415 protein-coding genes, 8 tRNA genes, 1 other RNA gene, 7 pseudogenes and 2 riboswitches (2 of these 433 cut by a window edge) are annotated in these 460213 nt (G+C 75.6%); of the genes and pseudogenes, 170 read left to right on the top strand and 261 right to left on the bottom strand.

Going from position 1 to position 460213, the window contains the following annotated elements:
- A protein-coding gene (gene thrC, locus RTG05_RS03215) for a threonine synthase (RefSeq protein WP_208104766.1) crosses the window boundary here: on the bottom strand, window positions 1–1045 show its 5' portion. The gene continues 257 nt to the left of window position 1, outside the view; the window shows 1045 of its 1302 coding nt (coding positions 1–1045); its start codon is at window positions 1043–1045; its stop codon lies off the left edge, out of view.
- 12 nt (window positions 1046–1057) lie between these two features.
- A riboswitch (SAM riboswitch) is annotated at window positions 1058–1187 on the bottom strand.
- A gap of 60 nt (window positions 1188–1247) precedes the next feature.
- Here thrC and RTG05_RS03210 point away from each other — a divergent pair.
- The gene (locus tag RTG05_RS03210) at window positions 1248–2069 is read left to right on the top strand and encodes an HAD family hydrolase (protein WP_166527435.1); all 822 of its coding nucleotides are present in this window, start codon (window positions 1248–1250) and stop codon (window positions 2067–2069) included.
- Window positions 2070–2112: 43 nt separating this feature from the next.
- Here RTG05_RS03210 and RTG05_RS03205 read toward each other — a convergent pair whose 3' ends face one another.
- The 6 genes from RTG05_RS03205 to RTG05_RS03180 all read right to left on the bottom strand — a co-directional run bounded on the left by RTG05_RS03205 (window position 2113) and on the right by RTG05_RS03180 (window position 9636).
- Complete coding sequence (locus RTG05_RS03205) at window positions 2113–2982, bottom strand: ABC transporter permease (RefSeq protein ID WP_166527434.1); 870 nt, start codon at window positions 2980–2982, stop codon at window positions 2113–2115.
- A complete protein-coding gene (locus tag RTG05_RS03200) occupies window positions 2979–5840 on the bottom strand; it encodes an alpha/beta fold hydrolase (RefSeq protein ID WP_315912278.1) in 2862 nt (953 codons plus the stop codon). Before RTG05_RS03200 ends, RTG05_RS03205 begins: the two co-directional genes overlap by 4 nt.
- A gap of 86 nt (window positions 5841–5926) precedes the next feature.
- Complete coding sequence (locus RTG05_RS03195) at window positions 5927–7120, bottom strand: LytR C-terminal domain-containing protein (protein ID WP_166527433.1); 1194 nt, start codon at window positions 7118–7120, stop codon at window positions 5927–5929.
- A gap of 572 nt (window positions 7121–7692) precedes the next feature.
- Complete coding sequence (locus RTG05_RS03190; protein ID WP_315912277.1) at window positions 7693–8061, bottom strand: DUF3263 domain-containing protein; 369 nt, start codon at window positions 8059–8061, stop codon at window positions 7693–7695.
- Window positions 8062–8248: 187 nt separating this feature from the next.
- Window positions 8249–9169, bottom strand: coding sequence for an EamA family transporter RarD (rarD, locus tag RTG05_RS03185; RefSeq protein ID WP_166527432.1), 921 nt, complete (start codon window positions 9167–9169; stop codon window positions 8249–8251).
- A 35-nt stretch (window positions 9170–9204) separates the two neighbouring features.
- Window positions 9205–9636, bottom strand: a complete 432-nt coding sequence (locus RTG05_RS03180; RefSeq protein WP_166527431.1) for a CBS domain-containing protein — start codon at window positions 9634–9636, stop codon at window positions 9205–9207.
- 90 nt (window positions 9637–9726) lie between these two features.
- Between RTG05_RS03180 and RTG05_RS03175 the strand changes: the two genes are divergently transcribed.
- The gene (locus tag RTG05_RS03175) at window positions 9727–10137 is read left to right on the top strand and encodes a DUF5313 family protein (RefSeq protein WP_315912276.1); all 411 of its coding nucleotides are present in this window, start codon (window positions 9727–9729) and stop codon (window positions 10135–10137) included.
- On the opposite strand, the gene RTG05_RS03170 is transcribed toward RTG05_RS03175, so the two are convergent.
- From RTG05_RS03170 to RTG05_RS03160, 4 genes and pseudogenes are all read right to left on the bottom strand, one after another.
- Window positions 10134–11327: a low temperature requirement protein A gene (locus RTG05_RS03170; protein ID WP_166527429.1), complete on the bottom strand. Its 1194-nt coding sequence runs from the start codon at window positions 11325–11327 to the stop codon at window positions 10134–10136. The two genes, RTG05_RS03175 and RTG05_RS03170, sit on opposite strands and share 4 nt — an antisense overlap.
- Before the next feature lie 424 nt (window positions 11328–11751).
- Window positions 11752–12399: a transposase gene (locus RTG05_RS03165; protein ID WP_315912558.1), complete on the bottom strand. Its 648-nt coding sequence runs from the start codon at window positions 12397–12399 to the stop codon at window positions 11752–11754.
- Window positions 12400–13070: 671 nt separating this feature from the next.
- The gene (locus RTG05_RS22290; RefSeq protein WP_396349620.1) at window positions 13071–14558 is read right to left on the bottom strand and encodes a CHAP domain-containing protein; all 1488 of its coding nucleotides are present in this window, start codon (window positions 14556–14558) and stop codon (window positions 13071–13073) included.
- Between the two features lie 286 nt (window positions 14559–14844).
- Window positions 14845–14979, bottom strand: a pseudogene (locus tag RTG05_RS03160) (IS5/IS1182 family transposase); the annotation flags it as partial.
- A gap of 61 nt (window positions 14980–15040) precedes the next feature.
- Between RTG05_RS03160 and RTG05_RS03155 the strand changes: the two are divergent.
- A pseudogene (locus tag RTG05_RS03155) lies at window positions 15041–15166 on the top strand (helix-turn-helix domain-containing protein); the annotation flags it as partial.
- Window positions 15167–15336: 170 nt separating this feature from the next.
- On the opposite strand, the gene RTG05_RS03150 reads toward RTG05_RS03155, so the two are convergent.
- The 4 genes from RTG05_RS03150 to RTG05_RS03135 all read right to left on the bottom strand — a co-directional run bounded on the left by RTG05_RS03150 (window position 15337) and on the right by RTG05_RS03135 (window position 20177).
- A tRNA-Thr gene (locus tag RTG05_RS03150) sits at window positions 15337–15409 on the bottom strand.
- 67 nt (window positions 15410–15476) lie between these two features.
- Window positions 15477–18002, bottom strand: coding sequence for a polynucleotide kinase-phosphatase (locus RTG05_RS03145; protein ID WP_166527427.1), 2526 nt, complete (start codon window positions 18000–18002; stop codon window positions 15477–15479).
- The gene (locus RTG05_RS03140) at window positions 17999–19498 is read right to left on the bottom strand and encodes a 3' terminal RNA ribose 2'-O-methyltransferase Hen1 (RefSeq protein ID WP_166527426.1); all 1500 of its coding nucleotides are present in this window, start codon (window positions 19496–19498) and stop codon (window positions 17999–18001) included. The genes RTG05_RS03145 and RTG05_RS03140 overlap by 4 nt, the downstream gene beginning before the upstream one ends.
- Window positions 19499–19550: 52 nt before the next feature.
- Window positions 19551–20177, bottom strand: coding sequence for a hypothetical protein (locus RTG05_RS03135; protein WP_166527425.1), 627 nt, complete (start codon window positions 20175–20177; stop codon window positions 19551–19553).
- A gap of 226 nt (window positions 20178–20403) precedes the next feature.
- On the opposite strand from RTG05_RS03135, the gene RTG05_RS03130 reads away from it, so the two are divergent.
- The 4 genes from RTG05_RS03130 to RTG05_RS03115 all read left to right on the top strand — a co-directional run bounded on the left by RTG05_RS03130 (window position 20404) and on the right by RTG05_RS03115 (window position 24898).
- A complete protein-coding gene (locus tag RTG05_RS03130) occupies window positions 20404–21273 on the top strand; it encodes a universal stress protein (protein WP_315912275.1) in 870 nt (289 codons plus the stop codon).
- Window positions 21274–21394: 121 nt separating this feature from the next.
- Window positions 21395–22171: an ABC transporter permease gene (locus RTG05_RS03125; RefSeq protein WP_166527423.1), complete on the top strand. Its 777-nt coding sequence runs from the start codon at window positions 21395–21397 to the stop codon at window positions 22169–22171.
- Window positions 22172–22277: 106 nt separating this feature from the next.
- Window positions 22278–23555 (top strand): S1C family serine protease, encoded by a 1278-nt coding sequence (locus tag RTG05_RS03120; protein WP_166527422.1) that lies wholly within the window; start codon window positions 22278–22280, stop codon window positions 23553–23555.
- Between the two features lie 62 nt (window positions 23556–23617).
- Window positions 23618–24898 (top strand): DUF445 domain-containing protein, encoded by a 1281-nt coding sequence (locus RTG05_RS03115; RefSeq protein ID WP_166527421.1) that lies wholly within the window; start codon window positions 23618–23620, stop codon window positions 24896–24898.
- Between the two features lie 37 nt (window positions 24899–24935).
- Here the strand turns inward: RTG05_RS03115 and RTG05_RS03110 are convergent, their stop codons facing one another.
- The 7 genes from RTG05_RS03110 to RTG05_RS03080 all read right to left on the bottom strand — a co-directional run bounded on the left by RTG05_RS03110 (window position 24936) and on the right by RTG05_RS03080 (window position 30861).
- Window positions 24936–25295, bottom strand: coding sequence for a hypothetical protein (locus RTG05_RS03110; RefSeq protein WP_166527420.1), 360 nt, complete (start codon window positions 25293–25295; stop codon window positions 24936–24938).
- An 82-nt stretch (window positions 25296–25377) separates the two neighbouring features.
- Window positions 25378–26337, bottom strand: a complete 960-nt coding sequence (rlmB, locus tag RTG05_RS03105) for a 23S rRNA (guanosine(2251)-2'-O)-methyltransferase RlmB (RefSeq protein ID WP_315912557.1) — start codon at window positions 26335–26337, stop codon at window positions 25378–25380.
- Window positions 26337–27740 (bottom strand): cysteine--tRNA ligase, encoded by a 1404-nt coding sequence (gene cysS, locus RTG05_RS03100; protein ID WP_166527419.1) that lies wholly within the window; start codon window positions 27738–27740, stop codon window positions 26337–26339. The genes rlmB and cysS overlap by 1 nt, the downstream gene beginning before the upstream one ends.
- A 25-nt stretch (window positions 27741–27765) precedes the next feature.
- Complete coding sequence (ispF, locus tag RTG05_RS03095) at window positions 27766–28266, bottom strand: 2-C-methyl-D-erythritol 2,4-cyclodiphosphate synthase (RefSeq protein ID WP_166527418.1); 501 nt, start codon at window positions 28264–28266, stop codon at window positions 27766–27768.
- On the bottom strand, window positions 28263–29102 hold the full coding sequence (gene ispD / locus RTG05_RS03090) for a 2-C-methyl-D-erythritol 4-phosphate cytidylyltransferase (protein WP_166527417.1): 840 nt from the start codon (window positions 29100–29102) through the stop codon (window positions 28263–28265). The genes ispF and ispD overlap by 4 nt, the downstream gene beginning before the upstream one ends.
- A gap of 41 nt (window positions 29103–29143) precedes the next feature.
- A complete protein-coding gene (locus RTG05_RS03085) occupies window positions 29144–29626 on the bottom strand; it encodes a CarD family transcriptional regulator (RefSeq protein ID WP_166527416.1) in 483 nt (160 codons plus the stop codon).
- A gap of 308 nt (window positions 29627–29934) precedes the next feature.
- On the bottom strand, window positions 29935–30861 hold the full coding sequence (locus RTG05_RS03080; RefSeq protein ID WP_166527415.1) for a DUF4394 domain-containing protein: 927 nt from the start codon (window positions 30859–30861) through the stop codon (window positions 29935–29937).
- Between the two features lie 144 nt (window positions 30862–31005).
- On the opposite strand from RTG05_RS03080, the gene RTG05_RS03075 reads away from it, so the two are divergent.
- Complete coding sequence (locus tag RTG05_RS03075) at window positions 31006–31857, top strand: UbiA family prenyltransferase (protein WP_315912274.1); 852 nt, start codon at window positions 31006–31008, stop codon at window positions 31855–31857.
- A 48-nt stretch (window positions 31858–31905) separates the two neighbouring features.
- Here RTG05_RS03075 and RTG05_RS03070 read toward each other — a convergent pair whose 3' ends face one another.
- From RTG05_RS03070 to RTG05_RS03060, 3 genes are all read right to left on the bottom strand, one after another.
- Window positions 31906–32796: a hypothetical protein gene (locus RTG05_RS03070; RefSeq protein ID WP_166527414.1), complete on the bottom strand. Its 891-nt coding sequence runs from the start codon at window positions 32794–32796 to the stop codon at window positions 31906–31908.
- 10 nt (window positions 32797–32806) lie between these two features.
- Window positions 32807–33400, bottom strand: coding sequence for an RNA polymerase sigma factor (locus RTG05_RS03065; RefSeq protein WP_166527413.1), 594 nt, complete (start codon window positions 33398–33400; stop codon window positions 32807–32809).
- 85 nt (window positions 33401–33485) lie between these two features.
- The gene (locus tag RTG05_RS03060; RefSeq protein ID WP_208104765.1) at window positions 33486–35051 is read right to left on the bottom strand and encodes a cryptochrome/photolyase family protein; all 1566 of its coding nucleotides are present in this window, start codon (window positions 35049–35051) and stop codon (window positions 33486–33488) included.
- Between the two features lie 102 nt (window positions 35052–35153).
- Here RTG05_RS03060 and RTG05_RS03055 point away from each other — a divergent pair, with 102 nt between their 5' ends.
- The 3 genes from RTG05_RS03055 (at window position 35154) to disA (ending at window position 38578) form a co-directional block, all read left to right on the top strand.
- On the top strand, window positions 35154–35915 hold the full coding sequence (locus RTG05_RS03055) for a copper chaperone PCu(A)C domain-containing protein (RefSeq protein ID WP_166527412.1): 762 nt from the start codon (window positions 35154–35156) through the stop codon (window positions 35913–35915).
- Between the two features lie 126 nt (window positions 35916–36041).
- Window positions 36042–37394, top strand: coding sequence for a DNA repair protein RadA (radA, locus tag RTG05_RS03050; RefSeq protein WP_315912273.1), 1353 nt, complete (start codon window positions 36042–36044; stop codon window positions 37392–37394).
- A gap of 98 nt (window positions 37395–37492) precedes the next feature.
- Window positions 37493–38578: a DNA integrity scanning diadenylate cyclase DisA gene (gene disA, locus RTG05_RS03045; protein WP_089306193.1), complete on the top strand. Its 1086-nt coding sequence runs from the start codon at window positions 37493–37495 to the stop codon at window positions 38576–38578.
- Window positions 38579–38641: 63 nt separating this feature from the next.
- On the opposite strand, the gene RTG05_RS03040 is transcribed toward disA, so the two are convergent.
- Window positions 38642–39334 carry a MucR family transcriptional regulator gene (locus tag RTG05_RS03040; protein ID WP_166527410.1) on the bottom strand — a complete coding sequence of 231 codons (693 nt, stop codon included), beginning with the start codon at window positions 39332–39334 and terminating at the stop codon, window positions 38642–38644.
- Between the two features lie 77 nt (window positions 39335–39411).
- Here RTG05_RS03040 and RTG05_RS03035 point away from each other — a divergent pair, with 77 nt between their 5' ends.
- On the top strand, window positions 39412–40311 hold the full coding sequence (locus RTG05_RS03035) for an HhH-GPD family protein (RefSeq protein WP_208104764.1): 900 nt from the start codon (window positions 39412–39414) through the stop codon (window positions 40309–40311).
- 178 nt (window positions 40312–40489) lie between these two features.
- On the opposite strand, the gene RTG05_RS03030 is transcribed toward RTG05_RS03035, so the two are convergent.
- The 10 genes from RTG05_RS03030 to RTG05_RS02985 form a co-directional block, all read right to left on the bottom strand.
- Window positions 40490–43015 carry an ATP-dependent Clp protease ATP-binding subunit gene (locus RTG05_RS03030; RefSeq protein ID WP_166527408.1) on the bottom strand — a complete coding sequence of 842 codons (2526 nt, stop codon included), beginning with the start codon at window positions 43013–43015 and terminating at the stop codon, window positions 40490–40492.
- A gap of 220 nt (window positions 43016–43235) precedes the next feature.
- On the bottom strand, window positions 43236–43598 hold the full coding sequence (locus tag RTG05_RS03025; protein ID WP_315912272.1) for a hypothetical protein: 363 nt from the start codon (window positions 43596–43598) through the stop codon (window positions 43236–43238).
- 197 nt (window positions 43599–43795) lie between these two features.
- Window positions 43796–44149: a histone-like nucleoid-structuring protein Lsr2 gene (locus tag RTG05_RS03020; protein WP_166527407.1), complete on the bottom strand. Its 354-nt coding sequence runs from the start codon at window positions 44147–44149 to the stop codon at window positions 43796–43798.
- Window positions 44150–44297: 148 nt separating this feature from the next.
- Window positions 44298–45803: a lysine--tRNA ligase gene (lysS, locus tag RTG05_RS03015; RefSeq protein ID WP_166527406.1), complete on the bottom strand. Its 1506-nt coding sequence runs from the start codon at window positions 45801–45803 to the stop codon at window positions 44298–44300.
- 25 nt (window positions 45804–45828) lie between these two features.
- Entirely contained in the window at window positions 45829–46614 is a 786-nt protein-coding gene (locus RTG05_RS03010; RefSeq protein WP_166527405.1) for a type III pantothenate kinase, read from the bottom strand.
- A 77-nt stretch (window positions 46615–46691) separates the two neighbouring features.
- Window positions 46692–47597, bottom strand: coding sequence for a carboxylating nicotinate-nucleotide diphosphorylase (nadC, locus tag RTG05_RS03005; protein WP_315912271.1), 906 nt, complete (start codon window positions 47595–47597; stop codon window positions 46692–46694).
- Window positions 47594–49270, bottom strand: coding sequence for an L-aspartate oxidase (locus RTG05_RS03000; protein WP_315912270.1), 1677 nt, complete (start codon window positions 49268–49270; stop codon window positions 47594–47596). Before RTG05_RS03000 ends, nadC begins: the two co-directional genes overlap by 4 nt.
- Window positions 49267–49692, bottom strand: coding sequence for an aspartate 1-decarboxylase (gene panD / locus RTG05_RS02995; protein WP_166527403.1), 426 nt, complete (start codon window positions 49690–49692; stop codon window positions 49267–49269). Before panD ends, RTG05_RS03000 begins: the two co-directional genes overlap by 4 nt.
- Window positions 49689–50522 carry a pantoate--beta-alanine ligase gene (panC, locus tag RTG05_RS02990; RefSeq protein ID WP_315912269.1) on the bottom strand — a complete coding sequence of 278 codons (834 nt, stop codon included), beginning with the start codon at window positions 50520–50522 and terminating at the stop codon, window positions 49689–49691. Before panC ends, panD begins: the two co-directional genes overlap by 4 nt.
- 11 nt (window positions 50523–50533) lie before the next feature.
- A complete protein-coding gene (locus tag RTG05_RS02985) occupies window positions 50534–51478 on the bottom strand; it encodes a Rossmann-like and DUF2520 domain-containing protein (protein ID WP_166527401.1) in 945 nt (314 codons plus the stop codon).
- 268 nt (window positions 51479–51746) lie between these two features.
- On the opposite strand from RTG05_RS02985, the gene RTG05_RS02980 reads away from it, so the two are divergent.
- Complete coding sequence (locus RTG05_RS02980; protein WP_166527400.1) at window positions 51747–52499, top strand: SDR family oxidoreductase; 753 nt, start codon at window positions 51747–51749, stop codon at window positions 52497–52499.
- Window positions 52500–52509: 10 nt separating this feature from the next.
- Here the strand turns inward: RTG05_RS02980 and RTG05_RS02975 are convergent, their stop codons facing one another.
- From RTG05_RS02975 to RTG05_RS02960, 4 genes are all read right to left on the bottom strand, one after another.
- A complete protein-coding gene (locus tag RTG05_RS02975) occupies window positions 52510–53490 on the bottom strand; it encodes a DUF6779 domain-containing protein (protein WP_166527399.1) in 981 nt (326 codons plus the stop codon).
- Window positions 53491–53563: 73 nt separating this feature from the next.
- Window positions 53564–54571, bottom strand: a complete 1008-nt coding sequence (locus tag RTG05_RS02970) for a glycine betaine ABC transporter substrate-binding protein (RefSeq protein ID WP_166527398.1) — start codon at window positions 54569–54571, stop codon at window positions 53564–53566.
- A gap of 161 nt (window positions 54572–54732) precedes the next feature.
- Window positions 54733–55464, bottom strand: coding sequence for an ABC transporter permease (locus RTG05_RS02965; protein WP_166527397.1), 732 nt, complete (start codon window positions 55462–55464; stop codon window positions 54733–54735).
- Window positions 55461–56192 carry an ABC transporter permease gene (locus tag RTG05_RS02960; RefSeq protein WP_208104763.1) on the bottom strand — a complete coding sequence of 244 codons (732 nt, stop codon included), beginning with the start codon at window positions 56190–56192 and terminating at the stop codon, window positions 55461–55463. The genes RTG05_RS02965 and RTG05_RS02960 overlap by 4 nt, the downstream gene beginning before the upstream one ends.
- A 3-nt stretch (window positions 56193–56195) precedes the next feature.
- Here RTG05_RS02960 and RTG05_RS02955 point away from each other — a divergent pair, with 3 nt between their 5' ends.
- Complete coding sequence (locus tag RTG05_RS02955; protein ID WP_315912268.1) at window positions 56196–57365, top strand: ABC transporter ATP-binding protein; 1170 nt, start codon at window positions 56196–56198, stop codon at window positions 57363–57365.
- 62 nt (window positions 57366–57427) lie between these two features.
- Here the strand turns inward: RTG05_RS02955 and RTG05_RS02950 are convergent, their stop codons facing one another.
- The 10 genes from RTG05_RS02950 to dacB all read right to left on the bottom strand — a co-directional run bounded on the left by RTG05_RS02950 (window position 57428) and on the right by dacB (window position 66904).
- Window positions 57428–57934, bottom strand: coding sequence for a DUF3180 domain-containing protein (locus tag RTG05_RS02950; protein ID WP_166527396.1), 507 nt, complete (start codon window positions 57932–57934; stop codon window positions 57428–57430).
- Window positions 57935–58004: 70 nt separating this feature from the next.
- A complete protein-coding gene (gene folK / locus RTG05_RS02945; protein ID WP_166527395.1) occupies window positions 58005–58511 on the bottom strand; it encodes a 2-amino-4-hydroxy-6-hydroxymethyldihydropteridine diphosphokinase in 507 nt (168 codons plus the stop codon).
- Window positions 58508–58870, bottom strand: coding sequence for a dihydroneopterin aldolase (gene folB, locus RTG05_RS02940; RefSeq protein ID WP_166527394.1), 363 nt, complete (start codon window positions 58868–58870; stop codon window positions 58508–58510). The genes folK and folB overlap by 4 nt, the downstream gene beginning before the upstream one ends.
- The gene (gene folP, locus RTG05_RS02935) at window positions 58863–59723 is read right to left on the bottom strand and encodes a dihydropteroate synthase (RefSeq protein WP_208104762.1); all 861 of its coding nucleotides are present in this window, start codon (window positions 59721–59723) and stop codon (window positions 58863–58865) included. Before folP (RTG05_RS02935) ends, folB begins: the two co-directional genes overlap by 8 nt.
- A complete protein-coding gene (gene folE, locus RTG05_RS02930; RefSeq protein WP_166527393.1) occupies window positions 59720–60283 on the bottom strand; it encodes a GTP cyclohydrolase I FolE in 564 nt (187 codons plus the stop codon). Before folE ends, folP (RTG05_RS02935) begins: the two co-directional genes overlap by 4 nt.
- A 65-nt stretch (window positions 60284–60348) precedes the next feature.
- Complete coding sequence (gene ftsH, locus RTG05_RS02925; RefSeq protein ID WP_166527392.1) at window positions 60349–62331, bottom strand: ATP-dependent zinc metalloprotease FtsH; 1983 nt, start codon at window positions 62329–62331, stop codon at window positions 60349–60351.
- Between the two features lie 340 nt (window positions 62332–62671).
- Window positions 62672–63256 carry a hypoxanthine phosphoribosyltransferase gene (gene hpt, locus RTG05_RS02920; RefSeq protein WP_166527391.1) on the bottom strand — a complete coding sequence of 195 codons (585 nt, stop codon included), beginning with the start codon at window positions 63254–63256 and terminating at the stop codon, window positions 62672–62674.
- The gene (tilS, locus tag RTG05_RS02915; protein WP_315912267.1) at window positions 63253–64278 is read right to left on the bottom strand and encodes a tRNA lysidine(34) synthetase TilS; all 1026 of its coding nucleotides are present in this window, start codon (window positions 64276–64278) and stop codon (window positions 63253–63255) included. The genes hpt and tilS overlap by 4 nt, the downstream gene beginning before the upstream one ends.
- Window positions 64279–65364 carry an Rv3626c family coenzyme F420 biosynthesis-associated protein gene (locus tag RTG05_RS02910; RefSeq protein WP_315912266.1) on the bottom strand — a complete coding sequence of 362 codons (1086 nt, stop codon included), beginning with the start codon at window positions 65362–65364 and terminating at the stop codon, window positions 64279–64281.
- Window positions 65365–65485: 121 nt separating this feature from the next.
- A complete protein-coding gene (dacB, locus tag RTG05_RS02905) occupies window positions 65486–66904 on the bottom strand; it encodes a D-alanyl-D-alanine carboxypeptidase/D-alanyl-D-alanine endopeptidase (protein WP_315912265.1) in 1419 nt (472 codons plus the stop codon).
- Window positions 66905–66958: 54 nt separating this feature from the next.
- Between dacB and RTG05_RS02900 the strand changes: the two genes are divergently transcribed.
- On the top strand, window positions 66959–67453 hold the full coding sequence (locus RTG05_RS02900; RefSeq protein ID WP_166527389.1) for an inorganic diphosphatase: 495 nt from the start codon (window positions 66959–66961) through the stop codon (window positions 67451–67453).
- A gap of 134 nt (window positions 67454–67587) precedes the next feature.
- On the opposite strand, the gene RTG05_RS02895 is transcribed toward RTG05_RS02900, so the two are convergent.
- The gene (locus RTG05_RS02895; protein ID WP_166527388.1) at window positions 67588–68331 is read right to left on the bottom strand and encodes an SAM-dependent methyltransferase; all 744 of its coding nucleotides are present in this window, start codon (window positions 68329–68331) and stop codon (window positions 67588–67590) included.
- 518 nt (window positions 68332–68849) lie between these two features.
- On the opposite strand from RTG05_RS02895, the gene RTG05_RS02890 reads away from it, so the two are divergent.
- From RTG05_RS02890 to RTG05_RS02880, 3 genes are all read left to right on the top strand, one after another.
- Entirely contained in the window at window positions 68850–69926 is a 1077-nt protein-coding gene (locus RTG05_RS02890; protein WP_166527387.1) for a metallophosphoesterase N-terminal domain-containing protein, read from the top strand.
- Window positions 69927–69965: 39 nt separating this feature from the next.
- On the top strand, window positions 69966–70607 hold the full coding sequence (locus RTG05_RS02885; protein ID WP_166527386.1) for a calcineurin-like phosphoesterase C-terminal domain-containing protein: 642 nt from the start codon (window positions 69966–69968) through the stop codon (window positions 70605–70607).
- A gap of 104 nt (window positions 70608–70711) precedes the next feature.
- Complete coding sequence (locus tag RTG05_RS02880; RefSeq protein WP_166527385.1) at window positions 70712–71776, top strand: HupE/UreJ family protein; 1065 nt, start codon at window positions 70712–70714, stop codon at window positions 71774–71776.
- A 199-nt stretch (window positions 71777–71975) separates the two neighbouring features.
- Here the strand turns inward: RTG05_RS02880 and RTG05_RS02875 are convergent.
- From RTG05_RS02875 to tmk, 3 genes are all read right to left on the bottom strand, one after another.
- Window positions 71976–72048: transfer RNA gene (locus tag RTG05_RS02875), tRNA-Thr, on the bottom strand.
- 58 nt (window positions 72049–72106) lie between these two features.
- The gene (locus tag RTG05_RS02870) at window positions 72107–73267 is read right to left on the bottom strand and encodes a DNA polymerase III subunit delta' (protein ID WP_166527384.1); all 1161 of its coding nucleotides are present in this window, start codon (window positions 73265–73267) and stop codon (window positions 72107–72109) included.
- Window positions 73264–73920 (bottom strand): dTMP kinase, encoded by a 657-nt coding sequence (gene tmk, locus RTG05_RS02865; RefSeq protein WP_315912264.1) that lies wholly within the window; start codon window positions 73918–73920, stop codon window positions 73264–73266. Before tmk ends, RTG05_RS02870 begins: the two co-directional genes overlap by 4 nt.
- A gap of 96 nt (window positions 73921–74016) precedes the next feature.
- Between tmk and RTG05_RS02860 the strand changes: the two genes are divergently transcribed.
- Window positions 74017–74814, top strand: a complete 798-nt coding sequence (locus RTG05_RS02860) for a trans-aconitate 2-methyltransferase (protein ID WP_166527383.1) — start codon at window positions 74017–74019, stop codon at window positions 74812–74814.
- Here RTG05_RS02860 and RTG05_RS02855 read toward each other — a convergent pair.
- From RTG05_RS02855 to RTG05_RS02835, 5 genes are all read right to left on the bottom strand, one after another.
- Window positions 74793–75554 (bottom strand): class I SAM-dependent methyltransferase, encoded by a 762-nt coding sequence (locus RTG05_RS02855; protein WP_166527382.1) that lies wholly within the window; start codon window positions 75552–75554, stop codon window positions 74793–74795. The two genes, RTG05_RS02860 and RTG05_RS02855, sit on opposite strands and share 22 nt — an antisense overlap.
- A gap of 9 nt (window positions 75555–75563) precedes the next feature.
- Window positions 75564–78431, bottom strand: a complete 2868-nt coding sequence (gene topA / locus RTG05_RS02850) for a type I DNA topoisomerase (RefSeq protein ID WP_166527381.1) — start codon at window positions 78429–78431, stop codon at window positions 75564–75566.
- Between the two features lie 201 nt (window positions 78432–78632).
- Window positions 78633–80111: an alpha/beta hydrolase gene (locus tag RTG05_RS02845; RefSeq protein WP_166527380.1), complete on the bottom strand. Its 1479-nt coding sequence runs from the start codon at window positions 80109–80111 to the stop codon at window positions 78633–78635.
- Window positions 80108–80419, bottom strand: coding sequence for a hypothetical protein (locus RTG05_RS02840; protein WP_166527379.1), 312 nt, complete (start codon window positions 80417–80419; stop codon window positions 80108–80110). Before RTG05_RS02840 ends, RTG05_RS02845 begins: the two co-directional genes overlap by 4 nt.
- A gap of 178 nt (window positions 80420–80597) precedes the next feature.
- On the bottom strand, window positions 80598–82859 hold the full coding sequence (locus RTG05_RS02835; protein WP_166527378.1) for a sodium-translocating pyrophosphatase: 2262 nt from the start codon (window positions 82857–82859) through the stop codon (window positions 80598–80600).
- Window positions 82860–83077: 218 nt separating this feature from the next.
- Here RTG05_RS02835 and RTG05_RS02830 point away from each other — a divergent pair, with 218 nt between their 5' ends.
- On the top strand, window positions 83078–85585 hold the full coding sequence (locus RTG05_RS02830; protein ID WP_315912263.1) for a DEAD/DEAH box helicase: 2508 nt from the start codon (window positions 83078–83080) through the stop codon (window positions 85583–85585).
- Here RTG05_RS02830 and RTG05_RS02825 read toward each other — a convergent pair.
- From RTG05_RS02825 to ssd, 7 genes are all read right to left on the bottom strand, one after another.
- Window positions 85582–85956, bottom strand: a complete 375-nt coding sequence (locus RTG05_RS02825) for an Rv3654c family TadE-like protein (RefSeq protein ID WP_315912262.1) — start codon at window positions 85954–85956, stop codon at window positions 85582–85584. The genes RTG05_RS02830 and RTG05_RS02825 overlap by 4 nt on opposite strands.
- Entirely contained in the window at window positions 85953–86339 is a 387-nt protein-coding gene (locus RTG05_RS02820) for a TadE family type IV pilus minor pilin (protein WP_315912261.1), read from the bottom strand. Before RTG05_RS02820 ends, RTG05_RS02825 begins: the two co-directional genes overlap by 4 nt.
- Complete coding sequence (locus RTG05_RS02815) at window positions 86339–86608, bottom strand: DUF4244 domain-containing protein (RefSeq protein WP_166527377.1); 270 nt, start codon at window positions 86606–86608, stop codon at window positions 86339–86341. The genes RTG05_RS02820 and RTG05_RS02815 overlap by 1 nt, the downstream gene beginning before the upstream one ends.
- A gap of 124 nt (window positions 86609–86732) precedes the next feature.
- Window positions 86733–87455 (bottom strand): type II secretion system F family protein, encoded by a 723-nt coding sequence (locus RTG05_RS02810; protein WP_166527376.1) that lies wholly within the window; start codon window positions 87453–87455, stop codon window positions 86733–86735.
- Window positions 87452–88243: a pilus assembly protein TadB gene (locus tag RTG05_RS02805; protein ID WP_166527375.1), complete on the bottom strand. Its 792-nt coding sequence runs from the start codon at window positions 88241–88243 to the stop codon at window positions 87452–87454. The genes RTG05_RS02810 and RTG05_RS02805 overlap by 4 nt, the downstream gene beginning before the upstream one ends.
- Entirely contained in the window at window positions 88240–89379 is a 1140-nt protein-coding gene (locus tag RTG05_RS02800) for a TadA family conjugal transfer-associated ATPase (protein WP_166527374.1), read from the bottom strand. The genes RTG05_RS02805 and RTG05_RS02800 overlap by 4 nt, the downstream gene beginning before the upstream one ends.
- The gene (gene ssd, locus RTG05_RS02795; RefSeq protein WP_166527373.1) at window positions 89376–90473 is read right to left on the bottom strand and encodes a septum site-determining protein Ssd; all 1098 of its coding nucleotides are present in this window, start codon (window positions 90471–90473) and stop codon (window positions 89376–89378) included. Before ssd ends, RTG05_RS02800 begins: the two co-directional genes overlap by 4 nt.
- A gap of 128 nt (window positions 90474–90601) precedes the next feature.
- Between ssd and RTG05_RS02790 the strand changes: the two genes are divergently transcribed.
- Entirely contained in the window at window positions 90602–91450 is an 849-nt protein-coding gene (locus tag RTG05_RS02790; RefSeq protein ID WP_166527372.1) for an HAD family hydrolase, read from the top strand.
- Between the two features lie 35 nt (window positions 91451–91485).
- On the opposite strand, the gene RTG05_RS02785 is transcribed toward RTG05_RS02790, so the two are convergent.
- Complete coding sequence (locus tag RTG05_RS02785; protein WP_315912260.1) at window positions 91486–93168, bottom strand: hypothetical protein; 1683 nt, start codon at window positions 93166–93168, stop codon at window positions 91486–91488.
- A 295-nt stretch (window positions 93169–93463) separates the two neighbouring features.
- Here RTG05_RS02785 and RTG05_RS02780 point away from each other — a divergent pair, with 295 nt between their 5' ends.
- Window positions 93464–95494, top strand: a complete 2031-nt coding sequence (locus RTG05_RS02780) for a calcineurin-like phosphoesterase C-terminal domain-containing protein (protein WP_208104759.1) — start codon at window positions 93464–93466, stop codon at window positions 95492–95494.
- A 67-nt stretch (window positions 95495–95561) separates the two neighbouring features.
- Here RTG05_RS02780 and RTG05_RS02775 read toward each other — a convergent pair whose 3' ends face one another.
- Window positions 95562–96539 (bottom strand): aldo/keto reductase, encoded by a 978-nt coding sequence (locus tag RTG05_RS02775; RefSeq protein WP_166527369.1) that lies wholly within the window; start codon window positions 96537–96539, stop codon window positions 95562–95564.
- A 20-nt stretch (window positions 96540–96559) separates the two neighbouring features.
- Window positions 96560–97348, bottom strand: coding sequence for a Fic family protein (locus RTG05_RS02770; protein WP_166527368.1), 789 nt, complete (start codon window positions 97346–97348; stop codon window positions 96560–96562).
- 76 nt (window positions 97349–97424) lie between these two features.
- On the opposite strand from RTG05_RS02770, the gene RTG05_RS02765 reads away from it, so the two are divergent.
- From RTG05_RS02765 to RTG05_RS02755, 3 genes are all read left to right on the top strand, one after another.
- Window positions 97425–97976: a histidine phosphatase family protein gene (locus tag RTG05_RS02765; RefSeq protein ID WP_166527367.1), complete on the top strand. Its 552-nt coding sequence runs from the start codon at window positions 97425–97427 to the stop codon at window positions 97974–97976.
- 103 nt (window positions 97977–98079) lie between these two features.
- Window positions 98080–98601, top strand: a complete 522-nt coding sequence (gene cobU, locus RTG05_RS02760) for a bifunctional adenosylcobinamide kinase/adenosylcobinamide-phosphate guanylyltransferase (RefSeq protein ID WP_166527366.1) — start codon at window positions 98080–98082, stop codon at window positions 98599–98601.
- Between the two features lie 82 nt (window positions 98602–98683).
- Window positions 98684–99421: an adenosylcobinamide-GDP ribazoletransferase gene (locus tag RTG05_RS02755; RefSeq protein ID WP_166527365.1), complete on the top strand. Its 738-nt coding sequence runs from the start codon at window positions 98684–98686 to the stop codon at window positions 99419–99421.
- Here RTG05_RS02755 and RTG05_RS02750 read toward each other — a convergent pair.
- Together RTG05_RS02750 and cobN are read right to left on the bottom strand one after the other, a co-directional pair.
- Window positions 99418–99669 (bottom strand): hypothetical protein, encoded by a 252-nt coding sequence (locus RTG05_RS02750; RefSeq protein ID WP_315912259.1) that lies wholly within the window; start codon window positions 99667–99669, stop codon window positions 99418–99420. The two genes, RTG05_RS02755 and RTG05_RS02750, sit on opposite strands and share 4 nt — an antisense overlap.
- A gap of 5 nt (window positions 99670–99674) precedes the next feature.
- Window positions 99675–103310, bottom strand: a complete 3636-nt coding sequence (gene cobN, locus RTG05_RS02745) for a cobaltochelatase subunit CobN (RefSeq protein ID WP_208104758.1) — start codon at window positions 103308–103310, stop codon at window positions 99675–99677.
- Window positions 103311–103499: 189 nt separating this feature from the next.
- Between cobN and RTG05_RS02740 the strand changes: the two genes are divergently transcribed.
- Together RTG05_RS02740 and RTG05_RS02735 are read left to right on the top strand one after the other, a co-directional pair.
- Window positions 103500–104312: a helix-turn-helix transcriptional regulator gene (locus RTG05_RS02740; RefSeq protein ID WP_166527364.1), complete on the top strand. Its 813-nt coding sequence runs from the start codon at window positions 103500–103502 to the stop codon at window positions 104310–104312.
- Between the two features lie 42 nt (window positions 104313–104354).
- Window positions 104355–114416, top strand: a complete 10062-nt coding sequence (locus RTG05_RS02735; RefSeq protein ID WP_315912258.1) for a malectin domain-containing carbohydrate-binding protein — start codon at window positions 104355–104357, stop codon at window positions 114414–114416.
- A gap of 129 nt (window positions 114417–114545) precedes the next feature.
- On the opposite strand, the gene RTG05_RS02730 is transcribed toward RTG05_RS02735, so the two are convergent.
- Window positions 114546–114866 carry a tetratricopeptide repeat protein gene (locus RTG05_RS02730; protein ID WP_166527362.1) on the bottom strand — a complete coding sequence of 107 codons (321 nt, stop codon included), beginning with the start codon at window positions 114864–114866 and terminating at the stop codon, window positions 114546–114548.
- A gap of 143 nt (window positions 114867–115009) precedes the next feature.
- Between RTG05_RS02730 and RTG05_RS02725 the strand changes: the two genes are divergently transcribed.
- From RTG05_RS02725 to mftD, 5 genes are all read left to right on the top strand, one after another.
- Window positions 115010–115714, top strand: a complete 705-nt coding sequence (locus tag RTG05_RS02725; protein ID WP_166527361.1) for a DUF4383 domain-containing protein — start codon at window positions 115010–115012, stop codon at window positions 115712–115714.
- 68 nt (window positions 115715–115782) lie between these two features.
- The gene (gene cobG / locus RTG05_RS02720) at window positions 115783–116973 is read left to right on the top strand and encodes a precorrin-3B synthase (protein ID WP_166527360.1); all 1191 of its coding nucleotides are present in this window, start codon (window positions 115783–115785) and stop codon (window positions 116971–116973) included.
- On the top strand, window positions 116973–117605 hold the full coding sequence (locus tag RTG05_RS02715; protein WP_166527359.1) for a precorrin-8X methylmutase: 633 nt from the start codon (window positions 116973–116975) through the stop codon (window positions 117603–117605). The genes cobG and RTG05_RS02715 overlap by 1 nt, the downstream gene beginning before the upstream one ends.
- Complete coding sequence (locus RTG05_RS02710) at window positions 117602–119146, top strand: precorrin-2 C(20)-methyltransferase (RefSeq protein WP_166527358.1); 1545 nt, start codon at window positions 117602–117604, stop codon at window positions 119144–119146. Before RTG05_RS02715 ends, RTG05_RS02710 begins: the two co-directional genes overlap by 4 nt.
- A gap of 73 nt (window positions 119147–119219) precedes the next feature.
- Window positions 119220–120389: a pre-mycofactocin synthase MftD gene (gene mftD, locus RTG05_RS02705; protein ID WP_166527357.1), complete on the top strand. Its 1170-nt coding sequence runs from the start codon at window positions 119220–119222 to the stop codon at window positions 120387–120389.
- 9 nt (window positions 120390–120398) lie between these two features.
- Here mftD and RTG05_RS02700 read toward each other — a convergent pair whose 3' ends face one another.
- From RTG05_RS02700 to RTG05_RS02660, 9 genes are read right to left on the bottom strand one after another with little or no spacing between them, the layout of a single operon-like run.
- A complete protein-coding gene (locus RTG05_RS02700) occupies window positions 120399–121874 on the bottom strand; it encodes a dihydroorotase (protein WP_166527356.1) in 1476 nt (491 codons plus the stop codon).
- A complete protein-coding gene (locus tag RTG05_RS02695; protein ID WP_208104757.1) occupies window positions 121871–123343 on the bottom strand; it encodes an FAD-dependent oxidoreductase in 1473 nt (490 codons plus the stop codon). Before RTG05_RS02695 ends, RTG05_RS02700 begins: the two co-directional genes overlap by 4 nt.
- A complete protein-coding gene (locus RTG05_RS02690; RefSeq protein WP_166527355.1) occupies window positions 123340–123981 on the bottom strand; it encodes an aspartate/glutamate racemase family protein in 642 nt (213 codons plus the stop codon). The genes RTG05_RS02695 and RTG05_RS02690 overlap by 4 nt, the downstream gene beginning before the upstream one ends.
- Before the next feature lie 35 nt (window positions 123982–124016).
- Entirely contained in the window at window positions 124017–125378 is a 1362-nt protein-coding gene (locus RTG05_RS02685; RefSeq protein ID WP_166527354.1) for an MmgE/PrpD family protein, read from the bottom strand.
- Window positions 125379–125388: 10 nt separating this feature from the next.
- Complete coding sequence (locus RTG05_RS02680; RefSeq protein WP_166527353.1) at window positions 125389–126090, bottom strand: ABC transporter ATP-binding protein; 702 nt, start codon at window positions 126088–126090, stop codon at window positions 125389–125391.
- Window positions 126077–126811 (bottom strand): ABC transporter ATP-binding protein, encoded by a 735-nt coding sequence (locus RTG05_RS02675; protein WP_166527352.1) that lies wholly within the window; start codon window positions 126809–126811, stop codon window positions 126077–126079. The genes RTG05_RS02680 and RTG05_RS02675 overlap by 14 nt, the downstream gene beginning before the upstream one ends.
- Window positions 126808–127845, bottom strand: coding sequence for a branched-chain amino acid ABC transporter permease (locus tag RTG05_RS02670; protein WP_166527351.1), 1038 nt, complete (start codon window positions 127843–127845; stop codon window positions 126808–126810). The genes RTG05_RS02675 and RTG05_RS02670 overlap by 4 nt, the downstream gene beginning before the upstream one ends.
- Entirely contained in the window at window positions 127842–128897 is a 1056-nt protein-coding gene (locus tag RTG05_RS02665; RefSeq protein WP_166527350.1) for a branched-chain amino acid ABC transporter permease, read from the bottom strand. The genes RTG05_RS02670 and RTG05_RS02665 overlap by 4 nt, the downstream gene beginning before the upstream one ends.
- Complete coding sequence (locus tag RTG05_RS02660; protein ID WP_166527349.1) at window positions 128894–130144, bottom strand: ABC transporter substrate-binding protein; 1251 nt, start codon at window positions 130142–130144, stop codon at window positions 128894–128896. The genes RTG05_RS02665 and RTG05_RS02660 overlap by 4 nt, the downstream gene beginning before the upstream one ends.
- A 274-nt stretch (window positions 130145–130418) precedes the next feature.
- Here RTG05_RS02660 and RTG05_RS02655 point away from each other — a divergent pair, with 274 nt between their 5' ends.
- The 11 genes from RTG05_RS02655 to RTG05_RS02605 all read left to right on the top strand — a co-directional run bounded on the left by RTG05_RS02655 (window position 130419) and on the right by RTG05_RS02605 (window position 141068).
- Complete coding sequence (locus tag RTG05_RS02655) at window positions 130419–131216, top strand: IclR family transcriptional regulator (protein ID WP_208104756.1); 798 nt, start codon at window positions 130419–130421, stop codon at window positions 131214–131216.
- Entirely contained in the window at window positions 131213–132397 is a 1185-nt protein-coding gene (locus tag RTG05_RS02650; RefSeq protein ID WP_166527347.1) for a CaiB/BaiF CoA transferase family protein, read from the top strand. The genes RTG05_RS02655 and RTG05_RS02650 overlap by 4 nt, the downstream gene beginning before the upstream one ends.
- Before the next feature lie 219 nt (window positions 132398–132616).
- The gene (locus RTG05_RS02645) at window positions 132617–133495 is read left to right on the top strand and encodes an HpcH/HpaI aldolase/citrate lyase family protein (RefSeq protein ID WP_166527346.1); all 879 of its coding nucleotides are present in this window, start codon (window positions 132617–132619) and stop codon (window positions 133493–133495) included.
- The gene (locus RTG05_RS02640; RefSeq protein ID WP_166527345.1) at window positions 133492–134325 is read left to right on the top strand and encodes a cyclase family protein; all 834 of its coding nucleotides are present in this window, start codon (window positions 133492–133494) and stop codon (window positions 134323–134325) included. Before RTG05_RS02645 ends, RTG05_RS02640 begins: the two co-directional genes overlap by 4 nt.
- Window positions 134322–135728, top strand: a complete 1407-nt coding sequence (locus tag RTG05_RS02635; protein WP_166527344.1) for an MmgE/PrpD family protein — start codon at window positions 134322–134324, stop codon at window positions 135726–135728. Before RTG05_RS02640 ends, RTG05_RS02635 begins: the two co-directional genes overlap by 4 nt.
- Window positions 135725–137125, top strand: a complete 1401-nt coding sequence (locus RTG05_RS02630) for an MmgE/PrpD family protein (RefSeq protein ID WP_315912257.1) — start codon at window positions 135725–135727, stop codon at window positions 137123–137125. The genes RTG05_RS02635 and RTG05_RS02630 overlap by 4 nt, the downstream gene beginning before the upstream one ends.
- Complete coding sequence (locus RTG05_RS02625; protein WP_166527342.1) at window positions 137122–137688, top strand: hypothetical protein; 567 nt, start codon at window positions 137122–137124, stop codon at window positions 137686–137688. Before RTG05_RS02630 ends, RTG05_RS02625 begins: the two co-directional genes overlap by 4 nt.
- Window positions 137685–138038, top strand: coding sequence for a hypothetical protein (locus RTG05_RS02620; RefSeq protein WP_166527341.1), 354 nt, complete (start codon window positions 137685–137687; stop codon window positions 138036–138038). The genes RTG05_RS02625 and RTG05_RS02620 overlap by 4 nt, the downstream gene beginning before the upstream one ends.
- Window positions 138039–138145: 107 nt before the next feature.
- Window positions 138146–138727 (top strand): hypothetical protein, encoded by a 582-nt coding sequence (locus tag RTG05_RS02615; protein ID WP_166527340.1) that lies wholly within the window; start codon window positions 138146–138148, stop codon window positions 138725–138727.
- The gene (locus RTG05_RS02610) at window positions 138724–139683 is read left to right on the top strand and encodes an LLM class flavin-dependent oxidoreductase (RefSeq protein WP_166527339.1); all 960 of its coding nucleotides are present in this window, start codon (window positions 138724–138726) and stop codon (window positions 139681–139683) included. Before RTG05_RS02615 ends, RTG05_RS02610 begins: the two co-directional genes overlap by 4 nt.
- Complete coding sequence (locus RTG05_RS02605) at window positions 139680–141068, top strand: MmgE/PrpD family protein (RefSeq protein WP_166527338.1); 1389 nt, start codon at window positions 139680–139682, stop codon at window positions 141066–141068. Before RTG05_RS02610 ends, RTG05_RS02605 begins: the two co-directional genes overlap by 4 nt.
- On the opposite strand, the gene RTG05_RS02600 is transcribed toward RTG05_RS02605, so the two are convergent.
- Entirely contained in the window at window positions 141059–141670 is a 612-nt protein-coding gene (locus RTG05_RS02600; protein ID WP_166527337.1) for a flavodoxin family protein, read from the bottom strand. The genes RTG05_RS02605 and RTG05_RS02600 overlap by 10 nt on opposite strands.
- Window positions 141671–141802: 132 nt before the next feature.
- On the opposite strand from RTG05_RS02600, the gene RTG05_RS02595 reads away from it, so the two are divergent.
- On the top strand, window positions 141803–142186 hold the full coding sequence (locus tag RTG05_RS02595) for a hypothetical protein (RefSeq protein WP_166527336.1): 384 nt from the start codon (window positions 141803–141805) through the stop codon (window positions 142184–142186).
- Here RTG05_RS02595 and RTG05_RS02590 read toward each other — a convergent pair.
- Entirely contained in the window at window positions 142183–142593 is a 411-nt protein-coding gene (locus RTG05_RS02590; RefSeq protein WP_208104755.1) for a GlcG/HbpS family heme-binding protein, read from the bottom strand. The two genes, RTG05_RS02595 and RTG05_RS02590, sit on opposite strands and share 4 nt — an antisense overlap.
- A 64-nt stretch (window positions 142594–142657) precedes the next feature.
- Window positions 142658–143494: a cobalt-precorrin-6A reductase gene (locus RTG05_RS02585; protein WP_166527335.1), complete on the bottom strand. Its 837-nt coding sequence runs from the start codon at window positions 143492–143494 to the stop codon at window positions 142658–142660.
- A 26-nt stretch (window positions 143495–143520) separates the two neighbouring features.
- Between RTG05_RS02585 and RTG05_RS02580 the strand changes: the two genes are divergently transcribed.
- Window positions 143521–144612, top strand: coding sequence for a cobalt-precorrin-5B (C(1))-methyltransferase (locus tag RTG05_RS02580; protein WP_166527334.1), 1092 nt, complete (start codon window positions 143521–143523; stop codon window positions 144610–144612).
- Here the strand turns inward: RTG05_RS02580 and cobM are convergent.
- The 3 genes from cobM to def are packed head-to-tail and all read right to left on the bottom strand — an operon-like array spanning window position 144609 to window position 147125.
- Complete coding sequence (gene cobM / locus RTG05_RS02575; protein WP_166527333.1) at window positions 144609–145352, bottom strand: precorrin-4 C(11)-methyltransferase; 744 nt, start codon at window positions 145350–145352, stop codon at window positions 144609–144611. The two genes, RTG05_RS02580 and cobM, sit on opposite strands and share 4 nt — an antisense overlap.
- 28 nt (window positions 145353–145380) lie before the next feature.
- The gene (gene cbiE, locus RTG05_RS02570; protein ID WP_166527332.1) at window positions 145381–146589 is read right to left on the bottom strand and encodes a precorrin-6y C5,15-methyltransferase (decarboxylating) subunit CbiE; all 1209 of its coding nucleotides are present in this window, start codon (window positions 146587–146589) and stop codon (window positions 145381–145383) included.
- Complete coding sequence (gene def / locus RTG05_RS02565; RefSeq protein WP_166527331.1) at window positions 146586–147125, bottom strand: peptide deformylase; 540 nt, start codon at window positions 147123–147125, stop codon at window positions 146586–146588. The genes cbiE and def overlap by 4 nt, the downstream gene beginning before the upstream one ends.
- Window positions 147126–147168: 43 nt before the next feature.
- Between def and RTG05_RS02560 the strand changes: the two genes are divergently transcribed.
- From RTG05_RS02560 to RTG05_RS02545, 4 genes are all read left to right on the top strand, one after another.
- Entirely contained in the window at window positions 147169–148134 is a 966-nt protein-coding gene (locus RTG05_RS02560; protein ID WP_315912256.1) for a cobalamin biosynthesis protein, read from the top strand.
- Between the two features lie 232 nt (window positions 148135–148366).
- Window positions 148367–149101 carry an ANTAR domain-containing protein gene (locus RTG05_RS02555; RefSeq protein ID WP_166527329.1) on the top strand — a complete coding sequence of 245 codons (735 nt, stop codon included), beginning with the start codon at window positions 148367–148369 and terminating at the stop codon, window positions 149099–149101.
- Between the two features lie 119 nt (window positions 149102–149220).
- The gene (locus tag RTG05_RS02550; RefSeq protein ID WP_166527328.1) at window positions 149221–149865 is read left to right on the top strand and encodes a lysophospholipid acyltransferase family protein; all 645 of its coding nucleotides are present in this window, start codon (window positions 149221–149223) and stop codon (window positions 149863–149865) included.
- Window positions 149862–151397 (top strand): cobyric acid synthase, encoded by a 1536-nt coding sequence (locus RTG05_RS02545; protein ID WP_166527327.1) that lies wholly within the window; start codon window positions 149862–149864, stop codon window positions 151395–151397. Before RTG05_RS02550 ends, RTG05_RS02545 begins: the two co-directional genes overlap by 4 nt.
- On the opposite strand, the gene RTG05_RS02540 is transcribed toward RTG05_RS02545, so the two are convergent.
- On the bottom strand, window positions 151384–151773 hold the full coding sequence (locus RTG05_RS02540; protein WP_166527326.1) for an acyl-CoA thioesterase: 390 nt from the start codon (window positions 151771–151773) through the stop codon (window positions 151384–151386). The two genes, RTG05_RS02545 and RTG05_RS02540, sit on opposite strands and share 14 nt — an antisense overlap.
- Window positions 151774–151809: 36 nt before the next feature.
- Here RTG05_RS02540 and RTG05_RS02535 point away from each other — a divergent pair, with 36 nt between their 5' ends.
- Window positions 151810–152418, top strand: coding sequence for an MSMEG_1061 family FMN-dependent PPOX-type flavoprotein (locus tag RTG05_RS02535; protein ID WP_166527325.1), 609 nt, complete (start codon window positions 151810–151812; stop codon window positions 152416–152418).
- Between the two features lie 39 nt (window positions 152419–152457).
- A complete protein-coding gene (locus RTG05_RS02530) occupies window positions 152458–152883 on the top strand; it encodes a VOC family protein (RefSeq protein WP_166527324.1) in 426 nt (141 codons plus the stop codon).
- On the opposite strand, the gene RTG05_RS02525 is transcribed toward RTG05_RS02530, so the two are convergent.
- Together RTG05_RS02525 and RTG05_RS02520 are read right to left on the bottom strand one after the other, a co-directional pair.
- On the bottom strand, window positions 152880–154196 hold the full coding sequence (locus tag RTG05_RS02525) for an endonuclease Q family protein (RefSeq protein WP_166527323.1): 1317 nt from the start codon (window positions 154194–154196) through the stop codon (window positions 152880–152882). The genes RTG05_RS02530 and RTG05_RS02525 overlap by 4 nt on opposite strands.
- Window positions 154197–154298: 102 nt before the next feature.
- Window positions 154299–154436 (bottom strand): hypothetical protein, encoded by a 138-nt coding sequence (locus RTG05_RS02520; protein WP_315912255.1) that lies wholly within the window; start codon window positions 154434–154436, stop codon window positions 154299–154301.
- Between the two features lie 214 nt (window positions 154437–154650).
- Between RTG05_RS02520 and RTG05_RS02515 the strand changes: the two genes are divergently transcribed.
- The gene (locus RTG05_RS02515; protein WP_315912254.1) at window positions 154651–155157 is read left to right on the top strand and encodes a type II toxin-antitoxin system PemK/MazF family toxin; all 507 of its coding nucleotides are present in this window, start codon (window positions 154651–154653) and stop codon (window positions 155155–155157) included.
- 16 nt (window positions 155158–155173) lie between these two features.
- Here RTG05_RS02515 and RTG05_RS02510 read toward each other — a convergent pair whose 3' ends face one another.
- From RTG05_RS02510 to RTG05_RS02500, 3 genes are all read right to left on the bottom strand, one after another.
- The gene (locus RTG05_RS02510; protein ID WP_166527321.1) at window positions 155174–155608 is read right to left on the bottom strand and encodes a hypothetical protein; all 435 of its coding nucleotides are present in this window, start codon (window positions 155606–155608) and stop codon (window positions 155174–155176) included.
- A 179-nt stretch (window positions 155609–155787) separates the two neighbouring features.
- Window positions 155788–156063 carry a DUF8847 domain-containing protein gene (locus RTG05_RS02505; protein WP_315912253.1) on the bottom strand — a complete coding sequence of 92 codons (276 nt, stop codon included), beginning with the start codon at window positions 156061–156063 and terminating at the stop codon, window positions 155788–155790.
- A gap of 53 nt (window positions 156064–156116) precedes the next feature.
- Window positions 156117–156410, bottom strand: a complete 294-nt coding sequence (locus RTG05_RS02500; protein WP_166527320.1) for a transcriptional regulator — start codon at window positions 156408–156410, stop codon at window positions 156117–156119.
- Between the two features lie 257 nt (window positions 156411–156667).
- Window positions 156668–156738, top strand: a riboswitch (cobalamin riboswitch).
- Between the two features lie 56 nt (window positions 156739–156794).
- Here RTG05_RS02500 and RTG05_RS02495 point away from each other — a divergent pair.
- The 11 genes from RTG05_RS02495 to cobA all read left to right on the top strand — a co-directional run bounded on the left by RTG05_RS02495 (window position 156795) and on the right by cobA (window position 167118).
- Entirely contained in the window at window positions 156795–158822 is a 2028-nt protein-coding gene (locus RTG05_RS02495; RefSeq protein ID WP_166527319.1) for a putative cobaltochelatase, read from the top strand.
- Window positions 158822–159436 carry a cob(I)yrinic acid a,c-diamide adenosyltransferase gene (gene cobO / locus RTG05_RS02490; protein ID WP_166527318.1) on the top strand — a complete coding sequence of 205 codons (615 nt, stop codon included), beginning with the start codon at window positions 158822–158824 and terminating at the stop codon, window positions 159434–159436. The genes RTG05_RS02495 and cobO overlap by 1 nt, the downstream gene beginning before the upstream one ends.
- Window positions 159433–160815 carry a cobyrinic acid a,c-diamide synthase CobB gene (locus RTG05_RS02485; RefSeq protein WP_208104754.1) on the top strand — a complete coding sequence of 461 codons (1383 nt, stop codon included), beginning with the start codon at window positions 159433–159435 and terminating at the stop codon, window positions 160813–160815. Before cobO ends, RTG05_RS02485 begins: the two co-directional genes overlap by 4 nt.
- On the top strand, window positions 160802–161476 hold the full coding sequence (locus RTG05_RS02480) for an energy-coupling factor ABC transporter permease (RefSeq protein WP_166527316.1): 675 nt from the start codon (window positions 160802–160804) through the stop codon (window positions 161474–161476). Before RTG05_RS02485 ends, RTG05_RS02480 begins: the two co-directional genes overlap by 14 nt.
- Window positions 161473–161790, top strand: a complete 318-nt coding sequence (locus RTG05_RS02475; protein WP_166527315.1) for an energy-coupling factor ABC transporter substrate-binding protein — start codon at window positions 161473–161475, stop codon at window positions 161788–161790. Before RTG05_RS02480 ends, RTG05_RS02475 begins: the two co-directional genes overlap by 4 nt.
- Window positions 161787–162521 (top strand): cobalt ECF transporter T component CbiQ, encoded by a 735-nt coding sequence (gene cbiQ / locus RTG05_RS02470; RefSeq protein ID WP_166527314.1) that lies wholly within the window; start codon window positions 161787–161789, stop codon window positions 162519–162521. The genes RTG05_RS02475 and cbiQ overlap by 4 nt, the downstream gene beginning before the upstream one ends.
- Window positions 162518–163357 (top strand): energy-coupling factor ABC transporter ATP-binding protein, encoded by an 840-nt coding sequence (locus tag RTG05_RS02465; protein ID WP_166527313.1) that lies wholly within the window; start codon window positions 162518–162520, stop codon window positions 163355–163357. The genes cbiQ and RTG05_RS02465 overlap by 4 nt, the downstream gene beginning before the upstream one ends.
- Complete coding sequence (locus tag RTG05_RS02460) at window positions 163354–163698, top strand: cobalamin biosynthesis protein (RefSeq protein ID WP_166527312.1); 345 nt, start codon at window positions 163354–163356, stop codon at window positions 163696–163698. Before RTG05_RS02465 ends, RTG05_RS02460 begins: the two co-directional genes overlap by 4 nt.
- On the top strand, window positions 163698–164753 hold the full coding sequence (gene cobC, locus RTG05_RS02455; RefSeq protein ID WP_166527311.1) for an Rv2231c family histidinol phosphate aminotransferase CobC: 1056 nt from the start codon (window positions 163698–163700) through the stop codon (window positions 164751–164753). The genes RTG05_RS02460 and cobC overlap by 1 nt, the downstream gene beginning before the upstream one ends.
- Before the next feature lie 65 nt (window positions 164754–164818).
- Entirely contained in the window at window positions 164819–165862 is a 1044-nt protein-coding gene (gene cobT, locus RTG05_RS02450; RefSeq protein ID WP_315912251.1) for a nicotinate-nucleotide--dimethylbenzimidazole phosphoribosyltransferase, read from the top strand.
- Complete coding sequence (cobA, locus tag RTG05_RS02445) at window positions 165859–167118, top strand: uroporphyrinogen-III C-methyltransferase (protein WP_166527310.1); 1260 nt, start codon at window positions 165859–165861, stop codon at window positions 167116–167118. Before cobT ends, cobA begins: the two co-directional genes overlap by 4 nt.
- A gap of 22 nt (window positions 167119–167140) precedes the next feature.
- Here the strand turns inward: cobA and RTG05_RS02440 are convergent, their stop codons facing one another.
- Window positions 167141–167977 carry a hypothetical protein gene (locus RTG05_RS02440; RefSeq protein WP_166527309.1) on the bottom strand — a complete coding sequence of 279 codons (837 nt, stop codon included), beginning with the start codon at window positions 167975–167977 and terminating at the stop codon, window positions 167141–167143.
- Between the two features lie 77 nt (window positions 167978–168054).
- On the opposite strand from RTG05_RS02440, the gene RTG05_RS02435 reads away from it, so the two are divergent.
- The 4 genes from RTG05_RS02435 (at window position 168055) to RTG05_RS02420 (ending at window position 170811) form a co-directional block, all read left to right on the top strand.
- Window positions 168055–168963: an ABC transporter ATP-binding protein gene (locus RTG05_RS02435; RefSeq protein ID WP_166527308.1), complete on the top strand. Its 909-nt coding sequence runs from the start codon at window positions 168055–168057 to the stop codon at window positions 168961–168963.
- Window positions 168960–169817, top strand: a complete 858-nt coding sequence (locus RTG05_RS02430) for an ABC transporter permease (protein WP_315912250.1) — start codon at window positions 168960–168962, stop codon at window positions 169815–169817. The genes RTG05_RS02435 and RTG05_RS02430 overlap by 4 nt, the downstream gene beginning before the upstream one ends.
- Complete coding sequence (locus RTG05_RS02425; RefSeq protein WP_166527307.1) at window positions 169814–170089, top strand: helix-turn-helix transcriptional regulator; 276 nt, start codon at window positions 169814–169816, stop codon at window positions 170087–170089. The genes RTG05_RS02430 and RTG05_RS02425 overlap by 4 nt, the downstream gene beginning before the upstream one ends.
- Window positions 170090–170175: 86 nt before the next feature.
- Window positions 170176–170811, top strand: coding sequence for a M48 family metalloprotease (locus RTG05_RS02420; protein WP_166527306.1), 636 nt, complete (start codon window positions 170176–170178; stop codon window positions 170809–170811).
- Here RTG05_RS02420 and RTG05_RS02415 read toward each other — a convergent pair whose 3' ends face one another.
- Complete coding sequence (locus tag RTG05_RS02415; RefSeq protein ID WP_315912249.1) at window positions 170812–171534, bottom strand: (2Fe-2S)-binding protein; 723 nt, start codon at window positions 171532–171534, stop codon at window positions 170812–170814.
- Window positions 171535–171731: 197 nt separating this feature from the next.
- Between RTG05_RS02415 and acs the strand changes: the two genes are divergently transcribed.
- The 3 genes from acs (at window position 171732) to RTG05_RS02400 (ending at window position 175288) form a co-directional block, all read left to right on the top strand.
- A complete protein-coding gene (acs, locus tag RTG05_RS02410) occupies window positions 171732–173684 on the top strand; it encodes an acetate--CoA ligase (protein ID WP_166527304.1) in 1953 nt (650 codons plus the stop codon).
- Between the two features lie 154 nt (window positions 173685–173838).
- The gene (locus tag RTG05_RS02405; RefSeq protein ID WP_166527303.1) at window positions 173839–174342 is read left to right on the top strand and encodes a phage holin family protein; all 504 of its coding nucleotides are present in this window, start codon (window positions 173839–173841) and stop codon (window positions 174340–174342) included.
- A 19-nt stretch (window positions 174343–174361) separates the two neighbouring features.
- Entirely contained in the window at window positions 174362–175288 is a 927-nt protein-coding gene (locus RTG05_RS02400) for an alpha/beta fold hydrolase (RefSeq protein ID WP_166527302.1), read from the top strand.
- A gap of 115 nt (window positions 175289–175403) precedes the next feature.
- Here RTG05_RS02400 and RTG05_RS02395 read toward each other — a convergent pair whose 3' ends face one another.
- The 5 genes from RTG05_RS02395 to nth are packed head-to-tail and all read right to left on the bottom strand — an operon-like array spanning window position 175404 to window position 179175.
- Window positions 175404–176585 carry a MarP family serine protease gene (locus RTG05_RS02395; protein WP_166527301.1) on the bottom strand — a complete coding sequence of 394 codons (1182 nt, stop codon included), beginning with the start codon at window positions 176583–176585 and terminating at the stop codon, window positions 175404–175406.
- A 7-nt stretch (window positions 176586–176592) separates the two neighbouring features.
- Window positions 176593–177009 (bottom strand): plastocyanin/azurin family copper-binding protein, encoded by a 417-nt coding sequence (locus tag RTG05_RS02390; protein WP_315912248.1) that lies wholly within the window; start codon window positions 177007–177009, stop codon window positions 176593–176595.
- 32 nt (window positions 177010–177041) lie between these two features.
- On the bottom strand, window positions 177042–177803 hold the full coding sequence (locus RTG05_RS02385; protein ID WP_166527299.1) for an NUDIX hydrolase: 762 nt from the start codon (window positions 177801–177803) through the stop codon (window positions 177042–177044).
- On the bottom strand, window positions 177800–178381 hold the full coding sequence (locus RTG05_RS02380; protein ID WP_166527298.1) for a TlpA family protein disulfide reductase: 582 nt from the start codon (window positions 178379–178381) through the stop codon (window positions 177800–177802). Before RTG05_RS02380 ends, RTG05_RS02385 begins: the two co-directional genes overlap by 4 nt.
- Window positions 178378–179175, bottom strand: coding sequence for an endonuclease III (gene nth / locus RTG05_RS02375; protein ID WP_166527297.1), 798 nt, complete (start codon window positions 179173–179175; stop codon window positions 178378–178380). The genes RTG05_RS02380 and nth overlap by 4 nt, the downstream gene beginning before the upstream one ends.
- 106 nt (window positions 179176–179281) lie before the next feature.
- Between nth and RTG05_RS02370 the strand changes: the two genes are divergently transcribed.
- Complete coding sequence (locus tag RTG05_RS02370; RefSeq protein ID WP_315912247.1) at window positions 179282–179566, top strand: hypothetical protein; 285 nt, start codon at window positions 179282–179284, stop codon at window positions 179564–179566.
- A 163-nt stretch (window positions 179567–179729) separates the two neighbouring features.
- Window positions 179730–180404: a Crp/Fnr family transcriptional regulator gene (locus RTG05_RS02365; protein ID WP_166527296.1), complete on the top strand. Its 675-nt coding sequence runs from the start codon at window positions 179730–179732 to the stop codon at window positions 180402–180404.
- A 181-nt stretch (window positions 180405–180585) separates the two neighbouring features.
- Here the strand turns inward: RTG05_RS02365 and RTG05_RS02360 are convergent, their stop codons facing one another.
- The 3 genes from RTG05_RS02360 to RTG05_RS02350 all read right to left on the bottom strand — a co-directional run bounded on the left by RTG05_RS02360 (window position 180586) and on the right by RTG05_RS02350 (window position 182177).
- Complete coding sequence (locus RTG05_RS02360; RefSeq protein WP_166527295.1) at window positions 180586–181395, bottom strand: NUDIX hydrolase; 810 nt, start codon at window positions 181393–181395, stop codon at window positions 180586–180588.
- Between the two features lie 127 nt (window positions 181396–181522).
- Window positions 181523–181996 carry a RidA family protein gene (locus RTG05_RS02355; RefSeq protein ID WP_166527294.1) on the bottom strand — a complete coding sequence of 158 codons (474 nt, stop codon included), beginning with the start codon at window positions 181994–181996 and terminating at the stop codon, window positions 181523–181525.
- Between the two features lie 7 nt (window positions 181997–182003).
- On the bottom strand, window positions 182004–182177 hold the full coding sequence (locus RTG05_RS02350; protein WP_089306094.1) for a Sp36 family protein: 174 nt from the start codon (window positions 182175–182177) through the stop codon (window positions 182004–182006).
- A 133-nt stretch (window positions 182178–182310) separates the two neighbouring features.
- Between RTG05_RS02350 and RTG05_RS02345 the strand changes: the two genes are divergently transcribed.
- The 3 genes from RTG05_RS02345 to RTG05_RS02335 are packed head-to-tail and all read left to right on the top strand — an operon-like array spanning window position 182311 to window position 186613.
- Window positions 182311–183306 (top strand): ATPase BagA, encoded by a 996-nt coding sequence (locus tag RTG05_RS02345; RefSeq protein ID WP_166527293.1) that lies wholly within the window; start codon window positions 182311–182313, stop codon window positions 183304–183306.
- Complete coding sequence (locus RTG05_RS02340) at window positions 183303–184535, top strand: ATPase BagB (RefSeq protein ID WP_315912246.1); 1233 nt, start codon at window positions 183303–183305, stop codon at window positions 184533–184535. The genes RTG05_RS02345 and RTG05_RS02340 overlap by 4 nt, the downstream gene beginning before the upstream one ends.
- Window positions 184536–184576: 41 nt before the next feature.
- On the top strand, window positions 184577–186613 hold the full coding sequence (locus RTG05_RS02335) for a transglycosylase domain-containing protein (RefSeq protein ID WP_166527292.1): 2037 nt from the start codon (window positions 184577–184579) through the stop codon (window positions 186611–186613).
- A gap of 2 nt (window positions 186614–186615) precedes the next feature.
- On the opposite strand, the gene RTG05_RS02330 is transcribed toward RTG05_RS02335, so the two are convergent.
- Entirely contained in the window at window positions 186616–187068 is a 453-nt protein-coding gene (locus RTG05_RS02330) for a GatB/YqeY domain-containing protein (protein ID WP_166527291.1), read from the bottom strand.
- Between the two features lie 54 nt (window positions 187069–187122).
- Here RTG05_RS02330 and RTG05_RS02325 point away from each other — a divergent pair, with 54 nt between their 5' ends.
- The 3 genes from RTG05_RS02325 (at window position 187123) to RTG05_RS02315 (ending at window position 190027) form a co-directional block, all read left to right on the top strand.
- Window positions 187123–188049 carry a metallophosphoesterase gene (locus RTG05_RS02325; protein ID WP_208104753.1) on the top strand — a complete coding sequence of 309 codons (927 nt, stop codon included), beginning with the start codon at window positions 187123–187125 and terminating at the stop codon, window positions 188047–188049.
- Between the two features lie 32 nt (window positions 188050–188081).
- Window positions 188082–188155 (top strand) — tRNA-Pro (locus RTG05_RS02320).
- A gap of 63 nt (window positions 188156–188218) precedes the next feature.
- Window positions 188219–190027: a S9 family peptidase gene (locus RTG05_RS02315; RefSeq protein ID WP_166527290.1), complete on the top strand. Its 1809-nt coding sequence runs from the start codon at window positions 188219–188221 to the stop codon at window positions 190025–190027.
- A gap of 43 nt (window positions 190028–190070) precedes the next feature.
- On the opposite strand, the gene RTG05_RS02310 is transcribed toward RTG05_RS02315, so the two are convergent.
- Both RTG05_RS02310 and RTG05_RS02305 read right to left on the bottom strand, forming a co-directional pair.
- Window positions 190071–191138, bottom strand: coding sequence for an aspartate-semialdehyde dehydrogenase (locus RTG05_RS02310; RefSeq protein ID WP_166527289.1), 1068 nt, complete (start codon window positions 191136–191138; stop codon window positions 190071–190073).
- Window positions 191135–192403: an aspartate kinase gene (locus tag RTG05_RS02305; protein WP_166527288.1), complete on the bottom strand. Its 1269-nt coding sequence runs from the start codon at window positions 192401–192403 to the stop codon at window positions 191135–191137. Before RTG05_RS02305 ends, RTG05_RS02310 begins: the two co-directional genes overlap by 4 nt.
- 74 nt (window positions 192404–192477) lie before the next feature.
- Between RTG05_RS02305 and RTG05_RS02300 the strand changes: the two genes are divergently transcribed.
- The 3 genes from RTG05_RS02300 (at window position 192478) to leuA (ending at window position 196897) form a co-directional block, all read left to right on the top strand.
- On the top strand, window positions 192478–194070 hold the full coding sequence (locus RTG05_RS02300) for a phospholipase D family protein (RefSeq protein ID WP_166527287.1): 1593 nt from the start codon (window positions 192478–192480) through the stop codon (window positions 194068–194070).
- Window positions 194071–194327: 257 nt separating this feature from the next.
- Window positions 194328–194873 (top strand): helix-turn-helix domain-containing protein, encoded by a 546-nt coding sequence (locus tag RTG05_RS02295; protein ID WP_166527286.1) that lies wholly within the window; start codon window positions 194328–194330, stop codon window positions 194871–194873.
- A gap of 272 nt (window positions 194874–195145) precedes the next feature.
- Complete coding sequence (gene leuA / locus RTG05_RS02290; protein WP_315912245.1) at window positions 195146–196897, top strand: 2-isopropylmalate synthase; 1752 nt, start codon at window positions 195146–195148, stop codon at window positions 196895–196897.
- Here the strand turns inward: leuA and mnhG are convergent.
- From mnhG to RTG05_RS02250, 8 genes are all read right to left on the bottom strand, one after another.
- Window positions 196878–197282 (bottom strand): monovalent cation/H(+) antiporter subunit G, encoded by a 405-nt coding sequence (gene mnhG, locus RTG05_RS02285; protein ID WP_166527285.1) that lies wholly within the window; start codon window positions 197280–197282, stop codon window positions 196878–196880. The genes leuA and mnhG overlap by 20 nt on opposite strands.
- Entirely contained in the window at window positions 197279–197608 is a 330-nt protein-coding gene (locus RTG05_RS02280; protein WP_166527284.1) for an MrpF/PhaF family protein, read from the bottom strand. The genes mnhG and RTG05_RS02280 overlap by 4 nt, the downstream gene beginning before the upstream one ends.
- Window positions 197605–198168, bottom strand: a complete 564-nt coding sequence (locus RTG05_RS02275; RefSeq protein ID WP_166527283.1) for a Na+/H+ antiporter subunit E — start codon at window positions 198166–198168, stop codon at window positions 197605–197607. The genes RTG05_RS02280 and RTG05_RS02275 overlap by 4 nt, the downstream gene beginning before the upstream one ends.
- Entirely contained in the window at window positions 198165–199847 is a 1683-nt protein-coding gene (locus tag RTG05_RS02270) for a Na+/H+ antiporter subunit D (RefSeq protein ID WP_315912244.1), read from the bottom strand. The genes RTG05_RS02275 and RTG05_RS02270 overlap by 4 nt, the downstream gene beginning before the upstream one ends.
- Entirely contained in the window at window positions 199844–200329 is a 486-nt protein-coding gene (locus RTG05_RS02265) for a Na(+)/H(+) antiporter subunit C (RefSeq protein WP_166527282.1), read from the bottom strand. The genes RTG05_RS02270 and RTG05_RS02265 overlap by 4 nt, the downstream gene beginning before the upstream one ends.
- Window positions 200326–203199 (bottom strand): Na+/H+ antiporter subunit A, encoded by a 2874-nt coding sequence (locus RTG05_RS02260; protein ID WP_166527281.1) that lies wholly within the window; start codon window positions 203197–203199, stop codon window positions 200326–200328. The genes RTG05_RS02265 and RTG05_RS02260 overlap by 4 nt, the downstream gene beginning before the upstream one ends.
- A 118-nt stretch (window positions 203200–203317) precedes the next feature.
- Entirely contained in the window at window positions 203318–203977 is a 660-nt protein-coding gene (locus RTG05_RS02255; RefSeq protein WP_166527280.1) for a response regulator, read from the bottom strand.
- Window positions 203974–205146 carry a sensor histidine kinase gene (locus RTG05_RS02250; RefSeq protein WP_166527279.1) on the bottom strand — a complete coding sequence of 391 codons (1173 nt, stop codon included), beginning with the start codon at window positions 205144–205146 and terminating at the stop codon, window positions 203974–203976. Before RTG05_RS02250 ends, RTG05_RS02255 begins: the two co-directional genes overlap by 4 nt.
- Before the next feature lie 145 nt (window positions 205147–205291).
- Here RTG05_RS02250 and RTG05_RS02245 point away from each other — a divergent pair, with 145 nt between their 5' ends.
- The gene (locus RTG05_RS02245; RefSeq protein WP_166527278.1) at window positions 205292–205993 is read left to right on the top strand and encodes a hypothetical protein; all 702 of its coding nucleotides are present in this window, start codon (window positions 205292–205294) and stop codon (window positions 205991–205993) included.
- A gap of 121 nt (window positions 205994–206114) precedes the next feature.
- Here the strand turns inward: RTG05_RS02245 and RTG05_RS02240 are convergent, their stop codons facing one another.
- Window positions 206115–207923 carry an ABC-F family ATP-binding cassette domain-containing protein gene (locus RTG05_RS02240; RefSeq protein ID WP_166527277.1) on the bottom strand — a complete coding sequence of 603 codons (1809 nt, stop codon included), beginning with the start codon at window positions 207921–207923 and terminating at the stop codon, window positions 206115–206117.
- A 161-nt stretch (window positions 207924–208084) separates the two neighbouring features.
- Here RTG05_RS02240 and RTG05_RS02235 point away from each other — a divergent pair, with 161 nt between their 5' ends.
- From RTG05_RS02235 to RTG05_RS02225, 3 genes are all read left to right on the top strand, one after another.
- On the top strand, window positions 208085–209614 hold the full coding sequence (locus RTG05_RS02235; protein WP_166527276.1) for a Mur ligase family protein: 1530 nt from the start codon (window positions 208085–208087) through the stop codon (window positions 209612–209614).
- A 73-nt stretch (window positions 209615–209687) separates the two neighbouring features.
- Entirely contained in the window at window positions 209688–210713 is a 1026-nt protein-coding gene (locus tag RTG05_RS02230) for a pirin family protein (RefSeq protein ID WP_166527275.1), read from the top strand.
- A 30-nt stretch (window positions 210714–210743) separates the two neighbouring features.
- A complete protein-coding gene (locus tag RTG05_RS02225; RefSeq protein ID WP_166527274.1) occupies window positions 210744–211712 on the top strand; it encodes a pirin family protein in 969 nt (322 codons plus the stop codon).
- A 6-nt stretch (window positions 211713–211718) separates the two neighbouring features.
- Here the strand turns inward: RTG05_RS02225 and RTG05_RS02220 are convergent, their stop codons facing one another.
- On the bottom strand, window positions 211719–212786 hold the full coding sequence (locus tag RTG05_RS02220) for an SDR family oxidoreductase (protein WP_166527273.1): 1068 nt from the start codon (window positions 212784–212786) through the stop codon (window positions 211719–211721).
- Window positions 212787–212938: 152 nt separating this feature from the next.
- Window positions 212939–213868: an AEC family transporter gene (locus RTG05_RS02215; protein WP_166527272.1), complete on the bottom strand. Its 930-nt coding sequence runs from the start codon at window positions 213866–213868 to the stop codon at window positions 212939–212941.
- Window positions 213869–214004: 136 nt separating this feature from the next.
- On the opposite strand from RTG05_RS02215, the gene RTG05_RS02210 reads away from it, so the two are divergent.
- The gene (locus RTG05_RS02210) at window positions 214005–214433 is read left to right on the top strand and encodes a PPOX class F420-dependent oxidoreductase (protein WP_166527271.1); all 429 of its coding nucleotides are present in this window, start codon (window positions 214005–214007) and stop codon (window positions 214431–214433) included.
- A gap of 45 nt (window positions 214434–214478) precedes the next feature.
- Here the strand turns inward: RTG05_RS02210 and RTG05_RS02205 are convergent, their stop codons facing one another.
- Window positions 214479–215255, bottom strand: coding sequence for a VOC family protein (locus tag RTG05_RS02205; protein ID WP_166527270.1), 777 nt, complete (start codon window positions 215253–215255; stop codon window positions 214479–214481).
- Between the two features lie 116 nt (window positions 215256–215371).
- Window positions 215372–217387: a TPM domain-containing protein gene (locus tag RTG05_RS02200; RefSeq protein WP_166527269.1), complete on the bottom strand. Its 2016-nt coding sequence runs from the start codon at window positions 217385–217387 to the stop codon at window positions 215372–215374.
- A gap of 102 nt (window positions 217388–217489) precedes the next feature.
- On the opposite strand from RTG05_RS02200, the gene RTG05_RS02195 reads away from it, so the two are divergent.
- On the top strand, window positions 217490–217846 hold the full coding sequence (locus tag RTG05_RS02195) for a Rieske (2Fe-2S) protein (RefSeq protein WP_166527268.1): 357 nt from the start codon (window positions 217490–217492) through the stop codon (window positions 217844–217846).
- Window positions 217847–218029: 183 nt separating this feature from the next.
- On the opposite strand, the gene RTG05_RS02190 is transcribed toward RTG05_RS02195, so the two are convergent.
- The 10 genes from RTG05_RS02190 to ffs form a co-directional block, all read right to left on the bottom strand.
- Complete coding sequence (locus RTG05_RS02190; RefSeq protein WP_166527267.1) at window positions 218030–219163, bottom strand: ABC transporter ATP-binding protein; 1134 nt, start codon at window positions 219161–219163, stop codon at window positions 218030–218032.
- Entirely contained in the window at window positions 219160–220275 is a 1116-nt protein-coding gene (locus tag RTG05_RS02185; protein WP_166527266.1) for an ABC transporter ATP-binding protein, read from the bottom strand. The genes RTG05_RS02190 and RTG05_RS02185 overlap by 4 nt, the downstream gene beginning before the upstream one ends.
- Window positions 220276–220279: 4 nt before the next feature.
- Window positions 220280–221221 (bottom strand): ABC transporter permease, encoded by a 942-nt coding sequence (locus RTG05_RS02180; RefSeq protein ID WP_166527265.1) that lies wholly within the window; start codon window positions 221219–221221, stop codon window positions 220280–220282.
- Between the two features lie 31 nt (window positions 221222–221252).
- The gene (locus tag RTG05_RS02175; protein ID WP_166527264.1) at window positions 221253–222257 is read right to left on the bottom strand and encodes an ABC transporter permease; all 1005 of its coding nucleotides are present in this window, start codon (window positions 222255–222257) and stop codon (window positions 221253–221255) included.
- Between the two features lie 93 nt (window positions 222258–222350).
- A complete protein-coding gene (locus tag RTG05_RS02170; protein WP_166527263.1) occupies window positions 222351–224060 on the bottom strand; it encodes an ABC transporter substrate-binding protein in 1710 nt (569 codons plus the stop codon).
- Between the two features lie 235 nt (window positions 224061–224295).
- On the bottom strand, window positions 224296–224895 hold the full coding sequence (gene recR / locus RTG05_RS02165; RefSeq protein WP_166527262.1) for a recombination mediator RecR: 600 nt from the start codon (window positions 224893–224895) through the stop codon (window positions 224296–224298).
- 33 nt (window positions 224896–224928) lie between these two features.
- The gene (locus RTG05_RS02160) at window positions 224929–225264 is read right to left on the bottom strand and encodes a YbaB/EbfC family nucleoid-associated protein (protein WP_166527261.1); all 336 of its coding nucleotides are present in this window, start codon (window positions 225262–225264) and stop codon (window positions 224929–224931) included.
- A 167-nt stretch (window positions 225265–225431) separates the two neighbouring features.
- The gene (locus RTG05_RS02155; RefSeq protein ID WP_315912243.1) at window positions 225432–227723 is read right to left on the bottom strand and encodes a DNA polymerase III subunit gamma and tau; all 2292 of its coding nucleotides are present in this window, start codon (window positions 227721–227723) and stop codon (window positions 225432–225434) included.
- Between the two features lie 72 nt (window positions 227724–227795).
- Entirely contained in the window at window positions 227796–228461 is a 666-nt protein-coding gene (locus RTG05_RS02150) for a YceI family protein (protein WP_166527258.1), read from the bottom strand.
- 75 nt (window positions 228462–228536) lie between these two features.
- Window positions 228537–228632: signal recognition particle sRNA small type (gene ffs / locus RTG05_RS02145), an RNA gene on the bottom strand.
- Between the two features lie 204 nt (window positions 228633–228836).
- On the opposite strand from ffs, the gene RTG05_RS02140 reads away from it, so the two are divergent.
- Complete coding sequence (locus RTG05_RS02140; protein WP_166527257.1) at window positions 228837–229766, top strand: DMT family transporter; 930 nt, start codon at window positions 228837–228839, stop codon at window positions 229764–229766.
- Between the two features lie 47 nt (window positions 229767–229813).
- On the opposite strand, the gene RTG05_RS02135 is transcribed toward RTG05_RS02140, so the two are convergent.
- Window positions 229814–229898 (bottom strand) — tRNA-Ser (locus tag RTG05_RS02135).
- A 163-nt stretch (window positions 229899–230061) separates the two neighbouring features.
- Between RTG05_RS02135 and RTG05_RS02130 the strand changes: the two genes are divergently transcribed.
- Entirely contained in the window at window positions 230062–230409 is a 348-nt protein-coding gene (locus RTG05_RS02130) for a hypothetical protein (RefSeq protein ID WP_166527256.1), read from the top strand.
- A gap of 28 nt (window positions 230410–230437) precedes the next feature.
- A complete protein-coding gene (locus RTG05_RS02125) occupies window positions 230438–232168 on the top strand; it encodes a serine/threonine-protein kinase (RefSeq protein WP_208104752.1) in 1731 nt (576 codons plus the stop codon).
- Window positions 232169–232280: 112 nt separating this feature from the next.
- Here RTG05_RS02125 and RTG05_RS02120 read toward each other — a convergent pair.
- The 5 genes from RTG05_RS02120 to RTG05_RS02100 form a co-directional block, all read right to left on the bottom strand.
- Window positions 232281–232368 (bottom strand) — tRNA-Ser (locus RTG05_RS02120).
- A gap of 10 nt (window positions 232369–232378) precedes the next feature.
- Window positions 232379–232843 (bottom strand): nucleoside deaminase, encoded by a 465-nt coding sequence (locus tag RTG05_RS02115; RefSeq protein ID WP_166527255.1) that lies wholly within the window; start codon window positions 232841–232843, stop codon window positions 232379–232381.
- Window positions 232844–232994: 151 nt separating this feature from the next.
- Window positions 232995–233654 carry an HAD-IA family hydrolase gene (locus RTG05_RS02110; RefSeq protein WP_166527254.1) on the bottom strand — a complete coding sequence of 220 codons (660 nt, stop codon included), beginning with the start codon at window positions 233652–233654 and terminating at the stop codon, window positions 232995–232997.
- Entirely contained in the window at window positions 233651–234154 is a 504-nt protein-coding gene (locus RTG05_RS02105; protein ID WP_166527253.1) for a tRNA adenosine deaminase-associated protein, read from the bottom strand. The genes RTG05_RS02110 and RTG05_RS02105 overlap by 4 nt, the downstream gene beginning before the upstream one ends.
- A complete protein-coding gene (locus RTG05_RS02100; protein ID WP_166527252.1) occupies window positions 234151–234813 on the bottom strand; it encodes an O-methyltransferase in 663 nt (220 codons plus the stop codon). The genes RTG05_RS02105 and RTG05_RS02100 overlap by 4 nt, the downstream gene beginning before the upstream one ends.
- A gap of 76 nt (window positions 234814–234889) precedes the next feature.
- On the opposite strand from RTG05_RS02100, the gene RTG05_RS02095 reads away from it, so the two are divergent.
- Genes RTG05_RS02095 through RTG05_RS02085 form a run of 3 tightly spaced genes read left to right on the top strand, consistent with a single transcriptional unit; the run spans window position 234890 to window position 236510 of the window.
- A complete protein-coding gene (locus RTG05_RS02095) occupies window positions 234890–235318 on the top strand; it encodes a PaaI family thioesterase (RefSeq protein WP_166527251.1) in 429 nt (142 codons plus the stop codon).
- On the top strand, window positions 235315–236232 hold the full coding sequence (locus RTG05_RS02090; protein ID WP_166527250.1) for a prephenate dehydrogenase/arogenate dehydrogenase family protein: 918 nt from the start codon (window positions 235315–235317) through the stop codon (window positions 236230–236232). Before RTG05_RS02095 ends, RTG05_RS02090 begins: the two co-directional genes overlap by 4 nt.
- A 44-nt stretch (window positions 236233–236276) precedes the next feature.
- Window positions 236277–236510, top strand: coding sequence for a DUF2630 family protein (locus RTG05_RS02085; protein WP_166527249.1), 234 nt, complete (start codon window positions 236277–236279; stop codon window positions 236508–236510).
- 19 nt (window positions 236511–236529) lie between these two features.
- Here RTG05_RS02085 and RTG05_RS02080 read toward each other — a convergent pair whose 3' ends face one another.
- Window positions 236530–237750 carry a PucR family transcriptional regulator gene (locus RTG05_RS02080; protein WP_166527248.1) on the bottom strand — a complete coding sequence of 407 codons (1221 nt, stop codon included), beginning with the start codon at window positions 237748–237750 and terminating at the stop codon, window positions 236530–236532.
- 174 nt (window positions 237751–237924) lie between these two features.
- On the opposite strand from RTG05_RS02080, the gene RTG05_RS02075 reads away from it, so the two are divergent.
- The 7 genes from RTG05_RS02075 (at window position 237925) to RTG05_RS02045 (ending at window position 245893) form a co-directional block, all read left to right on the top strand.
- Window positions 237925–238806 (top strand): ABC transporter ATP-binding protein, encoded by an 882-nt coding sequence (locus RTG05_RS02075; RefSeq protein ID WP_315912242.1) that lies wholly within the window; start codon window positions 237925–237927, stop codon window positions 238804–238806.
- 1 nt (window position 238807) lies between these two features.
- Window positions 238808–239566: an ABC transporter ATP-binding protein gene (locus RTG05_RS02070; RefSeq protein ID WP_208104751.1), complete on the top strand. Its 759-nt coding sequence runs from the start codon at window positions 238808–238810 to the stop codon at window positions 239564–239566.
- A gap of 39 nt (window positions 239567–239605) precedes the next feature.
- Window positions 239606–240484: a branched-chain amino acid ABC transporter permease gene (locus RTG05_RS02065; RefSeq protein ID WP_166527247.1), complete on the top strand. Its 879-nt coding sequence runs from the start codon at window positions 239606–239608 to the stop codon at window positions 240482–240484.
- A gap of 4 nt (window positions 240485–240488) precedes the next feature.
- Window positions 240489–241631: a branched-chain amino acid ABC transporter permease gene (locus tag RTG05_RS02060; RefSeq protein WP_166527246.1), complete on the top strand. Its 1143-nt coding sequence runs from the start codon at window positions 240489–240491 to the stop codon at window positions 241629–241631.
- A gap of 65 nt (window positions 241632–241696) precedes the next feature.
- Window positions 241697–243037 (top strand): ABC transporter substrate-binding protein, encoded by a 1341-nt coding sequence (locus RTG05_RS02055; RefSeq protein WP_315912241.1) that lies wholly within the window; start codon window positions 241697–241699, stop codon window positions 243035–243037.
- Window positions 243038–243207: 170 nt separating this feature from the next.
- On the top strand, window positions 243208–244173 hold the full coding sequence (locus tag RTG05_RS02050) for a UDP-glucuronic acid decarboxylase family protein (RefSeq protein ID WP_166527245.1): 966 nt from the start codon (window positions 243208–243210) through the stop codon (window positions 244171–244173).
- A 91-nt stretch (window positions 244174–244264) separates the two neighbouring features.
- The gene (locus tag RTG05_RS02045; RefSeq protein WP_166527244.1) at window positions 244265–245893 is read left to right on the top strand and encodes a vWA domain-containing protein; all 1629 of its coding nucleotides are present in this window, start codon (window positions 244265–244267) and stop codon (window positions 245891–245893) included.
- Window positions 245894–246035: 142 nt separating this feature from the next.
- Here the strand turns inward: RTG05_RS02045 and RTG05_RS02040 are convergent, their stop codons facing one another.
- The 9 genes from RTG05_RS02040 to RTG05_RS02000 all read right to left on the bottom strand — a co-directional run bounded on the left by RTG05_RS02040 (window position 246036) and on the right by RTG05_RS02000 (window position 255045).
- Window positions 246036–247019, bottom strand: coding sequence for a glycosyltransferase family 9 protein (locus tag RTG05_RS02040; protein WP_315912240.1), 984 nt, complete (start codon window positions 247017–247019; stop codon window positions 246036–246038).
- Window positions 247016–248398, bottom strand: coding sequence for a D-glycero-beta-D-manno-heptose 1-phosphate adenylyltransferase (gene rfaE2, locus RTG05_RS02035; RefSeq protein ID WP_166527243.1), 1383 nt, complete (start codon window positions 248396–248398; stop codon window positions 247016–247018). Before rfaE2 ends, RTG05_RS02040 begins: the two co-directional genes overlap by 4 nt.
- Window positions 248395–249042 carry a D-sedoheptulose-7-phosphate isomerase gene (locus RTG05_RS02030; RefSeq protein WP_166527242.1) on the bottom strand — a complete coding sequence of 216 codons (648 nt, stop codon included), beginning with the start codon at window positions 249040–249042 and terminating at the stop codon, window positions 248395–248397. The genes rfaE2 and RTG05_RS02030 overlap by 4 nt, the downstream gene beginning before the upstream one ends.
- The gene (locus RTG05_RS02025; RefSeq protein ID WP_315912239.1) at window positions 249039–250241 is read right to left on the bottom strand and encodes a glycosyltransferase; all 1203 of its coding nucleotides are present in this window, start codon (window positions 250239–250241) and stop codon (window positions 249039–249041) included. The genes RTG05_RS02030 and RTG05_RS02025 overlap by 4 nt, the downstream gene beginning before the upstream one ends.
- On the bottom strand, window positions 250238–251218 hold the full coding sequence (locus RTG05_RS02020) for a glycosyltransferase (RefSeq protein ID WP_166527241.1): 981 nt from the start codon (window positions 251216–251218) through the stop codon (window positions 250238–250240). The genes RTG05_RS02025 and RTG05_RS02020 overlap by 4 nt, the downstream gene beginning before the upstream one ends.
- Complete coding sequence (locus tag RTG05_RS02015) at window positions 251215–252216, bottom strand: glycosyltransferase family 9 protein (RefSeq protein WP_315912238.1); 1002 nt, start codon at window positions 252214–252216, stop codon at window positions 251215–251217. Before RTG05_RS02015 ends, RTG05_RS02020 begins: the two co-directional genes overlap by 4 nt.
- Entirely contained in the window at window positions 252213–253712 is a 1500-nt protein-coding gene (locus RTG05_RS02010; RefSeq protein WP_166527239.1) for an HAD-IIIA family hydrolase, read from the bottom strand. The genes RTG05_RS02015 and RTG05_RS02010 overlap by 4 nt, the downstream gene beginning before the upstream one ends.
- Before the next feature lie 132 nt (window positions 253713–253844).
- A complete protein-coding gene (locus tag RTG05_RS02005) occupies window positions 253845–254360 on the bottom strand; it encodes a MarR family winged helix-turn-helix transcriptional regulator (protein WP_315912237.1) in 516 nt (171 codons plus the stop codon).
- A 25-nt stretch (window positions 254361–254385) separates the two neighbouring features.
- Window positions 254386–255045: a hypothetical protein gene (locus RTG05_RS02000; RefSeq protein ID WP_166527237.1), complete on the bottom strand. Its 660-nt coding sequence runs from the start codon at window positions 255043–255045 to the stop codon at window positions 254386–254388.
- Window positions 255046–255223: 178 nt separating this feature from the next.
- On the opposite strand from RTG05_RS02000, the gene RTG05_RS01995 reads away from it, so the two are divergent.
- Window positions 255224–256543 (top strand): alpha-hydroxy-acid oxidizing protein, encoded by a 1320-nt coding sequence (locus RTG05_RS01995; RefSeq protein ID WP_166527236.1) that lies wholly within the window; start codon window positions 255224–255226, stop codon window positions 256541–256543.
- 306 nt (window positions 256544–256849) lie between these two features.
- Here the strand turns inward: RTG05_RS01995 and RTG05_RS01990 are convergent, their stop codons facing one another.
- The 4 genes from RTG05_RS01990 to RTG05_RS01975 form a co-directional block, all read right to left on the bottom strand.
- A complete protein-coding gene (locus RTG05_RS01990; protein ID WP_208104750.1) occupies window positions 256850–260326 on the bottom strand; it encodes an ATP-binding cassette domain-containing protein in 3477 nt (1158 codons plus the stop codon).
- 117 nt (window positions 260327–260443) lie between these two features.
- A tRNA-Arg gene (locus RTG05_RS01985) sits at window positions 260444–260516 on the bottom strand.
- Window positions 260517–260537: 21 nt separating this feature from the next.
- Window positions 260538–260626 (bottom strand) — tRNA-Ser (locus tag RTG05_RS01980).
- Window positions 260627–260722: 96 nt separating this feature from the next.
- The gene (locus tag RTG05_RS01975) at window positions 260723–261928 is read right to left on the bottom strand and encodes an MFS transporter (RefSeq protein WP_166527234.1); all 1206 of its coding nucleotides are present in this window, start codon (window positions 261926–261928) and stop codon (window positions 260723–260725) included.
- Between the two features lie 148 nt (window positions 261929–262076).
- On the opposite strand from RTG05_RS01975, the gene RTG05_RS01970 reads away from it, so the two are divergent.
- The 5 genes from RTG05_RS01970 to RTG05_RS01950 all read left to right on the top strand — a co-directional run bounded on the left by RTG05_RS01970 (window position 262077) and on the right by RTG05_RS01950 (window position 266867).
- Window positions 262077–262610, top strand: coding sequence for a CGNR zinc finger domain-containing protein (locus RTG05_RS01970; RefSeq protein WP_166527233.1), 534 nt, complete (start codon window positions 262077–262079; stop codon window positions 262608–262610).
- A 32-nt stretch (window positions 262611–262642) separates the two neighbouring features.
- Window positions 262643–263230: a phosphatase PAP2 family protein gene (locus tag RTG05_RS01965; protein WP_166527232.1), complete on the top strand. Its 588-nt coding sequence runs from the start codon at window positions 262643–262645 to the stop codon at window positions 263228–263230.
- 91 nt (window positions 263231–263321) lie between these two features.
- On the top strand, window positions 263322–264917 hold the full coding sequence (locus RTG05_RS01960) for a hypothetical protein (RefSeq protein ID WP_315912236.1): 1596 nt from the start codon (window positions 263322–263324) through the stop codon (window positions 264915–264917).
- Window positions 264918–265269: 352 nt separating this feature from the next.
- The gene (locus tag RTG05_RS01955; protein ID WP_208104749.1) at window positions 265270–265818 is read left to right on the top strand and encodes a DoxX family protein; all 549 of its coding nucleotides are present in this window, start codon (window positions 265270–265272) and stop codon (window positions 265816–265818) included.
- A complete protein-coding gene (locus tag RTG05_RS01950) occupies window positions 265815–266867 on the top strand; it encodes a PHP domain-containing protein (RefSeq protein ID WP_166529438.1) in 1053 nt (350 codons plus the stop codon). Before RTG05_RS01955 ends, RTG05_RS01950 begins: the two co-directional genes overlap by 4 nt.
- Window positions 266868–266875: 8 nt before the next feature.
- Here RTG05_RS01950 and RTG05_RS01945 read toward each other — a convergent pair whose 3' ends face one another.
- From RTG05_RS01945 to RTG05_RS01905, 9 genes are all read right to left on the bottom strand, one after another.
- Window positions 266876–268171 (bottom strand): acyltransferase family protein, encoded by a 1296-nt coding sequence (locus RTG05_RS01945; RefSeq protein WP_166527230.1) that lies wholly within the window; start codon window positions 268169–268171, stop codon window positions 266876–266878.
- Window positions 268168–269226, bottom strand: a complete 1059-nt coding sequence (locus RTG05_RS01940; protein WP_166527229.1) for a glycosyl hydrolase family 18 protein — start codon at window positions 269224–269226, stop codon at window positions 268168–268170. The genes RTG05_RS01945 and RTG05_RS01940 overlap by 4 nt, the downstream gene beginning before the upstream one ends.
- Window positions 269223–271547 carry a bifunctional polysaccharide deacetylase/glycosyltransferase family 2 protein gene (locus RTG05_RS01935; RefSeq protein WP_166527228.1) on the bottom strand — a complete coding sequence of 775 codons (2325 nt, stop codon included), beginning with the start codon at window positions 271545–271547 and terminating at the stop codon, window positions 269223–269225. Before RTG05_RS01935 ends, RTG05_RS01940 begins: the two co-directional genes overlap by 4 nt.
- Before the next feature lie 117 nt (window positions 271548–271664).
- Window positions 271665–272999: a hypothetical protein gene (locus RTG05_RS01930; RefSeq protein WP_315912235.1), complete on the bottom strand. Its 1335-nt coding sequence runs from the start codon at window positions 272997–272999 to the stop codon at window positions 271665–271667.
- A 253-nt stretch (window positions 273000–273252) separates the two neighbouring features.
- Window positions 273253–274239, bottom strand: a complete 987-nt coding sequence (gene galE / locus RTG05_RS01925) for a UDP-glucose 4-epimerase GalE (RefSeq protein WP_166527225.1) — start codon at window positions 274237–274239, stop codon at window positions 273253–273255.
- A gap of 25 nt (window positions 274240–274264) precedes the next feature.
- A complete protein-coding gene (locus tag RTG05_RS01920) occupies window positions 274265–275464 on the bottom strand; it encodes an acetylornithine transaminase (protein WP_315912234.1) in 1200 nt (399 codons plus the stop codon).
- Entirely contained in the window at window positions 275461–276564 is a 1104-nt protein-coding gene (gene argB, locus RTG05_RS01915) for an acetylglutamate kinase (RefSeq protein WP_315912233.1), read from the bottom strand. The genes RTG05_RS01920 and argB overlap by 4 nt, the downstream gene beginning before the upstream one ends.
- A 226-nt stretch (window positions 276565–276790) precedes the next feature.
- A complete protein-coding gene (gene argC / locus RTG05_RS01910; protein ID WP_166527224.1) occupies window positions 276791–277846 on the bottom strand; it encodes an N-acetyl-gamma-glutamyl-phosphate reductase in 1056 nt (351 codons plus the stop codon).
- A 279-nt stretch (window positions 277847–278125) separates the two neighbouring features.
- Window positions 278126–279436 (bottom strand): M1 family aminopeptidase, encoded by a 1311-nt coding sequence (locus RTG05_RS01905; protein ID WP_166527223.1) that lies wholly within the window; start codon window positions 279434–279436, stop codon window positions 278126–278128.
- Window positions 279437–279833: 397 nt separating this feature from the next.
- On the opposite strand from RTG05_RS01905, the gene RTG05_RS01900 reads away from it, so the two are divergent.
- The gene (locus RTG05_RS01900) at window positions 279834–281123 is read left to right on the top strand and encodes a hypothetical protein (protein ID WP_166527222.1); all 1290 of its coding nucleotides are present in this window, start codon (window positions 279834–279836) and stop codon (window positions 281121–281123) included.
- Window positions 281124–281154: 31 nt separating this feature from the next.
- Here the strand turns inward: RTG05_RS01900 and RTG05_RS01895 are convergent, their stop codons facing one another.
- From RTG05_RS01895 to RTG05_RS01885, 3 genes are read right to left on the bottom strand one after another with little or no spacing between them, the layout of a single operon-like run.
- Window positions 281155–281850, bottom strand: coding sequence for a BPL-N domain-containing protein (locus RTG05_RS01895; RefSeq protein WP_208104748.1), 696 nt, complete (start codon window positions 281848–281850; stop codon window positions 281155–281157).
- Window positions 281834–283123: a heparan-alpha-glucosaminide N-acetyltransferase domain-containing protein gene (locus RTG05_RS01890; protein WP_166527221.1), complete on the bottom strand. Its 1290-nt coding sequence runs from the start codon at window positions 283121–283123 to the stop codon at window positions 281834–281836. Before RTG05_RS01890 ends, RTG05_RS01895 begins: the two co-directional genes overlap by 17 nt.
- An 8-nt stretch (window positions 283124–283131) precedes the next feature.
- Complete coding sequence (locus RTG05_RS01885) at window positions 283132–287328, bottom strand: Pls/PosA family non-ribosomal peptide synthetase (RefSeq protein WP_166527220.1); 4197 nt, start codon at window positions 287326–287328, stop codon at window positions 283132–283134.
- A gap of 326 nt (window positions 287329–287654) precedes the next feature.
- Here RTG05_RS01885 and RTG05_RS01880 point away from each other — a divergent pair, with 326 nt between their 5' ends.
- From RTG05_RS01880 to RTG05_RS01870, 3 genes are all read left to right on the top strand, one after another.
- Window positions 287655–288329 (top strand): 4'-phosphopantetheinyl transferase family protein, encoded by a 675-nt coding sequence (locus RTG05_RS01880; protein ID WP_166527219.1) that lies wholly within the window; start codon window positions 287655–287657, stop codon window positions 288327–288329.
- Window positions 288330–288477: 148 nt separating this feature from the next.
- Complete coding sequence (locus RTG05_RS01875) at window positions 288478–289074, top strand: TPM domain-containing protein (RefSeq protein ID WP_166527218.1); 597 nt, start codon at window positions 288478–288480, stop codon at window positions 289072–289074.
- Window positions 289075–289328: 254 nt separating this feature from the next.
- Complete coding sequence (locus RTG05_RS01870) at window positions 289329–289505, top strand: hypothetical protein (RefSeq protein WP_166527217.1); 177 nt, start codon at window positions 289329–289331, stop codon at window positions 289503–289505.
- A gap of 21 nt (window positions 289506–289526) precedes the next feature.
- Here RTG05_RS01870 and RTG05_RS01865 read toward each other — a convergent pair whose 3' ends face one another.
- The 14 genes from RTG05_RS01865 to RTG05_RS01800 all read right to left on the bottom strand — a co-directional run bounded on the left by RTG05_RS01865 (window position 289527) and on the right by RTG05_RS01800 (window position 306911).
- Window positions 289527–290363: a hypothetical protein gene (locus RTG05_RS01865; protein WP_166527216.1), complete on the bottom strand. Its 837-nt coding sequence runs from the start codon at window positions 290361–290363 to the stop codon at window positions 289527–289529.
- Window positions 290364–290509: 146 nt separating this feature from the next.
- Window positions 290510–291079, bottom strand: coding sequence for a hypothetical protein (locus RTG05_RS01860; protein WP_166527215.1), 570 nt, complete (start codon window positions 291077–291079; stop codon window positions 290510–290512).
- An 83-nt stretch (window positions 291080–291162) separates the two neighbouring features.
- On the bottom strand, window positions 291163–292203 hold the full coding sequence (locus tag RTG05_RS01855; RefSeq protein WP_166527214.1) for a phosphotransferase: 1041 nt from the start codon (window positions 292201–292203) through the stop codon (window positions 291163–291165).
- On the bottom strand, window positions 292200–293426 hold the full coding sequence (locus RTG05_RS01850) for a phosphotransferase (protein ID WP_166527213.1): 1227 nt from the start codon (window positions 293424–293426) through the stop codon (window positions 292200–292202). The genes RTG05_RS01855 and RTG05_RS01850 overlap by 4 nt, the downstream gene beginning before the upstream one ends.
- The gene (locus RTG05_RS01845) at window positions 293413–295224 is read right to left on the bottom strand and encodes an ABC transporter ATP-binding protein (RefSeq protein ID WP_315912232.1); all 1812 of its coding nucleotides are present in this window, start codon (window positions 295222–295224) and stop codon (window positions 293413–293415) included. Before RTG05_RS01845 ends, RTG05_RS01850 begins: the two co-directional genes overlap by 14 nt.
- Window positions 295221–296414 carry a glycosyltransferase family 4 protein gene (locus RTG05_RS01840; RefSeq protein ID WP_166527211.1) on the bottom strand — a complete coding sequence of 398 codons (1194 nt, stop codon included), beginning with the start codon at window positions 296412–296414 and terminating at the stop codon, window positions 295221–295223. Before RTG05_RS01840 ends, RTG05_RS01845 begins: the two co-directional genes overlap by 4 nt.
- Window positions 296414–297652, bottom strand: coding sequence for a glycosyltransferase family 4 protein (locus tag RTG05_RS01835; RefSeq protein WP_166527210.1), 1239 nt, complete (start codon window positions 297650–297652; stop codon window positions 296414–296416). Before RTG05_RS01835 ends, RTG05_RS01840 begins: the two co-directional genes overlap by 1 nt.
- Window positions 297642–298934, bottom strand: coding sequence for a glycosyltransferase family protein (locus RTG05_RS01830; RefSeq protein ID WP_166527209.1), 1293 nt, complete (start codon window positions 298932–298934; stop codon window positions 297642–297644). The genes RTG05_RS01835 and RTG05_RS01830 overlap by 11 nt, the downstream gene beginning before the upstream one ends.
- Before the next feature lie 239 nt (window positions 298935–299173).
- Entirely contained in the window at window positions 299174–300100 is a 927-nt protein-coding gene (locus RTG05_RS01825; RefSeq protein ID WP_166527208.1) for a sugar-transfer associated ATP-grasp domain-containing protein, read from the bottom strand.
- On the bottom strand, window positions 300097–301311 hold the full coding sequence (locus RTG05_RS01820) for a 7TM domain-containing protein (RefSeq protein WP_166527207.1): 1215 nt from the start codon (window positions 301309–301311) through the stop codon (window positions 300097–300099). Before RTG05_RS01820 ends, RTG05_RS01825 begins: the two co-directional genes overlap by 4 nt.
- 86 nt (window positions 301312–301397) lie before the next feature.
- On the bottom strand, window positions 301398–302813 hold the full coding sequence (locus RTG05_RS01815; RefSeq protein WP_166527206.1) for a S8 family serine peptidase: 1416 nt from the start codon (window positions 302811–302813) through the stop codon (window positions 301398–301400).
- A gap of 58 nt (window positions 302814–302871) precedes the next feature.
- The gene (locus tag RTG05_RS01810; RefSeq protein ID WP_166527205.1) at window positions 302872–305616 is read right to left on the bottom strand and encodes a CHAT domain-containing protein; all 2745 of its coding nucleotides are present in this window, start codon (window positions 305614–305616) and stop codon (window positions 302872–302874) included.
- Between the two features lie 27 nt (window positions 305617–305643).
- Window positions 305644–306240, bottom strand: coding sequence for a hypothetical protein (locus RTG05_RS01805; RefSeq protein WP_166527204.1), 597 nt, complete (start codon window positions 306238–306240; stop codon window positions 305644–305646).
- Window positions 306241–306341: 101 nt separating this feature from the next.
- Window positions 306342–306911, bottom strand: a complete 570-nt coding sequence (locus RTG05_RS01800) for an RNA polymerase sigma factor (RefSeq protein ID WP_166527203.1) — start codon at window positions 306909–306911, stop codon at window positions 306342–306344.
- Here RTG05_RS01800 and RTG05_RS01795 point away from each other — a divergent pair.
- A complete protein-coding gene (locus RTG05_RS01795) occupies window positions 306910–307077 on the top strand; it encodes a hypothetical protein (protein WP_166527202.1) in 168 nt (55 codons plus the stop codon). The two genes, RTG05_RS01800 and RTG05_RS01795, sit on opposite strands and share 2 nt — an antisense overlap.
- Window positions 307078–307196: 119 nt before the next feature.
- On the opposite strand, the gene RTG05_RS01790 is transcribed toward RTG05_RS01795, so the two are convergent.
- Both RTG05_RS01790 and RTG05_RS01785 read right to left on the bottom strand, forming a co-directional pair.
- Window positions 307197–307898, bottom strand: coding sequence for a response regulator transcription factor (locus tag RTG05_RS01790; RefSeq protein ID WP_166527201.1), 702 nt, complete (start codon window positions 307896–307898; stop codon window positions 307197–307199).
- The gene (locus RTG05_RS01785; protein WP_166527200.1) at window positions 307895–309418 is read right to left on the bottom strand and encodes a sensor histidine kinase; all 1524 of its coding nucleotides are present in this window, start codon (window positions 309416–309418) and stop codon (window positions 307895–307897) included. The genes RTG05_RS01790 and RTG05_RS01785 overlap by 4 nt, the downstream gene beginning before the upstream one ends.
- Window positions 309419–309661: 243 nt before the next feature.
- On the opposite strand from RTG05_RS01785, the gene RTG05_RS01780 reads away from it, so the two are divergent.
- Window positions 309662–309805 carry a hypothetical protein gene (locus RTG05_RS01780; protein WP_166527199.1) on the top strand — a complete coding sequence of 48 codons (144 nt, stop codon included), beginning with the start codon at window positions 309662–309664 and terminating at the stop codon, window positions 309803–309805.
- 27 nt (window positions 309806–309832) lie between these two features.
- Here RTG05_RS01780 and RTG05_RS01775 read toward each other — a convergent pair whose 3' ends face one another.
- Window positions 309833–311152, bottom strand: a complete 1320-nt coding sequence (locus RTG05_RS01775; protein ID WP_166527198.1) for a UDP-glucose dehydrogenase family protein — start codon at window positions 311150–311152, stop codon at window positions 309833–309835.
- Window positions 311153–311757: 605 nt separating this feature from the next.
- Here RTG05_RS01775 and RTG05_RS01770 point away from each other — a divergent pair.
- From RTG05_RS01770 to RTG05_RS01760, 3 genes are all read left to right on the top strand, one after another.
- Window positions 311758–312828 (top strand): LCP family protein, encoded by a 1071-nt coding sequence (locus RTG05_RS01770; protein WP_315912231.1) that lies wholly within the window; start codon window positions 311758–311760, stop codon window positions 312826–312828.
- Between the two features lie 238 nt (window positions 312829–313066).
- Window positions 313067–313438 (top strand): Rv0361 family membrane protein, encoded by a 372-nt coding sequence (locus RTG05_RS01765; protein WP_166527197.1) that lies wholly within the window; start codon window positions 313067–313069, stop codon window positions 313436–313438.
- 92 nt (window positions 313439–313530) lie between these two features.
- Window positions 313531–313665 carry a hypothetical protein gene (locus RTG05_RS01760; protein WP_315912230.1) on the top strand — a complete coding sequence of 45 codons (135 nt, stop codon included), beginning with the start codon at window positions 313531–313533 and terminating at the stop codon, window positions 313663–313665.
- Between the two features lie 308 nt (window positions 313666–313973).
- Here RTG05_RS01760 and RTG05_RS01755 read toward each other — a convergent pair whose 3' ends face one another.
- The gene (locus RTG05_RS01755; RefSeq protein WP_166527196.1) at window positions 313974–315476 is read right to left on the bottom strand and encodes a sugar transferase; all 1503 of its coding nucleotides are present in this window, start codon (window positions 315474–315476) and stop codon (window positions 313974–313976) included.
- A 1776-nt stretch (window positions 315477–317252) separates the two neighbouring features.
- Here RTG05_RS01755 and RTG05_RS01750 point away from each other — a divergent pair.
- Window positions 317253–317999 (top strand): YveK family protein, encoded by a 747-nt coding sequence (locus RTG05_RS01750; RefSeq protein WP_166527195.1) that lies wholly within the window; start codon window positions 317253–317255, stop codon window positions 317997–317999.
- A gap of 50 nt (window positions 318000–318049) precedes the next feature.
- Window positions 318050–319345 (top strand): O-antigen ligase family protein, encoded by a 1296-nt coding sequence (locus RTG05_RS01745; RefSeq protein ID WP_166527194.1) that lies wholly within the window; start codon window positions 318050–318052, stop codon window positions 319343–319345.
- A 414-nt stretch (window positions 319346–319759) separates the two neighbouring features.
- On the opposite strand, the pseudogene RTG05_RS01740 reads toward RTG05_RS01745, so the two are convergent.
- Window positions 319760–320717 (bottom strand): annotated as a pseudogene (locus RTG05_RS01740) (integrase core domain-containing protein).
- A 315-nt stretch (window positions 320718–321032) separates the two neighbouring features.
- Complete coding sequence (locus RTG05_RS01735) at window positions 321033–322559, bottom strand: oligosaccharide flippase family protein (RefSeq protein WP_166527193.1); 1527 nt, start codon at window positions 322557–322559, stop codon at window positions 321033–321035.
- Window positions 322560–322638: 79 nt separating this feature from the next.
- Here RTG05_RS01735 and RTG05_RS01730 point away from each other — a divergent pair, with 79 nt between their 5' ends.
- Complete coding sequence (locus RTG05_RS01730; RefSeq protein WP_315912229.1) at window positions 322639–323115, top strand: acyltransferase; 477 nt, start codon at window positions 322639–322641, stop codon at window positions 323113–323115.
- Window positions 323116–323304: 189 nt separating this feature from the next.
- On the opposite strand, the gene RTG05_RS01725 is transcribed toward RTG05_RS01730, so the two are convergent.
- A complete protein-coding gene (locus RTG05_RS01725; protein ID WP_166527192.1) occupies window positions 323305–324240 on the bottom strand; it encodes a glycosyltransferase family 2 protein in 936 nt (311 codons plus the stop codon).
- Window positions 324237–325082, bottom strand: coding sequence for a glycosyltransferase family 2 protein (locus RTG05_RS01720; RefSeq protein WP_315912228.1), 846 nt, complete (start codon window positions 325080–325082; stop codon window positions 324237–324239). Before RTG05_RS01720 ends, RTG05_RS01725 begins: the two co-directional genes overlap by 4 nt.
- 1377 nt (window positions 325083–326459) lie before the next feature.
- Between RTG05_RS01720 and RTG05_RS01715 the strand changes: the two genes are divergently transcribed.
- Both RTG05_RS01715 and RTG05_RS22285 read left to right on the top strand, forming a co-directional pair.
- A complete protein-coding gene (locus tag RTG05_RS01715; RefSeq protein ID WP_166527190.1) occupies window positions 326460–327299 on the top strand; it encodes a right-handed parallel beta-helix repeat-containing protein in 840 nt (279 codons plus the stop codon).
- Between the two features lie 111 nt (window positions 327300–327410).
- A complete protein-coding gene (locus RTG05_RS22285; RefSeq protein WP_396349619.1) occupies window positions 327411–327974 on the top strand; it encodes an acyltransferase in 564 nt (187 codons plus the stop codon).
- A 438-nt stretch (window positions 327975–328412) separates the two neighbouring features.
- On the opposite strand, the gene RTG05_RS22280 is transcribed toward RTG05_RS22285, so the two are convergent.
- From RTG05_RS22280 to RTG05_RS01705, 3 genes are all read right to left on the bottom strand, one after another.
- Complete coding sequence (locus RTG05_RS22280; RefSeq protein WP_396349632.1) at window positions 328413–328673, bottom strand: VanZ family protein; 261 nt, start codon at window positions 328671–328673, stop codon at window positions 328413–328415.
- A 288-nt stretch (window positions 328674–328961) separates the two neighbouring features.
- A complete protein-coding gene (locus RTG05_RS01710) occupies window positions 328962–329879 on the bottom strand; it encodes a glycosyltransferase (protein ID WP_166527187.1) in 918 nt (305 codons plus the stop codon).
- A 562-nt stretch (window positions 329880–330441) separates the two neighbouring features.
- A complete protein-coding gene (locus RTG05_RS01705; protein ID WP_166527186.1) occupies window positions 330442–331176 on the bottom strand; it encodes a PP2C family protein-serine/threonine phosphatase in 735 nt (244 codons plus the stop codon).
- A 468-nt stretch (window positions 331177–331644) separates the two neighbouring features.
- Between RTG05_RS01705 and RTG05_RS01700 the strand changes: the two genes are divergently transcribed.
- Window positions 331645–332001: a diguanylate cyclase domain-containing protein gene (locus RTG05_RS01700; protein WP_315912227.1), complete on the top strand. Its 357-nt coding sequence runs from the start codon at window positions 331645–331647 to the stop codon at window positions 331999–332001.
- Between the two features lie 37 nt (window positions 332002–332038).
- On the opposite strand, the gene RTG05_RS01695 is transcribed toward RTG05_RS01700, so the two are convergent.
- The 5 genes and pseudogenes from RTG05_RS01695 to RTG05_RS01675 form a co-directional block, all read right to left on the bottom strand.
- Entirely contained in the window at window positions 332039–332236 is a 198-nt protein-coding gene (locus tag RTG05_RS01695; protein WP_166527184.1) for a hypothetical protein, read from the bottom strand.
- 258 nt (window positions 332237–332494) lie between these two features.
- A complete protein-coding gene (gene nrfD / locus RTG05_RS01690; protein ID WP_166527183.1) occupies window positions 332495–333556 on the bottom strand; it encodes an NrfD/PsrC family molybdoenzyme membrane anchor subunit in 1062 nt (353 codons plus the stop codon).
- A 1-nt stretch (window position 333557) separates the two neighbouring features.
- A complete protein-coding gene (locus RTG05_RS01685; RefSeq protein WP_166527182.1) occupies window positions 333558–334628 on the bottom strand; it encodes a 4Fe-4S dicluster domain-containing protein in 1071 nt (356 codons plus the stop codon).
- A 25-nt stretch (window positions 334629–334653) separates the two neighbouring features.
- Window positions 334654–337929, bottom strand: a pseudogene (fdh, locus tag RTG05_RS01680) (formate dehydrogenase).
- Window positions 337930–338036: 107 nt separating this feature from the next.
- Entirely contained in the window at window positions 338037–338585 is a 549-nt protein-coding gene (locus RTG05_RS01675) for a hypothetical protein (protein WP_166527179.1), read from the bottom strand.
- Between the two features lie 160 nt (window positions 338586–338745).
- Between RTG05_RS01675 and RTG05_RS01670 the strand changes: the two genes are divergently transcribed.
- The 6 genes from RTG05_RS01670 (at window position 338746) to RTG05_RS01645 (ending at window position 345762) form a co-directional block, all read left to right on the top strand.
- Complete coding sequence (locus tag RTG05_RS01670; protein ID WP_166527178.1) at window positions 338746–339534, top strand: MBL fold metallo-hydrolase; 789 nt, start codon at window positions 338746–338748, stop codon at window positions 339532–339534.
- Window positions 339531–340136, top strand: coding sequence for a DedA family protein (locus tag RTG05_RS01665; RefSeq protein WP_208104747.1), 606 nt, complete (start codon window positions 339531–339533; stop codon window positions 340134–340136). Before RTG05_RS01670 ends, RTG05_RS01665 begins: the two co-directional genes overlap by 4 nt.
- Window positions 340133–342283: a phage holin family protein gene (locus RTG05_RS01660; RefSeq protein WP_166527177.1), complete on the top strand. Its 2151-nt coding sequence runs from the start codon at window positions 340133–340135 to the stop codon at window positions 342281–342283. Before RTG05_RS01665 ends, RTG05_RS01660 begins: the two co-directional genes overlap by 4 nt.
- Before the next feature lie 85 nt (window positions 342284–342368).
- Window positions 342369–343346 carry a glucosyl-3-phosphoglycerate synthase gene (locus RTG05_RS01655; RefSeq protein WP_166527176.1) on the top strand — a complete coding sequence of 326 codons (978 nt, stop codon included), beginning with the start codon at window positions 342369–342371 and terminating at the stop codon, window positions 343344–343346.
- Between the two features lie 269 nt (window positions 343347–343615).
- Complete coding sequence (locus RTG05_RS01650; protein ID WP_166527175.1) at window positions 343616–344578, top strand: glucosyl-3-phosphoglycerate synthase; 963 nt, start codon at window positions 343616–343618, stop codon at window positions 344576–344578.
- Complete coding sequence (locus RTG05_RS01645) at window positions 344575–345762, top strand: glycosyltransferase (RefSeq protein WP_166527174.1); 1188 nt, start codon at window positions 344575–344577, stop codon at window positions 345760–345762. Before RTG05_RS01650 ends, RTG05_RS01645 begins: the two co-directional genes overlap by 4 nt.
- A 43-nt stretch (window positions 345763–345805) precedes the next feature.
- Here the strand turns inward: RTG05_RS01645 and RTG05_RS01640 are convergent, their stop codons facing one another.
- Window positions 345806–346777, bottom strand: a complete 972-nt coding sequence (locus tag RTG05_RS01640) for a Gfo/Idh/MocA family protein (RefSeq protein WP_166527173.1) — start codon at window positions 346775–346777, stop codon at window positions 345806–345808.
- Window positions 346778–346962: 185 nt separating this feature from the next.
- Here RTG05_RS01640 and RTG05_RS01635 point away from each other — a divergent pair, with 185 nt between their 5' ends.
- Window positions 346963–347652, top strand: coding sequence for a TetR/AcrR family transcriptional regulator (locus RTG05_RS01635; protein WP_166527172.1), 690 nt, complete (start codon window positions 346963–346965; stop codon window positions 347650–347652).
- A gap of 1 nt (window position 347653) precedes the next feature.
- Here RTG05_RS01635 and RTG05_RS01630 read toward each other — a convergent pair whose 3' ends face one another.
- The 4 genes from RTG05_RS01630 to RTG05_RS01615 form a co-directional block, all read right to left on the bottom strand.
- Entirely contained in the window at window positions 347654–348247 is a 594-nt protein-coding gene (locus RTG05_RS01630) for a TetR-like C-terminal domain-containing protein (protein ID WP_166527171.1), read from the bottom strand.
- A 145-nt stretch (window positions 348248–348392) separates the two neighbouring features.
- Window positions 348393–348725: a hypothetical protein gene (locus RTG05_RS01625; RefSeq protein ID WP_166527170.1), complete on the bottom strand. Its 333-nt coding sequence runs from the start codon at window positions 348723–348725 to the stop codon at window positions 348393–348395.
- Window positions 348726–348746: 21 nt separating this feature from the next.
- Window positions 348747–349634 (bottom strand): 1,4-dihydroxy-2-naphthoyl-CoA synthase, encoded by an 888-nt coding sequence (locus tag RTG05_RS01620; protein ID WP_166527169.1) that lies wholly within the window; start codon window positions 349632–349634, stop codon window positions 348747–348749.
- Window positions 349635–349664: 30 nt separating this feature from the next.
- Window positions 349665–350639, bottom strand: a complete 975-nt coding sequence (locus RTG05_RS01615) for a hypothetical protein (RefSeq protein ID WP_166527168.1) — start codon at window positions 350637–350639, stop codon at window positions 349665–349667.
- Window positions 350640–350772: 133 nt separating this feature from the next.
- Between RTG05_RS01615 and RTG05_RS01610 the strand changes: the two genes are divergently transcribed.
- Window positions 350773–351561, top strand: a complete 789-nt coding sequence (locus RTG05_RS01610) for an endonuclease/exonuclease/phosphatase family protein (RefSeq protein WP_166527167.1) — start codon at window positions 350773–350775, stop codon at window positions 351559–351561.
- A 14-nt stretch (window positions 351562–351575) separates the two neighbouring features.
- Here RTG05_RS01610 and RTG05_RS01605 read toward each other — a convergent pair whose 3' ends face one another.
- Entirely contained in the window at window positions 351576–352043 is a 468-nt protein-coding gene (locus tag RTG05_RS01605; protein ID WP_315912226.1) for an NUDIX domain-containing protein, read from the bottom strand.
- A gap of 98 nt (window positions 352044–352141) precedes the next feature.
- Between RTG05_RS01605 and RTG05_RS01600 the strand changes: the two genes are divergently transcribed.
- The 3 genes and pseudogenes from RTG05_RS01600 to RTG05_RS01590 form a co-directional block, all read left to right on the top strand.
- Window positions 352142–352498 (top strand): VOC family protein, encoded by a 357-nt coding sequence (locus RTG05_RS01600; protein WP_166527166.1) that lies wholly within the window; start codon window positions 352142–352144, stop codon window positions 352496–352498.
- A gap of 26 nt (window positions 352499–352524) precedes the next feature.
- Window positions 352525–353094 (top strand): LOG family protein, encoded by a 570-nt coding sequence (locus RTG05_RS01595; protein WP_166527165.1) that lies wholly within the window; start codon window positions 352525–352527, stop codon window positions 353092–353094.
- Between the two features lie 113 nt (window positions 353095–353207).
- Window positions 353208–354335, top strand: a pseudogene (locus RTG05_RS01590) (NAD(P)/FAD-dependent oxidoreductase); the annotation flags it as partial.
- Between the two features lie 1496 nt (window positions 354336–355831).
- On the opposite strand, the gene RTG05_RS01585 reads toward RTG05_RS01590, so the two are convergent.
- The 10 genes from RTG05_RS01585 to RTG05_RS01540 all read right to left on the bottom strand — a co-directional run bounded on the left by RTG05_RS01585 (window position 355832) and on the right by RTG05_RS01540 (window position 365260).
- A tRNA-Ser gene (locus RTG05_RS01585) sits at window positions 355832–355918 on the bottom strand.
- Between the two features lie 30 nt (window positions 355919–355948).
- Entirely contained in the window at window positions 355949–356185 is a 237-nt protein-coding gene (locus tag RTG05_RS01580; RefSeq protein WP_315912225.1) for a hypothetical protein, read from the bottom strand.
- 28 nt (window positions 356186–356213) lie between these two features.
- The gene (locus RTG05_RS01575) at window positions 356214–356843 is read right to left on the bottom strand and encodes a hypothetical protein (protein WP_166527162.1); all 630 of its coding nucleotides are present in this window, start codon (window positions 356841–356843) and stop codon (window positions 356214–356216) included.
- 281 nt (window positions 356844–357124) lie between these two features.
- On the bottom strand, window positions 357125–357832 hold the full coding sequence (locus tag RTG05_RS01570) for a class I SAM-dependent methyltransferase (protein ID WP_315912224.1): 708 nt from the start codon (window positions 357830–357832) through the stop codon (window positions 357125–357127).
- A 48-nt stretch (window positions 357833–357880) separates the two neighbouring features.
- On the bottom strand, window positions 357881–358912 hold the full coding sequence (locus RTG05_RS01565; protein WP_166527160.1) for an ABC transporter ATP-binding protein: 1032 nt from the start codon (window positions 358910–358912) through the stop codon (window positions 357881–357883).
- A complete protein-coding gene (locus RTG05_RS01560; RefSeq protein ID WP_166527159.1) occupies window positions 358909–359916 on the bottom strand; it encodes an ABC transporter ATP-binding protein in 1008 nt (335 codons plus the stop codon). The genes RTG05_RS01565 and RTG05_RS01560 overlap by 4 nt, the downstream gene beginning before the upstream one ends.
- 26 nt (window positions 359917–359942) lie before the next feature.
- Window positions 359943–360884, bottom strand: a complete 942-nt coding sequence (locus tag RTG05_RS01555) for an ABC transporter permease (protein ID WP_208104746.1) — start codon at window positions 360882–360884, stop codon at window positions 359943–359945.
- 22 nt (window positions 360885–360906) lie between these two features.
- Entirely contained in the window at window positions 360907–361848 is a 942-nt protein-coding gene (locus tag RTG05_RS01550) for an ABC transporter permease (protein ID WP_166529430.1), read from the bottom strand.
- On the bottom strand, window positions 361845–363380 hold the full coding sequence (locus RTG05_RS01545) for an ABC transporter substrate-binding protein (RefSeq protein WP_166527158.1): 1536 nt from the start codon (window positions 363378–363380) through the stop codon (window positions 361845–361847). The genes RTG05_RS01550 and RTG05_RS01545 overlap by 4 nt, the downstream gene beginning before the upstream one ends.
- Before the next feature lie 131 nt (window positions 363381–363511).
- Window positions 363512–365260, bottom strand: a complete 1749-nt coding sequence (locus tag RTG05_RS01540; protein WP_166527157.1) for a glycoside hydrolase family 2 protein — start codon at window positions 365258–365260, stop codon at window positions 363512–363514.
- A gap of 115 nt (window positions 365261–365375) precedes the next feature.
- Between RTG05_RS01540 and RTG05_RS01535 the strand changes: the two genes are divergently transcribed.
- Complete coding sequence (locus RTG05_RS01535; protein ID WP_315912223.1) at window positions 365376–366008, top strand: TetR family transcriptional regulator; 633 nt, start codon at window positions 365376–365378, stop codon at window positions 366006–366008.
- A complete protein-coding gene (locus RTG05_RS01530) occupies window positions 366005–367993 on the top strand; it encodes an acyl-CoA dehydrogenase family protein (protein ID WP_166527156.1) in 1989 nt (662 codons plus the stop codon). The genes RTG05_RS01535 and RTG05_RS01530 overlap by 4 nt, the downstream gene beginning before the upstream one ends.
- Before the next feature lie 97 nt (window positions 367994–368090).
- On the opposite strand, the gene RTG05_RS01525 is transcribed toward RTG05_RS01530, so the two are convergent.
- Window positions 368091–369626: an amidase gene (locus RTG05_RS01525; protein ID WP_166527155.1), complete on the bottom strand. Its 1536-nt coding sequence runs from the start codon at window positions 369624–369626 to the stop codon at window positions 368091–368093.
- 131 nt (window positions 369627–369757) lie between these two features.
- Here RTG05_RS01525 and RTG05_RS01520 point away from each other — a divergent pair, with 131 nt between their 5' ends.
- Window positions 369758–370492, top strand: a complete 735-nt coding sequence (locus RTG05_RS01520) for a trimeric intracellular cation channel family protein (RefSeq protein WP_315912222.1) — start codon at window positions 369758–369760, stop codon at window positions 370490–370492.
- An 83-nt stretch (window positions 370493–370575) separates the two neighbouring features.
- Here the strand turns inward: RTG05_RS01520 and RTG05_RS01515 are convergent, their stop codons facing one another.
- Window positions 370576–373281: a SpoIIE family protein phosphatase gene (locus tag RTG05_RS01515; RefSeq protein ID WP_166527154.1), complete on the bottom strand. Its 2706-nt coding sequence runs from the start codon at window positions 373279–373281 to the stop codon at window positions 370576–370578.
- Window positions 373282–373470: 189 nt separating this feature from the next.
- On the opposite strand from RTG05_RS01515, the gene RTG05_RS01510 reads away from it, so the two are divergent.
- Together RTG05_RS01510 and RTG05_RS01505 are read left to right on the top strand one after the other, a co-directional pair.
- The gene (locus tag RTG05_RS01510) at window positions 373471–374559 is read left to right on the top strand and encodes an EAL domain-containing protein (RefSeq protein WP_315912221.1); all 1089 of its coding nucleotides are present in this window, start codon (window positions 373471–373473) and stop codon (window positions 374557–374559) included.
- 57 nt (window positions 374560–374616) lie between these two features.
- The gene (locus RTG05_RS01505; RefSeq protein ID WP_166527152.1) at window positions 374617–374790 is read left to right on the top strand and encodes a DUF1059 domain-containing protein; all 174 of its coding nucleotides are present in this window, start codon (window positions 374617–374619) and stop codon (window positions 374788–374790) included.
- On the opposite strand, the gene RTG05_RS01500 is transcribed toward RTG05_RS01505, so the two are convergent.
- Window positions 374787–375710 carry an aldo/keto reductase gene (locus RTG05_RS01500; protein WP_166527151.1) on the bottom strand — a complete coding sequence of 308 codons (924 nt, stop codon included), beginning with the start codon at window positions 375708–375710 and terminating at the stop codon, window positions 374787–374789. The genes RTG05_RS01505 and RTG05_RS01500 overlap by 4 nt on opposite strands.
- A 242-nt stretch (window positions 375711–375952) precedes the next feature.
- On the opposite strand from RTG05_RS01500, the gene RTG05_RS01495 reads away from it, so the two are divergent.
- Both RTG05_RS01495 and RTG05_RS01490 read left to right on the top strand, forming a co-directional pair.
- Window positions 375953–376237 (top strand): HU family DNA-binding protein, encoded by a 285-nt coding sequence (locus tag RTG05_RS01495; protein WP_166527150.1) that lies wholly within the window; start codon window positions 375953–375955, stop codon window positions 376235–376237.
- Between the two features lie 166 nt (window positions 376238–376403).
- Complete coding sequence (locus RTG05_RS01490) at window positions 376404–377657, top strand: serine hydrolase domain-containing protein (protein ID WP_166527149.1); 1254 nt, start codon at window positions 376404–376406, stop codon at window positions 377655–377657.
- A gap of 61 nt (window positions 377658–377718) precedes the next feature.
- On the opposite strand, the gene RTG05_RS01485 is transcribed toward RTG05_RS01490, so the two are convergent.
- Entirely contained in the window at window positions 377719–378180 is a 462-nt protein-coding gene (locus RTG05_RS01485) for a MaoC family dehydratase (protein WP_166527148.1), read from the bottom strand.
- Between the two features lie 73 nt (window positions 378181–378253).
- Here RTG05_RS01485 and folP (RTG05_RS01480) point away from each other — a divergent pair, with 73 nt between their 5' ends.
- The 4 genes from folP (RTG05_RS01480) (at window position 378254) to RTG05_RS01465 (ending at window position 382224) form a co-directional block, all read left to right on the top strand.
- Entirely contained in the window at window positions 378254–379114 is an 861-nt protein-coding gene (gene folP, locus RTG05_RS01480) for a dihydropteroate synthase (RefSeq protein ID WP_166527147.1), read from the top strand.
- Window positions 379115–379138: 24 nt separating this feature from the next.
- Window positions 379139–380077 carry an acetamidase/formamidase family protein gene (locus RTG05_RS01475; RefSeq protein ID WP_166527146.1) on the top strand — a complete coding sequence of 313 codons (939 nt, stop codon included), beginning with the start codon at window positions 379139–379141 and terminating at the stop codon, window positions 380075–380077.
- Window positions 380078–380121: 44 nt separating this feature from the next.
- Entirely contained in the window at window positions 380122–380547 is a 426-nt protein-coding gene (locus RTG05_RS01470; protein ID WP_166527145.1) for a PaaI family thioesterase, read from the top strand.
- A gap of 75 nt (window positions 380548–380622) precedes the next feature.
- Entirely contained in the window at window positions 380623–382224 is a 1602-nt protein-coding gene (locus RTG05_RS01465; protein ID WP_166527144.1) for a 4-coumarate--CoA ligase family protein, read from the top strand.
- A gap of 137 nt (window positions 382225–382361) precedes the next feature.
- On the opposite strand, the gene RTG05_RS01460 is transcribed toward RTG05_RS01465, so the two are convergent.
- Window positions 382362–384788, bottom strand: a complete 2427-nt coding sequence (locus tag RTG05_RS01460; RefSeq protein WP_166527143.1) for an EAL domain-containing protein — start codon at window positions 384786–384788, stop codon at window positions 382362–382364.
- 243 nt (window positions 384789–385031) lie between these two features.
- Here RTG05_RS01460 and RTG05_RS01455 point away from each other — a divergent pair, with 243 nt between their 5' ends.
- On the top strand, window positions 385032–386024 hold the full coding sequence (locus tag RTG05_RS01455) for an NAD(P)H-quinone oxidoreductase (protein ID WP_315912220.1): 993 nt from the start codon (window positions 385032–385034) through the stop codon (window positions 386022–386024).
- A 1-nt stretch (window position 386025) separates the two neighbouring features.
- On the opposite strand, the gene RTG05_RS01450 is transcribed toward RTG05_RS01455, so the two are convergent.
- On the bottom strand, window positions 386026–387249 hold the full coding sequence (locus tag RTG05_RS01450; protein ID WP_166527142.1) for a cysteine desulfurase-like protein: 1224 nt from the start codon (window positions 387247–387249) through the stop codon (window positions 386026–386028).
- 77 nt (window positions 387250–387326) lie between these two features.
- Here RTG05_RS01450 and RTG05_RS01445 point away from each other — a divergent pair, with 77 nt between their 5' ends.
- Both RTG05_RS01445 and RTG05_RS01440 read left to right on the top strand, forming a co-directional pair.
- Window positions 387327–387869 (top strand): bacterial proteasome activator family protein, encoded by a 543-nt coding sequence (locus RTG05_RS01445; protein WP_166527141.1) that lies wholly within the window; start codon window positions 387327–387329, stop codon window positions 387867–387869.
- Window positions 387870–388057: 188 nt separating this feature from the next.
- A complete protein-coding gene (locus tag RTG05_RS01440) occupies window positions 388058–388336 on the top strand; it encodes a DUF4190 domain-containing protein (protein ID WP_166527140.1) in 279 nt (92 codons plus the stop codon).
- 116 nt (window positions 388337–388452) lie between these two features.
- Here the strand turns inward: RTG05_RS01440 and RTG05_RS01435 are convergent, their stop codons facing one another.
- From RTG05_RS01435 to RTG05_RS01415, 5 genes are read right to left on the bottom strand one after another with little or no spacing between them, the layout of a single operon-like run.
- A complete protein-coding gene (locus RTG05_RS01435) occupies window positions 388453–388800 on the bottom strand; it encodes a glycerol dehydratase reactivase beta/small subunit family protein (protein ID WP_315912219.1) in 348 nt (115 codons plus the stop codon).
- Entirely contained in the window at window positions 388797–390683 is a 1887-nt protein-coding gene (locus tag RTG05_RS01430; protein ID WP_166527138.1) for a diol dehydratase reactivase subunit alpha, read from the bottom strand. Before RTG05_RS01430 ends, RTG05_RS01435 begins: the two co-directional genes overlap by 4 nt.
- Before the next feature lies 1 nt (window position 390684).
- Window positions 390685–391263: a propanediol/glycerol family dehydratase medium subunit gene (locus RTG05_RS01425; protein WP_166527137.1), complete on the bottom strand. Its 579-nt coding sequence runs from the start codon at window positions 391261–391263 to the stop codon at window positions 390685–390687.
- Window positions 391264–391267: 4 nt separating this feature from the next.
- Complete coding sequence (locus RTG05_RS01420) at window positions 391268–392962, bottom strand: propanediol/glycerol family dehydratase large subunit (protein ID WP_166527136.1); 1695 nt, start codon at window positions 392960–392962, stop codon at window positions 391268–391270.
- A complete protein-coding gene (locus RTG05_RS01415; protein ID WP_315912218.1) occupies window positions 392959–393516 on the bottom strand; it encodes a diol dehydratase small subunit in 558 nt (185 codons plus the stop codon). Before RTG05_RS01415 ends, RTG05_RS01420 begins: the two co-directional genes overlap by 4 nt.
- Window positions 393517–393696: 180 nt before the next feature.
- Between RTG05_RS01415 and RTG05_RS01410 the strand changes: the two genes are divergently transcribed.
- Window positions 393697–395196 (top strand): helix-turn-helix domain-containing protein, encoded by a 1500-nt coding sequence (locus RTG05_RS01410; protein ID WP_166527135.1) that lies wholly within the window; start codon window positions 393697–393699, stop codon window positions 395194–395196.
- Between the two features lie 23 nt (window positions 395197–395219).
- Here the strand turns inward: RTG05_RS01410 and RTG05_RS01405 are convergent, their stop codons facing one another.
- The 3 genes from RTG05_RS01405 to serS are packed head-to-tail and all read right to left on the bottom strand — an operon-like array spanning window position 395220 to window position 398241.
- Complete coding sequence (locus RTG05_RS01405) at window positions 395220–396023, bottom strand: Cof-type HAD-IIB family hydrolase (protein WP_166527134.1); 804 nt, start codon at window positions 396021–396023, stop codon at window positions 395220–395222.
- Window positions 396024–396034: 11 nt separating this feature from the next.
- Window positions 396035–396946, bottom strand: a complete 912-nt coding sequence (locus RTG05_RS01400; RefSeq protein ID WP_166527133.1) for an HAD family hydrolase — start codon at window positions 396944–396946, stop codon at window positions 396035–396037.
- Window positions 396943–398241, bottom strand: coding sequence for a serine--tRNA ligase (gene serS, locus RTG05_RS01395; protein ID WP_166527132.1), 1299 nt, complete (start codon window positions 398239–398241; stop codon window positions 396943–396945). Before serS ends, RTG05_RS01400 begins: the two co-directional genes overlap by 4 nt.
- 92 nt (window positions 398242–398333) lie before the next feature.
- Between serS and RTG05_RS01390 the strand changes: the two genes are divergently transcribed.
- From RTG05_RS01390 to RTG05_RS01375, 4 genes are read left to right on the top strand one after another with little or no spacing between them, the layout of a single operon-like run.
- Window positions 398334–399089, top strand: coding sequence for a TspO-related membrane protein (locus RTG05_RS01390; protein ID WP_166527131.1), 756 nt, complete (start codon window positions 398334–398336; stop codon window positions 399087–399089).
- Between the two features lie 45 nt (window positions 399090–399134).
- The gene (locus RTG05_RS01385; RefSeq protein ID WP_166527130.1) at window positions 399135–400568 is read left to right on the top strand and encodes a GuaB1 family IMP dehydrogenase-related protein; all 1434 of its coding nucleotides are present in this window, start codon (window positions 399135–399137) and stop codon (window positions 400566–400568) included.
- Window positions 400565–400912 (top strand): metallopeptidase family protein, encoded by a 348-nt coding sequence (locus tag RTG05_RS01380; RefSeq protein ID WP_166527129.1) that lies wholly within the window; start codon window positions 400565–400567, stop codon window positions 400910–400912. Before RTG05_RS01385 ends, RTG05_RS01380 begins: the two co-directional genes overlap by 4 nt.
- Window positions 400913–400965: 53 nt before the next feature.
- Window positions 400966–401295, top strand: a complete 330-nt coding sequence (locus tag RTG05_RS01375) for a GroES family chaperonin (RefSeq protein WP_315912217.1) — start codon at window positions 400966–400968, stop codon at window positions 401293–401295.
- 2 nt (window positions 401296–401297) lie between these two features.
- Here RTG05_RS01375 and RTG05_RS01370 read toward each other — a convergent pair whose 3' ends face one another.
- Entirely contained in the window at window positions 401298–401756 is a 459-nt protein-coding gene (locus RTG05_RS01370; protein ID WP_166527128.1) for a MarR family transcriptional regulator, read from the bottom strand.
- 85 nt (window positions 401757–401841) lie between these two features.
- Here RTG05_RS01370 and RTG05_RS01365 point away from each other — a divergent pair, with 85 nt between their 5' ends.
- Window positions 401842–403959 (top strand): MMPL family transporter, encoded by a 2118-nt coding sequence (locus tag RTG05_RS01365; RefSeq protein ID WP_166527127.1) that lies wholly within the window; start codon window positions 401842–401844, stop codon window positions 403957–403959.
- Here the strand turns inward: RTG05_RS01365 and pheA are convergent, their stop codons facing one another.
- Complete coding sequence (gene pheA / locus RTG05_RS01360; RefSeq protein ID WP_166527126.1) at window positions 403960–404889, bottom strand: prephenate dehydratase; 930 nt, start codon at window positions 404887–404889, stop codon at window positions 403960–403962.
- A 60-nt stretch (window positions 404890–404949) separates the two neighbouring features.
- Between pheA and RTG05_RS01355 the strand changes: the two genes are divergently transcribed.
- Window positions 404950–406605 (top strand): GGDEF domain-containing protein, encoded by a 1656-nt coding sequence (locus tag RTG05_RS01355; RefSeq protein ID WP_166527125.1) that lies wholly within the window; start codon window positions 404950–404952, stop codon window positions 406603–406605.
- A 104-nt stretch (window positions 406606–406709) separates the two neighbouring features.
- Entirely contained in the window at window positions 406710–409367 is a 2658-nt protein-coding gene (locus RTG05_RS01350) for a diguanylate cyclase domain-containing protein (RefSeq protein ID WP_315912216.1), read from the top strand.
- Here the strand turns inward: RTG05_RS01350 and RTG05_RS01345 are convergent.
- The 3 genes from RTG05_RS01345 to RTG05_RS01335 all read right to left on the bottom strand — a co-directional run bounded on the left by RTG05_RS01345 (window position 409360) and on the right by RTG05_RS01335 (window position 411250).
- Window positions 409360–409653, bottom strand: a complete 294-nt coding sequence (locus RTG05_RS01345) for a DUF1905 domain-containing protein (RefSeq protein WP_166527124.1) — start codon at window positions 409651–409653, stop codon at window positions 409360–409362. The two genes, RTG05_RS01350 and RTG05_RS01345, sit on opposite strands and share 8 nt — an antisense overlap.
- A gap of 65 nt (window positions 409654–409718) precedes the next feature.
- A complete protein-coding gene (locus tag RTG05_RS01340; RefSeq protein WP_208104745.1) occupies window positions 409719–410552 on the bottom strand; it encodes a MerR family transcriptional regulator in 834 nt (277 codons plus the stop codon).
- Window positions 410553–410623: 71 nt separating this feature from the next.
- Window positions 410624–411250, bottom strand: coding sequence for a LysE family translocator (locus RTG05_RS01335; RefSeq protein ID WP_166527123.1), 627 nt, complete (start codon window positions 411248–411250; stop codon window positions 410624–410626).
- 121 nt (window positions 411251–411371) lie between these two features.
- On the opposite strand from RTG05_RS01335, the gene RTG05_RS01330 reads away from it, so the two are divergent.
- Both RTG05_RS01330 and RTG05_RS01325 read left to right on the top strand, forming a co-directional pair.
- Window positions 411372–411779, top strand: a complete 408-nt coding sequence (locus RTG05_RS01330) for an MmcQ/YjbR family DNA-binding protein (protein ID WP_166527122.1) — start codon at window positions 411372–411374, stop codon at window positions 411777–411779.
- Window positions 411780–411808: 29 nt separating this feature from the next.
- Window positions 411809–412114, top strand: a complete 306-nt coding sequence (locus tag RTG05_RS01325; protein WP_166527121.1) for a DUF1905 domain-containing protein — start codon at window positions 411809–411811, stop codon at window positions 412112–412114.
- A 39-nt stretch (window positions 412115–412153) separates the two neighbouring features.
- On the opposite strand, the gene RTG05_RS01320 is transcribed toward RTG05_RS01325, so the two are convergent.
- Window positions 412154–413236, bottom strand: coding sequence for a CE1 family esterase (locus tag RTG05_RS01320; RefSeq protein ID WP_166527120.1), 1083 nt, complete (start codon window positions 413234–413236; stop codon window positions 412154–412156).
- A gap of 115 nt (window positions 413237–413351) precedes the next feature.
- Window positions 413352–414782: a MocR-like transcription factor YczR gene (locus RTG05_RS01315; RefSeq protein ID WP_166527119.1), complete on the bottom strand. Its 1431-nt coding sequence runs from the start codon at window positions 414780–414782 to the stop codon at window positions 413352–413354.
- Window positions 414783–414840: 58 nt separating this feature from the next.
- Here RTG05_RS01315 and RTG05_RS01310 point away from each other — a divergent pair, with 58 nt between their 5' ends.
- Window positions 414841–415440 carry a membrane protein YczE gene (locus RTG05_RS01310; protein ID WP_315912215.1) on the top strand — a complete coding sequence of 200 codons (600 nt, stop codon included), beginning with the start codon at window positions 414841–414843 and terminating at the stop codon, window positions 415438–415440.
- Here RTG05_RS01310 and RTG05_RS01305 read toward each other — a convergent pair.
- Window positions 415433–416506: an MFS transporter gene (locus RTG05_RS01305; protein WP_166527117.1), complete on the bottom strand. Its 1074-nt coding sequence runs from the start codon at window positions 416504–416506 to the stop codon at window positions 415433–415435. The genes RTG05_RS01310 and RTG05_RS01305 overlap by 8 nt on opposite strands.
- A 194-nt stretch (window positions 416507–416700) precedes the next feature.
- Between RTG05_RS01305 and RTG05_RS01300 the strand changes: the two genes are divergently transcribed.
- The 4 genes from RTG05_RS01300 to RTG05_RS01285 all read left to right on the top strand — a co-directional run bounded on the left by RTG05_RS01300 (window position 416701) and on the right by RTG05_RS01285 (window position 420831).
- Window positions 416701–417303, top strand: a complete 603-nt coding sequence (locus tag RTG05_RS01300; RefSeq protein ID WP_315912214.1) for a TMEM165/GDT1 family protein — start codon at window positions 416701–416703, stop codon at window positions 417301–417303.
- A 118-nt stretch (window positions 417304–417421) separates the two neighbouring features.
- Window positions 417422–418927 (top strand): diguanylate cyclase domain-containing protein, encoded by a 1506-nt coding sequence (locus RTG05_RS01295; RefSeq protein WP_166527116.1) that lies wholly within the window; start codon window positions 417422–417424, stop codon window positions 418925–418927.
- 18 nt (window positions 418928–418945) lie between these two features.
- A complete protein-coding gene (locus RTG05_RS01290; RefSeq protein ID WP_166527115.1) occupies window positions 418946–419944 on the top strand; it encodes an ABC transporter ATP-binding protein in 999 nt (332 codons plus the stop codon).
- Window positions 419941–420831: an ABC transporter permease gene (locus tag RTG05_RS01285; protein ID WP_315912213.1), complete on the top strand. Its 891-nt coding sequence runs from the start codon at window positions 419941–419943 to the stop codon at window positions 420829–420831. The genes RTG05_RS01290 and RTG05_RS01285 overlap by 4 nt, the downstream gene beginning before the upstream one ends.
- Before the next feature lie 28 nt (window positions 420832–420859).
- Here the strand turns inward: RTG05_RS01285 and RTG05_RS01280 are convergent, their stop codons facing one another.
- Window positions 420860–421576, bottom strand: coding sequence for a phosphotransferase enzyme family protein (locus tag RTG05_RS01280; RefSeq protein ID WP_315912556.1), 717 nt, complete (start codon window positions 421574–421576; stop codon window positions 420860–420862).
- A 147-nt stretch (window positions 421577–421723) separates the two neighbouring features.
- On the bottom strand, window positions 421724–422455 hold the full coding sequence (locus tag RTG05_RS01275) for a hypothetical protein (protein WP_315912212.1): 732 nt from the start codon (window positions 422453–422455) through the stop codon (window positions 421724–421726).
- On the opposite strand from RTG05_RS01275, the pseudogene RTG05_RS22275 reads away from it, so the two are divergent.
- A pseudogene (locus tag RTG05_RS22275) lies at window positions 422449–423149 on the top strand (recombinase family protein); the annotation flags it as partial. The gene RTG05_RS01275 and the pseudogene RTG05_RS22275 overlap by 7 nt on opposite strands.
- A gap of 26 nt (window positions 423150–423175) precedes the next feature.
- Window positions 423176–423715 carry a recombinase zinc ribbon domain-containing protein gene (locus RTG05_RS01265; RefSeq protein WP_315912210.1) on the top strand — a complete coding sequence of 180 codons (540 nt, stop codon included), beginning with the start codon at window positions 423176–423178 and terminating at the stop codon, window positions 423713–423715.
- Between the two features lie 295 nt (window positions 423716–424010).
- Here RTG05_RS01265 and RTG05_RS01260 read toward each other — a convergent pair whose 3' ends face one another.
- The 15 genes from RTG05_RS01260 to RTG05_RS01190 form a co-directional block, all read right to left on the bottom strand.
- Complete coding sequence (locus RTG05_RS01260) at window positions 424011–424778, bottom strand: rolling circle replication-associated protein (protein WP_208104743.1); 768 nt, start codon at window positions 424776–424778, stop codon at window positions 424011–424013.
- 534 nt (window positions 424779–425312) lie between these two features.
- On the bottom strand, window positions 425313–426323 hold the full coding sequence (locus RTG05_RS01255) for a hypothetical protein (protein WP_166527113.1): 1011 nt from the start codon (window positions 426321–426323) through the stop codon (window positions 425313–425315).
- A 146-nt stretch (window positions 426324–426469) separates the two neighbouring features.
- Entirely contained in the window at window positions 426470–427636 is a 1167-nt protein-coding gene (locus RTG05_RS01250) for an HNH endonuclease signature motif containing protein (RefSeq protein ID WP_166527112.1), read from the bottom strand.
- A gap of 172 nt (window positions 427637–427808) precedes the next feature.
- Entirely contained in the window at window positions 427809–428258 is a 450-nt protein-coding gene (locus tag RTG05_RS01245) for a hypothetical protein (protein ID WP_166527111.1), read from the bottom strand.
- Window positions 428255–428728 (bottom strand): hypothetical protein, encoded by a 474-nt coding sequence (locus RTG05_RS01240; RefSeq protein WP_166527110.1) that lies wholly within the window; start codon window positions 428726–428728, stop codon window positions 428255–428257. The genes RTG05_RS01245 and RTG05_RS01240 overlap by 4 nt, the downstream gene beginning before the upstream one ends.
- 66 nt (window positions 428729–428794) lie before the next feature.
- Window positions 428795–429526, bottom strand: coding sequence for an SGNH/GDSL hydrolase family protein (locus RTG05_RS01235; protein WP_166527109.1), 732 nt, complete (start codon window positions 429524–429526; stop codon window positions 428795–428797).
- Window positions 429523–430644 (bottom strand): glycosyltransferase, encoded by a 1122-nt coding sequence (locus RTG05_RS01230; protein ID WP_166527108.1) that lies wholly within the window; start codon window positions 430642–430644, stop codon window positions 429523–429525. The genes RTG05_RS01235 and RTG05_RS01230 overlap by 4 nt, the downstream gene beginning before the upstream one ends.
- Window positions 430644–431771, bottom strand: coding sequence for a glycosyltransferase family 4 protein (locus RTG05_RS01225; protein WP_208104742.1), 1128 nt, complete (start codon window positions 431769–431771; stop codon window positions 430644–430646). The genes RTG05_RS01230 and RTG05_RS01225 overlap by 1 nt, the downstream gene beginning before the upstream one ends.
- Before the next feature lie 97 nt (window positions 431772–431868).
- A complete protein-coding gene (locus tag RTG05_RS01220) occupies window positions 431869–432774 on the bottom strand; it encodes a haloalkane dehalogenase (RefSeq protein ID WP_166527107.1) in 906 nt (301 codons plus the stop codon).
- Between the two features lie 11 nt (window positions 432775–432785).
- Window positions 432786–433394, bottom strand: coding sequence for a DinB family protein (locus RTG05_RS01215; RefSeq protein WP_166527106.1), 609 nt, complete (start codon window positions 433392–433394; stop codon window positions 432786–432788).
- 22 nt (window positions 433395–433416) lie between these two features.
- Complete coding sequence (locus RTG05_RS01210; RefSeq protein WP_166527105.1) at window positions 433417–434394, bottom strand: glycine betaine ABC transporter substrate-binding protein; 978 nt, start codon at window positions 434392–434394, stop codon at window positions 433417–433419.
- Window position 434395: 1 nt separating this feature from the next.
- Window positions 434396–435202 (bottom strand): ABC transporter permease, encoded by an 807-nt coding sequence (locus RTG05_RS01205; protein WP_208104741.1) that lies wholly within the window; start codon window positions 435200–435202, stop codon window positions 434396–434398.
- Window positions 435199–436248: an ABC transporter ATP-binding protein gene (locus RTG05_RS01200; protein WP_208104740.1), complete on the bottom strand. Its 1050-nt coding sequence runs from the start codon at window positions 436246–436248 to the stop codon at window positions 435199–435201. Before RTG05_RS01200 ends, RTG05_RS01205 begins: the two co-directional genes overlap by 4 nt.
- Window positions 436242–436388, bottom strand: a complete 147-nt coding sequence (locus RTG05_RS01195; RefSeq protein WP_208104739.1) for a hypothetical protein — start codon at window positions 436386–436388, stop codon at window positions 436242–436244. Before RTG05_RS01195 ends, RTG05_RS01200 begins: the two co-directional genes overlap by 7 nt.
- On the bottom strand, window positions 436381–437022 hold the full coding sequence (locus RTG05_RS01190; RefSeq protein WP_166527104.1) for an ABC transporter permease: 642 nt from the start codon (window positions 437020–437022) through the stop codon (window positions 436381–436383). The genes RTG05_RS01195 and RTG05_RS01190 overlap by 8 nt, the downstream gene beginning before the upstream one ends.
- Window positions 437023–437362: 340 nt before the next feature.
- On the opposite strand from RTG05_RS01190, the pseudogene RTG05_RS01185 reads away from it, so the two are divergent.
- Window positions 437363–437890: pseudogene (locus RTG05_RS01185) on the top strand (MerR family transcriptional regulator); the annotation flags it as partial.
- A 97-nt stretch (window positions 437891–437987) separates the two neighbouring features.
- A complete protein-coding gene (locus RTG05_RS01180) occupies window positions 437988–438119 on the top strand; it encodes a TipAS antibiotic-recognition domain-containing protein (protein ID WP_315912208.1) in 132 nt (43 codons plus the stop codon).
- Window positions 438120–438158: 39 nt separating this feature from the next.
- On the opposite strand, the gene RTG05_RS01175 is transcribed toward RTG05_RS01180, so the two are convergent.
- Window positions 438159–438611, bottom strand: a complete 453-nt coding sequence (locus RTG05_RS01175; RefSeq protein WP_166527103.1) for a MarR family winged helix-turn-helix transcriptional regulator — start codon at window positions 438609–438611, stop codon at window positions 438159–438161.
- Window positions 438612–438642: 31 nt separating this feature from the next.
- Here RTG05_RS01175 and RTG05_RS01170 point away from each other — a divergent pair, with 31 nt between their 5' ends.
- Window positions 438643–439518 carry an NmrA family NAD(P)-binding protein gene (locus tag RTG05_RS01170; protein WP_166527102.1) on the top strand — a complete coding sequence of 292 codons (876 nt, stop codon included), beginning with the start codon at window positions 438643–438645 and terminating at the stop codon, window positions 439516–439518.
- Window positions 439515–440150, top strand: coding sequence for an NAD(P)-dependent oxidoreductase (locus RTG05_RS01165; RefSeq protein ID WP_166527101.1), 636 nt, complete (start codon window positions 439515–439517; stop codon window positions 440148–440150). The genes RTG05_RS01170 and RTG05_RS01165 overlap by 4 nt, the downstream gene beginning before the upstream one ends.
- Window positions 440151–440166: 16 nt before the next feature.
- Here the strand turns inward: RTG05_RS01165 and RTG05_RS01160 are convergent, their stop codons facing one another.
- The 3 genes from RTG05_RS01160 to RTG05_RS01150 form a co-directional block, all read right to left on the bottom strand.
- A complete protein-coding gene (locus RTG05_RS01160) occupies window positions 440167–440934 on the bottom strand; it encodes an SDR family NAD(P)-dependent oxidoreductase (RefSeq protein WP_166527100.1) in 768 nt (255 codons plus the stop codon).
- A gap of 12 nt (window positions 440935–440946) precedes the next feature.
- A complete protein-coding gene (locus RTG05_RS01155; protein WP_208104738.1) occupies window positions 440947–442257 on the bottom strand; it encodes a (Fe-S)-binding protein in 1311 nt (436 codons plus the stop codon).
- Between the two features lie 73 nt (window positions 442258–442330).
- The gene (locus tag RTG05_RS01150; RefSeq protein WP_166527098.1) at window positions 442331–443713 is read right to left on the bottom strand and encodes an FAD-binding oxidoreductase; all 1383 of its coding nucleotides are present in this window, start codon (window positions 443711–443713) and stop codon (window positions 442331–442333) included.
- 111 nt (window positions 443714–443824) lie between these two features.
- Here RTG05_RS01150 and RTG05_RS01145 point away from each other — a divergent pair, with 111 nt between their 5' ends.
- Window positions 443825–444880, top strand: a complete 1056-nt coding sequence (locus RTG05_RS01145) for an FUSC family protein (protein ID WP_166527097.1) — start codon at window positions 443825–443827, stop codon at window positions 444878–444880.
- A gap of 23 nt (window positions 444881–444903) precedes the next feature.
- Here the strand turns inward: RTG05_RS01145 and RTG05_RS01140 are convergent, their stop codons facing one another.
- Together RTG05_RS01140 and RTG05_RS01135 are read right to left on the bottom strand one after the other, a co-directional pair.
- Entirely contained in the window at window positions 444904–445698 is a 795-nt protein-coding gene (locus tag RTG05_RS01140; RefSeq protein ID WP_315912205.1) for a methyltransferase domain-containing protein, read from the bottom strand.
- Between the two features lie 68 nt (window positions 445699–445766).
- Complete coding sequence (locus tag RTG05_RS01135; RefSeq protein WP_166527095.1) at window positions 445767–446534, bottom strand: SDR family oxidoreductase; 768 nt, start codon at window positions 446532–446534, stop codon at window positions 445767–445769.
- Window positions 446535–446584: 50 nt separating this feature from the next.
- Between RTG05_RS01135 and RTG05_RS01130 the strand changes: the two genes are divergently transcribed.
- On the top strand, window positions 446585–447835 hold the full coding sequence (locus tag RTG05_RS01130; RefSeq protein WP_166527094.1) for an arginine deiminase: 1251 nt from the start codon (window positions 446585–446587) through the stop codon (window positions 447833–447835).
- Window positions 447836–447841: 6 nt separating this feature from the next.
- Here RTG05_RS01130 and araA read toward each other — a convergent pair whose 3' ends face one another.
- The 8 genes from araA to RTG05_RS01090 all read right to left on the bottom strand — a co-directional run bounded on the left by araA (window position 447842) and on the right by RTG05_RS01090 (window position 458164).
- Window positions 447842–449350, bottom strand: a complete 1509-nt coding sequence (gene araA / locus RTG05_RS01125; protein ID WP_166527093.1) for an L-arabinose isomerase — start codon at window positions 449348–449350, stop codon at window positions 447842–447844.
- A gap of 11 nt (window positions 449351–449361) precedes the next feature.
- Window positions 449362–450042: an L-ribulose-5-phosphate 4-epimerase gene (locus RTG05_RS01120; RefSeq protein ID WP_166527092.1), complete on the bottom strand. Its 681-nt coding sequence runs from the start codon at window positions 450040–450042 to the stop codon at window positions 449362–449364.
- Window positions 450039–451655 carry a xylulokinase gene (locus RTG05_RS01115; RefSeq protein ID WP_166527091.1) on the bottom strand — a complete coding sequence of 539 codons (1617 nt, stop codon included), beginning with the start codon at window positions 451653–451655 and terminating at the stop codon, window positions 450039–450041. The genes RTG05_RS01120 and RTG05_RS01115 overlap by 4 nt, the downstream gene beginning before the upstream one ends.
- Before the next feature lie 64 nt (window positions 451656–451719).
- Window positions 451720–452733, bottom strand: coding sequence for a LacI family DNA-binding transcriptional regulator (locus RTG05_RS01110; protein ID WP_166527090.1), 1014 nt, complete (start codon window positions 452731–452733; stop codon window positions 451720–451722).
- A gap of 130 nt (window positions 452734–452863) precedes the next feature.
- The gene (gene mmsB, locus RTG05_RS01105) at window positions 452864–454129 is read right to left on the bottom strand and encodes a multiple monosaccharide ABC transporter permease (protein WP_208104736.1); all 1266 of its coding nucleotides are present in this window, start codon (window positions 454127–454129) and stop codon (window positions 452864–452866) included.
- On the bottom strand, window positions 454126–455682 hold the full coding sequence (gene mmsA / locus RTG05_RS01100) for a multiple monosaccharide ABC transporter ATP-binding protein (protein WP_315912202.1): 1557 nt from the start codon (window positions 455680–455682) through the stop codon (window positions 454126–454128). Before mmsA ends, mmsB begins: the two co-directional genes overlap by 4 nt.
- Window positions 455683–455873: 191 nt before the next feature.
- On the bottom strand, window positions 455874–457034 hold the full coding sequence (gene chvE / locus RTG05_RS01095; RefSeq protein WP_208104735.1) for a multiple monosaccharide ABC transporter substrate-binding protein: 1161 nt from the start codon (window positions 457032–457034) through the stop codon (window positions 455874–455876).
- 179 nt (window positions 457035–457213) lie between these two features.
- Window positions 457214–458164 carry a DUF5926 family protein gene (locus tag RTG05_RS01090; RefSeq protein WP_315912201.1) on the bottom strand — a complete coding sequence of 317 codons (951 nt, stop codon included), beginning with the start codon at window positions 458162–458164 and terminating at the stop codon, window positions 457214–457216.
- 318 nt (window positions 458165–458482) lie between these two features.
- On the opposite strand from RTG05_RS01090, the gene RTG05_RS01085 reads away from it, so the two are divergent.
- Complete coding sequence (locus RTG05_RS01085) at window positions 458483–459685, top strand: cytochrome P450 (RefSeq protein WP_208104734.1); 1203 nt, start codon at window positions 458483–458485, stop codon at window positions 459683–459685.
- A 16-nt stretch (window positions 459686–459701) separates the two neighbouring features.
- Here RTG05_RS01085 and RTG05_RS01080 read toward each other — a convergent pair whose 3' ends face one another.
- A protein-coding gene (locus RTG05_RS01080) for an ArnT family glycosyltransferase (RefSeq protein ID WP_166527089.1) crosses the window boundary here: on the bottom strand, window positions 459702–460213 show its 3' end. Its footprint extends 1012 nt past the window's final position; 512 of the gene's 1524 nt are visible here — the last part of the coding sequence; its start codon lies beyond the right edge, outside the window — the gene reads right to left on this strand; the stop codon is at window positions 459702–459704.

Below are 460213 nucleotides of genomic sequence, written 5' to 3'. Positions count from 1 at the left end.
CGACCCGGCCCACGGCGCCGCCGGTGCGCCGGATGGCGTCCAGGGCGTACGGGCCGTCGGCGGGGTTGCCGATGTTCAGCGACTTGGCGATCCCGGTCGGCTTCACCGGCTTGACGACGTCCCAGCCGTTGTCGAAGGCGGTGGCGATCGGGTCGCAACCGGCCGACTGGGCGCCGAAGACCCGCCACTCGGTGGCCTCGACGATGCCGGCGGCGACCAGCTCGCGGAACGCCTTGTCCACCTTGGTGAGCAGCGAGCCCGACGCCATCGGGACGACGACCTGGGCCGGGATCCGCCAGCCGAGCTGCTCGGCGATCTCGTAGCCCATCGTCTTGGAGCCCTCGGCGTAGTAGGGCCGCACGTTCTGGTTGACGAAGGCGGTGTCCTCGAACTCGTCGGTCTCGGCGAGCTCGCTGGTCAGCCGGTTGACGTCGTCGTAGCTGCCGTCGACGGCGACCAGCGTCTGCCCGTAGACCGCCGACTGCACGACCTTGCCCGGCTCGAGGTCGCTGGGGATGAAGACGTACGAGGGCAGGCCGGCGCGCGCGGCGTGCGCGGCCACCGAGTTGGCCAGGTTGCCGGTCGAGGCGGCGGCGATCTTCCGGTAGCCCAGCCGGCGGGCGGCGGTGGCGGCCATGCTGACCACGCGGTCCTTGAAGGAGTGCGTGGGGTTGGCCGAGTCGTCCTTGACCCACAGGCCACCGGTCATGCCGAGCTCGGCGGCCAGCCGGTCGGCGCGCACCAGCGGGGTCAGGCCGGGGTCCAGGGTGACGCGGTCGGCGGGGTCCTGACCGACGGGGAGCAGCGCGACGTAGCGCCAGATGTTCTGCGGACCGGCCTCGATCTGCGCGCGGCTCACCGCACGCATCAGCTCGGGGTCGTAGTCGACCTCCAGCGGGCCGAAGCACTCCGCGCAGGCGTGCTCGGCGATGAGCCCGAAGGTGGCGCCGCAGTTGCGACAGACGAGGCCGCGGGCGGGGTTCGGCGGCACGGGCCCGCCGGCGGCGGAGTCGGCCTGGACAGAACCGGGAGCGGTCAGGGTCATGCGACGACTACCTCCTCATCTTCCCCGCGTCGGGCCGTCGAGCCGCGCGGGACGGAATTGGCACCTCCCGCCGAGTGCGTGCGCTCGGTGGCGGTTGCCGGGGCTTCAGCGGGCCGTGTCCCTCTGCCCCTCTGGATGAGTGGAACGCGACGGACTCTACCCAGGTGGCCGACCCCGGCGCGGTCGGGGCCAGGATGGGCCGGTGAGCACGCGCGTCGTCTACACCGACCTGGACGGCACGATGGTCGGGCCGCGCGGCTCGTTCTGGCACACCGAGGGCCGCGAGCTGACCGCCGACCCGGCGGCCACCCTGCTGGAGCTGCACCGCGCCGGCGTCGCCCTGGTGCTGGTGAGCGGGCGCACCTTCGAGCAGGTGGTGGAGGCGGCCCGGATCTTCGCCGCCGACGGCGCCATCGCCGAGCTGGGGGCCACCATCAGCTGGGACGCCGCCCGGCAGACCCACCGGCTGACCGGTGCCCTGCCCCCCGAGCACGCCGGACGCGCGCCGATGGCGGTGATGGCCGAGCTCGGGGTGGTCGACGCCCTGGTCGCCGAGCACCCCGGCCGGGTCGAGTGGCACGCGCCCTGGCACGCCACCCACGAGACCGACGCCCTGCTGCGCGGCCGCCTCGACCCGCTCGCGGTGGACGCCTGGCTGGCCGAGCGCGGGCTGGGCTGGCTCACCCTCAAGGACAACGGCGCGCTGCCGCGCACGGCCCGCACGACGCTGGCCCCCGCCGAGGCGCCGCCGCGGGTGTACCACCTGATGCCGCGCGGGATCACCAAGGGCGCGGCCATCGCCTGGGACCTGCAGCGGCGCGGGCTGACCCCGGCCGACGCGGTGGCGATCGGCGACAGCGTCAGCGACCTGGAGATGGCGCCGGCGGTCGACCGGCTGTGGATCACCGCCAACGGGGCCGGGGTGGAAGGGATGGCCGACCTGCTGGCCGCCGTCCCCAACGTGACGGTGACCGACGCCGCGATGGGCGAGGGCTGGGCCCAGGCCGTCCGCGCCAGCCTGTAGTCGGAGTCGCCCGGTGGCGGGAACCGTCACCGGGCGACTCCGACTACGACGTCACGTCGCGGCGGGCGAAGTGGCGGAAGCCAAGCGCGGTGAAGACGGCGGCGTAGACCAGCGACTGGACGACGCCGCGGAACAGGTCGCCGGAGTCGACGGGGGTCTGCAGCAGGTCGGTCCAGGCGAACTCCTCCGCGGTCGGGAAGTAGTCGCGGATCGCGCCCAGCTGCTCCACCTGGTCGAGGATGGCGAAGACGAACATGGTGAACACCGCCCCGCCGACCGCGGCCAGCGGTGCGTCGGTGATCGTGGACAGCCAGAACGCCAGAGCCCCGACGACGAGCAGGTGCACGGCGAGGTAGCCGACCATGCCGGCCAGCCGCAGCAGCGCGTCGGCCTGACCGAGGGTCACCCCCACCGGGGTCTGCACCGGGCCGAAGCCGAAGGCGATCCCGCCGGCGACCAGCGCGGTCGTGACGATGGCGAGCAGTGCACCGACCGACAGCACGAACGCGGCCAGCCACTTCTGCCGGAGCAGCCGCATCCGCGGCACCGGGGTGGCCAGGGTGTAGCGCAGCGACCCCCACTGGGCCTCGCTGGCCACCGTGTCGCCGAAGAACAGCGCGTAGACGACGACCAGGAAGAAGCTCGTCGTCGCGAACAGCACGAACAGCGTGAAGTTCAGGCCGCTGGAGGTGGCGACGTCGACCAGGTTGATCCGCGCGTTCTCCTCCGCCTCCTCCGCGCCGCCCAGCTGCAGGGCGCCGATGAGGATCAGCGGCAGCGCCACCATGAGCGCGAGCACGCCGAGGGTGCGCCGCCGCTTGAACTGCCGGCGCAGCTCGACCGACAGCCGCAGGGTGCGCCCGGGCCGGTAGCCCGCGACGGCCCCGGTCGGCTGCACGTGTCCGGTCGTCACGCTTCCTCCCCCACCAGTGCCAGGAACGCGTCCTCCAGGCGGCGGCGCGGTGTGAAGGCCTGCACCGAGACGTCGGCGGCCACCAGCGCGTGCAGCGCCCGCGCGCGGCTGGTGCCGTCCAGGTCGGCGACCAGCCCCTCGTCGGTGCGCTCCACCGCCACCCCGGGCAGCCCCTCCAGGACGGCGACCGCGCGGTCGGTGTCGGCGTCGTCGGCGAGGTCGACGAGCACCGACCCGCCGGTGCCGACGATCTCCTCGACCGTGCCCTGGGCGATCTTCTGCCCCTTGGCCATGACGACGACGTGGCTGCAGGTCTGCTCGATCTCGCTGAGCAGGTGGCTGGACACGATCACCGTGCGGCCGGTCGCGGCGTAGGAGCGCAGCACCTCGCGCATCGCGTGGATCTGCGGCGGGTCCAGCCCGTTGGTCGGCTCGTCGAGGACCAGCAGGTCGGGCAGGCCGAGCATGGCCTGGGCAATGGCCACCCGCTGGCGCATGCCCTGGCTGTAGCGGCGCACCGGCCGGTCCAGCGCCGCGCCGAGACCGGCGACGGCGATGGCCTCCTCCATGTGCGCGTCCGCGGCGGGGCGGCCGGTCGCGGCCCAGTACAGCCGCAGGTTGTCGCGGCCGGACAGGTGCGGCTGCAGGCCGGTGCCCTCGACGAAGGAGCCGAGCCGGGACAGCACCGGCGCACCGGGGCGGATCTCGTGGCCGAACACGGTGATCTGCCCGTCGGTCGGCGCGATCAGGCCCATGAGCATGCGCAGCGACGTCGTCTTGCCCGCGCCGTTGGGGCCGAGCAGGCCGAGGACCTGCCCGCGCCGCACCTCGAAGGACAGGTCCCGGACGGCGACGAAGCCGTCCTTGTAGGCCTTGGTCACGCCGGTGAAGCGCAGCGGCACGTCCTCGCCGTCGGGCTCCACCCGGGACACCCGCGCCCGGGCCCGGCGGCCCCACAGGACGGCGGCCAGCCAGCCGAGCAGGCCCAGGGCGAGGACGACGCCCAGCAGCACCCACCAGCGGGAGGTCCCGCCGGCGGACTCGCTGCGCCCGTCGACCGTCGGGACGGCGAGCGCCGCGGCGTCCCCGCCCGTGGCCAGGGCGACGGAGTAGACCCCGGCCTCGGCCGGCAGCGCATAGGCCTGGTCGGTGGAGGAGACCACCACCCGCATGGTGTGCCCGGCCTCGAACCGGTGCACGATCCCGGGCAGGGTCACCCCGACCGTGGTGGGTGAGGTCGGGTCGGCCGACAGCCCGCTCAGCGCCAGGGGGGCGACCTGGCCGGCGGGCAGGGTCGTCGACCCGTCGGGGGCGACGTCGTAGAGCTTGGCGAACAGGGTGGCCGTGCCGCCGGGCGAGGCGACGGCGAGGTCGATCGTCGAGGCGCCGACCACCTCGACGGCCTCGCCGAGCGGCTGGCTGTCGAACGCGGCGAACTGGCCGGGGATCTCGACGGCGCTGCCGGCCAGCGCGGAGGCCAGCGAGCCGAGGCCGGGGACGACGGTGATCGCGGCCGGCGTGCCCCCGGCCGGGGTGACCACCGGTTGCAGCGGCCCCTCGACGGTCACCGGGCTGCGCTGCGCGGCCCCGGTGCCGGCCAGGCCGGGGTAGGCCGGGGTGGTCACGGTGCGGCTGCCGCCCTGCACGGTGCCGACCCCCGCGGTGACGCCGGTCGGGGCGGGGAACTCGAAGCCGGTGCCCGGGTCCTCGCCCTGGCCCCGCAGGTGCCAGTCGAACCAGCCGGCGACCTGGTCGCGCAGGTCCGCGGTGGTGCCCTCGGAGGCCTGCGCGTCGTGCCCGCCGGCGTACCAGACGACCTTGACCGGGGTGCCGTCGGCGGCGATGCCGCGGGCGTTGGCGTCGGCCTGGCCGAGGCCGAACAGCGAGTCCTGGGTGCCCTGCACCAGCAGCGTGGGCGCGTCGATCCGGTCCAGGACCGTCGCCGGGCTGCTCCGGTCGAGCACGGCGGCGACCTCGGGGGTCAGCGTGCCGGTGGAGGCGGCGGACTGGTAGGCCGCGCAGACCTCGGCGGTGAAGCGGCCGCAGGTGAGCAGCTGCTCCACCGCCTGCGGGTCCACCGTCGCCGGGTCCACCGAGCCCAGCGCGGCGGGCAGGTCGGCGGCCGACGGCACGCCGCCGCCCCCGCCGCCCAGGGCACCGAGCAGACCGCCGGAGGGCGCCGAGCCGACGCCGAAGAACAGGCCGGACCACAGCCGCTTGTAGACCCCGCCCTCGTCGGCCTGCGGGGTGGCGGCCACGGTGTCCGCGGCCGGCTCCCCCACCTGGGAGGGGAACAGCGCGGCGGTCAGCGAGTGCCAGGTGATCTGCGGGGCGATGGCGTCGACCCGGTCGTCGTAGCCGGCCGCGAGCAGGGACAGCGCCCCGCCGTAGGAGGCCCCCGCGACGCCGACCCGCGGGTCGCCGTCGGCGTCGAGCACGACGTCGTCGCGCGCGGCGAGCCGGTCCAGCAGCACGGAGACGTCGGCCACCTCGGCACTCGGGTCGTTGAGCCCGATCCGCCCGGTGCTCTCCCCGAAGCCGCGCGCGGACCAGGTGAGCACGACGTAGCCGCGGCCGGCCAGGTCGCGGGCGTCGTCGGCGACCGACCGCTTGCTGCCGCCGAAGCCGTGGGCGAGCAGGACCGCCGGCGCCGGCTCGCCGGAGGCCGGCAGGTACAGGGTGGTGTCCAGCTCCGCGGCGCGGTCACCCTCGCCGACGCCGATCCGCGCGTCCTCGGTGGTGACGTCCTCGGCGGCGGCGGCGGGGGCCGCGGGGAGGGAGCCGGTGAGGACGAGGACGAGGAGCAGGAGCGAGGCGGCGGACGTCGCACGGGCGCCGGGGCGCGGGCGGGGACGCACGGGCCCGCGGACGGGACGCACGGAGCCGCCAACGGACGGCGACGCCCGTGTGTTCCGGAGGTGTCCGGGCGGGGTGTCGAGCCGGCTCAGGGCAGCCACTCGCCGGTGGTGACGACCACGAGCCCGGGATCCGGGGCGTCCGGGACGTCGAAGAACCGCACGGCGGGCCCGGTGATCTGCGGGTACTGCTGGGTGAGCTGCACCGCGGCGTCGTACTGCGTCTGGTCACCGGAGGTGTAGTAGACGGTGGTGGTGGCGACGTCGGCGCCCTGGTACTCGCTGATGACACCGGGCTCCCACCCCCCGGCGGCCAGCTCGGCGGAGACGTCGCCGGCCAGGCCGGAGACCCCGGTGGCGTTGAGCACGGTCACCGGGACGCGCACCGGCGCGACGGCCGCGGCGTCGGGGGCCGGCAGGGGGTCGACGTCCAGCGGCGGCAGCACCGAGGTCGGGACGGCGGGCGCGGGCGACGTCGGGGCCGGCGCGTCCGGGGTGCTGCCGGCGGCCCCCTGCACCTCGGGCGAGGCGAAGGAGTAGACGCCGAGCACCACGAGGGCGACGACGGCCACGGCGAGCAGGCCCACCGCGGCGCGGCGCACGCCCGGTCCGCGACCGGCCTCCTCGCGGACCGCGCGCAGCCGCTCGACCTCGGCCGCCTGGCGCTCGGCGCGGAACGAGGCGCGGCCGCCGACGACCCCGGTGGAGCTGCCGGTGTCCGGTCCGCGGCCGTCCTCCTCGTCGGGGTCGTCCGGCCCGTACGCGTCCTCCTCGGCGTACCGGTCCTCGCCGGTGTACGGGGCGTCGTCGGCGTACCGGTCGTCGTCCGTGTCCTCGCCCGTGTCCTCGTCCGTGTCGTCGTCCGTGTCGTCGTACCAGGCGGGTGTGCGGTCGGGGATCGCCTCGGTGGCCGGCGCGGCCGCGCGGGAGGCACCGGCCGGCGCGCGGTCGGGGATGGCCGTGGTGGCCGGCGCGGGGTCGGCGCGGGTCCGCCAGGGGCTGGTCCAGTCGCCGTAGCCGGGGGCCGCGCCGTGGACCGGGACCACGGCCGGCTCCGGTCCGGCGGCACGGGCCGGTTCCTCGGCCGGCACCGGTGCGGCGGGCACCGGACGGACCCGGTCCGCGGCGCGGCGGCGAGGCGTCGGGGTCGGCGCCTGTGCCGGCGGCCCGTCGCCGGGGTCGGGAGCGGGCACGGCCTGGAAGGGGGCGACGGTGGTGCGCGGGCCGGCCACGGGGGCCGGCGCCGGGGTGGCCGCGGCGGACGGCGGGACCGGGAGCCGCACGCGGGTCCGCGGCGGCTCCGCGGCGCGGGCGCCCGCCGGGGACGGGGAGGGGCGGGCCGGGACGGCGACGGGGGCCGGCGAGGGTCGGGCCGGGACCGGCGCCGGTACGGGGCGCGGTGGGGCGGGCGCCACCGCGCGCACCGCCTGGGGCGCGGGAGCGCGCACGGGCGGGGCGGGTGCCGCCGTGCGGGCGGCGGCAGCCGCCGGGGGGGCGGCGACGCGGGTGGCCCCCGCGCCGGGCCGGCCGGTCCCGCCGGCCCGGGCGCCGACGACAGCCTGGGGGGCGGCCGGCGCGGCGGGGCGCGCGGGCGCGCCGGCACGGGGTGCGGCGGCGGGCGGGGACGGCCGGCCCGGCGGGGGACGCCGGCGACCCGGGTCCTCGCCGGCCTCGAGCAGACCGTCGCGCCGGCGGTCCGCGCGGCTGGGGCCGGGGGTGGTGGGGTGGTCGCTCAGGCCGGGCGGGACCGGGCTGGGCGGCCCGTCGGTGCGACGACGACCGTGCGGGACAGGGGTGATCGCGGCGTCCGGTCCGTCACCGCCTGATGCCATGTGCCTGCCCACGGTGAGCAAATCTAGATGCCGCGGCCCCCGTTGCCCAGGATCTGCGAGGTTCGCCGCTGCCCGCGCGCGGCGCGCAGCCGCCGCAGCCGGCGCACCAGCAGGGGGTCGACCTCCAGCGCCGCCGGCCGGTCGACCAGGGCGTTGAGCGCCTGGTAATAGCGGATCGGCGCCAGGCCGAAGCGGTCGCGGATGGCCGTCTCCTTGGCGCCGGGCCGGCGCCACCACTGCCGCTCGAAGGCGAGCACCTCGTGCTCGCGGCGGGTCAGGCCACCGGGACGGATGGCCGGCTCGGGGACGGGCGCGGGCGGCGGCTCGGCGGCGGGGGGACGGGGCACCTCGCCCCCCGGCGGGGAGACCGCGGGAGCTGGTTCGGCGGACACGGGACTTCCTTCCTCGGGGACGGCACCGACGCTAGACCCGCCCACCGACATCCCCGGGCCACCCGGCCGCCGTGCGGCCCCCTCGTGGGCATGATGACCCCGTCCCCCTCACCGCTCGCACGCTCGCAGCGAGCCTCTGGACGGGGCCTGGCGCGAGCCTGCGAGTGGCGGGGGGCGAGGGGGTCCTTCAACGGGCCGGTGCGGGCGCGGTCTCCGCCGCCCGCCGACGGGCGCCGTCCCGGGCGGTCCGCAGGCCGTCGACGGTGAACACGGCCAGGGCGACCCACACGATGACGAACCCGGCCAGCCGGGCCGGCGGCATGGGCTCCTGGTTGACGAAGACCCCGATCGCCAGCTGCATGAGCGGGGTGAGGTACTGCAGCAGCCCCACCGTGGACAGCGGGACGCGCCGGGTGGCGCCGGCGAACAGCAGCAGGGGCACAGCGGTCGCCACACCGGCGCTCGCCAGCAGCAGCAGGTGGCCGGTCCCGGCGGTGCCCGCCGTCCCCTCGCCGCCGGCGTGCAGCACGGCCAGCACCACCACCGCGGGGACGACGACCAGCGCGGTCTCCACGAACAGACCCGGAGCCGCCTCGACCCGGACCAGCTTCTTCATCAGCCCGTACAGGCCGAAGGTCGCCGCCAGCGACAGGGCGATCCACGGCGGCCGGCCGTAGTCGACGGTCAGCACGGCCACCGCGACGGCGGCGATCCCGACGGCCACCCACTGCAGCCGGCGCAGCCGCTCGGCGAAGACCACCACCCCGAGCAGCACGCTCACCAGGGGGTTGATGAAGTAGCCGAGCGAGGTCTCCACCACGTGCCCGGAGTTGACCCCGTACACGAAGACCAGCCAGTTGGCCGCGATGAGCACGGCGGCGCCGAGCAGGACCAGCGCGGAGCGGCGGTCGGCGACCGTGGCGCGCACCTGCGGCCAGGCACGCAGGACGGTGAGCAGGACGGCGATGAACAACAGCGACCACACGACCCGGTGGGCCACGATCTCCAGCCCGCCGGCCGGCTCCAGCAGCGGGAAGTACAGGGGGAACAGGCCCCACAGGCCGTAGGCGCCCAGGCCGCACAGGATCCCGGTGCGCCGCTCGTCCACGCCGGCAACCTACGCCGGCACGACGCCGGCCCCCGTCACCCCGCCTGGATGTAGCCGACCAGCTGCGCGCGCTCCTCCTCCAGCTCGTCGAGCCGGGCCTTGACCACGTCGCCGATGGACACGATGCCGACCAGCACGCCGTCCTCGACCACCGGCACGTGCCGCACCCGGTGCTCGGTCATCGTCCGGGCCAGCTCCTCGACACCGGCGGCCGGCACGCAGGTGTGCACCTGCGCGGTCATGACCGTCGACACCGGCGCGTCCAGCAGGTCGGCGCCGCGGTCGTGCAGCGCCCGGACGACATCGCGCTCGGAGACGATGCCCTCGACGCCGCGGCCGTCGGCGGAGACGACCAGGGCGCCGACGCGGCGCTCGCTGAGCAGCGCCAGGGCGGTGCGGACGCTGGCCGTGGCCTCGACCGTGGCGACGTCCGTTCCCTTGCGCCGCAGCAGCTGACGGATGTGCATTGCCGGACCTCCTCGCCGTCGGGTGCGCGGCAGAGTGTGCTCCGGCTCACAGCCCGCCGGCAATGCCCCGAACGGCCTACCGTCGGAGTCGTGCGAACCCACGGTGCCGCGCACCGGCCGACGCCGCTGCAGTGGACCCGCTACGCACTCGGCGGCCGGCTGCCGCGCGACCTGTCGCCCTGGGTGCTGGCCGACACCACCGGGCCGGGGTGGGCGCGCCGGCACCTGACCCGTGCGGTGGTCCAGCTGCTGCCGGTGCTGGTGCTCTGCGTGACCGTCGTCCCCGTGCCGCTGGTCTACCGGCTGTCCGCCGCGGCCGGCGGGCTGTTCATGGGGCTGGTCTTCTCGCTGGCGTTCATGGTGGAGACGACCGAGCACCGGGTGGCCAAGGCGGGCTACCCGCCGGGCACCGCGGCCCGGGTGCGGGCCGAGCGGACCGAGCGGGCGCAGGTGGAGCGCCGCTCGGCCTACCGGCGGGACGGCGCGGGCAGCTTCGACTAGGTCTCGGTGGTCGCGATCCGGCCGCGGCGCTGCTCGCGGATGCCGGCGAGCACCACGAGCAGCAACGCGACGCCGACGGCGCTCACGCTGACCACCGGCAGGACCTCGTCGAGGACACCGATGGCCACGACCACCGGGATCGCGACGGTGGGCCAGGGCCACGCCGCCCGCCACGAGCCGGCCGTGCCGGCGACGAGGGCCGCGGTGCCGGTCAGGAACAGCGCCGTCCCGGCACACAGTGCCCACCGTCCCCCGGTCGAGAGCTCACCGACCGGGTGGACGACGTACTGCTCGATGCCGACCCCGACGGCGGCCAGCCCCAGCGTGAGCGGGAGGTGGCCGTACACGTAGCGGTCCGCGGTGCCGCTCTCCTGCCCGCCGCCGTCCTCGACCAGGTGCTGCTTGCCGGCCGCGCCGCCGAGGTCGAAGTAGCTCCACCACAGCGCGGCGGTGACGACGAACCCGACGGCCGCCACGACGACCGACGCCGTCTGCCACTGCGTCTCGTACATGCCCTTGACCACCGAGGCGACGGACTCGCCGAGCACCAGGATGACGAAGAGGCCGAACCGCTCGGGCAGGTGCTCCAGGTGCAGGGGGACGTCGCGGCCGTACCGCGTGGCGACCAGCGGGCCGGCCGCCTCCAGCAGGATGCCCGCGGCCCACAGCCAGTACCGCGCCGGCGTGGGAACGGCCAGCGACACCACCCACAGCGCGGCGCCGACACCGGTGGCCGTCAGGTAGACCGCGATGGTGCCGCGGGCCTCGGTGACGTGCCGCCACGCGCGGGCGTAGAGCAGGAGCAGCAGGGCCCGGGTGGCCAGGTAGCCGAGGGCGAAGACGCCGGACTGCGGGCCGACCGCCTCGGTGGCGCTGGCGGCCATCACCGCCACCCCGAACATCATCGCCAGCTTCGCGACGCGGTAGAGCACGTCGTTGGTGTCGAACCGGTTGGCGTAGAGGGTGATCGTCACCCACGACCACCAGGTGACCGTGAACAGCCCGGCGAACACCGCCGCGCCGTGCCAGGTCAGGTCCTCGGCCAGCGCGGAGGCCAGCTGGGCCACGACGAGCACGTAGACCAGGTCGAGGAACAGCTCCAGGCGCGAGGCGGTGCGGTCCTCGTCGGTGCGCAGCCGGGGCGGGCTGACCAGCGGAGCCGGATGGTCGGTGTCGGTGTCCGTGGCCACGGGGTTCCTCGTCGTCGGACGTGCACGGGGGTACGGGCGGCGACCGGGGCTCGCCTCGTCCGCCGCGGCGGACTACCCCGTCCCCGCGCCGCTACGCCCGGCGACGGGGCCAGGAGGGGAGCCGAAGGGGGGACTCGAACCCCCAACCGCCCGATTGTCGGGTTGCATGTAGCTGTGGGGTGGCCGCAGGTGTCCCTCACCAGCCGCTTAGCTGTACATCCGTGCCACTAACGGACCGCAGCGCCCTGCTGCAGCCTCTTGATCGCCATGGTCTTCGGTGAGTGGGATCAGGGCTGGGGTGCAGCTGTGGGACGTCTTTCGCTGGCGCTGGCTCCTCCTGCGGGTCCAACGGACGGAGCCAATCAGCGGCCGGGCCGGTGACCGGCACCGCATCGGGCTTCGCCTAGAGGATTGATTTCAAGGGTCAGTGGTCGTAGGCGATCAGTGATCGTGGGGTCGGCGCGCCGATGTGGTCGTTGTGCCAGATGGCGGCGGTGAGGGCCAGGACACGTCGCAGGACGCGAACCCAGACGCCGAGCGGGGTGTGTCCGCCGTCGTGTTCGAGGTCGAGCTGTCCCTTGAAGGTGTCGTTGATCGACTCGATCACTTGCCGCAGCGGCTTGAACAGGGCCGCTCGGGGCCGCGGTGTCTCGCCGGCGCGGGCAGGGCGCAACAACGTGATGCCGTGGCCGTGCAGCGTGGCTTCGAACTGGCGGCCGTAGTAGTGCCGGTCGGCGATCACCGCCTGTCCCGTTCGGCCGCAGGTCAGCGTCGGGTCGGCTTCCAGCGGACCGAGCAGCACCTCACGCTCGTCGGCCTTGGCGCCGGAGACGGCGAAGCCGACGGGCAGTCCGTGCAGGGTGCGGAACAGGTGTAGTCGCAGTCCCCAGAAGTAGCGGGAGTGGCTGGCGCAGTAGCCGTACTCGGCCCAGCCGGCCAGCTCCGAGCTGTGTGCTGCCTCTCGGGAGCGGGCGCATTCCACCGGGGTGGAGTCGACCACCCACACGTCGTCAAACCACAGATGCGTGTCGCGGGCCAGCACGGCGATCAGCCAGCGGAGCGTGTCGGCCAGCCGGCGCAGCCGCTTGTTGTAGCCCGGCTGTTGGGGCAGATACGGGAATAGGTGCCGCAGCTAGGCGTGGGCGAACCGCAGCCAGCTGGCCTCGCTGGTGCGGCCCAGTAGGGCCTGCATCACCGCGAGGGTGACCAGCTCGGCGTCAGTGATCCGCGGTGCGATCCCCCAACCGCCGGGCGGGCCGGGGCGCGGTCGGGCGAAGCCTTCAGCAGATCATCGGTGCGTACATAGAGTGCCGTGGCGAGGGTGTCCAGATCGGCGTCCACGAGGACCTCCGAGGTTCGACGTTGGATCAGCAACGCCGAGCCTGGGCACCCTCGCCCATCAGGCGATCAAGGCACGCCGAAGCACCGCCCGAGACGTTCCCGCGGGAACGCGGTGAAGGACGGCGGCTTGACGACCCTCCGCGGGAACGTCACCACCCCTTGGAATCGATCATCTAGTCGGTTTCGCGCACCGGGATGGGCATCGAGATCCACCTCCGAAGAACTTGCCGGTGTCCCGCCGTCGTGATCATCACGGCAGTGACCGTCGCTCTGTGGAGACACGCCCGAACACCGCTCCCGTTGCTGACCACCGGGCTGACTTCGACGATTTTGCCGAGTCCCTAGGCGCGGCTTCCGGCTGCTCAATTGGTACGGGAGGCCGAAATGCCGCGGAAGGCTTGTCTAGGCAATAGCCGGGCTAGTGCCCCCCGCCATGCCAAGCCGCAAGTCGGTAGTTCCGACACCGCCTGCCGTCCAAAGGCTTCCGGTGTTCGCTTGGAAGGCCAACGAGTAGCTGGAGCCTCCGGCTATGCTCGGGCTGGTACGGGCCATCATGCCCAATTGCAAGTCGGCAGTCCCAGCCGCACCAGTCGTCCACAAATTCCCCGTGTTCGATTGAAAGGCAATGCCGAAACCGCCGGCGCCCGCGGCGATACTAGGGCTGGTTCCGCGCATCATGCCCAGGCCACGGTCAGCGGTCCCGCCGGCGCCGGTCGTCCACAGGTTGCCCGTGTTGGCTTGAAAGGCGATGCCGTAGCCAGCGGAGTTTGCGGCGATAGCAGGGCTCGTGCCAGCCATCATGCCTAATCCGCGGTCGGCCGTCCCGGCGGCGCCAGCCGTCCACAAGTTGCCGGTGTTAGCTTGGAAGGCGATGCCATACCCGCCGTTATGGGAGGCGATCGCCGGGCTTGTGCCCCGCATCATGCCAAGGTGGAAGTCGCCTGTTCCCTGGGTCCCCGCAACCCAGAGGTTGCCAGTGTTAGCTTGGAAGGCGATTTGGTAACCGCCGGGCACGGCAGCTATTGCCGGGCTCGTCCCGGCCATCATGCCGAGGCCAAAGTCTCGAGTCCCGAGCGGGCCCGTAGTCCACAAATTACCAGTATTCGCTTGAAAAGCGACCTGGTACCCGCCGGACACGGCCGCGATGGCCGGGCTGGTGCCGGGCATCATGCCCAGGCCTCGATCAGCAGTGCCAGCGCCCCCCGCCGTCCACAGGTGGCTAGTGTTGGCCTCAAACGCAATGCCGGCGGTCGGAGTGGTAACACTTCCACCGGGGGCGCCAGCGCCTACGTCGTGGATGTGCAGAAAGCCGGTGGGCGCGTTGACTGATATCCACCCTGCGTCGGTGTATCCGCCCGCGCCGCTAGGGACATAATTGTCCGCACGCACATACACTTGGGCTCCGTCAGCGCTCACTTGCTCGACGTAGGCGACGTGATTCCCGCTTTTCCACCAAGCCACCGAGCCAACGGCTGGTCGACGGTCAGAGGAAAATACGTTGCCCCACTCGGAGGCATTCCCCCACGCGCGCTTAGGGTCGACCATTCCCGCTTGCTGAAGGCGCCAGGCAACGTAGAGGGTGCAGTTGTGCGGCCCGGAAGGCGTTCCGATGCCGCCAGCGCCCTGCTCGCCGTAGTACCGCCAGGCCCAACTGTTGCCGGTGCTTGCAGCCGTCGCTGCGTATCCGCCAGTTACGCAAGCATAGCCGCGGTCGTGACAATAGCTACCGATAAATCCCGTCGTCCCCTGTGCGATAGGTGCGAGGATCACGCCAATTAGGACGACCGCGAGCGCGGCCAATGATACGACCAACTGACGAAGCAGCCCCACACGCCGGAGCAGAGTACCGGCGCGTGCCGACGAGGAACGGCATGGAACAGCGTTGCGCATGCTTTCGACCTCTCAAGGGACGGCAAGCGCCAGGCCTCTTGAGCCGTCAAATCGACGCTCTCGCCCCCCGCGCTGGCCTGCTTCATAGCGGGTAGTGCGGCGTTCCTGCAACGAGGGCCGGCACGACTCCATCGCTCGCCGTGACTCGGGGTGCGTGGCGGCAGGTGGGCGTGGCAGGTCGGTCACTGTGAGTCAGGTCTCAGCCATGGCGGCAGTGACTGTTACCGTGCGTCATCCACGGTGACGGTCACTGAGCCTCCCTGTAGTGGATCCGTCTGCCTGTTGATCACGTGGTGCGGTCGTGCATGTGGTGGAGCAGGACGAGGGCGGCGGTGATGATGCCGATGCGCCAGGGGCACAGGCTGACCCGGCGCAGCGCCCTAAAGCTGGTCTTCAGCAAGGAGTTGCCGCGCTGTACGGGCCACGCCCCTCAGGATGAGCTGCTGACCATCGGTCAAGCCGGGGGGTAACTCGGGACCGGCGAGCGATGCATCCGCCGGCTCGTCGCCCAGCGCCGCATCCCCTACATCAAGCTCGGCAAGTACGTGCGCCTGCAGCAGTCCTCTCTCGACGCCTTCATCGAGGCGGTCCGCGTCCCCAGCGAGTGAGCTGGCGCTCCACGAGGTGTCCCGTGAGGGTCTGCCCGTCGAGGAGAGGCGGGCGAGCGTCTGCAACCGACGGCGCATTTCGAGCCTCAGCCAAAATGGGGGTTAAGTAGGGCTCAGTCACACAACCCGCGCCCTCTGGGCACCACGACTCCGCACTGAGCTGGAGCTTGAGCCGACGGGGGGACTCGAACCCCCAACCGCCCGATTACAAGTCGGGTGCGCTACCAGTTGCGCCACGCCGGCGGACCACGGGGACGAGTCTAGGGACCCCGCCTGGGTGCCGGTCCGGCGGCGGCGTCCGCGGGCGCCGTCACAGCCGCGGGTCGACCGGCTCGGACTCCAGGGCCAGAACGGCGAACACGCACTCGTGCACCCGCCACAGCGGCTCGCCCCGGGCCAGCCGCTCCAGCCCCTCCACGCCGAGCGCGTACTCCCGCAGGGCCAGCCCCCGCTTGCGGCCCAGCGAGCGCTCGCGCAGCCGGTCGAGGTGCTGCGGCTCGGTGTGGTCCGGGCCGTAGACCAGCCGCAGGTACTCCCGGCCGCGGACCTTGAGCCCCGGCTGCACGTACCCGCGCCGCCCGCGGCTGAGGTTGGCCGCGGGCTTGACCACCACCCCCTCTCCCCCAGCGGCGGTCAGCTCCTCCCACCACCGGGTCGCCGCGGCCTCGCCGTCCGGGTCGGTCAGGTCGACGGCCTGCGCCCGGGTGCCGCGGACCAGCTCCGGGTCGGCCTGCGCCAGCCGGTCGGCGACGGACAGGTGCCAGGCGTGCGGCCGGTCGGCGTACGTCGTCCCCGCCGTGGCGAGCAGCTGGAAGGGCGCCAGGGAGATGCCGGTCAGCCCGTCGGTGGGCCAGCAGTACCTGCGGTAGGCCCGCGTGAAGGCCTCGGCGTCGGCCACCCGCCGGCGCTGGCGGTCCAGCAGGTCGGTGACCTCCAGACCCCGGCCCGCGGCCCGTTCCAGCGCCGCGACGGCCGGGGGCAGGGCCGTGCGCGCGGCCGCGCCGACCGCGGCGTACTGGTTGCGGATCAGGTCTGCGGCCTTGGCCGACCACGGCAGCAGCTCGGCGTCCAGGAGCAGCCAGTCGGTGCCCAGCTCGCCGAACAGCCCGGCGCGCTCGGTGGCCGCGGCGAGGCGGGCCAGCAGCGCGGCGGTGGGGTCGGCGGCGAGGAGGGACCGGCCGGTGCGGGTGTGCAGCACGCCGCCGCCGTTCCGGCGCACCAGCGCGACCGCCCGCGAGCCCATGTGCTTCTCCTGGCAGACGACGTCGGTCACGCCCTCGCCGCGGTAGTACGCGAACGCCTCCGCCGGGTGCTCGAGCAGCCCCGGCCGGGTGGAGCTGGCCGAGGGGCTCATCGTCGGCGGCAGGTACAGCAGCTGCTCGGGTGCGACCGCGAACCGGCTCACCACCTCGATCGCCGCGGCGGCGTTCTCCTCCCGCACCGTCACCCGCCCGGCCAGGCGGGTCTCCACGACCCGCTTGCCGAGCACGTCGGTGACGTCCAGGACGCCGTCCGGGCGGGTCGCGGGTGCAACGGCCGGAGCGGCCGGCGGGAACGGCCGGACCGGCTCGTGGTGGACCCGCTCGGCCGGGACGGCGACCAGCTCGCGCTCGGGCCAGCGCAGCGCGGTGAGCCGCCCGCCGAACACGCAGCCGGTGTCCAGACACAGGGTGCCGTTGACCCACTCCGGCTCCGGCACGGGCGTGTGCCCGTAGAGGACCGTCGCCCGGCCGCGGTACTCCTGCGCCCACGGGTAGCGCACCGGCAGGCCGAACTCGTCGGTCTCGCCGGTGGTGTCGCCGTAGAGCGCGAAGCTGCGCACCCGCCCGCTGGACCGGCCCTGCAGCACCTCCGGGAGCCCGGCGTGCGCGACCACCAGCGCCCCGCCGTCGAGCACGTAGTGGCTGACCAGGCCGTCGCAGAACGCCTCGACCCGGCGCCGGAAGTCGTCGTCCTCGGCCTCCAGCTGGGCCAGCGTGCGGTCCAGGCCGTGGGTGACCTGCACGTCCCTCCCCCGCAGGGCGCGCACCAGCTTGGCCTCGTGGTTGCCCGGCACGCACAGCGCGTGCCCGGCGGCGACCATGCCCATCACCAGCCGCAGCACGCCGGGTGAGTCCGGGCCGCGGTCGACCAGGTCGCCGACGAAGACCGCCCGGCGCCCGGCCGGGTGCGCGGCGTCCACGGGGCGGCCCCGCTCGTCGCGGCGCAGCGTGTAGCCGAGCTCCCCGAGCAGTGTCTCGAGCTCGGCGCGGCAGCCGTGCACGTCGCCGACCACGTCGAACGGGCCGGTGTCCTCGCGCCGGTCGTTGTACTGCTTCTCGTAGGTGACGACGGCGCGCTCGACGTCCTCCGGGGACAGCACGTGCACCTTGCGGAAGCCCTCCCGGCCCAGCCCGCGCAGCCCGCGGCGCAGGTCGGCCTGCTGGCGGTGGACGACGCCGGGCGGGAGGTCGCGGTCGGGCCGGGCGGCGTTGCGGGCCAGGCACTCGCGCTCGGGCACGTCGAGCACGACCGCGACGGGCAGCACGTCGTGCTCGCGGGCCAGCCGCACGAGGGAGGCCCGGTCCTCGCGCTTGACGTTGGTCGCGTCCACCACCGTCAGCCGACCGGCGCGCAGCCGGACGCCGGCGATGTGGTGCAGCAGCGCGAAGGCGGCCGGCGTCGCCGACTGGTCGTCCTCGTCGTCGGCCACCAGGCCGCGGCAGGCGTCGCTGGAGAGCACCTGGGTGGACCGGAAGTGCCGGCGCGCGAAGGTGCTCTTGCCCGAGCCGCTCGCCCCGACCAGCACGACCAGGGACAGGTCGGGGACGACGACCTCGCGCGGTGCGCCGCTCACGCCGCGGCCCCGGCGGCCCCGTGGGTGAACACGGCCAGCTGCGTCGGGGGCCCGACCTCCGGGTCCTCCTCGCCCACCCCGGCGAGGCGGACGCCGTACCCGTGCCGCTGCCCCACCGCGGCCGCCCAGCCGGCGAACTCCGCCCGGGTCCACTCGAAGCGGTGGTCGCGGTGCCGGAACGCGCCGGCCGGCAGGCCCGGGAAGCGGACGTTGTACTCGACGTTGGGCGTGGTGACCACCACGGTGCCCGGTGCGGCGGCGGCGAAGACCGCGTGCTCCAGGGCGGGCAGCCGGTCGGGGTCGAGGTGCTCGACGACCTCCACCAGCACCGCCGCGTCGAAGCCGCGCAGCCTCGCGTCGGTGTAGGTCAGGCCGCTCTGCAGCAGCCGGACCCGCGCTCGCTGCCGCTCCGGCAGCCGGTCCAGGCCCAGGCGCCGGGCGGCGACCTCCAGCGCCCGGGCGCTGACGTCGACGCCGACGACCTCGGTGAACGCCGGGTCGGCCAGCAGCGCCCGGAGCAGCGCCCCGTCACCGCAGCCGAGGTCCACCACCCGGCCCGCCCCGGCCGCGCGCAGCTCGGCCAGCACCGCCGCGTGCCGCTGCCGCGCGAGGGGCAGCGGGTGGTCGTCGGTGTCGCCGTGCGCATCGCCGTGCGCATCGCCGTGCGCATCGCCGTGCGCATCGCCGTCCGGGGACGGCGGCCCCCCGGCGGCGGCGACCGGCGGCGCGGTGGCGTCGTCCACCGCCTCGACCTCGGCGTCGTCGACCTCGGCCAGCCGCTCGATGGCGCGGCGGGCCAGCACCGTGCGGTGGCGCAGCCACCGGCGGGTGATCAGCTCCCGCTCCGGGTGGGCGGCCAGCCAGCCGCTGCCGGCGCGCAGCAGCTTGTCCACCTCGTCCTCCCCGACCCAGTGGTGGCGGGCGTCGTCGAGCACGGGCAGCGCGACGTAGAGGTGGTTGAGCGCGTCGGCCAGCCGCAGCTGCCCGGTCAGCCGCAGGTCCACGTACCGGGAGTCGCCCCACTCGGGGAACGCCTCGTCCAGCGGCATCATGCCTGCCTCGACCCACCAGCCGAGCGGGGCGAAGAAGCGGCGCGCCACCTCCGCGCCGCCGCGGCAGGACAGCGCGGGTACGTGCACCTCCAGCGGCAGCGCGCGGTCGACCAGCTCGGGCCGCTCCCGGCTGACCCCGCGGCGGGCGCTGGCGAAGGCCCGCCCCAGCGCGACGGCCAGCAGGCTGGACGCGGCGTACGGGCGGTCGTTGACGTACTGCGCCAGGGGTCCCTCCGCGCCACCGGCGCGCGCGGTCCGCACCAGGCCGACCGGGTCCACCTCGAGCAGCAGCGCGACGGTGCAGCGGTCCTCGCCGGCCTCCGGGTAGAACACGTGCGCGGTGCCGGTGGAGACCTCGACCCGCTGCGCCCGCGCCGGGTTCTTGTGCAGCAGGAAGCCGAGGTCGGTGGCGGGCACGTGCGTGGTGGACAGGGTGACGAGCACGCCGCAGTGTGCCCGCCCGGCCGCGCCCGGTCGACCGGTTTGGCGGGCCCGGCTACGGGGCCGGGTCGCCGTGCCGCAGCTCGCCGCCGGGGTCGCTGCTGGCCAGCGGCAGGGCGGCGATCCACCGCGCGAAGCCCTCCGGGTCGCGCCGCTCGAGCTCGTCGAGGGTCGCCTCGCGGCGGGCGACGATCGCCGCGCGGGTGGCCGCGTCCAGCCGGCCGGTCAGCGCCGCCGTCGTGCGCGTCCACTCCCGGCCCAACTCGGCGGTGGCCAGCGCGGACACCGGCCGCGGGGACGACGGCCGGCCGGCCGCGGCGGGCGCGGACGTCGCCGGCGCCCGGCGCGCGCGGACCAGCCAGGTGACGGTGCCGGCCAGCACGGCGGTGCCGGCCAGCAGGAGGGTGAGCACTGCCCCACCGAGGACGACGGCACCGGAGAGGGCCAGCAGCGCCACGACCGCCGCCGTCCCGGCCTTCCAGGCCACGTCGAGGACCTCCGCCGGCCCGGGCAGGGAGTCGCGGGAGACGCCGGCGACCAGCGAGGCGGCCACCACCCCGGCCATCCCCACCGCGACCAGGCCGGGCGGGCGCAGCGCCAGGCCGCCGGCGACGACGAACACGCCGACGGTGACGGCACCGAGGCCGAGCAGGAGGCGGTGGAGCAGACCGCGGGTGGACACGAGGGCACCCTCCAGGGGCGGGGGCGGACACGAGGGACCGGGCGCCACCGGCGAGCGGGGGCCGGTTCCACCCCTACCCAACCCGCCACGCCGTTGCACCCTCCGTGGCCGGACGGCTTCACAGCGGCGGCCCGGGCGAGGACCCTCGACGGCGACCACGGGGGACGACCGTCATCCGGAGGTGCCCGTGTCCACGACGACCCCCACCCCAGTCGGGACGACCCCCGTGCCGCGCCCGCCCGGCGACGGCCCGCCCGCGGCGCCGGTCGTGGTCGGCGCCGACGGCAGCGAGTGCGGGCTGCGCGCCGTCCGGTGGGCGGCCGAGGACGCCGCCCGCCGCGGTGCCCCGCTGCGGGTCGTGCACGCCACGCCCCACCTCGGGCACCGCGGCGTCGCCGGCTCCCCCGCCGCCGGGCTGCCGCGCGCCCGCGGCGCCACGGCCCAGGCGTACACGGCCGCCGTCCACACCGCCCCGTCGGTCCCGGTCTCCACCGAGGTGGTGCCCGGTGACCCGGTGGCCGCGCTGCTGCGCGCCGCCGAGGAGGCGCAGCTCGTGGTGCTGGGGATCACCACGACCGGCGCGGCCGACGAGCTGGTGCTCGCCTCGGTCGCCCAGCGGGTCGCGGCCCGCTCCCCCCGCCCGGTGGTCGTCGTCCCCCGGTCGCGGCCCGGCGGCACCGGCTCCCGCCCGGACGTGGCGGTGCTCGGCCTCGGCGAGCGGGAGGACGACGAGCCGGTGGCCGTGTTCGCCGCCGACGCCGCGCTGCGCAGCCGCACCCCCCTGCTCGTGCTGCACGCCCGGCCCGACGACGGAGGCGCCTGGGCCGCGGACTCCCCGCGGTGGGCCGAGCGCTGGCCCGGCCTGCAGGTGACGCACGCGCCGGTGCCCTCCCCGACCGGTGGCCGGGTGCTGGCCGCCGCGTGCCCGACGCCGCTGCTGGTGATGACCGCCGGGCACGGCGGTCTGCTGCACCGGCCGCTGGACGGTCTGCACCGCTGGCTGCTGCGGCACTGCACCTCACCGATGGCCTTCGTGCCCCCGGTGCACCGGCGGACCGGGACCGAGCCACGGGAGGAGATCGTCGCCCTCGGGTGAAGGACCGCCCTCCTCCCCACGGGCCCCTGGAGGGCGGCCGTTCCAGCACGTCACGACGGGCCGGGTCCCGGCAGAGGGGCCGTTCGGAGGACGGCACCGGGGCGGGGGATGATCGCCGCCCGTGGGTACCTCCGCCGTCGACCTCGGGCCCCGGCTGGCCGTGGCACTGGCCGCGCTGACCGTGCTCGCCGCCGCGGCCGGCCGGCTGTCCGGCCTCGGCCAGGACCGCCCGGTCGCGGTGGCCGCCGTGCGGGCCACCGTCCAACTGGCCGCGGTCTCGGCCGTCCTGCTCGTCGTGGTGCGCTCGCTGGTCCTCTCGGCGCTGTTCGTGCTGCTCATGGTCGGTGTGGCCGCCGTGACCGCGGCCGGGCGGGCCACCGGGCTGGCGCTGCGCAGCGCCGGCGCGGCCCGTCGCGTGGGCACCGCCGCGGTGCCCGTGCTGGTCGGGGCCGTCCCGGTGGTGGGCCTGGTGCTGGCCGGCGGCACGGTGCCGCTGCGCGGGGAGGCGGTGGTCCCGGTCGCCGGGATCCTCGTCGGCGGGGCGATGACCGCGACCTCGCTGGCCGGCCGCCGCCTGCGGGAGGAGCTGGCCGTCCGGCGCGGCGAGGTGGAGGCCGCCCTCGCGCTCGGGCTGGTGCGCCGCGACGCCGTCCACGAGGTGCTGCGGCCGGCCGCGGCCACCGCGCTGGTGCCGCCGCTGGACCAGACCCGCACCGTCGGCCTGGTCACGCTCCCCGGCGCCTTCGTCGGGGTGCTGCTGGGCGGCGGGACGCCGGTGCAGGCCGGCGCGACCCAGCTGCTGGTGCTGCTCGGCCTGCTGGCGGCGCAGGTGACGGCCGTGTGGACGACGGTGGAGCTGGCGGCGCGCGGCCGGCTGCTCCCCGACGTCCCCCGCTGATGCGTCCAGGGACCTCACAGGGGACCGTCAGGGTCAGGCAAGTCGCACGGACGACAGTGGGGACCCGAGGGCGGTGCAGGGCCGCCCACGAGGAGGACGAGGACACGTGGACCCCTACGGCACCCCCACCCCGGCACCGGGCACCTGGGCGCAGCCGGGTTGGCCGCACCAGCCGGCCGCCGGGCCCGCGACGGGTGCGGCCGCGCCCGGGCACCCCGCCCCCGGCCAGCCGCCCTACGACCAGCCGCCGTACGACCAGCCGCGGCAGCCGGCCCGCCGGGCCGACCGGCTGCGGATCGGCGTGGCCGGCCTGCTCGCCGGCGCCCTGATCGGCGGCGGCGCCGGCGCCGGCGTCGTCCTGCTCACCGACCGCGGGGACGGGGCCGGCAGCGTCGCCGGCCCGGCCGCGGCCCAGAACGTCACGATCACCGACCCCGAGACGGCCACCGCCGTCACCGCGGCCGCGGCCAAGGCCGCGCCGAGCGCGGTCACCGTCTACGTCGCCAGCGGCGCCGGATCGGGCAGCGGGTCCGGCGTGGTCCTCAGCGAGGACGGCTACGTGCTGACCAACGACCACGTGGTGAGCCTGCCCGGTGGCGGCGAGCCGATCGTGTCGGTGCGCACCTCCGACGGCACCCTCTACGACGCGACCGTCGTCGGCACCCAGCCGGTCTACGACCTGGCGGTGCTGCGGCTGGAGGGCGCCTCCGGTCTCACCCCCGCCACGTTCGGCGACTCCGACGCGGTGCAGGTCGGCGACCTGGCCGTGGCCATCGGTGCCCCGCTCGGTCTGGCCGACACCGTCACCGACGGCATCATCAGCGCGCGCGGGCGGGCGGTGGCCACCGGGTCGGCCGAGGGCGACGCCACCGTCATCGACGCGCTGCAGACCGACGCCGCCATCAACCCGGGCAACTCCGGCGGCGCGCTGGTCGACGCCGCCGGCGAGGTGATCGGCATCAACACCGCGATCGCCACGGTGGCCTCGGGTGCGCCCGGCCAGGAGGCGCAGAGCGGCAGCATCGGCGTCGGGTTCGCCATCCCGGGCAACACCGCGGAGCGGATCGCCCAGGAGATCGTGGCCGACGGCTCGGCCGACATCACCTACCTCGGCGTCAGCGCCCTGACCGCCCCGGACGACACGAACCCCCGGATCGGCACCGGCGCGCAGCTGGAGCAGGTGCAGCCCGGCACCCCGGCGTCGGACGCGGGGCTGCAGGCCGGCGACGTGGTCACCGCGGTCGGCGACCGGCTGGTGACGACCTCGACGGAGCTGACCGCCGCCGTCCGCAGCGCCTCCCCCGGCGACCAGGTCACCCTCACCGTGCGGCGCGGGCAGGGCAGCGAGCAGGTCGAGGTCACCCTCGGCGCCACGGAGGGCTGAGCGGCCCCCGTCCGGGCCCGCGGCGAGCCTCGCGACCAGGCCGCTCTCATAAGGTGGGCGGGGTGTCGTCCAGCCCGCCGCCCGCTCCGCTGGCCGCCTCCCTGGACGACCCGGAGCGGGCCCGCGACCTGGCCCGGATGAAGCGGCTGGCCACCGGGCTGTTCCTGCTCGCCGCCGCCGTCTTCCTCGGCTGCGTGCTGCTCGGCGAGGAGACCGGCGCCTGGGTCGGATACGTGCGGGCCACCGCGGAGGCCTCCATGGTCGGGGCGCTGGCCGACTGGTTCGCCGTCACCGCGATCTTCCGGCACCCCCTGCGGATACCGATCCCGCACACCGCGATCATCCCGCGCAAGAAGGACCAGATCGGCGCCAGCCTGGGCACCTTCGTGCAGCAGAACTTCCTGACCCGCAGCGTGGTCGAGGAGAAGCTGGCCACCATCGACGTCCCCGGCCGGCTGGGTGTCTTCCTCGCCGCGCCGGGCCGGGCCGAGCGCCTGGCCGGGGACGCCGGGGCGCTGCTGCACTCGGTCGCCGGGCTGCTCAAGGACGACGACCTGCGCCCCGCCGTCGCCGACCTCGTGGACCGCAGGCTGCACGCCACCCCGGCCGCCCCGGTGGTGGCACGCACGCTGGAGCTGGTCGTCGACGGCGACCGGCACCAGGAGGTGCTGTCCGCCGCGCTGCGCGGGCTGGCCCGCTTCCTCGAGGACAACCGGGTGGTCTTCCGCGCCCAGCTGGGCGACGCCTCCCCCGCGTGGGTACCCGACTGGGTCGACGACCGGGTGTTCGACCGCGTCTTCTCCGGGGTGCAGGTCTTCCTCGCGGAGGTCGGCGACGACCCCCGCCACGAGCTGCGCCGGGTGTACGACGCCCGGCTGCGCCGCTACGTGCACGCGCTGCGCACCGACCCGGCCACCGCGGCCCGCGTCGAGGACCTCAAGGCCGAGCTGCTCGACCACCCCGCCGTCCGGACCTGGTCGGGGTCGCTGTGGACGACGCTCAAGGACGCCGCGCTGGCCGCCGCCGCCGACCCCGGGTCGGCGCTGCGGGCCCGGCTGGCCGGGATGGTCCGCGAGGGCGCCGAGCTGCTGCAGACCGACCCGCGGGTGCGGGAGCTGGTGCAGCGGCAGGCGCACGGGGCCGCCGGCTACCTGGTGGAGCGGTTCTCCGGCGACCTCGCCGACCTGGTGGGCAGCACCGTGGCCCGCTGGGACACCGAGGAGACCAGCCGCCGCATCGAGTTGCAGGTCGGCCGGGACCTGCAGTTCATCCGGATCAACGGCACCGTGGTCGGCGGCCTGGCCGGCCTGGTGATCTACACCGTCGCCCAGCTGCTGGGCTGAGCGGCCTCCGGCAGGGTCCTGCCGCCGGCGCGCCCCGTCAGCGGCCGGCGCGCCGGTCGAGGACGGCGGCCGCCAGCGCGAGTGCGCCCCAGGTCGCCGCCGAGGCGGCCACGGCAGCCGCCCGCGCCGGGCCCGGCACCGCCAGCGGGAAGACCGCCGCGTCGGTGACGTCGCACAGGACCCGCGCGGCGGCGGCCAGCTCCCGCGGCCGCCCGCGGGGCGCCACGGCCACCGCCGCACCGAGCACGGCGTCCCGGGCGCCGAGGGCGCGCACCAGTGTGCGCGTGGCGGCGGTGTCGGGCAGCCCGCTGGGCCGGACGAGCAGCCCGGGGGCGACGACGAGGGCCAGGGCGTAGGCAGCGGTGGCGGCACCGTGCAGCGAGGTCAGCGAGCGCACCGGACCATCCGAGCAGCGCCGTCCCGGCCCCGCCACCGGCCGCCGGGCCGTCGCCGCCCGCCCCCGACCGTCGCCGGGCGGGTCAGCGGCGTGCGGCCGCCGCGGCGTGGAGGGCGATGCCGGCGGCGACGCTGACGTTGAGCGACTCGGTGTCCCGGGCGATGGGGATCCGGACGACGAGGTCGCAGCGCTCGCGCACCAGCCGGGACAGCCCCGTCCCCTCGGCGCCCACCACCAGGGCGACCGGGTCGGCGAAGCCGTCGAAGTCGTGCACGTCGACGTCGCCGTCGCCGGCCAACCCGACGGTCACCAGCCCGGCGTCGGCGTAGGAGCCCAGCGCACGGGCCAGGTTGACCGCGCGGGCCACCGGCAGCCGCGCGGCGGCGCCGGCGCTGGTGCGCCAGGCCGACGCGGTCATGCCGACCGACCGGCGCTGGGGCACCACGACGCCGTGCGCGTCGAAGGCGGCGGCCGAGCGGACGACGGCGCCGAGGTTGCGCGGGTCGGTGACGCCGTCCATGGCGACCACCAGGGGCGGGCGGCCGGAGTCGCGGGCGAGGTCGAGGAGGTCGTCGGGGTGCGCGTACTGGTAGGGCGGGACCTGCAGGCCGATGCCCTGGTGCAGTGCGCCGTTGGACATCCGGTCGAACTCGGCCCGGCCCACCTCGAGCAGCGGCAGACCCCGGTCGTTGGCCAGGTGCAGCGCCTCGGTGATCCGCTCGTCGGTCTGGGCCCGCGAGTCCCCGGTGACCACGTACAGCGCGGTCGCCGGGATCCGTGCCCGCAGCGCCTCCACCACCGGGTTGCGGCCCAGCAGCAGCTCGGGGGCCTCCTCGGCGCGCTGGCGGCTGCGGTCGCGCTCGGTCCGCCGCCGGACGTCGGCGGCGGCGCGGCGCTGGGCGGGGTGCCCCGGGCGCATCTCGGCCGGCGGGGTGGCACCCCGCCCGGCCAGCGAGCGCCGGTTCTTGCCGCCGGTGCCCGCGGTCGCGGTCTTCTTGCCCGCGCCGCCGGAGCGGCCCCGGCGCTGGCTGTTGCCGGCCATCAGCGGCTCAGCTCCCATCGCGGTCCGGAGGGGGTGTCCTCGACCTGGACACCGAGGGCGGCCAGGGAGTCGCGGACGGCGTCGGCGGCGGCGTAGTCCCGGCGCGCGCGGGCGGCCTGCCGCTGCTCCAGCGCCAGCGCCACGAGCCCGTCGGCCACCGCCGACAGCCGGTCGTCGCTGCGCCCGCCGGCCCAGTGCGGGTCCAGCGGGTCCAGGCCCAGGACGCCGAGCATCGCGCGCACCGAGCCCAGCGCGCCGGCGACCGCCTTCTCGTCGCCCTCGGCCAGCGCGGTGTTGCCCTGCCGGACCGTCTCGTGGACGGCGGCGACCGCGGCCGGGGTGGCCAGGTCGTCGTCCAGGGCGGCGCTGAAGTCCGCGCAGAGCACCGGGCTCCCCGCGTCCGCCCCCACCCGCTCGGCAGCGCGGGTCACGAACGACTCGATGCGCCGGTAGGCGGCCCCGGCCTCGGCCAGCGCGGCGTCGGTGAATTCGATCGTCGAGCGGTAGTGCGGGGCGACCAGGTAGTAGCGCAGCTCGACCGGCCGGGCCCGCTGCACGACCTCGTCGACCAGGGCGGTGTTGCCCAGCGACTTGCTCATCTTCTCCCCGCCGAGGGTCACCCAGCCGTTGTGCAGCCAGTACTGGGCGAACCCGTCACCGGCGGCGCGCGACTGCGCCTGCTCGTTCTCGTGGTGCGGGAAGCGCAGGTCCAGCCCGCCCCCGTGGACGTCGAACTCCGCCCCGAGGTAGCGCCTGGCCATGGCCGAGCACTCCAGGTGCCAGCCCGGCCGGCCGCGGCCCCAGGGGGTGGGCCAGGACGCGGTGTCCGGCTCGCCGGGCTTGTGCGCCTTCCACAGCGCGAAGTCGCGGGGGTCGCGCTTGCGCTCGTCGGTGTCGGTGTCGGCGGCGGGCTCCAGGTCCTCCACCGGCTGGCGGGTGAGCGTGCCGTAGTCGGGGAAGGAGCGGACGTCGAAGTAGACGTCGCCGTCGACGGCGTAGGCGTGGCCGCGCTCGACCAGCCGCCCGATCAGCTCGACCATGTCCGGGACGTGCCCGGTGGCGCGCGGCTCGTAGGTCGGCGGCAGCACGCCCAGGGCGTCGTAGGCGCGGGTGCAGGCCAGCTCGTTGGTGTACGCCCAGGCCCACCACGGCACGCCCCGCTCGGCGGCCCGGGCGAGGATCTTGTCGTCGATGTCGGTGACGTTGCGGACGTAGGTGACCTCGAGGCCGGACGCGGCCAGCCAGCGGCGCAGCACGTCGAAGGACAGCGCGGCGCGGACGTGCCCGACGTGCGGCTTCCCCTGCACGGTGAGCCCACAGACGTAGACGGAGGCCTGCCCGGCACGCAGGGGCGTGAAGTCGCGGACCGCACGGGCGGCCGTGTCGTACAGGCGGAGGCTCACTGCGCGGAGTCTACGGAGCGCAGCATCAGCCCGGCGCAGAGTCCACGGCCGCCGTCCGGACCACCAGCGCCGTCGCCACCGCCGCCCGGCCCTCACCGCGGCCGGTGAGCCCCAGGCCGTCGGTGGTGGTGGCGGTGACGCTCACCGGGGCGCCCAGCGCCTCGCCGAGCACCCGCTCGGCCTCCGCGCGGCGGGCGCCCACCCGGGGGGTGGTGCCGACCAGCTGGACGGCGGCGTTGCCGACCCGCCACCCGGCCGTCTCCAGGACCTCGCGGACGTGACCGAGGACGGCGGCCCCGCGCGCGCCGGCCCACCGGGGGTCGTCGGTGCCGAGCAGGCCGCCGATGTCGCCCAGCCCGGCGGCGGACAGGACGGCGTCGGTGAGGGCGTGCGCCACGACGTCGCCGTCGGAGTGCCCGGCACAGCCGTCGGCACCGGGCCACTCCAGGCCGGCCAGCCAGCAGGGGCGGCCGGCCTCGACCGGGTGCACGTCGACGCCGATCCCGACCCGGGGCAGCTCGCTCACCGGGTCGCCGGTGCCCACGGTTCGACTCCGGGCTCGGTCGGCTCCCCGGCTCGTGACACGGGTCGCTCACGCGGCCGCTCCGCCTCTCGCTCGCTGGCGCTCGCTGCGATGCCCACGGCCTGTCCGCTCCCGGCATCTCCGTGCGGTGCTCGCTCGCCCGTCGCACCCACGGTCAGCTCGGCCAGCGCGAGGTCGTGCGCCACCGTCACCTTGGCCGAGCGCTCGTCGCCGGGCACCGTCGTCACCGCGACCCCGGCGGCGCGCACGACCGCCGCGTCGTCGGTCAGCTCCACGCCGGGGGACAGCCGGCCGTAGGCGTCGGTGAGGACGGCGCGCGCGAAGCCCTGCGGGGTCTGCACGCGGCGCAGCGTCTCCCGCGGCAGGGTGCCGGTGACCACGCCGTCGCCGGCCACGCTCACCGTGGTGTCGACCACCGGCAGCACCGGGACGACGGCCGGGGCACCGCCGGCCAGCGCGGCGAGCACGCGGGCCACCACCTCCGGCGGGGTCAGCGGGCGGGCCGCGTCGTGCACCAGGACCGCCTCGGCGTGCTCCCTGACCGCGGCGAGGGCGGCGCGGACCGACGCCGTCCGGCTGCTGCCGCCGGCGACCAGCCGGACCCGGTCCGGCAGGACGGCGGCGAAGGCGGCGAGCTCGTCGGGCGGCACGGCCACGACGACCTCGGCCACCCCGCCGTCCAGCAGGGCCTGCACCGACCAGTGGACCAGCGGCCGGCCGCCGAGCGGGACCAGCGCCTTCGGTGTCGCCCGCCCACCCACGACGGCCCCCAGACGCGAACCACTCCCGGCCGCTGCGACGATGCCGGCAGCGTGCACGGGAGTGGTCCGGGGGTGCGGGAGAGGCTCGGTGGCCGAGCTCAGCTGGCGAGGACCTCGTCGAGGAGGACCTCGGCCTTGTCCTCGTTGGTGCCCTCGGCGAGCGCGAGCTCGCTCACCAGGATCTGGCGCGCCTTGGACAGCATGCGCTTCTCACCGGCGGACAGCCCGCGGTCCTTGTCGCGGCGCCAGAGGTCGCGCACGACCTCGGCGACCTTGTTCACGTCGCCGGAGGCGAGCTTCTCGAGGTTGGCCTTGTAGCGGCGCGACCAGTTGGTCGGCTCCTCGGTGTGCGGGGCACGCAGCACCTCGAAGACCCGGTTGAGTCCGTCCTGACCGACGACGTCCCGGACACCGACGATCTCTGCGTTGTCGGCCGGCACGCGCACGGTCAGGTCGCCCTGGGCGACCTTCAGCACGAGGTAGGCCCTCTCCCCACCCTTGACCGTCCGCGTCTCGATCGCCTCGATGAGAGCGGCTCCGTGGTGCGGGTAGACAACGGTCTCGCCGACAGTGAAGCCCATGTGTGTGTGACCCCTTTCGCTGTCCACAGGCTACCACGGCAGCCCGGCGGACGGGACCCCGCAGATCCGTAAACCCGCAGGTCAGCGGCCCGACGGAGTGTCCACGAGGGGTTGACAGGAGCCCGGTCGGTGTGCGTCCGGGCCCACGCGGCGCCGCTGCCGGGGGGCGGGGTCAGGGCCCCGGTCAGCGGCATCCACGCAGGTCAGCCGCCCGGTGGGGACGCGCCGGGCGACGGGCCGGGGACGGTGGGGTGGTGGCGCACCGGGGCCCGCGCCGGAGTGTCCCGGCGCGGGCCCGGTGCCTCGGCTCAGAGCTGGTTGAGCCCGATGGCGAGGTCGGTGACCGGCACCTGGAAGGCACCGCGCTCGGCCGCCTGGCCGGTCGCCAGGTTGATCGAGTACAGCCGGCTCTGGCCGCCCACGGTGAGGGTCGCGAAGCCCTGCACGGCGACCGAGCGGCCGTCGCGCACGGTGCTGTAGATGTCGAAGCCGGCGTCCGGTCCGGCGTCGACGCCCAGCTTGCCGACTGCGGCCAGCGTGCCGGCGTTGGCCGGCGACTGGATGTCGAGCTGGTCCAGGGCCGTGTCGATGTCGTGCAGCACCGTGCTGGTGTCGGCGTTCAGGTCGTTGTTGGTGTAGGCCGCCGCGCTGACCCCGGTGGCCGGCGTGGGCATGCCGCCGGCCGTGGTCGCCGGGTAGGCCAGGTCGCCGTCGACGACGGTCGCGCCGTTGGGTGCGTCCGGGTTGGTCGCACCGGCGAAGGGCTGCCGCAGGTTCTGGCCGGTGTTGCTGACGACCCGCAGGGCGTTGGCCGCGGGGTTGAAGTCCACGCCGAAGAACTGCCCCTCCAGGGCCACGCTGAGCTGGCCGACCTTGGTCGCGCCGGCCTTGGCGGCGTCGAGGACGTAGATGCCGCCCTTGTCGCCGACCCCGTAGAGCTTGCCGTTCTGCACCCGGTAGTCGATGCCGACCAGGCGGGTGTCGCCCTGCAGGCTGACCTTGCCGAGCTGCTGGGCGTCGCGGGCCCCGGAGGTGCGGAAGGCGACGAGCGTCCGTCCGTCCTGGGCCAGGCCGACCGCGCGGAGGCCGTCGCCGCTCCCGCCGCGGCCGTCGGAGTGGCTGCTGTCGCCGCCGCGGTACCCGCCGGTCGCGCCGGCGGTCGCCGGGGCGGCCACCGCGCCGGTCAGCAGCGCGGCTGCCACGACGAGCGTCGTCCTGCGAAGGGTGGTGCGCATGGTTCCTCCAGGTGCTGGGCGGCCGCGGTGCCCGGCCGGGCTGCGGCGGTAGGGCATACGTCGGGCACGCCGGCCGCGTTCACCGGATCGGGTGAACAGATGCCGCGGCGACCCGGCCGCCCTCGGTCCCCCTAGGTTCGTCGCGTGGTGCACGCCCCGGGCCGACGGACGGCGCCCCCGTTGCGCGCGCTGGTGGTGGCCACGCACGCCGGGCCGACCGTCGCGGTCACCACCACGGCCACCCTGCTGGCGCTGACCGCGGGCCTGCCGCCGGGCCGGGTGGTGCTGCTCGCGCTGGCCGTCATCGCCGGTCAGGTGTCCATCGGCTGGAGCAACGACTGGCTGGACGCCGACCGCGACCGCGCGGTGGCCCGCGGCGACAAGCCGGTCGCGCAGGGCGCGGTCACCCCCGCCCTGCTGCGCACGCTGGCCACCGCGTCCGCCGCCGCGGCCGTCGTCCTGTCCCTGCTGCTCGGGGCCGTCCCGGGCCTGCTGCTGCTCGTCCTCGTCGCCAGCGGCTGGGCCTACAACGCGGGGCTCAAGCGCACGGCGGTCTCGGTGCTGCCCTACGCGACCGGCTTCGGCGCGCTGCCGGCCGGGGTGGTCGCCGCGGCGCCGGGGACGCCGGCCGCGCCGTGGTGGCTGGTCGCGGCCGGGGCCGCGCTCGGCGCCGCGGCGCACCTGGCCAACGCCGCCCCGGACCTGGAGGACGACCTGGCCACCGGCGTCCGCGGGCTGCCGCACCGGCTCGGCGCCGGCGGCTCGGCCGTCGGCTGCGCGGCGCTGCTCGGCGCGGCGTCCCTGCTCCTGGTCGCCGGTCCCGCCGGGAGGCCGTCGGCCACCGGCTGGGCGGTGCTCGCGCTGGCCGTGCCGGCCGTCGCCGTCGCTGCCGTGGCGGGGACCGTGCGCTTCCGCCGGGCGGCATTCCCCGCCGTGATGCTGCTGACCGTCCTCGACGTGGCGTTGCTCCTGGCCGGTGGGGCGGCGGTCACCTGAGCGGGGACCGGGCGGCCCCTGCCGGGGTCCGGCAGGGGCCGCCGCGGATCACCTCCCGTTCCGGCCGTTGCCGTTGCCGTTGCCCGGCTGCCCGGCCGGCTCGACCGCCGCCGGCTCCTCGGCCGCCGGCTGCTCGGCGACCGGCTCCTCGGCGACCGGCTGCTCGGCGACCGGCTCGTCGGCGACCGGCGCAGGCACGGCGACGCGCCCGGCCTTCCGGGCCTCATTGCGCTCGTGGGCCTCGCGGCTGACGGTGCCGCCGTCGACCCAGCCCTGCCGGGCGCCCTCGCTGACCCAGCTGCCGTGGGACTGGCCCTCGGCCGGCCCCTCCGCCCACTGCTCCTCGGTGACCTGCGGGGCCCCGCCCGCCTCGGGGGCCGTCCCCGTCCCCGCCGGCAGCGGCTCGGCAGCCGGCTCCTGGACGGGCTCGGCGCCGTCCTGCTCGGCGTCGTCCTGCTCGGGCTCGGGCTCGGTCCCGTCCCCGGCCGGGGTCGGCTCGTCGGTCGCGGGCTCGTCCGTGGTGGTGGCGTCCCCGGTCGTGGTCTGCACGACGGGGGCCGGCTCCTCCGGGGTGGTCAGGGCGACGGTGGTCGCCGTACCGGTCAGCGCCACGACGACCGCGCCGGTGCCGGCGGCCGCCTTGGCGACGGCGCCGGCGGCGGCGAACTTGGCGACGAGGGTGGAGATCAGCATGCGGGGCCTCTTCCGTGAGCTCCGGGCGGGTCGCCCGGCCGTCCGTGCGGACGGTTCCTGGGTGGGGACGAGCAGACCGGTCACCAGCAGCTCGGCCAGCGCCGCGTTCGGCCGCCCGGGCGCCGTCGCGCTCGCCCGGACCGCGTCGGTGAACGCGGCCAGGCCGGCGGCGCCGGGCACGGGGCGGCCGGCGAGGCAGGCCGCGAGGGCCCGCTCGTCGGCGGTGGCGTCGGCTGGTGTGGTCATCTCGTCCCCGTCATCGCCGGAGGGCCGCAGAAGGGTGCGCGCCGGCCGTCACCCCTGCGGGTGAGGCGGCGTCGAGGGCGGTCCGCAGGCTGGCCAGCCCCCGCCGCTGCAGCGCCTTGACCGAGCCGACCGACCGGCCCATCACCTGCGCGACCTGCTCCACGGTCAGGTCGGCGAGCACCCGCAGCAGCAGCACCGCCCGCTGGTCGGCCGGCAGCGTCGCGCACAGCCGGTGCACGTCGTCGGTGCCGACCCGCACCAGGACGTCGTCCTCCACGTCGCCCCCGCAGCGTGCGTCGAACGACGCGTCGTCGTCGGCGACCTGCGGACGGCGACCGCGGCGGCGCCAGTCGTCGACCAGCCGTCGGTGGGCGATGGTGAACACCCACGCACGCAGCGCCTCCTCGTCGCCCCGGAAACGGGCCAGGCCGGTCAGCACGCTGATGAAGGTCTCGCTGGCCAGGTCGTCGGGCTCGGCCGCGCCGTGCAGCCGCAGGTAACCGGTGACGGCCGGCGACAGCTCCCGGTAGAGCACCTCGAACGCCCAGGCGGCCCCGGCCTGCGCCCCGGCCAGGACGTCGTCGAAGGCCACCCCCGTCCGCACCTGCACCTCCCGCCGCCGATCCCGTCGTCCCTGGGATCGGCAGGTGCGGGGGCGGACCGGACCACGGTCACCCGGTCGGGCGGGGTCAGATCGGGCCGGTGCCGCGCAGACGCTCCTGCTCGACGACCTCCTCCAGGCCCTTGAGCCGGTCCAGGCCCTGCAGCGCCCGGCGCATCCGCAGGTTGGGCGCCAGCCGCTCTCGGTTGCGCTCCAGGAAGGCCCAGTAGCCGGCGGTGAACGGGCAGGCGTCCTCCCCCAGCCGCTTGCGCGGGTCGTAGCGGCAGCCGCGGCAGTAGTCGCTCATCCGGTCGATGTAGGCCCCGCCGGAGGCGTAGGGCCTGGTGGCCACCCGCCCGCCGTCGGCGTGCTGGCTCATGCCGACGACGTTGGCGACCATCACCCAGTCGTAGCCGTCGACGAAGCTGCGGTGGAACCAGTCGGTCATCGCCAGCGGGTCGATGCCGCGCTGCAGCGCGTAGTTGCCCAGCACCATCAACCGGGGGATGTGGTGCACCCAGCCGTCGCGGCGCAGGTCGCCGAGGACGTCGGACATGCAGGCCGCGTCGACCGCGCCGTCGTCGAGGTCGGCCAGCCAGTCGGGCACGGCCTCGTGCGCTGCCAGGGCGTTGCCGTGCCGGAAGTCGCGGCCGAGGTGCCAGTAGGTGTGCCAGATGTAGTCCCGCCAGCCCATCACCTGGCGGATGAACCCCTCGACGCTGTTCAGCGGCAGCGGGTCGCCCTCGGCCACCGAGTCCCGGTAGCGCTGCTCGGCTGCCTGCACCACCTCGACCGGGTCGAGCAGGCCGAGGTTCAGCGCCGGGGACAGCAGCGAGTGCGCCATCCACCGCTCACCGGCCAGCATCGCGTCCTCGTGCGGGCCGAACGCGCCCAGCCGCGTGTCCAGGAAGTCGCGCAGCCGGTGCAGCGCCTCGGCCCGGGTCGCGGGGAACAGCCGCGGGCCGTCGTCCCCCACGAAGGCCACCTCGCCGTCGGCCGCCCAGCGGTCCAGGTCGGCGCGCACCTGGGCGTCGATGTCGTCCTCCTCCGGCCACCACGGCTCGGGGACGCCGATCCGCCCGTCCCGGGGCGGGGGCTCGCGGTTGTCGTGGTCGAGGTTCCAGCGCCCGCCGACCGGCTCGGCGCCGTCCATCAGCACGTCGTGCCGGCGGCGGTTGTGCCGGTAGAAGTCCTCCATGAGCAGCCGGCCCCGGCCCCTGCCCCCGGCCCAGGCCGCGAACTCCTCCTGCGTGGCGACGAACCCCCGGGCGGCGAGGACGGTGAGGCCGGGACGGCGCAGCACGTGGTCGCGGCTGCTCCAGGTGGTGGGTGCGCACACGCTCACCGGCTCGCGCACCCGGTCCAGCGCCTCGGCGTAGCCCTGCACGCGGTGCAGCTGCGCCTGCTCGCCCAGCTCGGCGGCGCGGTGCCGCAGCGCCGACAGCACCAGGTGGGCCTTCTGGCGGTGGAAGCGGCGGCGGGCGAACACCGCCTTGGACTCGACGAGCAGCACCGGCTGGTCCGGGGCGTCGAGGAAGTGCGGCCCCAGCTGGTCGGCGAAGCACCAGCGCCGGGTGTCCGGCGCGCGGGCCGGGAAGGCGGCCAGCGCGGGGTCCTCCCCCGGCCGCCGCGGCGTGCGCGGCTCCTGCGGCACGGCCTCACCTCCAGGCGCCCATCCTGGAGCGCGAGTTAGGCTCGGCGCGAGCCGGGCCATCGACCTGCGGTGGCCGGCACGCTCCCCTGGAGGTCGACGGCCGTGAACCGCGCACTGCGCGCCGCCACGATGGGCGCCCTGCTGCTCAGCCCGATCGCGCTCACCGCCTGCAGCGCCGGTCAGGTCGCCCAGACGGCCACCCAGAACCGGGACAAGGTCGGCCCGCAGGCCGCGGTCGGCGACGTCGAGCTGCGCGCGATCACCCTCGCCTACCCCCCGGACGGCCTGTACGAGGAGGGCGAGGACGCCGAGCTGGAGATGGCGGTCGTCAACACCGACAACGAGCCCGACCGGCTCGTGTCCATCGAGGGCGAGGCGTTCGAGGGCGTCCTGGTGTCCGGACAGGCCACGCCGGTCCCCGCCGTCCCGGGCTCGCCGTCGGCCGAGCCGGTGGCCGCCTCCCCCAGCGCGCCGGAACCGGCGCCCACGGACCCCGCGGCGACGCCGTCCCCCGGTGCGCTCCCGTCGTCGAGCGCCCCGGCCACGCCGACGGCGAGCTCCACCGTCGACATCCCCCTCCCTGCGCAGTCCACGGTCTTCCTCGGGGGCGACAGCGGGGCGACGGTCCAGCTGGTCGGCCTGACCGAGGAGCTGACCGCCGGCCAGAGCATCGAGGCCACCCTGACCTTCGAGCGCGCCGGTGAGATCACCGTGCAGGCGCTGGTCGGCACGCCCACCCGGGTGGTCCCGCGCGAGGAGCCCTTCGACTTCCACCACGAGGAGGGCGAGGAGAGCGGCACCGACGGCGCCGAGGACGTCGCCCGCGAGCGCGAGGCCGAGGCCGGCGGCGGGGACGGCGACTGAAGGAGGACCCCCGTCCCCCCTGCCCTTCGCGAGCTCAGGGCGGGCCCCTGGACGGGGGCCGTTCCAGCACGTCGCCTCAGGAACGTCACCCCCCGCGGTTAGCGTCGGGGAGTGCCACCTGCCGGAGTGAGGTCCACCCGTCCCGCCCACCGCTGCACCGAGTGCGGCCACGCCTCGGCCAAGTGGGTCGGCCGGTGCCCCGAGTGCCAGGCCTGGGGCACGCTGCAGGAGGTCGGCGCCCCCGCCTCACCACTGCGCGCCGTGGCCGCCGGCCCGGTGACCGCACCGGCGGTGCCGATCGCCCAGGTGGAACTGGCCGCCGCCCGTGCGGTGCCCACCGGCATCGACGAGTTCGACCGCGTCCTCGGCGGCGGGCTGGTCCCCGGCGCGGTCCTGCTGGTCGCCGGCGAGCCCGGGGTCGGCAAGTCCACGCTGCTGCTCGAGGTCGCCCACCGGGTGGCCGCCACGAACGGCCCGGCCCTCGTCGTCTCCGGGGAGGAGTCCGCGGCCCAGGTGCGGCTGCGCGCCGAGCGGATCGGCGCGCTGCACGACCGGCTCTACCTCGCCGCGGAGACCGAGCTGTCCGCCGTCCTCGCCCACGTCGAGGACGTCGCACCCTCCCTGCTCGTGCTCGACAGCGTGCAGACGGTGCGCTCCCCCGCGGTGGAGGGCACCGACGGCGGGGCCACCCAGGTGCGGGCGGTGGCCAGCGCGCTCACCGCCGTCGCCAAGAGCCGCGGGATGACCACCATCCTGGTCGGCCACGTCACCAAGGACGGCGCCATCGCCGGGCCGCGCACCCTGGAGCACCTCGTCGACGTGGTGGTCTCCTTCGACGGGGAGCGGCACTCCACGCTGCGGCTGGTGCGGGCGATGAAGAACCGCTTCGGCCCGGCCGACGAGATCGGCTGCTTCGAGATCGGCGACACCGGCGTCGTCGGCGTCCCCGACCCGTCGTCGCTGTTCGTGTCCCGGCGCAGCGCACCGGTCCCCGGCAGCTGCGTCACCGTCACGCTGGAGGGCAGCCGGCCGCTGCTGGCCGAGGTGCAGGCCCTCGTCGCCGGCACCGGCGGCGGCGGCTCGCCCCGCCGGGCGGTCAGCGGCCTGGACTCCCAACGCGTCGCGATGGTCAACGCCGTGGTGGAGCGGCGCGGGCGGGTCAAGCTGGCCGACGCCGACGTGTTCGCCGCCTCCGTGGGCGGGGTGCGCATCGCCGAGCCCGCGGCCGACCTGGCCCTGGCCCTGGCCATCGCCTCGGCGGCCAAGGACGTCCCCCTCCCTCGCGGCCTGGTCGCGGTGGGCGAGGTGGGCCTGTCCGGGGAGATCCGCCGCGTCGGCGGCACCGGCCGGCGGCTGGCCGAGGCGGCCCGGCAGGGCTACAAGGTCGCGTTCGTCCCCGAGGACGCCGGCAGCGCGCCCCGGGGCATGCGGCTGGTCGAGGTGCCCGACCTCGGAGCCGCCTTCACCCGGCTGTTCTGAGGCGCTACCGTTTCGTTTCCGGGGGTTCACCGGCGACCGCCGGGACGCCCCGCGCCACGTAGACTCAGCCGCCACCACCTCGAACGTCAGGAGCGCTCGTGCCCCCCGCTGTGGACTCCGAGGTCGCGCTCCGCGAACTGCTCGGCCGCATCGCACCGGGCACGGCGCTGCGGGACGGTCTGGAGCGCATCCTGGCCGGGCGCACCGGCGCGTTGATCGTGCTGGGGTACGACCGGGTGGTCGAGTCCATCTGCACCGGTGGCTTCGCCCTCGACGTCGCGCTGTCGGCCACCCGGCTGCGGGAGCTGGCCAAGATGGACGGCGCGGTGATCGTCTCCTACGACGGCACCCGCATCGTGCGGGCCGGCGTGCACCTGATGCCCGACCCCACCGTGCCCACCGAGGAGTCCGGCACCCGGCACCGCACCGCCGAGCGGGTCGCCATCCAGAGCGGCTTCCCGGTGATCTCGGTCAGCCAGTCGATGCTCATCATCAGCGTCTACGTCGCCGGACGGCGCTACACGCTGGAGCACCCGACCACCATCCTGGCCCGCGCCAACCAGGCCCTGGCCGCCCTCGAGCGGTACAAGCTGCGCCTGGACGAGGTGGCCAGCACGCTGTCGGCGCTGGAGATCGAGGACCTCGTCACCGTCCGCGACGCCATGAGCGTGAGCCAGCGGCTGGAGATGGTCCGCCGGATCGCCGACGAGATTGAGGGCTTCGTCGTCGAGCTGGGCACCGACGGGCGGCTGCTCGCGCTGCAGCTGGACGAGATGCTCGCCGGCGTCGAGGAGGACCGCGCGCTGCTCGTGCGCGACTACCTGCCCTCGGGGCTGCGCCGGCCGCGGGGCATCGAGGAGGTCCTCGCCGACCTGCGCGCGCTGTCGGCCACCGAGCTGCTCGACCTGTCCGCGGTGGCCCGCTGCTACGGGCTGCCGACGTCCGCCGACGCGCTGGACTCCCCGGTCAGCCCGCGGGGCTACCGCCTGCTGGCCCGCGTCCCGCGGCTGCCCGCGAGCATCATCGACCGCCTGGTCGACCACTTCGGCGGCCTGCAGAAGCTGCTCGCCGCCACCATCGAGGACCTGCTGGCCGTCGAGGGCGTCGGGGAGGCCCGGGCCCGCGGCATCCGCGAGGGCCTCTCCCGGCTGGCCGAGACCTCGATCCTCGACCGCTACAGCTAGAGGAGGACCCTCCTGCCCCCCACCGCTCGCAAGCTCGCGGCGGGACCCTGCAGGAGGGCCGGCTCAGGAGACGGTGAAGGGCACGTCGGGGCTGACCTCGGTGTCCAGCCGGCCGCGCAGCACGTACTCCCCCGGCGCCGGCGTCGTCCGCGGGGCGGTGCAGGACGGCTCGCTGGTCAGCCCGCCCCACACCAGGGAGGCGGTCACCGACTCCCCCGGCGCCAGGGTGCGGGTCTGGGTGCCGTCCCCGGGGAAGCAGTCGTTGCTGCCCCACACCCGGTTGCCGGCTTCGTCCAGCAGCAGCACCTCCTGCAGGCGCTCGTCGAGGACCCGCACGCACGGCACCGGCGAGACGTTGGTGACCACCAGCTCGAACGTCGGCTTGCTGCCGGCCGGTGCGCTGCCCGGGCTGCGCACCACGAGCTCGACCGCGTCGTCCCCGCAGGGGCCCCCGGGGGCCTGGGTCGCCGCGGGCGGCTCGGCGGACGGCTCCGGCTCGGCGGGTGGCTCGGGCGCCGGGGTGGGCGTCCGGACGCCGGTCACCGGGGGCAGCACCCGCTCCAGAGCGGGCGGCTCGGTGGCCGCGGCCGCGGAGGTCGCCGCGGCCGTGGCCGTCGACGTCCGCCCGGGAGCACCGCCGAGGGCGGCCACGAGCAGCCACCCCCCGCCGCCCAGGACCGCCACGACCAGCAGCAGGACCAGCAGCCGCCGCCGCCAGTAGACCGCCGTGGGCAGGGGGCCGACCGGGTGCAGCACCCCGAGAACGGTAGTGCGCGCCCGGAGGCGTGCCCACGGCGGCACGCCGTCCCCTGGGGGCGGCACACTGGGACCCCGTGGACAGCCCGGCCCGCGCCTTCCCGCCGTCGCCCGACGCCGTCGGCGACACCCTCGTCGACTGGTTCGCCTCCGCCGCCCGCGACCTGCCGTGGCGCCGCCCGGACACCGACCCGTGGGCGGTGCTGGTCAGCGAGGTGATGCTGCAGCAGACGCCGGTGGCCCGCGTCGAGCCGGTGTGGCGGGAGTGGGTGGCGCGCTGGCCCACCCCGGCAGCGCTGGCCGCCGCGTCCCCGGCCGAGGTGATCCGCGCCTGGGGCAAGCTCGGCTACCCGCGGCGGGCGCTGCGGCTGCGGGAGACCGCGGTCGCCCTGACCGAGCGGCACGGCGGCGTCGTGCCGTCCGACGTGGCCGCCCTCGAGGCGCTGCCCGGTGTCGGGACCTACACCGCCCGTGCCGTCGCCTGCTTCGGCCACGGGCAGCCGCAGCCGGTGGTCGACACGAACGTGCGTCGGGTGGTGGCCCGGCTGGTGCACGGCCGGGCCGACGCCGCGCCCGCGCGGGCGGCCGACCTCACCGACGTCGCGGCGCTGGCCCCCGCAGACCCGGAGCGGGCGGTGCGGTTCTCCGTGGCGGTCATGGAGCTCGGCGCGCTGGTGTGCGTGGCCCGCACGCCGCGCTGCGCGGTGTGCCCGGTGCGGACGGCCTGCGCGTGGCGGCTGGCCGGGTCCCCGGCGGCCGAGGGACCGCCGCGCAGGGTGCAGCGGTTCGCCGGCACGGACCGGCAGGTCCGCGGGCGGCTGCTGGACGTCCTGCGGGCCGCTGAGGGGCCGGTGGCCGCACCGGCGCTGGAGCCGGCCTGGGCGGAGGCCGTGCAGCGCTCGCGCTGCCTGGACTCCCTCCTCGCCGACGGGCTGGTCGAGCAGACCGCCGACGGTCGGTTCCGGCTGCCCGCCTGACCCACCCGCCGCGCCAGTCAGGCCGCGATCATCGGCGGGTGGCTGCCCGACACGCCGGGATGCGGCGACCACCCGCCGATGATCACGGCGGGCCCAGCGGGGGCGGGTCGGGGCCCCCCAGGCGAAGGAGGGGCCGCCTCCCTCGCGGGAGACGGCCCCTCCGGGTCGTGCGCTCAGCTCACTCGGCCTGGGCCGGGGGCTCCTCGTCGCCACCGGACAGCGCGACCGGCGGGGTGTCGGGGAGGTCGATCGGCTTGGCCTCGCCGCGGAAGGTGAACTTCGCGTCGGTGCCCTCGCCCTCGACGTCCACCACGATGATCTGACCGGCGGTCAGCTCGCCGTAGAGGATCTTCTCGCTGAGGGCGTCCTCGATCTCGCGCTGGATGGTCCGGCGCAGCGGCCGGGCACCGAGCACCGGGTCGAACCCGCGGTGGGCGAGCAGCTTCTTCGCCGCCGGGGTGATCTCCAGGGCCATGTCCTTGTTGGCCAGCTGGGTCTCCACCCGGGCCGCCATGAGGTCGACGATCTCGATGATCTCGTCCTCGGTCAGCTGGTGGAACACCACGATGTCGTCGATGCGGTTGAGGAACTCCGGCCGGAAGTGCTGCTTGAGCTCCTCGTTGACCTTGAGCTTCATCCGCTCGTAGTTCGACTGGGTGTCGTTGCCGACCTGGAAGCCCAGACCCACGGCCTTGGAGATGTCCCGGGTACCGAGGTTGGTCGTGAGGATCAGGATCGTGTTCTTGAAGTCCACGATCCGGCCCTGACCGTCGGTGAGCCGACCGTCCTCCAGCACCTGCAGGAGCGTGTTGAACACGTCCGCGTGCGCCTTCTCGATCTCGTCGAAGAGGACCACCGAGAACGGCTTGCGCCGCACCTTCTCGGTCAGCTGGCCACCCTCGTCGTAACCGACGTAGCCGGGAGGGGCACCGACCAGCCGCGACACGGTGAACCGGTCGTGGAACTCGCCCATGTCGATCTGGATGAGCGCGTCGTCCTCACCGAAGAGGAACTGGGCCAGCGCCTTGGCCAGCTCCGTCTTACCCACACCGGAGGGGCCGGCGAAGATGAACGAGCCACCGGGACGGCGCGGGTCCTTGAGGCCCGCCCGCGTCCGCCGGATCGCCTGGGAGACGCTCTTGATGGCCTCTTCCTGGCCGATGATCCGCTTGTGGAGCTCGTCCTCCATGCGGAGCAGACGCGTGGTCTCCTCCTCGGTCAGCTTGAAGACGGGGATGCCGGTCCAGTTGGCCAGCACCTCGGCGATCTGCTCGTCGTCGACCTCGGCGACGACGTCCATGTCGCCGGCCTTCCACTGCTTCTCGCGCTCGGCCTTCTCGCCCAGGAGGGTCTTCTCCTTGTCGCGCAGCGACGCGGCCTTCTCGAAGTCCTGCGCGTCGATGGCGGACTCCTTCTCGCGGCGGATGGCCGCGATCCGGTCGTCGAACTCGCGCAGGTCCGGCGGGGCGGTCATCCGCTTGATCCGCATCCGGGCACCGGCCTCGTCGATCAGGTCGATCGCCTTGTCCGGGAGGAAGCGGTCGGAGATGTACCGGTCGGCCAGCGTCGCGGCGGCGACGAGGGCGCCGTCGGTGATGCTGATCCGGTGGTGCGCCTCGTACCGGTCGCGCAGGCCCTTGAGGATCTCGATGGTGTGCTGCAGCGTCGGCTCGCCGACCTGGATGGGCTGGAAGCGGCGCTCCAGCGCCGCGTCCTTCTCCAGGTGCTTGCGGTACTCGTCCAGCGTGGTGGCGCCGATGGTCTGCAGCTCACCGCGGGCCAGCATCGGCTTGAGGATGCTGGCGGCGTCGATCGCGCCCTCCGCGGCACCGGCCCCGACGAGGGTGTGGATCTCGTCGATGAACAGGATGATGTCGCCGCGGGTGCGGATCTCCTTGAGGACCTTCTTCAGCCGCTCCTCGAAGTCACCGCGGTAGCGGCTGCCCGCGACGAGGGCCCCCAGGTCCAGGGTGTAGAGCTGCTTGTCCTTGAGCGTCTCGGGCACCTCGCCCTTGACGATCGCCTGGGCCAGGCCCTCGACGACGGCGGTCTTGCCGACGCCGGGCTCGCCGATGAGGACGGGGTTGTTCTTGGTCCGCCGCGACAGGACCTGCATGACCCGCTCGATCTCCTTGGCCCGCCCGATGACCGGGTCGAGCTTGGAGTCGCGCGCGGCCTGGGTCAGGTTGCGGCCGAACTGGTCGAGCACCAGCGAGGTGGACGGCGTGCCCTCGGCCGGGCCGCCGGCGGCGGCGGGCTCCTTGCCCTGGTAGCCGGACAGCAGCTGGATGACCTGCTGGCGGACGCGGTTGAGGTCCGCGCCCAGCTTCACCAGCACCTGGGCGGCGACGCCCTCGCCCTCGCGGATCAGGCCGAGCAGGATGTGCTCGGTGCCGATGTAGTTGTGGCCGAGCTGCAGCGCCTCGCGCAGCGACAGCTCCAGCACCTTCTTGGCGCGCGGCGTGAAGGGGATGTGGCCGGAGGGGGCCTGCTGGCCCTGGCCGATGATCTCCTCCACCTGCTGGCGGACGCCCTCCAGCGAGATGCCGAGGGACTCGAGCGCCTTGGCGGCGACACCCTCACCCTCGTGGATCAGGCCCAGGAGGATGTGCTCGGTGCCGATGTAGTTGTGGTTGAGCATCCGGGCCTCTTCCTGGGCCAGGACGACCACGCGGCGGGCTCGGTCGGTGAACCGTTCGAACATCTGCTGCTTCTCCTCTGACCGGCTGGTCCGGCGCTGCCCTCCCCTGGTGGGGAGGAGCACCCGACGTCCGTCGGCGCGCGGGGCACCGGTCTTTCCACTGTAGTCGCGGTCTCCGTCCCCCCGTCGGCACGCGGCCGGTGCGGAGGAGGGGAGCTGTTCGGTCCAACCGATGGTCGCCGACCGGTGTTCCGCGCCGGTTACGCCCAGAGCAGACGCGGCGTCAGCGGGTCAGGGCCAGGCACACCCAGCACAGCGGCCCGTCGTCGTCGGCGTCCTCCGGCCAGGCCCAGACGGCCGGGTCGAGCAGGGTCACCGGGGCCAGGCACAGCGCCCGCCCGGCGACGAGCCCCTCGTCCCCGACCGCGTGCAGCCGGCTGGGCGCCGTCCCGCCCCACGGCGAGCGGGGCGCCGCGGCGTCCACGCCGGCGGTCCAGTGGTCCCGCCCGGAGGCGGCCACCCGGCGCCGTCCGGCCGCTCGCCACGGCCCCTGCACCGCGGCCGGCGTGCGGGGCCGTGGTGCGGCGACGCCCGCGGCGGGCGCCGGGTCGTGACGGGTGGTCGTCTCGGCCGCGTCCTGGCTCATGCCCAGACCGTCGCCGGACCGTCCGGGGACTCCCCAGGGTCGAAGGTCCCTGCCCGGCCGCCGGTGACCTCTTGTGACGGGACGACGACGGCCCGGCACCTCACCGAGGTGCCGGGCCGTGGCGACGTGCTGGAACGGCCCCGCTGCAGGGTCCCGCCGCGAGCCTGCGAGTGGCGGGGGGCGAGGGGGTCCTTCGTCTAGTGGGCGGCCTCGTAGGCCTCGACGACGCTGCTCGGGATGCGTCCGCGGTCGCTGACCGCGTGGCCGTTCTTGCGCGCCCAGTCACGGATGGCGCCGGCCTGCTCACGGTCCATGCGCCCGCCGCCGCCGGTGGCCCGGGAGCGACCGCCACCGGAGGCCCGGCCGCCGCCGCGACCGACCTTGCGGGCGGCCTGCACGTAACGGGAGAACGTGTCCCGCAGTTCCTGCGCGTTCTTCTCCGAGAGGTCGATCTCGTAGCTGGTGCCGTCGAGCGAGAAACTCACCGTCTCGTCCGCGGGCACGTTCTCGTCGAGGTCGTCACTGAGGATGACCTGCACCTTGCGTGCCATTCGTCTGATCCGCTCCCACACTGCTCGCGCGATCCGGGCCCGAATCGGACCGAACCGGGTTGAACTCACTGTCGAGAACGACCATAGACCATTCGCGGAAAGGATGGACGCATCACGCACAATTGAGTGAGAAAGGGCACCGCGGCGTTCAGCTGGACAGCGGCCGCACCAGTGGGAACAAGATGGTCTCGCGGATGCCCGACCCGGTGAGCGTCATCATCAGCCGGTCCATGCCCATCCCCACGCCACCGGTGGGCGGCATGCCGTACTCCAGTGCCTCGAGGAAGTCCTCGTCGAAGGCCATCGCCTCCGGGTCGCCCTGGGCGGCCAGGCGGGACTGCGCGACCAGGCGCTCGCGCTGCGCCACCGGGTCGACCAGCTCGGAGTAGGCCGTGGCCCGCTCCACCCCGGCGATGTAGAGGTCCCACTTCTCGGCCAGCCCGGGCTGCGACCGGTGCGCCCGGGTCAGCGGGGAGGTGTCCAGGGGGTAGTCGACGACGAAGGTCGGCTCCTGCAGCGTGTCCTGCACCAGCGCCTCGAACAGCTCCTCGACCACCTTGCCCGGCAGCCAGGCCGGGTCCACGCCCACGTCGTGCCGCTCGGCGAGCGCCCGCAGGTCGGCCACCGGCGTCTGCGGGGTGACCTCCTCGCCGACGGCGTCGGAGACCGCGGCGTACAGCGGCACCTGCCGCCACTCCCCCGACAGGTCGATCTCGGTGCCGTCGTTGTGCCGCGCCACGTGGTCGCCGAACACCGCGGCGCAGCACTCCTGTGTCAGCTCCCGGGTGAGGGTGGCCATCACCTGGTAGTCGGCGTGGGCCTGGTAGGCCTCCAGCATCGCGAACTCCGGTGAGTGCGTGCTGTCGGCTCCCTCGTTGCGGAAGTTCCGGTTGATCTCGAAGACCCGTTCCAGGCCGCCGACGATGCAGCGCTTCAGGAACAGCTCCGGCGCGATGCGCAGGTACAGGTCGAGGTCGAACGCGTTCATGTGCGTGCGGAACGGCCGCGCCGCGGCACCGCCGTGCACCGTCTGCAACATCGGTGTCTCGACCTCGAGGAAACCGCGCGCGGCCATCGAGGACCGCAGCGTGGACACGACGGTCGCGCGCTGGCGCACGGTGCGCCGGGCCTCGTCGCGCACGATGAGGTCGACGTAGCGGCGCCGCACCCGCAGTTCCTCGCTCATCGGCTTGTGCGCCACGGGCAGGGGCCGCAGCGCCTTGGCGGCCATCTGCCAGGAGTCGGCGAAGACCGACAGCTCCCCGCGGCGGGACGTCCCGACCTCGCCCTCGACGAAGACGTGGTCGCCGAGGTCGACGTCGGACTTCCACGCGCCGAGGGCGTCGGCGCCGACGCGGTCGAGGGAGAGCATGACCTGCAGCTCGGCGTCGCCCTCCCGCAGCGTCGCGAAGCACAGCTTGCCGGTGTTGCGCACGAAGATGACCCGGCCGGTGACGCCGGCCCGCTCACCGGTCGTGGTGTCCGGCTCCAGGTCGGGGTGCCGTTCTCGCACCGCGGCCAGCGTGGTCGTGCGCGGCACGGCGACCGGGTAGGGGTCGATGCCGGCCTCGCGCATCCGGTCCAGCTTCGCCCGGCGCACCCGCAGCTGTTCGGGGAGTTCGTCGTCGGGCGGACCCGGGGGTTGCTCACTCACGGGCAGCGAGCCTACGGGGAGGCGGTCAGCGTCCCTGGTGCCGTTCGAAGGCCAGCCGCAGCCCGTGCACGGTGAGGTCGGGCTCCCGCGCGCCGATCGACCGGCAGCTGTCGGCGACGAGCGGGGCCAGGCCCCCGGTGGCCACGACCACCGGGGTGGTGCCGAACTGCCCGGCCAGCTCGGCGGCGATCCGGGCGACCAGCCCGTCGACCAGCCCGGCGAAGCCGAGCACCAGGCCGGACTGCAGGGCCGCGACGGTGTTCTTCCCGATGGCCTGCGGCGGCACGGTGAGCTCCACCGAGCGCAGCTGCGCCGCCCGGGTGGCCAGCGCCTCCAGGCTCACCTCCACCCCGGGTGCCAGCGCCCCGCCGAGGAACTGCCCGTCGGGGCCGACCGCGTCCACGTTGGTCGACGTGCCGAAGTCGACCACCACGACCGGTCGCCCGCGGCCGTCGGGGGCGCGGCCGAACAGCTCGTGCGCGGCCAGGGCGGTGACCACCCGGTCGGCGCCGACCTCGCGCGGGTTGTCCACGTGCAGCGGGACGCCGGTCCGGACGCCGGGGCCGATGAGGACGACCGGCACCTCCAGGGAGTCCAGCAGCGCGCGCAGCGCCGGCAGCAGCGCGGGCACCGTGGAGCAGGCCGCCACCCCGGTGACCTCGGTGCCGCGCAGCAGCCCGCGCCAGACCATCCGCAGCTCGTCGGAGGTGGCGCGGGCCGCCGTCGTCACCCGCCAGCTGCCCACCCGCCGCGCGCCGTCGAAGGTGGCCAGCACGGTCTGGCTGTTGCCGACGTCGACGGTGAGCAGCACGGCTACACCACCTCCTCGCTGGCGCTCGTCGACGGCTTCGCCGCGCCCCTGCGCCCATGGTGAGCTCGCAAGCTCGCTCACTCCGCCCGCAGGTCGAGGGCGAGGTCGAGGATCGGCGCGGAGTGCGTGAGCCCCCCGACCGACAGGTAGTCCACGCCGGTCTCGGCCACCGCGCGGGCCACCTCGAGGGTCAGCCCACCGGTCGCCTCCAGCTCCGCGCGGCCGGCGACCAGGGCCACCACCTCGCGCAGGACGTCGGGCGGCATGTTGTCGCAGAGCAGGAAGTCCGCGCCGGCCTCGACGGCCTCGACCGCCTGCTCGGGCAGGTCCACCTCGACCTGCACCGTCACCCGCGGCGCCCGCTCGCGCACCGCGGCGACGGCCGCGGCCACCGAGCCGGCGGCGGCCACGTGGTTGTCCTTGACCATGGCGACGTCGTAGAGGCCCATGCGCTTGTTGGACCCGCCGCCGCACCGGACGGCGTACTTCTCCAGCGGACGCAGGCCCGGGGTGGTCTTGCGGGTGTCCAGGACGACCGCGCCGGTACCGGCGACCGCGTCGACCCACCGGCGGGTGAGCGTGGCGATGCCGCTGGCCCGGCTGGCGACGTTCAGCGCGCTGCGCTCGGCGGCCAGCAGCGCCCGCACCGGCCCGCGCACGGTGAGCAGCACGTCGCCGCGGGTGACCCGGTCGCCGTCGGCGGCCCCGGCGGTCAGGGCGGCTCCGGGGGCCAACCGGGTGATCACCCGGGCGGCCACCGGGAGGCCCGCGAGCACGCCGTCCGCGCGGGCGACGAGGTCGGCGGTGCCCAGCTGCCCGGGCGGCACGGTGGCCGCGCTGGTGACGTCGTGGGCGACGGCGAGGTCGGGGGCGCCGGGCAGCGGGGCTCCGCCGGTCAGGTCCTCGGCCAGGGTCCGCTCGACCAGCTCGGTCACCCACGCCTCGTCCAGCCCGGTGCCCTCCAGCGAGCGCGGGTCGCTCACCACGGCGGCACCACCGGCGTCCCGACCGGGCGGCGGGTCACCCGCACGGCGCCGTCGGCGTCCAGCCGCAGGTCCAGGTGCACCCGCCAGTCCTCCGCGGGTCCGGGGTGGTCCTCGCGCCAGTGGCAGCCGCGGGTCTCCTCGCGGGCCGCGGCCGCGGTGGTCAGGGCGCTCGCGACGGTGAGCAGGTCGGTGGCCTCCCAGCCGGCGACGCCGGGTGCGGTGTGTCCGTCCAGCCCGGCCGCCAGCGCGGCCAGCCGCCCGGTCGCCTCGGCCAGCCCGCTGCCGGTGCGCAGCGCACCCACCCGGGCGGACATGGTCTCGGTGACCTCCCGGCGGCCGGCGGGATCGAGCAGCCCGGCCGGCGCGGCCCCCGGGGCCACCGCGGGCGCGGACGGCGGGAGGTGGGCGGCGAGCTCCGCGCCGATGCGGGCGGCGAACACCAGCCCCTCCAGCAGCGAGTTCGACGCCAGCCGGTTGGCCCCGTGCACGCCGGTGCACGCCACCTCGCCGCAGGCGTAGAGCCCGCGCACCGTCGTCCGCCCCACCAGGTCGGTGGCCAGCCCACCGGAGGCGTAGTGCGCGGCCGGGGTGACCGGCACCAGGTCGGCGACCGGGTCGACGCCGGCCGCCCGGCAGCTGGCCACGATGGTCGGGAAGCGCGCCGCCAGGCCGGGCACCGCGCGCGCGTCGAGCCAGACGTGGTCGACGCCGTCGCGCAGCTGCACGCGGGTGATGGCCTTGGCGACGACGTCGCGGGGGGCGAGCTCGGCCAGCGGGTGCGCCCCGGCCATGAACCGCTGCCCCGCCCCGTCGCGCAGCACCGCGCCCTCGCCGCGCAGCGCCTCGCTGACCAGCGGCTGCTGGCCGCGCGCGCCCGGACCCAGGTACAGCGCGGTGGGGTGGAACTGGACGAACTCCAGGTCGGTGGCCACCGCGCCGGCGCGCAGGCCCAGCGCCACGCCGTCGCCGGTGGAGACCGGCGGGTTGGTGGTGGCGGCGTAGACCTGCCCCATGCCCCCGGTGGCGAGCACGACCGCGCGGGCGCGCACCGCCCCCACGCCGTCCGCGCTGCCCTCGCCCAGCACGTGCAGGGTGACCCCGGCGGCGCGGCCGGCGGCGTCGGTGAGCAGGTCGAGGACCATCGCGTGCTCGACGAGGGTGACGCCGGGGTCGGCGCGGACGGCGTCGGTGAGGGCGCGCTGCACCTCCGAGCCGGTGGCGTCGCCGCCGGCGTGCACGATCCGCCGCGCGGAGTGCCCGCCCTCGCGGGTGAGCAGCAGCGTCCCGGCGCGGTCGCGGTCGAAGGCGGCGCCCCAGTCGATGAGCTGACGCAGCCGCCCGGGGCCCTCGTGCACGAGCACCGAGACGGCGTCGGGCTCGCACAGCCCGACGCCGGCCACCTCGGTGTCCCGCGCGTGCGCCCCGGGGGTGTCGGCCGGGTCGAGGACGGCGGCGATGCCGCCCTGCGCCCAGCGGGTCGACCCGTCGTCCACCCGGACCTTGGTGACGACGGCGACCGACAGCCCGGCCGCCCGGGCGTGCAGGGCCACGCACAGCCCGGCGATGCCGGAGCCGACGACGCAGACGTCGGCGGACAGCTCCCAGCCGGGTGCCGGCGCGGCCAGCCGCCGCGGGAGCCCGGTGACCGTCCCGGCCGTGACCGCCGTCACCGGACCGGCACGCCGAGCGGGCTCCGGGCCTGCCCGGCCGCGCCGGGGACCGGGGCGGAGGGGTCCCCGCCGAGCTCGACGACCCGGTTGGCGGCGTCGACGTGCACGACCCGCGGGAGGTGGGCCTTCGCCTCGGTCTCGTCCATGACGCCGTAGCTGATCAGGATGACCAGGTCGCCGGGGTGCACGAGGTGGGCGGCGGCGCCGTTGATGCCGATGACGCCACTGCCGCGCTCCCCGGGGATGACGTAGGTCTCCAGCCGGGCGCCGTTGGTCACGTCGACGATCGCCACCTGCTCGCCGGGGATGAGGTCCGCGGCGTCCAGGAGGTCCTCGTCGACGGTCACCGAGCCGACGTAGTGCAGGTCGGCCTGGGTGACCGTCGCCCGGTGGATCTTGGACTTGAGCATCGTGCGCATCATCGCGGGTCTCCCAGCTGGATCTCGGTGTTGTCGATGAGTCGGGTGCTGCCGGCGCGGGCGGCCAGCAGCAGGCGGGCCGGGCCGGCGGCCGGCGGCGGGCCGAGGCCGGGCCCGGTGAGCTCGAGGTAGTCGAGGGTCAGCCCGGGGGCGGTGGCCAGCTCCGCGCGTGCCGCGGCGAGCACGGCGTCGGCACCCCGCGGGCCGGCGTCCGCGCCGGCGCGCAGCGCGCGGGACAGGGTGGCCGCGGTGGCCCGCTGCTCCGGGGAGAGGTAGCGGTTGCGGGAGGACAGCGCCATGCCGTCGTCCTCCCGGACCGTCGGCACGCCGACGACCGCCACGCCGAGGGCCAGCTCGCGGGCCATGGCCCGGATGAGCGTGAGCTGCTGGTAGTCCTTCTCGCCGAACAGCGCGACGTCCGGGCGGACCAGGCCGAACAGCGTCGCGACGACGGTCAGCACGCCGGCGAAGTGCCCGGGGCGGACGGCGCCCTCCAGCACGTCGCCCAGCGGGCCGGGGTGCACGGTCACGCCGGCCGCGCCCGGCGGGTAGACCTCCTCGACCGCCGGGTGGAAGACCACCTCGACGCCCTCGGTGGCCAGCGCGGCCAGGTCGGCGTCCCAGGTGCGCGGGTAGCGGTCGAAGTCCTCGCCGGGGCCGAACTGCGTCGGGTTGACGAACACCGACACGACGACGCTGCCGGCCCGCTCCCGCGCGGCGCGGACCAGCGCGCGGTGCCCCGCGTGCAGGGCGCCCATCGTGGGCACCAGCGCGACCGGGCCGGGCAGCTCCGCGACCAGCTCGCGCAGCCCGGCGGCGGTCTCGGCGACCACCGGCCGGCTGCTCACCGGGAGCCGGCCGGGTCACCGGCCGCCGCGAGCAGGTCGACCAGGGGCGCGCCCTCGTGCCGCTTGAGCCGGCCGCTGGCCAGCGCCCGCTCGGTGGTCCGCCGGGCCAGCGCCACGTAGGCGGCGACGGCGTCCGGCGCCCGGTCGGCGAGGGTGTCCAGGTGGTGGCGCACGGTGCCCACGTCGCCGCGGCTGACCGGGCCGGTGAGCGCCCGGTCGCCGCGGCGCAGCCCGTTGTCCAGGGCCGCGGTGAGCAGCGGGGCGAGCACCCGGCCGGGGTCGGCGACGCCCGCGGTGCGCAGCAGGTCCGCGGCCTCGGCGACCAGCGTGACCAGGTGGTTGGCGCCGGTCACCAGCGCGGCGTGGTAGAGCCCGCGGTCGGCCTCGGCGACGGAGAACGGCTCGCCGCCCATCTCCAGGACCAGGGTCTCGGCCACCGGCCGGTGCTCCGGTGCGCTGGTGACGCCGAAGGGCGCGCCGGCGAGCCGGTCGGCGTCCTCGGGCGCGCCGGTGAAGCTCATCGCCGGGTGCAGGGCCAGGGGCAGGACGCCGGCCCGTGCGGCCGGGTCCAGGACGGCCAGGCCGTGCGCCCCGGAGGTGTGGAAGGCCAGCTGACCGGCCCGCCACACGCCGGTCTCCGCCAGGCCGGAGACCAGGCCGGGCAGGCTGTCGTCAGGGACGGCGAGGACGACCAGGTCCGCGGCGGCGACGACCTGGTCGGTGGGCAGCAGCGGGACGCCGGGCAGCAGCCGGGCGGCGCGCAGGGAGGAGGCGGCGGACAGGCCGGCGGCGGCGACCACGTCGTGGCCGGCGGCGGCGAGGGCGGCGCCGAGGACGGCGCCGACGCGCCCGGCACCGACGATGCCGACGCGGAGGCGGGCGGGGGCGGCCGCAGCGGGGGGCAACCCGGCCGCGCGGGGCGTCCTGCGGGCAGCAGGCATCGGTACACCTCTCGTTCCAGTCCCTCACGGGTACCGGACTCGCGGTCGCGGGCTCCGCCGTTGGAGCCCGTCGGGTGGTGCGGTGCTGCGGTGGTGCGGTGGTGCCGGCGCGCGCCCCGCTGCGACCGGAGGTGTCACGCGGGTGGCGCGCCGAAGGCGAGTGTGTGTCCGGTTCGGGACGCGTGCAACGCCTCCCCCTGTGGGCTGGCTCACCCTGCCCGGACCTACGGTGGCCGGCGGCAGCGACACGGACGGCGGGAGGACACCGGTGGGCGGTTTCGAGGGACGGACGGCGCTGGTCACCGGCGCGAGCCGGGGCATCGGCCTGGCCATCGCGCACGGCCTGGTGGCGCGCGGCGCCCGCGTCGTCGTCACCGGCCGCAGGCCCGACGCGCTAGCCGAGGCGGTGACCGCGCTCGGCGGACCGGGGGTGGCCGTGGGGGTCGCCGGCAACGCGGGGGACGCCGCGCACCGCGCGGAGGCGGTGCGCACCGCCGTGGACTCCTTCGGCAGCCTGGACGTGCTCGTCGGCAACGTCGGCATCAACCCGGTGCACGGTCCGCTGGTCGACCTGGACCTCGGTGCCTTCCGCAAGATCCTCGACACCAACGTCGTCGGCACGCTGGGCCTGGTGCAGGAGGCCTGGCGCGCCTGGATGGCCGAGCACGGCGGATCGGTGCTGCTCGTCGCCTCGGTGGCCGCACTCAAGGCCTCGCCGATGATCGGCGGCTACGGGGTGAGCAAGGCTGCCCTGGTCAACCTGGTCACCCAGTTGGCCGTGGAGCTGGCGCCGCGGGTGCGGGTCAACGCGGTCGCCCCGGCCGTGGTGCGGACCCGCTTCGCCGGGGCGCTGTACGAGGGCCGGGAGGCCGAGGCCGCGGCGCAGTACCCGGTGGGCCGGCTCGGCGAGCCCGAGGACGTCGGCGAGGCCGCGGCCTACCTGCTCGGCGACGGCGCGGGCTGGGTCACCGGCCAGACGCTGGTGCTCGACGGGGGTGCGCTCTCCCGCGGCCCCGCCTGAGGGCCCGTGCTCAGTCCCGGCCGAGCACCCGGGCGAGGACGTCGTCGCTCTCGCCGTCCTCCCGGTAGCGCCGCCGCCGGCGGGCACCGGACGACGGGGTCGGGCCGCGGTCACCGGGCGCCGCCGCCGGCACGGCCGCGGCCGGTGCGGGGACCGGCGGTCGCAGCCGCGGGGCGAGCGGGCGCTGCGCGGCCGGCACGGGGACGGCGGGGAGGGGCGGACGGCGAGGGGGCCGGGCCTCGACCGGGGGCAGCACCGGCTGCGGACGCCGGGGCGGTGGCGGAGCCGGCGGACGTGCCCCGACGGCCACCTCGGCGGCCGGTCCCGGGTGGGGGGACGGCGTGCCCGGCGCCACCGGCTCGACCGCCGGCCCGGCGGACAGCCGGCCGACGTCGGCGCGCAGCTCGGCGAGGTCCTCCCGCAGGCCGGCGAACTCCGCGAGGTCCCGCCGCGAGCCGGCGAGCTCGGCGAGGTCCTGCCGCAGGCCGGCGAGCTCGGCGAGGTGTCCGCGCAGGCCGGCGACCTCGGCCACCTCGCCGCGCAGCTCGACCAGCCGGGCGACCTCCCGCCGCAGCTCCGCGACGTGGGCCAGCTCGCCCCCCAGCGCGGACAGCTGGGCGCGCAGCGCCGCGACCTCGGCCCGCAGCGGCTCCTCCGCGGGCCGCCGCACGTCGTCCGCCTGCCGGGCCGCGACCTCGTGCCGGAGCTGCTCGGTCACCGCGGCCTCCCGCTCGGCGGCCGCCCGCTGGAGCTCCGCGAGCCGCGTGAGCTCGGTGGCGCCCGGCCCGTCGGGCGCGGCCCGGCGGGCGGCGAGCAGTGCCGCGACCACGAACGCCCAGGCCGCGGCGAGGACGGCCAGCCGGAGCAGCTGCGGGTCGTCGGTGAGCAGGACGCCCGCCGTGGCACCGGCGGTCAGGACGCACCCGGCGGCCAGGCCCACGACCCGCAGCGCCGGGGACACCGGTCCGCCGTCGTCCCCGTCGCCACGCACGGTGCCCATGCTGGCGCCCCGCAGGCCCCTGACCGGGGAGGAGCGCCGACGGTGACCGGGGAGAGACCTGCTCCTACTGCGCGAGGGCCCCGTCGGAGCTGAAGACCAGGCCGATCGACACCTCGCCCTGCTGCAGCGCGGCCTTGGTCAGCGGGCCGCCGCTGTCCAGCTCGCGGAACTCGGCGAACTGCAGGCCGTAGGTCTCCTCCAGGCCGGGCTGGCAGAACGGTCGGGTCGGGCACTCGGTCGGACCGCCGAGGACGAGCGAGCCGTCCCCGCAGGCGTCGGCGAGCTCGGACAGGGTGGACACACCGAGCCCGTCGGCGAAGGCGCGGGTGACGGCGAAGGCGTTCTGGTCGGCGGCCTCGGACGGCTGGCCGAACACCAGCCCGACCTGCTCGGCCAGCGGCCGCAGCGCGGTCAGCGTCTCCTGCACGTCGCCACTGGCGACCGGCTCGGCATCGGGACCGTTGGCCTGCCGGTTGAGCGTCTCGGTCACGGTGGCCAGGTACTCGGGGAAGACCTGGATGTCCGCGCCGGAGATGAGCGCCGGCAGGTACAGCTCCCGGTTGCCCACCTCCCGGACCGAGGCGTCGAAGCCGGCCGCGTCCAGGACGTTGGCGTACACGTTGGCCAGGATGGTCGACTCGGTGAAGTTGGCCCCGCCGACGACGACCGGGCCACTGCCCTGCTGCAGCGTGGCGGTGTCGACGTTCTCCTCGACCCAGGCCGCGGCGACGTCCTCGGCACCCTGCCGCTGGAGGTCGACGGCGCCGTTGAGCTCGATCAGCTCCTGGGTGGTCATGGCCGCCGACACCGCGTCGAGCGCGGGCAGCAGCGCCGGGTTGGCCTGCGCGGTGGCCGCGTTGACCGCCGGGACGATGTTGTCGGCGTTCTGCAGCTGCTGGTCGTCCTCCAGCACGACGAGCTGGTCACCGGCGACCGGGGCGCAGGCGTCACCGGCGGCGGCGCCACCGCTGGCGGCGGACCCGCCGCTGCCGGAGGACCCGGACTCACCGCAGGCGGTGAGGAGCAGCCCGGTGAGGGCCAGGGGGAGGAGTGTGCGTGCACGGCTGCGCATGTGGCCCGCCTTCTGTGTCCCGCGCGGCCGGAGGCCGCGGCGCGTGTCTGGCGGGAGATCCCGCGTGGCCATGGAACCGCGCACCGCCCCGCCCGACCACGGACACGGCCCAGGTGTTGCCCGGTTGTTACGAAGCGGACCCCTCTGCAGAGGGGTCCGGACTACAGGGAGACGCCGGACGCGGCGGGCTCCGGCCGGTCCGCCCGGGCGGCGGGCCGACGGCCCAGCGGCCACCGGCGCGGGCCCGGGGTCAGCACGGCGGAGACGACGACCAGCAGCAGCTCGGTGAGCAGCGCGAGGGCGGCCACGAGGACGGCGCCGGCGAGGATCTGGCCGTAGTCCTGCTGGCCGAAGCCGAGGTTGATGATCCGCCCGAGCCCTCCCCCGCCGACCAGCGCGGCCAGGGTGGCGGTCGCGACGACCTGCACCGCCGCCGTCCGCAGGCCGGTCATGACCAGCGGCAGGGCCAGCGGGAGCTCCACCCGGGTGAGCAGCTGGCCGCGGCTCATCCCCATCGCCCGGGCCGCCTCGCGCACGTCCCGGTCCACCTCGCGGAACCCGACGAAGGTGTTGGTCAGCACCGGGGGGACGGCGAAGACGGCCAGCGCCAGCACGGTGCCGGTCTCGCTGAACCCCAGCGGGGTCACCGCCAGCACGGTGAGCAGGGCGAGGGTGGGCACCGCCCGGCTCACGTTGGACAGCACGACGACGGCCCCGGCCCCGCGGCCGCTGCGGCCCAGCAGCACCCCGGCCGGGAGGGCCAGGACGGCGGCGAGCAGCACGGCCAGGGCCGAGATGCGCAGGTGCTGCACCAGCAGGTCGAGGACACCGCCGGTCCGGGTCCAGACCAGCGGGTCGTTGAGGTAGGCGAAGGCGTCACCGAACGCGCTCATGCGACGGCCCGCGTCCAGGGGGTCAGCACCCGCTCCACCCCGGCCAGCAGCACGTCGGCGACCAGCGCGAGCAGCACGCAGCCGACCGCGCCGGTGACGATCTCGGCGCGGTAGAAGTTGGCGTTGAAGCCGCCGACGATCAGCTGCCCCAGCCCGCCGTTGCCGGTGATCACTCCGACGGTCACCAGGGCGACCGTCGAGACGGTGGCGATGCGCAGGCCGGCCATGAACGCCGGCAGCGCCAGCGGGAGGTCGACCTGCCAGAACAGCCGCGCGGAGCCGTAGCCCATGCCGCGGGCCGCCTCGCGCACGTCGTCGGGCACGCCCTGCAGCCCGGCCAGGAAGTTCCGCACCAGGACCACCAGCGTGTACAGCGTCAGCCCGACCAGCACCGTGGTCGCCGACAGCGGCCCGGTGAACGGGGCGAGGAAGGCGAACATCGCCAGCGACGGGATCGTGTAGACGACCGAGCTGAGGCCCAGCACCGGGCCGGCCAGCGGCCGCACCCGCCGGGCGAGCAGCGCCAGTGGCAGCGCGATCAGGGCCCCGAGCAGCACCGCCGCGACCGTCAGCGTGACGTGCTGGCGCAGGTGCACCACGATGGTGTCCCAGTTGCCGGTCACGTACGACGCGTCGAACCACGGGTTCGGCGCCCCGTCCGCCGCGAGCACCCCTCCACCGGGGTCGCTCCGAGCGCCCAGCAGGGGGCGCACACCCAGGGAGGCCACCCCGTGGACGCTACTGCTGCCGCCGCGTCGCTGCGCGTACCCGACCCCGGCGGGAGTGCCCCGGAGATCCGGCTGGAGGGCGTCAGCAAGGTCTACCCCGACGGCACCGTGGGCGTGGCCGAGCTGGACCTGGCCTTCGCCGCCGGGGAGCTGTCGGTGCTGGTCGGCCCGTCCGGCTGCGGCAAGACGACGACCATGAAGATGGTCAACCGGGTCATCGAGCCGACCACCGGACGCATCCTGCTCGACGGCGAGGACGTCACCCGGGTCGACGCCGACCGGCTGCGGCGGCGGATCGGCTACGTCATCCAGAGCGTGGGCCTGTTCCCGCACCAGACGGTGCGGACCAACGTGGCCACCGTGCCCCGGCTGCTGGGCTGGGACCGCCGGCGCACCCGCGACCGGGTCGAGGAGCTGCTCACCCTGGTGGGCCTGGACCCCGCCGTCCACGGGGACCGCTACCCCGCCCAGCTCTCCGGCGGGCAGCGGCAGCGCGCCGGCGTGGCCCGGGCGCTGGCCGCGGACCCCGGCGTGCTGCTGATGGACGAGCCGTTCTCCGCCGTCGACCCGGTGGTGCGCGAGCGGCTGCAGGCGGAATTCCTCCGGCTGCAGGAGACGGTGCGCAAGACGATCGTCTTCGTCACCCACGACATCGAGGAGGCGGTGCGGCTCGGCGACCGCATCGCGGTGATGAGCGACGGCGGGCACGTCGAGCAGTTCGCCCCGCCCGCCGAGCTGCTCGGCCGGCCGGCCAACGCGACCGTGGCCGACTTCGTCGGCGCCGACCGCGGGCTCAAGCGGCTGGCCGTCACCCCGGTCGACCCGGCCGGCCTGGAGCACCCGCCGGTGGTCGGCCTGGACGACGGGCTGGCCGAGGCCGGCGCGGTGCTCGACCGCGCCGGCGCCCGCGGGGCCGTGGTGCTCGACCGCGCCGGCCGCCCGGCCGGGTGGCTGCCCGCCGGCCGGGCCAGCGGGGCGGGGACGGTCGCGGCGGCGGCGGTCCGGGACGACGCCGCCGTGCCGCTGCAGGCCTCGCTGCGGGCGGCGCTGGCCGCGATCCTGCAGTCCGACGCCGGGTGGGTGCCGGTGCTCGACAGCGGCCACTACCTCGGCGTGCTCACCCCGGCCGCCGTGCACGCCGCGCTGCGCCGGTCGGTCGCCGGGGCCGGGTGACCGCCGTGGTCATCGGCGGGTGGCTGCTCCCGTCGGCGCGCCGGACCACCACCCGGCGGTGGTCAACCCCGGACGGCCCCGGGCGGGGTCTCGTCGTCCGAGGACGGCGGGACGCGGCACACCGACTCCAGCCACAGCGCGGCCGCGACCAGCGCCGCGGAGCAGGCCACGCCGACCACCGCGGTGACGGTGTCGGAGCCGGCGGCCTGCAGGCGGGACACCGCCGGCCCGACGTAGAGCAGCAGCCCGACCCAGACGCCGAGCAGGGCCGCGCCGACGTAGGCGCTGGCCTGGGCCAGGACCGCGAGCCGCGCGACGAGCATCGGCTCGACCGGCCGGACCGGTGCCGGGCCGCGCTGGGCCATCGGGCGGCGGTCCCGCTGGGCGGCCAGCCGCGCCTGCAGCGTGCGGGCACCCAGGGCCTCGGCGACGGCGAGGACGCCGAGCGGCACGCCCAGCCACCAGTGCAGCTCGGGCAGGGAGCCGTAGGCGGCCCCCACCACCAGCCACGTCGCGACCGCCAGCCCCCCGGCGAGCACTCCCAGGTCGCGCCGCTGCACCGGCTTCACGAGACCTCCTCGCCGGCGCTCGTCGGCCACGTCCCGCGGCCTGCTGCACCCGTCGTCGGGCTCGGCCCGCTCACCCCAGGTGCTCCCAGCGGACGACGGCCGCGACGTCCTCCGCGGGCAGCGCGGCGAGCAGGTCCCGGACCCGGCCGCGCCCCGGCAGCACCGCGGTCGGGTCGAGAGCCGCCCACGGCACGAGGACGAAGGCCCGCTCGTGCGCGCGGGGGTGCGGGAGGGTGAGGGCGGGGTCGTCGGAGAGCACCGGCCGGCCGTCGTCCCCGGTGACGGTGACGACGTCGACGTCGAGGGTCCGTGGCCCCCACCGCACGTCGCGGGTGCGCCCGGCCGCCTGCTCGAGCTCGTGCGCGCGGGTGAGCCAGCCGGCGGCGTCACGGTCGCCGCGGACGACGACCACCGCGTTGAGGTAGGGCGGCTGCTCGACCGGCCCCCACGGCGGCGTCTCGTACAGCGTCGAGCGGGCCACCAGCACGCCGTCGTCGGCCAGCGCGGTGACCGCGGCCCGCAGCGCGGCGGCGCGGTCCCCCAGGTTGGCGCCCAGCGACAGGACCGCGCGGCTCACCGGCGGGTTCTCCGGATGGTGACCGTGACGTCGTCGAAGGGGACGCCGAGGTCGGCCTGCGGCTTGTGCACGGTGATCTCCACGGCGTCGACCAGCGGGTCGGCGAGGCAGACGTCGGCCAGCCGCTGCGCGAGGGTCTCCAGCAAGTCGACCGGCTCACCGGTCAGGACGCCGTGCAGCGCCCGGGCCAGCTCGGCGTAGTCGACGGTGCGCGCGAGGTCGTCCCCGGCGGCGGCCGGGGCGGTGTCCAGCTCGAGCACGGCGTCGGCGCGGAAGGTCTGACCCAGCCGCCGCTCGGCCTCGTACACGCCGTGGAAGGCGTGCCCGACCAGCCCGCGCAGGGCGATGCGGTCAGGCACCGCGGGCGCCCTCGCGCCGGGCCGCCCGGACGGCGGCGACGGTGCGGACGGCGTCGGCCGAGGCCGCGGCGTCGTGCACCCGGACCCCCCAGGCGCCGGCCTCCGCGGCCAGCACGGTGGTGGCCAGGCTCGCCGCGTCGCGCTGCTCGGCCGGGCGCAGGGCGCCGTCGGCACCGGCCAGCAGGCGGCCGAGGAAGGACTTGCGGGAGGCGCCGACGAGCACCGGCAGGCCCAGGCCGACCAGCCGGTCCAGGCCGGCGAGCAGCCTCCAGTTGTGCTCGGCCCGCTTGGCGAAGCCCAGCCCGGGGTCCAGGACCAGCTGCTCCGGCGCGACGCCGGCGGCGACGACGTCCTCCGCCCGGGCGGTGAGCTCGGCGCACACCTCGGTCACCACGTCGCCGTACTGCGCGGCGGCGTACATCTCCCGGCTGTGCCCGCGCCAGTGCATGAGCACCCAGGGCACGCCGGCCGCGGCCACCAGCTCGGCCATGCCCTCGTCGGCCAGGCCACCGCTCACGTCGTTGACCAGCACGGCGCCGGCCCCCAGCGCCGCCTCGGCGACCTCGGCGCGGGTGGTGTCGACGCTGGTGCGCACGCCGGCGGCGGCCAGTTCGCGGACCACCGGCAGCACCCGGCGGCACTCCTCGGCGGCGTCCACCCGGTCGGCGCCTGGACGGGTGGACTCACCGCCGACGTCGACGTAGTCGGCACCGGCGGCGTGCATCGCCAGGCCGTGCGCGACGGCCGAGCCGGTGTCGGCGAAGCAGCCGCCGTCGGAGAACGAGTCGGGCGTGACGTTGAGGACGCCCATGACCACGCAGTGGCCGGGCCGCGGCAGCGGGGTGGGGCTCACCGGCCCAGGATGAGGCTCATGGCCTCGTTGCGGGACGCGATGCTGTCCTTGAACACCCCGCGCACCGCCGAGGTGACCGTGCTGGTGCCGGGCTTGCGGATGCCGCGCATCGCCATGCACAGGTGCTCGGCCTCGATGACGACCAGCACGCCGCTGGGCTTGAGGACGTCGGTCAGCGCGTTGGCGATCTGGCTGGTCATCCGCTCCTGCACCTGCGGACGCCGGGCGTACACCTCGACCAGCCGGGCGAGCTTGGACAGCCCGGTGACCTTGCCGTCCGGGCCCGGGACGTAGCCGATGTGGGCGACCCCGTGGAAGGGCACCAGGTGGTGCTCGCACGTGGAGTACAGGGGGATGTCCTTGACCAGGACCAGCTCGTCGTGGTCCTCGTCGAAGGTGGTCGCCAGGACCTCGGCCGGGTCCTGCCAGAGCCCGGCGAAGGTCTCCGCGTAGGCCCGCGCCACCCGGTCGGGGGTGGCCTGCAGGCCCGGCCGGTCCGGGTCCTCGCCGACGGCGAGCAGCAGCTCGCGGACGGCGGCCACGGCGCGGGCGTGGTCCACCCCGGTCCCCGGCCGGCCGGGGGGTGCCGCCGGGCCGGCGTCCTCCTGCCCCCCGAGGCGACCGGTCACCGCTGGACGGGGGCTCCGACGTCCCCGACGGGGTCGCTCTCCTGGGGGAGGCGGCCGTTGCCGTTGCGGGCGGCGTGCTCCGCGGGGGTCAGCACCGGCGGCTGGTCCGACGGGGTGCGCTTGCCGAAGCCGTTGTAGGGCGCCAGCGAGGGCCGCTTGGTCACCGGCGCGCAGATGCGCGCCATGTCCTCCTTGGACAGCGTCTCCTTGGCCATCAGCTCGAGCACGAGCTGGTCCAGGACGCCCCGGTGCTCGACCAGGATCTCCCACGCCTCGTCGTGCGCGGCCTCGATCAGGGCGCGGATCTCGGCGTCGATGTCGGCGGCCACGGCCTCGGAGTAGTCCGGCCGGGAGCCCATGTCGCGGCCGAGGAAGGGCTCGGCGTCGGTGCTGCCGTACTTGACCGCCCCGAGCTTGGCGCTCATGCCGTACTGGGTGACCATCGCCCGGGCCATCGCGGTGGCCTTCTCGATGTCGTTGCCGGCGCCGGTGGTCGGCTCGTGGAAGACGAGCTCCTCGGCCGCCCGGCCACCGAGGGCGTAGGCGAGCGTGTCGATCATCTCCGACCGGGTCTGGGTGTACTTGTCCTCGGTCGGCAGCACCAGCGTGTGCCCGAGGGAGCGGCCGCGCGGCAGGATCGTCACCTTGTGCACCGGGTCCAGGTTGGGCAGCGCGTGCGCCACCAGGGCGTGCCCGCCCTCGTGGTAGGCGGTGACCTTCTTCTCCTTCTCGCTCATCGCCCGCGTCTTGCGCTCGGGGCCGGCGATGACCCGGTCGATGGCCTCCTCGAGGACCTCGTCGGTGACGACCGTGCCGTTGTTGCGCGCGGTGAGCAGCGCGCCCTCGTTGAGCACGTTGGCCAGGTCGGCACCGGTGAAGCCCGGCGTCCGGCGGGCCACGGTCTCCAGGTCGACGTCCGGTGCCAGCGGCTTGCCCTTGGCGTGCACCTCGAGGATCCGCTTGCGGCCCTCCAGGTCGGGACGGTCGACGGCGATCTGCCGGTCGAAGCGGCCGGGGCGCAGCAGTGCGGGGTCCAGGATGTCCGGCCGGTTGGTGGCGGCGATCATGATGACGCCGCCCTTGACGTCGAAGCCGTCCATCTCGACGAGCATCTGGTTGAGCGTCTGCTCGCGCTCGTCGTGCCCGCCGCCCATGCCCGCGCCGCGGTGCCGGCCCACGGCGTCGATCTCGTCGACGAAGATGATCGCCGGCGCGTTCTCCTTGGCCTGGGTGAACAGGTCCCGGACGCGGCTGGCGCCGACACCGACGAACATCTCGACGAAGTCCGAGCCGGAGATGGAGAAGAACGGCACCCCGGCCTCGCCGGCGACGGCGCGGGCCAGCAGGGTCTTGCCGGTGCCGGGCGGGCCGAACAGCAGCACGCCCTTGGGGATCTTCGCGCCCACGGCCTGGAACTTCACCGGGTTGGCGAGGAAGTCCTTGATCTCGTGCAGCTCCTCGATCGCCTCGTCGGCGCCGGCGACGTCGGCGAACGTCGTCTTGGGCGTGTCCTTGGTGACCTGCTTGGCCTTGGACTTGCCGAAGGCCATGACCCCGCGGCCGCCGCCCTGCATGGAGTTGAACAGCCAGAACAGCAGGAGCAGGAGGATCACGAACGGCAGGAAGCTGATCAGCAGGCTGACCAGGACGCTGTCCTGCGAGACGTTCGTGTCGAACTCGGCGTCACCGCCCAGGCCCCGGGCCAGGTCGAAGACCTCGTCCTCGGCACCGATCGGGTAGGAGGCGGTGATCTCCTCGTTCCCGTCGACCGGGTCGGTGAGGATCAGGTCGACGGTCTGCTCACGGTCGTTGATCGTGAGGCTCTCGACGTTGCCGCTCTCGATCTGCTGGAGCGCGGTCGCCGTGCTGACCTCCTGGAGGTTCCCGTTCCCACGGAACAGGGAGGAGAAGGCCAGCGCCAGGATGACGACGAGGACGACCCAGAACCACACGGAGCGGAAGAGCTTCTTACGTTCCATACACCGATGCCGGGCGGCCGGGGGTCCAGCCGGTCCCGTCCACCCTCCTGATCGTCCGGGAGACGCTCCCTGCGGCGCGGGTGGGCACCCAGGCGCTCGGTGCAGCGTCGTTGGATCGACGGTACACCGGGGAGTCTGCGCGACAGCTGTGCAGCGACCGGGTGCCGGCTGACAACCCCCTGGCGGGTGGGGCCGTGCGGGTACACCGCGGTCCTACCGGACCGCACCGCGACCAGGTGCCGTCCCCCTGCTGCGTGGAGCCCCGCCCGTCCCTCCTCGCGGGACCCTCCGGGCCCCACTCGTCAGGACGCCTCGCAGGGCGGCTCACCTCAGGAGGTGATCAGGTGTACACCTCGGGCTTGAGGGTGGCGATGTAGGGCAGGTCGCGGTAGCGCTCGGCGTAGTCCAGGCCGTAGCCGACGACGAACTCGTTCGGGATGTCGAACCCGACGTAGCGCACCGGCACGTCGACCTGGACCGCGTCGGGCTTGCGCAGCAGCGCGCACACCTCCAGGGACGCCGGACGCCGGCCGCCGAGGTTCTTCAGCAGCCAGGACAGCGTCAGCCCGGAGTCGATGATGTCCTCGATGACCAGGACGTGGCGGTCGCTGATGTCCCGGTCGAGGTCCTTGAGGATGCGCACGACGCCGGAGGAGCTGGTGGCCGAGCCGTAGGAGGAGACGGCCATGAACTCCATCTGGGTGGGCAGCCGAAGGGCGCGGGCGAAGTCGCTCATGAACAGCACCGCACCCTTGAGGACGCCGACCAGCAGCACCTCGCGCCCGGCGTAGTCGCGGGCCACCTGGCCGGCCAGCTCGGTGATCTTCTCGGTGATCTGCGCCTCGGTGAGCAGGACGTGGTCGATGTCGGGGCCGTAGCCGTGGTCGTTGCCGAGCTCTGCGGGAGCGCTGGCGGACTCGCTCACGGGCGGGACTCCTCGCGGGTCTGGGGTGCGTCCTGGGGCAGGGCGCCCCGCGCTGCGGGGGGCGACAGCACCAGCCTGCCAGACGTGCGGGTGGTCCCCGCACCGCCGGGGAGGTCCACCCGGCCCTGCCCGCGCCACCGTGTGACCAGCGCCTCGACCGCCAGGAGGTGCACCGCCTGCAGGTCCGGGACGCCGCCGTCGCGCAGCCACCGGCGCAGCACCCGGCGGCGCAGCGCCGCGGGCAGCTCCGCCAGCTCGCGGGCGGGCAGGTCCCCGGCGCCGGCCAGCCGGGCCAGCTCGGCGGCGGCGAGCGCGTCGAGCGCGTCGAGGTCCTCCCGGAGCAGCTCGGCGGTCCGGGCCAGCGCGGGGGCGACCCCCCCGCCGAGGACCTCCTCCACCAGCGGCAGCACCTCACCGCGCAGGCGGGCGCGGGTGTGCGCCGGGTCGACGTTCCACGGGTCGTCCCACACCGGGAGCCCCTGGTCCAGGCAGGCCTGGCGGGTGGTGGCCCGCCGGACGGCGAGCAGCGGGCGCCACCAGGTCACGCCGTCCGCCGTCCGCTCGGGCACCATGCCGGCGACCGAGCGCGGACCCGAGCCGCGACCCAGGCCCAGCAGCACGGTCTCGGCCTGGTCGTCGAGGGTGTGCCCGAGCGCGACGCGCGCGCCGAGCTCACCGGCCGCGGCGGCCAGCGCGCGGTGGCGGGCGGTGCGGGCGGCCCCCTCGGGCCCGCCGTCGGCACCGACCGTCACCCGGCGGACGAGGACCGGGTCCAGGCCCAGCCCGCGCAGCAGCTGCGCGGTCCGCTCCGCGCGGTCCGCGGAGCCCGGCTGCAGGCCGTGATCGACGGTGACGCCCCCGACGGGGACGCCGGCGGACCGCGCCTCGAAGGCCAGCGCCGCCGCCAGGGCGACCGAGTCCGCTCCCCCGCTGACCGCCGCGAGGACCGGCCGCTCCCCCGCCCGCAGCCCGGGCCGGACGGCGGTCCGCAGCAGGGCGACGGCCCGCGGGGGGCCGACCACCTAGGCGGGGACGGCGGGCCGGCCGTGCACGCGCTCGACCCAGCGGGCCGGGTCGGTGAGCTCCTCGACGTGCGGCAGGTTCTCCGGCCCCTCCCACACGCGGTTGAACCCGGCCATGCCGACCTGCTCGACGACGCCGCCGACGAACACCCGGCCCTCGGCGTACTGCCGCATCTTCTGCTCCAGGCCGAGCAGCCGCCGCAGCACGCGGTCGACCGGGCTGCGGCCCTTGCGCCGCTGGGCGAACCGCTTGCGCAGCGTGCGCACCGACGGGACGACGTCCGGGCCGACGCCGTCCATCACGAACTCGGCGTGCCCCTCGACCAGGCTCATGACGGCGGTGACCCGGTCGAGGACGGCGCGCTGCGCGGGGTCCTGCACCAGCGCCATCAGGCCGGCGTCGTCGCCGCCATCGGCGCCGCGGGCGGCGTCGGTGATGCTGCGCAGGACGTCGCGCAGCCGGTCGCGGAGCACGTCGGGGTCCAGGTCGGTGACCTCGACGAACTCGGCCATCTGGGCCTCGAGGTGGTCCTTGAGCCAGGGGAAGGCGGTGAACTGCAGCTGGTGGGTGACCTCGTGCAGGCACACCCAGAGCCGGAAGTCGCTCGGGTCGACGCCCAGCTTGCGCTCGGCGTCGACGATGTTCGGCGCGACCAGCAGCAGCCGCCCGCCGGTGCCGAAGACCTCGTACTGGCCGAGCACGCGGGAGGAGAGGAAGGCCAGCACGCCGCCGGCCTGCGCGCCGGTGACCCGGGAGCCGACGGCGGTGGCCAGCGGGCCGGGGCGCTTGTCCTGCTTGGCGGCGAGGGTGTCGACCAGAGGGTCGAGCAGCGCGGACATGCCGCGGGTGTTGGCGTCGACCCAGCCGGGCCGGTCGACGACGGCGACCTCCGGCACGGGCCCGCCGGGGACCGGGCGCAGCCCGGTGAGGCCCTCGACGTGCGCGACGGCGGCGGCGGCGGCCTCGTGCAGCTCCCGGACGACGGCCGCGGCCTCCTCGCGGGTGGTCTGCGGGCCGGGCCCGGCCAGGCGTCGGGCGGTGCGTCCGGCGAGGTCCCAGTCGACCATCCGTGCAGGGCTGCTCACCAGCTCACGGTAGGCCCTCCTGCAGGGGCCCGCCGCTGGCCCCGTCCAGAGGCTCGGCGCGAGCTCGCGAGTGGTGAGGAGGACGGGGTCCTTCCACGGTGGGGGGCAGGAGGTTCCTTCTTCAGCGGCAGCCGCAGGCGGCCAGCGCCGCGGCGACGTCGTCCAGGGCGGCCTCCGCAGCCGTGCGGTCGGCGGGCGCAGAGTCGGCCACCACGGCGAAGGCGAGCAAGCGGCCGTCGGCGGTGACCACGGTGCCGGCCAGGCCGTGCACGCCGAGCAGCGTGCCGGTCTTGGCCCGGACGGCGCCCGGCGCGGTGGCCGGGTCCTCGTCCCCGCGGTCGAACAGGGTGCCGTCGTAGCCGGCGACGGGCAGTCCGGAGAGCAGCGCGGAGGCCCCGGGCAGCGTGCCGTCGGCGGCGCCGGCGAGCAGTCCGGTGAGCACCGCGACCGGCACCCGGTCACCGGCGGACAGCCCGCTGGCGTCGGACAGGGTCACACCGGTGACGTCGAGACCCGCGCCGGCCAGGACACCGGTGACCGCCGCGCCGGCGCCGTCGAAGGTGGCCGGCAGGTCGCGGGCCAGCGCCACGTGGCGGGCCAGCGACTCCGTCAGCAGGTTGTCCGACTGGGACAGCGCCTGCTCGACCAGGCGGGAGACCGGCGCCGAGCGCACCGTGCCCAGGGTCTGCGCACCCGGCGGCGCCTCGCCCAGCGCCACGGTGGCGTCCGGGACGCCGAGGGCGACGGCCAGCGCGGTGCCGGCGTCGGTGCCGGGCCGGCCGCTGCGGGGCGCCTCGCCGGGACGCACCCGCGCACCGTCGACGGCGGCGGCGGTGACCGGGGCGGCGTAGGTGGACGGCGCGTCGCCGGGCCCCCAGCCGGTGGCGGTGAGCGGGCCCTCGAACAGCGAGCCGTCGACGACGACGCGGCTGACCTCCGTGCCGGCGGGGAGGGCGGCGCGCACCTGGGCGGCGAGATCGGCGACGGTCGGGGCGCCGGGGTAGGTCAGCGAGGGCGCGGTGCGCGACAGGGTGGGGTCGCCGCCGCCGACGAGCACCACCTCGCCGGGTGCGGCCCCGGTGACGACGGTGGTCGCCAGGGTGGTGTCGGGGCCGAGGGCGGTCAGCGCGGCGAACGCGGTGAGCAGCTTGGTGGTGGACGCCGGCGTGGAGGGGGTCTGCGAGCCCTGGTCGAACAGGACCTCCCCGGAGACGACGTCGACGACCCGGGCCTCGACGCCGGCGCCGAGGGCCCGGTCGGCCAGCAGCGGCCCGAGCTCACCGGCGAGGACGGCGGCGTCGGGTGCGGGTGCCTGCGCCGACAGGGCCGCGAGCACCGGCCCGGCCGGCGCCACGTCGGGCAGCCGGGCCTCGGCCGCGGCGACCTCGCTGGCCGACTCCGCGCCGTCCGGGGCGAGCACGTACCAGGCGCCGGCGGCCACCACGAGCAGCAGCGCCAGGACGGCGAGCAGGAGGCGTCGGCGGAGCCGGGAGTACCTGGGCGTGACGGTCGCCGACCCGCTGGACGCGATGGTGCCCACCCCCTGGAACGACCTCCGGCGGTCCTCCGGGGTCCGATCCGCCACACTACGTCCGTGCAGTTCGACGTGACGATCGAGATCCCGAAGGGCCAGCGGAACAAGTACGAGCTGGACCACGCCACCGGACGCATCCGCTTGGACCGGATGCTCTTCACCTCCACCCGCTACCCGGCCGACTACGGGTACATCGAGAACACCCTCGGCATGGACAGCGACCCGCTGGACGCCCTCGTCCTCCTCGAGGAGCCGACCTTCCCCGGGTGCCTGATCACCTGCCGTGCGATCGGGATGTTCCGGATGACCGACGAGGCCGGGGGGGACGACAAGGTCCTCTGCGTCCCGGCGACGGACCCCCGCATGGCCCACCTGGTCGACATCACCGACGTGTCGGAGTTCGACCGGCTGGAGATCCAGCACTTCTTCGAGACCTACAAGGACCTGGAGCCGGGCAAGTCGGTCGAGGGGGCGGAGTGGGTCGGCCGCGAGGAGGCCGAGGCCGAGATCCACGCCTCGCTGGCGCGGGCCGAGGAGGCCGGACCCCACCACTGAGGAAGGACCACCCTCTCCCCCACGCCTCGCCAGCTCGGCGCGGGACCCTGGAGGGTGGCCGTTCCAGCACGTCACCGGGCGCGACCGGACCCGGACGGCGGCGCACCCGCACGGGTGTGCCGCCGTCGGCGTGCTCAGCGCACGTCGTGCAGGACGGCGGTGAGGAAGCCCAGCTGTCCGCGGTACCCGGCCAGCCACTGGGAGCGGTGCGTGCGGGCCAGCTCCAGGGCGGCGGCGCGGTCGTCGGCCGGGGCCTCGGTCAGCGCCCACTCGGTGAACGCACCGGTCCAGCACCACTCGTACTCGTCCCACTCGGCGGCGGTGCTCAGGTGGCCGTAGCCGGGTTCGAAGCCGGCCTCGTCCACCTCGGCCAGCAGCCCGGCCAGGTCCGGCAGCTCCCCCGGGACGGCGCCGAGGGCGGCCAGCGCCGCCGGGCCGGGGCCGTGCTCCCAGAAGGCGTCGCCGAGGAGCACCCGCCCGCCGGGACGCAGGTGGCGGCGGACGGCGGTCAGCGTGCCGGCGAACCCACCGAACGCGTGGGTGGCGCCCACGCAGAGCACGACGTCGACGGGCTCCCCGGTGTGGGCGGCCGCGTCGCCGTGGACGAACGCCACCCGGTCGGTGAGCCCACGCCGGCGGGCCTCGGCACGGGCGGCGTCCAGCGCGGGCGCCGACGTGTCGACCCCGACGCCGGTGCAGCCGGTGGCCGCCTCCAGCAGCCGGAGCAGCCACGCTCCGGAGCCGCAGCCGAGGTCGAGCGCCTCGCGCGCGCCGGGCGGCACCAGCCGGGTGAGCAGCCGGCGCAGCGAGTCGTCGGAGACGGGGGCGGCGACGGGGTGCCAGCGGTGCGCCACGGCGCTGATCAGTGACCGGTCCACGCGCGCACCCTGGCGCGCCGGGCGGGCTCCGGTCACCCTCTTTTCCACCGTCCGGAGACGACGACGGACCCGTCCGCGTGGACGGACCGAGGGGAGCACGAGCCGCCTGTCGGGATCGAACCGGCGAACTCCTCATCAGGAACCGCAGGGGGCTGGCCAGACACCGTCACCCACCACCGCGCGGCGTCGTTGCTCCAGCTCAGCTGCGATCGGGAGCGCCGGCCCGGGGTGGCCGTCGGTGTCGCAGACGAGTGCGCAGCACGTCCACCTGCGCCGCCGACCACATCCGCGAGCGCGACCCCCGGCTGGCCCGCGTCTGACCACCTGCAGATGGTCGAACGCGGCGCCGAGAGGACGGTGTCGCTCTCGGCACCTCTCGGGTCGGCGCCCCGCTCCCGCGTGGCACGCTGCGGCCGGGCCCCTGTTCCGCGACCGTTCACGCTCGCTTCGCGACGCGCAGGACGTGCCTGCCTAGCGTCGGGCCGTCCCCGCGGTCGGCTCGTCGAAGGAGAACGTCCATGCCCAGAAAGCACTCACCGGCCGGTATGGGAGCGGGCGTCTGCCTGGTGATCCTCAGCCCGCTGGTCCTCCCCTCGTCGGCGAACGCCGGAGACGCACCGCAGTACACCGACACCGCCACGGGCATCGTCTACGAGGACCTGGACCAGGACGACGAGCACGACGAGGGCGAGCCCGGCGTGTCGGGCGTGTCGGTCTCCAACGGCCGCGAGGTGGTCCGGACCGACGACGACGGGCGCTACAGCCTGGGCGTGACCGACGAGACCATCCTGTTCGTCACCAAGCCCGCCGGCTACATGGTGCCGGTCAACGACGTCCAGCTGCCTCAGTTCTACTACCTCCACTACCCCAACGGGACGCCGGTCGAGCTCGAGTACGGCGGCATCGAGCCGACCGGGCCGCTGCCGGACTCGGTGGACTTCGCCCTGCACGAGCAGGAGGAGTCCGACGAGTTCGAGGCACTGGTCTTCGCGGACCCCCAGACGCGCAACCTCGGCGAGCTGGAGGACTTCCGCACCGACGTCGTGCAGGAGCTGAAGGGATCGGACGCGGAGTTCGGCATGACGGTGGGCGACCTCGTCAACGACCCGCTGGACCTCTTCCCGAGGCACAACGAGATCGTCGCGGAGATCGGCGTGCCGTGGTGGAACATGCCCGGCAACCACGACATGAACTACGACGCCGCGGACGACCGGTACGCCACGGAGACCTACAAGCGGGTGTACGGGCCGACCACCTACTCCGCCGACTACGGCCAGGTCCACTTCGTCAACATGGACAACGTCGACTACTTCGGCCAGACCCCCGACGGCGAGAACGGCCGGTACCGGGGCTACCTGAACCCCGAGCAGCTCGAGTGGCTGCGCAACGACCTGGCGCACGTGCCCGCGGACAAGCTGATCATGATCTCCACGCACATCCCGCTGCGCACCGACGCCATCGGCGGCGACAACGTCAACACGGTGAACCTGGAGGAGCTCTTCGAGGTGCTCGAGGGGCGCGAGCACCTGTACAGCGTCTCCGGGCACGACACCAGCAACAGCTGGCAGAAGTACATCGGGGCCGAGGGCGGCTGAACCGGCGACGAGCCGTTCCTCAACCAGACCCTCGCCGAGGTGCGGGGAAGCGGCTGGACGACGGGCCCGCTGGACGAGCGGGGAGTGCAGGCGGCCGACATGTCCGACGGCAACCCGAACGGCTACTACACCGTCGCCTTCGACGGCAACGAGGCCCGGCCCCGGTTCAAGGCGGCGAGCCTGCCGGCCGACTTCCAGATGCGCCTGACCTTCGAGGGCGGGCGGCCCGGTCAGCTCTTCCTCCCCTCGGGTCCCAGCGGATCGGAGGGCATCACCCCCGCGCCGCGGTTCCACCCGCGGGACTGGGCCGGGGACGACGTCCCGACCGCCACGGTCAACGTCTTCGACGGCGGTGAGCGACACACGGTGGAGGCCCGCGTCGACGACGGCGAGTTCGCCGCGATGAACTACGACCCGCCGTTCAAGGGCGAGACCGACGGAGACCCCAACGCCAACCTGGACCCGTACATCGCGGCACTCTTCGAGCAGCTCCAGGGGACGCCGGAAGCCCCGGCCGAGCCCCAGCCCTCGTCCCACCTGTGGACCGTGGAGCTGCCGGGTGGTCTGCGGCCGGGGTGGCACACCTTGACGGTGCGCAGCACCGACCCCTACGGCCAGGTGTCGGAGACGTCCCAGGAGTTCAAGGTCGTCGCCGGTCGCCCCGACTCCCCGAGAGGCTGACCCGCCGGATCGGCCGCCGTCCCCTGTACCCGATGCCCTCCTGCGGCCCCGGGGCAGGGGGCGGCGGCCTGGCGCGACGACGAGCGCTCGTCACCGCTCTCGCGGTGCTGACGCTCTGCCTGGTAGCGCAACCGGCCTGGGCGCACGGCGTCTCGCTCGGCCAGTCCAAGATCAGCCAGGACGGCCACACGGTCCGGTACCAGCTGGCGGTCGAGCACGCCGAGCTGGTCAAGCGGCTCAGCGGGCCTCCGCCCGACCCGGCCCGTCCTGAGCCGACCCCCGACCAGCGAACGGCGGAGCTGGTCGAGCTGCGGAGTGCACTGGCCGCCTACCTGGACGGCGTGCTGCGGGTGTCCCTCGGCGGCGAGCCGTGCGCGGCGACTCTGGACGAGATCGCGGTGGAGCCATTCCGAGGTGAGGTCTACGCGATCCTGTCGAGCAGCTACCGGTGCCCCGTGGGCACCGGCCCCCTCACGGTGGAGTACGGCTTGTTCTTCGACGCCATCGCCGCCGCGGAGAGGCTCTCGCACACCAACGTCGCCGACTACGACGCAGGAGGGGAGACCGGGCGGTTCCTGTTCGAGCCCGGCGCGCGAACGCTGACCGTCGGCGAGGACGACGTCCTCGCCGCGGGCCGGTTCGTCGTACTGGGGTTCAGCCACATCCTGGCCGGGCTGGACCACGTGCTCTTCGTCCTCGCCCTGCTGCTGGGCGCACGGAGCGTGCGGAAGATCCTGATGGTCGTCACGGCGTTCACCGCAGCGCACAGTCTCACCCTGGTGCTGGCGTCGCTGGGGTGGCTCGCGGTGCCGGCAGGCATCGTCGAGCCGGCGATCGCGCTGAGCATCGCCGGTGTGGCGGTGCAGAACATCGTGCAGCGGGAGCCCCGCCACCGGGTGGTCGTGGTGTTCGGCTTCGGGCTGCTGCACGGCCTCGGCTTCGCCGGGAGCCTCAGCTTCGGCGACGAGGCCGGCTGGCAGCTGCTCACGTCGGTGCTCGCCTTCAACGTCGGGATCGAAGCCGGTCAGGCAGCGATCATCCTGGCCTGCGCTCCGCTCCTGGCGCTGATCTGGAGACGGAGCTGGGCCTGGCCGGTCCAGTCGGCGGCGAGCGGGCTCATCGCACTGTGCGGCCTGGTCTGGTTCATCAGCCGGGTACTCCTCTCCTGAGCCGCGCGGTTCTCCTGAGTGGCGATCCGGCGAGGGGACGAGCCGGCCGGTCACCTGTGTCCCACCGGGACTCCGCTGCTGGGACCACGCATGACGTGGCGCACAACGCCGCACTCCCAGCAACCCGTGGGGGATGACCAGTCCCGGCGCTGGCGGGCGCGGGTGCCCGGACGGCGGCGTCCTCGCTGCCTGGACTTCGAGCCGCCTGTCGGAATCGAACCGACGACCTTCTCATTACGAGTGAGATGCTCTACCGACTGAGCTAAGGCGGCGGACGTGCCCGGTCAGCGTACGGGACGCCCGCACGTACCGGTCGCAGGCCCTGGCGTCTCACGCCGGCAGGCGCAGCGCCACGGTGAGCGCCTCGACGGCGACCTGGGGCTTCACGTTCTGCTCGAGCGCCCGGCGGCAGGCGAGGACGGCGTCGATGCGCCGCAGGGCCCCCTCCGGGCCGATCAGTCGGCCCAGCTCCGCGGCGTCGGCGCGCCGGTCGGGGTGGTTGAGCGGCAGCGGCTCCGACGGTGCGGCGTGCAGGACCAGCGCGTCCCGGTACAGCCCGGCGAGGTCGACCAGCGCCCGGTCCAGGGAGTCCCGGCCGATGCGGGTCGCCCGGGACTTCTGCCGCTTCTCCAGCTCCTTGAGCTGCCCCGCCCCCCGGCTGGCGGCGGCGACGCCCGGTCCGCGGGCGCCGACCCCCAGGCTGGCCTTGAGGGCCTCGGTCTCCACGCCGTTGAGCGCCCCGGTCGCCGCGTCGGTCTCCTCCTGCGCGGTGCCCACCAGGTCGTCGGCGGCGTCCAGGCAGGCGGCGAGGGACACCAGGGACAGCGGCACGTCGAGGACGGCCTTGCGGGCCATCCGCGCGTCCTCGTCGCGGGCCAGCCGCCGCGCGCGCCCGACGTGGCCTCCCGAGGCGCCGGCGGACCAGGCCGCCAGGCCGGGGTCCACGCCGTCCCGCCGGACCAGCACCTCGGCGACGGCGTCGACCGCGGGGGTGGGCAGGCCCACCACCCGGCACCGGGACCGGATGGTCACCGGGACGTCGTCGGGGTGCAGGCTCGGCGCGCACAGCGCGACGACGGTCCGCGGCGGCGGCTCCTCGATCATCTTGAGCACCGCGTTGGCCGCCGACTCGCTCATCCGGTCGGCGTCCTCGACGACGATCACCTGCCAGCGGCCCTGGCTGGGCGCCCGGCCGGCGACGCGCACCAGCTCCCGGGCCTCCACGACGCCGATCGACAGCCCGTCCGGGACGATGACGGTGACGTCGGCGTGGGTGCCGGCGAGCACGGTGCGGCAGGCGTGGCAGGTGCCGTCGCCGCCGTCCGGGCACTGCAGCGCCGCGGCGAACGCGCGGGCGGCGACCGATCGTCCGGAGCCGGGTGGGCCGGTGAACAGCCAGGCGTGGGTCATCGCCGCCGGGTCGGCGACCGCGGCCTGCAGCTCGGCGACCACCGCCGGCTGGCCGACCACCTGGTCCCACACCCCGCTCACGTCGGCACCCCCAGCAGCGCGCCCACCCGGGTCCGGACGTCGGCGGCCAGGTCCTCGACGGGACGGGTGGCGTCCAGGACCAGGTAGCGGCCGGGCTCGGCGGCGGCCAGCGCCCGGAAGGTGTCGCGGACCCGCCGGTGGAACCCCAGCGACTCCGACTCCAGCCGGTCGGCGGCCGCGCGGCCCCGGGCGCGGGCCAGGCCGGTCTCCGGGGCGAGGTCGAGCAGCACGGTGAGGTCGGGGCGCAGGTCCCGGGTGGCCCAGCGGGAGAGGGCCGCGACCTCGTCGAGGCCGAGGGTGCGCCCGGCGCCCTGGTAGGCCAGCGAGCTGTCGACGTAGCGGTCGGTGACGACGACCTCGCCGGCCGCCAGGGCCGGGTGCAGGACGGCGTGCGCGTGCTGGGCGCGGTCGGCGGCGTAGAGCAGCGCCTCCGCGCGCGGGGCGAGACCGGTGTGCGCGCGGTCGAGCACGATCGCGCGGACCGCGGCGCCGGCCGGGGTGCCGCCGGGCTCGAAGGTGCTCCGCGCCGGACGGCCGGAGGCGGCCAGCCACTCGCAGAGCAGCCGGACCTGGGTGGACTTGCCGGCGCCCTCGCCGCCCTCGAAGGCGACGAACAGCCCGCGCGGCGGGTGGGGTGGGCCGTCGGCGGACACGGGGATCGCTGGGCTCCCGGGCTGGTGGGTGGCGTGCGCGGCCACGGTACCGGCCGCCGCCGACGGTCCCGGGCACGCGGACCTAGGGTCGGGCCCGTGACCTCCACCGCCGCCTGGGACCCGGCCGGCTACCTGCGGTTCGGCGACGAGCGGGCGCGGCCGTTCACCGACCTGCTGGCCCGCGTGGGCGCGCGCGACCCGCGCAGCGTCGTGGACCTCGGCTGCGGCGAGGGCGCCCTGACCGCGTCGCTGGCGCAGCGCTGGCCCGGGGCGCAGGTGACCGGGATCGACAACTCGGCGGAGATGCTGGCCGCGGCGGCCGCCCACGCCGTCCCCGGGCGGGTGCGGTTCGCGGCCGGCGACGTGCAGGGGTGGGCGCCGGACGGGCCGGTCGACGTGCTGGTCACCAACGCCGTCCTGCACTGGGTGCCCGGGCACGACGCGCTGCTGCGCCGGTGGGCCGGGCAGCTGGCGCCCGGGGGGTGGCTGGCGCTGCAGGTCCCCGGCAACTGGCGGGCGCCGACGCACGCGCTGCTCGCCGGGCTGTGCCGCTCGCCGCGCTGGGCCGGGGCGGTGGGCGACGCGGCGCCGGCCGAGGACGCCGTGCTGGACCCGGCGGGTTACCTCGAGGTGCTCGCCGGGGCGGGGCTGGCCGTCGACGCGTGGGAGACGACGTACCTGCACGTGCTGCGCGGGGCGGACCCGGTGCTCGGCTGGGTCCGCAGCACCGTGCTGCGCCCGGTGCTGGCCCGGCTCGGGGAGGACGACGCCGCCGAGCTGACCGCCGAGTACGCCGCGGCACTGCGGGCGGCCTACCCGCCCCGGGCGGACGGGACCACGCTGCTGCCCTTCCGGCGGGTGTTCGCCGTCGGTCAGCGCGGGGTGAGCCGGTAGGCGTCCGTGCGGTACGGGAGGTCGACGACGTCCTTGCCGCAGGTGTCCGGGTGGGTGTCCAGGAGCGCCCGCACCGCGCCCAGGAACGCCCCCCGGCCGGCGTCGTCCATCGTCGCGGCGTAGCTGCGGGTGGCGATGCCGGCGACCACCTGCTCCGGGGTCACCCGCTGCACCGTGCCGGAGCGGTGGTGCCCGACCCGGGCGTCCAGTGCCCGGGCGAAGGCGTCGACCACCGCGCGGTCGGCGGTGTGGGCCCGCGCGACACCGGCCAGCACCGCCTCGAGCGCGGCCACCCAGGGCACCTGGTCGTCGCGGGTGTTCCAGACCAGCCCGACCACGCCGCCGGGGCGCAGCACCCGCCGCACCTCGGCAGCCGCCGGCTCCGGGTCGAACCAGTGCGCGGCCTGGCCGGCGACGACGGCGTCCACGCTGCCGTCGGGCAGCGGGACCGCCTCCGCCTCCCCGACGTGCGTCACCACCTGGGGGTACCGGGCGCGCAACTCGGCGAGCATCGGGCCGGCCGGGTCGACGGCGACCACCTCGTGCCCGGCAGCCAGCAGGACACCGGTGAGCAGGCCGGTGCCCGCGCCCAGGTCGAGGACGCGCCGCCGCCCGCCCAGGAGGAAGGCCACCGCGTCGGCCGGGTAGGTCGGCCGGTGTGCCGCGTACCCGGTGGCGACGGTGCCGAAGGACGCCCGCTGCTCCTGCCAGGCGTCCCGGCCGGTCCGGCTCCTCGTCACGGGGGGGGCTCAGCCCGCGGGGACCGCGTCGCTGCCCGCGGCGGACGTCTTCGCGGTGGTCGCCTTCTTCGCGGTGGCCTTCTTCGCCGTCGCCTTCTTCGCGGGGGTCTTCTTGGCGGTGGTCTTCTTCGCCGTCGCCTTCTTCCGCGTGCCCGGGTTGGCGCGCCGGTCGGCCAGCAGCTCGGCGGCCCGCTCGAGGGTGATGCTCTCCACGTCGTCGCCCTTGCGCAGGCTGGCGTTGGTCTCGCCGTCGGTCACGTAGGGGCCGAAGCGGCCCTCGCGGACGGTGACCGTGCCCTGGGTGACCGGGTCGGCGCCCAGCTCCTTGAGCGGGGCCTTGGCGGCCGCCCGGCCGCGCTGCTTCGGCTGGGCGAAGACCGCCAGCGCCTCGTCGAGGGTGATGCTGAACAGCCGGTCCTCGGACTCCAGCGACCGGGAGTCGCTGCCCTTCTTCAGGTAGGGCCCGTACCGGCCGTTGAGAGCCTGGATCTCCTCGCCGTCGGGCGCGGTGCCGACCGTGCGCGGCAGGGTCAGCAGCTGCAGCGCCTGCTCCAGGGTCACCGTCTCCGGGGACATCGAGGAGAACAGGCTCGCCGTCCGCGGGCCCTCCTTGCTGCCCTCGGGCACGACCGTGGTGACGTAGGGGCCGTAGCGACCGGCCTTGACCACGACCGGCAGGCCCGACGCCGGGTCGGTGCCGAGCTCGCGGTCACCGGAGGGCGCGGCGAGCAGCTCCGCGACCCGCTCCTGGGTCAGCTCGTCGGGCGCGAGGTCCTCCGGGAGGCTGACCCGCGGGCCGTCCTCCCCCCCGACCTGCAGGTAGGGGCCGTAGCGCCCGACGCGGACGACGACCGGCGCCCCGTCCGGCCCGGTGGCCCGCAGCGGGATGGAGTTCACCCCGCGGGCGTCGATCTCCTCCAGCTGCTGGCCGATGACCTGCTTGAGCCCGCCGGACGCGGCGATGCCGCCGGCGTGCCGGCCCTCGCCGCCGAAGTAGAACTCGGTCAGCCAGTCGACCCGGCCCAGTTCGCCGCTGGCGATCTCGTCGAGCTCGCTCTCCAGCGAGGCCGTGAAGTCGTAGTCGACCAGCGCGGCGAAGTGCTGCTCGAGCAGGTTCACCACGGCGAAGGCGGTGAAGGAGGGCACCAGCGCGGAGCCCTTCTTCCAGACGTACCCGCGGTCCTGGATGGTCTGCATGATCGACGCGTAGGTCGACGGCCGCCCGATGTTGAGGTCCTGCAGACGGGCCACCAGGCTGGGCTCGGTGTAGCGGGCCGGCGGGCTCGTGGTGTGCCCCTTGGGCTCCAGCTCGCGGGTGTCCAGCTGCTGCCCGCGCTCGACGCGGGGCAGCCGGCGCTCGGCGTCGTCGCTGCCGTGCTCGTCATCGCCGCCGGAGGAGCCCTCGTCGCGGGACTCGACGTAGGCGCGCAGGAAGCCGGGGAAGGTGATGGTGCGCCCCGAGGCGGTGAACTCCACGGCCTCGTCGGTGGCGCTGCGACCGGCCAGCCGGATGCTCACGGTCTGCCCGACGGCGTCGGCCATCTGCGAGGCGACGGTGCGCTGCCAGATCAGCTCGTAGAGGCGGAACTCGTCGCGGGCGAGCTGGCCGGAGAGCTGCCCGGGGGTGCGGAAGACGTCGCCGGCGGGACGGATCGCCTCGTGCGCCTCCTGCGCGCCCTTGACCTTCTTGCTGTAGCGACGGGCCTCGGCGGGCACGTAGGCGTCGCCGTAGAGCTCGCGGGCCTGGGTGCGGGCGGCGTTGACCGCCTCCTCGGAGAGGTTGGTCGAGTCCGTGCGCATGTAGGTGATGTGGCCGTTCTCGTACAGCCGCTGGGCCACCCGCATGACCTGCGACGAGGACCAGCCGAGCTTGCGGCCGGCCTCCATCTGCAGCGTCGAGGTGATGAACGGCGCGTACGGACGCCGCCGGTAGGGCTTCTCGTCGACCCGGCTGACCGTCACCTGCCGGCCCTCGAGCCGCGCAGCCAGCCCACGGGCGCCGGCCTCGTCGAGGTGGACGACGTCACCGGTGACCCGGCCGGTCGACGGGTCGAAGTCGCGGCCGGTGGCGACCCGGCTGTCGTCGACGCTGACCAGCCGGGCGCGCAGCGTCGTCGGCTCGCCCTCGTCGCTGCCGGTGGCGCGCCCGACGGCGAACGTGCCCTCCAGCGACCAGTAGTCGGCGGCGTGGAACGCCATGCGCTCCCGCTCCCGCTCCACGACGATGCGGGTGGCGACCGACTGCACCCGGCCGGCCGACAGCTTGGGCAGCACCTTCTTCCACAGCACGGGGCTGACCTCGTAGCCGTAGAGCCGGTCGAGGATGCGGCGGGTCTCCTGCGCGTCGACCAGTGCGGTGTCCAGCTCGCGGGGGTTGGCCACCGCGCGGGCGATGGCCTCGGGGGTGATCTCGTGGAAGACCATCCGGCGCACCGGCACCCGGGGCTTGAGCGTGTCCACCAGGTGCCAGGCGATGGCCTCGCCCTCGCGGTCCTCGTCGGTGGCCAGGTAGACCTCGCTGGCGTCCTTGACCAGCTGCCTGAGCCGGCTGACCTGCTGCTTGCGGTCCGGGCTGACCACGTACAGGGGCTCGAAGGAGTTGTCGACGTCGACGCCCAGGCGCGCCCACGACTCGCCCTTGTGCTCGGCCGGCACGTCGGCGGCGTTGCGCGGCAGGTCGCGGATGTGTCCGACGCTGGCCTCGACGACGTAGCCGTTGCCCAGGTAGCCGGCGATCTTCCCCGCCTTGGTCGGGGACTCCACGATGACCAGCGGCCGCCCCCCGCCCGTCGCGGCGGGCCGGCGGCGGGCAGGCGTGCTCGTGCCGCCGGCGGCCGCCGCGGCGGTGCCGGTGGTCGTGGTCTTCGTGGGTGCCACGGTGCTCCTGTCGGTGCTGCTCGGTGCGGGCGCCGGCGGTACGGCGCCGGGCGGCGCGGTCGCTGCGCGCCGCCCTCGGCGGGGTCACGGTAGGCCACCGACCCCGGCAGGAGCCCGGTGGCGACCCACCGTGGGCGCGCCGTCACCCGCTCCAATGGTCGACGACGGCCCCGTGTTCCCGGACGCGTTCGTGGGTTCCGGTCATCGCACCCCGGCCACCACCTCACCGACGGCGGTCAGCGTGGGACGGTCGGGATCCAGGTACTCGGAGTGCCCGGTGTCCCAGTCGACCGGTAGTTCCACTGCGCCGAAGCCGTCGACGTAGGTGGGGATCCCGTGCCAGTCGGAGAGCACGACCGGATCGGTCAACGAGGAGGCCTCGTAGACCTGATCAGCTTCCAGCTCGGCCGCGGCCGCCGGCATGCCGGGACTGCCGATCACGACGACGTTGTCGACCGGCAGGTCACCAGGCTGCTGAGCTGCCCAGTGGGTGGCGACGGTTCCGTAGCTGTGCGCGACCACGGTGGTGCGTGCTGGGGCGCCGCTCCGCGAGGCTGCGATCCCGTTCACGGTGCGGTCCAATGCCCGCCCACCCTTCTCGGCGGCGTCCGTGCGAAGTGCACCGACGTCGGCGTTGGGTGGCCGGTAGGACAGCCAGGCGAGGGCCGCGACGCTCTGGTGCGGATCCACGGAGAGCGCAGCGTCACCGATGGCGGTGACGTCCTCGACGAGGTCGTCGAGGTCACCGACCGCATCGGTGCCCACACCCGGCACCAGGAGGGCGATGGAGTCGGCGGTGTCCAGGTCGCCGACGGCGAGGGCCACCAGACCCTCGCGCACGTCCAACTCGAGCAGCTGCACCGTCTCACCTGCCGTCTCGCGGTCGTGGATCTCGTGCGCGATCGCCGTGGCGGTGTCCGCATCGGCGCCCGTCCCCCCGGCGACGGCCTGGGCGAGCAGCACGCGGTTGGCCCGGTCCCGCGCCCACGCCGGGACGCCGGCGAGTGCACCCACCGCCGCAGGGTCCCGGGCGATCGCGGCGAGCTGCTGCGCCGGCGACATCACCGACCACCACGCCGCCGTGTCCTCCGGCACCGCTCCGGTCGGCATCCTGGGCGGCTCGACCAGGTGCCGCCCCGGCAGTCCGCTCGTCCAGCCGCGCCAGCTCGTCGGCGCCAGATCGGCCACCGCGTCGAGCCGGGGGACGGTCTCGTGGGCGACAGCGGCCGCCGCCGAGGCATCGGCGGCGTGCTGCCGGGCGCGGTCCTGGAGGGCCTCGAGCTGCGCGCTCAGGGCGGCCAGGTCGAGGCCATCGGCGCCCGTGGCACCGAGCGTCACCGCCGCCTTGCCGTGCCTCAGGCGCTCCGCGACCTCGGCGGCCCGGCAGGCGACCTCCTGCGCCTCGGCGGCTGCGGAGACCGCGCGGCGGAGCCAGCCGAGCGAGTCCTCCAGCGCCCCGGCGGCCGAGTGCGCGACCGCGGACATCCGGGACAGCGAACCGGCCGCCGCGAGCCCTGTCGGACCGCTCCACACCGCGCCCGACCAGACCGTCCGGGTGACCTCGTCGAACCGGTGGTGGGCAGCGGGCAGCCGGTCCAGCACGGCGTCGAGCACTGTCACGGCGGCACGCAGCTGCCCGACGTCCCAGGTCGTCATCGCCGCGACGTCGCGGTCGATCACCGGGGACCGGCCGCCTCGGCGGCCGGCGAGCTCCCGATGTGCTGCGCGAGGGCGGCGTCCGCGGCCCGGTACTCGGCGGCCACCGTGTACAGCGCGGAGGAGAAGGTGGCGTTGCCCTGCGCCAGGCAGCCGATCACCTGCGACCACGCTCGGCCGGCCGTCGCCGTGGCGGCGGCGAGATCGCCCACGGCGGCCGACCGGAGGAGCCCGACGGCCCGGTCGCACTCGTCGGCCTCGGTGGACAGACCGGCCGCCAGCCCGAGGAGCTCCGCGGCCAACCCGTCGACGGCATCGGGTTCGACGGACATGACGGACACGAGGACCTCCCGGCGACTGACCGGGCCCACGGCGGGTCCGGTGCGCCGGGACGCTAGGGCGGCCGCACGTCACCCCGGGGCCGGCCGTCCACAGGTCCGGTCGTCGTCCACAGACCGGTGCCGGACCTCCCGCGCGACCGGCGCGAGCCCCAGGGTCGGGCGCGTGTGGTCAGGGGACGCTGGTGGTCAGCGACGAGGAGCTGTCGGCCGATGCGCCACCGACGACGACCGAGCGGCGCTTGGAGACCACGACGGCGGCCACGATCACCAGCACCGCGCCGAGCGCGATGGCGATGCGCAGGCCCGTCTGGGCGTCCTCGCCGACCGACAGCGCGACGACGGCGGGGGCGATGATCAGCGCGACCAGGTTCATCACCTTGATCAGCGGGTTGATCGCCGGCCCGGCGGTGTCCTTGAACGGGTCGCCGACGGTGTCGCCGATGACGGTCGCGGCGTGCGCCTCGCTGCCCTTGCCGCCGTAGGCGCCGTCCTCGACCATCTTCTTCGCGTTGTCCCAGGCACCACCGGAGTTGGCCAGGAAGACCGCCATCAGCGTCCCGGCCGCGATGGCGCCGACGAGGTAGGCCGCCAACGGGCCGATGCCCAGACCGAAGCCCACCGCGACCGGGGCGAGGACGGCCAGCAGGCCGGGGGTCGCCAGCTCGCGCAGCGAGTCCTTGGTGCAGATGTCGACCACGGCGCTGTAGTCGGGCCGCTCGGTGCGGTCCATGATCCCCGGCCGGGTGCGGAACTGCTCCCGCACCTCGAAGACCACCCGGCCGGCCGCCCGGGACACGGCGCTGATGGCCAGACCGGAGAAGAAGAAGACCACTGCGGCGCCGAGCACCGCGCCGACGACGTTGTTCGGGTTGACCAGGCTGAAGGAGTCCCCCAGGGTCTCGCCGGCCTCCTCGAGCGCCACCCCGACCTGGGCGTTGTAGGACCCGAAGAGCGCGGTGGCGGCCAGCACCGCGGTGGCGATCGCGATGCCCTTGGTGATGGCCTTGGTGGTGTTGCCGACGGCGTCGAGGTCGGTGAGCACCCGGGCGCCCTCCTCGTCGATGTCGCCGGACATCTCGGCGATGCCCTGCGCGTTGTCGCTCACCGGGCCGAAGGTGTCCATCGCGACGATGACGCCGGCCGTGGTGAGCAGGCCGCACCCGGCGAGCGCGACGGCGTAGAGGGCGGCGCCACCGCCGACCAGGAAGGCGCCGTAGACGGCGCCGCCGATCAGCAGCGCCGCGTACACGGCGGACTCCAGCCCGAGGGAGATGCCGGAGAGGATGACGGTGGCCGGGCCGGTCAGCGAGCTGCGGCCGATGTCCTTCACCGGCTTGCGGCTGGTCTCGGTGAAGTAGCCGGTGAGCTGCTGGATGGTCGCGGCCAGGACGACGCCGACGAGGACGGACACGAAGCCGAGCACCTGCGGGCTGACCGACAGGTCGGCCACGTCGGAGACGCCGGGCAGGTAGAGGAAGGACGCCGCGGCGACGAGGACCAGGGAGACCACGGCGGAGGCGAAGAAACCGCGGTTGATCGGGACCATCCCGGTGGCGTCGTTCGTCCCCGGCCTGCTCGCGAGCACCCCGACGACCGAGGCGATCACGCCGATGGCCGCGACCAGCAGGGGGAACACCATGCCCACGTTGCCGAAGAAGACCTGACCGAGGATGAGCGCGGCGACCAGGGTCACCGCGTAGGACTCGAAGAGGTCCGCGGCCATGCCGGCGCAGTCCCCGACGTTGTCGCCCACGTTGTCGGCGATGGTGGCGGCGTTGCGCGGGTCGTCCTCGGGGATGCCGGCCTCCACCTTGCCGACCAGGTCCGCGCCGACGTCGGCGGCCTTGGTGAAGATGCCGCCGCCGACGCGCATGAACATCGCCAGCAGGGCGCCGCCGAAGCCGAACCCCTCGAGGACGATCGGGGCGGTGTCCCGGAACAGCAGCAGCGCCAGAGCCGACCCGAACAGGCCCAGCCCGATGGTGATCATCCCGACCACGCCCCCGGTGCGGTAGGCGATGCGGAAGGCGGGCTGGTAGCCACCGCTGCGGGCCGCCTCGGCGACCCGGACGTTGCCGCGGGTCGCCAGCGTCATGCCGATGAAGCCGACCGCCGCCGAGAACACGGCCCCGACCAGGAAGAACAGCGCGCGGCCGAGGCGGGTCCCCAATCCGCCGTCGGCCACCGGGAGGAGCAGCAGGAGCAGGAAGACGACGACGGCGAAGACGCCGAGGGTGCGGAACTGTCTGCGCAGGAACGCCGCGGCACCCTCCTGCACCGCCACGGCGATCTCGCGCATGGTCGCCGTCCCCTGCTCCGCCGCCAGGACGGCGCGGACGAGGTAGGCGGCGAAGGCGAGGGCGGCGAGGGAGATGGCGAGCACGACCGTCACCAGGACGACGTCCCCGCCGGAGAGCGCACTGTCCGGCATGTGTTTCCTCCAGCAGTCAGCGGCCGCCGAGGCCCACCCGCTCCGGTCGGCGGAGGTGTGCGTCCAGCGCGCACGGGACCGTGTGGCTGGTGCCGCCGGAGTGTAAGCGGAATCACACCCTGTGCCGCTAGCCCCGCGGCTCGTCGAGTTGCCGTCGTCCCCCCAGCGGCGTGGCCCACGGGCAGCGGCAGGTCGCCCGGAGGTGTGACAGTGAGGAGGTGACCTCGCTCCACGTGGTCCGGTCGGCTCCCCCTCCCGGCCGGGACCCTCTTCCCCAGGGTGGGTCGCCCTCCCCCGCCGGTGCCCCGCTGCCCGGGGCGGACCTGCTGGCCGCCGTCCTGTCCGGCACTCCGGAGGAGGAGCAGCCGGTCACCCACGTGCACCGGCTGCCGGTGCGGGACGGCCGGACCCTGCCCTGGCCGGCCTGGGTGGGCCCGGAGCTGCGCGCCCGGCTGGAGGCCCAGGGCGTCCGCGTGCCCTGGCGGCACCAGGTGCAGGCCGCACAGCTGGCCCGGGACGGCGCACACGTCGTCGTCGCCACCGGGACGGCGTCGGGCAAGTCGCTGGCCTACCAGGTGCCGGCGCTCACCCGGCTGGCCGAGGACCCCCGTGCCTGCGTGCTCTACCTCGCGCCGACCAAGGCGCTGGCGCGCGACCAGCTGGGGTCGGTGGCCGCGCTGGCCGACCCGTCGGTGCGGCCGGCCGCCTACGACGGCGACACGCCCATGGAGGAGCGGGAGTGGGTCCGGCGGCACTCGCGCTGGATCGTCACCAACCCCGACATGCTGCACCGTGGGGTGCTGCCGGCCCACCAGCGGTGGTCCAGCACGCTGCGCCGGCTGGCCTACGTGGTGGTCGACGAGTGCCACGCCTACCGCGGGGTCTTCGGCTCCCACGTCGGCCACGTGCTGCGCCGGCTGCGGCGGATCTGCCGCCGCTACGGCGCGGAGCCGGTGTTCCTGCTCGCGTCGGCCACGGTGGCCGAGCCGGCTGCGGCGGCGACCCGCCTGGTCGGCGCGCCGGTCGTGGCGGTGACCGAGGACGGCTCGCCGCGGCCCGGGGCGACGTTCGCGCTGTGGGAGCCCCCGCTGACCGAGCGCACCGGGGAGCACGGCGCCCCCCTGCGCCGCTCGGCGGCGGCCGACGCCGCCACGCTGCTGGCCGACCTGGTCGAGCGCGGGGCCCGCACGCTGGCGTTCGTGCGCTCGCGACGCAGCGCGGAGTCGGTGGCCGAGCAGGCCCGCTCCGTCCTGCGGGACCGCGGCCGCGGCGACCTGGCCCGCCGGGTGGACTCCTACCGCGGCGGCTACCTGCCCGAGGAGCGCCGCGAGCTGGAACGGGCGCTGTCGTCGGGCGACCTGTTCGGCGTGGCCACGACCAACGCCCTGGAGCTCGGCATCGACATCGCCGGCCTGGACGCCGTCGTGCTGGCCGGCTACCCCGGCACGCTGGCCTCGCTGTGGCAGCAGGCCGGCCGCGCGGGCCGAGCGCAGCGGGAGTCACTGGTCGTCTTCGTCGCCCGCGACGACCCGCTGGACCACTACCTGGCCCACCACCCGCGCGCGGTCTTCGGCCGCCCGGTGGAGGCCACGGTCACCGACCCGACCAATCCCTACGTGCTCGGCCCGCAGCTGTGCTGCGCCGCCGCGGAGCTCCCCCTGGTCCCGGAGGACCTGGCCGACTTCGGCGGCCCGGCGGCGCAGGCCCGGGTGGCGGAGCTGGTGGCCGAGGGGGTGCTGCGCCGCCGTCCCACCGGCTGGTACTGGGCCGGGCGGGGGCGCCCGGACGTCGACATCCGCGGCAGCGGGCTGGCGCCGGTTACGATCATCGAGGGCGACACCGGGCGGCTGCTCGGCACGGTGGACGGCGACGCCGCGCACGCCACGGTGCACACCGGCGCGGTCTACGTGCACCGCGGTGAGTCCTACGTGGTGGACGAGCTGTGCGTCGACGACGCCGTCGCGGTGGTGCACGCGGAGAGCCCGGAGTGGACGACGGTGGCCCGGGACGTCACCGACCTCGCGATCGCCGCCACCGACCGCTCGCGCTCCCTCGGCACGGTCACCGCGCACACCGGGGTGGTCGACGTGACCAACCAGGTGGTCGCCTACCAGCGCCGCCGGCTGGGCAGCGGTGAGGTGCTCGCCGAGTTCCCGCTGGACCTGCCGGCCCGCCAGCTGCGCACCCGCGCGGTGTGGCTGACCCTCGACGAGCGGGCCGTCGGGCGGGCCGAGGTGGGCGACGCGGAGCTGCCCGGGTCGCTGCACGCCGCCGAGCACGCCGCCATCGGCATCCTCCCGCTGCTGGCCACCTGCGACCGGTGGGACCTCGGCGGGGTGTCCACCGCCCTGCACCCCGACACCGGCGCGGCCACCATCGTGGTCTACGACGGGCACCCGGGGGGCGCCGGGTTCGCCGAGCGCGGCTTCGCGGTGCTGCGGAGCTGGCTGCAGGCGACCCGGGCGACGGTGGCCAGCTGCGAGTGCGACAGCGGCTGCCCGTCCTGCGTGCAGTCGCCCAAGTGCGGCAACGGCAATGAGCCGCTGGACAAGGCCGGCGCGGTGCGGGTGCTCGACGTCGTCCTCGACGAGCTGGCCGCCGCCGAGGAGGCGGGCCCGCCCGCGGCGGACGACGGTCCGGTCACCGGCGGGCCGGGCGACGGTCCGGCGCCCGCTCCGGACGGCACCGGCTCCTGCGGCGGCGACGCCGACGACCTGGTCTTCTAGGCCGCCGAGAGGACCGGGCCGGCCCGGGCGCGGGCGCCGGCGGCGGGCACGCCCAGCGGGCCGAGCCGGACGGGCACCTCGACGGCGACCTCGACGACCGCGCCGCCACCGAGGGTGCAGGCGGTCAGCCGGGCGCCGTTGGCGGCGGCCACCTCACCGGCCGTGGTGCACGCCCCGGGGTCGCCGCGGACGGCGCGCTCGGCCGCGGCGAGGGCCGCCAGGTCGGCCGCGGCGGCCGCCCGGTGCCGCCCGACCACCGCCGTCCCGACGAGCACCGCCGCCACCCCGATCGCGGCGAGGACGCCGGACAGCGCCACCACCCACACCGTGGCCGACCCCCGCTCCCCGGCGAGGCGGCCCGGCCGGGTCACCCGGCCCCCTCGGCGGCCCCGGGCTCCCGCCAGGTGACCGCGGAGGCCGCCACCGGGACCCGCAGCGGCACCGGGCCGAGCGGCGCCACGTCGGCGACGACCGTGACGGTGACCGTGGTCGCGTCCCCGGCCACGGTGGTCCGGGCGCCGGCCGGGGCGGCCCGGCCGGTCAGGGCGGTCACCAGCGCGGTGTCCTCGCCCCGGGCGGCGGCCCGGGCCCCCTCGCGAGCGGCGTCGACACAGCGCAGTTGCGCGCCGACGACGGTGACGGCGGCCACCGCGCCGGCCAGGACGAGCAGCAGCACCGGCAGCACGACCGCCGTCTCGGCGGTCACCATGCCGGCCTCACCGGACCCCCGGCCGGCGCGGCGCCGCCGGGCCATCAGGACAGGGTGGCCAGCGCGTCGGCGACGAGGGCGCTGAGCCCCTCGACCACCGAGCCCCCGGTGACCACCCGGTAGAGGACGGCGGCGAACGCGCAAGCCGCCACGGTGCCGACGGCGTACTCGGCGGTGCTCATCCCCGCCTCGCCGGCGGCCCGGAGCCGGGCCCAGCGGGCCCGCAGCCGCCCCGGGACCCCCTCGTCGGCCGGTGTGGCCTGGTCGTCGGGCAGCTGCCCGCCGTCGGGGCGGGTGGTGCAGGGTCTGGTCACGGGACCTCCTCGGTGTCGGGCCCGCGTCCCGGGCCGGTGCCCCGACCCTCGTGCGGCAGCGGGGCCGGGCACAGCCGCCGGCGCGATCTGTGGACGCCGCCCCGGGCTGTGGACGCCGGGCGGCTCAGCCGAAGACGTCGGCGGCGATCCCCAGGACCAGCGGCACGACGCCCAGGCACAGGAAGGCCGGCAGGAAGCAGGCGCCCAGCGGTGCGAGCACCCAGACGCCGGCCCGGCGGACGGCGGCGTCGGCGCGGCTGCGCTGGCCGGCGCGCGCGTCGGCGGCCAGCGACCGCAGCGCGGGGACGACGGCCGACCCCGACTCACCACCGCGCACCAGGGCCCGGCCGAGCACGGCCAGCCCGGCCGGGGCGTCCGCCCACGCCCGCCGGGGTGCGGCACCCAGCCGGTACAGCCCGGCGACCGTGGCCAGCTCCGGGCCGATCCGGCCGGGCAGCGCGGCGGCGACCGCGGCGAGCGCGCCGCCCACCGGCAGGCCGGCCTCCAGGCAGACCGCGAGCAGGTCGCAGGCGACCGGCAGGTCCTCCTCCGGCGGCGGGCCGGCACCGGCGTCCACCCGGCTGCCACGGCGCAGCAGCCGCTCCCCGCCGACCACCGCCAGCCCGGCCACGACCACGCCGGTCCCCCCGCCGACCAGCAGTCCGGCGGCCAGGCCGGCCGCTCCGGCGAGCACCCACCGCCGGCGTGCACCGCCGACCCCGGCCGTCGTCGCGGGGCGGGGGCCGTCCCGGTCGGCCAGCCAGCGGGCCCGGACGGCGGCCGGCGACCGCGCCGGCCAGCAGAGCAGCGCGGCCGCCAGCAGCAGCGCCACCGCAGGGGCGGTCACCGCACGGCCCGGCGGACCAGCCGTGCCGACCACGCCAGCCCGGCGACCTCCAACCCGACGCCCGCGACGAGCAGCACCTGACCGGTCGCCGTGGTGGTCAGCACCCGCCACGGGTCGGCACCGACGCCTCCCCCCATGAGCAGCCCCAGGACGGGCAGCGCGGCGAGCAGCGCGGCGCTGGCCTGCGCCCCGGCGGTCGCCGAGTGCAGTTCCAGCCGCTGGCGGGACCGGGCACGCAGGTCGTCCTCCACGGCGCCGACGACCGCGGCCAGCGAACAGCCGGTGCGGGTGCTCAGCCGCGCGGCCGCGGCCACCCTGGCCAGGGCCCGCCCGAGCTCGCCGGCCTCCCGCGCCGGGCCGGCGTCGTCCTCCGGCGCCCGCACCGCCCGCGCCAGCGCCCGGCCGCTGTCGCCGTCCGCGCAGGCGGCGACGGCGGCGCGGGTGGCCTCGTCCAGCGAGCGGCCGCTGCGCAGCTCCGCGCCGAGGGCGGACAGCGCCTCGACCAGGGCGGCCAGGCCCGCCTCCTGCCGCGCGCCGGCCCGGCGGCGCAGCACGGCGCGGGCGGCCAGGGCCGCACAGCCCCCGGCGAGGACGGCGACCAACGGCGTGCTGACCAGCCCACCGAGCGCGGTGGCCGCCGCGGCCGCCAGCACCGGCAGCGGGACGGCGGCCCGCAGGCGGGCACCGGCGTCCGCCCACGGGGTCACCGCGCGGCGCTCCCGCCACAGCGCCGCCGGCCCCGGCCACGCGAGCAGGGCGGCGGCGAGCAGCAGCAGCCCCCCGCTCACCGGTGCCCCGTCGACACCAGCCCAGCCAGCCGCGCGGCCGCCGGGCAGGGACCGCCGTCGGCGCGCCAGCCGGCCTCCACGACGACGACGTCGCCGCCCCGGCGCACCACACCCACCTCCTCGACCCGCCGTCCCGACGGCGTCCGGCGCAGGTGGACCACCACCGCCAGGGCCGCGGCCGCCTGGCTGTGCACCGCGAGCCGGTCCAGGCCCGCGGCCACGCCGAGCGCCTCCAGCCGCGCCGGGACCTCCGCCGGCCGGTTGGCGTGCAGCGTGCCGCAGCCCCCGTCGTGGCCCGTGTTCAACGCGGCGAGCAGGTCGGTCACCTCCGGGCCGCGCACCTCGCCGACCGCGAGCCGGTCCGGGCGCATCCGCAGCGCCTGGCGGACCAGGTCGCGCAACCGCACCTCACCGACGCCCTCCACGTTGGCCGGCCGGGTGAGCAGCCGGACGACGTGCGGGTGCGCCGGGACCAGCTCCGGGGCGTCCTCGCAGAGGACCAGCCGCTCGCCGGGGGGCACCAGCCCGAGCAGGGCGGACAGCAGCGTGGTCTTGCCCGAGCCGGTGCCGCCGGTGACCAGGAAGGCCAGCCGGGCGGCGACCAGGGCCCGCAGCAGCTCGTCGGACCCACCCGGCAGGGCGCCACGCGCGGCCAGGTCGGCGAAGGAGAGCGAGGCCCGCCGCAGCACCCGCAGGGACAGGCAGGTCCCGCCGCCGGACACCGGTGGCAGCACGGCGTGCAGCCGGGTGCCGTCGGGCAGGCCGGCGTCCACCCACGGCGCGGCGTCGTCCAGCCGCCGGCCGGCCGCGGCGGCGAGGCGCACGGCCAGGCGGCGCACCGCGTCCTCGTCCGGGAAGCGCACCGGCGTGCGCTCCAACCCCGTCCCACGGTCGACCCACACCTGGTCGGGCCCGTTGACCAGCACGTCGCTGACTCCCGGCTCGCGCAGCAGGGCCTCCAGCGGCCCGGCGCCGGCCAGCTCGTCGACGGCGTCGCGGACCGCCCGCAGGACGTCGTCGTCACTGAGCAGGCCCCCGGACTCCTCCCGCACCAGGGCGGCGACGACGGCCCGCGTCGGGACGCCGGGCTCCAGCACCAGCCGGGCACGGACCCGGTCGACCAGCGCCCCGGTCACGCCGCCACCCCCTCGGCCCGGTCGAGCTCGGCGAGCAGCCGCCGGGCCACCGCGCCCAGCGGCGAGCGGACGCCGACCTGGGGCGGGCGGCCCTGCTCGCCGCGCGCCACGGCGGTGCGGTCGTGGCCGAGCTCGGCGAGCACCGGCCGGCCGACCACATCGGCGACGTCCTCGGCCGACAGCCCGCCGGGCACCCGGCGCACCACCAGCCGCGCCGGGGACCACGGCGCCGGGCCGCCGTCGGGGCGGGGTTCGAGGAGCAGGCGGGCGGCCGACGCCGCGCGCAGCCGGGCCGGGACGACCAGCACCGGGAGGTCGGCCTCGGCGAGCACCGCGCCGGCCACCTGCGGCGTCGCCGTCCGGGGCAGGTCGACCACCACCGGCCAGCCGCCCGCGCGGACCGCCTCCACCACCGCGGTCAGCGCCTCCACCGGGACCTCCGCGGCGGTGGCCCGCGAGGCGGCGAGCACCGACACCCCGTCGACCTGCGGCAGCGCGGCCACCAGCGCGTCGCCGGCGACCCGGCCGCGCAGCCCGGCGAGATCGGGCCAGCGCAGCCCCTCGTCCCGCTCGGCACCGAGCAGCAGGTCCAGCCCGCCGCCCCAGCCGTCGGTGTCGACCAGCAGGACGCCGTCCCCACCCCGTGCGGCGGCCAGCGCCAACGCCGCCGCCAGGGTGCTCACCCCCGCGCCGCCACAGCTGCCGCCCACCACGGCCAGCCGGCCCCGGTCGACCGGACGGCGCAGCGCCGACGCCACCCGGGAGACCAGCCAGCCCTCGTCGGCGGGCAGCACCGCCACCCGCTCGGCCCCGCGCTCCACCGCAGCCGCCCACACCGGCGCGGGTGGCTCCCCCGGCGCGACGACCACCACGCCGGGGCGGCGGGGCAGGGCCTGGACCGCCGCGGTGGCCAGGAGGTCGGCGCCGAGCAGGACCAGCGGCGCCTCGCGGTGGGCGCGGCGCAGCGCCGGGCCGCCGGTGGCGACCTCGGGTTCGGCACCGGCCGCGGCGAGCAGCCGGAGGAGGTCGTCGAGCAGGTCCTCGTCGGCACTGGCCACGAGCGGGCGGGCGGACGGCGGGTGGTGTGCGGACACGCCCGCCAGCCCAGCGCGGGAGGCCCGCGTGCCGCGAGGGGCGGCCGGGATCTGTGGACGACCCAAACGGGTGTGGACGGCGCCGTGACACCCGTCACCGTCACCTGGCAGACCTACAGTCGTGAACCGTGACCCGCGCAGCGGCGTTCTTCGACCTGGACAAGACGGTCATCGCGAAGTCCAGCGCCCTGGCCTTCGGCCGCCCGTTCTTCCACGGCGGGCTGATCAACCGGCGTGCGGTGCTCACCGGCGCCTACGCGCAGTTCGTGTTCTCCCTGGCCGGTGCCGACGCCCAGCAGATGGAACGCCTCCGGGCACAGCTCACCCGGATGTGCACCGGCTGGGACGTCGCCACGGTGCACGACATCGTGCGCGAGACGCTGCACGACATCGTGGAACCGATGGTGTACGCCGAGGCGGCCGACCTCATCGAGGAACACCGGGCGGCCGGCCGGGAGATCGTCATCGTGTCCAGCAGCGGCGCGGAGATGGTCGAGCCGATCGGCGAGATGCTCGGCGTCGACCGCGTCGTGGCCACCCGCATGGTGACCGTCGACGGCCGCTACACCGGGGAGATCGCCTTCTACGCCTACGGGGAGAACAAGGCCGCCGCGGTGCGCGAGGTGGCCGCGGAGAACGGCTACGACCTGGCCGACTGCCACGCCTACAGCGACTCGGTCACCGACCTGCCGATGCTCGAGGCGGTGGGGCACCCCACCGCCGTCAACCCCGACCGGGCGCTGCGCCGGGTCGCGGCCGAGCTCGGCTGGCCGGTGCTGCACTTCACCTGGCCGGTGGCGCTGGGCTCGCGCTTCCCGACCCCGTCCGCGCCGGTGGTCACCGGCGCGGCCGTCAGCGTGGGCGCCGCCGTCGCGGGCCTGGCCTGGTACGCCCGCCGGCGCGCCCTGCGGGTGGTCACCGCGGTCCCGCCGGCACCGGTCGCCGCACCCGGGCGTCGGCGTCGCCGCGGCGCCTGAGGGCACCACGCCGCACGGGGTGGGCGGCCCGTCCCTCACAGTCGCAGGAGGGCCTGGGCGGTGAGACCGGCACCGATCACCACGACCAGCCCGGCGGTGAGCAGCGGCAGCGCGCGGGCGGCGGCCAGCGCGCCACCAGTGCGCCGGCCGGCGCGGCTGCGCACCGTGGACCAGCGCTCGACCCAGTCGCGGGCCCGCACCAGCGCCAGCCCGGTGCCGACCAGGGCCAGCGCCATCCCGACCCCGTAGGCCACGACGAGCAGCACGCCGAACCACGCCCGGCCCAGCGCGATGCCGCCCAGGAGGACGACCAGCGCCGACGGGCTGGGCACCAGACCCCCGGCGAAGCCCATGGCCAGCAGCCCGCCGTTCCCCCCGCGCGGGGCGGGGACGGCGGCCGGCCCGCCCGGTGCGGCCTGCGCCGTCCGCGTGGCGCCGCGGACGGCGGCGGCGACCCCGCCGCGGTGGGCGTGCGCGCCCGGGCCCCCGTGCGGGTGGCCGTGCCCGTGCGGGTGGCCGTGCCCGTGCGGGTGGCCGTGCCCGTGCGGGTGGCCGTGCCCGTGCGGGTGGCCGTGCCCGTGCGGGTGGCCGTGCCCGTGCGGGTGGCCGTGCCCGTGCGGGTGCGGGTGGTCGTGGCCGTGTCGCCGCTGCCAGGCCGCGCGCAGCAACCCCAGGCCGATCCCGACCAGCAGCAGGCCGCTGGCCAGGCTCAGCCACGGGTACACCGCCTGGGGAGCCGTCAGCACGGCGACCGAGAGCAGCACGCCGAGCACCAGCACGCCGGCGGTGTGCGTCAGCGTGACCGAGACCCCGATCACCGCCGCCTGGCGCCACGAGCCCTCCCGGCCCACCAGGTAGGCCCCCATCAGCGTCTTGCCGTGACCGGGCGCGAAGGCGTGCAGCGACCCGAGCAGGACGGCGAGGGCGACGGCGACCACGCCGGAGCCGATGCCCAGCCGGGTGGCGGAGAGCAGGTCGGTGAAGGCCGCCGTCAGGGGGTCCAGTCCCTGGGGCGGGCCGGCCGCGGGGTCGTCGACACCGGTTCCCGCCCCGGTGACCACGCCGCTGCCGGCCACGACCCGCAGCGTGGCCCCGCGCTGGTCCAGCGGCTGGTCGAGCTCCTCCTCCGGGTAGGCGCGCAGCACGTCGGTGGGGCTGCGCTCCGGGACGTCGCTGGCCGCCAGCCGCACCCCGTCGCCGACGGCGGTGACCTCACGCCAGCCGATGGGCTGCACCGCCATCCGGTCGGTCACCACCAGCTCCCGGCCCACCGTGTCCAGGTCCCCGGTGCTGCGCAGGCCGCACTCCAGCCGGGCGGTGGCCAGGCCGCCGTTGCCGGGGAGGAACTCCAGCGAGGAGCCGACGGAGGCCATCGGCACCGCGGCCCCGTCCAGCCGGGCCTCCACGGCACCGCGCAGCGCGGGGCACAGCCGGTCCTGGTAGGCCCGCCGGTCGGCCTCGGGCACGTCCTCGCCCGGGGTCCCCGACGCCGCGTCGGGGAAGGCCCGCAGGGTCGGCACCTCCGCGACGTCCACGACGACGTCCAACGCCACCGCCGCCGGCTCTACCCGGATGCCGACGTGGGTGTTCACCGTGAAGTCGCCCAGCGGGTGCGCCGAGGCGGGCGGCACGGCGAGGACCGGTCCGAGCAGGAGGGCCAGGGCGAGCACCCCGCCCAGCCGGTGGGTGACCCGCGCAGGGGACGACCGTCGCCACATCGGCCCATCCCAGCCTGAGGGGGCCGTCGGGCGGTCGACCGCGCCGCCAACAACCGGTTACCGGCAGCCGTCCATCCCGCACCGGCGACACCGGCCCCCGGGCGTGCGCGTGCCTACGCCGGATGCTCGCCCGCCGTACACCCGCCGGTCCCCGTCGGCGCGGAAGCCTGACCGCGCCCGGGACCGGCTCCGGCACCGGGCTGTCCCCTCTCCCTGGAGGTCCATGGTGTTGCCACGACAAGAACGACGGCCCGGACGGCGCAGGCGTGCGCTGCAGGCCGGCAGCCTCACGGTGGTGGGTGCGACGCTGCTGGTCGGGTCGATGAACGGCGCCACGGCGGAGGAGGGTCCGGACGCGGAGGCGACCGGCTCCTACGTCGGGCAGGTCGAGGTCGTGCGCGACGCGGCGGGCGGGGCCGGCAGCGACGCGGACACCATCGAGGGCACCGTCTTCGAGGACGCCGACCGCGACAGCCGGCAGGACCGGCGGGAGGACGGCGTCGCAGGCGTCTCGGTCTCCAACGGGCGTGAGGTCGTCGTGACCGACGAGGACGGCGCCTACGCGCTGCCGGTGTACGACGGGATGACCGTGTTCGTCACCAAGCCGGCCGGCTGGGAGGTCCCCCTCGACGAGCAGAACTTCCCGCAGTTCTCCTACCACCACCTGCCGGAGGGCTCACCGCCGCTGCGCTTCGACGGGCTGCCGCCCACCGGGCCCCTGCCCCAGGCGATCAACTTCCCGATGGTCCAGACCGGCGGCTCGACCGGTGAGGAGCCGGTCGACTGCGCCGTCATCGGCGACACCCAGACCTACAGCAACCAGGAGCTCGGCTTCCTGCGCGACGGCGTCGTCAACGACCTGGAGCGGCGCGACGACCTGGCCGAGTGCGGCGCCTTCATCGTGGGCGACGTCGCCGGGGACGACCTCGGCCTCTACCCCCGGATCAAGGAGGTCATGAGCCTGGCCGACGTGCCGGTGCGCGCGGTGCCCGGCAACCACGACATCGACTTCGACGCCACCGACGACGCGCACTCCTTCGACACCTACAAGCGGGAGATCGGCCCGGCGTACTACTCCTACGACGTCGGCAACGCGCACTTCGTCGGCCTGGACAACGTCCGCTACCCGTGCACGAGCGAGGACAACACCGACGGCGACCACGAGTTCTGCACCGACCCGGCCAACCACCCCACCTACACCGGGGTGATCGGCGAGGAGCAGCTGACCTGGCTGGCCAACGACCTCGAGCACGTGTCGAAGGACAAGCTCGTCGTCATCGGCACGCACATCCCCCTGGTCTCCTTCCTCGACCAGGACTTCGTCAAGCACCAGACCGACGACGTGCAGCGGCTCTACGAGCTGCTCGAGGGCCGCGAGGCGGTGTCGGTCTCCGGGCACACCCAGGTCGTGGAGAACCTCACCCCCGGGGACAGCTACGCCGGGTGGCAGGAGTACCTCGGCGTGGACACCGTGCCGTTCCGCCACCTCACCGTCGGGGCCGCGTCCGGGTCCTGGTACACCGGCAACCTGAGCACGGCCGGGAGCGACAGCGGCATCATCCCCGAGACGCTGCAGCGCGAGGGCGGCCCTGCGGGCTACGTGAACCTCGAGCTCGGCACCGAGACCGCCGGGGACAGCTACCGGGTGACCTACCGGGCGACCGGGCGCTCGGAGGAGGAGCAGATGACCCTGTCGGTCAACTCGCCGTTCTTCCGCGAGTGGTACGACACGCTGGCCACCTGGTCCGAGGCGCAGGAGGAGCTGGAGGAGCCCGACCCGCGCGCCGTGCCGCCGGTCAACCTCAACGACCTCGGCGATCCCAACCTGCTGACCAGGCAGGACCTGGCGGGCGGCAGCCACCTGACCGCCAACGTCTGGAACGGGGAGACGGCCACCGAGGTGACCGTGCAGGTCGACGACCGCGCGCCGGTCGCCGCCACCCGCACCCAGCAGGCCGACGGCGAGGGCATCCTCGAGGGAGCGGAGTTCGGCGACCCCTACGCCCTGATGTGGCAGATGCAGGTTACGCGCAACTCCCTGGAGAGCACCTCGGGCAACGAGCGCGCCCAGGGCTGGGAGGCCTTCCGCGGCGACGACTTCGGCCCCGGCCCGACCCAGCCGCTGGACTCCGGGCTGTGGGCCGACCAGTCCAGCCACCTGTGGCAGCTCCCACTGCCGGCGGGCCTGGGGACCGGCGGGCACACCGCGACGGTCAGGGTGGTCGACCCGGCCGGCCGGGAGTTCGTGGAGACGCTGAACTTCGAGGTGGTCGACGAGCGTCCCCAGCCGTTCTTCCGCACCGAGCTGTTCCCCGCGGAGGACTGACCCAGACGGCGTCCCCGGCCGGGCACCCGCCCGGCCGGGGGCGTCGCCGTCCACACCCCGGCGGGTCTCAGCCGCGCCCCGCGCCGACCCGTTCCTGCACCCGCTCCACCAGCGTGCGCACCGCGGACACCGGCCGGAAGGTCCGGGCGGCCGCGGTGAGCGCCGCCTGCTCGTCCGGGCGCAGGTCGACGTCCGCGGCGGCGGCGTTGGCCTCGACCTGCGCCACGCTGGAGGCCCCGGGGATGGCCACCACCCGGGGCAGGGACACCAGCCAGGCCAGCGCGATCTGGGCTGGGGTGACGGCGTGGGCCTCGGCGACCTCGCGCAGGACGTCGAGCAGTGGCTGGGCCCGGCGCAGGTTCTCCGTGCCGAACAGCGGGTTGAGCGCGCGGACGCCGCCGGGCCGGTGGTCGACGCCGTAGCGCCCGCCGAGCAGCCCCTGGGCCAGCGGGCTGTAGGCCATCACCATCCGGCCCTCCCGCTCGGCGAAGGGCACGAGGTCGTCGAGGGCCGACGGCGCCGCCAGGGAGAACTGCACCTGGTTGCTCACCACGGGCCGGCCGAGGGCCTCGTCGGCCGCCTGCCACCGGGCCAGGGAGTAGTTGGAGACGCCCACGGCACCGATGCGGCCCGCGTCGAGCGACTGCCGCAGGCCGGGCATGGTCACCGAGTCGGGCACCAGCGGGTTGGGCCAGTGCACCTGGTAGAGCGGCACGCGGTCCAGGCCGAGGCGGCGGGCGCTGCCGGCCAGCCGGCTGGAGACCACCACCGGGAACGGAGCGACCGGGAAGACCTTGCTGGCCACGACGACGTCGGCGCGCTCGTCGCCCAGCGCCGCGCCGAGGATCCGCTCGCTGCGACCGTTGCCGTAGACCTCGGCGGTGTCGAACAGGGTGATCCCCAGCTCCCGCGCCTGCCGGACGATCGCCGCCGCCTCGCGCGCGGCGTAGGCGTCGCCGTAACCCCACTCGCGCGACCCGAACTGCCAGGTGCCCAGGCCGATCCGGCTGACCGGGCCGAGCCCGTCGACGTCGAGGAACCGCACGCCCCCAGTGTGCCCGCGGCTCAGCCCCGGAGCAGCGCCTCGGCGACGGCCAGGCCCTCCAGCGCCCCGTGCTCGGTGGCGAGGGCGCAGTGCACCAGCCAGCCGGCCACGCCGTCGGGCTGCCCGGAGCGGTAGCCGGCCAGCGCGCGGGCGTACTCCTCCCGGCCGAGCTCGGCGAAGCCGACCTCGGGCACCGACACGGCCTTGGGGTCCAGCCCGCGGGTGATGCCGGTGAGCCTCGCCGCCGCGCGGGCGACGACGCCGTCCGCGGTGCCGAAGGGCGCCACGGCGGCCAGCTCGCCGTGCACCAGCGCGGCCAGGACGACGGCGGGCACGGTGGTGTCCCCGGTGACGAGCGGGAACAGCGCACCCAGGCGGGGGCCGGCGTGGGCCCCGGGCCGGCCGAGGGCGGCGCGGTCGGTCAGGTCGGCCGCGGCCAGCACGTGCAGCCGGGCCAGGACCTGCCCCGGCGCCCGCGACCAGGTGTCCTGCATGGAGCCGAGCGCGGCCGACGTCCGCAGGGCGCCCTGCACGACGGGGTCCTCGACCCGACCGGCCCGCAGCTCCGCCAGCGGGACGTCGACCCCCTCGAGAGCGGCCGACGCCCGCGCGCCGCGCAACGCGGACTCGGTGCTGACCTCCGCCGAGCGGTTGCGCATCAGCCGGTGCCGCAGCAGCCGGTCGATGCCGGCGCGGGCGCCCTCCGCCGCGTCCCGCACGCCGGGCAGGTCCAGCAGCGGGGCCAGCGGGTCGTCCGCGACCGGGCGGGACACCGGCCGGCCGGCGCCGGGACGTGCGGGGATCGTCACGCTCCCGACGGTACGAGGCGGCCTCCCGGCGACCGGCGACACGCCGTCCGGTGCGCTGGTTAGGCTGCCTGGCACCATGCCCCGGCCCCTGACCCTGCTGCTCGTGCGCCACGGGCAGAGCGAGTGGAACGCCGCGGGCCTCATGCAGGGCCAGACGGCGCACGTGCCGCTGACCGACCTCGGCCACGCGCAGGCCGCCGACGTCGCACGGGAGCTGGCCGCCCTGCGGCCCGGCGCGCTGGTCTCCAGCGACCTGCGCCGCGCGGTGCAGACCGCCGAGCACTGCGCGCGGGCCACCGGCCTGCCGGTCACCACGACACCGGCCCTGCGCGAGCAGGGCTACGGCGTGCTGGAGGGCCGGCCGTCCCGGGAGCTGTGGGACGTCGTCGACTGGACCGACCCGCACTGGGCCGCCCAGGGTGGTGAGAGCCTGGCCGAGCTGCACTCCCGGGTGGCCGCCTACCTGGAGCAGCTGTCCGCCGAGCCCCCGGCCGACGTGGTCGCCCTGGTCACCCACGGCGACACGATCCGCGCCGCGCAGGCGGTCGCGGCCGGGCTCGGGCCGGACGCCATGCCGGTGGTGACCCCGCACAACGGCACGGTGACGGCGCTCGAGCTGGTCCTGTGAGTGCCGCGAAGGTGACGGGCGAGCGAGCATCGCCGCGTGCTGGGGGCACCTCCCGCTTGCGGGGGACGGCGACCGAGGAGCGGAACGAGTCCGGAGACGAGCCATGAGCAGGGTGCTGGTGCTCGGCGGGTCGCGGTCGGGCAAGTCCGCGCACGCGGAGGCACTGGTGGCCGGCGCCGGCGAGGTCACCTACCTGGCCACCTCTGCCCCGATCCCGGAGGACGCCGAGTGGGCGCAGCGGGTGGCCGCCCACCGGGCCCGCCGTCCCGCGGGCTGGGCGACGGTGGAGACGACCGCGCCCGGCGACCTGCTGCGCCCCGGCACCCTGCTGGTCGACAGCGTCACCACCTGGGTGGCCGCGCTGATGGACCAGGCCGGCGTCTGGACCGACGAGCCCGGGGCCCGCGACCGGCTGGCCCGCCGGTGCGACGACCTCGTCGAGGCGTGGACGACGACGCCCGCGCACGTGGTGGCGGTGTCGGACGAGGTGGGGCTGGGCGTGGTCCCGGAGACCCGCTCCGGGCGGCTGTTCCGCGACACCCTCGGGTCGGTCAACCAGCGGCTGGCGTCCGGCGCCGACGAGGTGTGGTTCGTGGTGGCCGGGCTGCCCCTGCGGCTCCGGTGAGCCGACGCGTGGGTGAGCATCGCAGCGAGCGCCAGCGAGCGAGGAGCGGAGCGAGTGCGGAGGCTCACCAGAGGGCCTGGCGATGAGGTGGACCGGCCCGCTGGAGTCCGCCGCGCTGCTCACCGTCCTGCGCGTCCCGGCGGGGGCGGCGGCGTCCACCCGCGGCGTGCTGCCGTGGGCGCCGCTGGTCGGACTGGTGCTCGGGGCGCTCGCGGCCGGCGTCGCCGCGGCTGGGGCGCAGCTCGTCTCGCCGCTGACCGGGGCGGTCCTGGCGGTCGCGCTCCTGGCCGGCCTGACCCGCGGCCTGCACCTGGACGGCCTGGCCGACACCGCCGACGGGCTCGGCCCGCTGCGCGGGCGCGACCGGGCGCTGCAGGTGATGCGGCAGGGCGACGTCGGCCCGTTCGGCGTGGTCACGCTGCTGCTGACCGTGCTCCTGCAGGTCGCCGCCGCCGCGGCACTGCTGGAGACCGACCGGGGCTGGACGGCGGTGTGGGCGGCGCCGCTGGTGGCTCGGGTGGCCATGGCGCGGACCGGGCTGTCCGGCGTCCCGGTGGCCGAGGGGTCGGCACTGGGCCGGTCGGTGGCCGGCACGGTGTCCACCCGCTGGCTGGCCGGCTGGGTGTTCGTCTCCGCCGCGCTGCTCACCGTCGCCCACCCCGCCCTGGTGGCCGGTGCCGCGGCGGGTCTGGGCGCGGCCGAGTTGCTCATGCGCCGGGCCCGCACCCGCCTGGGCGGGGTCACCGGCGACGTCATGGGTGCCCTGGGCGAGACGGCGGCGACGGTCACCCTGCTGGTGGCCGCCGCCGTCATCCGCTAGCGACGGCGCAGCAGCCCGCCGATCAGCCCTCCGAGGCCGGAGGCGGCGGGGGTCGCCGGCCGTCCGCGGCCCATCCGGCCGGAGGTGGCGCGGCCGTAGCCGCGGCCGGTGGACATGCCGCCGCGGGGTGCCATCCCGCGGCCCCGCCCGCCGCGGGCCGCCGTGCGCGCAGTGTTCTCTGCCGTGCCCATCAGTCGTCCGAGGATGCTCATGACGGTGACGTACCCCACCGCGGCGGGGAGATGCACGGAGATCAGGACCGCGAGGACGCCGGTGTCTCCCCGCCCTCGAGGTCGCCCTCGGTGTCCAGGTAGGCCTGCTGCAGCTCGGCCAGCAGCGCCGGGTCCGGCTCGGCCCACATCCTCCGGTCGACGGCCTCCAGCAGCCGCTCGGCGATGCCGTGCAGCGCCCACGGGTTGGCCTGCTCCAGGAACGCCCGGTTCTCCGGGTCCAGCACGTAGGTCTGGGCCAGCTTCTCGTACATCCAGTCGGCGACGACGCCGGTCGTGGCGTCGTACCCGAACAGGTAGTCCACCGTCGCGGCCATCTCGAACGCGCCCTTGTAGCCGTGCCGGCGCATCGCGGCCAGCCACTTGGGGTTGACCACCCGCGCCCGGAACACCCGCGAGGTCTCCTCGACCAGCGAGCGGGTGCGCACGTGCTCGGGGCGGGTGGAGTCGCCGATGTAGGCCCGCGGCGACGAGCCGGTCAGCGCGCGGACCGTGGCGACCATGCCGCCGTGGTACTGGAAGTAGTCGTCGGAGTCGGCGATGTCGTGCTCGCGGGTGTCGATGTTCTTCGCCGCCACCGCGATCCGCCGGTAGGAGGTCTCCATGTCCGCCCGGGCCGCGACGCCGTCCAGGTCGCGGCCGTAGGCGTAGCCGCCCCACACCGCGTAGACCTCGGCCAGGTCGGCGTCGGTGCGCCAGTCCCGGCTGTCGATCAGTGACAGCAGCCCGGCCCCGTAGGCACCGGGCTTGGAGCCGAACACCCGGGTGGTGGCGCGCCTGCGGTCCCCGTGCCCGGCGACGTCGGCGTCCACGTGGGCGCGGACGAAGTTCTGCTCCGGCTCCTCGTCCAGTCCCGCGGCCAGGGTGACGGCGTCGTCCAGCATGGTCACCACGTGCGGGAAGGCGTCCCGGAAGAACCCCGAGATGCGCACCGTGACGTCGATCCTCGGCCGGCCGAGCTCCGCCAGCGGGATCGGCTCCAGTGTCGTCACCCGGCGGGACGCCTCGTCCCAGACCGGCCGGACACCGAGCAGCGCGAGCACCTGGGCGACGTCGTCGCCGGAGGTGCGCATCGCGGAGGTGCCCCACACCGACAGACCCACCGACGCCGGGAACGAACCGGTCTCGGCGACGTACCGCTCGACCAGCGACTCGGCCAGCCCCTGCCCGGTCTCCCAGGCCAGCCGGGAGGGCACCGCGCGCGGGTCGACGGAGTAGAAGTTGCGCCCGGTCGGCAGCACGTTGACCAGCCCGCGCAGCGGCGAGCCCGACGGCCCGGCCGGCACGTACCCGCCGTCGAGGGCGTGCAGGGCCATGTCGATCTCGTCGGTGGTCCGGGCCAGCCGCGGCACGACCTCCGCGACGGCGAAGTGCAGCACCCGGGCGACGTCCGCGTGCGGCCCGCCCAGCACCTCGGCGACGGTGGGCTCGACGGCGTCGGCGGTCCAGCCGGCCGCCTCCATCGCGGTGACCAGGGCCAGCGCCCGGGCCTCGACCTCGTCGGTCTCGTGCAACCCGGCCGAACCGTCCTCCACCAGGCCGAGCGCTTCGCGCAGACCCGGCATCGCGACCGAGCCGCCCCAGATCTGCCGGGCCCGCAGGATCGCCAGCACCAGCCCGACCCGGGCGTCGCCCTCCGGCGGCGAGCCGAACACGTGCAGTCCGTCGCGGATCTGGCTGTCCTTGATCGCGCACAGCCAGCCGTCGACGTGCAGGATCATCTCGTCGAACTCGGCGTCGTGCGGCCGGTCGTCCAGGCCCAGGTCGTGGTCGAGCTTGGCAGCCTGGATCAGCGTCCAGATCTGCTGCCGGACGGCGGGTAGCTTGGGCGGGTCCATCGCGGCGATGTTGGCGTGCTCGTCGAGGAGCTGCTCCAGCCGGGCGATGTCGCCGTAGGTGTCCGCGCGGGCCATCGGCGGCACCATGTGGTCGACCAGCACCGCGTGGGCCCGGCGCTTGGCCTGCGACCCCTCGCCCGGGTCGTTCACCAGGAACGGGTAGACCATCGGCAGGTCGCCCAGCGCGGCGTCCGGGGCGCAGGACGCCGAGAGCCCGACGGTCTTGCCGGGCATCCACTCCAGGTTCCCGTGCTTGCCCACGTGCACGACCGCGTGCGCGCCGAAGCCTCCGTCGCCAGGTGCGCTGCGCAGCCAGTGGTAGGCGGCCAGGTAGTGGTGCGACGGCGGCAGGTCCGGGTCGTGGTAGATCGCGATCGGGTTCTCCCCGAAGCCGCGCGGCGGCTGGACCATCACCACGACGTTGCCGGCGCGCAGCGCGGCGAACACGATGCAGTCGTCGGTCGGGTCCACGAACAGCTGGCCGGGCGGCGGGCCCCAGTGCTCCACCATCCGGTCGGTCAGCTCGGCGGGGAGGGTGTCGAAGAACCGGCGGTACTCCGCGGCGGGGATCCGCACCGGGTTGCCGGACAGCTGCTCGGCGGTCAGCCAGTCCGGGTCCTGGCCGCCGGCCTCGATCAACGCGTGCACCAGCCGGTCGCCGTCCAGGTCCGCGACGCCGGGCAGCGAGCCCTCGCCGTCGAACGGGCCGGTGTCGTAGCCCTGCCCGGCCATCGCGGCCAGCAGCCGGACCACCGAGGCGGGGGTGTCCAGGCCGACCGCGTTGCCGATCCGCGAGTGCTTCGTCGGGTACGCCGACAGCATCACCACGATCTTGCGGTCGGCAGGGGCGGTGTGCCGCAGCCGGGCGTGCGCGACGGCGGTGCCGGCCACCCGGGCGGCCCGCTCCGGGTCGGGCACGTAGGAGGTCAGGCCCTCGTCGTCGACCTCCTTGAAGGAGAACGGCACGCTGATGATCCGGCCGTCGAACTCGGGGATCGCGACCTGGTTGCCCACGTCGAGCGGGGAGAGCCCGTCGTCGTTGGCCGCCCAGGTCTCCCGGGGGGTGCCGAGCACCAGCCCCTGGATCACCGGGACGTCCAGGCGGGCCAGCTCGCCGACGTCCCAGGCGCCGTCGTCCCCACCGGCGGAGGCGGTGGCCGGCTTCGAGCCGCCGGCCGCCAGCACGGTGACGACCATGGCGTCGACCGTGCGCAGCACGTCGAGCATCTCCGGGGCCACCGAGCGCAGCGACGCGGTGTAGACCGGCACCGGCACCCCGCCGGCGGCCTCGATCGCCTCGCACAGCACGTGCACGAACGCCGTGTTCCCGGCCAGGTGGTGCGCCCGGTAGTACAAGACGGCGACCCGCGGTCCCGTCGCGCTGGTCGGGCGGTCCAGCAGGCCCCAGTCCGGTGCGACGGCCGGGGCCTCGAAGCCCTCGCCGTCCAGCAGCACCGTGTCGGCCAGGAAGCGGTGCAGCTGGGCGGTGTTGTCCGGGCCGCCCTGCGCCAGGTAGGCGTGCGCCTCGGTGGCCACGCCCATCGGGACGGTGGACAGCTCCATCAGCTCGGCGTCGGGCAGCTGCTCACCACCCAGCACCACCACCGGGACGCCCAGGCCCAGCAGGGGCGCGACCATGTCCTCGTACTTCCGGCGGGACCCCAGGATGCGGACCACGACCAGGTCGGTCCCGGCGGCGAACTCGGCCAGGTCGCCGGCGCGATAGGGGTTGCCCAACCGCCAGCCGGCGCCGCTGGCGCGGGCGGAGAGCAGGTCGGTGTCGCTGGTGGACAGCAAGGTGAACACGCGCTGGTGGCTCATCGGACGCCGACGCTACCCGCCGCCGGGCTCCCGGCCCACGGTCCGCGCGCGCCGGGAGGACGTGCCGCGGTGTCACGCCAAGTGGTGAAAAGCCGCCCGGTCGCGGCTGCGCACCGTGCCGGTGACGGACACTCCGGCGGGGCGTCACCGATCGGCGTCCCCCACGCGGGGGTCGGCACGGGAGTCGGGATGTGCGTCGCGCAGCTGGGCCGGGCGGGGGGTGTCGCCGCCGGGGACGGTGGCGACCCGTCGCCGGGCACCTTCGCCGTCCTGGCCGACTCCGCGGCCTGCGTGCACCGGGTACGGGACCTGCTCACCGGCCACGGCCTGGTGCCGAGCGGACCCCGCGGCGGGTCACGGGTCGAGGCACGGGTCGTGGCCGTCGTCGCCGACGAGACCGCCCAGGCGCTGGCGCTGCTGGCCCGGTCGGTGCGCGAGCAGCCCGAGTCCCGCCACCTCGTGCTCACCCACGGACCGGTCGACGACGGTTTCCTGCTGCCCGTGGTGCGCGCCGGCGCCGACGGCTGCCTGCCGCTGGACCTGCCGGCCGAGGCCATGCGCGCCAGCCTGTCCGGCCTGCTGCGCGGGGAGGCGGTGCTCCCGCGGGCGGCGGTGGGGGCGCTGCTCGACGAGCTGCGGCTGCGTCCCCGGCGCGGCGTCCGGCGCGACGACGGGCGGACGGTGCAGCTGACCGAGCGAGAGTGGCAGGTCCTCGAGCTGCTCTCCCTGGGTTGCCGGACCCGTGAGGTCGCCGCCCGGATGCACGTGAGCGAGGCGACCGTGCGCGGCTACCTGCGCACCGCGGTGGTGCGGCTGCGCGCCGAGGACCGGGCCGACGCGCTGCGGGTCTTCGCGGGCGCCGGCGCTCCCGGACCGGCGGCACCCCACGGCGTCCGCCCGGTGTCCCGACCGGCCCCGGCCGACCCGTCCGCGCGTGGGGAGATCCCCACGCCGCGCGTCCCGACGGGTGGTTTCGCCGGCGTCCGCAGCCCCGGACGGTGAGCCCGCGGCACACGCGTGCCGTCGGTCTCCCGGAGGTACTGCGTGTCCCGTACGACCCCGCACCTGCCCTCTGCCGCGGTGCTGCGCCGCCGCGCCGCGGCCCGCACCCGCCGGGCCCTCGCCGCGGCCCTCGGCGCGGCGCTGGTCACCGGGCTGGTGGTCGTCACCCCCGCGCTGGCCGCGACCTCGGTCGAGCCGGCGCTGCGCCACGCCTTCACCTTCGACGGCGCCGACACCGCGGCCGTCGCCGGCCTGCAGCCGCTCGCCGACGCCGCCGGGACCCCGCTCGGGTTCACCGTCGTCCAGCCGCACGGCCCGCGGCCGGCCGGTGAGGCGCCCCCGGCGGCCGGCCCCGACCAGCCGGCGCTGCGCTCGGTCGCCGACGGCCGGCTCACCCTGACCACCACGCCGGGCATCCAGTTCCGCAGCGTGGCCACCGGCGGCACCGGCGGCTACAACCTGCTCGACAACGCCCTCGGCGTCCCCGTCGCGGGCGACGACGAGACCGTGGTGCTCGAGACCACCCTGGTCGACCCGCTGGTCGACGCCGCCAACGGCAGCAAGCAGGCCGGGCTGTGGCTGGGCCGCGGCCAGGACGACCTGGTCAAGCTGGTGCTCGTCGACGGTGCGGGCGCCAACGTCCGCAACGCCGCGGTGCAGCTGCAGGTCGAGGTCGACGGCTCGGTGACCACCACCGCCGGGGTGGACCAGATCGAGCTGCCGCTGGGCGCGTTGCCCACCGGCGCCCGGGTCGGCCTGCGGCTGACCGTCGACGCCGCCGCGGGCCGGGTCGCCGGCCAGTACCGGGTGGGCGACGGCGCCTGGACCGCGGTCACCGCCGGCGCTGCGACGTCGCTGCCGGTGGAAACCGGCGCCGTCCTGGACGACCCGGCCACCACCGCCGCGGTCGAGGCCGCCGCCGGCGTCTTCGCCACCCGCCGCGGCGACGCCACCGCCGGCAAGGTCGTGGCCTACTCCTTCGAGGACTTCTCGCTGCGCGCCGGTGACACCACCCCGCCGGCGGCCCCAACCGGCCTGCAGGCCGTCGCCGGCACCGCGTCGGTGGAGCTGACCTGGAACGGCCCGGCCGACGCCGCCGGCTACCGGGTGCTGCGCGCCGAGGGCGACGGCGACGCCACCCAGATCGCCACGACCACCACCGGGAGCCACACCGACAGCGCCGTCACCGCCGCCAGCACCTACCGCTACAGCGTCGTCGCGCTGGACGCGGCCGGGAACGCCAGTGACGCCGGCGCGGCCGTGACCGTCACCGTCGCCGCCACCCCGGTGGACCCCGAGGAGCCGGCCGCGGCGTGCGCCCCGTGGAGCACGCTGCCGTGCGCCGACCTGCCGGTCGAGCTGCCCGCCGCACTGACCTTCGACGGCACGGAGGGCGGCCTGGGCAGCGGCGCGGGGGGCACCGGCGCCGGCACCGGCTTCACGATGGTCCAGCCCTCCGACGCCGACCCCGCCTACGACCCCGCCGCGCTGCAGGTCGCCGACGGCGAGCTGCGCATCACCGCCGGCCCCGGCATCGCCTTCAGCGGCAGCACCACGGGCGCGGTCAACAAGCAGGTGAACACCCTGGGCGTCGGCCTCACCCCGACCGCCCCGTTCACCCTGCAGACCACCGTGGTCGACCCGTACACCGACGGCAGCCCCAACTCCGAGCAGGCCGGGCTGTGGCTCGGCCTGGGCCAGGACGACTACGCGAAGCTCGTCGTGGTCAACAACGGCGCCGGCCGCATCAAGGTGCAGCTGCTGCGCGAGATCGGGAAGACGTACGCCAGCGCGACCGACGAGGTGAACTCGACCGACGTCGCCATCCCGGCCACCGGCCCGGTCCGGCTGCAGCTTGCCGTCGACCCGGCCACCGGCGTGCTCACCGGCTCCTACGCGGCCGGCGACGGCCCGCTGACCGCCCTGCCCGCGACCCTGACGGTGCCCACCTGGCTGCTCGACGACACCCAGCGGCCCGCCGCCCTCACCAGGTACACCCCCGTCGAGGGCGCCGGCACCTGGGCCGGCGTGTTCGCCAGCAAGCGCAACGCGCCCGAGGGCACCCCGGTGGTCGCCCGCTTCGCCGACTTCGGCATCGCCGCCTCCGCGACCGGCGGCGGCCCCACCGACCCGACCGACCCGCCGGCCGGGCCGTGCGCCCCGTGGAGCCCCCTGCCGTGCGCCGACCTGCCGGTCGAGCTGCCCGCCGCACTGACCTTCGACGGCACCGAGGGCGGCCTGGGCACCGGCGCCGGCGGTGCCGGCCCCGGCACCGGGTTCACCATGGTCCAGCCCTCCGACGCCGACCCCGCCTACGACCCCGCCGCGCTGCAGGTCGCCGACGGCGAGCTGCGCATCACCGCCGGCCCCGGCATCGCCTTCAGCGGCAGCACCACGGGCGCGGTCAACAAGCAGGTGAACACCCTGGGCGTCGGCCTCACCCCGACCGCCCCGTTCACCCTGCAGACCACCGTGGTCGACCCGTACACCGACGGCAGCCCCAACTCCGAGCAGGCCGGGCTGTGGCTCGGCCTGGGCCAGGACGACTACGCGAAGCTCGTCGTGGTCAACAACGGCGCCGGCCGCATCAAGGTGCAGCTGCTGCGCGAGATCGGGAAGACGTACGCCAGCGCGACCGACGAGGTCAACTCGACCGACCTCGCCATCCCGGCCACCGGCCCGGTCCGGCTGCAGCTGGCCGTCGACCCGGCCACCGGCGTGCTCACCGGCTCCTACGCGGCCGGCGACGGCCCGCTGACCGCCCTGCCCGCGACCCTGACGGTGCCCACCTGGCTGCTCGACGACACCCAGCGGCCCGCCGCCCTCACCAGGTACACCCCCGTCGAGGGCGCCGGCACCTGGGCCGGCGTGTTCGCCAGCAAGCGCTTCGAGACCGCCGCTCCCGTGGTCGCCCGGTTCGCCGACTTCGGCATCGCCGCCGCCGGGACCGGTGGCGGCCCGACGGACCCGACCGACCCGCCGGCCGGGCCGGTCGACGTCCGCGTGGTCTTCTCCGACGCGGCCAAGGTGCCCCCGGCGGGCCACCTCCGCGACTTCGGCGAGGCGTACTCGGCCCGCACCGGCGCGTTCCAGGGCAGCGGGCTCACCTTCGGGTGGGTCACCCCGGGCACCGGCACCCCGCAGTCGATGGTCGGCAACGGCCGCGACCGCACCACCGGGCCGAACGCCGTCACCCCCGCGGACCCGCGGCTGGGCTCGCTGCTGCACATGCAGCTGCCCTCGACCGTGACCGGCGGCGTCAAGGCCCCCGGCGCGTGGGAGGTCGCCGTCCCCGAGGGCGTCTACGAGGTCACCGTCTCCGTCGGCGACCCCGGCACCGCGGTCGACAGCGAGCACTGGCTCAACGTCGAGGACCAGAACGCCGTCGCGCTGTTCGTGCCGACGGCGGGCACCCGGCACGCCACCGCCACCCGCACGGTCGCCGTCGACGACGGCCGGCTGACCCTCACGCCCACCGGCGGCACCAACACGAAGATCAACCACGTGACCGTGCGGACCGCGCCGGACTTCGACGCGGACACCACCCCGCGGGTGCTCAACGCCACCCCGGTCAACGGGGCCACCGGCGTGCCCACCCTGGGCGGCGCGGTGGCGAGCATCGCCGGCCCGGCCGGCGGCATCAGCGGGGACTCGCTGACCGCGGAGACGGTGCGCCTGGAGCGGCTTCCCGACGGCGCCGACGTCCCGGTCACCCGGTTCACCTCGGCCGGCGGCGACGTCGTGTCGGTGGCGCCGACCAGCAGCACCGGGCTGCAGCCGAACACCTCCTACCGGTTCACCGTCGACGGCGTCACCGACGACGCCGGCACCCGCGCCCAGCCGTGGAGCTCGGTGTTCACCACCGGCGCCGCCAGCACCACCCCGGGCGGGGGCGGCACCGGCTCGCTGGCCGACGTCGCGTTCACCAAGCAGGCCCTGCCGGGCACCGAGGGCGGCGCCTGGATCTCGGTGGCCTTCGGCCCCGACGGCAAGCTGTACGCCTCCTCGGTGTTCGGCGACATCGCCCGCTGGACGGTCGGTGCCGACGGCACGCTGGGCGCGCGGGAGGACATCACCTCGATCCGCGACTTCCACGCCGGCGACGGCATGGGCAACGGGCGCAGCGGCGACATGCGCACCGTCATCGGCCTGGCTTTCGGACCGCGGCCGGGTGCGGCCCCGGGCGAGGAGCAGGTGCTCTGGGTCTCGGACAACATCACCTTCCTCGGCGAGCGCAACGTGCCCGAGTGGGACGTGCCGGCCCGGGAGACCTCCGGCATCGGCTACCTGACGGTGCCCGCGGACCCGGCTCAGTCGGTGTTCCGCCGCGTCGTGGAGAACCTGCCGCGGTCCAAGGGCGACCACATGACCAACTCCCCGGTCTGGCACGACGGCAAGCTGTACTTCCCGGTCGGCGCCAACACCTCCACCGGCGCCCCGGACTCCAACTGGGGCCGGCGCTCGGAGAAGCTCCTGTCGGCCGCGGTGCTCGAGCTCGACGTGACGAAGCTCGGTGCCGACCAGGTGCTCGACGCCAAGACCGTCGAGGGCGGCGGCTCCTACGACCCGTACGCCCCGGGCGCGCCGCTGCGCGTGTACGCCACCGGCAACCGCAACACCTTCGACCTGGTGTCGCACACCAACGGCGCGCTGTACGCGCCCACCAACGGGTCGGCCGCCAACGGCAACGTGCCGGGCAGCACCTGGCGGGACACCCGCTCCTCGACCAACAGCCGGGAGCGCGACGCCTACTACCCGCAGGTCGAGCACTGCGTCGTCGGCGGGCCCTACACCGGCCCCGAGGTGCCGCTGAAGGTGCAGCTGCCCGACGAGACCGACCACCTGTTCACGCTCAAGGAGGGTGCGTACTACGGGCACCCGAACCCGACGCGGTGCGAGTTCGTCTTCAACGGCGCCAACCCGACCGCCGGCGCGGACCCCTTCGAGTACACCGGCTACCCGGTGGGCACCCGGCCCGACCCGCGCTACGACCTGGCGGGCACCTTCGACGCCGGCATGCACGCCAGCGCCAACGGTGCCGTCGAGTACCGCTCGACCGCCTTCGGCGGCGCGCTGCGCGGCAAGCTCGTCTACACCCGGTTCAGCCAGACCGGTGACCTGGTCGTCGTCTCGCCGGACCCGGCGACCACGAACATCACCGGTCCGCGGGCCATCGGCCTGCCCGGCCTGACCGGCTACACCGGGCCGCTGGACATCACCGAGGACACCCGCGGCGACACCGGTGCGGGCACCGGCAACGGCAACCTGTACGTGGCCTCGATGTCGCAGAACGACCCGTCCAACTCGCGGATCACGCTGCTGCGCCCGCAGGGCGGCGCAGCGCCGAACATCGCCTCGGCGACCCTCGAGGCGGCCGACGACGTGGTCGGCGGCGCGGCGGCTCCCCTGCCGGTCACCATCCGCAACACCGGCAACGCGCCCCTGACCATCCCGGCCGGGGGCCTGTCGCTGGCCGGCGCGGGCGCCGCGCGGTTCTCCGCCGCCGGCGTCGACCTGCCTGCGGTCCTCGCCCCGGGGGCGTCGGTGCGGCTGCCGCTGACCTTCGCCGCCTCCGCGGTCGGCGTGGTCCAGGCGACCCTGCAGGTGTCCTCGGACGACCCGGACACCCCGGTGCTGTCGGTGCCGCTGCGCGGCCTGGGCACCGCCGGGCTGGGCGGGGCCAACGAGCCGTCGCTGCAGCGGGTCCTCGACGTCCTCGGCTACCCGGTCGACGTCGGCGACCCCGACCCGGCCACCAACCCGCTGGGCACCGCGGCGCGCTACGGCGCCGAGGTCGACCTGCAGCGGATGGTCGCCGCCGTCGACGCCCCCGTCACGGTCACCCCGCTGGCGGTGTTCGGGCCCACCTCGGTGAGCCCCGCCGTGCGGGTGGGCTGGCACGTGGACGGCTCGGCCGGGACCTCGGCGAGCGACCCCGACCGCCGCGAGCTGTTCACCGTCCGCGGCGACCAGGCCCAGGACGTGCGGATCACGCCGACCGGGACGACGTCGTTCGACCCCGGCACCGACGTGTTCGGCCTGTACAGCTCCTGGCCGTTCTTCTACGGCCAGCACGGCCAGGACTACGCGGTCAGCACCCAGGACCGGCTCAACACCTGGGACGCCGCCAACGCCCACCACGTGCGGGCCTACCCGGTGCCCGGCCAGCCGGACACCTACGTGGTCGGCATGGAGGAGCACACCTCGGGCGCGGACTACCAGGACGTCGTCCTGCTGGTCACCAACGTGCGGCCCGCGCCGGCGCCGGCCAACGCGGCGGTGCTGTCGGTCAGCAACCTGGACGGCGTCACCAACGCCGCCACCGGCGTGCCCGCCGCCCAGCGGACGCCGATCCCCTCGGCCGACCGGGTCGTGCTGTCCCGGCTGGGCGGGCTGGACGGCGAGTTCGCCACCACCCAGCGGGTGCACGACCGGGCCCAGGTGCGCATCGCCAACACCGGCACCGAGCCGATGCAGGTGACCGGGGTGTCGACCACGGCCGGCTTCACCGCCGCCCTGCCGGCCGGGACGCCGCTGCCGCTGACGCTGGCCCCCGGCGCCTCGGTCGAGGCGACGGTCACCTTCAACCACGACCGCACCGACAACCGGCGCAACGAGCTGGTGGAGGGCACCCTCACCGTGACCAGCACCGCCGGCACCGGCAGCACCGCCACGGTGGCGCTGGCCGGCATGTACCAGCGGCAGTCGGAGAACGGCGACGAGCCGGACTTCCAGCAGGTGCTGGACACCTTCGGCTGGACGACGTCGGCGCCCGCGGACGAGCTCAACGAGGGCGTGGGCGGCTACGAGGCCGTCGGCGACGAGGTGCTCTCGCCGTACTGGCGGCGGGCCGACGCCGGCGCGCCGGTGCGGTTCACGCAGATCGCCGCGCTGCACGGCTGCTGCAGCACCGGCGGCGGGGACACCCTGTCCACCCACGTGAAGGGCTCGAACAGCACGACCGCGCGGGTGCAGCACGGCGGGCTGTGGGGCCAGTCCCTGCTGCCGGCCGGCACCGGCAACACGACGCTGGCCCAGGGCACGTACTCCCCCGCCCTCGACCAGTCGTTCGGCATCAAGATCGGTCCGGAGTGGTCCGACCCGGCGAAGAACAACGGTGCGCTGGACAAGACGAACGGGTGCACCGCGGCGGTCTGCGGCCACCACGTCCGGTTCTTCCCGGTGCGGGACGCCACCGGCGCCGTCGTCCCGAACACCTACGTCTTCGGGATGGACTTCTCCGGGATCAACTACGACTTCCAGGACAACATGTACCTGGTCGAGAACGTGCGCCCGGAGGCCGGCAGCGCCCCGCAGGGGCTCACCGCGGTCGCCGGCGACCGGCAGGTGTCGCTCAGCTGGGCACCCAACGGTGAGGACGGCGTCACCGCCTACCAGGTGTTCCGCTCCACCTCGCTGCCGGTGCCCACGACCGGGACGCCGCTGGCGACGGTGACCGGGCTGTCCGCGCCGTCCTTCGTGGACCGCTCGGTGGCCAACGGCACCGCGTACTCCTACGCGGTCCGGGCGGTCTACGGCGCGTCGGTCGGCGGCGGCACCTCGCCGGCGTCCGACCCGGCGACGGCCACCCCGCTGCCGCCGGAGTCATTCGCCGTCAAGGTGGACTTCGGCAGCCCGGCCACGCCACTGGTCGACGGCTACCTGGCCGACTTCGGGCAGGCCTACGGCCCCCGCTCCTCGCGGGGCCAGGGCAGCGGCCAGGTCTACGGCTGGGTGCGCCCGGGCACGGCCACCCCGCTGGACCTCTCCGTCGGCGGCTCCACGCCGGGCAACGGGCGCGACCGGGGGCTGGTGGACGACGTCCGCCTGGACTCCCTCGTGCACGTGCAGGCCAACCTGGCCACGCCGGTGCCGTTCAACGGGACGCCGGAGGAGGGTGCGTGGGAGATCGCCGTCCCCGCCGGGACCTACGCGGTGACCGTGGCCGCGGGTGACCCGCTGCTGGTGCAGAGCCCCGACCGGCACACGATCGCCGTGGAGGGGGTCCGGCTGATCGACGGCTTCACCCCGACCGGCGCCTCCGGCGCGTCCACCCGGTGGACGACGGCCAGCGGCCAGGTGACCGTCAGCGACGGCCGGCTGACCGTGACCGCCGGCGACGGCAGCAACACCAAGATTCAGTACATCGACGTCACGGCCACGGCCGCGCCGGTCGACACCACGCCGCCGCCGGCGGTGACCGACCTGGCCGCTACGGTGACCGAGGCGGCGGTGACGCTGAACTGGGCGGACTCGCCGGCGACCGACCTGCTCGGCTACACCGTCGAGCGCGCGCCCTCGGCCGAGGGCCCGTGGACGGTGCTCGCCGGGAGCGCCGGCGACCCGCTGCTGGTCTCGGCCCTGGTCGACGCAGGAGCACCGGTCGGCAGCGCGGTCTCCTACCGGGTGGTCGCCGTCGACACGTCGGACAACGCCTCCGCGCCGTCGGTGGTGGGCGCCACCCGGCCCGCACCGGCGCCGCCGGCCGCGGTCACCGGGCTCGTCGCCACCGGCACCACCGGCGGCATCGCGCTGGACTGGGCGGACAGCCCCGCCGACGGGCTGGCCGGCTACCGGGTGGAACGCGCACCCGCGGCCACCGGACCGTGGACGGTGCTCACCCCAGCACCGCTGACCGCGTCGGCCTACACCGACACCACCGTGGCCGCCGGCGCGACCGCCTCCTACCGGGTCACCGCGCTGGGCACCAACGGCACCGTCTCGGCGCCGACCACCGCCAGCGCCACGCGGCCGGCACCGGTCCCGCCGGCCGCGGTCACCGGGCTGGTCGCCACCGGCTCGACCACCGGCATCGCGCTGGACTGGGCGGACGGCCCCGCCCAGGGGCTGGCCGGCTACCGGGTGGAACGCGCACCCGCGGCCACCGGCCCGTGGACGGCGCTGACCACCGCGGCGCTGACCGCGTCGGCCTACACCGACACGACCGTGGCCGCCGGCGCCACCGCCCACTACCGGGTCACCGCGCTGGGCACCAACGGCACCGTCTCGGCGCCGGCCACCGCCAGCGCCACCCGGCCGGCTCTCCCGCCGACGCCTGGTGGGTCGACGGTGCGGATCAACGCCGGCGGTCCGACCCAGAAGGTCGGGTCCACCACGTGGACCGGGTGCGCCTCGGTGTCGGCCTGCAACGGCTGGGTCTCCGGCGGGTTCGCCTACTCGGAGAAGGACACCAACACCGGCATCCCGGCCGGGATGAACAACACGGTGTTCCAGTCCGAGTGGACCGGCGGCTTCACCGACCGGCGGGTGCCGGTCGGTGGGCGGGCGTTCCGCTTCGACGTGCCGGTCACCAACGGCCAGTACACCGTGCGGCTGCACTTCGCCGAACTGAACAAGTTCCGTGCCGGCACCCGGGTCTTCTCCGTCGACGTCGAGGGCCAGCGCAAGCTGACCGACTTCGACATCTGGAAGGCCGCCGGCGGCAACAACAAGGCGATCAGCCGGTCGTTCACCACGACGGTCACCGACGGCAAGGTCACCGTCGACTTCCTGCGCGGGGTGGAGAACGCCAAGGTCTCGGCCATCGAGATCCTGCCCGCCGGCCAGGTCCAGCCCCCGCCGGAGCCCACGCCGGGCGGGTCGACGGTGCGGATCAACGCCGGCGGTCCGACCCAGAAGGTCGGGTCCACCACGTGGACCGGGTGCGCCTCGGTCTCGGCGTGCAACGGCTGGGTCTCCGGCGGGTTCGCCTACTCGGAGAAGGACACCAACACCGGCATCCCGGCCGGGATGAACAACACGGTGTTCCAGTCCGAGTGGACCGGCGGCTTCACCGACCGGCGGGTGCCGGTCGGTGGGCGGGCGTTCCGCTTCGACGTGCCGGTCACCAACGGCCAGTACACCGTGCGGCTGCACTTCGCCGAGCTGAACAAGTTCCGTGCCGGCACCCGGGTCTTCTCCGTCGACGTCGAGGGCCAGCGCAAGCTGACCGACTTCGACATCTGGAAGGCCGCCGGCGGCAACAACAAGGCGATCAGCCGGTCGTTCACCACGACGGTCACCGACGGCAAGGTCACCGTCGACTTCCTGCGCGGGGTGGAGAACGCCAAGGTCTCGGCCATCGAGATCCTGCCCGCCGGCTGACCACATCCCGCGCCGCCGCCGGACCCCGGTCGGCGGCGCGGGGACCCGCCGCAGAGGACAGGCCGACGCCGCCGGAGCACCCCGTGCTCCGGCGGCGTCGGCCTGTGCCGTCAGCCCTGCGGGGGCCCCTCAGGCGGCGCCGAGGGCGTCGGCGACCCGGTGGTGGGCCACCGCCTCGCCGGCCCGGCTCTGCCGCTCCAGGGTGCGGGCCAGCGCCCGGCGGGCCCAGCCGTCGGCGGGGGCCATCGCCACCAGCCGGGTCAGCGCCTCCTCGGCGCGCGCCAGCTGCGCGGAGCCGAAGTAGGCGCGGGCCAGCAGCTCCAGCGCCGCCCCGTTGGCCGGCTCGGCGGCCACGACCGGCTCCAGCAGGCGCGCCGCCTCGATCGGCTGACCGACGGCGAGGTACAGGTCCGCGCTCAGGAAGTCCGAGTGGAGGTCGCGCTGCGTCATGCTGGGGACAACCGGGGCAGCTGTCCCCGGCTTCCCGGTCCGGCTCGCGGGAGACACCGTTCCAGAGGCATCGTTGTAGTGCATCCAGCGACAGCCGCCCCGTCGAAGAGCGGGTGTCACCGACCACCTCCGAGGGAGCACCCATGAAGCTGCGTCCCCAGTCCCGACAGCGGACGGCGACCGACCCGGGCCAGCCGCCGTCGCTCGGCGCCCGCGTCCCCGTGGTCCAGCGCATCGGCGCCATCGTCGTCGGCCTGGTGATCCTGGTCTTCGGCCTGCTCGGCTTCGCCAACCAGCTGGCCTTCTTCTCCACCGAGGGCGAGGACGTCCTCGGCCTGTCCTCCAACGGTCTGCTGTCGACCATCTCCGTGGTCACCGCCGTGGTGCTCTTCGTCGCCGCGGCCCGCGGCCCGCGGATCGCCTCGAACGTGATGATCGTGGTGGGGGCGCTGTTCCTGCTGTCGGCGCTGCTCAACCTGGCCGTGCTGCGCACCAGCTTCAACATCCTCGCCTTCGAGTTCCCCAACGTCGTCTTCTCCGTCGTCGCCGGCCTGCTGCTGCTCGTCCTCGGCGCCTACGGCCGGTTCAGCGCCAACCTGCCGCCGGACAGCCCCTACGCCCGGCCCGGCACCGGCGAGGAGGAGATCGACCTGACCAGCGACCTCCCGTCCACCCCGGAGGAGGTCGCCGCGGAGAAGGCCATGCGCGACGCGGAGGTGGCCGTCGTCCAGCACGTCGCCACCAACGACCAGCGCCGCCGGGTGGCCGCGATGGCCCAGGTGCACAGCCGCGCCGAGCGCCGCCGGGTGTGGATGTCCTTCGACGAGGCCGGGCGCGAGTTGCGCTGAGCCACCCGCGGGCGTCGGTCCGGCCACCGACGCCGGCGGGACGGCGCGTCAGTACCCTCGCCTGCGCCATGACCGCCACCCCCGCCGCCGCCCGCGCCGGCGCCGACGCCTGCCCGGGTGCGCTGCAGACGCACCCGGCCGCGGACGGCGCCCTGGCGCGGGTGCGGGTGCCCGGCGGCCTGCTCACCGCTGCCAAGCTGCGCGCCCTGGCCGCCGCGGCCCGGGCCCTCGGCGACGGGGCGCTGGAGCTGACCAGCCGGGGCAACGTGCAGCTGCGCGGGCTGGCCCCCGAGGCGGAGGCCGACCTCGGCGACCGGCTCGCCGCCACGGGCCTGCTGCCCAGTGCCACCCACGAGCGGGTGCGCAACGTGCTGGCCAGCGCGCTCACCGGGCGGACCGGCGGGCACCTCGACGCCCGCCCGTGGGTGCGAGGGCTGGACGCCGCGCTGTGCGGCGACCCGGCCCTGGCCGCGCTGCCCGGCCGGTACCTGGCCACGCTGGACGACGGCCGCGGCGACGTCACCGGTCTCGGCGGGGACGTCGGGCTGCTCGCCCTGTCCCCCGAGACGGTCGCGCTCACCCTGGCCGGCGCCGACAGCGGGCTGCGGGCCACCCCTGACCGGGCCGTGGCGCTCGCGCTGGCCGCCACCCGCGCCTTCCTGGACGAGCGCGGGGCGCAGGGCGGCACCGCCTGGCGGCTGGCCGAGCTCAACGAGGGCCCGACCCGTGTCGCCGCCCGGCTGGACCTGACCGCTGCGGGCGGCCTCCGGCGCGCGGAGGTCCCCGCGGACGGCCTCCCGCGCGCGGGGGTCCCCGGGCCGGTCGGGTCGGCGGTGCAGGACGACGGGCGGGTGGCCCTCGTCGGCGTCGTCCCGCTGGGGCGGCTGTCCGCGGACCAGGCCGACCTGCTGGCCCGCGTCACCGCGGAGGTCCAGCTGACGCCGTGGCGCAGCGTCGTCGTCCCCGACCTGGCCGAGGACGCCGTCGACGACGTCGCGGTCGCGCTGCACCGCACCGGCGTGGTGTTCGACGCGGAGAGCCCGTGGACGCGGGTGACCGCCTGCGCGGGGCGGCCCGGGTGCGCCAAGTCGCTGGCCGACGTCCGCGCCGACGCGGCCCGCGCCGTGGCGACCGGCGCGCTGCCGGCCGGCGGAGCCCGTCAGCACTGGGCCGGGTGCGCGCGCCGCTGCGGCCGGCCGCGGGGAGAGGTCGTCGACGTGGTCGCGACCGGGACCGGCTACCTCATCGGAGAGGCCTGATGCACGCGTACGAGTACGAGTACGAGAGGGACGGCGCGGAGATCTACCGACGCTCCTTCGCCACCATCCGCGCCGAGAGCGACCTGGCCGGACTGCCCGAGGACGTCGCCCGTGTGGCGGTCCGGATGGTGCACGCCTGCGGCCAGGTCGACCTGGTGCAGGACATCGCCTACTCCCCCGGCGTGGTCGCGCGGGCCCGGGCGGCCCTGGACGCCGGCGCCCCGGTGCTCTGCGACGCGACGATGGTCGCCTCCGGGGTCACCCGCCGGCGGCTGCCGCAGGACAACGACGTGGTCTGCACGCTGAACGACCCGCGCACCCCGGCGCTGGCCGCCGAGCTGGGCACCACCCGCACCGCCGCGGCGCTCGAGCTGTGGCGCGACCGGCTGGACGGCGCCGTGGTGGCCATCGGCAACGCGCCGACCGCCCTGTTCCACCTGCTGGAGATGGTCGCCGCCGGAGCACCCCGCCCCGCCGCGGTGCTCGGCATCCCGGTCGGCTTCATCGGCGCGGTGGAGTCCAAGGACGCACTGGCCGCCAGCGACCTGGAGCACCTGGTGGTCCGCGGCCGGCGCGGCGGCAGCGCGATCGTGGCGGCCGCGGTCAACGCGATCGCGAGCGACGTCGAATGAGCCCGACCGACCGCGGAAATCGCGATGTTGGCGGGGCCGGCGGACGCACCGGTCGCCTCTACGGAGTCGGGCTGGGCCCCGGCGACCCGGAGCTGGTCACCGTCAAGGCCGCCCGGCTGATCGCCGCGGCCGACGTCGTCGCCTTCCACGCCGCCCAGCACGGCCGGTCGGTGGCCCGGTCGGTGGCCGCGCCCTACCTGCGCGCCGGCCAGGTCGAGGAGCTGCTGGTCTACCCGGTCACCACCGAGACCACCGACCACCCCGGCGGCTACCAGGGTGCGATCGACGAGTTCTACGAGGCGGCCGCGGCCCGGCTGGCCGCGCACCTGGACGTCGGCCGCGACGTCGTCGTGCTCGCCGAGGGCGACCCGTTCTTCTACGGCTCCTACATGCACATGCACAAGCGGCTGGCGCACCGCTACCCGACCGAGGTGGTGCCCGGGGTGACCAGCGTGAGCGGCGCCGCGGCGGCGGTCGGCCGGCCGCTGGTGGAGCGCGACGAGGTGCTCACCGTGCTGCCCGGCACCCTGCCGCCCGAGGAGCTGGCCGAGTGGCTGGCCACCACCGACTCGGCCGCCGTGATGAAGCTGGGGCGCACCTTCGGCAACGTGCGGGCCGCCTTCGACGCCGCCGGGGTGCTCGACCGCGCCCTCTACGTCGAGCGGGCCAGCACCGACCGCCAGCGCACGGCACCGCTGGCCGACGTCGACCCGGACACCGTCCCCTACTTCTCCCTCGCCCTGCTGCCCAGCCGGCTCACCGAGCCCGCGCCGGTGCCCGCGGAGGCGTGCGCCGCACCGCACCCGGGCGAGGTGGTGGTGGTCGGCCTGGGCCCCGGCGCCCGCTGCTGGACCACGCCCGAGGCCGCCGAGGCGCTGGCCGCGGCCGACGACCTGGTCGGCTACGGCCCCTACCTGGACCGGGTGCCGGCCAACCCGCGGCAGACCCGCCACGCCAGCGACAACCGGGTGGAGGCCGAGCGCGCCGCCCACGCCCTGGAGCTGGCCCGGTCCGGACGCCGGGTCGCCGTGGTCTCCAGCGGTGACCCCGGCGTCTTCGCCATGGCCGCCGCGGTGCTGGAGGTCGCCGAGCGGCCCGAGCACGCCGGCGTCCCGGTGCGGGTGCTGCCCGGGCTCACCGCGGCGCAGGCGGTCGCGGCCCGGGTCGGTGCGCCGCTGGGTCACGACTTCGCGGTGGTCAGCCTCTCCGACGTCCGCAAGCCGTGGGACGTCGTCGTCGAACGGCTGCGGCACACGTCGGCCGCCGACCTGGTGCTCGCGCTCTACAACCCGCGGTCGCGGGCCCGGCCGCACCAGCTGGCGCACGCGCAGGCGGTGCTGCTGGAGGGCCGCAAGCCCGACACGGTGGTCGTCGTCGGGCGCGACGTCGGCGGCCCGGAGGAGAGCATCCGGGTGACCACCCTCGGCGAGCTGGACCCGGAGACCGTCGACATGCGCTGCTGCGTGCTGGTCGGGTCCTCCCAGACGCGGGTGAGCCGCGCCGGCGCCGTCTACAGCCCCCGCACCCACCCGGGCAGCTGACACTCAGTGCCACGGCTGGCACGATGACCGTCGAGTGGCGTACGTCACGCCGACCCGACCGCGGGAGGACCCCATGGCGAGCACCCGGGACTGGTTCGAGACCGTCGAGGAGGCCCGGCACCGGGCGCAGAAGCGGCTGCCGCGGTCGGTGTACCTGGCGCTGGTCGCCGGCACCGAGAAGGGGCTGACGGCCGGTGACAACGTGGCCGCCTTCGACGAGATCGCCTGGCGCCCGCACGTCGCCGACCTGCCGGCCAAGCGAGAGACGGCCACCACGGTGATGGGCCAGGACGTCTCCATGCCGGTGCTGGTCTCCCCCACCGGCGTGCAGGCCGTGCACCCCGAGGGCGAGGTGGCGGTGGCCCGCGCGGCCGCGGCCGAGGACGTCGCGATGGGCCTGTCCTCCTTCGCCAGCAAGCCGGTGGAGGAGGTCGGCGCGGCCTGCCCCAAGCTGCTCTTCCAGATGTACTGGGTGGGGTCCCGGGAGACGATCCTCGCCCGGGCCGAGCGCGCCCGCGCCGCCGGCGCCAAGGGCCTGATCATGACCCTGGACTGGTCGTTCGCCTCCCGCCGCGACTGGGGCAGCCCGCCGATCCCGGAGAAGATCGACCTGCGCAACGCCGTCAAGTTCGCCCCCGAGGTGCTGCGCAGGCCGCGCTGGCTGGCCACCTACCTGCGCTCGGGCGGCATCCCGGAGCTCAGCGTGCCGAACCTGGCGCTGGACGGCGAGGAGCCGCCGAACTTCTTCAGCGCCTACGGCCAGTGGATGGGCACCCCGCTGCCCACCTGGGAGGACGTCGCCTGGCTGCGGGAGCAGTGGGGCGGGCCGTTCATGCTCAAGGGGATCACCCGCCCGGACGACGCCCGCCGCGCCGTCGACGCCGGCGTCACCGCGATCTCGGTGTCCACCCACGGCGGCAACAACCTGGACAGCACGCCGGGGGCGATCCGCTCGCTGCCCGGGGTGGTCGACGCGGTGGGCGGCCAGGTCGAGGTGCTCATGGACGGCGGGGTGCGCCGCGGCGGCGACGTGGTCAAGGCGATGGCCCTCGGCGCCCGGGCGGTGATGGTCGGCCGGGCCTACCTGTGGGGCATGGGCGCGAACGGCGAGCGGGGCGTGCAGAACGTGCTGTCGATCCTGCGCCAGGGGATCGACGAGGCGCTGCTCGGGCTGGGCAAGGACTCCGTGCACGACCTGGACCGCTCCGACGTCGTCCTGCCGCCGCACTTCACCCGGACCTGAGGCGCCCGGTCAGCGGGTGCCGGGGCGGTGCAGGTAGCGGCCGACGGGCTCGCCGGTGAGCACACCCCGTCGCAGCACCTGGTGGCCCCGCACCCAGGTGTCGGTCACCCGGGCGCCGAGCTCGAACCCCTCGAACGGCGTGTACTCCTGGGTGGACTCCGAGGCGTCGGCGTGCACCGTCCAGGTGGCCGAGGGGTCGACGAGGCAGAAGTCGGCGTCGTACCCCACCCCGATCGTCCCCTTCGCGGGCAGCCCGTAGCGCCGGGCGGGGTTCCACGAGGTGAGCTCCGCGATCCGCCGGTAGGACAGGCCGCGGCGCCGGCCCTCGCTGACCAGGCCGGGCAGCAGGTACTCCGCGCCGCCGAAACCGGACTTGGCCGCGAAGACGTCGTCCCGGGGGTCCCCGAACTTCTGCTCGTCCTTGCAGCAGGCGTGGTCGCTGACCACCCAGTCGAGGTCGCCGGCGAGCAGGTGCTCCCAGAGCGCCTCGACGTCCTCCCGGGGCCGCAGCGGCGGGTTGACCTTGCCGCCCAGTCCGGACGCGGTGTCGATGTCGGCGAGCAGGTGGCCGATGGTGACCTCGCGCCGGAAGTCGACGTGCGGGAAGACGGCGGCCATCCGCATGGCCGCGGTGAGGGCCTTGCGGGAGGACAGGTGCAGCAGGTTGATGTTCGGCAGCCCGGTCTCGTCGGCCAGGAAGGAGGCGATCGTGACCGCCAGGCCCTCCGAGTGCGGCGGCCGCGAGGCGCTGTAGGCGGCCAGGCCCGAGAGCGACCCCTGCTCCTGCACCAGCTTCGTGTAGGCGGTCATGATCTCGGCGGTCTCGCAGTGCAGCGACAGCGAGATGTGCGGCGCGAGCTCGGTCAGCTTCTCGCGCGCCTCCTGCACGCCGCGCATGACGAACTCGAAGTGGGCGAGGTCGTAGCGCTCGTCGGGCGGGATCATGAGGAAGGAGCTCTGGTCCGACGACGCCCCGTGCAGCCCGTGCCCGCCGTAGAACATGAAGATCTTGAACGACGTCACCCCGAACTCCTCGATGATCGAGGGGATCTCGGCGATGTGCTCCCTCGACATGGGCGCCAGGTGGAAGGCGTAGTCGATGTAGGAGCGTCCCTCCGAGGCAGCCAGCACCCGGGGGAAGAACTCCCGGTAGGGCCCGCCGGCGTTCAGGTAGTACTGCCCGGTGCGCATGTAGGTCAGGCCGGTCGTGACGCCGCCCTGCGCGCTGGCCCGGCTCTCGGTCGCGGTGTCCTCCTCCAGCGGGTTGTAGATGCCCCAGTGCTGGTGGGCGTCGACGACGCCCGGGAAGGCCAGCAGGCCCCGGCCGTCCACCACGACCTCGGCGTCCTCCGCGGGGATGGCCCGCTCCACCCGGACGAACCGGCCGTCGGTGATGCCCAGGTCCAGCTGCTCGCCGTCCTCGGCGCCCGGGACGTCGGGGCGGACGACGGTGACGTTCGTGACCAGGGTCTGCAGGCGGCTCATGCGGGTCCTTCCTCGGTGGCGAGGTCCGTGGCGGCGGCTGTGGTGGTGGCGGATGTGGTGCTGGCGGCTGTGGTGCTGGCGGCGGGCCCGCCGGCGGCGGGTGTGCGGGCGCCCGCGACGTGCTGGGCGGCCAGGTAGGCCAGCCCCAGAGCGGGCAGCAGGCCGTTGCCGGCCAGGTAGCCGGCCGCGCCGTGACCGGAGATCCCGGCCGCGGCCCCGCCGGAGGCGTACAGGCCCTCGATGACCGTGCCGTCGTCCCGGGTGACCCGCGCGTGCTCGTCCACCACCAGGCCCCCCTGGGTGTGGAACAGCGCCGGCACCACCCGGACCGCCGCGTACGGCGGCACGAGCTCGGCCTCGAAGGACGTCCGCCCGAACCGGTCCGCCCCCTCGCCGCGGGCCAGCGCCGCGGCGGTGGCGAGCTCCTCGGCCAGCGCCTCCGCGGGGAGGCCGGTGACCGCGGCGAGGGCGGGGACGTCGTCGGCCCACACCAGCGCGCCGCCCTCGACGGTCTGGCGGAAGTCGGTGAACGACTGGCAGGCGTCGTGGATGCGCCGGTCCAGGACGATCCAGGCGCTGGCCCCCGGCTGGGCGGCGATCACCGCGGCGTACTCGGAGTAGCCGCTGGTCTCGTTGCCGAACCGGCGCCCGTCCTGCCCGACCAGCACCGCGCCGTGCATGACGGTGGCCCAGCCGACCAGGGTGGCCGAGCGGGCCGCCAGCGCGCCGTGCCCCTGGTAGGCGTCCAGGTAGGCGGTGGCCGCGCCCAGCCGCTCACCGATGCGCAGCGCGTCGCCGCGGGAGGCCTCGCTGCCGTGGTAGACCGCCCCGGCGATCTCGGGCAGGTGGCGGGCCACCAGGTCGCGGTCGGCACCGTAGCCGTTGGTGGCCAGGAGCACCGCCCGGGTCGGGATCTCCTCGCTGGTGCCGTCGGGCTGCTCGATCACCGCGGCGGCCACCCGACCGTCGTCGTCCACGCGGACGTCGACCAGGCGCGCGGGCACGAGCAGGTCGATCCGCCCGTCCTGCTTGACCCGCCCGAGCAGGTGGTCCAGCAGCAGGGTGCCGTGCCGGCCCTCGATGGTGTGACAGCGGTCGACGCTGTGCCCCGGGTAGTGGAAGTCGGTCACCACCGCCAGGGGCAGCCCCACGTCGTCGGCGAGCCACTCGACCAGGGGCGCGCTCACCTCGGCGAGCACGCGGGCCAGCCGCTGGTCGGCCTGCCCGCCGGTCTTGCGCAGCACGTCCTCGACGAACAGCTCCGGGGAGTCCTCGATGCCCGCCTCGCGCTGGAACCGCGACCCGGCGCCGGGCACCATCGCCGTGGACATCGAGGTGTTGTTGCCACGGCGGAAGTGCTCGCTGACCTCGACGACCAGCACGTCCAGGCCCAGTTGCGCCGCCCGCAGCGCCCCGGCGAGCCCGCCACCGGCACCGGCGACGACCAGGTCCACGCCGTCGTCACTCACCGCACCTCACCCGCCGCGACCAGTCGCAGGGTCAGGGCCGTCGGGTCGACCACCCGCACCGGCCAGCCGGCCGCCTCCGCCGGCAGGTCGACGGCACTGCAGCCGTTGACCAGGTCACCCGCCCCCGCCCGGCCCATCCGGCCGACCACCGCCTGCAGGGACGCCGCCCACCGGTCGGCCTGGTGGATCGCGTCGACGTCGAGGTCCAGGGTCTCCACCCCGGTGAACCCGGCGGCGAGGCCGTAGCCGTGCACCTGGCGCAGCAGCTCGGCCGCGATCGCCTCGTTCCGCGTCACGGCACCGACCCGCCTGCCGGCCAGCGCGCTCCAGGTGAGGCTGGTGCGCAGCAGGCCGAACACCGGGCGGTCCAGCCGCTCGGCGAGCGCCGCCACGCCCGGGTCGAGCACGCAGTCGGGCATCAGCGCGTCGGCCTCGTCGGGCGCCTGCTCGAGGGCGGCGGCGACCAGCCCCTCGCTGTCCCGCACCTGCTGCTCGGTGTCCAGTGCCCGCGGTGCGTCCGGGCCGACGTCCCGGAGCCGGACGTGGACACCGGCCGGCGACAGGGCGTCGTACCGCGCCTGGCGGCGGGCGAGCTCCTCGGGGGGGACGTGGATGGGGGTGACGGCGAAGACGTGCACGGGACTCCTCGGGGACGGTGCCGGCGCGGGCGCGCTCATCGCGCGAGCCGGCGGAGCAGGGGGCCGACGTCGGGGGCGGCGGGCAGCTCGGTGGCGACCTCCCGGACCACGGCGACGGTGTCGTCGTCGGCCAGCCAGCCGGTCAGCAGCGCGACCACCTCCGCCTCGCCGAGGGGGTGGTGGTCGGCGTCACCGACGGGGTTGGGGACCTCCAGCACGTGCTCGCGTCCTGCGCTGCGCAGGGTGACCCGCGCGGCCCGCTCGTCGGGCAGCCGGGCGTCGAGGTCGGCCGCGGCCACCACCCGCACCCGGGCCGCGAGGGCACGCACCCGGGCGTCGTCCCGGGCCGCCGCCACGGACGCCGTCGGACCGACGTGCCCGTGCACGAGCGCGGCGGCGACCACGAACGGGGTGCTGAACAGGGCACCCAGGCGGGAGTCCCAGGTGGTGCGGTCCAGGCCGGCCCCCAGGGAGTGCGTCTCGACGAGCACCTCGTCCACGTCAGCGGACAGGGCGGGGCGCAGCGCGAGCACGGCGTCGGCCACGGGGTGGGTGAACGAGCACGAGGCGTGGCGCTTGAAGTAGCCGTGCCGGACGTCCCAGCGCTCGCCGAGACCGTCGGCGAGCCGGTCGGGGTCGAAGGTGCCGAGCAGCCCGCCGAGGGAGGACGCGGCCGTCCCGGTGTTCCGGGCCAGACCGGCGGCGGCCATGCGCGCGGCGGCCAGCCCGGAGGCGTTGGACGCCGACACCCAGGCGTCGCGCACCGGGTTGCCGTCCAGCGCCGAGGAGAAGTGCCCGGCGACCGGCAGGCCGGCACCGGTGTCGACCGCGGCGGCCACCGCGTCGGCGGGGAGCCCGAGCAGCCGGGCGCACCCGGCCGCGGCGCCCGCGGTGCCCCAGCTGCCGTGCGGGTGGGCCCCGGGGGCCAGGCTCGTCGCCCGGCCGAACCGGGCGGCCACCTCGTAGGCGGCGACCAGGGCCGCGGCGGTGTCCGCTCCGCTGGACCCGAGGTCGGCGGCGAGCGCGAGGACGGCGTGGAGGGCGTGCGCCCCGGGGTGGCCCTTGGCGTACTTGTGCCCCTCGTCGAGCTCCAGGCGCACCAGCGCGGAGGCGTTCAGCCAGGCGGCCGCCTCCACCGTCGTCGACCGGCCACCGCCGACCAGCGGTGCCGGGCCGTCCGCCGGCCGCCAGGCCTCGACCAGCGCGCGCTGCTCGGGCTGGCGTGCGCCGAGGACGGTGACGCCGAGGGAGTCCAGCAGGACCAGGGTGGCGCGCTCCTGGGCGTCGGCGGGGACGTCGTCCCAGCGCAGGGTGGCCGCCCAGGCGCCCAGCGCGGCGGTCGCCGCGCGCGTCCGGTCCTGCCGCCCGGGGGTCGCCCTCGTCGCCGCGCCGGTCATCCCCGCGGCCTCACAGGCCGAGGTACGCCGCGCGCACCCGGTCGTCCTCGGCCAGCTCCGACCCGGGGCCGGACAGCACGCAGCTCCCGCTCTCCAGCACGTACGCGCGGTCGGCCAGCTGCAGCGCCTGGGTGGCGTTCTGCTCGACCAGCAGCACCGCCACCCCGCGGTCGCGGATGGCGCGCACCGCGTCGAGCACCGCCCAGGTGAGCTTCGGCGACAGGCCGGTCGAGGGCTCGTCGAGCATGAGCAGCGACGGCCCGGCCATGAGCGCCCGGCCGATGGCCAGCATCTGCTGCTGCCCGCCGCTGAGCGTCTCGGCCGCCTGGCGACGACGCTCGGCGAGGATCGGGAAGAGCTCGAACACCTCCGTCAGGCCGGACGCCACCTCCTCGCCCCGGCGGGTCCACGCGCCCATGCGCAGGTTCTCCTCCACGGTGAGCGGCCCGAACAGCGCCCGCTCCTCGGGGACCTGCACCAGCCCGCGCCGGACGAGCTCGGCGGTCCGGGCGCCGTCGGCGCGCTGGTCGCGGAAGGTGATGGTGCCCGCGCTGGGCCGCACCACCCCGCTGATGGCCCGCAGCGTCGTCGTCTTGCCGGCGCCGTTGCCGCCGACGAGCGCCACGATCTCGCCCGCGTCGACCCGCAGGTCGATGGAGTGCAGGATCTGCAGGCCGTGGTACCCGGCGCACAGGCCGTCAAGGACCAGCATCGGTCGGCTCCTCCCCGAGGTAGGCCTCGATCACCCGGGGGTCGCGGGTGACCTCCTGCGGGGAGCCGGCCGTCAGCACCCGTCCCTGGTCCAGCACGAGGACGGAGTCCGACAGCCGCATGACCGCGGCCATGATGTGCTCGACGAAGACGAGGGTGACGCCGTCGTCCCGGCGCAACGCCTCCAGCAGCTCCATGACCGGCGTGCGCTCGGCGGGCACCAGGCCGGCCAGCACCTCGTCGAGGAGGAGCACCCGCGGCCGGGAGGCCAGCGCCCGCGCCAGCTCCAGGCGCTTGAGGCCGGCGGTCGGCAGGCCGTCGCTGCGGGCGTCGCGCCAGCGGGACAGCCCGACCCGCTCGACGACGTCCGCGGCGCGGTCGGTGGCCGCCCGCCGCGACTGGCCGGAGGCCATGGACGCCACGGCGACGTTCTCCAGCACGCTCATGCTGGCGAAGGGCTTCATCAGCTGGAAGGTCCGCGCCATGCCGGCCCGCGACACCCGGTGCGGCGGGGCCCCGGTGATGTCCGCGCCGCCGAGACGCACCGTGCCGGTGTCCGGCGCCAGGGCACCGGCGACGCAGTTGAACAGCGTCGTCTTGCCCGCGCCGTTGGGCCCGATGATGCCGAGGATCGAGCCCTCCTCGACGGCGAAGGAGACCCCGTCCACGGCGCGCAGGCCGCGGAAGGACTTGCTCACGTCGTCGACCTGCAGCAGCGTCATCGCCTCTGGAACCTCTCCCGCAGCGACCCGTAGACCCCCTGCGGCAGCACCAGGACGATGAGGATGAGCAGCACCGCGTAGACCATGACGTCCAGCCCGGCCCGGCCCTGCAGGAACTCCAGGCCCGCCGGCGGGTTGCGCAGCAGCGTCGCGGTGACGTCGTTGAGCGGGCCGAGGATCGCCGCCCCGACGACCGGGCCCCAGATGGTGGCCACGCCCCCGATCACGGCCGGCAGGATGGCCTGGATGCTGACGCTGGAACCGAAGGCGACGTCCGGGTCGACGAAGAAGTAGTACTGGACGTAGAAGGTGCCGGCGACCGAGGTGATCGCCGCCGACAGCGCGATGGTGACCAGCTTGGTGCGCATCACCGGGATGCCCAGGGCGGCGGCGGCGTCCTCGTCGTCCCGGACGGCGACGGTGAAGCGGCCGGTGCGGGACCGCAGGAACACGATCGTGGTCACGAGCGCCAGCACGGTGAGCGCCAGGGCGATCCAGAAGTAGCTCGCCGCACCGGGCTCGAACTGCATGTAGGCCAGCGAGCTCTCGCTGCGCAGCGGCACGTTGTACCCCACGGCCCGGTTCACCAGGTCGCTGTTGGTGGCGTAGAGCCGCAGCATCTCGGCGAAGGCGAACGTCGAGAGGGCGAAGTACGCGCCCTTCAGCCGGTAGCGCAGCGCGAGGAAGCCGATGAGGACGGCGAAGGCGGCGGCCACCGCCATCCCGGCGAGCATGCCGATCCACGGGGAGATCCCCTGCTCGACGAGCAACCAGACGCTCACGTAGGCGCCCAGGCCGAAGTACGCGGCGTGGCCGAAGCTGAACATCCCGCCGAAGCCGCTCATGATGTTCCAGCCCAGCGCCAGGATCGCGAAGACGAGCACCCGCACGGCGACCGACTGCTGCGCCGGCGGGAGGACGAGGGGCAGGAAGGCCAGGACGACGGCGAGCACCCCCACCGCGACCAGGTGCCGGCCCCAGGCCGGCTCGGGGACGGCCTGCGGCTCCTGCGCGGTGTCGACGGCGGCGCTCACGCGCTCCTCCCGAACAGCCCCTGCGGGCGCAGGAACAGCACCAGCACGAAGACGATGAAGACCGACAGCAGCGGGCTCTGCCCCGGCAGGTAGAGCGCACCGAGCTGCTCGGTCAGCCCGATGAGCAGCCCGCCGACCAGTGCGCCGACCACGTTGCCCATCCCCCCGAGGACGACGACGACGAACGCGATGATGTTGAACAGCTCGCCGGTCGTCGGTTCGATGGTCACCAGGGGTGCGACCAGCACGCCGGCCGCCCCGGCGCACGCGGTGCCGAGCGCGAACGTGACCGTGTAGATCCGCCGGGTGTCGATGCCGACCATCTGGGCGCCCGTGTCGTTGGCCGCCACCGCCCGGATCGCCGTGCCCAGCCGGGTGCGCTGCAGCAGCAGGTACAGCAGCGCGGCCAGCACGAGGGCGACGGCGAAGGCCAGCAGCCGGGACACCGTGACGACGGCCCCGAGGACCTGGACGCCGCTGTCACCGGGCAGCCGCACCGACCGGGGGTTGGGCCCGAAGAACAGCAGCAGCCCGTTGTCGATGAGCAGCGCGATGCCCAGCGTGATCAGCAGCTGGTTCTCCAGCGGCCGGCCGATGGCCCCGGCCAGGACGAAGCGCTGGACCGCGGCACCCAGCAGGAACATCAGCGGCACGCTGACCAGCAGCGCCAGGTAGGGGTGGACGTCGAAGCGGCCGACCATCTCCACGGTGGTGTAGAGGGCGATGGCCAGGAACGCGCCGTGGGCGAAGTTGACGATGTCCAGCACGCCGAAGATCAGCGTCAGGCCCATGGCGACCAGGCCGTACACCCCGCCGATCATGAGGCCGGTGAGCACCGCCTGGGTGACGACCACCTCGTTGCCGGCGCGCCAGTAGGCGAGGCCGAGCGCGAGTACCGCGACCGCGAGGACGATCGCGACCCGGCGCCAGGCGGCGGCCCGGGAGCGACGTGGCGGGCCGGCGGCGACCGGTGTGTCGTCGGCCGGCTCCCCGGCGGAACCGGCGCCCCTGCTCGTGGCCGGGGCGCCGGACGCCGTCGTCCCGCCCGTCACAGGCCCGGCGTGGCCGGGTAGACGGGCTCGGTCTCGGCGTACTCCTCCGGGTAGACCTGCCGCACGGCGCCCTCGAGCACCTGCATGAGGATCGGGGCCGCGTTCGCGTTCTCGCCGTTCTCGTCGAAGCTGATCGGCCCCTCCTGGGCGATGAGGGACTCGAGCTCGGTCTCGGCGATGGCGTCGCGCACCGCCTGCGGGCTCGCGTCGCCGGCCCGCTCCAGCGCGTCGGCGATGACCCGGACCGCGTCGTAGGACAGCACCGCCGCCGTGCGGATCTCGTCGCCGTAGGTCTGCTGGTAGAGCTCGGCGAGCGCCTGGGTCTCGGGGTTGGTCGTGTCCAGCCGGTAGTTAGCGTCGAAGAAGCCCTCGCCTGCCTCGCCCACCTCCCCGGGGAACTGCGGGGTGTCGAACGCGCCGTTGGCGACGCCCCACACCGCGTCCAGCCCCGGCTGGACGGTGTCGACCGCGTTGGCCACGAGCACGCCGTCCCGGTAGTAGCCGGCGACCATGAGGACGTCGGCGCCGGCCTCCCGGATGGTGGTGATCTGCGTGGTGAAGTCCGAGACGCTGGCCGGGTCGTAGCTGATGACCGGCCCGACCTCCATGCCGGCGCTCTGGGCCTCCTCGGTGAAGCTGGCGGTGATCGCCGTGCCGAACGGCCCCTGCTCGTGCAGGACCGCCACCCGCTGCGCCGGCTGTCCGGCGTTCTCGGAGACCTCGGCGAGGTACTGGGCGCCGCGCTGGCCGAGCACCGCGGCGCTGGGCTGCAGGCGGAAGGTGAACCGGTAGCCCTGCTGGAGGATCTGGTCGGCGCTGGACACGTCGATGACGAACGGCACCGAGTTGCGCTCGGCCACCGCGGCGACGTTCTGGCTGACCGCGCTCTGGTAGGTGCCGACCAGCGCGACGGCGCCCTCCTGGATGAGTCGCTGGGCCTCGCTCTGCCCGACCTCCGGGGCGCCCTGGGTGTCGGCGCTGGCGAGCTCGAGCTGGGCACCGCCGAGGGACTCGATGCCCCCGGCCTCGTTGATGGCGTCGACGGCCAACTGGGCACCGTTGTCCATCTGCTGGCCGTCGGCCGCGGCCGCTCCACTGAGCGGGTGCAGGGAACCGATCGTGATCGTCTCGCCCGCGCCGCCGCCGCCACCACCCTGGCCGGTGCCCTCCGTGCCGGGCGGGGCCGATCCGCCGCACGCCGTGAGCGCCAGTGGCAGCGCCACCGCCATGATCCAGGGCTTCCTCATGATCGTTCTCCCGACTCGACGGCGCGGGCGTTCCTCCACACGGAACGGCTGTGGCGATCAACTGTGTCATCGGTGCCGCTCCGGTGCAACAGACATCACAATCTCCGATGTTGCGATCCGGTTTCGGCTGACTGACGGCCCGCGACGTGGTGCAATGGACCCGGTGCTGTACGTTCCGTCGAGCGGAACGCTCCTGGTGATCACCATCGCCGGACGGTGCCGTGACCCCGGGTGCGGCTCGCACCCGGGGCCGACGACTCGCGGGAGGAGGGACGTGGCCGACACCGCGGGCACCGAGGGCGCCGGTCGCGTGGCCGACGTCCTGCTGGCCTTCCTGGACGGGCCCGACTCGCTGGGCGTCTCGGCGCTGGCCCGGGACCTCGGGCTGTCCAAGGCCGTCGTGCACCGGATCCTGCAGACCCTGGTGCAGCGCGGCCTGCTCGAACCGGACCCCGGTCCGCGGGGGTACCGCCTCGGGCCGTCGGCGGCCGCGCTCGGCGCCCGCGCCCTGCGCGGGCTGGACCTGCGCCTCACCGCCCTGCCGGTCCTGCGCGAGCTGCAGGAGCGCACGGGCGAGACCACGACCATCTCCGCGTGCGTGCCGGGCGGCCGGGTGTACCTCGACCAGGTCGAGAGCACCGAGGAGATCAAGATGACCGTGGAGCTCGGCCGCCGCTTCCCGCTGCACGCCGGCAGCTCGAGCACCTGCATCCTCGCCTTCCTGCCGGCCGACGAGGTCGAGGCCGTGCTGACCGGTCCGCTGGACCGGATGACCGAGCGCACCGTCGTGGACACCGCCGAGCTGCGCCGGCGGATCCGCGAGGTGCGGGCCTGCGGGTACGCCTGGTCCGACGGCGAGCGGCAGGAGGGCGCCGGATCGGTGGCCGCGCCCGTCTTCGGCGTCGACGGGACGGTCGTGGGCTCCATCTCGGTGTGTGGCCCCGCTGCCCGCGTCGACGCCACGTCCTGCGACCGGTTCGTCCCCCTCCTCACCTCCGCCGCCGACCGCATCTCCCGGGACCTGGGCTGGCGTGGCGGACTGCCCCCCATGGAAGGACGGGCCATCGCATGAGCGCAGCCCTCGCCGGTCTCCGCGTCCTGGACGTCTCCACCCTGTTCGCCGGCCCGCTCGCCGCCACGATGCTCGGCGACTTCGGTGCCGACGTGGTCAAGGTCGAGCACCCGAGGGGGGACCCGGTCCGCCACCACGGCGCGAGCAAGGACGGCGTCGGGCTGTGGGGCAAGGTCGTCGGCCGCAACAAGCGCGGCATCACCCTCTACCTCGGCTCCCCCGCGGGCCAGGACGTCTTCCGGCGGCTGGTGGCGACGGCCGACGTCGTCATCGAGAACTTCCGCCCCGGCACGCTGGAGCGCTGGGGCCTGGGCTACGACGAGCTGTCCCGGATCAACCCGGGACTCGTGCTGGTCCGGGTGACCGGCTTCGGCCAGTTCGGCCCGTACGCCGGGCGGCCGGGGTTCGGCACGCTGGCCGAGGCCATGAGCGGCTTCGCCGCGATCACCGGGGAACCCGACGGCCCGCCCACGCTGCCGCCCTTCGGCCTGGCCGACGGCATCTCGGCACTCGCTGCGGCGTTCGCGACGATGACCGCCCTGCGTGCCCGCGACGCCAGCGGCCGGGGACAGGTCGTCGACCTGGCCATCATCGAGCCGATCCTGACCCTGCTGGGCCCCCAGCCGACGGTGTACGACGCCCTGGGTGAGGTCCAGCCCCGGACGGGCAACCGCTCGGCCAACAACGCCCCCCGCAACACCTACCGGACGAGGGACGGTCGCTGGGTCGCCGTCTCCACCAGCGCCCAGAGCATCGCCGAGCGGGTGGTGCGCCTGGTCGGCCGCCCGGACTTCGTCGACGAGCCGTGGTTCGCCTCCGGCGCCGAGCGCGCCGAGCACGCCGACGAGCTCGACGAGGCCGTCGGCCGGTGGATCGCCGACCGGGACCGGGACGAGGTGGTGCGCGCGTTCGAGGACGCCCAGGCCGCGGTGGCCCCCGTCTACGACGTCCGCGACGTGCTGGCCGACCCGCAGTTCGCCGCCCTGGGCAGCCTGGTCCGCGTCCCGGACCCCGAACTGGGCTCGGTGCTCATGCAGAACGTGCTCTTCCGGCTGTCCGACACCCCCGGGACGATCCGGACCGCGGGCCCGGTCCTCGGCCAGCACACCGAGGAGGTCCTCGGCGAGCTGGGGCTGGACGCCGACGCGGTCGCCGAGCTGCGCCGCCAGGGGGCCGTGTGAGCGAGCTCGCGCACGAGCACGGCAGCGCCGCGAACGCGACCGACGAGCGCCAGCGGGGAGGACACGTGAGCGAGCTCGCGAGCTCACGCACGAGCACGGCAGCGCCGCGAACGCGACCGACGAGCGCCAGCGAGGAGGACACGTGAGCGAGCTCGCGAGCTCACGCACGAGCACGGCAGCGCCGCGAACGCGACCGACGAGCGCCAGCGAGGAGGACGCGTGAGCACGGTCCCGCGGTCCTGGCTCTACGTCCCCGGCCACCGGGGCGAGCGCGTCGCGAAGGCGCTGGCCGCCGGCGCCGACGCCGTGGTCATCGACCTCGAGGACGCCGTCCCCGCGGCGCAGAAGGACGCCGCCCGGGCCCACGCGGTCGCCGTGCTCGACGACCGGCCGGCCGACGACCCGCGGCAGGTCTGGGTGCGGGTCAACCCGCCGGGCACCGACGCCGGGAGCCGGGACGTGGCCGCACTCGCCGGGCGCCGGGTGGACGGCCTGCGGGTCCCGCGGGCCGACGACCCCGAGGAGGTCCGTGAGCTCGCCGAGCGCACCGGGGCGCGGCTGCAGCTGCTGCTGGAGACCGCGCGTGGGCTGTGGCGGGCCCACGAGCTGGCCGGGGCCCACGAGCTCGTCGCCGGCATCGGCCTCGGCGAGGCCGACCTCGCCGCCGACCTGCTCGTCGACCGCGACGAGGGGCTGACCTGGGCCCGCGGCCTCGTGGTGGCCGCCGCACGGGCGGCCGGGCTGCCCTCACCGGTGCAGAGCGTCTGGACCGACGTCGGCGACCCCGACGGCCTGCGGGCCACCAGCCGGCAGGGCCGGGCCACCGGGTTCTTCGGCCGCTCGATCGTCCACCCCCGCCAGATCGACCCGGTCCACGAGGTCTACACCCCCTCGCCCGAGGAGGTCGCCGCCGCGGAGGGCGTCCTCGCCACCGCGGCCGCGGCGGCCGCCCGCGGGGAGACCGCCGCGCTCGACGCCCAGGGCCGGTTCGTCGACCCCGCCGTCGTCGCCCGCGCCCGCACCGTCCTGGACCGGGCCCGCCCGCCCGCCCGGCCCTCCCCCACCGGACCCGACCCCCGTGCAGGAGACGCCCCATGACGACCTCGGAGACCTCCACGACCGACGCCCTGCTCGCGGCGGTGGGCAACGGGGTGCGGATCGTCGAACTGGGCCATCCCTTCTTCACCGGCATGCCGTGCTCGCCGAACCACCCGGGCTTCCGGATGAGCCTGATCCGGCGGCACGGGGACCTCGTCCGCCCGGACGGCGGCTCGGCCGCGAACGAGATCATCGTGACCGGGGGCCACGTCGGCACCCACGTGGACGCGCTCTCCCACGTCAGCCACGACGGGGTGCTGCACGGCGGGGTCGACGCCGCCGCGTCCCAGACCGGCGGCCGGTTCCAGCAGCTCGGTGCCGAGCACACCCCCGCGCTGCTGACCCGCGGGGTCCTGCTCGACGTCGCCGCCACCCGGGGCGTGGAGGTGCTGCCCGCCGGCTACGGCGTGACGGCGCGCGACCTCGCGGACGCCGCGGACGCCGCGGGCGTGCAGGTCCGGCGCGGGGACGTCGCCCTCATCCGCACCGGGTGGGCCCGGCACTTCGCCGACCCCACCACCTACCTCGGCCAGTCCGACGGCGTGCCCGGGGCCGCACCGGACGCCGGGCAGTGGCTCGCCGACGCGGGCGTGGTCGCCGCCGGGGCCGACACCACCGCCTTCGAGCAGATCCGGCCGGGCGCCGGGCACAGCGTGCTGCCGGTGCACGGGATCCTGCTCGTCGAGGCCGGCATCCACATCCTCGAGCACCTCGACCTGGAGGCGGCCTCCGCGCAGGGCCTCACCGAGTTCGTCTTCGTCATGGCGCCGCTGCGCATCGTCGGCGGCACCGGCTCGCCCATCCGCCCGTTCGCCGCGGTCCCGGCATGACCGCCCCGACGGTCGTCGCGCGCCTGGCCGGGCTGGCCGCCGACACCCGGGCCGCGGGCTTGCCGCCCGGTCTGCGCGAGGACGTCGCCCGCCGGGTGCTGGACTTCGTCGGCAACAGCCTCGCCGCCCACGAGGAGGTCTCCGCCGCGGCCGTGACGGCCGTCGTCCGGGGGTGGGGCGGCCCGGCCGACGCGACGGCCATCGGCACCGGCACGCGCGTGCCGGCACCGGCGGCCGCCCTGGTCAACGGCACGCTGGCGCACTCCCTCGACTTCGACGACACCCACCTGCCCTCGGTGCTGCACCCCTCCGCGTCGGTCGTGGCCGCCGCGCTGGCGGTCGCGGAGGCGACCGGCGCGAGCGGCCCGGCGCTGCTGGACGCCGCCGGGGTCGGCATCGAGGTGGCGGTGCGCCTGGGGATGGGCGGCTACGACCGGGAGCGGGGCAACTCGGAGTTCTTCGAGCGGGGGCTGCACGCCACCTCCATCTGCGGCGCGGTCGGTGCGGCGGTCGCCGCGGCCACGGTGGGTGGGCTCGACGCGGACGGGATCGGGCACGCGGCGGGCATCGCGGCGTCCATGGGCTCGGGCCTCATCGAGGCCAACCGCACCGGCGGGACGGTCAAGCGGGTGCACTGCGGCTGGGCCGCGCACGCCGGCGTGGTGGCCGCCGACCTCGCGAGGCACGGACTGACCGGGCCCCCGACGGTGGTCGAGGGCCGGTTCGGCTTCCTGCACGCCCACTGCGGCGAGCGTGCCGACGTCGACGCCGTGGTCGACCGGCTCGGCGGGCACTGGGAGCTGCCCGGCGTCTTCTTCAAGCCCTATCCGTGCAACCACTTCACCCACGCCGGGATCGACGCGGCCCTGGAGATCCGCCGCCGCGGGGTGCGGCCCGAGGACGTCGTGGAGGTCGAGCTGGGCGCGCCGTCGGCGGTGCTGCGGACGATCGGCGAGCCCGCGGCCGAGAAAGCCCGGCCGCGGTCGGGCTACCACGCGGCCTTCAGCGGGCCGTACACCGTGGCCGCGGCCCTCACCGGCGGGGGCGGGCTCGGGGTGTTCCACGAGGACTTCACCGACACCGCGGCCGCCGACCCGGTCCGGCTGGCCCTGGCCGCCCGGGTGCGGTGCGTGCCCGACGCCCGCTGCGACGAGGTCTTCCCCCACCAGTTCCCGGCGGTCCTGCGGGTGCTGACCACCGACGGGACCCGGCACGAGGTGCGCGTCGAGGCCAACCGCGGCGGACCGGCCAACCCGCTGTCCTCCGCCGAGCTGGCCGAGAAGTTCCGGCTCAACGCCGTCCGCGTCCTGGACGACGACACGGCCGCCACCGTCGCCGCGGCGGCGCTGGACCTGCCGCAGGCGGACGACGTCCGCGCGCTGATGGCCGGCGTGCGGGGGTGACACCGCTCCGGTCCCGGCCCGGCGCGCCGGTCGAGGGGCTGGCCGCGGCGGTGAGCACGACGTCGTGGGCGGCCTGCCCGGGCGCCGTCCGGGACCGGGTGGTCGACCTCGTCGCCGACTGCGTGGCGGTGACCGCGCTGGGCTCGCGCCGGCCGGAGCTGTCCCGCGTGGTGGCCGGGTACGCCGCACACACCCCGGACGGGCCGGCGACCGTGGTCGGCCGGTCGCGCGGGTGGCCCGCGGCGACGGCCGCCTTCCTCAACGGCTGCGCGGTCGCGGCCGACCAGCTGCAGGACGGCCACCGGCCCGCCCGCGGCCACCCCGCCGCGCACGTCGTCCCGGCGGTGCTCGCCCTCGGCGAGGAGGTCGACGCCACCGGCGGCGAGGTGCTGTCCGCCGTCCTGGCCGGCTACGAGGCGGGCGTGCGGCTGGGCCGCGCGATGGGCGGCACGCCCCCCGGGGTCCACGACATCGGCACCTGGGGTCAGGTCGCCGCCTCCGCCGCGGCGGCGCGCCTGCTGGCCCCGGGGGACGCCGCGGCCGCCCGGCGGGCGCTCGAGCTGTCCGCCGCCGCGGTGCTGCTCACCGACGCCGGCACGGTGTTCGGCGGAGCCCCCGGCGGGCACGCCTTCCTCGGGGCGTCCGTGCAGCTCGGGACCACGCTGGGGGCCGCGGCCGTCGCCGGGCTCGCGGCCCGGCCCGGCGCGCTGGACCGGCACCTCGCCGCCGTCGCCGCGCAGGACTGGGACCCCGTCCACCTCGGGGTCGCCCCCGACGGGGGGTGGGACCGGCACGAGGTCCTCGCCGGCTACGTGAAGGCCCACCCGACGTGCGCGCACCTGCACGGGGTCAACGACGCGGTGGCCGACCTGCTCGACGACGGCGTGCGGGGGGCGGACGTCGCCTCGGTGGAGGTCCGGACGTGGGCCGGAGCCGCCGGTCTCGACTCCCCGGCCGAGGACGAGCTGTCGGCGCGGTTCAGCATCCCGACGTCCGTGGCCGTCGCGCTGGTGCACGGCCGGCTGGACGAGACCACGATGACCTCCGCCGTCGTCACCTCACCGGCCGTGCGCGACCTCGCCGCCCGCGTCCGGGTCGTCCACGACGCCACCCTGGACGCCGGCTACCCGGCCGGGCGGCCCGCGTCCGTCCGCCTCACCCTCGCCGACGGCGGCACGCGCACCGCCGCGGCCGCCCGGCCCCGCGGCGACGCCGACCGCGCCTTCTCCCGCGCCGAGCTGGCCGCCAAGGCCGAGCGGCTGCTGGTCGCCCGGTTCGGCACGGCCGGGCGGAGCGTCCTCGCGGCGGTGCACGCCCTCGCCGACGGCGGCGACGCCCGTACCGTCGGCGCGGCCCTCCGCCGGGCCGCCGTCCGCGGGGAGCCCGGCCCGTGGTGAGCGACCCGCAGCTGGACGCGGCCCGGGCCGCCGCCCTCCGGTTCGTCGCCGAGGAGGCGGGGTTCGCCCAGGTCACCACGATCGACCGGTACGGGTTCCCCGTCGCACGGACGATGACGGCGTTCCTCAACGAGGACTGGTCGGTCGACCTGGTGCAGCGGCGCACCCACGCCCGCCTGGCCCAGCTGCGCCGCGACCCCCGGACCCTGGTCGCCTGGATCGGTGGTCCGGCGCCGGGGGCCGCCAACGAGCACCCCCACGTGTTCGACATCGGCCGGCTGCCGCCCCGGGGGGTCTTCGTGCGCGGCACCGCGGTGTTCACCAGCGCGGCGGAGACGGTCGCCTGCTACTCCCGGCACGTCTCGGCACAGCGCGCGCAGGGCTTCACCCGCGCGCCGCTCCGCGACGCCGACCAGGTCGTGGCCGACCTCGTGGGTGTGCACCTCGAGCCCCGCCGGGTCCGGCTGGAGGGCTTCGGTGAGGGCGCCCGGTCCTTCGACTGGACCCTGCCCGCCCACGACCTCCGGTTCCCACCCGAGCACCGACCCCAGGGAGAGACATGACCGTCAAGACCATCCTCGGCTACGACATCGCGCCCGGCGTCAGCCTGGAGGAGTACGAGGCGTGGCTGTTCGACGTGCACGCGCCGGACCTGCTGGCCAACCCCCACCTGGACCGGATCGTCTTCAACAAGGTGCTGCGCCCGGTCCGGCAGGCCTCCGGCGGGTCCGCGGACGTGCCGCCCGGCGCCACGTTCTACCGGATCGCGGAGATGCACTACGCCGACGAGCAGGCCTACGCCGACTACCTCGCCTGGTTCGCCGAGCACCCGATCCCGGCCGAGCGCGGACCGGCCGGCAGGACGGACTTCAAGTTCTACCTCGTCACGGAGAGCACGGAGGTCACCCGCTGACCGGGGAGCTCGCCGCGGCACTCCGACGGCTGGCCGACCACGCGTCCACCGCCGTCCCCGAGGGGCTGCTCGCCTGGGCGGAGCGGAGCGCGAGCCCCTCGGGCCGGGTGCCGCTGCTGGGCACGCGGCTGGCTGCCGAGCCGTGGCCGGCGCTGCTGTGGAACGGCGCCCGGCTGCACCGGGCGGGCGCCGCCGAGGCCGACGGGCTCGCGCTGGTCGCGCTGGCGGCGAGTCCACCGGAGGGCAGCGGGGACGACGTCGAGCGCGCGCTGCGGACCGGGCTCGCGGTCTCCGCGGCGCTCACGGACGTGGTGGGCACCGGCGCGGTCACCGGCCGGCCGACCACGGGCGTGGTCGCGGCCGCGGCCTGTGCCGCCGTCGCGGGCGGGACCGACCCTCCCGACCTGGACCCGGTGCTCGACGTCGCGGCCGCGCTCATGGTCGTACGACCACCCGGCGACGGCTCCGGGACGGCGGTGGACGCCGTGGCCGCGGGACACTGCCTCGCGGCCGGCTGGCTGGCTCCGCAGGTGCTGCGCGCCGGCCTCGTCGGCACCCCGGGGACCCTCCAGGACACGGTGTCGACGGTGACCGGCCGGCCGGCCGGCCACCTGCGCACGGCGCCCGTCACCGACGGCCCCGGAGCACCGGTCGGCCCGGCCGGCGCGCTCCTGGCGGGGCTGAGGTGACCGCCGTCCTGCTGAACGCGGCCCGCCCCTGGGCAGCCGCCGACGCGGTCCACGCCGCCGTGCGCGGCTGCGCCGCCGGCCTGGACGGGGTCGGGCTCGTGGACAGCCCGCGGCTGTTCCCCGACCCGTTCCTCGAGACCGAGCGCGTGCTGTCCGCCACGGACGCGGTCCTGGCCGGCCCGTGCGTGGCCAGCCTGGGCCTCCGCCACCCGGTCACCGTCGCCGGCGCGGTCCGCACGCTGGAACGACACCACCCCGGGCGGGTCCTCACGGTCGTGGGCCGCGGGGAGAGCTCGGTGCGCAACGAGGGCCTGCCCGCACCGCCGATGGCCGCCTACACCGCGGCGCTCGCGGCGCTGCGCGAGCGGCTGACCACCGCGGACGGACCGGTGGCCGCGGGACGGGTGCTGGGCGCCGCGTCCGGCCCGAGGACCGTCGCGGCGACCGCCACCGCGCTGGGCGGGGTGCTCGTGGACGTCGGGGTCGACGCCGGCGTGGTGGCCCGCGCCGTGCGGCTGGCGAGGGAGCACGACCCCGGGGTCGCCGTCTGGCTGTTCCTGCGCGCGACGCTGACCTCGTCCGCGGCGGAGTCCGCGGCCGCTGCCGAGCCGGTCCTCGGCTCCTGCGCCATGCGGCTGGCGGCCGCTCCGGACTGGTACGGCATCCCGGCTGCCGACGTCGCCGCCGTCCGCGCCGCCGCCCGGTCGCACGACTACGCACGGCACGGCACGGCCGACGCCCGTGGCGGTGCGACCACGGCCGCCGACTCCCTCGTCCGGGAGCGGTTCGTCCTGACCGGGGACCCGGGCGCGATCACCGCCCGGCTGCGGCCGCTGGCCGGCCTGGGCGTCGCCGGGGTGGTGCTCGCGGGCGGGGTCGCGGGGGTGGAGGACCGGCTCGCCGAGCTGGTCCCCGCGCTGCGGGCGGGGCTGCGCACCCCGGAGGACGACCGGTGAGCGCCCTGGACCGCGCGAACGTGGCGGCGATCGGCGACTTCGCCTCGGCCACCCGGCTCGCCGACGTCCCGGCCGGGGTGGTCGCCTTCGCCCGGCTCCTGCTGCTGGACACCCTCGGCGCGCTGCTCGGCGGGCTGCGCCACCCACCGGTCCGGGAGCTGGCCCGCGGCCTGGCGGCGTCCGGGCCGTCCGGGGCGCTGCTCGTCCTCGGCACGGCCGCGACCTGGCTGGACGCAGACTCCGGCGGCTCCTTCCACCCCCAGGGCCACCGGCTCCCGCCGGTGCCGACGGCCCACCCCGCGCCGCACTGCCTGCCGGTGCTGCTGCTGGCCGCCGCGTCGGGAGAGGTGACCGACCGGCGGCTGCTGGAGGTCTTCCTGGTCGCCACCGAGGTGGGGCTGCGCAGCGGGACGGCGTCCTCCCTGCGGCCGGGGCTGCACCCCCACGGCGTGCACGGGCCGTCGGCGGCGGCGCTGGCCGCCACGCTGCTGCGCGGCGGCTCCCCGGAGGAGCTCGGGCGGGCGTTCCTGCTCGGCTCGGCGCTGCCGGTGGCCGCGACGCTCGCCGTGCCGGTGCACGGCGGCACGGTGCGCAACGTGTGGACCGGGCTGGGCGCCTGCCACGGGGCCCTGGCCGCCGACCTCGCCCGGGACCCGGCGGTGGACGAGGGCGACGCGATCGGCGTGCACACCGCGCTGTTCGACTCCGCCGTCTGCACCGACCTCTCCGTCGAGGAGCTCGTCGGGGGCCTGGGGCGGCGGTGGCGGCTGCTGGACAGCTACCTCAAGCCGTACGCCTGCGCCCGCTGGATCCACCCGACCCTCGACGCGGTGCAGCTGGCGACGGCGGGCAGCGGGACGGCGGCCGAGGACGTGCTGGCGGTCGAGGTCGACACCTTCGCCTTCGCCGCCGGGCTGACCGGCCTCGACATCCGCTCCGACATGCAGGCGCGGTTCTCGCTCCCCTACTGCGTGGCCACCCTGCTCGTGGACGGCACCCTGGACGCCGGCTCCTTCCTGCCCGGGCAGCTGGCGCGCCGGTCGGTGGCCGAGCTGGCGGCCCGGGTCCGCGTCCGCGCGGACGACGCCTCCTCCGCGGCCCTGCCCGTGGAGCGCCCGGCCCGCGTGGCGGTCCGGTTGCGCGACGGCCGCACGCTCCGGGCCGAGGTGCGCAACGCCCGCGGCAACCCCGCCTCGCCCCTCTCCGGTGCCGAGGTCGAGGCCAAGGCCCGGAGCAACGTGGCCGACCTCGTCGACCCGACGCTCCTGGACGCCGTCGTCCGCGACGTGCTGCACCCCCGCGGCGGGGACACCTGGAGCACCGGCCTGCTGGCCCGGACGGTGCTGGGCGAGCTCGTGCCCGCCTCCGGAGGCGCTCAGCTGTAGGGACTCGCCTTGAGCAGGCGGGCCAGGTGCGCGGCGTTGGCCGCCAGCGTGGTGGTGGTGGAGGCGACCGCCTCGGGGGTCTGCTCGAGGTCCTGGTAGTCGCGACCGCCCATCGCCTCGTCGTTCCAGTAGGTGCCGCCCTGGGACGGGATGGTGAAGCCGATGTCGTCCAGGCCCTGCATCAGGTCGGCGGTGATCTTGTGCGCGCCGTCCTCGTTGCCGACGACGGCGGTGACGGCGACCTTGCCGGCGACCAGCGGCCGGCCGGAGTCGTCGGTCTCGGACAGCTCGCCGTCCAGCCGCTCGAGCACCCGCTGCGCGACGCTGCTCATGTGGCCGACCCAGGTGGGGGTGGAGACCACCAGGATGTCGGCGGCCATCATCTGCTCGCGGATCGCCGGCCAGGCGTCCCCCTCCCCCATGTCGACCTGCACGCCGGGCTTGACGTCGTGGTCGACGACGCGGACGACGTCGCCGGTCACGCCGTGCTCGGCGAGGGCGTCGAGCACCTGGCGGGCCATCAGCTCGCTGCTGGACGGTGCGGGCGAGGGCGTGAGGGTGCACACGAGGGCGAGGGCGCGGAGGGGCACGGTCTCGGTCATGCAGTCCGCCGTTCCCGACCCGGTCGCCCGTCACACCACGAGGACCCCGACGGGTGGCGCCCCTGGTGCCGGCCGCGGTGAGCTGCTTCGCTCGGCACACCCCGCCCGCCGCCGTCCGCACGGAGGACCTGCATGACCCGGACCCCCGACACCGCCGTGGCCCCCTCGACCGTCCGGGCGGTGCAGGCCGCTGCCGTGCTGACGCTGCTCGTGCTCGGCTGGCAGTTCGTCACCGCCGGCCGGATCTCGGTCGGGGAGGACGCACTCGGCGGCCACGCCGCCGGGGCGATCGCCCTGCACGTGACCTCCGCACTGCTGCTGCTGGCCACCGCGCTGCACGGGCGCCGCACACGGGTGTGGTGGCCGGCGGCGCTGGCCGGGGTGGTCCTCGTGCTCGGCTTCGTGCAGGCGGCGCTGGGCAGCTCCGGCTCCATCGAGGCGCACGTGCCGCTGGCGCTGCTGCTCGTCGTGGGCACCGCCTGGCTGGCGGCCTGGGCGTTCCGCTCCCCGGCCTAGCCGAAGGCGGCCCGCCCGGCCTCGGCCACCTGGTGGTCCTCGTCGACGGTCCCGGCGCTGACGCCGACCCCGCCGGCGACCCGGCCGTCCGCGCCGCGCAGCAGCACCCCGCCGCCGAAGACGACCAGCCGTCCGCCGCTGGTCGCCTCGATGCCGTAGAGGGGCTGCCCGGGCTGCACCAGCGGGGCGAGGTCGCGGGTGTCCATCTGGAAGTACACGGCCGTGAGGGCCTTCTTCTGCGAGATGTCCTCGCCGATGAGCTTGGTGTCGTCCATGGCGGCGAACGCGACGAGGTTGCCCCCGCTGTCCACGACCGCGATGTTCATCGGCTGGCCGACGGTCTGGGCCTCCCGCTTGCACGCCGTGACGATCGTCTCGGCTTGCTCCAGCGTGATGCTGCGGTTCACGGCGACTCCTCGGGTCGGGCGGACGGCGGTGGCGCTCCGCCCGCGGAGTATCGGGTGAGTCCGGTCACATCCGCTCCGGGGCGGGCGGGTGCGCGGCCACGTCGTCGCCCTGGGTGCGCGTCCCTGACGCTGCGCGACGGGGCCCCTCCGGCAACGCCGCGGTGCCCTCCCGGGCCAGCCAGGCCAGCGCCTCCTCGACGGTCGTGACCACCGGCACGCCCGGCGGCAGCGGCGGCCGGCGGACCAGCACCACGGGGACGCCGAGCTCCCGCGCGGCGGTCAGCTTGGCGGCGGTCATGGGCCCACCGCTGTCCTTGGTGACGACGACGTCCACCCCGTGCGCCACCATCAGCGCCCGCTCGCCGGCCACGGTGAACGGCCCCCGGTCGAGCACCACGGTGGCCCGCGGCGGCAGCGGCGGCGCGGGCGGGTCCACCGAGCGGACCAGGCAGGGCGCGGTCAGCCGAGCGAAGGCCGCCAGCCCCTGCCGGCCGGTGGTCACGAACGGGCAGCGGTACCCGGCCACCGCGGCCGCCGCCTGCTCCAGGGTGTCCACCCACCGCCAGTCGTCACCGGGCCCGGCCGTCCAGCCGGGGCGGTGCAGCCGCAGCAGCGGGGTGCCGGTGGCCGCGGCCGCCGCCGCGGCGTGCGCGGTCATGGTGGCGGCGAAGGGGTGGGTGGCGTCGACCACAACAGCGACGGGGCGGGGACCTCCGGCCAGCGCGGCGGTCAGGCCGGCCACGCCGCCGAACCCGCCGACGCGGACCTCCCCGGGTGGGAGCAGGGGGTCGGCGACCCGGCCGGCCAGCGAGCTCAGCACGTCGGCGCCGGCGGCGACCAGCCGCCCGGCGAGCTGCCGGGCCTCCGCCGTCCCGCCCAGCACGAGCACCCGGCCGCTCACGCCCGGAGCCGGTGCATGCTGGTCCGGTGACCGGGGCGGGACGTGAGGGCGGCACGGGGCTGCGCTCCGGCTGGACCACCGGCGCGTGCGCGACCGCGGCGACCACCGCCGCCTACACCGCCCTGCTGACCGGCGGGTTCCCCGACCCGGTGCGGATCGACCTGCCGCACGACCGGCACCCGGCCTTCGCCCTGGCCTGCGAGTCGCTCGCCGACGGGTCGGCCACCGCCGGGGTCGTCAAGGACGCCGGCGACGACCCCGACGTCACCCACGGCGCGCTGGTGTCCGCGCGGGTCAGCCACGGCGAGCCGGGGTCGGGTGTGGCCTTCCGCGCCGGCGAGGGCGTGGGCACGGTGACCAAGCCCGGGCTGCCGCTGGCGGTGGGCGAGCCGGCGATCAACCCGGTGCCGCGGCTGCTGATGCGCGAGCACGTCGCCGCGGTCGCCGCGCGGCACGGCGGCACCGGCGACGTCGTCGTCGAGGTCTCCGTCGAGGGCGGCGCGGAGCTGGCGCTGAAGACGTGGAACCCGCGGCTGGGCATCCTCGGCGGGCTGTCCATCCTCGGCACGACCGGCGTCGTCGTCCCGTACTCGTGCGCGTCGTGGATCGACTCGATCCGCCGCGGCATCGACGTCGCCCGCGCGGCCGGGCACCAGCACGTCGCGGGGTGCACCGGGTCCACCAGCGAGCGGACGGTCACCGAGCTGTACGGGCTGCCCGAGGACGCGCTGCTGGACATGGGCGACTTCGCCGGCGCGGTGCTCAAGTACCTGCGCCGCCACCCGGTGCCGCGGCTGACCGTCGCCGGCGGCATCGGCAAGCTGGCCAAGCTCGCCGACGGCCACCTCGACCTGCACTCGGCCCGCTCCCAGGTCTCCCCCGACGCGCTGGCCGCGCTGGTGCGCGGGGCCGGCGGATCGCCCCGGCTGGTCGCCGGGGTGCTCGGGGCCAACACCGCCCTCGACGCCCTGCAGCAGTGCCAGGCCGCCGGGCTCCCCCTGGGCGACCTGGTCGCCGCCGGCGCGCGGCGCACCGCGCTCGGCGTGCTGGACGGCGCCCCGGTCGAGGTCGACGTGGTGGTGGTCGACCGGGGCGGCACCGTGGTGGGTCGCGCCTAGGAGCGGCATCGGTCGGCGGAGTACAGGTGGCTGTCGGGGAACTCCGCCGCGGAGAGCACCGGACCGACGACGACCACCGCCGTCCGCCGCACCCCGGCGGCCTCGACCTGCGCGGCGATGTCGCCCAGCGTGCCGCGCAGCACCAGCTCGTCGTCCCGGCTGGCGCGGGCGACCACCGCGACCGGGCCGTCGTCCCCGTAGTGCGCGGCCAGCTCGGGGGCCAGCTCGGCGATCCGCTGGACGGCGAGGTGCAGCACCAGCGTGGCGCCGGTGGCGGCGTAGGCGGCCAGCTGCTCGCCCGGCGGCATCGGCGTCGAACGGGCGCTGGTCCGGGTGAGGACGACGGTCTGCCCCACGCCGGGCACGGTGAGCTCCCGCTTGAGCGCCGCGGCCGCCGCCGCGAACGCCGGGACGCCGGGGACCACCTCGTAGGGCACCCCGGCGGCGTCCAGCCGGCGCACCTGCTCGGCCATCGCGCTCCAGATCGACGGGTCCCCGGAGTGCAGCCGGGCCACGTCCAGCCCGGCCTCGTGCGCGGCGACCAGCTCCGCGGTGATCGCGTCGAGGTCGAGGTCGGCGGTGTCGACCAGCCGGGCGCCCGCCGGAGCCGTGTCCAGCAGCTCGCGGGGCACGAGGGCGCCGGCGTACAGGCACACCGGTGCGGCGGCGATGACCCGCGCCGCGCGCAGCGTGACGAGGTCGGCCGCCCCGGGTCCGGCCCCGACGAAGTACACGGTCACGGGACCGCCTTTATCCCGATATTGGCGGTCACCGGGTGACGCTCCAGATCGTCACGGGCATGGCGGGCCTCCAGCCGCTGAAGCCGCCGACCGGCACCGCGTGCGCGACCGAGAGCCGGGTCAGCTCGCCGCCGACCCGGGCCCGCCAGGCGGCCAGCACCGCCTCGCCCTCCACCGTCACCGCGTTGGCCACCAGCCGCCCGCCGGGGCGCAGCGCGGCCCAGCAGACCTCGAGCAGCCCGTCGCTGGTCAACCCGCCGCCGACGAACACCGCGTCCGGGGCGGGCAGCCCCTCCAGCGCCGCCGGCGCGCGCCCCTCGACCACCTGCAGCCCGGGGACGCCGAGCCGCGCGGCGTTCTGCCCCACCCGGCGGGCCCGGACGGCGTCGGACTCCACCGCCACGGCCCGGCAGGACGGGTGCACCCGCATCCACTCCACGCCGATCGAGCCCGCGCCGGCACCGACGTCCCACAGCAGCTGCCCGGGCAGCGGCGCGAGCCGGGCGAGGGTGACCGCGCGGACGTCGCGCTTGGTCAGCTGCCCGTCGGAGGCGTAGGCGTCGTCGGGCAGACCGGGCACGGTCGGCAGCGGCACGGTGCCGGGGTCGGCGGCCACCTCGACGGCGGTGATGACGAGCGGGTCGGTGTCGGCGTGCGGCCAGCCGGCCGCGGTGCCGGTGACCTGCCGCTCGGCCGGGCCGCCGAGCTGGGCCAGCGCGGTCAGCCGGCTGGCGCCCAGGCCGCGGTCGGCCAGCAGCCGGGCCACCTCCGCGGGGGTGCCGCCGTCCGAGCCGAGCACGAGCAGCCGGCGGCCCGGGGTGGCGTGCGGCGCGACGAGCTCCACCGGGCGGCCGACCACGGTGACCACCGGGGTCTCCTCCACCGCCCAGCCCAGCCGGGCGCAGGCCAGCGTCACCGACGACGGGTGCGGCAGCACCTCGACCGCGCCGGCGCCGTGCAGCCGCACCAGCGAGGTGCCGACGCCGGACAGCATCGGGTCCCCGCTGGCCAGCACGACCACCCGGCGGCCCGGGTGCGCGTCGGGCAGGCCGGCCAGGGCGGGGGCCATCGGCGAGGGCCAGGGCACCCGCTCGGCCGCGACGTCGGCGGGCACGAGCGCCAGCTGCCGGGCGCTGCCGCGCAGCACGTCGGCGTCCTCGACGGCACGCCGGGCCCGCGGCGACAGGCCGTCCCAGCCGTCGGCCCCGATGCCGACCACCACCACCGGCGTGCTCACGGGCCGGCCGCCTCGGCCAGCAGGCGCTCGCGCAGCTCCTCGGTGAGCCGGTCGACGTAGACGGTGCCGTCGAGGTGGTCGACCTCGTGCTGCAGGCAGCGGGCGGCCATCCCGGTCGCCTCGATGGACACCGGCTCGCCGTCGACGTCCACGCCGTCCACCCGGGCACGGAAGGCCCGCGGCAGCTCGGCGAACGGGCCGGGCACCGACAGGCAGCCCTCCTCGGTGACCTCCTCGGCCGGCTCCCCGCCGGCCGGGTCGAGGACCGTGAGCTCGGGGTTGACGACGTAGCCGACGACGTCCTCGCCGTCGGCGTCGGGGCAGTCCATGACGAACACGCGCGCGTCGACGCCGATCTGGTTGGCGGCCAGGCCCACGCCGTCGGCGGCCTCCATGGAGGCGAACATGTCGAGCACCAGCCGGCGCAGGTCGCGGTCGAAGACGGTCACCGGCGCGCACGGCCGGTGCAGGACGGGGTTGCTGCCGTAGGTGACGATCGGCCGGGCGACGCCGCTGTAACGGCCGGGCAGGCGCATGGCCGCCCATCCTAGGGACGGCCGCGGTTGACACCATCGCCTCGTGCACCCACCCACCCGCGTGCTGCCCCCGCGCGACCTCCCGACCGCGGCCGGGCTGGCCCTGGGCGCCGCCGCCGACCTGCTGCTGGCCGACCCGCCGCGGTGGCACCCGGTGGCCGGGTTCGGCCGGGCCGCCGCGGCCCTGGAGCGCGCGGTCTGGCGGGACTCGCGCGCCGCCGGGGCCGGGTACGCCGCGCTGCTCACCGGCGGGGCCGCCGGCCTGGGCGTCGTCCTGGACCGGGCCACCCGCGGCCGACCGGTGCCCCGCACCCTGGTCACCGCCGCCGCGACCTGGGCGGTGCTGGGCGGCACGTCCCTGGCCCGCGCGGGGACGGCGATGGCGCGCACCCTGGAGGCCGGCGACCTGCCCGCCGCCCGCGCCCTGCTGCCCACCCTCGCCGGCCGGGACCCCTCCCGGCTGGACGCCCCCGAGCTGGCCCGGGCCACCGTGGAGTCGGTCGCGGAGAACACCTCCGACGCCGCCGTCGCCCCGCTGCTCTGGGGTGCCCTGGCCGGGCTGCCGGGGCTGCTCGGCTACCGCGCGGTCAACACGCTGGACGCCATGGTGGGCCACCGGTCGCCACGCCACCTGCGCTTCGGCTGGGCGGCCGCGCGCACCGACGACGTCGCCAACTGGCTGCCCGCCCGGCTCACCGCCGCGCTCACCGTGGCCACCGCCCCGGCGGCCGGCGGCTCGGCGCGCGGCGCCTGGACCGCCTGGCAGCGCGACGGCGCCGCGCACCCCTCACCCAACGCCGGCCGCTGCGAGGCCGCACTGGCCGGCGCCCTGGACCTGCGGCTGGGCGGGCGCAACGTCTACGGCAGCCGGGTGGAGGACCGCCCGTCCCTCGGCAACGGCCGGTCGCCGGTCGCCGCCGACGTCCCGCGCGCCGTCCGGCTCTCCGGCGCGGTGTGGACCGCGGCTGCCGTCCTCGCCGCGGCGGCGCGGACGCTGCCCCACCGCTGACCCACCGGTACGGGCCGACCGCGCTGCGCGACGGCACTGGAGTGACTCCACCGACACGCGGTTGCGACACCGGACGGGCACGGATGACGCGTGCACGACCCCGGGGAACGTCGTACGGTCCAGGTGACGGAGCGGTCGGCGGCCTGCGGGTCGCCGTCGTCCCGGGGAGGTCGAACCCACGGCCACCGGCGCCCCCGGCCGGACGCTCCGGCCGAACACCCGTGGAGTCGACGTGACCCCGACCCCCTCACCCACCCTGCACCGCAGCAGCGCGTCGCACGCCCGACCGGTGCCGCCACCGGTGCGCAGCACCGCCGCCCGGCGGCTGGCCGGCCGGTTCCGCTACGACCGGCGCACCGGCACCTGGTCCTGGTCCCCCGAGATGGCCGCGCTGCTCACCCTGGCCCGCAGCGGGGCGCAGCCGTGCACCGAGCTGCTGGTCCGCTCGCTGCACCCGGAGGACCGGCCGCGGACCCTCGACGCCATCTCCGACGCCTGCACCGCCGGCGTCCCCTTCGCCCTGCGGGTGCGGCTGGGCGGCCGCAGCGGCGACGACCGCCGCGCCGTCCTCGTCGGCGAGCCCCTCCTGGACGTCACCGGGGCCGTCGACGCCCTGGAGGGCGTGCTGGTGGAGGTGCCGCCGGAGCCGGCCCCGTCCGCGGACGCGCCCGGCGCCGACGGGGACGGGGACGGCCGGCTGCACGCCCTGGAGACCGAGGTCGCGCAGCTGCGCACCGCGATGAGCAGCCGGGCGGCGATCGAGCAGGCCAAGGGCATCCTCATGCTGCTCACCGGCTGCGGCGACCAGGTCGCCTTCGACCTGCTGGCGCACCTGTCCAGCAACTCCCACCGCAAGGTGCGGGACGTCGCCGTGGCCCTCGTGGGGTCGGCGGCCGGCCACACGCCACTGCCCGAGGACATCCAGGCGCTCATGCGCGACGTCTGCCCGCCCCGCCCCCAGCCGTAGGCCCGCGGGAGCGGGCGTGTCCCCCCGCCCCGGGAGCCGCCGGCCCCCGGGGCGCGGGAGAGGATGCCGCTGTCGCCGGTGGTCGCCGGTGGTCCCCGAGTCGAGGAGGGGCACGCGGCGTGCTCTACCTGGTCGCGCGGTTCGTGCTGCGCCCGTTGTTCCACCTGGCACTGCGGATGCGCGTGTCGGGGCGGGAGAACGTGCCGGCCACCGGCGCGTTCATCCTGGCCAGCAACCACCTGTCCTTCATCGACAGCATGGTGATCCCGCTGTCGGCCCCCCGCCGCGTGTACTACCTGGCCAAGGCCGAGTACTTCACCACGCCGGGGGTGGGCGGCTGGCTGACCCGGACGCTGTTCACCGCGCTCGGCGCGATGCCGGTGCAGCGGCAGACCTCGCGCGCCGCGCAGGAGGCGCTGGACACCGCGCTGGCCGTGCTGCGCCGCGGCGAGGGGTTCGGCATCTACCCGGAGGGCACCCGCTCCCGCGACGGGCGGCTGGCCCGCGGCAAGACCGGCGTCGCCTGGCTGGCGCTGACCGCCGACTGCCCCGTCGTCCCGGTGGCCGTCGCCGGCACCGACCGGGTGCAGCCGGTCGACTCCCGCTGGCCGCGCCCGCACCGGGTGACGGTCACCTTCGGCGAGCCGCTGACCTTCCCCGAGCAGCACGGCATGGCCGGCAACGGCCGGGCCCGGCGGGTGGTCACCGACCGGATCATGGAGGCGATCGCGGAGCTGTCCGGGCAGGAGAGGGCCGGCTGGTGAGCGGCGCCATCCCCCGGCGCCCGGCCTCCGGCGGCGCGCTGCTCGTCGCCGGGACGACGTCGGACGCCGGCAAGTCGGTGGTGACCGCCGGCATCTGCCGCTGGCTGGTGCGGCAGGGGGTCTCGGTGGCCCCGTTCAAGGCGCAGAACATGAGCAACAACTCCGTGGTGACCGCGGACGGCGCGGAGATCGGCCGGGCGCAGGTGATGCAGGCTGCCGCCGCCCGCGTGGAGCCCGAGGCGGCGATGAACCCGGTGCTGCTCAAGCCCGGCGGCGAGGACTCCAGCCAGGTCGTCGTCCTCGGCCGGCCGGTCGCGGACGTGACGGCGCTGTCCTACCGGCCGATGAAGGCCGCGCTGCTGGAGCAGGTGCTCAGCTGCCTGGCCGACCTGCGCGCCCGCTTCGACGTGGTGGTCTGCGAGGGCGCCGGCTCCCCCACCGAGATCAACCTGCGCGGCGACGACATCGCCAACATGGGCCTGGCCACCGCCGCGGGGCTGCCGGTGGTCGTCGTCGGCGACATCGACCGCGGTGGGGTGTTCCCGGCCCTGTACGGCACGGTGGCGCTCATGCCACCGGCCGACCAGCGGCTGGTCGCGGGTTTCCTGGTCAACAAGTTCCGCGGCGACGTCCGGTTGCTGCGCCCGGGGCTGGACACCCTCGCCGAGCTCACCGGGCGGCCGACCCTCGGCGTGCTGCCCTGGCTGCCCGGCGCGGCCCTGGACGTCGAGGACTCCCTCGGCATCCCCACCGGGGTCTCCTCGGCCGGGCCGCCGCGCGGTGAGGACGTGCTGCGGGTCGCCGTCGCCCGGCTGCCCCGGCTGTCCAACTCCACCGACCTCGACGCGCTGGCCACCGAGCCCGGCGTCCTGGTCCGCTTCGTCACCCGGCCCGAGGAGCTCGCCGACGCCGACCTGGTCGTGCTGCCCGGCACCCGCGCGACGGTGGGCGACCTGGGCTGGCTGCGGGAGACCGGGCTGGCCGGCGCCGTCGCCCGGCACGCCGGCGCCGGGCGGGCGGTGCTCGGCGTGTGCGGCGGGCACCAGATGCTGGCCCGCACGATCACCGACCACGTCGAGTCGCAGGCCGGCACCGTCCCCGGGCTCGGGCTGCTGCCCGCCGACGTCCGCTTCGCGCCGGACAAGACGCTGGGCCGGCCGGCCGGGACGGCGCTGGGCGAGCCGGTGCGCGGCTACGAGATCCACCACGGCGTGGTGACCTACGGGGACGGGGCGGAGCCCTTCCTGGACGGCGGCCGGGTCGGGGCGGTGTTCGGCACGACGTGGCACGGGGCGCTGGAGAACGACGGGTTCCGGCGGGCGTTCCTCGCCGAGGTCGCGCGGGTGGCCGGGCGGCGGTTCGTGGCCGCGCCTGACACCTCCTTCGCCGCCGTCCGCGAGGAGCGCCTGGACGCCCTGGGCGACCTGGTGGCCGAGCACGCCGACACCGGCGCGCTGTGGCGGCTGGTGGAGGACGGCGTCCCGGACGGCCTGCCCCTGCTGCCGCCCGGTGCCGCGCTCAGCCCGCGGTGACGCGGGCCCGCACGTCGTCGGGCCAGGGCGCCGGGCCCCCGTCGGTCAGCCAGACGTAGGTGGTGCGGACGACGCAGCAGACCCGCTCCCCCACCCGGACGGTGCAGCCCACCGTCAGGCTGGTGCGGCCCACGCCCTGTGCGTCGGCGTCCACGGTGACCGTGTCGCCCCAGCGGGCCGGGGAGCTCCACTCCAGCGCGCTGGCCTTGACCACCGGCTCACCGCCGCGGGTGACGAGGGATTCCCAGGGCAGGCCGACCGACGCCCACCAGGCCGTCGCGGCCTCGTCGGCCCAGGTCAGGTAGTGGGCGTTGAAGACCACGCCCTGCTGGTCGCACTCGACGTACCGGACCGGCGAGCTCCACTGTGCGGGCACGGGGGGCCACGGTAGCGGCGGGCTACCGTGCCGGTCATGGACACTGCCGCGGACCCTGCCGCCGTGTTGGCCTCCTACCGCGAGCCCTCGCAGCTGGTCCGCGACAAGGTCGTGGACACCCTCGACCGGCACTGCCGGGCGTTCATCGCGCTCGCGCCGTTCGCCACGCTGTCCACCGCCGGCCCGGACGGCTGGCCCGACGTCTCCCCGCGGGGCGGGGACCCGGGTTTCGTCCGGGTCCTCGACGAGCGCACCCTGGCGCTGCCCGACCGGCAGGGCAACAACCGGGTCGACGGCCTGCGCAACACCGTCGGCAACCCCCGTGCGGCGCTGCTGTTCCTCGTCCCCGGCATCGAGGAGACGCTCAAGGTCTTCGGGACGACGGCGCTGGTCGGCCCCGACGCCCTCGGCCTGGACCTCACCGAGTTCGGCCGCCCGCCGCGCTCGGTCCTGGTGCTGACCGTGCAGCGGGCCTACTTCCAGTGCGGCAAGGCGGTCATGCGCTCGGGCCTGTGGGACGCCGACCGGCAGGTGCCGCGCTCGGCGTTCCCCTCCCTCGGTGAGGTGCTGCGCGACCACTGCCGGCTCACCACGCCCCTGCCCGGGCAGGCCGAGATGCGCGCGGAGCTGGCCACCGAGCTCTGAGCCCCGGACCGTCGGTGGGCTGCCCTACCGTGCGCCGGCATGGCACACGACGTCCAGGTCGCCGTCGACTGCGCGGGTCCGCACGAGCTCGCCGACTTCTGGGCCGACGCCCTCGGCTGGGAGGTGGAGCCGCAGGACGAGGCGTTCATCCGCCGGATGGTCGAGGCCGGCCACGCCGACGAGTCCCACACCACCCGCCACCGGGGCGCCCTGGTCTGGCGGTCGGCCACGGCCATCCGCTCCCCGGACCCCGGTCGGCCGCGCATCCTGTTCCAGGCGGTGCCGGAGGGGAAGGCGGGCAAGAACCGGCTGCACCTGGACGTGCGCGTCGCGGCCGAGCTGCGCGACCGGGAGGTCGCCCGGCTCGTCGGCCTGGGCGCCCGGGAGCTGTGGCGGGCCGCCCAGGGTCCCCACGAGTGGGTCACCCTGGCCGACCCGGAGGGCAACGAGTTCTGCGTCGGCTAGAAGAGGGCCGCCTCCTCCTCGCTCGCCGGCCCACAGCGGGCCCGTGGGGCGTCGTCCGCGGGGAAGATGCGCACGGCCCCGTACCGGCCGTCGTATCCCGGGTCCACGGTCACCTCGCCGGCGCGCACCCGGGCGACCCCCTCGGCCACCCGCGCCCCGGAGCGGGCGGCGAGGTCGTCGAGGGGGACCCCGGTGAGCACCGACAGCTCGTCACCGAAGGCCTGCAGCAGCCGGGCGCGGGCCGCGGCCACCCGCTTGGCGGCCGGCCGCACGCCCAGCGCCGCGGCCAGCACCTCGTCCAGCGGGACGAGCGACCGGGCCGCGGGCGCCCCCTCCGGTCGCGCGCCCACCGGCCGGTCGGCGAGCTCCTCGACCCGGGACAGGACCCCGACGGTGACCGGCTCCCCGCAGACGGGGCACCGCCCGCCGGCTGCCGCCCGTTCCGCCGGGGTCATCCGGACGTCGTGCGCGCGGTGGCCGTCGAGGTGGTACTTGCCCTCGGCCGGGTGGAACTCGATCGTCCCGGCCAGCCGGGTCACCGCGGCCGGGCGCTCACCGGCCCGGGCGGGGGCGCCCGTGCGCAGCGCCTCCCGGATGCCGGGGTAGGACAGCTCGCCCTCCAGGCAGGTGAGCTCGCGGCCCAGCGTGCGCGGCCCGTGGGCGTCGGAGCCGGAGAGCAGCGCCACGGCGTCCAGGGAGCTCACCCGCCAGCACATGGCCGGGTCCGCGGACAGGCCGGTCTCCGCGGCGAGCACGTGCGGGGTCAGGTCCTCGAAGCACCCGGCGAGGGAGTCGAAGCCCGACCTGGACCCCAGCGCCCCGAACCACGGCGTCCACACGTGGGCGGGCACGACCAGCGCGGTCGGGTCCGCCTGCAGGGCCAGCTCGGTGACGGCCCGGGCACCCATCCGCAGGGTGGGCCGTCCGTCGGTCTCGAGGTCGGCCCCGCGCTGCGCCAGGACGCCGTTGAGGACCGACACGGCCTGCAGGCTCGGCAGCAGCACCAGGACGTGGACCCGCCGTGCCCGGCCGCCCTGGCGGGAGACGCAGGAGACCTCGACGCTCGGGAGGAACCGGGTGGCGGCGTCCCCGGCGGCGTCGCGCCGGACGTACAGGCCCTCCTCCGGAGCGGGGACGAGCTGGCTGCGGAGCTCCTCGAACCACACCGGGTGGGTGCAGTCGCCGGTGCCCAGGACCCGCACGCCCTTCTCCCGGGCGGTCGCGTCGAGCACCGGCAGCGTCAGGTCGCGCGACGTGGCGTACGCGAAGCGGGAGTGCACGTGCAGGTCTGCGGAGTACGTCGCGGCGGTCACCCCACCCACCTACCCGCGCGGCCGCCTCGGTCGCGTGGAACGGCCGCCTCCAGGGCCCCTCCGCCTGCGCATGCGAGGCGTGGGGGGAAGGGTGGTCCTCTCTCAGCCGACGCGCAGGTCCCGCGCGAGCCTCCGGTAGGCGACGGTGCGTTCGGCGAGGGCCCGCCGGCGCCCCCGCCGGCTGCGCGGGCCGGCGCCCAGGTAGCGCGCGTCCTCCACGAGCTGGAAGGCGGCGAGCACGCTCGCCTTGACCTCCCGCCCCCGCGGCGAAGCAGGGGGAAGCGGCTCGGCCGAGGTCATGAGGACCCCCCTCTCTCCCGGGGAGACCACGTCCGCCCCGTGGGGACATGGTGCCCCCGTGTCGGCAGGGCGAACCGCAGGCGTGACGAATTGGTGCCCGTGTGTCACGAGTGACAAACGGCGGCGCGGGACGGGCCGGTCTGGCCTGCGGCCCGTGGCCGGATCACCGCTGTCCCGGGTGCTCGGGCGTCTGCTGCGCACGGTCTGGCGACCGCCGGCCGACCGCCCGGCGGCGACCGCACCCGGCGGCGTCCAGGACCTCCCGCACGGGCTGGCCGGCGTCGAGCTGGTGCACCGCCCGGAGGACGACGGCGAGCCCGACCCCGGCGAGGTCGTGTGGGCCTGGGTGCCCTACGACGAGGGCGACGGCCGCGGCAAGGACCGCCCGGTGCTCGTCGTCGGCCGCCGCGGCACCGACCTGGTCGGCCTGCTGCTGTCCAGCCGGGACCACGACCGGGACGCCGATGACGAGGCCCGGTACGGCCGCCGCTGGATGGACGTCGGCCGCGGCGGCTGGGACCCGCGCGGGCGGCCCAGCGAGGTGCGCCTGGACCGGCTGCTGCTCGTCCCGCCCGGCGCGGTCCGCCGGGAGGGCGCGGTGCTCGGGCGGGCCGTGTTCGACGACGTGGTGGCGGCGCTGCGCACCCTCCACCGCGGCTGAGAGACCGGCTGCGGGTTCAGGCCAGGAGCGTCCGGTGGTGCAGCCGGCGTTTGGCGAGCGCGATCGGCACCTGCCCGACGAGGGCGGGCACGGCCCACCAGACCGGGTCGCCGGTGCTCGCGACGAGCAGGCCGGTCACCAGGGCGACGTAGGACCCGCCCAGCAGGTGGGGCTGCAGGGTGCGCCAGCGCGGCCAGTCCCGCCGGCGGGCCAGCGCGCCGCCCACGGCGAGCAGCGCGGTCAGCACGGCCACCGGCACGAGCCAGCCCAGACCGGGTTCCGCGACGGCCAGCAGACCACCGGTCACGGCGACCGCTGCGACGGCGACCTGGTAGCCGGCCGCGAGGCTCCGACCCGCCGCCCCGCGCACCCGGGCGGCGAGCCACAGCGGGCCGAGGAGGAGCCCCGCCGTCCCGGCCGTGACGTGCAGTGCCGTCAGCGTCGCACCCATCGCAAGCCCCGCTCCGTCGTCCTGCTCCGTCGTCCTGTTCCAGGACCGTGGCAGCCCTCGGAGGGCAGGGGCAGTGCCATCCGTCAGCGGACGGCGGTGACGGGTGGGACCGTGGCAGCGCCAAGCCCTGCAGGGCCCCGCCGGCATCCTGCGAGCGATGGGGGGCAGGGGGCCGTCGGTCAGTCGGCGACGGACCTGTCGCGGACCACCTGCTGCGGCCGGAGGTGGTAGACGCCGACCCCGGGCCCCAGCGGGGTCAGGTCGTAGCGGTGCACGACCTTGGGGCCGCCGTGCAGGTGCACGTGGGTGACGGTGGGCAGGGGCTCGCCGTGGCGCGCCTCGCGGATCTCCACCCGCCCGTCCAGCGGACCACCGACGAACAGCAGCACCGCGTCCTGCGTGCCGGCGTCCACGCCGGTCGGGTCCTCGGCCAGCTCCCTCACCTCCCTCGGCACCCGGTCGAGGGTAGGCGCGACCGGTCCGCACGGCACCGCAGCCACCGCGTCGGTCACCCGCCGGTGATGCGGCGCAGCTCGGCGACGTGCGCGTCGAACGCCGCCCGGCCCTGCTTGGTCAGGGCCAGGCTGGTGCGCAGCCGGGCGGCGCGGGTGGCCTTGTGCACCCGCACGTAACCGGCCTCCTCCAGCTGCTTGACGTGCTTGGACAGCACCGAGTCGCTGACGCCGACCGTGTCGCGGACGGTGGCGAAGTCCATCGTGTCGACGGCGGCGAGCAGCCCGCAGACCTGTAGCCGCGGCGGCGGGTGGATGACCGCGTCGAAGCGCGGCGCGACCGCCGTCACGGGGCCTCGCGCAGCTCGGCGACGTAGATCCGCGTCCACCACCGGTTCACCAGGTAGAGGACGACGGCCACCACGGCGCCGCCCACGACCATGGCCCCCAGCAGGTCCAGCCGGTACTCGGCGACCGCCGCGGCGGCCGGTCACTCTCCATGTCGGAAAGCACGCCGCTTGACTTTCCAGACCGTCAAGTGACTGGGCCGGGGTGTCACCCGCGGGGGCCGGCGTGGTCTGATGGCGCCACCACAGCGACGGCAGTGGAGGAAGCCCGGTGCGACTCCGGCGCGGTCCCGCCACTGTGACCCGGCACCCGCCGGGGAGTCAGGAACTCCCGCCGTCGCCTCCTGCCACCTCCGGGCGTGGACACCCGGGGAGAGGAACCCCTGGGTGACCTACCCGTTCGGCGCGGTCGTCGGCATGGACGACATGCGCCTGGCCCTGCTGCTCAACGCCGTCTCCCCGGCCGTCGGCGGCGTGCTGGTGCGCGGCGAGAAGGGGACGGCGAAGTCGACGGCGGTGCGCGCGCTGGCCGCCGTCCTCCCGCCGGTGGACGTCGTCCCCGGCTGCCGGTTCGCCTGCGACCCCGCCACCCCCGACCCCGGCTGCCCCGACGGCCCGCACGACACCGGCGTCCCGGGGCAGACGCGGCCGGCCCGGCTGGTGGAGCTCCCGGTCGGCGCCTCGGAGGACCGCGTCGTCGGCTCGCTGGACCTGGAGCGGGCGCTCACCGAGGGCGTCAAGGCCTTCGAACCCGGGCTGCTGGCCGCCGCGCACCGCGGTGTCCTCTACGTGGACGAGGTCAACCTGCTGCACGACCACCTGGTCGACCTGCTGCTGGACGCCGCCGCGCTGGGCACCGCCTACGTCGAGCGCGAGGGCGTCTCGGTGCGGCACGCGGCCCGGTTCCTGCTGGTCGGCACGATGAACCCGGAGGAGGGCGAGCTCCGCCCGCAGCTGCTCGACCGGTTCGGGCTCACCGTGGAGGTCGCCGCGCCCCGCGACCCGGCCGAGCGCGCCGAGGTGGTGCGCCGCCGGTTCGCGTACGACGCCGACCCGGCCGGGTTCACCGCGACCTGGGCGTCCGACGAGTCGGCGCTGGCCCAGCGGATCGCCGAGGCCCGCACCCGGCTGCCGCACGTCGTCCTGTCCGACGCCGCGCTGGGCCAGGTGACCTCGGTCTGCGCCGCCTTCGACGTCGACGGGCTGCGTGCCGACCTGGTCACCGCCCGTGCCGCGATCGCGCACGCCGCCTGGTGCGGCCGCGAGGAGGTCACCGAGGACGACGTCCGGGTGGCCGCCCGGCTGGCGCTGCCGCACCGCCGCCGGCGCAACCCCTTCGACGCGCCCGGCCTGGACGACGACACCCTCGAGCAGGCGCTGGACGACGCCCGCCCCGAGGACGACCCGCCCGAGGGCGGCGGCCCGGACCACGACGGCGGCGGCTCCCCTCCCCCGCCGCCCGACGGCGGACCGGCCCCGGACGACGGCCCTCCGCGCGCGGAAGGCCGTGCCGAGGCGCCCGACGACCGCCAATACCGCGACAAAGGCGGTGCGGAGCCGGGAGACGGTGGGAGCGCGCCCGAGCGGGGCGCGGTCGCGCCGGCCGACCCGTTCCGCACCCGCCGCCTGGAGGTCCCGGGCATCGGCGCGGGCGTCGCCGGGCGGCGCTCGCGGGCCCGCGGCGACCGCGGCCGCGTCGTCGGCGCGACCCGGCCCACCGGCACGGTCACCCGGCTGCACCTGACCGGCACGGTGCTCGCCGCCGCGCCGCACCAGGTCGCCCGCGGCCGCACCGGCCCGGGCCTGCGGATCGCCCGGGAGGACCTGCGCCAGGCCACGCTGGAGGGCCGCGAGGGCAACCTGGTGCTGTTCGTCGTCGACGCCAGCGGCTCGATGGGCTCCCGGTCGCGGATGGCCGCGGTGAAGGGCGCCGTCCTGTCGCTGCTGCTGGACGCCTACCAGCGCCGGGACAAGGTCGGCCTGGTCACCTTCCGCGGCGTGGGCGCGGAGCTGGCGCTGCCGCCGACCTGGTCGGTCGAGGCGGCCGCGGCCCGGCTGCGCGAGCTGCCCACCGGCGGGCGCACCCCGCTGGCCGCCGGGCTGCTGCGCGCGCACGACGCGCTGCGGGTGGAGCGGGTCCGCGACCCGCAGCGCCGTCCGCTGCTCGTCGTCGTCACCGACGGCCGGGCCACCGGCGCGCGCGGCGGGGACCACCTCGGCGACGCCCGTCGCGCGGCGTCCCTGCTGGCGCACGGCGACGTGGCGAGCGTGGTGGTCGACTGCGAGTCCGGGCCGGTGCGCCTCGGCCTGGCCGGGGTCCTCGGGACGGCGCTCGGCGCGCGGACGCTGCGGCTGGAGGAGCTGGCCGCCGAGTCGCTGGCCGCCACCGTCCGCTCCGTGCGCGAGGCCGCCTGATGCCCCAGGGCCAGGTGACCGCCGTCCCGGTCGACGGACTGACCACCCGCCAGCGGCGCAACCGGCCGCTGCTGGCCGTGCACACCGGCGAGATGAAGGGCAAGTCCACCGCCGCGTTCGGCATGGCGATGCGCGCGTGGAACCAGGGCTGGTCGATCGCGGTCTACCAGTTCGTCAAGAGCGCCAAGTGGCGCGTCGGCGAGGAGAACGCGCTGACCGCGCTGGGCCGGGTGCACGCCCAGACCGGCGAGGGCGGGCCGGTGGTGTGGCACAAGATGGGCTCGGGCTGGAGCTGGTCGCGCCGGCAGGGCAGCGAGGTCGACCACGCCGCCGACGCCGCCGAGGGCTGGGCGCAGATCAAGCGCGACCTGGCCGCGGAGGCGCACCGGTTCTACGTGCTCGACGAGTTCACCTACCCGCTGACGTGGGGCTGGGTGGACGTCGACGACGTGGTGCAGACGCTGACGAACCGGCCCGGCACCCAGCACGTCGTCGTCACCGGCCGGGACGCCCCGCCGGCGCTGGTCGCGGCGGCCGACCTGGTGGTCGAGATGACCAAGGTCAAGCACCCGATGGACGCCGGCCAGAAGGGCCAGCGGGGGATCGAGTGGTGACCGCCGTCCCGCGGGTGGTCATCGCCGCGCCGACCAGCAACGCGGGCAAGACGTCGGTCGCCACCGGGCTGGTCGCCGCGCTGGCCGCCCGCGGGATGGCCGTGTCCCCGCACAAGGTCGGCCCGGACTACATCGACCCGGGCTACACCGGCCTGGCCGCCGGACGCCCCGGGCGCAACCTGGACCCGGTGCTGGTCGGCGAGGAGCGAGTCGTCCCGCTGTTCCTGCACGGGGCCCGCGGCGCCGACGTCGCCGTCGTCGAGGGCGTGATGGGTCTGTTCGACGGGGCGTCCCGGGCCGGCCTGGAGCCCGGTTTCGCCTCGACCGCGCACGTGGCCCGGCTGCTGCGCGCCCCGGTGGTGCTCGTCGTCGACGCGAGCTCCCAGGCGCAGAGCGTGGCGGCGCTGGTGCACGGCTTCGCCACGTACGACCCGACCGTCCGGCTGGGCGGGGTGGTGCTCAACCGGGTCGGCAGCGACCGGCACGAGCAGATCCTCCGCGACGCACTCGGCGGCTCGGGCGTGCCGGTGCTGGGGGCGGTGCGGCGGCTGGCCGAGCTCGGCACGCCGTCGCGGCACCTCGGGCTGGTCCCCGCCGCCGAGCGGTCCGCCGAGGCGCTGGCCACCGTCGGCCGGCTCGGCGAGGTGGTGGCCGCCTCGGTGGACCTGGACGCCGTGCTGCGGCTGGCCCGCACCGCCCCGGCCCTGGACGCCGTCCCCTGGGACCCCGCCGCCGAGGTGCGCCGCACGCCCACCCGGCCGCGGATCGCGGTCGCCGGCGGCGCCGCCTTCACCTTCGGCTACGCGGAGAACACCGAGCTCCTGACGGCCGCCGGCGCCGAGGTGGTCGTCGTCGACCCGCTGCGCGAGGAGACGCTGCCGGAGGGCACCGCGGGGCTGGTGGTCGGCGGCGGCTTCCCCGAGGTGCACGCCGCGGACCTGTCGGCCAACGAGACGCTGCGCGCCGACATCGCCGCGCTGGCCGCCCGGGGTGCCCCGGTCGCCGCCGAGTGCGCCGGCCTGCTCTACCTGGCCCGCACCCTGGACGGCGTCCCGATGTGCGGGGTGCTGCCCACGGACGCGGTCATGTCGCCGCGGCTGACGCTGGGCTACCGGGAGGCGGTCGCGCTCAGCGACTCCGTGCTCGCACCGGCCGGCACCCGGGTGCGCGGCCACGAGTTCCACCGCACGGTGGCAACCCCCCGCGCGGGCGCGGCACCGGCCTGGCGGTGGCCGGACGGCGACCCGGAGGGCTTCGTCGCCGCAAACGTGCACGCCTCCTACCTGCACCTCAACTGGGCTGGCGCCCCGGCCCTGGCCGAGCGGTTCGTGGCGGCCTGCGCGGCCGTCCGGCAGGAGGTGGCGCGTGCACATCGCTGAGGGCTTCCTGCCGGTGACCCACGCGGTCGGCTGGACGCTGGCCGCCGCCCCGTTCGTCGTCCACGGCGCGCGGCAGGTCGTCACCGAGGTGCGCGAGCGCCCGGAGAACACCCTGCTGCTGGGAGCGGCCGGCGCGTTCACCTTCGTGCTCAGCGCGATCAAGCTGCCCTCGTTCACCGGGAGCTCCAGCCACCCGACCGGTACCGGCGCCGGCGCGGTGCTGTTCCGCCCGCCGGTCATGGCGCTGCTCGGCACGATCGTGCTGCTCTTCCAGGCACTCCTGCTCGCCCACGGCGGGCTGACCACGCTGGGCGCCAACGCGTTCGCCTTCGCCGTCGTCGGCCCGTGGGCCGGCTACGGCGCCTACCGGCTCACCCGGGCCCTGGGCGGCGGCCTGCTGCCAGGGGTGTTCGCCGCGATGGCCGTCGCCGACCTGGCCACCTACGTCACCACCGCCGGACAGCTGGCGCTGGCCCTGCCCGATGCCGAGACCGGGGTGCCCGGCGCGCTGGTCAAGTTCCTGTCGGTGTTCGCGCTCACCCAGGTGCCGCTGGCGGTCGGCGAGGGCCTGCTCGGCGTGCTGCTGTTCCGGGCGCTGACCACCAACGCCCGTCCGGAGCTGGAGCGGCTCGGCCTGCTGCGCCCGGAGCCGGCCCGGTGACCCGCTCCCGGCTGGTCACCGCGCTGCTGGTGCTCGGCGTGGTGGCACTCGTCGCGCTCCCCCTCGTGCTGGACGGCGGGACGGCGGAGTTCGCCGGCACCGACGCCGCGGCGACCGCACTGGCCGAGGAGCAGGGCGCGCAGCCGTGGTTCGCGTCGGTGTTCGCCCCGTCGTCGGCCGAGGTGGAGTCCGGGCTGTTCGCGCTGCAGGCCGCGCTCGGCGGCGGGGTGCTCGGCTACGTGCTCGGCCGGCTGCGCGGGCGCCGGCTGGCCGAGCGGGCGGCGGACCGCGCCCGGGGGGACGGCGGCCGGTGACCGGGCTCGCCGTGGACGACGCGGCCTGGGCCAGCGCCTGGCGCCGCCGCTCGCCGGCCGACAAGCTGCTGCTCTGCGGCGGGCTGGTGCTGTGCGCGCTGGTCCTCCCCGCGTGGCCGGGCAGCGTGCTCGTCGGGCTGACCGCGGTCGTCCTCGCCCTCGGCCCGGCCCGGGTGCCGGCCCGCACGTTCGGGCGGGCGGTGCGCTGGCCGCTGGCCTTCATCACCGTCGGCGCGCTCACCTCGGTCGTCACCGTGGGCACCGGCGGCCTCGGCTGGGCGCCGGACGCCGCCGCCCGCGCCGGCTCGCTGACCGCCCACGCGCTGGCCGGCAGCGCCGCCGTCCTGCTGCTGGCCTGCACCACGCCGGTGTCGGACCTGCTGCCCGCGCTGCGCGCCCTGCGGGTGCCGGCCGCCGTCGTCGAGGTGGCCGGCGTGACCTACCGGGTGCTGTTCGTCCTGCTGGCCAGCCTGCACGCCGTCCGGGAGGCGCAGACCGCCCGGATGGGGCACTCGACCTGGCGCCGCTCCTACCGCTCGTCGGGCGTGCTGGCCGCCGCGGTGCTCACCCGCTCCTGGGACCGCGCCCGCCGGATGCAGGAGGGGCTGGCCGGCCGCGGCATGGAGACCGGGCTGCAGGTGCTGCCGGAGGTGCTGCCGTCGTCCCGGGCGTTCCTCGCCGCCTCCGCCGCCGGGCTGGTGGCGATCGTGGCCGTCGGGGTGGCGGCGTGAGCCACCGCGCGCTCACCGCGGAGGGCCTGGTCGTCGGCTACGAGCGCGGCCGCCGGGTGCTCGACGGCGCCTCGCTGACCGTCCCGCCCGGGCGCCGGCTCGCGCTGCTGGGCGCCAACGGCTCGGGCAAGACCACGCTGCTGCGCTGCCTGTCCGGGGCGCTGGAACCGGTCGACGGCACGGTCGCCGTCGACGGGGCGCGGCTCCGGCACACCCGCGCCGGCCTGCGCGCGCACCGGCAGGAGGTGCAGCTGGTCCTGCAGGACCCCGACGACCAGCTGTTCAGCGCCTCGGTCGCGCAGGACGTGTCCTTCGGCCCACTGAACCTGGGGCTGCCCGAGGACGCCGTCCGGGAGCGGGTCGCCGAGGCCCTCGCGCTGCTCGGCGTGGCGCACCTGGCCGGGCGGCCCACCCACCAGCTGTCCTACGGCGAGCGCAAGCGGGTGGCGATCGCCGGCGCGGTGGCGATGCGCCCGTGCGTGCTGCTGCTCGACGAGCCGACGGCGGGGCTGGACCCCTCCGCGGTCGCGGAGGCCCTCGCGGCGCTGGAGCGGCTGCGGGCGTCCGGGTCGACCGTGGTGATGAGCACCCACGACGTCGACCTGGCGCTGCGCTGGGCCGACGACGTCGCCGTCGTCGTCGACCGCGCGGTGGTGCAGGGCGCCCCCGCCGAGGTGCTGTCCGACGACGGCCTGCTCGCCCGCGCCCGCCTGGGCCGCCCCTGGGCGCTGACCGTCGGCGCCCGGCTGCGGGCGCTGGGTCTGCTGCCCGACGGCGCACTGCCCCGCGACGCCGGTGCGCTGCTCGCCGCGCTGCCCGAGGGAGTCTCCCCGTGACCGTCGTGGGGGTCGGCGCCCGGCCGGGGGTGGCCGTCGCGGAGGTGCTGGCCGCCGTGGACGCCGTCCTCCCGGCACCGGCCGGCGAGGTCTCGCTGGCCACCCTGGACGTGCGCGCCGCCGAGCCCGGCCTGGTCGGCGCCGCCGCCGCGCGCGGCTGGCCACTCACCGGGCACCCGGCCGCCGCGCTGGCCGCCGTCCCGGTGCCCTCGCCGTCGGCGCGGGTGGCCGCCGCGGTCGGGACGCCGTCGGTCGCGGAGGCCGCCGCGCTGCTCGGCGGCGGCATGCTGCTGGTCGGCCGGACGGTGGTCGGCCGGGTCACCGTGGCGGTGGCCGGCTGATGGACCTCTCCCACCACGGGGACGCCGAGCTCGCGCCGGGCCTGGTCGACCTCGCCGTCAACGTGCGCGCCGGGACCCCGCCGGCGTGGCTGCGCGCCGTCCTGCACGCCGCCCTGGACGACGCCGCGGCCTACCCCGACGCCGGTCCGGCGCGGGCCGCGGTCGCCGCCGCGCACGGCCGCCCGGCCGGGGAGGTGCTGCTCACCGCCGGTGCGGCAGAGGCGTTCACCCTGGTGGCGCGGGCGCTGGCGCCCCGCCGCGCGGTCGTGGTGCACCCGTCGTTCACCGAGCCGGAGGCCGCCCTGCGCGCCGCCGGGCACCCGGTGGCGCGGCTGCTGCTCGAACCCCCGGGGTACCTGCTGCGGGACGTGCCGGAGGACGCCGACCTGGTGGTGCTCGGCAACCCGACCAACCCGACGTCGGTACTGCACCCGGCCGACGCCGTGGCCGCGCTGGCCCGGCCGGGACGGGTGCTGCTGGTCGACGAGGCGTTCGCCGACACGGTGCCGGGCGAGCCGGCGTCCCTGGCGGGCCGGCGCGACCTGCCGGGGCTGCTCGTGGTGCGCAGCCTGACCAAGACCTGGGGCCTGGCGGGGGTGCGGGTCGGCTACGCCCTCGGCCCGCCGGACCTGGTCGCGGCCCTCGCCGCACAGCAGCCGCAGTGGCCGGTGTCCACGCCGGCGCTGGCCGCGCTGGCCGCGTGCAGCACCGCGGCCGCCCGCGCCGAGGGCGAGGCGGCGGCCCGCGAGCTGGCCGTCCACCGGGCCGCGCTGGTGGCCGCGCTGCCGCCGGGTGTGCAGGTGGTGGGAACACCGCGGTCGTCGTTCGTGCTGCTCCGGGTGCCCGACGGCGCGCGGCTGCGGGCGGCGCTGCGGGAGCGTGGCTGGGCGGTGCGCCGCGGGGACACCTTCCCCGGCCTGTCGCCCGACCACCTGCGCGTCGCCGTCCGGGACCCCGGCACCTCGGCAGCCTTCGCCGCCGACCTCGCTGCCATCCTGGAGCCCGGGACACCGGCGTCCCGGGACCTGCCCCGCATCCCCGAGGAGATCCGCTGAGCCGCCCTCCCGCCCCGTCCGACGCCCTCTTCGCCGGCACCCTGCTGGGCGCGACGATCGGCGCGGTGACCCCTCGGGACGCCGGTGCGGAGCGCGCCGCCCGCGACCGGCTGGACCGGTTGACCAAGCCGCCGGGCTCGCTCGGCGTCCTGGAGGACGTCGCGGCCCGGCTCGCCGGCACCGCGGGCAGCTGCCCGCCGCCGCTGCCGACGCCGGCCGCGGTGGCCGTCTTCGCCGGGGACCACGGGGTGCACGCCCAGGACGTCACCCCCTGGCCGCAGGAGGTCACCGCGCAGATGGTGGCCAACCTGGTCCGCGGCGGTGCGGTGGTCAACGCCTTCGCCGCGCAGCTGGGCGCCGACGTCGTCGTCGTGGACGTCGGGGTGGCCACCCCCTACGCCGTCGAGCCGGGCCCGGCGCTGCTGGCCCGCACGGTGCGGCCGGGCACCGCCGACCTCGCCGTCGGCCCGGCGATGACCCTGGAGGAGGCCCGGCGGGCGGTCGAGGTCGGCATCGAGGTGGCCAGCGCGCTGGCCGCCGACCACGGCTGCCTGGTCACCGGCGACATGGGCATCGCCAACACGACCCCGTCGGCCGCGCTGGTCTGCGCGTTCACCGGGGCGGAGCCCGCGGCGGCCACCGGCCGCGGCACCGGCGTGGACGACCCGACGCTGGCCCGCAAGGTCGCCGTCGTCGCCCGCGCGGCCGCCCGGGTGCCCGAGCGGCCCGCGACGCCGCAGGCGGCCCTGGCGGCGGTGGCCGAGGTGGGCGGGCTGGAGCACGCCGCGCTGGCCGGCTTCGTGCTGGGCGCGGCCGCGGCCCGGGTGCCGGTGCTGCTGGACGGCGTGATCGCCGGGTCGGCGGCGCTGGTGGCCGCCGCGCTGTGCCCCGCGGCGCTGGAGCACGCGCTGGCCGGGCACACCTCCGCCGAGCCGGGGCACGCCCTGGCGCTGCGGGCGCTGGGCCTGCGCCCGCTGCTGGGCCTGGACCTGCGCCTGGGCGAGGGCACCGGCGCGCTGCTGGCGCTGCCCCTGGTGGCGAGTGCCGCCCGGGCGCTGCGCGAGGTGGCGACGTTCGACTCCGCCGGTGTGACCGGGAAGGCCGGATGAAGCCGACACCCGTCGACCCCGGGAGCGGGGTCGTCTACCCGGTCGGGCTGCGGCTGCTGGACCGGCACGTCGTCGTCGTGGGCGGCGGCCAGGTCGCGCACCGCCGCGTGGCCGGGCTGCTGGAGGCGCGCGCCCGCGTCACCGTGGTCAGCCCGGTCGTCACCCCGGCGCTGGAGGCCCTGGTCGGCCCGGGCGAGGTCGCCTGGGTACGGCGCCCCTACCGGCCCGGGGACCTGGACGGCGCCTGGTACGCCGTGGCCGCCACCGACGACCCCGAGGTCAACGCGACCGTGGCCGAGGAGGCCGAGCGGTCGCGGGTGTTCTGCGCCCGCGCCGACGACCGGTCGGCCTCCAGCGTGTGGACCCCCGCCGTCGGCCGCCAGGGCGACCTGGTGGTGGGCGTGCACGGCGGCGGGGACCCGCAGCGCGCGGTCGGCGTCCGGGACGCCGTGCTGGCCGGGCTGTCCGACGGCAGCATCCGCGACGACGCCGGGCGGGAGGTCGCCGGCGGCCGGCCCGGCTCGGTGGTCCTGGTCGGCGGCGGGCCGGGGGACCCCGGGCTGATCACCGTGCGCGGGCAGCAGGCGGTCGCCCAGGCCGACGTCGTGCTGGCCGACCACCTGGCGCCGCAGTCGCTGCTGGCCTCGCTGCCGGCCGAGGTGGAGGTCATCGACGCCTCGAAGCTGCCGCGCGGGCGGTACATGGCGCAGGAGCAGATCAACGCGCTGCTGGTCGAGCACGCCCGGGCCGGGAAGCGGGTGGTGCGGCTCAAGGGCGGGGACCCGTTCGTGTTCGGCCGCGGCATGGAGGAGCTCGAGGCGTGCGTGGCCGCCGGCGTCCCGGTGGAGGTGGTGCCCGGGGTGACCAGCGCCATCGGCGTCCCGGGGCTGGCCGGCATCCCGGTCACCCACCGGGGGCTGACCCACGAGTTCGTCGTCGTCTCCGGGCACGTGCCGCCCGGGCACCCGCAGTCGCTGGTCGACTGGGCGGCGCTGGCCCGGCTCCGCGGGACCGTCGTCGTGCTCATGGGCGTGGACACCGCACCGGCCATCGCCGCGGCGCTGGTCGAGCACGGCCGGGCGCCGGAGACGCCGGTCGCCGTCGTCGCCGACGGCTCGACGCCCACGCAGCACACCGTGCGCACCACGCTGGCCGACCTGGCCAAGACCCTGGCCGACGAGGGCATCCGGCCGCCGGCGGTGTGGGTCGTCGGCGAGGTGGTCCGGCTGACCGCGCCGGTCGTCCCGCCGCACTGACGTCCCCGCGGTCCAGAACGCCTCAGCCGGCGGTGGACACGGCACGGTCGCGCAGCAGGCGGACGGCGGCGCGCGGGTCGTCCACCCAGAACGCCACCCGCGCCACCGGCGCCGCCTGCCCGGGTACGGGCACCGGCGGGTCGAGGCGCACCTCCACGTTGGTGTCGCCCATGACCGAGACGACCAGCCGGTCGCCGTCGCGCAGGACGGTCCGCGCGTGCTCGGACCCCACGCTGCGCCGCACGCCCACCAGGCCGGTCAGCGGGACGGCGATCGCGTGCAGGTGCCCGGAGCGCAGCACCAGCTCGTCACCGCGGAGCAGGTGCGGGTGCTGGAACAGCGAGGCGCCCGTGCCGAGCACCCAGAGCAGCGCGTAGACCGACACGGCCAGCAGCACCCACCGGGCGGTCTCCCAGGGCAGCAGCACGTGCACGACGGCGGTCTCCAGCACGCCCAGGGCGCCCACCGCACCGAGGACGACGCCGAAGCGGCCGGCGTAGGGCAACGCCACGTCCGCGGGGCCGACCGCCCTGCGGCGGCGGGCGGCCCACCACAGCGCCCGCAGGACCCCGGCCTCGGCGCGCGCCAGCCGGAGGACCACCGGTGGCCAGACCGCCGCCAGACCCGAGACGACGGCTGCCCGCCGGGTGGCCCCGGACCGCCGGGCACGGCGGTACGCCACGCGGGACGCGGCGGCCTCGACGACCAGGACGACGGCGAGCACCGCTTCCAGCACCAGCGCCAGCACGATGCCGGCGCGCAGCGAGAGCACCCCGGACACGACCAGCGCGAGATCGAGGAGCGGGACCAGCAGCGCCAGCCAGCGAGCTCCCGACAGCAGCACCGTCCGCGTCCCCATCCGGCCCCCTCGTGAGCAGTTGTGCTGCAGATGTAGTACACCTACTATCACCGCACCGACAAGAGGGTGGGGTGGCGATGAGCGGACCCGTCGTCCGGGTGCGTGACCTGCGGATGAGCTACGGCACGCACGAGGTGCTCGCCGGCGTCGACCTCGACGTCCACCCCGGCGAGGTGGTGTGCCTGCTCGGGCCCAACGGCGCGGGCAAGACCACCACCCTCGAGGTGCTGGAGGGCTCCCGGCTGCCCTCCGCCGGGGACGTCGAGGTGCTGGGCACCGACCCGGCCCGGGCCGACGACGCGTGGCGGGCGCGGGTCGGCGTGGTCCTGCAGTCCTGGCGCGACCACCCCCGCTGGACGCCGCGCCGCCTGCTGACCCACCTCGGCGAGTTCTACCGGCCGTACTCGACGCCGCAGCGCCCCCGCCCGTCCGACGTCGACCGGCTGCTGGACACCGTGGGGCTGACCGACGACGCCGACCGCAGGATCGCCACCCTGTCCGGGGGGCGGCGGCGGCGGCTGGACGTCGCGGTCGGCATCGTCGGCCGGCCCGAGCTGCTCTTCCTCGACGAGCCCACCGCCGGCTTCGACCCCGAGGCCCGCCGGGGCTTCCACGACCTGGTGCACCGGCTGTCGGACCTGGAGGGCACGACCATCCTGCTGACCACGCACGACCTGGCCGAGGCCGAGCGGCTGGCCGACCGGATCCTCGTCCTCGCCGGCGGCCGGATCGTGGCCGACGGCAGCGCCGAGGCGCTCAACCGGCAGGTGGCGACCACCAGCGAGGTGCGCTGGACCCGGTACGGGGAGCGGTTCGTGCACGCCACCGACGACCCGACCTCCTTCGTGCGACGGCTGTTCGAGCAGTACGGCGACGAGGTGGCCGACCTCGAGGTCCGGCGCGCCAGCCTGGAGGACACCTACTTCGCGATGGTCGCCCGGCACCAGGCCGGCGTCCGGCCGCAGCTGGTGGAGGTGACCCGGTGAGCGCCGGTGCGGCGTACGCCGTCCGGCTCGGTCTGCGCCGCGGCTGGACGGAGTTCCGGCAGGGCCTGGCCAGCCCGCAGGACCAGGCCGGGTACCTGGTCATGGCCGTGGGCACGCTGGCCTACCTGTGGATCAACCGGGACGACCAGGTCGCGGGGACCTCGCTGTCCTACCCCGCCGTGGCCCTCCCGGGCATCCTCGCCGCTCTGGTGGCGTTCACCGCCGTCTTCAACTGCGCCTTCGCCCTGGCCATGGAGCGGGAGGACGGCACGCTGCTGCGGCACCGGCTGGTCCCGCACGGCCTGCGGGGCTACGTCACCGGTCAGGTGACCCACCACTCCCTCAACCTGCTGCCGACGCTGCTGGTGGTGCTGGTGCCCAGCGCCCTGCTGTTCGAGGGCGTGGTGCCGGCCGGCGCCGGCGGCTGGCTCACCGTCGCCTGGGTGCTGGCGCTCGGCCTGCTGGCCACCCTGCCTGCGGGACTGGTCCTGGGGTCGCTCGTGCCCGACGTGCAGAAGGTGGGGACGTGGGGGCTGCTGCCGGTCCTCGTGACGACGGCGATCTCCGGCGTCTTCTTCCCGGTCCAGCTCCTGTGGGGCTGGCTGCAGGGTGTGGCCCAGGTCTTCCCGACGTACTGGATCGGCCTCGGGCTGCGCTCGGGCTCCCTGCCCGGGTCCGCCGCGGCGCTGGAGCTCGGCGGCTCGTGGCGGACCCCCCAGGTGGTGCTCGTGCTGACCGCGTGGGCGGTGGCCGGGCTGCTGGTCGCCCCGGTCGTGCTGCGGCGGATGGCGCGCCGCCAGTCCGGCTCGCAGGTCGCCGCGGCCCGCGACACGGCCGGACAGTGGGTGCGGTGAGCGGCGAGCGACCCGGCGCGGACGCCGTCTACAACCGGATCGCGCTGCTGCGCGCCGAGGGCGGCGTGACGCGGCGCGAGCTGGCCGACGCGCTGGGCGTGCACTACCAGACGGTCGGCTACCTGGAGCGCGGCGAGTACAACCCCAGCCTGCACCTGGCACTGCGCATCGCGGAGTTCTTCGGTCTGCCGGTGGAGGTGGTCTTCTCCACCCGCCCCTTCCCGCGGATCAGCGACGCCCACGCCCCGGAGCCACCCGCCGCCGCCGGCTGACCCGGCACCCCTCCGCCGTCACCCGATCGGGTCGGCCCCCCGTTCCCCGCCGGTGGCCGGACCCCGGCTGCCGCACACTCCCGGCGATGGCCACCGACGAGCGGGAGGACGAGGCCCGCCTGCTCCGCGCGCGGCTGCGCGTGCTCGCCGCGCGGTCCGGTCTGCCCCTGCCGGCCCTCGACGTCGTCGAGGACCCGAGGGGCCGGCTGCTGCCCGCGACCGTGCAGGGCGGCGCCGACGGAGAAGACCACGTGGTCGTGTCCTCGACCCTGCTGCGGGAGACCCCCGACGCGCAGACCTGGCACCTGGCCACCGCCCTCGGTCACTGGGCCTCGCCGGTCCCGCGTCGCCGCCGGCGGCAGGGGTGGGTGGTCGGCGGCCTGCTGGCCACGCTGTGGGTCGGCTCCGGGCTGGCGGAGCTGGCCGGCGTCGTGGACCTGCCCGGTGCCGCGACGCTCGCCGTCACCACCACCGTCGGCCTGCTGTCCCCGGTCGCCGCCGCAGCCCTGTCCCGCCGGACCCGGGCCGCCTGCGACGCGGCGGGCCGGGAGGTGCTCAGGCGGGCGGGCCACGACCCCGGCACGCTCACCCGGCAGGTGTTCGGGGGCCGGCCCGACCCGTCGAGGTGGGCCCGGCTGCACGCGCGGGAGCCCACCCCGAGTGCGCGGGTGGCCGCCGCGCAGCGGGAGGGCGGTCCGGGCGTCGCCCCGCCGCTGTACTGATCAGGCCATCCGCGCCGCGGTGTCCTCGAGCAGCACCTGCCGCTCGGCGGCCGGCCGGCGGGGGCAGGAGGTGCACAGCGGCTCGGGCGGCAGCCGGTACAGCAGGCAGCACGACACCCGCCGGGTGAACCGGACGCCGGTGACGTCGACGTAGCGGGGCGCCGGCAGGGGCGGCCCGAGCGCGGCGGCCAGCGGCGCGGCCAGGGCGGTGAGCCGGTCCTCCTCGCCGAGCGCCCGGCCCAGCGCGAGCAGCCGGTTGGCCAGCGAGTCGGCCGCGACCGCCCACAGCGGCCGCGGGCGCACGCCTCCCACCGCGGCCACGGTGTCGACGACGGCGGCCAGCGTCTCCCGCAGCTCGGCGGCGGTGTCCCCGCCCGGGGCGGACGACGTCGCGGCGATCGGCGTCCCCCCGCCGAGCAGGGCCACGGACGTGTCCGCCAGCCGGGCCGACAGCGGCAGCCCGGTGGCCAGCCCGGCCAGCGCGGGGGTGAGCAGCACCGAGGACGCGGAGTACCACCACACCGTGGCCAGCACCCGCCGGTCTCCGGGGGCCCGGTGGTCGACGGCGTAGCGCGCCCCGAGCGCGGCCAGCCGGGCGGCAGTCCAGTCCCGGTCGGCGAGCAGCACGGCGGGGACGGCGTCCGTCGACGGGGGCACGACCAGGCCGAGCGCCGCCGCCCCGGGCACCCGTGCGGCCACCGCCGCCTGCAGCCCTGACGTCACCGGGACAGTCTGACCGGCCGGCGCGCCGGACCCGGTGCCGCACCCGTCCGCCCCCTCGTCGCACCCGGGCAGACGCGGAGCCCGCGGGGCCATACGGTGTGGCGGGGAGCACGCTGCGTCGCGTGGGCCGGGTGCCGGTCGCGACCCCGGACAGGACGACGGCGTCGACGACGACGCCGCGGAACAGGAGGAGTCGCATGAGCGAGTCGACCGAAGTGGCGGGCCGCCGGTTCCCGGTGCTGGACCAGGTGGCGGCACAGGCCAACGTGGGTCCCGACGCCCACGAGCGGGCCGCGCAGGACCGGCTGGGCTTCTGGGCCGAGGCGGCCGACCGGCTGAGCTGGGCGCAGCGGTGGGACGAGGTGCTGGACTGGACCAACCCGCCGTTCGCCAAGTGGTTCGTGGGCGGGAAGCTCAACGTCGCCTACAACTGCGTGGACCGCCACGTCGAGGCCGGGCACGGCGAGCAGGTCGCCTACCACTGGGAGGGCGAGCCCGGCGACACCCGCACGATCACCTACGCCCAGCTCAAGGACGAGGTCTCCCGCGCCGCCAACGCCCTCGTCGAGCTCGGCGTGCAGGCCGGTGACCGGGTCGCCATCTACCTGCCGATGATCCCCGAGGCGGTCATCTCGATGCTCGCCTGCGCGCGCATCGGCGCCGTCCACATGGTGGTGTTCGGCGGGTTCTCCGCCGACGCGCTGGCCAGCCGGCTCGACGACTCCGGCGCCGTCCTGGTGATCACCTCCGACGGCGGGTACCGCCGCGGCGCGCCGTCGGCGCTCAAGCCGGCCGTGGACGACGCGGTGTCCCGCAGCCCCGGCGTCCGCACCGTGGTCGTCGTCAAGCGCACCGAGCAGGACGTCGAGTGGACCGAGGGCCGCGACCTGTGGTGGCACGACGTCGTGGCCCGGCAGTCGGCCGAGCACACGCCCGAGGCCTTCGACGCCGAGCACCCGCTCTACATCATGTACACGTCGGGGACGACGGCGAAGCCCAAGGGCATCCTGCACACCTCCGGCGGCTACCTGACCCAGGTCGCCTACACGCACTGGGCGACCTTCGACCTCAAGCCCGACAGCGACGTCTACTGGACCGCCGCCGACGTCGGCTGGGTCACCGGCCACAGCTACATCGTCTACGGGCCGCTGGCCAACCGGGCCACCAGCGTCATGTACGAGGGAACGCCGGAGACCCCGCACCGCGGCCGCTGGTTCGAGCTGATCCAGAAGTACGGCGTGACGATCCTCTACACCGCACCCACGGTGATCCGGACGTTCATGAAGTGGGGCGAGGACGTCCCGGCCGGCTTCGACCTGTCCACGCTGCGGCTGCTCGGCTCGGTCGGTGAGCCGATCAACCCCGAGGCGTGGCTGTGGTACCACGAGCACATCGGCGGCGGCCGCTGCCCGATCATGGACACCTGGTGGCAGACCGAGACCGGTGCGCACATGATCACCCCGCTGCCCGGCGTGACCAGCCTCAAGCCCGGCTCCGCGCAGACCCCCTTCCCGGGCATCTCGGCCAAGGTGGTCGACGACGAGGGCAAGGAGCTCGGCGACGACGCCACCGGGCTGCTGGTGCTCACCGAGCCGTGGCCGTCGATGCTGCGCACCATCTGGGGCGACGACGACCGCTACGTCGACACCTACTGGTCGCGGTTCGGCACGCAGGTCTACTTCGCCGGGGACGGCGCCAAGAAGGACGCCGACGGCGACATCTGGCTGCTCGGCCGGGTGGACGACGTCATGAACGTGTCCGGGCACCGGATCTCCACCACCGAGGTGGAGTCCTCGCTGGTGGCCCACCCGACGGTGGCCGAGGCCGCGGTCGTGGGCGCCAGCGACCCGACCACCGGGCAGGGCATCGTGGCCTTCGTCATCCTGCGCGGCAGCGCCCAGGACTCCGGCGACGACCTGGTGCAGACCCTGCGCAGCCACGTGGCCAAGGACATCGGCCCGATCGCCAAGCCCCGCCAGATCATGGTGGTGCAGGAGCTGCCCAAGACCCGGTCGGGCAAGATCATGCGCCGGCTGCTGCGCGACGTCGCGGAGAACCGGGAGCTCGGTGACGTCACCACGCTGACCGACGACTCGGTGATGAACCTGATCAAGGACAAGCTCCCGGCCAACGCGTCCTCCGAGGACTGAACCGGAGTCGCTGGGTGACGGTCCCCGTCACCCAGCGACTCCGCTGCCCGGGAGGCCGGGGCGCGCGGCCGGTGATCATGGGGCACGATCTCCTGGTGGGTCCGTCGTCCGGACGGCCCGACAGCCGTCCGTCCGACCCCAGGAGGTGCCCCTCGTGGCCCACACCGCACCGTCGAGCCCGTCCGGGGCCCGCAGCACCCGCGCGGACGAGCCCTCGGTCGGCACCCTCGTGCAGAGCGCCATGGCCGACGTCTCGACGCTGATCCGCAGCGAGATCGAGCTGGCCAAGGCCGAGATCGGCTCGTCGGCGAAGAAGGCCGGCATCGGCGCCGGGGCCCTCGCCGCCGCCGGTGTCCTGCTGGCCTTCTCCGGCGTCTTCCTCTTCATCGCGATCGCGGAGTTCCTCACCTGGCTGGGCCTGGAGCGCTGGATCTCCTACGTCATCGTGTGGTTCCTCCTGGTGCTGCTCGCGGCGGTCGCCGCCCTGGTCGGCCGCAGCTCGCTGAAGAAGATCGAGAAGCCCGAGCGCACCATCGAGACGCTGCGCGACCTGCCCGAGGTCGTGCACCGCGAGGCCCCCGGCCAGCGCCGCCGCGAGGTGCCCACCGTCAGCAACGGCCGGGTGCAGCTGCCCGGCCGCGAGGACTACACCGTCTGACCGGGCCCGCCCGGCCCCGGTGACCCCCGCCGACGAGGAGCCGCCGGACGCCACCAGCGTCCTGCTGCCCGGCCCCTGGACGCACCGCGACCTGTCGGCCAACGGCGTCCGGCTGCACGTCGCCGAGGCCGGCGAGGGGCCGCTGGTGCTGCTGCTGCACGGGTTCCCCGAGTTCTGGTGGGCCTGGCGGGCGCAGCTGCCGGCACTGGCCGCGGCCGGCTTCCGCGCCGTGGCCCCGGACCTGCGCGGCTACGGCGGCAGCGACAAGCCGCCGCGCGGCTACGACCTGCCGACGGCCGCCGCGGACGTCGCCGCGCTGGTCCGCGCCCTCGGTGAGCAGGACGCCGTCGTGGTCGGGCACGACTGGGGTGGGCTGGTGGCCTGGACGATGGCCGCGCTGCACCCGCGCAGCGTCCGCCGGCTGTCCGTGCTGTCGATGGCCCACCCCCGGCAGCTGCGCGCCGCGCTGCGCGACCGGGCCCAGCGCCGGGCACTGCGGCACGTGCTGGGCTTCCAGCTCCCGCGGCTGCCCGAGCGGCGGCTGACCCGCACCGACGACGACCCGGTCGCCGAGCTGCTGCGCCGCTGGGCCGGCCCGGGGTGGACGTCGACCGCGGACTTCGCGCTGGCCGTCGCCCGCTACCGGTCGGCCGCCCGCATCCCGCAGGCCGCCTACGGCTCGATGGAGTACTTCCGCTGGGCCGGCCGCTCCCAGATCCGCCCCGACGGGTGGCGCTACGCCCGCCGGATGGCCGCCCCGGTGACCGCCCCGACGCTGCAGCTGCACGGCGCGCTGGACACCTGCGTGCTGCCGGCGTCCGCCCGCGGCTCGGGCCGGTACGTGGCCGGCGCCTACGCGTGGCGGGAGCTGCCCGACGTCGGCCACTTCCCCCACGAGGAGGTCCCCGACGAGGTCAACGCCGCCCTCCTCGACTGGCTTCGCTGAGGGACTGGAACGGCCCCCGCGCAGGGGCCCGCCGCGAGCCTGGCGACGTGCTGGAACGGCCTCCTTGCAGGGGCCCGCCGCGAGCCTGCGAGCGGTGGGGGGCAAGGAGGTCCTCTTACTCGCAGGCGCCGGTCGCCACCGGGGCCGACGAGGCGGTGCCGATCGCGGCGGCGTCCTGCACCTCCTCGTAGGTGAGCGCATAACCGGTCAGCGGGTCGTCGATCGCCGAGGCGAACACGACGCCGAGCACCTGGCCCTCCGGGTCGAACAGCGGCCCGCCGGAGTTGCCGGCGCGCACCTCACCGCGCAGCGCGTACACGTCGCGCACCACGGTCTGCTCGTTGCGGAAGTCCGGGCCGCTGATGTCGGTCCGCTGGCGCACCCGCGCCGGCCCGACGAACAGACCGCCGCCGCCGGGGTAGCCCATGATGATCGCGTCGTCCCCGGACCCGGCCGGCTCGTCGGCGAAGGTCAGCGGCACCTGCGGCAACCCCGGCACGGCCAGCACCGCGACGTCGGCCGCCTCGTCGACGTACACCGGGACGGCGTCGTAGTCCTCGCCCTCCGCGGTGACCACCGGGTCGGCGACGCCGGCGAGCACGTGCGCGTTGGTCATCACCCGCTCCGTGGCGTAGACGAACCCGGAGCCGTCGATCTGCCGGGAGCACGACGGCGCCACCCCGCTGATCTGCACCACCGACCCGGCCACCGACCGCACCACCGGGCTGCCCATGAGCGCCGGGTCCGGCGCGGGGACGTCGGGCACCTGGGTGGGGGTCAGCGGGTCCAGCACGTCGGGCAGCCCGTTGCGGTCGATCGCCTCCCGCAGCGAGTCGTAGACCACCCGGACACCGTCGGGGACGGCGCGGTCCACCGCCTGCACCAGCGCCGACTGCTTGACCTGCGTGGAGACCCCCGGGAAGGGCGCGTTCGCCAGCGGCGTGGCGACCATCCAGGCGACCAGCAGGACGGCCACCGCCGACAGCAGCGCCCCGGCGACGGAGTCCACGACCTCGGCCGGCTGCCAGGTCACCCGGCGGCGCACCGCCCGCCCGACCGCGCCGGCGACCACCTGGCCCAGCAGCGCGACGGCCAGGACGACGACCAGCGCGACGAACACCCGGGAGGTCGCCGTCCCGTCGAACCGGTCGGCGACCGGCCCGGACAGCTGGGCGCCCAGGACCGCGCCGCCGAAGAAGCCGAAGAAGGACGTGGCCGAGACGATCACACCCTGGCGGAACCCGGACAGGGCGAACGCCAGCGCCAGCCCGATGAGGACGAGGTCGACGACCGACATGCCGGACCTAGCCGCTGACCGTCATCGTGCCGTACTGCTGCAGCTGTGTGTGGAAGCTGCACTCGAAGCCGTACTCGCCCGGCGTGGTGACGGTGAACTCGATGGTGCGGCTCTCCCCCACCGTCAGCAGCGGGATCTCCGGGTCGATCGGCTCGGGCCCGGCGTCGGGGGTGAAGCGGAAGTTGTGCGTCAGCTGCTCGGCGGCGTTGACCACCGTCAGCCGCACCGGGCCGGGCGCCACGGTGAACGCGTCCGGGGTGAACACGTAGTCGTCCTGCGTCTGCAGGGTGACCTCCTGGACGCCGTCCGGCGCGGTGGTCACCGTGCCCAGGGCCGGCCCCGACGAGGACGGCGCCGCGTCCGGCCCGGCCGTCCCGCCGCCACCGCCGCAGCCGGCCAGCAGGGCCACCGCGAGAGCGAGCACCGCGGCCTTCCGGCAGGGACCCCTTCTGGCGTTCATCGCGGGGGAACCGTACGCGCAGACGGGCCGTCGGGTGCGGGGTCGGCGACCGTCGGCGCGGCGGCGTCCTCCTCGTCCACCGGGTCGAGGGTGCCGGGCAGCTGGGGACGGCGGACGCCGAGCGCCGGCAGGGGCCGCACGTCGGAGGTGTCCCAGGGCCGGGTCAGCCCCGCGGCCTCGAGGACGGCGTCCAGCAGCCCCCCGGTGAAGCCCCAGACCACCATGCCGGCGACGCCGAACGCCGGGCCGACGTAGCCCGACGGGTGGCGGGCGCGGAAGCGGTTGGCCGGGTCGACGAGGTCGGCCAGCGGGACCCGCGCCACCCGGGCCACCTCGCGCGGGTCGCCCACGGTGACGTCGCGCGGGTCGTCCCACCACGCCACGACCGGGACGACCAGGTTGTCCGAGGGGCCGAGGAACAGCTCGGGCAGGGTCGCCAGCACCCGGACCCCGTCGGGGTCGATGCCGGCCTCCTCCTCCGCCTCGCGCAGCGCGGTGCCGACCGGGTAGTCGTCCCCGGGGTCGGCGCCGCCGCCGGGGAACGCCGGCTGCCCGGCGTGGGTGCGCAGGTGGGCGGACTTCTCGATGAGCAGGACGTCGGCGCCGCGCGGTCCCTCGCCGAAGAGGATGAGGACCGCCGAGCGGCGGGCGGTCGCCGTCGGCCGGGGCATCCGGTGCCGCAGCGGGAGGTCGTCGCCGGCCGCGAGCAGCCGGTGCAGGTAGGTGGGCAGGTCCGCGGGCAGGTCGGCCGTGGTCACGGTGTCACCCCGAGGTGCTCGGCGACCAGCGCCTCCAGCTCCCCCACCGAGGTGACCGGCCGCATCTGCAGGTGGGCGACCGAGCCGTCGGCACGGAGGAGGTAGGTGTACGGCAGGGCGGGCAGCTGCTGGGCGTCGACGAGCAGGCCCTCGGCGTCCACCCCGGTGGGCATCGTGATGCCGGCGTCCGCGGCGAAGGAGGCGCCGTTGCCGGCCGTGTCCTTGGTGACCAGCCCGACCACCTTGAGCCGGTCACCGGCGCGGTCGGCGAGCTCCTGCACCAGGGGCAGCTCCTCCCGGCAGGGCCCGCACCAGGTGGCCCACAGGTTCACCACCGTGGGCACGCCCTGCGCCTGGCCGAGGTGCAGCCGGCCGCCGCCCAGGCAGTCCACGGTCACGTCGGCGAGCACCGCGTCGCCGGTGGCCGCCTCCCCGGGCTGCTCGGGGCAGGCGGCCGTGGTGTTCCCGACGGGTGGGGTGGACGGCGCGGCGTCCGGCTGGTCCGCGGCCGCGGTGCACCCGGCCAGCGCGAGCCCGAGCGCCAGCGCGCCGGCCGCCGTCCTGCTGCGCGCGCTCATTCGGTGTCGGAGGCGGCCGGGGTCTTGACCAGCGTGGCCGCGACCTCCGGGTCGGTCGGCCCGATCCCGTACGACGGGCACCACTGCGCGAGGCCGCAGGCGCCGCAGGCCGCCTTCCTGGCGTGGCAGACCCGCCGGCCGTGGAAGATCACCCGGTGGCTGAACATCGTCCAGTCGCGCTTGGGCACCAGCTCGGCGACCTGGGTCTCGACCTTCACCGGGTCCTCCTCCGCCGTCCAGCCGAACCGGCGCACCAGCCGGCCGAAGTGGGTGTCGACGGTGAGCCCGGGGACGCCGAAGGCGTTGCCGAGGACGACGTTGGCGGTCTTGCGGCCCACGCCGGGCAGGGTGATCAGGTCGGCCATCCGGCCGGGCACCTCGCCGTCGAAGCGCTCGACGAGTGCCTGCGCCAGACCCAGCACCGAGGCGGCCTTGGCCCGGAAGAAGCCGGTGGGCTTGAGGATGGTCTCCAGCTCGGCGCGGTCGGCCCCGGCGAGCGCCTGGGCGTCGGGGAAGCGGGCGAACAGCGCGGGGGTGACCTTGTTGACGGTCTTGTCGGTGGTCTGCGCGGAGAGCACGGTGGCCACCAGCAGCTCGAAGGCGTTGGTGAAGTCCAGCTCGCAGTGCGCGTCGGGGTGGATCAGTGCCAGCTCGCGGGCCATCCGCCGGGCCCGCCGGGTGCGCGCCAGTGGCGTCTCCGCCGGGTCGAACGGGGAGCCACCCCGGGCGGCTGCTCGACGGGCGCGCGGCGGGACGGGCCGGGCGTAGGCGGGCCGGGCGGCAGGCGTCGACACGCGGTCGAGGGTAGGCGGACCGGACGACCGTCCCGGGCGCGTGCTGTTCCCCGCGACCCCGCCGGGGTGTCCGTGCGGCGCGCCGGGGTAGACAGGTGTGCGGCGCGTGCCGATCGGCCGCGTCCCCGGCGACGGAGAGGAGCAGCGGGTGGTCGCCCTCAGCGTCATCCTGTTCCCGCCCCTGGTCATCGCCTTCCTGCTGGTGATGGAGCGCGTCGAGGAGCCGCTGCGCCGGCCTGCCGGCCCCCGCGAGGTGGCCGAGTTCCTCTCCACGGCCACCCCGGGTGAGGTGGACACGCTCGCCAACTCCGGCATCCGCCGCGCCCTCTCGCGCTGGCGCCGCCGGCGGGCGTCCCGGGTGCGCCGCGGGGCCGAGCCGCCCGTCGTGTGAGCGAGGACCCTCCTGCCCCCTCGGGGTCAGGGCGGTCCCACTGATCGGGTGATGATCGGCACAGCCCCCTAGACTCTCGTGGACGGCGTCGCGAGGGAGCGGCTGCTGACCTGGGCCGGCCGCGTGCCGGTCCTCCTGTGCGGTGTGTGCGAGAGGACGCGTAGTGGACGAGGTGCTGGCCCAGTCGGGGCTCTTCCAGGGACTGCCGGCGGAATCGGTGGACCCGGTCGCGAGCCGCCTGGAGACCGTGACGCTCCCCCGCGGCCGCGTCGTCTTCAACGAGGGCGAGCCGGGCGACAGCCTCTACATCGTCATCTCCGGCAAGATCAAGCTGTCCCGCCGGGCACCGGACGGCCGGGAGAACGTGCTGGCCGTAATGGGCCCGTCGGACCAGTTCGGCGAGCTGTCGGTGTTCGACCCCGGCCCGCGGACGGCGACGGCCACCGCCGTCACCGACGTCAAGCTGGCCCGCATGCCGCAGTCGGTGCTGCGCCCGTGGATCGAGGCGCACCCCGAGGTCGGCGAGCGGCTGCTGCACGTGCTGGCCCGCCGGCTGCGCCGCACCAACGACTCGGTCGCGGACCTCATCTTCACCGACGTCCCCGGGCGGGTGGCCAAGGCGCTGCTGCAGATGGCCGACCGGTTCGGCAGCCGCGAGGGCGAGGGCCTGCGCGTCAAGCACGACCTCACCCAGGAGGAGCTGGCCCAGCTGGTCGGCGCCTCGCGGGAGACGGTGAACAAGGCGCTGGCCGACTTCGTGCACCGCGGCTGGATCCAGCTGCAGGGCAAGTCGGTGGTCGTCCTCGACGAGGAGCGCCTGCGCCGCCGCGCGCGATGACACGGCGGTCCTACCGGACCGCACCGCGGCCAGGAGCCGTACCCCCGTCGCGTCGAGCCGCTGCACCGCGCCTGCGCGGACCCCTCCGGGGCCCACTCGGCGCGATCGGCAGTGGTCGCCCACCGATCGAACGTCAGAGGCCCGGAACCAGTCTGGTTCCGGGCCTCTCACGTCCACCCCCTCAGGACGGGAGCGGCACGACCAAGCGGATGCGGGTGCCGTCGGGCAGCACGGCCCAGCGGCCGTCGGGCTCGTCGGTGAACGACGGGGTGATCGGGTGCAGCGGCTCCGGCGGTGACCCGGCGAGCGCCGTCGCCACGTCGGCGAAGGGCTCCAGCTGCCCGAGGGTGTGGATCGTCGGCGGCAGCATGGGTCGGGTACCGGCCGACATCTCGGCCAGCGCGGCGGACGGCGTCAGCCAGCTCACCTCGTCGGCCTCGCCGGTGACGTGCCGCGCCTCCTGGCCGACCGGCAGCGCGGCGGCGAAGAACTTGGTGTCGTAGCGCCGCGGCTCGGCCGGCGGGGTGATCCAGTGCGCGAAGGGCCGCAGCAGGTCCGACCGCAGCGCCAGGCCGCGGCCGGCGAGCAGCTCGGCGAGGGACAGCTCGCGGACCAGCAGGGCCTGCCGCTGGGCCTCCCACTCCTCGCCGGAGACGTCCGGCACGACGTCCCCGCCGTCGGGCGCCCCGGCGAGCAGCACCCCGGCCTCCTCGAACGTCTCGCGGACCGCGGCGCAGACCAGCTCGCGGGCCAGCCGCTCGTCGCACCCGAAGGCGTGCGCCCACTCCGCCGGCGGCGGGCCGGCCCAGGCCGTCTCGACGTCGCCGTCACGCGGGTCCACGCTGCCACCGGGGTAGGCGGTCATGCCGCCGGCGAACGGCATGCCACGGGTGCGCCGCAGCAGGTAGACCTCCAGGCCGGGGACGCCGTCGCGGAGCAGCACCACGGTCGCCGCCTGCTTCGGCTCCGCGGGGGCGGTGGGGCGCGTCATCCGAGGTGAGCCGCGGTCGCGGTGGACCGGTCGCGGAGGCCGGAGGCCTCCCGTCCGGGACACGGGGGCGCGCTCAACGCAGCCGGGGGACGGCACCTGGCCGCGGTGTCGCCCGGTAGGGCGACCATCAACGCAGCTCGACCGTCAGCTCGACCTCGACGGGGGCGCCCAGCGGGAGCTCGGCCACACCGACGGCGCTGCGGGCGTGCCGGCCGGCCTCGCCGAAGATCCGCCCGAGCAGCTCGCTGGCGCCGTTGACCACCCGCGGCTGGCCGGTGAAGCCCTCGGCGCTGGCCACGTAGCCGACGACGCGGACGACGCGGGCCACCTGGTCCAGGCCTACCAGGTCGTCGACCGCGGCCAGCGCGTTGAGGGCGCACAGCTTGGCGTCGTGCGCGGCGTCCTCGGGGTCGACCGAGCCGCCGACCTTGCCGGTGCGGCGCAGCCCGCCGTCGACGAAGGGCAGCTGGCCGGAGGTGTGCACCAGCTGGCCGCTGCGCACCGCCGGGACGTAGGCGGCGACCGGGGTGGCGACCGGAGGCAGCCGGATGCCCAGCTCGGCCAGCCGGGCGTGCCAGGACGGGGGCTGGGGGCCGCTCACAGCGCGCTCAGCCGGCGGGGCGCTTGAGGTAGGCCACGGGCTGGTCGGCGCCTCCGGGCCCCGGCAGCACGGTGACCAGCTCCCAGCCGTCGACGCCCCAGGAGTCCAGGATCGCCTTGGTGTTGTGGATCAGCAGCGGGATGGTGGCGTACTCCCACCGCACGCGGGCCGGTTCGCTCATGGGCGCGACGCTAGCGCAGGTGGAGGGCCTCCCTGCCCCCCCACCGCGAGCGAGCCCGCGGTGGGGGGCAGGGAGGGCCGCCGCTCACCACCGCGGGGAGGCCCGGCTGGCGGGCGACTCCTACGCTCGTCCCGTGGACCCCGCCCCGTCACCCGTGCGATGCCACGTCGTCACCGGGAAGGGCGGGACCGGCAAGACCACCGTCGCCGCGGCCCTCGCCCTGGCCCTGGCCGCCGACGGCAGGCAGGTGCTGCTGGTGGAGACCGAGGGCCGCCAGGGCATCGCGCAGCTGTTCGACACCCCGCCCCTGCCCTACGAGGAGCGGCGGGTCGCCGTCACCCGCGGCGGCGGCGAGGTCAAGGCGCTGGCGATCGACGTCGAGGAGGCCCTCCTCGAGTACCTGGAGATGTTCTACAACCTGCGCCGCGCCGGCCGGGCCCTGCGCCGGGTGGGGGCGGTCGACTTCGCCACGACGATCGCCCCGGGTCTGCGCGACGTGCTGCTGACCGGCAAGGTCAAGGAGGCGGTCACCCGGCGCCGCCCCGACGGCCGCCCGGTGCACGACGCGGTGGTCGTCGACGCCCCGCCCACCGGCCGGATCACCCGGTTCCTCAACGTCACCGGGGAGATGGCCGGGCTGACCCGCTCGGGTCCGATCAAGACGCAGAGCGACGGGGTCATGGCCGTGCTCAAGTCGCCGCAGACGGCGGTGCACCTCGTGACGCTGCTGGAGGACATGCCGGTGCAGGAGACCGCCGACGCCATCGCCGACCTGACCGCGGTCGGGCTGCCGCTGGGGTCGGTCGTGGTGAACATGGCCACCGAGCCAGCCCTCCCCGAGCCGGAGCTGGTCCGCGCCGCCACCGACGGGCTCACCGGCGAGGACCTGGCGCCGGCCCTGACCGCCGCCGGCCTGCAGGACGTGCCCGGGCTGGCCGACGCGCTGGCCGCCGAGGCCACCGAGCACGCCCGCCGCTGGGCCGCCCAGGACGCGCTGCGCGACGAGGTGGAGGCGATGGGGCGCCCGACGCTGGAGCTGCCCCTGCTGCCCGGCCCGATCGACCTCGGTGCCCTGTTCGAGCTCGCCGGCCGGCTGGAGGCGCACCTGCGCGCGGAGGTCGCGGCGTGACGCAGACGACCGCGCGCACCCGCCGGCAGCCGCGCCCGCCGGCACCGCCCGCGCCCGAGGCGCTGCCCCTGGAGCTGGCCGAGCTGGTCACCGACCCCGGGACCCGCATCGTGGTCTGCTGCGGCGCCGGCGGCGTGGGCAAGACGACGACGTCGGCGGCCCTGGCGATGGCCGCGGCCCAGGCCGGCCGCACCGTCGTCGTCCTCACCATCGACCCGGCCCGCCGGCTGGCGCAGTCCCTGGGGCTGGTGGAGCTGGACAACGAGCCCCGGCGGGTGGCCGTCCCCGGGGCGCCCGGTGAGCTGCACGCGATGATGCTGGACATGAAGCGCACGTTCGACGACATCGTCGTGGCGCACTCCACGCCCGAACGTGCCCAGCAGATCCTGGACAACCCCTTCTACCAGACGCTCTCGTCCTCCTTCGCGGGCACGCAGGAGTACATGGCGATGGAGAAGCTGGGTCAGCTGCGGGCCGGTGACCGGTGGGACCTGATCATCGTCGACACCCCGCCGTCGCGGTCGGCGCTGGACTTCCTCGACGCCCCGAACCGGATGAGCCGCTTCCTGGACGGCACGATGATCCGGCTGCTCACCGCGCCCAGCCGGACCGGGTTCCGGATCGCCAGCGCCGGCTTCCTGTTCTTCAGCCGGATCATCTCCAAGATCCTCGGCGGCCAGCTGCTGCGGGACATCTCCGCCTTCGTCTCCGCGCTGGACACCATGTTCGGCGGCTTCCGCGAGCGGGCCACCGCCACCTACGAGCTGCTGCGCCGGCCGGGCACGTGGTTCGTCGTGGTCGCCACCCCAGAGCCCGACGCGCTGCGGGAGGCCTCCTACTTCGTCGACCGGCTGTCCACCGAGCAGATGCCGCTGGCCGGGCTGGTGCTCAACCGCACCCACCCGCCCACGACGACGGCGCTGTCGGCGACCCGGGCCGACGGCGCGGCCGAGGAGGTGCTGGAGGCCGGCGGAGCGGGTGCCGAGCTGGCCGCCGGGGCGCTGCGGGTGCACGCCGAGCGGATGACGCTGGCCACCCGGGAGCAGCAGCTGACCGACCGGTTCACCAGCGCCCACCCGGAGGTCGCCGTCCGCACCGTGCCGGCGGCCGCGGGCGACGTGCACGACCTCGACGGGCTGCGCGCCATGGCCGAGGCCCTCACGGGCCCGGACGGCGACACGCCCACCGGCGTGCCCCGCCGGCGCATCCTCCCCGCGCGCCGCCGCTGACCAGGCCGCCGGGTGCCCGCGGCCACGTACATTGGCCCGCGATGTCTCCCGTCGCCACCCCCCGCGCCCGGGTCCTCGCCAAGCTCGCGGGGACGATCGTCCTCGCCGGAGCCCTGGTCGCCGGACTGATGCTGCCCTTCGTCGGCGGCACGGGCGTGGTCGCCCGCAACTCCGCGTCGCTGCTCGACGCCCTGCCGGTCGAGCTCACCGACGAGACGCCGGCCGGCAACACCCGCGTGCTCGCCGCCGACGGGTCGCTGCTCACCATGTTCTACCGGGACGACCGGACGCCGGTGCCGTCGGACCGGATCGCGCCGGTGATGAAGGACGCGCTGGTGGCCATCGAGGACTCGCGCTTCACCGAGCACAACGGCCTGGACGTGCAGGGCACCGCCCGGGCGCTGGCGACCAACCTGGCGGCCGGCTCGGTGCAGGAGGGCGGCTCGACGCTCACCCAGCAGCTGGTCAAGCAGACCCTCGCGCAGACCGCGGACACCGCCGAGGAGCGGCTGGCCGCCACCGAGGAGAGCGTGGGGCGCAAGCTTCGCGAAGCGCGGCTGGCCCTCGCCCTGGAGGAGCAGTACTCCAAGGACGAGATCCTCACCCGTTACCTCAACCTCGTGTACTTCGGCCAGGGCGCCTACGGCGTGCAGGCCGCCGCGCAGCGCTACTTCAGCGTGGACGCCGCCGCCCTGACCCTGCCGCAGGCGGCCATGCTCGCCGGCCTGGTGCAGAGCCCGTCGGTCGACGACCCGGTCACCAACCCGCAGAACGGGCAGGACCGGCGCAACCAGGTGCTGCAGCGGATGCTGGACCTCGGCATGATCACGCAGGCCGAGTTCGCCGAGACCTCCGCGCAGCCGGTGCAGGTGGTGCCCGGCCCGAGCGCACCCAACGGCTGCATCGACGCGGCGATCAGCGGCTTCTTCTGCGCCTACGTGCAGCAGTACCTCACCCAGACGCTGGGCCTGAGCCAGGAGCTGCTGGACAACGGCGGCCTGACCGTCCAGACGACGCTGCGGCCGGACCTGCAGGCCTCCGCCGACCAGGCGGTGCTCGGCACGCTGGCCAGCGAGGACCCGCTGGTCGGGGTCTTCACCGCGGTCGAGCCGGGCACCGGCCACGTGCTGGCCATGGCGAGCAACCGCCGTTTCGGGTGCGAGGGCCCCGGGTGCGAGTCGGTCAACTTCAACGTCGTCCCCAGCAAGGGCGCCGGCTCCATCTACAAGGTGTTCACCGCCGCGGCCGCGCTGGAGGCCGGGTTCGGCCCGGGCCACACGATCACCACGCCGCAGCCCTACCTGTCCCGGGTGTTCCGCGACTGGGACCCGGAGCAGGGCCGGCCGAAGCCGTACTCGGTGAACAACGTCGGCAACGGCTACCCCAGCACGCTGAACCTCGAGCAGGCCCTCTACTGGTCCTCCAACACCTACTTCCTGGCCCTGGAGGACCAACTGGGCTCCGTCGAGGGCCCGGTGCGGATGGCGCAGCGGCTCGGGATGCACTTCGACGCGCCCAACCAGTTCCCGGCGGACACGATCATCTCGGAGAACCGCGGGTCGTTCACCTTCGGTCCCGACGCCACCAGCCCGCTGGACCTGGCGACCTCCGTCGGCACGCTGGCCGCGAGCGGCACCCGCTGCGACCCCAGCCCGGTCACCGCGGTCCTGGACCGCTCCGGGCAGCCGCTCACCGGCGAGGACGGCCGGCCGCTGGGCAGCGAGGACCGCTGCACGGAGGCCGCCGTGCCCCCCGCGGTGGCCGACACCATGAACCAGATGCTGCGCAAGGACGTCGAGCCGGGCTTCAGCGGCCAGACCGGCGCACGGGCCTACGTCCCCGGACACCAGATCGCCGGCAAGACCGGCACCAACCAGGACCGGGACTCGGTGGGCTTCGTCGGCTACACCCCGCAGTACGCGGCCAGCGTGATGGTGTTCAGCCCGCTGCAGAACCAGGACGTCGGCGGCTACGGCGGCGCGCTGGGTGCCGGCATCTGGGGGGACGCGATGACCCCGATCCTCACCGCGCAGCAGCCGGTGCCCTTCGCCCCGGCGCCGCCGCCGCCGGCCGGCTGAGCTCAGCCGAGCTGGCGGCGGACCTCCGCGGCCACCCGGCCGCCCTCCGCGCGGCCCGCGACCTCACCGCTCACCGCACCCATGACCCGGCCCATGTCCCGCATGCCGCTGGCCCCGGTGCGGGTGATGACGTCGGCGACCAGGGCGGCCAGGTCGGCGTCCTCCAGCTGGGCCGGCAGGTAGGCGGCGACCACGTCGCCCTCGGCGCGCTCCCGGGCGGCCTGCTCGGTGCGACCGGCCGAGGCGAAGGCCTCCGCGGCCTCGCGGCGCTTCTTGGCCTCCCGGCGGAGCACCGCCTGCACCTCGTCGTCGGCGAGCTCGCGGGCCTCCTTGCCGGCCACCTCCTCGGCGCTGACCGCCGCCAGCACCATCCGCAGCGTGGCGGTGCGCAGCTCGTCGCGGGACTTCATCGCGGTGGTCAGGTCGACGCGCAGGGTCTCCTTCAGGGTGGACACGGGCCCCAGCCTCGCACGGCGTGATCCGGGGGCGCGCCCGTACGCTCGGCTGCCGTGCGCGCGACCACCGCCCCCCCGGCCGCCGTCCTCGCGTCTGCGACCGCGGGGATCGCCATCGCCGGAGCTGCCTACGCCTCCCTCTACGAGCGCACCCGCTGGACGCTGCGCCGCTTCGAGGTCCCGGTCCTCGCGCCGGGCTCGGCGCCGCTGCGGGTGCTGCACCTGTCCGACCTGCACATGACCGCCGGGCAGCGGTCCAAGCAGGAGTGGGTGGCCTCGCTGGCCGCCCTGGAGCCCGACCTGGTCGTCGACACCGGCGACAACCTGGCCGGCCACGACGCCGTCCCCGGGACGCTGCGCGCCCTGGAGCCGCTGCTGGACCGCCCCGGGGTCTTCGTGCTGGCCAGCAACGACTACCACGCGCCGCGACCGAAGAACCCGCTCAAGTACTTCCGGCCCGACCACGTGCGGGTGCACGGCGACGAGCTGCCCTGGCGGGAGCTGCGCGACGGGCTCACCGCCCGCGGCTGGCTGGACCTCACCAACGCCCGCGGCGAGCTCGTCGTCGCCGGACGGCGGATCGTGTTCGCCGGCGTCGACGACTCGCACCTGGGCCGCGACCGCTACGACGACGTCGCCGGGCGGGCCGACCCGGCCGCGGACCTGCGGATCGGGCTGGCCCACTCCCCCGAGCCCCGGGTGCTCGACCGGTTCGCCGCCGACGGTCACGACCTGCTGCTGTGCGGGCACACCCACGGGGGGCAGCTGCGGGTGCCCTTCTACGGGGCGCTGGTCACCAACTGCGGCATCGACCGGGCCCGGGCCCGCTGGCTGCACCGCTGGGCCGAGCCCTCGGTGGACCACCCGCACGGCACCTGGCTGCACGTCTCCGCCGGCCTGGGCACCAGCCCGTACGCCCCGGCCCGGTTCGCCTGCCCGCCGGAGGCGACGCTGCTCACCCTCACCGCCCGTCGGGGCTGAGCCGGGCGTCGGCTAGACTCGTCGGCGTACCTCGGGGTGTGGCGCAGCTTGGTAGCGCGCGTCGTTCGGGACGACGAGGTCGCAGGTTCAAATCCTGTCACCCCGACGCTGTCCAGGGGCCGCCGCGAGGCGGCCCCTGGTGCGTTCCGGTGCCGGGGACAATGGACGGGTGACCGCCCAGCCCACCGTCCCCGCCCTGCCTCCCGAGGTCACCGCCCGCTGGCAGGCCCGCTTCCGCGCCCCCCGGGTGAGCCTGCCCGACTGGGCGCTGCAGGCCCCGCACCGCAGCCTGTACTCCTCCGACGTCAGCGGCGTCGTCGAGCAGTACGCCTGGGACCGCGGCACCGACGTCCACCGGCAGGCCACCGACCGGCCCAACGGCACGCTGATCGGCACGCTCAGCCCGGACGGCGAGACGATCTGGTGGTTCGCCGACACCGACGGCGACGAGTTCGGCGTCTGGATGACCCAGCCCTTCGCCGGCGGGGAGGACCGGGTCGCCGTCCCCGAGGTGGGTCCGGCCTACCCGGCGGGGCTGGAGGTCGGGTCGTCGGTGGTGGTGGTCGGCCGGTCCACCGACGACGGCTCCGAGCTGTGGCTGGCCCCGGCCGGCGGCACGCCGCGGGTGGTGTACCGACACGCGGACCCGGCCTCGGTCGACGCGCTCACCCACGACGAGGACCTGCTGGTCGTCTCGCACTCCGAGCACGGCGACCCGCGCTACCCGGCGCTGCGGGTGCTGCGGACCGCCACCACGACCGAGGACGCCCCCGACGTCGTCGCGGAGAAGTGGGACGGCGAGGGCCGCGGGCTGCACGCACTGGAGTTCGCCCCGCTCCCCGGCGACCGGCGGCTGCTGGTCGGTCACGAGCGCCGCGGCCGCGAGGAGCTGCTGGTCTGGGACGTCGGCACCGACACCGAGACCGAGGTCGTCCTGGACCTGCCCGGTGACGTGACCGCCGGCTGGTACCCCGACGGCTCGGCGCTGCTGGTCGGCCACGACCACGCCGCGCGCAGCGAGCTGTACCGCTACGACCTGACCACCGGCGCGCTGGAGCAGCTGGACACCCCGCGCGGCGTCGTCCGCGGGGCCACCGCCCGCCCGGACGGCACCGTGGAGCTGGCCTGGTCCAACGCCGAGCGGCCCCCGGTGGTCCGCCGCGCCGACGGGCCGGTGGTGCTCGCCGCGCCCGGTGCGGAGCCGCCGGCGGCCTACCCGGTCGAGGACCGCTGGGTGCCCGGCCCGGGCGGCGACGTGCACGCCCTGGTGGTGCGCCCGGCCGGGGAGCCGCCGTACGCCACGGCCTTCCTGGTGCACGGCGGGCCGGAGGCCGCCGACGACGACTCCTACCGCGCCCGCCGGGCGGCCTACGTGGACGCCGGGTACGCGGTCGTGCACGTGAACTACCGCGGGTCGACCGGCTACGGGTCCGCGTGGCGGGACGCGCTCACCGGCCGGCCCGGGCTCACCGAGCTCGAGGACGTCGCGGCGGTGTACGACGCGCTGGTGGAGGAGGGCTTCCTCGACCCGGCGCGGGCGCTCATCTCGGGCGGGTCGTGGGGCGGCTTCCTCACCCTGCTGGGCCTGGGCACCCAGCCCGGGCGCTGGGCCGCCGGCATCGCCGAGGTGCCGGTGGCGGACTACCTGGCCGCCTACGAGGACGAGATGGAGGGCTTGCGCGCCTACGACCGGGCGCTGTTCGGCGGCTCACCCGACGAGGTGCGCGACGTCTACCTGCGCTCCTCGCCGATCACCTACGTCGAGCAGGTGCGCGCGCCGGTACTGGTGGTGGCCGGCGCCAACGACCCGCGCTGCCCGATCCGGCAGATCGACAACTACCTGGCCCGGCTGACCGAGCTGGACCGGCCGCACGAGGTGTACCGCTTCGACGCCGGCCACGGCTCGCTGGTCATCGAGGAGACCATCCGCCAGGTGGAGGTCGCCCTCGCCTTCGCGCTCCGCCACGTGACGCCCTGACCGGAGTGTGGGAGTGCAGGTTTCCTGCACTCCCACACTCCGGTCAGCGGGACGCGGCGATGAGCTCGGCGATCTGCACGGTGTTGAGCGCCGCGCCCTTGCGCAGGTTGTCGTTGCTGACGAACAGCGCCAGCCCGCGCCCGCCGTCGACACCCGGGTCGGTCCGGATGCGGCCGACGTAGCTGGGGTCGCGCCCGGCGGCCTGCAGCGGCGTCGGGACGTCGGACAGCTCCACCCCCGGCGCGGACGAGAGCAGCTCGGTCGCCCGCTCGACGGTGAGCTCGCGCGCGAACTCCACGTTCAGCGACAGCGAGTGCCCGGTGAAGACCGGCACCCGCACGCAGGTGCCCGACACCCGCAGGTCGGGGATGCCCAGGATCTTGCGGCTCTCGTTGCGGAGCTTCTGCTCCTCGTCGGTCTCGGCCGACCCGTCGTCGACCAGCGAGCCGGCCATCGGCAGCACGTTGAACGCGATCGGGCGGACGTACTTCACCGACTCCGGGAAGGCGACGGCCGCGCCGTCGTGGGTCAGCTCGGCGGCCTTGTCGACGACCGCCCTGACCTGGCCGTCGAGCTCCTCGACACCGGCCAGCCCGCTGCCGGAGACCGCCTGGTAGGTGCTGGCCACGATGCGCACCAGCTGCGCCTCGTCGTGCAGCGGCTTGAGCACCGGCATCGCGGCCATCGTGGTGCAGTTCGGGTTGGCGACGATGCCCGTGCGCACCTCGGCCAGGGCGTGCGGGTTGACCTCGGCGACGACCAGCGGGACGTCGGGGTCGCGGCGGAACGCCGAGCTGTTGTCGATCACGGTGACACCGGCCGCGGCGAACCGCGGCGCCTGCACCCGCGAGGTCGCTGCGCCCGCGGAGAACAGGGCGACGTCCAGGCCGGCCGGGTCGGCGGTGGCGGCGTCCTCCACCACGATCTCGCCGTCGCCCCAGGGCAGGGTGCTGCCGGCGGACCGGGCGGAGGCGAAGAAGCGCAGCTCGCTCATCGGGAAGCGGCGCTCGGCGAGGACCTGCCGCATGACCGCGCCCACCTGACCGGTGGCGCCCACGATGCCGACCCGCAGCCCGTCGCTGGAGCCCTGCCCGCTCGACAGCGTGCTCATCGTCCCGTCCCTCCGTAGACGACCGCCTCGGCCTCCTCGGTGCCGAGGTCGAAGGCGTCGTGCACCGCGCGGACGGCGACGTCCACGTCGGTGTCCCGGCACACCACGGAGATGCGGATCTCCGAGGTGCTGATCAGCTCCAGGTTGACCCCCGCGTCGGCCAGCGCGCCGAAGAAGCGCGCCGACACGCCGGGGTGCGAGCGCATGCCCGCACCGACCAGCGACACCTTGCCGATGTGCTGGTCGAAGGTGACGTCGGTGTAGCCGACGGTGTGCTTGACCTGCTCCAGCGCCGCGAGGGCGGCCGGGCCGTCGCTCTTGGGCAGCGTGAAGGAGATGTCGGCGAGCTTGCTGGCCGCCGCCGACACGTTCTGCACGATCATGTCGATGTTGACCTCGGCCTCGGCCAGCACGCGGAAGAGCTGGGCGGCCTCACCTGGCCGGTCGGGCACCCCGAAGACGGTGATCTTGCCCTCGGAGCGGTCGTGCGCGACGCCGGTGATGATGGCCTGTTCCACCGTGAGGTCCTCCATCGAGCCGGTCACCGTGGTGCCGGGGAGCTGGGAGTAGGAGCTGCGGACGTGCACCGGGATGCCGTAGCGGCGGGCGTACTCGACGCAGCGCAGCACGAGCACCTTGGCCCCGGAGGCGGCGAGCTCGAGCATCTCCTCGTAGGTCACCGTCTCCAGCCGCCGGGCGTTGGGCACGATCCGCGGGTCGGCGGTGAACACCCCGTCGACGTCGGTGTAGATCTCGCACACGTCGGCCCGCAGCGCCGCGGCGACGGCGACGGCGGTCGTGTCCGACCCGCCGCGGCCCAGCGTGGTGACGTCCTTGGTGTCCTGGCTGACGCCCTGGAAGCCGGCGACGATGACGATCGCGCCGTCGTCGAGGGCCTCCCGCAGCCGCCCGGGCGTGACGTCGATGATCCGCGCCCGGCCGTGGCTGGAGGTGGTGATCACCCCGGCCTGCGATCCGGTGAAGGACCGGGCCTCGTACCCGTGGGTGTTGATGGCGATGGCCAGCAGGGCCATGGAGATGCGCTCGCCCGCGGTGAGCAGCATGTCTAGCTCGCGGCCGGGCGGCTCGTCGGTGATCTGCGCGGCCTGGTCCAGCAGCTCGTCGGTGGTGTCACCCATCGCCGAGACCACGACCACGACGTCGTCGCCGGCCTCCTTCGCCGCCACGATCCGCTCGGCGACGCGTTTCACGTGCGCGGCGGAGGCGACGGACGAGCCGCCGTACTTCTGGACGACGAGGGCCACGGGGCACGAGGTTACCGACGTCCCCCGGGGCGGCCGTGGTTGCGTCCCCGGGGGCAGGACGTTGTGATCACCCGGTGGACGACGCGGAGCGCTGGCTGCTGACGGCCGAGGAGCGCGGCAACCCGGCGTCCGACCTGCCCGCGTACACCGAGGGCAACCACGCCGAACCGCTCGTGCACGGCGTGACCTACTTCGACCGGCTGGTGGAGTGCGTGCAGGTCCTCGACGAGGGCGACCACCTGTTCTTCACCGACTGGCGCGGCGACCCCGACGAGGAGCTGCGCCCGGGCGGGCCGACGGTCGCCCAGCTGTTCACCGAGGCGGTGCGCCGCGGGGTCACCGTGCGCGGTCTGGTGTGGCGGTCGCACACCGACTGGATGTCGTTCAGCAAGGAGGCCAACCGCGCCCTCGACGCCGAGGTCGAGGACGGCGGCGGGATGGTCATCCTCGACCAGCGGGTGCGCCGCGGCGGCAGCCACCACCAGAAGCTGGTCGTGCTCCGCCACGACCAGGACGCCACCCGGGACGTCGCCTTCGTCGGCGGCATCGACCTGTGCCACAGCCGCCGCGACGACGCCGACCACGGGGGCGACCCGCAGGCGGTGCCGATGGCCGCGGAGTACGGGCCGACCCCGCCCTGGCACGACGTGCAGCTGGAGATCCGCGGACCGGCCGTCGGCGTCCTGGACACCGTCTTCCGCGAGCGGTGGGACGACCCCACCAGTCCCGACTCGCACAACCCGCTGGCCTGGGTGCGCGACCGCATCCGCGGGGCCGACCTCGTCGCCGAGCCCCTGCCGCCGCAGCTGCCCGCTCCCCCGCCGGCCGGGCCGCACCTGGTGCAGTCGCTGCGGACCTACCCCGCCCTCCGGCCCGGGTACGACTTTGCCCCGCGCGGGGAGCGCTCGGTGGCCCGCGGCTACTCCAAGGCGATCACCCGGGCGCGCCGGCTGGTCTACCTGGAGGACCAGTACATGTGGTCCGGCGAGGTGGCCCGGCTCTTCGCCGAGGCGCTGCGGGACAACCCGGACCTGCACCTGGTCGTCGTGGTGCCCCGGGTGCCCGACCAGGAGGGCACCTTCGCGGTGACGCCGCAGTACGTCGGGCGGTGGCAGGCCATCGAGATGTGCCGCCGGGCCGGGACCGACCGCGTGCACGTCTTCGACGTGGAGAACCACCGGGGGACGCCGGTATACGTGCACGCCAAGGTGTGCGTGGTGGACGACGTGTGGGCCAGCGTCGGCAGCGACAACTTCAACCGGCGCTCCTGGACGCACGACAGCGAGTTGTCCTCCGCGGTGCTGGACAGCACGCGGGACCCGCGCGAGCCCCGGGACCCGACCGGCGCCGGGGACGGGGCCCGGGTCTTCGCCCGCGACCTGCGGCTGCGACTGGCCCGCGAGCACCTGGACCGGGCCGCCGACGGCAGCGAGGACGACGACCTGCTCGACCCGGGGGCGTTCGTGGCCGCGCTGGACGCGAGCGCAGCGGCCCTGGACGCCTGGCACGACGGTGGCCGCCGCGGCCCCCGGCCACCCGGGCGGCTGCGCCCGCACACCCCCGAGCGGCTGTCCCGCCGGGACCGGGTCTGGGCCACGCCGGTCTACCGGCTGCTGGTCGACCCCGACGGCCGCTCGCTGGGCATGCGGCTGCGCGGCGACTTCTGACCCGCCCGGGCCCGACCGGCACCACCGCTGACGCCCCGGGAGCCGCGGGCCGCCCCGGGAGCCGCGGACCCACCCACCCGGTGTCCCCTCCCGGGAGCTCGTGCTCTGCCCAGCACCGTGGGCAGAGCACGAAGGGCGGCCGGCCATCTACCACCTCCGGCAGCTCGTGCTCTGCCCAGCACTGTGGGCAGAGCACGAGCTTCCCCAGGTGGACACGCCGACCCCCGCGCGCCGCCACCGGCCCGGATGCTCGGGCGGTGACCGACGACCAGCTCAGCGGCCTGGTGCGCCGCATCCGCCGGGTCGCCGACCTCTCCCAGCGGGAGCTCGCGGCCCGGGTCGGCGTGTCGAAGTCCGCCGTCGCGGCAGTCGAGAGCGGCCGCTCGGGGATGGACGCGCGGGTCCTGGCACGGGCCGCGGAGCTGGCCGGGCTGCGGCTGGCGCTGCTGGACGCCGAGGGCCGGGAGGCGGCCGGCATGGACGCCGACGCGGTCCGCGACGAGGGCGGCCGGTTCTACCCCGCCCACCTCGACACCCGCCACGGCGACGACCGGTGGTGGTACGCGCTCGGGCAGCACGGCCGCGACCCCCAGGACCCCTGGTACACCTTCGACCGCCGCCGCGACCTGCGCGACGCCGTCCGGCGGGTGCAGGGCACACCGGAGGACCACCAGCGGCCGCAGCCCGGCGACTCCCCCCGGGAACGGGCCGAGGCCCGGCTGGACGCGCGCTGGCTGGCCGTCGCCCGGGAGCGGCGGCGGCGGTTCCTGGCCGGGGAGTCCCGGGACGTCGAGGACGGCTAGACCTGCGCCTGTCCCGGGGCGTGCGACGAGGTCGACGACGGCTCGGGTCCGCCACGGCACGCCGCCGGCTGCCCGTGTGGCTGCGACCTCGGCTGACGCGCTGCTACGGTGACCGTGTGCGCGGCAGCCTCCTGCTTACCCGCCGCGGCGAGGCCCTCTCCTAGGTCGGCCCCCTCGCCGCGGGATCCCGCCGTGACCGAGAGCGTCCCCGGCGCCTGCTGACCGCCCCCACCGGAGCTGCGTCCAGCCCGCGCCCAGAGGAGCCCGAACCCGTGAGCAGGAACCCCGAGCACCCGCACGCCCGCCACCCGCAGCAGCCCTCGCGGATGCCCGTGCACCGCTACGCGCCCGTCACCCCCGTCGACCTGCCCGACCGCACCTGGCCGGACGTCGTCACCACGGCCGCGCCGCGCTGGTGCGCCGTGGACCTGCGCGACGGCAACCAGGCGCTGATCGACCCGATGACGCCCGACCGCAAGCGGCGGATGTTCGAGCTGCTGGTCCGCATGGGCTACAAGGAGATCGAGGTCGGCTTCCCGGCGGCCAGCCAGACCGACTTCGACTTCGTCCGCCAGCTCGTCGAGGACGACCTGGTCCCCGACGACGTCACCATCCAGGTGCTCACCCAGGCCCGCGACGAGCTGATCGAGCGCACCTTCGAGTCCCTGCGCGGCGCTCGGCAGGCGATCGTGCACCTCTACAACTCCACCTCCACGCTGCAGCGGCGGGTGGTGTTCGGCTCCGACCGGGCCGGCATCGTCGACATCGCCGTCCACGGCGCACAGGTGGTGCACAAGCTCACCGAGCAGATGGGCGACACCGAGATCCGCTACGAGTACAGCCCGGAGTCCTTCACCGGCACCGAGCTGGACTTCGCCGTCGAGGTCTGCAACGCGGTCACCGACGTCTGGGAGCCCACGCCGGACCGGCCGACGATCATCAACCTGCCCGCCACCGTCGAGATGGCGGAGCCGACGGTGTACGCCGACCAGATCGAGTGGATGCACCGCAACCTGGGCCGCCGGGACTCCCTGGTGCTGTCCCTGCACCCGCACAACGACCGCGGCACCGCCGTCGCCGCCGCCGAGCTGGGTCACCGCGCCGGCGCCGACCGCATCGAGGGCTGCCTGTTCGGCAACGGCGAGCGCACCGGCAACGTCGACCTGGTCACCCTGGGCCTGAACCTGTTCAGCCAGGGCATCGACCCGCAGATCGACTTCTCCGACATCGACGAGATCCGCCGCACCGTCGAGTACTGCAACCAGCTGGGCGTGCACGAGCGGCACCCCTACGGCGGCGACCTGGTCTACACCGCGTTCTCCGGCTCCCACCAGGACGCGATCAACAAGGGCTTCACGGCGCTGGCGGCCGACGCGCGGGCCGCGGGTGAGCCGGTCGCCGAGGTGCCCTGGGCGGTGCCCTACCTGCCCATCGACCCCAAGGACGTCGGCCGCAGCTACGAGGCGGTCATCCGGGTCAACAGCCAGTCGGGCAAGGGCGGCGTCGCCTACGTCATGAAGACCGAGAACCACCTCGACCTGCCGCGCCGGCTGCAGATCGAGTTCTCCGCCGTCGTGCAGCGGCACACCGACGACGAGGGCGGCGAGGTCACCGCCGCGCAGATGTGGGCGGCGTTCAGCAACGAGTACCTGCCCGACCCCGACGCCCCGTGGGGCCGGTTCTCCCTGGCCGGCCACCGGCACCGCACCGGGGACAAGGCCCACGGCGACTCCCTCGACGAGATGGTGGTCGAACTGGTCGACGGCGGCGTCCCGATGACCGTGCAGGGCCGCGGCAACGGCCCGATCGCCGCGTTCGTCGACGCACTGCGCTCGGTGGACGTGGACGTGCGCGTGCTCGACTACGCCGAGCACGCCATGTCCGCCGGTGGGGACGCCCGCGCCGCGGCCTACGTCGAGTGCGCCGTCGGCGACCGCGTGCTGTGGGGCGTGGGCATCGACCCGAACATCGTCACCGCGTCGCTGCGCGCCGTCGTCTCGGCGGTCAACCGCGCCCAGCGCTAGCCGCACCGGGTGGGGCGTCGCCGGGCTCGTCCCCGCGGTGGTGCTCGTCCTGGTGGCCCGTGCCGCCGAACTCGTCGACCAGCAGCAGGTCGCGGCGGACGTGCCGGCGGCGGTAGGCCACCCGGCTGACCAGGTGCGCGCTGACCGGCGCGGTCAGCAGCTGGAAGGCCGCCACGAGCAGCAGCATCCACGCGTTGGCCCAGCCCTCCAGCCGGATGGCGGCCCCGACCATGATCAGCAGCACGCCGAGCACCTGGGGCTTGGTGCCGGCGTGCATCCGCGTCAGCACGTCGGGGAAGCGCACCAGGCCCAGCCCGGCGGTCAGGCAGAAGAACGCACCGGCCAGCAGGCAGGCGAGGGCGACGACGTCGGCGAACCCGTTCACGACCGGCCCTGCCCCTCCTCGGCCGCCACCGGCCGGCCGACGTCCCGGCCGTCGCCGGTGCCCGAGCGCAGCATCATCCCGCCGACGTAGCGGGCGACCGACACCGACCCGACGAAGGCCAGCAGCGAGACCACGACCAGCACCGGCACCAGCGTCGGGTCCCGCACCAGCGCGGCGTGCACCGCCAGGCCGGCCGCGATGATGACCAGCAGGGTGTCGGTGGCGACCACCCGGTCCAGCAGCGAGGGCCCGCGCGCCAGCCGGACCAGCGCCAGCAGCGCTCCCCCGCCGATCAGCGCGTACAGCGCGACCTCCACCACGATCACGGCGCCTGCACCCGATCCTCCCGCCGCTCGATGGCTGCCAGGTCGTCGGCCGAGCCGAACGCCCGGACCAGCCGCTCCTCGACGACCAGCACGTGCGCCTTCTTCCGCCGGACGTCGTCCAGGTCGCGCGCGGGCAGCACGTGCAGGGTCATCACCCGCTGCTCCCGGTCCAGGTCGAGCACCAGCGACCCGGGTACCAGCGAGATCGCCTCGGCGACCATGGTCAGCAGCAGGTCGGAGTCCACGCGCAGCTGGACCCGCAGGATGGCCGTGCTGGACACCCCGCCGGGCCGCAGCGCCTGCCAGGCCACCTGCGCGCCGGAGACGACCAGCTCGACCAGGAAGTGACCGAGGAAGACCAGCAGCGGCAGCGGGCGCACGCGGGCACCGCCGACCACCGGCGGCAGTGGCAGCACCGTCAGCACGACGAGCGCCACCAGCACGCCGGAGAGCAGGTTCGCCCAGGACGGCGTGCCCCACAGCAGCATCCACACCACGACCAGCCAGACGACCAGCGGGAGCTGGTGGCGCAGCCGGGTGGCGGCCGGTTCGACGGTCACGGGATCGGCTCCGTCCCGAACACCGAGGTGACGTAGGGCGAGCGGTCCAGGAGGTCGCCCGAGGCCCGGTCGGCCAGCCCGTACAGCGGCCCGGCCAGCCCGGTGAGGGCCACGGTGAGGGAGACCAGGGCCACGGTGGCACCCACCATCGTCCGGGGCAGCGGGCGCAGCGCCCGGGTCGCCGCCGCGGCCGGCGGCAGGTCCGGCCGGCTGGCCGTGGCCACCGCCGTGTGCCGGCGCCACGCGTCCTGCAGGGGGGTGCGCGGCCCGTCGGAGGGTGTCGCGCCGTCGCCGGACGGCCGCCGTCGGGACGTCGCGTCGGCGACCGCGGCCGCGGCGGTGTCCTCGGCCGGGGGCTGGCTGGGGGACCGCCAGAAGGCGCGGATCCAGACGCGGGCGACCGCCAGCAGCGTGAGCAGGCTGGTCAGCACCCCGCCGGCCACCAGGGTGAACGCCCCCGGGCTGCCGTCGGCGACGCCGGCCTGCAGCAGTCCCAGCTTGCCGATGAAGCCCGACATCGGGGGGATGCCGGCGAGGTTCAGCGCGGGCACCAGGAACAGCACCGCCAGCAGCGGGGAGCGCCGGGCCAGGCCGCCGAGGCGGTCCACCGACGTCGTCCCGCCCTGGCGCTCCACCAGCCCGGCGACGAGGAACAGCGTGGTCTGGATGGCGATGTGGTGGGTGACGTAGAAGACCGCGCCGGCCAGCCCGGCCGCCGTCCCCAGGGCGATGCCGAACACCATGTAGCCGATGTGGCTGACCAGGGTGAACGACAGCATCCGGCGCAGGTCGCTCTGCGCCACCGCCCCGAGGATGCCGATGAGCATGGTCGCCAGCGCCGCCCACAGCAGCAGGTCGTCCAGCGCGCCGTCCGGGAACAGCAGCGTCTGCGTCCGGATGATCGCGTACACGCCGACCTTGGTGAGCAGGCCGGCGAACACGGCGGTGACCGGCGCGGGGGCGGTCGGGTAGCTGTCGGGCAGCCAGGCCGACAGCGGGAAGACCGCGGCCTTGATGCCGAAGGCGATGAGCAGCATCGACTGCAGCAGCACCTGCAGGCCGTCGGGCAGCTCGCCCAGCCGCACCGCCAGCTGGGCCATGTTCACCGTGCCCGTGGCGGCGTAGACCAGGCCGATCGCGGCGAGGAACACCAGGGAGCTGGTCAGGCTCACGACGATGTAGGTGACGCCGCCGCGGATGCGCGCCGCGGTGCCGCCGAGGGTGAGCAGCACGTAGGAGGCCATCAGCAGGATCTCGAAGCCGACGTAGAGGTTGAACAGGTCGCCGGCGAGGAAGGCGTTGCCCACGCCCGCGATCAGCACCAGGAACGTCGGGTGGAAGATAGACACCGGGGTGCCCTCGTCCCCGTCGGCGGAGCCCTGCCCGACGGCGAAGACCAGGACGCCGAGCGCCACGGTCGAGGCGACCACCAGCATCAGCGCCGACAGCCGGTCGACGACCAGCACGATGCCCAGCGGCACCGGCCAGCCGCCGACCGACACCGAGGCGGCACCCTCGGCGTCGGCGACGAACAGCAGGGCCACCGAGACGGCGAGCACCGCGACGAGCACGGTCGTGCTCAGGGCGCGCTGTACCCCCGGGTGCCCGGAGACCAGCAGCGCCCCGGCCGCCCCCAGCAGCGGGAGCAGCACCGGCAGCGGCGCGAGGACGTCGATCACCGGGCACCCGCGGGCAGGTCGACGTCGTCGGCCGGCACCCCGCCGTCGGCGGCCAGGGTGTCGACGTGCATGGCCGCGCGGTCCTCCGGGGACAGGTCGTCGGGGTCGACCTCGTCGGCGTCGGTGGCCCGGCCGGCGGCGACCCGGCGGTCCTCCTCGTCCAGCCCCACGGCCTCGTTGCGGGCCAGCCGCCAGGAGCGGTGGATGATCGCCAGCAGGAACGCCGAGACGCCGAAGGTGATCACGATCGCGGTGAGGACCAGGGCCTGCGGCAGCGGGTCGTTGATCTGCTCGGGGTCGGAGTAGCCGAGGATCGGCGCCAGGCCCGCCGGCCCGCCGCTGGAGAGCAGCAGCAGGTTGGTGGCGTTGCCCAGCAGCACGAAGCCGAGCAGGACCCGGGTCAGGCTGCGGTCCAGCAGCAGGTAGACCCCCGCTGCGTAGAGCCCGCCGATCATCAGCGGCAGCACGATCGTCGGGGTCATCGCAGCACCGTCTCCCCGGGGGTCAGCTCGATCGGGTCCTCCTGGTCCTCCTGGCGGTCCAGCTCCGCACCCAGGCTGCGCAGCACGTCCAGCACCAGCCCCACGACGATCAGGTAGACGCCGACGTCGAAGAACAGCGAGGTCACCAGCTTGACGTCGCCGAGCACCGGCAGGGTGGTCTGCACGATCGCCGTCTGCAGCACCGCGGCCCCCGCCAGCAGGCCGGCGACGCCGGTGCCGCCGGCGAACAGCAGCCCGCCGCCCAGCAGCAGGCCCGGCGCGACCGGGGCGGCCTCACCCAGCTCGTAGCGCCCGCCGGCCAGGTACCGCAGCACCAGCGCGAGACCGGCGACCAGCCCACCGGCGAACCCGCCGCCGGGCTCGTTGTGGCCGGAGAAGAGCAGGTAGAGGGAGAACACCATGATGGTGTGGAACAGCAGCCGGGTGACCACCTCGAGCACGACCGAGCGCCGGCCGGGCTCCAGCGTGACCGTGGCGGCCAGCCAGCGGTTGCGGGGCGCGCGCCGGCCGGGCTGCGGCTCGTCCAGGGCGGAGCGCGGGACGCGGTCCACGCCGCCGGTGCGCCGCCGGAGGAAGACCAGGCTGGCCACGCCGGTCGCGGCGACGACCAGCAGGGCGATCTCCCCGAGGGTGTCCCAGGCGCGGATGTCGACCAGGGTCACGTTGACGATGTTCTTGCCGCCGCCGACCTCGTACGCCGGCCCGGGCCAGGCCTCCGACACCGGCGTCGCGGTGCGCGCCGAGAGCGCCACGGCCCCGGCGGCGGCCATGAACACCCCGGTGGCGACCGCGATCGCCCCGCGGACGGCACGCTCGCGCGGCCGGTGCCGCTCGGAGATGTCCTTGGGCAGCTTGCGCAGCACCAGGACGAACACGACCAGGGTGAGGGTCTCCACCAGGAACTGGGTGAGCGCGAGGTCGGGGGCGCCCTGCAGCGCGAACACCACGGCGCTGCCGTAGCCGGTCACCCCGACGACCAGCACCGCGGACAGCCGCTGGCGGATGCGCAGCGCCAGCACCGCGGCGGTGACCACGACCAGGCCGACGATCGCCTGCACCGGGGTGTCCCAGGCCCGCCACTGGTCCGGCCAGGGCGCGCGGGTGATGAGCAGCGTCCCGGACAGCGCCAGCAGGGTGACCAGGATGGTGCCCAGGTAGGCCGGCAGGGAGCCGCGCTGGGTGGTGCCGGTGACCAGCACGGAGAGCCGGTCGACACCCTGCAGGACGTTCCAGTAGCCCTCGTCGGCGGAGGCCCCGACGGCCACCCGCCGCTGCAGGACCTGCACCCGCCCGCGGACGGCGAACAGCGCGGCCCCGCCGAGGAGCGTCAGCGCGGACAGCAGCAGCGCCGGCTGCCAACCGTGCCACAGCGCCAGGTGCTCCGCCTCCGGGGCCAGCAGCGGCAGCGTCTCGGCGTAGGCGGCGACCACCGGGTCCAGCAGCGGGCTGGCCGGCCCGAGGAGCAACCCGGTCAGCGCGAGGACGACCGGGGCGGTGAGCAACAGCGGCCCCGGCGGGTGCTCGGGCTCGGTGTCCTCGACGCCGGGCTTGCGGGCGAAGGCGCCCCAGACGAAGCGGGCCGTGTAGGCGGCGGTGAGCACCGAGCCCGCGACCAGGCCGGTGAGGACGACGACGGCCGCGGTCCGGTCGGGCAGCCCGCCGTCCAGCAGGGCGGTGAACGCCGCCTCCTTGCCCACGAAGCCCAGCAGCGGCGGCAGTCCGGCCATGGACGCCGCGGCGGCGGTGCCGGTGGCCGCGAGGACCGGCAGCCGGCGGCCGAGGCCGGACAGCCGGCGCAGGTCGCGGGTGCCCGTGGCGTGGTCGATGACGCCGACGGTGAGGAACAGCGTGGACTTGAACAGCGCGTGGGCCACCGTCATGGCCAGCGCGGCCGACGCCAGCTCGTAGCTGCCCGCGCCGGCGAGCGTCACCAGGAAGCCCAGCTGGCTGACCGTGCCGAAGGCCAGCAGCAGCTTGAGGTCCCGCTGGCGCAGCGCGCGGTACCCGCCGACGAGCATGGTGGCCACGCCCAGCCCGAGCACGGCGGGCCGCCAGCCGGGGACGTCGGCCAGCCCCGGTGCCAGGCGGGCGACCAGGTAGACGCCGGCCTTCACCATCGCCGCGGCGTGCAGGTAGGCGCTGACCGGGGTCGGGGCCTCCATGGCCGCGGGCAGCCAGAAGTGGAACGGGACCAGCGCGGACTTGGTCACCGCCCCGACCAGCACCAGCGCGGCACCCCACACCATGGCGGTGCCGCTGCCCGGGTCGGCGACGACCTCCGACAGCAGGAACGAGCCGCTGGCCTGGCCGACGAGGATGAGCCCGACCAGCATGGCCAGCCCGCCGGCGGTGGTGAGGACGAGCGCCTGCGCGGCCGCCCGCCGCGCGGCCAGCCGCCGCCCCGACCCGCCGATGAGCAGGAAGGAGAAGACGGTGGTGAGCTCCCAGAACACGTAGAGCAGCAGCAGGTCGTCGGCGAGGACGAGCCCGAGCATGGAGCCGGCGAAGGCGGTCAGGCAGCCGGCGAACCGGCCGGTGTCCTCGTCGCCGCAGTCGAGGTAGCGGGCGCAGTAGACGAACACCAGCGCGCCCACCCCGGTGACCAGGGCGGCGAAGGTGAGCGACAGCGCGTCCAGGCGCAGCGCGACGTCCAGCTGCAGCGCCGGCACCCACGGCACCGTCTCTCGCGGCTCCTGGCCGCCGAGCACCGCGCCCACCCGGGACAGCACCCAGGCGAAGGCGGCGGCGGGGACCAGCGCGAGGACCAGCAGGGCCTGCCGCCCCCACCACCGCACGAGCACGGGCGCCAGCAGCGCGGCGAGCACGTGGAGGGACAGCAGAGCGAGCACGTGTCTCCGGGAGTCGCAGGGCGCGGGGACACCGGACGTCGGTCGGGCGACGGCCGGCGCGGTGATCAGTCTACCCGGCAGGCCCGGTGGGCCCGGCCTCGTCGCTGGGGCCCGCCCCTCACCGGCCGGGCCGGACCAGCCCGGACTCGTAGGCGAAGGCCACCGCCTGCACGCGGTCGCGCAGGCCCAGCTTGAGCAGCACCCGGCTGACGTGGGTCTTCACCGTCGCCTCGCCGAGGAACAGCCGGGCGGCGATCTCGGCGTTGGACAGCCCGGCGGCCACCAGCGCGAGCACGTCGGTCTCCCGCTCGGTCAGCCGGGCCAGCGCCCCGACCCGCTCCGGGTCCGGCGCCGGCGCCGCGGCGACGGTCTCGATGACCCGCAGGGTGACCGCCGGGTCGAGCAGGCCGTGCCCGGCGGCGACGGTGCGGACGGCGGCGACCAGGTCCTCCGGCGGGGCCACCTTGAGCAGGAAGCCGCTGACCCCGGCCCGCAGGGCAGCGGCCAGGTACTCGTCCTCGTCGAAGGTGGTCAGCACGACGACCCGGGTCGGCAGGTCCGCGGCGGCGATCCGCCGGGCCGCCTCGAGCCCGTCCACGCCCGGCATGCGGACGTCGAGCAGCACGACGTCCGGCCGCTGCTCGGTCACCACCCGGACGCCGGCGGCCCCGTCGGCGGCCTCGCCGACCACCTCGATGTCGGGCTCGGCGGCCAGCACCATGCGCAACCCGGTGCGCACCATCGCCTGGTCGTCGACGAGCACCACCCGGATGGTCACGCCACCGCCCCCGCCGGGGTGCTCGGGACGGCCACCGGGAAGGTGGCGCGGACCCGGTAGCCGCCCCCGCGCACCGGCCCGACCTCCAGCCGCCCACCGGCGACGGCGACCCGCTCGCGCATGTGCAGCTGCCCGTGCCCGCCGGCGCCGGTCGGCGGCGGCGCCGGGACGCGGGGGCGGCCGTCGTCGGTCACCGTGACCGTCACCGCCCCCGGCTCGTACCGGACCTCCACCCGCGTCGCGGCGGCACCGGCGTGCCGGACCACGTTGGACAGCGCCTCCTGCACCACCCGGACGGCGGAGACGTCGACCAGCTGCGGCAGCTCGACCGGCTCCCCCGTGACGGTCAGCTCCACCGGCATGCCCGCCGTCCGCAGCTCGTCGAGGACGGCGTCGAGCCGGGACAGCGACGGCCGGGGAGCCGGCGCCCCGTCGCGCTGCTCCCTCAGGATTCCGACGACCCGGCGCATCTCGTCGACGGAGTCCCGGCCCAGCCGCTCCAGGCCGAGCAGCACCTCCTGCGCCTCGGGGTGGTCGGGCAGCAGCCGGCGCAGGCCGCCCATCTGCAGCACCATCACGCTCACCGCGTGCGCCACGGAGTCGTGCACCTCGCGGGCGATCCGGGCCCGCTCGGCGGTCGTGGCCGCGGCGGCGACCGCCTCCTGCTGCTCGGCGAGCCGGGCGGCGAGCAGCTGCATCCGCGCGGCGCGCTGCCGCGACTGCGCCACCAGCGCCCCGACGGCGGCGGAGGCACCGACCACGAGCAGGTAGAACACCGCCTCCCACGGGTTGGGCGCGAAGGCGGCGCCCAGCACGGCGGCCAGCGCTCCGGAGACACCGGCCGAGACGACGCCGCGGCGCGGGGGCAGCACGGCGAGGGCGTGGCCGACCAGCAGGCCCATGCCGACCAGCTGGGCGCCGCCAGGGCCGGGGGCGCCCCCCGCGAGGTTGACCAGGACGGTGAGGATGCCCAGGACGGGTGCGGTGGCCGACAGCCAGCGGCACAGTGCGACGAGTGCGGCCACCAGCAGTCCGGGGACCAGCAGCGGCCAGTCGCGGCCGGTGAAGTCGTCGACGGACCACTCGAAGACCGAGAGAGCCCCCATGAGGGCGCCCACGGCCGGCCAGAACAGGCGGCGCGCGCTCGGGGAGGCGGTCCAGCGGGGCACGACGCGCACGCTAGGCGCCGCGCGGGGCGCCGGGCATCCCCCGCGCGGCCGAACGGCCGCCCGTGTCGTTCCGCCGCAGGACGGAGCCAGGTCGGTGCGGCACGACGGACGCCCAGGTCGAGGGCGGGTTCCTAGCGTTCCGGCCATGACGACCGAACTCCAGACCCCGTCCACCACGACTCCGGCGCCGGGCCGCCGCTCCGCCGGCTCGCTGCTGCTCCCGATCGCCGGGGGCGCCCTGGTCCTCGGCTCGGTGCTCTTCGTCGCCGGCATGGTGACCTCACCGCCGCAGGACTCGATGGCCGACGCCGACTACATCGCCTCCCTCGCCCGCGACGAGGCGCGGACCACCCTGTCGGCGTTGCTGCTGCACTACGGCACGATGCTGACCGGCCTGGCCTGGCTGGCGGCGCCCGCGCTGGTGCGCGGCCGTCGCGGCGCGGGCCTGGCCGTCGCGGGGGCGCTGATGGCCGCGCTGGGCATGGTCACCGTCGCCGGGAACGTGCTCTTCGACTTCTGGACCGGCGCCGTCGGGCGGCTGCTCGAGGCGAGCACCGCGGAGGCGGTGTTCGCCGACGTCCACGGTTCCGCGGCGATGGCCGTGGTCGGCACCGTGACGCTGCTCGGCCTGGTCGGTCCGCTGGTCGGTTACGCCGGCCTGGCCCGGGCGGGCGTGATCAGCTGGTGGCTGCTGGCCCCCGCGGTCGTCTCGCTCGTGCTGGCGACTGTGCTGACCTTCTCCCCGCTGCTGTACGGCGGGCTCATGCTGCTGGGCGCCGTCCCGGCGGTCGTGGTCGGCCTGCGGCTGCTCCAGCGCAACCGCGCGGAGGCCGCCGTCGCCGCGTGACCCCCGGCGACCCTCCCCCGCGCGACGCTCGTGCTCTGCCCACCACGGTGGGCAGAGCACGAGCGTCCGCGGGGAGAGGTGGCCTCCAGGGAGGGCCGGCCGCGACCCGGGCGGGGCCCGCTCAGCCCTCGGCGACCTCGGCGGCTTCGAGCCAGTCGCTCTCCACCTGCTCCTTCTCGGCCAGCACCGTGCGCAGCCGCGCGTCCAGCTCGCCGACCCGGACGTGGTCGGTCGCCGCCGCGGCCAGCTCGCCGTGCAGCCGCTCCTCGTCGGCGGTGAGCTTCTCCAGCCGCCGCTCCAGCCGCGCGGCCTCCTTGCGGGCTGCCCGCACGTCCCCGGACGAACGCGCGGGGGCCGAGGGGGCGGCAGCAGGTGCCGCCGTGGACGTCACCGAGGGCAGCGCCGCCTCCCCCGCGGCGCGGCGGGTCAGGTACTCCTCGACCCCGCCGGGCAGGGCCGCCAGCGAGCCGTCGCCCATGAGCGCGACCACGGAGTCGCACACCCGGTCGACGAAGTACCGGTCGTGGCTGACCACCAGCACGGTGCCGGGGAAGCCGTCGAGCAGGTCCTCCAGCGCGGTCAGCGTGTCGATGTCCAGGTCGTTCGTCGGCTCGTCGAGCAGCAGCACGTTCGGCTCGCTCATCAGCAGCCGCAGCAGCTGCAGCCGCCGCCGCTCGCCGCCGGAGAGGTCGCCCACCGGCGTCCACTGCCGCGACGCCGGGAAGCCGAACCGCTCGGCCAGGGACGACGCGGAGATCTCCTGGTTCCCGATGCGGGCGATCCGGGCGACCTCCTGCACCGCCTCCAGCACCCGCAGCCGGCCCGGCAGCTCGGTGACGTGCTGGGAGAGGTAGGCCGGCGCCACGGTCTGCCCGCGCACCACCCGGCCGCGGTCGGGCTCGCTCTCGCCGACCAGCAGCCGCAGGAGCGAGGTCTTGCCCGCCCCGTTGACGCCGACGACGCCGATCCGGTCACCCGGGCCGGCGTGCCAGCTCAGGTCCCGGAACAGGGTGCGGGGGCCGTCGTCCGTGGGCACCGCGTAGGTGACGTCCTCCACGTCGTAGACGGTCCTGCCGAGGCGGCGGGCGGCGAAGCCGGCCAGCGCCATCTGGTCCCGCGCGGGGGGTTCGTCGGCGATGAGCGCCTGGGCGGCCTCGATCCGGAACCTCGGCTTGCTGGTGCGCGCGGGCGGGCCGCGGCGCAGCCAGGCCAGTTCCTTGCGGACCAGGTTGAGGCGGCGCTCCTCGCCGGCCGCCGCGATCCGGGCGCGCTCGGCGCGGGCCAGCGTGTAGGCGGCGTAGCCCCCCTCGTAGGCGTGCACCCGGCCGTCGGCGACCTCCCACGTCTGCGTGCACACCTCGTCGAGGAACCACCGGTCGTGGGTCACGACCACCAGCGCGCCGACCCGCTCCCGCACGTAGCCGGCCAGCCAGGCCACGCCCTCGACGTCGAGGTGGTTGGTCGGCTCGTCGAGCACCAGCAGGTCCAGCGGCCGGACGAGCTGCGCGGCCAGCGCGACCCGGCGCCGCTCGCCGCCGGACATCGGCGCGACCGGGCTGTCCAGGCCCAGCCGGTCCAGTTCCAGGCCGGTGAGCACGCTGCGCACGGCCGGGTCGGCGGCCCACTCGTGCTCGGCGGCGAACAGGCTGGCGGGCAGGACGACGTCCCGCACCGTCGCACCGGGCGGCAGGGTGCCGGACTGGTCGAGGACGCCGACGGCCAGGTCGCCGCGCCGGGTGACCCGGCCGGAGTCGGGCTCCTCACCGCCGGTCAGGACGCCGAGCAGCGTGGACTTCCCGCTGCCGTTGCGCCCCACCACGCCGATGCGCTCGCCTGCGGCGATGCCGAGGGAGACGTCGTCGAGCAGGACGGTGGTGCCGTGTGCCTTGTGCACCCGCTCGAGGTTGACCAGGTTGACGGGTGCGCTCATCAGCTCCGAGTATCCGCCCGGCGCGTCCGGCCGCGGCAGGCGCCCGCGACCGGTGCCGGGGTGTGTCCCGCGCGCTCCGCGCGGTCAGGGGCGCGCCGGACGGGTGGAGTGCCTACAGCCCCGACCTGCGGCTTCGGGCAGCGCCGCATACCGTCGGGCCGGTGCGTCTCCCCTCCGTCCCGTGGTCGGAGGTCGAGCGTCGCGCCCGCACCGTGCCCGGCGGCCCGGTCACCCGCGTCGGGGGCACCGACGACCTGACGGTGCGCGGCCTGGTGACGGACTCCCGGCTCGTCGTCCCCGGCGCGCTGTTCGCCTGCGTCCGCGGCTCGGCCAGCGACGGTCACCGCCACGCTCCCGCGGCCGCGGCCGCCGGTGCGGTCGCACTGCTCGTCGACCGGCCGGTGGACAGCGACCTGCCGCAGCTGCGCGTGCCCTCGGTGCGTGCCCAGCTCGGCCCGCTCGGCGCGCTGCTGGCCGGTGACCCGGCCGCGGCGCTGCGGTTGGTCGGGGTCACCGGCAGCAACGGCAAGACCACCACCAGCGCCCTGCTCCGCGGCGTCCTGGACGCCGGGGGCGACTGCACGGGCGTGGTGGGCACGCTGGGCGCCGAGGTCGGCAGGCACGCGCGGACGACCGCCCTGACCACGCCCGAGGCCCCCGAGCTGCACCAGCTGCTGGGCTGGATGCTCGAGGCCGGCGCGCACAGCGCGGTCGTGGAGGCCTCCTCCATCGCGCTGGACATGGGGCGCATGGACGGTCTGGGGTTCCAGGTGTCGGTCTTCACCGGCTTCGAGGAGGACCACCTCGACCACCACGGCACCCTGGAGCAGTACTGGGCCAGCAAGGCCCGGCTGTTCGAGGCCGGGCGGACCGCCGCCGCCGTGGTCGTCACCGAGGAGCCCTGGGGACGGCGGCTGGCCGACCAGGCGCAGGTGCCGGTGACCCGGGTCGGCTCGGGGACCGACACCGACGTGCGGGTGCTGGGGTGGCGGACCGGGAGCGGCGGCACCGAACTGCTCATCGGCGACGACCTCGGCGGGCACCGGGTGCGCAGCCCGCTGGTGGGGCGGGTGCACGTCACCAACCTGGCCGCCGCCTGGGCCACCGGCCGGGTGCTCGGCGTCCCGCCGGACCGGATCGCCGCCGGGCTGGCCGCGGTCGCCCCGCCCCGCGGGCGCAACACCGTCCTCGGCGGGTCGGGCCGGCCGCGGGTCGTCGTCGACTACGCGCACACGCCCCGCGCGCTGGCCGCCGCCCTCGTCACGGCCCGCGACCTCACCCACCCCAGCGGCCGGGTGCACCTGGTGCTCGGCGCCCGCGGCCGGCGCGACCGCTACAAGCGCCAGGGGCTGGGCGAGGCCGCGCGGGCCGCGGACTGCGTGTGGCTGACCAACGAGGGCAGCCACGGCGAGGACCCGGCCGCGATCCGCGCCGAGCTGCGCGTGGGCCTGCTGGGCTCCGCGGCCGGCGTGCGCACGGTGCCCGACCGGCGGACGGCGATCACCGCCGCGGTGCGGGCCGCCGGGCCGGCCGACGTCGTCCTGGTGGTGGGCCGGGGCCACGAGACGCGGATGCTGGACACCACCGACCCGCGCGACGCCGTCCACCTGGACGACGCCGAGGTCGCCGTGGAGGCGCTGGACGAGGCGCACCCGCAGCCCGGGGACCGGCTGCGCGAGCGCGCCTCCTGACGCGGGGGGAATGACGGGGGCCGGCGCGCCGTTACGACCTCCGTCAGTTGAGAGTTCAACCGAGGAGGCCGGCATGCCCGCCGTCACCGTCGAGGACACCACCACGCTCCCGCGCGTCCCGCTGCCGGTCCCGGGGACGGTCCGCCGCCGGGTGCGCTCGGTGACCACCGCGCCGTCGGGCTTCGAGGGCGAGGGCTTCCCGGTCCGCCGCGCGTTCGCCGGCGCGGACCTGCGCGAGCTCGACCCCTTCATCCACATGGACCAGATGGGCGAGGTGGAGTACGCCCCGGGTGAGCCGCGGGGCACCTCCTGGCACCCGCACCGGGGCTTCGAGACCGTCACCTACCTCATCGACGGCACCTTCGAGCACGCCGACTCCCACGGCGGCGGGGGCTCGATCACCGACGGCGACACCCAGTGGATGACCGCCGGCGGTGGCGTGTTGCACATCGAGCGTCCCCCGGAGCACCTGGTCGTGAGCGGCGGTCTGTTCCACGGCCTGCAGCTGTGGGTGAACCTGCCCATGGCGCGCAAGTGGGCGGAGCCGCGCTACCAGGACCTGCGGGCCCGCGAGTCGGTGCTGTTGGCCAGCCCGGACGCCGGCGCCCTGCTGCGGGTGATCGCCGGTGACGTCGCCGGGCACACCGGCCCGGGCTCCACCTACACGCCGATGGCCATGGTGCACGCCACGGTCGCCCCCGGCGCGACCCTGGACCTGCCGTGGCAGCCGGACTTCAACGCGCTGGTCTACGTGCTGTCCGGCGCCGGCTCGGTGGGCCCCGAGGGGCACCCGGTGCGCACCGGCCAGCTCGCCGTCCTCGGCGCGGGCGACACGATCACGGTCAGCGGGGCGCGGCGCCAGGAGTCCCGCACGCCGGCGCTGGACGTCGTCGTCCTCGGCGGCCGTCCCATCCGCGAGCCGATCGCCGTGTACGGGCCGTTCGTGATGAACACCCGGCAGGAGGTCGTCGAGGCCTTCGAGGACTTCCGGGCCGGCCGGCTCGGCAGCATCCCGGCCCAGCACTCCAGCGCCCCCACCCGCCCCGCCGTCCCGCACGCCGCCGTCCGCGGCGAGACCGGCCAGTCCGGCGCACAGTAGGTCCAGGCTCCCCGCGCACAGGAGGACCCGATGAGCAACCTGGAGCGCCGCCCGCCGGCCCGCGAGCTCGGCGGGCTGGAGGGCACCGCCGCCGGCCCGGTGCTGGAGCTGCTGCCGGGCAAGGAGGTGCTGCTCGGCGAGAGCACGCGCGTGCGGCGGCTGCTGCCCACCCTGGGCCGGCGGCTGGTCGGCGCGTGGGCGTTCGTCGACCACTACGGCCCCGACGACGTCACCGCGTCGGCCGGCATGCAGGTGCCGCCGCACCCGCACACCGGTCTGCAGACGGTGTCCTGGCTGCTGGAGGGCGAGATCCACCACCGTGACTCCCTCGGCAGCGACGCCCGCGTCCGGCCCGGCGAGCTCGCGCTGATGACGGCCGGCCACGGCATCGCGCACTCCGAGCAGTCCCCGGCGAGCCACCCCCGGTACCTGCACGGCGCCCAGCTGTGGGTGGCGCTGCCCGACGCCGCCCGCGACACCGCGCCGGCGTTCGCCCACCACACCGGCCTGCCCGGCTTCACCTCCGACGGGCTCACCGCCACCGTGCTCTTGGGCTCCCTCGGCGGGGCCACCTCCCCCGGCACGGCGCACACCCCGCTGGTCGGCGCCGACCTGGCCCTGTCCGCCGGTGCCGACGTCGAGCTGCCGCTGGAGCCGGACTTCGAGTACGCCGTGCTGGCCTCGTCCGGGTCGGCGCAGGTGGAGGACGCGCCGCTGGAGGTCGGCGCGATGCTGTACCTCGGCACTGGCCGCCGCACGGTGCGGATCCGCGCCGGGCAGGACGCGCGGCTGCTGCTGCTCGGCGGCGAGCCGTTCGAGGAGCGGATCGTCATGTGGTGGAACTTCGTCGGCCGCTCGGGTGAGGAGATCGCCGAGTACGCCGAGCGGTGGAACGCCGAGGACGAGCGCTTCGGCACCGTCGTCGGCTACGACGGCGACCGGCTGGCCGCCCCGCCGCTGCCGCCGGTGCCGCTCAGGGCCCGCGGCCGGGTGCGCTGACCGCCCTCAGGGCACCGGCGGGACGACCCGGTCGGCGGCGAGCCGGTCGAACAGCTCCAGGAAGCGGTCCTCGGTGTCCAGGCAGTCGGCGAACCCGGCCTGCCGGAGCTTGACGGTGGAGCTGACGTTGTCGAAGCCCGACCGGAAGATGAACTCGCCGAAGTCCCAGCTCACCAGGTCCTCGTAGGGCGTCGGCACCAAGTCGTGCCGGGCGGCCAGCCGCTCCCACACGTCCCGGCGGTCAGCCATCGCCTCGGCAAGGGGTATCGGCTGCGGCTCGGCGTGGTCCATGCCGAGGTGGCGGGCGAGGACCGGGAACAGGTGCCGCCACCGCAGCTGGTCGCCGTTGGTGACGTTGTAGACCTCCCCGTCGGCGTGGGGCGCACCGCCGGCCCACACCGTGGCGCGGGCGAGCAGCTCGGCGTCGGTGACCTGGTAGAGCGCGTCGTAGGCGGCCAGGGTGCCAGGGAACCGCAGCGGCTGGCCCAGCTCCCGGCTGATCGCTGCGTAGACCGCGATCACCATCAGCAGGTTCATCGGGTTGCCGACGGCGTAGCCGACCACGCCCTCCGGCCGCAGCACGGTGCACCGGAAGCCGCGCTCGGCGGCGAGCGACCGCAGCAGGTCCTCCTGGTCGTAGTAGAAGTTGGGCTGGACGATCCGTGGGTCGCGCTCCTTGGCGGGGGTGTTGAAGAACCCCATGTGCGCGCCGTAGGCCTTGCCGCCCTGGTAGAGGGTCACGTGCTCCAGCGGGGCGCCGGCGGCGGCCAGGGCGTCGAGGGTGTTGCGCAGCAGCGCGACGTTGACCTCCGACAGCTCCCGGGTGGTCGGGCGCTCGGCGTAGGCGCCGGCCACCAGGTGGGTGACGTCGCCGAGGCCGGCCATCCCCTCCGTGGCGGACGCGGCGTCCGCCAGGTCCACCGCCAGGTGCTCCCAGGTCGCCTGCCCCGGGGTGCGGCGGCTGACCCCGCGGACCCGCCACCCCGGTCGCCGGGCGTACTCGGCCGCCGCGTGCGACCCGATGACGCCCCCGGCCCCGGTCACCACGACACTGCCCGCCTGCTGCTCACCCATGTCCGTCCGGTCCCCCGGCGGCCGGCGTCCCACACCCGCGGGCTCGGGGGGAGCACCTCGGGCGCACCCCGACGGCGTTCCCGCGGGAACGCCTCGACGGCGGCCGGCGTGGGTGTCGCGGCAGCGGCGGCCGCGGACCGTGGTGGCCGCGGTCAGCCGGTCAGGGTGAGCCACAGTGGCAGGGTCAGCACCGCGGCGACGGTGGTGAGGGACAGCTGGGCGGCCACGAACGGCCCGTCTCCGCCCATGCGGGCCGTGAGCACGTAGGCGGCGGTCGCCGGCGGCACGGCGGCGAAGGCCATGAGCACCGCCCGCTGCTCGCCGACGACGCCCAGGGCGGTCGCCAGGCCGAGCGCGGCGGCGGGCACCGCGACCAGCTTGACCAGTGCCAGGTACGCCGACACCAGTCGCCGGCCGCGCTGGAACCAGCCCCCGCGCAGCGCCGCCCCCACGGTGAGCAGCCCGAGCGGTACCGCGGCCGCGGCCAGCCGGGAGGCGGTGGCGTCCACCGGTCCCGGCAGCGTGACCCCGGCCAGGTTGCCGGCGAGCCCGGCGGCGGTGGCGAGGATGAGTGGGTTGCGGACGACCGCGCCCAGCAGCCGGACGGCTGCGCTCGTTCGCCGGTCGCCGTCCGCCGGTGAGGGGGCGCCGTGGGCGAGGGCGCTGACGGCGAGCACGTTGACCACCGGGACGCTGACGCCGAGCAGTACCCCCATCAGCGCCAGGGCCGCCGGGCCCTGGTCGTCGACGAGGGCGAGGGCCAGGTAGGAGTTGAACCGGAACGCCGTCTGCCAGCCGGAGGCGGCGGTCGACCGGTCGGTGCCGGGCAGCAGCCACACGGCCGCGGCCAGGAGCGCGCCGGCACCGGTGGCCCCCAGGGCGGCCAGCAGGACGGTGCCGGCGCCGGCCGCGCCGAGGTCGGCGGCCAGGGTGGTGCGCACCAGCAGGACCGGGAACAGCACCAGGTAGACCAGGCGCTCCAGGTCCACCCAGAACTGCGGCGAGCGCCAGGCCCAGCGCCGCAGCAGGGCGCCCAGGACGAGGAGGGCGAACTCCGGCAGGACGAGTCCGACGTCGATCACCGGCCGCGGCCCGGGCTGCCCTGTCCCACCACGCCTCGAGCGGGTTCCCCGGTCACGACTGCACACCCAAGCAGGTCGCCGCCCGCGCCCCGGTGAGGCCGGGCACACCGGACCGGCGGACGGCGTTGTCGCCGGCATGACCGTCGACCCACGCATGCTCGAGTTCGTCGCCCGCAACCGGTGGGGCGTGCTCGCGACCGTCAAGCGCGACGGCCGCCCGCAGCTGTCCAACGTCGGCTACGCCTGGGACCCGGAGGCGCAGCTCGTGCGGGTGTCGGTCACCGCCGACCGGGCGAAGACCCGCAACGTGCAGCGCGACCCACGGGTCACGCTGCACGTCTCCTCGCAGGACTTCTGGAGCTGGGTCGCGGTCGAGGGCAGCGCCGACCTGACGCCCGTGGCCGCCGACCCGCACGACGCCACGGTCGAGGAGCTGGTCACCTACTACCGCGGCATCTCCGGTGAGCACGACGACTGGGACGCCTACCGCGCGGCCATGGTCGCCGACCGGCGGCTGGTCCTCCGGCTGCGCCCCGAGCACGCGTACGGCCAGCTCCGCGCCTGACGGCGGACCCCCTCGCCCCCGGCCCCGTCGCAGGGGCCGGGCACCTCAGCTGCCGGGCACCGGCATGCCCTCGGGCACCTGCATGACCGAGAAGGCGGCGCCCCAGGGGTCGTCGACCACGGCGAGGCGACCGAACTCGGTGTCCATCGGCGCCATGGTCACCTTCCCGCCGGCGGCCTCCACGGCGGCGACGACGTCGTCGGTGGAGGTGACCGCGAAGCACACCGTCCAGCCCTTCGGCGCTCCCGGCTGGGAGCCGCCCAGCCCGCCGAGCGGGTGGCCACCGAGCGCGAAGGTCTGGTACCCCTCGACGCCGTCGACGTCGTCGTAGGTGAAGCCGAACACCGCCGAGTAGAACTCCCGGGCCGCGGCCGGGTCGTCGACGGCCACCTCGTTCCACACCAGGGAGCCGGGCTCGTTGACCACCCGGCAGCCGGTGTGCAGCCCGGACTGCCACAGCCCGAAGGCGTTGCCCTGCGGGTCGGTGGCGACGACCATCGTGCCCAGCGGCCCGACCTCCATCGGCTCCACGACCACGGTGCCGCCGGCCTCGCGGATGCGCTCGCAGGTGGCCGCGGCGTCGTCGGTCGCGAAGTACGTCGTCCAGCCCGGGGAGTCACCCGGGCTCGTCAGCGGGCCGAGGCCCGCGGCCGGCTCGCCGTTGCGCGTGGCGTTGAGGTACCCGCCGTACTCCGCCTCCCCGCCGGTGTACTCCCAGCCGAGCAGGCGGCCGTAGAGCTCCCGGGCGGCGTCGACGTCAGCAGCGCCGTAGTGGATCCAGCACGGGGTGCCGGCCGGCCACGGGGTGTTCCGAGTGGGCATGACTCCTCCTCGTCGGGTGGGGAGGCCACCCTGGCACCGGGCAGGGACAGTTCCCAGGGCCCGGCGCCCGTTCGCGTGGTGTTCACCGGACCGCGTGTGCACGGGTGCCCGGTCGGTCAGAAGCGCCCGCCACCGGAGCGGCCGCGACCGCGGCTGCGCGAGCCGCCGAAGCTGCCCGGCCGTCGCCCGCCGCTGCCACCGCCGAACCCACCGCCGTAACCGCCGGCCCGGCCGCCCCCGCCGGAGAGGATCCCGCCGAGCACCAGGCTGCCGAGGTCCACCCCGCCGCGCGGGCCGCCGTACCCGCCGCCTCCGTAGCCGCCCGCGAAACCGCCGGGGATGCCGGGGCCGTAGCCACCGCCGCCCCACCCGGCGACGTCGGACTGCGCCTGCTGCAGCGCCCGCTGGGCCAGCGCGTCGGCCGTCTGTGCCTCGCGCAGCGCGCCGACCGGGTCGGTGCGGCCCTGGGCGACCGCGAGGTCCAGGTGCCGCTGCGCCTCGGCCAGCCGGGTGCGGGCCTCCGGACCGACGGCACCGCGGCGGGTGCCGATGAAGTCGCCGGCGGCGGCGATGCCCGACCGGGCGGTGAGCAGCGCCTGGTCCAGCGACGCCGCGGCCCGCCGGGCCCGCTGCTCGGCGTCCCGTGCGACGGTCAGGGCCTGCTCCAGGGCGATGTCGGCCTCCTCCAGCTGCCGCAGCGCGGCCAGCGGGTCGGGCCGGCCGCCGTCCGCGGGGTGCAGCGCGGCGTCGGCCGCGGTCAGCGCCGCCTCGGCGCGGGCCACCTGCGGGCGCAGCCCGCGGCCCGTGCCGCCGGCCACCAGGGCGCGGGCCTCGGCGAGGTCCGCCTCGGTCTCCGCCCGTACCGACGCCACCCGGGCCTCCGCGGCCTGCAGGTCGTTGCCCAGCCGCGCGACGGCGTCCAGCAGCGTGCCGGTCTGCGCGAGGGCGTCCTCGGCGACCCGGATGTCACCGACGGCGGCGCCCGCCTGCCCGGCCGCGAGCTCCTCGCGTGCCTCGGCGACCGCCTGCTCGGCGGCGTCCAGCCGGGCCCGCGCCTGGGCCGGGTTGTCGGCGACCGGAGCCAGCGCCGCCGCGGAGTAGCGACGCTGCAGCGCGGCGAACCGCTCCTCGTCGGCGGGCAGCCGGCCGCGCAGCGCGGTGATCCGCGAGGTCAGCGCGTCGAGGGCCTGCGGGGCGGTGCGCTCCAGGTCGCGCAGCCGGTCGAACGCCTCGGCCTGCTCGTCCAGGCGGGCGTCGGCCGCGGTGGTCAGCTGCAGCATCTCGGTCAGCATCCGCCGCTGCGTGGGCTCGTCCTCCGGGTGCTCGTCGTCCAGCAGCTGGCGCAGCGTGAAGGCCCGGGAGAGGTCCTGCTCGGAGGCAGCCAGGGCCTCGGTGAAGCCGGCGACCGCGTCGGCGCCGTACTGCAGCCGGGCGTAGTCCAGGTCCAGCCGGGAGGTCTTCACCGCCTCGTCCAGCTCCAGCAGCGCGGTGCTGGCCCGCGCGTTGAGCTCCTCGGTCGGGACGCCGGCGTGCGGGTCCGGCCGCTCGATCCGCCGGGTCGGCGGCGGAGCCTCCGCCCGGCGGCGGCGGGCGCGCGTGACGAGGTAGGCGCCGCCGGCGACCGCCGCGATACCGAGGGCGACGGCGGCCGTGCCCAGCCCCCCACTGCCGTCTCCGCCGTCGCGCAGGACCTCCGCAAAGGCGACCGCCGCCCCGTCGAAGTCGCCGGCGCGGAGCTCGGGCTCGACGTCGGAGGCGACCAACCGGTCGAGCTCCTGGTCCGACAGAACGAAGTCCGTGGGCGGGTTGAACGCGTAGCGCCCGTCGTCGACCGCGACGGCGAACAGCACGTCGTTGCCGCCGAGCCCGGACAGCTCTGCGGTCCGGTTGGCCCAGGCCCGCGGAGCCACACCGTCGAAGGTGTCGACGTAGACCACGAACAGCTGCACCTGGTCCTCGGTCTGCAACTGGACGAGGACGTCCCCGACCTGCGCCTCCTGCGCCGGGCCGAGCACGTCGGCGCGGTCGGTCACCTGCTCCGGGACGTCGAACGGCTCCTCGGCCAGCGCGGGGCCACCGCCGAGGAGGACCGCGGCGGCCAGCGGGACGAGGACGGCGGTCAGCCGGCGCACGGGGGACCTCCGGGGATCGGGTGCGCCGGACCCTACCCGCGCCCGGCCGTCTGACCCGCCGCCGTCCGGGGTAGGGGCACGTCCCCGACTCCTGGAGGCACCGTGCCCGACCCCGACCGCATCCCCGCCGCCGACCTGCCGCCGGGAGCGGTCCGCCGCGTCGGGAAGTGGGCCGTCGGCAACCGGGACGGCGAGTACTTCGCCGTCTCCCGCCGCTGCCGGCACCAGCTCGCCGACATGTCGAAGGGGTCCATCGACAGGAACGGGTGCCTGGTCTGCCCGTGGCACGGAGCCCGCTACGACGTGCGCACCGGCGAGATGGTCGAGGGCCCGCGCGGCATCCTCGGCTACCACGGACCGACGCCCGGCTACACGCAGTTCGTGCGGGCCTACGCCCGCCGGTTGCGGCTGCGGGTCCGTCGCGCCGTCCGCCGCGGGGACGACGTCGTCCTGGAGTGAGGGCCCTGCGCACCGAGCGCTCTGTGCCCGACGACCGACTCCCGCGCGGTTCCTGCTGCTCCTACGCCGGTGCACCCGCGCGAGAGCAGCAGGAACACCGCGAGAGTGACGGGTGACCCCGTCCTGCGCCGGCCCGCCCGGGGCTCGCCGCGAGCCTGCGAGTGGCGAGGGCAGCGGGGTGCTTCAGCGGCGCTCGACCGGCTCGTCGACGCCCTGCACCAGCGCGTCGGTCTCGTAGCCGTCCGCGCCGGTGCCACGCACCGACACCCCCTGGGTGGCGGCGACCTCCTCCGGTGACCGCGGTGCCAGCAGGCCGTCCCGGATGGGCTCGGCCCAGTGGCAGCTCACCAGGTGGCCGGGCGCCAGCTCGCGCAGCACCGGCACCTCGTCGTCGCAGCGGGTCTCCTGCCGCCACGGGCAGCGGGTGTGGAAGCGGCAGCCGCTGGGTGGGTCCGCCGGTGAGGGCAGGTCGCCGGCCAGCAGGATCCGCTCCCGCCGCTCCTCGACGACCGGGTCGGGCACCGGGACGGCGCTCATCAGCGCCCGGGTGTAGGGGTGCAGCGGGGTGTCGTAGAGCTCACCGGAGGGGGCCTGCTCGACCAGCGAGCCCAGGTACATGACGCCGACGACGTCGCTGATGTGCCGCACCACCGCCAGGTCGTGGGCGATGACGAGGTAGGTCAGGCCGAGCCGCTGCTGCAGCTCCTCGAGCAGGTTGACCACCTGGGCCTGCACGCTGACGTCCAGCGCGGACACCGGCTCGTCGGCGATGAGCAGGTCCGGCTCCAGCGACACCGCGCGGGCGATGCCGATGCGCTGCCGCTGCCCGCCGGAGAACTCGTGCGGGTAGCGGCGCAGTGCCGCCGACGGCAGCCCGACGGCGTCCAGCAGCTCGCGGATGCGCGCGGCGATGCCGGCCTTGCCCCCGCCCAGGCCGTGTGCGCGCAGCGGCTCGGACAGCAGCGACTCGACGTCCTGCCGCGGGTCCAGGCTGCCCAGCGGGTCCTGGAAGACCATCTGCATCCGCCGGCGCATGGTGCGCAGCGCCTCGCCCTGCAGCGAGGCGACGTCGGTGCCGTCGAACAGCACCTGCCCGGCGGTGGGCTCGACCAGCCGCAGGACGGCGCGGCCGAGGGTGGACTTGCCGCACCCGGACTCCCCCACCAGGCCGTAGGTGGTGCCCCGGTCGATGGCCAGGTCGACGCCGTCGACGGCGCGGACGTGACCCACCGTGCGGTCGACGAACACCCCGCGCTTGATGGGGAAGTGCACCTGCAGGCCGCGGACCTGCAGCAGTGGCTCCGGCCCGGCGGTCACCGCCCGGCTCCGGAGGCGGTGCTGCCAGACGCGGTGCTGCCGGACGCGGTGCTGCCGGACGACGGGGCCCCGGCCGGGACCGGTGGGTGCTCCAGCGGGTGCCGGCAGCGCAGCTCGCGTCCGGGCCCGTCGTACTCCAGCGGCACGGTGCTGCCGGAGACCTCGGTGAGGCAGTCGTCCTGGGCGTGGTCGCAGCGCGGGGCGAACGCGCAGCCCTCGGCCCACGGGATGGCGTCGCGCGCCGACCCGCGGATCGGGGTCAGCGGGGTGCCGCGGCCGGCGTCCAGCCGCGGCACCGAGGCGAGCAGCCCGCCGGTGTAGGGCTGGCGCGGGCGGGCGAACAGCTCGTGCCGGTCGGCGGTCTCGATGACCTTCCCGGCGTACATGACGTGCACCCGGTCGCAGAGGCCGGCGACGACGCCGAGGTCGTGGGTGATCATCACCAGCGCCGTCCCGGTGTCGACGACCAGCTCGCGCAGCAGCTCCAGGATCTGCGCCTGGATGGTCACGTCGAGGGCCGTCGTCGGCTCGTCGGCGATGAGCAGCCGGGGCGAGCAGGCCAGCGCCATCGCGATCAGCGCCCGCTGCCGCATCCCGCCGGAGAGCTGGTGCGGGTACTCCTTGAGCCGGCGGGTGGGGTCGGGGATGCCGACCCGGTCCAGCAGGGCGGCCGCCTCGGCGACGGACTCCCTGCGGCCCATGTCGCGGTGCTCGACGAGCACCTCGGTGACCTGGGTGCCGATGGGCACGGTCGGGTTCAGCGAGGACAGCGGGTCCTGGAAGACCATCGCCATGTCCGCGCCGCGCAGCTCGCGCAGCGTGCGGTCCGGCGCGCCGAGCAGCTCGGCGCCGTTCAGCCGCACCGACCCGCCGACCTGCACCCCGCGGCGGGGCAGCAGGCCCATGACCGCCAGCGAGGTCACGGACTTGCCGCAGCCGGACTCGCCGACCAGCCCGACGGTCTCCCCGGCCGCGACCGAGAAGCTCACGCCGTCGACGGCCCGGGTCGGCCGCTCGCCGCGACGGGCGAAGGTGACGGTGAGCTCCTCGACCTCCAGCACCGGGACGGCGGACCGGTCCGGAGCCGCGGGCGACAGCGCCTCGACGCTCATGGGGTCACCTCCGGAACTTCGGGTCGAGCGCCTCGCGCAGCCGCTCCCCGAGCAGCGTGAAGCCCAGCGCGACGACGATGATGCACAGCGCGGGCCAGATGGCGAGGGCCGGGCGGATGGACAGGAAGTCCTGCGCGTTGGCCAGCATCGCGCCCCACTCCGGACGGGCGATGTCGGGGTCGCCCAGGCCCAGGAAGGACAGCGCGGCCGCCTCGATGATCGCCGTCGCCAGCGACAGCGTCGCCTGCACGATCACCGGCGACAGCGAGTTGGGCAGCACGTGACCGAACACGATGCGTCCCCGCTTCACCCCCAGCGCCCGTGCCGCCAGGGCGTAGTCGCTGCCGCGCTGGGCCAGCATCGACCCGCGCAGCAGCCGGGCGAAGACGGGCACCTGGACGACGGCGATGGCGATCATCAGCGCGTACTGGTTCTGCCCGAGCAGCACCGAGACGGTGATCGCCATGAGCAGCCCGGGGATGGACAGCAGGATGTCGACGAACCGCATGACCACGGTGTCCACCCAGCCGCCGAGCCCACCGGCCAGCACGCCCAGCGCCATCCCGACCACGACCCCCAGGACCGTGGACACGAACCCGATGAGCAGCGACTGCCGGGAGCCGTAGACTAGCCGGGACAGCAGGTCGCGGCCGAGGTTGTCCACGCCCAGCGGGAAGCCCTCGCGCGGGCCGGGGATGGAGCCGGGCCGGATCTCGCTGAGCAGGTACTGCGCGACCGGGTCGCGCGGGGCCAGCAGCGGCGCGAAGGCGGCCACCAGCAGGAACACCACCACGATGACCGCGCCGGCGATGGCCACCGGGTCGCGGCGCAGCCGGCGGACGGCGCTGCGGGTGAGCGAGACCCCGCCCTCGCCCTCGGGCACCTGGCCGGCCCGGGCGGCCAGCTCGTCGATCCGGCGGCGCCGGACGTCGCCCACCGCGGTCACCGCTCCACCTGCCGGTTCGATTCCGCGAGCTTCATCGGACTCTCACCCTCGGGTCCAGGACCCCGTAGGAGATGTCCACCAGCAGGTTGACCAGCACGTACACCACCGCCAGCAGCAGGATGAAGCCCTGCAGGACGGCGAAGTCCCGGTAGGTGATCGCGTCGCGCAGGGCCAGGCCCACCCCGCCGAAGGCGAACACCGTCTCGGTCAGCACGGCGCCGGACAGCAGCAGGCCGGTCTGCAGGCCGATCGTCGTGGACACCGGCAGCAGCGCGTTGCGGACGACGTGCCGACGGCGCACCGTGGCCGCGGCCAGCCCCTTGGCGTTCGCCGTCCGCACGTAGTCCTCGTTGACCACGTCCAGGACCGAGGCCCGGGTGATCCGCACGATGATCGCCAGCGGGATGGTGCCCAGCGCGAGCGCCGGCAGCACCAGGTGCGTCAGCGCGTCCCAGGCGGCGTCCCACTCGCGGGTCAGCAGGCCGTCGAGCACGTAGAAGTTGGTGATCCGGGTGGCGTCGATGCGCACGTCCTGCCTTCCCGAGCCGGGCAGCCAGCCGAGCTCGACGGCGAACAGCAGCCGCAGCAGGTAGGCGAGGAAGAACACCGGGATGGCCACGCCGAGCAGCGAGCCGACGACCGAGGCGGAGTCCAGGGGGCTGCCGTAGCGGCGGGCCGCGACGTAGCCCAGCGGGATGCCCACGCCGATGGCGAAGACCATCGCGGTGAGGGTCAGCTCCATGGTGCCCGGGAACCGTTCGAGGAAGACGTCGGTGACCGGCCGCCCGTACTGGGTGGAGTTGCCGAAGTCCAGGGTGACCGCGCGCTGCAGGAAACGGAGGTACTGGATCCAGATCGGCTGGTCCAGGCCGAACAGCCGGTTGTACTGCTCGATGTCCTCGGGGGTGGCCCGCTCCCCCAACGCAGCCTGCGCCGGCCCGCCGGGCAGCGCGCGCAGCCAGGCGAAGAGCAGCACCGACAACCCCAGCAGGATGGGGACCAGCTGCAGCAGCCGGCGGACGGTGAAGCGGAGCACGGCGTGCTGGTCAGCCTTCCCTGGGTGCGGCGTCGGTCACGACACCGTCCCCGCCGGCGACCCGGAGGCCGACGGCGGGGACGGGCGCGGAGGTCACTCGGTGATGGAGACCGTGGCGAACTCCTCGGCGGTCAGCGGGCTGGGCTCCAGACCCGACACGTTGTCCGCCACCACCAGCGCCGGCGGCGAGTGGGAGATCGGCACACCCGGCAGGTAGTCCATGATCAGCCGGTTCGCCTCCTGGTAGAGCGCGGCGCGGGCGTCCGGGTCCGGCTCGGCGTCACCCCGGGCCAGCGCCTGGAAGATCTCCGGGGCGTTGAACGCGCCGAACTCCGCCTTCGCCAGGCCGTCGGCCTTGGCGGCGAAGAAGGTACCGATGAAGTTGTAGGCGTCGTTGTAGTCACCGGTCCACCCGAGCAGGTGGACGTCCGCGCCACCGGCCTGCACCACGTTGAGGTAGTCGGGGTTCCAGGGCAGCGCGGTGGCCTCGATGGTGAAGCCGGCGTCGGTCAGGTTCTGGCTGAGCACCTGGAACATCGCCGCCGGGTCGGGCAGGTAGGGCCGCGTGACGTCGGTCGGGTAGAAGAACCGCAGCGTGGTGCCCTCCGCGCCGGCCTCCTGCAGCAGCTGACGCGCCCGCTCGGGGTCGTAGGGGTAGGTGGTGACGTCCTCGGCCCAGCCGTCGACGGTCGGGGGCATGAACTGCGTCGCCGCCTCCGCGCCCTCCGGCAGCAAGGAGTTGACGATCGTGTCGCGGTCGATGGCGTGCGCGATGGCCTGACGCACCCGCGGGTCCTGCAGGGCGGGGTTGGCGCCCGAGCCGGGCACGCCACCGCCGTTGATGCCCAGGTACAGGACGTTGAACGGGTCACGCACCAGGACCTGGAAGCCCTCGTCCTGCAGCGTCTGGTAGTCCCCCGGCGCGGCGAAGTCGTAGCCGTCGATCGCCCCGGCCTGCAGCTCCTGGCGGCGGGTGTTCCCGTCCGGGATGGTGCGGAAGACGATCTCGTCGAGCAGCGCCGGCTCGCCCCAGTACTCGTCGTTGCGGACGATGGTGACCTCGCCGTTGCCGCGGTCCCAGCCCTGGAACCGGAAGGGCCCGGTGCCGGTCGGGTGCTCCAGGGCGTACTCGGTGTAGGTCAGCGCGTCCTCGCTGCCGGAGAGGTCGTCGGCGTCGTACTCCTGCAGGGCCGTCGGGCTCTGGATGGAGAAGGCCGGCAGCGCCAGGGCCGCGGGGAACTTCGAGGTGACCTGGGTGAGCCGGATGACCGCCGTGCTCGCGTCGGTGGCCTCGCAGCTCTCGTAGATGTTCGGGGTGTCCGGTGTGCTGGCGAAGCCGCCGAAGACGTCCTGGTAGTACGGCGTGGCACTGGGGCTCTGCGCCAGGCCCTCGAAGTTGTACCAGCGGTCGAAGTTGAAGCAGACCGCCTCGGCGTTGAACTCCGTGCCGTCGTGGAAGGTCACGCCCTCGCGGAGCGCGAAGGTGTACTCCAGCCCGTCCTCGCTGACCTCGTAGCTCTCGGCCAGCTCGGGCTCGGGGTCGGTGCCGCCGAGCTCGTTGCCGAGCAGCCCCTCGTGGATCTGGCGCGCCACGCGGAAGGTCTCGCCGTCGCTGGCGAACGCCGGGTCGAACATCTTCGGGTCGCCGGCGGCGCCGAAGACCAGGGTGCCGCCGGACTGCGCCTCACCGCCCTCGCCGCCGCCGGCGCCGGTGTCCCGGTCGCTGGAGGCGCACGCGGAGAGCGTGACGGCGGTGAGCGCGGCCGCCGAGGCGGCGAGCACGCGGGAGGGACGACGCTGCATCGCGGACGACCTGCCTTCTCGGCCGCTGTGGGCCGGGTGAGTTCTGCGACTTCGCGGCCGGAGGGCGCATGCCGTCTCGGACGTGGGTCGGACCCTAGGCGGGGCGCGCGCGCGATCGTGAGCCGCGGCCCGGCATCGACACCATCCTGTGATGAAGACGCGCAGGCCCGTGGGTGGCCCCGCTGCAGGGTCCCGCCGCGAGCGCGCGAGGGGCGGGGGGCAGCGGGGTCCTGCTTCAGGCGTCGATGCGGCGGCGGCCCTCGAAGGCCCGGCCCAGCGTGACCTCGTCGGCGTACTCCAGGTCGCCGCCCACCGGCAGGCCGCTGGCCAGCCGGGAGACCGCCAGCCCCAGCGGGGCGACCAGCCGGGCCAGGTAGGCGGCGGTCGCCTCGCCCTCGAGGTTCGGGTCGGTGGCGATGATCAGCTCGGTGACCGCGCCGTCCATCAGCCGGGTCATCAGCTCCCTGACCCGCAGGTCGTCGGGGCCGACGCCCTCGATCGGGCTGATCGCGCCACCGAGCACGTGGTAGCGGCCGCGGAACTCCCGGGTGCGCTCGATGGCCACGACGTCCTTGGGCTCCTCGACCACGCAGATGACGTCGTCGACCCGCCGCGGGTCACGGCAGATGCGGCACTGCTCGCCCTCGGCGACGTTGTGGCAGGTGCTGCAGAACCGGACCTCGGCCTGCACCCGCTGCAGCGCGGCGACCAGCCGGCTCACGTCGGCGGACTCCGCGGCCAGCAGGTGGAAGGCGATGCGCTGGGCGCTCTTCGGCCCGACGCCGGGTAACCGGCCGAGCTCGTCGATGAGGTCCTGGACGGCCCCCTCGTACACGGTGTCCCTCTCGTCGGGCGGGTCGGCGCCGGCTCAGAGGCCGGGCAGCCCCATGCCGCCGCCGAGGCCGCCGGCGAGCGGCCCCATGCGGTCGGCGGTGAGCTCGTTGACGGCGCGGGAGGCGTCGCGGAAGGCCGCGACCACGAGGTCCTGCAGGGTCTCCAGGTCGTCGGGGTCGACGGCGGCCGGCGCGATGGTCACCGCGGTCACCTCGCCCTGCCCGGTCATGGTCACCCTGACCAGGTCACCGCCGGCGGTGCCGGTGACCTCCTCCTGCGCCAGCTGCTCCTGCGCGGCAGCCAGCTGCTGCTGCATCTGCTGCGCCTGCTTCAGCAACTCCGACATGTCGGGCTGGCCTCCGGGGAACATGCGCCGAGCCTAGGCCGCTCGGCCGACATCCGCGGGGACGCCGATCGTGCTGACCTCCACCGACGGGACGAGCCGGACGGCGTCGCGCCGGCACGGACGTCGGCACGGACGTCGGCGTCCGCGACGGCCACGCGGAGCCGGACGAGCCCGCGGCGCGCGGTCGACGCTCAGCCGTCCACGGGCCGGGCGCCGAGGTGGGTGCGCAGCAGCGACAGCGCCGCCTGCTCGGGGTCGACGGCCGGCTCGGGCTCCCGGTCGCCACCAGGCCCCTCCGCGGCCCGCTCGGCCATGAGCTCGCGCGCCTCCGCGGCCTCGGCCGCCCGCGCGGCCTCCCGGGCCGCCTCGGGTGCGACCGGCGCCCCACCGCCGCGGGCGGCCGCACCCTCCACGACCACCTGCACCTTCCAGCGCACGCCGAGCAGCTCCTGCAGCGACTGGCGGACGACGTCCCGGTTGAGGTCCTCACCGAGCATCTTGGCCAGGGCCGGTGACGTCGCCGTCAGCGTGAGCACGCCGCCGGCCAGGTCGTGCACCTGGGCGCTGCGCAGCAGGGCCTCGGTCGTGCGCTTGTGACCGCGGGCGACCTTGAGCAGCTCCGGCCAGACCCGGCGGACGTCGCTGGTGGTGAGCTCCCCGTCGGCGGCCTGCTCCGGCGGGTTGGCCGTCACGACCGGCGTCGGCTCGGCACCGCGCGGCGCCGGCGAGGACTCGGCCGCGGCCCGGGGGGAGGACGTGGCAGCGGGACGGGGCTGGTCGAGCCGGGCGGCCGCCGCGTCGACGGCGTCCGGCTGGGCGGGGTGCGGCCAGTCCTCGTCGTCGGTCGGCTCGGGCGGCAGCGGGACGTCCGGCTCGCCGGCGGCGACGCGGACACGGCGCGGCTCCCCGGACCCGGCCGGGCCGGCCGGCGCGGCGGGGGACACCGCGGGGCGGGGCCCGGCGCCGGACCCGGGCGGGGTCGTCTCCGGCCACCCGTCGTCGGCGGGCGGACGCGCCGCGGCCGGGCCGGCGGCGGGCTGGGACGCCGCGGGCGGCGTCGGCCGCCGCGAGGCCGGCTGCGACGGTGCCGACGGGCCGGCCTGCGACCGCCGCACGAACTCCCGCGCCAGGCGGGCCGGCTGCTCGGGCACCGAGGGGGGCACGGCCGCGGGCACCGGCCGGTCCTGCGGCGGCGGGGCGGCGGTGTCCGGGGCGGCTGCACTCGGGGCGGCGGTGCCCGGGGCGGCGGTGCCCGGGGCGGCGGGGACGCGAGCGGCCGGGGCGGCCGGCTCGGACGGGGCCCGGCCGGCGTGCTCACCCGCGATCGACATCCGGCGCTCGAGACGCTCCAGCCGCTGCAGGGTGGCCGCCGCGGATCCGTCGGTGGCGGGCAGCAGCATCCGGGCGCAGACCAGCTCGAGCAGCAGCCGGGGCGCGGTCGTCCCGCGCATCTCGGTCAGGCCGGCGTGCACGGTGTCGGCCATCCGCGACAGCGTGGCCGAGCCCAGCGCCCGGGCCTGGGAGCTCATCAGGTCCAGCCGGTCGGGCGGGCAGTCCAGCAGGCCGTTGCCCCCGGCCTCGGGCACGGCGTCGAGCACGATCAGGTCGCGCAGCCGGTCGAGCAGGTCGGTGGCGAACCGGCGCGGGTCGTGCCCGGCCTCCACCACCCGGTCGACGGCGCGGAAGACCCCGGCCGGGTCGGCCGCGGCGAGGGCGTCGATCGTCTCGTCCAGCAGCGCGTCGTCGGTGACGCCGAGCAGGCCGACGGCGCTGCGGTAGGTGACCCCCTCGTCGCCGGCGCCGGCCAGCAGCTGGTCGAGGATGGACAGCGAGTCGCGGACCGAGCCCCCGCCGGCGCGCACGACCAGCGGGAAGACGGTCGGCTCGACGGTGACGCCCTCGGCCTGGCAGGTCCGCTCCAGCAGACCGCGCAGCGTGGTCGGCGGGACCAGCCGGAACGGGTAGTGGTGCGTCCGCGAGCGGATCGTGGACAGCACCTTGTCCGGCTCGGTGGTCGCGAAGACGAAGACGAGGAACTCCGGCGGCTCCTCGACCAGCTTGAGCAGGGCGTTGAAGCCCTGCGTGGTGACCATGTGCGCCTCGTCGACGATGTAGACCTTGAAACGGCTGTTCACAGGGGCGAAGAAGGCGCGCTCGCGCAGGTCGCGGGCGTCGTCCACGCCGCCGTGGCTGGCCGCGTCGATCTCGATGACGTCCAGCGAGCCGGGGCCGTCGGGCGCCAGCGCCACGCAGGACCCGCAGACGCCGCAGGGGGTCGAGGTCGGCCCCTGCTCGCAGTTCAGCGACCGGGCGAGGATGCGCGCCGAGGAGGTCTTGCCGCACCCGCGCGGGCCGCTGAACAGGTAGGCGTGGTTGATCCGCCCGCCGTCGACGGCGTTGACCAGCGGGGCGGTGACGTGCTCCTGCCCGACCACCTCGGCGAAGGTCGCCGGGCGGTACTTGCGGTAGAGCGCCAGTGCCACGGCTGCTGAGGTTAACCGCCGGTGCCGACGCTCCGGGCACCTCGTGCGCCCGCGTGGACGGGGCCTCGGGCGTCAGCGCACGAGGCGCAGCAGGAACTCCACCGAGCCCTCGTCCTCGACGCGGACGAACCCCAGGTCCGGCGCCTCGATGCCGTGGTCGGCGAAGGTCACCGGGACCGACCCGGAGACGTCGACGCCGTCCGCGGTCCGGACGACGGACAGGTCCGCCGCCACCGGCCGGGTCGTGCCGGCCAGCGTCAGCTCCCCGGAGACCGGCACGGTGACCGGGGTGCCGCCGAGCTCGGGCAGGTCGACCGGCCCGGTGACGGCGAAGGTCGCGGTCGGGTGGGTGGCGACGTCCATGACCTGCTCGCGGAAGTAGTCGTCCCGCCGGTCGCTGTCGGTGGTGGTGCTCGCGACGTCCACGGTGACCTCGGCCGCGGTGAGGTCACCACCGTCGACCACCAGGGTGCCGTCGACCTCGTCGGTCGTGCCGGCCACGGTGACGTCGGCCCCGTTGAGGACCTCCTCGACCCGGTACCCGGCGGTCGACCCCGTGCCGACGGTCCAGGTGCCGTCGGTGTCCGGCGCGAGGGCGACGTCGGAGGGCTGGGCCTGCACGGTGGCGGCCGGCGCGGCGTCCTCCTGCAGGGCGGCGTAGGCCAGCGGCCCCCCGACGGCGCCGAGCGCCGCCACCCCGGCGACGGCTCCGGCGATCCCCCACCCGTGACGTGACACGTGCACTCCCCCCGCTCGACGACGGGTCCAGCGAACACCGCGGAGCTGGCAGGGAGCTGTGCGCTGCCCGGGGAAGCGAGGGACCCCCCGCGCACCCGCCAGAGCCCGCTTATCCTTGCTGCCTTCCGGCCCTGGGGAGGTTCACGGGGTGACGCCGCACGAGGGGTCTGCGCCCACTGTAGAGGAGAGGTCGCCGCGGTCGGCCGCTGCCCTGGCTACGCTCGCGGCCATGACGCCCCGGTGCGCCCGAGTGCTCCCCCCGCCCCGCTCCTGACCCGGAGCCCCGCGGATCGACCTCCCCCGGCGTGCGACGCCGGGACGCTGCGCCGTGCTCCGGACCGCCCCGTCCCGATCCGGAACCGTCCCAGGAGCGTCGTGTCCCCCTCTCCCGCCGCCGCGCGCGGCTTCCCGCTGGTCGTCCTGGCCGCCCTGTGCTGGGGCACCTCCGGCGTCAGCGCGCGCATCGTCACCGACCGCACCGACCTCGGCCCGCTGGACGTCGCCTGGCACCGCATGGCCGTCGGGGCCGCCGTCCTGCTCGCCGCCCACCTGCTCACCCGGCGCCGCCGGACGGTGCCCGCCGTCCCCCTGGACCGGCCGCTCGCCGTCCGGCTGGGCCTGGTCGCTGCCGGCCTGGCCGCCTACCAGCTCGCCTTCTTCGCCGCCGTCGACCTGGCCGGGGTCAGCGTCTCGACGCTGGTGGCGCTGGGCCTGGCGCCGCTGCTGATCGCCCTCGGGGCGGCAGCACTGGGCCACGGCCGCCCGGACCGGGCCACCCTGCTCGCCCTCGCCGTGGCCCTGGTCGGGCTGGTCCTGCTCGTCGGGCTGACCGCCGGGGCGTCGGCGGGGACGGCGGTGCTGCTCGGCGCGCTGCTGGCCTGCGGCTCGGCCCTCGGCTACGCGCTGGTCACGCTGGCCGGCGGGGGCCTGCCGGCCGGGGTCCCGGTCACACTGGCCGGGTTCACCGGCGGCGCGCTGCTGCTGACGCCGGTGGTCCTGACCGCCGGCCTGCGCCTGACCGCCGAGCCGGTCGCCCTGGCGACACTGCTCTACCTGGGGGCGGTGCCCAGCGCCGCGGCCTACGCGCTGTTCTTCCGCGGGCTGCAGACGTTGCCCGGGGCGGTGGCCGGCATCGTCACGCTGCTGGAACCGGTGACCGCGACGGTGCTGGCGACCGCCTTCCTCGGCGAGCGGCTGCCGCTCGGGGCGCTGGCTGGCGGGCTGCTCGTACTGGCCGCCGTGGCCGGGCTCTACCTGCGCCGGCCGGCCGGTGCCCCGCGGGAGGCCGTGGCGGGCCCGGGCTGACTCGGGGACGACGGAGGCCGGGCCCCGAGGGGCCCGGCCTCAGCGGGCGGAGGATGGGAGATTCGAACTCCCGAGGGGTTGCCCCCAACCCGCTTTCCAAGCGAGCGCCATAGGCCACTAGGCGAATCCTCCAACGGGGCCCGACGATACCGGGCCGGTCGGGCCGGCCGGCCGCGGCACCCCGCGCGGTGTCCCCCGGACGGCGGCGCCGGGTGGTCAGGCCCGCGCCGTCTAGGGCACCCTGGCCCCGTGCGTCGAGAACACGGCGCGCGCCGAGGACAGGAGAGCAGCCCCCGTGAGCGAGACCGACCGGCTCCGGCCCGACGTCGTGGAGGCCATCGTCGCGGTGCTCAAGGGCGCCGACGAAGCCGACCTGCCGGCCTCGGCCACCAAGGAGGAGAAGGACGCCGCGAAGGACAGGTACCTGTCGGAGTTCGTCGCCGAGCGCAGCAAGCGCGACCGGCAGAACCGCGCGTGGGAGCTGCTGCTGACCCGCAGCTACGACGAGCCGCCGACCTGGCAGCGGCTGTTCGACGACCTGTCCTCCGACGCCACCCGTGAGCTCGGCGAGCTCTACGACGTGCTCCCCGCGGGCGCGCAGGAGGAGTACGCCCGCCGCCACGGCGTCCCGACCGGCGTCTGAGCGGCACCACGGGCAGGGGGTGCGCGGCGTGACCGGGCCCGGCCGCGTGGTCGCCGGGCGCTACCGGCTGCTCGAGCGCATCGGCGGCGGCGGCATGGGCGCCGTCTGGCTGGCGGCCGACGAGCTGCTGGGGCGCCAGGTGGCCGTCAAGCAGGTGCTGCCCCCGCCCGGCGCCGACGCGACGGTCACCGACCAGCAGCGCCAGCGGGCGCTGCGCGAGGGCCGGATCGCCGCCCGGCTCTCCCACCCGCACGCCATCAGCGTCTACGACGTCGCCGTGGAGGACGGCACGCCCTGGCTGGTGATGGAGTACCTGCCCTCCCGCAGCCTCGCCGAGGTGCTCAAGGAGGACGGCCTGCTGACCGTGGACCAGGTCGCCCAGATCGGCGCCCAGGTGGCCGACGCGCTGGCCGCCACCCACGCCGCCGGCATCGTGCACCGCGACGTCAAGCCGGCCAACGTGCTCATCGGCCGGGGGCCGCGGGTCGACGGGCTGGTCAAGATCACCGACTTCGGCATCTCGCACGCCCGGGACGACGTGACGCTCACCCAGACCGGGCAGATCACCGGCACCCCCGCGTTCCTCGCCCCCGAGGTCGCGCAGGGCAGCGAGGTGACGCAGGAGAGCGACGTCTTCTCCCTCGGCGCGACGCTCTACACCTGCCTGGAGGGCCGGCCGCCGTTCGGCATGGACGACAACGCGCTGCGGCTGCTGCACCGGGTCGCCGCCGGCGAGCTGGACCCGCCGCGCCGGGCCGGGTCGATGACCGGCACGCTCACCCGGATGCTCGCCGTCGACCCGGCGCAGCGGCCGACGACGGTCGAGGTGCGCGACGAGCTGGCCCGGCTGGCGGCCGGCCGGGACGGCGACCCGACCACCGTGCTGCTGGCCCGCACGGCGCTGCGCTCCTCGACCAACCGGGAGCGGACGGCGGAGCTGCGGACCGGGGTGCTGCCGGCCGCGGGTGCGGGCGGGGTCGCCGCGGGCGGGGTCGCCGCCGCCGGCGCCGCGGCCGCCGCTGCCCCGGGTGCGACGTCCCCCGCGACCACGTCCACCGGGACGGCGGCCGGCACCGCGTCCACGAGGACCTCGGCCGGCACCGCAGCCGAGCGGGACCACGGCCCGGCCGCCGCGGCCGGCGCGCCACCCGCCCCGCCCCCCGCCCGCCGACGCCGGCGGGGGCTGCTGGTCGCGCTGGCACTGCTCGCCGTGCTGGTCGCCGGCGGGGCCGTCTGGCTGGCCACCGAGCGGGACGGCGGGACCACCGCCGAGGCGCCCGCCTCCTCCCCTCCTGCGCAGACACCGACCCCGACCCCCTCGGAGGACGGCGCCGCACCGGAGACCACCGCGCCGGAGAGCACCGCGCCGGAGACCACGACATCCGAGCCGGCGCCGTCCACCAGTGAGGCCGCGCCGAGCGAGCCGCCGGCCGACGACCCGGCCGCGGTCGTGCAGCAGACGCTGGGCCGCTACTACGACCTGCTCCCCGACGACCCCGACGGGGCCTACGCGATGACCGGGCCCTACCTGCGGTCGCGGGCCAGCGCGGGCTACTACCGCGACTTCTGGGAGCCCTGGGCGGAGGTGGAACTGCGCGAGGTGCGCGGCGCGGAGCTGTCCGGGGACGGCGTCATCACCGCCACCACCGAGGTTGCCTTCACCGGCGACGACGGGAGCAGCCTGGTCGAGGTGCACGAGCTGCGCCTGGTGCGGGGCGACGGCGGCGAGTGGCTGGTCGACCTGGACCTGGTCACCTGATCCCGGTCACCTGATCCCGGTCACCTGGTCCCGGTCGTTGGGTCCCCGGACGACGACGGCGGCGCCCGGCGGGGCGGAGGCCCCTGCGCGGACGCCGCCGTGACGGTCCCGATGGCGGTGGCGGTGGGATTTGAACCCACGGAGGCTTGCACCTCACACGCTTTCGAGGCGTGCTCCTTCGGCCGCTCGGACACGCCACCGTCGACCAGACTACAGGCCCCGCTGACGGCGGAAGAACGCGCGCAGCAGCGTGGCGGACTCCTCGGCCCGGACGCCGCCGGTGACCTGCGGGCGGTGGTTGAGCCGGCGGTCGCGGACGACGTCCCACAGCGACCCGGCCGCGCCCGCCTTCGGGTCGTCGGCGCCGTAGACGACGGAGCCGACCCGGGCCAGCACGGCCGCTCCGGCGCACATGGTGCAGGGCTCGAGGGTGACGACGAGCGTCGTCCCGGTCAGCCGCCAGCCGTCGCCGTGCACCGGGGCGGCCGCGCGCAGGGCCAGCACCTCGGCGTGCGCGGTCGGGTCGCCGCGCCGCTCCCGCTCGTTGGCCGCCTCGGCGAGCACGGCGCCGTCCGGTCCGAGGACGACCGCGCCGATCGGCGTGTCTCCCCAGCCGACCGCGGTGGCGGCCAGCTCCAACGCGCGGCCCATCGCGGCGTCGACGTCCGGGGTCACCAGGTGACCCCGGCGGTGCTCGTGCTATGCCCACCACCGTGGGCGGAGCACGAGGGGACCGCCACCGACCTGGTCCCGGGGAGCTCGTGCTCTGCCCACCACCGTGGGCAGAGCACGAGCTCCCACCGGGAGAGGTGGGCCGGAGACCGGGTCACGGGACTGCGCCGCCGGTGAGGTCGCTCCCGACCAGCGCGGAGAGCTCGGCCAGCGCGGCGGTGGGGTCGGTCACCTTGATCGTGTGCATCCCCATGGCACGGGCGGGCTTGAGGTTGATGCCCAGGTCGTCGAGGTAGGCGCAGTCGGCGGCCTCGATCGGCCGGCCCACCGCGTCGGAGAGCCGGGTCAGCGCGCGGCGGTAGATCTCCGGCTCGGGCTTGCGCACGCCCTCCACCGAGGACTCGACCACCACGTCGAAGAGGTCCAGCAGCTCGCCGAGCCGGCCGGTGCGCTCCATGGGCGCCACGTTGTTCGACAGCAGCGCCAGGGGCAGCCCGGCCGCGCGCAGCCGCCGCACCGCCTCGACCATCGCCGGGCGCACCTCGCCGGCCAGCGCGGCCAGCACCCGCCGGGCGTCCAGCCGGTGCCCGGCGGCCAGCGCCTCGGCCTCGAAGGCGTCGGTGAACCCGGCGGCGTCCAGCTCGTTGCGCTCGTAGCGCGCCCAGGCGTTGGTGTCCGGGTCGGTGCTGTTCAGCCGCACGATGAGCCCCGCGGGCAGCCCGGCCTCGGCCTCGTAGGCGGTGAAGGCGGTCATCGGGCTCTCGGTGATGACGCCGCCGAGGTCGAAGACGACGGCGGTCGCCACGGCGCTCACGGCCGCACCGCCGCGGCCAGCTCGTCGGCGAAGCCCAGCCGGGCGGCGATCGCGGCGACCATCTCGTCGGCCCACAGGTCGTCGGCGGTGACGATCGGCCGCAGCTGCTCGGCGGGCAGCCCGTCGTCGGCGAGGACGTCCAGGTCGCCGCCGGGCCAGCCGGTCTCGTCGTCGTCGTCGTCGAAGGCGCTCCCCCCGTCGACCCCGATGCCGTAGCGCTCCACGACCTCGGCGGCCAGCAGCCACTCCTGCATGGTGGCGTCGGAGATCAGCGCGCGCACCAGCCCGCCGGGCCCGTGCCGCAGGACGACGAAGTACAGCCGCGAGTCGACGACCACCACGAACGGGCCGGGCCACTCCCCCGCCCCGGGGTCGCCGAGGGCCCGCTCCAGCGCCGGCAGCTCGACGTCGGCGTCCGCCGCGAGCCGCTGCACCCGCCACGCGCCGTCGACCCGCGCCACCCGCACCGTCCAGCTGCCCGGCGTGTCCGGGGTGCTCACCGGCGCCGCAGCAGGGTCAGGCCGTCGGACAGCGGCAGCAGCACCGTCTCCCAGCGCGGGTCGGCGGCCAGCGCGGCGTTGAGCTCGGCGAGCGCGCGGTCGTCGTCGCCCTGCGGGTCGAGCACCCGGCCGCCGCGCAGGGTGTTGTCCAGCAGCACGACGCCGTTGCCGGTCATCCGCGGGTGCAGCTGCTCGACGTAGTCGGCGTAGCCGGTCTTGTCCGCGTCGACGAAGGCCAGGTCGAACGTCTCCGCCGCGGGCAGCGCGCGCAGCGAGTCGTGCGCGTCACCGAGGCGCACCTCGATGCGGTCGGCCAGCCCCGCGCGCGCCCAGTACCGCCGGGCCACCGCCGTCCACTCCGCGCTGCTGTCCAGGCACAGCAGCGAGCCGTCCGCCGGCAGCCCGCGGGCCACGCACAGTGCCGAGTAGCCGGTGAACGTGCCGATCTCGACCGCGTGGCGGACGCCGAGGGCGCGGGTCAGCAGCTGCATGAACGTGCCCTGCTCCGGCGCGATCTGGTAGGTCGGCGAGGCCTCGCCGCGGTCGGCGAGGGCAGCGGTCTCGGCCAGCAGGTCGGCGACGACGTCGTCCGGCGGCTCGGAGCTGGCGCGGACGTAGTCGCCGAGCTCCGGGGTGAGGAGGAACGACCGGGGGGTCATGGCGCGCGGGGTGGGAGGAGCGCGGGGGTCCCGGCGCCCGGGGGCCGGAGGAGGGCGTGGGTCATAGGGTCCGATCATGGCGGACCCGCAGGACGACGTCCCGGCCGAGCTGTTCGCGCGGCTGGCCGCCGACCCGCTGGCCGGCCTGCTGGGGATCGTGCTGGAGCAGGTCCGGCCCGGGTACGCGCGAGCGGCGATGACGGTCGGCCCGCAGCTGCTGAACGCGGCCGGGGCGGCGCACGGCGGGGCGACGATGGCCCTGCTCGACGTCGTGCACGCGGCGGTCAGCAACAGCCACGGCACCCTGGCGGTGGCCCAGGACGTGCACACCGAGTTCCTCAGCCCCGGCCGGCCCGGTGACGTCCTCACCGCCGAGGGCACCGAGCTGCACCGCAGCCGGCGCACCGCGGTCTACCGGATCGAGGCGCGCGCCCAGGACGGCCGGCTGGTGGCCACCGCGCTGGCGCGGGTGTTCCGCACCGACCGCGAGTGGGAGGGGGTGTGAGCCGCCTCCCCGTGCCGACGCTGCCCGCTCCCCCGGTCGGCGTCGTCGGGCTGGGCCAGCTCGGCGGGTCGCTGGCCGCCGCGCTGGTGGCGGCCGGGCGGGAGGTGACCGGCTGGGACGTCGACCCGGCCGCGCGGGAGGCCGCCGCGGCCCGCGGCGTGCGGATCGGCCGGGACCTCGGCGGTGTCGTCATGCTCGCCGTCCCGCTGCCGGCGATGGCCCAGGCGCTGGCCGGCCTCGACGTCGACCCGGCCGCCACCGTGACCGACCTGGGCTCGGTGAAGACCCCGGTGCTGGCCGAGCTGGGGCCGGCGCTGGGCAGCCGCTACGTCGGCGGGCACCCGATGTGCGGCACCGAGCGCTCCGGGCACGCCGCCACCGACCCCGGCCTGTTCACCGGCGCACGGTGGGCGGTCTGCCTGGAGCCGGGGACCGAGCTGCCGCGCTGGCTGCGGGTCGCCGAGGTCGCGCTGGACGCGGGTGCGGAGGTGGTGCCGGTGACCGCCGCCGAGCACGACGACGCGGTCGCCGCGGTCAGCCACGTCCCGCACCTGCTGGCCGCGGCCCTGGCCGCCGCCGCCGCCGACGCCGGCCCGCTGGCCTTGGCCCTGGCGGCGGGCAGCTTCCGGGACGGCACCCGGGTCACCGGCAGCGACCCCGCGTTCGTCCTGGCGATGGTGCAGGGCAACGCCGGCCCGACGACGGCCGCGCTGGCCCGGGTGCTGGACCAGCTGACCCGCCCGTGGCCGGAGCTGGTCGCCGCTGGGCACGCGGTGCGCGCGACCGCCCCCGCCGGACGGCGCCCGGTGCGGGTGCCGCTGGAACGCGCCGCCCTGCTGGCGCTCGGCCGGGCCGGCGGCACGGTCACCCGCCGGCTGGCCGCGTTCGTCGAGGGCCACGTCCCCGGCGGTTGACCCGGGGGCGGTTGACGGCCGCGGCGTCCGGGCAGGGAGACGGCATGGACGACAGCGAGATCCGCGGCCGCATCGAGGAGCTGGTGGCCGAGGAGCACCGCCTGCGCGACGGCGGCCAGCACACCGACGAGGACCGGGCCCGGCTCCGGGAGATCGAGGAGGAGCGCGACCAGCTCTGGGACCTGGTGCGCCAGCGGGACGCCAAGCGGCAGTACGGCGAGGACCCCGACGAGGCCCGGCCCCGCTCGGAGCAGCAGGTCGAGGGCTACCTGCAGTGAGCTGAGCCGGCAGGTCCGCTCAGACGGGGTGGCGGGCCGGGCGTCGCGCGGCCTGACCCAGCAGGGCGAGCTGCCACATCAGCCGGGCGCGCGGGTCGGTCACCTCGTGCCCGGTCAGGGCCTCGATCCGCCGCAGCCGGTGCATGACCGTGTTGCGGTGGCAGTACAGCCCGTCGGCCGCGCGGGTGGGGGACCCGTCGGCGGCCAGGAACGCCGCCAGCGTGTCCAGGAGCACCTCCCGCTCGTCGGGGGGCAGCTCGAGCACCTGGCCCAGTGACCGGTCGACCAGCCGGGAGCTGATCTCCGGGGAGTTGGTCAGCAGCGCCTCGGGCAGCCGGTCGTCGATGGTCACGACCCGGCAGTCCCCCGAGGGCAGGGTGCGCGCCGCGGTCTCGGCCAGCCGGTAGGCCCCGGCCGCGGCCGACGCTCCCTCGACGACGTCGGACACCCCGACCGGGCCGGTCGCCAGCGCGGCGAGCCAGTCGAGCACCTCCGCCCTCGGCCGGGCGCCGGTCAGGATCACGCCCACCTGCGCCCCCGAGCGGGAGCCCCACACCGAGCGCACCCCGCGGCGGGCCAGCGCGGGGCCCGGCTGGGGCAGCGTGGGCTCCCCATTCCGGTCCGGCGGCGCGACCGCCGCGAGCAGCGGGCCGGCCAGCGGAACGCCGAGCAGCTCGGAGGCGTCCCGGACGAACGCCGGGTCACCGCCGCGGCCGTCGAGCAGCCCGTCGAGCACGCGCTGCCGGGCCGCCCCGTCGGCCGCCGCCAGCCGGCGCTGCTCGTCGCGGTAGCCGTCGGCCACCGCGGCGCACTCGGCGTCGTTGGTGCGCCAGACCGACCCGGCGACCTCCAGCAGCCAGGTGTCGTGACCGGCGGCGCGGTCCCGGGCGACCGACAGCAGCGTCTCCCACAGGACCTGGCCACCGAGCCGGTAGGCGCGCAGCACCACCTCGAGCGGGACGCCGCACCGGGCCCGGCGGGCGCCGACGTCGCGCGCCCGGGCCCGCAGCATCCCGGGACGGGCCGAGGAGGCCCCGGTCAGGCTGTGCACGCCGCGTGCCAGGCCGGCCCGCGCCGAGCGGCCCAGCTCGGCGGCGTCGGCGGCGGTCAGCTCCCGGTAGGCGGGCTCGGTGCGCAGCAGCACCTCGAGCACCCGGTCGGCCATGGCGTCGACCCGGCCGAGCAGGTGCGGGGCGAACTCGCCCAGGCGGGCGGCGACCTCCGGCGAGAAACGCTGCACTGGGCCTCCTCCCGCACGTCGCACCGCGCTCAGCACACCACGGGGCACCGATCGCTGTGCGCAGCGCCCATTGTGACCGTCCCCACCGGGCCGCAGGCTCCGGGGAGACGCATCCGCACCCCGATCGTCGCCCCCGCCGGGCGGCCTCCCCGACCCCCGAGGAGACGTGGCCCCGTGGCGCAGCCGCCGACGACCGCCGGCCGCAGCACCCCGCACCACGACCGGCCGCCCACCGCACGGCTGGAGATGACCGGGATCAGCGTCGCGTTCGGTGGCGTCTCCGCGCTCAGCGACGTCTCCCTCACCGTCGAGCCCGGGCAGGTGCACGGGCTCATCGGCCCGAACGGGGCGGGCAAGACGACGCTGTTCAACGTCGCCTGCGGGCTGGTCCGGCCCGACGCGGGCCGGATCGTGTGGAACGGCGCCGAGCTGCGCCGGCTGCGGCCCAGCCGGCTCGCCCGCCTGGGCATCGCGCGCACCCTGCAGGGCGTCGGGCTGTTCCGCGGGCTGACCGTGCTGGAGAACGTCATGGTCGGCGCGCACCGGCACGCGCGGGCGGGGTTCCTGTCGGCGCTGTTCGCCGTCCCGACGTCGGACCGCGACGAGGCCCGGCTGCGCGCGCGGGCCGAGGCGGCACTCGACGAGCTGGACGCCGGCGCCTACGCCGGCCGCCCCCCCGACGCGCTGCCCTACCCGGTGCAGAAGCGCGTGGCCCTGGCCCGCGCCCTGGTCTCCGACCCCGACCTGCTGCTGCTCGACGAGCCGGCCAGCGGCCTGTCGGAGGAGGAGATGCGCGAGCTCGGCGACCTCATCCGCGCGCTGTCGGCGCGGATGAGCGTGCTGCTGGTCGAGCACCACATGGACCTGGTCATGCGGGTCTGCGACCAGATCACCGTCCTGGACTCCGGCCGGCAGATCGCCGCGGGCACCCCGGCGCAGGTGCAGGCCGACCCGGCCGTCACCGAGGCCTACCTGGGCGACGAGGTCGACGTCGCCGCCGACGCCGCGGCCCTGTCGACCAGCGGCACGGCCGCGGCCGACGGGCGGGAGGGCTGAGGTGGCCGGCGCGACGAGGGCGGCCGGGGCCGCCGGCGGGACGACGGCGACCGTCCCGGTGCTGGAGGTGTCCGGCCTCTCGGCCTCCTACGGCCCGGTCCGGGCGCTGGACGGGGTCTCGCTGCGCGCGGAGGCCGGCCGGGTGACCGCCGTCCTCGGGGCCAACGGGGCGGGCAAGACGACGCTGCTGCGCACGATCAGCGGCCTGGTGCGCAGCACCGCCGGGACGGTGCTGCTCGACGGCACCGACATCACCCGCGCACCGGTGGAGGCGATGGTCGGCAGGGGCATGGCGCACGTGCCCGAGGGCCGCGGCGTCATCGCCGAGCTGACCGTGGACGAGAACCTGCGCGTCGGCGCGCTGTTCCGGGGCAGGGTCGGCCGGGAGGAGTTCGACCGGGTGTACGACCTGTTCCCCCGGATCGCCGAGCGCCGCGACAACCCGGCGCACACGCTGTCCGGCGGCGAGCGGCAGATGCTGGTCATCGGTCGCGCGCTGCTGGCCCGGCCGAGGGTCCTGCTGCTCGACGAGCCCTCCCTCGGGCTCGCCCCGCGGATCGTCGCGCAGATCTTCGGCCTGGTGCGCCGGCTGGTCGACGAGGAGGGGCTGTCGGTCCTGCTGGTCGAGCAGAACGCCCGCAGCGCCCTGTCGGTCGCCGACGTCGGCGTCGTGCTCAACCTCGGCCGGGTGGTGGTGACCGACCAGGCCTCCCGGCTGATGGCCGACGAGGACCTGCGGCACGCCTACCTCGGCTTCTAGCGCCCGAGCCCGCCCGACCAGCCAGGAAGGCGCCCCTCCGTGCAGCAGTTCGTCAACGTCACCCTCACCGGGCTGATCTCGGGGTCGGTCTACGCCGCCTTCGCCCTCGCCCTGGTGCTGATCTGGCGGTCCACCCGGATCGTCAACTTCGCCCAGGGCTCGATGGCCGCGGCGACCAGCTTCATCGCCCTCGCCCTCATCCAGGCCGGGCAGTCCTACTGGCTGGCCCTGGTCGTGGCGCTGGCCGCGGGCTTCGTGCTCGGCGCGGTGGTGGAGCGGGTGGTCATCCGGCCGGTGGAGGGCGGGCCCGAGCTCAACGCGGTCATCGTCACCCTCGGGCTGTTCATCGCCATCCAGGCCCTGATCGCCATCGTCTTCGGGTCCTCCTTCGACTCCTTCCCCGCGCCGTTCGGGCTGCGCGGGTTCGAGGTCGGGGGGACGACGATCGCGCTGACCCCCAACAGCGTCTACGTGCTGGTCGCGGTGCTCGTGACGATGGTCGCCCTGGTCGCCCTGTTCCGGTTCACCCGCGTCGGGCTGGCCATGCGCGCGTCGGCCTTCGGCCAGGAGGTCGCCCGGCTGCTCGGCGTCCGGGTGGGCCGGATGCTCACCCTCGGCTGGGGGCTGGCCGCCGTCGTCGGCTCGCTGTCCGGGCTGCTCATCGCCGGCGGCGGGCTGGTGTGGCCGGCCTACATGGACGCCCTGATCGTGTTCGGCTTCGTCGCCGCCGTCCTCGGCGGGCTGGACTCCCCCGTCGGCGCCGTCGTCGGCGGGCTCACCATCGGCCTGGCGCTGGCCTACGTCAGCGCCTACGCCGACCCGGCCCTGGTCAACCTGGCCGCGCTGGCGATCCTCATGGTGGTGCTCCTGGTCCGACCCGGCGGCCTGTTCGCCAGCAGCACGGCACGGAGGGCGTGACCCGATGACCCGACCCCAGGACACCGCCGCCACCCGCGGTGACGAACTGAGCTCCGACTCCCCCACCGAGGCCACGGTCGGGGCTGACGCACCGTCGTCCGGCGCCGGCCCGGGCCGCTCCCTGCTGCCGCGGAACACCCTGCTGCGCCACCTGCTGGTGCTGCTGCTGTGCACGGTCGGCACCGTGGTGCTGCTGGAGGCCACCGACCCGTTCCGCAACTCCCAGCTCGCCCAGCTGTCCTACTACGCCATCGCCGCCGGCGGCCTGACCGTGCTGACCGGGCTCAACGGCCAGATCTCCCTCGGCCACGGCGCGCTCATGGCCGTCGGCGCCTACACGACCGCGCTGCTGCTCGGAGGAGACGGCGAGCCGCTGCCCCTCCCGGTCGTCCTGCTGGCCTCGGTGGTGACCGCCACGCTCGTCGGCGCGCTGGTCGGGGTCGCCGCGGCCCGGCTGCACGGCCCCTACCTGGCCGGCGCGACCCTGGCGCTGGCCGTGGGCCTGCCCGGTCTCGCCCTGTACTTCCGGGAGACCCTCGGCGGCGAGCAGGGCCTGCCGGTCCAGGCCCCGCGGGCACCGGAGTGGTTCGAGGCCTTCATCGGTGCGGTGTCGGGCAACTCGGCCACCACCACCAAGTGGCTGGCCTACGTGGGCGCCATGTGCCTGCTGCTCACCTTCTTCCTGCTGGCCAATCTGGTGCGCAGCCGGATCGGCCGCACCTGGCGGGCGGTGCGCGACCAGGAGGTGGCCGCGGAGCTGGCCGGCATCGACCTGGGCCTGTGGCGGGTGCTCGCCTTCGTGGTGAGCGCCGCGTGTGCCGGGCTCGGCGGTGCGGTGCTGGCCCTCGTCGTCCGGCTGGCCGCACCCAGCGGCTTCACCCTCGTGCTCTCCCTGGCCCTGCTCACCGCCATCGTCATCGGCGGGCTGGGCAGCCTGCTCGGCGTGCTGCTCGGCTCGGCCCTGCTGGTCTTCCTGCCGCCGTTCATCACCAACCTCGGCGTCGACCTCGGCCTGGACAACACCGAGGCCGCCCAGCTGGCACCGCTGGTCTACGGCGTCGTCCTGGTCCTGGCGATGGTCTTCGCCCCCGCCGGCTTCGTCGGCACGGTCCGCCAGCGCTGGCTCGCCGCGCGCGCCCGGCGCTGACCCACCGGCCCCGCCCCACCGACCCCCGGCGGTCCCGCCGTCCGGGAACGCGAGAAGGAGCACCGTTGACCAGATCCTCCCGACGCCTGACCCGGCTCATCGCCACGGCCACGGCCGTCTCCGCGCTCGCCGCCTGCGGCGGCAGCGACGGTGGCGGCGCAGGCGGAGGCGGAGGCGAGAACGAGGCCTCCGACACCGGCATCACCGCGGACGCCATCAAGATCGGCGCGCACTACCCGCTCACCGGTGTGGCCGCCCCGGGCTACAGCGAGATCCCCACCGGAGTGGACTGCTACTTCGACTTCGTCAACGCCGCCGGCGGCGTCAACGGCCGGCAGATCGACTACGTCTACCGCGACGACGCCTACAATCCCACCAACACCAGCGCCGTGGTCAACGAGCTCGTCCTCCAGGACGAGGTGTTCATGCTGATGGGCGGCCTGGGCACCCCGACGCACAGCGCCGTCCTGGACTTCCTCAACGGCGAGGGCGTGCCCGACCTGTTCGTCGCCTCGGGCTCGCTTCTCTGGGACAACCCGGAGGAGAACCCCTACACGTTCGGCTGGCAACCGGACTACGAGATCGAGGGCAAGGTCATCGGCCAGTACATCGCCGAGAACTTCCCCGAGGCGCGAGTGGGCCTCTTCCTGCAGGACGACGACTTCGGCGAGGACGGCGAGGCCGGCGTCCGGCAGTTCATCGACGACCAGATCGTGGCCGCGGAGCGGTACGTGCCGGGCAACACCGACGTCGGCCCGCAGCTGGCCGCGCTGCAGGCGGCCGGCGCGGACTTCGTCGTCGGCTTCAACGTGCCCAGCTACACGGCGCTGTCCCAGCTGACCGCGCTGCGCCTGGGCTACGACCCGCAGTGGTTCTACTCCAACGTCGGCTCGGACCCGGCGCTGGTCGGCTCGCTGCTGGCCAACTTCTCCCAGGGCCAGGTCAGCGACGCCAGCCTGCTCGACGGCGCGCTGACCACGGAGTACCTCGCCGGCGTCGACACCCCCGACGACCCGTGGGTGCAGCTGTGGCAGCGGGTGTGGGACGAGTGCGAGTCGGCTGAGGGGGAGCTGACGAACTACCGGGTCTACGGCATGGCCCAGGCCTACACGACGATCCAGGCACTGCAGGCCGCCGGCCAGAACCCGACCCGGGACGGGCTGGTGGAGGCCGTCGAGCAGGCCGGTGCCGAGTTCGAGGGCCCGGCGCTGGCGCCCTACCGCTACTCCGCCGAGCGGCACGCCGGTGTCGGGGGCGTGAAGATCGCGCGGATCACCGGCACCTCGGCCGAGGACCTCACCCCGGTGCTGGTCACCGACAACGGCGACGCGGCGATCGAGGAGTCCGACGCCGAGCCGACGACCCCGCCGGAGAGCGGCATCCCCGACGTCCAGCCGGTCGGGTGACCTGAGCCTCCGCCGGGTCCTGCCGTCCACCCGCGGCCGGACCCGGCGGGGGCCCCGACCTCACGACCGGCCGGTGGACACTTCACCGGTTGAGTGTGTGCCGCGGTGATCACCGGGTAGGAGGCGCGGCGGCGCGCACGGCCGCGTGCCCGGTACGGATGGGAGCAGGCATGGTGCGCGCGGCACGGACGATCCGGCGGGCGGTGGTGACCGGGGGGGCCGGGTTCCTCGGCTCGCACCTCTGCGAGCAGCTGCTCGCCCGGGACGTCGAGGTCGTCTGCCTGGACAACTTCCTCACCGGGTCCCCGCAGAACGTCGTCCACCTCCTGGAGCACCCCGGTTTCCGGCTGGTGCGCTGCGACGTCACCGACTACGTGCACGTGCCCGGCGAGGTCGACCTGGTGCTGCACTTCGCCTCGCCGGCCAGCCCGCTGGACTACCTGAAGATGCCCATCGAGACGCTCAAGGTCGGCAGCCTGGGCACCCTGCACACCCTCGGGCTGGCCCACGAGAAGGGCGCCCGGTACGTGCTCGCCTCCACCTCGGAGGTCTACGGCGACCCGCTGGTGCACCCGCAGGACGAGGAGTACTGGGGCAACGTCAACCCGGTCGGCCCGCGCGGGGTCTACGACGAGGCCAAGCGGTTCAGCGAGGCCATGACCACGGCCTACCGGACGTCGAAGGGCACCGACACCGGCATCGTCCGGATCTTCAACACCTACGGCCCGCGGATGCGCCCGGACGACGGCCGCGCCATCCCCGCCTTCGTGGGGCAGGCGCTGTCCGGCCGCCCGCTGACCGTCGCCGGCGACGGCTCGCAGACCCGGTCCATCTGCTACGTCGACGACACCGTGCGCGGCATCCTCGCGATGGCCTTCTCCGGGGAGGCCGGGCCGGTCAACATCGGCAACCCCGACGAGCTGTCCATGCTGCGGCTGGCCGAGTGGATCGTCGAGCTCACCGGTTCCTCCTCGCCGATCTCCTTCATCGACCTGCCGGTGGACGACCCGAGGGTCCGCCGCCCGGACACCACCCGGGCCGAGCGGCTGCTCGGCTGGCGGCCGACGGTGCCGTCGGAGGAGGGTCTGCGGCGCACGGTGGCGTGGTTCGCCGAGCACCTGCGGGCCGCTGCCTGATCCACGGAGGGTCAGCACCCGCACCTACCCTGGAGCGGGCGGTCGCCGGGGTCGCCGGAGCGCCTGACCACTCCGACGGGGGAACTGCTCGATGGGCCGCCACGCCGCCACCGCTGCCGGCCGCCGGCCGGTGCAGCTGACGCCGCAGCTCCTCATCGCCCTCGCGGTGGCCACGGTCGTCCTGCTCGCCGCCGGACTCACCGTGTGGGCCGTCGACGCCGCGGGCGGCGGGTGCGAGCGGACCACGGTCGTGCGGGTCACCGTCGCCCCCGAGCTCGCCCCCGTCGCCGAGCGGGTGCTCACCGACGCCGAGGGCCTGCGTCCCGCGGACTGCGCCGCCGCCGAGGTCACCGCCCAGGAGCCGGTGCAGACGGTGGGCGACCTCGGCGCGCTGGACGCCGCGTCCCTGCCGCACGTGTGGGTGCCGGACTCCTCGCTGTGGACCGCGCGCGCCGAGGGGGCGGACCTGCAGACCGTGGGTCAGGTCGCCTCCTCCCCCGTGGTGCTGGCCACCAGCGCGGCGGCGGTCGACGAGCTCGGCTGGCGCGACGGGGCACCGGGGTGGGCCGAGGCCATGGGCGGCCCGCAGGCGATCGCCGTCCCCGACCTCGCCGCCAGCGCTGAGGCGATCGCCGCGCTGGGCGCGGTGCGGACCGCCCTGGGCGGGGACGAGGACGCGGACAACGCCGTGGTGCAGACGGTGCTCGCCGCCGAGCGCGGGCCGTCGGTCTCCCCCGCCGAGGCGCTGGCCGCCGGCAGCGCGGGCGACGCGGACGCGCCGCTGGTGCCGGTCAGCGAGCAGCAGGTGTGGGCGGCCGGCGCCGGCGGTGAGGACGCGCAGCTGGTCGCCGTCCACCCGGCGGAGGGGTCGCCGGTGCTGGACCACCCGCTGGTGCGGGTCGGCTCCGCGCCGGCCCCGGACGCCGCGGCGGTCGACGCCGTGGTCCGGGCGCTGACCTCCGACGCGGCGCGGTCCGCCGTCGTCGAGGCCGGCTTCCGCGACCCCGGCGGCGCCGCGCCGGCCGGCGTCGCCGAGCAGAGCCCCGGGACGCTGCAGCTGGACCCCGCCGAGGTGCAGGCGCTGCTCGCCCAGCTGGCCGAGCTGGCCGCGCCGTCCCGGATCCTCACCGTCTTCGACGTCTCGCTGTCCATGGAGGCACCGGCCGGCGACGGCACCCGCGCCACCCTCGCCCGCGACGCCGCGCGCAGCACGCTCACCCTGGTGCCGGACGGGTTCGCGCTGGGGCTGTGGTTCTTCGCCGCCGAGCTCGACGGCGAGCGGGACTGGACCGAGGTGGTGCCCACCCGCGAGCTCGCCGCGGAGGCCGAGGGCAGCGTGCAGCGCGACCTGCTCGACGAGCAGCTCGCCGCGATCCCCGACCGGCTGGACCCCGGCGGCACCGGCCTCTACGACACCACGCTGGACGCCGTGCGGGCGGCCCGCGCGGACTTCGACCCGACCGCGGTCAACAGCGTGCTCCTGGTCACCGACGGCGCCAACGAGGACAGCCGGGGCATCGGGCTCGAGGAGCTGCTGTCCACGCTGCGCGACGAGGCGGACCCCGACCGGCCGGTCAAGGTCATCGGGGTCGCCCTCGGCCCGGACGCCGACCTCTCCGTGCTGGAGCAGGTCGCCGAGGTGACCGGCGGCGAGGCCTACTCCGCGGTCGACCCGACCGACCTGCAGACCGTGCTGTTCGACGCCCTCCGCCAGCGCTGAGCCAGCGGTGAGCCGTTGCCCACATCACGATCGTTCCGGTCCCCGCGATCGGTCCACCTCGGCCGGGTGGCGTCCCGGCCGGCCTGTTCCGCCCTGGGAGAGTCGTGCTCTGCCCACGGTGGTGGGCAGAGCACGAGCGTGCTCAGAGCAACCCGTCCAGCACGGCGGTCACCTCCGCGACGGTGACCCGGGCCAGCGCGGGGTCCAGCGCGGTGCCCCAGGGGTCGCCGGTGCCGTCCCCGTGCCAGAGGACGACGTGCAGTGGTCCGTGCCGCGAGGCCCTCGGCGGGGGCCCCCACAGCGCCGGTGACACCGGTCCGAACAGCACCACCGACGGGCGGCGGTAGGCGGTCGCCAGGTGGGCCAGGCCGGTGTCGCCGCTGACCACGACGCGGGCGCCGGCGACGACGGCGGCCAGCTCGAGGGTCGTCGTCCGCCCGGCCAGGACGGCGTCCTCCCCCAGCCCGGCGCCGTCTGCCACCGAGCGGGCGAGCGGCACCTCGGCCGGGCTCCCGGTGACGCGCACGTCCAGACCGCGGTCGGCGAGGTGCCGGGCGACGGCGGCGAACCGGTCGGCCGGCCAGCGCCGGGAGGAGAACGCCGCCCCCGGGTGCACCAGGGCCACGCCCGCCGGCGCCGGCGGGCCCACGTCGGGCACGGCGAGGTCGAGTGCGTCCGGGTCGGCGTCGACCCCCAGCCCCTCGGCCACCAGCCGGCACCAGCGCTGCACCTCGTGCTCGTCGGGGTGCCACTCCGGTCCCGGCCAGCCGGGGCTGGCGAAGGTGAGCAGCCGCTCGGGGTGCAGGTCGGCGACGACGACGTGCGAGGCCGGGCCCCTGCCGTGCAGGTCGACGGCGAGCTCCGGGGGCGGGCCGGGCCAGTCCAGCGGCTCGAGCTCCCGGGCGGGCAGCACCTCGTCGACGGCGTCGACCAGCCCGGCCAGCGGCGCCAGGGCCGCGGTGGTGGCCAGCACCAGCCGGTGGCCGGGCACCGCGGCCCGCACCGCCCGGATCGCCGGGACGCCGGTCAGCAGGTCGCCCAGCCCCAACGGCCGCAGCACCACCGCGACGGGGCGCCCCTCCCGGGCGCCAATATCGCGACAAGGGCGGTCCGGGGGCGGCTTCACACGCGGGAGCGCTGGACCAGGGCGGTCGTGGAGTGCCCGTCCAGGTAGGGCAGCACGACGGCCTGGCCGCCCCAGCGCCGCAGCACCGCGGCCTCGGGCAGGTCCGCGCCGGCGTAGTCGCCGCCCTTGGCCCACACGTCCGGGCGCAGCCGGCCGAGCACCTCCGCCGGGGTGTCCTCGTCGAAGACGACGACGGCGTCGACGAACTCCAGCGCCTCCAGCACCCGGGCCCGGTCGGCCGCCGTCACCAGTGGCCGCGAGGGCCCCTTCAGCCGGCGCACCGACTCGTCGGAGTTGATGCACACCACCAGGCAGTCGCCCAGCCCGCGGGCGGCCCGCAGCGTGGCGACGTGACCGGGGTGCAGCAGGTCGAAACAGCCGCCGGTGGCCACGACGGTGCCGCCGCCGGCACGGACCCGGGCGATCACCTGGTCCGCCCCCGGCTCGGCGACGACGTCCGGGCCGGCCGGGGCCTGCGCGTCCCACGCCGACGCCCCGCCGCGGGCGACGAAGTCCCCGGCGAACGCCACCGCGGCGGCCACCGCCTCGCCGGTCACCGCGCCGTCGGCCAGCGCGAGGGCAGCGGCGGCGGCGAAGGAGTCACCGGCCCCGCAGGGGTCCCCGCCGGTCACCGGCGCCGCGGGCACGACCATCGGCGCGCCCTCGCCGTAGGACAGCAGCGCGCCCCGGGCGCCGAGGGTCACCGCGACCGCGCCGACACCCCAGTGCCGGATGAGCGCCTCGGCACGGGCACCGACCGCCGCCAGGCCGTCGCCGGCGGCCGTCACCCCGGCGGCCGCGGCCACCCGGGTCGCCTCGGCACCATTGGGGGTCACCAGCCGGGCGGTGGGCACCGGGTCCGCGCCGCGGGGGTGCGGGTCCCAGACCACCGGCCCGCCGGCCGCGGCCAGCGCAGTGCGGACGGCGGGGTCGGCCGTCGTCCCCCGGCCGTAGTCGGCCACCAGCACGGCCGCCGCCGACCGGATCACCTCGGCCGCGGCGGCGGGCAGCGCGCCGAGGCCGGCCACCGGGGCGCCGCTGTCGATGCGGACCACCGAGTGGTCGCCCACGCGGACCCGGCGCTTGACCGCCGTCCCCCCGGTCGCCGGGACCTCCACCAGCCGCACCCGGCCGGCCAGCAGCGCGCGCAGCCGGCCCGCGTCCGCGTCGTCGGTCATCGGGGTGACCAGCACGACCTCGCGCCGGGTGGCCCGGGCGGCGACGACGGCGGCCAGGGCGGCGCCGCCGGGCCGCTCGCGGGTCTCGACGTCCTCGACCACCGGCACGGGGGCGTCGGGGGTCAGCCGGGACGCCGTCCCGACCAGGTCGACGTCGAGCAGCGCGTCACCGACGACGACCAGCGGACCGGTGCCGCTCACGGGGCGACCCCGAGCCGGCTCTGCGGTACCCGGGCGGGCTCGGCGAGCACGGCGGCGTCGAAGGCCGCGCAGAGCAGGTGCAGCGCGACCAGGTGGCACTCCTGCACCGTCGCCGTCCACGGGGAGTCGATGCACACCGCGTCGTCGCACGCCGCGGCCAGCGGGTTGGGCGCCGGGCCGGTCATCGCCAGCACGGTGATGCCGCAGTCGCGGGCCCGCCGGGCGGCGGCGACGGCGTTGGGGCTGCGCCCGGAGGTGGACAGCAGCACCAGCACGTCCCCGGCCCGCCCGTGCGCCTCGACCTGGCGGGCGAACAGCTCGTCGGCCGGGTAGTCGTTGGCGATCGCGGTCAGCGAGGAGGTCTCCGCGGTCAGGCAGATCGCGGAGAACGGCGGCCGGTCGGCCCGGTAGCGGCCGACCAGCTCCGCGGTCAGGTGCTGCGCCTGCGCCGCGCTGCCGCCGTTGCCGGCAGCCAGGAGCCGGCCCCGCTCCGGGGCGCACAGCACGTCGGCGACCTGCCGGCCCCACCGGTCCAGGACGTCGAGCTGGCCGTCCAGCGAGCGCAGCGCGGCGGTCAGCGAGGCGACGTGGTCGGCGCCGGTCAGGTGGGTGCAGGTCTCGGGCGACACGGACTCGAGACTCATCGGGCGACCTCCACGGGGGTGCGGCGGGCCAGGACCTGCCGGTAGACGGACTCGGTGTCGGCGACCACGCGGGCCCACCGGTAGCGGGCGCGGGCGCGCCGGACGCCGGCCGCGCCGTACACGGCGCGGCGGGCGTCGTCGGCGAGCAGCGCCGAGAGCACCGCGCCCAGCCGGACGGGGTCCCGCGGCGGCACCAGCTCGCCGGTGACGCCGTCGGCGACGGAGTCCTGCAGCCCGCCGACCGCGGTGGCGACCACGGGGCGGCCGCAGGCCATCGCCTCCAGCGGGGTGATGCCGAACGGCTCGTACCAGGGCACGGCGAGCACCACGTCGGCCGAGCGGATCCAGGCCGGGACGTCGGCCCGGGCCACGGCGCCGGTGAACACGAGCCGGTCGGCGACACCGAGGGAGGCGGCGACCGCGCGCAGCCGGCGCACCTCCGGGTCGTCGTCCAGCCGGCCGGCCGGCGGGCCGCCGACGACGACCAGCTCCGCACCGGGGACGGCGGCCAGCGCGCGGACGGCGTCCTCCTGGCCCTTGCGCTCGACCAGCCGGCCGAGGACCAGCAGCCGCGCCCGCTCCCCGCGGGGGGCCACCGGGCCGCGCGGGGTGAACACCGCGGTGTCCACGCCGCAGGGCACGATCGAGGCGCGGTCGCTGTCCAGGCCCAGCCGGCGCAGCTCGAAGACCTCGTCGGAGCAGGTGGCCACCACGTGTGCGACGGTGCGGCACAGCGACCGCTCCAGCTCGACGCGGTTCGGCGGGGAGGTGTCGGCGACGCCCTGGTGGCGGCGCTTGACCGAGCCCAGCGCGTGGAAGGTCTGCAGGACCGGCACCGGCCCCGCGGCGGCGACCGCGGCCAGCCCGCTCATCCAGAAGTGCGCGTGCACCAAGTCCGGGGGCCGCCGCGCCCACTCCCGGCGCAGCACGGAGGCGAACTCCGGCATGTGCCGCAGGAGCGCGTCCTTCTGCAGCACCCGCTCGGGGCCCGCGGCGACGTGTGCGACGTCGTAGCCGTCGGCGGTGGTCACCCGGTCGGGGGCGTCCGGGTCCTCCCGGCGGGTGTGCACGGTCACCGTGTGCCCGCGGCGGGCCAGGCCCGCGGCCAGGGCGGCGACGTGCACGTTCTGCCCGCCGGCGTCCACCCCGCCGATGGCGGCGAGCGGGCTGGCGTGCTCGCTGACCAGGTCCACGATCACCGGACCACCTCCTCCAGCAGCGCGTCCCAGTCGGCGAGGAACCGCAGCAGCCCGTACCGCTCCAGCGCGGCAGCGCGGGCCGCCTCGCCTGCTGATCGGGCGGCGTCCTCGTCGTGCAGCCAGGTGCGGACGGCGTCCCACAGGACGGCCGGCCGGGTGGAGACGACACCAGCCTCGGCCGGCACCGCCTCGACCACCTCGGTGGTGGCCAGCGCGGCCACCGGCATGCCCAGCTGCATCGCCTCGATCAGCGAGAGCCCCAGCGAGGTCCACCGGACCGGGTGCACGTAGACCCGGCGGCGGGCCAGCTCGGCGTGCATGGCCGCCTGCGGCGGGTCGTCGTGCAGCACGACCCGGTGGGGGTCCAGGCCGTGGCGCTCGTGCAGCCCGGCCAGCCCCATGCCGAAGACGTCGACCGGCGCGACCGCGGCCAGGCCGGGCAGCAGGTCGGCGCCCACGGTGCGGCCCCGGCGGACCGGGTCGTTGGTGACGACGGCGGCGCGGGCCAGCTCACCGGTCCAGCGCTCGCCGGGGTCAACGACGCCGTGCTCGACCACCGTCGTGGGGGCGCGGCCGTTGTCGTAGAACAGCTCGTTGAAGTGCGTGACGTGGACGATCGGGATGCGGTCCTGGTCGGCCAGCGGGTGGCGGGTGTGCGGCACCGGCCCGTCGTCGGGCTCCAGCCCCGGCGCGTTGTGCTCCAGGAAGACCGCGGGCAGGTCGCGGCCGGGCTCGCGGCCCAGCCACTGCCGCACCAACTGCAGGTCGCGGGTCCGCTGCAGGACGACCACGTCGACGTGCTCGTCGCGCAGCTGCTCCGGCGTCACCTCGCGGGCGGACGCCGGCCAGTCCCAGGTGCGCGCCCGGCCGAGCCCGTCGGGGCCCCGGCCGGGGACGACGGGCAGCAGGTACTCGTGCCGGCCCTGGACGAACGCCGTCGTCCACGAGCCGTGCACGTGCCAGAGCAGGACCCTCACGCGGCGACCACCTTCTCGACTGCGGCCACGACGTCGGCCGCGGTCACCGACGTCAGGCACGGGTGGCCGGCCACCGGGCACGCGCGGGCCCGGGTCAGCCGGCAGGGGGCGTCCTGGTCGCCGAGCAGCACCGTGGGCACGCCGTACGGGGCCCACCGCGCGGCCGGGACGACCGGGGAGAACAGCGAGACGACCGGCGTCCCGACGGCGGCGGCCAGGTGCGCCGGGCCGGTGTTGCCGACGACGACCGCGGCGGCACCGTCGAGCACGGCGGCCAGCCCGGCGAGGTCCAGGGCACCGCCGAGGTCGACGCCCCGGGTGCCGGCGACGGCCGCGCTGAGCGCCCGCTCCCCCGGCCCGCCGGTGACCAGCACCCGGTGGCCGGCGTCGGCCAGCGCCTCGACCGCCTCCGCGCAGCGGTGCGCCGGCCAGGCCCGGGCCGGGACGCTGGCCCCCGGGTGCAGGACGACGTAGCCCGGCTCCTGCGGCACCGGCGGCAGGGGCCGGCGGACGGCGAGCCGGCCGTCGTCGCCGGCCGGCAGGTCGAAGCCGGCGGCGCGGGCCAGGGACAGCGCCCGCTCGGGCTCCGGGACGTCGTCGTCGACCCGGTGGCGGACGTCGAGCAGCGCGCCGGGGTAGTCGACGCTGGTCGCCGAGATGCGCGGCACCCCGGCGGCGCGCAGCAGCAGCGCGAGCGGCAGCGGCGACTGGTGGAACGACGTGCTGATGACCGCCGCGTCGGGCGCCAACGCCCGCACCCGCCCGGTCAGCGCGGCCAGGTCGTCGGCGTCGACCGTCGGGGGGTCGCCGAGGATCCACGGGCAGGCCCACGTCCACACCTCGTCGACCCCGGGCAGCAGGCGGGCCGCCTCGGCCCCGGCCGGGCCGGCCAGGAAGACGACCCGGTCGGCGCCGTGCGCGACCGCGCGCACCAGGGGGCCCTGGACCAGCACGTCGCCGACGGAGTCCAGCCGGGCGACCAGGACGGTGCCGGTCACCACTCCCCCGCCAGGACGAGGTCCACGGCCTCGGCGAGCGAGCGCACCGCGAGCGGGGCGGCGGCGATCTCCGCCGTCCTGGTGACCGGGGTCGGGACGAGGACACCGACCGCCCCGGCCGCGGCGGCCGCCTCGACGTCCGCGCCGATGTCGCCGACGACCACGGTGCGCGCCGGGTCGACGTCCAGCTCGGCGCAGGCGGCCTTGACCATGCCGGGGGCGGGCTTGCGGCACGAGCAGCCGTCGTCCGGGCCGTGCGGGCAGACCTGGATCGTCTCGAACGGGCCGAGCAGCTCCTCGAGCCGGGCCATGCAGGCGTCCACCTGCGCGCGGGTGATGAGCCCCCGGGCCACGCCGGACTGGTTGCTCACCACGCCGAGCCGCACGCCGCGGGCGCGCAGCGCGTCGACGGCCTCCCGCGCGCCGGGCACCGGCCGCACGAACTCCGGGTCGCCGTTGTACGGGTAGTCGCGGACCAGGGTGCCGTCGCGGTCGAACAGCACCAGGTCGGGCAGCCCCCGCCAGGGGCGCACGCCGACGTGCCGGACGACGCCGCGCAGCCAGTGCCCGGTGGCCAGCGGCGGGATGAGCGCGCTGGTGGCCAGCATGGTGGTCACCTCGGCGCGGTCCCGCGGGCCGGGGGCGATCCGGGCCCAGGCGAACTCGGCGGTGCCGGCGGCCCAGGCGAGCGCGGCCAGCGCGGCGGCGCGCGGCCGGCGGGCCACGGCGAGCCCGACCGCGGCCAGCGCGGCCGCGGTCACCGCCAGGTGCTGGGGGCGGCGGCCCAGCGGGGCGTCGGCGCGCTCCCGCCAGTCGCGGCCGTGCAGCCGGCGCATGAGGACGTCGTCGGCGTTGCCCGCCTGCACGCGCAGGCTCACCCAGCGGTCGACCGGGCGGACCGGGTGGGTGATCCACCGCTGCCCGCGGACCAGCCGGGCGCCGGTGTCCATGACCCGCAGCGCCAGGTCGGAGTCCTCGCGGAAGGCGCGGGGGAAGCGCTCGTCGAAGCCGCCGACCGCGGCCAGCGCGCTGCGCCGGTAGGCGAGGTCGGCGGTGATCCAGGAGCTGGTGGCCAGCCCGGCGGTGCCGCGCTCCCAGTCGGTGGGGCGGCGGTCGGCCGGCAGGGGCACCCGCACCCGGCCCTGGCTGCCGGCCACGTCCGGAGCGAGGGCCGTGAGGTCAGCGGCCAGCCGCTGGTACCAGTCGGGGTCGGGGACCACGTCGTCGTCGAGGAAGGCCACCCAGGCGGTGCGCACGCTCCGCCAGCCGAGGTTGCGGGCGCGGGCCGGACCGCCGCCGCCGGTGCGCAGCACCCGCACCGGCGGCAGCCCGGGGCGCTCCGGGCTCAGCGGCCCACCGGCGGGCCGGTCGTCGACCAGCACCAGCTCGGCCGGGCGCGGACCCGGGGCCCGGGCGAGGGCGTCGAGCAGCACGTCGAGCGACGGCCGGCCGACCGTCGGCACGACCACCGAGCACTGCGCGAGCCCTCCCTGCATGATCGCGTCCTGCCCGCCCCGGGTGTAGCGGAAACACTACGGGCTTGAAGTGACCGCCACCCGTCTGCAGGTGGCCCCCCTGCAGGGCCCCGCCGCGAGCGTGCGAGTGGTGGGGGGCAGGGGGGTCCTTCGTCAGCGGCGGGTGCGGGCGGCGGCGGACACCCGGGCGAGGGCGTCGGTGACCACGGCGGCGTCGTCCCCCAGCAGGGTGAGCAGGTGGGCCACCAGGCCGTCGTGGGTCAGCCGGGCGTCCTCGACCTTGGCCCGGCCGGCGGGGGTGAGCCGGGCGTGCAGCAGCCGCCGGTCGCCGGAGGACCGCTCACGGACGACGTAGCCCCCGGCCACCAGGCGGGTCACCGTGCTGGTCACCCCGGCCCGCGAGATGCCGAGCGCCTCGGCCACCTCGCCCATGGAGGCCCGCTCGCCGGGCGCCTCGGCGATCCGCCGCAGTGCCTCGTACCCGGTGAGGGAGAGGTCGTGCCGCCGGTGCAGCGCGGAGTCGACGCGGCGGGTGATCCGGTCGTGCACCTGCACGATGCGCAGCCACGTCTCGGCCGGGGTCGGCGCCACGCCGGGGACGTCGGCCACGTCCCCGGGGACCGGCCCGGCGGTCACGTCGAGCGCCGGGACGTCGTCGGGGCGGGCCACCGGTCCATCGTCGCCGACGGCGCGCTCAGGCGCTCCCGAGGGGCGGCGACGACCGCGGGCGGCCACCCGGCCGGCGGCTCCCGGAGACGACCGCGGCCCCGGCACCCGCGGCGAGCAGCACCCCGCCGGCGGCGAGCAGCGGCCAGCGGCTCTCGCCGTCCTCCCCGGCAGAGACCTGCTGGGTGGCGACGGTGACGACCGGCGACCCCGCGGGATCCCCGCCCGACGGCCCCTCCAGCGCGGGCACCACCGCGGCACCGGAGATGGCGGCGCACTCCCCGGCCGCCGGGCGGGTGAAGTCGAAGCCGGTCAGGTCGTCGACGTGGCCGGGGCCCGAACCGTCCAGCGGGACGTACTCCAGGTACGGGTCGACGGTCTCCCCCCAGTCGACCGGCCCCGTGCGCAGCACGACCACGGCACCCGGGGCGAGCTCGGCGGCGTCCTCCCCTGCGGGACGGCGCACGGTCGCCAGCGTGACCGCGTAGCCGGCGGTGCCGGCGGTCACCTCGACGACCACCCCGCCCGGCCGGCAGCTGGGGCCGTGGGTGACGCGGGCGTCGGGGAGCGCCGCGTGGTCGACGGCGGCCGCGGGGCCGGCCAGGGCGACACCGGCGCAGAACAGCGCGGCGGACAGGACACCGAGCACCGCCACGGGTGCCGGCCTGGTGGCCACCTGCACGTGCACGTCCCCCTGCTGCCGCGCCGAGGTGCCGACGGCGCCCCGGTGCCGACCATGATGCAGGTGACCGGGCCCGAGGTGGTCCGATCCCACGCCGGTGGCGCGTGTCGCCCCGGCGTGTCGGCGGAGAGTCGGGGCCGCCCCGCGCGACGGGCTGTGATCCCGCGCTCACTACGGTGCCCCCGTGGACTCAGCAGCGGGCACCGGTCGCCGCCGGCAGGACGAGGTCTACCGCGCGGGGGTGTACGGGCGCCGGCCGCTCGTGCCCACCGCCGCGCGGGCGCTGCAGCGCCGCGCCCGCGCGCGGCTGGGGGCCCGGGCGTACGCCTACGTCGCGGGTGGGGCCGGCGAGGAGGCCACCCAGCGGGCCAACCGCGCCGCCTTCGACCGCTGGGTCCTCGTCCCCCGGGTGCTGCGCGACGTCAGCGCCCGGGACACCTCGGTGGAGCTCCTCGGCCGGCGGCTGCCCGCCCCGCTGCTGCTCGGCCCGGTCGGGGCGCTGGAGCTGGTGCACCCGGCCGCCGACCTCGCGGTCGCCCGCGCCGCGGCGTCCCTCGGGGTGCCGATGGTCTTCTCCAACCAGGCCTCGGTGCCCATGGAGGAGTGCGCCGCGGCGATGGACCAGGCCCCCCACCCCGCCCCGCGGTGGTCCCAGCTGTACTGGTCGACGTCCGACGAGCTGGTGGAGAGCCTGGTCGGGCGGGCGGAGGCCAGCGGCTGCGACGCGCTGGTGGTCACCCTGGACACCACGATGCTCGGCTGGCGCCCCCGCGACCTGGACCTGGGCCACCTGCCCTTCGCGCTGGGGAAGGGCATCGCGCAGTACACCTCCGACCCGGTGTTCCGGCGGCTGGTCCGGGAGCGCGCCGCCGCCCCCGCACCCACCGAGCCGGGCGCCGCGGCGCGGCGGGACCGCCAGCCCCGGCCGACGCTGTCCGCCGTCCGGGCGCTGGTCGGCATGGCGCGGGCCTGGCCGGGCCCGCTGCTGGACAACCTGCGCTCCCCGCTGCCCCGGGCCGCCGTCGAGACCTTCCTGTCCATCTACTCCCGGCCCTCGATCACCTGGGCCGACCTGGCGTGGCTTCGGGCCCGCACCCGGCTGCCGATCGTGCTCAAGGGGGTGCTGCACCCCGACGACGCGCGGCGGGCGGTGGACGAGGGCGTGGACGGCGTGGTGGTCAGCACCCACGGCGGCCGGCAGGTGGACCGCTCGATCGCCGCGCTGGACGCCCTGCCCGAGGTGGTGGCCGCGGTCGGCGACCGCGCACCGGTGCTGCTGGACAGCGGGGTGCGCAGCGGCGCCGACGTGCTCACCGCGGTGGCCCTCGGCGCCCGGGCGGTGCTGCTCGGCCGGCCGTACGCGTGGGGGCTGGCCCTGGCCGGCGAGGAGGGCGTGCGCCAGGTGGTGTCCGACGTGCTGGGCGAGTTCGACCTGACGCTGGGGCTCACCGGGCACACCGCCGTCGGCCAGCTCACCCCGGACGTGCTGCGGCGGGTCGGCTGAGCCGACACGCCGGGGCCGGTCTTGACCGGCGGGAGTGACCGGGGTCACAGTGGTCACGGGCGGGGGCAGCCGGCAACGAGTGGCCACCCAACGCTGGGTGGATCGACCAACGCGGCCAGACCGCCAGGACCGGCCCCCCGCCCCCACACCACCCCGCGCGGACGGCGGCGCCGTCCATGCCGGGTCGGGACGGCGGCCAGCACCCCTGCTCGTGGACACTCGTGCTCTGCCCACCACCGTGGGCAGAGCACGAGCACCCGCGCCACCACGACCGGCCCCCGGCGTCTCGCCGGCGAGCGCGCGGCCTCACCCGGCGAGGTGGCCCCACTCGTTGACCAGGTCCGACCACCGCCCGGTGGCCGCGACCCGCCCCTCGTCGAGGACGACGACCCGGTCCGCGCGCGCCAGCGCCGACCGCTTCGAGCTCGCCCCGACCACGGTGACCCCGCGCCGGCGCAGCGCCTCCCACAGCTCGGTCTCGGTGCGGGCGTCCAGCGCGGAGGAGACGTCGTCGGCCACCAGCAGCTCGGCGTCCGTGGCCAGCGCCCGGGCCAGCGCCAGGCGCTGCACCTGCCCGCCGGACAGCCGCACCCCGCGGTGCCCGACGAGCGCGCCGTGCCCGCCGGCGTCGGCGACGTCGGGGCCCAGCCGGGCGTCGTCGACCGCGGAGTCGACGGTCCGGGCGTGGTCGAGGGTGATGTTGTCGGTGAACGAGCCGGACAGCACCCGCGGCAGCTGGCCGACGTAGCCGACCTGCCCGGGGCGCAGGAACAGCTGCGGGTCGTCGACCTCGTGCCCGTTCCACCGGATGGCGCCCTCGTGGTCGACCAGCCCGGCCAGGCTGGACAGCAGGCTGGACTTGCCCGAGCCGACCCGCCCGGTGAGCAGCACCAGCTCCCCCGCCTCGACGGTCAGGTGCACGCCCGCGACGCCGACGGTGCCGTCGTCGTGCACGGCGCTGACGTCCTCCAGCCGCAGCCGGCGCAGCGGCACGCGGTCGGCCGGGACCGGCGCCGGCGCCCGGCCGGTGACCAGGTCGACCCCGGACGGCGGGGTGACCAGGTCCGCGGTCCCGGCGAGCAGCGCGGCGGCCTCCAGCCACCGAGCGGCGACCGGCGCCTCGGTGACCGCCTTGGCGGCGACCGTGCCGAACCACGCCGAGCCGGTGACGGCGGTGCTGACCAGCAGCGCCGTGGCCAGGTCCCACCTGCCCGAGAGGTACACCGCCCAGGTCAGCACGACGCCGCCGTGGACCAGCAGCCACGGCACCCCCTCGAGCAGCGAGCGCACCCGGTGCTCGCGGACGGAGGCCGCGACCCGCCGCCGGTCGACCCGCCGCAGGTGGTCCTCGACGGCGGCCGTCGCCGCGGCCAGCTTCACGGTGCGGGCGGCGTCGAGCACCGACACCAGCGACCGGCCGAAGCGGGCCCGCTCGTCGCCGGCCACCTCCGCCGACGAGCCGGCGAGCGGGGCACCGGCGGCGGAGACCAGCGCGGACAGCACCAGCACGCCGGCGACGAGGGCGCCCGCCAGCAGGCTCTGCCCGGCCACCGCGGTGCCCGCGACGACCACGCCGGCGACCGCGATGTCCACCCAGCGGTCGGCATACCAGACCACCCGGTCGGTGTCGAGGGCGCGGGCGGTCACCTCGCCGGGCGGCGTGCGGGCCAGCCGGCGCTGCGACGTCTGCCCGAGCAGCACCGCCAGCCGCAGCTGCAGGGTCACCGCCGTCCACCACAGCGGGTACACCCGGAAGGCGACCGCCAGGGCGACCGGCGTGGCCAGCACCGCGACGGCGAGCGCCGCGGCGGTCCCCCACGGTGCGGCGCCGGCGTCCAGCGCCGCGACCAGCCGGCCCCACAGCCAGCCGGTGACCGCGCCGTACGCGCCGAGGAGGGACCCGACCAGGAAGCCGACCCCGCCGACCACCCCCCACCGCGGGTGCGCGCGGAGCATCCGCCACACCGTGCGGGTGAGGCTGGGCCGCGGCGCGGGTGCCGCCGGCCGCGGCGGCCGGCGTGCGGCGCGGCCCAGCGGCCGGGTCGCCGTCGGGGGTTCCGCCGCGTCGCCGGCCGCGGCGAGCAGCTCCCGGAACGGCCCGGGCTCGGCGGCCAGGCGGGCGCGGGGGCCGTGCTGGACGACCCGGCCGGCGTCGAGCACGGCGACCGCGTCGCAGTGCCGTGTGGTCGACAGCCGGTGGGCGATCACCACGCCGGTGCGCCCGGCGAGCAGCCGGTCGGCGGCGCGGGTGACCAGCCCCTCGGTCTGCGGGTCCATCCGGGCCGTGGCCTCGTCGAGGACGACGACGGCGACGTCGCGGACGAGCAGGCGGGCGAAGGCCACCAGCTGCTCCTCGCCGGCCGACAGGGTGGTCCCGCCGGTGCCCAGCCGGGTGTCCAGGCCGTCGGGCAGCGCGGCGACCCAGGCCTGCAGGCCGAGCGCGTCGACCGCCTGCCGCACGCGGTCGCGGGGCACGTCCGCGAAGAGGGTGACGTTGTCGGCCAGCGACGCGGCGAGCAGCTCGGTGCGCTGGGTGACCACGCCCACGGCCCGGCGCAGGTCCTCCACCGCGGTCACGGTGACGTCCTGGCCGCCGACGAACACGCTGCCCGCCGGGGGTTCCACCGCCCGGGACAGCAGGGCGGCCAGCGTGGACTTGCCCGCCCCGGTCCGGCCGACCAGGGCGCAGGTGGTCCCGGCGGGGACGCAGAGGTCCACCGAGCGCAGGGTGAAGCCCCCCGGGTAGCCGGCGGTGAGCGCGCGCACCTCGACGTCCACCGGCCCGGACGGGACCGACGCGCCGCCCCCCGGCTCCTGCGCGGCGTGCAGCAGCGCGCGGATGCGGGTCAGCGCACCCACCCCGGCCTGCACCTCGGGCATCTGGTGGCTGACCTGGCTGAGCTGCCCGACGAAGGCGGTGACCAGCAACCAGAGGGTGACCAGCCCGGCCACGTCCAGCCCGCCTCCGGCGACCAGCGCCACGCCGGCCAGCGCCAGGCCGCCGAGCACGGCGTGCAGCACCAGGCCGGTGCGCAGCAGCACCTGCGCGGACACGACGCTGGTGGACCGGACGCGGTCGAGCACGTCCCGCGCCCGGAGCGCGTACCGGCGGACGACGTGCGGCTGGCCCAGGCTGGACCGGACGTCGTCCCGCCCGGTGACGGCCTCCTCCAGCTGCGCCGAGTGGTCGGACCAGGCGACCTCCTCCCGCACCTTCCGCTCGGCGATCACCGGGGTGAGCCGCCGGGACACGACGACGACCAGCGCGGCGACGACGGGGAAGACCAGCCACGCCGGCCACCAGGTCAGCCCGGCCACTCCCCAGGCGAGCACCGACCGCAGCACCGACCGGGTCATCTCCCAGCCGGTGCGCCGCAGCAGCACGCCGACCTGGCGCGGGTCGTCGTCGACCCGGTCCACGACCTCGCCGACGGCCTGCTCCTGCAGCGCCGACAGCGGCTGGCGCAGCGCGGCGGCCAGCAGGTCCGCGCGCAGTCGCCCCTCGGCGCGCCCGACCACGCCGGAGAACACCGTGCGGCCGGCGGTGTCGAGCACCGTCGCCCCGAGCAGCAGCGCGGCGAGGGCGGCGACGAGGCCGGCCGTGGGGCCCTGGGCGAGCCGGCCCGCGACGACGGCGGCCAGCGTCTCCGCTGCCGCCCCGACGACGGCCACGGTCGCGGCGGCCGTCGTGGCCGGGCCGGCCAGCCGGCGCCAGGTGAGCGACACCGGGGGGACGGCGACGGGCCGCGGCCCGGCCGCCTCGCGCAGCACGGTGCTCGTCACGCCTCCATGCTCACCCGGACGCCGGACGGGCCGCCTCCGCATTTCCCCGGCCGTGGACACACCACGGCCCCGCCCTCGACGAGGAGGGCGGGGCCGCTGTGCTGTCTCAACCAGACGTGCACCCGAAGGGATTCGAACCCCTAACCTTCTGATCCGTAGTCAGATGCTCTATCCGTTGAGCTACGGGTGCCTGCTGTTCAGTTGTCCTGCGCGGAGGCTCCGGGATTTGAACCCGGGATGGGGATTAACCCAAACCGCATTAGCAGTGCGGCGCCATAGACCGGACTAGGCGAAGCCTCCCGAGGCCCGAGTCCCCCCGGAACCACCGAGAGAGAAGACTACCAGCGCGGGGGGCGGCGGTCCGCCGGGGGGCGGCCGACCCCCCGGCGGAGCGGCTCAGGCCGCGACCGGCTCCGGAGCCCGCCCGCGGGTCGGGCGCCGGCCGGGCACGAGGGTCACCAGCACCGCGACCGCGGCGCCGGCGACGGCGAGCAGCAGGCTGCCGGTGACGCCGGCCGGGCCCTCGATCAGCGCCCCGCCGAGCGCCGCCCCGACCGCGGACGCGCCGGTGGCCATCGTCGACAGCCAGGTGAACGCCTCCGTGGTCGCGTGCGCCGGGGCGATCGAGCCGACCAGCGAGTTCTGCACGGTCAGCGTCGGTGCGATGGCCGTGCCGCCCAGGAAGAGCAGCGCGCCGAGCACCCACGGGCTGGACGCCGCGGTGAGCGGCGCCAGGCCGATGGTCACGCCCAGCAGCAGCCAGCGGTACTGCCGGGGCAGCGAGACGCTGACCACCCGGGCGCCGAACCACAACCCGCCGGCCACCGAGCCGAGCGCCCACAGGGCCAGCAGCAGGCCGGACGCCCCCGGCGCGCCGGCGGCCTCGGCGAACGCGGGAACGGCCACCTCCAGCGCGCCGAACCCCAGCATCAGCGCGGCACCGCTGAGCAGCACCCGCGGCAGGCCCGGGGTGAGCACCGTGGCGAACGGCGAGGTCCGCGGCCCGTCCGGCACCGGGACCCACCGGCGCATCGCGGCCGACGTCGCGACACCGAGGGCGCCGGCCACCGCCAGCACCCCGGACACGCCGAGCGCCCAGGCCGGGCCGGCGAGCACCGTGAGCGCGGCGACCAGGGTCGGGCCGGCGACGAAGACCAGCTCGGTGGCGGTGGCGTCCAGGGCGAACGCGGTGCCGCGCACCTCCGGGTCGACCCGGGACCACAGCGCGCGGACCACACCGGACACCAGCGGCGTCGCGGCGCCCGCCGCGGCCGACGCCGCGAGGACCACCGCCGTCGGCGCGCCCCCGAGGACGGCGGCCACGAGCAGGGCCAGCAGCAGCGGGTACCCGGCGGCCTGGGCGAGCAGCACCGGACGCGGGGTGCGGCGGTCGGCCAGCCGGCCGAGGACCGGCGCCATCCCGGCCATGGCCAACCCGTAGGTGGCAGCGGCGAGGCCGGCGACGGCGTAGGAGCCGGTCCGCTGCTGCACCATGAGCAGCAGCGCCAGCGGGACCATGGCCGACGGGAGGCGGCCGGCGAAACCGGCGACCAGCAGCACCGGGGCGGACGGCAGGCGCCAGACGGACAGGTAGGAACGCACGACGAACTCACTCAGAACGAGGGGTGGACGGGAAGAGTAGGCGGTCAAACGCCGTTGACTGCCTACACGGTACGGAGGAGTGCGTAGGCGGTCAAGCCGCCGTAGCCCCCTACGGCGTGTCGGTGCACACCAGCGGCAGGAGACGGGCATGGACTACGACACCTACGGGTCCACGGCGGTCGAGCTGGCCATCGACCTGGCCAACGCCGACCGGGCCGCCGGGCCGGACTGGGCCGCGGCGTTCCTGCGCACCCACGCCGAGTGGCTCGAGCCGGGCACCGCTCCGGAGCTGTCCCCGGACGAGGTCGGGCGGGCCGCCGAGACCGCGGACCTGGTGCGGGCGGTCGCCGTCGCCCGCACCCAGCCGGAGGTGCTCGAGCGGCTCAACGCCCTGCTCGCCCTGGCCCACCCGCAGCCCTACGCCACCGACCACGACGGCGAGCTGCACCTGCACCACGCCCGCCGCGAGGCCCCGGCGCTGGAGCAGCTGACGACCACGGTGGCGATGGGTCTCGCCCAGGTCGTCGCCCAGCACGGGTGGCAGCGCCTGGGCGTCTGCTCGGCCGAGGGGTGCGACGACGTCTACGTCGACACCTCGCGCAACGCCAGCCGCCGCTACTGCTCCAACACCTGCGCCAGCCGCTCCACGGTCGCCGCCTACCGGGCCCGCCGGCGTTCCTGAGCCCAGGTCACCGAGACGCTAGCGTCCGGGTCATGCGGGGGGCCCGGCACTGGGACGCGCGCCTGCACTCCGCCGTCGGCGGGCTGCCGGCCACCGCGGCCGACCCGTGGCTGCGCCGGCTGAGCACCGCCGCCGACCACGGCCGGCTCTGGGTGGTCACCGGCGCGCTGCTGGGACTGCGCGGTGGGTCGCTGCGCCGGGGCGCCGTCCGGGGGCTGGGCTCGATGGCGGTCTCCAGCGGGCTGGTCAACGCCGCGCTCAAGCCGGTGTTCGGCCGCCGCCGCCCCGACCTGGCCGCCCACCCGGTGCACCGCCTCCTGCACCGGGCGCCGGACACGCACTCCTTCCCCAGCGGGCACGCCTCCTCGGCCGGTGCCTTCGTGACCGGCGTGGCGCTGGAGTGCCCGGCGGCCGGCCTGGCACTGGCGCCCCTCGCGGTGGCCGTCGGCTACTCCCGCGTGCACGTGGGCGTGCACTACCCCGGGGACGTCGTCGCTGGCCTCGCGGTCGGCGCGGCGGTGGCCCTCGCCGGGTGGCACCGGTGGCCGGCGCGGACGGCGCCGACCCCGGGTCACCGACCACCCCGTGGAGGGACGGGCACCCGGGCGTCGGCACCCTGACGACCCGTCCGCTCACGGGTGGTCAGCACGGGCGGTGCGCCGGGCGGGTCCTGGGCCGCAGGGGTTGCCCGTTCGGTGCGCCGGCCCAATCGTGCTGTTACGGACCGGCCGGTTCGCCTGCGGACGGGCCACCACACGTCCCGAGTGGGAGGGGCTGGGCCTGGTGGGTGGGCTGTGCGCGTGGGCGCACCGTCCGGCCCTGCCCGCCGCCGGCCCGCGCGGCGGGTACCGCCGGCCGGTCGGGCTGGTGCTGCTCACGGCCCTGGCGTGGCTGCTGCTGGTGCTGCTCGCCGACCGGGCCTCCGCCGCGGACGGCCCGTCCGACGCGCGGCGGTCCGCGGACGCGGGGTCCGCGGCGGGACCGGCTGCACCGGACGCCGGGGACCCCGCCGGCGGGGTGGGCACCGGTGGCGCCCCGGCGGACCCCGTCCCGCCTGCGGACGGCGGGCCGGCGCCCGAGGTGCCCCCGGACACCGGTGGGCCCGTCGGCGACGACGCCCCGCACCGCGGTGACCCGCCACCGGCCGGCGACGGGACGCCCTCGGCCGACGCCGAGGACGGCGGCACGCCCCCGGCCGACGCCGACGACGTCCGGGACCCGGCCGCACCGTCCCCGGCCGACCCTCCCCGCCCGGACTCCACGGCCCCCGCCGTGCCACCCCCGCCCGTCGTCCCGTCGGCTGGCACCCCGTCCCCACGGGAGGACGACGCCGCTCGGGAGGACGACGCCGCTCGGGAGGACGACGCCGCACCGGATGACGACGCCGCACCCCCGGCGTGGACCGGGCGACCGGCGCCCGCGGTGCCCGGGGACACCAGCGGTCCGGTCGCGGACGGCGTCCTCCCCCTGGACGAGCCGGACCCGAGGGCAGACGACGTCCCCCCTGCCGAGGACGCCCCACCCGTCGGCGGCCCGCCGTCCGGCGGCGCACCGGCGGCCGGGAGCGGCGGGACGCCGGGCACCGGTACCGGAGCGGACACCGACCCCACCGCGGTCCCCACGCCGGACCCCACCGTCGACCCCGCCACGGACCCTGCACCGGAGGTCGCCGGCCCGGCACCCGTCGTGTCCGACCCCGCCGGCTCCGCGCCCGTCCCGGCGCCCGCCCTCACGCCGGAGGCCGGTGACGTCGCGACCGCGGGCGCCCAGCCGCCCCTGCCCGTCCCGGCTGACCCGGCCGACCCGGCCGCGAGCGACCCCGCGACGGCGGTCCCCGCGGCCGCAGCCACCCCCGAGGCCGGACCGCTGCTGCCGCAGGACCCGGCCGTGGCACCCCTGACGGCCGCCGGCGCACCGGTCCCGCCCTGCGGCGAGCCCACGGCCGGCGCGCCGGTCCTGCGGGCCACGGAGAGCAGCCCCGACCGCGGCGCACGGACCGCGCCGACCGCGGGCGGGTCGCCGTCCGAGGTCACCGCACCGACCGGCGGGCCCGACCCGCTGCCGCCGCTCGCCCCGGCCGAGCCCCCCGTGCCGGCCACCCCACCCGCGCCCGGCTGGTCCCCGGCCGGTGCGGGCGGCACGACGGCGGGCGGCGCGCACGGCGCCGACCCCGGCGGCCCCCTGCTGGTCGCGGTCGTCGACCCCACCGCCACGACGGCGCTGACCCCCGCCCGGTCACGGGCCGCGGTCGAGCGCGCCGCCCGCGCCGTCCCCGGCGCCGACCGGCCCGGAGCCCGGCCCGACTGAGTCCGGCCGCGTCCCGCTCCCCGCGCTGGGTCGGGACGCACCCGAGGCCCGGCACCGCCGGGCCTGCGCCGTCGACGGGGTCCCACGCCCGCCCGCCACCACGCGGGCCGGCCCGCCCCGTCGCCGTCCCGGCGTCGCGCCGTCCTCCGTCGCACTCGACGCCGGGTCCTGCACCCCACGCCACCGGGCAGTCACGGGGCCGCCCGGTGGCGTGGGGGCAGACCTCGCGGCCGACGGCGCGGGGGTTGACCCAGCGGAGTCACGGGGACCTCACTACGGTCCCGGTCAGGGGTCCCCCGGCTTCCACCGGGGCACCCAGCGCACCGAGTCCACCCACGGAGAGAGGTCCCCCATGTTGGTCCGCCGGATCGCCCGGCCGCTGCTCGCCTCGTCGTTCGTCTACGGCGGCATCGACACCCTGCGCAACCCGCAGAGCCGGGTGCCGGGTGCCAAGCCCGTCGTCGACCAGATCACGGCCAAGGCCGACGAGCAGCTGCCGGTGCAGCTGCCGCGCGACGTCGAGCAGTACGTGAAGGTCAACGCCGGCGCCCAGGTCGCGGCCGGCTCGCTGCTGGCCCTGGGCCGGCTGCCCCGGCTCTCGGCGCTGGTCCTCTCGGCGAGCCTGGTGCCGACGACGCTGGCCGGGCACCGGTTCTGGGAGCACGAGGACCCCCAGGAGCGGTTCGGGCAGACCGCCCACTTCGCCAAGAACCTGAGCATGCTCGGCGGGCTGCTCATCGCCGCCGTCGACACCGAGGGCCGGCCGTCGGTGGGCTACCGCGCCCGCCGCGCCGCCTCGCGCGCCGGGCAGGCGACCGAGAAGAGCCTGGACCGCGCACAGAAGCGGGCCGCCAAGGCCCAGCGCAAGTCGGAGAAGAGGCTGCGGAAGGCGTCGCGCTGAGCGACCCGCTCCCGCCGGCGGGCGCGCTCCGGAGGATCGCCTTCCTCCTGGAGCGCGCCCGCGAGCCCACGCACCGCGTCGCGGCCTTCCGCACCGCCGCCGCCGTCGTCGACTCGCTGGGACCCGATGAGCTCGACCGGCGGATCCGCACCCGGACGCTCACCGACCTGCGCGGCATCGGCCCCAAGACGGGCGCGGCGATCGTGCAGGCGCACGCCGGCGAGGTGCCGGAGTACCTCGCCCGCCTGGAGGAGACCCACGGCGAGCTGGTGCCGCTGGCCGACGACGTCGCCGCCTTCCGCGCCCTGCTGCGCGGGGACCTGCACGTGCACTCCGACTGGTCCGACGGCGGCAGCCCGATCCGGGAGATGGCCGAGGCGGCGATCGGGCTGGGCCACGAGTACATCGCGCTGACCGACCACTCGCCGCGACTGACCGTCGCCAACGGGCTGTCCGCCGAGCGGCTCGAGCGGCAGCTGGACGTGGTCGCCGCGCTGAACGAGGAGCTCGCGCCCTTCCGGGTCCTCACCGGCATCGAGTGCGACATCAACGCCGACGGCAGCCTGGACCAGACCGAGGAGCTGCTCGGCCGGCTCGACGTCGTCGTGGCCAGCGTGCACTCGGACCTGCGTGCGGAGTCCGCCGCGATGACCGCGCGGATGCTCACCGCGGTCGCCAACCCGCACACCGACGTCCTCGGGCACTGCACCGGCCGGCTGCTCGTCCCCCGCGAGCAGCGCGAGGGACGCCGGCAGCGGCCCCGCCCGGAGAGCACCTTCGACGCCGAGGCGGTGTTCACCGCGTGCGTCGAGCACGGCACCGCCGTGGAGGTCAACTCCCGCCCGGAGCGGCTGGACCCGCCGCTGCGGCTGCTCGCCCTGGCCGTCGAGCTGGGCTGCGAGTTCTCGATCGACACCGACGCGCACGCCCCCGGGCAGCTGGACTGGCAGGGCAACGGGTGCGAGCGGGCCGTCGAGGTCGGCGTCCCGGCGGAGCGCGTGGTCAACACGCGCCCGGCCGAGGAGCTGCTGGCCTGGACGGCGGGGTAGCCGGCCGGTCAGCCGGGCTGCCGCCGCCCGGGCACCACCGCCTCCTCCCGCTCGCGGCCGGCCACCACGTTGCCGCGCAGCAGGTAGGGGCCGGGCCGTGGCCGCGGGGCCACGGGTGCGGGGCCGCCCGGGCCGGCGACGGCGGGCGGCACCGGGACGGTGGCCTGCTCCGGGACGGTGGCCTGCTCCGGGACGACGGCGGGCGCAACGGCGCCGGCCGCGGCGACGGCCCTCCCCGGGCGGCGCCGGCGCAGCAGGAGCCCCGGCCGGCGACCGGCCCCGAGGTCCTCCAGCCAGCCCAGCGCCACGACCGCGCCGAGCAGCAGCACCCAGGTCGCGGCGTGCTCCAGCAGGACCCCGCGGGGCGTGGCGGTGTGGAACGGCGCCAGCGGGGTGAGCGCCAGCGCCGGCGGGGTCAGCACGACCAGGGGGTCGACCCACAGGAAGGCGGTCAACGTGCGGCCGTGGACCAGCGAGAGCACCGGGCGCACACCCCGCACGCGGTCCAGCCCGCGCAGCCACGGGTCCAGCCGCAGCAGCACCAGGACGCCGCCCAGGGAGAACAGCATCGCCGCGGCCGGGTTGGCCTCCAGGCCGTAGGTGCCGTGCAGCTCCTGCTGCGCCAGCGCCAGGCCGATCCCGGCCGCGGTCAGCACGGCCCCGCCGCCCAGCGCGACGCCCGCGGGCACCGTCCGCAGCCGGCCGTCGTGGTGCGCGGCACCCAGCAGCCAGCACCCCGCGTAGGCGCACAGACCCAGCAGGATGTCGGCCGTCGTGCCGAGCGGGTTGGCGATGCCCACGGTGACCAGCCCCATGCAGACCAGCGGCACCGCCATCAGCCGCAGCGGCCACCGCCGGGCGAGCCACACCAGCGGCGGGGTGAGCAGCGCCAGCCACAGGAAGACCCGCACGAACCACAGCGGACCGACCAGCCCGAGCCCGTCGGTGGACACCGGCGGGTCGGCGAGCGGGAACAGCCACAGCCACCCGGTGCGCCAGTCCAGCGGTGCGGAGCCCGCCACGGGGTCGGACTCCCAGCCGCCGAGCGCCATGACGGTGACCACCGCGGCGCCGAACGCCCAGAACGGCAGGAGCAGCGCCGGGGCGGCCCGCCGCAGGTAGGCCCGCGCCGAGCCGGCCGCGTCCAGCCGGGCCGCCGCGGCCGCCCCGCCCGCGGCGAACAGCACGCCGGCTGCGGGGAAGACCATGGCCGACCACGGCCGGGGGTGCGCGCTGGCGGTGAGGACGGCGGCCAGTGCCAGCAGCACCAGCGACTTGACGTAGGTGCTCTCCCGGCGGTTCACGACGGTGTCCCCCCTCGGGTGGCGCTGCTGACGGACGTCCAGACCTGCGGGTCCTCCCCGCCGAGCTGCCAGATCGCGATCCCGCGCAGCCCGGCCGCCACGGCCAGCTGCTGCTTGCGCGCCAGCGAGCGGGCGTCCTCGAACCAGACGGTGTGCTCCCGGCCGCCCTCGGCGTAGCCGAAGGTCCACGCGGCGGCCGCGTCGTCCCACCGCGGCCTCGCCCCCACCCGGTCGGCCAGCGCGAGGGCGTCGACGGCCTGCACGGTGCTGCCGCGGTCGCCCACCCAGTCGTAGCCGTAGGTGGCCAGGCCGAGCATCAGCTTGTGGCGGGGCACGTGCTGCACCGCGTAGGCGACGACGTCCTCCACCCAGCTGGCCGGGGCGACCGGGCCGGCGGGGCTGCCGCTCCAGGCGTGGTCGTAGGTCATCAGCCGCACCTGGTCGGCGATCTGCCCGATCAGCCGGTAGCTGTAGGCCAGCGCGTACGGCGTCTCCTCCGCGTCGCGGGCGGGGACGGCCACGGTGAGCTGCAGGCCGTGGGCGTGCAGGTCGTCCCGCAGCGCGCGCAGGAACTGCGTGAACACCGGCCCGGCCAGCGGCGGCAGGCTCTCGTAGTCGACGTCCACGCCGTCCCAGCCGGAGGTCAGCGCCAGGTCGACCAGGGCCCGCCGGTGGGCCTCGGCGGCGGCCGGGTCGGCGAGCAGCCGGGCGACCGCGTCGCCCTGCCACGCCCCGTCGGCGTAGTTCTGCACCGCCGGGATCACCTGGACGCCGTCCGCGGCGGCCAGCCGCTCCCGCACCTCCGGCGGCGGCGGGGTCACCGCCAGCGAGCCGTCCGGCCGCACCGTCGCCCACGTCGGGCTCACCTCGGTGAGACCGCCCTCGTCGAGCGCGGCCGCCAGGGACGCCGGGGCGCGCTCGTCCCAGACCGGCAGCCAGGCCGCGGCCACCAGCCGGTCCGGCGGGTCGGGGGTCCACGGCCGCAGGACGGCGGTCAGCGCCGCCGCGACCAGCACCGCGACGGCCAGGACGCCGAGCACCACCCGCCGCGTCACGGCCGCACCGCCCCGGGGCGGGCCACCGGCGCCACGAGGGGCTCGTCCACGTTGGCCGTGCGGGCCAGCTTGTCCCAGCCCAGCCGCACCCCGCGCAGCGCCGTCCCCAGGGAGGCGTACAGCAGGTAGGCCCGCAGCGGCTCGTAGACCAGCCGGTACACCGGCACCATCAACAGGTGCGCCGGCCGCTCGCGCAGCAGGTGGACGGCGACCACGGCCAGCACGCCGTAGACGAGGGAGAACGCGCCGAGGTAGCCGAGCACCGGCAGCGGGCCCTGCTCGGCGAGCATCTGCAGGAGCACCACCGCGACGAACGGCGTGAACACCATGGGCATGAGCACGGTGAGCACCGTCATCGGCATGGTGAGCAGGCCCAGCCACCCGTAGCGGGGTCGCAGCAGCATGTCCCGGTGCCGCCAGACGGCCTGCAGGGTGCCGTAGACCCACCGCACCCGCTGGCGCAGCAGCGCGTCGACGGTCTCCGGGGCCTCGGTGAGGGCGATCGCGTCGTCGGCCTGCTCCACCCGCCAGCCGTGCCGGTGCAGCATCAGGGTGAGGTCGCAGTCCTCGGCCAGGGTGGCGTCGCTGTACCCGCCGGCCTCCCGGACGGCGTCGGTGCGCCAGGCGGCGCAGGCGCCGGGGACGACCATGACCGCGTTCAGCAGCGCCGCCGCGGCCCGGTCGACGCCGATCTGGGTGACGTACTCCAGCGCCTGCCACCGGGTGACCAGGTTGCGGGCGTGGTTGCCGACCTTGACCACCCCGGCCACCGCCCCGACGTCCGGGCGGTGGAACCGCGCCATCAGCGCGCCCACCGCCGTCGGGGCCAGCAGCGTGTCCGCGTCGATGGTCACGACGAAGGGCTGGGCGATGCCCGCCATGCCCCGGTTGAGCGCCGCCCACTTGCCGCCGTTGGGCTGCCGCACCAGCCGGACCCGCGGGTCCCCGGCGGCCACCTCGAGGACCCGGTCGGCCGTGGCGTCGCTGCTGCCGTCGTCCACCACGACGACCTGCTCGATCGGGTACCGGGAGGCGAGGACCGTCTGCAGGGTCCGGGCGATGACCAGCTCCTCGTTGTAGGCGGCGATCAGCACGGCCACCGGTGGCCGCGCCGTCGTCGTCCGGCGGCCGGCCGTGCGGGCGCGCAGCAGGGCCAGCACGGTGTTGAGCAGGCCGAAGCCGAGCATCGTGGCGACGGCGACCACGAACAGCACGCGCAGCAGCGAGTCCGGCCAGACGAACACCGCGGTGGCCAGCCACGCGGCCGCGTGGTCCCAGGCCGTCGGCCGGACCTCCCCGGTGCGGGCCCGCAGGTCCGCGGACACCTGCGGCATGGAGGTGAAGGTGTAGCCGGCCGCCCGGGCCTCGCCGACCAGCCGCTCCACGTAGGCGAGGGTCATCGAGCGGTCGCTGCCGCCAGCGTCGTGCAGCAGGACGGTGATGTCGTCCTGTCGGCCCAGCGGCGGCAGCGGGATCTCGCCGGTGCGCTCACCGGAGGCGTAGGCCCAGTCGTGCGGGTCGAAGTCGTGCGAGACGACGGTGTACCCCAGCTGCTGGGCGCGCAGGATGCCCGGGGCGTCGTCCCGCATCGACTCCTCGTCGTCCCCCTCGTACGGGAGACGGAAGTAGGACGCGTAGCGGCCGGTCCCGGCGCGCATGATCCGGTCGGTCAGCGTGATCTCGGCCCGCTCGCGGAACGCCGTGGAGGTGTTGACGTCGATGTGCGTCAGCGAGTGGTTCCCGAGCGCGTGCCCCTCCCGCACGATCCGCCGCATGATCTCCGGGTGGCGGACCATCTGGTCGCCGGTCACGAAGAACGTCGCCGGGACGCCGTGCTCGCTGAGCAGGTCGAGCAGGCGCGGTGTGTACACCGGGTGCGGCCCGTCGTCGAAGGTCAGCGAGACCGTGCGCTGGGCGGTCTCGTCGTAGCCGTGCCGCTGCAGGGCGTACTCCGAGCGGGCGGTCTCCGCGGCGTCCGGCGCGGACAGCGCGGTCACGACCTGGCCGTCGAACGGGTCCTGGCCGTAGGTGACCCCGCCGACCCGGAGCAGCCGGACGACGCGGACCAGCGGCCCCTCCCCGACGACGGGCGGCGCCCCGACCTCGAGCACCGTCGGGCCGTCCGGGACGGGCTCACCGGCCAGGGCGGGGACGGACAGGACGTTCGTCAGCACCACCGCCGCCGCCGCGACGAGGGTGACCAGCGAGGTCAGCAGGACGGCGCGCAGGCGGCGCCAGCGTCTGCCGGAGGGGTTGGCGAAGACGGGCGCCGCGCCGGGTCCGGAGACGGGCGGGCGCCGGGCGGGCGTGGGTCGGCCCATGGGTGGGTTCTTCCTCGGGTGCGGCGAGCAGGGGGACGGGGCGGGCACGGGTGTCCCGTGCGGGGCCGGCCGAGGGCGCGCGGACGGGGCGCGGTGGGTCGGCCGGACGGACGCGCGTCAGCCGGGACGGCAGCCCGGGTCGTCGGCCGCGCCGGCGAGGGCGTCCGCGGAGGTGGTCTCCGGCCGCCCGGCGTACCCGGAGGCCGGCGGCACCGCGGTCGAGGGGAGGACCGCGGCGACCGGGCCGGCGGAGCCGTGCCCGGCCGAGCCGGTGGAGGAGCAGCCCGGCCCGCCGGTCAGCGCACCGCCGGGGGCCACCGGGGCGGTGGGGCCCGGTGGCAGCGGCGGGACGGGCGGCGCGGGCTCCGACGGCGCGACGGGCGCCTCGATGCCGGCGACCGCGGACGGCCCCGGCCCGGTGTCGGTCGCGGTCGCGGACCGGGCAGCGGCGCCCCGGGGTGCGGGCGCGGCCCGGTCCCCCGTACCGGCGGGCTCCCCGTCGGTCGCGCCCGGGGGGCCGAGCTCGGTGGGTGCCGGCCCGGCGGGGACCGGTGCACCGGCGGGGTCGACCGGTGCCGGCAGGTCCCCGGCCGGTGCGGTGGGGTCGGTGACGGTGGGGGCGGTGACGGTGGGCTTCACGTCCGTGGGCCCGGTGACGGTGGGGTCGACGTCCGTGGGCCCGGTGACGGTGGGCACGGCCGGGTCCCCCACGCCCGGGTCCCCCACGGCCGGGGCCTCCACGTCCTGCGCCGGCGCGGCCGGGTCCGACGGGAGCGGGTCGGCGGTGGCCGGGTCCTCCGGCGCGGCGTCGCCGCCGGTCGTGTCCCCGGTCTGCGCCGGGTCGTCCGGCTCCTCAGGAGCGACGGGACCGGGAGTCGTCGTGGGAGCGGGAGTCGTCGTGGGACCGGGAGCCGTGGCGGGCTCCTCCGCCGGGTCGACGTCCCCGTCGCCGACCGGCCCGCCGGTCGACCCGGAGGTCGTCGTGGGTGCGGTGGTCGGCGGGTGGACGGTCGGCGGGTCGGCGGCCGGCGGGTCCGCGGGGACCGGTCCGGCCGGCGCCGGCGTCCCGGCCGGACCGGGGGCGACCGCGGTGCCGGGCCCGCCGGCGTCCGGTGCCGTCGACCCGCTCGGGACGTCGGCGGGCGCCGGCTCGGCGGTCGGCTCGGCCTCCGCCACCGGGGGCGCAGCGGCGGTCCCGGTGGCGCCGGCTGTGTCGGTGACCGGCGACCCGGCACCCCGGTCCCCGGCCCGGCCGCCGTCGTGCGCCGACGCCCGGTCCGCGGCGGCGACCGCCACCAGGAGCCACGCGGCGAGCAGCAGCAGCCCGGCGAGCAGCACCCGCCGGAGCGACGTCCGCCGGGACGACGCCCCGAGGGCGTGCAGCGCGGCGTGGCCGGCCGGCCGCGGCGACGCGGCGGAGCCGCTCCCCCGCGCACCCTCGCCACCCACCACGTCTGCCCTCCCCCGGAGCACGCCGCAGGGTCGAGACCGTGCGCCGCACCGGCTGCAGGCCCGCCCTGATCCGGGGTGCAACCTGCCGCCACGGTCGACACAAGATCAACCGTCCGGCGCGCGGGCGGCCGCGACACCGGGCGTGTCTCACGCAGAGTCAGCGACCTCGGTACTCTCCGCAACCACAACCGGGCCGCTGGGTGGTCGTCCGGTTGCTCTCCGGCAGCACGGGACGCCCGGGGGGAGGACCCGGTCAGCCGGTGGGGCGACGGTCGCGGCTCGTCCACCCCGCCCAGGCCGAGGCCACCATCTCCACCAAGTCGTACCGGCTGCGCCACCCGAGGGCGGCGCGGATGGTGTCGGCCGAGGCCACCACGCGCGCCGGGTCACCGGGCCGGGCCGGGCCGACCACCGGCCGGGACCACGCGTCGTCGGCGGTGCCGGTGACCGACCGGATGGTCTCGACCACCTCGCGGACCGAGGTGCCCTCCCCGCGGCCGACGTTGGCCGTCACCGCCGTCACCCGCCCGTCGGCGAGGGCCCGCGCGGCGGCGACGTGGGCCGAGGCGACGTCGGCCACGTGCACGAAGTCCCGCACGCACGTGCCGTCGGGGGTGGGGTGGTCCCCGCCGAAGAGGACCGGTGGCAGCCCCTGCTCGATCCGCTGGAAGACCATGGGCACGAGGTTGGAGACCCCGCGGTCGGTGAGTGCGGGGGCCGCCGTCCCGGCCACGTTGAAGTAGCGCAGGGTCGCGTGGCGCAGACCCGTCGCGGCCGCGACCTCGGCGACCATCCGCTCCCCGGCGAGCTTCGTCGTCCCGTACGGGTTGACCGGTCGGCAGTCGGTGTCCTCCCGGACGAGGTCGACGTCCGGCGTGCCGTAGACCGCGGCGCTGGAGGAGAAGACGAGGTCGGCGACCCCCGCGGCCACCGCCTCCTCGAGCAGGACCCGCAGCCCCTCGACGTTGTGCCGGTAGTAGAACAGCGGACGGCGGATCGACTCCTCGACCTGCTTCTTCGCGGCCACGTGCACGATTCCGCTGACCCGGTGCTCCTGCAGCGTGCGGCCCACCAGCGGCCCGTCCAGGACGCTGCCCACGACCAGGGGCACGCCCGGCACCCGCCCGGCGTCACCGGTCGAGAGGTCGTCGAGCACGACGACCTGTTCCCCTGCCTCCCGCATCGCGGCGACGACGTGGGCGCCGATGTAACCGGCGCCGCCGGTGACGAGCCAGGTCACCGGGCGGAGGGTAGTCGTCGCCGGGTCAGTGGGCGGAGCCCGCGGTGTCCAGGGCGGCCGGGAGGGCGGCCAGGAAGGCGTCGACCTGGGCGTCGGTGACCACCAGGGACGGCGCCAGCCGCAGCACGCCCGGGGCGACGGCGTTGGTCAGGAAGCCGGCCTCCCGCAGCGCGGCCTCCAGCGCCGGCGCCACGTCGGCGGTGAGCACCACCCCCAGCAGCGCCCCCCGCCCGCGCACCCCGGCCACCCCCGGGTGACCCAGCGCCTCGATGCCGGCGGTGAACCGGTGCTCGAGCTCCTTGGCCCGCTCCAGCAGACCCTCCTCGGCGATGGTGTCCAGCACCGCCAGTGCTGCGGCCGCCGCGATCGGGTTGCCCCCGAACGTCGACCCGTGCGCGCCGGCCGTCATCAGCTCGGCCGCCTCACCGAAGGCCAGCACCGCACCCAGCGGCAACCCGCCACCGACCGACTTGGCCAGCGTCACCACGTCCGGGGCCAACCCGTCGGCCTGGTGGGCGAACCACGACCCGGTCCGACCGATCCCGGTCTGCACCTCGTCCAGCGCGAACAACGCCCCCGCGTCCCGCGCGGCGGCCTGCGCGGCGGCCAGGTAGCCCGGCGGCGCCGGCAGCACCCCGCCCTCCCCCAGCACCGGCTCCAGCAACACCATCGCCGTGTCCTCCGACACCACCGCGGCCAGCGCGCCGGCGTCCCCGTAGGGCACGTGGGTGACCCCGCCGGGCAGCGGCGCGAACGCCGCGGCCTTGCCCGGCTGCCCGGTCAACGCCAGCGCCCCCATCGTCCGCCCGTGGAAGGACCCCTCCGCGGTCACCACCTGCGTGCGCCCGGTCAGCCGGGACAGCTTGAACGCGGCCTCGTTGGCCTCCGCCCCGGAGTTGCAGAAGAACACCCGCCCCGACCGGCCGGCCAGCTCCACCAACCGCTCCGCCAGCGCCACCCCCGGCTCGTGCACCGCCAGGTTCGACACGTGCCCCAACGTCTGCGCCTGCCGGGTGATCGCCGCCACCACCCGCGGGTGCGCGTGCCCGAGGATCGTCGTCGCGATCCCACCCAGCAGGTCGGTGTAGGCCCGCCCGTCCACGTCCCAGACGGTGGCGCCCTCCCCGCGGGCCAGCGCCACCGGCGGCGTCCGGTAGTTGCCCATCATCACCGCCGACCAGCGGGCGGCCAGCGCCTCGGTGCGCTCCCCGCCGGGCGCGGTCACGGCGTGGGCTCCTCGTTCCTGGCCGGCGCCGGTGCGGCCGCGTCGACCGCGGGCAGCACCATCGTGCCGGTGCCCTCGGTGGTGAAGGTCTCCAGCAGGAGCGCGTGCGGCAGCCGCCCGTCGATGACGGTGGCGCGGGAGACGCCGCCCTCCACCGCCCGCAGGCACGCGGCCATCTTGGGGATCATCCCGGAGTGCAGCGTCGGGAGGATCTCGGCGAGCTCGCGGGTGTCGATCTTCTGGACGAGGGACCCGCGGTCCGGCCAGTCGGCGTAGAGGCCGTCGACGTCGGTGAGGACGACGAGCTTGACCGCGCCCAGGGCGACCGCCAGGGCGGCCGCGGCGGTGTCGGCGTTGAGGTTGTGCACCTCCCCGTTCGGGTCGGGCGCGACCGTGGACACCACGGGGATCCGGCCGGCCTCGATCAGGGCCTCGACCGTCGTGGGGTCCACGTCGGCGACGTCGCCGACCAGGCCGACGTCGACCTCCTCGCCGTCCACCACGGCGGTGGTGCGCTGGGCGGTGAACAGGCCGCCGTCCTCCCCGGACAGGCCCACGGCGAAGTGGCCGTGCTGGTTGATCAGGTTGACCACCTCGGGGCCGACCTGGCCGGTGAGCACCATGCGGACCACCTCGATGCTCTCCTCGGTGGTCACCCGCAGGCCCCCGCGGAACTCGCTCTCGATCCCGAGGCGGCGCAGCATGCTGGTCACCTGCGGGCCGCCGCCGTGGACGACGACGGGCAGGATGCCGCAGGTCCGCAGGAACACCATGTCCTCGGCGAACGCCCGCCGGCACTCCTCGTCGACCATCGCGTGGCCGCCGTACTTCACCACGATGACCCGGCCGTGGAACTCCTTGAGCCAGGGCAGCGCCCCGGTGAGCACCTCGGCCCGGAAGCGGTCGCCCTCGGGGTCGTGCCTGCGCATGACCCGGCTGCTGCCGACCCGCCGCCGAGCCGGGCGCGGCGGCGCCTGGTCGCGGAGGTCGAGCGTGACCTCCTCGACGCGGTCGGCGGGTGCCCGGTCGCCGGACCGGACGTCCGCGGGCGCGGGGTCCTGGGCGGCTGCGGTCGGTGCGGGGATGGAGTCGATGCTCATGAGGAGGGGACCAGGTTCTCGTGCACGGAGGTCAGGGACAGGTCGTCGGTCCGGACGGTGGCGGACCGGTCACCGGCGCCGCGGGCGACACCGATCGCGGCCGGAGGACCGCTGCGGGCTCGGCGGCGGCCACGCCGGTCACCCGGGGAGTCCCCGGGCGCGGTGGTGACCGCCACCTCCTGGTGTTCGTCTGCTCCCGGCCGTCCGGATGGGTCGACCGGACGGCTCACGGGGCGACCCCGACCAGGGGCAGGCCGGTGGTCTCGGGCAGGCCCAGGGCCAGGTTGGCGCACTGCACCGCCGCCCCGCCGGTGCCCTTGGTCAGGTTGTCCACCGCCGCGACGACCACGAGCCGGCCGGCGTCGGGGTCCACCGCCACCTGCAGCACGACGGTGTTGGCCCCCAGCACCTGCCCCGTCGTGGGCCACTGACCCTCCGGCAGCAGGTGCACGAACGGCTCGTCGCCGTAGGCCTTCCCGTAGACGGCGCGCGCGGCCTCGCCGTCGACACCGGGCCGCAGCGGCGCCGAGCAGGTCGCCAGGATCCCCCGGCTCATCGGCACCAGCACCGGGGTGAAACTCACCCCGACCGGCCCGCCGGCGGCCTGGGACAGGGTCTGCACCATCTCCGGGGTGTGCCGGTGCACCCCGCCCACCCCGTAGGCGCTCACCGACCCCATCACCTCACTGCCCAACAGGTGCGGCTTCACCGCCTTGCCCGCCCCTGACGTGCCGGTGGCCGCGACCACCACCACCTCCGGCTGCACCAACCCGGCCGCCAACGCCGGCGCCATCGCCAGGGTCACCGACGTCGGATAACACCCCGGCACCGCGATCCGCCGCGCCCCGACCAGCCGCTCCCGCTGACCAGGCAGCTCCGGCAACCCGTACGGCCAGGTCCCAGGGTGCGGCGTGCCGGCGGGCCCGCCGCCGTACCACCGCGCCCACGCCGCCGGGTCGTTCAACCGGTGATCCGCGCCGCAGTCGACCACCAGCGTGTCCTCCGGGAGCTGCGCGGCGATCCCCGCGGACTCCCCGTGCGGCAACGCCAGCACCACCACGTCGTAGCCGGCCAGGTCCCCCGCCCCGCTGGGACGCACCTCCATGTCCGCGAACGGCAACAGGTGCGGGGCCACCTCCCCCAGCCGCCGCCCGGCACTGCTGTTGGCGTGCACCCCGGCCAGCCGCAGGGCCGGGTGCCCGGCCAGCAACCGGCACACCTCACCCCCGGCGTACCCGGTGGCGCCGGTGACCCCGACCGTCCACGTCCGCCCCGTACTCACGCTGAGTGACAGTACCCGGGGTGGCGTCCCGCGTGTCGTCGTCCGGAGACGTGACCCCCGGGCGGACCCGGGCCCTCACCTCCCGGCGGACGAGGCCGGAAAACCGGGCCTGAGCACGGCCGGGACACCCGCGGGACACGGCGGGTTCACCCAGTCGAGGCACCCCGTGCACGTGCCACCACCATCGGGCGACACGCCGTGCCGACTACTCCGGGTGATCTGGTACCTGCCCGGTGTCGTGAGGTGGGGTTGCGCGGCGGCGGCCCGGGGGCGCCGCGGTCAGGACAGCGCACCGACCTCACGGAGGACCTCCAGGACCTCCGGCAGGTCGGCGAAGGACTCCTCGACGTCCTCGGGGACGACGACGGAGTGCGCGTTGGTCGCCACGTACTCGGCCAGGGCGGCGTCGAAGGCCTCCGCGCCGACCCGCTCGCGGGCCTCGACCAGCGCGGCGCCGCCGAGGGTGTAGACGGTGTCGTAGTAGACGTCGCTGGGCCGCCGGAACCCCTCGGCGAAGTAGCTCATCGACCCACCCACCGGTGGGGCGTCCCCGTCCGCCAGCTCCGCGTAGGACGGCCCGTCGCCGTCGGCCACCGACTGGGCGAACGTCGCGAACGACTCGTCCAGCCACGGGTGCTCGCCCTGGTCGTTGCCCACCCAGCCGTAGAACCACATGTGCGCCAGTTCGTGCGTCACCAGACCGCGGCGCTGCCCGGGGTCGACGTCACCGAACTGCAACGCCCCCGGGAACTCGATGCCGCTGCTCTGGCTGGAGAGCACCACGACCCACAGGTCCTGGTAGGGCAGCGGACCGAGCAGGTCGACCAGGCCACCGGTGGACTCCTCGATCTGGTCCAGCCAGTCCTGCGGGCCGGCCTGCTCGACCTCCCGGTCCAGGCCCACGTGCACCCGCGTCCCCCCGACGGTCCGCTCGGCCACGTCGAGGTCGCCGACGGCGACGGCGACGTCCCGCACCGCCGGGGCGGTGAACGAGTGGGTGGTGGTCCCGTCCGGCCCCTCCTCGGTGCCGTCGGCGGCGCCGGTGCCGAGGACGTCGTAGCCCGAGGGCGCCACGACCTCCAGCGACCGCAGCGCGAAGTCCTCGCTGACGGCCGTCTCGCCGATTACCGGGACCGCCGGACCACGTTCCCACCCGCGCCCGCGCTCCCACGCCAGCAGCGGGAACGCCGTGGCGAACCAGGCCACCTCCGCGCCGGCGGAGCTCCCCACCCGCTCGTTGACCTGCTCGCCGAGCACCAGGTCGAAGGCCAGCTCGGCGGTGACGGTCTCCCCCGCCGCGAGGCACTCCGGCAGCGGCACCTCGACGAGGGTGCCCGGCGCACCCTCCGGCGCACCGGCGGGCACGTCCGTGGAGGCGACGTCACGGCCGTCCACGCGGACGCCGGTCACGGCGAGCGCGCTGCCCGCGAGCGCGGTGGCCGGCTTGTTCACCCAGGACCGGAAGACCAGCTCGCAGGTGTCCAGGTCCGGGGTGAACTCGACGACCTCGCGGCCGGACGCCGAGGCGAGATCGGGGGCCATCTCGAAGCGGAGGTCCACCACCGGCCGGTCGGGCCACGGCTCGGCCACCTCGGCAGCGCTACTTTCCGGCGCCGACCGGTCGCGGGGCTCGTCCGGGACACCCGACGTGCACGCGCCGGTCACCAGGACCGAGGACGCCAGGCCAGCCGCGAACCACCGTCGACCTCCGCGCATCCCCGTCCTCGTGGGTCCCTCGACCGGACACCTGCCGGCCGCACCACCCGTGTTGACGCGCCGGGGGACCAGGACGTTCCCCCACGGGGGGTGGCGACCGTGACCCTCCCCCATCGGCAGCCGGGTCGGTGTCCCCGGGACGGGTGGGGCCGATGGGACAGCTGTGACTGACCGTTATCTGGCGGATGCGCAGCGCATGTGTAAACCTCGATCCGTCACTGAGCAATCACAGTCCGTCGCCACAGTTCGGCGGACGTCCGGAGGACCACTCGTGCGCAGCTCCCTCTCCACCGTCGGCCGGCGAGCCGGTGTGCTCACCGCCGCCGTCCTCGTCACCCTGTGCACCGCCGCGTGCGACCCCGCCGCGGTCCGGCTCGACGCCGCGGGTGCGACCGACGCGGGCGAGGTGAGCAGTCAGGCCGTGACCGAGCAGCCGGCCCCGGACGGGCCGGCCGGCGCCACCGTCCCGGTCCCCGTGCCGTCCGGGACGCCGGCCGGGACCCAGCCGCACACCCAGCCGCAGGTGCAGCCGCAGGTGCCGGAGGACCTGCCGGAGCAGCCGGGCGTGCCGGAGAGCCCCGCCGGCGGGTCCACCGGGGCCGCGGCCGCCGGCCGGTCCGCGTCCGCGCCGGTACCGGTCCCCGTCCAGGCCGCACCCACGGTGCCCGAGCGTCCGGCGGTGGAGGACCGGGGACACCGCAAGCGCGACCGCTCGGCCCCGGCGGCAGGCTCGGCTGCGGCGGCCGGGCCCGGCGCCCGGTCGTCCGGCTCTCCGGCGTCCGGCTCCGAGGCGTCCGGCTCCGTGGCGTCCGGCTCCGGGGCGGGCACGGCCGCGACCCAGGACGGCACCTCCTCCTCGGGCGCGGGGGGGACCTACACCAACCAGGGGCGCCGGACCCACAGCGCCGCCGGGCACACGGGGGCCTACCTCCGCTACGCCGCGGGCGTCGACCCGGCCCGACCGGTCGGGCTGGTCGTCTACGTCGACGGCACCGGCGAGTTCGGCATCGACAACCCCGACTCCGCCTACGCGCTGGGCGGCTCGTCGGGGCTGGTCGCCACCAGCCGGGCGCGGAACATGGTCACGCTGGCCGTGGCGAGCCCCAACCGGAGCTGCAAGTGCTGGCACGAGGGTGACACCGCCGGCTACGCCGACTTCCTGGCCGCCCTGGTCGAGGAGCACCTCGCCGCGTACCCCGTCAGCGAGGTGTGGCTGGCCGGCTTCTCCTCCGGCGCGCAGGAGATCACCCGGTTCCTGGTGCCGCGCCACCCGGAGCTGATGCGCCTGGGCGGCGGCTGGGTGGTGTTCGGCGGCGGCGGCCCGCCGGCCGGCAGCGCCTCGGCCGTGACCGCCGCCAGCATGGCCGGGGTCCGCGGCCACTGGTTCACCGGCACCGCCGACACCGCCGTCCCGCTGACCGCCACCTACGGCGCGCAGGCCGGGGAGCGGTGGTACGCCGCCCGCGGCGTGGCCACCTCGCGCGACTTCCCGCAGGGTGTCGGGCACGCGCTGGACGGCCGGCTGGGCAGCACCGTCGGGCGGCTGATCGACGCCTCCTGACACCGGCCCACCGGGCGAGGGCCGGTGTCCGTCACGGACGGGCGGCCTGCAGCACCCGGTCGACGAGGTCCTGGGTGAGGTCGGCGGCGGCGTCGACACGGACGTCGGCCGGCACCGGCAGCCCGCTGTCGGTGTACCAGTCCGGGGTGGCCTCCGGGTGCGGGCCGACAACGCCGACCGCGCCGCGGCCGAACGGCGCGACCACCGCGGCCGGGAGCCCGTTGTCGTACGTGGCCAGCACCTCCGCCGGCCCGCGGGCCGGGTCCAGGTCGAACCACGGGCCGTCCTGGAAGAAGACCTGGCGGCGGCGCCCGGCCCAGGTCACCGTGACCAGGCTGTCTCCGTCGTGGTCGGGGCGGGCGCCGGGTGAGGAGATGAACCGGTCGGTGTCCCCGGGGAGCAGCCCGAACCCGGGCGTCTCCCCCGCCAGGTAGCCGCCCAGACAGAAGCCGAGGTAGCCCCCGCCGGACCGGACGAACTCCCGGACGGCGTCGGCCGACCGCTTCACCTTCCGGTGCGCCCGCCGCAGCTCGCCGCCGCCGGGCTGGGCGTAGAGCCGGGCGGTGGCGAGCACGGAGGGCTCCACCGGCAGCTCCTCGCGCGGGCCGACGAACCGGACCTCCAGGCCCCGGCGGCCGCGGCGCAGTGCGTCGGCCACCGCCTCCGGGCACCCCGGTGTGGACGCCGGCCCGCGGTAGACCAGCGCCAGGTCAGCGCCGGCGCGCACCGGCCCCCTCCGTCAGCGACTGCACCCGGCGGCGCACGACCCCCGTCGTCCGGGCGACGACCTCCTCCAGGGGGCCTCGCGCGTGGTACCGGCTCCAGAGCAGCGCGAAGGAGACGACCAGCGCGATGTGCACGAGCAGACCCGTGACCCCACCGGGGAGCACCGCCAGCCCCAGCACGTGCAGGGAGTAGAGGGTCAGCGTCATGCTCCCGGCGGCGGCCAGCGGGCGCAGCAGCGCGGTGGTCGTCCGGCCGAGGAGGATGCAGACGCCGAGGACGACCAAGCCCAGCCCGATGGTGGACGCGAGGTCCAGCGGCGTGGTGGAGTGCGGCGCCAGGGTCGCCAGCCACCACGCGGTGTCCGTCGGCGTCGTCCCGCTCCAGCCGACCGCCAGGGCCTCGCCCAGCTGGGCCGAGGTCATCCCCGACGCGGTCGAGGCCGCCGCCAGGTCCGCGCGGCCCCCGAGGACGTCGAGCAGCAGCCACGACGTCAGCTGCGCGGCCGCGACCAGCCCGGCCCCGGTCAGGGTGAGCAGCGCCACCGTGCGCCGTGAGGTCAGCAGCGCGCGCCCGACCGCCAGCCCGGCGCAGAGGTAGGCCATCCAGGGCAGGGCCGGGTACACGCCGGTCAGCGCCAGCTCGCGCAGCGTCTGACCGGGGTCGCCGAGCAGGGCGCCGAACGTCAGGTTGGGCACGGTGTCCCGCACCGGTGTGCCCGACCGCGACCAGTGGCTGAGCAGCGGCACCGCCACGGCGATCGTCGCGGCGAGGGCGACCAGCGCGCGGCTGGACAGGCCGATCAGCGGGATCGCGAGGACGAACAGCAGCGCGTAGTAGGGCAGGATCACCGCGGCGTAGTCGGCGGGGACCACCGAGCCGAGCAGCAGACCGACCGCGCCGATGAGCAGCGCCCGGACCAGCAGCGCGGCCGCGTACCCCGGCCAGGTCCGCGTGGTCGGCCGCACGCGGCGGCCGGTGGCGAACGCGACGCCGACGCCGGCCAGCAGGGCGAACAGGGCCGCCGACTTCCCCGCCGACAGCGTCCAGGCCAGGGAGACGTCGCCGTCGGCGTCGACGGAGTCGATGGTGTGCACGGCCATCATGCCGAACAGCGCGATCCCGCGGGCCGCGTCGATGCCGATCAGGCGGGCGTTCGACCGCTGCGCCGGCGCCGTGCTCGACGGGGTGCCCGCGACGTCACCCGGCTGAGCCGGGTCGCAGGCGTGGGCGAGGTCCGCGGCCCCGGCCGGGGTGCCCCCCGGCGCGGTCGGCACGCCGGCGGTCATCGCCGGCCCGCCGCGGTCGCACCGGCCGGGACCGCGCGCCGGCCGCGGGCCGGCGCGGCCGTCGGCGCCCGGCCGACCTTCTGCGCCGGGATGCCGCACCAGGTGGTCTCCCGGGGCAGCACCTCGCCCTTCATCGCCAGCGACAGGGCGGCCAGCGTGGCGTCCTCCTCCACGACCGACCCGTAGATGACGACCGCCTTGTCGCCGACGGTGGCGCGGTCGCGCAGGGTGACCTGGTCCATCTTCATCACACGGTCCTCGAACAGGTGGGTCTGCAGCGAGGCGTTCGCCCCCACGGAGACGTCGTCGCCGATGTCGACCAGGTCGAACTCGGTGACGTAGGTGGTGTCGATCAGCGTCCGCCGGCCGACCCGGGCCCCGAACAGCCGCAGCGCCGGGCCCAGCAGCGGCGTGCCGGTGAGGAAGGTGAGCAGGGCCGGCACCGCGGCGGCCTCGTAGACGCCGGTGACGAACTCGGTGCGGCGGACGAAGCCGCTCCACAGCGGGCGCACCTGGGGCCGGTAGCGGCCGACGACGGCCCACTTGAGGGCGGCCACCAGGAACACCACCAGCACGCTGGAGGCCAGCGCCACCAGCGGGGAGAGCAGCACGGTGGCCGCCGTGTTCCAGGACAGCGCGATGGAGGACAGCGCGTACAGGGTCGCGAAGGTCGCCACCGCGAGCAGCGAGCTCGGCAGCACGATGCGCAGGGCCTCGATGGCGTACCGGTTGCGGACCTGCCGCCGCGACGGCGTGTACAGCTCGGCCTCGGTGAACTCCTCGAACACCTCGCGGCGGGGCAGGAAGAACGACGGCGAGCCCAGCCAGGAGGTGCCCGGCTCGGTGCCGCCCGTGGGCGGGACGCTGCGGACGCCGACCAGCGACCCGTCGCCCACGTGCGTGCCCGACGGGACGAAGGCGGCGTTGCCGACGAAGGCCCGGGAGCCGATCTCGGTGCGCCGGAAGGCGACGTGGCCGTTGGCGTAGGTCGCGCTGCCGACGCTGGCCATGTCCGCGACGAAGGCGCCGTCGCCCAGGGTGAGCAGGTCCGGGTCGATGTTGGCGATGGTGGAGACCTCGGCGTCCTTGCCGATCTTGGTGCCCATCGCCCGCAGCCACATCGGCGTGTACAGCGTGGCGTACATGGTGTTGTTGAACAGCAGGCTCATCTCGAGCAGCTTGTCGCCCAGCCACTTCTCCAGGCCCAGCTGCGAGCGCAGGTGGTGCACGCCCTCCGGGGTCGCCGGCAGCACGAGGCGGCGGGCACCCAGGACGAGGGCGCAGGAGGCGAGCACGAAGACCGGGCCGGACAGCGCGGTGGCCACCAGGGCGGCCGCCGTCCCGTAGCCGAGCAGCACCCACCACACCAGCGCCACCACCGGCAGCAGGACGAGGAAGGGCAGCAGCTCGAGCAGGGCGACGCCGCCGGCGAAGCCGGCCAGCAGGGTGCTCGACCAGCGGCGCGGGGCGCTGGAGCAGCCGGCCATGAGCTCGACGACCGGGTCGACCGCCTCGGGGGCCGACCGCGCCGGGGAGCCGGCCCACGACTCGCCCGCCGGGACGACCTGGCCGGAGGTGAGCAGCGAGGTGTCGCCGAGGATGGCGCGCTCGCCGACCTCGGAGCCGCACTCCAGCACGCTCTCGGAGCCGACGACCGCACCGGCGCCGATGGTGACCGGCGCGATGGTCAGCACGCCCTCGGCGACCCGGTGGGCGTGCAGCTGGGTGCCGTAGCCGACCGTCGCGCCGCGGCCCACCCGTAGCAGCGAGGGCAGCGAGACGTCCGCCGACCCGACGTGGGCCTCGTCGTCGACCTGCGCGCCGGCCAGGCGGAGGTACGTGACCGCCCAGGGCGAGCCGCTGAGCACGGTGAGCGGCGAGATGGACACCAGCTTCTGGATGGTCCAGACCCGCAGGTGCATGCCGCCCCAGAGCGGGTGGTCACCGGTGCGCAGGCCCCTGGCCAGCAGCCGGGCGCCGGCGACCGGGGCGACCCAGCGGCCGAGCAGGTAGACCGCCGGGAGCGCCACGGCCAGCTGCAGCAGCAGGCCCGTCGAGGGCTGGCCGTCGTTGAGCCCGTACAGGACACCGACGGGCAGCAGGAACAGCAGGATGATCGCGTACAGGACCGACACCTGCGCCGTCCCGAACCCGACGACCCGCCGGTCGGACGGCGGCTGCGGACGGGGCTCGCGCGGCTCGAGGACCAAGGTCTCCTCGGCCCTGGTGCTCACGCCGTCCTCGAGGAAGGTCGCCAGCTCGCGGACCGTGGGGTGCTTGTAGAAGTCCAGGATGGACAGGCCCGAGCCGAGCTCGCTCTCCCGCATCGCGGAGACGACGGTGGCCGCGACCAGGGAGTGACCGCCGAGGGCCGCGAAGAAGTCGGCCTCCACGGACACCGCGCCGGCGGGCAGTCGCAGCGTCTCCTCCCAGAGGCCGGCGATCCAGGCCTCCGCCGGGGTCGCCGGCGGCTCGAAGTCCCGGGTGCCGCGGATCAGCCGGGGCCGGGTGGGCGCCGGCAGGCGGCCGCGGTCGGCCTTGCCGCTGGGCAGCATCGGGATGGAGGTGACCACGTCGAGGTAGGACGGGACCATGTACGGCGGCAGCTGGGCCACCAGCTGCTCGTGCAGCTCGGCGACCAGCGCGTCGGTGGCACCGGCGGCGAGGGTCTCCGGGCGCAGCTCGCCGGTGGCGCAGTCGCCCCGGACGATGACGTAGCCGGCGAGGTCGCCGCCGGTGTCCGGCGAGGACAGCAGCGTGACGACGGCCCCGGTCACCTGCGGGTGCTCGAGCAGCACGCTCTCGATCTCCTGCAGGTCCACGCGGTGACCGCGGACCTTGACCTCGCTGTCGGCGCGGCCCAGGTACTCCAGCTCCCCGTCGGGCAGGAAGCGGCCGAGGTCGCCGGTGCGGTAGATGCGCTCGCCGGGGATGCCGCGCGGGTCGGCGATGAAGCGGTCGGCGGTGAGGTCGGGGCGGTTGACGTAGCCGCGGGCGACGCCCGGTCCGCCGACACAGATCTCCCCGGTGCCCCCGGGCGGGACCGGGCGGCGGTCCTCGTCGAGCAGGGTGACCCGGTAGGTGGGCAGCGGCCGGCCGATGGTGACCGGCTTGCCGGGCCGCAGCTCGGCCATCGTGCAGGTGACGGTGGTCTCGGTCGGGCCGTAGGTGTTGAGGATCCGGCGCCCCGGTGCCGCCCAGCGGTCGACCAGCTCGCGCGGGCAGGCCTCACCGCCGACGTTGACCGTGCGGACCAGCGGGAGGACGCGGTCGAGGGTGGCCAGCACCGTCGGGACGCAGTAGACCATCGTGATCCGCTCGTCCTCGAGGAAGTCAGCCAGACCCGACCCGACCCGGCGGCCGTCCGTGGGACCGGCGACGAGCGTCGCCCCGACGGCCCAGGTCGGCCAGATCTCCTCGATGGAGAAGTCGAAGGCGATCGTCATGCCCTGGTACACGCGGTCGGTGGACTCGACCCCGTACAGCGACGGCACGATCCCGACGAAGTTGCAGATGCTCGACTGGTTGACCTCGACGCCCTTGGGGCGGCCGCTGGAGCCCGAGGTGTAGATGACGTAGCAGACCGGGTCGCCGTCGAACTGGATCCCCGGGCGGGCGCTGGACTGCACGGCGAGCTCGCCGCCGAGCTCGTCGAGGTACAGGCTCTCGCACGGCAGGGCCGCGCAGGACGCGGCGAAGGAGGTGGTGGTGACCAGCAGGCGCAGCGCGGAGTCCTCGGCGATGTAGAGCAGCCGGTCGGCGGGCGCCTCGGGGTCGATCGGGACGAACGTGGCCTCGGTCTTGGTCACGGCCAGCAGGGCGACGTAGGTGTCCACCGAGCGGTGCAGCAGGATGCCCACGCGGACACCGGCGCGCGCACCGCGGCTCATGAGCAGGTTGGCCAGGCGGTTGGCCCGCTGGTCGAGGTCGGCGTAGGAGACCCGCTCGCCGGCGCACTCCAGCGCGGTCGCCGACGGGCGCTCGTCGCAGGTGCGCTCGAAGAAGCGGCTCAGCCGGGTGACCGGCGAGCGCTGGCCGGACAGCTCGGCGACGAAGTTGTCGTGCAGGCGGTAGGAGGTGGCGGTGTCGTCCCGCAGCTCGTACCCGGGCGTGGTGGTCCGCGACCGGGGCTCCCGCTCGGCATCTCCCGCGAATGTCGAGAAGAAATCCCAGTCGTCGCTATGTGTCGTCATATATTCACTCTCTGCCGCACCTCCCGAACACCAACTCGCCCACATTAGGGGGGCGGTTCCCGGGCGTGCAAAGTGCTGCCCGGGCACCGGTGCGCGCCCGTCCGGGGAGCCGGAGCGGGCCACGACACCGGATTCCTCACCCTCGATGACGACACGGAGGCGGAAAGTGAGAAAGGCGGCGAGCGACCCGAGAATGGTCGACGGAACGCTGCCGGGTGTTGACCGAGTGCAGGCGGCGGCCGTCACTTCTGGTGATGGGTTCAACCCGCACAGTGGCGCCCAGGAGGTGGTCGGTGCAACGCAGATCACCTGAGGACGCCCCCCTGGTGCTGCTCGCCCGGCCCGCGGACGTGCTGCGCGCCGGTGGCCGGCACCTCCTGACCTCCGCGGAGCGCCGGCGTGCCGAGGCGCTGCGCTCCCCGGCCGACCGGGACGCCCACGTCGCCGCGCACCTGCTGGTCCGCCACTGCGCCGCGGTGCGCGCCGGCCTGCCGGTGGCGGCGCTGGAGCTGGTGCAGCGGTGCGCGGAGTGCGGGTCGCCCGAGCACGGCCGGCCCTCGATCGCCGGCCTGCCCGACCTGCACGTCAGCCTCGCGCACACCCGGGGCGCCGTGGTGGCCGGCGCGGACAGCCGTCCGGTCGGCGTGGACGTCGAGGAGGCGCGCCCCGGGCCCCCGGACCCCGCCCTCCTGGCCGCCGCGCTCACCGCTGCCGAGGCCGCGGAGGTCCGGGCGGCGGCCGACCCGTCGGCGGCCCTCCTCCGCTCCTGGGTGCGCAAGGAGTGCCTGGTGAAGGTCGGCGCGCTCACCCTGGACGGCCTGTCCCAGGTGGCGCTGGACCCTGCCGCGGACCGGGCGGCGGAGGACGGCCGCCGGCGCGGCCGGTTCGGCCCCCTGCACCTGGTCGACTGGTCCGACCCCGCCCTGGGCGCCGCCGTGGCCGCCGCCGGGCACGCGCCGCCGGTGGTCGCCGCCCCGCACACCTGGGCCCGCACGCCCTGACGGGACCCCGGTGAACCGGGCGGGCCGCCCCGGCCGAACACCGGTGTGGGGTCGCCCGATGGGGTCGAGCACCCCCTCCGCCGGCCCGTCCGTGCGTACAGTCCCCGGACCCGGGGCGAGCCCGTCCCCGTTCCGTCGGAGGTGTGTCGTGCGCAGGTCCGTCATCGTCCTCGGCGCCCTGGCCCTCGTGCTGTCGAGTGCCGGGACGGCGTCCGCCGAGCCCCCCGTGGAGGTGGGCGAGCAGCTGGACGACCGGGCCGGTGCCCTGGGCGTGGGCACGTCGGCGGCCGCCGAGCGCGCCGTGGCGGACCTGGCCGCGGAGGACGGCCTGGTGCTGTCCGCGGTCTTCGTGTCCTCCTTCGACAACGCCGACCCCGGCGCGTGGGCCCGGGACTCCGCCCGGCTGTCCGGGATGGACGGCGACGACCTGCTGCTGGCCGTGGCCGTGGGCGACGCCACGTTCGAGTACGGCTACTGGGTCGACGAGGACTTCCCCCTGTCGGAGGTCGACCTGGAACGGGTCGTGACCGCCGAGGTCGAGCCCCGGCTGGCGGCCGGTGACCGGTCCGGCGCGGTGGTCGCCCTGGCCGAGCGGCTCGGGGAGCTGGTGGCCGCGCAGGACGAGGCGGCCGCCGAGGCGGGGCCGTGGTCGGCGCGCACCACTATCCTGGTCGTCGTCGGGGTCGCCCTGGTGCTCCTCGTCGCCCACCTGCTCTCCCGCCGGAGGTCCTCGGCCCGGTCCTGACGGCCGGGACGGCGGCCACCGGCGCACACCGGCGTCCGTGGCCCCGGGGCACAGGAGCCCCACAGCCCGGTCACCGGGAGGTCGCAGGCGTCCGGTCCACGCTCCCCGACACGACCTCCCCGACGGTGATCCCCCGTGAGTCGACGCCCGTCACGGCAGCCGGACTGCCCTCACCCGTGAGTCTCGCCGCCCCGCACGACCCGGCCGACTGCGCCGGGCGGGGGTGTTCCCGCCACCACCCGAGCGACCACCACATGCGGACCTGGCCGCGCGTCTGGCGCGCGTACTACGGCTACTCCGACCGGCTGTGCCCGCACGGCGTCGGGCACCCCGACCCGGACGACGTCGTCCACCTCCAGGCGCTCGGCGGCGCGTGCACCACCCACGCGTGCGACGGGTGCTGCGCCGCGCCCCTGCGCGGCGGCGGCTGAGGGCCGGCGACCCGAGGGGGCTCAGACGGTCCGGCGGACGGCGGCGACCTCCGCGGCCTGCCGGTCCTCCTCGCGGCGGAGCACCCAGGAGGCGGGCAGCACCAGACGCGGGGCGACACCGACCAGGACGGCCATGAGGACCGCGACGCCGGCCAGCGCCTCCCCCGACTCCTCGAGGTAGGTCGCCGTGGCCACCCACGGCGCGGACACCGCGGCCGAGACCGCCGACAGGCCCACCGAGGCCACGGCGTAGCCGGCCAGGCAGGAGAGCACCCGCCGGCGGTCGCGGCGCTCGTCCCGCGTGACGTAGCCGAGCACGGCGAGCACGGCGGCGGCCAGCGCGACGCTCACGGCGAGCGCACCCCCGCGGCCCAGCCCGGCGGACAGCGCCGCCCCGGCCTCGACGTGCAGGGTCCCGCCGGCCTTGACGACGGCGACACCCGCACAGACCAGCCCGACGGCGAGCCACCAGCCGCGGCGGCCGGGGGTGCGCGCCGCGCCGGCGACCGCGGCCACGGCGGCCACGGCGAACAGCGCGGCGACGAAGGTCCGGGGTGCCGACCAGGGGGCGTCCATGGACAGCGTCCGGGACAGCGGGCCGCTGGTGCCGGTGAGCCGGACGACGTAGCCGGTGGTCTCGAGCAGGACGGCGGTCGCCGCCAGGGCGATGCCGACCGGCGGGAGCGGGACGCGGCGACGCGGCGCGCGCAGCCGCACGGCCGGGACCGCGGGGACGGCGTCGGTCAGCGGACCGACCGCGCGCAGGTCGGCGATCCGGATGCCGCGGCCGACGACGACGGCCACGGTGAAGGCGAGCAGCACCCAGAGGACCAGTCCCCCGACGACCCAGATCCACACGTGCCCGTCATCGGCAGGTCCACCGCCGGACCTGACCCGGGAGCCGCCCTCCTCCCCCGGACGGGTCAGCTGGCGCCGGCACACCGGGGAGAACGGCGGGGACCGCGGGCCCCGGCCCGTCGCCGGACCGGGACCCGCGGGGGCCGTCAGACCGCGAAGCCCTCGAACTGCTTCTCGTCGTCGCCGCCGACGGTGTTGCCGCCGCCGACGGGCGCCGGGTCGTTGTCCTGGCCGGTGAGGTTCACCCGGATGGTGTTCGCGCTGACCTCGACCCCGCCGGTGTTCTCCGAGGCGTCCAGGCTGTTGCCGATCGTGTTGCCGGTGATCGACACCGCGCCGTCGCTCTTGGTCACCTGCACGTCCGCGCCGACCGTGGAGTCGGTCAGCGTGAAGGAGCCACCCTCCTGGAACTGCACGAGGCTGCGGACCGCCGAGCCGGCGATGTCGACCGACGATGCGCGCTGGGCCTGCACGCTGGCGCGCACGTCGATGCCCTGGGCGTCCAGGTCGGCGTCCTCCAGCACCCGCACGTCACCCAGGACCCGGGTGCCCGCCAGGGTGCAGCTGGCGTCCTCGGGCACCAGGACGCTCTTGACCTCGATGGCGCCGATCGTGCCGGTGCACCGCACGTCGTCGGCGGCCAGGGCCGGGCTCGCCGCCAGGCCGGTGAGCACGAACGCGCCGGTGCTGGCGAGCGCGAACAGGGACTTCCGCATGCTGACCTCCACTGTCGTCCGGATCCCCGGGTGGTCCCGGGTCACCAGAGACGTGCAGGCCGAGCGGGCGGGTGATACCGGACTCAGCTGACCGGCCGGCCCGGTCGGAAGGCGTAGACCGCGGCCAGCCGCAGCCGGGTGGCCGCCTCGTGCACGGCCAGCCGGTCGAGCACCCGGCGGTCGGGGCGGTAGCCGTCCAGGACGGCGGCGCGCAGCGGCCCCGCGTCGGCCAGCAGGCCCTGGCGGCGGCGCAGCTCCAGGTGGGCCAGCAGGTTGGCCAGGTCCAGCGCCGGCTCCCCGAGTGCGAGCAGGTCGAAGTCCAGCAGGCCCAGCGACCCGTCGGCGGCCACGAGCGCCTGCCGGTCGTGCAGGTCCCGGTGCACGGCCACGAGCGGCCCGGCCGGTCCGCCGGTCAGCTCCGCGAGGACGCCGGCCAGCTCGTCCCCACCGCCGGCCCCGGTCCAGGTGCGGGCCAGCCCGGTCCAGCGCCGCAGCACCGCGGCCTCGGCGGCGCCGTCGTGCACCGGGAGGCCGGCGGGGGGCGGTGCGGCGTGCACCGCGGCCAGCGCGGCCCCCAGCTCCCGGCAGGCGCCCACCGCGGCGCCGGTGCCGAGCAGGTCGTGCAGCGGCCGGCCGGGCAGCGCGGCCGTGCGCAGCAGGCCGCCCGGCGGATCGGCGGACAGCAGCGGCGCGGTCCGGACGGGGAGCCGCGCGGCCGCCCGGGCGGCCGCGAGCACCGCGGGCAGCCGGTCCGGCCGCACGACCTTGACGTAGCTGCCGTCCCCGCAGCGGAGGACGGCCCGCCGCTCGGGCCGGTGCGCGACCAGCGTGGCGCCCGGTGCGGTGAGCAGCTGCCGCAGGCCCGGCAGCCGCCGGTCGGCGCCACCGGGCTGCAGCAGCAGCCGGCCGTGCCGACGGCTGCCCGGCGTGCCCGCCCCGACCGCGCGGGCCCGGCCGCGGTCGGCCCACCACTGCCCGGCCACCGCGCCGGCGTCGGTGCCGACCTCGACCAGCAGGTGGTCGGTGCCGCGCGGCCAGGCCACGAGCAGCCGGCCGCCGGCCGCGGCGACGTCGTCCTCGACGGCGGCCAGGGCGGCGGCCGACCGGGTGTCCGCGCCGGTCACCGGAGCTCCCGCTCCGCCGCGTCCAGCACCGCGACGACCCGGGCGGCCCAGTCCGGCTCGGCCAGCCGGAAGGGCTCGGCGGCCCGGCGCAGCAGCGCGGCCGCCGTGGCCGCGGCCAGCCGGCGGGGGTCGGGCAGCGGACGCAGGGTGCGGTAGCCGTCGAGGAAGGACCAGGCGTCCGCGGGGCCCAGCCGGCGCTCGGCGGTCGCGGCGGCGAGGAACCCGGCGAGGTCGACGGCGGGGTCGTCGCAGCCCACCTCGTCCAGGTCCACCAGGGCCACACCGTGCGGCCCCAGCACCACCTGGTCGGCGGAGAAGTCGCCGTGGCACACCCGCCCGGGCACCTCCGGGCGCAACCGGTCGGTGGCGGCCCGGGCCAGCGCGGCGGCGCGCTCGGCCTCGTGCGGCAGCAGGTGGGCGACCAGCCCGGCGGCGGCCCGGACGGCCGAGCCGGTCTCGTGCGGTCCGCGCCGCGGCAGGCCCGGCGCCGCGTGCTGGTGCAGCGTGGCCAGCGCCCCGCCGGTGCGGCGCAGCGCCGCCGGGTGGTCCGCCGGCGGCAGGTCGGCCAGCGTCCGGCCGGGCAGCCACTCGGTGACCACCAGGCCGAGCACCGGGTCCTCGGCCACCAGCGCGGGCGTGCGCACCCGGGCGGTGCCGAACGCCCGCAGCCGGGCCGCCGCGGCCGCGGCGACCGCGGGGGCGTGCGCGCGCAGCAGCAGCGGGTCGGCGTCCGGCCGGCCGAGCAGGGCCACCCAGCGGCGGGCCGGCTTGTAGCGCAGCACCCGCACGGTGGCCGCGCCGAGGTCCTCGCCCGGGAGCAGCCCGGCGAGTGCGGCCCCCGGCCGGTCGCCGGACAGCGCGGCGACGGCGGGCAGCACGCGGTCGGCGGCGGGGGTGGTGAGCAACAACCGGGCGTCGTCGTCGGCGGCCAGGACCGACCCCGGCGGCGCCTCCTGCCGGGTGCGGGCGAGCTTGCCGGCGCCGTCGGCGGCGCGGGTGGCGAGCACGGCGGGCACCGTCGTCCCCCCGCGCTCCGGGTCCCCGACCTCCAGGTCCAGCCGCAGCAGGCAGCTGGTGCCCGGCTTGTAGCGCAGGTAGCGCCGGCGGGCGCGGCCCAGGCCGTGGCCGGCCAGCCACTCGCCCAGCAGGGCGTCGTCGAGCAGCACCGGCAGGGCGGGCAGCGCGGGGTCGCGCGCGGCGAGGTCGCGGTCAGCGGTGCGCACCGGCGGCCACCCCCTCCCGCGGGGAGGGGAGCACCTCGTCGGGGTGTCCGGCGCGCTGCACCCGCCCGTCGGCCAGCCAGACCACCTGGTCGGCGTCGCGGGCGGCGGCCAGGTCGTGGGTGACGACGAACGTGGTGCGGCCCGCGGTGAGCCGGGCCAGGGCGGCGGCCACCTCGCCCTCGGTCTCCGGGTCCAGGCCGGTCATCGCCTCGTCGAGCACGACGATCGGCGCCCGCCGGATGGCCGCCCGGGCGATGGCGATGCGCTGCCGCTGGCCGCCGGACAGGGTCGAGCCCCGCTCCCCGACGACGGTGTCGTAGCCGTCGGGCAGCCGGGTGACGAACTCGTGCGCGCCGGCTGTGCGGGCGGCGGCCTCGACCTCGTCGTCGGTGACCGGACCGTCGACGCCGAGGGCGATGTTGTCCCGGATCGAGGTGGCGAACAGCGTGCTCTCCTGCAGCACCACCGCGACCTGGGCGCGCACCGAGGCCACGGTCAGCTCGCCCACCGGGTGCCCGTCGAGGCGCACCGTCCCGGAGTCCGGGTCGCGCAGCCGGCACAGCAGCGAGACCAGGGTGGACTTGCCCGACCCGGACGGGCCGACCACGGCGACCCGCCGGCCGGCCGGCACCCGCAGCGACAGGCCGCGCAGCACCGGGTGCCCCGGCACGTAGGACAGGTGCACGTCGTCGAACTCCACCTCGCCGCGCAGCCGGGGGGCCGGCCGCGCGCCGGGGGCGTCGCGCAGCTCCGGTTCCACCTCCAGGACGTCGACGATCCGCTCCCCGGAGGCGGCCGCGCGGGAGATCCGCCCGGCGTACTTGGCGATGTCGCGCAGCGGCCGGAACGCGCTCCTGAGGTAGGTCAGGAACACGGTCAGCTCGCCGGGCGTGAGGTCGCCGGCCACCACCTGGCGGGCGCCCACGTAGAGGACGACCCCGGTGGCCAGGCCGATGAGGACGTCGGTGCTGCGCTCCAGACCGGCCGCCAGCCGCCGCGCGCGGACGCCCTCGCGCAGGCTGGTCTCGTTGCTGCCGCCGAAGCGCCGCTGCACGCGCTCCTCCAGCGAGTAGCTCTGCACCACGGCCATCGCGCCGAGGGACTCCGTGGCCAGCGAGGCCAGCGCACCCTCCGAGGCGCGCTGGCGGCGCGAGACGCCGTGGATGCGGCGGGTCAGCCGGACGCCCAGGAGGGCGGACAGCGGGAAGACCAGCAGCACGACGAGGGCCAGCTCGGCGTTGAGGACGGCGACCACCACCAGCATGCCGAGCAGGGTGACCAGGTTGCCGAACAGCGGCAGGGCGGCGGTGACCGTGGCCTCCTGCAGCCGGCCGACGTCGCCGGTCACCCGGGTGACCAGGTCACCGGTGCGGCTGCCGTCGTGGAAGGTCATGGGCAGCCGGGTCAGGTGCGCGTACAGCTCGGCGCGCACCCGGGTGAGCACCCGGTTGCCGGCGAGGGAGAAGCAGACGGTCATCGCGTAGGCGGCCAGCGCGCGCAGCGCCACGGCGGCGACGAGGGCGGCCGAGGCGAGCAGCAGCACGGTGCCGACGTCCCCGGTCCACGCCCGGTCGACGTCTCCGCCCGCGGCCGCCACCAGCGAGTCGAGCACCCAGGCCAGCGGCCACGGCTCCAGCAGCCGCATCGCCACCTCGAGGAAGAGGGCGAGCAGGCCGAGCAGCAGCAGCCGGCGCTGGCTGCGCAGGTGGGGGGCGAAGCGGCGCAGCGTGCGGCGCAGCCCGCGGACGGCGTCCCGCGCCCCGGGGCGGCGGGAGCGCTCCGGCAGCGGCGCGCTCACCGCGGTCCCCCGGCCGGTTGCAGCCGGCGGTCCGGCGCGGCGCCCAGCGCGTGTGCCAGTGACCGCCGCACGACGCCGCGCCAGGTGTGCCGCTGCTCGGCGGCCCGGCGCCCGGCGCGGCCCAGCCGCTCCCGTCGCGCGACGTCGGCGCGCAGCGCGGCCAGCGCCCCGGCCAGTGCCGGCACGTCCCCGGGCGGGACCAGCACGCCCAGCGGCTCGCCGCCGGGCCGGTCCGGGGCCAGCAGCGCGGGCAGCTGACCGACCCGGCTGGCCACCACCGGCAGCCCGGCGGCCAGGTACTCGAAGACCTTGAGCGGGGAGAAGTAGCAGGGTTCCGCGGGCGGGTAGGGCGCGGCGGCGACGTCCATCCGGTGCAGCTGGGCGGGCACCTCCGCCGGCGGCAGCGCCCCGGTCGCCTCCACCGCCGACGACACGCCGAGCGCGGCGGCGCGGTCCAGCAGCGGCCCGGCCATCGGCCCGTCGCCGACCAGCAGCAGTCGCCAGCCGGGGTCGGTGGCCGCCAGGGCCGCGACCGCGTCGACGAGGGTCTCCACGCCGTGCCAGGGCTTGAGCGACCCGACGAAGCCGACGGTGAAGGAGGTGCCGGCCGCCGGGGTCACCGGGCGGCCGGCCGGCCGCACGCGGTCGACGTCCACGCCGTTGGGCTCGACGTGCACCCGGTCGGGCCGGGCGGACACCGCGCGCGCCCAGTCGGCGACCGCGTCGCTCACGCAGACCACCGCGCTCGCCGCGGACAGCGCCGCCGCGGCGACCGCGTCGGCGGCGGCGGGGTCGGTGAGCGAGCGGTGCAGCCGCTGCTCCTCGGGCAGCGGCGCGTTGACCTCCAGCAGGGCGGGCACCCCCGCGGCCCGCGCCCAGGCCGTGCCGGTGCGCCCCCACAGCGAGTACCGCTCGTAGACCAGCTCCGGGCGCACCCGGTCGAGCACCGCGGCCACCGCGGCGTCGCTGGCCCGGGCGGACCGCTCCCGCTCACCGCCCCGGCCGGTGACCGCCGGCAGCCGGTGCAGGTGCACGCCGGGCAGCGGGACGCCGTCCCGCCGCGGGCTGACCACGTGCACCTCGTGGCCGTCGGCGACCAGCTCGCGCAGCACCGCCTGCAGGTGCACCGAGGCGCCCTTGCTCCCGAACACCGGGATGCCCGGGTCGGTGCAGACCACCGCGACGCGCATCAGCCCGCCACCTCCAGCACCGCCGGGCGGGGCCGGGTCGCCGGGGCGAAGCCCTCGGCCACCCGGGCGGCCTGCACCGCGGCGTCGAAGTCGGTCTCCACGCGGGCCCGCGCGGCGGTGGCCAGCCGGGTGCGCAGCGCGGCGTCGTCCAGCAGCCGGGCCAGCGCGCCGGCCAGGGCCGCGGGGTCGCGCTCGGGCACCAGCAGCCCGGTGCGGCCGTGCTCGACCACCTCGGGGATGCCGGTGACCGGGGTGGCCACGACCGGCGTGCCCAGCGCCATCGCCTCCAGGACGACGGTGGGCAGCCCGTCCCGGTTGCCGTCGGCGCCGACGACGCAGGGGGCGGCCAGCACCGCGGCGCCCCCCACCACCCGCCGCACCTCGTCCTGCGTCAGCGCCCCTGGCATCGTGACCGCGCCCTCCAGCCCCAGCCGGCGCACCAGCGCGGCCAGCTCCCCGGCCAGCTGCCCGGTGCCGACCAGGACGACGGAGAGGTCCCGGCCGGTGTCCTGGAGCCGGGCGACGGCGTGCAGCAGGTCGGCGAAGCCCTTCTTCTCCACCAGCCGGCCGACCGCGGCGACCACCGGCGGCCGGTCGGTGGGCGGGGTCCAGGGGAAGGCGGGGAGGTCCAGGCCGTTGTAGACCCGCCGCACGCGGGCCGCGGCCGGGCCGAACCGGCGGCGCAGGTGCGCGACGTTGAAGTCGCTCACGGTGACGACGTCGGCGGCGTCGGCCAGCTTGGCGCGCAGCTCGGCGTCCACCACCTCCTCGTGGAAGACGTCCTTGGCGTGCGCGGTGAACGAGTAGGTCACCCCGGCCAGTCGCGCGGCCAGCCGGGCCACCGTCGTGGCGACCGAGGCGAAGTGCGCGTGCAGGTGGGTGATCCCGGAGGCGCGCACGGCCAGGGCCAGCTCGACGGCCTGCGCGGCGTCGCGGTGGTCGACGTCCAGCAGCTCGCCGGCGTGCGCGGCCAGGCCCGGCAGCCGGTCGCGGGCCGCGCGCAGCGCGTCCCAGAACTCCTCGGTGCGCGACCAGGAGCTGGTCAGGTAGGTGACCGGGGTGCGCAGCCGGGCCAGCGCCTCGTGGAAGCGGCCCTCGCAGGGGGCGCGCAGGGAGAACACGTGCACGTGCAGGCCGCGGACCTGGTGGGCGAGCAGCTCGGTGAGCACGAAGGTCTCCGAGAACCGGGGGTGGACCTTGAGTACGTAACCCACCCGCGGCGCCGTCTCAGGCGACACGGCGGGCTCCCCCGAGGGCGGCCGCGGGGGCGGCGAGCAGCGCGTCGGCCAGCCGCGGGACCCGCCGCAGGCCGTCGAGGTCGACCGGCTCGGCCGGGGGTGCCGGGGTGCTGACCGCGGTGGCCATCCAGTCGGTCAGGGACGCCGGGCTGAGCCGGTCGGGGTGCAGGCAGTCCAGCAGCCCGCGCCCGGCCAGCCGCTCGGCGCGGACCAGCTGCTCCTCCCGGGGGCGCACCCGCGGGACCAGCAGCGTGCGGGCGCGGGCGGCGAGCAGCTCGCAGACGCTGTTGTAGCCGGCCATGGACACCACCGCAGCCGCCCCCGCGACGAAGGCGTCGGCGTCCGGGACGAAGTCCACGATCCGCAGCCGGTCGTTGCCGGCGGCGGCCGCGGCGACCGCGCGGCGGGCCGCCGGTGCCATGAACGGCCCGGTCAGCAGCACACCGCGGTGTCCCTCGGGCAGCCGGGCGGCGGCGAACGCCTCGGCGAGGGCCTGCCCGTCCTGGCCGCCGCCGACGGTGCACAGCACGTACGGGCCGGCCGGCGGGCGGGACCGGCGCCCGGGGCGGGTGCGGGGCCGGACGCCGTCGGTGCGGGCGTGGCCGAGGTACCCGGTGTACCGGACGAGCGCGGCGACCTCCGGGGGCAGGCCGTACTCGGCGACCGGGTCGTAGACGGCCGGGTCGCCGTAGACCCAGACCTCGTCGTAGTGCTCGGCGAGGACCTCGGTGGTGCCGGCGTCCCGCCACTCCCGGACGGCGACCTCGGGCCGGTCGAGCACCTCGCGCAGGCCCAGCACGACCCGGGTGCCGCCCAGGGCGCGCAGCGTCCGCAGCGCCGGGAGCAGCTCGCCGTGCACGCCGCCGGGCACCTTGTCGACGACCAGCAGGTCCGGGGCGAAGGAGCCCAGGGCCGCCTCCAGGATGCGGGCCCGCAGGTCGAGCACCACCTCCAGCGGGGTGCCGAGCACCCGCGGCGCGTAGCTGCCGGTGGGCGTCTTGCCGACGGTGGGCAGGGTGAGCACGTCGGTGCGCGGAGGCAGCGGCAGGACGGCGGCCTCGGGGTTGCCGGTGAGCAGCAGCACGTCGGTGTCCGGCCGGGCGGCGACCAGCGCCGCGGCCAGCACGATGTTGCGCCGGGTGTGCCCCAGGCCCTGGGTGTCGTGGGAGTAGAAGGCCACCCGCCGCGCGGGGCCGGCGTCCGGACCGGCCGGCGGGGGCACCAGCGTCAGCGGGGTGGTGGGCCGCTCCCGCCCCGGGGCGGCCGGCAGGACGGCGGTCACCGGGTACCGCCGCGGGTCGCGGAGGGGACGGGCGCGAGGCGTGCGGGTCGCTGCACGGGGGGCCTCCTGGGGACGGTGGGCCGGGGGTGGCCGGGACGTGAACGGCGGGTGGACACCCGCTGACCTACACGTGGTGCCGGCGTGCCGTCCTGATACCGCCGGTCCGGGACGTCTCCCGGAGAGACGACGCACCGCCCGTGGCCACGGGGGCCACGGGCGGTGCGCCGGGGGAGCTGGGGTCAGGCGGCCGGCAGCAGGCCGGCCAGACCCCGGCCGTTGACGTTCTGGATCTGCAGGCCCGGGCGGGCGTTCACCTCCAGGACCAGTGGGCCGGCGTCCCGGTCGACGACCACGTCCGCGCCGACGTAGTGCAGCCCGGTCGCCGGGCCGCACCGGGTGGCGGCGTCCAGGACGCCGTCCCAGCAGGGGACGACGGCGCCCACGAGGTCGACGCCGGTGTCCGGGTGCCGGTCCAGCGGACGCCGCCCCACCCACGCCCCGGTGATGACGCCGGTGCCGAGCTCGACGGCGGCACCGATCGCCCCCTGGTGCAGGTTGGCGCGTCCGCCGCTGGCCGAGGTGGGCAGCCGCACCATCGCCATCACCGGCTCGTCGGACAGGCACAGCACCCGGACGTCGGGCAGGCCGCGGTGGGAGAGCGCCGCCATGTCGGGGTGCGCCCGGATGAGCGGCTCGACCAGGACGGCGTCCCGCGGCCGGCCGGAGAACTCCCCGTCCAGCACGAACCGGGCGTGGTCGAGGACCGCGGCCCGGCTGATCCGCCGGCCGGACGCCGACAGCCAGCCCTCACCGGCCGGCAGGTCGGGGTCGGGGGCCGTGGCGAGGACGATGCCCGAGCCGCCGAGGCCCTGGTTGGGCTTGAGGGCCCAGGAGCCGCCCAGCGCCGCCCAGTCCACCGCGGCCAGGTCGCGCCGGGACTCCACGAACGCCAGCGTCGGGGCGGTCGGCGCGCCGGCGGCGGCCAGTGCGGTCTTGGTGGCGTGCTTGTCGTCGACCAGCTTGATGGCCCGGGTGGGGTTGTCGCGGGCGATGCGCTCGTTGCGGGCGTTGATGCCGAGCACGCCGTCCAGGCGGCGCACCCGGGAGAGGTCCGGGCGGCGCGGCCAGTACCTGGTCAGGGGGTGCGTCACGCGGGTGGTGGTCATCGGAGGGCCTCCGTGCGGCGGGTCAGCGGGGAGAAGCGGATCAGTTCCACCAGGCGCAGCCCGCGGTAGGTGCCGGCCAGGCCGGCGGCGACCACGCAGGCGGCGCTGAAGGCCAGGGGGGCGCTCTCGGTCAGCAGCCGGGTGACCGGCGCGAGAATGAGCAGGGTGACCAGGACGGCCACCACCAGGGTGTTCAGGCAGTCGACCAGCGCGGGGCGGGGGCCGTCGAGGTCCCAGGTCTCCCAGAGCCGCTCGATGATCGCCGCGGTCACCACGACGGGCAGCGCCGCACCCCAGGAGTCGGCGACCCCGGTGAGCCCGAGTGCGGTCTGCACGCCCACCAGCAGCATCGCCACCAGGCCGATCAGGACCGACAGCCGCGCCACCCGGGGCAGCCGGAAGCGGCGCAGCAGCGGCTGTGCGGCGAAGCCGAGGGTCAGCATGAGGCCGGTGAGCAGCAGGCCGGTCGTCAGCCCGGCCTGGGTGTAGCCGAAGGCCAGCAGCACCGGCGAGAAGGTGCCGAGGGTGGACAGCCCGACCACCACCCGCAGCAGCACGATGACCAGGGCGGCCATCGGCAGCACCGCCAGCAGGGACTGCGGGCCGAGGGCCGGCCCCTCCGACAGCAGCGCGCGCAGCGCGGTCGGCGCGGTGTCGTCGCCCGGGGTGGTCAGCATCCGCTGGCCGACGGCGACCTGCAGCCCGCGCAGGTCGGCGCGGCCGATGAGCACCGGGGTGGTGCGCTCGGAGCGGTCGGTGACGGTGAAGCGGGCCGCCGCGGCGTCGCCGGCCAGCTGCAGCCCGCCGACCACGACCGGGCGCTCCTCCTCACCGAGGGAGGACGCGACGGTGACGGTCTCGGCGTCGTCGAGGTCGTAGCCGAGGTCCTCGGCGATGTCGTCGTCGATCGAGGAGCTGCTGGCGCCGGTGTCGATGCGGGCCATCGCCTCGACCGACTCGCCGTTCGGGCCGGTGATGCGCACCAGCTCCTGGGTGCCGATCACCGCCTCCGGGCTGCGGGCCACGTCGGTGCGCGGGGAGAGGGCGACCGCCCCGATCAGCAGGGCCAGCGCGGCCACCGCCAGCAGCACCCGGCCCACCGCCGGGATGCGGGGGGCGGGGTGGGCACCGCCGGGCCGTGCGGTGGCCCCGGGCCGGGACGGCGGCAGGTCGTCCCCGAGGGCGGGCTCGGTGTGGGGAGGGGTGCTCATGCCCCACACGTGCGCCCGGGTCAGGCCGCTGATACAGCCGCGCCCCCCGGACCGCGGCGGGTCCGGGGGGCGCCGGTGCCGTGGGGTCAGTCCGAGCCGGTGGCGCTGCCCGCCGCCGCGGTGCTGGCCGCGAGGTCCACCCGGCCGGCACCCAGCAGCGGGTCACCGGCGACCGCGGTGGAGGTGATCAGGCCGGGGACCGCCCCGGCCGGGTCCTCGCCGAGCAGCGGCACCAGCAGCGCCGCCTGACCGGCCACGAACGGAGTCGCCATCGACGTGCCCGCCCAGGTCGCGAAGCCGCCGCCGGGGAACGTGCTGACGACGTCCTCGCCGGGGGCGGCGACGTCGACCCACCCGCGGTTGCTGAACTCCGACAGGGCGTCCTGCGGGCCCACGGAGGCGACGGACACCACCCCGCCGGTGGCGGCCGGGTACTGCAGGGCCTGGGTGCCGCTGTTGCCCGCGGAGGCCACGACGACGGCGTCCTCGTCGGCCTCCTCGAGCACCTCGGCCAGCAGCTGGGACTCCGCCGCGGTGCCCAGGCTCATGTTGAGCACGTCGGCGCCGGCGTCCAGCGCGGCGCGCACGCCCTCGGCCAGGCCGAAGGCCGTGCCGATGCCGTCGCTGTCGAGCACCCGCACCGGCAGCACCTGCGCGTCGGGGGCGACGGCCAGGACGATGCCGGCGACGTGGGTGCCGTGCCCGGTGGCCTCGTCCACCCGCCCGTCGCCGTCGTCGTCGACGCCGTTGCCCACGTCGTCGGGGGTGGTGTCGCCGTCGACCAGGTCGGGGCCCGACGCGGCGACGTCCCCGGCCAGCGACGGGTGACCGGCCGCGACGCCGGTGTCCAGCACCGCCACGGTGACGCCGGCACCGGTGCTGGCCGCCTGTGCCGCGGCGGCGCCGACCTGGGTGAGGGCCTGCTGGCCGGTCCAGGCGGCCGGGTCCGAGCCGGCGGGCACCGGGCTCCCGTCGCCGCCGCGCCACCGGTAGGTGGGGTTGGCCTCGGGGGCGCCCAGGTTGAAGTTGGGCTCGGCGAAGCGGGTGCGCGGGTCCGCGGCCAGCTCGGCGGCCAGGGCGGTCACGTCGGTGCCCGGCGGGGCCTGCAGCAGGTGGGTGTCCGGCGAGCCGGCCAGCTGGTCGACGACGGTGAGGCCGTACTCGGCGGCCAGGGCGGCCACGTCGGTCCCGGGTTGGACGGCGACCACGATCTGGTCGACGCCGTCGACCGGGTCCTCCGACGGGTCGGCGGTGATGCCGTCGTCGGGGGTGCCCCCACCGGCACCCCCGTCCCCGGCGTCCTCGTCCTCCTCCTCGGACTCCTCGGACTCCTCCTCGTCGGCCTCCTCCTCGGCCTCGGGTTCCTCGGCCACGGTCGCGGTCTCGGCCTCCTCGGTCTCCGCCGCGGCGGGCGTCACCCCGCCGAGCGCGAGGACCAGGGAGCCGGTGAGGACGGCCAGCGTCCGCACCGCGTGCCGGCGGGGAAGGGATGAGCGGGTCATGCGGGTCACCTCCAGGGGTGTGGGGAGCAGTCACGGGCCGGGGGGTCCGGCCCGGGGGTCATGGCGAGCCGACGAGCACGAACGGTGCCCAGTAGTAGGGGTGGTCGCCGCGCAGTGCCGCCTCGCACTGCGCGCGGTGCAGCGCCTCAGCCGGGGGTGCGCCGTGGCTGTGCAGTTCGTAGACGCGGGCCATGAGCTCGGCGGCCGCCGCGTCGTTGACCAGCCAGAGGCTCACGATCACCGCCGCGGCGCCGGCGCCGAGCGCGGCGCGGGCCAGGCCGACCACCTCGTCACCGGCGCCCTCGGCGCGGGTGCGGCCGGTCTCGCAGGCCGACAGGGTCACCAGCGACCCGGTGAGGTCGACCTCGAGCAGCTGCGCCGCGGTGAGCCAGCCGTCGGCCAGCCGGAGCGCGGAGAACACCGGGTTCTCCGGACGGAACAGCCCGTGGCAGGCGACGTGCACCACCGCGCTGCCGGGTGCCTCGCCGCAGAGGGTGCCGACGCCGGCCTGCTCGCCCACCCGCAGCCGGGCGCCGGGCAGCGCCCGGGCGACCCGCTCGGCCTCGGCGGTCACCTGGGTGGCCGCGGCGTCGGGCACGGCCAGCACCAGGGCCGGCCCGTGCGCGCGCGGCAGGTCCAGGGTGGCGAGCAGCACGGTGAGGCTGGGGGCCACGGTGACGGCGTGGCGCTCCAGCAGCCAGCCGTCGCCGTCGTGCAGGGCGTGGAAGGGCACCTCGTGCAGGGGGCCGTGCGCCACGACGACGAGCCGGGCGACGTCGGGCAGCTCGCCGAGCGGGGCGACCAGCTCCTCGTACAGGTCGGCGAGCACCCGGCGCGCGCCGGCGGCCAGCCGCGCGGTGTGCCGGCTGCCGAACGCGCCGCCGATGCGGGTGCGCTGCCACTGGGCGTCGAGCTGGCGCAGCAGCGGGCGGACCCGGTCGAGGTCGGTGACGTCCTCGGTCGCCGTGACGCCGTCGCGGGTGACCACGAAGGCCGCGACCCGGCCCGCGTCGAGCACGTGGTAGCAGACCACCGCCAGGTCCGCGGGCAGCCGGGCGGCCAGCTGCCGGGGGTCGGCGGTCGCGCCGACCGGGTCGGCCTCGGTGACCGGTGCGCGCAGCCGCTCGGCGCGCAGCGCCGCCTCGGTCTGCGTGGCCCGCGTGCGCAGCGCGGCACGGCGCCGGGCGCGGGCGTCCGGCGCCAGCTCGGGGTCCTCGTGCAGCAGCTCGGTGTAGGTGGCCATCAGCTCCTCGTGCAGCGCCGAGACCCGGTCGAGGTGGTCACCGGCGTCGCCGCGGCGGTGCGCACGGGCCAGCAGGTCGACCAGCGCGCGGGACTTGGAGCGCTCGGCGGCCGCCAGCGCCGCCACCGGGTCACCCGCCGCCATCTCCAGGGCGACCAGGTCGGCGTAGGGCGCGGCGGCGTCGCGCAGGAACGACACCCGCATCGCCTCCGTCGGCAGCGTGGCGCGCAGGTCCTCGACGACCCGGGTCGCCGCGCGCAGCGCGGCCCGCGCCCCGAGCACGTCGCCCCGCAACCGCAGCAGCCGGCCCAGCCCGGCGTCGACCTGGTACTGCAGCGGTGGCAGGGCCAGCGGCTCGGCCAGCCGCGCGGCGGCCAGCAGGTGGCGCCGCGCCCGCACGAGGTCGTGCGGGGCGGTCATGGCCAGGTCGGCACCGCGCAGGTGGGCACCGACCAGCTGGCTGGTCCACTCCTGCCCGCTGAGCAACCGGACCGCCTCGTCGACCAGTGCGGTGGCCCGCTCCCGGTCGCCGCGGCGGGCGTGCACGCCGGCGGTCTCCACCAGCACCTCGGCCAGCAGCGGCACGTTGCCCCGGCCGCGGTGCAGCGCGGCCGCCTCGGCGAGGGCCTCCTCCGCGTCGGAGAGCCGGCCGTCGCGGGCCAGTGCGACACCGACGCCGGTGAGCACCCGCGCGAGGTAGGGGGTCTGCCCCGAGCGGCGCAGGGACGCCTCGGCCTCCCGGTAGGCGACCAGCGCCTCGCTGTCCAGGCCCAGGCCCAGCCAGGTCTCCGCCGAGCTGAGCAGCAGCTGGTCGAGGTCGGCGCGCACGTCCAGCCGCTCCAGCAGCCGGCGGGCGCCGTCGAAGGCCTCGAGCGCCTCCCGCCAGCGGCCGACCCGGGCGCTGGCGCGGGCGGTGTCGACCAGGCAGCGGGCCTCGAGGAGGACCTGACCGGTCTCCCGGAAGTCCTGCGCCGCCTCCCGCAGGACGTCGATGGCCTCGTGCACCCGGCCGAGGTCGAGCAGCTGCTCCCCGCTGTTCTGCCGGACGGCGGCCAGCTCCTCGGGCATGCCGGCCCGCCGGAAGGCCGTCTCGGCCGCCCGGCTCTGCTCGAGGGCCTGCAGGTGCCGGCCGGCGAAGGTGTGGCAGATGGAGATGTTGTCGTGCACGCTGCCGCGCAGGCCCCAGGCCTGCTCGGGCGTCCCGGCCACCTCGGGGTGCAGGTCCAGGACCTCCAGCACGGCCACGCCGCGGGCGATCGCGTCGTCGTGCCGGCCCTGCTCGTTGAGCACGTGCATCATGCCCAGCTCGGTGCGCAACGCGTCGAGGTCCGCGCCGGCGAGCCGGTAGGTGTCCCGCGCGCGCGCCACCAGGTGCAGCGCGGTCTGCAGGTCGCCCTCGATGGCGTGCACCTGGGCGGTGAGGTAGTCGGCCCGGGCCAGCAGCGCCGCCGAGGAGGTGCGACCGGACGCGTCGAGGGCGAGCGCCCGCGCCGCCGCGGGGTCCTGGTGCACCAGGGCCTCGGCCTCCTCGAGCAAGCCCGTCACCTCCTCGTCATCCACGCACCGTCACCTCCCCGTCCGGCGCGGTCACGTCACGAGGGAGACGTCGACCTCGATCGCCGTCCCGGCCACCTCGGCGACCAGCAGCGCGGCACCGGCGGGCACGGGGGGCAGCGCGAACCGGCCGGTGTCGTCGGCGTCGGCGGCGGCCAGCTCGGCGCCGTCGCGGAGCAGGCGCACGGTGCCGCGGGCGGGTGCCTCCGGGTCGGCCGGCAGCAGCTGGCCCTCGACGCGCACGTCCCGGTCCTCCGGGTAGAGGTCCAGCGCGACGTCGACGGTCGCGGACTCGACCACCACGTGCCGGCCGACCCCGGTGTCGGCGGCGCGGACCCCGAGGGCGAGCTGGGCGGTGGCGCTGTCGAAGGAGATCACCGCGCGCACGCGCTCCAGGAAGCCGGGTGCCGGCGGGTGCAGCGCGGCGAAGCGGTGCAGCAGCGCGTCGTGCACCTGCTGCGGGGGGCTCTCCAGGGTCATCCGCGCCGAGGCCGCCCGGAAGCTGCGGTACCAGGCGGCCGCCGCCTGCAGCTCCGGGTCGGCCGCCACCGCGGCCGCGACGCGCGCGGCCCGCTGGTCGTCCAGCCCGCCGTCGACCCAGTCCACGACGTCGCGGAACCCCATCGCCACCTGGCACCTCCCCGCTCGCTCGCCACCCGTCGACAGGTACGTGCGGCCTGCGCGCCCTCCTGATACGTCTGGTCACCGGCGGTCCACCCGGAGTTCCCCGGTCAGTCCCCCAGGGCGGCACGCAGCCGCTGCAGGCAGCGGGCGCGGGTGGGCCCGATGCTGCCGATGGGCCGGCCCAGCCGGCGGGCCACGTCGGCGTAGGCTGGGGACTCCGTGCTCAGGTACAGCGCGGTGATCAGCTCCCGGCACCGCTCGTCCAGGGAGAGCAGGCCGTCGTAGAGCCACTCGTCGCGGGTCCAGGTCTCCGCGGGGTCGGGCTCGGCCACCTCCGGGAGCTCCTCCACCGCGGTCTCCCGGCGCCGCCGCTCCAGCAGCCGCCAGCTCTGCCGGCGGGCGACGGTGGCCAGCCAGCCGACCAGCCGCTCGTCGTCGCGCAGCGCGTCGAGGCCCTGCAGCAGCTCGGTGAAGGTCAGCTGCACGACGTCGGCGGCGTCCTCCCGGGAGAGCCCGTGGCGCAGCGGGATGGAGAACACCAGCCGCTCGTAGTCGGCGAGCAGGTCCGCCCACGCCCGGGAGTCGCCGCGCCGGCACCCCTCCAGCAGGCGCCGGTCCCGCTCGGCGCGGGCCTGCTGCGCCCGCGTGCGCTCCTCGGTGGGGTGGACGACGGCCATGGGACTCCTCGTGACCGGCGACGGCGTCGCCTCCGGTCCAGTGGTGGGGCGGCGTGCCGTGCAGGCGGCGGGACGGTCGGCGAGGACGGCGGTGGTCCCGCCCCTGCGCTCACTGGTCGTCGTCATCGTCGTCGTCCCGGTCCTGTCGTGGTCCTGGTCGGCGTGATCGGCACCGGTGGCCGGACGGGCAGGTGACACCTCTTGCGCCGTCCTCGTACCCGACTGTGCCCTCCGGTGATGAGCGGCGCATGAGGGACGGATGAGAGGACTCTCACGAAGCGCGGGTCAGCGGCCGGCGGCGGCGCCGTCCTCCGGTGCGCCGGCGCGCAGCCGGTAGCCCAGGCCCCGCACCGTCTCGATGCGGTCGGCGCCGATCTTGCGGCGCAGGTAGCGGACGTAGACCTCCACCACGTTGGAGTCCGGGTCCAGGTCCAGGCCCCACACCGACGACAGCAGCTGCCCCTTGGACAGCACCTGGTCGGGGTGGCGCCAGAAGGTCTGGGCCAGGGCGAACTCGCGGGCGCTGAGGGCGATCTCCCGGCCGTCCAGGGTGACCCGGCGGGTGCCCAGGTCCAGGACGGCGTCGCCCACCTGCAGCACGCTCGGCTCGAGCGGCTGGTCGGGGCGGTCCGGGCGCAGCCGCAGGTGCACCCGGGCGAGCAGCTCCTCGAAGGCGAAGGGCTTGCCGAGGTAGTCGTCGGCGCCGCCGCGCAGGCCCGCGACCCGGTCGGTGACGCTGTCGCGGGCGGTCAGCACGATCACCGGGAGGCCGACCTGGGCCTCGCGCAGCCGCCGCAGCACGGTCAGGCCGTCGACGTCGGGCAGCCCGATGTCGAGGACCATCAGGTCGTACCGGCCGGTGCGGGCCTGGGCGTGGGCCTCGGTGCCGGTGTGCACCACCCGGGTGGCGAAGCCGGAGCTGCGCAGCCCGTGGTCGACGAAGGACGCGATGCGCACCTCGTCCTCGGCGATCAGGATGCAGCTCACCCCGGCCCACCCGGCGGCGACCCGACCGCGGCCGGGCGCGGCAGCAGGATGGCGCCGTCGACCTCGGTGAGGTCCTCGGGGTCCTCGGCCCCGCACCGCCGCAGCAGGGACAGCGGCAGGTGCAGCACGAACAGCGCCCCGCCGCTGGGGGCGGAGCCCACCGTCACCTCCCCGCCGTGGGCGCGGGCGATGGAGCGCACGATGGCCAGGCCCAGGCCGGCGCCCTCGCGGCGGACGCCCCGGTCGGCCCGCACGAAGCGCTCGAAGATCCGCGCGCGGTCCTCCGGCGGGACCCCGGGCCCGGTGTCGGCGACCCACAGCCGGACGGCGTCGGCGTCGACCCGCGAGCCGACGCCGATCCGGTCGCCGTCGGTGGTGTGCTCCACCGCGTTGGAGATCAGCTGCACCAGCGCCTGGGTGAGCCGCTGGCCGTCGGCCTCCACGACGGCGTCGGCCACCGAGTCCACGGCCCACCGCCGCACGCCCAGCGGCCGGGCCTTCTCCAGCACGTCGATGGTGAGGTCGGCGAGGTCCACCGGGGCGGGGATGAGGAAGTCGGGCGTCTCGGTCTTGGCGAGGACGAGCAGGTCGTCGACGATCCGCTGCATCCGCCGCACCTCGTCGAGCAGCAGCGCGCGGGTGTGCGCCTGGCGGGCCGGGTCGTCGTCGGGGACCTCCAGGTGGCCGCGGAGCACCGTCAGCGGGGTGCGCAGCTCGTGACCGGCGTCGTCCAGGAAGCGGCGCTGGGCGGCGAAGGAGTGCTCCAGCCGGTCCAGCATCCGGTTGAAGGTGGCGGCGAGGGCGGCGACGTCGTCGCGGCCGGACACCCGGATGCGCTGGCGCAGGTCGCCGGCGGTGATGGTCTCCGCCGTCCGCCGGACCAGCCGGATGGGCGCCAGCACCCGCCCGGCCACCAGCCAGCTGGCCAGGGCGGCGAGGACCAGCGCGACGCCGGAGACGAGGGCGAAGACCTGCACCGCCCGGTCGAAGGGGGCGTTGATGGCGTCCCGGAAGGCCACGAGGACGAGCTGCGCGGGGCGCGGGTCGCCGTCCACGCGCACCGGGACGACGGCGTAGTGGACCTCGCCGGCGGCACTCCCGGTCGACCCGACGACCGTGCCGTCGGTGACCTCGCGGACGCGGGCGGCGAAGGCGGGGTCCTCGTCCAGCCGGACCGGTGCGCCCAGGTTGCGCTCGTCGAAGCGGCCGTCGACGACGCTGAAGTAGGCCTCGTAGCCGTTGGGCAGCGTGTCGTCGAGGTAGCGGTCGAGCAACCGGTCGACCTGGGTGTAGTCCCCGGCGACGTCGGAGGAGGTGAAGGCGGCGAACTTGGCGACCTCGTGCTCGACCTCCTGCTGGGCGACCCGGTCGGCTCGGACACCGAGGGCCTCCCAGGCGACGAGCACCGAGCCGAGCAGGGCCAGCCCGAGCAGGCCGAGCATCCAGCCCACGATGCGCCCGCGCGCGGAGAAGGGCGGCCGGCCGGGCCGGCCGCCGTCCTGGAGCACCGTCGCGGCCATGGACGTCCCCCTGGTCGTGCGTCCTCGTCGTCTCCCGCCGGTCCGGCGGGGACCCTCCTCCCCCTCTCGACGACTGTGCCACCCGGACGCCGGGCGCGGGGGACGGACAGGGCGCGTCCGGTCCCGGTCCCCTCGTGGGGCAGCCGGGACCGGTGCGACGCCGGGGACGGTCGGGGTGTCGTCCGGCGTCCACGGGTCAGGGTCGGCGCGACGGCTGCCGATGTCGCACGCATGGTGGCGTGGATGGTCGGTGGGCTGGTCCTGTGGCTGGTCGTGGCCTTCGGGCTCGCCGTCCTCCTGGGACGGGGCGTCCACCTCGCCGACGCCCGCGCCGGGCACGTCCTGCCCGCCGAGCGCACCCCCGACCTCGCCGCCGCCCGGCGCTGACCGGCCCGTCCGGCGGGTCGGCCGGGGTCAGCCGGCGCGGCGGCCGAGGGCCCGGTAGGTCCAGCCGGCGGCGGTCCAGGCCTCGCGGTCCAGGGCGTTGCGGCCGTCGAGCACCCGCTTCTGGGACACGACGCGGCCGAAGGCGACCGGGTCCAGGTCGCGGTACTGGCGCCACTCGGTGAGCACCAGCACGGCGTCGGCCCGGTCGGCGGCCTGCTCGGGGGTGTCGGCGTAGTCCAGCTGCGGCCACTGCCGCCGCGAGTTGTCGACCGCGGCGGGGTCGGTCACGCAGACCACGGCGCCCTGCAGCTGCAGCTGGGCGGCCACGTTGAGCGCCGGGGAGTCCCGGATGTCGTCGGAGTCGGGCTTGAACGCCGCCCCCAGCACCGCGATGCGCTTGCCGAGCAGGGAGCCGTCGCACACCTCGCGGGCCAGCTCCACCATGCGGATCCGGCGGCGCATGTTGATGTTGTCCACCTCGCGCAGGAACGTCAGCGCCTGGTCGGCCCCCAGCTCCCCGGCGCGGGCCATGAACGCGCGGATGTCCTTGGGCAGGCACCCGCCGCCGAAGCCCAGCCCGGCGTTGAGGAACTTGCGGCCGATCCGGTCGTCGAAGCCGATCGCGTCGGCCAGCTGCTTGACGTCGGCGCCGGTGGCCTCGCACAGCTCGGCCATGGCGTTGATGAAGGAGATCTTGGTGGCCAGGAAGCTGTTGGCCGCGGTCTTCACCATCTCCGCGGTGGCGTAGTCGGTGACCACCTGCGGGGTGCCGCGGGCGACGATGTCGGCGTACACCTCGTCCAGCACCCGCTGCGCGGTCTCCCCGTCGGGGCCGGCGGGCAGGCCGTAGACCAGCCGGTCGGGGTGCAGGGTGTCGGCGACGGCGAAGCCCTCGCGCAGGAACTCCGGGTTCCACACCAGCAGCGCGCCGGGCACCTTGTCGGCGACCAGCTCGGCCAGGCGGGCCGCCGTCCCGACCGGCACGGTGGACTTGCCGACCACCAGCTCCCCCGGGGACAGCACGCCGAGCAGGGACTCCACCGCGGCCTGCACGTAGCGCAGGTCGGCGGCGTACTCGCCGCGCTTCTGCGGGGTGCCCACGCACACGAAGTGCACCTGGGCGCCGGCCGCGTCCGCGACGTCGGTGGAGAACCGCAGCCGCCCGGTGGCCAGGGTGCGGGCCAGCAGTTCCTCGAAACCGGGCTCGTAGAACGGCGCACGGGCGCGGGCGAGCGTGGCGACCTTGGGCTCGTCGACGTCGATGCCGACGACCTCGTGGCCCAGCTCGGCCATCGACGCCGCGTGCACCGCGCCGAGGTAGCCACAGCCGATGACCGAGATGCGCATGGTGGTGTCCTCCCTCAGCAGGTGCTGGGAGAGTGCAGCACGGAGCGCCGTCTGATGCCCAGCAGGGTCACGTCACGGAGCGGGGCGGACCTGCCCGCAGCGGCAGGCGTAGAGGCTCGACCCGCTGAACGGGTCGTCGCGGGCCCACCGGAACCGGTGCAGGTGCAGGCGGGCCGGGACCCGTCCGTCACCCGAACGGGGCCGAACTGACTCCGGGAGAGTGAACACGGCTCCGCAGTCTGCCCGACAGACTCACCGGGCGACAGGAGCCGGCACCCGCCGCCCGTCTGCGACGGGCCCCCGGTCCCCGGGCTCCAATCGCGTCGCTACCGCGTTGGACTCCGTACAGGAGGTGCCCGCTGGCGAGGAGGCGTGCATGGACTGGGTGTGGACCGCCGTGGCGGTCTGGTGCGTGCTCGCCGTCCCGGCCGCCGTCCTGCTGGGGCGCGCGATCCGGCGTGCCGACCGTGAGGAGCTCCGTTCCCCGGCCGACATCCCCTTCCCGCGCCCGCCCACCGAGCCGCTCACCCCGCCGGGTGAGCGGCGCCTGACGCCGCTGGCGCGGGTCCGTAGCGTCGCGTGCCGGGCGAGGGGACGGGGGCCGCGTGAGCGAGGCGATCAGGACGGCGGAGGGCCCGGGCGCGGGCTCGGATGAGCCGGGACCGTCGCGCCGGCGGGCGCTGCGGCGGGTGCTGGTCGGCCTCGGCGTGCTGGGGCTGGTGCTGGCGCTGGTCGTCGGTGGCGCGCTGTGGTTCCTCACCGACCGCTACGCCGGCAACGTCGACCGGGTCGCGGGCGTGTTCACCGAGCTGGACGACGAGGCCCGGCCCGCGCCGGCGACCCCGGCACAGCAGGCCGCCGAACAACCGGTGACCTTCCTGCTGGTCGGCTCGGACACCCGCGGCACCGCGGAGCAGGGCATCGCCGCCGGTGGCCGCTCCGACGCCATCATGATCGCCCGACTGTCGGGCGACCGGCAGCACGCGCAGCTGATCTCCCTGCCGCGGGACTCCTGGGTCGACGTCCCCGGGTACGGCCGGAACAAGATCAACGCGGCGTATGCCTACGGCGGGCCGCCGCTGCTCATCCGGACCGTGGAGCAGCTCACCGGCGTCCGGATCGACCACTACGTCGCGATCGACTTCGCCGGGCTGATCCAGGTCACCGACGACCTGGGCGGGGTGGACGTCGTCGTCGCCGAGACCACCTCGTGGGGCCCCTACACCTTCCCCGCCGGCGTCAACCACCTCGACGGCGATCGGGCGCGCTGGTACCTCGGGCAGCGCTACGGCCTGCCCGGCGGGGACTTCGACCGGGTGCGCCGCCAGCAGCAGTACCTGCAGTCCGTGTTCACCCAGCTGTTCAGCTCCGACACCTTCACCGACCCGGGCCGCCTGGACGCCGCACTGCTCGCCGTGACCAGCGCCGTGGCCGTGGACGAGCAGCTGGGCAACGCCGAGATGCTGTCGCTGGCCTACTCCCTGCGCGGGCTGCGACCCGAGGCCGTGGACTTCTTCACCGCCCCGACGCTGGGCACCGGCACCGAGGGCGCGGCCAGCGTCGTGTACCTGGACGGCGTCTCCGCCGACCGGATGTGGGCCTACCTGGGCAGTGACTCGCTGTCCCAGCACGCCGAGGAGTTCGGCCGCCAGGCGCTGCCCGCCGTCCCCCGCTGACCCGCCGGGTCGCCTCTGGCCGCCGGTCGCCCGCCTGGGTGAACCCGGCGGACCGGCCGGCTGGCCCGCCGGGTCGGTGGGCAGGGCTGCCGGGTCGCCGCGTCCCGAGGGAGGCCCCGCCATGACCGGTCCCGCACCGTCCCCGCCCGGCCCGGGCCCCTCCTGGGTCGCTGCACCACCACCACCGCCACCGCCGCGCCCGCGCCGCTCCCGCTGGCTGACTGTCGGTCTGCCGATCGTGGGGAGTCTGCTGGTGCTCGGCGGGTGCGGCGCGCTGGCCGTCCGCTTCCTCGACACGGTCGGCAGCGAGGTCGGGCCGGTCCGGGACGCCGCGGAGTCCTACGCGCAGGCGCTCGTCGACGGCCGGTGGGACGACGCGCACGCCGGCCTCTGCGCCGACGTGCGGGGGGAAGTGACCGCCGACGAGCTGGCCGCGCACCACACCGACCCGGACGTGACGGGGTACGACGTCCGCGGCTTCGACGTCCGGTCGTCCGGCGGCAGGACGACCGCAGAGGTCACGGTGACGCTGGAGTACGCCGACGGGTGGCGGGACAACCTCGTCCTGCCGCTGGCCGACGAGCAGGGCACCTGGCGCGTCTGCCCCTGACCTGCTGCCGCCTACGACGCTCTGGCCACAGCCGCCCCGTGTCGTCCTCGGACGTCCACGGTCGGGCCGGGACCGGCCACCACGATCACCGTGTGGAGTTCCTGCTCGGTGCCGTGTGGCTCGCCGTCGACATCTGGGCCGTCGAGCACGGCGCCTTTCTCGTGAGCGCGGCCGCGTGCACGGTTCAACTGCGCGCCGGGCACCTGTGTGATGGCACCGGCCTCTAACGCCGGTCGGGCGGAAACCACCCGCGGCCCGTGTGACTCAGTGCCTGTGAGACTGCGCTCGCTGGAACGATCAGCATCGTGCCCAAGCGGTGTTGGCAGGCTCCGTCATCACCGTGGCCCGCAGGGGGCGGAGCCTTCGTCACCCGGGACTTCCGAGACCTCGCGATCCTGTCTGTAGCGCTTCCTGGAGCATCGCCACTCGCGCTGGCGACACGGGCCAGCTCGTCCCCGCTTGCGCCATCCCGCGGCGCCGTCCACCTGGCGGGGCGCGGGAACGTCTGGATCAGCTCGGTGAAGGTGGGGCCGAGTCAGTACGCGCCCGAGCCCCGACGTACGGCACCCAAGGTCTTCCACAAGATCATGAAGTCGAAAGCCAGCGACCAGTTCTCCACGTAGCGGACGTCGATGCGCACCGAGTCGTCCCAGGAGAGGTCGGAGCGCCCGCTGACCTGCCACAGACCGGTCAGCCCCGGCTTGACCAGGAAGCGGCGGCGCATGTCGTGCCCGTACTGGTCGACCTCGCGCTGCAGCGGCGGGCGCGGGCCGACGAGCGACATCTCACCCCGGACCACGTTGATCAGCTGCGGGAACTCGTCCAGGGAGTAGCGGCGCAGCACCCTGCCGACGCGGGTGACGCGTGGGTCGTCCTTCTTCTTGAAGAGGACGCCGTTGCCGTCGCTCCCGCCGATCAGGCCGTCGACCAAGCGGTCCGCGCCCACGACCATGCTGCGGAACTTGAGCATCCGGAAGGTCCGGCCGTCACGGCCGATCCGTTCCTGACGGAAGAACACCGGCCCGCGGCTGGTGACCTTGATCAGGATCGCGATGCCCACGAGCGCCGGCGCCAGGACGAGGAGGCCCGACAGGGCGCCGGTGAGGTCGAACGCGTGCTTGGCGAGCCGGCGGGACCCGGTCAACTCGGGTCGCTCCACGTGCAGCAGCGGGAGCCCCGACACCGGCCGGATGCTGACCCGGGGCCCGACGACCTCGGTGACGGCGGGGGCCAGGAGGAGTTCGGCCTCCGTGCCCTCCAGCCCCCAGCCGAGCCGCCGCAGAGCGGCTCCGTCCAACTCGGGGCAGGGCAGGACGGCGACGGTGTCCACCTCGTACTGCCGCACGACGGCGGCCACGTCGTCCAGGGCACCGAGGACCGGCAGGCCTTGGAAGGCGTCGGCGGCGGAGTCGTTGCCGGCGGGGAGGCAGCAGCCGATGACCCGGAGCCCGTGGAAGGCCTCCCGGTCGATCTGCTCGTCGAGCGCGGCCACGGCGCCACGGTGGCCGACGAGGAGCGTGGTCTGCAGGTGCCGCCCGGCACTGCGCAGCCGGTGCAGGTACTGGCGCTGCAGGTACCGCTGCCCGAGCGTGAGCACGGTGGCCAGCGGTAGGGCGATCACCACGAACCCTCGGGCGACCTCGAGCTTGAAGGCCCAGGAGACGGTGCCGACCGTCGCGAGCATCATCATGGCTGCGGCGAAGACCCGGCGGAACTCCTCCGGACCGACCCACAGGAAGCGCGGCTCGTAGCTGCGGGCGACGTACATGGCCCCCACCCATGCCACGGGGAGGGCTGCCATCACCCACAGCGAGGTGTTGGTCGCCACGACGTCGGCCGGGGTGAAGCGGAGGACGTAAGCGACCACGGCAGCCAGGGCGGCGACGGCCGCATCCCCGAGGACAGCTCGCCGGACGTAGGCGGCACGCCACGCACGCCGCGCAGCCGTCCCCTCACCGCGGAGCCGGCCAGCAAATCGTGACCATCCGCCGTCAGGGGCAGCAGAGCGACGGAGCTGCTGCTTAGAAGCCAGGGACATGACGGTACTGCACCCCCGCGCGGCCAAGTCCGACGTTGCCGAGCCTGCCAGAGCGAAGGAGCTGACCGCAGGCGTCGATTCGCCGAGGACCATACGGGTCGTTATCGATCTGCAACAGAGCCTTACAGGACACCCTTGCCGAGAGCCGTGCCACACGAGGCAGTGCAAGCCGCGCTGGGCCCACGGTCGCGGCTGGCTCGACGGAACGAGTCAGCGGGCCCGCGGCCTGCTCCGCTCCGGCGGAGCGAGCAGGGACCGTGTGGCATCTGGCAGGCAGCAGGAGTCGGTGACGGGCTCGTGTTCTTAGTCCCCGATGAGCGCGTCGAGACCACCCGGGGCAGAAGGCGTCGCAGTGGAGCCCGCGACGTCGGCGCCCCCTCACGCTCCCTACTCGGCCGATCCAGGCACAGGTGCCCTGGATGGTGCGCCAGTCGAGAGCTGGTGAGTCGGCAGCGGCGGTGTGCTCCGCATGGGCACCGCGGAGCCGGAGGACCACGGCGGGAACTACCGGCCCAAGTGAACGCGACGTCGTCGACCGCCATGCATCGGTGTCGCCGCTGGCTCTGGCGAAGGTGGTGCCGCTAGCCGGCGCGCGTGCGTTTCCGCGGACTTCCTGCTCAGGCTGTCGAATACGACGTGCCGAGGGGCTCACCCGGTAAGGCCGCCGGGCCGGACCGGCTGACACGGTGCCTATGGCACCGACCAGCCCTCGGCGGGAGTCCGAGATGATCGACTACACCTCTGCGCGAAGCGTCGGTGGCGCACGCAGGTCAGAAACTCAGTGACGTATCTCGTTCTCCCTGTGGTGTCCACCGCACAGCCGTATGCGTCGCGGCGGCCTCCGGCGACCCCTCAGGCGGAGATGGACACGGCCTCAGAGACCACCCGCCGGTTGACCAGCGTTGTGCCAGAGGTGCCGACGGAGAACCGGTGCGCGAGTGGCTGCTCGCCCGAGCGGTCCTCACGCCAGGCGGCGACCTCGGCGTCCATCCCTGCGCCGATCGAGCTGCCCTCGCTCCTGGTGATGCCTGCCTCCGGTCAGGGGTGGCGACCTGGTCCTCGACCTCGGGGGTCACGACGCCCGGGAAGTTGGGCTTGTATGACGACCGCATGCAGCGCCACGTGGATCGCCGCCGGCATGACAGCAACACGAATCAGGACGACCCGGCGCGCACCTCGGGGATCATCACCATCAAGTCGCGACAGTGGTCATGGCGTGCGCGGAGGACTCGCAGGACGTCGTCGCGGATCCCGTGACACTGAGGCTGCCCGTGGCGGTGCGCTCACGGGGGTGCCGCGCCGGTCCGCGCAGTCACTTCGGCGATTGTCACTGCCTACGACATCGTGTGCGACGACCAGCGCGACAGGTCGGTGGGGTCGGAACTGCATGGCGACGTGCGCACCTCGGGCAGGTCGCATTGGTCGAGGGTGGCGCGTGGATTCCTCCCGCGAGCCCCTTGGGGGCTTTCGCAACGCCTCACGCGGCGCCTTCGGTGTTCGATCGACCTCACGGCCGCCAAGGTCGAGGACCCGCATCGACCGCAGAGGGGAGCCTTCCGCTGAGCCAACGATCCAAGGAGGTATCCGAGCGGTCGATGACTGCCCGTGACTGACGGCTTGCCCTTCGGGGCTTGAGTAGAGAGCGGTGGGGCAAGCTGTCCCTGACGCCTATCATGCCCCACGGTCGCGCTCGGCAGCCGACCAGCGCGAGGTCGACACGAGTTCAGCGCCACGTCGACCCGTTCAGATCATCGATCGACAGAAGGAAACGGGCCCATGGACCTGCTCGACATCGCGCGCATACTAATGAGACGTTGGTACATCGCACTGCCGCTCTGTATCGCGACAGTCGCCGTCGCCTTGGCTGTCCGTGCTGGTGTCTCTCCTGGCTACACCGTCACCTCGAATGTTCTCGTGCTTCCTCCCAGCGCTACCCGCGTCCAAACCGACAACGGTTTCGAGGTCGTCCCTTCCAATCCGCTGCTCGGCTTCAGTGGGTCGACTCTCACAGCGGCCCAAGCGCTGGCGCTCCTCGGCTCAGCACCCGATTTCCAGGAGAGAGCCACCGAAGGATCGGATGTGGCAGCGTACTCCGTGGTGGCTTCTGAGCGCCAGCCGATCATCACGATCTCAGTCGAGTCTCAGGACCGCCAGGACGCTCTGGACACAGGACAGCGCGTCATCGATGAACTCGACAGCGAATTGGCGCAACAGCAGCCCACCGCTCAGCAGGAACAGCGCCTCGCCCTGTACACACTCACGAGCCCAGCGGTCACCGCAGCAGACAGCGCCCCGCTACGCGCGCTGGTGATCTCGCTGGCGGTCGGGCTGCTCTTGACGCTGGCGGTCTCCGTCCTCGTCGACGGGATCTTGACCAGGTACCGGCGACCAAATCGCCGCGGCACGACGCCGATCAGCCGACCCTCCTCGTCGCCCGGCAGTGGAGACACGACCAACCACACGGTTCACGAGGCCGGGACCACAGTCCGGAACCCCGGACTGACTGAGCCGACGCGGCAGTGACTCGCGGACGCCATGCCGCCAGCCTTCGGGTCACCGGCACAGCGGTCACGATGCTCATGCTCTATGTCGGACTGCTCTTCATACTCCCAGCAAGACTCGTACTACCGGGTATGGGAGGTGCGGGTAGGCCTACTGTCGCATTGGGTCTGGGTCTCCTCCTCTGGTGGCTCCTGACCCGTCTCCATCCTCACTTGGCGACACCGGGGTGGCAGCCCGTCCGACTGGTGCTCTGCCTGCTCACCATCACGATCCTGATCTCCTACGCCGCAGGTCTGGACCGCGGACTGCTGCCACTCGAGGCTCGTAGCGCCGATCGGTACCTCTTGATCTTCGGAGCATGGCTGGGCGTCGCACTGACTGCAGCAGATGGTCTGAGGAGCCGTGTCCACGTAGACCGACTGCTCACCGCACTGATCTGCGCAGGCACCTTCACCGCTCTACTAGGGGCTCTACAGTTCTACAACATAGACCTGACCCCATACCTTCGCTTTCCGGGTCTCGTCTACAACCAGGATCTGGTCGGCGTCGGAGTCAGGGGCGGACCCGACTTCAATCGCGTGTACGGGACACAGCAGCACTACATCGAGTTCGGCGTAGTCCTGGCCATGCTGTTGCCCATCGCGATCTATCGCGCCTTCACGGCGATTACCCGCACAAACGCAACACTGCGCTGGACTCAGGTAGCGATCATAGCCGCCTCTGTCCCCTTTTCCATCTCGCGGGCCGGCGTACTCGGCGTCGCTGTGGGGTCGTTGGTCCTCAGCGCGGCATGGGACTGGCGCCGACGATTGAAGGCCGCACTCATCGCGGGACTTGCACTCGTCGCTTTCCGAGCCGCTGTGCCAGGTGTTCTCGGTACGCTGAAATCCGCCTTCCTCAACGTCGAGGCGGATCCGAGCATCCAAGGTCGTAGAGCCGACTATGCCGCTACGTGGTCATACATAGTTGACCGGCCATGGTTCGGGCGTGGCGTAGGCACCTACGTTCCCGAGATTTATCGACTCCTGGACAACCAGTACCTGGGAGCGCTGCTCGAAACAGGGATCGCCGGAACGCTTGCCATGTCAGTTGCATTCCTCAGCGCCTACTGGCTCGGACGGACCCTGAGAAGAAGGGGTGGCGATCGAGACGACACCCACCTGGGCCAGGCGCTTGCAGCGACTGCATCCGTCGCGATAGTCACGTCCTTCACATTCGACTCGCTTGCCTTCCCCACCTTCGCGGGGGTCTTCTTCCTCTGCCTAGGCGTCGCCGGAGCCATGTGGCGCCTGGTGAGGGATCGAACGCCCTCCGATCCTCACCGGCAGCTCGACCAAGCGTTGAGCGCGTCCGCACCACTGAGATGAGGCATCGCCGGCTCAGGACACTGGGCGCAGCCAACAGGGTGGGAGGCACGCAGCAGCAGGTGCTGGTGGTCGACAACTGGACGATGCTGTGGCTACGGCGACCATTGCCATAGCGGACGACGGCTGCAGACCATGTCATTGGCAACCGCAAGCAGGTGGACGGGTCGACGCTGATCACTGCGCCGGCGGCTGCATGACCGAGCCCGACTGAATGCGCCCGCCCGGTCGATCCCCGCCCGCTGTTCACCGCGTCCCACCGGACGGAGCTACAGGCGAACGCCATGCCCACGGAGCTGCGGACAGCTGCCGCCGACTGTGCCGAACACCCGATCAGCGTCGGCCAAGTGGGCGTCCATCGCTCGCAAGTCATCGGCGCCGTCCGTGTCGCAGAAGCAGCCTCGTTGCACCCCGTCATCAGGTTGGCGCCAGGCGGCTGACCGGTGGGAGTCCGCCGAGTGCGCTGTGGCGGCGGGCAGTGTTGTAGCCCAACTCAGGAGCAAGGGCGGCGGCGCGCTGGCGTTGCTGGTGAAGACTTGCCGGTAGGCCACTCGGTGGCAAGGGTGCGGTTGACCCGTTCGACCTCGCCCTTCTACCGGTGGCAGTGCGGGCGGATGGACTTCCGCCGGGCGCCGAGCGGGGCGCACACACCCTTGATCGAGTGCTTGGAGGCGTTGGCGTGGTCGGTCATCACCGGCTCGATACGGTCGATGCCGTGGGCGGTGAAGTAGTCTGCCGCCCGCGCCAGGACCGCCGCGCAGGTCGTGCCCTTCTCATCGGGCAACACCTCGGAGTCGACCAGCCGGGAGTGGTCATGTACCACCGAGTGCACGGGGGTCGTGACCTGTGGGCACCGACTTGCGCCGAGATCGACGGTGGCCGCTCGGCCGTGCGTGCGCCAGCCGCCGCAGTCGACGATGCGGCGAACTCCTCCACGTTCATGTGGGTCAGCTCGCCGGGCTGATAGCGGTCGTAGCGGACCGCGGTCTGCCGGGAGACGCGGTTCACCTCCCCGGTGTTCGGATCCAGCGTGCACAGCCGGGACTGTCCGCTGCGCGTCAGCACCCGGGAGACCGCGCGGGCCGGCACATCCAGCTGCGCGCCGAGCCAGTCCGGACCGTGGGGCTCCTGCCCAGACCGCTCGACGATGCGGTCCTCGACTTCGACCCCGTCCGGCTCGGGTTGCAGTGCGGCGGCGATGAGCGGTCGGCCAGACCGGCCTCGCCCTACGTGGCACAGCGAACGAGTCAGGTGCGCACGCACTTGCGGACGAAGCCCGTGGCTGCGGCGATGTGCGTCTGGAGCAAGTCGGGGGGTGCCGGTCGACGATCAGCTCGCGGCCATGGACGGTGGTGCGAGCATCACCGTGGGACACGAGAACCTCAGGGCGGATGTGGGCCCTTCGACAAGCCACACCCCACTTGCAGGTTCCCCTGCATTGGAAGCAGCCCCGCCGTCAGCAACGTGCCGGCTTGGTACACCTCGACGTCCATGGTGCGCCCGTCCGGACCACACCCATCCCACCAGGACCACCGGCCGTCGCCACCTCCGGGTCATGCTCGAAAGTGAGCTCAGACCAAGACCTCGACCAGGAACCGCGAGCACCTGGCGGCTCGTGCGACCTCCCACAACAAGAGAGGCTCACTGTTTCCGCATGGTTCAGGGTTTCACGTGAGGCATCCGGCTTCCGCTACTCGACGCGCGAGGAGGACTTCGGTACCGCTTTGACGGCCTCCCTCATACGAGACAGGAGGAAGGTGCGCCAGAAGATGGCATAGCCACCTACGGTTGCTGCACCCCCAGACGCTCCGGCGGCGAGGAGCTCGAGGAGTGGCGTGACCGAATGTTGCGCCGCCCAAGTATGCGCCGTCAATCCCGCGATGATGGCGGCCGATGCGATGAGCCCACCTGGCACAATCGCACCGAGATATGCAAGTGTGCGCACACCGAGCGTCCTACGCAGGACCCAGACGGACAGTGGTGCCGTTAAGGCAGCGACTACGACGAGTCGAGCGGACGCGATCATGGCGAGCTGGATCTCCAGCGCTCGGTCAGCAGCAACGATTCCGACGACGCCGACCAGAGCGACTGTCCCCGCCAAGGAGGCACCGTTGACCCAAGCCAACGACCCAGGTCGACCTTCCGCTTGGACGGCTGGGGCTATCGTCGCGAGACCGGTTTCAACGACGGCTGCAAGACTGAGGAGCAGAAGTGGGTAAGCAGCCGGCTCCCATTCTTCACCAAGGATGCTCGGGAATGAGAAGGCAACACCTGCTAGAACACCGAAGAGCGGCATACCTGCCAATGCGATGACTCGCTGGATCTCGAGGATCCTTGCCTCAGCGGACCCGTGAGCCTCGGTGCGCCGTCGAGCGAAGTCGGGCAGTAATGACATCTGTCCGCTTCGGATCGCGACCTCGGTCACGGTCGCGACGATCCTGCCGGACATCCGGTACATACCGACGACACGGGGCGAGAAGAAGACTCCGGCCAGGACGCTGTCCACCTGACCCGACAAGAACTGAGCAGTACCCGCCAGGCCTGCCCGCCCCGAGTAATGCAGGAGCTGTCTCGATACAGACATCCGCGACCAAGGCCACGGTGATCTAAGTCGTGGCTTCCAGGAACTGCGCACGAGGAGTAGCGCCGTAGACACCACAGCAGTCGAGACCTGCTGCAGCACCAGTGACCAGATTTCCAGACCCATGAAGGCTGCCACGACACCGACCACGCCGCCCACCAACGCAGAGACATTGGTCTTGAACGCGAGGAACTTGAAGTCGGAGACTCTTCGTGCCATTGCGTCGGGCACGAGGTCCAGCGCGAAGAGGGGTAGCAACGCCGTCAATGCTCGGATGGCATCAGGAAGGTCCGGATCGTCGAAGACCTCACCCAAGCCGTCGCTGACCAGCCAGCTGGCCGCCGCCAGCGTCACGGCAATCAACAACGAAAGCCTGAACGCGACCTGGAGCGTCTCGTCATCAACGACTCGCCGCGATATGAGGGCCGGCGTGAGGCCTTGTTGGAACGCCACCTGGAGCGCCAGGACGTAGATCGTGGCTATGGCGATCGTTCCGAACGTTGAAGGTCCGAGTATGGCTGCCAGAACTAGAAGCACCGCAGCGTTAGTGATGACGCGGCCAGCCGTAAGGACGACGGACCAGGCCGCCGCCTCGCGCAGACTGGCGCTTCCGCGAGGCAAACCCGAGTCAGCCATGCCATACTCGTGCAGGCGCGAGTCGGGTCGCTTTGGTCCACTTCGCGTTTAAGATGCCGCGCGAGTAAGGGGTGATGGAGTGAACCGATCGCTGCACCGTTTTGAGGCGATCCGTAAGGCACTCATGCTGGCGCGGTGGCTTCTCCACACGAGATTTTGGGGAATGCACGTCGATCGAACGGCCATCGTCTCCCTCAAGGCCCACTTGGACAAGACGCATCCCACCGGCGTTCATGTTGGCCCGCACAGCTATGTCGCCTTTGGAGCCGTCGTTCTGGCGCATGACAGGACCCGAGGGTTATATCTCGACACGGTGATCGGCAGAAACTGCTTCATCGGGGCACGCAGCATGATTCTCCCTGGAGTGCGCGTAGGAGATAATTGCATAGTAGGCGCAGGTTCGGTAGTGACGAAAGACGTGCCGCCGCGCACGGTTGTCGCAGGCAACCCGGCCAGTGTCCTTCACGAAGGGATCGACGTGATCGAATATGGTCGCTTTCGGCATGCAGACATGGCCACGATAGCGTTGAAGGCCTCTGGAAAGATTATTCCCTGAATGCAGCTGTCACTCGACCACGGCCGCTCGTTGCCCACCGAACCCATCCCTCCTACATGGCCATCTGCGATGACCATGCGTATCTCTCGACAGTTGCGGAGGCTATTCTGGTCTCACGAGCCGTCATCTCGGAAGCGCTGCATGAATGGGCACTTGCGTGAGGCTGACTGCCGCCCAGGTGACCTCACATCACGTGGACGGCCATCCCGCGCGCCACTCATCACGCCGCTTCCAGGCTTGGAGCCAAGCACTGCCAGGCAAGCGGCCTGGCCGATCAGGGAAGAGCCCCATCCTCTGCGCCGCCGCTCGCAATCCAACTCCTGCTACGAGCAGCTCGACGCCTATCGTGGCCTTTGACGTCGGCCACAGCTTTCTCATGAACGTCACCTTCCCGCGGTTGAGGAGCACCAGCTTCTGATCGGGAGAGGATGAGCCGCCTACTTCGTGCTCGACGAGCGCTCCTGCCACGAACATCGGCCTGAAACCGGCGCGCCAAGCCCGCGTACACAGATCAATGTCCTCGGCATACATGAAGTAGCGCGTGTCGAACCCCCCGAGGTGCGCCCAAGCATCCCGCCTCACCATGAGTGCCCCCCCGCTCAGTGCGGGCACCGTGCGTGAGGACCTTCTATCCCATCCTGGAAGACTCTCGGGATCCGTCCAGCGGCGACCGGGGAACATCGTGGACAGCCCCGTCGCGAAACAGGCGAGCGAGCGGATCGTCATCGTCCCCTGAGCGCTGCCCCCGACGGCGTCCCCTCTTGAAGTGACCGTCCGTGCGCCATACAGACCAGCGGCAGGATGCCGCTCAGCTGCCTCGAGAAGTTGCTGAGCAGCTTGCGGGTCCACCGTTGTGTCCGGGTTGAGGAACCACAGGTACCTGCCGCGGCTGATTCGGGCGAGCGAATTGCATGCCGCCGCGAACCCGATGTTGATTGGACTCTCCTGCGTCTGGATCTGTGTATGCGATCTGAGATACGTCGCCGTATCGTCCGTGGACGCATTGTCGTGTACCAGGATCTCGGCATCCAGACCGCGGAGGGCGAGCGACAGAGAGGCGAGACAGCTCGGGAGATGCGGCGCACTGTTGTAAGCCACAATGAGAACTGACAGGTCGGGGGTCATTCCGGCCTCCGCTCCGCTCGCTCCCAGTGCACGGTGGGTAGATCGCGCATCCTGCGAGCGCGCGCCCGTATCAACAATGTCACCAGCAGGTACAGTGGTGCAAAGACCAAGGACGTGGGTTCCTTAGCCAGGCTCAGCACTTGCGCTGAGAGCGGGGGACGGTGCTTCTTAAGTGGCGTCACCCGTGTGGTCGTGTTGCCTAATCTCACGCGCGTGCGGACTCTCACGAGTTCGGCCATATCCTTCGGAGGCCACACCTTGACCGCCGGCTCGGTGAGGAGTCGCTCGCTTCTGTCGAAGTGATCATGCACGAAACGGTCATCACCGATGCAATCAGGGAAATGATCGAAACGGCGGCGACCGGCCTCGTTCACGGCGTAGACGCCAGTTCCTATGGTTTCGCCACGTGCACGTTGAAGCGCCTCCCAGGTCTTGAGGTACAAACGTACGGGTAGAGTGACGCCGCGGAGTTGCAGGGCTCGCCGGGGCGTCGCGATGAGCGCGTGGGGACCAGTGAGGACTGCGATCACACTGCGAACCGCTTCTATCGTGAGCTCGACATCGGCGTCCATGTAAAGCCGAGGAAAGGTCTGCAGGACCTCGTCTCCAGCATTGAGAGCGGCGGGTTTCGAACCTTCGACCAATTCCAGCATCTGGACCCTCGGGGCGTAACCGCGGACTATCTCGACCGTTGCGTCCCGGCATCCATTGGCCACGACAACGACCTCGAGCTCGCCCGTGTGCGCGCCAGCCAGAAGCGAGTCGAGGCAACGCCCGATGACTGCGGCCTCCTCGTGCGCTGGGATCACGATGGAAGCACGTGGTCGACCTGGGGTTGACACGGGCACATCAGACCACGTCAGCGAGTCAGCAGGGCAAGGACGGACACGATGAGTGATCCGTCGTGGTGCTGGCTGGCTGCGGGGGCTCGAGCTCCGGACGACGCGTCACGACTGTTGATCTCTCGCGCGTACCGATGCAGGATCGGACACCGGCGTATCCAGAGACGGCGGTCCACCGCCGCGTCCTCCGACACGGATGCAGGAATGAAGCCAGGGCGACGCCGCGGTGGATGGGGAGGGTTCTCCTGGCGGTGTTGGAGGTTCGAGGCACTGATCGCGGGAGCGTCACCTTCGCGAGTTGTGGCGTAGGAGCTGGAGAGGTCGAGCGATGGATCCGCCGACGCAGAAGATCGCCGGTGCCGACGGTGAGCCGCATTGTTCGAGCCGCTCGACGCGCCAGGACCGTGGTTGACGACGACGCCGGTCGGGCATCGCTCGACATGCCTGACCAGTTCGCCAGGCCAGGGTTCATCGCGACGATCGGTGCCGTGCCGACACTGGTTGCTCGACCTGCGGCTAGACATCGTGCACGGACTCCCTTGGTGGGTCATGGTCGCTTTCGCCACAGTCTGCGCCCCGGAGACACCGACCTCCGGCCTGAGGGGATCTCACCGTCCTCAGTCGGGAGTCCGAGTGGCTGCACCTAGGACCGCGGGCCCTCCCCCGCAGCCCAACCACACCGCTGCTGCACTAGCCGCTGACGCGCCCTTCACCGCACTGGCACCGTAGGGCTCCGACTGCCATCGCCCGATCGTCCGGTCGACGGGCTGGCGCCGGCCGACCTTCCGTTCTCTTCCCTGTCACGGCAGCAACGCTCGGGGCCTGGACCAAGAGGCCGCTCCGAGCGGCCTCAGCCGATAGGTGTCATCAATGCGATCTACCGGCTCTCACGGAACCAGCCCCCGACGACCATCGGGTGGTCTCGACCGTGAAGGACCCACGCCATCTCGGCCGGACCACACTGCCCGACAACAGGACTGAAGGTACTGCCAGCGATCCGCCATGGCGCGGTGCGTCGGTGCCTGCGCGACCGACTGACAGGCTGCCATCCGGTAGCGCCTGGCCGACGACCGTGCGGACGAATCACCGTGGCATGATCCGAACGTGTGGATCGCGAACGCCAGGCGTCGACGGAGGATTCTGCTCTCAATCGTGTCGCTACTGGTCGTCGGCCTTTCGGGCTTGGTTGCTGTCCGAGCGCTGCACTCACCGCCAGACGGCAGCGCGGCCGACCTGCCCGATGCCCAGCCGACTACCGCTCTACCGGACACGTCCTCAGCGCCGAGCGCCTCGAGGTCGTCGCCCCATGGCGATATAACCCCACGACAGTCGACAGCCAGCACGTTGGCACGTAGTGCGCCGCCCCCAATCGTCGACATGCCAGAACCAAGTATCGATGTTGATGACTTCCCGACAGAAGAGTCGACAGGAGTACCAACTGCAACGCAACTCCGGCGGCACGCGGGAGACATTGTCGTTGACGAGGATGGCACACTCATCGAAGCCCTGGACATCGATGGATGCGTCATCATTCGTGCTCACGACGTCACGATCAGGGCAAGTCGCATCAGTTGCGCGGGATCGGAGGCCAGTCCGTTTCCCATACGTATGATGGATGGCTATTCGAATCTCAAGATCGTGGACTCCGAGATCGATGGACTAGGCAAGGCGCCCGTGGCATTGTATGGCAACAACTGGACCGCGGACAGAATCGACGTGCACAATTCGGCGGACGGAGTTCGTCTTGGCGACAACACGACACTTCGCGAGTCGTACGTGCACGATCTAGCCCCTCAGCCTGGCCTGCACAGTGACGCTGTCCAGGTGTTGCATGGCCGCAACGTAACGGTACAAGGTAATACTCTGATGGCATACAACCCCACCTTGGATGACCCACTCAACGGAGCGATACAGACCGGGCAGCTCATGGGACCTCTTGATGACGTCCTCATCGAGGGCAACTACATGGACGGCGGGAGCTACACGGTCCGTGGAGGAGCCGTACCGAGGGATCGTCACCACATCGGCGTGTACGTCTTTCGCGACAACGTCATAGGACCCAACTGCGGTTATGGACCCGTGGATGGCGTCGGAGCACCTGTTCGCTGGGACTCGAGCAATGTGTGGCTGGACACTGCGCAGGTCATCCCGGCCGACGGCCGGTCCGTTGATAGTCGTTGCACCAAGGAGCACCGCAGCCGGGCCCTTGCCGAATAGCTGCAAGCCAGCGCCAACTCACGTCCACCGATCACTTGAAAGTAGACCTGAGATGGCGTGACATTCAGCCGACGATGAGTGCACGCTCACGACGGACGGGCCAGGGGAAACATGAGCCATGACGGGAGTTGCGTTCGGCGCATCGGCTCCGCCACCCGGTTGCACGCGCGCCGCTACATCCGATCACTGTGGCGGGACATCTGGATCAACCGCATAGCTGCTTCCTCACTGATCCCAAATCACTTGAGATTCATACTCCTCCAGCTCATGGGTATACAGGCATCCCCGTGCGTCGTGGCCCCTCGCGTCTGGCTAGGTGGCAGGTCGATCAGCATCGGACGAGGAGCATATGTAAATATGGGTTGCGTCTTTGACAGCAGCGCCCCCATCACCATCGGAGATCGCGTCCACGTCGGCATGCAGGTCATGTTCGTGACCAGCTCCCATGAGATCGCAGGTCCTCTGCAGCGAGCAGGCTCACTGACGTCAGCACCGATAGTGGTTGAAGCAGGTGCATGGATCGGTACTCGCGCTACGCTCATGCCAGGTGTACGCGTGGGCGAGGGGGCCATCGTCGGCGCAGGTGCTCTGGTCGACCGAGATGTTCCACCCAGGTGCCTGGTGGCCGGTGTGCCGGCGCGCGTCCTCAAGCGTCTTGCTGATGGGCGACTCTAGAAGAGCGGCGACAACTGCATCCCACGCCGGCCGAGCTGTAGCCAGCCTTGGCCTAGCTGAACAGTGCAGATCCTGCTCCTGTCCGCATCGCCTGGGAGGGCCACAGCCTCCCCTTCGCAGCACAGCCTGACTGGCGGACAGCTTCCGTCGAAGTTCCGACGGAACGTCGATGCCGTCGATCGCATGGGCTGGCCCCAGGGCGTACTCAGGCGGCTTGGCGGCCCCTCGTATCCGTCCCCTGTCTCACCAGTCCATCAGGCTCTCGGCGAAGAGGTGCGGAGCTCCGCTTCCTACAAGTCGGCCTGAGAGTCCGCCACCACCACGGAGCGTCTTTCAAGTGTGGCACATGGCGCTCATCTGTACATCACCAACAGCGGATCAGGCTGTTCAACGGGCAGTCGCGCTCCCGTCGCGACGGGTGACCCCGTTGCCGCCGGGTCAGCGCGACTGGCGTGACGGGGTATTGACGCACATTCCGAAGATGAACGCTCCGAGGGCTACGCCGGCCGAGTTTAGAGCTACGTCCACAATCGACGGGTGACGGCCTGGTAATAATAGTTGCGCACCTTCGATGACCAACGACACGGCGCAACAAGATATCACGATCCTCAACTGGCGACTGCCTGGAAAAGAAGCGCAGACCAAGAAACCGAAGGGTATGAACAGCACGAGGTTGGCGGGCCGTTTGACGGCTGACATCGCAAGCGTGTCAACACCGAGAGCTTCCTGCAGATTTGCGTGTACCCACCGGAGCAGAGCCCGAGGCAGAGGGCCTAGCGTCAGTGCCGCCATCGTGATTACGTATGAGACCAGTGCTAACCGCGCCGCTTTGTGGTGATCGCTCTTCGACCCTCGGGTGATCATTTCTCAGCGCCACCCATCAGAGATGACATCTTGCTATCGACGAGGTGAGGCACGATCGCTGACGACCGACAGCACCGATTGGACAACACGGATCGAGTACGAGTTGCCTTGTCTGCCGTCATGTCACATCGTTTGTATCCGCCGTCGAACAGCGGACTCGACATCCGCCCAAGTGAGGTCCTCGACCTCTCGATGAAGTGCTAGATCACGCCCATCGAGCTCTCGGGCTATCTGCAGCTGATGGTCATCGACGTGTTCACCGCGATGTGATCGACGAGGCACGAGAACTGGCCGGTGTCCGGCATTCAGGGCTGCTAGTGCGCTACCAATCCCAGCATGCGCGATGATTGCGTCAGACTCGGCCACGGCAGCGTGGAGTTCATGGTGGGGCAAGGTCTTGACACCAAGCACAGGCAGGCCCTTGACATCCGTGTTGCCTACTTGCCACAAGACTTCGAGATCCGGAGGTATTATTGCGACGAGCCGTTCAACCAGGCTGCGGAAGTGATAACCCTCAATGGTCCCAAGGGTGACGACCAGCTTCTTGATCTTCGGTTGATCCTGGGGCCTCGGCACGGCGACGAAGTCGTCGAATACCGACACCGTGTACTCCCAGGGAGGACGCGCCCACGATCTGTACTGTGATGAGAGTTTGACGCCGGGGACTTTCTCGAGCATCCGTCCCGTGGTCGACGGTCCATCACTTCGAGCTGCACTCTCGATGTAGTGGGCTGCCAGGCCCATCAGCCTGGCTATGGGCAAGAAGGAGAGTGCTATTGCCGAGCCGGTGCTTATCACGGTGTCAATGTGGTGCCGACGCATGACGCCGACGGCTCTCGGCGTGTTGCGGACGACTTGACGGAAATCGCGTGGAGCTGTGTAGTCCACGTACTCCACCATCTCGCCAGCAAGCATCGATTCACTCTGTGGCGTCCGAAAGGTTGCCCACACGACGTCTTTCTCGGCGTCGACTAAGCGCGGCCTCAACTGATGGAGTTGCGCGAGATGTCCGCCAGTTGCGGCTACCAGCAGGGTGACCATGGAGCTCCTAGCGCGATGACGGCTCTCTTCGCGGCATCCTAGATGCCTGCAAGCCAGGAGGCTCGGCGACGTCGACGGACTTCAGCGGAGGCGTTCCGGCAGCATTCGACACACGTCTGGCCCTCCCTTCGCTGCGTCAGGATTCGTTCGCATCGCGTCATCATGACCGCTGTTGGGAAGAGCGGACCGACCCGGTGATGCCAGCCAGGCATCCGTACACCGCTGGGTCGACGATACTTATCGTCCAACGCCGACTCCGTGAGCCTGGCAATGCTGGCGTGGCCGGCCAAGCTTCGAGTAGCAGGCAGTCGACCTTCATTCGCCCAATCAAGCATGCCGTGATCCGGCAACGGCGCTGGATTCGGGTCGCCCGGGGCATGATGGACTCTGCGCCCCGAGGCCGGACAGTGGAACGTCCTGCCGGACATGAATGGTGCGTTGACCCGAATTCCCATCGAACCACGGTCCGAGTGGTGCATCGCCAGTCGGACAAGCGCTCAATAGGAGCGGGAATACGCCGCTCGCGGGCTGCGCGACACCTCCGGCTGCCGTTACAAGCGGATCAAGAATGCAGTTCCCCAGGAATACAGTGGACCCCGACCACCGTGACATTGTCTCGCGCGTCGAGCCTTGATGCTTCCGCCGTCAAGCGGATGGTCACGTCCGCCATGGTCGTGTCCGTACCAAGCAGTGCAGCGATCTGCTCGTCCGCCAGCTCCCCGGTGAGGCCGTCGGTACATGCGAGGAAATCTTCCCCTGGCACGACGGGCAGCAGGACGATGTCGGCCTCGGGTCGGGGTCCGACGCCCAGCGCGCGGGTGATGATGTGCCGCTGCGGGTGGGTGGATGCACTTTCGTCAGAGATGTATCCGGCGTCGACGAGTTCCTGCACAACCGAGTGGTCCTTGGTCAGCTGCTCGAGCTGGCCCTCGTGCCACCGATAGACGCGTGAGTCACCCACGTGGAAGACGGCCCACTGCGGTCCGTCCCCCTCGTCGACCAACGCCACACCGGCGACCGTCGTCCCGGCGCCGGCCCTGTCCGGACCGCGGAAGTCGCGGATCTTTGCGTCCGCCCTCCGCAGTGCCAGCCGGATGTCGTCCACGGTCGTCATCTCGCGACCGGCCAGGGCGCCCAGCGCCTCGACGACCGCCTCCGCGGCGGCCGCGCCACCGACGTGGCCCCCCATGCCGTCGGCGACCGCGAAGACGGGCGGAGTGGCCAGGAATCTGTCCTGGTTGTCCTCCCGCTGACCCAACGCGGTCGCCGCTCCCCACGTCAACTCGACTGGCGGCATCCACGCTCCACATCACGCATCGACGACAGGACACCCCGCGGGGAAGACAGGGTGGGCGAAGCCTACGAGGTCAGGCCCACGTCGGCAGGTCGTCCACGGTCTGACCCGCCGTCCGCACGCCCACGGCGGCCCTCGCCCCCAGCGCCGGTCGAACAGCACCCACGGTGGCGCGGTGCTCTGCCGGCTGATCGCATGCCTCGTGCCGACCGGCGGGGAGGGCCGCACCTGCACCGGAGCACGTCACCGACACAAGCCACACCACCCCTCCGGGTGGAAATGACTCCAGCCGGACGCCCTCCGCGCCGATGAAAGAGCATGCCCCCCGCCCACAATCCCCTGTCGGTGTCGCTGCCCGTCTCGTTCCTCCTCCCGCCAGAGGACGACGTCACCAGCCTGCTGCCAGGTCCGAACTCCGTCTCCGCCCACGTCGCCGAGCGCCTGGCCGCAACCCCTGAGGTGCCGGCAGCCATGATCGTGATCGGTGTGCTGCGGTCCGACGACGCCCGCGCATCCGCTCCCGAGGCGCTCGCCGCAGCCACATCGATCGTCGCCCGCTCGCTGCGCGGAGACGACTGGCTCGGCCGCTCAGGCCGCAACGAGTTCGCCGTCCTGCTGCGCGGTGACGTCCGGGACGCCGAGATCGCCGCCACCCGCCTCACTGCCGCCATCGCCGACCTCGACATCCCCGGTCTGGGCGCCTGCGCCGGGGTCACCGCGCTCGAGCCGGGCAGCAGCGCCGCCCAGACGCTGCGTGAGGTGACCGAGGCCCTGCAGGTCGCGCGCTCCGAGGGCGCCGGCCGGGTCGTTCGCTCCGCCACCCGCTGAGCCTGCGGGACGTCCGCAACGGCGCGGATGCCCCGCCTCAGCGCCTCCTGCGCCGCCGTCGGACCAGCAGCACCCAGCAGAGCCACGTCGTCGCGATCAACAGCGTGAACCCGGTCAGCCACCCGACGATCTCGGGGTTGCCCCCGAGCCCGGTCGCCTCCCACACCGTGTAGCCGACCGCGTAGCCGAGGACGACGACCAGCAGCGCCGGCACCAGCAGGACGAGGACACCCACGGCCCCTCCCTCAGCGCTCGATGACGCACACGTACGCGCCTGCGGCCAAACTCCCTCAGTGAACTCAGGTCGGCCCTCGGCTGCAGGTCGTGTCGCGACCGGACGCCAGCCGCCTGGTACGACGCCACGAGCACTCCTGTGGCCCCAGCCGTCACGGGTGGGGAGTGACACAGTGCTCGCGCATGCCGCAACGCGGACCACGCCGCACACGACGGATCGAGGCGGACCGCTCCGGGCGGTAGGTCTGGGTGGACGTCCTCAGCGGGTGATCGTCGAGGCGTGCCCGTTCTGCGCGACCTTGTCGCCGGCCGCGCGCGCGGCCAGCCGCTCGCGCTGGGGGATGACCGTGTACTTCGGGTCCCGGGCGCTGGCCATGCCGGCCTCGAACACGCCGAAGCGGGTGAGTAACGACCCCGCACCCAGCAGGCTGCCCGCGACGACCGCGCCGGCACGCCGCCGTCCGGCCACCACGGTGAGCGCCGCACCGGCCGCGGTGCAGGCCCGGGCCGCCCGCATGAACCGCCCGGCCTTGCCCAGGTGGTAGGGCTCGCTGACGATGCCCATGCCGTTCTCCACCCGGTGCAGGGTGGCCAGCTCGATCACCGCACCGGTGACCGCCATCTTCCGGCAGGGCCCGGCCTGCGCGACCGGGGTCAGCGCCATGGTGATCCCGCCACCGGCGGCCATCCCGGAGGCACCGAACACGAACGGCAGCTCCTTGTACGCCTCGTGCCACGCCGGGACGGCGGTGTCGGCGAACAGCACCCCCGTGTAGGTGGCCAGCGGAGCGCCGAACAGCGCCGCGACCACCCCACCGAACCGCTTCAGCCGCGGGAACCAGCCCAGCAGCTCCACCGCCGCCGTCGCGCTGGCCGCGGCGCTGAACGGCGCCAGGATGTAGGAGCCCACCGACAGCGGGGACGTCGGCTTGAACACCCGCAGCATGTGCAGGAACCGCTCGGGCCGGCCCAGGTCGTGCACCAGGGCGACCACCGACGCCAGCGCCGCACCACCGGAGAGGTAGCGGGCGTTGCGGGTCAGCGCGGGCCGGTCGGTCACGTCGGCCAGCGCGCCCAGCACGGACGCCGACCCGGCGGCGCCACCGAGGAACAGGTACAGCGGCACGTCCGGCGTCTTCCACACCGGCGGCTTGATGATCGGCCGGCCGTAGTAGGAGGTGAACTCGGCCTCCTCGACCATCGCCACCTCGCCGCCGGGGCGTCCCCCGCCCCGCCGGCGGCGGCGCTTCTCCCGCTTCGCCGCCGGTGGCCCGTCCGCCCGCCGCCAGCCGGCCCCCGGCGTCGCGATGCCCTCCGTCACGTCAGCTCCTCCGCGAGCCGAGGATGGCGGAGACCGCCACCCCGACGATCATCACCGCGGCCGCCCCGGCGGACTTCCACATGGCCGGCAGGTCGCGCGTGGTCACCACCGGGTCCGGCGGCAGCCCGTAGACCTCCGGCTCGTCGAGCAGCAGGAAGAACGCCCCGGCACCGCCGACGCCGTCGTCCTCGTCCCGGCCGTAGAGCCGGGCGGTCTCCACCCCCTGCGACTTCAGCGTGGCCAGGCGCGCGTCGGCGCGGGCCTGCAGCTCGTCGAGGTTGCCGAACTGGATCGACTGGGTCGGGCAGGCGGTCGCGCACGCCGGCTGCAGCCCGTCGGTCAGCCGGTCGTAGCACAGCGTGCACTTGAAGACCCGGCCGTCGCCCTTGCGCTGCTCGATGACCCCGTACGGGCAGGACGGCACGCAGTAGCCGCAGCCGTTGCAGATGTCCTGCTGGACGACGACGGTGCCGAACTCGGTGCGGAACAGCGCCCCGGTCGGGCAGACGTCCAGGCACCCGGCGTGCGTGCAGTGCTTGCACACGTCCGAGCTCATCAGCCAGCGGATCTCCCGGTCACCGGAGTGCCCGGTCTGCGGGTCGAACTGGGACAGCGACTCGGCGTTGAGCACGCTGGTCATCGCGCTCGTCACGCTGTCGCCCACCGCCGTGTCGTCCGGGGCGTCTCCTGCGTCCTGGCGGGAGGTGGCGTCCGGCGCCGGCGGGAAGGACGGCATCGGCAGGTCCACGCTGCGGCTCTGCTCGATGAAGGCCACGTGCCGCCAGCTGTTGGCACCCAGCTGGCCGGTGTTGTCGTAGGACATGCCGGACAGCCCGATGACGTCGCGCGTGCCGTGCGCGTCGTCCATCGGCAGCAGGTTCCACTCCTTGCACGCCACCTCGCAGGCCTTGCAGCCGATGCACACCGAGGTGTCGGTGAAGAAGCCGACCCGTGCCGGGTGGTCGGCGTCGTAGCCGGCCTCCTCCTGCACGTCCGGCAGCGGCCCGAAGAGCCGGTTCTTGGAGCGCCCGTCCCCGGACAGCCCGGGACTGGCCGAGCTGACCGTGGTCACTCGCGTTCCTCTCTCGTGCGTGCGCTCATCCCTCGACCGTCCCGCGGGCACCCACCGGCACCAGCCCCGACTCGAGGCCGGCGCGCTGCCGGTACTCCTCGAGGAAGGTCACCAGTCCGGGCCCCCGCGGCCGGCGGCCGGGGCGGATGTCGCAGGTCGCGGCCTTGCTCTCCTGGATGTGGGTGTTCGGGTCCATGACCACCGGCAGCAGGTCGTTGGCCGAGTCGCCGGTGGAGATGCCCCGCTCACCCCAGTGGTACGGGACGCCGATCTGGTGCACCACGCCGCTGGCGGTGCGGATGGGCCGCATCCGCTCGGTGACCAGCACCCGCGCCTCGATCGCCGACCGCGCGGTGACCAGCGTCGCCCACCCGGCGTTGACCAGCCCGCGCTCCTCGGCCAGCTGCGGGCTGACCTCGACGAAGAACTCCGGCTGCAGCTCCGACAGGTAGGGCAGCGTGCGGCTCATCCCACCGGCGGTGTGGTGCTCGGTCAGCCGGTAGGTGGTGAACACGTACGGGAAGACGTCGGACGTCGGCCCGTGCTCCCGGTTCCACGGCCCCTTGACGTGCTCCGTGGTCGGGTTGGACTGCACGCCGTCGTACAGCGCGTTCTTCACCGGGGACTCGGCCGGCTCGTAGTGCGTCGGCAGCGGACCGTCGGTGACGCCCTTGGGCGCGAACAGCCACGCCTTGCCGTCGCCCTGCATGACGAACGGGTCCCGGCCGGACAACGCGTCCTGCGCCTTGGCGCCCGGCGGCGGCTCGTAGCTCGGCGGCTTGGTGGCCTCGAAGTCGGGGTTGTCCCCGGTGGAGACCCACCGGCCGGCGTCGGCGTCCCACCACACGTACTTCTTGCGCTCGCTCCACGGCTTGCCGTCCGGGTCGGCCGAGGCGCGGTTGTAGAGGATCCGCCGGTTGTACGGCCACGCCCAGCCCCACTCCGCAGCGACCGGACCCTGCTCGCGACCGGGCTTGCGCCGGGCGGCCTGGTTGACCTCGTCGGCGTAGACGCCGGAGTAGATCCAGCAGCCCGAGGACGTCGAGCCGTCGTCCTTGAGCTCCAGGTAGCCGGAGACCGCGCGACCGTCCGGGCCGACGCCGTTGATCTCCCGCAGCACCGCCGCGGCACTCGGGTCCTGCGTCTCGCCCTCGAGCGGGTAGTCCCAGGTGAGGTCGAGCAGCGGGCGGTCCCGCGGGTCGGTGGAGTCCTTGAGCCGGTCGCGCAGGATGCGGCCCAGGTGGTAGTAGAACCACAGGTCGCTGCGGGCGTCGGCCGGCGGCTCGACCGCCTTGTGCCGCCACTGCAGCAGCCGCTGGGTCTGGGTGAAGGTGCCGTCCTTCTCCGCGTGGCTGGCGGCCGGCATGAAGAAGACCTCGGTGGCGATCTGGTCGGTGACCATCTCACCGGTCTCGATCTCCGGGCCCTCCTTCCAGAAGGTCGCCGACTCGATCATCTGCAGGTCGCGGACGACGAGCCACTCCAGGTTGGCCAGGCCGAAGCGCTGCATCCGCCCGTTGGCGTGCCCCACGGTGGGGTTCTCCCCCACCAGGAAGTAGCCGCCGACCTTGCCCTGGATCATGTCCGCGACCGTGCGGTACGAGCTGTGGTCGCCGTTGATCTTGGGCATGTAGTCGAAGGCGAAGTCGTTCTCCGGCGTCGCGGCGTCGCCCCACCAGGCCTTGAGCAGGCTGACCATGTAGGCCCGCTTGTTGCCCCAGAACCCCACGGTGCCGGCCGCGTCGGCGCAGTAGTCGTCCAGCGACCCGTGCTGCGCGGCGTGCGGCATGGCCAGGTAGCCCGGGAGCAGGTTGAACAGCGTCGGGATGTCGGTGCTGCCCTGGATGGAGGCGTGCCCGCGCAGCGCGAGGATCCCGCCGCCGGGGCGGCCCATGTTGCCCAGCAGCGCCTGCAGGATCGCCGCGGTGCGGATGTACTGCGCGCCGACGGTGTGCTGCGTCCAGCCGACCGAGTACACCCACGCCGTCGTCCGGTCGCGGCCGCTGTTGGCGGTGACCCACTCGGCGACCTTGAGGAACACCTCCGGCTCGATGCCGCAGACCTCGGAGACCTTCTCCGGGGTGTACCGGGCGAAGTGCCGCTTGAGGATCTGGAAGACGCTGCGCGGGTGCTGCAGCGTCTCGTCGCGCTTGGGCTTGCCGTGCAGCGGTGGCCCGCCGGAGCCGGAGGTCTGCGCCTGGTCGGCCTGCTTGACCGAGTGGGCCTGGGAGAGCTCCTCCTGCCGGTCGGCCCCGGCCGGGTCGTCCTCCGCGACGCCGTCCCGGGGGCCCTCCGCCAGCTCGTACTGCCAGCTGGCCTGGTCGTAGGTGTTCGACTCCGGGTCGAAGCCGGAGAACAGGCCGTCGAGGTCCTCGGCGTCGCGGAAGCGCTCCTGCACCAGCGCGGCCGCGTTGGTGTAGGCGACGACGTAGTCGCGGAAGTACAGCTCGTTGCCCAGGACGAAGTTGATCAACCCGCCGAGGAAGGCGATGTCGCTGCCCGCGCGCAGCGGCACGTGCAGGTCGGCGATCGCGCTGGTCCGGGTGAACCGCGGGTCGATGTGCACGACCTTCGCGCCGCGGGCCTTGGCCTCGGTCACCCACTGGAAGGCGACCGGGTGACACTCGGCCATGTTGGAACCCTCGATGACGATGCAGTCGGAGTTCACCAGGTCTTGCTGGGAGTTCGTGGCACCGCCACGACCGAACGTGGCGCCCAGACCGGGCACCGTGGCGGAGTGCTATATGCGCGCCTGGTTCTCGATCTGGATCGCGCCCATGGCGCTGTAGAGCTTCTTCATGAGGTAGTTCTCCTCGTTGTCGAGGGCTGCCCCTCCGAGGCTCGCTATCCCCATGGTGCGGTTGACCCGCTTGCCGCCGTCCTCGTCCTGCCAGTACTTCCGGCGGGCGTCCAGGACGCGGTCGGCGATCATCTCCATCGCCGTGTCCAGGTCCAGGTCCTCCCACTCCGTCCCGTACGGACGGCGGTACTTGACCGTGGTGACCCGGGTCGGGCTGGTGACCAGCTGCTTGCTGGCGCTGCCCTTGGGGCACAGCCGGCCGCGGCTGACCGGCGAGTCCGGGTCGCCCTCGATCTGGATGATCTGCTCGTCCTTGACGTAGATCCGCTGGCCGCAGCCCACCGAGCAGAACGGGCAGACGCTCTGCACCACCCGGTCGGCGGTGGCCGTGCGGCTCACCACGTTCTCCGTCCCCCTGCTGCGCGCGGCGTGGCCACGACCCAGGGGGTCGGGGCCGGTCAGCTGCCGGAACACCGGCCAGGCTTCGAGCCAGGTCTTCACGGCGCCAACTGTGCCACTCCCCCGCCGCGTCGGCTCCCCGGGACCCGCCGCCACCTGGGGCAACCGGCCGTTCCCGTGTCCGATCCGTGACCCGCGGGGCCCTGATCTCACCCCTGCGGCGGGTCGTCGAGGTGCTCGAGGAGCTCGTCGACCAGTTCCGCCCGGTGTCGCAGCGCGACGGGTGCGAGCACCGCCACGGCGGTCAGGCACGCACCGGCCGCCCAGAGCTCCACCCCGCCCTGGGCCGCGGCCAGCCAGAACATCCCGAGTGCGCACACCGGCGCGGTGGCCAGCACCCACCGGCGGGCCAGCACGGCACCCCGGCGCTGCTCGACGAGCGCCCGGCGCAGGACGGCCGGGTCGCCGTCCCTCGGCACGCGCCGTCGCTGCAGGGCCAGCTGCGCGGAGCGCCGGGCCGCCTCTCCGCCACTGCGGCGGGCACTCGCCGCTGGGAAGTACGTGGCGACGGACCCGACCACGAACTGCTGGACCGCCAACCCGACCCAGTCGGGATCACGGGGCCACCCGGTGAGCAGGTGGAGCAGCAGCAGCGCGGGCAGGGTGACCAGGCTCGTCGCCGCTCCCCCGGCGACCACGACACCGAGGAGCGGCAGGTCCCGGAGGCGCCGCCACCGGGACGCCCGCCCCTCCTGCACGGCAGGAGCATGGCGGGCGCAGGGGCCCGCGGTCGGTCCCCGGGCCGTCGACCACCGGACCGGGTGACGCACGCCGGTGGCGCGGGACGTCCTCGGGGGGCGGAGACCCGGGGGGAGGACATCGCCCCGTCGTGTCACCGGGCGGGCCGATACTGGCAGCGTGGGCGGTCCGCACCTGCACTTCCTCGGCCACTCGACCGTGCGCGTCGCGCTCGCCGGGCACACCGTGCTGACCGACCCGCTGCTCACCGGCCGGGTCGGGCCGCTGCGCCGCGTGGTGCCCGTGCCCGCACCGGAGGACTCCGCCGGCGTGGACCTGGTGCTGATCAGCCACCTGCACGGCGACCACCTGCACCTGCCCTCGCTGCGGCGGGTCGGGCGCGGCGTGCGGGTCGTCGTCCCCCGGGGTGCCGGGGCGTGGCTGCGGGCCCGCGGCTTCCGGCACGTCACCGAGCTGGCGCCCGGCGAGACCGTGCGCCACGGCGGGCTGCGGGTCACCGGGGTCCCGGCCGCGCACTCCGGGCACCGCTGGGGGCCCCGGCTCACCTCCGGCCCGGACTGCCGCGCGGTCGGCCACCTGGTCGAGGGCGACGGCTGCCGCGTGTACGCCGCCGGCGACACCGCCCTCACCGACGCGATGGGCCGGCTGGGGGACGTCGACGTCGCGCTGCTGCCGGTGTGGGGGTGGGGCCTCACGCTCGGCCCGGGGCACCTCGACCCGGCCGGTGCGGCCGAGGCGGTGGCCCGGGTGCGTCCGCGGGTCGCCGTCCCGGTGCACTGGGGCACCCTCGCGCTGCCGGGCACCGCCCGGACGCCGCGGATGCGCCGGCTGCTCACCGAGCCGCCGCGCGCCTTCGCCGCCGCCGTCGCCGCCCGCGGCCTGGACACCGCGGTGGTGGTCGCCGAGCCGGGACGGCCGGTCCCCCTGCAGGTGGGGACGACGACGTGAGCGTGCTCGCCGACGGGACCTCGATCGGCTACCCGCTGCTGTTCGCCGGGGTGCTGCTCGGCTCGGTGGTGCCGGTCGTCCCCACCGGCGCGGTGGTCGGCGCGGGTGCGGCGTTCGCGGTCACCGCGCACGAGCTGGACCTGGTCCTGGTCGTGCTGGTGGCGACGCTGGGCGCCTGGGCCGGCGACCTGCTCACCTTCGCGGTCTGCCGCTCCGGCGGGCCCGCGGCGGTGCGCTGGGTGGCCCGCGGGCAGCACGCCGACCGCATCGAGGAGGTGCGCGAGCAGTTCCGGCGGCACGGCTGGCAGATCGTCGTCGCCGGCCGGCTGCTGCCGGCGGGCCGCATCCCGGTGCTGCTGGCCGCCGGCGCGCTGGCCTACCCGTGGCGGCGGCTGCTGCCGGCGTCGCTGCTGGCCGCCGCCCTCTGGGCGGTCGCCTACGCCTCCCTGGGCGTGCTCAGCGGCGGCGTCTTCGACCAACCGCTGGTCGCCGTCCTGCTGGCCACGGTGCTGGTGCTGGTCGTCGGGGCGGTCCTCAACCTCGTCTCCGCGCACCGCCGGAACGCCGCCGCGCCGGAGCGCGACACCCCGGTCCGGCCGTGACCGCGGCGGTCGGGCGGGTCCTGCAGCGGGGCCGGACGCCGGCCCGCGTCCTGCTCACCTGGGCGGCCAGCACTGCCGCCCTCGTCGTCCTCGACCGCTGGCTCGGTGGGTTCGCGATGCCGTCGGGCTGGCAGCCGCCGCTGACCGCCCTGCTGCTGGGACTGCTCACCGGGGTGGTGTGGCCGCTGGTCCTGCGGGTCGCGCTGCCGCTGGCCGTCGTCACCCTGGGCCTGGGCAGCTTCCTGCTGCTGGGCGCCGCGGTGCTCGGCCTGTCCTTCCTGGTGCCCGGCGTGGTCGTCGCCGACCTGCGCACCGCCGTCGTCGTCGCCGTCACCATGGCCGGCGTCTCCGGGGTGGTCAGCAGCGTGCTGGCCATCGACGAGGACGAGCTGTTCTTCCGCCGCGCCCGCCGCCGGGCGAGGGGGACGGCGGGGGCCGGGCCGCGCCCGACCGGCGTGCTGTTCCTGCAGGTCGACGGGCTGTCCCACGACACCGCCCGGCGGGCCGTCCGCGACGGCACGATGCCGCACCTGGCCAACTGGCTGCGCTCCGGCAGCCACGTGCTGACCTCCTGGCACACCGACTGGAGCTCGCAGACCGGCGCCTCGGTCTGCGGCATCCTGCACGGCTCGAACGCCGACGTCCCCGGGTTCCGCTGGTACGACAAGGAGCGCGACCGCGTCGTCCGGGTCTCCTCGCCGGCCGACGCCGCCGCCATCGAGCGGGCGCACTCCGACGGCCGCGGGCTGCTGGCCGGCGGCGGGGCCGGCCACGGCAACCTGTTCACCGGGGACGCCGAGCACGTCAGCCTGACGATGAGCGCGCTGGCGCACCTGGTACCCGGAGGCGGCCGGCGCGCCCGCCGCCGGCGCGCGCGGGCCGGTGCGGGCTACTACGCCTACTTCGCCGACCCGGTGAACGCGCTGCGCACCGTCGCGGTCTCCGTCGTCGACGTGTACCGGGAACTGGTCGCGGCGGCCCGGGAGCGCCGCGACGACGTCCGCCCGCGGGTGTCGCGCGGCGGGCTCTACCCGCTGGTCCGCCCGGCGACGACGGTGGTCTCCCGTGACGTCGTCGTCTTCGCGCTGCTGGAGGACGTGCTGGCCGGGCGGCCGGTCGCCTACGCGGACTTCCTCGGCTACGACGAGGCGGCCCACCACGGCGGGCTGGAGCGGGCCGACAGCCTCGCCGTGCTGCGCAGCATCGACCAGCAGGTCGGCCGGCTGCACCGCGCCGCCCGACTAGCCCCGCGGGAGTACCACCTGGTGTGCTTGTCCGACCACGGGCAGACCCAGGGCGAGCCCTTCGCCAGCCGGTTCGGGGAGACCGTCGAGCAGCTGGTCGGCCGCCTCTGCGGCGCCGGCGGGGGCGACCTGCCCGACCGCGCCCTGACCGGCCCGCGGGACAGCCGCCGGCTCACCGAGGGCTGGCAGGTCGGGGCCGCGCTGGCCGAGGGCGGCGGGCCGGTCGCCCGCCGGCTGCGCGAGCGGGTGGAGCGGGCGGAGCAGGTGCCGCACGCCCACGAGCTGCCCGCCGGCCGCGCGGGCCGGGTGCCGCGGGCCGCCCCCGGCGTGGTCGTCACCGTCTCCGGCCACACCGCGATGGTCTCCTTCCCGGACGTCCCCGGGCGGGTGTCGCTGGAGGAGGTCGAGCGGCACTGGCCGGCGCTGCTGCCCGGCCTGGTCGACCACGACGGCGTCGGCTTCGTCCTCGTGCACTCCGCGGAGCACGGCCCGGTGGTGCTCGGCCGCGACGGGGTGCACCGGCTGGCCACCGGCGAGGTCCTCGGCGAGGACCCGCTGGGCCCCTACGGGCCGCACGCCGCGCGGCTGGTGGCCCGCGGGTCGACGTTCGGCAACTGCGCCGACGTGGTGGTCAACAGCCGCTACGACCCGGACACCGACGAGGCCTCGGCCTTCGAGCCGCACGTCGGCTCGCACGGCGGGCTGGGCGGGCCACAGCAGCACGGCTTCCTGCTGCACCCCCGGGCGTTCCGCCCGCCGGGAGAGGTGGTCGGCGCGGAGGCACTGCACCGGGTGCTGCGCGGCTGGCTCAGCGACCTGGGCCACCCGGAGCCGACCGGTGATGGGGCCCGCGTGGGCGAGCTCAGCGCGACGGCCCGTCGTGTCTCTCGCGTGGGGGTGTGACCTCCGGCCGCACGGGCGGTGACGGGCAGGTGAACTCCCGCGTCCCCCGTGGCGCGCCGGTGATCGGCTCGCCGAGAGTGTGCCGATGCGACCCGACGCCCGCGCCTGGTTCGAGCTGCGCACCACCGTGGCCCGCACGGTGGGCGCCCTCGACCTCGACGCCCTGCTCGCCGCCAAGCGCCGCGGGCAGCACCGGGTCAGCGTCGTGCTGCCCGCCCGGGACGAGGAGGCCACGGTCGGCGGCCTGGTCGCCGACCTGCACGAGTCCTGGGTGACCGGCACCCCGCTGGTCGACGAGCTGCTCGTCGTGGACTCCGACTCCACCGACGGGACCGCCGCGGCCGCCCGTGCGGCAGGAGCCGACGTCGTCGCCGCCGCCGACGTGCTGCCCGGCCACGGCAGCCGCCCGGGCAAGGGCGAGGCGCTGTGGAAGTCGCTGGCCGCCACCACCGGTGACCTCGTCGTCTTCCTGGACGCCGACCTGCTCGGCGACGTCCGGCACTTCGTGCCCGGCCTGCTCGCGCCGCTGCTCACCGACCCGCAGGTCGACTACGTCAAGGGCTGCTACACCCGGCCGCTGGAGGTGGACGGCGCCTGGGTCCCGGCCGGCGGCGGGCGGGTGACCGAGCTGACCGCCCGTCCGCTGCTCAACGCGCTGTGGCCCGAGCTGGCCGGGTTCGTGCAGCCGCTGGGCGGCGAGTACGCCGGACGGCGGTCCGCGCTGGAGCAGGTGCCGTTCGTGTCCGGCTACGGCGTGGAGGTCGGGCTGCTGGTCGACCTGCTGCGGCTGTCCGGGCTGGCCGGCCTGGCGCAGGTCGACCTGGGCGTGCGCCGGCACACCTCGCAGGGCCAGGAGGCACTCGGCCGGATGGCGGGCCAGGTGGTGTCCACGGTGCTCGCCCGGGCCGGCACCGGGTCCGAGGCCGGCGGGCTGCTGACCCAGTTCCGGCACGACGGCGGCGGCTTCGTGCCGGTCAGCGCGCCGGTGGCGGTCGACGAGCGGCCGCCGATGGTGACCGTGCCGGAGTACCGGGCGCTGCTGGCCGAGGAGGTCGTCGGGTGACGCCCGCGGGAGCACCGCAGTGAGCGCCAGCGAGCGAGGAGCGGACCGGGGGCGGAACCCGACCCGTGTGCACCGTCGGGTGACGCCCGCGGGACCGGCAGCACCCGTCCTCCCGCTCGCTCGTGCTCTGCCCACCCGGGTGGGCAGAGCACGAGCGGGCCGGACCCCTCCGGCGCCGCCCGCGCCACGACGGCCCGTCGTCGTGCATCCTGACGCGCGACGGGGACCACGTGCCGACGCCCGCGCCGGCACCCGGCCTGGGGGGTCACGTGCGCCCTGACGTCCGACGCTGGCTCGACCGCCGCACTTTCACCGCCGACACGTGGCAGGCCGCCGACCTGGTCGCCGCCAAGCGCGCCCGCGGCTCCACCGTCAGCGTGGTGCTGCCGGCCCTCGACGAGGAGCGCACCGTGGGCGCCATCGTGGCCGCGATCCGCGCGGCCCTGGTGGAGCGCTGCCCGCTGGTCGACGAGGTGGTCGTCGTCGACAGCGGCTCCAGCGACCGGACGGCGGAGGTGGCGGCGGCCGCGGGCGCCTGCGTCGTCTCCGTCGACACGGTGCTCCCCCGGCACGGCGCCCGGCCCGGCAAGGGCGAGGCGCTGTGGAAGTCGCTGCACGCCACCCACGGTGACCTGCTGGTGTTCGTCGACGCCGACCTCATCGCCTTCGACCCGGGGTTCGTCGTCGGGCTGCTCGGCCCGCTGCTCACCGACCCCGGCATCGGCTACGTCAAGGCCCTCTACGACCGGCCGCTGACCACCACCGACGGCATCGTCCCCTCCGGTGGGGGCCGGGTCACCGAGCTGCTCGCCCGCCCGCTGCTCAACGCGTTCTGGCCGGAGCTGGCGGGGTTCGTGCAGCCGCTGTCCGGTGAGTACGCCGGCCGCCGGGAGCTGCTCGAGCAGGTGCCGTTCGTCTCCGGCTACGGCGTGGAGCTCGGCCTGCTGGTCGACCTGGTGGCCCTCGCCGGCCTGGACGCCCTGGCGCAGGTCGACCTGGGCACCCGCCAGCACAGCCACCAGGCCGACGCCGCGCTGGGCCGCATGGCCGGGCAGATCCTGCAGACCGCGCTGGCCCGCCGGCCCGGCGGGGAGCGGCCGCACAGCGAACTGCTGCAGTTCCTGCGCACCGCCGACGGCCTGGAGGGCGTCAGCTGGGACGTCGGGGTGGTGGAGCGCCCGCCGATGCGGTCGGTCCGGGACGCCGAGCGCCGGCCGGGGAGGCGGGCGTGAAGGTGCTCATGGACGCCGGCCCGTGGCTGCCGGTGCCCCCGCCGGGCTACGGCGGCCTGGAGAACGTCGTCGCCACGCTGACCACCGAGCTGCGGGCCCGCGGGCACACCGTCGTCCTGGCCTCGGTCGGGAACGCCACGCTGCCGGTCGACGGCCTGGTCAGCGCCTTCCCCACCGGCCGCTTCGAGCAGTTGGGCGGCCCGTACCCGCAGGTGGTGGGCACCGCGCACGCGCACGAGCAGGTGGTGCTGTCGACCATCGCCGAGCACGCCCTGGCCGGTGAGCCGTTCGACCTGGTGCACAGCCACGTCGAGGTCGTCGGCCCCGCGCTGCTCGCCGGCCTCGGGGACGCCGCTCCGCCCACGCTGGCCACGCTGCACTGGGACACCCGCCGCAACGCCGACTTCTGGGCCACCTTCGACGGCCGGGGCCGGGTCTGGTTCGCCGGCGTCTCGGCCACCCAGGTGGCGCAGGCGCCGGCCCGGCTGCGCGCCCAGGTGGCCGGCGTCGTCCCGCTGGCGGTGCCGGTCGACGACGTCCCACCGGTGCCGCGGACGGACCGGTCCGGCTCGGTGCTGGTGCTGGCCCGGCTGTGCGAGCCCAAGGGCATCGACACGGCGCTGCGCGCCTGCCGGGCCGCCGGGGTGCCGCTGGTTCTGGCCGGCCCGGTCGGCGGGCTGCCCGACCGGCCGGCGCTGGAGCGCGCGCTGGCCACCCCGGGGCACCCGGCCCGCTCGCACCCCGACGTCGCCTGGTTCACCGAGCACGTCGACCCGCACCTGGACGGCGTGCACGCGCGCTGGGTCGGCAGCGTCGGCGGCGCGGCCAAGGACGAGCTGCTGCGCACGTCCCGCGCGGTGCTGTTCCCGATCCGCTGGGAGGAGCCCGGCGGCACCGCGGTGTGCGAGGCGCTGGCCGCCGGGACGCCGGTGGTCGCCATGGCCCGCGGCTGCCTGCCCTCGCTGGTCGACGACGGGCGCACGGGTTTCCTGGCCGCCGACGAGGCGGGCTTCACCGCGGCGCTGGGGCGGCTGGACGAGATCGACCCGGAGACCTGCGCGGCCGAGGCGCGCCGCCGCTTCGCCCCCGCCGTCATGGCCGACGGGTACGAGCGGCTCTACGCCGAGACGGTGGCCCGTGCACGGGGCCGCAGCGCCCTCCCGCGGCGGCTCCCCGTCGGGTGAGCGGAGTGCCGGAGTGCAGGAATCCTGCACTCCGGCACTCCGCTCACGGGCGGACGGCGTCCCCCGACCGGGCCGACTCGGCGATCGCGACGGCCACCCGGTGGGTGCGCAGCGCCTCGGCGTAGTCGACCAGCCCCTCGGCCGGCGCGCCTCCGGCCAGCACGTCGAGGAAGGCCCGGTCGACCGCGGTCCGCGCGTCCACCCGCGGCTCGCTGCGGGTGGCGCCCTCGGCGGTGGTCACGGTGAGGGAGGTCTCGGTCAGCTCGACCGCCGCGCCGTCGCACACCACGTCCAGGCCGGCGCGCAGCTTGCCCGGCAGCGAGCAGGCCGCGGTGACCGTGCCCACGGCGCCGGAGTCGAAGGCGAGCAGTGCCGCGGTCGCGTCGTCCACGTCGCGGCCCTCGGCGCCGGACGGTGCGGCGGTGGCGCGCACCTCGACCACCTCGCCGGCCAGCAGGCGGGCCAGGTCGAGCACGTGGGTGAGCTGTTCGACCACCTGCCCACCGGAGCGCTCCCGCCGCGACCACCACGCCGGCGGCGGCACCCTGTCCAGCCAGGTGGCGTCGACCAGCCGGGGCCGGTGCGCGGCGCACACCGCGCGGGCGGCGGCCACGGTGTCCAGGTGCCGCCAGTGGTAGCCGGTGGCGGTGGGCAGGCCGGCGGCCGCCACCGCCCGCGCCACCTGCTCGGCGACCGCGACGCCGGTGGCCAGCGGCTTCTCGACGAGGAAGGGCACCCCGGCGCGGACGGCGGCCAGCTCCAGCTCGCCGTGGGCGAAGGGGGGCACGCACAACCAGATGCCGTCGAGGTCGTGGGCCAGCAGCTCGTCGGCGTCCCGGGCGACCGGCACGCCCAGCTCGGCGGCGAGTGCGTCGGCGGCCCCCGGGACGGCGTCGGCGAGACCCACCAGCTCGACGTCGGGGAAGCCGGCGAGGGTCCGCGCGTGGCGGGCCCCGACACCCCCGGCCCCGACCAGCCCGACGCGGATGCGGTCCCTCGGGGAGTCGTGGCCCATGCCGACGTCCTGCCCCGGCCGCCGACGGTGCAACCGCAGGTCACCGCCGGGCCGGTGCTGCCGCGGACCGCCCACGCGGGTGGTCCGCGCCGTCCCACCGTGGCCGGATGGCGGGTCGGGGCGCACAATGGCCAGACGGGACGTGAGCACACGTCCGCCCTACGGAGTGGAGCCAACCCAGTATCGTGAGTGAGGCAATCGACCGGCGCGCTCGGAAGAAGGCGCAGACCCGGACGTCCATCCGCGAGACCGCGCAGGCACTGTTCGCCGAGCGCGGCTTCGAGGCGGTGACGATTGCCGACATCGCCACGGCCGCCGACGTCGCGGTCCAGACGGTGTTCAACCACTTCCCGACGAAGGAGGACCTCTTCTTCGACGGGCACACCCCGTGGGTCGAGGGCGCCGCGGAGGCGGTCCGCCACCGGGACGCGGGCGTGGCACCCCTGGAGGCGCTGCACGCCCACCTGGTCGACCGGGTCGCCGCGCACGTGCGCCAGCTGGGCACGCGGGAGGGCCGCTCCTTCGACTCGACGCTGGAGGCCTCCCCGGCACTGCGCTCCCGGGAGCGCGAGCTGCACCACGAGGCGGTCAACCGGGTGACCGACGCCCTGGTGGAGGCGTGGGAGGCCGAGGGCGGCGCACCGCTGGTCCCGACCGACGCGCGCACCGCCGCATCGGTCACCGCCGCGGTCTGGCTGGCCGCCGTCCGGACGCTCATCGTGCAGAACCGCCGGGTGCTCTCCGGTCAGGCCGGTGCGCCGGCGGACACCGAGGAGGGCGAGGCCGTGGCGCGCATGGTCGCCGACCAGGTCTTCACCGGCCTGGGCTCGGCGCTGGCCACACCGGCCGCCGGCGGGCTCCAGCGCATCGGCTGACTCAGACCGGGGTGCGCTCCCCGTCCGGGGCGACCACCGGCAGCAGCACCTCGTCGAGCACCCGCTGCACGTCCTCGCGGCTCATCGGCCCGCGGTCGGCGGTGTAGCGCTGCCACCAGAAGGCCTCGACGACCGAGCCGAGCAGGGCCAGCCGGGCCGGCGGCACCTCCTGTCCCCGCGCGGCCGCCCGGGCGCCGATCGTCTCGACGGCCTCGGCGAGCGGGTGGACCAGGGCGGTGTCCAGCGCGGCGCGGAGGTCCTCCTCGTGCCGGGCCGCACCGACCAGGCTGGCCGCGGCCCGCTCCTCCCGGTCCAGCGGCCGGCACCACCGCTCGACCAGCGCGGCGAGGTCGTCCCGCAGGGAGCCGTGGTCGGCCGGGACCTCCACCAGGGTGAACCGCGCGGCCGCCGAGCGGGCCATGGCCGCCATCGTCGGCCAGCGCCGGTAGATGCCCGCCTTGCCGGCCCGGGCACGCGTGGCCACGCGGTCGCTGTTGAGCTTGCCCCAGCCCTCCTGGGCCAGGATGTCGACGGCGACGGTGAGCAGCTGCTCGGACAGCTCGGGACTCAGCGGCCGGCCGGGTGTCCCGCTCATGCGGAGACCAGGGAGGAGGTGTGCATCACGCGCACATCGTGACCTGTCGGTGGAGTCACCACAACGAGGACGTCGCCGGACGGTGCGCCCGCCGCGGCCGACGAGCGCCGCCACCGCGCCGCGACCGCCGGCCCGGACCCGCTGGTCAGGCGCCCGCAGCGCTCTCCACCGGGACCCGCACGGTCGCCCCGTCGTCGGTCAGCCGGCCCTCCCCACCCGCCTGCTCGACCATGCCGTCGAAGCGCTGCGACCAGTCCTCGCCGGTCGCCTGCGGCTCGGCGGCCGACCGCAGCGCGGCGACGTCCAGCAGGCCGGTGTCGGCGTCCTGCAGCCGGCCCAGGCCCGCCTCGCGCAGCGCCCGGTCGGCCTCCTCGTCGGTGACCGCCCCCAGCGCCAGCTGCAGCCGGGCCAGGTCATCGACGTCGACCACCTGCACCCCGGGCCGCTCGTCGGCACCACCCACCACCTCGACGATCACGTGCAGACCTCCGGGTCCTCGTCAGACGTGCCAGGGGAACCGGCTGAAGTCCGGGTCCCGCTTCTCCAGGAAGGCGTCGCGGCCCTCGACGGCCTCCTCGGCCGTGTAGGCCAGCCGGGTCGTCTCCCCCGCGAACAGCTGCTGACCGACCAGCCCGTCGTCTATCAGGTTGAACGAGTACTTGAGCATCCGCTGCGCGGTGGGGCTCTTGGCCACGATGCGCCGTCCCCAGTCCAGCGCGACGCGCTCGAGGTCGGCGTGGGGGACGACGCGGTTGACCATGCCCATCCGGTGCGCGTCCTCGGCGGAGTACTCCTCGCCGAGGAAGAAGACCTCCCGCGCGTACTTCTGGCCGACCTGCCGGGCGAGGTACGCCGAGCCGAAGCCGCCGTCGAAGCTGCCCACGTCGGCGTCGGTCTGCTTGAAGCGGGCGTGCTCGGCGCTGGCCAGGGTCAGGTCGGACACCACGTGCAGGCTGTGCCCGCCGCCGGCCGCCCAGCCGGGGACGACGCAGACGACGACCTTGGGCATGAAGCGGATCAGCCGCTGGGCCTCCAGCACGTGCAGCCGCCCGGAGCTGCCCTGCGCGTGCTCGTAGCCGTACCGCCCGCGGACGCGCTGGTCGCCGCCGGAGCAGAACGCCCAGCCGCCGTCCCGCGGGCTGGGGCCGTTGCCGGTGAGCAGCACGCACCCGACGTCGGTGGACAGCCGGGCGTGGTCGAGGACGGCGATCAGCTCGTCGACGGTCTGCGGGCGGAAGGCGTTGCGCACCTCGGGCCGGTCGAAGGCGATGCGGACGACGCCGGCGTCGACGGCGCGGTGGTAGGTGAGGTCGGTGAGGTCGAAGCCCTCGACCGGCCGCCACGCTGCGCTGTCGAAGATCTCCGAGACGTCCTCGCGCGCGGTCATGGGCCCGAACCTATCCCCGCCCCGGGCCGCTCACGGGACGAGGCCGCCGGTCAGGTCGCCGGCAGCCTCCGTCGTCCCGCCCACGACGTCGTCGACGTCCTCGGTGAGGCCGTTCACGGTGCTGCAGAGGCAGGGGGCCGGCGGGGGCGGCGGGGGCGGTGGGGGCGGCACCGCCGGTGCCGCCGGGGCGGGAGCGGCCGGCAACGGAGGTGGCGGCGGGGGTGGCGGCGCGGGCGGCTCGGGGACGTCCGGCGCGGGCGCGGGCGCCTCGGGGACGACCGGCGCGGCCACCTTCGGGACGACCGGCGCGGATGGGGGTGCCTTCGGGGCCACCGGCGGGGGTGCCGGCTGCACCACGGGGGCCGGCGCGGGTGGCACCACCGGAGCGGGAGCCGGTGCGGGCCGCACGACCGGAGCCGGTGCGGGCGCCGGAGCCGGTCGCACGACCGGGGCGGGCTGCCCGGCCGACGTCGAGGGCGGCGGCGGCGGCACGACGCTCCCAGCTGTCACGCCTGCGGCCGGTGCACTCGCGGGCCCGGCACCCCCGACCACGGCAGCACCGGCCGGCTGCCCACCGACACCCGCACCGGTCGACCCCGCGGCCTCGTCACCGGCGGGCGGCTCGACGGGCTGCGGGACGCCGCCGGGCGCCGCCCACTCCGCCGGGTCCGCGGTCGCGGCCGGCTCCGGGTCGGCGGCGTCAGCCACCGGGCCCCCGGCCGCGGCGGGCACCGGCTCCGACGGCGTCCGCCGGGTCGGGGCCCCGATGCCCTGCCCGGGGTCGTCACCGGCCCGACCGGGCGCCGCGCCCGGCACTCCCGCCGGACCGCCGTCGCCCGCGGGCCCCGGTGACAGGGAGAGCATCGCCAGCGACGCGGCGCACAGCAGCCCGGCGAGCAGCAGCAGCGCCCGGTGCACCCGGACGCGCACCGGTGCCGGTGCAGCGGCCGCACCCCGCCGCGGGCGGTCGCCGTCGGCCGTGGGGTGGCGCGGGCGGGAGGACACGGCCGGCTCCTTCGGACGACGGGGCGGGTCCACGGTAGGGGGTCCGGCGCTCCCGGGCAGGTCGGGTGCCGGACGCCGGCCGCGGGGGCGCCGACCGGCGCGTAGCGTCGCCGGGGTGCCCGGAGGACCCGCCGTGCGAGTCGGCACCCTGAACATCGCCTCGGGTCGCAGCCCGGCCGGCCCCGTCCTCGACGCGCACGGCCTCGGGCGGGCGGTCGCCGACCTGGACGTCGACGTGCTCGCCGTCCAGGAGGTCGACGCCGGGCAGCCCCGCTCGCACCGGGTCGACCAGGCCGCCGCCCTGGCCACCGGGCTCGGTGCGGAGGACTGGCGGACCGCGGCGACGGTGGACGGCACGCCGTCCCCGTTCCGCACCTGGACGCCGGCCGACCCGGCGCTGCGCGGGCCGGGCTCGAGCACCGAGGGCCCGGCCTACGGCATCGCGCTGGTCAGCCGGCTGCCGGTGCTCGAGTGGTCGGTGCTGGGGCTGGGGGCCGGCCGGGCGCGGCTGCCGCTGCAGGGTCCGGACCCGCGCACCGGCCGGCTGCGCTGGTGGTGGATCCCCGACGAGCCGCGGGTCGCCGTCGCCGCGCGGTTCGCGCACCTCACCGTGGTGGCCACCCACCTGTCCTTCGCCCCGCACACCTCGGTGCGCCAGCTGCTCCGGCTGCGCCGCTGGATGGGCGCCATGGCGGGGCCCGTGGTGCTGGCCGGCGACCTCAACCTGCCCGGCGGGGTGCCCGCTCGGCTGCTCGGCGCCACCGCGCTGGTGCGCGCGCCGAGCTTCCCGGCGTCCGGCCCGCGGGTGCAGCTGGACCACCTGCTGGCCGTCGGCGGCGGCCTGCACGGCCAGGACGCGGCCACGGCGTCCCTGGCCGTCGGCGACCACCGCGCCCTCACCGTGACCGTCACCCCGGCCTGACCGACCGCCGCGCGTCAGCCGACCAGGAGGTCGTGCAGGCGGTACAGCGAGGCCTCGAACCCCGGGTGCAGCGGCACGGACACCAGGTCGCCGAGGGCGATCCAGGCGACGCCGGTGCTCTCGCCGTCCAGCCGCAGGTCGGCGGCCTCGATCCGGCGCACCGGGCGGGCCAGCACCGTCGTGTAGCGCCAGCCGCCGTGGTCGTCGACGGAGACGGGGCCGAGCTCGAGGTCCTGCGGGAGCAGCCCGAGCTCCTCGTGCACCTCGCGCAGCGCGCCGTGCTCCGCGGACTCCCCGGCGTGCAGCGCGCCCCCCGGCGTCCCCCAGGTGCCGCCGTGGTGGGACCACACCGCCCGGTGCTGCAGCAGCAGCTCCGGGCCGTCGTCGCCGGCGCGGTGCACGAGCAACCCGGCGGCGCCGGCCCGCCCCCAGTGCCGGTGGCCGAGGGCGCAGGTGGTCCAGCCGTCGGTGGAGGCGAGCACGGCTCCCAGTGAACCGCGCCCGCGCCCCCGGCGCCCGTCCCGGTTGCCGCCGGCCCGACCGGGTAGAGCGGCCCCACCGACGACGACGAGGAGGCGGCATGGCCAGCGGAGTGGCGAACGTGTGGGTCCCGGTGGACGACATGGACCGGGCCCTGGCGTTCTACCGGGACACCCTGGGTCTGCAGGAGAAGATGTCGACCCCCGAGTGGAGCGAGCTCGACGCCGGCGGCCTGAACATCGGGCTCAATGCGCGGGAGGGGACGGCCCGGCACGCCGACGGCGGCGCGGTCATCTCCTTCCAGCCCGACGGCGACCTGGACGCCGAGGTGCAGGCGCTGCGCGACAAGGGCGTGGAGTTCACCGGCGACATCTCCGAGTACGAGTGGGGCCGGCTGGCGCCCTTCAAGGACTCCGAGGGCAACGACCTGCAGCTGTACGCCCCGCCGCGCTCCTGACCGGGGCACCGGACGGGCCGGGCGTCGTGCGCGTCGCCGTCTTCACCGGGTCCCAGAGCGGGCCGCCGTCGCACCGGGCGGCGGCGGCCCGGCTCGCCGGGGACCTCGCCCGCGCCGGCGTGGGTCTGGTCTACGGCGGTGGGCGCGCCGGGCTGATGGGCGTGGTGGCCGACGCCGCCCTGGCCGCCGGCGGGGACGTCGTCGGCGTCATCCCCCAGCACCTGGTGGACGACGAGCTGGCCCACCCCGGGCTGCCGCGGCTCGAGGTGGTGGCGACGATGCACGAGCGCAAGGCGCGGATGACCGAGCTGGCCGACGCGTTCGTCGCCCTGCCCGGCGCCGCGGGCACCCTCGACGAGCTGTTCGAGGCCTGGACCTGGGGGATGCTCGGCCTGCACGCCAAGCCGGTCGTCCTGGTCGACGTCGACGGGTTCTGGCAGCCGCTGCTGGCCCAGCTGCACCGCATGGTGGACGACGGCTACCTCGACGCGGCCCGGTTGGACGCGCTGGGCGTGGTCACCGGGGCGGCGGAGCTGGTCGCGTTCGTGGAGCGCTACGAGCACCCGGCGCGCAAGTGGAGCGGCGTCCGCCCCTGACCCCGACGGCAGCCAATATCGCGATAAGGGCGGTCTAGGGGACTTTCGCGCGCGGAAGGCCGGTCGGAAGGCCGCTCGGGCGCGGGAGGCCGGGCCGGGCGGCAGCGCCTAGCGTCGGGCGGGTGCAGCGCTGGGACGTCGTCGTGGTCGGGGGCGGGCCCGCCGGGTCCACGGCCGCGCTGGCCGCCCGGCGCGCCGGGGCGAGCGTGCTGGTGCTCGACCGGGCGGAGTTCCCCCGCGACAAGGTGTGCGGCGACGGGATCGCCCCGGAGGCGCTCGACGTCGTCGCCGGGCTCGGGGTGGACGCCGGCGCGCTGGTCGCCGGGTACCCGCCGGTGCCGCGGCTGTCGCTGCGCTCGCCCGGTGGGGCGGTGGTGGAACGGGACACCCACCGGCCGTCGTCCGTCGTCCCCCGGGAGGTGTTCGACGCCCGGCTGCTGGACGCCGCCCGGACGGCCGGGGCGGAGGTCCGGCGGCACACCGTGCGCTCCGTGGCGGTCGACGCGGACGGCGTGACCGTCGACGGCGACCTGCGGGCGGGGGTGCTGGTCGGTGCCGACGGCGCGGAGTCCGCCGTCCGGCGGGCCCTGGGACTGACGAGCAACCGGCCCGACCGGCTGGCGGTGGCCATCCGCGGCTACGCGCCCGCGCTGCCCGGACAGGGCGCCACGCAGGTGCTGGTGACCACCGAGCAGCGCTGGCCGGCCTACGCGTGGTCCTTCCCGTTGGGCGACGGGCGGGCCAACGTCGGCTACGGCGAGCTGGTGTCCGGCGGGGCGACCCGCGCGGCGCTGGTCGAGGGGCTGCACCGGTTGCTGCCGGGCGTGGCGCCGGAGGGGCTGCGCGCGCACCGGCTGCCGCTGTCCACCGGCCGGCCGCGGCTGCCCGACGGCCGGGTGCTGCTGACCGGCGACGCCGCGTCATTGGTCAACCCGCTCACCGGGGAGGGCATCTTCTACGCCGTGCTGTCCGGCGCGCTGGCCGGCGGGGCGTGGTCGGCCGGGGCCGGCGCGGGCGCGCGGTATCGGGCGGCGCTGCGCGGCCGGCTCGGTGCGCACCTGCGCTCCACCCGGGCGGCCTCCGAGCTGTCCCGGTGGCCGCGGCTGATGGACGCCACCGTCCGCGCGGCCGCCGCCGACCAGCGGGTCTTCGACGACGTGGTCGCCCTCGGGCTGGCCGAGGGGCGGCTGGGCGGGCGCACCCTGGCCGCCGCGATCCGCCGGCTGCCCGCCCGGCGGTGACGGTGCCAGTGGGCCTGCGCAGTAGCCTTACTCGGCTCAGACGGCGAGTTCTGATCGGAGTGCTGCCTCCCAGAGCGCGCGCATTCGACCGGGGTGGAGTCGACCACCCACACGTCGTCGGCGAGCAGGTCAGTTTCGTAGGCCAGCACGATGATCAGCCACCGGAGCGTGTGGGCCAGGGCGCGGGCAGCCGGTCGTTGTAGCCCGACTGGTGCGGCAGGTAGGGGAACAGGTGCTATAAGTCTATGCCCAATTCGTGTCGGGCCGCGGCCAAAAATGCTGTCCGCGTTCCGTGGAAGTGGCGGTAGTCGCCCGGATCGTTCGGATCAACGGTGCCCGTCGCTGCGACATCCGGTAAGCCATTGCACTCGGCATACTTGCGGTCGTATCTGCAAGCATTCGCCATATCTACGAATTCGAGGCCGCTGCGAAGGGTCGCCCAAAGATTCCTCACAGAATCCCTGAGAGCATAGCCGTTGTCGTTGTCAGCACTGACCAGCACTATATGGGATTGCAGGTCGAGCAGGTGATCCACATCCCCATTCAGCTCCGCACGCGTGTCGGATGACATTGGCTGAGGTGTGAGAATTCCCCTATAGGAAGTGGGGTCGACAGCGAGGGACGATTCCATCCTCTGCCAAGCACCGTCTGCCGCTGTCAGATACTGCGTATACGCCACGATCCGCTCACTTCGAAGGAACTCCTCTTTCGACCTGTCATCCGCTGCCGTAGCTCCATACCAAGATCCACCGACCCCCCCTACCATTCCACCAACCACAGCGCCGAGCACCGTTGCCACAGCCGTAGTACGCGTGCTGAGCAAATGAGTTCGCCGGTCAACAGGCTTCTCCTCGTCAGCGACCACCGTTTCGAGCGGCTCGGTTGCCCGCCCCAATGATTTCCCTGCTCTCAAGTGCGTACAGGGTCGCTTCAGTCCTGCGGGTCTGCTTCTCCGCTTACCCGAAGGCGTCATGCGTCGCAGCGTATCGGGGACCAGCCAGAGCTGGGGTGGCCCGAATACATCGGATCCAGTCCGGTGCCGCACGTCGGCGCTGGCCGTAGACTAGTCCGAGCGGCAGATCGAGGTTTTGAACAAGCGGCCACCGCCCACGCGGAGCAGATCCGTGCGGACCTGCTCGGTCGCTGGGACAGCGAACGGGACACGGCCCGCGCCGCCGCCCGATCGTGCTAGACGGCCCCGGCCTGCTCCGGCTGCGCCGAGCCGCCGTCACCCCGACCAGCGAACAGCCTCGCGGCGTAGAGCGGGGCGACCCTGGCCGAGGTCATGCGAGGTGCCGGCCACTCGTCGTCCCGCGCGGCGATGACCCACCAGCACCCGGCCGAGCGGCGCGACGCCGAGGTCGCGGCCCGCCTGGGGCACCTCGCAGCGGGCACGACCGCGAACCGTCCGGGCACGTAGCGGGCACGCGAGTGGGTGGCGACGCCGGGCGGCCCTCGCCGGGGTTTCCCCGGGGACGCAAACCGCTGGTCAGACGCGGAGGGCGTGGGATTCGAACCCACGATGGGTGTGACCCCATAGCGGTTTTCAAGACCGCCGCCATCGGCCGCTAGGCGAGCCCTCCTGACGGGGCCAGGCTATCCCGCGGGACGGATCACCCGCCGGGCCCCGGCCGCCCACCCTGCTGCGCCTCCTGGTCCCGGCGGAAGCGCAGCGACTCGACCAGCACGTAGCCGAACAGCACGCACCAGGCGACGTCCAGGAACGCCGACCCCCACTGCGCGTCGACGAGGTGCCCCACCAGCTGCACCAGGCTGTACACGAGCGCGGCACCCGCCAGCACCTGCACGCCCCGGTTGCCGAACCAGGGCGGACGGAAGGGGGCGACCACGACTGCCACGCTAGCCCGGGGCGGCGGGCTACGCGGCCGCCTCGGCCTCCCGGACGACGCAGGCCCCGCCGAGCGGGTCGACCGCGAAGCCGCGCCCGGCGAGCACCTCGGTCAGTGCCCGGTTCATCACCTGCTGCACCAGCGCGTCGGCGGCGGCGCCGTGCACGCGGTCCCGGCTCATCCGGTCGTGCTGTCGCCAGCTGACCACCACGCCGTCCAGGGCCTCCTCCGGGGTCAGGCACACCCCGCCGAGCTCGCCCTCGGCGCCGGCCGGGTCGTAGAGGAACAGGCCCGCCTCGGCCAGCACCCCGAGCACCTCCAGGACGAGGCCGGGCAACGGGTGGTCGTCGTCCAGGTCGGCGTCCCAGCCCTCGGGCAGCCGGTCGGCCTGCTCGCCCAGGAAGGACCACCAGGAGCGGTCCTGCGGGGACGCGCGGCGGCGCAGCAGCCCGTCGGCCCGCCGGACGCCGTAGACGGCCTGCACGCCGACCGGCCCGTCCTCGATGTCGTCGGAGGCCCACGCGGCCTCGTCGCGGTCGCCGAAGGGACCGTCGACGACCAGGCCGGGTCCGTCCTCGTCCTCGACCACGAGCCACCAGCCCTGACGGACGACGCCGCCCAGGACCACCTCGTCGAACCGGGTGCCCACGGTGATCACCGGCCACCTCCTCCCCCGACAACGGGACCGCCACCGGGGAAGGGCGACGGTTCCCGTGTGCCGCCGGCGGACCGGCGGCGGTGACGGAACTCTATGTGGTGGAACCGGCTACACCCGGTTGCTCGCGACGTGGCCCGGCGTCCCGTGGCCCGAATCGTTGCCATCCGTCCCAACGACCACGGCGACCCGCCCCAGCGGGCACCCACAAGTCGACGGGTCCGAGCGTGGGAGCGCCCGTGGACCGGTCGGTCACCCCGGCGGACACCGGACACGCCGGCGTGTCAGACCGCGACCGCGGTGACGAACGTGCAGATGCCCTCGCCGCGCTGCGTCCGCCGTCGCAGCCCGAGCAGCGCCAGCGCGGCCATCTCGACGCGGTAGGCCAGACGGGTGGCGCCGGTGTAGAAGACGTCCCCGCCCCGGGTGACCTCGATCGACCCGAAGCCGGCCAGCCGGACGTGCTCGGTGAGCATCCAGTCCGGGAGGATCGTGATGTGCCCGGGCTCGTGGTAGTGCCGCGGGCCGAAGATGAACGGCGCGCCGCGCAGGAACATCTTCAGCCGCGAGTGCGGGTGGGTGACGTTCGGCGTGCTGACCAGCAGCCGGTCGCCAGGGCGCAGCAGCGAGCGGATCGAGCGCAGCACCTGCCGCGGGTTCTCCACGTGCTCCAGCGTCTCGACGCACACGACCATGTCGAACGGGCCGCGGGTCTGCTCGGTCCACTCCGGGGCGTCCAGGTCCAGCCGGTGGACCCAGTCGTGCGGTGGGTCCAGGTCGGTGGGGACGACGTCCAGGCCGGCGTCGCGCATCCGCAGCGCCAGCGCACCGCAGCCGGCACCGACCTCCAGCACCCGACCCCCGTCGGGCAGGGCGGCCCGCACCAGCTCCACCGCGTACTCGTGCACCCCGGGCGCGGCGTGCACGCTGTGCCCGCGGTAGTACCCGTGGGCCGCCGTGCGCCCGCCGCGCTTGTGCTCGACCCCGCCCACCGGGCCAGCCTGGCACACAGGGCCGTCGGCCCGTATCGGCCCGGATGCTCAGCCGGCGGCGACCGCGCCGTCCCGCCCGACCGGACGGCCGACGACGCCGTGCAGGTGGCAGGCGGCCAGCTGCCCCGGCGCGCCGGCCGGCTGCAGCGCGGGGTCGACGTCCGGGCAGGGCTCGAAGACCGACGGGCACCGGGTGCGGAAGCGGCAGCCATCAGGCACGTCCGTCGGCGAGGGCACGTCGCCGCGCAGCACGACCCGCTGCCGCGCGCGCTCCAGGGCCGGGTGCGGCACCGGGACGGCGGACAGCAGGGCCTGCGTGTAGGGCATCTGCGGGTCCGACCCGACCGCTGACGCCGGGCCCACCTCGACGATCCGCCCCAGGTACATGACCGCGATGCGGTCCGAGACGTGCCGGACGGCGGAGAGGTCGTGCGAGATGAACAGCAGGGTGAGCCCGAGCCGGCGCTGCAGCCGGCGCAGCAGGTTGAGCACCTGGGCCTGCACGCTGACGTCGAGCGACGCGATGGCCTCGTCGCAGACCAGGAAGTCCGGTTCCCCGGCCAGCGCCCGGGCGATGCCGACCCGCTGCCGCTGACCCCCGGAGAACTCGTGGGGGTAGCGGTCGGCGACCGCGGGGTCCAGGCCGACCAGCTCCAGCAGCTCGGCGACCCGCCCGGCGCGCTCCCGCCGTCCCGACCGCAGGCCGTGCACCTCCAGCGGCTCGGACACCGTCTGGCGCACCGTCCGGCGCGGGTCGAGCGAGGCGAAGGGGTCCTGGAAGACCATCCCGGCCCGCCGGCGCAGTGCCCGCAGCTCGCGGCGGCCCAGGGCGGTGACGTCGGTGCCGTCGAAGGTCACCGTCCCGCCGGTCGGCTCGACCAGCCGCAGCAGGGCGTTGCCCAGCGTCGACTTCCCGCAGCCGAACTCGCCGACCAGCCCGAGCGTCTCGCCGCGCCGGATGTCGAGGTCCACGCCGTCGACCGCGCGCAGCACGCCCGCCGTCCGCCGCAGCGCACCGCCGGAGCGGACCGGGAAGTGCACCTCCAGGCCGCGCGCGCGGACCAGCACGTCGTCGCTCACGACTCGCACCAGGTCGCCGCCCGGTGCACCGGCTCCGAACGGCCTTCCGCGCGCGAAAGGCCGGACACGGGCAGCAGCGGGGGCTGCTCGGTCTGGCACCGCGGGTCCGAGCGGACCGGGCAGCGCGGCCAGAAGACGCAGCCCGGCGGCAGGTCGGTGGGGGCGGGCGGCACCCCGGGCACGGTGGCGAGCTCGCCGTCCTCGGTCGAGGCCAGGTCGGGCAGCGCGCCGAGCAGGCCCCGGGTGTAGGGGTGCGCGGGCCGCTCCAGGACGTCGTCCACGGTGCCGTCCTCCACGCACCGCCCGCCGTACATGACCAGCACCCGGTCGGCGATGCCGGCGACGACGCCCAGGTCGTGGGTGATCCAGATGACCCCGGTCCCGTGCTCGCTCTGCAGGCCGGCCACCAGGTCGAGGATCTGCGCCTGCACGGTGACGTCGAGGGCGGTGGTGGCCTCGTCGGCGATGAGCAGCGCGGGGTCGTGGGCGAGCGCGATCGCGATGACCACCCGCTGCCGCATGCCGCCGGAGAGTTCGTGCGGGAAGCGGTCGACGGCGCCGGCCGGGTCGGGCAGCCCCACCTCGGCCAGCAGGTCCACCGCCCGCGCCCGGGCGGCGGCCTTGGACACCTCGCCGTGCGCGCGGATCCCCTCCACCAGTTGTCGGCCGACGGTGAGCACCGGGTTGAGCGAGGTCATCGGGTCCTGGAAGACCATCCCGACGCCGGGGCCGCGCACCTGGCGCAGCCGCTCGGACGACATGGTCAGCAGGTCCTCGCCGTCCAGCCGCGCGGTCCCGGTCACCGTGGCCACCCCGGCAGGGAGCAGCCCGAGCAGGGCCAGGACCGAGACGCTCTTGCCGCTGCCGGACTCGCCGACGACGGCGACGGTCTCTCCCCGCCCGACGGTGTAACTCAGCCCGTTGACGACCTGGGCCGGGCCGCGCGGCGTGCGCAGCCGCACCCGGAAGTCCTCGACCTCCAGCAGCGGGGCGCTCGACCGCACCGGTCGGCTCCCCCGGGACGGCTCGCTCACCGCCCGCTCCCGGCCATCAGGGTGCGCTGGCGCGGGTCGAGCACGTCCCGCAGCCCGTCGCCGAGCAGGTTGAAGCACAGCACGGTCAGGAAGATCGCCATCCCGGGGAAGAACGCCAGCCACCAGGCGAGGTCGATGAAACCGCGCCCCTCGGCCAGCATCAGCCCCCAGGAGGGGTCGGGCGGCTGCGTGCCCAGCCCGAGGAAGGACAGCGCCGCCTCGGCCAGGACGGCGAAGGCCAGGCTGATCGAGGTCTGCACGATGATCGGCGGCGCGGCGTTGGGCAACACGTGCCGGGTCAGCAGCCGCCAGTCCGAGGCCCCCACCGACCGGGAGGCGCGCACGTACACCTCCTCCCGGACGCCGAGCACGCTGGCCCGGGTGACCCGGGCGAAGATCGGCACGTAGACGACGCCGATGGCCAGGGCCGTGTTGCCGGCCCCGGGGCCGCGGACGGCGAGGATCGCGATCGCCAGCAGCACCGCCGGGAAGGCGAACAGCACGTCCATGACCCGCATCAGGACGTCGTCCACCCAGCGGCCGTAGAAGCCGGCCAGCAGCCCGATGAGGCTGCCGACGACCAGGGCGATGCCCACCGCGAGGAAGCCGACCCGCAGCGACACGCTCGCTCCCAGCACGACCCGGCTGAGGATGTCCCGGCCGAGGTCGTCGGTGCCGAACGGGTGCTGCAGGCTGGGCGGCTGCAGCCGGTCCTCGACCGAGATGTCGTTGGCGCCGGCCGGGGCGACGGCTTCGTCGAAGACCGCGACGAGGACGACGAGCAGCAGGAGCGCCGCCGCGGTCGCCGCGGTCGGGTTGCGGACCAGCAGGCCGAGTGTCTCCCGCCACCGGGGCCGCGGCGGGCGCGCCGTGGAGGGCACGCCGGCGTCGGTGGCCGTCGGCGAGGGCGCCGGCTCGGGGAGGGGGGCGCCGGTCATCGCGGCATGCCCAGGCCGGGTGTCATCGCCGGATCCGAGGGTCGATGGCGGTGTAGAGCAGGTCGACGACCAGGTTGATGACCAGGAAGACCACGGCGAACAGCAGGATCGCCCCCTGGAGCAGCGGGTAGTCGCGGGCCTGGACCGACTGCAGGGCCAGCTGGCCGAGCCCCGGCCAGGCGAAGACGATCTCCACGACGACCACGCCGGAGAGCAGGTAGGCCAGTTGCACGCCGGTCACGGTGACCAGCGGCAGCAGCGCGTTGCGCAGCACGTGCCAGGTGAACACCTCCCGCCGGCGCAGCCCCTTGGCCTGCGCCGTCCGGACGTGGTCGGCCCCCAGGGCCTCCAGCACGCTGGACCGGACGAACCGGGTGATGACCGACCCGGACACCGTCCCGGTCACCACCGCCGGGAGGACCAGCCGCTGCAGCCAGCCCGCCGGGTCCTCGCTCAGCGGCACGTAGCCGCCCGAGGGCAACCAGCCCAGGGTCCCGGCGAAGACCAGGATGAGCACGATCGCCATCCAGAAGTCCGGCACCGAGATGCCGAACTGGCTGACCACGGTCGCCATCCGGTCGACGACGGACCGGGGCCGCAGCGCGGAGACGGTGCCCAGCGGGACGGCGATGACGAGGGCGACGAGGATCGAGGCCAGCGCCAGCGTCAGGGTCGCCGGCAGCCGCTCGGCGATCAGCGACGTCACCGTCTCCCCGCTGCGGAAGCTGACGCCCAGGTCTCCGGTGAGGGCCCGGCCGGCCCAGCTGAGGTACTGCTGCACCAGGGGCTGGTCCAGGCCGGACCGGGCGAGCAGCGCGTCGTAGGTCTCCTGGTCGAACCGGGTGCCGAGGGCCAGCCGGATCGGGTCGCCGGGGACCAGCTGGACCAGGGCGAAGACGAGGACGCTCACCCCCGCCAGGACGACGAGTGCCTGGCCGACCCGGCGGAGGAGGTACCCGGTCAGGGCAGCTCCACGGTCTCGAAGTTGATCGCCTTGTCCGCCCGGATCTGGTAGCCCGACAGGCCGGGCGCCCACGCCTGCACGACGTCGGGGTTGTAGAGGTACAGGTAGGAGACGTCGTCCACGATGAGCTGCGCGGCCTGGTCGTAGATCTGCTTGCGGGCCGCCTGGTCGGTCTCGGTCGACCCGGCCTGCAGCAGCTGGTCGACCTGTGGGTTGCTGTAGCCCTGGTAGTTGTTCGGCCCGTCGGTCTGGTGCTGCTCCTGGTAGTAGGCCGCCGGGTCGAGGTTGCCCAGCCAGCCGAGGTAGAAGGCGTCGAAGTCCCCCTGACCCTGGCGGTCCAGCCAGGTGGCGAAGTCCAGCGTCTCGATCTGCACCTCGATGCCGACCTCACCGAGCTGGCTGGCGATCACCTGGGCGGCGGTGACCGTCTCCGGGAACTCGTCGGTGACCATCAGCCCCATCGTCAGCGGCGTCTGCACGCCGGCCTGCTGCAGGAGCTGGCGGGCCTGCTCCGGGTCGCGCTGGAACGGGGCGTAGTCGTAGTGGAAGAAGCTGTCCTCGGGGATCGCCGTCTGGTTGGCCTGCGCCGCGCCGAACCAGGCCGCCTCGGCCACCGCCTCGCGGTCGATGGCGAAGGAGATCGCCCGCCGCACGTCCCGGTCGTCGAAGGGCGGCCGCGCGTAGTTCATCGACATGTACCAGTAGTCCACGCTGGGCGTCGTCTGCAGCTCGACGGTGTCGTCGCCGGCCAGCGGCTCGATCTGCTGCGGCGGGACGTTGTCGGTCCACTGCACCTCACCGTTCTGCAGCGCGGTCAACGCCGCGGCCGGCTCGGTGATGTAGCGGAACTCGACGCCGCCGACGCTCGGCGCGCCACCCCAGTGGTCGGCGTAGGCGGTCAGCACGGTGCTGCTGGCGTCGGAGCTCTCCAGCCGGAAGGGGCCGGTGCCGTTGGCCTCGGTGGTGAGGTCGAGGTCCTCCGCTGCGTTCTCCGGCAGGATCGCCATCCCCTTGAAGGCGCCGATCCGCTCCAGCAGGTTCGGCGTCGGCTGGCTCAGCCGGATCACCACGGTCTGCGGGTCGGGCGCCTCCACCGCGGCGACGTTGGCGAACCGGAAGGAGTTGGAGAGCTCCTCGTCGATGATCCGGTTGTACGAGTAGACGACGTCCGCGGAGTCGAACTCGCTGCCGTCGTGGAAGGTCACCCCGTCGCGGAGGGTGAACGTCCAGGTCAGGCCGTCCTCGCTGGTCTCCCAGCTCTCCGCGAGGCTCGCCTCCATCGTGAGGTCCTCGGCGTTCGGGACGACCAGGGTGTCGTAGACGTTCTCCAGCACCTGGAAGCTCGGGTAGGCCGTCGTCACGTGCGGGTCGAACTGGTCGGGCTGGGCGGCCACCGCGGCGACGAGGGTGCCGCCCTCGCCTCCCCCGCCCCCGCCGGCCCCGGTGTCGACGGCCTCGCCCCCGCCACCGCACGCGCCGAGTGCCAGCACTCCGGCGGCGACGAGGGGTAGGGCTCGCTTGCTGCTGCGCACGGGGACCTCCGGGCAATCGGCGGTTGCGTCCACCCCTGAGCGTGGCCCGGGGCACCCCGGTGCGCAGGTCGGGGCGCCGATCGTTGCCTGCCCGTGATCACCGGTCGGCGCAGCTCAGCGAGGCGGGCGGCTCAGCCCTCGCCGAGGGTGGCCCGGCGCAGCGCGTCGAGGTCGGCCTTGGGCTCCCGGTCCGCGGTGAGCAGGCCGTTGACCTCCTGGTGGGTGTCGGTGAGCTGTGTCCAGCAGGCGCCGGCCAGCGCGCTGCTGTCGTGCACCGCGGCCCACTGCGCGCGGTAGCGGGCCAGCAGGTCCTCCGGCGACGTGGCGTCGGCGTAGCCCCAGCCCTCGTCGGCCGGGCCGCGCAGCGCCACCCCGCCGAACTCCGAGAGGACGACGGCCCGCCCGGCCACCCCCGCCCGGTCCAGGTCGGCCAGCCGCCCGTCGGGACGACGGCCCCGCGCCACCCGCTCGAGGCTCTCGGCGGAGGCGTAGCGCGCGCCGAGCACCGCCGGGTCCTGCTCGTAGTCGTGCACGCCGAGGACGTCGCCGCCGAGGGTCTCCCAGCCGTCGTTGGCCGAGACCGGCCGGGTGCCGTCCAGGGCGTCGGCGGTGGCGGCCATCGCCCGCACCAGCCCGCGCTGCCGGCCGTCGACCACCGCCTCCTGCACGCCCCAGGACTCGTTGAGCGGCACCCAGGTCACCACGCTCGGGTGGCCCCGGTGCGCGACGACCACCTCGGTCCACTCCCGCAGCAGCCGCGCGCTCGCCGTGGGGCCAGGCCGGTACGCCGACGGCATCTCCGCCCACACCAGCAGGCCCATCCGGTCGGCGAGGGCCAGGTAGCGCGGGTCCTCGGTCTTCTGGTGCTTGCGGGCCCCGGTGAAGCCCAGCGCCCGGGTCAGCTCCAGGTCCCGCCGCAGCGCCGCGACGTCCGGCGGGGTGGCGCCGGTGCCGGGCCAGTAGCCCTGGTCGAGCACCAGCCGCAGCGGCACCGGCCGGTCGTTGACCAGCAGCCGCCCGTCACCGACCGCCACCGAGCGCAGCGCCGTGTAGCTCGCCACCTCGTCGAGCACCTCGCCGTCGTCGGCGACCAGGGCCAGCTCGGCGTCCAGCAGCACCGGGTCCGGACCCGGGTGCCACAGCAGCCCCTCCCGGTCGTCGACGCCGCCGTCGCCCACCTGCACGGTCCGCTCGACCACGGCGCCGTCCACCCGCACCACGTCGTCGACCAGCAGCCGGTCCCCGGCCCGCAGCCGCAGGTGCAGCCGGGCCCCGGAGACCGGCACGGCCAGCTCGACCCGGACGTCGACCCTCAGCGTGTGCGGGTCGCCGCGCCACTGCACGTCGGCGATCCGCCGCGCGGCCACCTGCTCCAGCCAGGCCGTGCGCCAGATGCCGGTGGTCCGCGGGTACCAGATGGCGTGCGGCTCGTCGCGCCAGTCCTGCTTGCCGCGCGGGGCGGCCAGGTCCCGCGGGTCGTCGTCGGCGCGGACCACCAGGTCGGCGCCGTCGTCCCCGAGGGCGTCGGTCACGTCGACGGCGAACGGCGTGTACCCGCCCTCGTGGTGCGCGACGTGCGCGCCGCCGACCCACACGTCGCAGACCCGGTCGACCGCGCCCAGGTGCAGCACGGTGCGCCGGTCACCGGCCCGGCCGGGCAGCCGGCGGCGGTACCAGGCGCGGTGCAGCGGGCCGGTCCAGTGCACGCCGCTGGCCGGGGTCTCCGGTGCGTAGGGCACCTCGATGGTGCGGTCGAAGGACACCGCGCCGACGGTGCCGGCGAGGTCGGGGTCGGCGGCGAAGCCCCACGGGCCGTCGAGCGAGGTCCAGGGCCGGCGCAGCAGCGGACGGGGGTGCCCGGTCGGGTCCGTGTGCTCCACGCACCCACCCCACCGGAGACCGCGGCGGCCCGCAGCCCGGGCTCCCTCCCCCCGAGTGGTCAGGCCGCCGCGCCGATCACGCACGGCACCCTGAGTACCGCGTACCGTCGGTACCGTGCACACCCGGACGCTGCCCCGTGACCGTCGTGACTCGCGGTGGGACGAGCACCGCCGGGCCCGCCGCGAGCAGCTGGTCGAGGCCACGATCGCCGCGGTGGGCCGGCACGGCGCCGGGGTCGGCATGGAGGAGATCGCCGCCTCCGCCGCCACCAGCAAGACCGTCGTCTACCGGCACTTCGCCGACCGCGGCGAGCTGCACACCGCCGTCTGCGCCCGGGTCGCCACCGACCTGACCGCGCGGCTGCGCGCGGCGACCGCGGACACCGCCGACCCACGCCGGGTGCTGACCGCCGCCATCGAGACCTACCTGGCCTTCATCGAGGCCGACCCCGAGCTCTACCGCTTCGTCGTCCGGACGCCCACCACCGACGGCGACCCGATCACCACCCTCTCCACGCTCGTCGGCGAGCAGGCGGCCGCGCTGGTCGCCGTCGCCCTGGAGCGCTCCGGCCGCGACCCGGGCGCCGCACTGCCCTGGGGCCACGGCCTGGTCGGCCTGGTCCGCTCCGCCGCCGACTGGTGGCTGCGGTCCGGCCGCCCCGTCCCCCGGGCGGCACTGGCCGCCCAGCTGACCGAGCTGACCTGGTCCGGGCTGTCCGCGATCGGGACCCACGAGGAGGACGCGTGACCAGGAGCCTGCCGCCGGCCGTGGACCCGGCCCGGCTGACCGAGGTGCTCGACGGCCGCTGGGCGCACGTGCGCCGCCACGCCCGCGAGCACCTGCACGACCCCGACCTGCTGCCCGCCCCCGGCGAGGGGATGGCCGAGGCCCGCGCACGGGTGACCCGCATGGTGGCCAAGCTGGCCGCCACCGGCCAGGTCACCCTCGGCTTCCCCAAGGAGCACGGCGGCGAGGACGACGCCGGCGGCTCGGTCACCGCGATCGAGATGCTGGCGTCGGCCGACCTGTCGGTCATGGTCAAGGCCGGCGTCCAGTGGGGGCTGTTCGGCGGGGCCGTGCACGCCCTGGGCACCGAGCGGCACCACGCGGCGTACCTGCGCGACATCGCGTCCTCCGCGCTGCCCGGCTGCTTCGCGATGACCGAGACCGGGCACGGCTCGGACGTCCAGGCGCTGCGCACCACCTGCACCTACGACCCGGCCACGCAGACGTTCGACCTGCACACCCCGCACGAGGCCGCGCGCAAGGACTACATCGGCAACGCCGCGCAGGACGGCCGGATGGCGGTCGTGTTCGCCCAGCTGGTCACCCGCGGCGAGCGGCACGGCGTGCACGCCTGGCTGGTGCCGATCCGCGACGCCCACGGCCGCCCGCTGCCCGGCGTCACCATCGGCGACGACGGCGCCAAGGCCGGCCTGCTCGGTGTGGACAACGGCCGGCTGTCCTTCGACCACGTGACCGTGCCGCGGGAGATGCTGCTGGACCGCTACGGCTCGGTCGCCCCCGACGGCACCTACACCAGCCCGATCGCCAACGCCACCCGCCGCTTCTTCACCATGCTCGGCACGCTGGTGCGCGGCCGGGTCAGCGTCGGCGGGGCGGCGTCGGCCGCGTCCCGGGTGGCCCTCGACATCGCCGTCCGCTACGGCGACACCCGCCGGCAGTTCACCACGCCCGGCGCCGACCGCGAGGTGCTGCTCAACGACCACCGCGCGCACCAGCGGAAGCTGCTGCCGGCCCTGGCCGCCACCTACGCGTACGCCTTCGCGCAGGAGGAGCTGGTCGGGGCGGTGCACGACGTCCTGGGCGCGGACGTCGTCGACGAGGACGCGCAGCGCGAGCTGGAGTCCCGCGCCGCCGGGCTCAAGGCCGCCCAGACCTGGCACGCCACGCGCACCATCCAGGCGTGCCGGGAGGCCTGCGGCGGCGCGGGCTACCTGCAGGAGAACCGGCTGCCGCAGCTGCGGGCCGACAGCGACGTGTTCACCACCTTCGAGGGCGACAACACCGTGCTGCTGCAGCTGGTCGCCAAGGGCCTGCTCACCGGCTACCGCGAGGAGTTCGGCTCGCTGGAGGGCTGGGGCCGGGTCGGCTTCGTCGCCGACCTGGTGCGCGAGGCGGTGCTGGAGCGGACGGCGGCCCGCGGGCTGATCGCCCGGCTGGTGGACGCCGTCCCCGGCCGGGACGACGACGTGCCGCTGCGCTCCCGCGGCTGGCAGCTGCGCGCGCTGGAGGACCGCGAGCGGCACCTGCTCGAGGGCGCCGTCCGCCGGCTGCGCCGCAACGCGGCCACCCCCGGGATGGCGCCGTTCGACGTCTTCGACGACGTGCAGGACCACGTGCTGGCGGTCGCCCGGGCGCACGTGGACCGCGTCGTCCTGGAGGCCTTCGTCGCCGGCATCGCGCGGACCACCGACCCCGGGGCGCGGGCCCTGCTCGAGCGGGTCTGCGACCTGTTCGCGCTCAGCACCATCGAGGCCGACCGGGCCTGGTTCCTGGAGCACGGCCGGCTCACCCCGGCCCGCTCCAAGGCCCTCACCGCGGCGGTGAACACGCTGCTGGGGGAGCTGCGCCCGCACGTGCTGACGCTGGTCGACGCCTTCGCCGTCCCGGCGGACTGGCGCGGCGCGGCCGTCCTGCGCGAGGAGCCGGGCCGCCAAGAGGCCATGCACGCCCACGACCGGCGGCGGCAGCCCCAGCCCCAGCCGTGACCATCGGCGGGTGCTGCCCGACACGCCGTCGGGGACGACCACCCGCCGATGATCACGGCGAGGAGGGGCGGGGTGGACCGGGATCAGCGGGCCGGGGTCAGCGGGCCGGGGGGCGCGGGAAGCCGCCGACCAGCTGCTCGTAGGCGTGCGCCACCCGCAGCGGGGTGGTGTCCTCGAAGCGGCGGCCGACCAGCATCATCCCCACCGGCAGTCCCTCCGACAGGCCGGCCGGGACGCTGGTCGCCGGGTGCCCGCTGACGTCGAACGGCGCGCAGTTGACGATCATCTCCAGCGCGCGGGCCACCCGGGTCTCGACCGGGTCGTCCGGCGCGGGGATCGCCCGGGCCACCATCGGGACGGTCGGCATGAGCAGCAGGTCGACGTCGGCCAGCGCGGCGTCGTACTGCCGGCGCACCTCGCGAGCCAGCTCCTGGGCCATCGCGTAGTGCCGGCCCTGCTCGCGGTCCAGCGACCAGCGGCCGGCCAGCGCGACCGCCGTGACCGTCGGGGACCACCGGTCCACCGTCTCCCGCCGCTGCCGGCCGTAGTGGGCGACCAGCTCGGGGTCGTAGCGGCCCTCCCAGTTGTGGCCGTAGCCGTTGCCGTCGACCATCTGCACGGTCGCGCCGTCGGTGGCGATGACGTTCCAGACGTGCAGCGCGTGCCGGTGCCAGGGCAGGTCGACGTCGACGACCTCGACGCCCAGCTCGCGGAGCCGGTCGGCGGCCGCCCGCACGGTGTCGTCCACGCCCGGCTCGGACAGCTCCGCCCAGCCGAAGCCCTGCGCCACCACGCCGACGCTCAGGCCCGCGACGTCCCCGGTGAGCGCGGCGGCATAGCGCTCGGGCGCCAGGTCGGCGGGCTGGCGGGGGTCCTCGCCGTCCCGGCCGGCCAGGACGTCCAGCACCGCGGCGGCGTCGGCGACCGTGCGGGTCATCGGCCCCAGGTGGTCCAGCGTCTGCTCGATCGGGAACGCCCCGGTGTAGGGCACCAGGCCGTGGGTGGGCTTGTGGCCGACGATCCCGCAGAACGCCGCGGGCATCCGGATCGAGCCGCCCTGGTCACCGCCCAGTGCCAGGTCGACCTCGCCGGCGGCCACCAGCGCGCCGCTGCCGCTGGAGCTGCCGCCCGTCGTCCGGGAGGGGTCCCAGGGGTTGCGCACCGGGCCGGTGACGGAGGTGTGGCTGCCGCCGGAGAAGCAGAGGTCCTCGCAGACGGACTTGCCGGTGACCGTCGCACCGGCCTCGAGCAACCGGGTGACCACGGTGGCGTCCTGCCGCGGGACGAAGCCCTCGACGGTGTGCGACCCGTTCATCATCGGGACCCCGGCGACCGCGACGTTGTCCTTGACCGCCACGGTCCGCCCGGCCAGCGGGCCGTCGGCGGCCCCGCGGATCTCCGTGGTCACGTACCAGGCGCCCAGCGGGTTGTCCGCGTCGGCGGGCCGGGCGCTCGGCCGGTCGCCGGGGGCCTGCGGGGCGACGTCCGCGTACAGCTCCTCCACCGCGTCGTACGAGCTGAGGAACGCGGCCACCAGCGGCGTGTAGGCCGCAACCTCCTCGGGGCTGGGCTTCATGCCGTAGCCGGCGGCCAGCGCGGCCACCTCGTTCTCGTCCGGCGGGCGTACGGGCACGGTGGCCTCCTGGGGGACGGCGGGCTGGTGTGCGGTCAGCCAACCGCGTCCCGGCCGTCCTGTCACCCGGCCGCGGGACCCGCCGCCGCCGGGCGCCGCGGCGGGCGGGCCTCCGGGGAGGATGGGCGGCCGTGGAGACCCTCGCCGCGACCGCCGGGACGCTGCCCGTGCCGGCGGCCGTCGACCTCGCCGCGGTCGTCGTCGGTGCCCTGACCGGTGGGCTGCTGGCCGCCCGCGAGGGGTTCGCCGTCTCCGGCGTGCTGCTGCTGGCCGTCAGCGGCGGCCTCGGCGGCGGGCTGATCCGCGACGTGCTGCTCGGCGACCTGCCGCCGGTCGCGCTGACCAGCACCGCCTACCTGCCCACCGTGGCCGTGACCGCCGCGGTGACGTTCTACTTCTCCGGCTGGCTGTCCCGGCTGACCCGGCTGCTGGTGGTGCTGGACGCCGCGACCCTCGGCCTGTTCACCGTGATCGGCGCGCAGAAGGCCCAGCTGCTCGGGCTGCCCAGCGCCTCGGTGGTCTTCATCGGCACGCTCACCGCCGTCGGCGGGGCGGTGATCCGCGACGTGCTGCTCGCCCAGCGGGCCGACATCGTGCAGCCCGGGCCCTACAACGCGGTCGCGGCGCTGCTCGGGGCGATCGCGCTGACCGTGCTCGCCGGGCCGGCCGGCCTGGACCCGGTCCCGGTGGCGCTGCTGGTCATCGCGCTGGTGGCCGGGCTGCGGGTGCTGTCGGTGTGGCGCGGCTGGGCGGCGCCGGTCGCCGTCGACCTGCCCGGCCGGGCCCGCAGCCGGCTGCTGCGGGTGCGCGCGGCACGCCGTCCGGGGGCCGCCGGGCGCCCGGCCCGCTGGCGCCGCCGCACGTGACGGAGGACCCCCTCGCCGCGGCCACCGTGGTCATCGGCGGGTGGTCACCCGACACGCGGACGGGCACCACCACTCGCCGGTGATCACGGCGAGAGGCGCACGGCGAGCAGGGCGACGTCGTCCGCGGCGTCGGGCAGGAACAGCCGGGAGAGCACCCGGTCGCACAGCTCGTCCAGCGGGAGCCCCGCGGACGCGCCCAGGACGGCCACCAGCGCGGCGGTGCCCTCGTCCAGACCGCGGTCGCGGCGCTCCACCAGCCCGTCGGTGTACAGCAGGACCGTGCTGCCCGGGGGCAGGACGGCGACGCGGTCCTCGCGGGACACCGACGGGTCGACGCCGAGCAGCAGGTCGGCTGGCTCGCCGTCGAGCACCGTCACCCGCCCGTCCGGGCCCAGCAGCACCGGCGGCGGGTGCCCGGCGCTGGACCAGCGGAGCACCGTCCCACCGGCCTCCGCCCGTTCCAGCCGGGCGACCAGCGCGGTGGCCATCGTGTCCAGGCCCAGCCCGCCGACGGCGGCGTCGACCCGGGTGAGCACCTGCGCCGGCGTGGCGCCGCTGGAGTAGCTGATCCCGCGCAGCAGGCCGCGCACCTGGCCCATCGCGGCGGCTGCCTGGCTGTCGTGCCCGACGACGTCGCCGATGACCAGCACGGTGGCCCCGCCGGGCTCGAGGAACGCGTCGTACCAGTCGCCGCCGATCTCCGCCCCGGCCGCCGCTGGCACGTAGCGGACCACGATCTGACCGAGGTCGGTCTCCGGCGGGGCGGTGAGCATGCTGTGCTGCAGCGCGTCGGCCAGCTCCCGCTGCGCGGCGTAGAGCCGGGCCTGGTCCAGCGCGGCGCCTGCCCGCCGGCCGACCTCGACCGCGGTGTCGACCTCCTCGGGGCGCAGCGGCGGTCGCTCCCGACCGCGGAGCAGGCACAGGACACCGAGCGTCCGCCCCCGGGCGGTCAACGGGACGGCGGCGACCGACGCCGGGGCCAGCGCGAGCAGCGCCTGCCGCGCTGCCGGATCGGGCAGCGACCGCGCGATCCGCTCCGGCTGCAGGTCCGGGATGACCAGCGGCCTGCCGGTGCGGGCCACGATGCTCGGCGCACCCTCCTCGGAGACCGTGGACACCATCAGCCGCACGTAGATCTGCGCCTCGTGCAGCCGGGAGGGGTCGCGGTGGGCCACCGCCACCTCGTGCATGCGGCCGTGCTCGTCCGTGGCCACGATCCAGCACCAGTCGCCCAGCGGCGGGACGACCAGCCGGGCCAGCCGCTCCAGCTGCTGGGCGATGTCGTGCGTGCCGGTCATCGTGCGGCCCGCCTCGGCCAGCAGCTGCAGCCGCGCGTTGGCCTCGGCCATGGCGGTGACCGCGGCGGCCCGCTCGGCGTCGGCCTGCAGCCGGGACACGCTGAGCGCGATCTGCGCGGCCAGGCCCTCGAGCAGCTCGACGTCGCTGTCGGCGAAGTCGTAGTCGGTCGTCCAGGTGGCGGTGGAGCTGCCAACCAGCCGACCCTCGACGCGCAGCGGCAGCGCGGCCACGGCACGCACGCCGTACCGCTGCCGCACCTCGGCCATCCGGGGGAACCGGGCGGCGGCCGCCTCCGCGGTGTCGAGCAGCACGGGCTGCCCGTGGCGGGCCGCGTACTGGGTGGGCAGCGCGTCGTCCAGCGGCAGCGGCACCCCCTCGGGCGGGAGCTCGACGTCGGTGTTCTCGCGCACGGCGTCGGACAACCTCCGGCCCAGGTGCAGCCGCAGCCCGTCGCCGTCGAGGACCGCGATCCCGCCGGACTCCGCACCCAGCACCTGCGCGCCGCGCAGCGCGATGTCGGCCAGCTGGTCGATCCGGGAGGCGCCGGCCATCTCGGCGGCCACCTCCGCCATGGCCGCCGCGCGCTGCACCGCCGCCAACCGCCGCTGGGTGTCCTCGCGCGCGCCGGACACGTCGACGACCGTGCCGAGGATGCGCTGCGGCTCGCCGTCCGGACCGGTCAGCACCCGGCCGCGGCTCACCGTCCAGCGCACCGTGCCGTCGGTGCGGAGCACGCGCAGCTCGACGGTGTACTGGGCGCGTGCGTCGATGGCCGCCTGCATCTCGCGCGCCGCGCGCTCCCGGTCGTCGGGGTGCACGTGCTCGGCGAACATCCGGTCCATGCCGAGGCGGACGGTGGAGTCGTAGCCGAACAGGGCCGCGCAGCGGGTGTCCCAGTCGATGGTCTGCTGCTGCAGGTCGACCTCCCAGACGCCGACCGAGCCGGCCTCCAGCGCCAGCTCCAGGCGCACCAGGGAGGTGCCCGCGGCCGACCGGGCGGCCGACAGCTCCAGCTCGGCGACCACCGAGGCGGCGAGGTCCTCCAGCGAGGTCACCACGTCCGCCGGCCAGGCCCGCGGCACCGGGTCGAACACCGCGAGGACGCCGGCCACGTGCCCGGACCGGGTGCGCAGCGGGACGCCGAGGTAGGCGACGAGCGTCCCGTCGACGGCCGCCGGCAGGTGCGCCGTCCGCTCGTCGTGCGCCGCGTGCGGGACGACGAGCGGCACCCCGGCGGCCACGGTCACCGCGCACGGGGACCCCTCGACCGGCAGCGTCGCCCCCACGACCGACGCGGGCAGGCAGCAGGCCCCGACGGGCACCTCGACGTCGGTGACCAGGCAGACCAGTGCCGTCGGCGCCGACGCCAGCCGGGCGGCGAGCCCGGCGAGCCGGTCGTAGGCGCCCGGGGACGCCTCGGCGAGCAGCCGCCGCGCGGCGACGACACGGTCCTCGTCGGCGAGGACGCCGGGCGGGGGTGTCGGCGCCATGCCCGCTCCCTCGTCCACCGTGGCGCGCCCCTCCGTGGCCGCGTCGACGGTCCCATCCTGACACGCCGGCACGCTGCGCAACCGGACCGTCGCTGTGCCGTGTCACCCGGGGTTGTCCCCCCGACCGGGGGAGTCGGGGCCCGGGCCGGTCAAGACCGGCGGCGTGCGGGCCGATGGGGGTGCATGACGGTGACCCGCGCGAGCAGTCTGCTCGACTGCCGCCCGCTGCTCGCCGACCCGGACGACCTGACGATGGTGTTCCAGCCGATCGTCGACCTCGCCGCGGCCACCGTCGTCGGCTACGAGGCCCTCGCCCGCTTCCCGGGCACCGCCGGGCCCGAGGTGTGGTTCGCCGCCGCCGCCGAGGGCGGGCTGGCCGCCCAGTTGGAGGCGCTGGCGCTGGTCAAGGCGCTGGCCGCCGTCCCGTCGCTGCCTCCGGACACCTTCCTGTCCGTCAACGTCAGCCCCCACCTGCTCGGCAGCGGCCCCGTCCAGGAGGCGCTGGCCACCCGGCCGGACCTGCGGCGCGTCGTCGTCGAGCTCACCGAGCACACCCGCATCGACGACCTCGACGAGCTGCGCCGGCAGACGGCGGTCCTGCGGGGCCGCGGCGCCCTCGTGGCCCTGGACGACACCGGTTCGGGGTACTCGGGGCTGCAGGCGATGGCCGGCGTGCGCCCGCAGCTGGTCAAGCTCGACCGCTCCCTGGTGAGCGGGCTGGACACCGACCCGGTGCGCACCGCCCTCACCGAGATGGTCGGCGAGTTCGCCGGCCGCATCGACGCCTGGCTGCTGGCCGAGGGCGTCGAGACCCCCGGGGAGCTGGCCGCCCTGGCCCGCATCGGGGTGCCGCTGGCCCAGGGCTGGCTGCTGGGCCGCCCCGCGCCGGACTTCGCGCCCCTGCCCGCCGACGTCGCCGCGCTGGTGCGCACGCACGTCACCCGCGCCCGGCGCACCGACAGCGTGGCCGGCCTGCTGCGGCCGGTGCGCCAGTCCGACTTCGGCGAGCCGCTGCCCGGGGTCCCGCCGGTGGTGCTGGTCACCGAGGACGGTGCGCCCGTGGGCCTGTGGCTGACCGACCCGCGGACGGCGGAGCCGCACACCGCGCCGGTCTCGCTGCGCGTGCACGCCTCCGACGGCGTCACCGACGTCCTGCACCGGGCGCTGGCCCGCGCGCCGGGCCACCGGTTCGACCCGGTGGTCTGCACCGACCCCACCGGCGCCGTCGTCGGCCTGCTGCGGGTCGAGGACCTCGCCACCGCGGCCGCCCGCCGCTGACCCCCCGACCCCCGGCTCGAGCCCGCTGGCCGGCAGTCCGAACCCCAGGAGACACCTGTGAAGAGCTTTGCCTGCGGCGACATCATCCCGGGCTGCGGTGCCACGTTCACCGCCGCCGACGAGCAGGGCGTCCTCGTGCAGACCCGCCGGCACGCCGTCGAGTCGCACGGCGCGACCGCGCCGGGCACCGAGTCCGACGTCCGCGTCCGCCCGCACATCAGGACCGTCTAGGCGGAGGCGGCGTCCAGGGCCTGCGTCTGCTCGTCGGTGAGCACGAGGTCCTGCATCGGCAGCAGGTCGGCCAGCTGCTCCACCGAGCGGGCGCTGGCGATCGGCGCGACGACGGTCGGCCGGTCGGCCAGCCAGCGCAGCGCCACCGCCGCCACCGGCACCCCGTGCTCCTCGGCGACCGCACCCAGCGCGGTCAGCACCCGGTCGCCGCGCTCCCCCACGTAGGCCGAGGCACCCTCGGCCCGCGGCGAGTCGACCTGCTCCCCGGCCCGGTACTTGCCGGTCAGGAAGCCCTTGGCCAGCGCGAAGTAGGGCAGCACGCCCAGCTCGTGCCCGGCCACGACGTCACGCAGCCCGTCCTCGTAGACCGCCCGCTCCACGAGGTTGTAGTGCGGCTGCAGTGCCACGTAGCGGGCCAGCCCCAGCCGCTCGGAGGTGTCCAGCGCCTCGGTGAGCCGCTCCGGGGAGTAGTTCGACGCCGCGACGTGGCGGACCTTGCCCGCCTGCACCAGCTCGTCGAAGGCGCGCAGCGTCTCCTCCAGCGGCGTGGAGGTGTCGTCGTAGTGCGCGTAGTACAGGTCGATCCGGTCGGTCCGCAGGTTGCGCAGCGACCGCTCGGCGGCCGCCCGGATCTCCGGGGCGGACAGCGGGTGCTCCTTGCGCCCCGGCGAGGCCTTGGTGGCCACCACCACGCGGTCGCGCACCCCCCGCTCGGCCATCCAGGCGCCGAGGATCTGCTCGGAGCGGCCCTCGCCGTACATCTCCGCGGTGTCGACGAAGGGCGCCCGGGTGCTCGGCGTCGCGTCCAGGTAGCGGTCCAGCACGGCGGCGGACGTCGGCTCGTCCGCCGTCCAGCCGAACACGTTGGCGCCCAGGCACAGGTCACTGACGGTCAGGTCGGTCCCGGGGATCTGCGGCATGCCTCCCACCGTAATAACAGGACGCCGTCCTCCTCCCCGCTCGCAAGCTCGCGGCGAGCCTCTGGACGGGGCCGGGCCGGGGCCCTGCGGGAGGGCCGGGCGGCGGGGCACCTGGGGCGGGAGGGACCCGGCCGACCCCCCGCGGTGGCGGGCTGTCGGAGGGGCATGGCACCGTGCCCCCGGTCCGTCCCCGCTCCGGCGCGGTCGGACGTCGCCACATCTCCCGACACGGAAGGACACCTGTGAACAAGGCCGAACTCGTCTCCGCCATCGCCAAGCGGGCCGACGTACCCGCATCCACCGTCGACTCGGTGCTCACCGGGCTCCAGGACGAGCTCGTCGACGCCATCACCCGCGGCGAGAAGGTCGCCGTCTCCGGCCTGCTGACCGTCGAGCGCACCCAGCGCTCCGCGCGCACCGGCCGCAACCCGCAGACCGGTGAGTCGATCGACATCCCCGCCGCCAACTCCGTCAAGGTGACCGCGGGCTCGAACCTGAAGAAGGCCGCGAGCAGCGTCCCGGTGTGAACAAGGACCCCCTTGCCCCCCACCGCTCGCGGCGGGGCCTGGCGAGGGGGCCGTCCTCCGCCGCCGGGACGGCGGCTGCCCCTGTGAGCCGGCCCACGAGTGCGTGGGTCAGGATGCCGGAGGCAGCCGCCGTCCGACCGCGGGCGGCGCGAGGGACGGAGGACCCGTGACCGCACTCCAGGTGGACACCGACCCCGCCGAGGTCGGCTTCGACCCGGGCCGCCTGGCCCGGCTGGACCGGCGGCTGGCCCGCTGGGTGGACGACGGCCAGCTGCCCGGCTTCCTGGTCACCGTGGCCCGGCACGGGCACCTGGTGCACGTCGGCTCGGCGGGGCACCGGGACGTCGAGGCGGGCCTGCCGGTCGAGCCGGACACCCGCTGGCGGATCTACTCGATGACCAAGCCGATCACCTCGGTCGCGGCGATGATGCTGTACGAGGAAGGCGCCTTCCAGCTCTCCGACCCGGTCTCCCACTGGCTGCCGGAGTTCGCCGACACGCGCGTCTACGTGGCCGGCTCCGCGCTGCGGCCGGTCACGGCACCCCAGGTCGAGCCGATCCGGGTGTGGCACCTGCTCACCCACACCTCCGGGCTGACCTACGGCTTCCACCACGCCCACCCGGTCGACGCGATGTACCGGGCGGCCGGTCACGAGTGGGGCACGCCGCCCGGCGCGGACTCCGCGGAGGTCTGCCGGCAGTGGGCGGCGGTCCCGCTGGTGTTCCAGCCGGGGTCGGAGTGGAACTACGGCGTGTCCACCGACGTGCTGGGCCGGCTGGTCGAGGTCGTCTCCGGCCAGCCGCTCGACGAGTTCTTCGAGGCCCGCGTGTTCCGCCCGCTCGGCATGACCGACACCTCCTTCGGGCTGCGCGAGGGCGACGACGTCGACTCGCTGGCCCGGCTCTACGCCGCCGTCCCGGGGGAGCCGGGCGGGGCACCCACCGGGATCGCCCCGTACGACACGATGGGGGCGGTCGCGCACGCCAAGCCGGCGTTCCTGTCCGGCGGCGGCGGGCTGGTCTCCACGGCCGGGGACTACCTGCGCTTCGTCGAGCTGCTGCGCCGCGGCGGCTCCTACGACGGTGGCCGGCTGCTGAGCCCGCGCACCATCGCGCTGATGACCCGCAACCACCTGCCGGGCAACGCCGACCTGGAGACCTTCGGCCGGCCACTGTTCGCCGAGACGCCGCTGCGCGGGGTGGGCTTCGGGCTGGGGTTCTCGATGGTCCTCGACCCGGTCCGCTACGGCGTGCTGTCCAACGCCGGCGACTACAGCTGGGGCGGGGCGGCGTCCACCGCCTTCTACGTCGACCCGGTCGAGGACGTGACCGTCGGCTTCTACACCCAGCTGCTGCCCTCAAGCACGCTGCCGATCCGCAACCACCTGCGCACCCTGGTCAACCAGGCCCTCGTCGACTGAGGGCGGAGCGGAGTCGCCCGGTGACGGGGACCGTCACCGGGCGACTCCGCTCGCGGCGGGCTCAGAGGTAGCGGCGGTAGACGACGGTGGCCACCAGGGCCGGCTTGGTGCCGCCCTCGACCTCGATCGTCACGTCCACGTTCATCGAGATGCCGCCGTCGAAGGGCGTGGCCGAGGCGAGCGTGGCCCCGGCCCGCACCCGGCTGCCCACCGGCACCGGCGCGGGGAAGCGCACCTTCTCGGTGCCGTAGTTGACGCCCATCCGGAAGCCCTCGACATCCAGGATCTCCCCGAGCAGCCAGGGGATCAGCGACAGGGTCAGGTACCCGTGCGCGATCGGGCCGCCGAAGGGGCTCTCCCGCCGGGCGCGCTCGGGGTCGACGTGGATCCACTGGTGGTCACCGGTGGCCTCGGCGAACTGGTCGACCCGCTGCTGGGTGATCTCCACCCAGTCGCTGTGGCCCATGTGCTGCCCGACCAGGCCCTGCACGCCCTCGACGCCCTGCGCCGTCGTCACTGCCATCGCCCCGTCTCCTTCTGTCCCGCGGTCTGGTTGGCTGACTCCACCACACCGGCGGCAGAGGGGGCAGGGCGGCGTGCTGCGACTCGGGGCCCTGGACGTGCCGCCCGGCCGGCTGGTGGTCATGGCGATCGTGAACCGCACACCCGACTCCTTCTACGACCGCGGCGCCACCTACGAGCTGGCCGCCGCCGTCGAGCGGGTGGACCGGGTGGTCGCCGAGGGGGCCGACCTGGTCGACGTCGGCGGGGTCAAGGCCGCCCCCGGGGAGGAGGTCTCCCCCGCCGAGGAGGTCCGCCGCACGGTCGACCTGGTCGCGGCGATCCGCGCGGCCCACCCGGCGCTGCCGATCTCCATCGACACCTGGCGGGCGGAGGTGGCCCGGGAGGCGCTGGCCGCCGGGGCCGACGTGGTCAACGACGCCTGGGGCGGGGTGGAGCCCGAGCTCGCGCAGGTGGCCGCCGCGGCCGGGGCCGGGATCGTCTGCACGCACGCCGGCGGGCTGCCCCCGCGGACCCGCCCGCACCGGGTCGAGTACGCCGACGTGGTGGCCGACGTCGTCACCCGGACGACGGCCCTCGCCGAGGCTGCGGTCGCCGCCGGCGTGGACCGCGAGCGGGTGCTCCTCGATCCCGGGCACGACTTCGGGAAGAACACCCGGCACTCCCTGGAGGCCACCCGGCGGCTCGGGGAGCTGGTGGACACCGGCTGGCCCGTGCTGGTGGCGCTGTCGAACAAGGACTTCGTGGGCGAGACCCTCGACGTCCCGCTCGACGAGCGGCTGACCGGCACCCTGGCGGCGACCGCGGTGAGCGCCTGGCTGGGCGCCACGGTGTTCCGCGCGCACGACGTCGCGGCGACCCGCCAGACGCTGGACATGGTCGCCGCCATCCGCGGCGACCGCCCGCCGGCGCGCACCACCCGCGGCCTGGCCTGATGAGCACCGCGTGAGCACCGCCTGATGGACGTCGTCCCGACGCTGGAGCCGCACGCCGGCGCGGTGCACGGCTGGTTCGACCGCGACCTGCCCCCGGCGCTGACCGTCGACCCCGGGACCACGGTGCGCTTCCGGACCCTGGACTCCGGCTGGTTCCTCGAGCCGGACACCGGTGGTGACGTGGCGGGCCGCCGCCGCGCGGCCGGGTACACCCCGGACGCCGGCCACGCGCTGACCGGTCCGGTCGAGGTGCGCGGGGCCCGCGCCGGGCAGGTGCTGGCGGTGCGCGTGGACGAGGTCGTCCCGTCGTCGTGGGGCACCACCTATGCCGGGCTGCGCAGCACCGCCTGGAGCGCCCGGCTGGGCATCGCCGCGCCGGCCGTGCACCGCTGGGACATCGACGTCGCCACCGGCACCGCGCGCAACCACCTGGGTCACACGGTCGCGCTGCGGCCGTTCCTCGGCGTCATCGGGATGCCGCCGGCCCAGCCCGGCCGGCACTCCACCGTCCCGCCCCGGTGGCACGGCGGGAACCTCGACTGCCGCGAGCTGGTGGCCGGCAGCACGCTCTACCTGCCGATCCCCGTGGACGGCGCACTGCTCAGCGTCGGCGACGCGCACGCCGCCCAGGGGGACGGCGAGGTGAGCGGGACCGCCATCGAGTGCGGCACCGAGCGCGCCGACCTCACCCTCGACGTGCGCGAGGACCTGTTCGGCCGGCCGCTGGCCACGCCGGTCGCGTCGACCCCGGCCGGCTGGGTGTGCCTGGGCCTGGGCGAGGACCTGGACGAGGCCGCGGCCGAGGCGATGGACGCGGTGCTGGACCTGCTGGGCGCGCTGCACGGGGTGGCGCGGTCGGACGCACTGGCGCTGGCCAGCGTGGTCGTCGACCTGCGGGTGACGCAGGTGGCCAACCAGGTGTTCGGCGTGCACGCCGTCCTGCCGCCCGGTGCCGTCCGCTGAGGCGGAGCGCCTGCCCCGCGGGGCCGCCTCACTAGGTTGGCCGCATGGCCGCCACCGGGTTCCACACCGCCGACGAGCTCAACGCCCTGCTGCCGGGCACCCTCCCGGGGCTGCTCGGGCTCACCGTCACCGCGCACGAGCCCGGCCGGCTGGCCGCCGCGCTCGACGTCCGCCCCGAGCTGCTGGCACCCAACGGCTACCTGCACGCCGCCACCGTCATCGGGCTGGCCGACACCGCCTGCGGACTGGCCACGCGGGCGCTGCTGCCCGAGGGGGCGGCCGGCTTCACCACCATCGAGCTCAAGAGCAACTTCCTGGGTACCGCGCGGGAGGGCCGGCTGACCACCGTGGCCACCAACGCCCATGCCGGTCGGACGACCCAGGTGTGGGACGCCGTGGTGACCGCGGCGGACTCCGGGCGGACCGTCGCGCTGTTCCGCTGCACCCAGTCGGTGCTCTGGCCGCGCTGACGAAGGACCACCCTGCCTCCGTCCGGCGGCAGGTGTGAGACTGGCGCCACACCCGTCGAGTGAGGAGCTGCACCCGTGGCGCTGGCCAGCCCGTTCCCCGACGTCGAGATCCCCGACGTCTCCGTCCCCGAGTTCGTCCTCGCCGCAGGCCGGGACCGGCCCCAGGCCCCGGCGCTCATCGACGGCCTCTCCGGCGACGTCATCACCCACGGTCAGCTCGCCGCCTACGTCGACCGGGTGGCCGCGGCGCTGCACGTCCGCGGCCTGCGCAAGGGCGACGTCGTCGCGGTGTTCTGCCCGAACACGCCGTGGTTCCCCGTGGTCTTCCACGGCATCGCCGCCGCCGGCTGCGTGATGAGCCCGATCAACTCCCTCTACACGCCCGACGAGATCGCCTTCCAGCTGCGGGACTCCGGCGCGAAGGTGCTGGTCACCGTCTCGCCGTTCCTGGACCGCGCCCGAGCCGCGGTCCAGCAGTCGCCGGTCGACGAGATCGTCGTCCTGGACGGCGCCGAGGGGCACGCCTCGATGCGCGACCTGCTGACCACCGACGCGCCGTCGGTGCAGGTCGACATCGACCCGGCCGAGGACCTCGTCACCCTGCCCTACTCCAGCGGCACGACCGGGCTGCCCAAGGGCGTCATGCTCACCCACCGCAACCTGGTGGCCAACGTGGCGCAGTGCCGCCCGCTGATCCAGCTCGGTGCCGACGAGCGGATCATCGCGGTCCTGCCGTTCTTCCACATCTACGGCCTGACCGTGCTGATGAACCAGGGGCTGGCGTGGGGCGGGGCGGTGGTGACGCTGCCGCGCTTCGACCTGGAGGACTTCCTGCGCACCATCCAGGACCACCGGGTCACCCGGGCGTTCGTGGCCCCGCCGATCGTGCTGGCGCTGGCCAAGCACCCGCTGGTCGACGCCTACGACCTGTCCTCGCTGACCTCGGTCACCTCCGGGGCCGCGCCGCTGGACGAGCAGCTGGCGATGGCGTGCGAGGCGCGGCTGCGCCGGGGCGCCGACAGCGGCGTCCGGGTGGCGCAGGGGTACGGGATGACCGAGCTGTCGCCGGTCTCGCACACCACGCCCGACATCGGCGCCGAGCCGCCGGGGGTGGCACCCGGCTCGGTGCCGAAGGGCTCGGTCGGCTTCGCCGTCCCGAACAGCGAGTGCCGGCTGGTCGACCCGGCCACCGGGCAGGACGCCGGTCCGGGCGAGCGCGGCGAGCTGTGGGTCCGCGGGCCGAACGTGATGACGGGCTACCTCAACAACCCGGAGGCGACGGCGGCCACCATCGACGCCGAGGGGTGGCTGCACACCGGCGACGTCGCGGTCGTCGACGACATCGGCTGCTACACCGTCGTGGACCGGGTCAAGGAGCTGATCAAGTACAAGGGCTACCAGGTGGCCCCGGCCGAGCTCGAGGCCGTGCTGATCGGTCACCCGGAGATCGCCGACGCCGCGGTCATCGGCGTCCCGGACCGGGACAGCGGCGAGGAGCTGCCCAAGGCCTTCGTCGTCCGGGCCCCCGGCTCCGCGCTGACCGCCGAGGCGGTCGTGGAGTACATGGCCGAGAAGGTCGCCCCGCACAAGAAGATCCGCATCGTGGAGTTCATCGAGCAGGTGCCGAAGTCCGCGGCCGGCAAGATCCTGCGCAAGGACCTCCGCGCCGCCGGCTGAAGAAGGACCCCTCTGCCCCCCACCAGGAAGGACCTTCCTGCCCCCCACCGCTCGCGAGCTCGCGGCGGGCCCCTGCAGGAGGGCCGTAGGGCTCGTGGCGGGCCCCTGCAGAGGGGCCGCCCCGGGCGGCCGCCGGCTCAGGCCGAGGCGGCGACCGCCCGGGGCGTGCGCCGCCAGTGGGCGACGACCAGCCGGCCGGCCGCGTCCGGCGGCTGGGCGCGGCCGAGCGCGTAGCCCTGGCCGACGTCGCAGCCCAGCGCCAGCAGGGCGGCCTCCTGGGCGGGGGTCTCCACGCCCTCGGCGACGACCTCGAGCTCCATCGAGCGGGCCAGGTCGGTGATCGCACGGACGATGGCCTCGTCCCGCCCGTCGGAGGCCAGGTCCGCCACGAAGACCTTGTCGATCTTCAGGCAGGTCACCGGGAGCCGGCGGAGCCGGCCGAGGGCGGAGTACTCCGTGCCGAAGTCGTCGATCGCCAGGCGCACCCCCCGGCGGCTCAGCTGCTGCAGCAGGACGACGCCGACGTCGTCGTCCTCCGCCAGCGCGCTCTCCGTCACCTCCAGGCACAGCTGGTCGGCCGGGTAGCCGGTGCCGGACAGCACCGCGTCGACCTCGTCGAGCAGCTCCGGGCGCAGCTGGCGGGCGGAGAGGTTGACGTGCAGCACGAAGTCCGCGGGCATGTCGCCGTGCGCGGCCCACCGCTGCACCGTCCGGCAGGCCTCGCCCAGCACCCACCGGCCCAGCGGGACGACCAGCCCGGTGTCCTCGGCGAGGTGCAGGAACTCCGCGGGCGCCAGCAGGCCCCGCTCCGGGTGCCGCCAGCGGACCAGGGCCTCCACGCCGGCGACCGCGCCGCCGTCCAGGCGCACGATCGGCTGGTAGTGCACCTCCAGCTCCGACCCCCCGTCGAGGGCGGCCCGCAGGTCGGTCTCCAGGCCCAGCCGCTCCCGGGACCGCGCGCGCTGCTCGGGACCGGCCAGCCGGTAGCAGTCCCCGCCGGCGGTCCTGGCCTCGCCCACCGCCACGTCCGCGTCGTGCAGCAGGTCGTCCGGTGAGACCTCCCCCGCCCCGGTGCTGCACGCGATGCCCACGCTGGCCGAGGCGACGACGTCCTGGCCGGCCAGCACAAGCGGACGGCGGACCGCCTCCAGGACGAGCTCGGCGACGTGCACGGCCTCCGCGGTGTCGCGGACGTCCTCCAGCAGCACGGTGTACTCGTCGCCGCCGAACCGGGCGACGGTGTCCCGGCGGCGCAGGCAGGACTCGATCCGCCGCGCCATCACGACCAGCAGCTCGTCACCGGCCCGGTGGCCGAGCACGTCGTTGACGAACTTGAACCGGTCGATGTCGACGAAAAGCACGCAGCGCAGCGGGCCCTCGGTCGGCTCGGCCAGGGCGGCGTGCAGCCGCTGCAGGAAGCGGTCGCGGTTGGCCAGGCCGGTCAGCGGGTCGGAGTGGGCGAGCTCCTCCAGCTCCCGGCGGGAGCGCCGCGCCTCGGTGACGTCGACGACCTGCAGCAGGCAGTGGGTGGGCTGGTCGCCGCGCCCCAGGACGACCGCCGCGCCGACCTCGGCGACGACGACCCGCCCGTCCCGGTGCAGGTAGCGCACGTCCCGGTGGCGCACCGCCGCGGTGGGTCCCTGCTGCACCGCGGCGCCGAGGACGCCGCGCACCAGCTCGCCCTCGACGTGGCGGTCCTCCGGGTGGGTGACCTGCTCGGGACCCAGCGCGAGCAGCTCGGCCGGGGTGGTCCCGAGCACCGCGCCCAGCGCGGCGTTGACCTCCAACCAGCGCCCGTCGAGGGACACGATGGCCATGCCCACGCGGGCGTGGGCGAACGCGCTGCGGAAGCGGGGCTCGTCCTCCCCGGGCGCGTCGAGCGCCGCCGGCCGCCGGGTGCCGCCGCGGGTGACCAGCCGGCGCAGCGGCGCCAGGACGCGGCGGCCCCGCCGTGTCCCGACCAGCTGACCCACCGCGGCGGTCACCAGGACCACCAGCACCGGCGCCACGACCCAGGGGAGGTGGGTGCGCCGGGCCTCGGCCGCGCGTTCCCCGGCGCGCCGCAGCGCCTGGTCCATGAGGTCGTCCACCGCCTGACGGGCGGCGCGGAACTCCTCGACCGCCCCCCGCGCGACCTGCCGCGCGACCTCCCCCTGCCCCGCCGCCGTGCGCACCGGGAGGACGTCGCCGCGGACCCGTTGCACGTAGCCGGCCAGGTGTCGCTCGAACGCCGCGGCGAGCCGCTCCTCCTCCGGGGACAGCCCGGTCCGCCGGTAGTCCGCGAGGCGGTCCCGGGCGCGGCGCTCCTGCTCGCTCGCCTCGCCGGCCAGCCGGGCCCCCGAGCCGTCCGACCCGGCCAGGAGGTGCTCGAGGGCACTCGCGCGGATGCGGTACAGCGCCGACTCGACGTCGTCGAGCGCCTCGAGCGCCACCACGTCCTGGGTGGACGTCCGGTGCACCGCGCCGGTGACCCGGCCCAGGGCGTACAGCCCGGCGCCGGCACCCACGGCGGACAGCAGGACCAGGGTGGTCAGCCCCACGGCCAGCCGGCGGCGCAGTGTCATGGTCGTGTCCTCGACTGGTCACCGACGCGACCCGACGCAGCTGCTCAGCGTCGATGTCGGCCGAACGGGCACCCGGGACGGCGATCAACCGTCCCCGAGCCCCCGCTCGTTGTAGTGACTCTAACCCTGTATGGCTATCAGTTGTCCACCTCGCGCACACCCATCCGTCGTCGGCAACGGCTCCCTGCCGGGCCCCACCGCGAGCTCGCGAGGAGCGGGTGGTGCTCCTCCTAGGGTCAGCCCATGCGTGCTGTGACCCTCGACCGACCCGGTGGCCCCGACGAGCTCGGCTGGGGTGAGGTGCCCGACCCGGTGCTGCGGCCCGGTGAGGTGATCGTCGACGTCGTCGCCACCGCGGTCAACCGCGCCGACCTGCTGCAGCGGGCCGGCCACTACCCCCCGCCGCCCGGTGCCAGCGAGGTCCTCGGCCTGGAGTGCAGCGGGGTGGTCAGCGAGGTCGGCGAGGGCGTGACCGGCTGGTCGGTGGGCGACGAGGTCTGCGCGCTGCTGTCCGGTGGCGGCTACGCCGAGCGGGTCGCCGTCCCGGCCGGCCAGCTGCTCCCCCGCCCGGCCGGGGTGGAGCTGGCCACGGCCGCGGCGCTGCCCGAGGTCGTGTGCACCGTGTGGTCCAACGTCTTCATGCTGGCCGGGCTGCGCCGCGGCGAGACGTTCCTGGTGCACGGCGGCGCCAGTGGGATCGGCACGATGGCCATCCAGCTGGCCGCCCGGGCCGGCGCCCGGGTGCTCACCACCGCGGGCAGCGCGGCCAAGCTCGCCGTCTGCCGGGAGCTCGGCGCCGACGTGGGCATCGACTACCGGCAGGAGGACTTCGTCGCGCGGGTGCGGGAGGAGACCGGCGGCGCCGGGGTGGACGTCGTCCTGGACAACATGGGCGCGGCGTACCTGGCCCGCAACGTCGACGCGCTGGCCACCGGCGGCCGGCTGGTGTGCATCGGGATGCAGGGCGGCACGAGGGCCGAGCTGGACCTGGGCAGGCTGATGCGCAAGCGGGCCGCGGTGCACGCCACCACGCTGCGGGCCCGCCCCGCGACCGGTCCCGGCGGCAAGGCCGAGATCGTCGCCGCCGTGCGGCACGACGTGTGGCCCGACGTCGAGCGCGGCGTCGTCCGCCCCATCGTCGACCGCCGGCTGCCGATGTCGCGGGCCGCCGAGGCGCACCGCGTGGTCGACGCCAGCGAGCACGTCGGCAAGGTGCTGCTGGTCAACGAACCGTGAGTCATCGCGGGCGCAGCGCGGCGACCGCGTCGACGAGGTAGCCGACCTCCTCGGCGGTGTTGTAGTGCATCAGCCCCAGCTGCACCGCCCCGCCCTCCTCGTTGGCGCCGAGGGCGTCGAACAGCTCGCGGGCGTAGAGGTCGCCGTCCCACGCGCAGATGCCGCGCCGGGACAGCTCGTGGGCCACCTGGCGCGGGCGCATCCCCTCGACGGTGAACGACAGCGTCGGCGTGGTGCGCGGGGCCGAGCCGATCACCTGCACGTGCCGCATGGCCCGCAGCGCCTGGTCCAGCCAGCCGAACAACCCGTGCTCGTAGGCGGCCACGGCGGCCATCGAGGCGCGCAGCCGCTCCCGGCGGGTGCCGGTGGCGACGTCGTCCAGCGCGGCCAGGTGCTCCACGGCCGCCGCGACGCCGGCCAGCAGCTCGAAGGCGTACCCGCCGCTCTCGAACCGGTCGGGCACCCGGTCGGGCACCGGCGCGAGCCGGTCGGGCTCCAGCTCGGCCAGCAGGCCGGGGTCGGCCACCACGGCGGCGACGTGCGGGCCGCACCACATGTCGGCGGCGACGGCGAGGAAGTCCGCACCGAGGGTGGGCAGGTCCAGCAGGTCGTGGGCGGCGGCGTGCGTCCCGTCGACGTACACGAGGGCACCGGCCGCGTGCGCGCGGCGGGCGATCGCCGCGACGTCCGGGCGGGTGCCGATCGCGGAGCTGGCCGCGGTGACCGCGACCAGTCGGGTGCGGGGGCCCAGCAGCTGGTCGTACTGCCAGTCCGGCAGCTCGCCGGTCTCGATGTCGACCTCCGCCCAGTGCACCACCACCCCGGTGCCGGCGGCCAGCTCCACCCACGGGCGGACGTTGGCGTCGTGGTCCAGCCGGCTGACCACCACCTCGTCGCCGGGCCGCCAGGTGCGCGCCAGCGCGCGGGCCAGGGTCCAGGTCAGCCGCGAGCTGTCCGGCCCGAGGACGACGCCGGAGGACACCCCGCCGACCAGGTCGGCGACGGCGGTGCGGGCGCTGGCGAGCAGCCCCTCGGCGCGGGCGGACGCCGGGAACACCCCGCCGCGGCCGGCCACCGGCACCCGCATCGCCTGGGCGACGGCGTGCACGACGGCCTCCGGCAGCAGCGCGCCGGCGGGCCCCTCGGCGTGCACCAGACCGTCGGAGAGACCGGGGAACAGGCCCCGGACGCGGGCGACGTCCAGCCGCCCCTCCCCCGGTCCCATGGACCTCGACACTAGCCGTCACGGCTGAGCCCCCGGCCTCCCCGGCGGGGTGCCGCGACGGCGGGGAGGATGGGGGCATGACCGCACCTGGAATCGGCAGTGGACGCGCCCAGCAGGTCCTCGTCGTCGGACCCGACGGCCAGCCGGTGGGCACGATGCCCGCACCCGACGGCGGCCCACCGAGCGGCGACGGCGGCCCGGCCATCGGCGAGATGGTCGAGCAGCCGGCGAAGGTCATGCGGATCGGCACGATGATCAAGCAGCTGCTCGAGGAGGTGCGCGCCGCGCCCCTGGACGACGCCAGCCGCAACCGGCTGCGCGACATCCACGCCTCGTCCATCCGCGAGCTCGAGCAGGGGCTGGCGCCGGAGCTGCGCGAGGAGCTGGAGCGGATCACGCTGCCGTTCAGCGAGGGCGAGACGCCGTCGGACGCCGAGCTGCGCATCGCCCAGGCCCAGCTGGTCGGCTGGCTGGAGGGCGTCTTCCACGGCATCCAGACCGCGCTGTTCGCCCAGCAGATGGCCGCCCGGGCCCAGCTGGAGGAGATGCGCCGGCGGGCGCTACCCGGCGGTCAGGCCCCGCAGCCGGACCTGCGCCCCGGTGGCGGCCAGTACCTCTGACCTCCTCGTCACGGCCGGCCTGCCGGTCTCGGCCGGCCTCCTGGTCACGGCCGGGTGACCGCTGGCGGCGGTGACGTCGCCCGACCCGGTGAACCCGCTCGCCGGGCCGTTTGTCCTCCCTCCGCGGTGCCCACCCGACCCGGTCGACGGCCGGAGGTCCCGGCCGCCGAGGAACCCGTGGAGGAGCCATGAGCAGCGAGCAGACGGGCACCGCGCCGGTGCGGCGCACCGGTGGGTCCAGCGGCCTGGCGACCGGCGCACTCGTGACCGGCGTGGTCGGCGTCCTGCTGTCCCTGCTGATCCCGATCGTCGGCCTGGTGCTGGGGGTCGTGGCCATCGGCCTGGGCATCGCAGCGCGGCGCGGCGGCGTCCGGAACGGTCAGGTCACCACCGGGCTCGTCACCGGCGTCCTGGCCGTCGTCATCGCCGTCGTCGGCAGCGTGATCGCCTACAACGTGCTGACCTGAGCCGGTCCGCCCGGGCCGCCTCGACGCCGTGACCATCGGCAGGTGGTCGCCCGACACGCCCGCAGGGCCAGCCACCCGCCGATGATCACGGGGGAGCAGCCGGTGCCCCCTGCCGTTCAGCCGAGCGGGAGGCGCTTGACCACCCGGGCGGCGACCCGGCCGATGCGGCGCCACTCCGTCGGCCCCGCACCGGCCGGGGCCGTGGTCACCGGCCGGTCCCCGGGCAGGGTGCGGTGCTGCACGGCCGCGGCGCCGTCGGCGGCCAGGCCGATGCCCACGCCGAGCGGGGAGTCCGCGGCGGCCGCGGCGGCCAGGGCGGTCGCACCGGCCGGCCCGGGGACGTCGACGACGTCGCTGGGCACCCCCTCCTCCTCCACCCCGGCGCGCACCTGGCGCAGCACGGGCGCCGGGGCCGCCGGGTGCCGGTGCACCCGCACCGCCGGCCGCGGTCCCGGGTCGCTCACCCGGCCGGGCACTCGACCAGGTGGGCGGCGTGCGCGCGGACCAGGCCCGCCGCGACCGCCGTCCGCGGCCCCTCGGTGCCCAGCACGTTGCCGGTCCCGCAGACCACCCCGTAGGGGGCGAGGGCGTCGGCGACCAGGTCGGGGATCTCGAAGTCCAGTGCCGACCCGCCCAGCAGGACGACGAAGTCCAGCGCGCGCAGGTTGCCCCCCGGTGCCACCTGGCGCAGCGCCCGCAGCGCGTTGACCACGAACACCCGCCGCTTGGCATCCCGGCGCACCCGCCGCACGTGGTGCAGGGCGTGCCGGGTGGGCACGGGGGCGGGACCCTCGGCGGTCAGCACCACGACGCGGGCGAAGACGTGCGGCGGCAGCGGCTGGTCGACGAACTGCACGGTGCCGTCCTCGTGGCGCAGGTGGAAGAAGCTCTCCACCGTGGCCAGCGGGAAGCGCTTGACGCCCTCGGCGACCTCGCGGTCCTCCAGGGCCAGCTCGGAGCCGATCAGCTTGGTGACCAGCTCCCCGGCGCCGGCGACGTGCACGGCGGTGCACTCGCCGTCCCGGGTGAGCAGGGCGGCGTCGGTCGAGCCGCCGCCGAGGTCCAGGACGGCGACCGGCCGGTCGACGCCGGGGGTGGTGAGCGCGCCGCCCACGGCCATCTCGCCCTCGACGCCGCCGATCCGCGCCGCCGCGCCCAGCTGCTCGGAGACCCGGTCGGCGACCAGTTGCATGCGACTGCGGCTGGTGCGCACCATCGCCGCCAGCGCGACCGCGTTCTCCAGCGCCACCTCGCCGGCCAGCCCGCCGCGCACCTCGGCCGGCACGAACGTGTCGACGGCGAGCACGTCGCGGATGGCGATCTCCGACACCGGCACCCCCGGCTGGCCGGCGACGTCCATGACGTCGGCCATCGTGTCGCGGACCTGGGCGAGCATGCCGCCGACGTGCGTGCCGGGCTCGCCGTCGGCGTCGTCCAGGGGCTGCACGCGGGCGACGGCGTCCATGATCGCCTCGGCGCCGGCGTCGACGTCCACCCGCAGCGTCCTGCCCGCCCCGTGCAGCACCAGCTCCCCCACCGGGATGCGCCGGTCGGTGACGTCCCCGGTCGGGGTGCGCACGACGACGGCCGACCGGTTGCCGGTCAGCGCCCGCGCCACCGGGGACACCTGGCGGGTCTGCGCCGGGTCCAGGCCGAAGACGGTGGCCAGGCCGTAGGAGTTGGACAGCGTCCGGATGGTCCGCCCGGGCGCGGCCACCTCGACGGCGGCCAGCATCCCCAGCGGCACCCGCTCCACGGCGGCGACCTCGTCGACCACCGGGACCGGCCGGTGCAGCCGGTTGGTCACCAGCACCGCATCGTCCCCGGCCAGGACGGCGGCCACCACGTCCACGCCGGCCGCGACGGCGGCGTTGACCGCGGCCGCGACGTCCTCGAAGTCCGCGCCGGGTGGGACGACGCACACCACCGGCGCGCCGGGCGGCTGGCCGGGCAGCGCGCCGATCGGCACGGTGGTGCCGACGCCGAGGCCCTCGCCGCCGGGGGTCGCCGGGTTGTGCCCGATCATCGTGGACTCGGTGATGATCGTCTCGGTGATGGTCTCCATGGCCAGCCCGCTGATCACCGGGGTGGCCTCGTTGAGCAGCACGGCCTCCACCTCGCCGGCGTCCCGCCCGGACCGGGCCAGCGCCCCGCGGACGGCGGTGAGCGCGCCCGCGGTGTTGTCCGGGGTGCCCTTGACGCCGGTCGTCCGGGTCAGGTCGGTGGCCAGGTAGGCGACCGTGCCGTCGGGGGCGACCGCGGCCAGGCACGCCTCGGTCGTGGAGTTGCCGATGTCCACGCCGACGACCAGCCGGCCCGGCGGCCGGCCGGGGTCGGGCGCGCCCACCTCAGCCGGCGCGGCCGAAGACCGGTTCCACCTCGACCGGGGGCTGCCCGGCCCGGATGCACTCGAACTCCTTGAGGTGCAGCAGCGCCGCCTTGGCCTGCCAGCGCGGGCGGGCCATCTGGTCGTTGCGGGTGGGCACCGGCTGCGGCGACTCGCCCTTGGCGTACTGCGCGGCGTTCGAGCCGATCTGCCGGAACACCGGGGCGTCCAGCAGCGGGGACTGCGGGAACAGCTCCAGGTTCGACAGCCGGGGCAGGTCCCGCTGGTGGATCATCGTCGTCCCCCGGGACAGCATCCCGACCGCGATGCCCGAGCCGGACAGCTTCGCGCCGGTGTGCGAGATGGCCGCCAGGTCCGCGGTGTCCCACACCCGGACCACCCGCGCGGTGACCCCCTGCTCCTCGATGCCGGCCAGCAGCTGGCGCAGCACCTCGGCGTGCGGGACGTCGACGATGGTCTTGGTGAAGGAGCCGGCGAAGGCCGGCGAGACCACGACCACCACCTCGTCCGGGCGGGTGCCGCGGGTGGCCGGGCCGGTCTCGCGGAGGGTCAGCGTGCGCCCGGGCGCTGCCGTCGTCACGGGGTCAGCCCACCTCTCGCTCGGGGTCCTCGGCGGAGGTGACGTGGCGGAGCTTCTTCAGCTCCTCCCAGCGCTCCCCCGAGAGCCGGTAGCCGGTGCCCGGCCCGGCGTAGTCGTTGGCGTCGTTGATCGCCGACAGCGGGGTGAAGTCGGCGGTGAGCACCGCGGAGGTCTGCAGCAGGTCACCGGACACCCGCTGGCGCAGCACCTGCAGCAGGTTCTGCGCGACGTCGGAGAAGCCGGTCGTCTCCAGGCCCCGGACGAGGTCCAGGCCGGTGACGCCGCGGTCCATCACCGCCTGGGCGCCCTTGAGGTCGGCGAGCACGTCGCGCGGCGGGTAGTCCGCCGAGGAGTTGGCGTAGGTGGCCGCCTCGACCTCCGCGTCGGTGACCGGCGGCAGGTCCAGGTGGGCGAACAGCGCCTGCAGCGCCCGCGCCGCCCGGTCGCGGGCCTGCAGGATCTCCGGCTCGCGGACGTGCCGCAGGCCGCCGTCGACCTGCAGGTCGCGCTGGATGGTGTTCCAGTCGTCGTAGTCCTCGGTGTCGAAGTTCGACCCGGCGAACATGTTGTCCGCGTTGGGCACCGCGGAGAACCCGGAGCAGACGAAGTCGGTGCCCGGCAGCAGCTGGGGCATCAGCCGGGCGGTGCGGCGCATCGCCGAGTGCGAGAAGGACTGGTCGTTCCCGGAGGCACACTCCAGGTCCACCATGCTGGCGACCAGGTTCTCCGCGGCGACCGCGCGGATCCCGCCCGGCACCGCGCCGGGGACGCCGATGCAGCTGATCGACCCGTTCTGCAGCCCCTGCACCCCGGCGCCCTTGGCCATGAGGATGCAGCGGATCTCCAGGTACAGCATCGAGCGGCCCTCGGCGTTGCCCATCTGCACCTCCGACCCGGTGCCCGAGGTGAAGCGCATCTTGATGCCGCGCGAGGCGTAGGCCGAGGCGAGGAACGCCTTGGACCACGGGGTGTCGTCGCCGTCGACGAACACCGACTCGGTGCCGTAGACGGAGATCGTCTCGGCGTAGGCGGTGATGCCGCGCATGCCGAGCTCCAGCTCGGTGGCCTCCTCCAGCGCGCACTGGGTGAGCACGCCGCCGCGGCCGACCTGGCCGCCGACCTGCAGCGCGATGGCCACCAGCGGCGCGTAGCGGACGACGCCGAGGGTGGTCTCCAGCTCGGCGAACCCGCGCAGGGCGCCCTCGGCGGCGTCGGCGGCGACCTGCACCGGGTTGTCGCGGGCGCTGGTGGAGTGCGCCTGGTTGGCCGGCGTCCGCCGGGCCCGCATCTTCTGCATCGCCTGCATGATCTCGACGACGTTCATCAGCTTGACGACGTCCAGGATCTTGGCCGGGGTGAGCCCCCGGGTCACCGCGAGCACCTCGCCCCGGGAGACACCGGGGTCGACGAGCATCCGCGCGATCTGCGCCGACGGGATCGCCGTGGACTCCTCGGCCGAGGCCACGTCGATCGCGTGGTCGGCGATGAAGGTGTCCATGAAGTCGAAGTCCGCGCGCGCCCGGCCGTCGAGCTCGACGACCCGGCCGCCCTCCACGCGGATGCCCGGCGCCGGGTCGAAGTCGCTCTCCATCGCGACCAGGCCCTTCTCGGGCCACTCCTCGACGAAGCCGTCGAGGTTGACCGGGCGGCCCTCCAGGACCCCGGTGCGGACGGACTGCTGGGGCTCGACGGCGGTCATGCCGGCTGCACCTCCTCCTGCTCGGCGCCCTGCTGTTCGGCCCGGGCGGCGGCGGCGGTGCCGGCGGTGGTGACCGGGCTGGCCTCGGGGCTGCCGGCGAGGGCGCCCGGGTCGGCGTCGGCGCCGGTCTCGGGCCGGGCCAGCAGGCCGCGGCGGGCGTAGACCTCGGCGGCCTCGCGGACCAGCGCGGCGCAGACGGGTGCGGCGTAGTCGCCCTCGAGCCGGTCGGCCAGCGCGGCCAGCTGCTCGCCGGTCGACGCGCGCGGCCGCAGCGCGTTGTACATGGCGAGCACCTCGGCGTCCGGGATGGCCGTCATCTCCGCGGCCCGCCGCAGGTTCGCGGCCAGCTGCGGGCGGCCGCTGGCGTCGGCCAGCTGGGCCTGCAGCTGCAGCGTCTCCGGGGCGATCCGCAGGTCCTCGGCGGTCAGCTCACCGGACACCACCGCGTCCATGGTGAGCGCGGTGATCGGCTTGCCGGTGGGGGTGCGCAGCAGCTCGGGCCGGTTGATCGACAGGGGGTAGTCCGCCGTGGTCAGCGGGGGAGCGCTCGTCACAGGCCAGCTCCTCGGTCGTGCCGTCGTCGTCCGGTCACTGTGGCACGCGCCACGTTGCACCGACGTTGCCTCGGCACCGGCCGCCGTCCCCGGGGCTGGCTTGCTGGCCCGCACGGGGATGGGCGATGATCCGCGGCGGGCGGGCGCGGACCCGTCCGGCGCGCCTTCCCCGGGGGTCCCATGTCCCGCACCGGCCGGCACCCCCGCCCCCGCGGTGCCCCCGGTGTCCCGGGCGTCGACGCCGTCGCGCACGCCCGGCAGCTGGCCGAGACCTTCGACGACGTCCTCGGGGGCGGACCGCTGCGCCGCTCGCCCCGGCCGGTCGTCTCGGCGTCCTGGGCCCGCAGCCTGGCCGCGCACGTCGACCCCGACCGCCGCACGCCCCCGGTGGTGTACGCACCCGACGAGCTGGCCGACGTCCGGTCGGCGCACCCGCTGGCCGAGGTGGTGCCGCTGCTGCGCGGGACCCTGGCCACCGCGGCCGACGAGGCGGTGCACCTGCTGCTGGTCACCGACGCCGCGGGGCGCGTGCTGTGGCGCGAGGGCTCGCCCGGGCTGCTCGGCCGGGCCGACCGGGTCGGGCTGTTCCCGGGCACCGACTGGAGCGAGGCGGCCATCGGGACCAACGCGATGGGCACCACGCTGGCCGTGGACGCGCCGGTGCAGATCCACTCCGCCGAGCACCTGGTCCGCACGTACCACGCGTGGACCTGCGTGGCCGCCCCCGTGCACGACCCCGACACCGGCGCCGTCCTCGGTGCGGTGGACCTCAGCGGCCCGCTGCAGACCGTGCACCCGGCGATGGCGCAGCTGGTGGCGACGACCGCCCGGCTGGCCGAGGCGCACCTGCGGGCCCGGGTGGCCGAGGCCGACCAGCGGTTCCTGCTGCGCCACGCGGCGCACCTGGCCGGCCTGCGCGGTGCCGCCGGCGCGCTGGTCACCCCCACCGGCCGGGTGCTCGCCGCGGACCCCGACGGCCGGTGGCCCGCGCGGGTGGACCTGGCCGGCTCCACCGGGCACGCGCTGCTGCCCGACGGGCGGGAGGTGCGGGTGGAGCCCCTGGCCGAGGGGCACCTGCTGGTCTGCCCCCGGCCGGCCCACCGCACCCCGGTGCTCTCGCTGCGGCTCACCGGCACCAGCCCGGGCGCGGTGCTCGACGGGCGCGCCGTCCCGCTGACGCTGCGGGCGGCGGAGGTCCTCACCGCGCTCGTCCTGCACCCCGAGGGCCTCACCGCCGACCAGCTGGGCTGCCTGCTCTACGGCGACGACGGCAACCAGACCACCGTGCGCGTGCAGGTCCGCCGGCTGCGGTCGCTGCTGGGCGCCGACGTGCTGGGCACCCGCCCCTACCGGCTCACCGCGACGGTGGACAGCGACGTCGGCCAGGTGCGGCGGGCGCTGCGGGAGGGCCGGCCGGCCGCCGCGCTGCGCGGGTGCGCCGGGCCGCTGCTGCCGCGGTCGGAGGTGGCCGAGGTCCGGCAGCTGCGCGAGGAGCTGGCCGCCGGGCTGCGCCGCGCCGTGCTGGGCAGCTCCGACGTCGACCTGCTGCACGCCTTCGTGACCCACCCGCTCGGGGAGGAGGACCTGGCCGCGCACGACCGGCTGCTCGCGCTGCTGCCGGACGGCGACCCGCGGACTGCCCCGGTCGCCCTGCGCGCGGCCCGCCTCCGCGCGGAGTAGCAGGGACACCCGGGCGGCGAGCGTCAGAGGGAGGCCAGGAAGGCCGCGACGCCGTCGTCCTCGTTGGTGCCGGTGACGTCGGTGGCCGCGGCCAGCAGGTCGGGGTGGGCGTGGGCCATGGCCACCGCCCGGCCGCCGGCCTCGCGCACCCAGTCGAAGGCGGCGATGTCGTTGGGCATGTCGCCGAACACGACGACGTCCTCCGGGCCGACGCCGTGCTCGGCGGCGACCTTGGCGATGCCGGTGGCCTTGGTGACGCCGAGCGCGGAGATCTCGGCGAGGGCGTCGGAGGAGGAGTTGGTGACCGTCGCGCGGCCGTCGACCACCTGCTCGACCAGCGCGACGAACTCGTCCCGCGGCAGGGACTCGTGCCGGGCCAGCAGCTTGGCGACCGGCGCGGCCACCATCTCCTCCAGCGTCGCCACCGCCACGCCGGGCGCGTCGACGTCCCAGCGCGGCTGGTAGACCGGCTCGTGGCGGAACTCGAGGCCGTACTCGACGGCGAACCAGGTGTCCGGCTGGTGGCGGCGCAGCTCGGCGGTGACCTCCTGCAGCACGTCGGGGGCCAGCGCGTCCTCGTCGAGGACCTCGAAACCGGCCAGGTCCAGCAGGACGGCGCCGTTGCAGCACACCGCCGTGCCGTACCGCAGCACCTCGCGGATGCGCACCATCCACCGCGGCGGCCGCCCGGTGGCCAGCACGACCGGCACCCCGGCGGCGCGCCAGCGCTCCAGCTCGGCCACCGTCGCGCGGCTCACGGTGTCGTCGCCGCGCAGCAGCGTGCCGTCCATGTCGCTGGCGATCAGCCGCGGGCTCCAGTCAGACATCGCGCAACCGGTCAGACACCGAGCACCGCCTCCAGGTAGCGGGCCACGCCGTCGGCGTCGTGGCCGCTGGTGAGCAGGGGGGTCGCCGACCGGACGGCGGGGTGGGCGTTGGCCACCGCGACCGCGCGGCCGCCGGCGTCGCGGACCGCCTCGATCATCGGCAGGTCGTTGGGCATGTCGCCGAAGACGAGCACGTCGCCGTACTCCACGCCGTGTCGGTCCAGGGCGATGGCCAGGCCGGTGGCCTTGGTGATGCCCGGCGGCAGCACCTCGATGAAGCCCAGGCCGGCGTGGGTGAGCTCGGCGTCGGCCGGGTCGACCACGCGGCGGGCGCGGGCCAGCAGCTCGTCCTGGCCGAGGGTCGCCGAGCGCAGGAACACCTTGAGCACCGCGCCGGTGGGCAGCACCTCGTTGCGGGGCAGCAGGTGCGCGGGCTCGGGGTAGGGCCAGTCGAACCCGTGCTGCACCCGCAGCGGGGAGTGCACCTCGCCCTGATCCGCGGCGTCCTCGACGGCCACGACCAGCTCCCCGGCGACCTCCTCGATCCGCTCGATGACGCCCGTGGCCTGCGACCGGGGCAGCCCGACGGTGCGCAGCACCTCGTCGCGCTCCAGGTCGACGACGAAGCCGCCCTGGGCCAGGACGGCGATGCCGCGCCCGTCGAGCGCGGCGCGCACGCTGTCCAGCAGCCGGGGGCCGCGGCCGGTGACGCCGACGACCGGGATGCCGGCGTCCCAGCACGCCTCCAGCGCCGTCCGGGTGCGCGGGCTCACCTCGCCGGTGGAGGCCAGCAGCGTGCCGTCGAGGTCGGTGGCCACCAGCTTCGGCCGCCAGGTGCCGAGGTCGCCGAGGTCCACCACCCGGTCGGCGACCGGCGAGGGCACGTGGCCGGACAGCACGGCCCGGGGTGCGGTCTCGCTCATGCGGCCGGCGGCGTGGGCGCGGCCAGCACCATGCCCGGGGTGAGCGCCTCGACGCCGCCCAGCCAGGGGCGCAGCGCGGCCGGCACGTGCACCGACCCGTCGGCGCGCTGGTGCACCTCCAGCAGGCAGGCGATGGTGCGGGCGATGGCGCACAGGGTGCCGTTGAGCGTGGCGGCGACCTGGTTGCGCCCGTCGGCGTCCTTGTAGCGGGTGTTCAGCCGCCGCGCCTGGAAGGTGGTGCAGTCCGAGGTGCTGGTGAGCTCGCGGTAGGCGCCCTGGGAGGGGAACCACGCCTCGATGTCGTACTTGCGCGCGGCACTGGTGCCCAGGTCGCCGGCGGCGATGTCGACCACCCGGTAGGGCAGCTCGAGGGCCTGCAGGAACTCCTCCTCCCAGGCGAGCAGCCGCAGGTGCTCGGCGGCGGCGTCCTCCGGCCGGCAGAAGACGAACATCTCGACCTTGTCGAACCAGTGCACCCGGATGATGCCGCGGGTGTCCCGGCCGTAGGAGCCGGCCTCCCGGCGGAAGCAGGACGACCAGCCGGCGTAGCGCAGCGGCCCGGCGGACAGGTCGAGCACCTCGTTGCCGCGCATCGCGGCCAGCGCGACCTCCGAGGTGCCGACGAGGTAGAGGTCGTCGCGCTCGATGCGGTAGACCTCCTCGTCGTGCTCGCCGAGGAACCCGGTGCCCTCCATCGCCTCCGGCCGCACCAGCGCGGGGGCGACGACGGGGGTGAAGCCGGCGGCCACCGCGCGGCCGATCGCCAGCTGGGCCAGGGCGAACTCCAGCAGCGCGCCCGGGCCGGTGAGGAAGTAGAAGCGGGCGCCGGAGACCTTGGCGCCGCGCTCGGTGTCGATCGCGCCGAGGGCCTCGCCGATCTCCAGGTGGTCGCGCACCGGGAAGTCGTGGGTGGGCACCTCGCCGACGGTGCGCAGCGTCACCGCGTCGTCCTCGCCACCCGGCGGGACGCCGTCGTGCACCACGTTCGGGATGCGCAGGTGCGCCGCGCGCAGCGCCGCGTCGGCGGCCCGCAGCGCCTCCTCGGCCTCCCGCACCTGCGCGGCGAGCGCCTGCGCCCGCTCCAGGACGGCGGGGCGCTCGTCCGGGGTGGCCCTCTTCACCGCCTGCGAGGCCGCCTTCTGCTCCGCGCGCAGGTCGTCGGCGCGCTTGACCGCCTCGCGGCGGGCGGCGTCGGCCACCAGCAGCGCGTCGACCCGGGACTCGTCGGCGCCGCGGGCACGCTGGCTGGCGGTGACGAGGTCGGGGCGCTCGCGCACCAGGCGCAGGTCGATCACGCCCCGATCGTACGGACGCTCCCGGGCCCACCCCCGGGGCTGCATCCGGACCGGACGGCGGCGCGAAGTCGGGGTAGGTGACGAGGACAGGGGTGACGGAGATGACCATGGCCCGCGCGCGGCTGCACGACCGACTGCTGGCCGGCGGACGGCGGGGGCGGTGGCTGCTGCTGGGCACCGCGCTGGCGCAGCTGGCCAGCCCGGCGTTCGTGCCCTTCGACCTGACCGGCGACGACACCGTGCTGGTCCCGCCGGGGCCGTTCTTCGCCATCTGGGGCCCGATCACGGTGGGCTGCCTGGCCGCCGCCGTCCGCGGCCTCCCGCTGCACCGGGCCACCAGCGCCCCGTGGCGCGAGGTGCAGCTCCCGCTGTCGGTGGCCCAGGTGGGCTACGTCGCCTGGCTGGTCGCCGCCGCCGCGGCACCGCGGCTCACCCTGCCGGTGTTCCTCGGCATGCTGGCCGCCCTCGCCCCGGCGCTGGCCGCCGTCGTCCGCACCCCCGGCGACCCCCTGACCCGGCTGCTGCTCGGCGGCAGCGTGGGGCTCTACGCCGGCTGGACGTCGGCGGCGGTGTGGCTGAACGCCGGCGTGCTGGTGCCGGACGCCGGGCCGCTGCTGCTCGCCGCGCTGCTCGTGGGTGCGGCCGCCACGGGCCTGGCCGGGGCCCGGCTGTCCCGCGGGCAGGCCGGCTACGTGCTGGCCGTCGGGTGGGCACTGCTCGGCGTGCTGCTCTCGACGGCGAGGGCCGGGGAGCCCGCGCTGGCCGGGCTGGCCGCCACGGGGCTGGCCGCGCTGGCGGCCGTGGCCGCGACCGCCCGGCAGCGGCCGCACGCGGTCGCGGCCGGCTGACCCGCGCGGCCCCGGCGCCGGGGGGTGGTGCGGGACAATCGGCGCATGCGGTTCCTCAACGGCCAGCGCCCGGCGACCGACCTGACCTACGCCGACGTGTTCATGGTGCCCGACCACTCCACCGTGGGCTCCCGGCTCGAGGTCGACCTGACCACGCCGGACGGGGTCGGCACGACGATCCCGGTGGTCGTGGCGAACATGACCGCGATCTCCGGACGGCGGATGGCCGAGACGGTGGCCCGCCGCGGCGGGCTGGCGGTGCTGCCGCAGGACATCCCGGTCGACGTCGTCGCCGAGGTGGTCGCCTGGACCAAGGCCCGCCACCCGGTCTACGACACCCCGATCACCCTGGCGCCCACCTCGACGGTGGCCGACGCGCTGGCGCTGCTGACCAAGCGGGCGCACGGCATCGTCGTGGTGGTGGACGGAGGCGTCCCCGTGGGCGTGGTCACCGACGGCCAGTGCCACGGCGTGGACCGGTTCTCCCAGCTCTCCCAGGTCATGACCGAGGACCCGCTCACCGTCCCCGCGGGCACCGACCTGCCGAAGGTCTTCGACGTCCTCTCCGGGGAGCGGGTCAGCGCGGCGCCGGTGGTCGAGGGCGACCGGCTGGTCGGCGTGATCACCCGCAAGGGCGCGCTGCGCTCGGCGCTGTACACCCCGGCCGTCGACGCGCAGGGCCGGCTGCTCACCTCCGCGGCCGTCGGCATCAACGGCGACGTCGCGGCCAAGGCCGCCGCGCTGCTGGCCGCCGGGGTCGACGTGCTCGTCGTCGACACCGCGCACGGCCACCAGGAGAAGGCGGCCGACGCGGTGCGGGCGGCCCGCTCGGTGGCCGGCTCCGTGCCGCTGGTCGCGGGCAACGTGGTCACCGCCGCGGGCACCTGCGACCTCGTCGAGGCCGGGGCGGACGTCGTCAAGGTCGGCGTGGGCCCGGGCGCCATGTGCACCACGCGGATGATGACCGGCGTCGGCCGGCCGCAGTTCTCCGCGGTCGAGGAGTGCGCCGCGGCGGCCCGCGCATCGGGGAAGCACGTGTGGGCCGACGGCGGCGTGCGCCACCCGCGCGACATCGCCCTGGCCCTGGCCGCCGGCGCGGCCAGCGTGATGGTCGGCTCCTGGTTCGCCGGCACCTACGAGAGCGCCGGCGACGTCCACGACGACGGCTCCGGCCGGCTGTACAAGGAGTCCTTCGGCATGGCCTCGGCGCGCGCGGTCAAGGCCCGGACGTCGACGCAGAGCGGCTTCGAGCGCGCCCGCGCCGGGCTGTTCGAGGAGGGCATCTCCTCCTCGCGGATGTACCTGGACCCGGCCCGCCCCGGCGTGGAGGACCTCGTCGACCAGATCGTCGCCGGGGTGCGCTCCTCGTTCACCTACGCCGGTGCCCGCACCGTCGACGAGTTCCACGAGCGCGCCGTGGTGGGGGTGCAGAGCGCGGCCGGCTACGAGGAGGGCCGGCCGCTGCCCACCTCCTGGTGAGGCCGCTCCCCCTCCCGGTCTTCGAGGGCCTGGTCGCCGACGCCCTGGACCAGGTCCCGCCGGAGCTGATGGCGCTGATGGACAACGTCGTCGTCCTGGTGGAGGACCGCAACGCCGACGAGCCGGACCTGCTCGGCCTCTACGAGGGGTACGCGCTGACCGAGCGCGGCTGGGAGTACGGCGGCGCGCTGCCGGACCGGATCATGGTCTACCGCGAGGCCATCTGCGACATCTGCTCGACCGCCGAGGAGGTCGTCGAGGAGGTGACGGTCACCGTCGTGCACGAGATCGCGCACCACTTCGGCATCGACGACGACCGGCTGCACGAGCTCGGCTGGTCCTGACCGCCCATATCGCGATAAAGGCGGTCACGCCGGTCCGCGTAACGTGCGCAATCGTGGCTGAGGGCAAGGGCAGCGGGCTGCCGATCAAGATGCTGCACGACCGCGTCCTGGTCGCGCTGCGGCGGGAGGACGGCGAGCGGCGGTCCACCGGCGGCATCCTCATCCCGGCGACGGCGCAGGTGGCCAAGCGGCTGGCCTGGGGCGAGGCGCGCGGCGTCGGTGCCGGCGTCCGCCAGGTGAAGGTCGGCGACCAGGTGCTGTTCAGCCCCGAGGACCAGCACGAGGTCGAGGTGCACGGCGAGGAGCTGATCATCCTGCGCGAGCGGGACGTGCACGCCGTGGCGGCCGAGCGGATCGAGGAGTCCACCGGCCTCTACCTCTGAGGTCAGCCGCCACCGTGGGCGTGGCGGGAGATGACGTCGGACATCTCCGTCAGGAACCGGTGCACGACGGCCAGCTCCTCGTCCGGGTGGGCCGCCATCGCGGCCAGCAGGTCGCGGTTGAGCCCGCCGAAGAACTCCACGCCGGCGGCCATCGCGCTCGGTGAGATCTCCAGGGTGACCCGGCGCCGGTCGTCGGCGTCGCGCACCCGGCGCACGTGCCCGACCCGCTCCAGCCGGTCGACCAGCGCGGTCACCGACGCCGAGCTGAGGTCGACGGTGCGGCCGAGCGCACCGGCGGTCAGCGCCTCCCCCCGACGGGCGGCGTCCATGATCGCCACCAGTGCCCGGCAGTCGGTGCGCCCGAGCCCGTGCAGTGCGGCGAACCGCTGTCCGACGGCGTCCAGGTCCAGGCTCAGCCGGCGCAGCAGGAGCGCGACGTCCTGCCGCTGGTCGTCGTCCACCCGACACCTCCCGCGCTTGCGCCATCGAGACCCCCGGGCCTAACCTCTCGATCGCCGAGATTATCGATCGTCGAGGGAAACCACCATGGGTCGCTGGCGCTGGATCCTCCCCGCACTCGTCCTGCTGGTCTGGTTCGCCGGTGCCGGCCCCCTCGGCGCGCTCAGCGGGCAGCTGACCGGGCTGCAGGAGAACGACACCGCCGCGTTCCTCCCCGACAGCGCGGAGTCCACGCAGGTGGCCGACCTGCAGCAGGGCTTCTCGCCGGTGCAGGCCATCCCCGCCGTCCTGCTCTGGGAGGGCGACGGGCAGCTGGACCCCGCCGTGCTGCAGGCCGTCGGCGAGCGGACGCAGGAGGCCGCCCGCATCGCCGAGGACGCCGGCTACCTCGCCGGCCAGCCCAGCCCGCCGGTCCCGTCGCAGGACGGCGAGGCGGTGCAGGTCCTCCTCCCGCTGGTCCCCGACCTCGGCGACGAGCTCGGCCCGCTGGTCGACGAGATCCGCGCGGCCATCGCCGTCGAGGGCACCGACGCCTACGTCACCGGGCCGGCCGGCATCTTCGCCGACTTCGGCAAGGCCTTCGAGGGCATCGACGGGCTGCTGCTCCTGGCCGCGTTCGGCGTCGTGCTGGTCATCCTGCTGGTCGTCTACCGCAGCCCGATCCTGCCGTTCCTGGTCATCGGCACCGCGGGCCTGGCGCTCACCGCGGGTAACGCCGTCGCCTTCCTGCTGGCCGACAACGGGGTGATCACCGTCAACGGCCAGAGCCAGGGCATCGCCTCGATCCTGGTCGTGGGCGCGGCCACCGACTACGGCCTGCTGCTGGTCGCCCGCTTCCGCGAGGAGCTGCGCCACGAGGAGTCGAAGTACACCGCGATGCGGACGGCGCTGCGCCGGTCCTGGGAGCCGATCGTGGCCTCCGGCGCGACCGTCGTCCTCGGCGTGCTGTGCCTGCTGCTGTCCGACCTGGCCGGCAACCGGGGGCTCGGGCCGATCTCGGCGGTGAGCGTGACCCTGTCCATCGTCGCCGCCCTGACGTTCCTGCCCGCCGCGCTCACCCTGCTCGGCCGGGCGGCGTTCTGGCCGTTCCGCCCGCAGTACGGCGTCGAGCCGCCGCAGGGCCGGGGGTGGCAGCGGGTGGCCGCCCTGGTCGGCCGCCGTCCCCGCCGGGTGCTCGCCCTGAGTGTGCTGGGGCTGCTGGCCGCCGCCGTCTTCGCCCCGACCTACGACGCGGCCGGGACGACGTTCTCCGAGGTCATCCAGGGCGAGTCCAACGGCGTCGACGGCCAGGAGGCGCTCGCCCGCCACTTCGACGCCGGCTCCGGCAGCCCCACCGTGGTCGTCACCCCGGAGGCGACGGCGCCGGCGGTGGCCGAGGCGGCCGCGGCCACCGAGGGCGTGGCGACCGTCGTCCCGTTCACCGGCGCGCAGGGCCCGCCGCAGCCGGGGGCAGCGCCGGTGGTGGTGGACGGGCTCGTCCGGCTGGACGTGGTGCTCGCCGTCCCGGCGGACAGCACCGAGGCGGTGGAGGTGGTGCAGCGGCTGCGCAGCACGCTGGACGCCGCCGACCCCGCCGCCCTGGTCGGCGGCGACACCGCCACCAACCTCGACACCCGGGAGACCGCGGCGCGCGACCTGCGGGTGATCGTGCCCAGCGTGCTGGCGGTGGTCACCGTCGTGCTGGCGCTGCTGCTGCGCTCGCTGCTGGCGCCGCTGCTGCTGGTCGCCACGGTCGTGCTCAGCGTCGGGGCGACGGTGGGCGTGGCCGCGCTGCTGTTCGACGGCGTCTTCGGGTTCCCCGGCAGCGACCCGACCATCCTCCTGATCGCCTTCGTCTTCCTCGTCGCGCTGGGGATCGACTACAACATCTTCCTGATGACCCGCGCCCGGGAGGAGTCGCTCGCGCACGGCACCCGCGAGGGCGTGCTGCGGGCGCTGGCGGTCACCGGCGGGGTGATCACCTCCGCGGGGCTGGTGCTGGCCGCGACGTTCGGCGCGCTGTCGGTGCTGCCGCTGCTGTTCCTCGTGCAGCTGGCGTTCCTGGTCGGCTTCGGCGTCCTGCTGGACACCTTCGTGGTCCGCTCGCTGGTCGTGCCGGCGGCGGTGGCGCTGATCGGCGACCGCACCTGGTGGCCCAGCCGGCTGGCCCGCCGCCGGAGGGAGCCGGAGCGCGAGCGGGAGCTCGAGCCCGCCTCCTCGCGGTGATCACACCCGGCCGGCGCGCACCTGCTGCAGCCAGTCGCCGGCCTCGCCGAAGGCCGCGTCGGTCGACACCGCGGTGACCGGCCTGTTCTCCCGGCCGTCGGCACGCGGGTAGGAGCCGAGGAAGCGCAGCTCGTCGCACACCCGGTGCAGCGCCGACAGGGCCTCCCCCACCCGCGCGTCGGCCACGTGGCCCTCGCAGTCGAGGGAGAAGGAGTAGACGCCCAGCCGCTCGCGGGTCGGCCGCGACTCGATGCGGGTCAGGCTGATGCCGCGGACGGCGAACTCCGTCAGCAGGTCCAGCAGCGCGCCGGTGCGGTCCCCGACGACGGCGACCAGCGAGGTCTTGTCGTTGCCCGTCGGCGCGGGGAGCGGGCCGGGCGGGGCGACCAGCACGAAGCGGGTGACCGCGCCGGGGTGGTCGGCGACGTCGTCGGCCAGCACGGTCAGCCCGTAGCGCTCCGCGGCGATCGGCGCGCAGACCGCGGCGTCGTGCTCGCCGGCGGCGACCTGCCGGGCGGCCTCCGCGGTGGAGGTGGCCGGCAGCGGGACCACGCCGGGCAGCAGCCGGGCGAGCGTGCCGGCGGTCTGCGCCAGCGCGTGCGGGTGACTGGCCACCGAGCGGACGGCGGGCAGCGTCGTCCCGGGGCGTCCGGCCAGGACGAAGGAGACGGTCAGGAACACCTCGCGGGTGACCAGCAGCGGGGCACCGTCGGCCAGGCCGTCCATGGTCGCGGGCACCGAGCCCTCGACGGAGTTCTCCAGCGGGACGAGCGCGGCGTCGGCGTCCCCGGAGCGGACGGCGGCCAGCGCGGCCGGCACCCCGGCGGTGGGCCGGCGGACCCCCTCGGCGGGCCCGACGGCGCTGATCAGGGCGGACTCGGTGAAGGTACCCTCGGGCCCCAGGTAGGCGTACCGCGTCGTCCCGGTCACCCGGTGAGGGTAGAGCGGGTCGGGTGGGCCCGTGCTCGCACACCGTCGTGGAGGGGATGCGTGACACCCGGCCCGGAGCACCTCACCGACGGTGACCTCGAGGGTGCGCTGTGGCGTCTGCTCGCCGCCGGTGACCGGGACGACCCGGCCGCGTTCACCGCCGAGCACGACCGGGCGACGGCGGCGCTGGACGCCGTGGCCGACCCGCGCTGGACGGCCTGGCGGCACGCGCTGGCCGCCCGGCGCGGCCTGGTCGACGGCGAGCGTGCGGCGGTGGCGGCCGGGGTCGCCGCCGCCCGGGACGCCCTGGACGGCTGCCCGCCGGATGCGTGGACCGCGCTGGCCCTGGCCCACCTGGCCTCGGTCGAGGTGTCCGCCGACCACGTCGACGCGGCGATGCTGCTGGCCGTCGACGCGGGGCTGCTGGCCGAGGCGGCCGCGGCCGACGGCCCGTCCCGCGCCCTGCACCAGGCCCACCTGTGGCTGTCGCTGACGCTGGCCGCCCTGGACCTGGAGGAGCTCGCGGTCGCGCAGGCGGTGGCGGGCTCCCGGGTCGCCGACGAGCTGCCCGGTGTCGCGGACCGGTGGCGGCTGCTGCAGCTGTGCGCCCAGCAGCACGCCGAGCTGGCCCACACGCTGCACCGGCGCGACCGGACCGCGGACGCCCGGGCGCTGGCCGCCACCGCGGTGGAGTGCGCGGAGCGCGCCCGCGCCCTCGACCGGGAGCCGAGGCCCGGTGAGCAGGAGCTGCTCGACGTCGTCCAGGCGTGGGCGATGGCCGGTGGCGGCGACGTCGAGGAGGCGCTGGGCCCTCTGCGCCGGGTGCACCGCCGGGTGCACCGGGACGGCGGGACCTGGCTGCGCGGCTACACCGACCTGGTGCTGGCCCGCGTGCTGACCCGGCTGGCCCGGGCACGGGCCGGCGGCGGGCACGACGCGGAGGCCACCGACCTGCTGGTCGACGCCGCCGGGGCCTTCGCCGCCAGCGGCGACCGCCGCCGCTACCGCCAGTGCCTGCTGGAGCTGGGCCAGGGCACCGCGGCGCTGGGCCGACCGGCCGAGGCGCTGCACTGGCTGGAGGCCTACCGCGCCGACACCGGCCGCGCGCACGCGCGGGGCCGGGAGCTGTGGGCGGAGCTGTTCGTGCGGCGCAGCCGGCTGCGCGAGGCCGAGCGGCACACCGCGCACCTGCGCCGGGCGGCCCTCGAGGACCCGCTCACCGGGCTGGGCAACCGGCGCAGCGCCGAGCGCCGGCTGGGTGCCCTGCGCGGCGGGGTCGGGCCGGTGTCCCTGGCCGTGGTCGACGTCGACCGGTTCAAGGAGGTCAACGACGACACCTCCCACTCGCACGGCGACGCGGTGCTGCGCCGGGTGGCCGAGCTGCTGCGCGAGCACAGCCGCACCGGCGACGAGGTGTACCGGTGGGCCGGGGACGAGTTCCTCGTCGTGCTGCCGACGGCGACCGAGACCCAGGCGCTGGTCGCCGTGGACCGGCTGCGCGCCGCCGTGGCCGAGGCGGACTGGGGCGAGCTCGCGCTGCCCGAGCCGGTGACCGTGAGCATCGGCGTGGCCACCGCGCACGCCGGGGACGGCGAGCCGCTGGGCTGGCGCTCGCTGTTCGACGCCGCGGACCTGCACCTGTTCACCGCCAAGCGCGGGGGCCGCAACCGGGTGCGCGCCCCGGGCTCCCGGGCCGGCGGGGAGGGCGGGCCGTGACGGTGCAGCGCCGGTGGGACGGCTGTGACGCACGGGCACCGGGCCCCCGGCGTGCCCCCCGGACGGTCCTCGACTCCGCCGGGACCGGGGGGCACAGTGCGCTGGTGCCCCCGGGAGCCCTGTACCACCGGGTGACCGCCGCCCTGACCAACGGGCAGCTCGACGACGCCGAGCAGCTGCTGGCCGGCGTCGGCACCGACTCCTCCCCCTACGTGGCGGCGTCCCCGGGCGACGGCGCCGACCGGCCGGCCGACCTGGACCGGGCGTGGGCGGACACGCTGCGCGCCGAGCTGCTCGTGCGCCGGCTGCGGCAGGCCGGCTTCACGCTGGTCGGCGACCCGGTGCAGCCCGCGGCCGGGCCGGACCCCGCAGTCGCCCTGGACCTGCACGCGGGCGTCGCCGCGCTCATCGACGGCCTGCCGGCCGGCACGGGGGACGGCGACCCGCAGGACGGGTCCGCGTCGCACGCCGCGCTGGCCATCGCCCTGGTCCGCTCCGCGAAGGCCTCCTTCGACGCCACCGAGGACGGGCTGCAGCGGGCCGCGGGGCTGGCCCGGCACGCCCGCATCGAGCTGCTGTCCCGCCGCGTCGACGCCGCCATGGACGAGGCGGTGGAGGCCGCCAGCCTGCTGGAGCCGGCGCTGCCGCCGTCGGCGCTGCTGGTGCAGACCCTGTCCACCCTGGCCGGCGTGCTCGCCGACCTGGAGCTGATGCCGCTGGCCCTGGACTACCAGCGGCGGGCGCACGAGACCGCGGTGGCCGCCGCCGCCGTCCCCGGCGCGCTGCGCCCCGAGGAGGGCGACGCCGACGTGCTCGTCGCCCGTGCCGCCGGCTCCCTGGGCGAGTTGTGCGCCGAGCTCGGGGAGGCGCTGCTCGACGACGGGGACCCCGCGGCGGCCACGCCGCACTTCGCCGAGGCCCGGGCGCTGGCCGAGCAGGCGCTGGCACTGCTGCCGCCGGAGGCCGCCGAGGCGGTGGTGGCCGCCCAGGTCGTGCACGGCTGGGCCCTGGCCGGCTCCGGCGAGCACGCCTCGGCGGTGGGCCCGCTGCGCGCCGCCGTCCGCGTCGCCGGCGGGTACGACCGGGCGCTGGAGGCCACGGCGCTGCTCGCGCTCGGCCGCGCGCTGCGTCGGCAGGGCGACGGCGGCGGCGCCGACGAGCACCTGACCCGGGCGCTCGCGGCGGCCACCGAGCACGGCCTCCCGCGGGTGCGCCGCGCCGCGCTGCGCGAGCTGTGCACCCTGCACGCCGAACGCGACGACGCCGGCCGCGCCCTGCCCTACCTGCAGGCCTACCTGACCGACGAGCTGGACCGGGTCGACGAGCGGCGCACCCGCTGGGTGGAGCTGTTCGGCCGCCGCAAGAGCCTGCTGGAGACCGAGCGGGCCGCCGGGCAGCTGCGCCGGCAGGTCTACGAGGACCCGCTCACCCACCTGCCCAACCGGCGCTACGCCGAGGCCCGGCTCGACGGGCTGCTGGCCGACGGCACGGCGATCGCGCTGGCCGTGGTGGACGTCGACCGGTTCAAGGAGGTCAACGACGCCGTGGGCCACGCCGGCGGCGACGAGGTGCTGCGCCGGGTCGCCGAGGTGCTGGTGGCCGGGTGCCGCGACACCGACGAGGTGTGCCGCTGGGCCGGCGACGAGTTCGTCGTGCTGCTGCCCGACACCACCGCCGAGCAGGCCGAGCACGCCCTGGAACGCTGCCGCCGCGCCGTGACCGGCACCGACTGGTCCGCGCTCGGCCTGCCGGTCCCGGTCACGATCAGCGCCGGCATCGCCTCGGCCACCCTGGGCGACGACCGGCGCACCCTGTTCGCCGCCGCCGACGGGGTGCTCTACGACGCCAAGCGCAGCGGCCGGGACCGCGTCGTCCGGCTGCCGGCAGCGACCCAGACCCGCGCCGCGGTCGGTGCGCCGGTGGCCCAGACGCCCGTGACGGACGGGTCCGCCCCGGACGACCCCGCCGGTGCGACCGGCGGTTTCGCGCCGCTCCTCGTGGAGCCCGCCGACCCGCCGCTGGGCCTGGGCAGCCCCGCGGAACCCACCCTGGCCCCGCTGCCGCCGCCCGCCGCAGCGCCCGCCACGCCGCCCGCGCCGGCGCGGGCGGTGCCGGGCGCGCCCGACGTCGTCCGGGGCACCGGCCGCAGCACCGAGCAGGTGCTGGCCCTGGTCCGCACCGCGCGCCGGCAGTTCCCCGACCGACCGGCCGTCGTCGTCGGGGCCGCGCCCGAGACGCTGGTCGCGCTGGCCGGCGAGCACCACGCCTGCACGACGGTCGACGCCGCCTCGATGTCCGCGGCGGTCGGGCCGCTGCCCGAGCCGGCCGGCCGGATCGGCGTGCTGTGCGGGACCGGCGGCGACCGCACGGTGGCCGCGGAGGCCGCCTTCGCCGCCCGCGTCGCCGGCACCGCGGTGGTCCGGGTGGACGACGTGGGCGCCGGCCCGTCCCGCACCGGTCCCCCCGCCGGGGTGCTGCCCGACGACGTCGACTGCCTGGTCGTCGTCGCGGGCCAGGACGCCGCGCTGGCCGGCCTGCTCGGCGCGCTGACCGACGTGCCGGTCGTGGCCGTCCCGACCTCCGCCGGGCGGCCCGGCTCGTTCGGCGGGCTCGGCGCGCTGCTGGCGGTGCTGACCTCGTCGGCACCGGGCGTCGTGGTGAGCAACGTCGACGACGGCCACGCCGCCGGTGTCGTCGCCGCGCGCATCGCCCGCCGGGCGCGGCAACAGCTCCCCGCTCCCCGCCCCCGCCCTCTCAGCTGAGCCGCTGCTGCAGCCGCACGGCGACCTGCTCACCGGCGTCGGCCTTGCCGATGGCCCGGCACAGGGCGGCCCGCAGCGGCAGCCAGTGCGGGCCCGTGCCGGAGGGCATCAGGGTGGCCTGGAAGGGGTGGCCGTCCAGGGTCCCGGTGACCTTGACGGCCCGCCGGGTGCCCAGCAGCTCCGCGGAGCCCGGCAGCTCCAGGTAGGTGGGGAACGCGCCGTCCCTGCGGATCGGGGCGGTGAAGGTGGCGTCCAGCGGCCGAGCGGTCGCGGGTGCTGCGGTCATCGGGTCCTCCTGCGGGGTGGTCGGTGGCGATCGGTCACCGTGCTGACCGTCCCGGAGCCCCGGACTCATCGGTCGCGTCTTCCCGGCGGGGTCGCGTACGGCCAGGAGATCGTCAGCCGGAGCGGCTCGGGGTCGTCCGGGCCGTTGTGCCAGGTCTCCCGGGGCGGTCCGACCGGGGTGTGCCCGCCCTCGGTGATCCAGCTGTGCACCTCGTCGTACAGGGCGAGGATCTCCGGGAACCAGGTCTCGGGGCCCTCGGCGTACCGCCGGGCGACCAGTCCGCCCGGCAGGCGGTGGCTGCGCAGGTCACCCCGCACGTCGGCCAGCCCGTCGACCGGCAGGGCGACCTCCAGCGGCCCGTCGGAGTCCGCGGTGACCGGCGCGTGGAAGACCCCGAACGGGTCGCCGGTCGCCGTCAGGCCCGCGTCGGCCGCGGCCGCCCGGATGCGGGCGAGCTCCCGCGGGACGGCGGTCGCCATCTCCTCCGGGGCCATCCGGCGCAGCGTGCTGATGACGGGGCGGTCGACGTCGAGGGCCGCGACGACCCGGGAGGCGTCGGGTTCCCCGCGCAGGTGCAGCCGCGCCCGCTGCAGCACCGCCTGTGCCGCCGCGGTCCGGTGCTGCAGGGTCGCGGCCAGCCGCTCGAGGTGGGCGAGCCCGGTCGCGGGGTCGGTGGTGACGACCTGGCCCACCTCCTCCAGTGACAGGCCCGCTGACCGCAGCAGGCCGATCAGCCAGCCGGTCCGCACCTGGCTCGGCGCGTAGTACCGGTAGCCGGTGCGCGCGTCCACCCGGGACGGCGACAGCAGGCCCCGGTCGGCGTAGATCCGCAGGGCCTTCGCCGAGAGCAACGTCAGGGAGCCGAACCGGCCGGCGGTCATCAGGTCGTCTGCGGTCATGCCGCCACCCTGCGACACGCCTCAGGGGCGAGGTCCAGCCTCCCGCGGGACGTCGTCCCACCGGGGGCCGCTCAGGGGCTCAGGGCCAGGCGGGCACCGAAGCCGAGGAAGACCGCGGCGCACACCCCGTCCAGGCCCCGTGCGACGCGGGGGCGGCGCAGCCACGCGCCGGCGCGGTGCGCCAGCAGCGAGATCCCGCCGAGGAAGACCGCACCCTGGACGGCGTGCACTGACGCCAGCAGCAGCCCGGCCGGCAGCGCGGCGGCGTCGGCGGGGACGAACTGCGGGAACAGGCTGAGGTAGAAGACGCCGATCTTGGGGTTGAGCAGGTTGGTGAGCAGGCCCTGCAGGTAGGCGCGCCGCCGCGACAGCACGGCCGGGACCGGGTCGGCCGGTGACGGGGTCGGCGTCCTCAGCAGGGAGCGCAGCGCCCGGAGGCCCAGCCAGAACAGGTAGGCCGCCCCGGCGATGCGCAGCGCGGTGTAGGCGCCGGTGCTGGCGGTCAGCACCGCGCTGGCGCCGGTGGCCGCCGCCAGGCCCCAGCAGTACAGGCCGCTGATGGTGCCCAGCGACGTCAGGAGCCCGTGGCGGGCGCCGTGCCGGGTGGCGGTGGAGAGCACCAGCACGGTGTCCACGCCGGGGGTGAGCGTCACCACGGCCGCCACGAGGGCGAACGCCCCGACGGCGTCGAGGCCCATCGGCTCCTCCTCTCGGTCCACCGGACGGCGACGTGCTCGCCGCCCCTGACGATCGTGCCCGCACGGTGACACCGTGCGGGCGGGCGGCCCCCCGGGCGGGACCGGGCGGCAGACTGCGGTGGTGGCCACCTGGGCCGACGTGCGGCGACTGGTCGCCGCGCTGCCGGACACCGACGAGCACGCCTCCTACGGCGGACTGCCCTCCTGGCGGGTGCGCGGGAAGCTGTTCGTGTGGGAGCGGCCCTTGCGCGGGCCGGACCGCGCGGCCCTGGGTCCCGCAGCGCCGGACCCGGCCGAGCCGCTCCTGAGCGTGCGGGTGGCCGACGAGGGCGTCAAGGCGGCGCTGGTCGCCGACGACCCCGCCGTGTTCCTCACCGTCCCGCACCTCGACGGCTACCCGGCGGTGGTCGTGCGGTTGGACCGGGTCCCGCTGGAGGAGCTCGCCGAGCTGGTCGAGGACGCGTGGCGGGCCCGCGCACCGAGACGCCTGGTCGCCGAGTTCGACGCCCCGCCCGCGCGGGACCGATGACTCCGCACCTTCGAGGGAGTCCAACCGGCATGACGACGAGGAGCACGACCGTGGCCGGCCCGACACCGCTGGACATCACCTTCACCGCCCGCCTGGGCAGGGCACGGCCCGGGGACACCTGGACCTGCGTCCAGTGGCCCGACTCGGCCGAGGTCTTCGGCACCCGGGGCCTGGTCAAGGTCGCCGGCACGGTCGACGGCCACCAGTTCACCGGCGCCTTCATGGCCCTGGGCGACGGCACCCACAAGCTCCCGGTGGCCGCCGCCGTCCGCCGGGCGATCGGCAAGGGCGACGGCGACGTCGTCGACGTCCGCCTGACCCATCGGCTGAGCTGACCCGACCTGCCGTTGCCCTGAGGACGCGGAGGGCCGCGGCTACCGGGAGGGCAGGCGGTGGTCCTCGAAGAAGTCCCACACGACCTCGGCCGCCTCGATCTCCTGGGTGACCGTGCCGTTGGACGTGGGGTACTCCGTGCCCGGCCAGGTGTGGCCACCGTCGGAGACCCGGTACAGCTGCACCTCGCTGCCGCCGTCGCACTGGGTGTAGCCCAGCCTGGTCACGTGCGGGCTGACCGTGACCGCGTCCGGCCCGACCCGGCACCCGTCGAGGCGGGCCCAGGTCTGCACCGCGAGCGGCACGTCGTAGCCCCAGCGGAGATCGGGGCTGCCGTCGTAGGGGTTCACCGCGTCCTGCTGGCCGTGGAAGGTGACCACCGGCACCGGCCGGTCCGGCCGGCAGTCCTCGACCTCGGGGACGGAGGTGTCGTCCGGGTCCGGTCGGCCGGCGCGCAGCCCGGCCACCGGGGCGATGGCGGCGACGCGCTCCGGGGTACGGCAGGCCAAGGTCGAGGCCATCCGGCCGCCGCCGGAGTACCCGGTGGCGTAGGTGCGGGCGTCGTCGGTGCACAGCCGGTCGGAGACCACGTCGGCGACCCGGCCCAAGAAGGCCACGTCGTCGCGGGCGTCCGCCGGCGGGAGGGCGTTCTCCGTGGTCGGGACGCCCGGCACGTTCCAGGCCCAGCTGCCGGCCGGGTCGGGCGGCGTCCGCGGGGTCAGCGGGATCGCCCCGCTGGGCGCCGCGACGACGAAGCCCTCCCGGTCGGCCACGGGTCGCAGCTCGCTGACGTCCATCTGCTGGGGGCCGTTGCCGGTGCTGCCGTGCAGGTTGAGGACCAGCGGCAGCACCCGGTCGGCCGGGAGGCCGCCCGGCACGTACACGGCGACCGGGTACGTCACGCCCTCGTGGGTGACGTCGAGGGTCAGGTCGCCGGCGACGTCGGCCCGCCGGCAGCCGCCGCCACCCGCCTCGCCGCCGTCCCGGTGCTGCCCGGCCGCGGCCCGCTGGCCGCCGTCCGCGGGCCGGTCCCCGCCGGCCGTGGCCGTGGTGACGCCGCTGCCCACCACCACCGCCGCGGCGAGGACGACCAGGGTGCGCCGGCGGGTGCTCAGGTGCGTCATCGGGACCTCCGCGGGGTACCCGGCGTCCGCTCCGCTGCGGGAGCCCGGGGCCGCCCCGACCGTAGGCGCCCGGCCCGGTGGCGGCGACCCGTGGTCCCGGCCCGTGGACGCTGCGTCAGACCACCGCCAGCTCACGCGGCTCGCCGGCGGGCGGCCGGGCGCCGGTGGCCGCGGCGTCCGCGCGGGCGAGCAGGGCGACGCCGCGGCGCAGCACCTCCGGCGGCTGGGTGTAGGGCAGCCGCAACCGGTCGTCGAGGGCGTGCCCGGTGCCGAACAGCGGCCCGGCGGCCAGCCGCAGCCCCAGCTGCTCGGCGGCTGCCACCACCGCCCGGGAGCGCGGCGTCGGCAGCCCGCACCACAGCACCAGGCCGCCGGCCGGCTCGGGCACCCGCCAGGAGGGCAGCCGGGCGCGCAGCTCCCCCGCCAGGACGGCGCGCCGCTCGCGCAGCCGCTTCCGCAGCGCCGGCAGCTCGGCGTCCAGCCCGTCGAGCAGCACGCACGCGGCCAGCTGCTCGACGACCGGCCCGGACATCGACGTCGCGACGGCGACCGTGGTCAGCCGGCGGACGACGTCGGCCTCGGCGCGCACCCACCCGACCCGCAGGCCGCCCCACGCCACCTTGCTCAGCGTGCCGACCGAGACGTGGCCGGCGCCGAACGCGGCCAGCGGCGGCGGCGCGGGCACGTCCAGGCCCAGCTCGGCGAACGTCTCGTCGACGACGGCCGGCACGCCGGTGCGGCGCAGCGCCGCCGCCAGCCGCTCCCGGCCCGGGACGTCGAGCAGCACGCCGGTCGGGTTCTGGAAGTCCGGCATCAGGTAGGCCGCGGCCGGCCGGACGGCGGACAGCGCCCGCTCCGCGGCGTCGAGGAAGGCGGCCGGCTCGTCGGCGTCCAGCCCGACGGGGACGACGCGGGCGCCCAGCGCGCGGGCGGACTGCAGGGCGTTGGGGTAGCTCGGCTGCTCCACCAGCACCCGGCGGCCGCGGCCGAGCAGGGCGGCGAAGGCGACCGACACCCCGTGCAGGGCCCCGTTGGTGACGAGCACCTGCTCCGGTGTCGTGGGCAGGCCGCGCGCGGTGTAGCGCCCGGCGACCCGCGCGCGCAGGTCGGGCAGGCCGGCCGGGTGGTAGCCGTGGGAGGACAGCAGCCGGGGCAGCTCCTCCAGGGCCGCGGCCAGGGCGGCGGGCACGGCGGCGGGCGCGGCGGGCGCGGCGTGGGCCAGGTCAATGGCGCCGTCGTCCACCGGGCCGGGCACCCAGGCGCCCCGGTGCGGGCCGGCCGGCAGCGCGGCGAAGGTGCCCGCCCCCTGCCGCGCGGTGGCCCAGCCGTCCTCGCGCAGCCGGGTGTAGGCGGCGGTCACCGTGGCGCGGCTGACCGCCAGCGCCGCCGCCAGCTCCCGCTCGGCCGGCAGCCGGGTGCCCAGCGGCACCCGGCCGTCGGCGACCAGCCGCCGGACCCGCCCGGCCAGCGCCGCGTACCGCGGCGGCCGGTCGGTGGCGAGGTCGCCGACGAGCGCGGCGAGCGCGCGGGCCGACGTCGACTCCATGCCACCTCTCCCGGATTGGCCTGTGGTGTGCGGGCCAATCCTGGCGCAGGATCGAGGGGTGCACCAGCCCGTCCGCCGCCTCGTCCAGCTCTACGCGGGCCTGCTGCTGTACGCGTTCTCGATGGCGCTCCTGGTGCGCTCGGGCCTGGGCGTGATGCCCTGGGACGTGCTGCACCAGGGCCTGGCGCGGCAGCTCGACTGGTCCCTCGGGGTGGTGACCATCGTCGTCGGCGCCCTGGTGCTGCTGGCCTGGTTCCCGCTGCGCGAGCGGCCCGGGCTGGGCACGGTGAGCAACGTCGTGGTCATCGGGGTGGCGCTGGACGCCGTCCTGGCCGTGCTGCCCGAGCCGTCCTCCCTCGGCGTCCGCGTGGCGCTGGTGCCCCTCGGCGTGGGCCTCAACGCCGTCGCGACGGCCGCCTACGTCGGCGTGCACCTCGGACCCGGCCCCCGCGACGGGCTGATGACCGGCCTGGTCCGCCGCACCGGACGCTCGGTGCGGCTGGTGCGCACGACGATCGAGGTCGTGGTGGTCGCGGCGGGCTGGCTGCTCGGCGGCACGCTCGGCATGGCCACCGTGCTGTACGCGCTGGCCATCGGGCCGCTCGTGCACGTGCTGCTGCCCCGGCTGTCGGTGCGGCCGCCGGCGCCGGTCAGCTGACCGGCCGGCGCAGCCCGGCGGCGACCACCGGGACGACGGCCAGCACGAGCACCGCCACCGCCAGCACCCCACCCGCCGCCCACGCGGCGAAGACCAGCAGCCCGGCGAGCTCGACGCCGAGGCCGGCGACGGAGGTGACCGTCGCCCGGCGGGTGCTCTCGATGCGCTCCTGCAGCCGTGCCTCGGCCACCACCAGCACGGCGAGGTAGAGCCCGTAGGAGACCGCGACGACGACCAGGGCCGCCGGCCCGGGCAGCACGGCGACCGCCGCGAGCAGCAGGCCGGCCAGCGCCAGCAGGGCGGGCAGCACCCGGTCGGGCAGCCGCTCCACCCGGCCACCGAGCGCCGCGCCGAGCGCCCCGGCCAGCGCGACGCCCAGCACCACGGCCGGGACGGCGACCGTCGGCACCCCGCGGTCGGCGGCCAGCACCGGGAAGTACTCCTCCACCGCGTCCAGCCCACCGACCAGGGCCACCGCGACCGCGGTCAGCCGCAGCGCCGGGACCCGCACGACGTCGGCCACGCCGCGGCGCAGGGTGCCCAGCAGCGACCCGCCGTCCGTCTCACGCGGCGGCTCGGGGAAGCGCAGCGCCAGGCCCGCCCAGGCCAGGCAGACCGCCGCGCTGGCCCAGCCGACCAGCGGATAGCCGCCGACGGCGTACAGCGCGCTCGCCGCGGCCGCCGTCGGGACCTGGACGAGCAACTCGGCGGCGGTCATCCAGCCGTGCACCCGGGCGAACGCCGACCCGGCACCGACGTCGGCCAGGCCGTCGTGGACCAGCGCCTCCACCGTCCCGGAGACCAGCGCGCCGGCCAGCCCCCAGACGGCGAAACCGGCGGCGAACCCCGCGGACGAGGGGGCGAGCGTCCACACGGCGAAGGCGACCGCCTGCAGGACCCCACCCGTGGCGATGGCCCCGCGGCGGGACCACCGGTCGGCCAGCGCACCGGCCGGCACCTCGGCGAGCACCGCGGTGACCGACCAGACGGCGAACAGCAGGGACAGGTCGGCGGCGGACAGCCCGGTGTCGAAGAACAGCAGGGCGTAGAGCGGGTAGAGCGGCACCAGCTCCGACAGCGCGGCCCAGCCGACGGCCAGCCGGGCCAGCGGCCGGGCGGCGGGTGGCAGCGCGGACGGCTCGGTGCGTCAACGGAACGGCATCCCGGGACCGTAGCGCCGGGTCCGCGGCCGCGCACCGGCTTTCCCGACCCCCGCGACTAGGCTCGCCCGGGCCCGGCGGTCGAGCGGAGGGGAGCACCGTGCTGTCCCTGACCGTCGTGGCGACCGCGTTCGTCCTCGTCCTGCCGGTGGAGCTGCCGGACAAGACGCTGTTCGCCAGCCTGGTCCTGGCCACCCGCTTCCCGCCGCTGCCGGTCTTCGTCGGGGTCGGGACGGCGTTCGGCCTGCAGGTGGCGATCGCGGTCACCGCGGGCAGCCTGCTCTCGCTGCTGCCCGAGGCGCTGGTCAGCGGTGTGGTCGCGGTGCTGTTCCTGGTCGGTGCGGTGCTGCTGTGGCGCAGCGCGGCCGACGGCCCGGAGGACGCCGGCGAGGTGGCGGCCGGCCGGGAGGGGACGTCGTCCCTGCGCGCGGCCGCCATCTCCTTCGGCGTGCTGTTCGCCGCCGAGTGGGGCGACCTGTCCCAGCTGGCGACCGCGGGGCTGGCCGCCCGCCTGGACGACCCGGTGTCGGTCTTCGCGGGGGCGTGGGCCGCGCTGCTCACCGTCTCGGGCCTGGCCGTGTTCCTCGGCGGCCGGCTCGCCGACCGGCTGCCCGTGGCGCTGATCCGCCGGGTCGCCGCGGTGCTGTTCCTCGTCTTCGCGGTCGTCGCGGCGGTCGAGACGGTGCGCACACTCACCGGCTGACGGCGTCCCCCGTCGGAGGTGGGTGGTAACCCTGGAGCTCGACGCAGCCCCGGTGGCTGCCGTTGGGACGCAGCGGGCCTCCCGGCCCGGTCACTCCAGCAGCGGGGGACGAAGGACGATGGGTCGCAGCACCGACATCGGGGCACCGGACGCGCTCGGCGCCCGGCAGGCGGAGCTCCTGGAGAGCGCGGGCCTGCTCGACGGCGTGCCCGACGCCGACCTGGACGCCATCGTGCGGCTGGCCGCGGCGGTCACCGGGCTGCCGATGGCGGCGGTGCACCTGTTCGACGCGGACACCCAGCACCAGGTCGCCACGCACGGCTTCCCCGCCGCGTCGATGCCGCGCCCGGACACGCTGTGCGCCGTGGTCCCGCGGCCGGCCGGCGCGGTGCTGGTGGTCGACGACCTCGCCGCGGACCCACGCTTCCGCGACCACCCGCTCGTGGACGGCCGGCTGGGCCGGGTGCGCGCCTACGCCAGCGCCCCGCTGGAGATCGACGGGACGCCGGTGGGCAGCCTGTGCGTCTTCGACGACCAGCCGCACCGGTTCCGCGCGAGCGACGGCGACCGGCTGGCCGACCTGGCCGCGCTCGTCGTCGGCACCTTCCACCGCCGGCGCCAGGCGCTGCAGCTGGCCGTGCTGGCCGCGGAGAGCCAGGCCGCCCAGGCGCAGGCCGAGGCGGCGCACGCCGGGCTGGTCCGCACCGAGGCGTTCAGCCGGGCGCTGCTGGACGCGCTGCCGGTCGGCGTGGCCGCCACCGACCCGGCGGGCCGGCTCACCACCGTCAACCGGGCGCTGCGCGGCTGGCTGGGCCTGGATGAGCGGCCGGTCGACCTGGCCGGCCTCGAGCCGGCCGACCTGCCCGCGGCGCTGTCGCTGGTGGACGGCTCCGGGCGGCCCCTGGCGCCGGAGGACCTCGCGCTGCGCCGGGTGCTCGACGAGGGCGGCGTGCGCGACCGGGACGCCGGCATCGCCCTGCCCGGCCAGCCGGTGCGGCTGCTGTCGGTCGCCGGCACGCAGGTCCGCGGCGAGGACGGGCGGCTGCTGGGCGCCGTCCTGACCATGGCCGACGTCACCGCGCAGCGCTCGCTGGAGGCCGCGCTGCGCACGGCGGCCCTGCACGACCCGCTGACCGGCCTGGCCAACCGCACGCTGCTGGTCGACCGGTTGGAGCAGGCGCTGCGGACCGGTCGGCGCACCGGCACCCCGCTCACGCTGCTGTACTGCGACCTGGACGGCTTCAAGGCGGTCAACGACACCCTCGGGCACGCGACCGGTGACGAGGTGCTCGTCGAGGCCGGCCGCCGGCTGGCCGCCGCGGTGCGGCCCGGGGACACCGTGGCCCGGATGGGCGGCGACGAGTTCGTCGTCCTGTGCCCGGACCTCGGCTCGCCGACCGCCGCCCGGGACGTCGCCGCGCGGGTGGCCGCGGCCTTCGCCGCACCGGTGCGCACCTCGACCGGCGCGCAGCACGCGATCGGGGTGAGCGTCGGCGTGGCGCTGTGCTCCGCCGAGGACACCGCGGAGTCAGCGCTGGGCACCGCCGACGCGGCCATGTACCGGGTCAAGCAGGCCCGCCGGTCCCTCGCCGCCGGGGCGTGTCCCGGCCGCAGCGCCGGGTAGCCGTCGGTCGGTGGGAGCATGGCCGTGGTGGACGCGGGTGGAGCAGGAGGACCGGGCGACGCCGCCGTCGAGGTGGGCGACCTGGTCAAGCGCTACCCCGGCCGGCCGGCCAACGCCGTCGACGGCATCTCCTTCACCGTGCACCGCGGGGAGGTCTTCGGCCTGCTCGGCCCCAACGGCGCGGGGAAGACGACGACCCTCGGCGTCCTGACCACGCGGGTGCTGCCGACCTCGGGCACCGTCACCGTCGCCGGGGTGGACGTCGCCGCCGACCCGGTGACCGCGCGCAGCCGGCTGTCGGTGGTGCCGCAGCGGTCCAACCTGGACCGTGCGCTCACCGCCCGGCAGAACCTGGTCTTCCACGCCGCCTACCACGGCGTCGGCCGGGCCGAGCGCAACCGCCGGGCCGATGCGCTGCTCGAGCAGCTGGGCCTGGGCGGCCGGGGCGGGGACAAGGTCGACGAGTACTCCGGCGGCATGGCGCAGCGGCTGCTCATCGCCCGGGCGCTGATGCACGCCCCGCAGGTGGTGTTCCTCGACGAGCCGAGCACCGGGCTGGACCCGCAGGCCCGGCTGTTCGTGTGGGACCGAGTGCGGGAGCTGCGCGACGGCGGGGTCACCGTGGTCATCACCACGCACGACATGGACGAGGCGGCGACGCTGTCCGACCGGGTCGGGATCATGGACTCCGGGCGGCTGCTGGCCTTGGACACCCCGGCCGCGCTCACCCGCGCGCTGCCGGGCAGCGCCACGCTGGACATCGACGTCGCGCGCGCCGAGGACGACACCGACGAGGCGGTGCTGGCCGCGCTCGCCCCGCTGGCCGAGCGGGTCGAGCAGGTCGCCGACGCCTCGGGGCTGCGCGCCCGCCTGTACCTGTCCGGGGACGCCGCGGCCCTGGTCGGCCCGGTGTCGGAGGTCCTCGGCGCCCGGCGGGCCCGGCTGACCGGGGTGCGGATCGGGGAGCCCAGCCTGGAGGACGTCTTCCTCAACCTGACCGGACGGGAGCTGCGATGACCACGGGGGCGACGAGCACGGGGACGACGAGCACGGGGACGACGGACACCGGCACAGCCGCACCGGGCTCCGGCGGGGGCCTGACCGCCCGGGTCGGCGTGCCCGCGCCGCGCCCGCCGGCCGTGGGCCGGGCCTTCCGGGCGCTGCTGTGGCGTGACGTGTTCGTCACCGGCCGCGAGCTGGTGCCCTTCCTGCTGCAGGTGGTGCTGCAGCCGGTGTTCCTGCTGTTCGTCTTCGGCAAGGTGCTCGTCGAGCTGGGCTTCGCCACTGCTCAGTACTCCGACGTGCTGCTGCCCGGCGTGATCGCGCTGACCGCATTCCTCACCGCGCTGCAGAACACCGCCTTCCCGCTGGTCATCGACTTCTCGTTCACCAAGGAGATCGAGGACCGGCTGCTCGCCCCGCTGCCCACCTCGCTGGTTGCCGTGGAGAAGGTGGTGTTCTCGGTGCTGCGGGCGCTCATCGCCGCGGCGGTGATGTTCCCGATCAGCTGGTGGGTGCTCGGCGCGCTGCCCGTGCAGTGGGCCGACCTGCCGGTGATCACCGCCTTCCTCGTGCTCGGCTCGATGGTCGGCGCGGTCATGGGCATGACGCTCGGGACGTCGGTGAAGCCCAACCGGATCAACGTGGTGTTCGCCGTCGTGCTCACGCCGCTGCTGTTCACCGGCTCCACGCAGTTCCCGTGGCAGTCGCTGGACTCCCTGCGCTGGTTCCAGGTCGTGTGTGCGCTCAACCCGCTGACCTACGTCAGCGAGGCGCTGCGGGCGCAGATGGCCCCGGAGGTGCCGCACCTGCCGCTGTGGCTGTGCGCGCTGGCCCTGACCGGCTTCCTCGTCGTCTTCGGCGCCACCAGCCTGGTGGGTTTCCGCCGCCGCGCACTGGACTGAGGACGCCGCCCGGCGCCGTCGGCCGGCCTCAACCGACAGCGTCGCGGAGCCGGCGCAGCACGCGGCGGGCGTGCTCCGGCTCGACCGTCCAGCAGGTGGCCACCTCCCACGCGAGGGCGGCGTCGCGGACGACACCGGGCACGTCCGTGCCGGCAGCCGGGGGTAGGGCAGCCAGGTCGAGAGCCGGGACGTCGACGCGCGCCTCGTCCCAGTCGAGGACGGCTACCTCGCCCTCGTCGTCGATGAGCAGGTTGCCCGCGTGGAGGTCGCCGTGCACCACGCAGCGGCCCTCGGCCCCCGCTGCGCCGTCGGTCAGGGCCAGACGCCAGGTACGGCGTACCAACGCGGCCACGTCGGGGGGCATGGCCTCGAGGTCGACGTCGGCACCCCGACCCGCTCGCAGCAACCCGCGCAGGTCGGCCGAGCCCGGGCGCTGCCGCCAGCCGCGGGTGACCTCGTGCACCGCGACCACGGCACCGGCCACCCGACGCCAGTCCTCGGCCGCTCGCGGCGGGTGGCCCCGCAGCCTGGTCTGCACGACCACCCCACCGTGCGACCGCCGGCCGTCCTCCGTCTGCACGGGGACCGGGACACGGAGTCCCGCCGCGCCCAGGACCTCGAGCAGCTCGAGCTCCCAGGCGAGGGACGCCAGAGGGCGAGACGACCTGCGCACCACCAGCGGGAGGCGGCCGCGGTACGCGGCGAACACCGTGGAACGCGCGCCTGCGGCCAGCACGCCCGTCATCTCCACCCCCGGCCACCGGGTGAGGTCCGACGGGAGAGGTGGGGGCACCTGACCTCCCTGCGTCACACGATCAGGCCCGTGCCGGCCGCACCCGTTCCCGCGGAGACGCCGGCGCCCGTGGGCGGGCAGGGCGAACCGCGGACGGGGTCATGGTCCGCTGCCGACCGCCGCTCCGGCAGCCCCGGCCTCGGCGGCGAGGCGGCGGACGAAGTCGCGGTGGCCCATGAGGACTCCGACGGCGTAGCGCAGGTCCATCCGTTCGCCGTTGACGGGCATGGCGTCGGGGAGGTCCGGTTCGCCGGCCGGGAACAGTGTGTGGCTGATCGTGGCGTTGGTTCCCTGGACATCGGCCCGTCCCCGGCCAACGGTGTGCTCGGCGGGTCGGGGCAGGCGACCCACGGCGCCAGGCGGTGCGGGGTGACCCGTCGGTCGTGCGCCGGGTCGTCGCCCTGGCCGGCGGCAGGCCACCCGTCTCGGGTGGTGTGCCCCGGCGCGCTCGGTGGCGGCGGCGGCGTTGCGGGCCCGTGGCGTGGGGCGCCGGCCGACCGTGCTGTCGATGGGATGGACGCCGGTCCAAGAGTCGGCGGTGGTCGGTCGGTCCGTGTCGCGGTCGGCGCTGCCCGAGGCTGCGGGCTCGGTGGTGGCGTCGGTGGTGTCCCCGACACCTCCCCGGCTGACGGGTCGCTCCTCCACACCGTCCAGACCGGTGGTGAACGCGGCATCGGCGGTGCCCCAGACGTGCCGGCCGTCGGGGGTGGTGACCGCCAGCCGTCCGCCGGGGCGGGCGATGGTCAGGTCCTGGTCGTGGACCAAGCCGTGGTCGACGTCGCAGAGCAGGACCAGGTTATCGACGCGTCGCGCGTCTGCCCCCTGTGACAACCGTGAAGGCAGCAGCCGTCTACGCCCGGATCAGCAGCGACACCGAGGGCCGGGCCCTGGGCGTAGCCCGCCAGGTGGAGGACTGCCGCCGCCTGGCCGAGCAACTGGGCTGGCCTGTGGCGCAGGAGTACATGGACAACGACGTGTCGGCCTACTCCAGCAAGGCCCGCCGGCGTACCAGCAGCTGCTGGCCGACCTGCGGGACGGGCGGCGGGATGCGGTGATCTGCTATCACGTGGACCGGCTGACCCGCCGCCCGGTGGAGCTGGAGAGCTTCGTGGCCACGGTGGACGCCGCCGGAGTGCGTCAGGTCAGGTTCGTGGCCGGGGACATGGACCTGGGCACCGGGGACGGCCTGCTAATCGGGAGGGTCATGGCGGCGGTGGCGGCGAATGAGTCAGCGGCCAAGAGCCGGCGGGTGCGCCGCAAGCTCGACCAGCTGGCCACCGAGGGCCGGCCACACGGCGGCGCGCAGCGCCCGTTCGGCTACGAGCCCGACAAGGTGACCGTGCGGCCAGACGAGGCTGAGGTCATCCGAGCCCTGGTCGCTCGGTACGTGGCCGGGGAGAGCTTGCGGTCGCTGTGCACGTGGCTGGACGCCGAGGGCATCCGCACCGTCGGCGGCGGGGAGTGGCGCAGCCCCACGCTGCGGGGCCTGCTGCGCTCAGGGCGGATCCCCGGGCTGCGCGAGCATCGCGGCGAGGTGATCGGCCCGGCCGCGTGGGAGCGATCATCACCCCGGCCGAGCGGGACAGAGTGCTGGCCCGGATGGCCGAGCAGACCATCAGCGGACGGCGCACCCCGCGCCGCTATGTGCTGTCCGGGCTGCTGCGCTGCGGGCGCTGCGGCGGCAAGCTGTTCGCCTCGCCCCGCGAGAACAGCCGCCGCTACGTGTGCCTGTCCGGCCCCGACCACGGGGGCTGCGGACGGCTGACCGTGGTCGCCGAGCCGCTCGAGCACCTGCTGACTGAGGCGGTTCTGCAGCGGCTGGACGGCCCCGAGCTGAGCCAGCTGCTCACCGGCGACACTCAGGCAGCCGAGCTCAGCGAGGGCCTGGCCGCCGACTCCGAGCAGCTCGACCAGCTGGCGGTGATGTTCGGCAAGCGTGAGATCAGCGCCCGGGAGTGGCGAGCCGCGCGGGAGCCGATGAACGGCGCATGCGCGATCGGGAACGGCAGCTGCGCGTCTCCACCCAGACTGAGGCCCTGCTTGGCCTGCCCGGGCAGGCAGGAGAGCTGCGCCAGCAGTGGCCTGTGCTGAACCTGACCCGGCAGGCGGCGATCGTCTCAGCGGTGCTCGACCACGCCGTCATCGCGCCCGGGCGGCCCGGTGCGCGATCCCTGGACCCGAGCCGAGTGCAGGCGGTTTGGCGGTTGTGACCCCGCCCGGGGCAGTCCCCTCCCGCGCTCCGCGCGGGTGCGGGGCCTGCCACCGGGTGGGGTCAGCAGCGCGGCCACCTTCGCCAGCACCGTCGGATCGGTGACCACCAACGGCACGCCCTGTTCGGCGCAAGACGCGGCCAGCCAGGCGGCCACCTGCTCGCGAGTCAGCTGGCCTATGCGAACCACACCGCCGGAGGGCCCTGCCAGCCGTCCTGGTCGGCCGAGGACCAGGACCGCTCAGGCTGGGAGCCCATGATGTCTACGGCCTGGGCCAGCAGCTCCCTGGCACTGACCCCGGCCAGACGCAGACGCTGCGGTTGGAAGCCCTGGGCGACCTCATCGCGGTGCAGTCCGCCCCAGTCCTCATCGAAGGTCTTAGACACGTACTTGGCCAGATAGCCCGCCGCCGCGCGCGTCTCATGCCAGGACGTGGCGCCGGCCGGCAGATCGCCCAGCTGTTTGATGCTTACGAACCCGCGCCCCCACGCCGCCTCGATCAGCGAACGGCGGATGTAGCGGCCCACGGCGAAGTGCACGTGCATCCCGTGGTCGGTCTTGTGCCACTCCGGCACCCACACGTAGGGCAGCGGGCGTCCGCCCAGCGACGCCCGCAGCGCCTTGAAGAACGACGCCACATGCAGCCGCAGCTCGCCCGGGTCGTGACAGCCCTGCCCGCGGTAGGTCAGCGTGCCTAGCCGGTTGAGCCGATTGGACGCGCAGTAGCGGCGCAGCTTGCTCCGCGCCCGACGCCCCGCTTCGACCCGAGCCCGCTCCGGATCGGAGGCTGCCCCGCGGATGCCGGAGTAGTGCCGCCGACCGCTGGCGGTGAAGCTGCCGCCGCCCTCTCCGGCTTGCGGATACAGCGACAGCGACCAGCCAGCATCCGGGCGAGCCAGGCGACGCAACGACGGGCAGGGGATGTGCGGTGGTGCGGCACTCACAAGGAACTCCGATGCGCGATCCAACAGGGATCGCCGGAGCCCGCTACCGCTAGCGGTCACCAGTGCGCGTTCAAGGTTGAGACAGCGACAACGAGGCTCCGACTTCTCGGCACGCACCGAGCTGGGCATCGGGTCGTCGAGGAAGAGCCATTGGGCGTAGGTCGCCTGCCTAGCGTCGCCCGGCCCCTCCCAGGGGAGCCCCTACCAAGTAAGAAGATCGCGGCCGGCCCTGGGATGGTCTCGTGCCGGACTGCTGCGCTTGCCCCATGTTTTAGCAGAGGGGGTGAGCGCGCCGCGCGCACCACGCCGAGGTGCCCGCCTCGCCGCCGTGCTGTCCCCCACCCGCGCAGTGCTGCCGCGCGACCGTTCGTCCTCGGCCCCGGGGGGCCTGCGGGCGCTGCGTCGCTTTGCCACCGAACCCTGGAGACAAGCGCCCAGACCCCGCCCCTGCCCACTGCAAGTTATGTTGCTTCTTCAAGTCAAGGCGACGGCTCCGCCGTCGCGCCGTGACCGTCTTCTCATCCCCATCGGGGTCTACCTTGGGTCCACGGGACTATGGCGGAACAAGTTGCTGTCGCGGAACAAGTTGAGAGCTGCCAGAGACAACCTCGGGTAAGCGCCTTCCCCTGAGGTCTTGTCCGTCAGTGAAATAAGCACTGCGGCTCCGATGGCTCGTGGCCGATCACCGGTCGACGTTTCTTTAAGTGATGTGGACTCCAACCGGTTGAGCTCGGCGGCGATCACCTCATCATGGCTAGCGGCACTTATAAGTGCATTACCGATGATCTCTGAAGCCCGCGGATCCTCCGCATAGCTTTCGAATAGGCGTGTCGCCATCTGTTCAGCAAATCGTTGTCCAGCCACGCTGTCGTAAAAGGACCGGGGTCGGTTTGGGAGTAGGAACGGTGGCAGATCCATGTCAAGGGCTCCAAGGACTTGCACAAGTAGCGCCCGACAGCGCGGGGTTACCGCCGCACAGAGCTCGTACGCCTCCCTCTGCAGCGGCTCCAAGTCCTCAATGTCGCCGAAGGCGCCTCCCAGTATCAGCGTGATCGGGACCATCCCGTCCTCGCTGTCCGCGACCCCTTCTCCCTCCTCATCGATGAGGTGGCGCACCGTGATTGCCGCCTGCCCGCATAAATTTCGCCACTCCCAGCATGTCTGCAGCATTTCCTTGTCTCGTGTCCTGAGACAGACAATCGCGAGTCGATCTGCCATGCTGGCGAGTTCCTCAAGGGCACCCAGAGCTTCGCTGTTTCGAGAAAGGACGGTCGCCGTCAATCCTAGGCTTTTTCTATGACTGGAATACAAGATCTGCAACATCTCCGCGAGAGCCGACTCTCTCTCTGTCTGCCGTCTAATCTGTCTCTCAACATCGGGTCCTATGACCCACGTAGCGACTGCTGTGACCACGGCCCCGACGATCACGCCGGCGAAGATGGATAGGGCGGGATTGTTGTCGCCTGTGATTGCCGCAACCCAAGCCGCCAATGGCACCACCGTCGAGACGAAAATCAACGCGACATGTTCGCGCGCCCACCTCACCGTTTGCCGCCACCCCGCGCGCAAATGAGCCAACCAAAGTATTCGCAAAAGTCACCCTAGGTGCGTGCCGCAGTCGCTTATCGACGCGTCTGGACTCCGGAGTTTAGGCGCGGGGCCCGCCGCACCATGCGGCCACAGGGGGCTGCTTAGCAACTTGTGAGGTTGTCCAGGTCGGTGCGCCCGCCGAACAGCCAGTGCCGCAGGTGGTGGGCGTGCAACCGTTCGGGTCGGGTCTCGGGGCAGCCGGGGCGGGCGCAGCCGCCGTCACGGGCCAGCAGCGCCCGGCGCTGGCCGGCGCTGGCGCGGCGCCGCCGGCGGCCCAGGGCCAGCGGTTCGCGGCCGGTGTGCAGCAGGGTGACGGCGGTGGCGTCGCAGGCGATCCGGCGGGCCTGCGCCGGGGTGAGCGCCGGCCCGCCGGCCAGGTGGGCGACGCCGGCGGCGGCGTCGTCGGCCAGTACCGCGGCGTCGACGTGCAGCACCACCTCCCGCCGCGGCGGGCCGCCGGGGCGGTGGTCGACGTGCACACCGGTGCGGGCCAGTGCGGCCACGGCGGCCAGCCGGCGGGCGGTGACGCGTTCGGCGGCCAGCCCGGGTGGTGCGTCGTCCTCGGCGCACCGGCGGCTCAGCTCCTGCCGTTCCCGCCAGTCAGCACCGGAGACGGCACCGGCGGCGGCCCCCTCACGGGCGCGGGTGTTCTGGGCGCGTTCGCGGCGAGCGTCGCGTTCGGCCACCGACTCCACGGCGGCCAACCAGTCCGCGCCGTCCTCCGGGCGCATCCGCAACCGCACGTTGAGCATGCCGTCGTCGTCCCACCAGGACTCGAAGCGCTCCTCGGGCTCCGGGAGCGGGCCCTCGCGCTCGCTGTCCCAGTCGTCGGTGGCCGCGAGATCGGCCCGGTCGGTGCGCCGCCAGGTGCGGGTGAAGCGTTCCAGCTGGGCGGCGGTGGTCTCCACCGCCAGGTCCAGCAGCGCGGCCTCGGTGTCGGGTTCGGCGATGCGGGTCAGCGCGCGCACCTTGGAGTAGGAAAGCTGCCCAGCGGCGAACGCGGCCTCGGTGCGCGGCAGGACCCGCAGCGCGCGGGCCACCCGGACGTGCTCCCGGGCCGGGCCGAGGGACAGGCCGCACTGCCAGGACAGCCAACTCGCGCAGGAGCGGATGCCGACGCCGTGCCAGCCGCCGCGGTCGTCGAACTCCGCGACCAGCCGCAGCCAGGCGGCGGTCGCTGCGGCCAGCCGGACCGCGCCGGCGGTGATCGCCGCGGCCAGCTCGGGCAGCGGGCTGCCGGACGGGTGCGTGCCACCGGGGTCGGACACGTCGCCTCCTTCGCTCAGGTGTCCGGAGGCTACGACCGGCCACCGACAGAACCTCAGGTCAGCGCGGCGCAGAAGAAGGAAGGCGTCTCCGCGGAGACGCGACAGCCAGTGGCGGGCGCGGGCCTCCCACGTTCCCGCGGAGACGCGTTCAGCCCGCGGTCACCAGGCTCCCTCAACGGTGGGCGGCGTCCTCCAGCCAACGCTGCAGCGCCGCTGCCCGCTCCTCCAGCCGCCGCTGTGGCCGGCTCTGCGGCGTCTGCGTGGCGACCACGGGCAGGGTCGACCCGTCGGTGAGCAGCAGCTCCAGCTGCCACGCCGACCCGGGACCGCGCCGGCGAGCCACCGTCACGCGGTCGACGTCGGCGCGCTGCAGCCGGCGCGTCGACAGCCGGTTGCGCACCACCAGCGAACCGTCGGCGTACGCGCGGGCCCGGCTCAGCACCGTCGCGGTGTTGAAGGCGAGGACGCCGACGTAGAGGGGCAGGACCACGGCGGCCACCGTCGGCGAGAAGTCGTCGAGGACGATCGGCACCACGACGACGGCCGGCAGCACCGAGAGCACGTACAGCACGACGGCCGGACCCGGCGGGCGCAGGTCGAGGACGACGTCCGCTGGGGTCACGGCGGTGGTCCTGGCCAGGCGTGGCCCGGGGCTTCCACCCAGCGGCGCAGCTCCGCGACCTGCTCCTCCAGGCGCCGCCGAGGCCCGGGCAGCGGCAGCGTCTCGGTGCCGACGAGGGGCAGGGTGGACCCGTCGGTGAGCAGCAGCTCGACTTGCGCGAGCGATCCGAAGCCGCCCTGTCGCCCCAGGACCACCCGGTCGATGTCGGCACGGTCCAGCCGGCGCGTCGACAGCCGGTTGCGCACCACCAACGAGCCGTCGGCGTAGGCGCGGGCCCGGCTGAGGTGCGTGGCCGTGTTGTACGCGCCGATGCCCAGGGCGAACACCACGAAGACGACGGTGAACAGCGGCGGGCCCTCGGTGCTCAGTGCGATCACCACCATGACGGGGAGCACCGCGAGCGAGGCGTAGTACAGGACGGAGACGAGGGCCGGTGGACGGAGCTCGAGGACGACGTCCGGGGAGGTCACGGCGGTGATCTTCGACAGCGGCGGCCGCGGGGGCCACCGGCCGCCACGATCAGGTGACGCCCCGGCTCAGGTGCGGGCCAGCTCCAGCGCCGTCGCCGTCACCCCCCGCAGGTGACCGGCCAGCCAGGGTGCTCCGTGCCGCGCCGCCCACAGCACCTCCCGCACCACCGACGGGCCGCCCGCGGGCAGCGACGGCACCGGCGGCAGCGCCAGGCCGAGGCCGGCGCGCTGCAGCACCTCCGCCGCGGTGCGGGCGATCCGCCCGTGCAGCTCGGCCGCGGGGTGCACCCGATCGACGTCCCACGAGCGGCGCTCCTGCACGCCGGGCACGGCCGCCAGGTCCAGGACGTGCACCCCGGGGAGGACAGCGAGGAGGTCCACCGCGCCGTTGACCTCCGCCACCCGGCGCAGCACCGCGGAGCGCACGGGTGCCGGCAGCGGCAGCAGCCGGCACGGGTCGTGCAGGCGGCCGAGCAGCACGGTGGCGCCCACGCCGCGCAGCGCCTGCACGACCGCGGTCAGGTCACGGGCGAAGGACCGGCCGCAGAAGCCGCCCCGCGCGATGTCGTTGAGCCCCACCAGCAGCGTGGCCAGGTGCGGCGCGGCCGCCACCGCGGGGGCCAGCTGGCCGGCGCGCAGCTCCCGCAGCCGGGCCCCGGGCACCGCCAGACAGGTCAGCTCGGCGTCCGGGACGCCGCGGGCCAGCAGCACCGGCCAGGTCCGCTCGGCCGGCACCCGGACGCCGACGCCCTCGCCGCAGCTGGTGCTGTCCCCCAGGGACACCACGCGCACCGTCACGCGGCCACCTCCCGGCCGGCCGCCCCGTGCAGGGCGAGGAACCCGCGGACGGTGCGGTCCCACGGGAACTGCTCGGCGCGCAGGCGGGCCCGGTCGCGGCGGGTGGCTTCCCCCTCGGCGAGGAGTGACTCGACCGCGTCGGCCATCTGCGCCGCGGTCCCGCCGGCGGCGACACCGGCCGCGCCGACCACCGAGGGCAGCGCGGAGTCGCGGTGCACCACGACCGGCGTCCCGCAGGCCAGCGCCTCCAGGGCGGCCAGGCCGAAGGTCTCCACCGGCCCGGGCGCGAGCACGACGTCCGCGGCGCCGAGCAGGCCGGCCAGCGCCGGACGGTCCCGGACGTGCCCGAGGAGGCGCACCGGCAGGCCGGCCGACCGGCGCTGCAGCGCGCCGCGCGCGGGACCGTCGCCGGCCACCACGAGCTCCGCGGGCACCCCCCGCCGGCGCAGCTCGGCCAGCGCGGCCACCGCGAGGTGGGGACGCTTCTCCCGCGACAGCCGGGTGGCCGTCGCCAGCAGCACCGCCCCGTCCCCGGCGTACCGGAGCCGGGCGGACCGGTCCGGCACGAACGCGCCGGCGTCCACCCCGAGCGGCACCGTGGACACCGGGACGCCGAGGCGGGTGAACTCCTCCGCGGCCCACGCCGTGGTGCAGACGACCGTGCCGAACGCGGCGGCCAGCGCGGCGTTGGACCGGTCGGCCAGCGCGTCGCCCCACCGGTGCACGGCCGGCCGCGAGGGCAGCCACTGCCGCAGCCAGCGGTCGAGCCGCTCGTGGCTGACCACCAGCGCCGGCACACCGGACCGCCCGGCCCAGCGACCCAGGCCGCGCAGCGTCGTCCGGTCGTGCACCTCCAGTCGGTCGGGGGTGAGGTCCTCCAGCGCCCGGACGACGCGTCGTGGCGAGGCGTGCACCCGGTAGCCGGTGCCCGGGACGGCGGGGCCGGGCAGCTCGACCCGCCGTCCCCCCGCCGTGTCGACCACGGCCGCCCGCTCCCCCGGGACGACCTGGACGACCTCGTGGCCGGCCGCCGCGTACCCGGCGGCGAGGTGGCCGAGCGCCGTCCGCAGCCCGCCGGAGGTGGGCGTGACGAAGTTGGCCACCTGCACGATGCGCATCAGGCTGCCCGCACGGCGGCGGGGCCCGGCCGACCGAGGGCGTCGGCGTAGTGGCCGACCAGCTCGGCGCCGACGGCCTCCCAGGTGCGGCCGCGCACCGCCCACCGCGCCGCCCGGGACATGCGGTTGCGCCGGTCGGGGTCGGTGGTCAGCTGCTCGACCCGGCGGCGCAGGTCCGCGGCCGAGCCGGGCTCGAACAGCAGGCCGGTGTGCCCGTCGGCGACCACGTCGAGCAGGCCGCCGGCGGCCGGGGCGACCACCGGGACGGCGCTGGCCAGTGCCTCCTGCGCCGCCTGGCAGTAGGTCTCCGACGACCCGGTGTGCACGAACACGTCGAGGGAGGCCACCGTGCGGCTGAGCTCCGCCCCGCCGAGGAACCCCGGGAAGGCGGCGCCGGGGAGCAACTGCTCCAGGGCGGCCCGCTGCGGGCCGTCACCGACCACCACGAGCCGGACGTCGGGCAGCCCCTGCAGGGCGGCGAGCAGGTGGACCTCCTTCTCGCGGGCCAGCCGGCCGACGTAGCCCACCAGCAGCTCGCCGCGCGGGGCCAGCCGGCGGCGCAGCCCCAGGTCGCGGTGCGCAGGGGAGAACGCCCGGGTGTCCACGCCGCGGGCCCACCGGCGCACCCGCGGCACGCCGCGCGCCTGCAGCTCCTCCACCGTGGCGCGGCTGGGGGCAAGCGTGCAGGCCGCCGAGCCGTAGACGCGGCGCAACCGGGCCCACACCGCCCGGTCCACCCCGGTCGTGACGCCGTAGGAGGCGGTGAAGCGGACCAGGTCGGTCTGGTGCACCGCGACCACGGGCACGCCCAGCCGGCGGGCGGTCCGGGCCGCCTGCGCGCCCAGCCAGGCCGGGCTGGCCAGGTGGACGACGTCCGGGCGGAAGTCTCGCAGCGTCGTCGTCATCCCGGGCCAGGGGCGGCCCACCCGGAAGCCGGCGTAACCGGGCAGCCGGACCGACGGCGTCCGGGCCACGCGGGCCCCGGCGTACTCCGTCGGGCCCTGCCCCGGCGCGACGACGAGCACCTCGGCGCCGCGCCCCTGCAGCTGCTCGCAGACGCGCAGCACGCTGTTGGTGACGCCGTTGACCTGCGGCAGGAAGGACTCGGTGACCACGACGACGCGCATGCCGCCCAGGGTCGGCCGCGGTCCCCACCGGCAGGGCGACGGCGCGACCGTGATCAGGTGAACGGCGCGCGAAGCCTCGTCCGCGGCCCCCGGGGGTCTAGCGCAGCGTCGGGATCCACTCGGCCAGCGCCCGGCCGATCTCGTGCGGTGAGTCCTCGGGGACGAAGTGCGACCCGGGCACGGTCACCTCGGTCAGCGCGGCCCACTTCCGCACGAACGCCCGCTGGCGGCCGACCAGGATGGAACCCGGCTCGGCGTTGAGGAACAGCTTCGGGACGGCGCTGCGCTTCATCGACTGGCCGTAGCGGGACACCACGTCGCGCACCAGCGGGGGCACGTTCTCGATCGGCAGCTGCCGCGGCCACTCCAGCGTCGGCCAGCGGTGCGCCGGGTCGGCGAACGGCTGCCGGTAGCGGTCGTGCGCCTCGGGGGTCAGGCCGCGCAGCACCGACGCCGGCAGGATCCGCTCGACGAAGACGTTCTTGTCCAGCACCGCCTCCTCCCCGCCGTTCCCGCGCATCCGGTGGAACACGCCGCGCGCGGCCGCCGGCCAGTCGGCCCAGGTCAGCGGCGTGACCAGCGCCTCGGTGAAGGCGATGCCGCGCACCGCGCCGGGATGGCGGTGCGCCCAGTCGAAGCCGAGCGCCGAGCCCCAGTCGTGCAGCACGAAGGTGACCCGCTCGGTGGCGCCGACCTGCTCGAGGAACCGCTCGACGAAGCCGGCGTGGGTGGCGAAGGAGTAGCTGCCCGGGCCCGGGTCGGGCAGCCGGTCGGACTCGCCCATGCCGATGAGGTCCGGCGCCAGGCAGCGGCCCAGGTGCTGCACGTGCGGGATGACGTTGCGCCACAGGTAGGACGACGTGGGGTTGCCGTGCAGGAAGACGATCGGGTCACCCTCGCCGACGTCGACGTGGGCCATCTCCAGCGTGCCGTCGGCCCGGCGGTCGACCCGGACGCGCCGGCGGGGGAACGGGTCGACGGGCGAGACGTCGTCGGCAGACATGCCGGAGATCCTCACCCATCCCCCGCTGCGGCACCCGTCGAAGCGGACCCGCCCGCCCGGCGCGCCGCGGCCTCGATGCGGGCGCGGAACACCGCCCACTCCCCGGGGGTGCGCTCGGGCACGTTGGGGTTGCCGGGGCTCATCCCGGCGCGCCCGTCGATGAGCTCGCGAACGACGTCGGCGTGGCCGGCGTGCCGGGCGACCTCGACGCACAGGTGGACGAGCACCGTGTGCAGGGTGGGGTGGCGCCGCTCCGGCGGCCACCAGGGCACCTCCCCCACAGCGTCCAGCGGGAGCGCCCCGACCGTCGCGTCCGCGTGCGCGGCCGAGAACCGGTACAGCTCGACGATCTCGTCCCGGCTCTCGTCCGGCGCCGCCCACAGGTCGGCGTCGGGCTCACTCCCGTCGTCCCACGGGTAGGACCGGCCACTCGGCCGCCCGAACACCTCACCCAGGTAGCCCAGCTGCACGTACGCGACGTGCTTGACCAGCCCGAGCAGGCTCGTGCCGGTCGGCGTCATCGGCCGCCGGGCGTCGTACTCCCCGAGGCCGTCGAGCTTCGCCACCAGGTCGGTCCGGCGGGTGCGCAGGTACCCGAGCAGCTCACGCTTCTCGTCCACCCGGCCAGCGTGCCCGAGGTCGTCAGGCGGGGGCGACCAGGCCCTCGTTGACCAGCCAGTCCAGCGCGACGTCGGCCGGGTCCTCGCCGTCGACGTCGATGCGGGCGTTGAGCCGCTGCAGCACGTCGTCGGTGAGCAGCGGCGTGATCTCGGCGAACACGTCGGCGATCCCCGGGTGCTGCTCGAGGGTCTCGGTCAGCACCACCGGGGCGACGTTGTAGGCGGGGAAGAAGGCCCGGTCGTCGGCCAGCACGGTGAGGTCCAGCGCCGGGATCCGACCGTCGGTGGTGAACACCTCGCCGAAGTTGCACAACCCGTTGTCGGTGGCGGTGTAGACCGCACCGGTGTCCAGGATGCTGACGTTCTCCCGGGGCACGCCCTGCGGGTCGCCGAGCGGGATGCCGTAGGCCTCGAGCATCGGCTCGAACCCGTCGCTGCGGGTGGCGAACTCCGACTCGACGCAGAAGGTGCGCTCCTCCACCGGCAGGGCGGCGATGTCGGACAGGGCGTCGATGCCGCCCAGCTCGCCCACCGCCTCGCTGCGGACGGCGAAGGCGTAGGTGTTGTTCGCCGGCGCGGGGGGCAGCCAGGTCAGCCCGTTGGCCAGGTCGGCGTCGCGGACCGCCTCGTACTGCTCCTGCCGGTCGGGGATGCCCTGCGGCATCGCCAGGTAGTTCAGCCACCCGGTGCCGGTGTACTCCCACTGCACCTCGACCTCGCCGTCGAGCATCGCCGCCCGCGCCGGGGCGGCACCGGGGATGCCGCTGCGGTCGGTGACGTCGAAGCCGGCGGCCTGCAGGGCGATCACCGCGACCTTGCCCAGCAGCAGGGCCTCGGTGAAGTTCTTGGTGCCCACCACCACCTCGGCGCCGTCCGCGCCGGTCACCGGCTGGATGCCGGCCGGTGCCGCCTGCGGGGCGGAGGTGTTGGCGCTCTCCAGGCCGCAGCCGGAGAGGACGAGCGTGACCCCCAGGGCCACGGCGGGCAGGCGTGCGCGCACGTCACAGTCCCTTCGGACGGGCGACGTGCTCGACGACGCGGCCCAACCAGTCGACGGCCAGCGCCAGCAGCGCCACCAGCACCGCCCCGCTGACCAGCAGCGAGTCCAGCGACAGCGTGATGCCGGTGTTGATGAGCACGCCCAGCCCGCCGCCGTTGATGAAGGTGGCCAGGGTCGCGGTGCCCACCAGGAGCACCAGGGCGGTGCGCACCCCGGACAGCACCACCGGCACGGCCAGCGGCAGCTCCACCCGGAACAGGACGGCGGCGGCGCTCATGCCCATCCCCCGCCCGGCCTCCACCAACCGGGCGTCGACGCCCTGCAGGCCGACCATCGTGTTGCGCAGCACGGGCAGCGCCGCGTAGAGGACCAGCGCGACCACCGTCGTCCCGAAGCCGAAGCCCAGCCAGGTGGCCAGCAGCACGAACAGGCCGATCGCGGGGGCGGCCTGCCCGGTGTTGGCCACGCCGATGACCAGCGGGCTCAGCCGGCGCAGCGGGGGACGGGTGAGCGCGATGCCCAGCGGCACGGCGATCACCAGCACGATCGCCGCGGCGGTCACGGTGAGCAACAGGTGCTCCTGGGTGCTGCGCCACAGCGCCGCCCAGCCCAGCTGCCGGGCCTCGGTCTCGGTCAGGGTGGCGTTGACCCGCCACACCACGAAGGCGAGCAGCCCCGCGAGGACCAGCAGCGGCTGGGTGGCCAGCGCCCGCCAGCCCGCGCGGTCGGCACCGTCCGACGCCGTGTCGGCGCGCCGGGTCGCCGACTCCGGCGCGCCGCGCTGCGGGCTCTCGGTGGACAGGGTCACCCGGCCACCTCCGCCCGGGAACGGCGGATCGCGGCCATCACGGCCTCCACCTTGAGCACGCCGGCCAGCGCCTCCCGGCGGCCGGTGACGACCACCCCGCCCTGGCTGGCGGCCAGCATGGTGTCCAGCGCGTCGTTGAGCGTGGAGCGCACCCCCACGACGGGCAGCCGCGGGTCCACGGTGGCCGGCACGGTCGTCGCCCGGCTCAGCTCGGCCAGCGTGGGCCAGCTGATCGGCCGCCCCCGCTCGTCCAGGACGACGACGAAGTCCTGCCCCGCCGCGCGTGCCGCCGCCACGGCCGCGCCCGCGTCGGTGCCGACGGCCGCCGTGGTGACCTGCTCCAGCTCGACGTCGCCCACCCGGGTCAGCGTGAGCTGCTTGAGCGTGGCGCCGGCGCCGACGAAGTCGGCCACGTACTCCTCGGCGGGGCTGGCCAGGATCGCGTCGGGGGTGTCGTACTGCACCACCCGGGCGCCGACGTCGAACACGACGATCCGGTCGCCGAGCTTCACCGCCTCGTCGAAGTCGTGGGTGACGAACACGATCGTCTTGCCCAGCTCCTCCTGGATGCGCAGCAGCTCGTCCTGCAGCCGCAGCCGGGTGACCGGGTCGACGGCGCCGAACGGCTCGTCCATCAGCAGCACCGGGGGGTCGGCGGCCAGCGCCCGGGCCACGCCCACCCGCTGCTGCTGCCCGCCGGACAGCTCGCGGGGGTAGCGGTCGCGGTAGACGGCCGGGTCCAGGCCGACCAGGTCCAGCAGCTCCTCCACCCGCGCGGCGGTGCGCGGCTTGTCCCAGCCGAGCATCCGCGGGACCAGGCCGATGTTGGTGGCCACGGTCATGTGCGGGAACAGCCCGCCGGCCTGGATGACGTAGCCGATCCGGCGGCGCAGCTGGTCGGCGTCCTGGTCGGTGACGTCCTCGCCGTCCAGGTGGATGCGCCCGCCGCTGGGCTCGATCAGCCGGTTGAGCATCTTGAGCAGGGTGGTCTTCCCGCAGCCGGAGGGGCCGACGAACATGACCGTCTCCCCCGCCGGGATCACCATGCTCCGTCGTCCACGGCCGGGCGGTCCTGCCCGGGGTAGCGCTTGGTCACGCCGTCGAGGCGGATGGCGACGCCGCTGACCCGGCGCTGCGGGACGGCGGCGTCGGGCGCCGGCGTCTCGGGGGTGGAGGTCTCAGACACGGATCCCCCTGGGGGTGGTGAGGCGACCGGCCAGCACGAGCAGCAGGTCGAGGACGAGGGCCAGCAGGACGATCGCGATCGTCCCGACCAGCGCGGAGTTGAGGGCGTTGGCGCCGCCCAGGCGGGACAGGCCGGAGAAGATCAGGCCGCCCAGCCCCGGCCCGAGCACGTACGCGGCGATGGCCGCGATGCCCATGACCATCTGGGTGGAGATGCGGATGCCGGCGAGGACGACCGGCCAGGCCAGCGGCAGCTCCACGCGGAACAGCACCGCCGCCCGGCTCATGCCGATGCCACGGGCGGACTCGACCAGCGAGCGGTCCACCCCGGCCAGGCCGACGACGGCGTTGCGCAGCACGGGCAGGGCAGCGTAGAAGGTGACGGCGATGACCGCCGGGGTGATGCCGAACCCGAAGGGGGCCAGCAGGATGCCCAGCAGCGCGAACGCCGGGATGGTGAGACCCACCGCCGACACGCCGTTGGCCAGCGCCGTGGCGGCCGGGCTGCGGTAGACCAGCACCGCCAGCGCGAGCGCGAGCGCCGTCCCGAGCAGCACGCACTGCACCACGAGGCTCACGTGCTGGAACGCCTGGAAGGCGATCAGCTCACGCCGCTCGAGCACGTAGTCCCACACGCCGGTCGCACCCCTCTCGTGCCCCACCTCTGACGGCGGGGCCCTCGTCGCTCGTCGTGCGTCCGCTGCGGCCGGAGGTCACAGGTCGGCCGGGACGACACCGTCGGGCCCTGTGGCGGGGGCGTCCTCACGGACACTTCCTGCACGGAGCCGTCTCCGCACCGGAGACCGACGGTGCCACACGGTTGCGCGTGCGGCGACCCGTGCCACGGCCCGTGCCCCCTCCGTCACCGCTGGTCAGGGACGAGGATCACCCGATCGGGTGGACGCCGGGGGATCCGTCGCTTGACCCTGACGCAGCGTCAGGCTGTGCACTCCCGGTGTCAGGAGGGAGGGACCCGTGAACGTGGGCGAGGTCGCAGCGCTGGCCGGCGTGACGGTCCGGACGCTGCACCACTACGACCGGATCGGACTGCTGTCGCCGTCCGGCCGGACGGCGGCGGGCTACCGCCGGTACGCGCCGGGGGACCTGGACCGGCTGCACCGCGTGCTGGTCTACCGCGAGCTCGGGTTCCCCCTCGAGGAGGTCGCGACCCTGCTCGACGACCCGGACGCCGACCCGGCCGAGCACCTGCGCCGCCAGCACCGGCTGCTGCTCGACCGGATCGAGCGGACGCGGGCGGTGGTCGAGGCCGTCGAGAAGGAGATGGAGGCGAGACAGATGGGGATCGCACTGACCCCGGAGGAGCGGTTCGAGGTCTTCGGCGAGCACGACCCGGCGCGCTACGAGGCCGAGGCCGAGGAGCGCTGGGGCGACACCGAGGCGTGGGCGCAGTCCCGGCGGCGGACCCGCGCGTACGGCAAGGAGGACTGGGTCCGCATCAAGGGCGAGATGGACGACGTCCACGCGCGGCTGGCCGAGGCGATGCGGGCCGGCGTCCCGGCAGACGCGGAGCCGGCGATGGACTTGGCCGAGGAGCACCGGCAGCAACATCGCCCGCTGGTTCTACGACTGCCCGCCGGAGGTGCACGCCGGCCTGGGCCGGCTGTACGTCGAGGACGAGCGGTTCACCGCCACCTACGAGGCGATCGCGCCGGGCCTGGCCCGGTACGTGAGCACCGCCGTGCAGGCCAACGCCGCCCGCCAGGACGGCTGAGGGAGGACCCTCCTGCCCGCCACCGCGCCGCTGCCCGGATCAGGGCGGCGGTGCGGTGGCCGCCGCGGCGAAGCGGGTCATCAGGTCGGCCAGGGCGGCGACGTCGTCCTCCGGCCAGCCGGCCAGCAGCACGGCAAGCCGGCCGGTGCGGAAGGCCCGCGACGCGGCCACCAGCCGGCGCCCGGCCGGGGTGGGGGTGAGCGCCGCGCGGCGCGGGTCGGTGGGGGAGGTGGCCCGCTCGACCATGCCCACCCCGGCGGCCCGGCCGACCAGCCGGCTGGCGGTGGAGTGGGTGACGCCGAGTGCCGCGGCGACCTCGACGACCCCCACCTCGGGGACGCCCTCGTCCAGGGCCTCCTCGACGGCCAGGCAGACCAGCAGCGTGGAGCCCTCGACGAGCGCGCCCTCGTGGGGGATGCCGGCCGGCGCGTCGCACATCCGGCGCAGCCGCAGCAGCGCCCGGTCCACGCGGGCGAGGTCGTCCTGGCTCACCGCCGCCTCCTTGTCCATGTACCGTACACACGTGACCGTCCTCGTCACCGGGTCCACCGGCACCATCGGCCGGCGGGTCGCCGAGAGTCTCGACGCCGCCGGCGCCGAGGTCCGTCGTGCGGTCCGCCCGGGACACCGGTACCTGCCCGAGGGCGCGGTCGCCTTCGACCTCACCGACCCCGGCACCTGGCCGGCGGCCTTCGCCGGCGTCGACACGCTGTTCCTCGTCCGCCCGCCGGACATGGGCGACGTGCGCCGCGGCCTGCTCCCGGCCGTGGCCGCGGCACGGGACGCCGGGGTCCGCTCCGTGGTGTTCCTGTCCGTGCAGGGCGTCGAGCGGCTGCGCGTGGTGCCGCACGCCACCGTGGAGCGCTGGCTGCGCGGCTCCGGGCTCGGCTGGACCTTCGTCCGGCCGTCCTTCTTCACGCAGAACCTGGTGACCGTGCACACCCCCGACATCCGCGACCGGGACAGCATCGTCCTGCCCGCCGGGTCCGGGCGCACCGCCTTCGTCGACGCCCGGGACGTCGCCGCCGTCGCGGCCGCCGCGCTGCTGGACCCCGTGGCGCACCGCGGCCGGGCGTGGACGGTGACCGGCCCCGAGGCGCTCACCTACGCCGAGGTCGCCGACGTGCTCGGCGACGTCCTGGGCCGGCCGATCACCTACCGCGACCCCGGGGTGGTCGGCTGGCTGCGGCACGCCCGCCGGACGCTGGGGCTGCCTGCCCGGATGGCGCTGCTGACCGCCGGCATCTACACGACGGCCCGGCTGGGCCTCGCCGCCGGCGTCACCGACGACGTCCGGTCCGTCACCGGGCGGGCACCGGCGACGGTCCGGGAGACCGCCGTCCGCGAGCAGGCGGCGTGGCGCCGCGAACCGGACCCGTCCCGAGGAGGAACACCGTGAGAGTCGCCGTCCTGGGTGCCACCGGCCGCACCGGCCGGCCACTGGTCGCCGAGCTGCTGCGCCGCGGGCACGACGTGTCCGTGCTGGTGCGCGACCCCGAGAAGCTGGGCGACCTCGCCGCGTCGGTCCGGGTGGTCACCGGCTCCAGCCGGGACGCCGCGGCCCTGACCGAGCTCGTCACCGGCGCGGACGCCGTCGTCTCCGCGCTGGGCCCCAGTGGGAAGGACACGACGCTGCACCGGGAGACCGCCGCGGTGCTGGTGCCGGTGATGCAGCGGGCCGGCGTCGAGCGCTTCGTCGGCGTCAGCGGCGCGGGCATCGACGTGCCGGGCGACCGCAAGTCCCCGAGCGGGCGGGTGATCTCCTTCCTCATCCAGCGGCTGGGCGGGGCAGCGGTCGCCGACAAGCGGGCCGAGCACGAGGTGTGGGCCGCCAGCGACCGCGACTGGACGCTGGTCCGCCCGCCCCGGCTCACCGAAGGCCGGGGCTCCGGCGCCGTCGAGCACCACGCCTCCACGTCGGCCCGCTCGACCTCGCTGGACCGCGCCGACCTGGCCGCCTTCCTCGCCGACTGCGTCGAGCAGCACCTCTACCCGCGCCAGGCCCCGCTGGTGGCCGCGGGCCGCCCCTGACCCCGGCGGCACGGCCTCACCGGCGGTCGCCGGGCCGGAGGCCGGCGAGGCGGTCGCAGCCGGCGAGCAGGGCGTCCTGCAGCCCGGGGTCCCGCAGCGGCGCGGGCACCGCGGTGGGCCGGCGGGCCCGCCAGTAGGGCGCCGCCCGCAGGTTGGCCGCGGTGGCGCACCAGGCCAGGTCGTCGCCGGCGCGCTGCACCTGCCCGGGCGCGCCGGCACTGGCCAGCTTCGTCGGCACCCAGCCGGGGTCCACCGCCGCCGAGGCCAGGTGCGGCAACCGCCGTCCCCAGCCGGCGGCCAGCGCGACGTCGGCGGCCTTGGACTGCGCGTACGCCTTCTTGGGGTCCTCCTCGGCGCCCAGCCGGGCGGGGTCCAGCCGGCCGGAGCGGGCCATGCCCGAGCCCAGCCACAGCAGCCGGCCGGTCACCGCCTCGGCGAGCAGGGCGGTGAGCAGGTGGGCGGCGAGCACGTTCACCGCGAACGTCGTCTCCAGGCCGTCGCGGCTGCGCCGGGGGACGGCGCCGCGCACCCAGACGCCGGCGTTGTGGACCAGCGCGTCGAGCGGGGCGTGCGTGCGCAGCCGGTCGGCCAGCGCCCGCACCTCGTCCAGCGCGGCGAGGTCCCCGGTGACCAGGACGACGTCGCCGTCGAGCGCGTCGACCACCGGCCGGCCGCGCTCCTCGCTGCGCGCGTGCACCAGCACCCGGTGGCCGCCGGCGAGCAGGGTGCGCGCCGCGGCCAGCCCGATGCCGTCGGTCGAGCCGGTCACGGCGACGGTGGCCACGACGCCTCCGGCTCAGCGGCGGTGGGTGTCGTCCGGGCCGGCCGAGCCGTCCATGGCGTCGGGGCGGCCGGCGGCGGCCGCACCCGGGTCGTCGGGCAGCGGCCGGTCGTTGAGGTGCCCGGCCAGCCCGGCCGGCCCGGCCGCCTCGTCGGTCGGGGCCTCGGCGCGGCGGCCGAGGCGGGTGCCCAGCCGCAGCCGGCGGCGGGGCAGCCCGCCGTCCTGCGCAGCGGTGAGCAGCTCGGTCAGGTGCAGCACGCGCACCCGCGACCGGCGCCGCCGCAGGCCGCCGACCAGCTGCCGCTGGCAGCCGGGGTTCACCACGACGACGTAGTCGACGTCGGCCGCCGCGATCTGGTCGAGCTTGGGGTCCAGCACCGCACGGCTGTCCCGCGGACGCAGCAGCGAGTACGACCCGGCCGAGCCGCAGCACTGTGCGGCGCCGGGCAGCTCGACGTAGTCGGCGACGGCGGCGATCAGCTCGCGGGGCTCGCGCCAGACGTCCATGCCGTTGCGCAGGTGGCAGGAGTCCTGCAGCGCGACCCGCGCCCGCCGCCCGTCGACCCGCAGCTCACCGACCGCGGTGGCCGGGTCGGCCGCCACGTACTCGGAGAACTCCTTGACCCGGTCGCGGCCGAGCACGCTGGTCAGGTGCGCCGCGCAGCCGCCGGCGGTGGTGACGATCGTGCCGGGCAGCTGCTCGCCGAGCCGGCGGCCCAGCTCCCGGCCCAGCTCCAGGTCGCCGTTGTGCGCGTGCAGCGCCCCGCAGCAGCCCTGGTCGCCGGGGGCGTCCAGCTCCGGGCGCAGCCGCCGCGCGGCCCGGCTCACCCCGGGGAACAGCGCCCGCTCGAAGCAGCCGAGCATCAGGTGCGGGCCCTGCGGGGCGGCGGTCGCCGTGCGCGCGTGCCGGGAGAACAGGCCGAGGCGGCGGACCAGCCAGTTGCGGACGACGACGTTGGTCAGCACCCGGGCCAGCGGCGGCCGGCGCCGGCCCTGCCACTGGTGGGAGCGCCAGTGCTCGAGCAGCTCGCCGTACTGCACCCCGGCCGGGCAGACCGGCTCGCAGGCCCGGCAGCCCAGGCAGTAGGACGCCTGCTCGCGCAGCGTCGCGTCGTCGTCGTCCAGGACACCGGTCTCCAGGGCGCGCATCAGGGTGATCCGGCCGCGCGGGGAGGACGCCTCGTCCTTGCTCAGCGCGTAGGTGGGACAGGCCGGCAGGCAGAAGCCGCAGGAGATGCACCGGTCGAGCAGCTCGGCCGGGAAGATGCCGCGGGTCTGCCCGGCGGCGGCCAGGGCGTCGGTGCCCGGCGACACCTCGGCGCTCACGCGACCTCCTCGCTTCGCTCGTCGGCACGTTCGCGCTGCGCTGCTCTGTCCATCCATGAGCTCGCACGCTCGCTCATGAGCCCACCTTGCCGGGGTTGAGGATGCCGGCCGGGTCGAAGGCGGTCTTGATCCGCCTCGTCAGCGCCATCTGGTCGTCGCCCAGCCGCTGGCGCAGGTAGGGCAGCTTGGCCGCGCCGACGCCGTGCTCGCCGGTGATGGTGCCGTCCATGTCGATCGCGGCGGTGAAGATCTCCGCGAAGGCGGCGTGGGTGCGCCCGGCGGCCTCGGTGTCGCGGACGTCGACCACCGCGGTCGGGTGCAGGTTGCCGTCGCCGGCGTGCCCGAACGTGCCGATCACCAGGTCGTGCCGGGCGGCGACGTCGTCGATCCGGTCGACCATCTCGGCCAGCCGCGGGCGGGGCACGGTGACGTCCTCCAGCACGGTGAGCGTGTCCAGCCGGGACAGCGCCGGCAGCGCGCAGCGGCGGGCGGCCAGCAGCGCCTCGGACTGGGCCACCTCCTTGGCCACCGTGACCTCCAGCGCACCCTCGTCGGCGCACAGCTCGCCCATCCGGGTCAGGTTGCGCTCGACGGCGTCGGCCTCGCCGTCGTCCCCGAACAGCAGCAGCGCGCCGGCGTCGGCGCGCAGCCCCAGCTTCGCGTAGTCCTCCACCGCGCCGATGCACGTGCGGTCCAGGAACTCCAGGGTGGCCGGCACCACGCCGTGGCCGAGGATCGCGGTGACCGCGCGGCCGGCGTCGGCCAGCGAGGAGAAGTAGGCCACCCCGGTGCTGGCGGTGGCGGGCATCGGCAGCAGCGCCAGGGTCACCTCGGTGATGACCCCCAGCGTGCCCTCCGAGCCGGTCATCAGCCGGGTCAGGTCGTAGCCGGCGACGTCCTTCCACAGCCGGCCACCGGTGCGGATCACCTCGCCGGTGGGCAGCACCACCTCCAGGCCGAGCACGTAGTTGCGGGTGACGCCGTACTTGAGGCCGCGCAGCCCGCCGGCGCAGGTGGCCACGTTGCCGCCGACGGTGGAGACGGTGCGGCTGCCGGGGTCCGGGGCGAACAGCAGCCCCTTCGCCGAGGCGGCGTCGGCGACCGTGGCGGTGGTGGCGCCGGGCTCGGCGCGGACCAGCAGCTCGTCGGTGCTGATCTCCAGGACGCGGTCCATCCGGGTGAGCACCAGCAGGATGCCGCCCTGCAGCGGCACGGTGGCCGCGCACAGGTTCGAGCCGGCGCCGCGGGGCACCACCGGGACGCGGTGGGCGGTGGCCAGCCGCAGCACGGCGGCGACCTCCGCGGTGCGCGCCGGGAAGACCACCGCGTCGGGTGGGGAGGAGAACAGCGGGGTGGCGTCGCGGGCGTAGGGGGCGACCTCACCCGCCCCGGACCGCACGTGCTCGCGGCCGACGATCGACTCCAGTTCGGCCAGCACACCGGGATCCAGCGCCATGACGACCAGCGTAGTGACCTGCGCCGCACCCGGCCGGGGACGGGTCGTGCGGGCGTTCGGGTCATCCTGGCTGTCGTGGGAGCGCTGTGGGTGCAGCTGCACCGTCCGTCCGTGCAGCGCGGGGTCCGGGCGGCGCTGGCGGCCGGGGTGGCCTGGCAGGTCGCCGTCCTGCTGCCGCCGTGGTTCAGCGAGTACGCCTACTACGCGCCGCTGGGCGCGGTGATCGCGGTGCACCCCACGATCGCGGACTCGGTGAGCGCCGCGTGGCGCAGCGTGCTGGCCATCCTCACCGGCTTCGCGCTCGCCGTGGCGCTCTACGAGCTCACCCGGGCGGTGCCGAACGCGCTGACCATCGCGCTGATCGTCGCGGTGGCCATCGCCGTCGAGCAGGGGCGGCTGTGGCGCGAGCAGGCGAGCTGGGTCAGCTTCGCCGCCGTCCTGATGATCACCGTCGGCCTGGACGACCCCGGGGCCTACGTGCTGCGCTACGCCGGCCTGACCCTGCTCGGCGCGGTGATCGGCGTGCTGGTCACCACGGTGCTGTTCCCGCCGATGCAGCTCACCCGCGCCGTCGAGGCCATCGCCGCCGCCCGCTCGCTGCTCGCCGCGCACCTCGAGGGGATCGCCGCGACGCTGCGCGACGGCCGGGTGCCCGAGCCCGACGAGTGGGCCGGCCGGTCGCGGGCGCTGGACGGCGCGCTGGAGCGGGTGCGCGCCGCCGAGGCCGCCGTCGAGCGGGCCCGCCGGGCCAACCCGCGCGCCCGCCGCTGGCAGGGCCGGGCCGCCGGCATCCGGGAGGAGTCCCGCGCGGTGGACCGGGTCGCCGTCCTCGTCGACGACCTCACCTCGCTGGTCGTGGAGTTCCAGCCGCACCGGCGCGGGGTCGACCGGGTCGAGGCCGGTACCGGCTGGGTGCTCGCCGACGCGCTGGACGGGCTGGCCGGCGTCGTGCGCACCCCGCACCACAGCACCGACGGGACGGTGCCGGACCGCCGCGACGAGCGGATCGCCGACGCGGAGGCGGCGCTGGACCGGCTGGTCGGCCTGCTGCGCACCACCCGGCCGGCGGACGAGGACGGTTTCCTCGCGCTGGGCGCGGTGGCCGTCGGCGTGCGCCGGGGGCTCACCGCCCTCGGCGCCCACCGCCGGCAGCCCCTGCGCGCGTGACCGCCCACGGCTCCTGCAGCGGGTCAGCAGCGGACGAGCAGCTCACCGTGCAGCATCCCGAGCCAGCCGTCGTCGGAGGCCGCCCAGCGCCGCCAGGCCGCCGCGACCTCCTGCAGCTCGACGGGCGTGGCCAGCTCGGCGGCGAGCGCCTGCTCGGCGAAGGCCGACGCCGTCGCCCGGCCGGCCCAGGACCTCCCCCACCAGTCCCGTTCGGCCGGCGAGGCGTAGCACCAGGCGCCGGCGGAGGCGGTGACGGCACGCAGCCCGGCCGCGTGCGCCCAGGCCAGCAGCCGTCGTCCGGCGTCGGGTTCGGCGCCGTTGTGCCGGGCCACCCGGTGGTAGAGGTCCAGCCAGCGGTCCAGGCCGGCGTCGGCGGGGAACCAGGTGACCGTCGCGTAGTCGACGTCCCGGACGGCGAGCAGCCCGCCGGGCCGGCACACGCGGGCCATCTCCCGCAGCGCCGCCACCGGGTCGGTGAGGTGCTGCAGCACCTGGTGGGCGTGGACCACGTCGAACGCGTCGTCCGCCGCGTCCAGGGCGTAGGCGTCACCGACGGCGAACTCGACCGGCACGCCCCGCGCGGCGGCCAGTGCCCGGGCCTCGCCGAGCGGTTCCGGCGAGGTGTCGACCGCGCGCACGTAGCCGGGCGCCACGCGCTCGGCCAGGTCGACGGTGATCGTGCCGGGCCCGCACCCGACGTCCAGCAGGTCCAGACCGGGTCGCAGGTGCGGGAGCAGGTACGCCGCGGAGTTCTCCGCCGTCCGCCACCGGTGGGACTGCAGGACCGGCTCCGCGTGCCCGTGCGTGTAGGTGTCCACGGTGGCAGCCTGCACCGCACTCCCACGTCGTGGGAACGCCCGTCCCATGGGGTGAGAAGGGCCGATACTCAGAGCGTGGTGGCGCGGCCGCCGTCGACGGGGATGACCGCGCCGGTGACGTAGGCACCGGCGCGGCTGGCCAGGTAGACCGCGACGCCGGCCATGTCGTCGGGTCGGCCGATGCGCCCCAGCGGCGACGACGCGGCGATCTCCGCGCCGCGGGCGGCCAGCGTGGCGGCCATCATCCTGGACTCGAACGGCCCCGGGGCGACGGCGTTGACGGTGACGTGCCGCGGGCCGAGCTCCTTGGCCAGCACGCGGGTCAGGTGGTGTACGCCGGCCTTGCTGGCCGAGTAGGAGAACGTGGGCAGGGACGGCGCGTGCAGCCCGTCGATGCTGCCGACGTTGATGACGCGCGCCGGGTCGTCGTCGGTGCCGGCGGCCTCCAGCAGCGGCAGGCAGGCCCGGGTGAGGAAGAACGGCGCCTTGAGGTTGAGGTCGAGCACCTTGTCCCAGGCCGCGGCGGGGAACTCGGTGAACGGCGCGCCCCAGGTGGCCCCGGCGTTGTTGACCAGCACGTGCAGCCGCTCCTCGCGGCCGCCCAGCTCCGCGGCCAGCCGCAGGCACTCCTCCTCCGAGGAGACGTCCGCGGGGAGCGACGCGACCCGGCCGTACGGCGACAGCTCCGCGACGGCGGCCTCCCCGGCGTCGGGCTTGCGGGAGCTGACGTACACCGCGGCCCCGGCCTGCAGCAGGCCGCGGGCCATCATCAGGCCGATGCCGCGGGTGCCCCCGGTGACCAGGGCGACCTTCCCGGTCAGGTCGAACAGGTCCACGCGGGCACCCTAGCCGCGGCCCGGGACCCACCTGTGCCAGCCTCGCCCCCATGAGCGCCCCCACCGCCGAGCCCGCCGTCCTGGGCGCGACCAGCGAGGTCGGCCCGCTGCGGACCGTGCTGCTGCACCGCCCCGGCGCCGAGCTGCGCCGGCTCACCCCGCGCAACAACGACCAGCTGCTCTTCGACGGCGTGCCCTGGGTGCGCCGGGCGCAGGAGGAGCACGACGCGTTCGCCGCCGAGCTGACCGCGCGCGGGATCGAGGTGCTCCACCTGGACCGGCTGCTCGCCGAGGTGCTCGACTCCCCCGCCGCCCGGGCCGAGCTGGTCGTCGCCGCGGTCGACGACCCCCGGCTGGGCGCCACCCTGCGGCGCACCGCCGCCGCGCACCTGGCCGACCTCGCCCCGGCCGACCTCGCCCGCGCGCTGGTCGGCGGGGTCGCGCACGACGAGCTGCCCGGCGCCCGCGGGCTGTCCTGGGAGCTGATGGACCGCACGGACTTCGTCGTCCGCCCGCTGCCCAACCTGCTGTTCACCCGCGACTCGTCGGTGTGGGTGGGCGAGGAGGTGGCGGTGACGTCGCTGGCGATGCCCGCGCGGCACCGGGAGAGCACCATCACCGCGGCCGTCTACGCCCACCACCCGCGCTTCGCCGGCGCCGAGCAGCTCTACGACGCCTCCCTGGAGCACCTGGAGGGTGGCGACGTGCTGCTGCTGGCGCCGGGCGTGGTGGCCGTCGGGGTGGGCGAGCGGACGACGCCCGGCGGCGCGGAGCGGCTGGCCCGGCGGGTGTTCGCCCGCGGTCTGGCGCACACGGTGCTCGTCGTCCCGATCGCCCAGCAGCGGGCGACCATGCACCTGGACACCATCGCCACGATGGTGGACGTCGACGCGATGGTCATGTACCCGGCGGTGGCCGACTCGCTGGTGGCCTGGACGGTCACCGCCGACGAGCTGCCGGACGACGAGGACACCACCGACCTGGTCGTCCGCGGGCCCGCCCCGTTCGTGACGGCCGCGGCCGCGGCGATGGGGATCGACCGGCTGCGGGTGATCGACACCGGCCTGGACCCGGTCACCGCCGAGCGCGAGCAGTGGGACGACGGCAACAACACCCTCGCGCTGGCGCCGCGGCTGGCGGTGGCCTACGAGCGCAACACCGTCACCAACGCCGCGCTGGAGGCCGCCGGCATCGAGGTGGTGCGCATCGCCGGCTCCGAGCTGGGCAGCGGCCGCGGCGGACCGCGGTGCATGTCCTGCCCGATCTCCCGCGCCCCCCTCCAGGCGCCATCATCGCGATGAAGGCGGTCAGAGGCGCTGGGCGAGGCGGTGGTAGGCGGCGCTCCAGCGCAGCTCCTGGGCCAGCGAGCGGCGGGTGGTGGCGCCGTCGATGAGCACCAGCTCGGTCGAGAACACCTCGGCCAGGTCGGTGAGCTCGTCGGCGCCGATCGCGGTGGACAGCACCGTGTGGTGCGGGCCGCCGGCGGTCAGCCAGCCCTCGGTCGCCGTCGCGAAGTCCGGCCGCGGCTGCCACACCGCGCGGGCCACCGGCAGGTTCGGCAGCGGCTCGTCGGGGGCCACCACGTCCACCTCGTTCGCCACCCAGCGGAACCGGTCGCCCAGGTCGCACCAGCCGACGACGACGCCCTCGCCCGGCGCCGCGGTGAACACCAGCCGGGCCGGGTCCTCGCGGCCGCCGATCGACAGCGGGTGCACCTCGACCCGCGGCCGGTCGCCGGCGACGGTCGGGCAGACCTCCAGCATGTGCGCGCCCAGGATCCGCGGGGTGCCGGTGAGGTCGTAGGTGTAGTCCTCCATGAACGAGGTGCCGCCGGGCAGCCCGGCCGCGGCCACCTTCAACACCCGCAGCAGCGCCGCGGTCTTCCAGTCGCCCTCGCCGCCGAAGCCGTAGCCGTCGGCCATCAGCCGCTGGACGGCGAGGCCCGGCAGCTGGCGCAGCCCGCCGAGGTCCTCGAAGTTCGTGGTGAACGCGGTGGCGCCGAGGTCCTCCAGGAAGGTCCGCAGCGCGGCCTCGACGCGCGCCTGGTAGCGCACCGCCTCGTGCCGCGGGGCGCCCGGCCGGCAGTCGTCGGCCCAGTCGTAGAGGTCGCCGTACTCCTCGACGAGGACGTCGACGGCCTCCTCCCCCACCGCGTCGACCGCGGCGACCAGGTCGTTGACGCCCCAGGTGTTCACCGACACCCCGAAGCGGATCTCGGCCTCCACCTTGTCGCCCTCGGTCACCGCGACCTCGCGCATGTTGTCGCCGAAGCGGGCCAGCCGCATCGACCGCGCCGCGCCCGCCGCCACCGCCGCGCGGGCCCAGGACCCGACCCGGGAACGGACCCGCGGGTCGGACACGTGGCCGGCGACCGTCGTCCGCGGCACGCGCAGCCGGGTGAGCAGGAAGCCGTACTCGCGGTCGCCGTGGGCGGCCTGGTTCAGGTTCATGAAGTCCATGTCGATGCTCGCCCACGGCAGGGCGGCGTCGGCCTGGGTGTGCAGGTGCAGCAGCGGCAGCTGCAGCGCGCCGAGGCCGGCGATCCACATCTTCGCCGGGGAGAAGGTGTGCATCCAGGTGACGACGCCGGCGCAGGCCGGGTCCTCGTTGGCCTCCCCGATCGCCCGGCGGATGGCGGCGGCGTCGGTGAGCACCGGCTTCCACACCACCCGCAGCGGCACCTCGGCGGCCCCGTCGAGGGCCGCGGCGACCCGCTGCGACTGCTCGGCGACCTGCCGGAGGGTCTCCTCGCCGTACAGCCCCTGGCTGCCGGTCAGGAACCACACCTCCTGCCCGGCGAACGGGTCCGTGCGCATCGTCGCGGTCCTCACTGTCCGTAGACGTTCTGGTAGCGGGCGTAGAGGGAGTCGACATCGGCCTGCGCGATGGGCAGCGGCTCGCCGAGCTGGCGGGACAGGTGCACGGTGCGGGCGACGTCCTCGGTCATCACCGCGGCCTTGACCGCCGCCGTCGCCGACGGGCCGATGGTGAAGACGCCGTGGTTCTGCATGAGCACCGCCGGCGAGCGGCTACCGCGCAGCGTGGCCACGATGCCGCGACCGATGGAGTCGTCACCGATGAGGGCGAACGGGCCGACCGGGATGGGGCCGCCGAACTCGTCGGCCATCGCGGTGAGCACGCACGGGACCGGCTCGGCCCGCGCCGCCCAGGCGGTGGCGTAGGGGCTGTGCGTGTGCACCTGGCCGTTCACCTCGGGCAGGTGCCGGTAGACGTAGGCGTGCGCGTCGGTGTCGCTGGAGGGCCGCTTCACCCCGTCGACGGCGGTGCCGTCGAGGTCGCAGACGGTGATGCCCTCCCAGGTGAGCTCGTCGTAGCGGACGCCGCTGCCCTTGATGACGAACAGGTCCTCGCCGGGCACCCGCTCGGAGACGTTGCCGGCGGTCCAGGTGACCAGGCCGCCCCGGGTGAGCTCGGCGTGCAGGGCGGCGACGTGCTCGCGCTGCGCCCGGTGGGTGCCCCGCTCGGTGCGCGGCTCGGTGGTGGTCATCGCGGCTCCTCGGTCGGGACGGCTGGTGCCAGGTGCGCCACGGCGGCCCGCTCGACCGGGAGCCCGGCGACGTAGCGCTGCAGGAACGCGTCGAAGCCGGCGACGTCGGCCGGGTCGGGCTCGGCGGTCCGCACGCCGGCGCCGGCGAAGACCGTGGTGTCCAGGTAGTCGGCCAGGGGCTGTCCCGGTGCGCGCCGGGTGGCGAAGGCGGCCAGGACGGCCATGCCCCAGGCGCCACCCTCGGCGGCGACGTCCCCGACCGACACCGGGGTGTCGATCGCGGCGGCCAGGAAGCGCTGGGCCACCCCCTCGGTCCGGAACAGGCCGCCGTGCGCGAACACCCGGTCGATCGGCACGCCCTCGGCCCGCAGGACGTCCACGCCGATCCGCAGCGTGGCGAGGGAGGAGAACAGCTGCGTCCGCACGAAGGTGGCGAGGTCGAGCCGGCTGTCCGGGGACCGCACGAACAGCGGCCGCCCCTCCTCCAGCTCGGTGATCGGCTCCCCGGAGAGGTAGTTGTAGGCCAGCATCCCGCCGCAGTCGCTCGCGCCGTCCAGGGCAGCGGCGAACAGCGTCTCGAAGACCTCCGACGGGGTGGCCGGGGACCCCAGCGCCCGCGCGAACTCGGTGAACAGCCCGGCCCAGGCGTCCAGCTCACTGGCCCCGTTGTTGCAGTGCACCATGGCCACCGGGTCGCCGGCCGGTGTGGTCACGAGGTCGAGCTCGCGGTGCGCGCGGGACAGCTCGCGCTCGAGCACGACCATGGCGAAGACGCTCGTCCCGGCGGAGACGTTGCCGGTGCGCGGGGCGACGGAGTTGGTCGCGACCATCCCGGTGCCCGCGTCCCCCTCGGGTGGGCACAGCGGGGTGCCGGGGCGCAGCCGCCCGGCCGGGTCGAGCAGCACCGCGCCGGCCTCGGTGAGCTCGCCGGCCGGCTGGCCGGCGGAGGCGATCCGGGGCAGCAGGTCGGCCAGCGTCAGCTCGACCCCGGCCTCCGCGGCCAGCCGGTCGAACCGCTCCAGCAGGGTGGGGTGGTAACCGCCGTCCCGGATGGGGAACACCCCGCTGGCGTCGCCGACACCCAGCACGGACTCGCCGGTGAGCTGCCGGTGCACATAGCCGGCCAGCGTGGTCAGGGAGTGGAGCCGGGCGACGTGCTCCTCGCCGTCCAGGATCGCCTGGTAGAGGTGCGCGACGCTCCACCGGTGCGGGATGTTGACGCCGAACTCGGCGCTGAGCCGCTCCACCGCCCGGCCCGTGTCGGTGTTGCGCCAGGTGCGGAAGGGCGTGAGCAGCCCACCGTCGGCGTCGAACGCCAGGTAGCCGTGCATCATCGCCGACACGCCGAGCGCGCCGACCCCCGCGAGGTCGGCCCCGTGGCGTCGCCGCACGTCCTCGGCCAGGGCGGCGACGGCCTGCTGCACCCCGGCCCAGACGGCCTCCAGCGGGTACGTCCACCGCCGCTCGACGAACTGGTTCTGCCAGTCGGAGCTGCCGACGGCGAGCGGGGCGTGGTCCGGGCCGACGAGCACCGCCTTGATGCGGGTCGACCCCAGCTCGATCCCCAGGGCGGTACGACCCCCGGTGACCGCCTCCCCGGCGTCCGTCGTCATCTGGTCCGACCCTCTCGTCGTCGGGTGCTGGGCCCGGCGATGTTAGCGCTAACAAGGACCGGCGTCACACCGTGGTGTGCGTCCTCCCGGCCGGCACGGGACCGCTGCTCGCGCGGACCAGCAGCACCGGCGGCACCGGGTCCAGGGACAGCTCCCGCCCCTCGAGGCGGGCGAGCACCAACTGCACCGCCCGACGGCCGAGCTCGGCGAAGTCCTGCCGGACCGTGGTCAGCGGCGGGGTCAGGTACGGCGCCTCGGGGAGGTCGTCGAAGCCGGCCACGCTGACGTCCCCCGGCACCTCCAGCCCCTCCTCGTGCAGGGCGGCGAGCAGGCCCAGGGCCATCTGGTCGTTGGCCAGGAAGACCGCGGTGATGTCCTCCCCCCGGCGCCGCCGCTCGGCCAGCCGCAGGCCGGCCTGGTGGCCCGAGGACGGCGTCCAGTTGCCGTGCAGGCACGCCGGGACGGGCGCGCCGGCCGACGCCAGCTCCGCCTGCCAGCCGCGGATGCGATCCCGCGACTCCTGGGAGTCGGCCGGCCCGGTGACGTGGTGGACGGTGCGGTGGCCCAGGTCGAGCAGGTGCCGGGTGACCAGCCGCGCGCCGGCGACCTGGTCGACACCGACCGCCGGCTCCTCCACCGCCCCGCCACTCTGCACGGTCACCAGCGGCAGCGGGGCGTGCACCTGGTGCAGCGCCTCCGCCGCGTCGTCGTAGGTGGCCAGCGCCAGCACCGCGTCCACCGACTGGGCCACGAAGCGGTCGACGGCCTCGCGCATCGCCTCCGCCGTGGCCTCGTCCAGCACGGTGACGGCGAGGGAGTACCCGGCCGCCCGCGCCGCCTGCTCCAGGCCGACCAGGGTCTGCGCCGGGCCGTACTGGTTGATGGTCACCGTGACGAACCCGAGGGTCCGGGTGGACCCGGTGACCAGGGCCCGCGCGGCGGTGTTGGGCCGGTAGCCGAGCTCGCGGATGGCCTGCTCGACGCGCTCGCGGGTCTGCGGGGCCACGTTGGGGTGCCCGTTGACGACCCGGGAGACCGTCTGGTGGGAGACGCCGGCGCGGGCCGCGACGTCGGACATGACTAGTGCTCGGCCGGCCCCCTCGGGCTCCACCGTCACCCCTCCTGCGTCGAGGAGCCGGCCCGTGGCCGCCTCTCACCGGGTACCCGCCGGGCGGCCCCGCGGGTGCTCCGCGGGGCCGCCGGCGACGTCAGCGCGACGCGCCGGCGCGCCGCTTGTTGTAGACGTCGAAGGCGACGGCCAGCAGCAGCACCAGCCCCTTGATCACCGACTGGATCTGGCCCTCCACGCCCATGAGCTGCATGCCGTTGCTCATGACGGCCATGATCAGGCCACCGACCATGGCGCCGACCACCGTGCCGACACCGCCGGTGACCGCCGCGCCGCCGATGAACGCCGCGGCGATGGCGTCGAGCTCGAACATGTTCCCGGCGCTGGGCTGGGCACCGTTGGACCGGGAGGAGAAGACGATCCCGGCGATCGCGGCCAGGAAGCCCATGTTGACGAAGATCCAGAAGTTGACCGCCCGGACCTTCACCCCCGACAGCGTGGCCGCGGCCAGGTTGCCGCCGATGGCGTAGACCTGCCGGCCGAAGACGCTGCGCTTGGTGACGACGCCGTAGGTGAGGATCAGCACGGCCAGGATGATCAGCACGATCGGCAGGCCGCGGGAGTGCGCGAGCTGCCAGGCGAAGGCCATGACGACCGCCGCGACGAGGACGATCTTGGTGACGAAGAACGGGAAGGACTCGACCGGCTGGGAGTACCGGATGCGCGCGATGCGGCTGCGGTACTGGCTGACCGCGTAGCCGGCGACGGCGATCGCGCCGATCAGCAGGGTGAAGGCGTCGTACCCGTTGCCGCCGATCAGCCCGTTGAGGAAGCCGTTGGCGATCCGGCCGTACTCCTGCGGGAACGGCGAGAGCGAGATGTTGCCGAGCACCTGCTGGGCCAGCCCGCGGAACAGCAGCATGCCGGCGAGGGTGACGATGAACGCCGGGATGCCGACGTAGGCGACCCAGAAGCCGTGCCAGGCGCCGATCACGATGCCGGTGGCCAGGGCGGCCACCACGCCGATCCACCACGGCTGGCCCTGCTGGATGACCAGCACCGCGGCGACGGCCCCGGTGAGCGCCACGACCGACCCGACGGACAGGTCGATGTGCCCGGCGATGATCACGATGACCATGCCGATGGCCAGGATCAGGATGTAGCTGTACTGCAGGACGATGTTCGTGACGTTGTTCGGGGACAGCAGCGTCCCGTCGGTGAGCACCGTGAACAGCGCGATGATGGCGACGAAGGCGATGTAGATGCCGCTGGTGCGCAGGTTGCTGGTCAGCAGCGTGCGGACGTCGCTGGTGCCGGTGTGCAGCGCGGCGGCGGGTGCGACGTCCTTGGGGGCGGTCGCCGTCTGGGCCTCCGGCTCCGACGACGGGGGCACGGTCCTGGTCATGCCGCCAGCTCCTTCTCCTTGGTCATGAGCTCCATGAGGTTCTCCTGGGTCGCCTGGCCGACGGGCACCTCACCGGTGATCCGGCCTGCCGAGAGGGTGTAGATGCGGTCGCAGGTCCCCAGCAGCTCGGGCAGCTCCGAGGAGATGACCAGCACCGCCTTACCGGCCGCGACCAGCCGGTTGATGATCGTGTAGATCTCGTACTTCGCACCCACGTCGATGCCGCGGGTGGGCTCGTCCAGGATGAGCACCTCGGGGTCGGTGTACAGCCACTTGGACAGCACGACCTTCTGCTGGTTGCCGCCGGAGAGCTTGCCGACGATCGACGTCACGCTCGGGGCCTTGACGTTCATGCTCGTGCGGTAGCCCTCGGCGACCTTGATCTCCTCGTTGCCGTCGACCAGGCCACGGCGGGCGAGCTTGTGCAGGGCGGCGGCGGAGACGTTGCGCCGGATGTCCTCGATGAGGTTCAGGCCGTAGTGCTTGCGGTCCTCGGTGGCGTAGGCGATGCCGGCGTCGATGGCCTCGGCGACGGTGCGCGGCTGCACCTCCTTGCCGTGCAGGAACAGCCGGCCGGTGGTGTTGCGGCCGTAGGCGCGTCCGAAGACGCTCATCGCCAGCTCCGTGCGCCCGGCGCCCATGAGCCCGGCGATCCCGACGACCTCCCCGGCCCGGACGGTGAAGCTCGCCCCGTCGACGACCTTGCGGTCCTGGGTGGGGTGCCAGACCGTCCAGTCCTCGACGCGCAGCACCTCCTCGCCGGGGTGCGACTCGCGCTCGGGGTAGTAGCTCTCCAGGTCCCGGCCGACCATGCCGCGGATGATCCGCTCCTGGGTGACCTCGCCGGCGTGCAGGCTCAGCGTCTCCACCGTCCGCCCGTCGCGGATCACCGTGACGTTGTCCGAGACGGCGGTGATCTCGCCCAGCTTGTGCGAGATCATGATGCAGGTGATGCCCCGCTCACGGAGGCGGCGCAGCAGGTCCAGCAGGTGCGCGGAGTCGGTGTCGTTCAGCGCCGCGGTGGGCTCGTCGAGGATGAGCAGGCGCACGTCCTTCGACAGCGCCTTGGCGATCTCCACCAGCTGCTGCTTGCCGACGCCGAGCTGGCCGACCGGGGTCACCGGGTTCTCGTCCAGGCCCACGGAGCGCAGCAGCTCACCGGCGTCGGCGTTGGCCTTGTTCCAGTCGATGAGCCCGAACCGGCCGCGCCGCTCGCTGCCCAGGAAGATGTTCTCCGCGATGGACAGGTAGGGCACCAGCGCGAGCTCCTGGTGGATGATCACGATGCCCACGTGCTCGCTGTCGCGGATGCCGGAGAAGCGCACCGGCTGGCCGTCGTAGACGATCTCGCCGTCGTAGCTGCCGGCCGGGTAGACGCCGGACAGGACCTTCATCAGCGTCGACTTGCCCGCGCCGTTCTCGCCGCAGATCGCGTGGATCTCGCCGCGGCGGACCGCGAGGTTGACGTCGCTGAGGGCCTTGACGCCCGGGAAGGTCTTGGTGATGCCCCGCATCTCCAGGATGTTCGGCATCTCCGGGGTGGAGTCGTCCATGGGACCTCGTCGTCCGTGTCGGAGTCGTCGGTGGGGCCGGCGCCGGACGCGGCGCCCGCGTGTGGTGGGTGGAGTGTGCGCCCCACCGGTCGGGTCGGCCAGGGGCGTGGGAGGCAGCGCCCCGGCGGTGGTGCCGGCCGGGCCCGACAGCCTGTGCTGCCGGACCCGGCCGGGTCCTGGGGGTGGTGGTGTCAGTCGGCCTGGCCGCTGGCGACCTCGTCGGCCGTCCAGTAGCCGGAGTCGATGAGCACCGACTGGATGTCGTCGGCGAAGACCGTCTCGACGTCGAGCAGGTAGGACGGGACGACCTTGACGCCGTTGTCGTAGGTCTCGGTGTCGTTGGCCTCCGGCTCGCTGCCCTCGGCGAACGCCGACGCGGCGGCGACGGCCTGCTCGGCCAGCTGCCGGGTGTCCTTGAAGATCGTGGAGCTCTGGACGCCGTCCTGGATGAGCTTGACCGAGGCGATCTCGGCGTCCTGGCCGGTCACGACCGCCATCGGGTTGGCCGCGTCCAGCTGCGGGCCGTAGCCGGCGTTGGTCAGCGCGGTGATGATGCCGCGGGACAGGCCGTCGTAGGGCGACAGGACGCCGTCGACCCGGGAGCCGTCGTTGTAGGTGGAGGTCAGCAGGTCCTCCATGCGCCGCTGGGCGGTCTCCTGCTGCCAGCGCAGGGTGGCGGCCTGCTCGATGCTGGTCTGACCGGACTTGACGACCAGCGTGCCGTCGTCGATCAGCGGCTGCAGCACCGACATCGCGCCGTCGAAGAAGAAGAAGGCGTTGTTGTCGTCCAGCGAGCCGGCGAACAGCTCGATGTTGAACGGCCCGGTCTCCGTGCCCGGCGAGCCGTCCTCGTTCTGCAGACCGAGCCCGCGCAGCAGGGCGTTGCCCTGGGCGACGCCGACCTGGAAGTTGTCGAAGGTGACGTAGAAGTCGACGTTCTCGCTGTCGCGGATGAGCCGGTCGTAGGAGACGACCGGGATGTTCTGGCTGGCCGCGGTCTCCAGCTGGCCGGCCAGCGCGGTGCCGTCGATCGCGGCGATGACCAGGATGTCGGCACCCTCGGTGATCATCGAGTCGATCTGCTGCAGCTGGGTGGGGATGTCGTCGTTGGCGTACTGCAGGTCGACGGTGTAGCCCTCGGCCTCCAGCTGCTCCTGCACGTTCGCGCCGTCGGCGATCCACCGCTCGGAGGTCTGGGTCGGCATCGAGACGCCGATGGTCAGGTCCTCCGGGGCGGCACTGGCACCGGCACCCGCACCGCCGCCGCCACCTCCGGCGCCCTCGCCGCCACAGGCCGCCAGGGTCAGCGCCATGCCGGCGCCGAGGGCGGTGAAGCCGAGCCTCTTGCTCACGTGATCTCCTCCTCGAGACTGCTGCGCGCTCGACCCGGCGCAGGCCCGCCCCTGGCGAGCGGTACGAGTGTGAGCGCTAACAACCCCTGGCCGTCAACCCCTCTGCGCCATCTCGGCGTCACGGTCTCGTAACGCCCGGCCCGGGCCTGCGCCGACCGGAGGGCCGGCGGACCGGGCTGCTACCGGAGCGTGACCTGGCGCGACAGCAGGCCGGCGCGGGCCCGGCGCTCGTCGGCGGTCAGCGGCGTGGTCGCGCCGAGCGCCCGCTCCAGCCGGGCCTGGAACGCCGTGGCCGCGTCGGTCCAGTCGGCGGCCGGGACGCCCGCGGGCAGGTCCCAGACCGGGACGAGCAGGCCGTGCGCACGGAAGGCCCCGGCGTAGCGGGTGCCCTCGCCCAGCAGGACGTCCCCGGAGGCGCGCAGCCGGGCCAGGGCGTCGAGCAGCCGCTCCTCCGGCTCGGGCCGGACCCACCGCAGGTGCGCCCGCTCGCCACTGGGCCGCACCCAGTAGGCGGCGCCGAGGCCGGGCAGCACCTCGGTGGGCAGGATGGCCGCGTTCGCCTGCTCCAGCCCGGCCCGTGCGGTGGCCCCGGCGTCGACGCCCTCCAGCCAGAAGCCGAAGTCCGCGTGCACGGTGACCTCCAGCGGCGCGGTGAGGTCGAGCAGCTCCTGCAGCCGCGGGCCGGCCGAGCCGGCGCCACCCACCGGGCCGGGGTCGACCGGCGCGCCGGCGGGGGCCTCCAGGGCGGCGGCCAGCGCCGTCCCGAGGTCGCGGCTGACGTCGTCGGAGGAGCCCTGCAGCTGGACGCCCAGCAGGATCTCGCCGGAGGCGCGGACCAGGGCGGGCGCGCCGCCGGGCAGCACGCTGGCCAGGGTGACCTCGCGCCCGTCCGCCGTCCGCAGGGGCGCGGTGGCCGCCGGGACCAGCTCGCGCAGCGCCACCCAGTGCTCCTCCCCGGGCAGCCCCTCGAACGGCCGGGTGACCGGCGGCGCGTAGCCCGAGCCGTGGCAGTGCCGGTAGCGACGACCCGAGCCGCACGGGCAGGGTGCCTTCGGGTTGACGCCGGGGCGGGCGGGGGAGGACGCGCCGGACGGGGCGGCGGGACGCTTGCGGGTGGCGGAGCGGGCCATGGGCCGAGCCTAGGTGGCGGCGGTGCGCCCGCCGCGCCCCCGTGGACAGCTCCCCGGACGCGCGGCCCTCCTGCCTCGGCCTGCAGGTCACGCTGCACGAGGCCAGCGCGCTGCTGGAGGCGCTGCTGTCCGACTGGCCCGGCTGGGTCCCGACGGCGAGCCGGGTGTGGTGTGGGCCGACGAGGACGTCGGTGGGCGCACCGTGCGGACCGTCGCGCGGATCGACGCCCCGCGCGTGCGCACCGCGCCCGGCCCGCCAGCGGGCTGACCGCCGCCGGCGCGCCCCGCCGCCCGCGGAGCCGCCCCTACGCTCCCGGCGTGCACCCGCTGGACCTCGCCGACCCCGCCGTGGTCGCCGACCCCTACCCGGCCTTCGCCCGCGCCCGGGCGGTCGCGCCGGTGCAGTGGCACGCGGGGCTGGGGATGTGGGTGGCGTTCACCCGCGCGGAGTGCGACGCCGTCCTGCGCGACCGGCGGCTGGGCCGGATCTGGCGGGACCGGGAGCCGGCCGATCGGTTCGCCGCCTTCAACCTGGTGCACCGCAACGCGCTGCTGGAGATGGAGCCGCCGGACCACACCCGGCTGCGCCGCCTGGTCAGCGCGGCCTTCGCCCGCGGGCACGTCGAGCGGCTGCGGCCCTGGGTGCAGGCCCTGGCCGCCGGGCTGGTGGACGGCCTGGTCGAGCGGTCCGGCGGCAGCCGGTCGGTCGACGTCGTCGGCGGTCTGGCCGAGCAGCTGCCGGTCGCGGTCATCGCCGAGCTGCTCGGCGTCCCGGCCGCGGACCGGCCGCTGCTGCGGCCGTGGTCGCACGCGATCGTGCGGATGTACGAGTACGACCGGACCGCGGCCGTCGAGGACGCCGCCGAGCGTGCGGCGGAGGAGTTCGTCACGTACCTGCGCGGGCTGGCCGCCGAGCGCCGCCGCGCACCGCGCGAGGACCTGCTCTCCCACCTGGTCGCGGTGCGGGACTCCGACGGCGGTCGGTTGACCGAGGACGAGCTGGTCACCACCTGCGTGCTGCTGCTCAACGCCGGGCACGAGGCGACGGTCGACGTGGTCGGCAACGGCCTGCTGGCGCTGCTGGAGCACCCCGGCCAGCTCGCCCGGCTGCGGACGCACCCGGGCCTGCTGCCGACTGCGGTGGAGGAGCTGCTGCGCTTCGACTCCCCGCTGCAGCTCTTCGAGCGGACGGCGACCGCCGACGTGGAGCTGGGCGGGGTGACCGTGCGGGAGGGGCAGAAGGTGGCCGCCCTGCTGGGCGCCGCCAACCGGGACCCGGCGGCCTTCGCCGACCCCGACACCCTGGACGTCGGCCGCGGCGAGAACCCCCACGTCTCCTTCGGCGCCGGCGTGCACTTCTGCCTCGGCGCCCCCTTGGCCCGCGTCGAGCTGCAGGCGGCCTTCGGGGCCCTGCTGGGGCGCACCTCGCGGCTGGAGCTCGCCGGTCCCGCGCGCCGCCGTCCGGAGTTCGTCCTCCGCGGCCTGGCCGAGCTGCCCGTGGTGCTGGGCCCGGCGACCTGACCGCGGCCTGCTGCCGTCAGGGGGTGAGCTGCCAGACCACCCACCGGTGGTCCCCGTCAGCGGTGTCGACGACCGCTTCCTGCTCGTAGCCGAACGAGGCGATCTCCTGCTGCAGCTGCCGGCCGATGGTGGTCTCGCCGTCGAGGACGACCACCCCGAAGTACCCGTCCGACAGCGCCGCGCGGAACGCGGGGAGGTCGGCCTGGCCCTCGTACTCGAAGGCCCCGTCGTAGGTCCCGATCCACTGCCACGGCTCGGTCCGGTCGCCCAGCGCGTACTGCAGGGGCTCGGGGTTCTCGCCCGCGATGCGGAACCCGGGCGAGTCGACGACCAGGGGCCCGACCGCGTCGGCCAGTCGTGCGGTGTCCGGCCAGCTGGTGAAGATCGAGGCCGACACCGACTGGCCGTACAGCACGGCCCAGATCAGCCCGACCACGGCGAGCGGGGCGCCCCACCACCGGCGGATCAGCAGCGAGCACAGGTACCCGCCGAGGACCGCGCCGAAGACGAGCCCGAGGACGGTCGACT

Origin of the sequence: Geodermatophilus sp. DSM 44513 (genome assembly GCF_032460525.1) — a bacterium.
In the GTDB taxonomy this organism is placed as follows: Bacteria; Actinomycetota; Actinomycetes; order Mycobacteriales; family Geodermatophilaceae; genus Geodermatophilus.
This window is presented reverse-complemented; position numbering and strand designations above follow the sequence as displayed.

Coding starts and splice junctions, on each gene's coding strand:
- RTG05_RS03180 (WP_166527431.1), bottom strand. CDS start 9,636: ATGCACATCCGTCAGCTGCTGCGGCGCAAGGGAACGGACGTCGCCACG.
- RTG05_RS22290 (WP_396349620.1), bottom strand. CDS start 14,558: ATGCGCAACGCTGTTCCATGCCGTTCCTCGTCGGCACGCGCCGGTACT.
- rlmB (WP_315912557.1), bottom strand. CDS start 26,337: ATGGCCGGCAACAGCCAGCGCCGGGGCCGCTCCGGCGGCGCGGGCAAG.
- RTG05_RS03085 (WP_166527416.1), bottom strand. CDS start 29,626: ATGGGCTTCACTGTCGGCGAGACCGTTGTCTACCCGCACCACGGAGCC.
- RTG05_RS03080 (WP_166527415.1), bottom strand. CDS start 30,861: ATGCGCACCACCCTTCGCAGGACGACGCTCGTCGTGGCAGCCGCGCTG.
- RTG05_RS03070 (WP_166527414.1), bottom strand. CDS start 32,796: ATGACCACACCAGCCGACGCCACCGCCGACGAGCGGGCCCTCGCGGCC.
- RTG05_RS03030 (WP_166527408.1), bottom strand. CDS start 43,015: ATGTTCGAACGGTTCACCGACCGAGCCCGCCGCGTGGTCGTCCTGGCC.
- RTG05_RS03025 (WP_315912272.1), bottom strand. CDS start 43,598: ATGAGCCAGGACGCGGCCGAGACGACCACCCGTCACGACCCGGCGCCC.
- RTG05_RS03020 (WP_166527407.1), bottom strand. CDS start 44,149: ATGGCACGCAAGGTGCAGGTCATCCTCAGTGACGACCTCGACGAGAAC.
- panD (WP_166527403.1), bottom strand. CDS start 49,692: ATGATGCGCACGATGCTCAAGTCCAAGATCCACCGGGCGACGGTCACC.
- RTG05_RS02985 (WP_166527401.1), bottom strand. CDS start 51,478: ATGCCTGCTGCCCGCAGGACGCCCCGCGCGGCCGGGTTGCCCCCCGCT.
- RTG05_RS02970 (WP_166527398.1), bottom strand. CDS start 54,571: ATGCGCAGCCGTGCACGCACACTCCTCCCCCTGGCCCTCACCGGGCTG.
- RTG05_RS02965 (WP_166527397.1), bottom strand. CDS start 55,464: ATGAGCGCGTTCGGTGACGCCTTCGCCTACCTCAACGACCCGCTGGTC.
- ftsH (WP_166527392.1), bottom strand. CDS start 62,331: ATGGAACGTAAGAAGCTCTTCCGCTCCGTGTGGTTCTGGGTCGTCCTC.
- RTG05_RS02890 (WP_166527387.1), top strand. CDS start 68,850: ATGCCCAGAAAGCACTCACCGGCCGGTATGGGAGCGGGCGTCTGCCTG.
- RTG05_RS02840 (WP_166527379.1), bottom strand. CDS start 80,419: ATGTCCGTCGAACCCGATGCCGTCGACGGGTTGGCCGCGGAGCTCCTC.
- RTG05_RS02835 (WP_166527378.1), bottom strand. CDS start 82,859: ATGCCGGACAGTGCGCTCTCCGGCGGGGACGTCGTCCTGGTGACGGTC.
- RTG05_RS02820 (WP_315912261.1), bottom strand. CDS start 86,339: ATGGCCCGGCGGCGCCGCGCCGGCCGGGGGTCCGGTGAGGCCGGCATG.
- RTG05_RS02785 (WP_315912260.1), bottom strand. CDS start 93,168: ATGTGGCGACGGTCGTCCCCTGCGCGGGTCACCCACCGGCTGGGCGGG.
- RTG05_RS02765 (WP_166527367.1), top strand. CDS start 97,425: ATGCCCCGGCCCCTGACCCTGCTGCTCGTGCGCCACGGGCAGAGCGAG.
- cobU (WP_166527366.1), top strand. CDS start 98,080: ATGAGCAGGGTGCTGGTGCTCGGCGGGTCGCGGTCGGGCAAGTCCGCG.
- RTG05_RS02755 (WP_166527365.1), top strand. CDS start 98,684: ATGAGGTGGACCGGCCCGCTGGAGTCCGCCGCGCTGCTCACCGTCCTG.
- cobN (WP_208104758.1), bottom strand. CDS start 103,310: ATGAGCCACCAGCGCGTGTTCACCTTGCTGTCCACCAGCGACACCGAC.
- RTG05_RS02740 (WP_166527364.1), top strand. CDS start 103,500: ATGTGCGTCGCGCAGCTGGGCCGGGCGGGGGGTGTCGCCGCCGGGGAC.
- RTG05_RS02730 (WP_166527362.1), bottom strand. CDS start 114,866: ATGACGCAGCGCGACCTCCACTCGGACTTCCTGAGCGCGGACCTGTAC.
- RTG05_RS02725 (WP_166527361.1), top strand. CDS start 115,010: ATGAAGCTGCGTCCCCAGTCCCGACAGCGGACGGCGACCGACCCGGGC.
- cobG (WP_166527360.1), top strand. CDS start 115,783: ATGACCGCCACCCCCGCCGCCGCCCGCGCCGGCGCCGACGCCTGCCCG.
- RTG05_RS02715 (WP_166527359.1), top strand. CDS start 116,973: ATGCACGCGTACGAGTACGAGTACGAGAGGGACGGCGCGGAGATCTAC.
- RTG05_RS02710 (WP_166527358.1), top strand. CDS start 117,602: ATGAGCCCGACCGACCGCGGAAATCGCGATGTTGGCGGGGCCGGCGGA.
- mftD (WP_166527357.1), top strand. CDS start 119,220: ATGGCGAGCACCCGGGACTGGTTCGAGACCGTCGAGGAGGCCCGGCAC.
- RTG05_RS02700 (WP_166527356.1), bottom strand. CDS start 121,874: ATGAGCCGCCTGCAGACCCTGGTCACGAACGTCACCGTCGTCCGCCCC.
- RTG05_RS02685 (WP_166527354.1), bottom strand. CDS start 125,378: ATGACCGGCGCGGCGACGAGGGCGACCCCCGGGCGGCAGGACCGGACG.
- RTG05_RS02680 (WP_166527353.1), bottom strand. CDS start 126,090: ATGCTGGTCCTTGACGGCCTGTGCGCCGGGTACCACGGCCTGCAGATC.
- RTG05_RS02675 (WP_166527352.1), bottom strand. CDS start 126,811: ATGACGCTGCTGCAGGTCGACGACGTGAGCAAGTCCTTCCGCGGCCTG.
- RTG05_RS02660 (WP_166527349.1), bottom strand. CDS start 130,144: ATGAGGAAGCCCTGGATCATGGCGGTGGCGCTGCCACTGGCGCTCACG.
- RTG05_RS02650 (WP_166527347.1), top strand. CDS start 131,213: ATGAGCGCAGCCCTCGCCGGTCTCCGCGTCCTGGACGTCTCCACCCTG.
- RTG05_RS02640 (WP_166527345.1), top strand. CDS start 133,492: ATGACGACCTCGGAGACCTCCACGACCGACGCCCTGCTCGCGGCGGTG.
- RTG05_RS02635 (WP_166527344.1), top strand. CDS start 134,322: ATGACCGCCCCGACGGTCGTCGCGCGCCTGGCCGGGCTGGCCGCCGAC.
- RTG05_RS02620 (WP_166527341.1), top strand. CDS start 137,685: ATGACCGTCAAGACCATCCTCGGCTACGACATCGCGCCCGGCGTCAGC.
- RTG05_RS02600 (WP_166527337.1), bottom strand. CDS start 141,670: ATGACCGAGACCGTGCCCCTCCGCGCCCTCGCCCTCGTGTGCACCCTC.
- RTG05_RS02595 (WP_166527336.1), top strand. CDS start 141,803: ATGACCCGGACCCCCGACACCGCCGTGGCCCCCTCGACCGTCCGGGCG.
- def (WP_166527331.1), bottom strand. CDS start 147,125: ATGCGCCTGCCCGGCCGTTACAGCGGCGTCGCCCGGCCGATCGTCACC.
- RTG05_RS02535 (WP_166527325.1), top strand. CDS start 151,810: ATGGACACTGCCGCGGACCCTGCCGCCGTGTTGGCCTCCTACCGCGAG.
- RTG05_RS02530 (WP_166527324.1), top strand. CDS start 152,458: ATGGCACACGACGTCCAGGTCGCCGTCGACTGCGCGGGTCCGCACGAG.
- RTG05_RS02510 (WP_166527321.1), bottom strand. CDS start 155,608: ATGGGTGCGACGCTGACGGCACTGCACGTCACGGCCGGGACGGCGGGG.
- cobO (WP_166527318.1), top strand. CDS start 158,822: ATGCCCCAGGGCCAGGTGACCGCCGTCCCGGTCGACGGACTGACCACC.
- cobC (WP_166527311.1), top strand. CDS start 163,698: ATGGACCTCTCCCACCACGGGGACGCCGAGCTCGCGCCGGGCCTGGTC.
- cobA (WP_166527310.1), top strand. CDS start 165,859: ATGAAGCCGACACCCGTCGACCCCGGGAGCGGGGTCGTCTACCCGGTC.
- RTG05_RS02440 (WP_166527309.1), bottom strand. CDS start 167,977: ATGGGGACGCGGACGGTGCTGCTGTCGGGAGCTCGCTGGCTGGCGCTG.
- RTG05_RS02435 (WP_166527308.1), top strand. CDS start 168,055: ATGAGCGGACCCGTCGTCCGGGTGCGTGACCTGCGGATGAGCTACGGC.
- RTG05_RS02420 (WP_166527306.1), top strand. CDS start 170,176: ATGGCCACCGACGAGCGGGAGGACGAGGCCCGCCTGCTCCGCGCGCGG.
- acs (WP_166527304.1), top strand. CDS start 171,732: ATGAGCGAGTCGACCGAAGTGGCGGGCCGCCGGTTCCCGGTGCTGGAC.
- RTG05_RS02395 (WP_166527301.1), bottom strand. CDS start 176,585: ATGTCGGTCGTCGACCTCGTCCTCATCGGGCTGGCGCTGGCGTTCGCC.
- RTG05_RS02380 (WP_166527298.1), bottom strand. CDS start 178,381: ATGAGCGCGCGCAGCAGGACGGCGGCCGGCGCGCTGGCGCTCGGGCTC.
- RTG05_RS02360 (WP_166527295.1), bottom strand. CDS start 181,395: ATGACGCGCCCCACCGCCCCCGCGGAGCCGAAGCAGGCGGCGACCGTG.
- RTG05_RS02350 (WP_089306094.1), bottom strand. CDS start 182,177: ATGAGCGAACCGGCCCGCGTGCGGTGGGAGTACGCCACCATCCCGCTG.
- RTG05_RS02335 (WP_166527292.1), top strand. CDS start 184,577: ATGTCTCCCGTCGCCACCCCCCGCGCCCGGGTCCTCGCCAAGCTCGCG.
- RTG05_RS02310 (WP_166527289.1), bottom strand. CDS start 191,138: ATGAGCACGCTGTCGAGCGGGCAGGGCTCCAGCGACGGGCTGCGGGTC.
- RTG05_RS02265 (WP_166527282.1), bottom strand. CDS start 200,329: ATGACCCCGACGATCGTGCTGCCGCTGATGATCGGCGGGCTCTACGCA.
- RTG05_RS02245 (WP_166527278.1), top strand. CDS start 205,292: ATGACGACCGAACTCCAGACCCCGTCCACCACGACTCCGGCGCCGGGC.
- RTG05_RS02240 (WP_166527277.1), bottom strand. CDS start 207,923: ATGAGCGCACCCGTCAACCTGGTCAACCTCGAGCGGGTGCACAAGGCA.
- RTG05_RS02230 (WP_166527275.1), top strand. CDS start 209,688: ATGCCCGCCGTCACCGTCGAGGACACCACCACGCTCCCGCGCGTCCCG.
- RTG05_RS02225 (WP_166527274.1), top strand. CDS start 210,744: ATGAGCAACCTGGAGCGCCGCCCGCCGGCCCGCGAGCTCGGCGGGCTG.
- RTG05_RS02220 (WP_166527273.1), bottom strand. CDS start 212,786: ATGGGTGAGCAGCAGGCGGGCAGTGTCGTGGTGACCGGGGCCGGGGGC.
- RTG05_RS02210 (WP_166527271.1), top strand. CDS start 214,005: ATGACCGTCGACCCACGCATGCTCGAGTTCGTCGCCCGCAACCGGTGG.
- RTG05_RS02205 (WP_166527270.1), bottom strand. CDS start 215,255: ATGCCCACTCGGAACACCCCGTGGCCGGCCGGCACCCCGTGCTGGATC.
- RTG05_RS02185 (WP_166527266.1), bottom strand. CDS start 220,275: ATGAGCGTCGAGGCGCTGTCGCCCGCGGCTCCGGACCGGTCCGCCGTC.
- RTG05_RS02170 (WP_166527263.1), bottom strand. CDS start 224,060: ATGCAGCGTCGTCCCTCCCGCGTGCTCGCCGCCTCGGCGGCCGCGCTC.
- RTG05_RS02160 (WP_166527261.1), bottom strand. CDS start 225,264: ATGTTCCCCGGAGGCCAGCCCGACATGTCGGAGTTGCTGAAGCAGGCG.
- RTG05_RS02100 (WP_166527252.1), bottom strand. CDS start 234,813: ATGACCCCCCGGTCGTTCCTCCTCACCCCGGAGCTCGGCGACTACGTC.
- RTG05_RS02095 (WP_166527251.1), top strand. CDS start 234,890: ATGGCGGACCCGCAGGACGACGTCCCGGCCGAGCTGTTCGCGCGGCTG.
- RTG05_RS02085 (WP_166527249.1), top strand. CDS start 236,277: ATGGACGACAGCGAGATCCGCGGCCGCATCGAGGAGCTGGTGGCCGAG.
- RTG05_RS02060 (WP_166527246.1), top strand. CDS start 240,489: ATGACCCGACCCCAGGACACCGCCGCCACCCGCGGTGACGAACTGAGC.
- RTG05_RS02050 (WP_166527245.1), top strand. CDS start 243,208: ATGGTGCGCGCGGCACGGACGATCCGGCGGGCGGTGGTGACCGGGGGG.
- RTG05_RS02045 (WP_166527244.1), top strand. CDS start 244,265: ATGGGCCGCCACGCCGCCACCGCTGCCGGCCGCCGGCCGGTGCAGCTG.
- RTG05_RS02030 (WP_166527242.1), bottom strand. CDS start 249,042: ATGAGTCTCGAGTCCGTGTCGCCCGAGACCTGCACCCACCTGACCGGC.
- RTG05_RS02010 (WP_166527239.1), bottom strand. CDS start 253,712: ATGCAGGGAGGGCTCGCGCAGTGCTCGGTGGTCGTGCCGACGGTCGGC.
- RTG05_RS01970 (WP_166527233.1), top strand. CDS start 262,077: ATGGACTACGACACCTACGGGTCCACGGCGGTCGAGCTGGCCATCGAC.
- RTG05_RS01965 (WP_166527232.1), top strand. CDS start 262,643: ATGCGGGGGGCCCGGCACTGGGACGCGCGCCTGCACTCCGCCGTCGGC.
- RTG05_RS01955 (WP_208104749.1), top strand. CDS start 265,270: ATGTTGGTCCGCCGGATCGCCCGGCCGCTGCTCGCCTCGTCGTTCGTC.
- RTG05_RS01935 (WP_166527228.1), bottom strand. CDS start 271,547: ATGGGCCGACCCACGCCCGCCCGGCGCCCGCCCGTCTCCGGACCCGGC.
- argB (WP_315912233.1), bottom strand. CDS start 276,564: ATGAGCATCGACTCCATCCCCGCACCGACCGCAGCCGCCCAGGACCCC.
- RTG05_RS01885 (WP_166527220.1), bottom strand. CDS start 287,328: ATGACGACACATAGCGACGACTGGGATTTCTTCTCGACATTCGCGGGA.
- RTG05_RS01870 (WP_166527217.1), top strand. CDS start 289,329: ATGCGGACCTGGCCGCGCGTCTGGCGCGCGTACTACGGCTACTCCGAC.
- RTG05_RS01860 (WP_166527215.1), bottom strand. CDS start 291,079: ATGCGGAAGTCCCTGTTCGCGCTCGCCAGCACCGGCGCGTTCGTGCTC.
- RTG05_RS01840 (WP_166527211.1), bottom strand. CDS start 296,414: ATGCGCGTCGCGGTGGTCTGCACCGACCCGGGCATCCCGGTGTTCGGG.
- RTG05_RS01825 (WP_166527208.1), bottom strand. CDS start 300,100: ATGACCACCACCCGCGTGACGCACCCCCTGACCAGGTACTGGCCGCGC.
- RTG05_RS01820 (WP_166527207.1), bottom strand. CDS start 301,311: ATGAGCACCCCTCCCCACACCGAGCCCGCCCTCGGGGACGACCTGCCG.
- RTG05_RS01815 (WP_166527206.1), bottom strand. CDS start 302,813: ATGACCCGCTCATCCCTTCCCCGCCGGCACGCGGTGCGGACGCTGGCC.
- RTG05_RS01795 (WP_166527202.1), top strand. CDS start 306,910: ATGGGACTCCTCGTGACCGGCGACGGCGTCGCCTCCGGTCCAGTGGTG.
- RTG05_RS01800 (WP_166527203.1), bottom strand. CDS start 306,911: ATGGCCGTCGTCCACCCCACCGAGGAGCGCACGCGGGCGCAGCAGGCC.
- RTG05_RS01785 (WP_166527200.1), bottom strand. CDS start 309,418: ATGGCCGCGACGGTGCTCCAGGACGGCGGCCGGCCCGGCCGGCCGCCC.
- RTG05_RS01780 (WP_166527199.1), top strand. CDS start 309,662: ATGGTCGGTGGGCTGGTCCTGTGGCTGGTCGTGGCCTTCGGGCTCGCC.
- RTG05_RS01775 (WP_166527198.1), bottom strand. CDS start 311,152: ATGCGCATCTCGGTCATCGGCTGTGGCTACCTCGGCGCGGTGCACGCG.
- RTG05_RS01755 (WP_166527196.1), bottom strand. CDS start 315,476: ATGTCCCTGGCTTCTAAGCAGCAGCTCCGTCGCTCTGCTGCCCCTGAC.
- RTG05_RS01750 (WP_166527195.1), top strand. CDS start 317,253: ATGGACCTGCTCGACATCGCGCGCATACTAATGAGACGTTGGTACATC.
- RTG05_RS01745 (WP_166527194.1), top strand. CDS start 318,050: ATGCTCATGCTCTATGTCGGACTGCTCTTCATACTCCCAGCAAGACTC.
- RTG05_RS01735 (WP_166527193.1), bottom strand. CDS start 322,559: ATGGCTGACTCGGGTTTGCCTCGCGGAAGCGCCAGTCTGCGCGAGGCG.
- RTG05_RS01725 (WP_166527192.1), bottom strand. CDS start 324,240: ATGACCCCCGACCTGTCAGTTCTCATTGTGGCTTACAACAGTGCGCCG.
- RTG05_RS01715 (WP_166527190.1), top strand. CDS start 326,460: ATGCCAGAACCAAGTATCGATGTTGATGACTTCCCGACAGAAGAGTCG.
- RTG05_RS22285 (WP_396349619.1), top strand. CDS start 327,411: ATGAGCCATGACGGGAGTTGCGTTCGGCGCATCGGCTCCGCCACCCGG.
- RTG05_RS22280 (WP_396349632.1), bottom strand. CDS start 328,673: ATGTCAGCCGTCAAACGGCCCGCCAACCTCGTGCTGTTCATACCCTTC.
- RTG05_RS01710 (WP_166527187.1), bottom strand. CDS start 329,879: ATGGTCACCCTGCTGGTAGCCGCAACTGGCGGACATCTCGCGCAACTC.
- RTG05_RS01705 (WP_166527186.1), bottom strand. CDS start 331,176: ATGCCGCCAGTCGAGTTGACGTGGGGAGCGGCGACCGCGTTGGGTCAG.
- RTG05_RS01700 (WP_315912227.1), top strand. CDS start 331,645: ATGATCGTGATCGGTGTGCTGCGGTCCGACGACGCCCGCGCATCCGCT.
- RTG05_RS01655 (WP_166527176.1), top strand. CDS start 342,369: ATGCGACCCGACGCCCGCGCCTGGTTCGAGCTGCGCACCACCGTGGCC.
- RTG05_RS01640 (WP_166527173.1), bottom strand. CDS start 346,777: ATGGGCCACGACTCCCCGAGGGACCGCATCCGCGTCGGGCTGGTCGGG.
- RTG05_RS01630 (WP_166527171.1), bottom strand. CDS start 348,247: ATGAGCGGGACACCCGGCCGGCCGCTGAGTCCCGAGCTGTCCGAGCAG.
- RTG05_RS01620 (WP_166527169.1), bottom strand. CDS start 349,634: ATGACCGCGCGCGAGGACGTCTCGGAGATCTTCGACAGCGCAGCGTGG.
- RTG05_RS01600 (WP_166527166.1), top strand. CDS start 352,142: ATGGCCAGCGGAGTGGCGAACGTGTGGGTCCCGGTGGACGACATGGAC.
- RTG05_RS01555 (WP_208104746.1), bottom strand. CDS start 360,884: ATGACCGGCGCCCCCCTCCCCGAGCCGGCGCCCTCGCCGACGGCCACC.
- RTG05_RS01515 (WP_166527154.1), bottom strand. CDS start 373,281: ATGGCGCCGACACCCCCGCCCGGCGTCCTCGCCGACGAGGACCGTGTC.
- RTG05_RS01500 (WP_166527151.1), bottom strand. CDS start 375,710: ATGCCGCAGATCCCCGGGACCGACCTGACCGTCAGTGACCTGTGCCTG.
- RTG05_RS01485 (WP_166527148.1), bottom strand. CDS start 378,180: ATGGCAGTGACGACGGCGCAGGGCGTCGAGGGCGTGCAGGGCCTGGTC.
- RTG05_RS01475 (WP_166527146.1), top strand. CDS start 379,139: ATGGACGTCGTCCCGACGCTGGAGCCGCACGCCGGCGCGGTGCACGGC.
- RTG05_RS01470 (WP_166527145.1), top strand. CDS start 380,122: ATGGCCGCCACCGGGTTCCACACCGCCGACGAGCTCAACGCCCTGCTG.
- RTG05_RS01460 (WP_166527143.1), bottom strand. CDS start 384,788: ATGACACTGCGCCGCCGGCTGGCCGTGGGGCTGACCACCCTGGTCCTG.
- RTG05_RS01455 (WP_315912220.1), top strand. CDS start 385,032: ATGCGTGCTGTGACCCTCGACCGACCCGGTGGCCCCGACGAGCTCGGC.
- RTG05_RS01450 (WP_166527142.1), bottom strand. CDS start 387,249: ATGGGACCGGGGGAGGGGCGGCTGGACGTCGCCCGCGTCCGGGGCCTG.
- RTG05_RS01445 (WP_166527141.1), top strand. CDS start 387,327: ATGACCGCACCTGGAATCGGCAGTGGACGCGCCCAGCAGGTCCTCGTC.
- RTG05_RS01440 (WP_166527140.1), top strand. CDS start 388,058: ATGAGCAGCGAGCAGACGGGCACCGCGCCGGTGCGGCGCACCGGTGGG.
- RTG05_RS01420 (WP_166527136.1), bottom strand. CDS start 392,962: ATGACCGCCGTCGAGCCCCAGCAGTCCGTCCGCACCGGGGTCCTGGAG.
- RTG05_RS01410 (WP_166527135.1), top strand. CDS start 393,697: ATGTCCCGCACCGGCCGGCACCCCCGCCCCCGCGGTGCCCCCGGTGTC.
- RTG05_RS01405 (WP_166527134.1), bottom strand. CDS start 396,023: ATGTCTGACTGGAGCCCGCGGCTGATCGCCAGCGACATGGACGGCACG.
- RTG05_RS01400 (WP_166527133.1), bottom strand. CDS start 396,946: ATGAGCGAGACCGCACCCCGGGCCGTGCTGTCCGGCCACGTGCCCTCG.
- RTG05_RS01385 (WP_166527130.1), top strand. CDS start 399,135: ATGCGGTTCCTCAACGGCCAGCGCCCGGCGACCGACCTGACCTACGCC.
- RTG05_RS01365 (WP_166527127.1), top strand. CDS start 401,842: ATGGGTCGCTGGCGCTGGATCCTCCCCGCACTCGTCCTGCTGGTCTGG.
- RTG05_RS01345 (WP_166527124.1), bottom strand. CDS start 409,653: ATGACCGCAGCACCCGCGACCGCTCGGCCGCTGGACGCCACCTTCACC.
- RTG05_RS01340 (WP_208104745.1), bottom strand. CDS start 410,552: ATGACCGCAGACGACCTGATGACCGCCGGCCGGTTCGGCTCCCTGACG.
- RTG05_RS01335 (WP_166527123.1), bottom strand. CDS start 411,250: ATGGGCCTCGACGCCGTCGGGGCGTTCGCCCTCGTGGCGGCCGTGGTG.
- RTG05_RS01325 (WP_166527121.1), top strand. CDS start 411,809: ATGACGACGAGGAGCACGACCGTGGCCGGCCCGACACCGCTGGACATC.
- RTG05_RS01320 (WP_166527120.1), bottom strand. CDS start 413,236: ATGACGCACCTGAGCACCCGCCGGCGCACCCTGGTCGTCCTCGCCGCG.
- RTG05_RS01315 (WP_166527119.1), bottom strand. CDS start 414,782: ATGGAGTCGACGTCGGCCCGCGCGCTCGCCGCGCTCGTCGGCGACCTC.
- RTG05_RS01295 (WP_166527116.1), top strand. CDS start 417,422: ATGGGTCGCAGCACCGACATCGGGGCACCGGACGCGCTCGGCGCCCGG.
- RTG05_RS01290 (WP_166527115.1), top strand. CDS start 418,946: ATGGCCGTGGTGGACGCGGGTGGAGCAGGAGGACCGGGCGACGCCGCC.
- RTG05_RS01285 (WP_315912213.1), top strand. CDS start 419,941: ATGACCACGGGGGCGACGAGCACGGGGACGACGAGCACGGGGACGACG.
- RTG05_RS01280 (WP_315912556.1), bottom strand. CDS start 421,576: ATGACGGGCGTGCTGGCCGCAGGCGCGCGTTCCACGGTGTTCGCCGCG.
- RTG05_RS01230 (WP_166527108.1), bottom strand. CDS start 430,644: ATGCGCATCGTGCAGGTGGCCAACTTCGTCACGCCCACCTCCGGCGGG.
- RTG05_RS01225 (WP_208104742.1), bottom strand. CDS start 431,771: ATGCGCGTCGTCGTGGTCACCGAGTCCTTCCTGCCGCAGGTCAACGGC.
- RTG05_RS01220 (WP_166527107.1), bottom strand. CDS start 432,774: ATGTCTGCCGACGACGTCTCGCCCGTCGACCCGTTCCCCCGCCGGCGC.
- RTG05_RS01200 (WP_208104740.1), bottom strand. CDS start 436,248: ATGGTGATCCCGGCGGGGGAGACGGTCATGTTCGTCGGCCCCTCCGGC.
- RTG05_RS01150 (WP_166527098.1), bottom strand. CDS start 443,713: ATGGCGCTGGATCCCGGTGTGCTGGCCGAACTGGAGTCGATCGTCGGC.
- RTG05_RS01130 (WP_166527094.1), top strand. CDS start 446,585: ATGAGCGCCCCCACCGCCGAGCCCGCCGTCCTGGGCGCGACCAGCGAG.
- araA (WP_166527093.1), bottom strand. CDS start 449,350: ATGCGCACGGACCCGTTCGCCGGGCAGGAGGTGTGGTTCCTGACCGGC.
- RTG05_RS01120 (WP_166527092.1), bottom strand. CDS start 450,042: ATGACCACCACCGAGCCGCGCACCGAGCGGGGCACCCACCGGGCGCAG.
- RTG05_RS01115 (WP_166527091.1), bottom strand. CDS start 451,655: ATGACGACGGACGCCGGGGAGGCGGTCACCGGGGGTCGTACCGCCCTG.
- RTG05_RS01110 (WP_166527090.1), bottom strand. CDS start 452,733: ATGTCCGACGTCGCGGCCCGCGCCGGCGTCTCCCACCAGACGGTCTCC.
- mmsB (WP_208104736.1), bottom strand. CDS start 454,129: ATGACCAGGACCGTGCCCCCGTCGTCGGAGCCGGAGGCCCAGACGGCG.
- mmsA (WP_315912202.1), bottom strand. CDS start 455,682: ATGGACGACTCCACCCCGGAGATGCCGAACATCCTGGAGATGCGGGGC.
- RTG05_RS01090 (WP_315912201.1), bottom strand. CDS start 458,164: ATGGCCCGCTCCGCCACCCGCAAGCGTCCCGCCGCCCCGTCCGGCGCG.